The organism is Halanaerobium saccharolyticum subsp. saccharolyticum DSM 6643 (genome assembly GCF_000350165.1).
Taxonomy (GTDB): Bacteria; Bacillota; Halanaerobiia; order Halanaerobiales; family Halanaerobiaceae; genus Halanaerobium; species Halanaerobium saccharolyticum.
Genome location: NZ_CAUI01000005.1, coordinates 169,959 through 631,331 on the forward strand (window position 1 = coordinate 169,959; position 461,373 = coordinate 631,331).

The 461,373-nt window shown below is 31.9% G+C and carries 422 protein-coding genes, 3 tRNA genes, 4 pseudogenes, 1 CRISPR repeat array, 5 riboswitches and 3 other annotated features (2 of these 438 running past the window's edge); of the genes and pseudogenes, 377 read left to right on the plus strand and 52 right to left on the minus strand.

Annotation, left to right across the window (positions count from 1 at the left end):
• From HSACCH_RS01265 to cobO, 3 genes are all read left to right on the plus strand, one after another.
• Nucleotides 1–1,042, plus strand: the 3' portion of a protein-coding gene (locus tag HSACCH_RS01265) for an acetate/propionate family kinase (RefSeq protein ID WP_005487256.1). Its footprint begins 158 nt before the window's first position; the window shows 1,042 of its 1,200 coding nt (coding positions 159–1,200); its start codon lies beyond the left edge, outside the window; the stop codon is at nt 1,040–1,042.
• Nucleotides 1,043–1,155: 113 nt separating this feature from the next.
• Nucleotides 1,156–3,039, plus strand: coding sequence for a methyl-accepting chemotaxis protein (locus tag HSACCH_RS01270; RefSeq protein WP_268741832.1), 1,884 nt, complete (start codon nt 1,156–1,158; stop codon nt 3,037–3,039).
• 101 nt (nt 3,040–3,140) lie between these two features.
• On the plus strand, nt 3,141–3,644 hold the full coding sequence (cobO, locus tag HSACCH_RS01275; protein WP_005487258.1) for a cob(I)yrinic acid a,c-diamide adenosyltransferase: 504 nt from the start codon (nt 3,141–3,143) through the stop codon (nt 3,642–3,644).
• Between the two features lie 61 nt (nt 3,645–3,705).
• Here the strand turns inward: cobO and HSACCH_RS01280 are convergent, their stop codons facing one another.
• Entirely contained in the window at nt 3,706–4,548 is an 843-nt protein-coding gene (locus tag HSACCH_RS01280) for a bifunctional 5,10-methylenetetrahydrofolate dehydrogenase/5,10-methenyltetrahydrofolate cyclohydrolase (RefSeq protein ID WP_005487259.1), read from the minus strand.
• 44 nt (nt 4,549–4,592) lie between these two features.
• Nucleotides 4,593–5,183, minus strand: a complete 591-nt coding sequence (locus tag HSACCH_RS01285) for a cyclodeaminase/cyclohydrolase family protein (RefSeq protein ID WP_005487260.1) — start codon at nt 5,181–5,183, stop codon at nt 4,593–4,595.
• A 175-nt stretch (nt 5,184–5,358) separates the two neighbouring features.
• On the opposite strand from HSACCH_RS01285, the gene HSACCH_RS01290 reads away from it, so the two are divergent.
• Complete coding sequence (locus HSACCH_RS01290) at nt 5,359–5,988, plus strand: lysophospholipid acyltransferase family protein (protein ID WP_005487261.1); 630 nt, start codon at nt 5,359–5,361, stop codon at nt 5,986–5,988.
• A gap of 17 nt (nt 5,989–6,005) precedes the next feature.
• Here HSACCH_RS01290 and HSACCH_RS01295 read toward each other — a convergent pair whose 3' ends face one another.
• On the minus strand, nt 6,006–6,767 hold the full coding sequence (locus HSACCH_RS01295) for a DeoR/GlpR family DNA-binding transcription regulator (RefSeq protein ID WP_005487262.1): 762 nt from the start codon (nt 6,765–6,767) through the stop codon (nt 6,006–6,008).
• A 210-nt stretch (nt 6,768–6,977) separates the two neighbouring features.
• Between HSACCH_RS01295 and HSACCH_RS01300 the strand changes: the two genes are divergently transcribed.
• The 32 genes from HSACCH_RS01300 to HSACCH_RS13510 all read left to right on the plus strand — a co-directional run bounded on the left by HSACCH_RS01300 (nt 6,978) and on the right by HSACCH_RS13510 (nt 42,088).
• A complete protein-coding gene (locus HSACCH_RS01300; protein ID WP_005487263.1) occupies nt 6,978–8,153 on the plus strand; it encodes an iron-containing alcohol dehydrogenase in 1,176 nt (391 codons plus the stop codon).
• Between the two features lie 160 nt (nt 8,154–8,313).
• Nucleotides 8,314–9,543 carry a sensor histidine kinase gene (locus HSACCH_RS01305; protein WP_005487264.1) on the plus strand — a complete coding sequence of 410 codons (1,230 nt, stop codon included), beginning with the start codon at nt 8,314–8,316 and terminating at the stop codon, nt 9,541–9,543.
• 64 nt (nt 9,544–9,607) lie between these two features.
• The gene (locus HSACCH_RS01310; RefSeq protein WP_005487265.1) at nt 9,608–11,224 is read left to right on the plus strand and encodes a response regulator; all 1,617 of its coding nucleotides are present in this window, start codon (nt 9,608–9,610) and stop codon (nt 11,222–11,224) included.
• Between the two features lie 285 nt (nt 11,225–11,509).
• On the plus strand, nt 11,510–11,785 hold the full coding sequence (locus tag HSACCH_RS01315) for a BMC domain-containing protein (protein WP_005487267.1): 276 nt from the start codon (nt 11,510–11,512) through the stop codon (nt 11,783–11,785).
• A gap of 32 nt (nt 11,786–11,817) precedes the next feature.
• Nucleotides 11,818–12,642, plus strand: coding sequence for a propanediol utilization microcompartment protein PduB (gene pduB / locus HSACCH_RS01320; RefSeq protein WP_005487268.1), 825 nt, complete (start codon nt 11,818–11,820; stop codon nt 12,640–12,642).
• Between the two features lie 48 nt (nt 12,643–12,690).
• Nucleotides 12,691–14,361, plus strand: coding sequence for a propanediol/glycerol family dehydratase large subunit (locus tag HSACCH_RS01325; protein ID WP_005487269.1), 1,671 nt, complete (start codon nt 12,691–12,693; stop codon nt 14,359–14,361).
• A 24-nt stretch (nt 14,362–14,385) separates the two neighbouring features.
• On the plus strand, nt 14,386–15,042 hold the full coding sequence (locus tag HSACCH_RS01330; protein WP_005487270.1) for a propanediol/glycerol family dehydratase medium subunit: 657 nt from the start codon (nt 14,386–14,388) through the stop codon (nt 15,040–15,042).
• A gap of 27 nt (nt 15,043–15,069) precedes the next feature.
• Complete coding sequence (locus tag HSACCH_RS01335; RefSeq protein WP_005487271.1) at nt 15,070–15,573, plus strand: diol dehydratase small subunit; 504 nt, start codon at nt 15,070–15,072, stop codon at nt 15,571–15,573.
• A 23-nt stretch (nt 15,574–15,596) separates the two neighbouring features.
• Nucleotides 15,597–17,438, plus strand: a complete 1,842-nt coding sequence (locus HSACCH_RS01340) for a diol dehydratase reactivase subunit alpha (RefSeq protein ID WP_005487272.1) — start codon at nt 15,597–15,599, stop codon at nt 17,436–17,438.
• A complete protein-coding gene (locus tag HSACCH_RS01345; protein ID WP_005487273.1) occupies nt 17,431–18,018 on the plus strand; it encodes a glycerol dehydratase reactivase beta/small subunit family protein in 588 nt (195 codons plus the stop codon). Before HSACCH_RS01340 ends, HSACCH_RS01345 begins: the two co-directional genes overlap by 8 nt.
• A 26-nt stretch (nt 18,019–18,044) precedes the next feature.
• The gene (locus tag HSACCH_RS14215; protein WP_005487274.1) at nt 18,045–18,740 is read left to right on the plus strand and encodes a BMC domain-containing protein; all 696 of its coding nucleotides are present in this window, start codon (nt 18,045–18,047) and stop codon (nt 18,738–18,740) included.
• A gap of 20 nt (nt 18,741–18,760) precedes the next feature.
• Entirely contained in the window at nt 18,761–19,069 is a 309-nt protein-coding gene (locus HSACCH_RS01355; RefSeq protein WP_005487275.1) for a BMC domain-containing protein, read from the plus strand.
• A 93-nt stretch (nt 19,070–19,162) separates the two neighbouring features.
• Nucleotides 19,163–19,990, plus strand: a complete 828-nt coding sequence (gene eutJ, locus HSACCH_RS01360; protein WP_005487276.1) for an ethanolamine utilization protein EutJ — start codon at nt 19,163–19,165, stop codon at nt 19,988–19,990.
• A gap of 20 nt (nt 19,991–20,010) precedes the next feature.
• Entirely contained in the window at nt 20,011–20,835 is an 825-nt protein-coding gene (locus HSACCH_RS01365) for a hypothetical protein (RefSeq protein WP_005487277.1), read from the plus strand.
• On the plus strand, nt 20,826–21,101 hold the full coding sequence (locus HSACCH_RS01370; protein WP_005487278.1) for a EutN/CcmL family microcompartment protein: 276 nt from the start codon (nt 20,826–20,828) through the stop codon (nt 21,099–21,101). Before HSACCH_RS01365 ends, HSACCH_RS01370 begins: the two co-directional genes overlap by 10 nt.
• Before the next feature lie 12 nt (nt 21,102–21,113).
• On the plus strand, nt 21,114–21,680 hold the full coding sequence (locus HSACCH_RS01375; protein WP_005487279.1) for a cob(I)yrinic acid a,c-diamide adenosyltransferase: 567 nt from the start codon (nt 21,114–21,116) through the stop codon (nt 21,678–21,680).
• Nucleotide 21,681: 1 nt separating this feature from the next.
• Nucleotides 21,682–22,101, plus strand: coding sequence for a GlcG/HbpS family heme-binding protein (locus tag HSACCH_RS01380; protein WP_005487280.1), 420 nt, complete (start codon nt 21,682–21,684; stop codon nt 22,099–22,101).
• A gap of 22 nt (nt 22,102–22,123) precedes the next feature.
• On the plus strand, nt 22,124–23,515 hold the full coding sequence (locus tag HSACCH_RS01385; RefSeq protein ID WP_005487281.1) for an aldehyde dehydrogenase family protein: 1,392 nt from the start codon (nt 22,124–22,126) through the stop codon (nt 23,513–23,515).
• A gap of 48 nt (nt 23,516–23,563) precedes the next feature.
• Nucleotides 23,564–24,907 carry a 4Fe-4S dicluster domain-containing protein gene (locus HSACCH_RS01390; protein WP_005487282.1) on the plus strand — a complete coding sequence of 448 codons (1,344 nt, stop codon included), beginning with the start codon at nt 23,564–23,566 and terminating at the stop codon, nt 24,905–24,907.
• On the plus strand, nt 24,904–25,452 hold the full coding sequence (locus tag HSACCH_RS01395) for a BMC domain-containing protein (protein WP_005487284.1): 549 nt from the start codon (nt 24,904–24,906) through the stop codon (nt 25,450–25,452). Before HSACCH_RS01390 ends, HSACCH_RS01395 begins: the two co-directional genes overlap by 4 nt.
• 45 nt (nt 25,453–25,497) lie before the next feature.
• The gene (locus tag HSACCH_RS01400; protein ID WP_005487285.1) at nt 25,498–26,733 is read left to right on the plus strand and encodes an acetate/propionate family kinase; all 1,236 of its coding nucleotides are present in this window, start codon (nt 25,498–25,500) and stop codon (nt 26,731–26,733) included.
• Nucleotides 26,734–26,816: 83 nt separating this feature from the next.
• Nucleotides 26,817–28,109, plus strand: coding sequence for a phosphotransferase (locus HSACCH_RS01405; RefSeq protein ID WP_005487287.1), 1,293 nt, complete (start codon nt 26,817–26,819; stop codon nt 28,107–28,109).
• 83 nt (nt 28,110–28,192) lie between these two features.
• Complete coding sequence (locus HSACCH_RS01410; RefSeq protein ID WP_005487288.1) at nt 28,193–29,596, plus strand: aldehyde dehydrogenase family protein; 1,404 nt, start codon at nt 28,193–28,195, stop codon at nt 29,594–29,596.
• A 90-nt stretch (nt 29,597–29,686) separates the two neighbouring features.
• Nucleotides 29,687–30,823, plus strand: coding sequence for an iron-containing alcohol dehydrogenase (locus HSACCH_RS01415; protein ID WP_005487289.1), 1,137 nt, complete (start codon nt 29,687–29,689; stop codon nt 30,821–30,823).
• A gap of 53 nt (nt 30,824–30,876) precedes the next feature.
• Nucleotides 30,877–31,230, plus strand: coding sequence for an ethanolamine utilization microcompartment protein EutS (gene eutS, locus HSACCH_RS01420; protein ID WP_005487290.1), 354 nt, complete (start codon nt 30,877–30,879; stop codon nt 31,228–31,230).
• 3 nt (nt 31,231–31,233) lie between these two features.
• On the plus strand, nt 31,234–31,668 hold the full coding sequence (locus tag HSACCH_RS01425; protein ID WP_005487291.1) for a EutP/PduV family microcompartment system protein: 435 nt from the start codon (nt 31,234–31,236) through the stop codon (nt 31,666–31,668).
• A gap of 57 nt (nt 31,669–31,725) precedes the next feature.
• Nucleotides 31,726–32,379 carry a phosphate propanoyltransferase gene (pduL, locus tag HSACCH_RS01430; RefSeq protein ID WP_005487292.1) on the plus strand — a complete coding sequence of 218 codons (654 nt, stop codon included), beginning with the start codon at nt 31,726–31,728 and terminating at the stop codon, nt 32,377–32,379.
• Nucleotides 32,380–32,619: 240 nt separating this feature from the next.
• On the plus strand, nt 32,620–34,002 hold the full coding sequence (locus HSACCH_RS01435; RefSeq protein ID WP_040476912.1) for a DUF2254 domain-containing protein: 1,383 nt from the start codon (nt 32,620–32,622) through the stop codon (nt 34,000–34,002).
• 82 nt (nt 34,003–34,084) lie between these two features.
• Nucleotides 34,085–36,829, plus strand: a complete 2,745-nt coding sequence (locus tag HSACCH_RS01440; protein ID WP_005487295.1) for a cation-translocating P-type ATPase — start codon at nt 34,085–34,087, stop codon at nt 36,827–36,829.
• Between the two features lie 66 nt (nt 36,830–36,895).
• On the plus strand, nt 36,896–38,350 hold the full coding sequence (locus HSACCH_RS01445; protein ID WP_005487296.1) for a GntR family transcriptional regulator: 1,455 nt from the start codon (nt 36,896–36,898) through the stop codon (nt 38,348–38,350).
• Between the two features lie 146 nt (nt 38,351–38,496).
• Nucleotides 38,497–39,633: a baeRF7 domain-containing protein gene (locus HSACCH_RS01450; protein ID WP_005487297.1), complete on the plus strand. Its 1,137-nt coding sequence runs from the start codon at nt 38,497–38,499 to the stop codon at nt 39,631–39,633.
• 262 nt (nt 39,634–39,895) lie between these two features.
• Entirely contained in the window at nt 39,896–42,088 is a 2,193-nt protein-coding gene (locus tag HSACCH_RS13510; RefSeq protein ID WP_005487298.1) for a methyl-accepting chemotaxis protein, read from the plus strand.
• Between the two features lie 9 nt (nt 42,089–42,097).
• On the opposite strand, the gene HSACCH_RS01460 is transcribed toward HSACCH_RS13510, so the two are convergent.
• Together HSACCH_RS01460 and HSACCH_RS01465 are read right to left on the minus strand one after the other, a co-directional pair.
• On the minus strand, nt 42,098–43,318 hold the full coding sequence (locus HSACCH_RS01460; RefSeq protein WP_005487300.1) for a BaiN/RdsA family NAD(P)/FAD-dependent oxidoreductase: 1,221 nt from the start codon (nt 43,316–43,318) through the stop codon (nt 42,098–42,100).
• 143 nt (nt 43,319–43,461) lie between these two features.
• Nucleotides 43,462–43,548 (minus strand) — tRNA-Leu (locus HSACCH_RS01465).
• Nucleotides 43,549–43,713: 165 nt separating this feature from the next.
• Here HSACCH_RS01465 and HSACCH_RS01470 point away from each other — a divergent pair.
• Nucleotides 43,714–45,684: a methyl-accepting chemotaxis protein gene (locus HSACCH_RS01470; RefSeq protein WP_005487302.1), complete on the plus strand. Its 1,971-nt coding sequence runs from the start codon at nt 43,714–43,716 to the stop codon at nt 45,682–45,684.
• Nucleotides 45,685–45,737: 53 nt separating this feature from the next.
• Here the strand turns inward: HSACCH_RS01470 and HSACCH_RS14100 are convergent, their stop codons facing one another.
• Nucleotides 45,738–46,061, minus strand: coding sequence for a hypothetical protein (locus tag HSACCH_RS14100; protein WP_005487303.1), 324 nt, complete (start codon nt 46,059–46,061; stop codon nt 45,738–45,740).
• 26 nt (nt 46,062–46,087) lie between these two features.
• The gene (locus HSACCH_RS01475; protein WP_005487304.1) at nt 46,088–47,005 is read right to left on the minus strand and encodes a proton-conducting transporter transmembrane domain-containing protein; all 918 of its coding nucleotides are present in this window, start codon (nt 47,003–47,005) and stop codon (nt 46,088–46,090) included.
• A 173-nt stretch (nt 47,006–47,178) separates the two neighbouring features.
• On the opposite strand from HSACCH_RS01475, the gene HSACCH_RS01480 reads away from it, so the two are divergent.
• The 3 genes from HSACCH_RS01480 to HSACCH_RS01490 all read left to right on the plus strand — a co-directional run bounded on the left by HSACCH_RS01480 (nt 47,179) and on the right by HSACCH_RS01490 (nt 48,469).
• Nucleotides 47,179–47,382: a cold-shock protein gene (locus HSACCH_RS01480; RefSeq protein ID WP_005487305.1), complete on the plus strand. Its 204-nt coding sequence runs from the start codon at nt 47,179–47,181 to the stop codon at nt 47,380–47,382.
• Nucleotides 47,383–47,551: 169 nt separating this feature from the next.
• Nucleotides 47,552–48,388: a DegV family protein gene (locus HSACCH_RS01485; protein ID WP_005487306.1), complete on the plus strand. Its 837-nt coding sequence runs from the start codon at nt 47,552–47,554 to the stop codon at nt 48,386–48,388.
• Between the two features lie 5 nt (nt 48,389–48,393).
• A tRNA-Thr gene (locus tag HSACCH_RS01490) sits at nt 48,394–48,469 on the plus strand.
• A 142-nt stretch (nt 48,470–48,611) separates the two neighbouring features.
• Here the strand turns inward: HSACCH_RS01490 and HSACCH_RS01495 are convergent.
• On the minus strand, nt 48,612–49,334 hold the full coding sequence (locus HSACCH_RS01495) for a hypothetical protein (protein WP_005487307.1): 723 nt from the start codon (nt 49,332–49,334) through the stop codon (nt 48,612–48,614).
• 289 nt (nt 49,335–49,623) lie between these two features.
• Here HSACCH_RS01495 and HSACCH_RS01500 point away from each other — a divergent pair, with 289 nt between their 5' ends.
• The 12 genes from HSACCH_RS01500 to HSACCH_RS01555 all read left to right on the plus strand — a co-directional run bounded on the left by HSACCH_RS01500 (nt 49,624) and on the right by HSACCH_RS01555 (nt 61,676).
• Nucleotides 49,624–50,760 (plus strand): pyridoxal-phosphate-dependent aminotransferase family protein, encoded by a 1,137-nt coding sequence (locus HSACCH_RS01500; RefSeq protein WP_005487308.1) that lies wholly within the window; start codon nt 49,624–49,626, stop codon nt 50,758–50,760.
• Nucleotides 50,752–50,819: riboswitch (Fluoride riboswitch) on the plus strand. (Overlaps the previous gene by 9 nt.)
• A gap of 95 nt (nt 50,820–50,914) precedes the next feature.
• Nucleotides 50,915–52,105, plus strand: a complete 1,191-nt coding sequence (locus tag HSACCH_RS01505) for a cation:proton antiporter domain-containing protein (protein WP_005487309.1) — start codon at nt 50,915–50,917, stop codon at nt 52,103–52,105.
• A 122-nt stretch (nt 52,106–52,227) separates the two neighbouring features.
• Nucleotides 52,228–52,704, plus strand: a complete 477-nt coding sequence (locus HSACCH_RS01510) for a permease (protein ID WP_005487310.1) — start codon at nt 52,228–52,230, stop codon at nt 52,702–52,704.
• A complete protein-coding gene (locus HSACCH_RS01515) occupies nt 52,704–53,282 on the plus strand; it encodes a permease (RefSeq protein ID WP_005487311.1) in 579 nt (192 codons plus the stop codon). Before HSACCH_RS01510 ends, HSACCH_RS01515 begins: the two co-directional genes overlap by 1 nt.
• A 215-nt stretch (nt 53,283–53,497) precedes the next feature.
• Nucleotides 53,498–55,270 carry an FAD-dependent oxidoreductase gene (locus HSACCH_RS01520; protein WP_005487312.1) on the plus strand — a complete coding sequence of 591 codons (1,773 nt, stop codon included), beginning with the start codon at nt 53,498–53,500 and terminating at the stop codon, nt 55,268–55,270.
• A complete protein-coding gene (locus HSACCH_RS01525; protein ID WP_005487313.1) occupies nt 55,270–56,037 on the plus strand; it encodes a (Fe-S)-binding protein in 768 nt (255 codons plus the stop codon). Before HSACCH_RS01520 ends, HSACCH_RS01525 begins: the two co-directional genes overlap by 1 nt.
• 19 nt (nt 56,038–56,056) lie before the next feature.
• Entirely contained in the window at nt 56,057–56,755 is a 699-nt protein-coding gene (locus HSACCH_RS01530) for a TVP38/TMEM64 family protein (RefSeq protein ID WP_005487314.1), read from the plus strand.
• 203 nt (nt 56,756–56,958) lie between these two features.
• Complete coding sequence (locus HSACCH_RS01535) at nt 56,959–58,194, plus strand: ABC transporter substrate-binding protein (RefSeq protein WP_005487315.1); 1,236 nt, start codon at nt 56,959–56,961, stop codon at nt 58,192–58,194.
• Between the two features lie 32 nt (nt 58,195–58,226).
• Entirely contained in the window at nt 58,227–59,093 is an 867-nt protein-coding gene (locus HSACCH_RS01540) for an ABC transporter permease (RefSeq protein ID WP_005487316.1), read from the plus strand.
• Nucleotides 59,094–59,126: 33 nt separating this feature from the next.
• Entirely contained in the window at nt 59,127–59,711 is a 585-nt protein-coding gene (locus tag HSACCH_RS01545) for a CDP-alcohol phosphatidyltransferase family protein (protein WP_005487317.1), read from the plus strand.
• Between the two features lie 18 nt (nt 59,712–59,729).
• Nucleotides 59,730–60,569, plus strand: coding sequence for an ABC transporter permease (locus tag HSACCH_RS01550; RefSeq protein WP_005487318.1), 840 nt, complete (start codon nt 59,730–59,732; stop codon nt 60,567–60,569).
• A gap of 60 nt (nt 60,570–60,629) precedes the next feature.
• Nucleotides 60,630–61,676, plus strand: a complete 1,047-nt coding sequence (locus HSACCH_RS01555; protein WP_005487321.1) for an ABC transporter ATP-binding protein — start codon at nt 60,630–60,632, stop codon at nt 61,674–61,676.
• A 3-nt stretch (nt 61,677–61,679) separates the two neighbouring features.
• Here the strand turns inward: HSACCH_RS01555 and HSACCH_RS01560 are convergent, their stop codons facing one another.
• Complete coding sequence (locus HSACCH_RS01560; RefSeq protein WP_005487322.1) at nt 61,680–62,270, minus strand: class I SAM-dependent methyltransferase; 591 nt, start codon at nt 62,268–62,270, stop codon at nt 61,680–61,682.
• 304 nt (nt 62,271–62,574) lie between these two features.
• On the opposite strand from HSACCH_RS01560, the gene nuoE reads away from it, so the two are divergent.
• From nuoE to HSACCH_RS01765, 42 genes and pseudogenes are all read left to right on the plus strand, one after another.
• On the plus strand, nt 62,575–63,006 hold the full coding sequence (gene nuoE, locus HSACCH_RS01565; protein ID WP_005487323.1) for an NADH-quinone oxidoreductase subunit NuoE: 432 nt from the start codon (nt 62,575–62,577) through the stop codon (nt 63,004–63,006).
• Nucleotides 63,007–63,052: 46 nt separating this feature from the next.
• The gene (locus tag HSACCH_RS01570) at nt 63,053–64,285 is read left to right on the plus strand and encodes a complex I 51 kDa subunit family protein (protein WP_005487324.1); all 1,233 of its coding nucleotides are present in this window, start codon (nt 63,053–63,055) and stop codon (nt 64,283–64,285) included.
• Nucleotides 64,278–65,990, plus strand: a complete 1,713-nt coding sequence (locus HSACCH_RS01575; protein WP_005487325.1) for an NADH-dependent [FeFe] hydrogenase, group A6 — start codon at nt 64,278–64,280, stop codon at nt 65,988–65,990. Before HSACCH_RS01570 ends, HSACCH_RS01575 begins: the two co-directional genes overlap by 8 nt.
• A 335-nt stretch (nt 65,991–66,325) precedes the next feature.
• The gene (carA, locus tag HSACCH_RS01580) at nt 66,326–67,414 is read left to right on the plus strand and encodes a glutamine-hydrolyzing carbamoyl-phosphate synthase small subunit (protein WP_005487326.1); all 1,089 of its coding nucleotides are present in this window, start codon (nt 66,326–66,328) and stop codon (nt 67,412–67,414) included.
• Nucleotides 67,407–70,622: a carbamoyl-phosphate synthase large subunit gene (gene carB / locus HSACCH_RS01585; protein WP_005487327.1), complete on the plus strand. Its 3,216-nt coding sequence runs from the start codon at nt 67,407–67,409 to the stop codon at nt 70,620–70,622. The genes carA and carB overlap by 8 nt, the downstream gene beginning before the upstream one ends.
• A 199-nt stretch (nt 70,623–70,821) precedes the next feature.
• Complete coding sequence (locus HSACCH_RS01590) at nt 70,822–73,071, plus strand: cellulose biosynthesis cyclic di-GMP-binding regulatory protein BcsB (protein ID WP_005487328.1); 2,250 nt, start codon at nt 70,822–70,824, stop codon at nt 73,069–73,071.
• Nucleotides 73,071–74,939, plus strand: coding sequence for a glycosyltransferase family 2 protein (locus HSACCH_RS01595; RefSeq protein WP_005487330.1), 1,869 nt, complete (start codon nt 73,071–73,073; stop codon nt 74,937–74,939). Before HSACCH_RS01590 ends, HSACCH_RS01595 begins: the two co-directional genes overlap by 1 nt.
• The gene (locus HSACCH_RS01600) at nt 74,932–75,630 is read left to right on the plus strand and encodes a hypothetical protein (protein WP_005487332.1); all 699 of its coding nucleotides are present in this window, start codon (nt 74,932–74,934) and stop codon (nt 75,628–75,630) included. Before HSACCH_RS01595 ends, HSACCH_RS01600 begins: the two co-directional genes overlap by 8 nt.
• Nucleotides 75,631–75,696: 66 nt before the next feature.
• Nucleotides 75,697–76,785 carry a mannose-1-phosphate guanylyltransferase gene (locus tag HSACCH_RS01605; protein WP_005487333.1) on the plus strand — a complete coding sequence of 363 codons (1,089 nt, stop codon included), beginning with the start codon at nt 75,697–75,699 and terminating at the stop codon, nt 76,783–76,785.
• A gap of 194 nt (nt 76,786–76,979) precedes the next feature.
• Nucleotides 76,980–77,519 carry a bifunctional pyr operon transcriptional regulator/uracil phosphoribosyltransferase PyrR gene (pyrR, locus tag HSACCH_RS01610; RefSeq protein WP_040476980.1) on the plus strand — a complete coding sequence of 180 codons (540 nt, stop codon included), beginning with the start codon at nt 76,980–76,982 and terminating at the stop codon, nt 77,517–77,519.
• A gap of 249 nt (nt 77,520–77,768) precedes the next feature.
• Nucleotides 77,769–79,067, plus strand: a complete 1,299-nt coding sequence (locus HSACCH_RS01615; protein ID WP_005487336.1) for a uracil-xanthine permease family protein — start codon at nt 77,769–77,771, stop codon at nt 79,065–79,067.
• A gap of 23 nt (nt 79,068–79,090) precedes the next feature.
• On the plus strand, nt 79,091–80,032 hold the full coding sequence (locus HSACCH_RS01620; RefSeq protein WP_005487337.1) for an aspartate carbamoyltransferase catalytic subunit: 942 nt from the start codon (nt 79,091–79,093) through the stop codon (nt 80,030–80,032).
• Nucleotides 80,016–81,314 (plus strand): dihydroorotase, encoded by a 1,299-nt coding sequence (locus HSACCH_RS01625; protein WP_005487338.1) that lies wholly within the window; start codon nt 80,016–80,018, stop codon nt 81,312–81,314. Before HSACCH_RS01620 ends, HSACCH_RS01625 begins: the two co-directional genes overlap by 17 nt.
• Nucleotides 81,298–82,206 carry an orotidine-5'-phosphate decarboxylase gene (gene pyrF / locus HSACCH_RS01630; protein ID WP_005487339.1) on the plus strand — a complete coding sequence of 303 codons (909 nt, stop codon included), beginning with the start codon at nt 81,298–81,300 and terminating at the stop codon, nt 82,204–82,206. The genes HSACCH_RS01625 and pyrF overlap by 17 nt, the downstream gene beginning before the upstream one ends.
• An 82-nt stretch (nt 82,207–82,288) precedes the next feature.
• The gene (locus tag HSACCH_RS01635) at nt 82,289–83,068 is read left to right on the plus strand and encodes a dihydroorotate dehydrogenase electron transfer subunit (RefSeq protein WP_005487341.1); all 780 of its coding nucleotides are present in this window, start codon (nt 82,289–82,291) and stop codon (nt 83,066–83,068) included.
• Nucleotide 83,069: 1 nt separating this feature from the next.
• Nucleotides 83,070–84,041: a dihydroorotate dehydrogenase gene (locus HSACCH_RS01640; protein WP_005487343.1), complete on the plus strand. Its 972-nt coding sequence runs from the start codon at nt 83,070–83,072 to the stop codon at nt 84,039–84,041.
• Nucleotides 84,042–84,127: 86 nt separating this feature from the next.
• A complete protein-coding gene (pyrE, locus tag HSACCH_RS01645; protein ID WP_005487344.1) occupies nt 84,128–84,700 on the plus strand; it encodes an orotate phosphoribosyltransferase in 573 nt (190 codons plus the stop codon).
• A gap of 87 nt (nt 84,701–84,787) precedes the next feature.
• Nucleotides 84,788–85,171 (plus strand): lactoylglutathione lyase, encoded by a 384-nt coding sequence (gene gloA / locus HSACCH_RS01650; RefSeq protein ID WP_005487345.1) that lies wholly within the window; start codon nt 84,788–84,790, stop codon nt 85,169–85,171.
• Nucleotides 85,172–85,401: 230 nt separating this feature from the next.
• Nucleotides 85,402–86,160, plus strand: coding sequence for a PHP domain-containing protein (locus HSACCH_RS01655; protein WP_005487346.1), 759 nt, complete (start codon nt 85,402–85,404; stop codon nt 86,158–86,160).
• A 230-nt stretch (nt 86,161–86,390) separates the two neighbouring features.
• On the plus strand, nt 86,391–87,161 hold the full coding sequence (locus HSACCH_RS01660; RefSeq protein ID WP_005487347.1) for a DUF368 domain-containing protein: 771 nt from the start codon (nt 86,391–86,393) through the stop codon (nt 87,159–87,161).
• A gap of 106 nt (nt 87,162–87,267) precedes the next feature.
• Nucleotides 87,268–89,883, plus strand: a complete 2,616-nt coding sequence (locus tag HSACCH_RS01665) for a PD-(D/E)XK nuclease family protein (protein ID WP_005487348.1) — start codon at nt 87,268–87,270, stop codon at nt 89,881–89,883.
• Nucleotides 89,867–93,064: a UvrD-helicase domain-containing protein gene (locus HSACCH_RS01670; protein ID WP_005487349.1), complete on the plus strand. Its 3,198-nt coding sequence runs from the start codon at nt 89,867–89,869 to the stop codon at nt 93,062–93,064. Before HSACCH_RS01665 ends, HSACCH_RS01670 begins: the two co-directional genes overlap by 17 nt.
• A 111-nt stretch (nt 93,065–93,175) precedes the next feature.
• Nucleotides 93,176–93,916 (plus strand): 2,3-diphosphoglycerate-dependent phosphoglycerate mutase, encoded by a 741-nt coding sequence (gene gpmA, locus HSACCH_RS01675; RefSeq protein WP_005487350.1) that lies wholly within the window; start codon nt 93,176–93,178, stop codon nt 93,914–93,916.
• A 79-nt stretch (nt 93,917–93,995) separates the two neighbouring features.
• Nucleotides 93,996–95,138, plus strand: coding sequence for a S1C family serine protease (locus HSACCH_RS01680; protein ID WP_005487351.1), 1,143 nt, complete (start codon nt 93,996–93,998; stop codon nt 95,136–95,138).
• 96 nt (nt 95,139–95,234) lie between these two features.
• The gene (locus HSACCH_RS01685; RefSeq protein WP_005487353.1) at nt 95,235–95,924 is read left to right on the plus strand and encodes a response regulator transcription factor; all 690 of its coding nucleotides are present in this window, start codon (nt 95,235–95,237) and stop codon (nt 95,922–95,924) included.
• The gene (locus HSACCH_RS01690; protein WP_005487355.1) at nt 95,917–97,305 is read left to right on the plus strand and encodes a HAMP domain-containing sensor histidine kinase; all 1,389 of its coding nucleotides are present in this window, start codon (nt 95,917–95,919) and stop codon (nt 97,303–97,305) included. The genes HSACCH_RS01685 and HSACCH_RS01690 overlap by 8 nt, the downstream gene beginning before the upstream one ends.
• A 50-nt stretch (nt 97,306–97,355) precedes the next feature.
• On the plus strand, nt 97,356–99,998 hold the full coding sequence (polA, locus tag HSACCH_RS01695; protein ID WP_005487356.1) for a DNA polymerase I: 2,643 nt from the start codon (nt 97,356–97,358) through the stop codon (nt 99,996–99,998).
• Entirely contained in the window at nt 99,991–100,821 is an 831-nt protein-coding gene (gene mutM / locus HSACCH_RS01700; protein ID WP_005487358.1) for a DNA-formamidopyrimidine glycosylase, read from the plus strand. Before polA ends, mutM begins: the two co-directional genes overlap by 8 nt.
• 21 nt (nt 100,822–100,842) lie before the next feature.
• Nucleotides 100,843–101,391: pseudogene (coaE, locus tag HSACCH_RS14240) on the plus strand (dephospho-CoA kinase); the annotation flags it as partial.
• A gap of 54 nt (nt 101,392–101,445) precedes the next feature.
• On the plus strand, nt 101,446–101,823 hold the full coding sequence (gene mgsA, locus HSACCH_RS14245; RefSeq protein WP_407635723.1) for a methylglyoxal synthase: 378 nt from the start codon (nt 101,446–101,448) through the stop codon (nt 101,821–101,823).
• A 19-nt stretch (nt 101,824–101,842) separates the two neighbouring features.
• Entirely contained in the window at nt 101,843–102,451 is a 609-nt protein-coding gene (locus HSACCH_RS01710) for a lytic transglycosylase domain-containing protein (RefSeq protein ID WP_005487361.1), read from the plus strand.
• 249 nt (nt 102,452–102,700) lie between these two features.
• Nucleotides 102,701–104,512 carry an ABC transporter substrate-binding protein gene (locus HSACCH_RS01715; RefSeq protein ID WP_005487362.1) on the plus strand — a complete coding sequence of 604 codons (1,812 nt, stop codon included), beginning with the start codon at nt 102,701–102,703 and terminating at the stop codon, nt 104,510–104,512.
• Nucleotides 104,513–104,616: 104 nt separating this feature from the next.
• Nucleotides 104,617–105,651, plus strand: coding sequence for an ABC transporter permease (locus HSACCH_RS01720; protein WP_040476915.1), 1,035 nt, complete (start codon nt 104,617–104,619; stop codon nt 105,649–105,651).
• A gap of 7 nt (nt 105,652–105,658) precedes the next feature.
• Complete coding sequence (locus HSACCH_RS01725) at nt 105,659–106,534, plus strand: ABC transporter permease (protein WP_005487364.1); 876 nt, start codon at nt 105,659–105,661, stop codon at nt 106,532–106,534.
• Between the two features lie 42 nt (nt 106,535–106,576).
• Nucleotides 106,577–107,608 carry an ABC transporter ATP-binding protein gene (locus tag HSACCH_RS01730; RefSeq protein WP_005487365.1) on the plus strand — a complete coding sequence of 344 codons (1,032 nt, stop codon included), beginning with the start codon at nt 106,577–106,579 and terminating at the stop codon, nt 107,606–107,608.
• Nucleotides 107,608–108,582: an ABC transporter ATP-binding protein gene (locus HSACCH_RS01735; RefSeq protein WP_005487367.1), complete on the plus strand. Its 975-nt coding sequence runs from the start codon at nt 107,608–107,610 to the stop codon at nt 108,580–108,582. The genes HSACCH_RS01730 and HSACCH_RS01735 overlap by 1 nt, the downstream gene beginning before the upstream one ends.
• Before the next feature lie 129 nt (nt 108,583–108,711).
• Entirely contained in the window at nt 108,712–110,301 is a 1,590-nt protein-coding gene (locus tag HSACCH_RS01740) for an ABC transporter substrate-binding protein (protein WP_005487369.1), read from the plus strand.
• 285 nt (nt 110,302–110,586) lie between these two features.
• A complete protein-coding gene (locus HSACCH_RS01745; protein ID WP_005487370.1) occupies nt 110,587–111,636 on the plus strand; it encodes a LacI family DNA-binding transcriptional regulator in 1,050 nt (349 codons plus the stop codon).
• 65 nt (nt 111,637–111,701) lie between these two features.
• A complete protein-coding gene (locus HSACCH_RS01750; protein ID WP_005487372.1) occupies nt 111,702–113,009 on the plus strand; it encodes an ABC transporter substrate-binding protein in 1,308 nt (435 codons plus the stop codon).
• Between the two features lie 76 nt (nt 113,010–113,085).
• Complete coding sequence (locus HSACCH_RS01755) at nt 113,086–114,156, plus strand: carbohydrate ABC transporter permease (protein WP_005487373.1); 1,071 nt, start codon at nt 113,086–113,088, stop codon at nt 114,154–114,156.
• On the plus strand, nt 114,153–115,019 hold the full coding sequence (locus tag HSACCH_RS01760; RefSeq protein ID WP_005487374.1) for a carbohydrate ABC transporter permease: 867 nt from the start codon (nt 114,153–114,155) through the stop codon (nt 115,017–115,019). Before HSACCH_RS01755 ends, HSACCH_RS01760 begins: the two co-directional genes overlap by 4 nt.
• Before the next feature lie 215 nt (nt 115,020–115,234).
• Nucleotides 115,235–117,538, plus strand: a complete 2,304-nt coding sequence (locus tag HSACCH_RS01765) for a glycosyl hydrolase family 65 protein (RefSeq protein WP_005487376.1) — start codon at nt 115,235–115,237, stop codon at nt 117,536–117,538.
• A 97-nt stretch (nt 117,539–117,635) separates the two neighbouring features.
• Here the strand turns inward: HSACCH_RS01765 and HSACCH_RS01770 are convergent, their stop codons facing one another.
• The 4 genes from HSACCH_RS01770 to HSACCH_RS01785 all read right to left on the minus strand — a co-directional run bounded on the left by HSACCH_RS01770 (nt 117,636) and on the right by HSACCH_RS01785 (nt 121,039).
• On the minus strand, nt 117,636–118,433 hold the full coding sequence (locus tag HSACCH_RS01770) for an ABC transporter ATP-binding protein (RefSeq protein ID WP_005487378.1): 798 nt from the start codon (nt 118,431–118,433) through the stop codon (nt 117,636–117,638).
• 7 nt (nt 118,434–118,440) lie between these two features.
• Nucleotides 118,441–119,307 carry an ABC transporter permease gene (locus HSACCH_RS01775; RefSeq protein WP_005487379.1) on the minus strand — a complete coding sequence of 289 codons (867 nt, stop codon included), beginning with the start codon at nt 119,305–119,307 and terminating at the stop codon, nt 118,441–118,443.
• Between the two features lie 62 nt (nt 119,308–119,369).
• Nucleotides 119,370–120,350 (minus strand): ABC transporter substrate-binding protein, encoded by a 981-nt coding sequence (locus HSACCH_RS01780; RefSeq protein ID WP_005487380.1) that lies wholly within the window; start codon nt 120,348–120,350, stop codon nt 119,370–119,372.
• Between the two features lie 272 nt (nt 120,351–120,622).
• On the minus strand, nt 120,623–121,039 hold the full coding sequence (locus HSACCH_RS01785; RefSeq protein ID WP_005487382.1) for a HutP family protein: 417 nt from the start codon (nt 121,037–121,039) through the stop codon (nt 120,623–120,625).
• A gap of 232 nt (nt 121,040–121,271) precedes the next feature.
• On the opposite strand from HSACCH_RS01785, the gene HSACCH_RS01790 reads away from it, so the two are divergent.
• On the plus strand, nt 121,272–121,832 hold the full coding sequence (locus tag HSACCH_RS01790) for a manganese efflux pump MntP (RefSeq protein ID WP_005487383.1): 561 nt from the start codon (nt 121,272–121,274) through the stop codon (nt 121,830–121,832).
• Nucleotides 121,833–121,911: 79 nt separating this feature from the next.
• On the opposite strand, the gene rlmD is transcribed toward HSACCH_RS01790, so the two are convergent.
• Together rlmD and HSACCH_RS01800 are read right to left on the minus strand one after the other, a co-directional pair.
• Nucleotides 121,912–123,078 carry a 23S rRNA (uracil(1939)-C(5))-methyltransferase RlmD gene (rlmD, locus tag HSACCH_RS01795; protein ID WP_005487384.1) on the minus strand — a complete coding sequence of 389 codons (1,167 nt, stop codon included), beginning with the start codon at nt 123,076–123,078 and terminating at the stop codon, nt 121,912–121,914.
• 31 nt (nt 123,079–123,109) lie between these two features.
• Nucleotides 123,110–124,438, minus strand: a complete 1,329-nt coding sequence (locus tag HSACCH_RS01800) for a sodium-dependent transporter (RefSeq protein WP_005487385.1) — start codon at nt 124,436–124,438, stop codon at nt 123,110–123,112.
• A 432-nt stretch (nt 124,439–124,870) separates the two neighbouring features.
• Here HSACCH_RS01800 and HSACCH_RS01805 point away from each other — a divergent pair, with 432 nt between their 5' ends.
• From HSACCH_RS01805 to HSACCH_RS01815, 3 genes are all read left to right on the plus strand, one after another.
• Entirely contained in the window at nt 124,871–126,346 is a 1,476-nt protein-coding gene (locus HSACCH_RS01805) for a sodium-dependent transporter (RefSeq protein ID WP_005487386.1), read from the plus strand.
• A 113-nt stretch (nt 126,347–126,459) separates the two neighbouring features.
• Nucleotides 126,460–126,960, plus strand: a complete 501-nt coding sequence (locus HSACCH_RS01810) for a nitroreductase family protein (protein ID WP_005487387.1) — start codon at nt 126,460–126,462, stop codon at nt 126,958–126,960.
• 9 nt (nt 126,961–126,969) lie between these two features.
• Entirely contained in the window at nt 126,970–127,674 is a 705-nt protein-coding gene (locus HSACCH_RS01815) for a PHP domain-containing protein (RefSeq protein ID WP_152415959.1), read from the plus strand.
• Between the two features lie 84 nt (nt 127,675–127,758).
• On the opposite strand, the gene HSACCH_RS01820 is transcribed toward HSACCH_RS01815, so the two are convergent.
• The 5 genes from HSACCH_RS01820 to mnmH are packed head-to-tail and all read right to left on the minus strand — an operon-like array spanning nt 127,759 to nt 132,414.
• Nucleotides 127,759–128,310 carry a hypothetical protein gene (locus HSACCH_RS01820; protein ID WP_005487389.1) on the minus strand — a complete coding sequence of 184 codons (552 nt, stop codon included), beginning with the start codon at nt 128,308–128,310 and terminating at the stop codon, nt 127,759–127,761.
• Nucleotides 128,310–128,906: a hypothetical protein gene (locus tag HSACCH_RS01825; RefSeq protein ID WP_005487390.1), complete on the minus strand. Its 597-nt coding sequence runs from the start codon at nt 128,904–128,906 to the stop codon at nt 128,310–128,312. Before HSACCH_RS01825 ends, HSACCH_RS01820 begins: the two co-directional genes overlap by 1 nt.
• Nucleotides 128,907–128,947: 41 nt before the next feature.
• On the minus strand, nt 128,948–129,952 hold the full coding sequence (locus HSACCH_RS01830) for an RnfABCDGE type electron transport complex subunit D (protein WP_005487391.1): 1,005 nt from the start codon (nt 129,950–129,952) through the stop codon (nt 128,948–128,950).
• Between the two features lie 14 nt (nt 129,953–129,966).
• Entirely contained in the window at nt 129,967–131,292 is a 1,326-nt protein-coding gene (gene rsxC, locus HSACCH_RS01835) for an electron transport complex subunit RsxC (protein WP_005487392.1), read from the minus strand.
• Nucleotides 131,293–131,346: 54 nt separating this feature from the next.
• The gene (gene mnmH, locus HSACCH_RS01840; RefSeq protein ID WP_005487393.1) at nt 131,347–132,414 is read right to left on the minus strand and encodes a tRNA 2-selenouridine(34) synthase MnmH; all 1,068 of its coding nucleotides are present in this window, start codon (nt 132,412–132,414) and stop codon (nt 131,347–131,349) included.
• A gap of 264 nt (nt 132,415–132,678) precedes the next feature.
• Between mnmH and HSACCH_RS01845 the strand changes: the two genes are divergently transcribed.
• The 13 genes from HSACCH_RS01845 to HSACCH_RS01905 all read left to right on the plus strand — a co-directional run bounded on the left by HSACCH_RS01845 (nt 132,679) and on the right by HSACCH_RS01905 (nt 144,495).
• Complete coding sequence (locus HSACCH_RS01845; protein ID WP_005487394.1) at nt 132,679–133,521, plus strand: Mrp/NBP35 family ATP-binding protein; 843 nt, start codon at nt 132,679–132,681, stop codon at nt 133,519–133,521.
• Between the two features lie 70 nt (nt 133,522–133,591).
• Nucleotides 133,592–133,951: a NifB/NifX family molybdenum-iron cluster-binding protein gene (locus tag HSACCH_RS01850; protein WP_005487395.1), complete on the plus strand. Its 360-nt coding sequence runs from the start codon at nt 133,592–133,594 to the stop codon at nt 133,949–133,951.
• A gap of 1 nt (nt 133,952) precedes the next feature.
• Nucleotides 133,953–134,831 (plus strand): ATP-binding protein, encoded by an 879-nt coding sequence (locus HSACCH_RS01855; protein ID WP_005487396.1) that lies wholly within the window; start codon nt 133,953–133,955, stop codon nt 134,829–134,831.
• Nucleotides 134,809–135,675 carry an ATP-binding protein gene (locus HSACCH_RS01860; protein ID WP_005487397.1) on the plus strand — a complete coding sequence of 289 codons (867 nt, stop codon included), beginning with the start codon at nt 134,809–134,811 and terminating at the stop codon, nt 135,673–135,675. Before HSACCH_RS01855 ends, HSACCH_RS01860 begins: the two co-directional genes overlap by 23 nt.
• Before the next feature lies 1 nt (nt 135,676).
• Nucleotides 135,677–136,024 (plus strand): NifB/NifX family molybdenum-iron cluster-binding protein, encoded by a 348-nt coding sequence (locus tag HSACCH_RS01865; RefSeq protein ID WP_005487398.1) that lies wholly within the window; start codon nt 135,677–135,679, stop codon nt 136,022–136,024.
• A 175-nt stretch (nt 136,025–136,199) separates the two neighbouring features.
• The gene (locus HSACCH_RS13680; RefSeq protein WP_005487400.1) at nt 136,200–136,583 is read left to right on the plus strand and encodes a DUF5320 domain-containing protein; all 384 of its coding nucleotides are present in this window, start codon (nt 136,200–136,202) and stop codon (nt 136,581–136,583) included.
• A 146-nt stretch (nt 136,584–136,729) separates the two neighbouring features.
• Nucleotides 136,730–137,161 (plus strand): MarR family winged helix-turn-helix transcriptional regulator, encoded by a 432-nt coding sequence (locus tag HSACCH_RS01875; RefSeq protein ID WP_005487401.1) that lies wholly within the window; start codon nt 136,730–136,732, stop codon nt 137,159–137,161.
• A gap of 22 nt (nt 137,162–137,183) precedes the next feature.
• Complete coding sequence (locus tag HSACCH_RS01880) at nt 137,184–138,830, plus strand: L,D-transpeptidase family protein (protein ID WP_005487402.1); 1,647 nt, start codon at nt 137,184–137,186, stop codon at nt 138,828–138,830.
• A 52-nt stretch (nt 138,831–138,882) separates the two neighbouring features.
• Nucleotides 138,883–139,839 carry a peptidase M15 gene (locus tag HSACCH_RS01885; RefSeq protein ID WP_040476919.1) on the plus strand — a complete coding sequence of 319 codons (957 nt, stop codon included), beginning with the start codon at nt 138,883–138,885 and terminating at the stop codon, nt 139,837–139,839.
• Between the two features lie 67 nt (nt 139,840–139,906).
• Nucleotides 139,907–141,406 carry a long-chain-fatty-acid--CoA ligase gene (locus HSACCH_RS01890; RefSeq protein ID WP_005487405.1) on the plus strand — a complete coding sequence of 500 codons (1,500 nt, stop codon included), beginning with the start codon at nt 139,907–139,909 and terminating at the stop codon, nt 141,404–141,406.
• A 44-nt stretch (nt 141,407–141,450) separates the two neighbouring features.
• On the plus strand, nt 141,451–142,101 hold the full coding sequence (locus tag HSACCH_RS01895) for a protein-L-isoaspartate(D-aspartate) O-methyltransferase (protein WP_005487407.1): 651 nt from the start codon (nt 141,451–141,453) through the stop codon (nt 142,099–142,101).
• A gap of 66 nt (nt 142,102–142,167) precedes the next feature.
• Nucleotides 142,168–143,622: a sodium/proline symporter PutP gene (putP, locus tag HSACCH_RS01900; RefSeq protein WP_005487408.1), complete on the plus strand. Its 1,455-nt coding sequence runs from the start codon at nt 142,168–142,170 to the stop codon at nt 143,620–143,622.
• A gap of 108 nt (nt 143,623–143,730) precedes the next feature.
• Nucleotides 143,731–144,495, plus strand: coding sequence for an exodeoxyribonuclease III (locus tag HSACCH_RS01905; RefSeq protein WP_005487409.1), 765 nt, complete (start codon nt 143,731–143,733; stop codon nt 144,493–144,495).
• A gap of 99 nt (nt 144,496–144,594) precedes the next feature.
• Here the strand turns inward: HSACCH_RS01905 and HSACCH_RS01910 are convergent, their stop codons facing one another.
• The gene (locus HSACCH_RS01910) at nt 144,595–145,866 is read right to left on the minus strand and encodes an L-lactate MFS transporter (protein WP_005487410.1); all 1,272 of its coding nucleotides are present in this window, start codon (nt 145,864–145,866) and stop codon (nt 144,595–144,597) included.
• Between the two features lie 132 nt (nt 145,867–145,998).
• Between HSACCH_RS01910 and HSACCH_RS01915 the strand changes: the two genes are divergently transcribed.
• Both HSACCH_RS01915 and HSACCH_RS01920 read left to right on the plus strand, forming a co-directional pair.
• Nucleotides 145,999–146,919, plus strand: coding sequence for a diacylglycerol/lipid kinase family protein (locus HSACCH_RS01915; protein WP_005487411.1), 921 nt, complete (start codon nt 145,999–146,001; stop codon nt 146,917–146,919).
• 149 nt (nt 146,920–147,068) lie between these two features.
• A complete protein-coding gene (locus HSACCH_RS01920) occupies nt 147,069–147,470 on the plus strand; it encodes an arsenate reductase ArsC (protein WP_005487414.1) in 402 nt (133 codons plus the stop codon).
• 86 nt (nt 147,471–147,556) lie between these two features.
• On the opposite strand, the gene HSACCH_RS01925 is transcribed toward HSACCH_RS01920, so the two are convergent.
• A complete protein-coding gene (locus HSACCH_RS01925; RefSeq protein ID WP_005487415.1) occupies nt 147,557–148,054 on the minus strand; it encodes a hypothetical protein in 498 nt (165 codons plus the stop codon).
• Nucleotides 148,055–148,311: 257 nt separating this feature from the next.
• Between HSACCH_RS01925 and HSACCH_RS01930 the strand changes: the two genes are divergently transcribed.
• Both HSACCH_RS01930 and HSACCH_RS01935 read left to right on the plus strand, forming a co-directional pair.
• Nucleotides 148,312–148,773, plus strand: a complete 462-nt coding sequence (locus HSACCH_RS01930) for a S1 RNA-binding domain-containing protein (RefSeq protein WP_005487416.1) — start codon at nt 148,312–148,314, stop codon at nt 148,771–148,773.
• Between the two features lie 219 nt (nt 148,774–148,992).
• Complete coding sequence (locus tag HSACCH_RS01935) at nt 148,993–150,249, plus strand: Y-family DNA polymerase (RefSeq protein WP_040476920.1); 1,257 nt, start codon at nt 148,993–148,995, stop codon at nt 150,247–150,249.
• Here HSACCH_RS01935 and HSACCH_RS01940 read toward each other — a convergent pair whose 3' ends face one another.
• Entirely contained in the window at nt 150,250–150,579 is a 330-nt protein-coding gene (locus HSACCH_RS01940; RefSeq protein ID WP_005487419.1) for a YolD-like family protein, read from the minus strand.
• 281 nt (nt 150,580–150,860) lie between these two features.
• Here HSACCH_RS01940 and rfbB point away from each other — a divergent pair, with 281 nt between their 5' ends.
• From rfbB to HSACCH_RS01980, 8 genes are all read left to right on the plus strand, one after another.
• Nucleotides 150,861–151,832, plus strand: coding sequence for a dTDP-glucose 4,6-dehydratase (gene rfbB, locus HSACCH_RS01945; protein WP_005487420.1), 972 nt, complete (start codon nt 150,861–150,863; stop codon nt 151,830–151,832).
• A gap of 136 nt (nt 151,833–151,968) precedes the next feature.
• Nucleotides 151,969–152,859 carry a LysR family transcriptional regulator gene (locus tag HSACCH_RS01950; RefSeq protein ID WP_005487421.1) on the plus strand — a complete coding sequence of 297 codons (891 nt, stop codon included), beginning with the start codon at nt 151,969–151,971 and terminating at the stop codon, nt 152,857–152,859.
• Nucleotides 152,860–152,876: 17 nt separating this feature from the next.
• Entirely contained in the window at nt 152,877–154,040 is a 1,164-nt protein-coding gene (gene rffA / locus HSACCH_RS01955; RefSeq protein WP_005487422.1) for a dTDP-4-amino-4,6-dideoxygalactose transaminase, read from the plus strand.
• Nucleotides 154,041–154,155: 115 nt separating this feature from the next.
• Complete coding sequence (locus HSACCH_RS13525; protein WP_084815720.1) at nt 154,156–154,788, plus strand: glycosyltransferase family 2 protein; 633 nt, start codon at nt 154,156–154,158, stop codon at nt 154,786–154,788.
• A gap of 78 nt (nt 154,789–154,866) precedes the next feature.
• Nucleotides 154,867–156,135, plus strand: a complete 1,269-nt coding sequence (locus tag HSACCH_RS01965; protein WP_005487428.1) for an ATP-grasp domain-containing protein — start codon at nt 154,867–154,869, stop codon at nt 156,133–156,135.
• Nucleotides 156,136–156,137: 2 nt separating this feature from the next.
• Nucleotides 156,138–157,112, plus strand: coding sequence for an ABC transporter substrate-binding protein (locus tag HSACCH_RS01970; RefSeq protein ID WP_005487430.1), 975 nt, complete (start codon nt 156,138–156,140; stop codon nt 157,110–157,112).
• Nucleotides 157,102–157,872 carry an ABC transporter permease gene (locus HSACCH_RS01975; RefSeq protein WP_005487432.1) on the plus strand — a complete coding sequence of 257 codons (771 nt, stop codon included), beginning with the start codon at nt 157,102–157,104 and terminating at the stop codon, nt 157,870–157,872. Before HSACCH_RS01970 ends, HSACCH_RS01975 begins: the two co-directional genes overlap by 11 nt.
• Complete coding sequence (locus HSACCH_RS01980) at nt 157,869–158,636, plus strand: ABC transporter ATP-binding protein (protein WP_005487433.1); 768 nt, start codon at nt 157,869–157,871, stop codon at nt 158,634–158,636. The genes HSACCH_RS01975 and HSACCH_RS01980 overlap by 4 nt, the downstream gene beginning before the upstream one ends.
• On the opposite strand, the gene HSACCH_RS13985 is transcribed toward HSACCH_RS01980, so the two are convergent.
• Nucleotides 158,593–159,096 (minus strand): hypothetical protein, encoded by a 504-nt coding sequence (locus HSACCH_RS13985; protein ID WP_200858864.1) that lies wholly within the window; start codon nt 159,094–159,096, stop codon nt 158,593–158,595. The two genes, HSACCH_RS01980 and HSACCH_RS13985, sit on opposite strands and share 44 nt — an antisense overlap.
• Before the next feature lie 413 nt (nt 159,097–159,509).
• Nucleotides 159,510–160,217, minus strand: a complete 708-nt coding sequence (locus HSACCH_RS13990) for a phospholipid carrier-dependent glycosyltransferase (protein WP_005487436.1) — start codon at nt 160,215–160,217, stop codon at nt 159,510–159,512.
• A gap of 218 nt (nt 160,218–160,435) precedes the next feature.
• Between HSACCH_RS13990 and HSACCH_RS01990 the strand changes: the two genes are divergently transcribed.
• The 6 genes from HSACCH_RS01990 (at nt 160,436) to HSACCH_RS02015 (ending at nt 166,483) form a co-directional block, all read left to right on the plus strand.
• Nucleotides 160,436–161,356: a sulfurtransferase gene (locus HSACCH_RS01990; RefSeq protein WP_005487437.1), complete on the plus strand. Its 921-nt coding sequence runs from the start codon at nt 160,436–160,438 to the stop codon at nt 161,354–161,356.
• Nucleotides 161,357–161,510: 154 nt separating this feature from the next.
• Nucleotides 161,511–162,413 (plus strand): rhodanese-like domain-containing protein, encoded by a 903-nt coding sequence (locus HSACCH_RS01995; protein ID WP_005487438.1) that lies wholly within the window; start codon nt 161,511–161,513, stop codon nt 162,411–162,413.
• Nucleotides 162,414–162,832: 419 nt separating this feature from the next.
• Complete coding sequence (locus tag HSACCH_RS02000) at nt 162,833–164,020, plus strand: dicarboxylate/amino acid:cation symporter (protein WP_005487439.1); 1,188 nt, start codon at nt 162,833–162,835, stop codon at nt 164,018–164,020.
• Nucleotides 164,021–164,044: 24 nt separating this feature from the next.
• Nucleotides 164,045–164,725 (plus strand): helix-turn-helix transcriptional regulator, encoded by a 681-nt coding sequence (locus HSACCH_RS02005; protein WP_005487440.1) that lies wholly within the window; start codon nt 164,045–164,047, stop codon nt 164,723–164,725.
• Nucleotides 164,726–164,808: 83 nt separating this feature from the next.
• Nucleotides 164,809–166,023: a threonine ammonia-lyase gene (ilvA, locus tag HSACCH_RS02010; protein ID WP_005487442.1), complete on the plus strand. Its 1,215-nt coding sequence runs from the start codon at nt 164,809–164,811 to the stop codon at nt 166,021–166,023.
• Nucleotides 166,024–166,102: 79 nt separating this feature from the next.
• Nucleotides 166,103–166,483 (plus strand): RidA family protein, encoded by a 381-nt coding sequence (locus HSACCH_RS02015; protein WP_005487445.1) that lies wholly within the window; start codon nt 166,103–166,105, stop codon nt 166,481–166,483.
• Nucleotides 166,484–166,575: 92 nt separating this feature from the next.
• Here the strand turns inward: HSACCH_RS02015 and HSACCH_RS02020 are convergent, their stop codons facing one another.
• The 5 genes from HSACCH_RS02020 to HSACCH_RS02040 all read right to left on the minus strand — a co-directional run bounded on the left by HSACCH_RS02020 (nt 166,576) and on the right by HSACCH_RS02040 (nt 172,687).
• Nucleotides 166,576–167,370 carry an ABC transporter ATP-binding protein gene (locus HSACCH_RS02020; protein WP_005487447.1) on the minus strand — a complete coding sequence of 265 codons (795 nt, stop codon included), beginning with the start codon at nt 167,368–167,370 and terminating at the stop codon, nt 166,576–166,578.
• A 43-nt stretch (nt 167,371–167,413) separates the two neighbouring features.
• Nucleotides 167,414–168,475 (minus strand): taurine ABC transporter substrate-binding protein, encoded by a 1,062-nt coding sequence (locus HSACCH_RS02025; RefSeq protein WP_005487449.1) that lies wholly within the window; start codon nt 168,473–168,475, stop codon nt 167,414–167,416.
• A gap of 38 nt (nt 168,476–168,513) precedes the next feature.
• Nucleotides 168,514–169,377, minus strand: coding sequence for an ABC transporter permease (locus tag HSACCH_RS02030; RefSeq protein ID WP_005487451.1), 864 nt, complete (start codon nt 169,375–169,377; stop codon nt 168,514–168,516).
• Nucleotides 169,378–169,640: 263 nt separating this feature from the next.
• A complete protein-coding gene (locus HSACCH_RS02035) occupies nt 169,641–171,338 on the minus strand; it encodes an FAD-dependent oxidoreductase (protein ID WP_005487452.1) in 1,698 nt (565 codons plus the stop codon).
• Nucleotides 171,339–171,427: 89 nt separating this feature from the next.
• The gene (locus tag HSACCH_RS02040) at nt 171,428–172,687 is read right to left on the minus strand and encodes a YeeE/YedE family protein (RefSeq protein WP_005487454.1); all 1,260 of its coding nucleotides are present in this window, start codon (nt 172,685–172,687) and stop codon (nt 171,428–171,430) included.
• A gap of 472 nt (nt 172,688–173,159) precedes the next feature.
• Between HSACCH_RS02040 and HSACCH_RS02045 the strand changes: the two genes are divergently transcribed.
• From HSACCH_RS02045 to HSACCH_RS02100, 13 genes are all read left to right on the plus strand, one after another.
• Nucleotides 173,160–174,068: a DMT family transporter gene (locus HSACCH_RS02045; RefSeq protein WP_005487456.1), complete on the plus strand. Its 909-nt coding sequence runs from the start codon at nt 173,160–173,162 to the stop codon at nt 174,066–174,068.
• A gap of 60 nt (nt 174,069–174,128) precedes the next feature.
• Nucleotides 174,129–174,614 carry a flavodoxin family protein gene (locus tag HSACCH_RS02050; RefSeq protein ID WP_005487458.1) on the plus strand — a complete coding sequence of 162 codons (486 nt, stop codon included), beginning with the start codon at nt 174,129–174,131 and terminating at the stop codon, nt 174,612–174,614.
• A 128-nt stretch (nt 174,615–174,742) separates the two neighbouring features.
• A complete protein-coding gene (locus HSACCH_RS02055) occupies nt 174,743–175,189 on the plus strand; it encodes a hypothetical protein (protein ID WP_005487460.1) in 447 nt (148 codons plus the stop codon).
• Between the two features lie 31 nt (nt 175,190–175,220).
• Nucleotides 175,221–177,158: a copper-translocating P-type ATPase gene (locus HSACCH_RS02060; RefSeq protein WP_005487462.1), complete on the plus strand. Its 1,938-nt coding sequence runs from the start codon at nt 175,221–175,223 to the stop codon at nt 177,156–177,158.
• Between the two features lie 196 nt (nt 177,159–177,354).
• A complete protein-coding gene (locus HSACCH_RS02065) occupies nt 177,355–179,196 on the plus strand; it encodes a heavy metal translocating P-type ATPase (protein ID WP_005487463.1) in 1,842 nt (613 codons plus the stop codon).
• A gap of 71 nt (nt 179,197–179,267) precedes the next feature.
• Complete coding sequence (locus tag HSACCH_RS02070; protein WP_005487464.1) at nt 179,268–179,483, plus strand: cation transporter; 216 nt, start codon at nt 179,268–179,270, stop codon at nt 179,481–179,483.
• A 99-nt stretch (nt 179,484–179,582) separates the two neighbouring features.
• Nucleotides 179,583–180,251, plus strand: a complete 669-nt coding sequence (locus HSACCH_RS02075; protein WP_005487465.1) for a Crp/Fnr family transcriptional regulator — start codon at nt 179,583–179,585, stop codon at nt 180,249–180,251.
• 159 nt (nt 180,252–180,410) lie between these two features.
• The gene (locus HSACCH_RS02080; RefSeq protein WP_005487466.1) at nt 180,411–181,043 is read left to right on the plus strand and encodes a class I SAM-dependent methyltransferase; all 633 of its coding nucleotides are present in this window, start codon (nt 180,411–180,413) and stop codon (nt 181,041–181,043) included.
• A gap of 82 nt (nt 181,044–181,125) precedes the next feature.
• Entirely contained in the window at nt 181,126–181,335 is a 210-nt protein-coding gene (locus HSACCH_RS02085; RefSeq protein ID WP_005487467.1) for a heavy-metal-associated domain-containing protein, read from the plus strand.
• Nucleotides 181,336–181,404: 69 nt separating this feature from the next.
• Entirely contained in the window at nt 181,405–181,845 is a 441-nt protein-coding gene (locus HSACCH_RS02090; protein WP_005487468.1) for a SoxR reducing system RseC family protein, read from the plus strand.
• A 35-nt stretch (nt 181,846–181,880) separates the two neighbouring features.
• Nucleotides 181,881–182,018, plus strand: coding sequence for an LDCC motif putative metal-binding protein (locus HSACCH_RS13995; RefSeq protein WP_005487469.1), 138 nt, complete (start codon nt 181,881–181,883; stop codon nt 182,016–182,018).
• Between the two features lie 50 nt (nt 182,019–182,068).
• Nucleotides 182,069–184,555: a heavy metal translocating P-type ATPase gene (locus HSACCH_RS02095; RefSeq protein ID WP_005487470.1), complete on the plus strand. Its 2,487-nt coding sequence runs from the start codon at nt 182,069–182,071 to the stop codon at nt 184,553–184,555.
• A 55-nt stretch (nt 184,556–184,610) separates the two neighbouring features.
• Nucleotides 184,611–184,886 (plus strand): metal-sensitive transcriptional regulator, encoded by a 276-nt coding sequence (locus HSACCH_RS02100; protein WP_005487471.1) that lies wholly within the window; start codon nt 184,611–184,613, stop codon nt 184,884–184,886.
• A 113-nt stretch (nt 184,887–184,999) separates the two neighbouring features.
• Here HSACCH_RS02100 and HSACCH_RS02105 read toward each other — a convergent pair whose 3' ends face one another.
• The gene (locus tag HSACCH_RS02105) at nt 185,000–185,434 is read right to left on the minus strand and encodes a Dps family protein (RefSeq protein WP_005487472.1); all 435 of its coding nucleotides are present in this window, start codon (nt 185,432–185,434) and stop codon (nt 185,000–185,002) included.
• A 311-nt stretch (nt 185,435–185,745) separates the two neighbouring features.
• The gene (locus HSACCH_RS02110; RefSeq protein ID WP_005487473.1) at nt 185,746–186,582 is read right to left on the minus strand and encodes a zinc metalloprotease HtpX; all 837 of its coding nucleotides are present in this window, start codon (nt 186,580–186,582) and stop codon (nt 185,746–185,748) included.
• A gap of 210 nt (nt 186,583–186,792) precedes the next feature.
• On the opposite strand from HSACCH_RS02110, the gene HSACCH_RS02115 reads away from it, so the two are divergent.
• The 6 genes from HSACCH_RS02115 (at nt 186,793) to HSACCH_RS02140 (ending at nt 192,454) form a co-directional block, all read left to right on the plus strand.
• On the plus strand, nt 186,793–187,545 hold the full coding sequence (locus HSACCH_RS02115) for a hypothetical protein (RefSeq protein ID WP_005487475.1): 753 nt from the start codon (nt 186,793–186,795) through the stop codon (nt 187,543–187,545).
• 46 nt (nt 187,546–187,591) lie between these two features.
• Nucleotides 187,592–187,930 (plus strand): phenylpyruvate tautomerase MIF-related protein, encoded by a 339-nt coding sequence (locus HSACCH_RS02120; protein WP_005487478.1) that lies wholly within the window; start codon nt 187,592–187,594, stop codon nt 187,928–187,930.
• A gap of 35 nt (nt 187,931–187,965) precedes the next feature.
• Entirely contained in the window at nt 187,966–188,931 is a 966-nt protein-coding gene (locus HSACCH_RS02125) for a zinc transporter ZntB (protein WP_005487479.1), read from the plus strand.
• Between the two features lie 205 nt (nt 188,932–189,136).
• Entirely contained in the window at nt 189,137–189,670 is a 534-nt protein-coding gene (locus HSACCH_RS02130; protein WP_005487481.1) for a hypothetical protein, read from the plus strand.
• A gap of 225 nt (nt 189,671–189,895) precedes the next feature.
• Nucleotides 189,896–191,326, plus strand: a complete 1,431-nt coding sequence (locus tag HSACCH_RS02135) for a nicotinate phosphoribosyltransferase (RefSeq protein ID WP_005487483.1) — start codon at nt 189,896–189,898, stop codon at nt 191,324–191,326.
• 45 nt (nt 191,327–191,371) lie between these two features.
• Complete coding sequence (locus tag HSACCH_RS02140) at nt 191,372–192,454, plus strand: ADP-ribosylglycohydrolase family protein (RefSeq protein ID WP_005487484.1); 1,083 nt, start codon at nt 191,372–191,374, stop codon at nt 192,452–192,454.
• 64 nt (nt 192,455–192,518) lie between these two features.
• Here HSACCH_RS02140 and HSACCH_RS02145 read toward each other — a convergent pair whose 3' ends face one another.
• Nucleotides 192,519–193,406, minus strand: a complete 888-nt coding sequence (locus HSACCH_RS02145) for a LysR family transcriptional regulator (RefSeq protein ID WP_005487486.1) — start codon at nt 193,404–193,406, stop codon at nt 192,519–192,521.
• Nucleotides 193,407–193,511: 105 nt separating this feature from the next.
• Between HSACCH_RS02145 and HSACCH_RS02150 the strand changes: the two genes are divergently transcribed.
• From HSACCH_RS02150 to HSACCH_RS02200, 11 genes are all read left to right on the plus strand, one after another.
• Nucleotides 193,512–194,531 (plus strand): YeiH family protein, encoded by a 1,020-nt coding sequence (locus HSACCH_RS02150; RefSeq protein WP_005487487.1) that lies wholly within the window; start codon nt 193,512–193,514, stop codon nt 194,529–194,531.
• A 51-nt stretch (nt 194,532–194,582) separates the two neighbouring features.
• Nucleotides 194,583–195,569 (plus strand): YhdH/YhfP family quinone oxidoreductase, encoded by a 987-nt coding sequence (locus HSACCH_RS02155; RefSeq protein ID WP_005487489.1) that lies wholly within the window; start codon nt 194,583–194,585, stop codon nt 195,567–195,569.
• A 270-nt stretch (nt 195,570–195,839) separates the two neighbouring features.
• Nucleotides 195,840–196,403 (plus strand): DUF305 domain-containing protein, encoded by a 564-nt coding sequence (locus tag HSACCH_RS02160; RefSeq protein WP_005487490.1) that lies wholly within the window; start codon nt 195,840–195,842, stop codon nt 196,401–196,403.
• A gap of 26 nt (nt 196,404–196,429) precedes the next feature.
• A complete protein-coding gene (locus HSACCH_RS02165; protein ID WP_005487492.1) occupies nt 196,430–196,768 on the plus strand; it encodes an SHOCT domain-containing protein in 339 nt (112 codons plus the stop codon).
• A gap of 19 nt (nt 196,769–196,787) precedes the next feature.
• Nucleotides 196,788–197,177: a DUF302 domain-containing protein gene (locus HSACCH_RS02170; protein ID WP_005487493.1), complete on the plus strand. Its 390-nt coding sequence runs from the start codon at nt 196,788–196,790 to the stop codon at nt 197,175–197,177.
• Nucleotides 197,178–197,340: 163 nt separating this feature from the next.
• Nucleotides 197,341–197,709 (plus strand): methylated-DNA--[protein]-cysteine S-methyltransferase, encoded by a 369-nt coding sequence (locus HSACCH_RS02175; protein WP_005487495.1) that lies wholly within the window; start codon nt 197,341–197,343, stop codon nt 197,707–197,709.
• Nucleotides 197,710–197,841: 132 nt separating this feature from the next.
• Nucleotides 197,842–197,943: riboswitch (SAM riboswitch) on the plus strand.
• 205 nt (nt 197,944–198,148) lie between these two features.
• Nucleotides 198,149–198,964 carry a MetQ/NlpA family ABC transporter substrate-binding protein gene (locus HSACCH_RS02180; RefSeq protein WP_005487496.1) on the plus strand — a complete coding sequence of 272 codons (816 nt, stop codon included), beginning with the start codon at nt 198,149–198,151 and terminating at the stop codon, nt 198,962–198,964.
• Between the two features lie 41 nt (nt 198,965–199,005).
• Nucleotides 199,006–200,178, plus strand: a complete 1,173-nt coding sequence (locus tag HSACCH_RS02185; RefSeq protein WP_005487498.1) for a pyridoxal phosphate-dependent aminotransferase — start codon at nt 199,006–199,008, stop codon at nt 200,176–200,178.
• A gap of 33 nt (nt 200,179–200,211) precedes the next feature.
• The gene (locus HSACCH_RS02190; RefSeq protein ID WP_005487499.1) at nt 200,212–201,312 is read left to right on the plus strand and encodes an iron-containing alcohol dehydrogenase family protein; all 1,101 of its coding nucleotides are present in this window, start codon (nt 200,212–200,214) and stop codon (nt 201,310–201,312) included.
• A 179-nt stretch (nt 201,313–201,491) separates the two neighbouring features.
• Nucleotides 201,492–202,211, plus strand: coding sequence for a hypothetical protein (locus HSACCH_RS02195; protein ID WP_005487501.1), 720 nt, complete (start codon nt 201,492–201,494; stop codon nt 202,209–202,211).
• Between the two features lie 10 nt (nt 202,212–202,221).
• The gene (locus HSACCH_RS02200; RefSeq protein ID WP_005487502.1) at nt 202,222–202,863 is read left to right on the plus strand and encodes a YczE/YyaS/YitT family protein; all 642 of its coding nucleotides are present in this window, start codon (nt 202,222–202,224) and stop codon (nt 202,861–202,863) included.
• Between the two features lie 69 nt (nt 202,864–202,932).
• On the opposite strand, the gene ahpC is transcribed toward HSACCH_RS02200, so the two are convergent.
• The gene (gene ahpC / locus HSACCH_RS02205) at nt 202,933–203,496 is read right to left on the minus strand and encodes an alkyl hydroperoxide reductase subunit C (RefSeq protein ID WP_005487504.1); all 564 of its coding nucleotides are present in this window, start codon (nt 203,494–203,496) and stop codon (nt 202,933–202,935) included.
• Nucleotides 203,497–203,708: 212 nt separating this feature from the next.
• Between ahpC and hydF the strand changes: the two genes are divergently transcribed.
• From hydF to HSACCH_RS02285, 15 genes are all read left to right on the plus strand, one after another.
• Entirely contained in the window at nt 203,709–204,947 is a 1,239-nt protein-coding gene (gene hydF, locus HSACCH_RS02210; RefSeq protein ID WP_005487505.1) for a [FeFe] hydrogenase H-cluster maturation GTPase HydF, read from the plus strand.
• Nucleotides 204,948–205,006: 59 nt separating this feature from the next.
• The gene (locus HSACCH_RS02215; protein WP_005487507.1) at nt 205,007–206,437 is read left to right on the plus strand and encodes an aspartate ammonia-lyase; all 1,431 of its coding nucleotides are present in this window, start codon (nt 205,007–205,009) and stop codon (nt 206,435–206,437) included.
• 98 nt (nt 206,438–206,535) lie between these two features.
• On the plus strand, nt 206,536–206,886 hold the full coding sequence (locus HSACCH_RS02220; protein ID WP_005487509.1) for a DUF3147 family protein: 351 nt from the start codon (nt 206,536–206,538) through the stop codon (nt 206,884–206,886).
• Between the two features lie 140 nt (nt 206,887–207,026).
• The gene (locus HSACCH_RS02225) at nt 207,027–207,965 is read left to right on the plus strand and encodes an NADP-dependent oxidoreductase (RefSeq protein WP_005487510.1); all 939 of its coding nucleotides are present in this window, start codon (nt 207,027–207,029) and stop codon (nt 207,963–207,965) included.
• 115 nt (nt 207,966–208,080) lie between these two features.
• Entirely contained in the window at nt 208,081–208,857 is a 777-nt protein-coding gene (locus HSACCH_RS02230; RefSeq protein WP_005487512.1) for an enoyl-ACP reductase FabI, read from the plus strand.
• A 273-nt stretch (nt 208,858–209,130) separates the two neighbouring features.
• Nucleotides 209,131–209,877 carry a flavodoxin family protein gene (locus HSACCH_RS02235; RefSeq protein ID WP_005487514.1) on the plus strand — a complete coding sequence of 249 codons (747 nt, stop codon included), beginning with the start codon at nt 209,131–209,133 and terminating at the stop codon, nt 209,875–209,877.
• Nucleotides 209,878–209,955: 78 nt separating this feature from the next.
• Nucleotides 209,956–211,494 (plus strand): ABC transporter substrate-binding protein, encoded by a 1,539-nt coding sequence (locus tag HSACCH_RS02240; protein WP_005487516.1) that lies wholly within the window; start codon nt 209,956–209,958, stop codon nt 211,492–211,494.
• 131 nt (nt 211,495–211,625) lie between these two features.
• Entirely contained in the window at nt 211,626–212,564 is a 939-nt protein-coding gene (locus tag HSACCH_RS02245) for an ABC transporter permease (protein ID WP_005487517.1), read from the plus strand.
• A gap of 17 nt (nt 212,565–212,581) precedes the next feature.
• On the plus strand, nt 212,582–213,457 hold the full coding sequence (locus HSACCH_RS02250; protein WP_005487519.1) for an ABC transporter permease: 876 nt from the start codon (nt 212,582–212,584) through the stop codon (nt 213,455–213,457).
• Between the two features lie 6 nt (nt 213,458–213,463).
• A complete protein-coding gene (locus HSACCH_RS02255; protein WP_005487523.1) occupies nt 213,464–214,438 on the plus strand; it encodes an ABC transporter ATP-binding protein in 975 nt (324 codons plus the stop codon).
• 12 nt (nt 214,439–214,450) lie between these two features.
• Nucleotides 214,451–215,431 (plus strand): ABC transporter ATP-binding protein, encoded by a 981-nt coding sequence (locus HSACCH_RS02260; RefSeq protein WP_005487524.1) that lies wholly within the window; start codon nt 214,451–214,453, stop codon nt 215,429–215,431.
• Between the two features lie 32 nt (nt 215,432–215,463).
• Entirely contained in the window at nt 215,464–215,889 is a 426-nt protein-coding gene (locus HSACCH_RS02265) for an RrF2 family transcriptional regulator (protein ID WP_005487527.1), read from the plus strand.
• Nucleotides 215,889–217,076: a glutaredoxin 3 gene (gene grxC / locus HSACCH_RS02270; RefSeq protein ID WP_005487528.1), complete on the plus strand. Its 1,188-nt coding sequence runs from the start codon at nt 215,889–215,891 to the stop codon at nt 217,074–217,076. The genes HSACCH_RS02265 and grxC overlap by 1 nt, the downstream gene beginning before the upstream one ends.
• A 16-nt stretch (nt 217,077–217,092) precedes the next feature.
• On the plus strand, nt 217,093–217,668 hold the full coding sequence (locus HSACCH_RS14220) for a peroxidase-related enzyme (protein ID WP_327049754.1): 576 nt from the start codon (nt 217,093–217,095) through the stop codon (nt 217,666–217,668).
• Between the two features lies 1 nt (nt 217,669).
• Nucleotides 217,670–218,014, plus strand: a complete 345-nt coding sequence (locus tag HSACCH_RS02285; RefSeq protein WP_005487532.1) for a DsrE family protein — start codon at nt 217,670–217,672, stop codon at nt 218,012–218,014.
• A 172-nt stretch (nt 218,015–218,186) separates the two neighbouring features.
• Here HSACCH_RS02285 and HSACCH_RS02290 read toward each other — a convergent pair.
• Nucleotides 218,187–218,354: pseudogene (locus HSACCH_RS02290) on the minus strand (transposase); the annotation flags it as partial.
• Between the two features lie 430 nt (nt 218,355–218,784).
• Here HSACCH_RS02290 and HSACCH_RS02295 point away from each other — a divergent pair.
• The 15 genes from HSACCH_RS02295 to HSACCH_RS02365 all read left to right on the plus strand — a co-directional run bounded on the left by HSACCH_RS02295 (nt 218,785) and on the right by HSACCH_RS02365 (nt 234,052).
• Nucleotides 218,785–219,585, plus strand: coding sequence for a cation transporter (locus tag HSACCH_RS02295; RefSeq protein ID WP_005487534.1), 801 nt, complete (start codon nt 218,785–218,787; stop codon nt 219,583–219,585).
• A 42-nt stretch (nt 219,586–219,627) separates the two neighbouring features.
• Complete coding sequence (locus HSACCH_RS02300) at nt 219,628–220,773, plus strand: cysteine desulfurase family protein (protein ID WP_005487536.1); 1,146 nt, start codon at nt 219,628–219,630, stop codon at nt 220,771–220,773.
• A gap of 263 nt (nt 220,774–221,036) precedes the next feature.
• Nucleotides 221,037–221,161, plus strand: a riboswitch (cyclic di-AMP (ydaO/yuaA leader).
• 136 nt (nt 221,162–221,297) lie between these two features.
• Entirely contained in the window at nt 221,298–222,620 is a 1,323-nt protein-coding gene (locus HSACCH_RS02305; protein ID WP_005487537.1) for a TrkH family potassium uptake protein, read from the plus strand.
• A gap of 20 nt (nt 222,621–222,640) precedes the next feature.
• Entirely contained in the window at nt 222,641–223,294 is a 654-nt protein-coding gene (locus HSACCH_RS02310) for a potassium channel family protein (RefSeq protein ID WP_005487538.1), read from the plus strand.
• Between the two features lie 24 nt (nt 223,295–223,318).
• A complete protein-coding gene (locus HSACCH_RS02315; RefSeq protein WP_005487541.1) occupies nt 223,319–225,145 on the plus strand; it encodes a HAMP domain-containing sensor histidine kinase in 1,827 nt (608 codons plus the stop codon).
• Nucleotides 225,138–225,551 (plus strand): response regulator transcription factor, encoded by a 414-nt coding sequence (locus tag HSACCH_RS02320; RefSeq protein ID WP_005487542.1) that lies wholly within the window; start codon nt 225,138–225,140, stop codon nt 225,549–225,551. The genes HSACCH_RS02315 and HSACCH_RS02320 overlap by 8 nt, the downstream gene beginning before the upstream one ends.
• Entirely contained in the window at nt 225,541–226,236 is a 696-nt protein-coding gene (locus HSACCH_RS02325) for a response regulator (protein ID WP_005487544.1), read from the plus strand. Before HSACCH_RS02320 ends, HSACCH_RS02325 begins: the two co-directional genes overlap by 11 nt.
• On the plus strand, nt 226,237–226,650 hold the full coding sequence (locus tag HSACCH_RS02330) for a potassium channel family protein (protein WP_005487546.1): 414 nt from the start codon (nt 226,237–226,239) through the stop codon (nt 226,648–226,650).
• Between the two features lie 2 nt (nt 226,651–226,652).
• Nucleotides 226,653–227,315 carry a potassium channel family protein gene (locus HSACCH_RS02335; RefSeq protein ID WP_005487547.1) on the plus strand — a complete coding sequence of 221 codons (663 nt, stop codon included), beginning with the start codon at nt 226,653–226,655 and terminating at the stop codon, nt 227,313–227,315.
• 1 nt (nt 227,316) lies between these two features.
• Nucleotides 227,317–228,798, plus strand: coding sequence for a TrkH family potassium uptake protein (locus HSACCH_RS02340; protein WP_005487548.1), 1,482 nt, complete (start codon nt 227,317–227,319; stop codon nt 228,796–228,798).
• A gap of 755 nt (nt 228,799–229,553) precedes the next feature.
• A complete protein-coding gene (locus HSACCH_RS02345) occupies nt 229,554–230,942 on the plus strand; it encodes an AAA family ATPase (protein ID WP_005487550.1) in 1,389 nt (462 codons plus the stop codon).
• Nucleotides 230,935–231,612: a hypothetical protein gene (locus tag HSACCH_RS02350; protein WP_005487552.1), complete on the plus strand. Its 678-nt coding sequence runs from the start codon at nt 230,935–230,937 to the stop codon at nt 231,610–231,612. Before HSACCH_RS02345 ends, HSACCH_RS02350 begins: the two co-directional genes overlap by 8 nt.
• Nucleotides 231,613–232,075: 463 nt before the next feature.
• Nucleotides 232,076–232,684 (plus strand): type IV toxin-antitoxin system AbiEi family antitoxin domain-containing protein, encoded by a 609-nt coding sequence (locus tag HSACCH_RS02355; RefSeq protein WP_005487554.1) that lies wholly within the window; start codon nt 232,076–232,078, stop codon nt 232,682–232,684.
• Nucleotides 232,681–233,595, plus strand: coding sequence for a nucleotidyl transferase AbiEii/AbiGii toxin family protein (locus HSACCH_RS02360; RefSeq protein ID WP_005487556.1), 915 nt, complete (start codon nt 232,681–232,683; stop codon nt 233,593–233,595). The genes HSACCH_RS02355 and HSACCH_RS02360 overlap by 4 nt, the downstream gene beginning before the upstream one ends.
• A gap of 202 nt (nt 233,596–233,797) precedes the next feature.
• Complete coding sequence (locus tag HSACCH_RS02365; RefSeq protein WP_005487558.1) at nt 233,798–234,052, plus strand: UPF0175 family protein; 255 nt, start codon at nt 233,798–233,800, stop codon at nt 234,050–234,052.
• A 16-nt stretch (nt 234,053–234,068) separates the two neighbouring features.
• Here HSACCH_RS02365 and HSACCH_RS02370 read toward each other — a convergent pair.
• Nucleotides 234,069–234,143: transfer RNA gene (locus HSACCH_RS02370), tRNA-Arg, on the minus strand.
• Nucleotides 234,144–234,327: 184 nt separating this feature from the next.
• Between HSACCH_RS02370 and HSACCH_RS02375 the strand changes: the two genes are divergently transcribed.
• The 4 genes from HSACCH_RS02375 (at nt 234,328) to HSACCH_RS02390 (ending at nt 239,408) form a co-directional block, all read left to right on the plus strand.
• Entirely contained in the window at nt 234,328–235,215 is an 888-nt protein-coding gene (locus HSACCH_RS02375; RefSeq protein WP_005487560.1) for a cation diffusion facilitator family transporter, read from the plus strand.
• 60 nt (nt 235,216–235,275) lie between these two features.
• Nucleotides 235,276–235,377: riboswitch (SAM riboswitch) on the plus strand.
• 75 nt (nt 235,378–235,452) lie between these two features.
• Nucleotides 235,453–236,349 carry a methylenetetrahydrofolate reductase [NAD(P)H] gene (gene metF, locus HSACCH_RS02380; RefSeq protein WP_005487563.1) on the plus strand — a complete coding sequence of 299 codons (897 nt, stop codon included), beginning with the start codon at nt 235,453–235,455 and terminating at the stop codon, nt 236,347–236,349.
• Nucleotides 236,321–237,034: a Vitamin B12 dependent methionine synthase activation subunit gene (locus HSACCH_RS02385; RefSeq protein WP_152415962.1), complete on the plus strand. Its 714-nt coding sequence runs from the start codon at nt 236,321–236,323 to the stop codon at nt 237,032–237,034. The genes metF and HSACCH_RS02385 overlap by 29 nt, the downstream gene beginning before the upstream one ends.
• The gene (locus HSACCH_RS02390; RefSeq protein WP_005487567.1) at nt 237,018–239,408 is read left to right on the plus strand and encodes a homocysteine S-methyltransferase family protein; all 2,391 of its coding nucleotides are present in this window, start codon (nt 237,018–237,020) and stop codon (nt 239,406–239,408) included. The genes HSACCH_RS02385 and HSACCH_RS02390 overlap by 17 nt, the downstream gene beginning before the upstream one ends.
• 75 nt (nt 239,409–239,483) lie before the next feature.
• On the opposite strand, the gene HSACCH_RS02395 is transcribed toward HSACCH_RS02390, so the two are convergent.
• Complete coding sequence (locus tag HSACCH_RS02395; RefSeq protein ID WP_005487568.1) at nt 239,484–239,999, minus strand: gamma carbonic anhydrase family protein; 516 nt, start codon at nt 239,997–239,999, stop codon at nt 239,484–239,486.
• A gap of 140 nt (nt 240,000–240,139) precedes the next feature.
• Between HSACCH_RS02395 and nadD the strand changes: the two genes are divergently transcribed.
• From nadD to HSACCH_RS02450, 11 genes are all read left to right on the plus strand, one after another.
• Nucleotides 240,140–240,742, plus strand: a complete 603-nt coding sequence (gene nadD, locus HSACCH_RS02400; protein ID WP_005487569.1) for a nicotinate-nucleotide adenylyltransferase — start codon at nt 240,140–240,142, stop codon at nt 240,740–240,742.
• Nucleotides 240,743–240,746: 4 nt separating this feature from the next.
• Entirely contained in the window at nt 240,747–241,337 is a 591-nt protein-coding gene (gene yqeK / locus HSACCH_RS02405) for a bis(5'-nucleosyl)-tetraphosphatase (symmetrical) YqeK (RefSeq protein ID WP_005487570.1), read from the plus strand.
• Nucleotides 241,338–242,483 (plus strand): LCP family protein, encoded by a 1,146-nt coding sequence (locus HSACCH_RS02410; RefSeq protein WP_005487571.1) that lies wholly within the window; start codon nt 241,338–241,340, stop codon nt 242,481–242,483.
• A gap of 26 nt (nt 242,484–242,509) precedes the next feature.
• Nucleotides 242,510–242,875 carry a ribosome silencing factor gene (gene rsfS / locus HSACCH_RS02415; protein ID WP_005487572.1) on the plus strand — a complete coding sequence of 122 codons (366 nt, stop codon included), beginning with the start codon at nt 242,510–242,512 and terminating at the stop codon, nt 242,873–242,875.
• 71 nt (nt 242,876–242,946) lie between these two features.
• Nucleotides 242,947–245,442 (plus strand): leucine--tRNA ligase, encoded by a 2,496-nt coding sequence (leuS, locus tag HSACCH_RS02420; RefSeq protein ID WP_005487573.1) that lies wholly within the window; start codon nt 242,947–242,949, stop codon nt 245,440–245,442.
• 249 nt (nt 245,443–245,691) lie between these two features.
• A complete protein-coding gene (locus HSACCH_RS02425; RefSeq protein ID WP_005487574.1) occupies nt 245,692–245,919 on the plus strand; it encodes a FeoA family protein in 228 nt (75 codons plus the stop codon).
• The gene (feoB, locus tag HSACCH_RS02430; protein WP_005487575.1) at nt 245,920–247,782 is read left to right on the plus strand and encodes a ferrous iron transport protein B; all 1,863 of its coding nucleotides are present in this window, start codon (nt 245,920–245,922) and stop codon (nt 247,780–247,782) included.
• A gap of 297 nt (nt 247,783–248,079) precedes the next feature.
• The gene (locus tag HSACCH_RS02435; protein ID WP_005487577.1) at nt 248,080–248,535 is read left to right on the plus strand and encodes a SoxR reducing system RseC family protein; all 456 of its coding nucleotides are present in this window, start codon (nt 248,080–248,082) and stop codon (nt 248,533–248,535) included.
• 26 nt (nt 248,536–248,561) lie between these two features.
• Nucleotides 248,562–249,923, plus strand: coding sequence for an MATE family efflux transporter (locus HSACCH_RS02440; RefSeq protein WP_005487578.1), 1,362 nt, complete (start codon nt 248,562–248,564; stop codon nt 249,921–249,923).
• Nucleotides 249,924–250,015: 92 nt separating this feature from the next.
• Nucleotides 250,016–250,224 (plus strand) — a binding site (T-box leader).
• Between the two features lie 166 nt (nt 250,225–250,390).
• Nucleotides 250,391–251,380, plus strand: a complete 990-nt coding sequence (argF, locus tag HSACCH_RS02445) for an ornithine carbamoyltransferase (protein WP_005487579.1) — start codon at nt 250,391–250,393, stop codon at nt 251,378–251,380.
• Between the two features lie 10 nt (nt 251,381–251,390).
• Complete coding sequence (locus tag HSACCH_RS02450; protein WP_005487580.1) at nt 251,391–251,900, plus strand: GNAT family N-acetyltransferase; 510 nt, start codon at nt 251,391–251,393, stop codon at nt 251,898–251,900.
• Between the two features lie 184 nt (nt 251,901–252,084).
• Here the strand turns inward: HSACCH_RS02450 and HSACCH_RS02455 are convergent, their stop codons facing one another.
• Nucleotides 252,085–252,240 carry a XapX domain-containing protein gene (locus HSACCH_RS02455; RefSeq protein WP_005487581.1) on the minus strand — a complete coding sequence of 52 codons (156 nt, stop codon included), beginning with the start codon at nt 252,238–252,240 and terminating at the stop codon, nt 252,085–252,087.
• A gap of 263 nt (nt 252,241–252,503) precedes the next feature.
• Here HSACCH_RS02455 and HSACCH_RS02460 point away from each other — a divergent pair, with 263 nt between their 5' ends.
• The 63 genes and pseudogenes from HSACCH_RS02460 to folK all read left to right on the plus strand — a co-directional run bounded on the left by HSACCH_RS02460 (nt 252,504) and on the right by folK (nt 322,670).
• Nucleotides 252,504–253,532 carry a LacI family DNA-binding transcriptional regulator gene (locus tag HSACCH_RS02460; protein WP_005487582.1) on the plus strand — a complete coding sequence of 343 codons (1,029 nt, stop codon included), beginning with the start codon at nt 252,504–252,506 and terminating at the stop codon, nt 253,530–253,532.
• Nucleotides 253,533–253,813: 281 nt separating this feature from the next.
• Nucleotides 253,814–255,127, plus strand: a complete 1,314-nt coding sequence (locus tag HSACCH_RS02465; protein ID WP_005487583.1) for an oxidoreductase — start codon at nt 253,814–253,816, stop codon at nt 255,125–255,127.
• Between the two features lie 29 nt (nt 255,128–255,156).
• Nucleotides 255,157–255,936, plus strand: coding sequence for a 3-ketoacyl-ACP reductase (locus HSACCH_RS02470; RefSeq protein WP_005487584.1), 780 nt, complete (start codon nt 255,157–255,159; stop codon nt 255,934–255,936).
• Nucleotide 255,937: 1 nt separating this feature from the next.
• Nucleotides 255,938–257,932 carry an FAD-dependent oxidoreductase gene (locus HSACCH_RS02475; RefSeq protein WP_005487585.1) on the plus strand — a complete coding sequence of 665 codons (1,995 nt, stop codon included), beginning with the start codon at nt 255,938–255,940 and terminating at the stop codon, nt 257,930–257,932.
• A gap of 71 nt (nt 257,933–258,003) precedes the next feature.
• Nucleotides 258,004–258,981: a tripartite tricarboxylate transporter substrate binding protein gene (locus HSACCH_RS02480; RefSeq protein ID WP_005487586.1), complete on the plus strand. Its 978-nt coding sequence runs from the start codon at nt 258,004–258,006 to the stop codon at nt 258,979–258,981.
• 177 nt (nt 258,982–259,158) lie between these two features.
• Complete coding sequence (locus tag HSACCH_RS13530) at nt 259,159–259,611, plus strand: universal stress protein (RefSeq protein ID WP_005487587.1); 453 nt, start codon at nt 259,159–259,161, stop codon at nt 259,609–259,611.
• A 44-nt stretch (nt 259,612–259,655) separates the two neighbouring features.
• Nucleotides 259,656–260,132, plus strand: coding sequence for a tripartite tricarboxylate transporter TctB family protein (locus HSACCH_RS02490; protein ID WP_005487588.1), 477 nt, complete (start codon nt 259,656–259,658; stop codon nt 260,130–260,132).
• A gap of 34 nt (nt 260,133–260,166) precedes the next feature.
• Nucleotides 260,167–261,657 (plus strand): tripartite tricarboxylate transporter permease, encoded by a 1,491-nt coding sequence (locus tag HSACCH_RS02495; RefSeq protein WP_040477002.1) that lies wholly within the window; start codon nt 260,167–260,169, stop codon nt 261,655–261,657.
• Between the two features lie 306 nt (nt 261,658–261,963).
• A complete protein-coding gene (locus HSACCH_RS02500) occupies nt 261,964–263,487 on the plus strand; it encodes a tagaturonate epimerase family protein (RefSeq protein WP_005487590.1) in 1,524 nt (507 codons plus the stop codon).
• 63 nt (nt 263,488–263,550) lie between these two features.
• Entirely contained in the window at nt 263,551–264,423 is an 873-nt protein-coding gene (locus tag HSACCH_RS02505) for an aldose 1-epimerase family protein (RefSeq protein WP_005487591.1), read from the plus strand.
• A gap of 107 nt (nt 264,424–264,530) precedes the next feature.
• On the plus strand, nt 264,531–265,184 hold the full coding sequence (locus tag HSACCH_RS02510) for a hypothetical protein (protein WP_005487592.1): 654 nt from the start codon (nt 264,531–264,533) through the stop codon (nt 265,182–265,184).
• 93 nt (nt 265,185–265,277) lie between these two features.
• Nucleotides 265,278–265,565, plus strand: coding sequence for a hypothetical protein (locus HSACCH_RS02515; protein ID WP_005487594.1), 288 nt, complete (start codon nt 265,278–265,280; stop codon nt 265,563–265,565).
• A gap of 107 nt (nt 265,566–265,672) precedes the next feature.
• The gene (locus tag HSACCH_RS02520; protein ID WP_407635719.1) at nt 265,673–267,565 is read left to right on the plus strand and encodes a bifunctional 2',3'-cyclic-nucleotide 2'-phosphodiesterase/3'-nucleotidase; all 1,893 of its coding nucleotides are present in this window, start codon (nt 265,673–265,675) and stop codon (nt 267,563–267,565) included.
• Nucleotides 267,566–267,738: 173 nt separating this feature from the next.
• A complete protein-coding gene (locus HSACCH_RS02525; RefSeq protein WP_005487597.1) occupies nt 267,739–269,862 on the plus strand; it encodes an EAL domain-containing protein in 2,124 nt (707 codons plus the stop codon).
• Between the two features lie 34 nt (nt 269,863–269,896).
• A complete protein-coding gene (locus HSACCH_RS02530; protein ID WP_005487599.1) occupies nt 269,897–270,340 on the plus strand; it encodes a GNAT family N-acetyltransferase in 444 nt (147 codons plus the stop codon).
• A 63-nt stretch (nt 270,341–270,403) separates the two neighbouring features.
• Complete coding sequence (locus HSACCH_RS02535) at nt 270,404–271,186, plus strand: inositol monophosphatase family protein (protein WP_005487600.1); 783 nt, start codon at nt 270,404–270,406, stop codon at nt 271,184–271,186.
• 24 nt (nt 271,187–271,210) lie between these two features.
• Nucleotides 271,211–271,999 (plus strand): fumarylacetoacetate hydrolase family protein, encoded by a 789-nt coding sequence (locus HSACCH_RS02540; protein ID WP_005487602.1) that lies wholly within the window; start codon nt 271,211–271,213, stop codon nt 271,997–271,999.
• Between the two features lie 96 nt (nt 272,000–272,095).
• Entirely contained in the window at nt 272,096–272,560 is a 465-nt protein-coding gene (locus HSACCH_RS02545) for a hypothetical protein (protein ID WP_005487603.1), read from the plus strand.
• A gap of 218 nt (nt 272,561–272,778) precedes the next feature.
• The gene (gene phnD, locus HSACCH_RS02550) at nt 272,779–273,735 is read left to right on the plus strand and encodes a phosphate/phosphite/phosphonate ABC transporter substrate-binding protein (RefSeq protein WP_005487605.1); all 957 of its coding nucleotides are present in this window, start codon (nt 272,779–272,781) and stop codon (nt 273,733–273,735) included.
• 162 nt (nt 273,736–273,897) lie between these two features.
• Nucleotides 273,898–274,755, plus strand: a complete 858-nt coding sequence (gene phnC / locus HSACCH_RS02555; RefSeq protein ID WP_005487606.1) for a phosphonate ABC transporter ATP-binding protein — start codon at nt 273,898–273,900, stop codon at nt 274,753–274,755.
• Nucleotides 274,706–275,509 carry a phosphonate ABC transporter, permease protein PhnE gene (phnE, locus tag HSACCH_RS02560; protein ID WP_407635724.1) on the plus strand — a complete coding sequence of 268 codons (804 nt, stop codon included), beginning with the start codon at nt 274,706–274,708 and terminating at the stop codon, nt 275,507–275,509. The genes phnC and phnE (HSACCH_RS02560) overlap by 50 nt, the downstream gene beginning before the upstream one ends.
• Before the next feature lie 26 nt (nt 275,510–275,535).
• Nucleotides 275,536–276,336 carry a phosphonate ABC transporter, permease protein PhnE gene (phnE, locus tag HSACCH_RS02565; protein ID WP_005487610.1) on the plus strand — a complete coding sequence of 267 codons (801 nt, stop codon included), beginning with the start codon at nt 275,536–275,538 and terminating at the stop codon, nt 276,334–276,336.
• Between the two features lie 290 nt (nt 276,337–276,626).
• Nucleotides 276,627–277,205: a class I SAM-dependent methyltransferase gene (locus HSACCH_RS02570; protein ID WP_005487612.1), complete on the plus strand. Its 579-nt coding sequence runs from the start codon at nt 276,627–276,629 to the stop codon at nt 277,203–277,205.
• A gap of 150 nt (nt 277,206–277,355) precedes the next feature.
• A complete protein-coding gene (locus HSACCH_RS02575) occupies nt 277,356–278,516 on the plus strand; it encodes an MFS transporter (RefSeq protein ID WP_005487613.1) in 1,161 nt (386 codons plus the stop codon).
• 98 nt (nt 278,517–278,614) lie between these two features.
• Nucleotides 278,615–279,760 (plus strand): ROK family transcriptional regulator, encoded by a 1,146-nt coding sequence (locus HSACCH_RS02580; protein ID WP_005487615.1) that lies wholly within the window; start codon nt 278,615–278,617, stop codon nt 279,758–279,760.
• A 31-nt stretch (nt 279,761–279,791) separates the two neighbouring features.
• Nucleotides 279,792–280,787, plus strand: a complete 996-nt coding sequence (gene galE, locus HSACCH_RS02585; protein ID WP_005487616.1) for a UDP-glucose 4-epimerase GalE — start codon at nt 279,792–279,794, stop codon at nt 280,785–280,787.
• The gene (locus HSACCH_RS02590) at nt 280,780–281,940 is read left to right on the plus strand and encodes a galactokinase (protein ID WP_005487617.1); all 1,161 of its coding nucleotides are present in this window, start codon (nt 280,780–280,782) and stop codon (nt 281,938–281,940) included. The genes galE and HSACCH_RS02590 overlap by 8 nt, the downstream gene beginning before the upstream one ends.
• A 62-nt stretch (nt 281,941–282,002) precedes the next feature.
• Nucleotides 282,003–283,847 carry an ATP-binding cassette domain-containing protein gene (locus HSACCH_RS02595; RefSeq protein WP_005487619.1) on the plus strand — a complete coding sequence of 615 codons (1,845 nt, stop codon included), beginning with the start codon at nt 282,003–282,005 and terminating at the stop codon, nt 283,845–283,847.
• A gap of 18 nt (nt 283,848–283,865) precedes the next feature.
• On the plus strand, nt 283,866–284,450 hold the full coding sequence (locus HSACCH_RS02600; RefSeq protein WP_005487620.1) for an ANTAR domain-containing response regulator: 585 nt from the start codon (nt 283,866–283,868) through the stop codon (nt 284,448–284,450).
• 335 nt (nt 284,451–284,785) lie between these two features.
• Nucleotides 284,786–285,715: an arabinose ABC transporter substrate-binding protein gene (locus HSACCH_RS02605; RefSeq protein ID WP_051056324.1), complete on the plus strand. Its 930-nt coding sequence runs from the start codon at nt 284,786–284,788 to the stop codon at nt 285,713–285,715.
• Nucleotides 285,716–285,780: 65 nt separating this feature from the next.
• Nucleotides 285,781–287,271 carry an L-arabinose ABC transporter ATP-binding protein AraG gene (gene araG / locus HSACCH_RS02610; protein ID WP_005487622.1) on the plus strand — a complete coding sequence of 497 codons (1,491 nt, stop codon included), beginning with the start codon at nt 285,781–285,783 and terminating at the stop codon, nt 287,269–287,271.
• A 24-nt stretch (nt 287,272–287,295) separates the two neighbouring features.
• Nucleotides 287,296–288,246: an L-arabinose ABC transporter permease AraH gene (araH, locus tag HSACCH_RS02615; protein ID WP_005487623.1), complete on the plus strand. Its 951-nt coding sequence runs from the start codon at nt 287,296–287,298 to the stop codon at nt 288,244–288,246.
• Between the two features lie 30 nt (nt 288,247–288,276).
• Complete coding sequence (locus HSACCH_RS02620; RefSeq protein WP_005487624.1) at nt 288,277–289,209, plus strand: aldose epimerase family protein; 933 nt, start codon at nt 288,277–288,279, stop codon at nt 289,207–289,209.
• A gap of 33 nt (nt 289,210–289,242) precedes the next feature.
• Entirely contained in the window at nt 289,243–292,590 is a 3,348-nt protein-coding gene (locus HSACCH_RS02625; protein WP_040477008.1) for a DUF5107 domain-containing protein, read from the plus strand.
• A 272-nt stretch (nt 292,591–292,862) separates the two neighbouring features.
• Nucleotides 292,863–293,764, plus strand: a pseudogene (gene murQ, locus HSACCH_RS02630) (N-acetylmuramic acid 6-phosphate etherase).
• Nucleotides 293,765–293,788: 24 nt separating this feature from the next.
• A complete protein-coding gene (locus tag HSACCH_RS02635; RefSeq protein ID WP_005487629.1) occupies nt 293,789–295,213 on the plus strand; it encodes a PTS transporter subunit EIIC in 1,425 nt (474 codons plus the stop codon).
• Between the two features lie 77 nt (nt 295,214–295,290).
• Nucleotides 295,291–296,337 carry a MupG family TIM beta-alpha barrel fold protein gene (locus HSACCH_RS02640; RefSeq protein ID WP_005487630.1) on the plus strand — a complete coding sequence of 349 codons (1,047 nt, stop codon included), beginning with the start codon at nt 295,291–295,293 and terminating at the stop codon, nt 296,335–296,337.
• Nucleotides 296,337–297,191, plus strand: coding sequence for a MurR/RpiR family transcriptional regulator (locus HSACCH_RS02645; protein ID WP_005487631.1), 855 nt, complete (start codon nt 296,337–296,339; stop codon nt 297,189–297,191). Before HSACCH_RS02640 ends, HSACCH_RS02645 begins: the two co-directional genes overlap by 1 nt.
• 17 nt (nt 297,192–297,208) lie before the next feature.
• Nucleotides 297,209–298,372: a beta-N-acetylhexosaminidase gene (nagZ, locus tag HSACCH_RS02650; protein ID WP_005487632.1), complete on the plus strand. Its 1,164-nt coding sequence runs from the start codon at nt 297,209–297,211 to the stop codon at nt 298,370–298,372.
• 160 nt (nt 298,373–298,532) lie between these two features.
• Nucleotides 298,533–300,128: a sigma-54 interaction domain-containing protein gene (locus HSACCH_RS02655; protein ID WP_005487633.1), complete on the plus strand. Its 1,596-nt coding sequence runs from the start codon at nt 298,533–298,535 to the stop codon at nt 300,126–300,128.
• A complete protein-coding gene (locus HSACCH_RS02660) occupies nt 300,125–301,411 on the plus strand; it encodes a HisA/HisF-related TIM barrel protein (protein ID WP_235043982.1) in 1,287 nt (428 codons plus the stop codon). Before HSACCH_RS02655 ends, HSACCH_RS02660 begins: the two co-directional genes overlap by 4 nt.
• Nucleotides 301,390–302,787: a DUF6513 domain-containing protein gene (locus HSACCH_RS02665; RefSeq protein WP_005487635.1), complete on the plus strand. Its 1,398-nt coding sequence runs from the start codon at nt 301,390–301,392 to the stop codon at nt 302,785–302,787. The genes HSACCH_RS02660 and HSACCH_RS02665 overlap by 22 nt, the downstream gene beginning before the upstream one ends.
• Nucleotides 302,777–303,355 (plus strand): DUF447 domain-containing protein, encoded by a 579-nt coding sequence (locus HSACCH_RS02670; protein ID WP_005487636.1) that lies wholly within the window; start codon nt 302,777–302,779, stop codon nt 303,353–303,355. Before HSACCH_RS02665 ends, HSACCH_RS02670 begins: the two co-directional genes overlap by 11 nt.
• Complete coding sequence (locus tag HSACCH_RS02675) at nt 303,339–304,331, plus strand: beta-ribofuranosylaminobenzene 5'-phosphate synthase family protein (RefSeq protein ID WP_407635720.1); 993 nt, start codon at nt 303,339–303,341, stop codon at nt 304,329–304,331. Before HSACCH_RS02670 ends, HSACCH_RS02675 begins: the two co-directional genes overlap by 17 nt.
• 426 nt (nt 304,332–304,757) lie before the next feature.
• The gene (locus HSACCH_RS02680; protein ID WP_005487644.1) at nt 304,758–306,245 is read left to right on the plus strand and encodes a DUF2193 domain-containing protein; all 1,488 of its coding nucleotides are present in this window, start codon (nt 304,758–304,760) and stop codon (nt 306,243–306,245) included.
• A 90-nt stretch (nt 306,246–306,335) separates the two neighbouring features.
• The gene (locus HSACCH_RS02685; RefSeq protein ID WP_005487645.1) at nt 306,336–307,193 is read left to right on the plus strand and encodes an NAD(P)-dependent methylenetetrahydromethanopterin dehydrogenase; all 858 of its coding nucleotides are present in this window, start codon (nt 306,336–306,338) and stop codon (nt 307,191–307,193) included.
• Nucleotides 307,180–308,448, plus strand: coding sequence for an ATP-grasp domain-containing protein (locus tag HSACCH_RS02690; RefSeq protein WP_005487648.1), 1,269 nt, complete (start codon nt 307,180–307,182; stop codon nt 308,446–308,448). The genes HSACCH_RS02685 and HSACCH_RS02690 overlap by 14 nt, the downstream gene beginning before the upstream one ends.
• Before the next feature lie 62 nt (nt 308,449–308,510).
• Nucleotides 308,511–308,861 (plus strand): molybdopterin dinucleotide binding domain-containing protein, encoded by a 351-nt coding sequence (locus HSACCH_RS02695; RefSeq protein ID WP_005487650.1) that lies wholly within the window; start codon nt 308,511–308,513, stop codon nt 308,859–308,861.
• The gene (locus tag HSACCH_RS02700; RefSeq protein ID WP_005487652.1) at nt 308,858–310,147 is read left to right on the plus strand and encodes a formylmethanofuran dehydrogenase subunit B; all 1,290 of its coding nucleotides are present in this window, start codon (nt 308,858–308,860) and stop codon (nt 310,145–310,147) included. The genes HSACCH_RS02695 and HSACCH_RS02700 overlap by 4 nt, the downstream gene beginning before the upstream one ends.
• Nucleotides 310,140–311,816 carry a formylmethanofuran dehydrogenase subunit A gene (locus tag HSACCH_RS02705; RefSeq protein WP_005487653.1) on the plus strand — a complete coding sequence of 559 codons (1,677 nt, stop codon included), beginning with the start codon at nt 310,140–310,142 and terminating at the stop codon, nt 311,814–311,816. The genes HSACCH_RS02700 and HSACCH_RS02705 overlap by 8 nt, the downstream gene beginning before the upstream one ends.
• Nucleotides 311,798–312,697, plus strand: coding sequence for a formylmethanofuran--tetrahydromethanopterin N-formyltransferase (gene fhcD, locus HSACCH_RS02710; RefSeq protein WP_005487654.1), 900 nt, complete (start codon nt 311,798–311,800; stop codon nt 312,695–312,697). Before HSACCH_RS02705 ends, fhcD begins: the two co-directional genes overlap by 19 nt.
• Nucleotides 312,690–313,544, plus strand: a complete 855-nt coding sequence (locus HSACCH_RS02715; protein ID WP_005487655.1) for a formylmethanofuran dehydrogenase subunit C — start codon at nt 312,690–312,692, stop codon at nt 313,542–313,544. Before fhcD ends, HSACCH_RS02715 begins: the two co-directional genes overlap by 8 nt.
• Complete coding sequence (gene mch, locus HSACCH_RS02720) at nt 313,529–314,488, plus strand: methenyltetrahydromethanopterin cyclohydrolase (protein WP_005487656.1); 960 nt, start codon at nt 313,529–313,531, stop codon at nt 314,486–314,488. Before HSACCH_RS02715 ends, mch begins: the two co-directional genes overlap by 16 nt.
• Nucleotides 314,489–314,535: 47 nt before the next feature.
• On the plus strand, nt 314,536–315,399 hold the full coding sequence (locus HSACCH_RS02725; protein WP_005487657.1) for an ATP-grasp domain-containing protein: 864 nt from the start codon (nt 314,536–314,538) through the stop codon (nt 315,397–315,399).
• 22 nt (nt 315,400–315,421) lie between these two features.
• Nucleotides 315,422–316,366, plus strand: coding sequence for a triphosphoribosyl-dephospho-CoA synthase (locus tag HSACCH_RS02730; RefSeq protein WP_005487658.1), 945 nt, complete (start codon nt 315,422–315,424; stop codon nt 316,364–316,366).
• Entirely contained in the window at nt 316,353–317,354 is a 1,002-nt protein-coding gene (gene mptA / locus HSACCH_RS02735) for a GTP cyclohydrolase MptA (RefSeq protein ID WP_005487659.1), read from the plus strand. The genes HSACCH_RS02730 and mptA overlap by 14 nt, the downstream gene beginning before the upstream one ends.
• A gap of 1 nt (nt 317,355) precedes the next feature.
• The gene (locus HSACCH_RS02740) at nt 317,356–318,060 is read left to right on the plus strand and encodes a (5-formylfuran-3-yl)methyl phosphate synthase (protein WP_005487660.1); all 705 of its coding nucleotides are present in this window, start codon (nt 317,356–317,358) and stop codon (nt 318,058–318,060) included.
• A gap of 26 nt (nt 318,061–318,086) precedes the next feature.
• Complete coding sequence (locus HSACCH_RS02745) at nt 318,087–319,175, plus strand: hydantoinase/oxoprolinase family protein (RefSeq protein WP_005487663.1); 1,089 nt, start codon at nt 318,087–318,089, stop codon at nt 319,173–319,175.
• Nucleotides 319,168–319,830 carry an amino acid kinase family protein gene (locus tag HSACCH_RS02750; protein WP_005487665.1) on the plus strand — a complete coding sequence of 221 codons (663 nt, stop codon included), beginning with the start codon at nt 319,168–319,170 and terminating at the stop codon, nt 319,828–319,830. The genes HSACCH_RS02745 and HSACCH_RS02750 overlap by 8 nt, the downstream gene beginning before the upstream one ends.
• Before the next feature lie 62 nt (nt 319,831–319,892).
• Nucleotides 319,893–320,906 carry an ADP-ribosylglycohydrolase family protein gene (locus HSACCH_RS02755; RefSeq protein WP_005487666.1) on the plus strand — a complete coding sequence of 338 codons (1,014 nt, stop codon included), beginning with the start codon at nt 319,893–319,895 and terminating at the stop codon, nt 320,904–320,906.
• A 14-nt stretch (nt 320,907–320,920) separates the two neighbouring features.
• A complete protein-coding gene (folP, locus tag HSACCH_RS02760) occupies nt 320,921–321,784 on the plus strand; it encodes a dihydropteroate synthase (protein ID WP_005487667.1) in 864 nt (287 codons plus the stop codon).
• Nucleotides 321,774–322,154 carry a dihydroneopterin aldolase gene (gene folB, locus HSACCH_RS02765; RefSeq protein WP_005487668.1) on the plus strand — a complete coding sequence of 127 codons (381 nt, stop codon included), beginning with the start codon at nt 321,774–321,776 and terminating at the stop codon, nt 322,152–322,154. Before folP ends, folB begins: the two co-directional genes overlap by 11 nt.
• On the plus strand, nt 322,155–322,670 hold the full coding sequence (gene folK / locus HSACCH_RS02770) for a 2-amino-4-hydroxy-6-hydroxymethyldihydropteridine diphosphokinase (protein ID WP_005487669.1): 516 nt from the start codon (nt 322,155–322,157) through the stop codon (nt 322,668–322,670). It begins immediately after the preceding gene.
• On the opposite strand, the gene HSACCH_RS02775 is transcribed toward folK, so the two are convergent.
• Nucleotides 322,651–323,646 carry an ATP-grasp domain-containing protein gene (locus tag HSACCH_RS02775; RefSeq protein ID WP_005487670.1) on the minus strand — a complete coding sequence of 332 codons (996 nt, stop codon included), beginning with the start codon at nt 323,644–323,646 and terminating at the stop codon, nt 322,651–322,653. The genes folK and HSACCH_RS02775 overlap by 20 nt on opposite strands.
• Before the next feature lie 285 nt (nt 323,647–323,931).
• Between HSACCH_RS02775 and HSACCH_RS02780 the strand changes: the two genes are divergently transcribed.
• The 28 genes from HSACCH_RS02780 (at nt 323,932) to cas2 (ending at nt 356,026) form a co-directional block, all read left to right on the plus strand.
• Nucleotides 323,932–325,029, plus strand: coding sequence for an RNA polymerase factor sigma-54 (locus tag HSACCH_RS02780; protein WP_005487671.1), 1,098 nt, complete (start codon nt 323,932–323,934; stop codon nt 325,027–325,029).
• Nucleotides 325,030–325,104: 75 nt separating this feature from the next.
• Nucleotides 325,105–325,208, plus strand: a riboswitch (SAM riboswitch).
• Nucleotides 325,209–325,379: 171 nt separating this feature from the next.
• The gene (locus HSACCH_RS02785) at nt 325,380–326,657 is read left to right on the plus strand and encodes an O-acetylhomoserine aminocarboxypropyltransferase/cysteine synthase family protein (protein WP_005487672.1); all 1,278 of its coding nucleotides are present in this window, start codon (nt 325,380–325,382) and stop codon (nt 326,655–326,657) included.
• 97 nt (nt 326,658–326,754) lie between these two features.
• Nucleotides 326,755–327,672: a homoserine O-acetyltransferase MetA gene (gene metA, locus HSACCH_RS02790; RefSeq protein WP_005487673.1), complete on the plus strand. Its 918-nt coding sequence runs from the start codon at nt 326,755–326,757 to the stop codon at nt 327,670–327,672.
• Nucleotides 327,673–328,082: 410 nt separating this feature from the next.
• Nucleotides 328,083–329,762: an ABC transporter substrate-binding protein gene (locus HSACCH_RS02795; protein ID WP_005487674.1), complete on the plus strand. Its 1,680-nt coding sequence runs from the start codon at nt 328,083–328,085 to the stop codon at nt 329,760–329,762.
• Nucleotides 329,763–329,839: 77 nt separating this feature from the next.
• Nucleotides 329,840–330,829 carry an ABC transporter permease gene (locus HSACCH_RS02800; RefSeq protein ID WP_005487675.1) on the plus strand — a complete coding sequence of 330 codons (990 nt, stop codon included), beginning with the start codon at nt 329,840–329,842 and terminating at the stop codon, nt 330,827–330,829.
• A gap of 3 nt (nt 330,830–330,832) precedes the next feature.
• Entirely contained in the window at nt 330,833–331,696 is an 864-nt protein-coding gene (locus tag HSACCH_RS02805) for an ABC transporter permease (protein WP_005487676.1), read from the plus strand.
• 3 nt (nt 331,697–331,699) lie between these two features.
• On the plus strand, nt 331,700–332,692 hold the full coding sequence (locus tag HSACCH_RS02810; protein ID WP_005487677.1) for an ABC transporter ATP-binding protein: 993 nt from the start codon (nt 331,700–331,702) through the stop codon (nt 332,690–332,692).
• Nucleotides 332,679–333,602 (plus strand): ABC transporter ATP-binding protein, encoded by a 924-nt coding sequence (locus tag HSACCH_RS02815; RefSeq protein WP_005487678.1) that lies wholly within the window; start codon nt 332,679–332,681, stop codon nt 333,600–333,602. Before HSACCH_RS02810 ends, HSACCH_RS02815 begins: the two co-directional genes overlap by 14 nt.
• A 59-nt stretch (nt 333,603–333,661) precedes the next feature.
• Nucleotides 333,662–335,014: a GH1 family beta-glucosidase gene (locus tag HSACCH_RS02820; RefSeq protein WP_005487679.1), complete on the plus strand. Its 1,353-nt coding sequence runs from the start codon at nt 333,662–333,664 to the stop codon at nt 335,012–335,014.
• 32 nt (nt 335,015–335,046) lie between these two features.
• Nucleotides 335,047–337,770 carry a GH36-type glycosyl hydrolase domain-containing protein gene (locus HSACCH_RS02825; RefSeq protein ID WP_040477016.1) on the plus strand — a complete coding sequence of 908 codons (2,724 nt, stop codon included), beginning with the start codon at nt 335,047–335,049 and terminating at the stop codon, nt 337,768–337,770.
• Between the two features lie 115 nt (nt 337,771–337,885).
• The gene (locus tag HSACCH_RS02830; protein ID WP_005487682.1) at nt 337,886–338,296 is read left to right on the plus strand and encodes a WxcM-like domain-containing protein; all 411 of its coding nucleotides are present in this window, start codon (nt 337,886–337,888) and stop codon (nt 338,294–338,296) included.
• A gap of 251 nt (nt 338,297–338,547) precedes the next feature.
• Entirely contained in the window at nt 338,548–339,531 is a 984-nt protein-coding gene (locus HSACCH_RS02835; protein WP_005487683.1) for an aldo/keto reductase, read from the plus strand.
• A gap of 631 nt (nt 339,532–340,162) precedes the next feature.
• Nucleotides 340,163–340,864 carry a purine-nucleoside phosphorylase gene (deoD, locus tag HSACCH_RS02840; protein WP_005487685.1) on the plus strand — a complete coding sequence of 234 codons (702 nt, stop codon included), beginning with the start codon at nt 340,163–340,165 and terminating at the stop codon, nt 340,862–340,864.
• A 196-nt stretch (nt 340,865–341,060) separates the two neighbouring features.
• Nucleotides 341,061–341,690: a PAQR family membrane homeostasis protein TrhA gene (trhA, locus tag HSACCH_RS02845; RefSeq protein WP_005487686.1), complete on the plus strand. Its 630-nt coding sequence runs from the start codon at nt 341,061–341,063 to the stop codon at nt 341,688–341,690.
• 30 nt (nt 341,691–341,720) lie between these two features.
• On the plus strand, nt 341,721–342,032 hold the full coding sequence (locus HSACCH_RS02850; protein ID WP_040476931.1) for a PTS lactose/cellobiose transporter subunit IIA: 312 nt from the start codon (nt 341,721–341,723) through the stop codon (nt 342,030–342,032).
• A 63-nt stretch (nt 342,033–342,095) separates the two neighbouring features.
• Nucleotides 342,096–342,464, plus strand: a complete 369-nt coding sequence (locus HSACCH_RS02855) for a VOC family protein (RefSeq protein WP_005487688.1) — start codon at nt 342,096–342,098, stop codon at nt 342,462–342,464.
• A 126-nt stretch (nt 342,465–342,590) separates the two neighbouring features.
• The gene (locus tag HSACCH_RS02860; RefSeq protein WP_005487689.1) at nt 342,591–343,772 is read left to right on the plus strand and encodes a hypothetical protein; all 1,182 of its coding nucleotides are present in this window, start codon (nt 342,591–342,593) and stop codon (nt 343,770–343,772) included.
• Nucleotides 343,773–343,836: 64 nt separating this feature from the next.
• The gene (locus HSACCH_RS02865) at nt 343,837–345,075 is read left to right on the plus strand and encodes a M20 family metallo-hydrolase (RefSeq protein WP_005487690.1); all 1,239 of its coding nucleotides are present in this window, start codon (nt 343,837–343,839) and stop codon (nt 345,073–345,075) included.
• A complete protein-coding gene (locus HSACCH_RS02870; RefSeq protein WP_005487691.1) occupies nt 345,072–346,259 on the plus strand; it encodes a M20 family metallopeptidase in 1,188 nt (395 codons plus the stop codon). Before HSACCH_RS02865 ends, HSACCH_RS02870 begins: the two co-directional genes overlap by 4 nt.
• Nucleotides 346,260–346,261: 2 nt before the next feature.
• Nucleotides 346,262–347,428 (plus strand): M20 family metallopeptidase, encoded by a 1,167-nt coding sequence (locus HSACCH_RS02875; protein WP_005487693.1) that lies wholly within the window; start codon nt 346,262–346,264, stop codon nt 347,426–347,428.
• Between the two features lie 207 nt (nt 347,429–347,635).
• Entirely contained in the window at nt 347,636–348,601 is a 966-nt protein-coding gene (locus HSACCH_RS02880) for a helix-turn-helix transcriptional regulator (protein WP_005487695.1), read from the plus strand.
• Between the two features lie 67 nt (nt 348,602–348,668).
• Nucleotides 348,669–350,825, plus strand: a complete 2,157-nt coding sequence (locus HSACCH_RS02885) for a CRISPR-associated helicase/endonuclease Cas3 (RefSeq protein ID WP_005487696.1) — start codon at nt 348,669–348,671, stop codon at nt 350,823–350,825.
• Between the two features lie 22 nt (nt 350,826–350,847).
• Nucleotides 350,848–351,519 carry a type I-C CRISPR-associated protein Cas5c gene (gene cas5c, locus HSACCH_RS02890; RefSeq protein ID WP_005487698.1) on the plus strand — a complete coding sequence of 224 codons (672 nt, stop codon included), beginning with the start codon at nt 350,848–350,850 and terminating at the stop codon, nt 351,517–351,519.
• A 2-nt stretch (nt 351,520–351,521) separates the two neighbouring features.
• A complete protein-coding gene (gene cas8c / locus HSACCH_RS02895) occupies nt 351,522–353,177 on the plus strand; it encodes a type I-C CRISPR-associated protein Cas8c/Csd1 (RefSeq protein ID WP_005487699.1) in 1,656 nt (551 codons plus the stop codon).
• Nucleotides 353,178–354,062, plus strand: coding sequence for a type I-C CRISPR-associated protein Cas7/Csd2 (gene cas7c / locus HSACCH_RS02900; RefSeq protein WP_005487700.1), 885 nt, complete (start codon nt 353,178–353,180; stop codon nt 354,060–354,062). It abuts the gene before it with no gap.
• A 5-nt stretch (nt 354,063–354,067) separates the two neighbouring features.
• Nucleotides 354,068–354,685 (plus strand): CRISPR-associated protein Cas4, encoded by a 618-nt coding sequence (cas4, locus tag HSACCH_RS02905; RefSeq protein ID WP_051056316.1) that lies wholly within the window; start codon nt 354,068–354,070, stop codon nt 354,683–354,685.
• Nucleotides 354,685–355,719: a type I-C CRISPR-associated endonuclease Cas1c gene (cas1c, locus tag HSACCH_RS02910; RefSeq protein ID WP_005487703.1), complete on the plus strand. Its 1,035-nt coding sequence runs from the start codon at nt 354,685–354,687 to the stop codon at nt 355,717–355,719. The genes cas4 and cas1c overlap by 1 nt, the downstream gene beginning before the upstream one ends.
• Before the next feature lie 16 nt (nt 355,720–355,735).
• The gene (gene cas2 / locus HSACCH_RS02915; protein ID WP_005487710.1) at nt 355,736–356,026 is read left to right on the plus strand and encodes a CRISPR-associated endonuclease Cas2; all 291 of its coding nucleotides are present in this window, start codon (nt 355,736–355,738) and stop codon (nt 356,024–356,026) included.
• Nucleotides 356,027–356,205: 179 nt separating this feature from the next.
• Nucleotides 356,206–358,393: direct repeats of the CRISPR family, unit length 37 nt; unit sequence ATTGCAGTCCCCTTTGTTGGGGGCTGAGAATTGAAAC.
• 133 nt (nt 358,394–358,526) lie between these two features.
• Here the strand turns inward: cas2 and HSACCH_RS14250 are convergent.
• Nucleotides 358,527–358,616 (minus strand): annotated as a pseudogene (locus HSACCH_RS14250) (AAA family ATPase); the annotation flags it as partial.
• Between the two features lie 162 nt (nt 358,617–358,778).
• On the opposite strand from HSACCH_RS14250, the gene HSACCH_RS02920 reads away from it, so the two are divergent.
• Nucleotides 358,779–359,645: an ADP-ribosylglycohydrolase family protein gene (locus HSACCH_RS02920; RefSeq protein WP_005487716.1), complete on the plus strand. Its 867-nt coding sequence runs from the start codon at nt 358,779–358,781 to the stop codon at nt 359,643–359,645.
• Between the two features lie 156 nt (nt 359,646–359,801).
• On the opposite strand, the gene HSACCH_RS02925 is transcribed toward HSACCH_RS02920, so the two are convergent.
• Genes HSACCH_RS02925 through HSACCH_RS02935 form a run of 3 tightly spaced genes read right to left on the minus strand, consistent with a single transcriptional unit; the run spans nt 359,802 to nt 363,620 of the window.
• Nucleotides 359,802–360,905: an ABC transporter permease gene (locus HSACCH_RS02925; protein ID WP_005487717.1), complete on the minus strand. Its 1,104-nt coding sequence runs from the start codon at nt 360,903–360,905 to the stop codon at nt 359,802–359,804.
• A gap of 24 nt (nt 360,906–360,929) precedes the next feature.
• Nucleotides 360,930–361,898, minus strand: coding sequence for an ABC transporter permease (locus HSACCH_RS02930; RefSeq protein WP_005487718.1), 969 nt, complete (start codon nt 361,896–361,898; stop codon nt 360,930–360,932).
• A gap of 3 nt (nt 361,899–361,901) precedes the next feature.
• Nucleotides 361,902–363,620 carry an ABC transporter substrate-binding protein gene (locus HSACCH_RS02935; RefSeq protein WP_005487719.1) on the minus strand — a complete coding sequence of 573 codons (1,719 nt, stop codon included), beginning with the start codon at nt 363,618–363,620 and terminating at the stop codon, nt 361,902–361,904.
• 196 nt (nt 363,621–363,816) lie between these two features.
• Here HSACCH_RS02935 and HSACCH_RS02940 point away from each other — a divergent pair, with 196 nt between their 5' ends.
• From HSACCH_RS02940 to HSACCH_RS02985, 10 genes are all read left to right on the plus strand, one after another.
• A complete protein-coding gene (locus HSACCH_RS02940) occupies nt 363,817–364,785 on the plus strand; it encodes a bile acid:sodium symporter family protein (protein ID WP_005487720.1) in 969 nt (322 codons plus the stop codon).
• 171 nt (nt 364,786–364,956) lie between these two features.
• A complete protein-coding gene (locus tag HSACCH_RS02945; RefSeq protein WP_005487721.1) occupies nt 364,957–366,300 on the plus strand; it encodes a phosphomannomutase/phosphoglucomutase in 1,344 nt (447 codons plus the stop codon).
• Between the two features lie 53 nt (nt 366,301–366,353).
• Nucleotides 366,354–367,139: a nitroreductase family protein gene (locus HSACCH_RS02950; protein WP_005487722.1), complete on the plus strand. Its 786-nt coding sequence runs from the start codon at nt 366,354–366,356 to the stop codon at nt 367,137–367,139.
• A 103-nt stretch (nt 367,140–367,242) separates the two neighbouring features.
• Nucleotides 367,243–368,376 carry an aldo/keto reductase gene (locus tag HSACCH_RS02955; protein ID WP_005487723.1) on the plus strand — a complete coding sequence of 378 codons (1,134 nt, stop codon included), beginning with the start codon at nt 367,243–367,245 and terminating at the stop codon, nt 368,374–368,376.
• A gap of 68 nt (nt 368,377–368,444) precedes the next feature.
• On the plus strand, nt 368,445–369,338 hold the full coding sequence (locus tag HSACCH_RS02960; protein WP_005487724.1) for a diacylglycerol/lipid kinase family protein: 894 nt from the start codon (nt 368,445–368,447) through the stop codon (nt 369,336–369,338).
• 175 nt (nt 369,339–369,513) lie between these two features.
• Nucleotides 369,514–370,824 (plus strand): ABC transporter substrate-binding protein, encoded by a 1,311-nt coding sequence (locus HSACCH_RS02965; protein WP_005487726.1) that lies wholly within the window; start codon nt 369,514–369,516, stop codon nt 370,822–370,824.
• Nucleotides 370,817–372,460, plus strand: a complete 1,644-nt coding sequence (locus tag HSACCH_RS02970) for a glycoside hydrolase family 10 protein (protein ID WP_005487728.1) — start codon at nt 370,817–370,819, stop codon at nt 372,458–372,460. Before HSACCH_RS02965 ends, HSACCH_RS02970 begins: the two co-directional genes overlap by 8 nt.
• Nucleotides 372,461–372,489: 29 nt before the next feature.
• On the plus strand, nt 372,490–373,608 hold the full coding sequence (locus HSACCH_RS02975; protein WP_005487729.1) for a CBS domain-containing protein: 1,119 nt from the start codon (nt 372,490–372,492) through the stop codon (nt 373,606–373,608).
• A 4-nt stretch (nt 373,609–373,612) separates the two neighbouring features.
• Nucleotides 373,613–374,011, plus strand: coding sequence for a DUF2177 family protein (locus HSACCH_RS02980; protein WP_005487730.1), 399 nt, complete (start codon nt 373,613–373,615; stop codon nt 374,009–374,011).
• Nucleotides 374,012–374,158: 147 nt separating this feature from the next.
• A complete protein-coding gene (locus HSACCH_RS02985; protein ID WP_005487731.1) occupies nt 374,159–374,806 on the plus strand; it encodes a Spy/CpxP family protein refolding chaperone in 648 nt (215 codons plus the stop codon).
• Between the two features lie 93 nt (nt 374,807–374,899).
• Here the strand turns inward: HSACCH_RS02985 and HSACCH_RS02990 are convergent, their stop codons facing one another.
• Nucleotides 374,900–375,700, minus strand: coding sequence for a hypothetical protein (locus tag HSACCH_RS02990; protein ID WP_005487732.1), 801 nt, complete (start codon nt 375,698–375,700; stop codon nt 374,900–374,902).
• A gap of 304 nt (nt 375,701–376,004) precedes the next feature.
• Here HSACCH_RS02990 and HSACCH_RS02995 point away from each other — a divergent pair, with 304 nt between their 5' ends.
• The 7 genes from HSACCH_RS02995 (at nt 376,005) to HSACCH_RS13700 (ending at nt 387,271) form a co-directional block, all read left to right on the plus strand.
• Nucleotides 376,005–376,529, plus strand: coding sequence for a hypothetical protein (locus HSACCH_RS02995; protein ID WP_005487733.1), 525 nt, complete (start codon nt 376,005–376,007; stop codon nt 376,527–376,529).
• Between the two features lie 575 nt (nt 376,530–377,104).
• Nucleotides 377,105–378,289, plus strand: coding sequence for a methyl-accepting chemotaxis protein (locus HSACCH_RS13900; protein ID WP_005487735.1), 1,185 nt, complete (start codon nt 377,105–377,107; stop codon nt 378,287–378,289).
• Nucleotides 378,290–378,316: 27 nt separating this feature from the next.
• Complete coding sequence (locus HSACCH_RS13905) at nt 378,317–378,805, plus strand: methyl-accepting chemotaxis protein (RefSeq protein WP_084815723.1); 489 nt, start codon at nt 378,317–378,319, stop codon at nt 378,803–378,805.
• 24 nt (nt 378,806–378,829) lie between these two features.
• The gene (locus HSACCH_RS13690) at nt 378,830–381,871 is read left to right on the plus strand and encodes a PAS domain S-box protein (protein ID WP_005487738.1); all 3,042 of its coding nucleotides are present in this window, start codon (nt 378,830–378,832) and stop codon (nt 381,869–381,871) included.
• A 182-nt stretch (nt 381,872–382,053) separates the two neighbouring features.
• Nucleotides 382,054–384,465, plus strand: coding sequence for a PAS domain S-box protein (locus tag HSACCH_RS03010; protein WP_005487739.1), 2,412 nt, complete (start codon nt 382,054–382,056; stop codon nt 384,463–384,465).
• Between the two features lie 23 nt (nt 384,466–384,488).
• Entirely contained in the window at nt 384,489–385,700 is a 1,212-nt protein-coding gene (locus tag HSACCH_RS13695; protein WP_005487740.1) for a YeeE/YedE family protein, read from the plus strand.
• Between the two features lie 95 nt (nt 385,701–385,795).
• A complete protein-coding gene (locus HSACCH_RS13700) occupies nt 385,796–387,271 on the plus strand; it encodes a 4Fe-4S binding protein (protein ID WP_005487741.1) in 1,476 nt (491 codons plus the stop codon).
• A 2-nt stretch (nt 387,272–387,273) separates the two neighbouring features.
• On the opposite strand, the gene HSACCH_RS03030 is transcribed toward HSACCH_RS13700, so the two are convergent.
• Nucleotides 387,274–387,561 (minus strand): EscU/YscU/HrcU family type III secretion system export apparatus switch protein, encoded by a 288-nt coding sequence (locus HSACCH_RS03030; protein WP_005487742.1) that lies wholly within the window; start codon nt 387,559–387,561, stop codon nt 387,274–387,276.
• 47 nt (nt 387,562–387,608) lie between these two features.
• Nucleotides 387,609–389,168, minus strand: a complete 1,560-nt coding sequence (gene fliK, locus HSACCH_RS03035; protein WP_005487751.1) for a flagellar hook-length control protein FliK — start codon at nt 389,166–389,168, stop codon at nt 387,609–387,611.
• A 158-nt stretch (nt 389,169–389,326) separates the two neighbouring features.
• On the opposite strand from fliK, the gene HSACCH_RS03040 reads away from it, so the two are divergent.
• The 4 genes from HSACCH_RS03040 (at nt 389,327) to HSACCH_RS03055 (ending at nt 391,831) form a co-directional block, all read left to right on the plus strand.
• Nucleotides 389,327–389,626 carry a hypothetical protein gene (locus HSACCH_RS03040; RefSeq protein ID WP_005487752.1) on the plus strand — a complete coding sequence of 100 codons (300 nt, stop codon included), beginning with the start codon at nt 389,327–389,329 and terminating at the stop codon, nt 389,624–389,626.
• A gap of 76 nt (nt 389,627–389,702) precedes the next feature.
• The gene (locus HSACCH_RS03045; protein ID WP_005487753.1) at nt 389,703–390,500 is read left to right on the plus strand and encodes a TIGR00266 family protein; all 798 of its coding nucleotides are present in this window, start codon (nt 389,703–389,705) and stop codon (nt 390,498–390,500) included.
• 110 nt (nt 390,501–390,610) lie between these two features.
• Complete coding sequence (locus HSACCH_RS03050) at nt 390,611–391,285, plus strand: HD domain-containing protein (protein ID WP_005487754.1); 675 nt, start codon at nt 390,611–390,613, stop codon at nt 391,283–391,285.
• A gap of 45 nt (nt 391,286–391,330) precedes the next feature.
• The gene (locus HSACCH_RS03055; protein WP_005487755.1) at nt 391,331–391,831 is read left to right on the plus strand and encodes an FxsA family protein; all 501 of its coding nucleotides are present in this window, start codon (nt 391,331–391,333) and stop codon (nt 391,829–391,831) included.
• A 73-nt stretch (nt 391,832–391,904) separates the two neighbouring features.
• On the opposite strand, the gene HSACCH_RS03060 is transcribed toward HSACCH_RS03055, so the two are convergent.
• Nucleotides 391,905–392,498: a zinc dependent phospholipase C family protein gene (locus tag HSACCH_RS03060; protein ID WP_005487756.1), complete on the minus strand. Its 594-nt coding sequence runs from the start codon at nt 392,496–392,498 to the stop codon at nt 391,905–391,907.
• A 293-nt stretch (nt 392,499–392,791) separates the two neighbouring features.
• On the opposite strand from HSACCH_RS03060, the gene rpiA reads away from it, so the two are divergent.
• Entirely contained in the window at nt 392,792–393,463 is a 672-nt protein-coding gene (rpiA, locus tag HSACCH_RS03065; RefSeq protein WP_005487757.1) for a ribose-5-phosphate isomerase RpiA, read from the plus strand.
• Nucleotides 393,464–393,581: 118 nt separating this feature from the next.
• Here rpiA and HSACCH_RS03070 read toward each other — a convergent pair whose 3' ends face one another.
• The 3 genes from HSACCH_RS03070 to HSACCH_RS03080 all read right to left on the minus strand — a co-directional run bounded on the left by HSACCH_RS03070 (nt 393,582) and on the right by HSACCH_RS03080 (nt 395,024).
• On the minus strand, nt 393,582–394,106 hold the full coding sequence (locus HSACCH_RS03070) for a permease (protein WP_005487758.1): 525 nt from the start codon (nt 394,104–394,106) through the stop codon (nt 393,582–393,584).
• Nucleotides 394,106–394,585, minus strand: coding sequence for a hypothetical protein (locus HSACCH_RS03075; RefSeq protein WP_005487759.1), 480 nt, complete (start codon nt 394,583–394,585; stop codon nt 394,106–394,108). The genes HSACCH_RS03070 and HSACCH_RS03075 overlap by 1 nt, the downstream gene beginning before the upstream one ends.
• A 193-nt stretch (nt 394,586–394,778) precedes the next feature.
• Entirely contained in the window at nt 394,779–395,024 is a 246-nt protein-coding gene (locus tag HSACCH_RS03080; RefSeq protein ID WP_005487760.1) for a glutaredoxin family protein, read from the minus strand.
• A gap of 237 nt (nt 395,025–395,261) precedes the next feature.
• On the opposite strand from HSACCH_RS03080, the gene HSACCH_RS03085 reads away from it, so the two are divergent.
• From HSACCH_RS03085 to tkt, 29 genes are all read left to right on the plus strand, one after another.
• On the plus strand, nt 395,262–396,284 hold the full coding sequence (locus tag HSACCH_RS03085; RefSeq protein WP_005487762.1) for a M23 family metallopeptidase: 1,023 nt from the start codon (nt 395,262–395,264) through the stop codon (nt 396,282–396,284).
• A gap of 206 nt (nt 396,285–396,490) precedes the next feature.
• On the plus strand, nt 396,491–397,243 hold the full coding sequence (locus tag HSACCH_RS03090) for a glutamine amidotransferase (protein ID WP_005487763.1): 753 nt from the start codon (nt 396,491–396,493) through the stop codon (nt 397,241–397,243).
• A gap of 17 nt (nt 397,244–397,260) precedes the next feature.
• Nucleotides 397,261–398,538 (plus strand): ArgE/DapE family deacylase, encoded by a 1,278-nt coding sequence (locus HSACCH_RS03095; RefSeq protein ID WP_005487764.1) that lies wholly within the window; start codon nt 397,261–397,263, stop codon nt 398,536–398,538.
• Between the two features lie 113 nt (nt 398,539–398,651).
• Nucleotides 398,652–399,389 (plus strand): GntR family transcriptional regulator, encoded by a 738-nt coding sequence (locus HSACCH_RS03100; protein ID WP_005487765.1) that lies wholly within the window; start codon nt 398,652–398,654, stop codon nt 399,387–399,389.
• 173 nt (nt 399,390–399,562) lie between these two features.
• Nucleotides 399,563–400,486 (plus strand): substrate-binding domain-containing protein, encoded by a 924-nt coding sequence (locus HSACCH_RS03105; protein ID WP_005487766.1) that lies wholly within the window; start codon nt 399,563–399,565, stop codon nt 400,484–400,486.
• Between the two features lie 195 nt (nt 400,487–400,681).
• On the plus strand, nt 400,682–402,190 hold the full coding sequence (locus HSACCH_RS03110; RefSeq protein WP_005487767.1) for a sugar ABC transporter ATP-binding protein: 1,509 nt from the start codon (nt 400,682–400,684) through the stop codon (nt 402,188–402,190).
• The gene (locus HSACCH_RS03115) at nt 402,190–403,173 is read left to right on the plus strand and encodes an ABC transporter permease (protein WP_005487770.1); all 984 of its coding nucleotides are present in this window, start codon (nt 402,190–402,192) and stop codon (nt 403,171–403,173) included. Before HSACCH_RS03110 ends, HSACCH_RS03115 begins: the two co-directional genes overlap by 1 nt.
• 17 nt (nt 403,174–403,190) lie before the next feature.
• Nucleotides 403,191–404,033: a BtpA/SgcQ family protein gene (locus HSACCH_RS03120; protein ID WP_005487772.1), complete on the plus strand. Its 843-nt coding sequence runs from the start codon at nt 403,191–403,193 to the stop codon at nt 404,031–404,033.
• Nucleotides 404,034–404,060: 27 nt separating this feature from the next.
• On the plus strand, nt 404,061–404,987 hold the full coding sequence (locus HSACCH_RS03125; RefSeq protein WP_005487774.1) for a carbohydrate kinase family protein: 927 nt from the start codon (nt 404,061–404,063) through the stop codon (nt 404,985–404,987).
• A gap of 219 nt (nt 404,988–405,206) precedes the next feature.
• Entirely contained in the window at nt 405,207–407,351 is a 2,145-nt protein-coding gene (locus tag HSACCH_RS03130; RefSeq protein WP_235043983.1) for a heavy metal translocating P-type ATPase, read from the plus strand.
• A gap of 39 nt (nt 407,352–407,390) precedes the next feature.
• A complete protein-coding gene (locus HSACCH_RS03135; RefSeq protein WP_005487777.1) occupies nt 407,391–407,771 on the plus strand; it encodes an ArsR/SmtB family transcription factor in 381 nt (126 codons plus the stop codon).
• An 11-nt stretch (nt 407,772–407,782) separates the two neighbouring features.
• Nucleotides 407,783–408,139 carry a molybdenum cofactor guanylyltransferase gene (locus tag HSACCH_RS03140; RefSeq protein ID WP_005487778.1) on the plus strand — a complete coding sequence of 119 codons (357 nt, stop codon included), beginning with the start codon at nt 407,783–407,785 and terminating at the stop codon, nt 408,137–408,139.
• Nucleotides 408,140–408,388: 249 nt separating this feature from the next.
• On the plus strand, nt 408,389–409,765 hold the full coding sequence (locus HSACCH_RS03150) for a M16 family metallopeptidase (RefSeq protein ID WP_005487780.1): 1,377 nt from the start codon (nt 408,389–408,391) through the stop codon (nt 409,763–409,765).
• Nucleotides 409,762–411,222, plus strand: coding sequence for a M16 family metallopeptidase (locus tag HSACCH_RS03155; protein ID WP_005487781.1), 1,461 nt, complete (start codon nt 409,762–409,764; stop codon nt 411,220–411,222). Before HSACCH_RS03150 ends, HSACCH_RS03155 begins: the two co-directional genes overlap by 4 nt.
• 108 nt (nt 411,223–411,330) lie before the next feature.
• Nucleotides 411,331–411,585: a binding site (T-box leader), on the plus strand.
• Between the two features lie 90 nt (nt 411,586–411,675).
• Entirely contained in the window at nt 411,676–414,330 is a 2,655-nt protein-coding gene (locus HSACCH_RS03160; protein WP_005487783.1) for a valine--tRNA ligase, read from the plus strand.
• A 184-nt stretch (nt 414,331–414,514) separates the two neighbouring features.
• Nucleotides 414,515–415,894 (plus strand): SLC13 family permease, encoded by a 1,380-nt coding sequence (locus HSACCH_RS03165; protein WP_005487784.1) that lies wholly within the window; start codon nt 414,515–414,517, stop codon nt 415,892–415,894.
• A gap of 94 nt (nt 415,895–415,988) precedes the next feature.
• Nucleotides 415,989–417,242 carry a molybdopterin molybdotransferase MoeA gene (locus HSACCH_RS03170; protein WP_005487786.1) on the plus strand — a complete coding sequence of 418 codons (1,254 nt, stop codon included), beginning with the start codon at nt 415,989–415,991 and terminating at the stop codon, nt 417,240–417,242.
• A 33-nt stretch (nt 417,243–417,275) separates the two neighbouring features.
• Nucleotides 417,276–419,189, plus strand: a complete 1,914-nt coding sequence (locus HSACCH_RS03175) for a molybdopterin biosynthesis protein (RefSeq protein WP_005487787.1) — start codon at nt 417,276–417,278, stop codon at nt 419,187–419,189.
• Nucleotides 419,190–419,203: 14 nt separating this feature from the next.
• Nucleotides 419,204–420,163, plus strand: a complete 960-nt coding sequence (gene moaA, locus HSACCH_RS03180; RefSeq protein WP_005487788.1) for a GTP 3',8-cyclase MoaA — start codon at nt 419,204–419,206, stop codon at nt 420,161–420,163.
• Nucleotides 420,164–420,165: 2 nt separating this feature from the next.
• Nucleotides 420,166–420,645, plus strand: coding sequence for a cyclic pyranopterin monophosphate synthase MoaC (moaC, locus tag HSACCH_RS03185; RefSeq protein WP_005487789.1), 480 nt, complete (start codon nt 420,166–420,168; stop codon nt 420,643–420,645).
• A complete protein-coding gene (locus HSACCH_RS03190; protein ID WP_005487790.1) occupies nt 420,629–421,207 on the plus strand; it encodes a MogA/MoaB family molybdenum cofactor biosynthesis protein in 579 nt (192 codons plus the stop codon). The genes moaC and HSACCH_RS03190 overlap by 17 nt, the downstream gene beginning before the upstream one ends.
• A 143-nt stretch (nt 421,208–421,350) precedes the next feature.
• Nucleotides 421,351–421,956 (plus strand): P-loop NTPase family protein, encoded by a 606-nt coding sequence (locus HSACCH_RS03195; protein WP_005487795.1) that lies wholly within the window; start codon nt 421,351–421,353, stop codon nt 421,954–421,956.
• A 140-nt stretch (nt 421,957–422,096) separates the two neighbouring features.
• Nucleotides 422,097–423,086 (plus strand): beta-ketoacyl-ACP synthase III, encoded by a 990-nt coding sequence (locus tag HSACCH_RS03200; RefSeq protein WP_005487796.1) that lies wholly within the window; start codon nt 422,097–422,099, stop codon nt 423,084–423,086.
• Between the two features lie 21 nt (nt 423,087–423,107).
• The gene (gene fabD / locus HSACCH_RS03205) at nt 423,108–424,037 is read left to right on the plus strand and encodes an ACP S-malonyltransferase (RefSeq protein ID WP_005487797.1); all 930 of its coding nucleotides are present in this window, start codon (nt 423,108–423,110) and stop codon (nt 424,035–424,037) included.
• An 80-nt stretch (nt 424,038–424,117) separates the two neighbouring features.
• A complete protein-coding gene (fabF, locus tag HSACCH_RS03210; protein ID WP_005487798.1) occupies nt 424,118–425,359 on the plus strand; it encodes a beta-ketoacyl-ACP synthase II in 1,242 nt (413 codons plus the stop codon).
• A 235-nt stretch (nt 425,360–425,594) separates the two neighbouring features.
• Entirely contained in the window at nt 425,595–426,407 is an 813-nt protein-coding gene (locus HSACCH_RS03215; RefSeq protein ID WP_005487799.1) for an Asp23/Gls24 family envelope stress response protein, read from the plus strand.
• Nucleotides 426,408–426,426: 19 nt separating this feature from the next.
• The gene (locus HSACCH_RS03220; RefSeq protein WP_005487800.1) at nt 426,427–428,760 is read left to right on the plus strand and encodes a glycoside hydrolase family 65 protein; all 2,334 of its coding nucleotides are present in this window, start codon (nt 426,427–426,429) and stop codon (nt 428,758–428,760) included.
• Nucleotides 428,761–428,778: 18 nt separating this feature from the next.
• The gene (locus tag HSACCH_RS03225) at nt 428,779–429,678 is read left to right on the plus strand and encodes a DMT family transporter (RefSeq protein ID WP_005487801.1); all 900 of its coding nucleotides are present in this window, start codon (nt 428,779–428,781) and stop codon (nt 429,676–429,678) included.
• 87 nt (nt 429,679–429,765) lie between these two features.
• Nucleotides 429,766–431,733: a transketolase gene (gene tkt / locus HSACCH_RS03230; protein ID WP_005487802.1), complete on the plus strand. Its 1,968-nt coding sequence runs from the start codon at nt 429,766–429,768 to the stop codon at nt 431,731–431,733.
• Nucleotides 431,734–431,965: 232 nt separating this feature from the next.
• On the opposite strand, the gene HSACCH_RS03235 is transcribed toward tkt, so the two are convergent.
• Nucleotides 431,966–432,397 carry a divergent PAP2 family protein gene (locus tag HSACCH_RS03235; RefSeq protein WP_005487803.1) on the minus strand — a complete coding sequence of 144 codons (432 nt, stop codon included), beginning with the start codon at nt 432,395–432,397 and terminating at the stop codon, nt 431,966–431,968.
• A 130-nt stretch (nt 432,398–432,527) separates the two neighbouring features.
• Here HSACCH_RS03235 and HSACCH_RS03240 point away from each other — a divergent pair, with 130 nt between their 5' ends.
• The 30 genes from HSACCH_RS03240 (at nt 432,528) to HSACCH_RS03385 (ending at nt 461,144) form a co-directional block, all read left to right on the plus strand.
• Nucleotides 432,528–433,859 carry a bifunctional folylpolyglutamate synthase/dihydrofolate synthase gene (locus HSACCH_RS03240; protein ID WP_005487805.1) on the plus strand — a complete coding sequence of 444 codons (1,332 nt, stop codon included), beginning with the start codon at nt 432,528–432,530 and terminating at the stop codon, nt 433,857–433,859.
• On the plus strand, nt 433,852–434,439 hold the full coding sequence (locus HSACCH_RS03245; RefSeq protein ID WP_005487807.1) for an SPOR domain-containing protein: 588 nt from the start codon (nt 433,852–433,854) through the stop codon (nt 434,437–434,439). Before HSACCH_RS03240 ends, HSACCH_RS03245 begins: the two co-directional genes overlap by 8 nt.
• Nucleotides 434,440–434,579: 140 nt before the next feature.
• Entirely contained in the window at nt 434,580–435,905 is a 1,326-nt protein-coding gene (rsxC, locus tag HSACCH_RS03250; protein ID WP_005487809.1) for an electron transport complex subunit RsxC, read from the plus strand.
• A gap of 15 nt (nt 435,906–435,920) precedes the next feature.
• Nucleotides 435,921–436,829 carry an RnfABCDGE type electron transport complex subunit D gene (locus HSACCH_RS03255; protein ID WP_005487811.1) on the plus strand — a complete coding sequence of 303 codons (909 nt, stop codon included), beginning with the start codon at nt 435,921–435,923 and terminating at the stop codon, nt 436,827–436,829.
• Complete coding sequence (locus HSACCH_RS03260; RefSeq protein WP_005487812.1) at nt 436,830–437,390, plus strand: RnfABCDGE type electron transport complex subunit G; 561 nt, start codon at nt 436,830–436,832, stop codon at nt 437,388–437,390. It begins immediately after the preceding gene.
• The gene (gene rsxE, locus HSACCH_RS03265) at nt 437,390–437,998 is read left to right on the plus strand and encodes an electron transport complex subunit RsxE (protein ID WP_005487813.1); all 609 of its coding nucleotides are present in this window, start codon (nt 437,390–437,392) and stop codon (nt 437,996–437,998) included. Before HSACCH_RS03260 ends, rsxE begins: the two co-directional genes overlap by 1 nt.
• On the plus strand, nt 437,998–438,588 hold the full coding sequence (gene rsxA, locus HSACCH_RS03270; protein WP_005487814.1) for an electron transport complex subunit RsxA: 591 nt from the start codon (nt 437,998–438,000) through the stop codon (nt 438,586–438,588). Before rsxE ends, rsxA begins: the two co-directional genes overlap by 1 nt.
• A gap of 20 nt (nt 438,589–438,608) precedes the next feature.
• On the plus strand, nt 438,609–439,601 hold the full coding sequence (locus HSACCH_RS03275) for an RnfABCDGE type electron transport complex subunit B (RefSeq protein WP_005487816.1): 993 nt from the start codon (nt 438,609–438,611) through the stop codon (nt 439,599–439,601).
• Between the two features lie 134 nt (nt 439,602–439,735).
• Entirely contained in the window at nt 439,736–440,146 is a 411-nt protein-coding gene (locus HSACCH_RS03280; protein ID WP_005487818.1) for a NusG domain II-containing protein, read from the plus strand.
• Between the two features lies 1 nt (nt 440,147).
• Complete coding sequence (locus tag HSACCH_RS03285; protein ID WP_005487819.1) at nt 440,148–440,675, plus strand: Gx transporter family protein; 528 nt, start codon at nt 440,148–440,150, stop codon at nt 440,673–440,675.
• Nucleotides 440,668–441,273, plus strand: a complete 606-nt coding sequence (locus HSACCH_RS03290) for a Maf family protein (protein ID WP_005487821.1) — start codon at nt 440,668–440,670, stop codon at nt 441,271–441,273. The genes HSACCH_RS03285 and HSACCH_RS03290 overlap by 8 nt, the downstream gene beginning before the upstream one ends.
• Before the next feature lie 19 nt (nt 441,274–441,292).
• Nucleotides 441,293–441,988, plus strand: a complete 696-nt coding sequence (radC, locus tag HSACCH_RS03295) for a RadC family protein (RefSeq protein WP_005487823.1) — start codon at nt 441,293–441,295, stop codon at nt 441,986–441,988.
• A 62-nt stretch (nt 441,989–442,050) separates the two neighbouring features.
• Complete coding sequence (locus tag HSACCH_RS03300; RefSeq protein ID WP_005487824.1) at nt 442,051–443,091, plus strand: rod shape-determining protein; 1,041 nt, start codon at nt 442,051–442,053, stop codon at nt 443,089–443,091.
• A gap of 12 nt (nt 443,092–443,103) precedes the next feature.
• Nucleotides 443,104–444,039 (plus strand): rod shape-determining protein MreC, encoded by a 936-nt coding sequence (gene mreC / locus HSACCH_RS03305; RefSeq protein ID WP_005487826.1) that lies wholly within the window; start codon nt 443,104–443,106, stop codon nt 444,037–444,039.
• Between the two features lie 30 nt (nt 444,040–444,069).
• Nucleotides 444,070–444,567 carry a rod shape-determining protein MreD gene (mreD, locus tag HSACCH_RS03310; protein ID WP_005487828.1) on the plus strand — a complete coding sequence of 166 codons (498 nt, stop codon included), beginning with the start codon at nt 444,070–444,072 and terminating at the stop codon, nt 444,565–444,567.
• Nucleotides 444,554–446,437 (plus strand): penicillin-binding protein 2, encoded by a 1,884-nt coding sequence (gene mrdA / locus HSACCH_RS03315; RefSeq protein ID WP_005487830.1) that lies wholly within the window; start codon nt 444,554–444,556, stop codon nt 446,435–446,437. Before mreD ends, mrdA begins: the two co-directional genes overlap by 14 nt.
• 132 nt (nt 446,438–446,569) lie before the next feature.
• Nucleotides 446,570–447,175 carry a septum site-determining protein MinC gene (minC, locus tag HSACCH_RS03320; RefSeq protein WP_005487831.1) on the plus strand — a complete coding sequence of 202 codons (606 nt, stop codon included), beginning with the start codon at nt 446,570–446,572 and terminating at the stop codon, nt 447,173–447,175.
• Between the two features lie 24 nt (nt 447,176–447,199).
• Entirely contained in the window at nt 447,200–447,994 is a 795-nt protein-coding gene (gene minD / locus HSACCH_RS03325; protein ID WP_005487832.1) for a septum site-determining protein MinD, read from the plus strand.
• 24 nt (nt 447,995–448,018) lie between these two features.
• The gene (gene minE, locus HSACCH_RS03330) at nt 448,019–448,276 is read left to right on the plus strand and encodes a cell division topological specificity factor MinE (protein WP_040476938.1); all 258 of its coding nucleotides are present in this window, start codon (nt 448,019–448,021) and stop codon (nt 448,274–448,276) included.
• 15 nt (nt 448,277–448,291) lie between these two features.
• Nucleotides 448,292–449,431, plus strand: a complete 1,140-nt coding sequence (gene rodA / locus HSACCH_RS03335) for a rod shape-determining protein RodA (RefSeq protein ID WP_005487834.1) — start codon at nt 448,292–448,294, stop codon at nt 449,429–449,431.
• A gap of 14 nt (nt 449,432–449,445) precedes the next feature.
• A complete protein-coding gene (locus HSACCH_RS03340; protein WP_005487836.1) occupies nt 449,446–451,323 on the plus strand; it encodes a TIGR03960 family B12-binding radical SAM protein in 1,878 nt (625 codons plus the stop codon).
• On the plus strand, nt 451,307–452,008 hold the full coding sequence (locus HSACCH_RS03345) for a TIGR03936 family radical SAM-associated protein (RefSeq protein WP_005487837.1): 702 nt from the start codon (nt 451,307–451,309) through the stop codon (nt 452,006–452,008). The genes HSACCH_RS03340 and HSACCH_RS03345 overlap by 17 nt, the downstream gene beginning before the upstream one ends.
• 5 nt (nt 452,009–452,013) lie before the next feature.
• Complete coding sequence (locus tag HSACCH_RS03350; RefSeq protein ID WP_005487838.1) at nt 452,014–453,696, plus strand: Rne/Rng family ribonuclease; 1,683 nt, start codon at nt 452,014–452,016, stop codon at nt 453,694–453,696.
• A gap of 133 nt (nt 453,697–453,829) precedes the next feature.
• Nucleotides 453,830–453,909: a sequence feature (ribosomal protein L21 leader region), on the plus strand.
• Nucleotides 453,910–453,923: 14 nt separating this feature from the next.
• Nucleotides 453,924–454,235: a 50S ribosomal protein L21 gene (gene rplU, locus HSACCH_RS03355; protein WP_005487839.1), complete on the plus strand. Its 312-nt coding sequence runs from the start codon at nt 453,924–453,926 to the stop codon at nt 454,233–454,235.
• Between the two features lie 97 nt (nt 454,236–454,332).
• Nucleotides 454,333–454,611: a 50S ribosomal protein L27 gene (gene rpmA, locus HSACCH_RS03360; RefSeq protein WP_005487840.1), complete on the plus strand. Its 279-nt coding sequence runs from the start codon at nt 454,333–454,335 to the stop codon at nt 454,609–454,611.
• A 79-nt stretch (nt 454,612–454,690) separates the two neighbouring features.
• The gene (gene obgE / locus HSACCH_RS03365) at nt 454,691–455,962 is read left to right on the plus strand and encodes a GTPase ObgE (RefSeq protein ID WP_005487841.1); all 1,272 of its coding nucleotides are present in this window, start codon (nt 454,691–454,693) and stop codon (nt 455,960–455,962) included.
• Nucleotides 455,963–455,980: 18 nt separating this feature from the next.
• Entirely contained in the window at nt 455,981–456,268 is a 288-nt protein-coding gene (yhbY, locus tag HSACCH_RS03370) for a ribosome assembly RNA-binding protein YhbY (protein ID WP_005487842.1), read from the plus strand.
• A 44-nt stretch (nt 456,269–456,312) separates the two neighbouring features.
• On the plus strand, nt 456,313–457,185 hold the full coding sequence (locus tag HSACCH_RS03375; protein WP_005487843.1) for a DegV family protein: 873 nt from the start codon (nt 456,313–456,315) through the stop codon (nt 457,183–457,185).
• Between the two features lie 67 nt (nt 457,186–457,252).
• Nucleotides 457,253–459,190 carry a ribosomal protection-like ABC-F family protein gene (gene abc-f / locus HSACCH_RS03380; protein WP_005487844.1) on the plus strand — a complete coding sequence of 646 codons (1,938 nt, stop codon included), beginning with the start codon at nt 457,253–457,255 and terminating at the stop codon, nt 459,188–459,190.
• Between the two features lie 40 nt (nt 459,191–459,230).
• Nucleotides 459,231–461,144 (plus strand): sensor domain-containing diguanylate cyclase/phosphohydrolase, encoded by a 1,914-nt coding sequence (locus HSACCH_RS03385; protein WP_005487845.1) that lies wholly within the window; start codon nt 459,231–459,233, stop codon nt 461,142–461,144.
• A gap of 156 nt (nt 461,145–461,300) precedes the next feature.
• Here the strand turns inward: HSACCH_RS03385 and HSACCH_RS03390 are convergent, their stop codons facing one another.
• Nucleotides 461,301–461,373, minus strand: partial view of a P-II family nitrogen regulator gene (locus HSACCH_RS03390; protein ID WP_005487846.1) — the final stretch only. The gene runs 266 nt beyond the window's last position; the window shows 73 of its 339 coding nt (coding positions 267–339); its start codon lies beyond the right edge, outside the window; its stop codon occupies nt 461,301–461,303.

Below are 461,373 nucleotides of genomic sequence, written 5' to 3' on the forward strand. Positions count from 1 at the left end.
TGAGCATGAAATACCAACTCATAAAGAAGGGATAGAATTATTAATTGAGACACTTCTTTCTGATGAACACGGTGTTTTAAAAGATATGGATGAAATTAAAGCAGTTGGTCATAGAGTTGCTCATGGGGGAGAAAAATTTGCACATTCTACTTTAATTGATGATGAAGTAATGAAAAAAATCGAGGATATTTCTGATTTAGCTCCACTTCATAATCCAGCAAATTTAATGGGGATTGAAGTTTGTAAAGAATTAATGTCTGAAACATCTCAGGTTGCTGTATTTGACACAGCATTCCATCAAACTATGCCAGAAGAAGCATATACTTATGCTCTTCCTTATGAATATTATGAAAAATATGGAGTAAGAAGATACGGATTTCATGGTACATCTCATGGTTATGTAGCTAGAAGAGCTGCTGAGATGATGGACAAAGATTTTGAAGATCTTAAAATTGTTACCTGTCATTTAGGAAATGGAGCTAGTATTGCTGCTGTTAAAAATGGCCAATCAGTAGATACAAGTATGGGTTTTACTCCACTAGAAGGTTTGGTAATGGGTACACGATGTGGAGATATTGATCCAGCAATCATTCCATTTATTATGGATAAAGAAGATATGACAACTTCTGAAATTGATGGTGTTTTAAATAAAGAGAGCGGTCTTTATGGAGTATCAGGTGTTAGCAGTGATATGAGAGATATAGAAGAAGCTGCTGATAATGGTAACAATCAGGCAAGAGTTGCTCTAGACATTTTTAACTACCGGGTTAAAAAATATATCGGATCTTATTCAGCTGCTATGGGTAGAATAGACGCAGTAGTATTTACAGCAGGTATCGGTGAAAATGCAATTGAGACTAGAGAAGAAATTCTAAGCGGTTTAGAATATATGGGAATTGAACTTGATAAAGAAGCTAATGATTGTAGAGGAAAAGAACAAATAATTAGTACTTCTGATTCTAGAGTTAAAGCAATAGTTATCCCAACAAATGAAGAGTTAGTAATTGCTAAAGATACTGAAGAAATTTTAGGGAGGTATTAATTATTAAGTACTCTGAGAACTTTAAAATAAAGCTGATTAGTATATTAGTTGTTGTATCGATTTTACCGCTAATATTTGCAGGAGGATATTTTTATTATAAAGAAAAAAATACAATTACAAATAATATATATGCTAATAATCAAAATATAGCTAAAATAGTAAATGAAGAAATTAACAACTATTTGTATAATAATATTAAAGCATTAAAATATCTGGCAGATAATAATATAATGATCTCTAATAACAGTAATTTAATGAAAGATATTGTAAAAAACTTCAAAAATCATTTTCCAGTTTTTGAAATTGTCTATAGTACTGATAACAAAGGGATTTTAAACGCTAGTAGTACATCTGTTAAAGTTGAAAATTATAAAAATTATAATTATAGTGATCGAGATTGGTTTAACTATCCTCTTGAAACTGGTAAAGTTTTTTTATCATCTTCAACATATATTTCTACTCAAACAAATCAGCCAGTTATTACTATTTCTACTCCAATTGAAAAAAATGGAGAGGTTACTGGAGTTTTAGGAGGCGATATTAACTTAAATAAGTTACAGGAAATTATCATCAATACAGATGTTGATAATGATGGCATTATTTTTTTAGCAGATGGAGAAGGAAAATTAATAGCACATCCTGATTTTGATGAAAGGGTACTTAAACAAGAGTATATGAATGATAATCCTTTAGTTAAGAGCGGTTTAAATAAGAATAGTAAAACAATAGAATATTCAACTAAAGCCGGAAATAGAGTTATTGGAAGCTCTAGTAATATAGAAAAATCAAACTGGGCTTTAGTAGTTCAACAACCTGTGGAAACTGCTTTTAAACCCTTAAAAGATTATGCAAAAAGTATTATCCTATTTATTTTGATTTTTATAATACTAATTACAGTTCTTTCATATTTAATTGGTAGTAAAATTGTAAAACCAATAACTATGGCAGTCAATTTTGCTCAAAAAATAGCCAATGGTAATTTAGATATTAATCCATTAGAGGTAAATAGAAAAGACGAAATTGGCGAATTATCAAAATCATTAAATAATATGAAAAGCAGCCTTAAAAATACCATTGAACAGGTGGCTAAGACTTCGTCTCAATTAGCTGCTTCAAGTAAAGAATTATTAACTTCTGGAGAAGATGTAGAAAAGTCAGCTTACCAGGTAGGTAATTCAATTCAGCAGGTAGCATCTGGGGCAGAAGAACAGTCTGCTCAGGTGGAACATAGCAGTATTCAGATTGATAATCTTATTAAAGATATTTCTGATGTTAAAAAAATGTCAGATGAGATGAATATACAGGCAAACAATGTTATTAATGATATTGAGATAGGTAATGATTCAGTTGCAGAATCTATCTCAAGTATTAAAATAGTAAAAAATAACACTGAGGACGTTTCAACTGATATTAATAAATTAGGAAATTTATCAAGTAAAATAGGAGATATAGTTAAAATGATTAATGATATTTCTTCTCAGACTAATTTATTAGCTTTAAACGCTGCTATTGAAGCTGCTAGAGCTGGAGAAGCTGGTAGAGGGTTTTCTGTAGTTGCAGATGAAATAAGACAGTTAGCTGAAGAATCTGAAGAAGCAACCGATCAAATTAGTAAGCTTGTCAATCAAATTCAATCAGGGGTAAATAATGCACTTACTGGAATGAATGATGCAGAAAAAGTAGTTGCAAAAAGTGTTAAGTCAATTAATGTTATGGGTAGTTCATTCGAAAAAATAAATAATGTATCTAAAGAATTATCTAATTTAATAAATCTAATTGCATCTAAAGCAGAAAATATTAATCAAAATGGTAAGAATGTAAAAACATCTATTAATGAGGTGGCAGCTGTAAGTGATGAAGCTGCAAGTAATTCGGAAGAAGTAGCAGCTGCCAGTCAGGAGCAGAGTGCTGCTACAGAAGAAATAGTTAATTCAGCTGAAGAATTAGCAGTAATAGCAAATGAATTGGCTCAACAAGTAGATAAATTTAAAATTTAATTAGCTAAAGCCGTATAGTTTTTAATTTAAGAATATATAATTAGAACAATAATGATTAGTTAGAATATTATAAATGATAAGAGGTGATTAAAATAAAAGGAATGATTCAGGTTTATACTGGTAATGGAAAAGGTAAAACAACAGCTGCTTTTGGATTGGCTATTAGAGCTGTAGGAGCAGAAAAAAGTGTTTTTATAGGTCAATTTGTTAAAGGCATGAGATATAGCGAGTTGAAAAGTTTAAAAAGAATTGACAGAATCAAGATTTCACAATATGGATTAGATTATTTTATTAAGGGAAAAACAGATAAAAAGAATATTGGTGAAGCACGAAAAGGGCTGAAAGAAATTAAAGAAATATTGAAATCAGGAAAATATGATTTAGTAATATTAGATGAGGCAAATATTGCGGTTTATTATAATTTGTTTTCTGTAGAAGAGTTGATTGATGTCATAAATGCTAGAGCTCAAAATGTTGAGGTAGTGATAACAGGCCGTTATGCAGCCAAAGAAATTATAGAAAAAGCTGATTTGGTAACTGAAATGAAAGAAATAAAGCATTATTATAATCAAGGACTAGAGGCAAGAGTGGGAATAGAAAAATAAATAAATATTAAATATAAAGACCTTTAATATAATAATTAAAGGTCTTTATATTTTTATTAAATTAAATTGTTATTCCATGCAGGATTTTAAATGATTTAACTATATTGCGCATTAAAATCTGATTGGTTACTGTTCCGACACCACCTGGAACAGGAGTAATTGCTTTCACCTTTTCGGCAGCTGAATCAAAATCGACATCTCCTAGTAACTTACCATCAATAAAGTTAGTCCCTACATCAATGATTATAGAATTTTCATTTAACATTGTCCCTTTTATCATTTCTGCGCTTCCAACTGCTGCTATAACAATATCAGCTTGTTTTAATTCCCATTCTAAATCTTTAGTTCGAGAATGGCACATTGTTACAGTAGCGTGTTTTTGCTGCAGCAAAATGGAAACAGGTTTACCAACAATATTGCTTCTGCCAACAACAACTGCTCGCTGACCCTTGATTGGAATATCATAATAATCTAAGATTTCCATGCAGGCTTCAGCTGTGGCAGGATTTAATGTTTCAAGACCAACAAAAAGTTTGCCTAAAGAAGCAGAAGTAATTCCTTCAACATCTTTTTGGGGGTTAATCATCTCTAAACTGTCCTTTAAATTTTTGGGAAGTGGCTGTTGGACCATTATTGAAGTTATTTGAGGATCTTGATTTGCTTTTTTTAATATTTCTTTAAATTTACCAGGTTCTTCTATAAACTGCTGATATTCAAATTCAATTCCGATATTTTTGCAATTTTTTTCTATTCTTTGAGCATAGGCTTTGCTTGCCTCATCTTCTCCATACTGTAATACAACTAAATGAGCTGCTTTACCTGTTTTTTCTTTTAATTTTTTCACTTCTTCAATCAGATTATTTTTTATCTTTTCTGCTATTATTTTACCATTTAATTTTTTCATAAATCTACTCTCCTACTTTTAGATGTGTTATCGAAAAATTTAAATTATTTATTAGCTAGTTCAATAATTTCTTCTTTGAGGCGTGAACTTTCATTTTTTAATTTTAAATATTCACTTTTAATATTTTCCTTATATTCCTGATCATCTAAGCTTTTAAGGTTTATTTTAATATTTGCTATTGCACTACCAACTGCTGCATCACCTATATAGGCTGCTACCTCAAAATCACTTGCCAGCATTCTATTTCCAATTTCACTAATTTCTAGACTGAGGCGCATTAATCTAACTGCCTTTTTGGTCATATCCATTGAAAATTCTACAGCATCTTGACAGACTGCTTTAACTTTGTTTTTGTCTCCAGCTTTATAGCTGTCTAAGATATCTCCCAGAATTTTACTGTCTTTGTCAATCATTAAAAGCATTTCTTTTTTTAATTCTTCACTTTCAACAAGAATTTCTTGGGCTTCAGTTTCAACATTAGCATATTTTTCTTTACCTATCGTTAAATTTGCTATGAAACTTATAACTGCAGCATTTAAAGCTCCACTTAAGGCTGCTGCACTGCCGCCACCAGGAATTGAGTTGCTTGAGCTTAAATCATTCAAGAATTCTTCGATAGTCTTTTGAGCATACATAATAAAACTCCTTTCTAAAATATATTTGCATAAATTAAAATATTAAATTATCCTTATATTAGGTTAATTATATTAAAGGAAGCGTCTATAAACAAGTATTAATTTGCTTTAAGCAGTTATCTTAATTATTTTATCAAAAAATTAATTTAAATATTATGAGGGAAAAGGTGTTTATATGGAAATTTTAAGTCAGTTAAAAGAAAAAATTATAAGTGCAGTTTTATATTATTATATTGATTTTGTTTATAAAACTAGTAAAATTGAAAAAAAAGGGAACCTGAAATATCTAGAATCTGACTATCCAGACAAATTTGTTTTATTTATCTGGCATGGTGATAGCTATTGTTATTATCCGTTCTTAAAAAGAAAGAAATTAAATATTGTAACAACTCAAAATAAAAGAGGGGGAGTAATTACTCGAATCAGTAATCATTTTGGTTATGATGTTTTGAGACTGCCAGATACTGCTGCTGATGGTAACTATATGTTTCAGTTAAAAAGTCAAATTAATAAAACAAATAATGCGAATCTAGTTCTTTCAGTTGATGGTCCTGAAGGACCTGAACATCAAATAAAAGACTTTGCTATTATTATGGCTCTTTTTTCAGATAGAAAAATACTTCCTTTGACTGTTGATATAAAACACAGTGTAAGTTTGAAGAATAGATGGGATAAATTGAAAATCCCACTACCATTCAATAAAATAACTATTAATGTAAAAAAACCTTTTAAAATTGAAAGAAAAGATAGAAAAGAAAAGTTTAAATCTTTAAAAAAGGAAATTAAGAAATCAATGGAAAATTAAGAAAAAAACAATTCAATCTAAGCTCCTGCTCTAAATATTTTTGTATATTGTTGATATTTTTTGAATTTATTTTCACTTAAATTTTCATCAGTTATAACTTCGTTTATATCTTTAAAATCTGCTATTTTATAGAACGAAGCATTATCAAATTTGTTGCTTTCGCTCAAAATATAACTCTGATCACTGCATTCTATCATTGCTTTTTTGCTGCTTGCTTCAATTGGGCTGGCAGTTGATAATGCTAGATTTAAATCAATACCATTTACACCTAAAAAAGCTTTATCAAAATGCATTTCTCTAATCTGTTTTTCAGTTATTGGCCCCTCTATAGTTCGAGCTATATGAAAATAATCCCCTCCCAAAACAGAGATATCATAATCATTTTTATTGCTTAACTCCACAATTATATCAACAGAATTTGTAACAATTTTTAAATTTTTAGCTTTTATTTTTTTTGCCATTAAATAAGTTAAAGTACTGGAGTTTATTGCAATTATCTCACCGTCTTTTATCAAATTAGCGGCATATTTAGCAATTGCTGTTTTTTCTTCAATGTTTTCCTTAGTTTTTTTAAGAAAATTATATTCATTGTTAAATTTGTCAATTAAAACTGCTCCCCCATGTGTTCTTTTAACATAGCCTTTTTTTTCTAGTTCATCCAGATCGCGTCTGATAGTTGACTCTGAAACATTAAAGTTATTTGATAATTTTTTAATAGTAATAGTTTTATTTAAATTTAGTTTGTTAATTATTTTGAGTAGACGTTCTTCTTTTAGCATCTAAACCTCTCCTTTTTTATACCTAATTATAATTTTAACAATTCTTTTAAATATAATCAAGAATTATGATATTTTTTGCAATAAATAAACTTTAAAAGCTGAATAAATGCTAGTTATTGAAATATTTTGCTCAAAAACTTGCAAAAGTTGTCATAATATAGTAAACTTAATCCAAGTTAAATTATTCACAATTATAAGGAGGAAATTTTTATGTCAGATTATTACGATTATATGTTACCAACAGTTAATTTTATGGGTGCCGGTTGTGTAGAAGTAGTTGGAGAGAGATGTAAAATTTTAGGAGCTGAAAAAGTTTTATTAGTTACTGATGATTATTTAAACAGTTTAGAATCAGGACCAGTCCAGATAGTTGGAGATTATTTAAATAAATCTGGCTTAGAATATGTTATTTTTGATGGGGTAACTCCAAATCCTAAAGATAAAGATGTATATGCAGGATTAGAAATTTATGAAAAAGAAAATTGTGACATGATTGTTACAGTTGGTGGAGGAAGTCCACATGATTGTGGTAAAGCAATTGGGGTAGCAGCTACCCACGATGGTGACTTGTATCAGGATTATGCGGGGATTGAGAAACTAGAAAATGAAACACCACCGATGGTCTGTGTTAATACAACAGCGGGAACTGCTAGTGAAGTTACCAGACACGCTGTAATTACTGATACTTCTCAGACTCCAAATGTGAAATTTGTAATTGTTAGTTGGAGAAATACTCCTGATGTTTCAATAAATGATCCGGAGTTAATGGTTGATAAACCAGCTGGACTTACAGCAGCTACTGGAATGGATGCTTTAACTCATGCTTTAGAGACTTATGTTTCTACAGGTGCTAATCCTTTAACTGATGCAGCAGCCTTAGAGGCAATGAAGCTGATAGCTGAAAATCTGAGAAATGCTGTTTATAATGGTCAGGATATTGAAGCAAGAGAAAATATGGCTAATGCTTCAGTTCTTTCAGGTTTTGCTTTTAATAACGGTGGTTTAGGTTATGTTCATGCAATGGCCCATCAATTGGGTGGATTCTATGATATGCCGCATGGTATTGCAAATGCAATCTTACTTCCTTATGTAGAAAAGTTTAATTTAGGAGCTAAATTAGAACGTTTTGCAAAGATAGCAGAAATATTTGGTGTAAATACTGAGGGAATGTCTACAAGAGAAGCGGCAGAATCTTCTTTAGAGGCAATAAAACAGCTAGCTAAAGATATTGGAATTCCTACTTCTTTAAGTGAATCAAAATTTGATATTAAAAAAGAAGACTTTGAAGAAATGGCGAAATATGCATTAGAAGATGGTAATGCAGGAACTAACCCAAGAAAAGGAACTGTAGAACAGGTAAAATCTATTTTCGAAGATGCAATGTAAATGTTATATAAATATAAAGTCAATTATAATTTCATAGTATTATAATATTTGCCGGGTGAATTATTAATTTAATTTTACCCGGTATTTTTTTTGAGAAAATATAGATTATTAAATATATATTTGTGTTAGAGTATTAAAAATATTATAATAATAAGAGGAGGTGATAAATATTAATACTAATTATACTTTAAATGAATTAATTAATATTGAAATTTTACAGGGGATACAGGATAAATTTGCTGATGCAACAGGGTTAGCAGCTGTAATTGTTAATCGAGAAGGAATACCTGTCACAAGGCCCAGTAATTTTACTTCTTTTTGTAGTTCAGTTAGATCATGCAGCAAAGGATTTCAAAAATGCAAATTATCTGATTCTCAGGGAGGTATAAATGCTAAAGAACGTGGGAAACCAGCTCCTTATGTTTGTGAGCATGGTCTGATAGATGTTGCTGCGCCTATTATTTTGGAAAACAGTTTCATAGGTACTATTTTATGTGGACAGATAATTTCAGAAGAGGAAGGAAGAGAAAAAACACTAAATCGGGTTAAAGAAAGAGTTAAAGATCATGATATTGATTTTGAAATTTTAAAAGAAAAATTTAATGATCTTGAAGTTATGCCTCGTGAAAAAATAATAGCTGCAGCAGAGTTTCTTTCTTTATCAGCAAATTATATAGCTAAAATGGGATTAGTCAATATTTATCAACAAGAATTAATAGAAGAATCTAGGAATAGAAGACAATTAGAAGAGCATTTAAGGACTAAACAATTAAAAATACTACAATCACAAGTAAATCCTCATTTTTTATTTAATGTTCTTAATTCAATTGCAAGATTAGCTTTGATCGAAAATGCTCAAGAAACTGAAGATGTTACTTATGCTCTTTCTGATCTGTTAAGATATAGTTTGAGAAATATAGAAGAAATAGTCAATTTAGAGGATGAATTAAATTGTGTTAATGATTATATTGTAATTCAAAAAAAGCGTTATCGTGATCAATTTAAGTTTGAAATTGACATTGACAAAGAACTATATGATATAAATATTCCTTTATTATCTATTCAACCATTAATAGAAAATGCGATCATTCATGGGTTTAAGGAAAGAGACTCCGGGACTATTGAAATAAAAGCGAAAGTAGAGAAAGAAAAAGTTGTAATAATTGTTAAAGATGATGGCGGTGGAATAAGTAGTAATATTTTAAATAATATTTTAACTTCTGAAGATGAAAATAAAGAAAGAATAACTACTCATATTACTGGTATTGGAGTCAATAATGTGCATAAAAGATTAAATTATTATTTTGGTAATGAATATGGCCTTGAAATTAATAGTCAATTAGGTCAGGGAACAGAAGTTAAAATTAATCTACCCAAAAATAATGTTTAGTAATTATTTTTAAATTAAAATCCTTATTAAATTTATAAATTTATCCAAGCGTGGGAGGATTGTAATGTACAAAATAATGATAGTGGATGATGAGTATCTAGAAAGAAAGGCCCTTTCAATTATTTTAAAAAACAGATGCTCTGTAAAAGACATAGAAATAGTTGGAAAAGTTGCGAATGGTGAAGAAGCTATAGAAATTGCAAAAGAGAATGAAATCGACATTATATTTATTGATATTAGAATGCCCAAAAAGGATGGACTACAAGCTATAAAAGAAATAAAAAGTATTTTACCTGAGGCGAGATTTGTTATTATGACAGCTTATGATGAGTTTGAATATGTTCAAGAAGCATTAAAACTTAATATAGAAGAATATCTTTTAAAACCTGTAAAACCAGAAAAGGTAAATTCTGTAATAGAAAAAATAGTTGAAAAAATAAAAAAAAGAAGAGAAGAAGAGCAGGTAAAAGAAAAGTTGAAAGAAAAACTAGATATGGTGCTTCCCTATATTAAAATGTCTTTTGTTTTTGATCTTATTTTCTTAGATATAGATACTGTTGAAGAAATTAAAAATAGAACTAGCTTTTTTAATATAAATGATCTTCCTTCAGCTGTAATGATTGCTGATATAGATAAGTTTGCAAGAAGAACTGTTGATCAAGACGAAATAGAAAGACAGCTCTTAAAAAAGAAAGTTTTCAGTATAATAAAAGAATTTGCCGTTGATTATCCTTCTTTAATGATTGTTCCAATGTCAAGTGATAAAATTATAATATTGTATTTTGGTAATCAAATATATGATAATAAACATATAAAAAATTGGTTGAGGCAAATTGCTAATAAAATGGTAGATAATATCAAAGAAAGAACTAACTTTACAATTAAAATAGGAATAGGAAGTTATTATGATGATCCTAAAGTAGTTGGTCGATCTTATTATGAAGCTTTAGGAGCAATTAGAAATTCTTTTTTGCTGGGAGAAAGATCTGTAATTCATTGGGAAGATGTTAAAAATCAAGATTATGAAGACTTAGCTTATCCTTATGATATTGAGCGCAAATTATTAGAAAAATTAAAATCTAATAAAACAAATCAATTATTAGAGTTAATAGACACGCTTTTTGAAAATTGGCAGATAGATGATAATTTTAATTCAATGCTTGTAAAGTCCAGATTATTGGAATTATTGGGGGTTTTATCACGTTCAGCAGTAGAAGCAGGTGCAAACTATAAAGATGTTTCACCAGTAAATTATAAATATACGCAGCAGCTTTTTGATATTAATACTATAATTGATTTAAAAGAGTGGCTTTACTCATTATGTATTAAACTCTTTAAAAAAATTAATGAAGTAGATGAAAAGTTTAAAGAAAAGATAATTTATGGTGGGGTTAAATATATTAATTTGAATTATACAAATGATATTTCTTTAAGTGAAGCAGCAGAAGTATCGAATTTAAGTGTGCATTATTTTAGCCGGGTTTTTAAAAAAGAAATGGGATGTACATTTAAAGAATATATTACAACATTAAGAATAGAATCAGCGAAGAGAAAATTAAAAAATGAAGATGAAAATATTTCTAATATAGCAAAAGAGGTTGGATATAATAATTCTGGATATTTTAGTAGAGTTTTTAAAGAATACGAAGGAATCTCACCTTCCACATATAGAAATTCTTAGAAGTTAATTGATGTCAATTATTTTTAGATTATAATAATTGGCATCTTTTTTTATGGATATTTATTATAATTTTATGTCATAAATATTAAAAAATATGTTATACGATAACTGCTGCGATATATTATAATTGTCAGAAAAATTATAATATAAAAAATATAACAAAAAGTTATGATAATAGCACAATTTTCTGTAAAGGTAATCATAAAGTTTTTGTTAATTATAAGTAGTAAGAGCAAAAAAATAATTAAATATTTTACAAATTTTATCAAGGAAGGGGGAAAGACAATGGGTAGAGAAGCTTTAGGGCTTGTTGAAACTATTGGTTTTGTAGCTGCTATAAAAGCTGCTGATGCTATGGTTAAGTCAGCGAATGTTAAATTAGTTGGGTACGAGAAAATAGGTTCTGGATTAATTACCGTTATGGTAAGAGGTGATGTCGGAGCTACCAAAGCTGCTACAGATGCCGGGGCTGCTGCGGGTAGAAAGGTTGGAGAAGTTGTCTCCGTACATGTAATTCCACGCCCCCATGAAGATGTAGATTTACTTCTTCAACAAGAATAAAAGAATAAAGACGGAGAGGAGGGTTAATTGATATGGATGATAAGAAGATTAATGAACTTGTTAATGAGGTATTAAACAGGATTCAAAAATCTGAAGATGAAAAAAGTACAGAAAAAAAAGTTGAAAAGAGCGCAAATAAAAAAGGTGGTGAAGCTAAATTGAATCTGGCTAATGAAGTAACTGAATTTATAGGAACAACTATTGGAGATACAATTGGTCTTGTTATTGCAAATCTTGATCCTAAATTAAGAGAAATGATGGGTATTGATAAAAAATATCGCTCTTTAGGTATTATTGGTGCGAGAACTGGTGCAGGTCCTCAGATATATGCTGCAGATGAAGCGGTAAAAGCTTCAAATACTGAGGTAGTAAAAATAGAGCTTCCAAGAGACACTAAGGGTGGAGCAGGTCACGGTTCCTTAATTGTCTTTGGAGCTGAAGAAGTTTCTGATGCTAGAAGAGCAGTCCAGGTATGTTTAGAAGAACTTGATCGTACATTTGGTGATGTTTATGCAAATGAAGCAGGTCACTTAGAGTTTCAGTATACAGCAAGAGCAAGTAAAGCATTAAATAAAGCTTTTGGTGCTCCTGAGGGTAAGGCATTTGGTATTAGTGTTGGTGCTCCAGCTGCAGTTGGGGTTGTTATGGCAGATGTAGCTGTAAAAGCAGCAACAATAGATGTTATTGGTTTTGCTAGTCCAGCAGATGGTACCAGTCTAACTAATGAGTGCATATTATTCTTCAGTGGTGATTCCGGTGCAGTTCGTCAGGCAGTAATTGCTGCAAGAGAAGTCGGATTAAAACTCCTCGGCAGTTTAGGTGATAAACCTGAATCAGTAACTAAACCATATATTTAAAAATGACTGCAGTATACTATCTTAAAAATTGTTTAAGGAGGGAAAAAATTGAAGAGATCCAAGCGATTTGAACTATTAGATCAACGTCCAGTCCATCAAGATGGATTTATTAAAGAATGGCCAGAAGCTGGCTTAGTAGCTATGGAAGGCCCAGAAGATCCAAAACCAAGTGTAAAAATAGAAAATGGCAAAATTGTTAACCTAGATGGCAAAAAGCGTGAAGATTTTGATATGCTTGATCAGTTTATTGCCGATCATACACTTGATATAGATATTATTGAAGATGTAATGGCTCAGGATTCCCGTGAGTTGGCCCATAAAATTGTTGATGTAAATGTGAGCAGAGATAAAGTAAAGAAATTAGGACTTGGTATGACACCTGCAAAAATGGTCGAAGTTGTGGGACATATGAATGTTGTAGAAATGATGTTTGCTGTGCAAAAAATGAGGGCCAGAAAAACTCCCTCAAATCAGTGTCACGTTACTAATGTAAAAGACCATCCAGCTCTACTTGCTGCAGATGCAGCTGAAGCAGCATTGCGTGGTTTTGACGAATTAGAAACAACAGTAGGTATTGTTAGATATGCTCCTTCTAATGCTATTTCCATTATGGTTGGTGGTCAGACCGGCCGCGGTGGAGTTTTAACTCAGTGTGCTGTTGAAGAAGCAATGGAATTAGAAATGGGGATGCGTGGTTTTACAGCTTATGCTGAAACAGTTTCAGTTTATGGTACAGAACAGGTATTTGTTGATGGTGATGATACTCCATGGTCGAAGAGTTTCCTAGCATCAGCTTATGCTTCTCGAGGATTAAAAATGAGATATACATCTGGTACTGGCTCTGAAGCAGAGATGGGTTTTGCTGATGGTAAATCAATGCTTTATCTTGAAGCCCGCTGTCTCTACATGACAAAAGGTGCAGGAGTTCAGGGCATTCAAAATGGTTCAATCAGTTGTGTTGGTGTTCCTGGTGCAGTTCCTTCTGGAGTTAGAGCAATGCTTGCAGAAAATTTAATTGCAATGCTGCTTGACCTAGAATGTGCATCTGGTAATGACCAGACATTTACTCACTCTCGTACAAGAAGAACAGCAAGAATGTTAATGCAGTTTTTACCAGGGACTGATTTTATCTTCTCTGGTTACAGTGCTGTTCCAAACTATGATAATATGTTTGCGGGTTCAACACATGATGTTGATGATTATGATGACTATTTGGTCCTACAGCGTGATCTCAAGGTTAATGGTGGATTAGTACCTGTAGATGAAGAAGATGTTATCAAAATAAGAAACAAGGGAGCTAAAGCTTTACAGGCAGTATTTAAAGAATTAGGGATGCCTGATATTACAGATGAAGAAGTAGAAGCTGCCACATATGCACATGGAAGTAAAGATATGCCTGATCGTGATGTAAGAGAGGACTTTAGAGGCATTGAAGATATGTTGAAAAGAGGTACTACTGGTGTAGCTATTGTGCAGGCTCTAGAAAAGAATGGATTTGAAGATGTTGCAGAGAACTTCTTTAATCTTCTAAAACAGAGAATCGCAGGAGATTATCTTCATACAGCTGCTATCTTTGATGAAAATTTCCACTGTATCAGTGCTGTAAATGATCAAAATGATTATGCTGGACCTGGAACTGGATATAGAGTATCAGATGAACTTTGGGAAAAACTAAAAGATATCAGATTTGCCAGAGATCCAGAAGACATTGGAGAATAAATTATATTATATGGAGGTGCAAAAATGCAGTTAAATGAAGATGCTATTCGCCAGATAGTTGTTGATGTGCTGTCGGGTATGTCTGATCAGGGCGGTAACTCTGAAACAAAATCATATTCTCCTGATAGATCAGGTAATATGGTTATCAGCGAAACAGGCCAAGCAGCAGAAGGCAGAAATAATGATGAAGTTGTAATTGCAATAGGTCCTGCTTTTGGAAATAAATTGTCAAAAACTATGATAGATGTTGACCATAGTGAGATATTAAGAGAAGTTATGGCTGGTATTGAAGAAGAAGGAATTAAGGCAAGAGTTGTTAAGAACTATATCACAGCTGATGTTGGTTTTATGGGACATCAGGCTGCACAAATTAGTGGTTCAGGTATTGGTATTGGATTACAGTCTAAAGGTACAATTTTAATACACCAGAAAGATTTAAATCCACTGGCCAACTTAGAACTTTTCCCACAGGCACCACTTGTAGATTTACCAACTTATAGACGGATTGGTAAAAATGCTGCCAGATATGCTAAAGGAGAAAATCCAGAACCTGTAACAACAAAAAATGATCAGATGGCCAGGCCAAAATATCAGGCAATATCTGCTGTGTTATACAATAAAGAAGTTAAGTATCTTGACCCAACTAAAAAAGTAGTAGAAATTGAAGTATCATTTAAATAATTTTTTAAAAATCAGGAGGTGGATTTAATGGATAAAGAATTAATAGAATCTATTGTACGTGATGTTCTCGGTAATTTTGAAGAATCAGGTAATTCAGCTTCTCCGAAAAGAGGTAGTGGATTAACTGCAAGAGATTATCCGATGGGTGAAAAAAGTAAGGATAAAGTTAAAACTCCTTCAGGACAAACATTAGATGATATTGAGTTTAAAAAGATAGTTTCTGGAGAAACACCTGGTTCCGAATTAAGAATTACTGCAGAAACACTTAATCATCAGGCAGAAATCGCAAGATCAGTGGATAGAGAGCAATTTGCTAAAAACTTAGAAAGAGCTGCAGAATTGACAAAGGTCGGAGATGAAAGAATTCTTGAAATATACAATGCATTACGTCCTTATCGTTCAACAAAACAGGATATGCTTGAGATTGCAGATGAATTAGAAAATGAATATGATGCTAAAATAAATGCTGCGTTTATTAGAGAGGCTGCTCAAGTATATGAAAAACGGAAGCGTCTAAAAGGTGATAGATAAGCTAATAACAGGTAGGTGGGATCATGGAATATATTGTAGGAGTTGATATCGGTAATTCCACTACAGAAGTAGCTGTAGCCAAGATTTTGAAGGAAAAGCAGAATATTGACTTTATATCACATGGTATATATAAGACAACTGGTTTAAAGGGTACAATCGACAACATAGAAGGTATTATAAGATCTTTAAATTCTGCACTAAAAAAAGTAGATCTTAACTATGAAGATATTACTCTAATTAGATTAAACGAAGCTACTCCTGTTATTGGTGATGTAGCAATGGAAACCATAACAGAAACAGTAATAACAGAGTCCACTATGATTGGGCATGATCCCTGGACACCAGGAGGAATTGGACTGGGTGTAGGATATACAATAAAAATAAATAATATAGACAGCTGCACAGCGGGTGATGATGTAATTCTTATTATACCAGGAGATGTAGATTTTGCAGATGCTGCTGAGATTATTAATAGGTCTATTGAGCGTGGTGTTAATATTAATGGAGCAGTAGCGCAAAAAGATGATGCAGTTTTGATAGTTAATCGTCTTGATATGCAGATTCCTGTAATAGATGAAGTTAAATATATTGATAAGATTCCACTTGCTAAAAAAGCAGCTGTGGAAGTTGCCAGACCAGGAGGAACAATTGAAAAACTGTCTAATCCATATGGAATTGCTACTATATTTGAATTGGATTCTGAAGATACCAAACATATTTTCCCGGTTGCTAGATCTTTAATTGGCAATAGATCTGCTGTTGTAATAAGAACCCCAGAAGGTGATATTGAAGAACGCAAAATACCAGCTGGTAAAATTACAATACTAGGAGATCGAGGAAAATCTGAAATAGGTGTAGATACCGGTGCAGAAGATATAATGGATTCACTGGAAAAAATACAACCTATAAAAGATGTTACTGGAGAATCAGGTACAAATGTTGGCGGTATGCTTGATCGAGTTAAAAAAACTATGAGCACGGTCACGGATCAGCCACTTTCAGATATCAAGATTAAAGATATTCTTGCTGTAAATACATTTGTTCCCAAAAAAGTTACAGGTGGTCTTGCAGAAGAGCATGCAATGGAGAATGCAGTTGGTCTAGCAGCTATGGTTAAAACAAGTCAGCTGCCTATGCAAAAAATAGCTGACAGATTAGAAGAAGAAACAAATGTGGATGTTGTTATTGCAGGTGTTGAAGCAAATATGGCTATCTTAGGAGCGCTTACAACACCTGGCACAGATAAACCGCTTGTTATACTTGATATGGGTGGTGGCTCAACTGATGCAGCGATGGTTACATCCAGAGATAAAATATATACTACACATCTAGCAGGTGCCGGTGATATGGTTTCGCTTTTAATTAATATTGAATTAGGACTCAATGATCTTAAATTAGCAGAACTTATCAAAGAAAATCCTCTTGCTAAAGTAGAAAGTGTATTTCACATAAGACATGAGGATGGAACTGTTAAATTCTTTGACCAGGCCTTAGATCCAAAATTATTTGGACGAGTTATTATTCTTGCTGATGATGAGAAGATTCCAATTCATTCTGATCATTCATTAGATAAGATCAGACAGGTTAGAAGAGAAGCTAAAAATGATGTTTTTGTAAGAAATTCAATAAGAGCATTAAAAAGAATCATTCCAACCGGTAATATAAGAGATATTGATTTTGTTGTTATGGTTGGCGGCTCTGCAAAAGATTTTGAAATTCCAACCTTAATATCTAATCGACTTTCTGAGTATAGTGTAGTTGCGGGAAGTGGAAATATTAGAGGTGTAATGGGACCCCGAAATGCTGTAGCTACTGGATTAGTGCTTTCCTATCTTGAAACGGAGGGAAGTGTCATAAATGGTTGATCAATCAAATAAACCTTCTGTTTATATAGGGCTGCAGAAAAAGTATGAATCTAATCATCTTTTTTATAATGTCTGTTATGGTTTAGAAGAAGAAGGAATACCCTTTGATTCTTATTTCAGTGAAGATAAGGTTAATCAAATTGCCCATGATGCAGCCCAGAAATCTAGACTTGGTGTAGGAATTGCTGTCGGAGATGATGACCAGATAGTAATTCAGCATAAAAAAATGAATGTTGACAATCCTTTTTTCAAAAAAAAGATTGAAAAATATTTTCAGGCAAAGATTATGGGCTCAAATGCAGCAAGACTGGTAAAAGGGATTCCGATTAAAGAAATTTCTAAAGAAGATGATTATTATACTATCAGCAAAAGTGAAGATACAGAAAATAATTCAGTTACTAAAAATATAGAAAAAAATACTACAAAAAGTGCAGAAAAAAATATAGCAAACAGTAACTCTGAAAACAACGAAAAATTAGATTCTAAAAAAAATATAGATTCTAACGATGAATCAGACGCTGTAAAAGAAATAACAAAACTAGTAATGGAAACACTAAAAAATATAGAAAATAGTAATTAAATAGCTTAGCAAAGGAAGGAGGGAATATGTCCAGAACTGCAATAGGAATGGTTGAGACTGTTGGACTACTTGCTGCTTATGAAGCTGCAGATGTAGCTGTAAAATCAGCTAATGTTAAATTAATTGGTTATGAAATAAGCAGAGGTGGTATGGTAGTTATTAAGTTTTCTGGTGATATAGGTGCAGTCAAGTCTGCAGTCGATGCTGCAGCAATAGCAGCATCTAGATTGGGTAAAGTATTTTCTTCCCATGTTATCCCAAGACCTCACCAGGATATCGATAAAAAAATGATCTTTACCGATGATACGGTGGGATATAAAAAAGATAAAAATCTTGCAGAAAATGTTGAAAAAACCTCGGAAGAATCTAAAGAAATAGTAGAAACTAAGGAAAGTAAAGAGGAAACTGAGGAGGCGGATATCGAAGATCAACTAAAAGATGTTGATTTAGACGAGCAGGAAGAAGAAATAGAGGCTGACACTCAAGAATCTGATGAAGAACTAGAAACAGAAGAAACTGAAGTTCTTGAATCTGAAGAAGAACTCGATTTAGAAGAAGATGATGATGAATCAGAATACGAAGAAGATGAATCAGAAGAAGAAATAGAAAAAGATGATGGAGACATATGTAACCTCTGTGGAGATCCAGACTGTCCGCGTAGAAAAGGAGAACTAAGAACAGACTGTATTCACTATGACGAAATTATGGGTACAGATGAATAAATAGAAGGAGGAATACAAAAATGAACGGTGAAGCTTTAGGTCTTATTGAAACTAAAGGGTTTATTGGAGCAGTTGAAGCTGCTGATGCAATGGTTAAAGCAGCTAATGTTAAACTTATAGGTTATGAAAAAATAGGTTCAGGTTTAATTACTGTTATGGTTAAAGGCGATGTTGGAGCAACTAAAGCCGCTACTGATGCAGGTGCAGCAGCAGCAGGTAGAGTTGGAGAATTGATTTCAGTTCACGTAATCCCAAGACCACATCAAGATGTAGAAACACTTTTACCTAAATTATTAGCAGAAGATGAGTTAGATGAATCACAATTATAAGATCTTCTTATAAATATAATCCCCCTTCATCATAATTTTGAGGGGGGATTAATAAAAAAAGTTTTTAATTTTTGATGGAGGATTATAACTAATATGGATAAATATGTGGAAAAAGCAAATTATACTTTAGATGTATTAGCAGACTTGATAGAAAATAAACCAAAAAAATTAGAGTATGAAGGTAAAATTAAGGCTGGTGTTGATCTGGGTACAGCTAATCTTGTTTTAACTTTTCTTGATGAAGAAAACAAACCTATTTTAGCTTCCAGTACTGAAGGTACAGTTGTCAGAGATGGATTAGTTGTAGATTATATTGGTGCTATGAAAATAGTTAGAAACATGAAATTAGAATTAGAAAGTATATTAAATAGAAAAATTGAATGTGCTGCAACTGCAGTACCCCCAGGTACTGGCGATAGAGATATTGATACATTTAAAAATGTTGTTCAGGGTGCAGGTTTTCAGGTGAAAGATGTTGTTGATGAGCCAACAGCAGCAGCAGCTGTACTTGGTATTGAAAGGGGAGTGGTTGTTGATATCGGTGGTGGAACAACAGGAATATCTATTTTACAAGAAGGTGAGGTTGTTTATACTGCAGATGAAGCAACTGGAGGTACCCATTTGAATCTTGTTATAGCTGGTGGTTTGAATATAAGTGTTGAAAAAGCAGAAAAGATGAAAAGATCTCCTGAACATCAATCAGAAATTTTCCCAATGGTTATTCCAGTTATAGAAAAGATTGCATCGATTATTAATAATCATATCGGAAAATATAAGGCAGAAACTGTATATCTTGTCGGTGGGACAAGTGCTATTGATGGCATAGAAAAAATTCTTGCAGATAGAACAGGTTTAAAGATAGTTAAACCTTCTCAACCATTACTGGTAACGCCCCTCGGTATTGCTTTTTATTGCAGTTAGTTGAGGATGGAGGTAAGAATATGGCTGAAGTAAGTGTTGAATTGATAAGTAGGATTGTAAAAGAAGTTTTAAAATCTCTTAACTTAAATGCAAATTCAAATTTTAACAAAAAGAAAATAACTGCTATTTTTACAGGAGGTAAAATAGATTATCAAAAAAGTATTGATCAGTTAAAAAAACTTGATAATAAATTAAAGCCAGACTGGCAGTTGATTTTTTCAGAAAGTGCAGAAGAAATTTTAGATTGCCAAAAAATTGCTGCAGAATTAGGAGCAGAAATAGTAGATGGCAAAGCGGCCCTAGCTAATATTAAAGATAGAGATTTAGTTATTGTTCCTATATTAACAATGAATTCTGCTGCAAAATTAGCTTCTCATATTTTAGATACTGATGCTATTTATTATACATTTAAATCATTAATATTAGGTATTCCAGTTATTGCAGCTAAAAATGCAGCAGATTTAAGTGGTGAAGGCTGGCAGAAATTTGGCCTGAATAAGATTTCTGGGACTCTGTTATCAGATAATCAAAAACATCTGGCAAAATTACAGAGTTATGGGATAAAAGTAGTTGATGCTTTAGATATTATCGAAACAGCCCAAAAAATATTTGATGATGAGAGTTATTCAAATGAGACTGTTCATGAAAAATTTGAAACCGAAAATGAAAAATTAAGTCGACCAACAGCTCAAAATACAGTTTTTTTAGACAAAAAAGTGATTACTTATAGAGAAATAAATCCTCTGGCAGAAAATATCGATATCGTACAGGTAAGAGAAGATGCTGTAATTACACCATATGCTAGGGATATTGCAGAAAATAAAGGGATGATAATATGCTCATAGCAAAAGTAGTTGGGAATGTAGTAGCTACTCAAAAAGATGAGGGTTTAGTAGGTACAAAGCTGCTTATTATTTGTCCACTATACGAAGAATTTAGAAAAGAAAAATGTGTGGTTGCAGTTGATAGTGTTGGGGCGGGGATTGGTGAAACAGTGCTTGTAGTTAAAGGAAGTTCAGCACGTTTAACAGACCACCTAAAAAGCAGTCCTATAGACCATGCAATAATAGGAATTATTGATGAAATTGAACTCGATGAATCGAGTTTCTAGGAGGTGGTAACTATGTCTTCTATTGCTACCAAAAGAGGTGATAAAGGGAAGACAAGTCTATTAAGTGGAGAAAGAGTACTAAAATCTGATCCACAGGTTGAGGCTTATGGTGTTATAGATGAATTGAATTCATGGCTTGGATTAATCAGAATAAAATGTCCTTATCAAGATATTAAAGATGTTATCTGTCAGGTGCAGAAAGATTTATTCATTTTATCTGCAGAATTAGCTTCTAGGCAGAAAAAATATAAAAAGAGAATTACTCCGGAAAATTTAAAGTATATTGATAAAAAATTAGATTATTATCAATCCAATTTTGATTTTCATGGTTTTACAATACCAGGACAGAGTGAATTGGGAAGCTATCTTGATATTAGCAGAACTATCTGCAGAAGAGCTGAAAGAAGAATGGCTTCTGCAGAATTAATAGAAGCTGTAGACTTTTCTGAATTAGTTCATAGTTATGTTAATAGACTATCTGATTTAATCTATATTTTAAGCAGAACATCTGATCGAAGATATTTAATTGACTTTGTTACTGAGAGAGTTTGTAGTATCTTGGAAAGCGAGGAATATTAAAATGGAAATAAATCTTAATATTGCTGAGAAAATATCTGAAAAATGTTTAGAAAAAGCAGAAAAAATTAATGTTCCAATGATTATTTCTATTGTAGGAGATGATGGTAGATTAATTATTTTTAAAAAAATGGATGGGGCACTCCCTGTTAGTATAAAAATTTCTCAAGCTAAAGCTTATACAGCTTATGCTTTGAAAATGAGAAGTGATAAGTTGGGCGAACTTTCGCAGCCTGGTAAAATGCTATATGGAATAGATACTGTTTGTGACAATATAGTTCTTTTTGGTGGCGGATTTCCACTAAAAGTAAATGGAGAAGTTATTGGAGCATTAGGAGTAAGTGGTGGTTCGGTTGAAGAAGATATGTCTGTAGCTGAAGCAGGAGTGAAATTTTTTAATAATCGCTATACTAATAGTTTATAGATATTTTTAAGGAGGTAGGAGGATGAATTTCAATAAAGAAGAGCTTTCTCAAATAATAAATAAAGTAATAGAAGAACTAGACCAAAAATCTTCTAGTTCTGCGGGAGATTATGGTGTTTTTAACTCAATGGATGCAGCCATAATTGCAGCCAAAAAAGCTCAAAAGGAACTCCAGGCTAATTTTTCTGTTCAAGATAGAGAAAAACTAATTAGAGCAATGCGAGATGAAGCATTAAAACATGTTGAAAAAATGTCAGAAATGGCTGTAGAAGAAACTGGTATGGGACGCTGTAAAGATAAAGTTATAAAAAATAAATTAGCAATCAATAAAACTCCAGGCACAGAAAATTTGAGAACAGAAGCTTACAGTGGTAAAAATGGCTTAAGTATTTTAGAAGAAGCACCATTTGGAGTAATTTGCTCGATCACTCCCTCAACAAATCCAAGTCCAACAATAATTAATAATGCAATAAGTATGATAGCAGCCTGTAACAGTGTTGTTTTTAACCCACATCCTGGTGCTAAAAAGGTTTCTCTATATGCAATGAAAATGCTTAATAAAGCGATTATTAATGCTGGTGGACCAGCAAATTTGCTTACAGCAGTTGCTGAGCCAACTCTACAGACTGTAGAAAAATGTATGAAAGATGAACGAATTAATATGCTGGTTGTTACTGGTGGACATGGTGTGGTAAATGCCGCACTTTCATCAGGTAAAAAAGCTATTGGTGCTGGAGCTGGTAATCCTCCTGTTTTAGTTGACGATACTGCAGACATTTCCAAAGCAGCAGCAGATATTGTTAAAGGAGCAAGTATAGATAACAATGTATTATGTACTTCAGAAAAAGCAATAGTGGTCTTAGATTCAATTGCAGATGATTTAATTGCATGTATGATAGCTAATAATGCTCAATTAGTTACAGATATTAAGGCACTTGAAGATTTAGTATTAACTGAAGATGGCGGCATAAATAAAAATTATATTGGTAAAGACGCAGCCTATATTTTAGAAAAAGCAGGAATAAAACCTACAAATGAAGATCTGCGTTTAGTAATCTTTGAAACTGATATAGATCATCCTCTGGTAAGAAAAGAGCAGTTAATGCCTGTAACTCCTATTGTTCGTGCTAAAAACTTTGAAGAAGCAATGGATATGGGTGTTAAAATTGAAAATAGTAATCGACATTCTGCAATTATTCATTCCAAGAATGTTGATAACTTAACAGCATTTGCTAAAAGAATTGGCACAACTATTTATATAAAAAATGCTCCTTCTTATGCTGGGTTGGGTGCAGGTGGCGAAGGTTTTTCATCCTTTACAATTGCTGGGCCAACTGGGGAAGGAATAACTTCTGCAAGAACCTTTACTAGAAAAAGAAGATGTGTTTTAGTAGATGGATTTTCAATAATATAAAGTGTAGCTGATTTTTGATTTGATTAAGGTATTGAGAGGGGTTGTAATATGAGCCTTATTGAAAAAATAGCAAAGGCGGGGGTGGTTGGAGCTGGCGGTGCCGGTTTTCCTACTCACGTTAAATATGACACTAAAGCTGAATATTTAATAATAAATGGAGCTGAATGTGAGCCATTATTACGCTCTGATAAATTTATGATGAGTAATTTCCCTGAAGAAATAGTTGAGGGTGTAAAAATGGTTGCAGATAGTATTGGAGTCGAGCATACAGTTTTTGCAATCAAGAAAAAATATGAAAATGAATATGCATGCCTAAAAAGAGTTATCGATGATAAGGGATATGATATTGAATTTTTTTTAATGGAAAGTTTTTATCCTGCTGGTGATGAACATACTATGGTTTTAGATATTACCGGAAGGGTTGTACCTGAGATGGGCATTCCATTAGAAGTTGGATGTGTAGTTACTAATGTTGGAACTATATATAATAGTTACCTTGCAAATCAGGACAAAGCTGTCATGGATAAATATGTTTCAGTTCTGGCAGAAGTAAATGAGCCAAGAATAGTAAAAGTTCCGATTGGGACTCCCGTAGAAGAATGTATTAAAGCAGCAGGCGGAAGTACTCTGGATGAATTTGCAGTGATTATCGGTGGCCCAATGATGGGCGAGAATTTAGTTGAAAAAAATGATATTGATAATGCAGTAATCACAAAAACAGATGGTTCTGTAATTGTTCTTCCTAAGGATCAATTTGTTATAGAAAGAAATCAGCAGAGTATGGAACACATTAAAAATAAAGCAAAAGCTGCCTGTATCCAGTGTACCCTCTGTACAGAATACTGTCCGCGTTATTTAAATGGTCATGCTTTAGAACCACATAGAATAATGAGAGCCTTAGCTTATGAAGAGGTTAATTCAGCTGAAATTTTTAAATCAGCTCAGCTTTGCTGTTTATGTGGAATATGTGAACTTTATGCTTGTCCAATGGGGTTATCTCCAAGACTGGTTAATGAGTATTATATCGAAAAAGTTGATGAAAAATATGAAAGCAATAAAACTGAGTATGAACCTCATCCAATGCGTGGGTATAGAAAAATACCGACGGATAGACAGATGGCAAGATTAGATTTAACCAAATATAATCATCAGGAACTTTATGAATTATTAGAATTAGAAGTGAATGAGGTTATAATTCCTTTAAGTCAGCATATTGGTGCACCTGCAGAGTTAGCTGTAAGTGAAGGTCAAAAAGTTGAAAGAGGAGATTTGATTGGCAGAGCCAAAGAAAATGCTTTAAGTGTTAATATTCATGCAAGTATAAGTGGAACAGTAAAAAAGGCAGATTACACTAAAGTAATCATAAGTAGAAGTGCAGAGGTGGTATTATGATAAGAACAATTGGCATGCTTGAATTTAATTCCATAAGTCAGGGGATTAAAGTGGCAGATGTTATGAAAAAAGCTGCTGATGTAGATTTGATTCTGGCCCAGCCGAATTGTCCTGGTAAATATACAATTTTGATTTCGGGTGATGTGAGTGCTGTTAAAACATCAATTTCTTCAGGAAAAGAAGCTTCAGGACCATTTTTAGTTGACGATATGATAGTATCAAGAATTCATGAAGATTTGATTAGTGCTATTAATGGAACAACTGAAGTAGAAGCTGTTAATGCTGTTGGAGTACTGGAATATTTCTCTATGCCGAGTGCTATTATAGGTGCAGATGCTGCTGCAAAGGCATCTGATGTTAAGCTTATACAGGTTAGATTAGGAACAGGGCTTGGAGGTAAAGCATATGTTAGCTTTACTGGGGATGTGAGTGCTGTCCAACAGGCTTTAAATGCAGCTGAAGCAGTAACTTATGGCAATGGAATGCTTTATAATAAAGTATTTATTTCTTCACCAGATAAGGATGTATTTAAGACATTATTATAAAATGGTTTATTAAAAGTGTATTAGTCATAGAAGGGAAAGGTGTTTATGAATGTTTTCGTGCTGAATTGTGGAAGTTCTTCTTTAAAATATCAGTTAATAAATATGAAAAATGAAAAAGTTATCGCTCAAGGGTTGGTTGAAAAAATTGGCGAAGAAATTTCATTTTTAAAACATACTTCTAACTGTGACGAAATAGTTATTGAAGAAAATATTAAAGATCATAACCAGGCAATTGAGCTCGTTTTAGAAGTTCTTCAGAGCAGAGAACATGGTGTTATAGAAAATATGGATGAAATCAATGTTGTTGGCCATAGAGTTGTACATGCAGGTGAAAAATTTTCTGGTTCAGTATTAATCACTAAGGCAGTGATAGATGCACTTCGAGAAAATATTAAACTGGCTCCACTTCATAACCCTGCAAATATTATAGGTATTGAAGTTAGCAAAAAATTAATGCCTAAGACTCCTGATGTTGGAGTCTTTGATACAGCATTTCATCAATCAATGCCTGCTGAATCTTTTCTCTATGCTCTGCCTTATGAGTGGTATCAAGAAAATGGAGTCCGGAGATATGGATTTCATGGGACTTCTCATAAGTATGTTTCTGAGCGTGGTGCAGAAATTTTAAATAAAGAATATTATGACCTGAAAATAATCACCTGTCATTTGGGTAATGGTGCTAGTGTGGCAGCTATAGATCACGGTAAGGTTATTGATACAAGTATGGGTCTCACTCCCTTAGAAGGTCTTGTTATGGGGACAAGACCAGGCGATTTAGACCCGGGTATAATTCCATATATAATGAAAGAAAGAAACATGACAATTGAAGAGGTAGATCAGGCTTTTAATAAAGCAAGTGGAGTACTCGGTATCTCTGGTTTAAGTAATGATTTTAGAGAACTAACTGAAGCTGCAGAAAAGGGGAACAAACGGGCAGAGCTTGCTATTGATATTTTCTGTAGAAGGGTAAAAAAATATATTGGAGCTTATATAGCTTTAATGGATGGAGTTGATCTTTTGATTTTTACTGCAGGTATTGGAGAAAATGCAGTAGATGTTAGAGCTAAAATACTATCCAATCTTGAAAATTTGGGAATAATAATTAATCAAGATAAGAACAAAAGTAGAGGAAAAGAAATAAAAATCAGTTCAGATTCTTCAGCTGTTGATGTATATATAATTCCTACAAATGAAGAATTAGTTATAGCAAGAGAAGCTAAAAAAATTATAGAAAATAACATAAAAAATTTAATTATTGATATTCTTAATGAAAACAATTAATATCACTAAGTAAAATCAATTTAGTTTAAAGAGATACTGGAAAGGTATAGAGTTGAAAAGGACTGACTGGGGGAGGCTAAGTGATGCTGTTAAATGATCTGATTAAAAAAGAAGATGCAGCAAAATATATAAAGGAAAATACAGATTTATTTAAACCAAACAGCAGAATTACTGCCTCTAACCTGCATTCTCAAAGTTTAAGTGTAAATAGTCTTGCTAATAATTTGATTTTACTTGAAGATAAAGAGAATCATAAAAAGGTTATTTTTAAACAGGTATTACCTTTTGTTAGGCAGGCTGCAGAAGATAATGTATATATACCACTGCCTAAAGAGAGGATATATTCGGAGTATTTTTCAATAAAGTTAATGGGGTTAATTTGTCCAGGATATGTACCTAAAATATATTATTTTGATCGAGAAAAAAATATTCTTTTAATTGAATATATTTATGGGTTTGAGATTTTAAGAAGTGCATTTATCAGGGGTAAAAAATTTGATCATCTGGGAAAACAACTAGGTGAATTTTTAGCAAAAAAAGATTTTTTCACTTCAAAATTATTTTTAGAAATAGAAGATTTTAATATATTATCTGATTTTTTTAATAAATCTAAAGGTATTGAAGTATGGGATAAGCTTCTTTTTAGGGGGTCACTGCTTGAAGCTTTAAATAAGGAGATAAATCCTCTTTTAAAAGAAAAAATTGAAGTATTTAGAAATAAAGAATTTGTTATAAAAGAAGTTGAAAAAATAAGATCAATATTTAAAAGCAAAAAGCAGTGTTTAGTTCATGCAGATTTACATACCTCAAATATTTTTGTATGTAAAGATAAAATTAAAATATTTGATAGTGAATATGCAATGTATGGGCCAGCATCTTATGATATGGCAAGATTATTATCAAATATAATATTAAATTACAGCTCAATAATTGGAATGGAGTATGACCCAAAGAAAAAAGATTACCAGGATTATTTATTAAATTTACTTGAAGAGATTTATAATAAATATAAAAACAAATATTCTGATTTGGTAAAAAAACATTCTGATTGTAATGATTTGTATTTAAATAATTATTTTAAAGAATATTTATCTGAAGTTATTTCCCTAACTGCCTGTACTATTATTATGAGAATTTATGAGGCTGGTTTATGTCTTGATTTTAAACAAATATCTAATTTAAAAACAAGAGCAGTTGGTCAGGGCTTTATTATTGAACTTGCTGAAGAACTTTTTGCTAAGAATAAAGACTTAAAAACTATTAAAGAATTCAAAAATTTTATTAGTAAATTAAGTTTAGAGTATCAGGTGCGAAGTATTGTTGATTTATTAGTTGAAACAACTGATAAGTTAACTCCAAAAAAAATAATAAGCTAAAAAAATATTCAGGTGATTTTTAAAGCTGAAGTTTAAATTCTTTAAAAATAGATATACAAGTAACTAAAAAAGGAGGAAAGAAATTGAAAATTAAGGAAAATGAATTAGATAAAATTGTAAATCAAGTAATAAGTTCACTAAATAATAAACAGAACTCTAATGATTTTAATACTAAAATTAATTATGGGATTTTTTCAACAATGGATGAAGCTATAGCTGAAGCAGTAAAAGCACAAGCATGTCTTCAGTTAAATTATTCTACTGAAGCAAGGGAAAAAATTATTAAATCTATCAGAAAAAACGTTTCAAAACACGTAGAAAAAATATCTGAAATGGCTGTGGAAGAAACAGATATGGGGCGTATTGAAGATAAGATAATTAAAAACAATTTAGCAATAAATAAGACTCCTGGTACAGAAGATTTAAGAACTGAAGCTTTTAGCGGAAAAAAAGGGTTAACAATTGTAGAAGAAGCTCCCTTTGGAGTAATCTGTTCTATTGCACCTGTTACAAATCCAACAGAAACTATTATTTCTAATGCTATATCAATGATTGCATCTTGTAATGGAGTTGTTTTTAATAGTCATCCAGGAGCTAAAAAAGTTTCTAAATATATTATTGAAGTATTAAATAAGGTAATTATGGAGGCGGGGGGACCAGAAAATTTACTGACTGCTGTTAATGAGCCAACTCTTCAAACAGTAGAAAGTTGTATGAGAGATGACAGAATTGCAATGATCGTTGCAACAGGTGGCCCTGGTGTAGTTAATGCTGCTCTTTCGTCAGGAAAAAAAGCCATTGGCGCTGGAGCTGGTAATCCGCCTGTTTTAGTTGATGACACAGTTGACTTAAAAAGGGTTGCAAAAGATATTATAAATGGGGCGAGTTTTGATAATAATCTGCCCTGCACCTCAGAAAAAGCTATTGTTGCTTTAGAAAGCATTGCTGATTCTTTATTAAATGAGATGACTAATCAAAATGCGCAGCTAGTACATGATATAAAAGCTTTAGAAAGAGTAATTTTAAATGATGATGGTTCAATTAATAAAGCTTTAGTTGGAAAAGATGCAGCTTTTATTTTAAATAAAGCCGGCTTGAAAGCAAAAAGCGAAGATCTACGTTTGGTAATTGTCGATGTAGATTTAAGGCATCCATTTGTTCAAAAAGAACAATTAATGCCAGTTATTCCTCTAGTTAGAGCTAAGAATTTTAATGAAGCAATGGAGATGGGAGTTGACATTGAAGAAGGGAATCGTCATACTGCAATTATTCATTCTAAAAATGTAGATAATCTAACAAAATTTGCAAAGAAAATTGAAACAACTATCTATGTAAAAAATGCGCCTTCATATGCTGGTATTGGAGCTGGTGGAGAGGGATATGCTACCTTTACTATTGCAGGACCTACTGGAGAAGGATTAACTTCTGCTAGAAGTTTTACTAGAAAAAGAAGATGTGTATTAGTGGATGGTTTTTCCATTATATAAGTCATTAGTTTTTAATTGAGAAGGTCACTAATATAAGTCGGATTACATTTTTGTAGAGTAGTATTTTAATTTTCAGTAGGGGGTGGATTAATGAGTTTATTTAATTTTGAATTTCAAATAAAAACAAAAATAATATTTGGTGAAAATAAAATAGAAAAATTAAATGATAGCTTAGAATCTTTTGGAGTAAAAAGAATTATGCTAGTTGTCGATAAAGGAATTATAGAAGCTGGATTAATTGATAAGGTTGAAAAAATACTTAAGAAATCTGACTTTGAGTATTTTATTTTTGATCAAGTAAAACCGGACCCAACTATTGAGATAGTCAATTCTGGGATTAAATTTCTTTTAGAAAATAAGGTAGATGCTTTAGTAGCAGTTGGCGGAGGTAGCCCTATTGATACAGCTAAAGCAATTAGAGCTTCGTTTTCAAATGTGGAATTAGCCGATAAAATAAGTGTTGATAAATTACCTTTAATTACAATCCCTACTACTTCTGGTTCCGGAAGTGAAGTTACTAAAGCAGTTGTAATAAAAGATGAAAATACTAAAAAGAAATTTGCTGTAGCTGATGAAAATCTAGCGCCAGATATTAGTATTGTTGACCCTATTATGACTAAAACATTACCACCACAATTAACTGCAATTGGTGGAATGGATGCACTAAGTCATTGTATCGAATCATATGTTTCTCATGCTGCAGTTTTGCCTTTTGAAATGATTGCAACCAAAGGGATTGAGATGGTAAAAAACTATCTTAGACCTGCTGTAGGAAATGGAAATAATATGGAAGCACGAGCAGGAATGTCACTTGCCAGCTTATTCGGAGGTATTTCATTAAGTAACTGTGGATTAGGACTGGTACATGCAATTTCTCATCCTTTAGGGGGTCAATTTAATATTCCTCATGGTTTAGCAAATACAATGATTTTGCCATATGTTATGGAGTTTAATATTATTGCCAATCCAGCTAAATTTGCTAATATTGCATATTTATTTGGGGTAAATATTGAAAATATGACTGAAATGGAAGCAGCCTGTAAAGGGATAGAAGAAATAAAAAAAATCAAAAAAGATATTGGTTTAGATTATAGTTTAAATGATTTTGGAGTAGATAAATTTGAGTATATAGCAGAATTAGCTCTAAAAGAAAAATTAATGTTAAAAAGTAATCCACGCTCTATAGAAAAAAAAGATATTATAAAAATATTGAGAAGAGCTTATTGATATTTTGATAAAGGATAGATAATATGAATAACTTAATTTCTGGAGGAGATAACATGTCCGAATCAAATAATAGAAAAGACAGAGTAATACAAGAATATGTTCCAGGAAAACAGGTGACTCTGGTTCATTTAATTGCCCATCCTTCAGCTGATATTTATAAAAAAATTGGTTTAAATGAACAACACGAAGCTCTAGGAATTTTAACTATTACTCCAAGTGAAGCGGCTATAATTGCTGCAGATTCTGCAAGTAAAAATGCAGATATAAAAATTGGGTTTATTGATCGTTTTAGTGGTTCTTTAGTAATAAGTGGAAAAGTATCAAGTGTTGAATCTGCTCTTAAAAATATTTTAAATTTATTAGAAAATGTTTTAGGCTTTGACATAACAGAAATCACGAGGTCATAAGGCATGAAAGATATAATTTTGATTGGTGGCACAAAAGCCGGTAAAACTACTTTATTAAGAGTATTGAAGGGAAAAAAATATCAAGAAATTGATATTAGAACCCAAAGTTTAGAGTTTGAAGAGCAAGTTATAGATACCCCGGGAGAATATATAGAAAACAGACAGTATTACACAGCTTTAATTTCAGCTGCTCAAGAAGCTAAAATAATTGCTTTAATAGCCGATGCTACTGCAGACCAGTTTTTTTTCCCACCTACATTTGCTTCAATATTTGCTAGACCTGTAATTGGGATTGTAACTAAAACTGATGCAGAAGAGGCTGATATCGAATACGCTAAAGATATCTTGGAAATGGCAGGAGCTGAAAAAATATTTTTAACTAGTTCTTTGACTGGAAAAGGAATTGATAAATTATCAAATTACATCTCAAATCAATAATTTGAAAGTGGATTAATGGTTTAGCAGTGAAAATTTTTAATATAGAGGTGATTAATAATGTTAGAATCAGAATTGAAAGCGCAAATTAAAAAAATAATTAAAGAAACTTTAGGAGAAGATATAAAATCAAGTACTAATAATGAAAAAACTGTAACATTAGAAGCATCAGGTAGACATGTTCATTTATGTCAGGATCATGTTGATCAGCTTTTTGGTAAAGGATATAGACTAACTCCAAAAAGGGAGTTATCTCAACCAGGTCAATTTCTTGCGGAAGAAAAAGTAAAATTAATTGGGAAAAAAGGAATAATTGAAAAGGCAGCAGTTTTAGGGCCGGCAAGATCACATTCTCAGGTAGAGCTTTCTAAAACAGATTCAATTCAGTTAGGAATTGATGCCCCATTAAGATTTTCAGGGGATATTAAAGATAGTGCTTCGGTTTTTATAGCTTCTGCTGAAAATGTAATTAAATTAGAAGAAGGAGTTATTATTGCAAAAAGACATATACATATGACTCCCGAAGATGCTGAAAAACTTGAAGTTAAAGATGGAGATATTGTTTCAATTGAAGCATTAACTGAGAGGCCAGTTGTTTTTAAAGATGTTCTTATTAGAGTTAATGAAGAATACAGCTTGAATATGCATATCGATTATGATGAAGCAAATGCATGTTTATTTTCTAAAGGAGACAAAGCAAGACTAATAAAATAATAATTCAAAAACTAGTATGTTCATTATTTTGTTTCTAAATAAATATTGTTATACCCCTCCCTTTTTATTAGACAGGTTAATTTAGAATCTGTTTTTTAGAAAGGGGTTTTTTTATCTGAGTATAAGATTTATTATATTACCAATAAAAAAGGAGATTAAATAATTATGTTGAAATTAAATGATAGAGGATAAATAAAAAATAATTATTTAAGAAAATAATATATAAAGGAATGTTTTATATTGAAATTTAAATTTATTCACAACATAGAAAATAAAATATATTTTATTCCATCAATTTATGCAATATCTGCTGCTGTAGTTTCAATGATTGTAATTTTTATTGAATATCAATATACTCAAACGTTAGTAAATGTTTTACCAGCATTTTTCTTCACATCATATGATTTATCAAAAACCATTTTATCTACAATCGCTGGTTCTTTGTTTGCTATGATAACAGTTTCATTTTCTACAATCATGGTTGTGCTTACTATGTATTCATCTCAATTTTCACCACGAACAATGCAGGATTTCCTTAAAAACAAAGTGACATTAAAAGTTTTAGGAGTTTTTCTTGCTGGTTTTATTTATTCAATATTAACCTTACTTTTTATTGATGATAGCCTGCAGGGAAGTGGAGAATCTATTATATTTTCTGCAATGATCGGTGTTATTGTAGCAATTGTATGTTTAGGTTATTTTGTTTATTTTATTCATCATGCAGCTAACTCTGTCCAGGTAAATCTTTTGATTGAAAGTTTAAAAGAAGAGGTCATTGAAATAGTAGATAAAATAGAGGAAAGAAATAACAGTAATGATCAGATTCGTAATGATCCACCTGATAATTTAAAAGAAATAACTGATCGCAAATTTTGTGAGATTCATCCTCAGCAGAGTGGTTATATTCAGGTTATTTACGATATTGAATTAACTAAAATGGCAGATCAATATGATATAATTATTCGAGCTGAAAAGATGATTGGTGATTATGTAACAGAAAATACAATTGTTTTTAAAATCTGGCAGCTAAATGAGGATGCAGAGAGTTTTAGTGAAGAAGAGCTGGAAGAAATAAAAAATAAAATCAGGGAAAGGCTGGTAATCAGCAACGAGAGAAGCAAAAAAAATGATATAGAGTTTGGACTTTTAAAATTAACAGAAGTGGCTTTAAGAGCAATTTCTCCTGGAATTAATGATCCTAATACTGCAATATTTTGCATTAATCAGTTGGGATGGGTTTTATCTAGGATTGCTGTTGCTAACTTAGAAAACACTTATTATTATAATGAAAAAGATGAACTCTGCTTTATTTTAGAGGACATTTCATTTTGGGACTTGCTTTATAAAACATTTTATCAGCTCAGTCACTATGGAAGTCAGGATGTTTCAGTTGCAGGTTCGATAATTGATGCGCTTGTGATTGTTGCTGAAGGAAGTCCTAAAGATGTCAAGGAAGAGGTCTGGAAATTTAGTCATTATATTTTAGGTGGTTTTGATAAAAATGTATTAGAGCAGGAAGATAAGAAGTTTTTAAATCATAAAATTTATCGACTCGCAAAAGAAACTGGCCATAAAGAACATCGAGAAAAGTACTTTCAGGTTGAAAATTTTAAAATAAATTAGTAATTTATGAACTTTTAATTCATTAAAAAAATGTTATAATTAGTATTAAATACTAAAATAATATAATTTAGAGGTGATCTAGATGGCAGAAAAAGAGTTTTATAGAGATAAAGCCAAAGATGTTCTAGAAGATTTAGGAACTTCAAAAAAAGGCTTAAGTGCTGCTGAAGCAAAAAAGAGGTTAGAAAAAGATGGTAAGAATGTTCTGCAGGCTAAGGCAGAAAAATCTTTAGTTAGAATTTTCTTTGAGCAATTTAAAGATGTTTTAGTTATTTTGCTCTTAGTAGCAGCAGTTATGTCTTTTGCAATTGGGAGTTACCGTGATGGAACAATTATGATGATTATTGCAGTGATTAACTCTTTAATTGGTTTTAGACAGGAATATAAAGCTGAAAAAATTATGGATTCTTTAAATAAATTGGTAAACTCTCCTTCCAAAGTTATTAGAGATGATCAAATTGGAGAAATCACTCAGGAAGAATTAGTTGTAGGAGATATTGTTAGTCTTGAAGAAGGAGATAAGATTCCAGCTGATTTAAGAATAATTGAAGCATTTAATTTAAGAACAAATGATGTTTCTCTGACAGGTGAATCAATGCCTCAGGAGAAGGAATCAAATCATATCGAAGAGGAAAGACCACTTGCTGATCGAGACAATATGGCCTATTTGGGAACAACAGTTGCCTCCGGTTCAGCCAAAGGGGTAGTTGTCAGGACTGGTATGGAAACTGAAATGGGTAAGATTGCTTCTATGACTCAGGAAGAAGATAAATCTAAATCTCCTCTGCAGTCTGAACTGCAGTCAGTAGCCAATAAAATTGCTTTTTTTGCTGTAATTATTGCTTTGGCTTTATTTGGAGTCAGTATCTATCAGGGTTATGGTTTAGATTTTGCTTTGATTTATGCATTGGGGATTGCAGTTGCTGTTGTGCCTCAGGCTTTGCCAATGCAGGTGACAGTTGCTCTTTCTCAGGGTGTTGATCGTCTAGCAGGTAAAAACGCAGTTGTAAAAAAATTATCATCTGCTGAAACTTTAGGTTCAACTAATGTAATTTGTACAGATAAAACTGGTACTTTAACTAAAAATGAAATGACAGTTAAAAAGGTGTATTTTGATGGTAAAGAATATGAGGTTACTGGTCTTGGTTATGAACCTGAAGGAAAACTTTTAGGTGAAGATGGAGAACCTTTGACTGAAGCAGAAATTGCTGAAATGGAAATTATATTTGATGCTGCTACTATGGCTTCTAATGCAGAAATTCATGAGCCAGATGATGAACATCCAGGCTGGTATGCAATTGGTGATCCAACTGAGGCAGCTTTAATTACTCTTTCCACAAAGTTAGGTACCCGTTCTCCAACAGAAGATGAGGAAAATCCCGAGTTACATGAATTTAGTTTTGATTCAGACCGTAAAAGAATGAGTTCAATCAGAGAATTTGAAGATGGAAATTATCTTAAGATGAAAGGTGCATTAGGCAGTGTGCTTTCAGTCTCCAAACATATTTTTAAAGATGGGGAAGTAGTTGAGATTACAGAAGAAGACAAAGAAAGATTAAATAAGTTAAATGAAAAATATTCTAAAGATGCAATGCGTGTTCTAGCTATTGCTTACCGAAAATTAGAAGATGATGAGACAGATTATGTTTTAGAAGAAATTGAGAAGGATGTTATTTTTCTTGGTCTGGTAGCAATGATTGATCCTCCTAAAGAAGGGGTAAGAGAGGCCATACAGGAATCACACGCGGCCCATATTGATACTTATATGATGACTGGTGATCATGCAATTACAGCACAGGCTGTTGGCAAAGAAATTAGTCTTTCAATTGATGATCAGGATGTACCTGTATTTACTAGTGAGGATTTAGAAGAGATGAGTGAAAAGGAACTGCGACAGTTGATGGAAAAGAATGAGTCACTTATTTTTTCCAGGGTTTCACCGGAAAATAAACTGCGAATTGTTAAGAATTTAAAAGAACAGCAGAAAATTGTGGCAGTAACCGGTGACGGAGTTAATGATGCTCCTGCCCTTAAGAGTGCTCATATTGGAGTAGCCATGGGACAGATGGGTACAGATGTTTCTAAAGAGGCATCAGAGCTGATATTACTTGATGATAGTTTTCCAACTCTGGTTTATGCTATCAAAGAAGGAAGAAATATTTATAATAACTTAAAGAAAACTGTTATTGCGTCTCTGACAACAAACGGAGCAGAACTGACAATTGTACTTTTAGGTCTTTTAGCGGCAGCTATTTTAGGAACTCCGATTCCAATTATGGCTATTCAGATTCTTTCAATTGACCTGATAGCTGAGATTTTACCACTGACTGCACTGACCTTTGATCCGGCATCTGAGCATTTAATGAAGTCACCCCCGCGATCGCAGGATGAGCATATAGTCAATAAGCAAAGCTTTAGTGAGATAATGTTTTTGGCTCTGCTGATGGGGGGGCTGGCTTTTACAAACTTTTATTTGTTTATTAATGCTCAAAGCGAAGTAGTTCGTGAAGGTACAAAGCTTTATGCCAGAGGGACTACAATTTCATTTTTAACAATTGCTTTTTCTCAGTGGGTTAATATTATGTCCCGTCGATATGAATTTGAGAGTATTTTCAATAAGAATTTCTTTAGCAATACAAAAATGATTTATTCTATTTTGATTTCAATTGCAATGGTACTCTTAGTAATTTATTCTCCAATTAATTCATTCCTGGGTTTTGCAGGAGTAACTATAGCAGATTGGGGTAGAGTTGTTTTAGCTGGAGCTATCTTCTTATTAGGACATGAAGGAATTAAGTTCTTTAAAAGAAAAAATGAAGCTGTATAATTTGAATAATATTTTTTTAAATTGGAGAGTTAATAAAGAAAAATTAAATTAATGGAGGGAAGCAAAATGTTTGAAATCGAATTACAAAGAGATGGAGAAGAAAATTTATATACCCAAATCTATGAGGCAATTAGAGCGGAGATATTGGCAGATAAATATACACCAGATACTAAAATGCCCTCAATTAGGAATCTTGCTTCCCGTCTAAGTGTAAATGCAGAAACTGTTGTTAAAGCGTATGACTTATTAGCCGCAGAAAACTTAATTTATAAAAAAGAAGGCAGTGGGAGCTATATTGCTCCTGCTGCAGCTTTAAAGAGTAACAGTGATGATCAGCGCTTACGAATATTAACTTCTAAGACATCTTTTATCTCGAAAAATACCATTGATTTTAGTGGCCCAGAAAATGGGGCTGAATTTTTGGAAGAGTATGCTTGGGATTTAATTTTTGACCGTTTTTATTCAGATTTCCAAGGTAAAATCTTTAAAAATATTAAAGATAAAAAAATAAGTTATTTTAAGCTTTTGGATTCGAAAAATAAAAATATTGATAAAACTAAACTTTATTATAGTTCGGAAATTCAACTTCAAGAAATATTAATGTCTTTGATTGGAGAAAATAATGAATTATTATTTACAGAGGGCAATGATAATTCTCTATTTACTTCTCTTTGTTCAAATGCAAGTGATCTAGATGTTAAAAATGATGCTGACTTTGATCTATCTGGCAAAAAAGTTAAATTTAATGTTAGTTCTGCTGATTATGATAGTTTAATGGACTATTTAGAAAATAATACTATTGATTATTTAATTATAAGTGATGAATCAGTTGAAAAAAGTATTTTGAGCTGGAGTCTTTCCAAATTAAAATCATTATTAGAGCTTGCACAAATGTTAAAATTTAAAGTTATAATTGTTGAGTATTTCGCTCTTTATCAGACTAATAATAAAATCAAAGAACTTTTAGAATCCAATTATAGAGAAGAAATTATTTTAGTTCAGGCTTTAACAGAAAGAGTTTTTACAGGATTAAATTTAGGTTTAGTTTATTTAGGAAAAAAAGCAATAAGCAACTTAGATCATCAATCAGTTGTAAATAACTATTCTTTAAACAATATTATAGCTAAAGATAATTTTTCGGCTGGAGAAAATTTAATTAATAATCTTTTAAGTTATTATCTGGATAATAATTATTTGGATAAGAGAATAAAATATTTGAAACAGCGTTTAAAAAACAGGAAAGTCTTATTAGAAGAAACAATTAAAGACCATTTTAGAGGAATAGAAAGTATAGATAATTCTTCACTATTTTTTATCAAGTTAATATTAAATCAGAATATTAATCAGCACGATTTTAAAGTTTTTGCTGAAAAAAATTCTCTCTTATTGCCTAATTATAATAGTTTTTTTAGTAGAAAGATAAGTAATGAACTCATAATTTCACCAGCAGCTTTAAATCAATTTTCAATTAAACAGGGGATTATGACCTTAGCAAAAATCTATTGGCAGTTTATAAGTTAATAAATAACTTTAAATTTTCTTAATTTTTGATAAAATATAAGTAGAAGGTTAGAGAAGAAAACTTAATTTTTAAAAACTTAATTGTCTTAATGATAAATGAAAGGAAGTATTGAGTAGTATATCTAAATTAATAGGGGGTTAAAATTATGACAGAAGTTAAGCTGGAAGTTTTAAAAGATTTTATTCAATGTCAGGAGAGTCCCTGTACTTCAATTTATATGTCAACTAAGGCTGTGCATAAAGGAGAATTCAAAAAGTTAGAAATTGAATTCAAAAATCTGCTGCAGGAGGTAGAAGAAAAACTCGAAAATAGTTGGAGTTTTAAGCAGCGAGATATTGATAATTTTTTAAAAGAAGCGTATGCTTTGGCTGCTGACAGCACTTTTTGGCAGGAGCAGAAAGAGGGTTTGGCAGTATTTATTTCTGAAAACAGATTTGATTATTTCAAACTTGAAGTTGATACGTATAATAAATCATATGTAAGTTATAACTTTAATCTCAAACAATTAATTTCAGAATTCCAAAACAATCAAAAATACTATTTGTTGGCTTTAAGTCCAAATCATAATTCTCTTTATCAGGGCAGTCGCAATAATATTGAAAAAGTTGAATTAGAAGAGTTACCTCTTAATATCACAGAATTTTTAAATTTAGATGATAAAGCAGCTGAAAAACATCAATCAGTTAATACAGCTGGTGGATCAGCAGTTTTCCATGGTCAGGGAGGAGCCTCAGATGACGATAATGAGGATTTAATACACTATCTTAAAGAAATAGATAGAGTTATTAACCTGGAACTAAAAGAAGATAGGTATTTGGTTATTGCCGCTGATGATAGTGTCTTCTCTTTATATAAAAATATTAATAATTATGATATGCTTTTAGATGATAATTTAAGTGGTAATACAAAACAAATGAACAAAAAAGAACTCAGAGAAAAGAGTTGGGAGCTTGTAGAACCCCATCTTAATGATTATATAAAAAATGTTAAAGAAAAATATTTAGAGCTTAAAGCAAGTGATAAAACCTCAGATAAGCTAGAAGATATTGTTGAAGCAGCAAACTACAGTAAAATTGATACTTTATTAATTAATAAAAAGGCCGAAAAAGCTGGAGTTTTCGTTGAAGATGAAAATGAAATTAAAATCATGAAAAATAATAAAGATTATGACCTATATAATTATGCAGCAGTTGAGACTATAAAAAATGGTGGGACTGTATTTTCAATAGGGAAAGAAGAAATGCCAGGAAAATCAGATATTTCAGCGATATATAGGTATTAAGATTAATTTTAAGAGCACCGGTTGTCTGATGAAATTCAGATGACCGGTGTTTTTACTTTTAGTTATATAATTTAGAAATAAAAGCAGGATTTGAATAAATAATAAAGAACAAATTACTAATAGGTTTAAATTTGCAATAATTATTATTATTTTATATTTTTATAATATAATAAAAAAAAGTAAAAATTAAACTTTTTTAAATATATTATAATTTTTTATTAAAAATTGTATATATTATTAAAAAAATAATGGAGGAAATTAAATGAATAAAATAATGTCTAACTTATCTTTAAGAAATTTATTATTATTAAGTATTGGTATAAGTATGGTAATAATCATTATTATTTTAAGTACTTATATTTTTAATAGTATGGGTTATGAATTACGAAACCAAGAAGTCGAAAAATTGAATGCTATCTCAAAAACAGTAAATAACAAACTAGATGATTTATTAGAAGAAGGAGAAGTAGCAGTAAAACTGGTTGCAAAAAACACAGCGGTTCAGGCAGCTTTTGCTGATCGAGATCGAGAATTATTAAGGTCAATGCTGCTTGATTCCTACCAAGATATAAGTGAAGAAATGGCACAGTTTCAATTTCATCTTCCAAATTCTACTTCTTTTTTAAGGCTGCATAATCCAAGTAAATATGGCGATGATCTTTCTTCATTCCGTTTAACGGTTAATCAAGCTAATTCAGAGAAGGAACTTGTATCGGGTATTGAAGAAGGTCGTGGGGGATATGGATTACGTGTAGTTTCACCTGTGGAATATAGAGGTGATCATTTAGGAACAGTGGAATTTGGTGTTAGTTTAGGAAAGGGCTTTTTAAATGAAATAAAAAACGATTTTCCTGGTGATTATTACATATATTCGCTTGCTGATAAAGAAAATGTGGCCTGGGATCAAAGTAAGAGTGAGTGGATTGCAAGTACTTCTGATTCTGATAATTATGAGATACAAGATAAAGATATTGAAAAAATTAAATCTGGAGAAAAGGTAATTAAAAATACAGATAATACTAATTTGTTATTAATACCTTTTAGAGATTACAAAAATGAAGTTAGCGGTTTTTTTAAAATAGCATTTGATCGCCAGCAAATTTCAAATACATATAATAGATTAACAAGAAATACATTAATTATTTCATTAATTGGAATTATATTAACTTTAATTATAACATTTTTAGTAGCAAAAAGAATTTTTGATCCTTTAGAAAGATTTGAGGGGATGTTTGCTTCTTTAGCATTAGGTAATTTAAATGTTTCTTATCCTATAAAAACTGTTAATTGTTCAGAGATTATGGATTGTGCTGAGGATAGCTGTCCTGATTTTGAACGAGATGGTGTAACATGCTGGTTTGATGTAGGTTCATATGCACCTGAATTTGGCAAGGAGGTTCACTGTCCTAAAATTAAAACTGGTGAATATGAAGACTGTACTGAGTGTAAAGTATATCAAAGAGTTAATAAAAATGAAATAGAAAAACTAGGAGCTTGGTTTAACAAATTTGCAGATGTTTTAAGAAACTTGTTAAAAGATATTAGTTCAATGTCAGACAATCTCGCTGCGTCTAGTCAGGAGTTAACGGCAACAGGCGAAGAACTATCAGCTTCAGCTGAAGAAATTGGTAATTCAATGCAGACTGTAGCTTCAGGTGCAGAAGAACAATCAGCTCAAGTTGAAGAAACTTCTGCAACTATTAATGAATTAAGAGATCAAATTGACTCAGTTAATAATAGTTCAGCTAAAATGAATCAAAGAGCAGAAAACGTAATGGATAATATTGAATCAGGTAATAAGGCTTTAAAAAATACTGAAGTAAGTATTTCTAGGGTTAAAAATAATACTAAAACTACAGCAACAGCTATAAATTCATTAGGTGAATCTTCAAAAGAAATTGGAGAGATAGTTGACTTAATAAATGGAATTTCTGAACAGACGAATTTACTTGCTTTAAATGCTGCCATTGAAGCGGCTAGAGCGGGTGAGGCTGGAAGAGGTTTTTCAGTTGTAGCAGAAGAGATTAGAGGTTTAGCAGAACAATCATCTAAAGCAACTAAAGATATTGCTAAATTAATTAAATCGATTCAGAAAGATGTAGAAACAGCGGTTAAAAATATGAATGAAAATGAAGTTACAGTTGAAGAAAGTGTTGAAGCAATTAATAAGACTTCTTCATCATTTACTGCAATTACTACTCAGGCAGAAGATTTAGAGAGTTTAATAAAAAATATTAGAGATGAAGTCGAAAAAATGAATAAAAATAGTATAAACGTAAAAAAAGCAGTAGATCAAATTTCAGAAGTAAGTGAAATGGCAGCAGCAAATGCTGAAGAAGTAGCTGCTTCTAGTGAAGAACAGGAAGCTTCTACTCAAACTGTCGTTGGCGCATCAGAAGACCTTGTAAATATGGTAGAAAAATTGAATAAAATGGTTTCACAATTTACATTATAAGATTATAATTTATTCAAAAATACTATTTCCTGCTAGATAAGAGGTTGAAAAAGCAGCTTGTAAATTATAACCACCAGTATCACCATCAATATCTAGAATTTCTCCGGCAGCAAATAAATTGTTAATTATTTTGGATTCCATAGTTTGAGGGTTGATTTCATTGAGATCAATCCCCCCTTTTGTTACCATTGACTGATTAAAATCTGCTAGGCTTTTGATTTCAAATTCTAAACTTGAAAATAATTCTGTGATTTCTCTTCTTTGATCTTTTCTTAAATGAGCAGCGTTCTGGCTGCCATCAATATTTGCTATTTCAAGTATTTTTTCAATCAGTCTCTGTGCCAGCGGATATTTAATTAAAAGATTTAGCAAATTTAATCTTCCTTCTCTTTCAATTCTTTTTAAGAGGTTTTTTTCTAATTCTTCTTGGCTATATTTAAGCAGCTTGATTTTTAACAAATCACCTTTTTTCATATAACGGGAATAGTTTATTATTCCTGGTCCAGAAAGACCACGGTGAGTTAAAAGCAGGTCATCAGACCAGCTTTTAAGTAACTGACCATCTCGCCAAAGAGAAATTCTTTTATTTCTTAAAGAAATGCCGCTTAACATTTTAAATTGATAATTTTTAATAACTACTGGTGCTAGTGCAGGTCTGGGGTCAACAATTTTATGGCCTAAATTTTTAGCAATTTTAAATCCATCACCAGTTGAGCCTGTTTTAGGAAATGATTTACCTCCTGTAGCAAGTAAAAAATATTTACTTTTATAAACTTCATTTTCACTTTTGATTTCAAATAATTTATTCGTATAATTAACTTTTTTTATAGTTGTATCATATATAATTTTAATGTTTTTTGATTTAGCTTCTTTTAGTAAAACATTTAAGATATCTGAAGCTTTATTTGATTTAGGAAAAATTTTACCGCCTCTTGCTTTTCTAAATTCAATTCCTCTATTTTCAAAAAAACGCATTAGTTGTTGATTATCAAACGTATAAAGAGGACCCATTAAAAAAGTATAATTCTCTCCATAATGGTCGAAAAAAAGAGAAATATCTCCTGCATGAGTCAAATTACACTGTCCAGAGCCGCTTATTAAAAGTTTTTTTCCAGCACTAGAGTTCTTTTCTAGAATTATAATATCTTTATTTTGATGATTTTTTGCAGCTTGAATTGCAGCAAAAAGTCCTGCTGGCCCAGCACCTGCAACGATTAAATCAGCTTTCATAATATTTAATTCCTTTCGTTTTTATTGATAGTTTGTAAATTAATATTATAATAATAAATTAAATGGCATTAGTGTGTAACCATTTGGTGACAAATAGAAAAAGACCGTTCAATTAAGAACGGTCATAATCTCTAATATAAAAATGGTGCCGAAGGTGGGACTCGAACCCACACATCCGTGAGGATAACGGATTTTGAATCCGTCGCGTCTGCCAATTCCACCACTTCGGCATCAACATTATTTATTTTAACATAGAAAAATATTAAAAGCAAGAGTTGATTACTTTCTGAAAATTGCATTGTCTTAACTATATGATATAATTTAAATATAATCTAGATAATTTTGATAATATTTTTAAATTTAATTAATTAAATAAAATTAAGGTAGGGATAGAAATGTTTAACTCAATCAAAGGGAAAATTTTAATTGCTATGTCAATTTTGATTATATTTATTGTAGGTGGAACAACTTTAACTTTATATAATCAATCTGAAAATATTTTAGAACAAACAATAATGGCAAGTGCTAAAGAGAATGCCAGACAAAATTCAAATACTATTAATGAATGGTTAAATGGTATAGAAATATTTTTAAAAAATTTAGCTGATTCTAATAATGTTAAAACTATGATGTGGAGCAGTCAAGAAAGACATCTTAAAGAAGCTGATCATTCAGAATTAGAAAATATAATAGTTGCTAGGCTAGATGGGAGAGCTAATGTTGTTGGGGGAGGAAATATTAATATTTCAGATAGAGAATATTTTCAGCAGGCAGTGAAAACAGGAAATGTCAAATATTCAAATGCTCGAAAAAGTGAATTAACTGAGGATAAAGTCATTTCAATTGCTGTACCTATTTTTGATTTTGGAGAACAGGTAGGAGTTTTAATTGGAACTGTTTCTACTGAGTATTTACAGCAATTAATTTCTGAAATGAATATTAATGGCTCAGGTTATGGATGGATTATTAACCAAAATAAAAAAACTATAGCTCATCCATTAGAAAAATACATAGCAAACAGTAGCTTAGCAACCCAAAACCAGAAATTAGTTGATATTAGTAATAGTATGATAGCTAAAAAAAGTGGAGTTGTTAATTACAACATTGATGATCAAGAAAAAATAATAGCATATAATCCTGTGAAAATTAATGGCTGGTCTGTGGCGATGACAGCAGATCGATCAGAAGTAATGGGAGCAATTAATAATTTAAAAAAGAGTAGTTTGATAATTTCTGTAGTGGCTTTAGTAATTGGAATAATTGTTGCAATCATAATTGCTACATACATAGCAAATCCTCTTAATTACGTTACTGAAACAGCACAAAAAATTGCATCAGGTGATTTCACATTAAATATTGAAGATAAATATTTGAAACGCAAAGATGAAATTGGCAAACTAACGAATTCATTTTCAGAAATGATAAATAGTTTAAAATCTATGATTTTAGAGGTTAGAGATGTATCAGATCAAGTAGCAGCTTCAAGCAAGGAATTATCTGCTAGCGGTAATCAGGTTGGAGCCAGTGCAGATGAAGTTAGTAAAGCTATTCAGGAAGTAGCTTCTAATACTGAAGAGCAATCTGTTCAAGTTGAAGAAACTTCAGCTACAATGGACGAATTGATTAAACAAATCACTATGATTAATACTTCTTCGGATGCTATGGATAGACAATCAGTAAATGTAATGGAGAATATAGAAAAAGGAAATCAGGCAATTGATAAATCTGCTGCTGAAATCAATAAAGTTAAGAACAATTCAGAACAAGTGGAACAGGCTATTCATTCACTAGCTGAATCTTCAAAGAGAATTGGGGAAATTGTTAAGTTGATTAAAGATATCTCATCTCAAACTAATTTACTTGCTTTAAACGCAGCAATAGAAGCAGCAAGGGCTGGTGAAGCTGGACGTGGTTTTTCAGTTGTGGCAGATGAAATTAGAGAATTGGCAGAAGAATCAAATAAAGCTACAGATGAGATCACAGAATTAATAGAAGGTATTCAAAAAGATGTAGAGGCTTCTGTAGGAAATATGGCAGAAACAGGAAATGTAGTTGATTCCAGTGTTAATTCTATAGAAGAAAGCGGAACAGCATTTGAAGATATTGAACATACAGCTGAAGTTTTAAGCAGAATAATTAGAAATATAAACAATAAAGCTGAAGAAATGGCTGCAAACAGTGATGATGTAGATAGAGCAATTAGAGAAATTGCTTCTGCAAGTGAGACAGCAGCTGCTAATGCTGAAGAAGTTGCGGCTTCAAGTCAGAAGCAGAATGCTGCTACAGATGAAATTATAATTGCCTCCAAAGAATTGTCAGCGATGGCTGAAAAATTATCAAAGACTATTTCAAAATTTAAAATGTAATTAAAAAGTTAATTCGGTAATAATAATTTGATAATAAAAAATTAATTGAGTTTTTAATGGTTAATCCTAGACATAATTGGAAAACGAATCAAATAAGCAATAATTAGATAAATAAAAGTAGTGAAAAAACCTGATAAGTAATTGAAATTAAATTGGTGACTTAAATATATATTTGCTGTAATAGCTAAGATGATTAACGATAGAGATGGGATTAAAATTGCTAGATTTTCAATGAAAGTTGGCTGATAGTTGCTTTTGATTTTAGTTTTAAAATCAAATTCTGATTCTTTAAGATCTTTAAAAATAATAATCCATAATATTTTTAAAGCATAGGCAACTGTCAGAATGCTTCCTAAATGCAGCAAAAACTCAAACATCGGAATTGAACTTAAAGAATACTTTATTAAATATTTGCTATTATAGCGCCTATAAAAAATGGAAATGCCATTAAAGAAAAAAAAGAAAGTATAGTACTGAATGCATTTATTTTCTGCCTTACTTCACAGCGTTTAAAATTAAAAATTGATGTAGAATTGAATTCTTGAATCCAAATTCCGGCGCCATTAAATAGAGTCGATTTAGCAAAAGCATGAGCAATAATATGTAAAACAGCACCATAATATCCATAAATGTTACCACTACCTATGGCTAGTGTAATAAAACCAAATTGACTTATAGAACTATATGCTAAAATCAATTTATAATTTTTTTCTTCAAGAGCTTTAATTCCTCCATAATAGATCATAATCATACCTAAATAAAGTAAAAACCTATTACCTTCAGTTATAATTCTTAAAAGAGTGATATATCCTAGTTTTGCAACTAATCCAGAAGAAAGAGCACAAAAGCCAGCAGATGAATTTTTATAGATATATGGAAGCCAACTATGAAGTCCAATAATTGCACTTTTAACTCCTAATGCTATAATAAACATTATCTGCAGCCATAGCTCATTTATTGCTCCAATGTATGGATACCCATTTGTATAGGCAGTTAAAACTGTTAAAATCAAAAAACTACCACCTATAAATTGAATCACAAAATATTCCCAGGCTATATTCTTATCATCCCAGGCAAGCATAAGTGAAGTAGTTAATGTAGCAAGTTCCCAACCAATCATAAAAATAAACCAATTTTTTGTAGTAATAACCAGACTAAAGCTGATAAAAAATAAAAAAAACAAAGACAAAAATAATAATCTATATTGTTTGATTTTACTCCAGCTAGAAAGTAGAGTAAAAAGAGTAATTAGAAATCCTGTACTTAAAAATAAAATATTAATATTATTAAAAATGAAATTTATAGATATAAAATTTAGCATCAAATTACCTCCTTTTAAAATTATATCATAGGACATGATTTACTAAAAGTAAATTAACTTTCACATGAGTCAGAAAAATTTGACAAATTAGAACAATAATGATATATTTAAATCACTGAGTATTCTAAACTAGTTACACATACTCAGGTTAAATTTAGGAGGAAGATATTAATATGGTTTACACAGGAAAAGTAAAGTGGTTTGATGAGAAAAAGGGTTATGGATTTATTGAAAGAGAAGACGGTGACGATGTATTTGTACATTTCTCTGCTCTTCAGCAGGAAGGTTTTAAAACTTTAGAAGAAGGTCAGGAAGTTGAATTTGAAATTGTTGAAGGAGATCGTGGACCTCAAGCAGAGAATGTTGATGTTATATAATTTAATATGATAATGTAAGACTGCCCTGGCTATTAATTTAGTCGGGGCTTTTCTATGTCTTATTTGCAATGAAATTTCAATAAATGGTTGATTTTTATTATTAATAGAGATAAAATTATATACTAGAATACCACTATTAAAATACAAATATGTTGGAGGTAAATTTTTTATGGATTTTAAGATAATAGTTGATAGCTGTTGTGATCTGTCAGCAGAATTAAGAAAAAGATTTGATATTTCAACAGCACCATTGTCGATAGATATTGATGATAAACATTTTGTTGATGATGAGAATCTGGATCGAGAAAGTTTAATAGCTGCAATGCGAAATAGTAGTGAAGCCCCTAAAACTGCAAGTCCAGGGCCAGGACCTTTTTTAGATTTATATCGTAAATATCAGAATATTTTTGTAGTTACTCTTTCTAAAGAACTTAGTGCAACATATCAAAATGCTGTACTTGCAAAAAAATTATTAAAAGAAGAAGCAGGAGATAAATTTGTAAAAGTTTTCAATTCATTTAGTGCCACTGTTGGAGAAACAATGATTGCTTATAAGTTAGGTGAATTAATTGAGGCTGGTTTAAATAGAGATGAAATTGTAGAAAAAGCTGATAAATATATTGATGAAATGCAAACTCTATTTGTATTAGATTCACTTGATAATTTAATTAAAGCTGGTAGAATGGGAAAACTAAAAGGAAAGATTGCTTCATTTTTTAATATTAAGCCGGTTTTAGGAGCTACTCCTGAGGGAACTATAACTCTTCTTGATAAAGCAAGAGGAAGTAAGAGAGCAATCAGTAAGTTGATCGATAAAATTGGAGAAAAGGGAGAAAATTTAGAAGAGAAAGTGCTTGGGATTGCCCACTGTAATGCCTTGGAAAAAGCAGAATATATTAAGGATCAGGCAGCAGAGAAATATAATTTTAGAGAAATTATTATAGTAGAAACAGCAGGCATTAGTACAGTTTATGCTAATGAAGGTGGAATAGTACTAGCCTTTTGATAAATGCCGGTGTAGCTCAACTGGCAGAGCATTAGTATCGTAAACTACAGGCTGCAGGTTCAAGTCCTGTCACCGGCTCCATTGATATAACCAAAATTATGTTGATTTAATAATTAAAAAGAATTTTTTTTGTAATATTAATTAAATAAGATAGCTAAGTAGATTTATAAGCTCTATCAGAAATTAAATTCTAATAGAGCTTTATTATTTTTTAATAATCATTTTAAGCTTTCCATGCTTCAACAAATTTAGTTAATCCCTGCAGAAAAAATCCTCCTGCTACCCAGTAATAAACTAATTCAGGATTAGAAATTATTAGCATTCCAACAATAATATAAATTAAACCTGAAAATATTAAAGTTATTTTATTAGTTTTATCTACTCCTTCTGCCAATTTGTCCACCCCCGTGATTAAAACATTTGAGTCATAATGTTGTAGAATTTTATTTTTGGGATTAAAATTTTTAAGATGAGGTCTTAAATCTTTCCAAAAATCTGGAAAAAAGATTATATTCATAAAAACTCCACCTAAAAGTAAACTTAATAGATAAGTAGTGCTGTGCCAATAATCGCCCCAACTTAATAATAAACCAATTTCATCCATAAACAACCCTAAACCAATCCCATACATTAATGCATTATCTTTACGATCTGTAGATGCTGTTTGTGTTATAGAAAACCAGCCAGCTAAAGCAATTAAAACTATACCAATATATAAATGATGAATATGATATCCAAAAAGTATAATATTTGTGCCGATATAAAACTGTATATCTCCTGTCTTGGCAGCAGTTGAAGCCGCACTTCCAGCAGACCCAGCGATTATAACAGCTAGTCTAATAATTAGGAATGTTAAGAGATAAGAACTACTTATAATAAATGGAATAGCTTTATCTTTTTTATTATTTATCCCATTATTTTTTTCTTTTGTAGTAATTAAGATCACCTCCACCTATCTATTTCATTTCAAGTATAATAAACACTTTCTTTTATTGCAAACAGATCTATAAATAAAATAATCTATTATTAGATAGAGCAAAATTATTATAAGTTTTATTAGTTTCTTTTTAAAAATAATTGAATTATTGTTAATAAAAGAGGTTAGAGTGTTAAGTTAAGGATAATCGACTTAAATGGAAAATGATGCAGCAGTTTTTAGCTTTATTTAGCTTGACAATCTCCTGTAAAAAGTTATAAAATCTATATTAGACCTTAAAATTATGGGAGTGATTTTTGTGAGTGATTTATTAATTATGACACCCGGTCCAACTGAAGTCAGCGAAGAAGTTAGACGGGCAATGAGCAAAAAAATTACCAACCCAGATCTTGATCCTGAATTTTTTGATTTTTATCTTGGTGTTAGTTCAAAACTACAGCAGGTAATGAAAACCAAAAATGATGTGATTATTATGAGTGGGGAAGGGATTTTAGGATTAGAATCTGCCTGTGCTTCTTTAATTGAGCCCGGGGACAAGGTTTTAGTTTTAGATAATGGAATCTTTGGTAGAGGATTTGCAGATTTTGCTGACTTATATGGAGCAGATGTCACAAGGTGGGAATTCCCATATGATAAAGAAATTAATATAGATGAATTAGAATCAAAGTTGGCAGTAGAAAATGATTTTAAATTTGCTACTTTTGTTCACTGTGAAACTCCGACTGGGATTATAAATAATGCTGGTGGAATTACTAATTTATTAAACAAATATAATATCTTATCTGTTGTAGATTCAGTTTCTGCAATTGGAGGAGTGCCGATAGAAGTTGATAAATGGGGTATTGATATTATTTTGGGAGGTTCTCAAAAATGTCTTTCAGTTCCCCCTGGCCTTACTTTTATGAGTGTTAGTGATGCAGCCTGGGACGCAGTTAATAATAGAGAAACTGTAGTTAGAGGTTATTATACAAATTTACAGCTCTGGCAGAACTGGTATGAAGAAAAATATTTTCCTTATACTCAGGCAATTAGTGATATATATGCTTTGGATGCTGCATTAGATAAGTGGCTGGCAGATGAGGAAATTTTTGAGAGACATAATAAGATAGCCTCAGCAGTGAGAACAGCTATTAATGAATCTAACCTTAATTTATATGCTGAGAACGGATATTCTGACACAGTAACAGCAATAGAAATTCCGGAGACTATAGAATATCAGGAACTAAATCAGCTGATGACAGAAAGTTATAATGTGATGATTGCAGCTTCATTAGGTAAATTTGAAAATAAGCTGATTAGAATTGGGCATATGGGCGAAAATTGTTATGAAGAAAAATTATACAGAACTCTAAAGGCTTTTGATCATAGTTTAAGAGATTTAGGCTTTGATTTAAATGTAGAATTACATAAAATATTTATAAATGAAATGAATTAAGGGGATGGAGCTCCCCTTTGAATTCTGTTAATTTTACAGATGATGGCTCCTATCTTTTAGGGATTTCCCTATTTAGATAGGAGTTTTTTTATGTTTAAATATATTAATATCAGTTCCAAAATAATTTTATAACTCAAATAAAGGAGAGATAACTTTGGCTTTAAGTTTAGCATTAATTATTTTATTCGCATTATTATTTGGTCGGTTTTTTAATAAAATTAAGCTGCCAGCTTTATTAGGGATGCTTTTAATTGGAATTTTACTAGGTCCATACGGATTTGATTTGATTAGTAAAGATATATTAAATATTTCTTCTGATTTAAGAATGATAGCATTGATAGTAATTCTTATCAGAGCTGGTCTTGGAATAGAAAAAGAAACATTAAAAAAAGTAGGTATCCCTGCAGTTAAGTTGAGTTTCATTCCTGGTCTTATGGAAGGAACAGCTGTTATTTTAGCAGCAATATATTTATTGAAATTTCCATTTATTGAAGCAGGAATTTTAGCTTTTATTATTGCAGCAGTTTCACCAGCTGTAGTAGTTCCCCAAATGTTGGCCCTAATTGATAAGAAAAAAGGTGTCCAAAAAGGAGTGCCAACCTTAATTCTAACTGGTGCATCTGTTGATGATGTAGTAGCAATTACTATATTTTCAGCTTTTTTAAGTATTTATGGTGGAAAACAAATTAATATTATTCGACAAATATTGAATGTACCAATTGCAATTATACTAGGAATTATGCTGGGAACAGCTATTGCTCTATTTTTAATCTATATTTTTAAAAAATATCATATTCGTGATACAAAAAAAGCACTATTAATTTTAAGTTTTGGTATTTTAATGAATTCTTTTGAACATCTTTTGAACGGAATTGTCCCTGTAGCAACTTTGCTGGGGATAATGGTTATTGGATTTGTAATCCAAGAGCGTTATTCAACTTTAGGAAAGCGTCTGTCTTCAAAATTCAATAAAATCTGGATCTTTGCAGAATTAATGTTGTTTGTTTTAATTGGGGCAGAAGTAAATATCAACTTAGCTTTCGAATCAGGATTAATTGGAATAATAATTATTATAATTGGATTAAGCGCAAGATCAATTGGTGTCTTAATATCTCTAGCTGGAACCCATTTTGATTTAAAGGAAAGAGCTTTTTGTGTTTTAGCTTATACTCCTAAGGCTACAGTACAGGCAGCAATCGGAGCAATTCCTTTAGCAGCAGGTGTAGCATCGGGAGAATTAATACTTGCTTTGGCTGTTTTATCGATTATTGTTACAGCTCCATTAGGAGCAGTAGCAATTAAAACAGCTGGAAATCATTGGTTAAGTGATGATTCGTCTTTTTAAAAGTATTTAATAAAATGATAAGAGTGTGATATGACTCACTGAAAAATTATGAACATTTGATTATAATTATAATATGATATAATATAAGATATAATCAAGGAGCGAATTCAGGGGGTTAAATTATGATCGCAATAATTATCAATACATTTACTATATTTTTACTTATTTTTTCTTTTATAAAAAATAGGGAAAAATCAATAAAAGCTTTAAAAATATCTTTACTTAAAAGTCTAAAATTAGCACCACAACTTATTTCTTTAGTTGCAATTATCGGAATTGTTTTTGCTTTTTTACCTCCCGAATTAATCAAAGAGTTTTTAGGAGGCGATTTTTCTTTAATTCAAGTTGGGGCAGCAGCTTTATTTGGAGCATTAATGATGATTCCGAGCTTGATTGCACTTCCCTTAGCTGGTTCTTTAATCGATGCAGGTGCTTCTTATACACCAGTGGCTGCTTTTATTACAACTTTAACAATGGTAGGATTTGTTACAATTCCTATTGAAATAGAAGAACTTGGTAAAAAGATAACTATTTATAGAAACGGTCTTGCTTTAATTTTTGCAATAATAATTTCATTTATGATCGGGGTGTTTATGTAATGGTAGCAGCAGAAGATATAAACAATCAAAAAGAAAATAAACAGCAAATTAAGGTGCAAGAATATAAAATTAAAGTATTAGAAAATCTAAAAAAGACAATTATAACTTTAATTTTCTGGATATTTATATTGACAGTTTTTAGTTTTATTTTTCCTGATAGATTTCCAGTTGCTGTTTCTATGTCTCTAAGGTATCTAAAAGAAATGGTAATGATTTTTCCAGCAATACTTGTAATAATGGGTTTGGCTGATCGCTGGGTACCTTCAACTTTGGTTGAAAAGTATTTAGGAGAGCAATCCTCTTTTAAGGGAAAATTTTTAGCAGTTTTTTTGGGAACTTTACCAACAGGACCTATGTATATTGCTTTTCCAATTGCTGCTGAACTTTTGCGTAAAAAAGCAAGTTTATCTAATGTAATAATATTTTTAGGAGTTTGGGCCTCACTAAAAGTTCCACAGTTAGGAATAGAAATTCAATTTATTGGATTAAAGTTTTCTATTCTTAGATTTATTTTTACTTTAACATCAATTTTTATCATTGGTTTTTTGATGGAAAAAATAATTATTAATAAAGAATAGACACTAAATATATTCCAAAAATATACAAAAAATAGATATTTAAATGCTCAGAAGCTATAACTGAGCATTTTTGTGTTATTAAACAAAAAAGCTGATATAATTTATAGATGGTTAACAAAGACAAAAATATGATATCAAGTTATAATAATAATTGTAAAATATTTTTTTAGATTGTATTGTGAAAGAAATAGCATTCATTATAAGGAGGATATTAAGTGCAATTAAGCGAAAAATTGGTTAAAGAAATTAATGAGATTATTGACGACTGTTTAGCAGATGAATCACCTTACTGTCAGTCAAGATGCCCCTTAAATATAGACGTACAGGGATATGTTACTCTAATAGGGGAAGGTAAGTATCGAGAAGCTTTAGAACTTATCAGGGAAAGCACTCCTTTTCCAGGTATTTTAGGAAGAGTTTGTGCCCATCCTTGTGAAGAAGAATGCAAGCGTGGAGAAATTGAAGCAGCTCTTTCAATTAAAAATCTAAAACGTTTTGCTGCAGACATGGCAGATGATCCCAAAAAATGGGATTTATCTACAGCTCCTGCAACAGGAAAAAAAGTTGCGATAATTGGAGCCGGTCCAGCTGGTGCTACAGCTGCCTATGATTTACAGAAAAAGGGACATCAGGTGGAAATATTTGAGTCTCTGCCAGTAGTTGGTGGTATGTTGAGAGTAGGTATTCCAGCATATAGATTACCTGAAGCTGTAATAGATCAAGAATACAGCATTCTAGAGAAATTAGGTGTTAATATTCATTTAAACACTGAAGTCGGTACAGATGTCCAATTTGAGTCATTAAAAGAGGATTATGATGCAGTATTTGTAGCAGTAGGTGCTCATAATGCAGTTATGATTCCGGTTGAAGGTTCAGATCTTGAAGGAGTATTAGAAGGAGCAGAATTTTTAAGAAAAGCCGGTCTAAATGAGGAAATTGAAATTGGTAAAAAAGTTGTAGTTATTGGTGGTGGAAATGTGGCAATGGATGTTGCCAGAACCGCTTGGAGAGTAGGCGCAGAAGAAATACATGTAGCCTGTCTTGAATGTAGAACTGAAATGCCAGCTCATTCCTGGGAAATTGAAGACGCAGAAGAAGAAGGTATTATAATGCATCCAGGCTGGGGTCCTCATAAAATTGACGGAAACAAAAATGTAGAATCTATGACTTTTAAAGAGTGTTCTCAGGTATTTGATGAAGATGGTAATTTTAATCCTGAATATTGTGAAGATAATCTTAAAACTATAGAAGCAGATAATGTGATTTTTGCAATTGGGCAAAGAGCTGACACTTCTTTTGTTAATGATGATTTAAGTATTAATAAAGTTGATCAGATTACTATGCAGTCAGAAGCAGAAAATGTATTTGGTGGTGGAGATTGTATTGGTAAACCATTATTAGCAGTAGAAGCAATGTCTCATGGTAAAAAAGCAGCTAAATCTATTGATCGTTACTTAAATAATGAAGATCTTAAAAAAGATCGCGAAAGAGAAGGTGCTTATGAAAGTAAGCTTGAAAAAGAATTAACTGGAGAAGAACCAGTTCGCAAAAGAATAGATATGAGAATGCTTGACCTTGAAGAAAGAAAAAGTAATTTTAAGGAAGTAGAATTAGGATTCAATATTGCAGAAGCAAAAGGTGAAGCACTGCGCTGTCTGGAATGCGAATGTAAAGAATGTATGAAAGAGTGTATTATGTTAGATCAATATAGTGATTCTCCAAAAGAATTATTTGAAAGAGTTAAAAAGGATGAAGTAGATCCATTAGTATATTTTTCATGCAACATGTGCAGTCAGTGTACTATTGTTTGTCCAAATGAATTTGAAATAAAAGATAAATTTATGCAGTTGAGAAAAGTGCTTGTTAAAGAAAATAATGGAGAATCGCCTATCAAAGGACATAATGCAATTAAGTGGCATCAAAGATTAGGCTTTTCAAAATTATTTACAACAACCCAAGCTGCAACTGATGAGGAGGATTCTAAATAATGCCAAAAACAAAAAGAGTGTTTATTCCAGGTTGTAGTTTATCTTCATATAGACCTGAGTTAGTGGAGGAAGTTATAAAATATTTAAAAAATAAATTACCGGGTACAGGTGCAATTTTAAAATGCTGTGGTAAGCCAACAAAGGCTTTAGGTCAGTATGATAAATTCAAAGAGCGTTATTCTGGTCTGCAGGCAGAGATAGATAAGTTAGGTGCAGATGAAATAATTGTAGCCTGTCAGTCATGTTATCTAACAATGTCAGCTAATAGTCCTGAACAAAAAGTTAGATCTCTCTGGGAATTAATGCCAGAAATAGGGATGCCGGAAGGTACTGTAAATAAAGCTGAGAATAGTGATTTAACTTTAGGAGTTCATGATTCTTGTTCTACTAGAGATAGAGAGGATATTCATAGTGGGATCAGATGGATTTTAGACCAGCTTGGTTATGATACTGAAGAACCTCCTCACACTAAGGAAAATACAAGATGTTGTGGTTTTGGAGGTATGGTAGTACCTGCTAATCCAGATTTAGCTCAAAAAGTAATGGATAGAAGGACAGATGAGTTTGAATCTGAACATTTAGTAACTTATTGTGCTGCCTGTCGTGCTTCTATGACAAAAGGTGGTAAGAAAGCAGTTCACATCTTGGATTTAATATTCGGCCCTGTCTGGACATCAGATTCTGAGTTTCCTGAACTGGAAACACCAATGGAAAGCTGGGTTAATAGATATAAGACAAAGAAAAAGATGCAAAAAGTTTTATCATAAAAAAGGGAGTTGTTAGTAAATGGCTAAGAAAAAAAACAAAAAAAAATTAATTATTACTTTAATTGCTGTTGCTATAGCAGCATATGCGGTACATCATTTTGGGTTAGCAAAATATTTTAGTCGTGAGAATTTAGACATATTACAGAATTGGATTAAAGATTTTGGGATAATGGCACCCATAATTTATATTGGATTATGGATAGCAGCTTGTATATTTTTCTTACCGGGTTTACCAGTTGCAATATTAGGAGGGTTGGTATTTGACCCAATGCTTGCTATTATTTATGCTTCACTAGGTTCTACTCTTGGTGCTACAGCTGCATTTTTAATTGGGCGTTATGCTGCTCGAGATTTGGTTGAAGGCTGGAAACAAAAAAATAAACATGTTCAAAAAATTGATGATGGAGTAAAGAAAAATGGTTGGAGAATGCTTTTATTAACCAGATCTGTACCTGTTTTCCCATTTAACTTACAGAATTATGTTTATGGATTAACAGATATTAGTTTACCTATGTATTTCTTTGTTTCTTGGATTACTATGATTCCAGGTACTGTAGCTTATGTATTAATGGCTTCAGCTCTTGCAAGTGGAGAAAGTCCAATGCAGATTTTGATTTATATTGCTATTGCAGGTGTATTAATTGTACTTCTTTCATTAATACCTAAGTTCATTCAGAAATCAGATATGGTAGAAGATGTTGAGATAGAAGAGAACTAAAAACTAATATTTAAATAAAATATTAATAAAAATTGCATTTTACTAATAGGCCTATTTCACTAATAGGCCTATTAGTTATTGATTTTTTTTGAAAAAATAGTATCATATATAGTAGAATATATAAATTTTTCATATTATTTTTAAAATGATATAATAAAAAGGAGGTAAAGATTAGAATTTAAATCTAATTCTAATTTTATTTTATGAGCAGAAAAAAAATTACAATATTTTTCTTTATACTTTTAATCGGACTTGTTATACTTAGTTCCTGCAGCTCTGATCAAAACCAAGAACAGATAGACTTGCTTGAGGCAGAATGGTCTGAAATCGAGGCAGCAGCCCAGGGTAAAAAACTTAATTTATACATGTGGGGTGGAGATGAAAGAATAAATCAGTGGATTGATAATTATGCTGCTGATCGTCTTCAAGAACTATATAATATAGAATTGAATAGAGTTCCGATGGGTCCAGATGATTATTTAAATCAATTACTAGCAGAAAAACAAGCTGGTTTAGAAGATGGTAGTATCGATTTAGTCTGGATAAATGGTGAAAACTTTAAAGTGGCACTAGAAAATGATCTTTTGTATGGACCATTTGTAGAACAAATTCCAAACTATCATAAATATATGGACACTGATTCCTTAGAAATAACTACCGATTTTGGTTATCCTACAAAAGGTTATGAACTTCCCTGGGGTAAGGCTCAATTTACATTCACATATGATACAGCTAGAACCGAAGATTCACCATATACTTTTCAAGAATTTGAAAATTGGATAAAAAATAATCCCGGTAAATTTACCTATCCTGCACCACCAAACTTTACAGGAAGTGCTTTTATTAGGCATATTATTTATCAAAAAACAGGTGGTTATGAGCAGTATCATAATTTAGAAAGTGAAGCTGAATTCAGAGAAAAAATCAGACCTGCTCTTGAATATTTAAGAGATTTAAAAGAATATCTCTGGCGTGATGGAGAAACATATCCTGCTTCTACAGCGCAATTAAATAACATGTTTGCTGATGGAGAATTAATGGCTACCATGGCATATAGTTCAGTCTTAACTTCTGGCGAAATTGCATCTGGAAACTTTCCAGAAACTGCAAGAACATTCGTGCTTGAAAGTGGTACAATTTCTAATACACATTTTTTAGCAATTCCATTTAATGCATCTAATAAAGCAACAGCTATGGTTGGTGCTAACTTTTTAACTAGTTTTGAAGCTCAATTAGAAAAATTTAATCCAGATAAATGGGGTGACCTGCCAATATTTAGTTATGAAAAGCTAAGTAGTGAAGAAAAAAGACAGGTAGATAATATGGAATTAGGTGCAGCAACACTGCCACAAGAAGTTTTAGATGAGCACAGTTTACCCGAAATTCCAGCTGAATATATCCCGATTATTGAAGAAGAATGGGAGAAAATCATGAATTAGTAATAATTTAAAAAATGAAGGGAGGAAAGTTTTTGAAGTTAGATAAATATAAATTTTTAAAACCATATTTTTTGCTTCTGCCAGCTTTAATTGTTTTAATAGGACTCTTTTTGGGCGGTGTAATAAGTGCTCTTGCCCAAAGTTTCGGTTATTTTCCATTAATTGGGTTAAAAAACTTTACTTTAAGTTATTTTCATGAAGTTTGGACAGATCCCCAATTTCTTTCGGCTTTAAAATTCAGCCTTTATACTTCTCTGCTTTCCTCTCTGCTGGCAGTTATAATTGGTGTTTTTCTTGCTTATCAATTATTAAAATTAGCTAAAGATAATAGCTTTATTTCTGCAATATATAAGCTGCCAATTATAGTACCATATCTGGCAGCTATTTTATTGATTTTTTTATTGTTTACTCAAAGCGGTATTTTAGCTAGAATTCTTTATAGACTTTCTATAATTAGTGATATGACTGAATTCCCAAAACTTATTTTTGATAAGTATGGGATTGGCATAATTCTTACTTATGTCTGGAAACAGATTCCCTTTGTTACATTAGTTGTTTTAACAGTTTTAAAAAACATAAATAGTTGTTGGGAAGAAGTTGCTTCTAATTTAGGCGCTAGTGGTTGGCAAATTTTTTGGAATATATATATTCCTTTATCTATGCCCAGTATTGCATCAGCATTTATTATTATCTTTGCATTTTCATTTGGGGCATTTGAAGTTCCTTATTTATTGGGGCCGACTTTTCCCAGAACATTACCAGTTTTAGCATTTCAGCGTTATAATAGTTTGGACCTTAGTAATCGTCCTTATTCAATGGTAATAGCTGTTACACTGGCAGCGGTTTCTTTTGTTCTTATCTTGATTTATAAAAAATTAATAAAACTTTCAAATGTTTAATGAACGATAAATATATTTTTTTGAGGTGAAAAAATGATAGATTCTAAAGCAAGAAAATTTTTGGATCCCTTAATTGACAAAACGGCTGATTTTTTAATAGGGATTGGTTTAAGTGCTAATCAAACAACCTGGATTGCATTTATAATTGGAAGTTTTGCTGCATTATTAGTTTATTTAGAGCTTCCATTAATTGCTGTAACATTACTTTGGACCTCGGGTTTTTTAGATTCTGTTGATGGATCTATTGCTCGTAAAAATAATAATGCATCTAGTTGGGGAACAGTTTTGGATATTACTTTCGATCGGATAGTGGAAATATTAATGATAATTTCACTAGCTTTAATATATCCAAGCACACATTTTTTAATGATGATTCTTTTAAGCAGTATAATTATTTCTATGACTATTTTTTTAACAGTAGGAACAGTATCTAAAAATGAGGGAATAAAATCATTTTATTATCAAGCGGGTTTTGCAGAAAGAACTGAAGGTTTTATATTTTTAACCTTTATGACTCTGTTTCCAGCAAGGATAATCTTCTTTATTGGTCTTTTTGCTGCAGCTATTTTATTTACAGCAGGACAGAGAATCCTTGAAGCAAGAAAAATTTTAAATTAATTTAGGAGCGGCATATTTATGAAAGAAAAATTGAAAGAAGAATTAAATAATAAAATCAAAAATAAAAAATTAAGGATGTTTATAGCCTATCTTATAATTTTTATTTTAATTATACCGCTATTTTATTTGTTAATTTGGTCATTTACAGAAAAATGGCCCTGGCCTTTTTTGCTTCCTCAAGAATTTAGTTTAGAATCTTGGTTATATTTTTTTGACCCAAGAAGTGGAGCTATAAAAGCTTTGTTTATTAGCTTTGTAATTGCTTTAGGGGTAACAATTATAGCTCTTTTGATTAGCATTCCAGCAGGTAAAGCACTTGGCTTATATGATTTTTATGGTAAAGAATTTATAAAATTTTTGGTTTTAGCGCCAATCATTGTGCCACCACTTGCAGTAAGTATGGGAATTCATATTAATTTTATTCGTTTTGGATTAGCAGGAAGAATAACTGGAGTAATTTTAGTTCATCTAATTCCAACTATTCCCTATTCTATTAAAATTTTAACTGATGTATTTTCAGCGTTGGGAGAAAAAATTGAAGAGCAGGCTAGAGTTTTAGGTGCAAACCGGTGGAAGTGTTTTATTTATGTGACTTTGCCATTGATTAAGTCTGGAATTATATCAGCTGGAACTATGGTTTTTATAATATCTTTCAGCCAATATTTTCTAACTTTTTTGATTGGTGGAGGTCGAGTAATTACTTTTCCAATGGTCTTATTTCCCTTGATAGAAACTGGCAACAGATCATTAGCTTCAGTTTATAGTTGGGTATTTATTATTGCAGCTTTAATATTTACAATTATTATAGAAAAAGTATTTAAAAATAAGAAATTTAGAAAAGATTATTTACATTTATAATTGTTGAAAATAATTAATTTTATTTTCTTTATTTAAATTATTGTAATCAGGAGAAGATATATGCAAAAAATAACCTTAAAAAATTTAACTAAAAAGTTTGGTAACGATTTGATTCTTGATCATATAAATATGGAAATTGAATTAGGTGAGTTAGTTGCTTTACTGGGACCATCTGGTTGTGGTAAAACAACAACTTTGAAACTTATATCGGGATTAATTAGTCCCACCGATGGTGATATTTTGTTTAGTGATGAAAGTGTTTTAGATACACCAGTGGAAAAAAGATCTTCAGTTTTAGTTTTTCAAGATTACTTACTTTTTCCCCATCTAAATATTGCAGAAAATATTTCTTTTGGGTTAAAAATGAGAGGTGTTGATAAACAAACAAGGCTTAAAAAAGCTTCGGATTTGTTATCTTTAGTGGATTTGCCTGGATATGAAAATTATTATCCACATGAGGTATCTGGAGGACAAAAACAACGGGTATCTTTGGCAAGAGCTTTGGCAATTGATCCGCAGGTATTACTTTTAGATGAGCCATTATCAAATTTGGATGTTAATTTGAGAGAAGATATGCAGGAATTAATTTTAGAGCTTCATTCAGAAAATGATATGACAACAATTTTTGTTACTCATGATCATGAAGAAGCAATGATTATGTCAGATAAAATTGCAATTATGAATAACGGAATAATTGAACAGTACGGGCCTGGAGAAGAATTATATAAAAATCCTAAAAATAAATTTGTGGCTGATTTTTTTGGTAATGCTAATTACCTTTTAGGTGAAGTGAAATCAGGAAAATTTATTTATGACAGTTGGGAAATTCCTTTAAAAAATCAATTTAACATTTCAGATATTAAGCAAATAAATGCTGCAATGATTAGACCAGAAAATGTTGAGTTTAATAAGAAAATCAAAAATGGTCTTAATTTTAAAGCAAAAATAAAAGAGCGCAAATTTATTGGTGAGAGAGTACATTATAAATTATCTTTAAAAAATAATAAAGAAATTATTGTGACTGTTCTTTCGGAAAACACTCCACCTGTCAAAGATGAAATAAATATAGCTGTAGATTATAGAAATATCTGGTTTATGAAAATTTGATAATTATGTTATTTCTTTTTTGAGATAATAGGTTATTTGTTCAAAAAATATTAACACTTTATCTTTCTGTTTATTTTTAATTTTAAGGTCTAAATTATCAAATATTTTTTGCCATTCTTCTTCAGTTTTATTACTATGGGGATGGCCGATAAATTCAAAGTTAAAAAGACTGTCAGTGAAAAATGTTAAATACTTTTGCAGTGGATTTGAATAGATATCTTCAATAATAATTAATTCGTCTGCTACTCTCAAAGCTTCTTTAATAACCAGCTCAGGCTTAGGTATATGATGTAAAACTGTTAATAATAAAACTTTATCAAAACTATTGTCGGCAAAGGGTAATTTTTTACCATTATAGATAATTGGCTCAATTTCACTGCAGAAACTAAGGTCTTGTACATCCACTGGAGTTGTATTGTAACCTTCTTGCTTAAGTTTCCAACTCAAAGCACATTTGCCAGCACCTAAATCTAATAATAAATCATCTTTATTTAAAAAATTTTCAATTCTATTATACTTTTCTCGGGCCCAACTTTTACTAAAATTATTAAAAATAAAATTTCTAATTAATTTATTTTTTCTTATAAATTTCATATATTCACACCTTAATATATTATTTTAATTCTAGATAATTTTATCATAGTGAATTTTTTAAATCAAATAAAGCAGCTTATTCTGTTTGCTTTGAAAATGTGATAATAGAATCAGTAATACAAATAGAAGTTATATAATGATTAGTTAAACATTTTACAATTTATCAAATTATTAACATTTGATTATAATTATATTAATGTGATATAATTAATTTAACAAATAAATATTTATTTTAAAAAATCTGAAAATTCATAAAAATATGACTAATAAAGTTAAAAATATCACAAAAGGAGTTGTGATTTTAATGAATAAGGAAAAATCTCTATTTTATCAAGACAGTCTTTTAGAAAAGCTTCATGAAATTCAGAGTACTTATGGGTATGTTCCGGAAGCAGAAATTGAAAATTTGGCTGAAAAATATCAGCTACCTCGGGCAAATATTTATGGTGTTATTTCATTTTATTCGATGTTTTATACTGAACCGACCGGTAAATATATTATTAGAATTTGTGATAGTATTTCCTGTCATCTTAATGAGTCAGAGTCTGTTTTAAAAGCTGTAAAGTCATTTTTAGATTTAGAAAGTCATCAGACTACAGAAGATAAAAAGTTTACTCTTGAAGTAGTAGAGTGCTTGGGCCACTGTGGAGAAGGACCAGTTATGATGGTAAACAATAAAATGTATACAAAAATCAACAAAAATAAAGCACTGGAGATTTTAAACGACTGTATTTAATGTTTAATTTTAGATCTTAATGTTTAAAAATGAAAGGAGTGAAATTATGGCTCAAGAAAAATTATACCTTAAAGGTGATAAGCTGTTGGATATCTCGAGTTATAAATTTAAATCAATAAAAAAAGCACTTCAGATGGGCAGAGTAAAAACTATTCAAAAAATTAAAGATTCAGAACTCAAAGGTAGGGGAGGTGCTGCTTTTCCGACAGGCCTTAAATGGGAAATGGCGGCAGATGTTGAAGCTGAAGAAAAATTTATGGTGTGTAATGCTGATGAAGGAGAACCTGGAACATTTAAAGATAGATATTTATTAGAAGAAAGGCCACTTAAAGTTTTAGAAGGAATTATGATTGCGGCTTATGCTGTGGGCGCAGATAAAGCATATATTTATATTCGAGGTGAGTATTCAAAAGCAATAGAGGTTTTTAGTGAAATTATTAAATCGGCAAGTAAAGAAAAAATTTTAGATAATAAATTATTTGATAGTGATTTCAAATTAGAATTAAAATTGGTTAGAGGGGCGGGCGCCTATGTTTGTGGTGATGAAACTTCACTTTTAAATTCAATTGAAGGGAAAAGGGGAAGTTCTCGTATTAAACCACCGTATCCAATTGAAAAAGGCTTATTTGAGCAGCCAACAGTAGTTAATAATGTTGAGAGTTTGTGCTGTGCTGCAGAGGTTTTAAATCCAGATTCGAAAGAGTTTTCAAGTCTGGGTATTAAAGGTAGTCGTGGAACAAAGCTTTTATGTTTAAGTGGAGATTTAAATAAGCCAGGGCTTTATGAAGTCGAGTTTGCTAAAATTACTCTTGCAGAAATAATTTATGATTTAGGTGGAGGAATCAAAGGTGATGAAGCTTTAAAATTTGTTGTACCAGGGGGTATTTCAACTGCAGTAATCAAAGCAGAAAATATAGATTTCCCTTATAGCTATCAGGCTTTTGAGGAGAGAGGAAGCAGTCTGGGATCAGGAGCAGTTATTGCGGTCAGTAAAAAACATGATCTTTTGGATCTGATGTTAAATGTCTCCAGATTTTATATGGATGAAACATGTGGAACCTGTTTTCCCTGTCGGGAAGGCAATAGACAAATAAATAAGATTCTAAAGGGATTTGAAGAAAAAGATAATACAATAGATGCAGAGTTAATTTCAGATATTGGTAATACTATAAGATTGGCAGCAAGATGTGGTTTGGGCCAGTCATCACTTAATTTTATTACCTCAATCATTGAAAACTATGGAGAAGAATTAAAGATAGGAGGTAAGATATATGCTTAGAGCAGAAATTGATGGAATTAATCTAGAACTTGAAGAAAATATAAGTATTTTAGATGCTGCCAAAAAGGCTAAAATAAATATTCCAACCCTCTGTTATGAAGAAGGTCTATCAATTTATGGTGGTTGTAGACTTTGTGTTGTTGAGATTGAAGGGGAAGAATTGCTTAAGCCTGCCTGTGCTACTAACATTAAAGATGGAATGAAAATACAAACCCATTCTAAAAAAGTGAGAGAATTAAGAAAAAATTTGTTTGAATTAATAATTGCAACTCATAATATTGACTGTCAGTTAAATTGTTTAACCTGCAGCCGGGCTAATAACTGTGAATTAAAAGATATTGCTGAAGATATTGGAGTTTCCAAGATGAGATTGGATCCTATAAAACGAGGGCAAAGCATTGATAACTCAAGTTATGCAATTATTAGAGAACCAGAAAAATGTATCAGCTGTAACCGATGTATTAGAAAATGTGAAGAAGTTCAGGGTATAGGCATTTTTACTACAGCAAATAGGGGGCCTGAGACTTTAGTTACAACTTTTAAGAATAGAGGCATGGGAAATGTTGAATGTACAAACTGTGGGCAATGTATACTTTCCTGTCCGACAGGCGCCTTACATGAGCTTTATCAAAAAGATAGCGTTTTAGATATTTTAAATGATGAAAGTAAACATGTTGTTGTACAGACTGCTCCTGCAGTTAGAGTTGCAATTTCAGAACCATTTTCTAATCAGGCGGGAGATATTTCTACCGGACAGATGGTTACAGCTTTAAAAAGACTTGGTTTTGATGCAGTTTTTGATACTAATTTTGCGGCTGATTTAACTATTATGGAAGAAGGAACAGAATTAATTAATAGAATAAATAATAATGGTAGATTACCCCTATTTACTTCTTGTAGTCCGGGTTGGATAAAATTTATCGAACATTTTTATCCAGACTATTTAGAGAATCTTTCATCTGCAAAATCACCACAGCAGATGTTTGGAGCTATTGCTAAAAATTATTATGCTAGAGAAGAGGGTATTGATCCTGAAGATATTGTTGTAGTCTCAATAATGCCCTGTACAGCCAAAAAATTTGAATCTAAAAGAGAAGAAATGGCAGGAGATGTAGATTATGTTTTAACAACTAGAGAACTTGCCTCAATTATTAAGTCAGCAGGTATTGATTTTTTAAATTTGGAAGAAACTGAATATGATAAGCTATTAGGGGTTTCCTCTGGTGCTGCAGATATTTTTGGAACTACAGGTGGAGTCATGGAAGCAGCACTAAGAACAGCTTCTGAACTAATTACTGGAAAAGAACTTGAAAAAATAGATTTTGATAGTGTAAGGGGTTTAGAAGGAATTAAAAAAGCTGAAGTAGATATTGATGGTTTAAAATTAAGGGCTGCAGTGGCTCATGGACTTGGTAATGCACGCAAATTAATGGAAATGATTAAGGATGGAGAAGAATTTGATTTTGTAGAATTTATGGCCTGTCCAGGTGGATGCATGGGTGGTGGCGGCCAGCCAATTTCTTGTGATGATAATGTATTAGAAAAAAGACAAAAGGCTATTTATGAAATAGACAAAAATAAAAAATTAAGGAAATCACATGAAAATCCTTATATTAAAAAATTATATGATGAATACCTTGAAAAACCAGGCAGTGAAATTGCTCATAAATTACTGCACACAAAATATAAAGCAAGAAAAATTTAATGAATACATGGATAACTATTGACAGCTTTCAGAATTAATGTTAAACTTAATCACAATAAAATAATATATTATCCTTTTAAATCAGTCCAGAGAGGCTGGCAAAGGTATAAATTTAGTTGAGTTCTAAAGATAATATTTTTAGAATCTGAGCTAATTATGTCAACTTTAACCTTCAAACCATTCTTTCTGGTGAGAAGGTTTTATTTTTATAATAAAACTTTAGTAATTTACTTAACTAATTATTTAAAGTAAAAAATTAATTTTTTGAAATAACAATAATATTTTTTAAAAATAATCAGTTTTGATTTAATGAAAGAAAAATTGGAGGTAGTTAAATGAAAAAAGCAAAACTTGTTCTAGAAGAAGGGAGTATTTTTGAAGGAGAAATTTTCGGATCTGTAAAAGAAAGTGCTGGCGAAATTGTATTTAACACAAGTATGACAGGATATCAGGAAATTTTAACAGATCCTTCCTATAAGGGAGAAATTGTTTGCATGACTTACCCTTTAATAGGAAATTACGGGATTAATGAAGATGACTTTGAATCTATTAAACCTCATGTCAATGGCTTCATTGTCAAAGAATTTGCTGAAGAGCCAGAAAACTGGCGTCTACAAAAAAAACTTGAAAAATATTTAAAAGAAAATGGAATTACAGCAATTAGCGGCATAGATACTAGGGCTCTTACGAAAATATTGAGACGACAGGGAACAATGCGTGGAATTATAACTACTAAAAATTTATCTGAACATGATTTGATAGCAAAAGCTCAAAATGCACCTGGACTTTCAGGTAGAGATTTAGTCTCACTTGTGACTAGAAAAAATATAAAAAAATATGGAAAAGAAAAAAAATATAGAGTAGTATTAGTCGATTGTGGAGCAAAAAATAATATTAAGGATTCACTACTCGAGCGTGACTGTGAAGTAATAATGGTCCCAGCCAATACTTCGGCACAGGATATTTTAAGTTTTGAACCTGATGGAGTCATGTTTTCTAATGGGCCGGGTGATCCGGAAGCTGCAGATTATGTTGCTGATACAATCGAAAAACTTTTAGGGGAAGTTGTAATTTTTGGGATTTGTCTTGGACATCAGCTTTTGGGCCGAGCCTGTGGAGCAGAAACTTATAAACTTAAATTTGGTCATCGAGGTGCGAATCATCCTGTTAAGGACTTAAGTACAAACCGAGTTTATATTACTTCTCAGAATCATGGTTTTGCAATTAAGGAAGATTCTCTGGCTGAGCTGGATTTAGAATTAACCCACATTAATGTTAATGATAAAACAGTTGAAGGTTTTAAACATAAAAAACATTCGGCCTTTTCTGTTCAGTATCATCCAGAAGCTTCACCAGGACCTGAAGACTCACACTATTTATTTGATCAATTTATAGAGATGTTTAAAGGAGGAAAAGATGCCTAAAAGAGAAGATATCAAAAAAGTTATGGTTATTGGCTCAGGGCCAATTATTATTGGTCAGGCAGCTGAATTTGATTATTCGGGCAGCCAGGCCTGTCGGGCTCTAAAAGAAGAAGGTTTAGAAGTAGTATTAGTCAACAGTAATCCAGCTACAATAATGACAGATGAGAATATGGCTGATCGAGTGTATATTGAACCTCTAACTGTTGACAGTATAATAGAGATTTTAAAAAAGGAAAACCCAGATGGGTTAATCCCTACTTTAGGAGGGCAAATTGCTTTAAATTTGGCTATTGATTTAGCAGAAACAAATATTTTAGAAGAATTAAATGTAGAACTTTTAGGAACTCCAATTGATACAATAGAGAAAGCGGAAGATAGAAATACTTTTAAAGAGTTAATGAATGAGATTGGAGAACCAATTTTAGATAGCAAAATTGCAGAGAATATTGATGAGGCAGCAGAAATTGCAGCTGAAATTGGTTACCCGGTAATTGTTCGTCCTGCTTATACAATGGGAGGAACCGGCGGTGGTGTTGCTGATAATTTAGAAGAACTAAAAGAAATTACTGCCCGTGGTTTTAAACACAGTCTGATTGGCCAGGTTCTAATAGAAAGAAGTATTAAAGGTTGGAAAGAAATAGAGTATGAGGTAATGCGTGATGCTAATGATAATTGTATAGTCGTCTGCAACATGGAAAACTTTGATCCGGTGGGAGTCCATACTGGAGATAGTATTGTTGTAGCTCCCAGCCAGACTTTGACAGATAAAGAATACCAAATGTTTAGAAGTTCAGCCTTAAAAATAATTAGAGCTTTAGGAATAGAGGGAGGCTGCAATGTACAGTATGCTCTGGATCCTGAAAGTTTTCAGTATTACATTATAGAAGTAAATCCCCGGGTCAGCCGCTCCAGTGCTCTGGCTTCAAAGGCAACAGGGTATCCAATTGCTAAAGTTTCAGCTAGAATTGCCTTAGGTTACAGTCTGGATGAAATAGAAAATGCAATCACCGGTAAAACCACTGCCTGTTTTGAGCCAGCTTTAGATTATGTTGTTTTCAAAATTCCACGCTGGCCCTTTGACAAATTTCATTATGCTGATCGTGATCTTGGAACTCAGATGAAGGCTACCGGAGAAGTAATGGCAATCGAAAGAAATTTAGAGGCTTCAATGCTTAAAGCTGTCCGCTCGTTGGAAATCGGACGTTACGGATTTTATTTAGAGGAATTTAGAAAGCTGAATGATCAAGAAATTGAAGCTGCTTTATTTGCGGCAGATGATAATAGATTATTTGTAATCGCAGAAGCACTGCGCCGGGACTGGACAGTTGAAAAAATCCATCAGATTACTGAGATTAGCACCTTCTTTTTGTACAAAATGAAAAATATAATTGATCTGGAAAACTCTTTAGCTGCAGAAAAAGATAAAATTAATGAAAATCAGGAACTGCTGCTTAAGGCTAAAGAAAAAGGTTTTTCTGATTCGGAGATTGCTCTTTTAACTGAAAGAACTGAAGCAGAAATAAAAACTATCAGAGATCAGATGCAGTTAAAACCAGTATTTAAAATGGTTGATACCTGTGCAGCAGAATTTGAAGCAGAAACTCCATATTATTATTCTTCTTATGAGAAAGTAAATGAAGCTGAGCCAACAGCAAAAAAGAAAGTAATGGTTATTGGTTCAGGCCCAATTAGAATTGGGCAGGGGATTGAATTTGACTACTGTAGTGTCCACTCTGCCTGGACCTTAAATGAAGAAGGATATGAGTCGATTATAGTTAATAATAATCCAGAAACTGTAAGTACTGATTTTGATACATCAGATAGGTTATATTTTGAACCACTAACCAAAGAAGATATTATGCATATCATTGAAAATGAAAAACCTGAAGGTGTAATCTGCCAATTTGGAGGTCAAACAGCAGTTAATCTGGCTGAGCCGTTAGCAGAAGCAGGTGTTGAAATTCTCGGGACATCAGTTGATTCGATTGATCTAGCAGAAGATCGAGATCGATTTATAGGACTTTTAAATGAACTTGATATTCCAGTACCGGCTGGAAAAGTTGCAGCTTCCCTTAAGGAAGCAGAAAAAATTGCTGCTGAGATTGGATATCCAGTATTAGTTAGGCCATCTTATGTACTTGGAGGTCGGGCAATGGAAGTGGTATATAATGAGCAGGAATTAGAAGAGTATATGCACAATGCAGTTAAGGTTTCACCAGATAGACCGGTACTTGTTGATAAATATTTAACTGGAACTGAAATTGAAATTGATGCAATTTCTGATGGAGAAACAGTTATTGTTCCAGGAATTATGGAACATGTGGAAAGAGCGGGGGTTCATTCTGGAGACAGTATAGCAGTTTATCCTCCACATCGTCTAACAAAAAAGTTAAAAGAAAAAGCGGTTAAATATACTGAAAAAATTTCACGCGCTTTAAATATTAAAGGTGTAGTAAATATTCAATATGTAGTTAGTGAGGGTAAAATCTATGTAATTGAGGTTAATCCTCGTTCTAGTCGGACAATTCCCTACCTCAGCAAAGTAACTGGAGTACCAATGGTTGATCTGGCTACAAAGGCTTTACTGGGCCGCAAATTGAAAGATTTAGGCTGGGAAAGCGGAATGGTTCCCGAAAAAAATCATGTAGCAGTTAAGGTGCCGGTCTTTTCCTTTTCAAAATTAACTCAAGTAGATACCAATTTGGGGCCGGAGATGAAATCAACTGGTGAAGTGCTGGGGCTTGCTGAAAGCTACGAAAAAGCACTTTATAAAGGCTTAATTGGAGCTGGACTTGAAATCCCGAGAGCTGGAACAATATTGGCTACGATTGCTGATAAAGATAAAGAGGAAGCGATCGAGTATATTAAAGATTTTGCAGAACTTGGATTCAAAATTGCTGCAACTGAAGGTACAGCAGCTGCTTTAAAAAAGAAAGGTTTGGAAGTAGATATTGTCAAAAAATTAGGCGAAGGATCACCTGATTCAATAGAGATGATTTCTGATGATCAGATTGATTTAGTAATCAATACTTTAACTAGGGGAAAGGTACCTGAAAGAGATGGTTTTAGAATTCGAAGATCTGCTGTAGAGATGGGAATCCCATGTTTAACTTCACTTGATACAACTCATGCAATGCTCAAAGTTTTAGAAGAAATCGAACATGGAGAAAAAATAGAGTATAAAGCCTTACAAGATTATCAAAAATAAGAATCTTTTATGAAGACCACTGTTAATGTAACAATTAATGGTGGTCTTTTTATTTTAAATAAAATAAAGGATAAATTAATTTTTTGAAGAAATTAATAACAAATAACTATTGAATAAAGAACTAAAATTTAAAAATATTGTAAATAATAAAGAAGTTATTTTTAGCAATAAATAAATATATAAATTGGAGGGAAAACAAATGATGAAGGGAAAATTTTTTACAGTTACTTTAACTATCTTTTTGATTACTCTTGTAATTTTAGGTGGATTATATACAGAGGCCGATGCTCAAGTTTATGAAGATTATATTGATCAAAGAAATGAACTTCAAAATTACAAAGCATTAGTTTATCAAATAAATAATGCTCAAAAGAATATAGTTCTGCATTTTTTAAATGGGGAAAGATCTACATTTAATTTTAATGAAGATCTAATTATCTTTGAGGATAAAGAGGAGATTGATCTAGCTGAACTAAATGTAGGGGATGCTCTTATTGCAAGTATTGATCCTGATCAAAAAATCAAATTTTTAGAAAAAATAGATTATAGCTTAGAAAACATAAAAGATCTTTCAGATTTAGGTTATGGAAACGATATAACTATTTATGGAACAAATATTAATCAGGATATATTTTTTCCATTTAGTGAAAATATGGATAAAGAACAGATGCAATTTGATTTGAATCTTGAATATTCAAGGTTCATTGAACCTGATTCAAAAATTGTTATAAAATTGGAAGACGAAGAAATATATCTTAACACTATATCGGAGTTAAATAAAGATATGGTTTCAGAGGGGATATATAGCTCAAAAATATCACTTAATTTAAGTCGTTATATTAATAATGGTGACTTAAATGATAAGGTTATAAAGATATCTATTTTGGCAGATCTAAAGACCAGATTAAATAGATGTGAAGAAGTAAATTCTGATGTATTCTTTTTTAGAATTAAAAATAATTCTAAGCTAAGAAGTCGAAATAAAGCTTTTTTCAATTATAATATAGCTGACTTTTTAAACTATAAATTTAATAAGGTGAATATACACCTGCCGGAAGAATTAAGTTCTGAAATTGCTGAATCATATCTCAAACTAAATCTTTTTCTGGATAGAAATTTTGCAAAACTAGAGAAAAATTTATTTTTTGACAGTGATTATAAGGCTGATGAGATTATAAGCAGAGATTTTAAGACAGCAAATATATTTATTAAAGAAGGTAATCAAATAGAACTCGATAAAAATTTCAATTTAAGTTTAGGTAGTCAAGCTGCAGATAGTTTTATCAGTAGGGTGAGAACTCTATACCTAAATGACGAAATGAAAGTTATTGATTTTAATGAAGATGAAAAAAAGCTAAGGCAGCTATCTTTATCTGAATTAGGTTATAATTCTCTTGTTTTTAATGGGATTGGGGAAATTGAAAGAAATATTTCATTTAGCTCTGCAGATCTGGGATCTAATCCTGAGGAACTTGAATTCTATATAAATAGTGAATACACAGCGCCTATAAATAACCAGAGTACTGATAAAGATAACAGTTATTTAAAAATATATTTTAATGGTCAGCTGATTAGAGCACATCAACTTGATTACAGTGGTCGTATAGATAATCTTCATTTAGATTTACCACTTTATCTTTTTGAGCAGGAAAATAATCTAAAATTAGTTTATTCATATTATCCATTAGGCAGGGACTGTGCAGCTGATGGACAGGATTTTGAAGCGGTAATATCTCCAAATAGTTATTTGAATATCAAAGGAGAAAAAGTTGATGATGTAATTACCTTTAATAATCTTCTTAATAATTTTTATGGAAATGGGAGAATAATGCTCGATGTTGATAACAAAGAATTAAGTTTAAAATATGCAGCTAAAGTCATTTCCTCTTACAGGAAATTGGATTCGCGGTCTCTTAATTTAAATGTTGATTTTGTAAATAATGATTATGAATTTAAAATAGGGGATTCTTTCCGCTGGGCAATTGCTGTATTACCTGCTTATCAAGATTACAGTATCCAAAATTTAGTCAAAATCAATGAGGGAGAAGTTAATCTTCAACAGGATTCTAACGAATTTGTTTTTGAAGGAAAATCTCCAAATAAATCAGCAGCCTGGCAGCTCGATAAAATAGATGCTAAGCCATTTTCTCTGATTACTACTTCTGATCTTAGTCAAGAATCCTTAGTTGCACTTGAACTTTTGAGTGAAAAGATTAGTAATGTTGATTATTATAGAAATTTAAATGGAACATTACTCCTTTCTAGTGGAGGTCGTTTAACAGATTTTGCAGCTGATGATTATGAAACAATTAAAGCAGATCAAAGAAATTTTTTAGTTAATATTTATAAGAACTATAAAGTTCAGCTATTTATTTCATTTATCATATTAATTATCATTTTGGCTTATCTTGCCTATCTTAAGCTTGCTCAAAAACCGGAGGAAAAATAATGGAAGAAAATAAAGAAAAACGTTTGGGAGAGGTGCTCTTAGATGAAGGATTGATAACTGAGCAAGAGCTTCAAAAAGCTCTTGCTATTCAAACAGATTCCGGTGGTAAACTCGGAGAAATATTAATTTCCGAAGAATTTATAAGAGCCATAGACTTTTATAGAGTTTTATCAGAAAAACTAGAAATGGAATTTGTTTCCGATAACTTTGAATTTTATAAAGAGATGATAGATGAAAAACTTGTTCGACTTTTTGAAAAAGAGACCCTTATGCAGAACTTATTTTTTCCGCTTGCTGTTGATAATAATAACTTAATTGTAATAGTGCTAAGACAGGATGATGAGAAAGTTGATCAGTTAATTGAAGAAAAGACTGGTTTTGTTGATTTTAAAAAAATAATTGCGACTAAAAGAGATATTCAAAATTTGGTGGAAAAAACATTTAAAAAAGAGATGATTCGTGAGTCAATTTCAGAAATGTACAGCAGACATCCAGAAGAATCTGCAGCTAGAGTTTTTACCATTCCTCAAATTGTGTTTTTTGCACTGCTTTCCATTTTAAGTATTTTTGGAGCTATATATTATCCTTATCAGACAGCAGTGTCTTTTTTCTATATAATAAATTTTTTATTTCTTGCTTCAATTTTGTTTAAGTTTTTGCTAAGCATAGTTGGTTCCTACTATGAAAAACATGAGTTTATTTCTCAGGCGGAAATTTCTGATATTGATGAAAAAGACCTCCCGATTTATAGTGTGCTGGTGCCAGTTTATAAAGAACCAGAAGTTATAAAAAAACTGATTAATAACCTAAAAGATTTGGATTATCCCAAAAGCAAACTAGAAGTACTTTTTCTATTTGAAGAAAATGATCTAGAAACAATTAATAAGGCTAAAAGTGTTCAGACACCTGATAACTGGAGTTTTATATATATTCCTGATTCTCAGCCTAAAACTAAGCCAAAAGCACTTAATTACGGAGTTAAAGAAGCAAGAGGAAAATATGTTACAATTTATGATGCAGAAGATAAGCCAGAATCTGATCAGTTAAAAAAAGCTGCTGCTGCATTTAATAAGTCAGATGAAAATATTATCTGTTTTCAGTCAGCGCTTAACTATTTTAATAGAAATGAAAATTTATTGACAAAGTTATTCACTCTTGAATATTCTTATTGGTTTGATTATATGCTGCCTGGATTAAATGCTCTAAAACTGCCCATTCCGTTAGGAGGCACTTCAAACCATTTTAGGATCGATAAGCTCCGTGAGCTTGGCAATTGGGATCCTTTTAATGTAACAGAAGATGCTGATTTGGGGATTAGGGCAAATGCGAGAGGATATAGAGTCGGTATCCTGAATTCTACAACTTATGAAGAAGCAAATAAAGAATTGGGTAATTGGATTAATCAGAGATCGCGCTGGTTAAAAGGTTATCTAATGACTTTTTTGGTGCATAACAGGCATCCAATTAAATTTATAAAAAAAGTTGGTTTTAAAGGCTGGCTGACTCTGCAGTTGTTTATTGGAGGAAGTGTAATAACTCAACTTGCTGCTCCATTTTTTTGGGTTTTATTTATAGGCTGGCTTCTTGATTATTTTAGTTTTTTAACACTTTTTTATGACTCCTTTTTAATAAAAATGTCTTTAGTTAATTTGCTTTTTGGTAATTTTTTAATTATTTATCTGGCATCTATTGCAGTTTTTAAAAGAAATTATCATGAGCTTATTTTATATGTAATTTTAAATCCATTTTATTATTTTATGCAGTCTGTAGCTGCCTGGAAAGCTTTTTTTCAACTTTTTTCTAATCCGTTTTATTGGGAAAAGACTCAGCATGGATTGACTTCAAGAGAGGTGTCAGAAGATGATTAGCTTATTTTTGTTTCCACTTAGCAGCTATTATCTGGCAAAATATTTAAAAGATAGGGAAGTTAGCTATCTTTTTATTGGAAGTTTAATTACGGCCTTATTTTATATTCTTGAACCTGTAATGATTTTTTTGCTGCCTTTTTATGCTTCTGTATTCTATTTTTCTTGTAATGAATATTGTTCTAAAAAAAGATTATCACAGTTATTTGTATTTGTTTTCCCAACGGCAGCCGCCGCATTTTCTCTAAGCTATATCAGCTGGATTTACGGAAGGGGCTTTAGATTTATATATTTAAAAGATAATCTTTTTGGAACAGCAGTTGAGTACAGCGGCGTTGATCTTGTTTTTTCGTTTTTAACAGACTTCTCAGTTGATATTTTATTTTATTTGCTTATATATATATTTATGCTGGTTTGGATAATTTACAAAAAGGGGTTTTCTAAACCTTTTATTTATATTTATTTGATGCCTATCTTTTTGTATGAAGTAAAACACATGCTTGAAAATTATAATCCTGGGCCAATTTTTTTCAGCCTTTACGTATTTTTTGGTTTGTTTTATTTTTGGCTTTTCAAAACTGAAATAAATAAACTTACTAATTTTGTTTTTTATCTTCTTTTATTTTTCAATTCTTCTTATTTGATTTATAATATTTACCCATCTTTATTTTTTATAATTGAATATATCAGTTAGTTTTGTATTTAAGCACAACATAAATATTAATTCCAGGTGGTGATTTAAATTAAAATAGCACTTATAATGGCAGGTGGTAGTGGGTCCCGTTTTTGGCCTTTGAGCCGAAAAGACAAACCAAAACAATTTTTGAAAATTAATAGTGATAAAAAAACTCTTTTAGAACAAACAGTAGAACGAATTAATACTATAATACCTAAAGAACAAATATTTATTGCAACAAATAAGTCTTATGAAAAAGCAGTCAAAGAAAAGATCTGTTGTTTACCAGAGAAAAATATAATATTAGAAGAAGTTAGTAAAAATACTGCTCCTGCGATTACAATGGCATTTTTAAAGATTAAAAATATTTATCCTGACTCAACAATCTTTATTTTACCTTCAGATCATTTAATAAAAAAAGAAGATAATTTTACAAATCTTTTACTAAAAGGTGCAGAAATTGTAGAGGAAAAAAATATTATATTGACTATTGGCATTAAACCAGAACACCCAGAAACTGGCTATGGATATATCAAATCAGAAAAAAAAGGATTGTTATCTAATAATCATCAATATTATCAAGTTAAAGAATTTAAAGAAAAGCCAGATTTTAAAACTGCAGAGAAATATTTAGAAGCAGGTAATTATTACTGGAATAGTGGTATTTATATAGTTGATTCTCAAAAACTATTAAATGAAATCGAAAAAAGAGAACCTTCATTATATAATGACTGCAAAAAAATTATGGAGATAAGTGATTATAAAAATTTGTCCGAGATTAAAGATCAAAATATAAAAATGAAAATAGAAAAGATCTATAATAATTTAGAAAAAATTTCAATAGAATATTCAGTAATTGAGAAATTAAAAGAAATATATATGTTAAAAGCTGATTTTATCTGGGATGATTTAGGAAGTTGGACTTCTTTGGAAAGAGTAAAAGAAAAAAATGAAAATAATAATATTATTGTGGGTGAACATCTGGGGATAGACACGAATGATTCAATAATTTATAGCTGCAGCTGTAATAAAATTGTAACTACGGTTGGTGTTAAAAATTTGATAATCGTTAATACTGAAGATGCAGTTTTAATATGTGATAAAGAAAAGGCTCAAGATATTAAAGAACTTAGAAAATTAATAGAAAATGAAAAATTAGACAAATATCTTTAAAATAACCTTGACTTCAATTATTAGTTCTGATAAAATTTAATCAAATAAGATAATTGTTCTTTAAATTAGTCCAGAGAGGCTAGTAAGGGAAAATATAAATTTTAGCAACCTTCTTACTATGCCGTGAGAAGGTTATTTTTTTGTCAACAAAATATTCTCCCGACGAAGGAGGTAATTTTTTGGATAAATCAGAGATGAAGATCAAAAAAGAATTGATTGATTCAGCAGCAATGAGTCGAGCAATCACCAGAATTGCTCATGAAATCTTAGAAAAAAATAAAGGAACTGATGATTTAGTTTTAATTGGTATCAGAACTAGAGGCGTACCACTTGCCGAAAGATTGGCAGCTAAGATTGAAGAAATTGAGGGAATTAAACTACAAACAGGTATTTTAGATATTACACTTTATCGTGATGATCTTTCAACTGTAGCTCAACAGCCAATTGTCCATCGGACTGAAATCCCTTTTGATATTACAGGGAAGAAGGTCGTGCTGGTTGATGATGTTCTATACACTGGAAGAACTGTCAGAGCAGCACTTGATGCTTTGATAGATCTCGGACGGCCTTTACAGATTCAGCTGGCGATTATGATTGATCGAGGTCACCGTGAACTGCCGATTAGAGCTGATTTTGTTGGTAAAAACCTGCCGACTTCTAAAAAAGAAGTTGTAGATGTTAATCTAAGAGAAATTGACGAAAAAGATGCAGTTTTACTGCTGGAAAAAAGTTAAGATGAAAATAATTTAATAGTGTCTCCTTTAAATTGGTCCAGAGAGGCCGGTAAGGAATTAACTCAGCAGAATTTCATCACTTTCAAAGTGAATGGAAAATGCTTAAAGAATTTAACTCCTTATCAGTCAAGCTGGTAGGGAGTTTTTTTAATGTCTATTTTTTAATTTTTAATTTAATTTTTAATCAGTTTTTAAGAGGGAATCTGACAAAAGTTTTTCAATAACTTTATAACACCCAGGAGGTATAAAATGAAAATTTTAAATCAAAGTAAAGAAAATTTAGCTCAACTTAAAGAAGATGGAATTACAAGACACCGATTATTTATTCTAGCCCTGCAGCATATGTTTGCTATGTTTGGCTCAACAGTACTGGTACCGGCGCTGACAGGTCTAAACCCTGCGGTTGCACTTTTTACATCTGGACTTGGAACCTTGATTTTCCATTTAATTACAGGTGGTAAAGTTCCAGCATATTTAGGGTCTTCTTTTGCGTTTATTGCGCCTATTATAGCAGCACAAAATCAGTTTGGCCGAGATGGAGCCATGCTCGGGATTATAACTGTAGGTCTTGTTTATGCGCTGATGTCATTAGTGATTCGACTGCTGGGCACAGAATTCTTCAGAAAATTATTACCGCCAGTAGTAGTAGGACCAGTTATTATAACAATTGGACTTGGGCTTGCACCAACAGCTAAAGATATGGCTTCAGAACATTTATTAGTGGCATTTGTTACTCTTGCAATTGCTGTTGGAGTCAGCGTCTTTGCTAAAGGAATTATCAAAGTAATTCCAATTTTACTCGGAATTATCGGTGGCTACACTTTTGCTGCCTTTTTAGGACTTGTAGATTTCACCCCGGTGATGGAAGCCTCCTGGTTTTCTCTACCAAAATTTGCTTTACCAACAGTAAGTGGTAATTTAAGAGCGATTTCACTTGTAGCTCCAATTGCCTTAGTAACAATGGTTGAGCACTTAGGTGATGTTGTTGCAATCAGTTCAACTGTAAAAAAAGACTTTATAGAAGAGCCAGGTTTACATAGAACCCTACTTGGTGACGGAATTGCAACCTTAGTTGCTGGACTTTTCGGTGGACCTCCTAACACAACTTATGGTGAAAATGTAGGGGTTTTAGCCTTAACCAAAGTATATAACCCAATGATTATTCAGCTGACAGCAGTAATAGTAATCTTAAGTTCTTTTATTCAAAAAGTTGGAGTTTTAATTCAGACTATCCCCACTGCAGTAATGGGCGGAATTGTTTTCTTACTCTTTGGTATGATAGCTTCAATCGGACTCAGAACTTTAGTTGAAAATGAAGTAGATCTTTCTAAAAATAGAAATTTAGTCATAGTTTCAGTAACTCTGGTAGTTGGAATTTCCAATCTGACTTTAAATTTTGCTGGACTTGAATTTGGTGGCATGGGACTGGCAGCTATAGTTGGAATAATAATGAACTTAATCTTACCTGCAATGGAAAAAGAAGATAAACAAATAGAAAAAGAAGAAGAACTAAAAATAAAGTCAGAATTAAGGTATGAAGCAAACTAAAAAACCAGGTAGGAGGTCAGTAAATGAGTTTGAAAAGAAAAGATTTTTTAGGTCTTTATAATGCATCTAAAGAGGAAATTAATGAAATCCTGGATACTGCAGTAGCAATGAAGGATATTTTAACTAGAACAGTCAAAAAAGTTCCGACACTGCGTGGGAAAACAGTAATAAATTTATTTTATGAGCCTTCAACAAGAACTAAGTTTTCTTTTAATCTAGCAGCAAAAAGACTGAGTGCAGATGTAATGAGTATTTCAAAATCTTCTAGCAGCATTGCTAAGGGAGAAAGCCTGCTTGATACAGCAAAAACAATGGAAGTTATGGGAGCTGATGTAGTAGTTATTAGACACAGTGCACCTGGAGCAGCTAAATTTTTGGCAAAAAACATTTCCGCAAGTGTGCTTAACGCAGGTGATGGTGCCCATGCTCACCCAACTCAGGCTCTTTTAGATATTTACAGTATTAAAGAAAGACTTGGGGAAATTGCTGGGCTTAAAGTTTTGATTGTAGGAGATATTGCTCACAGTCGAGTGGCTCGCTCAAATATCTGGGGTTTAAATAAATTAGGAGCTGAAGTTTCAGTTGCAGGCCCCCAGACTTTAATCCCCAGGGAAATAGAAAAAATGGGAGTTAAAGTTTATTCTGATTTGGATCAGGCTTTAGAAAATGTAGATGTTGTTAATATTTTAAGAATCCAAATGGAAAGACAGGAAAGTGGACTTTTTCCTTCAATTAGAGAATACAGAGAAATTTACGGAATGAATGCAGAACGCTTACAGATGATAGGCGAAAAAGCAGTGATAATGCATCCAGGTCCAATGAACAGAGGTATAGAAATTGAAAGTTCAGTTGCAGATAGCTCACAGTCAGTAATTACAGAACAGGTTAAAAATGGAGTGGCAATTAGAATGGCACTACTATACTTACTGGCCGGGAGGGAGATAGATAATGAAAAGCTTAATTAAAAATGGTAGAGTTTATGATTCTAAAAATGGACTTGATGGAAAATATGATATTTTAATTGAAGCTGATAAAATCATTAAAATAAAAAAAGAAATTGAAAATAAAGATTATCAAGTTATAGATGCTGAAGGTGAAATTATTATTCCTGCCTTAATTGATATGCATACTCATCTTAGAGAGCCCGGCTATGAAGAAAAAGAAACTGTTAAAACAGGATCTGAAGCTGCGGCTGCTGGTGGTTTTTCTGCAGTAGCAGCAATGCCCAATACAAATCCAATTGCTGATAATCCTGCAGTAGTTGAACACTTAAAACATAAAGCTGAAAAGGCAGTTGTTCGGGTTTATCCGATTGGAAGCATTACTCAAGCAAGTAAGGGAGAAGTCTTATCAGAAATTGGGACGCTGGCTAAAAATGGAGTTAAAGCCTTATCTGATGATGGAAACCCGGTAATGAATTCTGAAATTATGAGGAGGGCAATGGAATATGCATCAGCCTTTAATTTACCGATAATCGACCACTGTGAAGATAAAAATCTTTCTCAGGATGGAGTAATGCACGAAGGATATTATTCAACAATTTTTGGGCTTAAAGGGATTCCGGCAGCGGCTGAAGAAATAATGGTAGCAAGAGATATAGTTTTAGCAGAAATGACAGGAATTCATCTCCATATTGCTCACCTTAGTACTGAAGGTAGTCTAAATCTAGTAAAAGAAGCAAAAGCTAGAGGAGTAAATATTACTTTCGAAGTAACCCCTCATCACTTATTGTTAACTGATCAAATAGTTGGAGATTATAATCCTGATACCAAAGTTCATCCTCCCCTTCGTTCCCAAAGAGATAAAGATGTTTTAGTAAAAGCACTTCAAGCCGGTGAAATAGATGTACTGGCAACAGATCATGCTCCTCATACTTTTGAAGATAAACTGGGAGAATTTGATTATGCCGCTTTTGGGATTTCTGGTTTAGAAACTGCACTTGCACTTATATATAATAATTTTATTAAAAAAGGAATAATTGATTGGAATGATTTACTTAGAATGTATTATTATAAGCCAGGAGAAATAATGGATATTGAATCAGAAGGATTAAAAGAAGGAGCAAGAGCAGATATTCTTATTTTTAATCCTGAACGGGAATGGAAGGTAGACAAAAATAAATTTAAATCAAAAGGAAAAAACACTCCTTTTAATGGAAAAGAATTATGTGGTAAAAATGAAATGACTTTTGTAGGAGCTAAATTAGTTTATGATGACCGAGGAGGCAAAAATGAAATACTTTATTGATCAGCTACAGCAGAAAATTGAGGAAAAAAATTCTAGAATCTGTGTAGGTTTAGACCCACATCTTGAGCTTTTGCCAGAAAATGTTTTGGCACCTGAGCTTTTAAATGATCTGGAATCAAACCAAAAAGAAATTGCAGCTTCAGTTTTGAAATTTAATCAGAATTTAATTGATGCAATTTCTGATATGACAGCAGTTGTAAAGCCACAGATGGCATTTTACGAAAAGCTTGGTGTTCCAGGAATGGATTGTCTCTGGCAGACAATGTCATATGCTAAAAGTAAGAAGCTGCTTATTTTATTAGATGGAAAGAGGAACGATATTGGTTCAACTGCTAAAGCATATGCTGAATCTTATTTAGAACAGAAAAATATTGCAGCAGACTCGATTACAATTAACCCTTATTTAGGAAAAGATGGTGTATTACCCTTTTTAGAAAATAAAGAGAAAGGGGCATTTGCCTTACTTAGAACCTCAAATCCATCTGCAGTTGATCTGCAGGATCTAAAATTAGATGATGGTCGGAAAGTTTATCAAGCAGTTGGAGCTTTTCTTCAGGAAGTAGGTAGTAATTACATTGGTGAATGTGGATATTCAAATTTGGCAGCGGTAGTTGGAGCAACTTATCCAAAAGAATTAAAAGAAATCAGAGCCCAGCTTAAATCAGTGTTTTTCTTGATTCCTGGTTTTGGAGCTCAGGGTGGAGGAGCAGCAGATATAAAAGCTGGTTTTGATAAGAATGGTAGAGGAGCAGTTGTTAATTCATCGCGAGGGATTAATTTCGCCTATAGAAAAGAAGAATATAATAACTTTGGGGCAGAAAACTATGCCAAAGCAGCAAGAGCTGCAGCAGAAAAAATGAAAAATGAAATCAATGATGTTTTAAATCAGTAAATAAATTGACCGGAACTCGACGCAAAATAATCTTCTTGAAGTGGTTAATAATATAATATTTAAAGATAAAAAGGAGAATTTTATGTTTAAAATAATTAAGAATAAAAAAGTGGGACCTAATATTTTTCATTTAGTTTTAAATTATGCTCAACTTCCTGAGAGTCCAGAGCCTGGACAATTTTTTAATATCAAGGTAAGTCATAGAGGTAGTGATGATCCACTTTTAAGAAGGCCATTTAGTATTTTTGATTTTAATGCTGCTGATAAAGAAATTGAATTTGTTTATAAAGTAGTTGGAAAAGGAACAAAAATACTGTCTGAATTTGAAACTGGAACAGAACTTGATATCTTAGGCCCACTTGGAAACCCATTTTCATTAAATGAAAATGGAGAAGATATCCATCTTATTGGTGGAGGAATGGGAATTGCACCACTTTTTTATCTGGCTAAAAAATTAAAAAAAAGAAATAAAAAAATAAATATATATATTGGTGCGGCTAATAAAGCAGAATTGAATTTTTTTGAAAATAAATTTAATGAATTAAAGGCAAATTTATATCTTGCTTCAATGGAAGAAAAATTAACAATAAAAGGAACTGCTCTCGATTTATGGCTGGATAAATTACAGCATAATCCTGATTTTATCTACAGCTGTGGTCCGGAAAAAATGCTGACTGCAGTTGAAAAAAAAGCGCTAAAGAAAAATATTGTGGGTGAAATTTCCATAGAAAAAAGAATGGGTTGTGGAATCGGAGTTTGTTTATCATGTAGTTGTGAAACAACTGATAAAAATCAAAAAAATAAACGGGCATGTGTAGAAGGACCAGTATTTGAAATCGGGGAGGTGGTTCTAGGTGGATAAAATGGCAAATAATAAAATAACAATAACAAAAATTAATTTAGAAAAAAAAGATTTAAACTTAAGGATGACAATGAAGTCAAAAAATAATGAAGACTTAAAACTAAAAAACCCTTTAGTGACTGCTTCCGGAACCTGTGGTAATGGTAAAGAATTGGCTAATTTTTTTGATATAAATCAACTTGGAGCATTTACCACAAAAGGAATAACAGTAAAGGCACAAAACGGTAATGAAACCCCCAGAATTGCAGAAACATCTGCTGGGATAATAAATTCGATAGGCTTAGAAAATCCAGGTGTAGATAATTTTATATCTGATATACTTCCGGAAACTAAAACTTATACACTTCCTATTTTAGCAAACATTTCTGGCTATTCTCAGCAGGACTTTATCATTTTAGCAGAAAAGCTCGAAGGCAGATCGGAACTTGCCGGAATTGAAGTCAATTTATCCTGTCCTAACATTAAAGGTGGAGGAATGATCTTTGGTACAGACCCAGAAAAAGTTTATGAAATCACAAAAAAAGTTAGAGAAATATATTCGGGCTACATAATAGTTAAATTGACTCCTAATATTACTGATATAACAGAGACTGCTCTGGCCGCGGAAGAGGCAGGCGCAGATTCAGTGGCAATGATTAACACTTTATCAGCTATGAAAATTGATATTGACCAGCAAAAGCCGATGCTTGCAAACACTTATGGAGGTTTATCAGGGCCAGCAGTGCGACCGGTAGCAGTAAAAATGGTTTATCAGTGCTATAAGAAGCTGAATATCCCAATTTTAGGTTTGGGGGGAGTCCGCAGCGGCAGTGATGTGATTGAATTTATACTTGCTGGAGCAACTGCAGTTGGGATTGGAACGATCAATATGATTGATCCTAAAGCAGGGCTAAGAATAATTGCTGAGATCAAAGAATATATGTTGAGACATCAGATTAAAGATTTAAATTCAATTATTGGAGCAGCTCATTAGCTTTTAAAAAAACTTATGTTTTAAGAAATTATATTAATCTAATAAATTTAAATTATTTTTAAAATTAAAAAACAGGAGTGAATTAAATGAATAAAAAAGAGATAAGAGAACTTTTAGTAGAAACTAATGTAATACAGGAAGGTCACTTTGTTTTAAGTTCAGGCCGCCATGCAGATATTTATATGCAGTGTGCCAAGGTTCTACAGCATCCCAAACATGCTTCAACTCTAGCAGTTGAGATTGCAAAAAAGTGGGAAGATCAGGAAATAGATGTAGTAATAGGACCAGCTCTAGGTGGAGTAGTATTATCTTATGCAGTTGCTGAAGAATTAGGTGTTCGTTCAATTTTCAGTGAACGCAAAAATGGTGAAATGAAAATCCGAAGAGGTTTTGAGTTGAAGCCGGGAGAAAAAGTATTAGTTGTTGAGGATGTTGTAACAACGGGTGGTTCTGTTAAAGAAGTACTAGCAGTTTTAGAAGAACTTGATGTAGAAATAGTAGGATTAAGTTCAATAGTTGACCGCAGTAATGGTAAAGTTGAATTCAATTATGATTTCAAAGCACTGCTGCCGGTAGATATTAAGTCTTATAAGGCAGGTAAATGTAAATTATGTAAAGAAGGAGTAGAAATTACCCGTCCCGGTAGTAAAGAAAAGTAAATTTTAATTTCATTTGCATTTTAATTCATAAATCTTTATAATTATAATCAGAATTAAAATAATAATATAAAGGAGTAGTGATTATACATGCAAAATTATGATTTTGTTCACTCTTGTATTCGAGTGATGGATTTAGAAAAATCAATCGATTTTTATCAAGATGCATTAAATTTAAAGGAAAGCAGACGTAAAGATTTTCCTGAAGCTGAATTCACTCTGGTTTATTTAACCGATCAAAATGAAGATTTTGAGTTGGAGCTAACTTATAACTATGATCGAGAGGAACCATATACAATTGGTAATGGTTACAGCCATATTGCAGTTAAAGTAGATGATTTAGAAAAATCTTATCAGCGTCACAAAGAAGCTGGTTACAAGGTCGGAGATTTAAAAAGTTTAAGTGAAAATTCTTCTGGGTATTATTTCATTACAGATCCAGACGGTTATCGAACCGAAGTTATAGCAAGATAAAAGGGTACCGGTCACTTGTAAAAAATTGGAATTATAAACCAAAATAATAATCCTCAGAAAGCTCAACTTCTGGCGCAGAGCCAATAGTTGAGCTTTTGTATTTTAAGCCAAAAATTAAAGTTTACTTCTATTTGGTCTAAAAGAAATTTTACATATATTTAATAATCTATTAATACTGTCTTGACATATACCATTTATAATAATAATTAAATAAGAAAGGGAGTGTTAAAATGGAAAAAATAGAAATAGAAACAGACTTGCACACACATACTGTTGCAAGTAGTCATGGCTATTCTACAATTGATGAAATGGCAAGAGGAGCGTTCAAAAAAGGTATAAAATTAATTGTATTGACAGATCATGGGCCCAAAATGCTTGGTGGATCAGATATTTATTATTTTAGCAATTTATCTATTGTACCTGATATGTTGCATGGTGTTAGAATTATTAAAGGTGTAGAGGCTAATATACTGGATGGTGGGAAATTAGATCTGTCAGATGAAATACTTAATTGTTTAGATTTTGTGGCAGCTGGTATTCACAGTTTGACTGGACATAATTTAAAAAATAAAGAGGATTATACAAATGCTATCATTAAAGTCATGGAAAATCCATATCTTGATATGATTACTCATCCTATACAAAAAAAATATCCAATTGATTTAGAAAAAGTTGCTAAAGCTGCAGCCGAAAATAATGTTATTTTAGAGTTGAATTCTAGTTCTTATAATCCTAAAAAAGGTTATATAAGGGGAATTAAAAAAGATTCAATAAAACTATTAGAATTATCAAATCAGTATAAATTTAAGCTTGCTATTAATAGTGATGCTCATTTTTATAGTGAAATTGGAGATTTTTCTAACTTAGATTTTATTTTTAATAATAATAATTTTAATAGAGAACTTATAGTCAATCGCAGTATAGATAGTATAACAAGCTATCTAAAAGGAAGAAATAAAGAGATTTCTAGACTGAAAAAAATTATTTAATATTTATAGTTTGTTATCTATAATCTAGATAATAATATACAGTAATTTTTAAAATATTGATTATATTGATAATTTATTAAAATATAATAATAAAATATCTTAGGACTCCCGGTACCTATTAGGTACCTTTTTTTGTTTCAAGGCAGGTAAAGGTACCAATTACCTTGAATAATATTAAATAGAGAGAGATTTTGCTTTAACTAAAAACAAAAATTGAAAGGAAGATTTATTTGTCAAAAAAGAATTCATATTTAGCCTTATTTTTTAAATCAATTCCGGTTGGACTTGCAAATACTCTGCCCGGGGTGAGCGGAGGTACACTGGCTCTGGTTTTAAATATTTATGAAACTTTAATTAATGCTATTAAGGAAATTAAAATTAAAAAGTTAACTGTAATCGGTCTGGGAGCTGTTGCTGGGGTTTTATTTGGTTCAGCGGTAATAACTGATCTTTATCAAAATCAGCCGCTGATTGTAAATTATTTTCTTTTTGGTCTGGTAATTACTTCAGCTCATTCTACATATAAAAAAATTGGTAATTTAAGTTTTTTAAAACTTCTTGTTATGTTATTAGCCTTTGCTTTCGCCCTCTTTTTTGCCAGAGAAATCCAGTTTGGATTTATGAATGCAGAAGGTTTAATGCTCTTTTTTATTGCCGGTTTTTTTGGTAGTGTGGCAATGATTTTGCCTGGAATTAGTGGAGGAACTCTTTTAATTTTAATGGGCGTTTATCATCCGGTTTTAAATGCAATCAATAATCTGGATCTTTTAATTTTAATTGTTTTTGGGGCTGGAGTAGCAGCTGGTTTATTAGTTTTTGCCTGGCTTTTTTCCTATCTGCTTCAGAAACATCAAAAAGAAATAATGGTTATTTTAACCGGTCTAATTCTCGGTTCTTCTGCAGCTGTTTTTCCAGCTCGCTTTAATATTGGAGGACTGGCAGCCTTTGCAGGTGGTGCTGTGATAATTATTATTCTAGAAATTATTGGCCAGAATACTTAAACTTTAGGGCTTGCTTTATATATATTTTTGTCATTTGGCTAAGAACTTAAATAAATATTGAAGCTAAATTAAAATCCAAATTGAAAAATAATTAAGGATGAAAACTATGGAACTAAAAAATAATTTAAACTTTAAATATTACAGTTATAATCAAAATTTATTTGAAGAGATAATTTCTAAAGAGCCAGAAGTCTATATCTTTGCTAATTATAATGATTTAAAAGAGGCTCTTAAACATTATCAACCTCAGCCTCTCAGTCAGCAGAGTCAGTTTTTTAGCTTAAAGGAATTTAAAGAGCGGCTTTTCAGCAGTGATCAGATTCTGTTGAAAGAGGAAAAACTTCCTCTGCTTTTATACTCTGTTCTAACAAAAGAGGAAAAAAGTAAGCTGCGTCTGGACAGCTATAAGGATATTTATAAATTTTCAGCGCGCTTTTTTGCTTATTTTAAACTGCTGCAGGATTACCAACTGACTCAGATTGAAGGCCTAGCAGACTGGCAGCAGGAGAGAGTAGAAAGACTGGAGACAATTAAAAAAAGGTATCAAAAGCGCTTAAAAGAGCTCGGCTTTGTCGATCAGCTTCTGCTCCAGGAAGAAAAAAAATTAAATCTGCAGTTTTTAAGTGAGTTTAAAAAGATTAATTTATTCAACATAATGGATTTTAATCCCTATTTTAAAGAACTACTGCAGAAAATAGCGCATAAATTTGAAGTTAAGCTTCATCTCCAGCTTCTGGAAGATGACTTTAATCAGGAACAACTAGAAATTGAAGAGCTGACTTTGCCAGATAAAACAAATAAGATTGAGATTAAAAAATTGAATTCTAAACTAAAAAGTCTGGCTGCTCTTTTAAACGAAAAAGAAAATTCTGCAAAAGAAGTTCAGCTCCTGGATGGTGGCAGCGATATTGATGCAGCTAATATTTTAAGTGAGCAGTTAAACCTCAATCCCTACCAGAGTTTAAGTGAAACTGATTTATATAAGCTGCTCGAATCTCTCTATCAGCTTTACCAGCAGGGAAAAGGCTCTGCTCAAATCTTAATTGAATTAAAAGAGCTTTATGATTTATCTACCCAGAGTTTATTTAAAGATTGGCTTGAACTAAAAGGGGAAGAGCTGCAGAAAATAGAAGAATTACTGCGTCAGGATTATTTTTATCTTGATTTAGAATTGATTGAGGCAGAAATTCCTGCTTTAAAACCACTTTATAATTTTCTTAAAAATTTAAGAAAAATCAAAAACATTTCAGATTTAACTAAGCTGATTACTAAAATCTCGGATTTTGCTCTGGAAAAAGAAGTTAAAGAAACAGCAGAGAAATTTAATGACAGTCTGCTTGAGCTTAAAAGCATCGAAGAGATGGGGATAGTCACAGGCTGGCAGGATTATTATTCTGATCAGGCTGCCGGTATTTTTTCACTATTTTTAAACCACTTAAGTTTTAAAACGATTTCACTCAGCCAAAATGAAGAAGCAGCTGAATTTTTAAGTCTGGAAAATGCACCTCAAACTAAGCGGGAAAAGCTTTTGATAAATAATTTAACCCAGAAAAATTTTGCACAAAAAAATGATGGACTTTATTTTTTAAGTGAAAAACAGCTTAAGAATAATGGACTGTTTTTACAGCACAAAAACCAACTTTTAAAAAAATATAAATTTCTGCGGCATATTTTAAATGCAGAACAGAGTATTATCTATACTGTAGATAATGAAGATCAAAATATTTCACCCGCAGTTATTTTAGAGGAGCTTTCCTTAGAATACGGCCTGAGCTATAGTCAAAGCAAAGTAAATCTTTTAAGTGAAAAGGAAATTTTAAATAATCTATTTGATTATCAGACTGAGCTTGATTTAAAAGTCAATAGTTCAGCCAATTTTAACCAAAATATTAAGTTAGAGAAAGATGATTTCGGCAGCAGCTTTAATTTTAGCTATTATAAATATAAATATTTAAAAGACTGCTATCACCGCTTCTATTTAGAGCAGCTGGCCCGGCTTGAGACCTCTTTAGAAATCAAACCATCACTTTCTTTAATGGCACTTGGTATTTTAACCCATGAGATATTCGGTGAACTAATAATTTATGCCAGAGAGCATAAACTTGCCCCTCTTGAGATTCCAGCAGCAAGCCGAAAAAAAAGTATTCAGAGGGCTATTGAAGACAATAAATTAAAAATTAATCGGGATTATTTAAATTATTATCAGCAGATAATTTTTAAGAGTCTGGAAAAATCTTTTATCCACTTTGCTGAACTGCTGCAGAAATATCTACCAGAGGATTATCAGGATATCCTGGTAGAATGGCCGGAATGGAATTATCAGCGGCAGAAATATTTTACAGTAAAACAGACTGATTTTTATCTTTCCGGCAGAATAGATCTGCTTTTATTAAAGCAGGCTGAATATTTTATTGTTGACTTTAAAACAGGCAGTGGAGACCGCAAACAGCTTGATTTTTATTCGCTGATGCTGCGCCAAAATTATCAGGAGCAGCTTCCGCCTGAGAGCAGAAAGGCAATCTATAATATCTTTGATCAGGCTTTTGAACATTCATATAATAAATTAGAAAAAGAAGACAGGCTGGGGGCAGAGCTGCAGGAACTGACAGAACTACTTTTTGCAGCTGGAGAATATGAGCGTATCTACAAATCACGCTGTCAGCGCTGTCCCTACAGAGATATTTGCAGAGTGGAGGTTTTAAGCAATGAAGAAGGTAATTAAAGCCAGTGCCGGGACAGGTAAAACTTACAGACTGTCCTTAGAATATTTGGCTGCACTTTTAAAAGATATAGATTTTTCGGAAATTATTGTAATGACTTTTACCAAAAAAGCAACAGCAGAAATCAAAAATAGAATATTGGAGCATCTGCGGGCAATAATTAATCAGGCCCCGGAAAAGAAAAATATCATCAGTTCACTTAAAAACATTTATCCGGAGCTTGAAGTTGAGCCGGGAAAGCTAGAAAAAATCTATCGCAAAATGATTTTAAATGATGAGGATATAAAAATATTTACAATTGATGCTTTTACAAATCAAATTTTTAGCAGAGGGATCGCCCCCTATCTTTCTCTTTATAATTATCAGATTATCGATGATAGTCAGAATCAGGAAATTATTGAAGAATTATTAAAGATAATTTTAAATAATGAGGAGTATTATGAGAAGCTGCAGAACTTTTTGGAGTCCAACAGTGCCCGGGATCTGGAGCCATATTTGAAATTCATAAAAGATATTGTGGATAATGCCTGGAAATTTATGCTTTTAGAATCATCAGAATTAGAGGAAAAGGAAAAACTGCCTCAGGCTGAGATTTGTGATTTATTTGAAGCCAGCTATCAGACTCTAAAAGAAGTGGCAGAACTTAGAGGAGAAGAATTTTCGTCATCCTATTTTGTTAAAGATGGCCGCCCCTTTTTTGAACAGTATCCTGAGCTTAATACTAATCAGCAAAAAAAAGATTTTCTCTATCAGAGGAGAAATTATTTATTAAATAACAGCTACTGGAGTGGCAATAAATTAAGAGCCAAAAAAACAGCAGATTTAAAAGAAAAATTAGAGTATGAATATCAATTATTTAGAGAAAAATTGGCTGCAGCAGTCTTCAATCAGGAGGTAATTCCGGCTGAAAAAGAAATTATCAATTTTGCCAGCCTGGTTTTAGATATATACGAGCAGCTTAAATTCAAGACCGGTAAATTTACCCATTCTGATATCAGCAATTATACTTTTAAGTATTTACAGGCTGCAGAAATTGGTTTAATCAAGGAGGGCCAGGCAAGTAGTTATCTGCTTGACCTCTTAGGAGGAGAATATCAGGCTCTTTTTATTGATGAGTTCCAGGACACCAGTATTCTGCAGTGGAAAATTTTGCGGCCGCTGATTAATAAGGCAGAGGATTTTATTGCTGTGGGAGATGAAAAACAATCTATTTACGGCTGGCGGGGTGGGGAAAAGAAACTTTTTGCCTCACTGGAAGAAATTATTGGAGCTGAAACAGAAAGACTTGAGCGCTGTTACCGCAGTGATCAGAATATAATTGAACTTTTAAATTATTTTTTTGACCAGTCAGAAGTTGACTGGGAATATCACCCGGTTAAGGCTAATTCTAAAGATTCAGGTTTAACAGAGGTGATTTATGGAGGCAGTTCGGCTTTTTATAATACAGATACCAAAACTTTTGAGAAGTTGGGAGCAGAAAAACAGCAGGAGATAGAAGAATTAAACAGCAAAATCAAAGAGGATCTACCGGCTGAGATAGCAGCTGATATTAAAGCTAACTATGCTGCTGATTACGGTCAGGTCAGTGTGCTGGCCCGGACTTCAAATGAATTAAATACTATTGCCAAAAGTTTGGAAAAAGAAAAAGTACCCTACATTTTAGAAAACAGGAATTCACTGCTGGATGCAGTTCTGCCGAAAGCAGTTTATGATTTCTTATATTTTGCAGCTTACAGAGATTTCTATTCACTGCTAAAGTTTCTGCGCAGTGATCTACTTAAAATTGATAATCAGAGTTTAAAACTGATTATCAATAAGAAAAAACTTTTAAAAAACTATTTTAGCTCAAATCGAAAAGTTGAGTCAGAATCGGAACTTAAATTGTTGGATTCAAACTCTGAGCAGCTGCCCGAAAATAAAATAAAGAATTTGAAAAAAACTTTCAAAAAAATAAAGAATTTGATTGATGGGGATTATCAAGAAATTGTAAATTATCTCTATCAGCAGACTGAGCTGCTTCGACTGGCAGCAGATAACAGCCTTAGTTTAAAAAATCTATACTCATTTTTTAAAATTATAAATTCCTTTTCTTCTTTAAAAGAACTGCTTAATTATTTAGCTGCAAATAGAGATAGTGAAGAATTAAAACAGCAGAAGGTGGAAAATAAAGATGCAGTCAGTTTAATGACAATTCATCAAGCAAAGGGGCTTTCGCTGCCGGTAGAGTATTATTACTGGAATCCCGGTCGCCGAAGTGGAACAAGTAGTGGTGGAATCAATTTTTATCTTGAATTTGATCAGAATTATGAAAAGCTGGATGATTATTTGTTTATTCAGGATCAGTATCTTTCTATTTTGGACTGGCTGGATTATGATTTCAAGGAAAAAGCCGAAACAAAAGCAGAAATGGAGGAGCTTAATAACCTTTATGTTGCCTTAAGTCGGGCAGAAAAAGATCTGCACTTATATGTAGAAGCACCTAGAAAAATAAAGCCTGATCAGGATTTAATGTGGGCCGGAAGCAGTTATGATTATTACGAAAAGATGCTTTTAAATGCAGTTGAAGGCAATAACCTAACTGATCTTTTAGAGGTAGAATCAGCTGGAATAACGCTGCAGGCTGAAGCGGATAGTCTAATTGGCAAGTCTAAATTGAGTTCGCTTAATAAATATTTAAAACAGAAAAAACGGCAGCCGAAAAGGAAAGAGAATGAAGAAAAATATGCATACTTTAAAAAGCAGAGCAGCAGTCTGGAAATCTCAGCCAAAAAACTAAGAGGACTAGCTCTCCACTATTATCTTGAAAACATTAAGTATAACAGTGAGCAGGAAAAAATTTCAGCCCGCAAACTGCTGAAAAGTAAATATGGAAATCTGCTGGGTCAGGAAAAGATTGAAACAGTGATAAAAAACGCGGAAGAATTTATTAATGCTAATCCAGAAATCTTTTCTAAAAAGTATCAGGTATTTAATGAGTATTTATTAAAAGAAAAAAATGAAGCAGGAGAAAATTATTATCGAATAGATAGGTTACTTGTTGATAGACTAGAGAAAAAAATTAAAATAATTGACTATAAGAGTGGTAGTTATCGGAACCCGGAGCAGCTTGAAAAGTATACTCAGCTGCTGACGACTCAACTTGGTACAGAATGGGAAATTAAGGCTAGCTTTGTCGATGTTTAAATTTGTAAATTAATTAATATACTTTTGCAATGAAAGTGTTATAATTAAAATGTGAAATAAGAATAATAATTAGAATTGGTATATATTAAAAAAATAAGAAAGGGTGGTTTGATGAAAATTGTACTGGTTCGTCATGGAGAAAGCAAATGGAATTTAGCTAACAAATTTACAGGCTGGACAGATGTCGATTTAAGTGAACAAGGGTATAAAGAAGCTGAAGAAGCGGGAGAGTTATTAAAAAAAGAAGACTTTAATTTTGACCTTGCCTATACTTCTTATTTAAAAAGAGCTACTAAAACTTTAAATATAATTTTAGATATTATGGACTTACATTGGATTCCAGTAATTAAGTCCTGGAAATTAAATGAAAGACATTATGGTGCTTTACAGGGTTTAAACAAAGCAGAAACTGCTGAAAAAGAAGGTGAAGAACAGGTCCATATCTGGCGAAGGAGCTTTGATACACCGCCCCCCGCTTTAGACAAAAATGATGATCGTTATCCTGGTAATGAAGAAAAATATGCAGAATTATCTGAGTCAGAACTTCCAACTTGTGAGAGTTTGAAAATGACTATCGAAAGGGTAATGCCTTACTGGGAAAATGAAATTGTTCCTCAAATGAAAAAAGGTAAAAAAATAATTGTCTCTGCACATGGAAACAGTCTCAGGGCACTGGTTAAACATCTAGACGGAATATCTGATGAAGATATTTCATCTTTAAATATTCCAACTGGAAGGCCATTAGTCTATGAGTTTGATCAAGAAATGAATGTTAAAGATAAATATTATCTTGGTGATCAAGAAGAAATAGAAAAGGAAATGAATAAAGTTAAAAATCAGGCAAAAAAATAATTTAATCTAAATTTAATTTTTGCTTAATTATTCTTTAATTTCTTTTTGGTATATTATAATTAAAAGGATGGTGTTAGTAGTGAAAAGGAAAAAATCTTTATTTCAGAAAACATTATTAGTCTTAATTGTAATTTCTTTAATGATTTCTGCAGCACCGGCAGTATTTGCTCAAGACCAGCAGTCGCAAAATATGTATCAAACAAATCATTTTGCAGACATTGCTGAAGAAGTTGATAATGGTGTTGTAAAAGTGACCACAACTGTTAAGACCTCTGGTAATCAACAGGTGCCTGAAATGTTCAATGATCCTTATTTTAGATTCTTTTTTGGTGATCGTTTTCAGATGCCGGAACAACAGCCTCGAGAAAGACAGGGTTTTGGTTCAGGTTTTATAGTTTCTGAAGATGGTTATGTAGTAACCAATCAGCACGTAATAGAAGGAGCAGACAAGATTGAAATTTCAATAAATGGTAGAGAAGATCCAGTTGAAGCTGAAGTAGCCTGGTCAGATTTCAGTTTAGATTTAGCAATATTAAATATTGATACAGAAGAATTAGATCAGGAACTTAGTCCCCTTGAAATGGGAGATTCCAGTAAAATAAGGCCTGGGGACTGGGCAATTGCTATCGGAAATCCATTAGGTTTTGAACACACTGTAACAGTAGGTGTAATTAGTGCTTTAGGACGACCAATTCAAATACCCACAGATGATCGTCAGGTTAGAACCTATCAGAATTTAATTCAGCTAGATGCAGCAATTAATCCTGGTAATAGTGGTGGACCTTTACTCAATAATCAGGGTAAGGTAATTGGTATAAACACAGCAGTTTCCAGAGTTGGTCAGGGTATTGGTTTTGCAATCCCGGTTAATGAAATTAAAAGTATTGTAAACGAATTACAAAATACAGGTGAGATAACAAGACCGTGGATTGGTATTGCTTTCAGTGAAATTACAAAAGAAGTGCAGGAATACTTTGGTTTAGAAAATCGTGAAGGTGTAGTAGTAATTGAAGTTTATCAAGATAGTCCTGCTAAAAAGGCTGGTTTAAAAGCATATGATGTAATCAAAGAAGTAGATCAGAAGAAGGTAGAAAGCACATCTGATTTAAGTGAAATAATTTCCGAAAAAGAAGTTGGAGACAAGATAATGTTTAAAGTTATTCGCAATGGCAGCTCCGAAATTTTGTTTGGTCGAATTGGTGATAAGCCAAATGATCTTTAAATTATAAAAAATAATAGTAAATTGCCGGGCTTTAAAAGCCCGGTTTTACTGTTTAATTTTAAGTAAATAATTGATATACTAAGAGGGGTGAGTAAATTGGACAAAAAAATACTATTGATAGAAGATGACTCTCAAATTGCAAGATTTGTAGAATTAGAGCTGGAACATGAAGGTTATCAGGTTAAAAAATTTGATAATGGATATGATGGGATAAATATTTTAAAAGAAAAAGAATTTGATTTATTATTATTAGATATTATGCTTCCAGGTCAAAATGGAATTGAAGTCTGCAAAAGAATAAGAGAATTTTCAGATATTCCAATTATTATGCTGACAGCGAAATCTGAATTGGAAGATAAAGTTCAGGGTTTAGATATGGGTGCTGATGATTATTTGACTAAACCTTTTGAAATAGAAGAATTATTGGCAAGGATTAGAGCGCACTTACGTAGAGACGAAGGTAATGTTGAATCAGATAATGTATTAAAAACTGCTGATGTTGAAGTTAATCTTGATGCTCATATTGTAAAACGGGCTGGAGAAGAAATTGAATTAACAAAAAAAGAATATGATCTTTTAGTGTATTTAATCAAAAATGAAGGTATAGTTGTAAGCAGGGATAAGCTTTTAAATAATGTCTGGGGCTATGATTATACTGGAGAAACCAATATTGTGGATGTGTATATACGTTATCTTCGAAGTAAAATTGATGACCCCTATGAACAAAAATTAATACATACAGTTCGGGGTGTTGGCTATGTACTGAGGTCAGATAAAAATGTTTGATTTTTTTAATAAAAAAAGTAAAATTTCTTGGAAAATAACTATACTTTATGCTTTTATGTTTATGATGCTCTTATTTTTAGTTAATTTATCCATTTATTTTTTTCTATCTAGTTTTATAGATGATAACATACAAAAAAGTATAAACAATACAACTGAGTTAGTATTATCTCAATTTTCCGGTATAGGAGATCCAGTTAATTTTTTTGAAACAGATATTTTACAGCAGATAAGTCGTAGTGAAGAAAATATCTTTTTCAGAGTTTTAGATAAAGATGGTAAGGTCAATGCTCAATCTAAATATCTTGAGGATATGAACATTCCAATTAGTGCTGAAATAGAAGAATTTAGATCTGGAAGTAAAATAATGGCTGTAAAGACAATTCCGGTTAATAAATTTGTCTTTTCTCGTGGTTATTTACAGGTGGTTAGAGATATTACCTTTGAAAAGAATTTTCTTGATTTTCTAATTATAGTTTTAACAATTGCTGCCGGGATTGGAGCTCTAATTTCAGTCTTTTTAGGTTACTTTACTACTAAAAAAATGCTTTCCCCAATTAATAAAGTTACTGAAACCGCAAGAGAAATTAGTTCTAGTGATTTAGGACGCAGATTAGAAGTAAGTGGCCCTGATGATGAGCTAAAAAAATTAGCATTAACTTTTAATTCAATGTTAGATAGATTAGAAAAATCTTTTAAAAGTCAAAAACAGTTTGTATCTGATGCTTCTCATGAGTTGAGAACTCCGATTTCTGTTATTAAAGGTTATGTTGATCTGCTTGATCGGTGGGGTAAAGAAAAAGAAGATGTGCGAGATGAAGCTATTGATGCCATTAAAAAAGAAACTGAAAACATGAAACAATTAATGGAAAATTTACTTCTTTTAGCTCGGGGTGATGACAGTGAGTTAAAAAAAGAAGAAGAATTATTTAATTTTAATAATTTAATTAAAAAAATAGTAAAAGAATTTAAATTGATGGAAGCAGACATTAATTTAAGCTTTGAAGAGAATACTAAAATTAAATTTTATGGTGATAAAAATTTATTTAGACAGCTTTTTAGAATTTTCTTAGATAATGCCGTTAAATTCACTTCACAAAAAGGCGAGATCAAGATAAAGCTGGATAAAATGAATAGCGAAAAATTTTATTTTTCTATAGAAGATGATGGTCCAGGAATTTCTAAAGAAGATCTACCCTTTATATTTGATCGTTTTTATCAAGCTGATAAATCCAGAACAAGAAAAAATAAAAAGGGATCTGGACTTGGTTTAGCTATTGCTAAACAAATTATTGAAAGTTATGATGGGAAAATTAATATAGAAAGTGAAGAAGCAGAAGGAACAAAATTCATTATCGTTTTACCAATAAAAGAAAATAAATAATTAAAAAATATATAGAAATTAGAATAGATTTAAATGGGAGATGATTTATTTTGTCAAATAAAGAAAACAAGGAGAAGAAAACACTTTTTTTACTCGATGGACACAGTTTAACTCACCGTGCATTCTATGCTTTACCATTATTAACTAATGATGATGGAGAATATACAAATGCAGTTTTTGGTTTTATACGGATGCTTTTCAGTCTTAATGATGAGTGGAATCCAGACCGAATGATTATAACTTTTGATAAAAAAGCGCCTACTTTTAGACATGAAGAGTATGAAGACTATAAAGGTAATCGAAAAAAAATGCCCGAGGAACTGGTACCACAAATACCTCTTTTGCAGCAGACAATAGAAAAACTAAAGATTCCAATGATGGCTAAAGAAGGCTATGAAGCCGATGATTTATTAGGAACTCTTTCTAAAGAAGCTGAAGAAGATGGTTATAAAGTTTATATAGTTACTGGTGATAGGGATGCACTGCAGTTAGTTTCGGAAAATGTGAATGTTTTATACACTCGGAAGGGTATATCTGATTTAGTAAAATTTGATTTAGATAAAGTGATGGAAAAATATGAGCTAACTCCAGAAAAATTAATAGACAGAAAAGGATTAATGGGAGATAGTTCTGATAATATACCAGGAGTACCAGGTATTGGTAAAAAAACAGCTTTAAAATTATTAAAAGAATTTGGAACCATGGAAGAAATTTTAGCTAATATCGATAAAGTTTCTGGCAAAAAACGCAAAGAGAATTTACACAAATATGCAGATCAGGCAAGAATGAGCTATCGGTTGGGTAAAATTAAAAGAGATGTCCCTATTGATATTAATTTTGATAAATGTCGCCTGGATCTTTATGATGATCAGGAAGCTGCAGAACAATTTGAAAAACTTGGCTTTACATCGCTTCTTGATCGTTTTGATTTTAAAGAAGAAGCTAACTTTGAAGATCTTGAAATAGAAGAATTAAAAGAAAGTGACTTAAAAGATTTTAAAGAAAAAATTATAAAAGCTGGTAAAATAGCTGTAGCCTTAAAATTAGAAAAAGGAAATAAAGCAATTTCAGGTAAAATTGAAGAATTTATATTTTCGATAGAAAATGAAGACAAAATATATTTATATTATCCAGAAGATAAGATTAATTTAGAGATTAAAGAAATTTTAGAATCAGAAAGAATAGAAAAAATAATGCTGAATGCTAAAGAAGTTTCACTTTCTTTATTGAATCATCAGATTGAAATTTTAAATATAAGTTTTGAGCCGCTGTTAGCATATTATTTGCTTCAGCCTTCATCTTCACTTCCAGAAGTAGAAGAGGTTTTTAGTCATAAGTTGACTATTTCTTTTGATCAGCTTGAGACAGAAAAGAAGGAAGCAGTAAAAATTTCTAAGCTCTTCGAATTGAAAGAAAAGCTGCTGCCTGAACTTGAAAAAAATAATTTATTAAAATTATATCAGGAAATTGAGCTGCCTTTAATTAAAGTTTTAGCCAGAATGGAATATAATGGGGTAAAAGTTGATAAAAAATGGCTTAATTCTTTGTCTGAGCGACTTGGTAAAAGATTAGATATTATAGTTGATAAAGCTCACGAACTTGCAGGAGAAGAATTCAATTTAAACTCCCCCAAGCAGCTCGGAGAGATTTTATTTGAAAAATTGGGACTGCCGGTGATTAAAAGAACTAAAACAGGTTATTCTACTAATGCCAGTGTTTTAGAAAAATTAGAAGGCAAACATGAAATTATTCCTTTAATTTCAGAATATAGAGAGCTTGCCAAGTTAAAATCAACCTATATTGACTCTTTACCACCATTAATCAATGAAGAAACTGGTAAAATTCATACTTCTTTTAACCAAATGGTAACTGCTACCGGAAGATTGAGCAGCACTGACCCTAATCTGCAGAATATACCGATTAGAACAGAAGAGGGACGTGAAATTCGTAAAGCTTTTATCCCTTCTAGGGAAGAGATGATTTTACTTGCTGTTGATTATTCCCAAATTGAGCTGAGAGTTTTTGCTCACCTTAGTGGTGATGAAAAATTAAAAGAGGCATTTAATAGTGGAGCTGATATTCACACAGAAACCGCGGCAGAGGTTTTTGAGGTTGCGCCAGAAGAAGTATCACCAAACTTGCGACGTCATGCTAAGGTGATTAATTTTGGTATTGCTTATGGGATGAGTGCTTATGGTTTGAGTCAGGATTTAGATATTCCAGTTGAAGAAGCTCAAGAATATATTGATAAATATTTTGAACGTTTCTCAGGAGTAAAAGAATATATGGACCAGACTATTACCAAAGTTAAAGAATGTGGATACGCAGAAACTATGTTTGGCCGTCGCCGTTATATACCAGAAATTAACAGCAGTAATTATCATCGTCGATCTTTTGCAGAAAGAACAGCTGTTAATACACCAATTCAGGGAACTGCTGCAGATATAATGAAAAAATCAATGCTAGATGTCTATGATGCTTTAAAAGAAGCGGATTTTGATTTGAATATTTTACTGCAGGTTCATGATGAACTAGTATTTGAAGTTAATAAAAATCAGCTGGATCAAGCAGCAAAACTAATTAAAGAAAAAATGGAAAATACTACAAAATTAGATGTACCACTCTTAGTTGACCTACAGATTGGAGAAAATTGGCGAGATAAAGAAGATTATGAGGTGAATTATAATGCCTGAGCTGCCAGAGGTGGAAACTGTAATTAAAGGTTTGCGGCCTTTAGTTACAGATAAAGTAGTTACAGGAGTTGAGATTAGAGAAAAAAATATGATTGCATATCCTAAAAATGATATTGAAACTTTTAAAAATTCTTTAATTGGCTCTAAAATAGAAGCGATTAATCGACGTGGAAAATATATAATTATTGAATTAGACACAGATAAAAATATGGTTATTCATCTTAGAATGACTGGAAAACTTTTGGTAAAAGAAGTTAAAGAATTTAGAGATAAACATACCCATGTTATTTTTAGTCTTAATGATGGGCAGGAAATAAGATTTAATAATATCCGTAAATTTGGCCGGGTTTATTTAATTGATAAAAAACATCCTGAACAAGCTGGCGGTCTTGCTGAACTAGGTCCTGAGCCATTGAGCGATAACTTAACTGTAGAAGACTTTAAAAAACTTTTTGATAATAGAAGAGCTTTAATGAAATCTTTACTGTTAAATCAACATTTTATTGCTGGTATTGGTAATATTTATGCAGACGAAATACTTTTTAGGGCCGGTGTCAAACCAGATAGGACGGCCGATACTTTAAGTGAAGCAGAAAAAGAAGAGATTTATCATCAGATGCGGGAAATTCTCAAAAAAGGAATTATTTATGGAGGCACAAGCTTTAGCGATTATGTCAATGCTTTTGGAGAAAAGGGTTCATTTCAGGAAGAACTTAGAGTTCATCAGCGTCAGGGAGAAAAATGTTACACTTGTGGAAAAGAAATTGAAAAAATAAAAGTTAGTGGTCGCTCAACTTACTTTTGTCCTCAATGCCAAAAATAAAGTAAGAAAGTGGGGGGTAATATGATCATTGGTTTGACAGGAGGAATAGCAACTGGGAAATCGACAGCTGCAGAATACTTAAAGAAAAAAGGCGCAAAAATTATTGATGCAGACCAAATTTCTCATAAAATTACTCAAAAAGGCGAAAAAGGTTGGAAACGGGTAATTGATGAATTTGGAAAAGATATTTTAAAAGAAGATGGAGAATTTGATAGAGAAAAGTTGGGAGAAATAGTTTTTTCTGATGCAGCAAAAAGAAAAAAGCTAGAAACTCTTCTTCATCCATTAATTATTTATGAAATGAAAGAGGAAGCTCATAAGTATTTAGAAAACAATCAAGTTGTAGTCTTTATGGCACCACTTTTATATGAAACTGGATTAAATCGATTTTGTGATCAGGTTTGGGTTATCTCTGCTTCTAAAAAAACCCAGATTAAAAGATTAAAGAAAAGAAATAATCTTGACCAAGAAGCTGCATTAAAAAGAATTAATTCTCAATTATCAATTGAAGAGAAAAAAAAGAAAGCAGATGTAGTAATAGAAAACAATTCCACAATAGAGGAATTAAAAGAGAAGTTAGAGATAAAATGGAATAAAGTGTTGAAAGGAGAAGATGATACATTGATTAGAATTGCTTTAATAGCTCATGATGAAAAAAAAGAAGATATGATAAACTTTGCAAAAAAGCATCGGGAAGCACTTGCAAATATGCGGTTGATAGCAACTGGTACAACAGGGCAAAGATTAATTGATGAAACCGGTCTTGATGTTGAAAGAATGGCCTCTGGACCAATTGGTGGGGATCAAATGATTGGAGCTGAAATTGCTAAAAATCGCTTAGACGGAGTCATTTTTTTAAGAGATCCTTTAACTGCTCAACCACACGAACCAGATGTAAGTGCTCTACTAAGATTATGTGATGTGCATGAGATTCCTCTAGCAACAAATTTGGCAACTGCCGAAATGATTATCCACTCCTTAGCAGCAAAAAATAGAGCTTGATTGAGGAGGATAAATAAATTTGGCTAAAGAATATCTAACTAAAATTGTTATCTTCATTATTTTATCGATTTTGCTCTTTGTTTTTATAAATAACGACTTTGATTTATGGACAATCAGAAGGAATTTTGAACAAATAAAATACCAAACTGAAATTGAGAAGTATGCTAAAGAATTTGCTATTGAAAAAGAATTATTGGCAGCCTTAATTTATGTAGAAAGTAGATTTAATAATCATTCAAAATCTTCGAAGGGCGCAGTTGGTTTAATGCAATTAATGCCCTCTACAGCAATTTGGATAGCAGAAGAACTGGGTTATAATAATTTTAAATTAGAAGATTTAAATAATCCAGAAGTGAACATTAAGTTTGGAAGTTGGTATTTTGCTTATTTATATCAAAAATTTGATAAAAATTTAATTCAAACTATTGCAGCCTATAATGCTGGAGAAAGAAATGTAAGAGTTTGGATTAATGAGGGTTGGGAAGGAAATATCAATAAAGAGTTACCATTTAAAGAGACTGATAACTTTGTTAGAAGAGTAATCTCAACTAAGAATTTTTATAAAGAGAATAACCTTGAAATTTACGGTTTATCAAATTTAAACTTGGTATTATTTAACTTATCATAATAAAATAATGATTTATAATGGTTTTATTTATCTTAAATCATAGTATATATCTCAGGCTAAACTTGATTTTTCTATTGAATAATTATATAATTTAAGTTAGTGAAAATTTAATTTTTAAAGAATCTTATCAATAAATTTGGATTCTTAATCTAAATTCATATTTTAAAGGAGGAGGGATAAAATACAAGTTGATTAGAGATTAGGGAGTAATTTTTTTATTTAAACAATTATTAGGAGGGAATTTCGAGTATGAAAAAAACATTAATAATTACCTTAACTTTATTTTTATTGATAACAATGTCCTCTATAATAGGAGCTCAGGAAGTAAAAAACCCTGATACTTTTGTAGAAGTTAATATGGGGACAATAGATAGTCTTGATCCTCATTTTCAGTATGATACAGCAAGTGCAGAGATTGTAAATAATGTATATGAAAATTTAATTAAATTTGATGAGGGTGATATTACAAAATTCATGCCACATTTGGCAACTGAAGTACCAACTGTGGAAAATGGTTTAATTAGAGATGATAATACTACTTATGAATTTCCACTTAGAGATGATGTAGTATTTCATAACGGTAATAAATTAACTCCAGAAGATGTTAAATATAGTTTCTTAAGAGCATTAATTCAAGATCGAGATGGTGGACCAGTTTGGATGATTTATGAACCACTTTTCCAAATGGGTTCTTTATCTGATGTTATTACTGAGGTTTTAGGGGAAGAAAAAGCTGCTAAGGATTTAACTGCAGAAGAATCAGCTGAAGTTTATGCATATCTGGAAAAAGCTATTGAAGTTGATGGAAACAGTGTTATTTTCCACCTTCCAAAACCTTTCCCACCATTTTTAAGTATTATTACTCAGGGTAATGGTCTTGGTGCAATTGTTGATAAAGAATGGACAATTGAGCAGGGAGACTGGGATGGTCAACCAGAAACAATTGCTGAATATACTAACCCAACTAAAGAAGAAGATCCTTTATTTGAGAAAATGAACGGAACTGGCCCTTATGAATTTGTAGAATGGGTTAATGGAGAAGAAGTAGTATTGAATAGAAATGATGATTACTGGCGTGAACCTGCAGCTGTTAAAAAAGTAATTATTAAGATGATTGATGAGTGGTCAACTCGTAAATTAATGCTTCAGCGTGGAGATGCTGATATTGTCTATGTAGATAAGCAGTATATGAGTCAGGTAGAGAATATGGATGGTGTTGAAGTAATTACAGGTTTGCCAAACATCTATATGGGTGCTGGTTTAATGAATTATAATATTGTAACTGAAGGTAACCCTGATGTTCACAGTGGTAAACTTGATGGTAATGGTGTTCCTTCTAACTTCTTTAGTGATATTGATGTTAGAAAAGGATTTCTTTACTCTATGAATTATGAAGCATTTATTAATGATGTATTAGATGGTGATGGACAGCAGGGTAGAGGCCCAATTCCAGAACCACTTTTAGGTTATGATGAAGATTCTACTACTTATGAATTGAACTTAGATAAAGCAGAAGAGCATTTCAAAAAGGCATTTGACGGAGAATTATGGGAAAAAGGTTTTGAGATAACAATTCTTTATAATTCTGGTAACGATGTTCGTAAGAGTGCTACTGATATGCTTAAATATTATGTAGAAAGAATCAATCCTAAATTTAAAATTAATGTACGTGGAATTCAGTGGGCATCATATCTGGATAAACTAATTGCCGAAAAGTTTACTTTAGGTTTCATTGCTTGGGGTGCTGATTATGCAGATCCACATAACTTTGCAGTTCCATTTGTGAGCAGCACAGGAACTTATGGTGGATTTAAAGGAGAGGATTATGCAGAATTTGCAAAAGAAAATATCGATCCTTTAATTGAAGAAGCAATTTCCTTAACAGATCCAGAAGCACGTGCAGAAATCTATCGTGAAATTCAGAGAATATCTTATGAAAATGGAACTGATTTCTATCTTTATCAGCCAACAGCTCAGGTAGTTATGAGAGATTGGGTAGAAGGTTGGTATTATGATCCAATTAGAGATCCAGGTCAATATTTCTATTCATTAGATAAGTAGAATACATTTAGTAAAAATATTTTCATTAAATATCTGGGGGGATATTTGCCCCCAGATATATTATTGTTTAGATAATTAAAAGTTGGAAAGGATGAATATAGAGGATGATATCTTACATTACAAGACGCTTACTTATTTTACCTATAATCCTCTTTGGAGTAAGTATGTTAATTTTTTCTATGATTATGATGTTAGGACCTTATCAAAGACTAAGTACCTATATTAATGATCCAGCCCAATTAAAGGGGGCTGAAGATATTGATCAACTGGTAGCTAAATATGGACTAGATGACCCCTGGTATGAACAATATGGCCGCTGGATTGGGGGAGTTTTAAAGGGTGATTTTGGTTGGTCAGAATCGGCAGGTGCACCTGTGACAAAAGCAATAGCTGATAGATTTCCTGCTACTTTAGAACTGGCATTATTATCTTTATTTCCAGTTATATTTGGTGGTATAATTCTCGGGGTGCTTTCGGCAGTTCATCATAATAAAATATTAGATCATACAATAAGAATTTTTGCAGTTATCGGATGGTCATTTCCATCTTTTGTTTTCGGTTTAGTGGTATTAATGATTTTCTATGGGGTTTTAGGTTGGCTGCCACCAGGAAGATTATCAAACTGGGCAACAGAAATAGTTAGATCTGCAGATTTTATTAGTTATACTGGTATGCATATTCTTGATGGAATTTTAAATTTAAATTTTTCTATTGTGTTAGATGCTATTAGACATTTAATAGCTCCTGTAATTACTATTTCAATTCTATGGTGGGCTTTTATATTAAGAATAACACGTTCTAATATGTTAGAAACATTAAGAAAAGATTATATTCGTACTGCTAGAGCTAAAGGACTTGCAGATAACATTGTAGTTTATAAGCATGCTGTTCGTAATGCTTTAATTCCTGTAGTTACAGTTGCAGGTCAAATGGTGCTTGGATTAGCAGGTGGACTGGTTATAGTCGAAAGTATTTTTAATATAAGAGGATTAGGACAATTTATGGCAAATGCAGCACAGCAGCTTGATTATCCAGGTGTATTAGGAGGAGCTTTATACTTTGGATTTCTTTTAATTTTAATTAATTTATTTGTGGATGTATCATATGCTGTAATTGACCCAAGAATTAGATTGGAGTGATGGTTTAGTGGAATGGCAAGAAGTTGTTAAACGTTTGTTACAGAATAAAATATCATTACTTGGTATTTTAATAATTGCATTTTTTATTATAGTTGCAGTTTTTGCACCCTGGATTGCACCACCTACAGATCCAGATGATCCTTATTTGATTCCAAGAGCTGGTTGGTCAATTGAACCTCAGCCACCAAGTGAAGAATATATATTTGGGACTACTGAGGGGCAATATGATATTTTTTATGGTATTGTTTGGGGAACAAGAACTGCTTTTACAATTGGTTTGGTAGTTGTAGGAATTAGTACATCGATTGGTATAATTTTAGGAACGCTAGCCGCTTATTATGGTGGTTGGATTGATGAAATATTAATGAGAATTACAGATGTTTTTATGTCAATCCCTTTCATAATAGCAACTATCGTTTTAGTGACAATTTTAGGTCAGGGACTTACTAATGTTATGATAGCATTAATTACTTTTAGTTGGATGAGTACAGCTAGATTAATGAGATCCCAGGTTTTATCGGTTAAAGAAGATGAATTTGTACAAGCTGCACTGGCTTTAGGTGCAAATGATTTTAGAATTATTTTCAGACATATAATTTTGAATACTATTTTCCCGGTTGTAATTCAGGCTTCTATGAGAATGGGTTCAATGGTTATAACCGCTTCTACTCTTAGTTTTCTTGGGGTAGGTACACCTGAAGGTTATGCTGATTGGGGGCAGATGATTTCCTTTGCTCGTAATTGGATTTTAGGTGTTGAGGGTAATCCTTTAAATTACTGGTATACACTTATAATTCCTGGTATTGCAATTACATTATTTTGTTTATCCTGGAATTTAATTGGTGATGCTTTCCGTGATATATTAGATCCAAAACTTAATTAGTTAATGTTAATTTTCTAGACGTTAAAAAGGTAGGTGAATTTCTTGAGTAAAGAAGCTTTAGTAGAAGTTAAAAACTTAAAAACATATTTTTATACTGAAGAAGGCGTAGTTAAAGCGGTAGATGGAGTAGATTACGAAATTTATCCTGGTGAAACTTTAGGTATTGTTGGGGAATCTGGTTGTGGTAAAAGTGTTACTTCACTTTCTATCATGAGGTTAATTGAGTCTCCTCCTGGAAAAATTGTAGCTGGAGAAATTAATTTCCAAGGTGAAGATTTAATTAAAATTCCTGAAAAAGAAATGCGCAAAATCCGTGGTAATGATATTTCCATGATATTTCAGGAGCCAATGACATCTTTAAATCCAGTTTATACTGTTGGAGATCAAATCATTGAAGCAATTATGCTGCATAAAGGTGTAGATAGAAAAGAAGCCAGAAAACAAGCTATTGATATGCTGACGAAAGTAGGTATTCCTCTTCCAGAACAGAGAGTGGACGAATATCCCCATCAATTATCTGGTGGTATGAGACAGCGTGTTATGATAGCGATGGCTTTAAGTTGTGATCCAAAATTATTAATTGCAGATGAGCCAACAACAGCTCTTGATGTGACAATCCAGGCTCAGATTTTAGAATTAATGAATTCATTAAAAGAAAGTTATGGAATGTCAATTATGATGATTACTCACGATTTAGGAGTAATTGCAGAGGTGTCTGATAGAGTAGCCGTAATGTATGCAGGTAAGGTAGTAGAATATACTGATGTTAATACATTATTTGATGATCCTAAACATCCATATACCTGGGGATTAATGAATTCAATTCCTAAATTAGATAAGGATGTAGATCGATTGGAAGCTATTCCGGGTAGTGTACCTTCTCCACTAAACTTTCCTGAAGGATGTAAATTCAACACTCGTTGTCCTTTAGCAGAAGGGAAATGTTATGATGAAGAACCTCCTTTAGAGGATGCAGCAGATGGTCATATGGTTCGCTGCTGGAGATATGAAGATTTAGAAGAGATTAAAAAGCGTGGAGAAAGAATTTATGAGGATCGAGGTGTTCAAAAATAATGGCTGAAAATTTACTAGAAGTTAAAAATCTAAAAAAATATTTCCCAGTTAAAGCTGGAATATTTAAAAAGACTGTTGCACATGTAAAAGCTGTTGATGATATTTCTTTTGCAGTAAAAGAAGGAGAAACACTCGGTCTAGTAGGAGAATCAGGTTGTGGTAAATCAACAACAGGTAGAACCATTCTACGACTTTTAGAAGCAACTGCTGGAGAAGTTATATTTGAAGGAAAAAGTGTAATGGATCTTGATAAAAAACAAATGCGTGCAATAAGACGTGATATGCAGATTATTTTTCAGGACCCATACGCATCACTTAATCCACGAATGACAGTAGCTGATATTGTTGGTGAACCACTTGATATTCATAAGTTAGCTAAAAACAAAAAAGAGCGCAATGAAAAAGTAAGAGAAATACTCGAAAATGTTGGACTTGGTGCTGAATATATGCATCGTTACCCGCATGAATTTAGTGGTGGACAGCGTCAGCGTATAGGTGTAGCTAGGGCTTTAGCAGTAGATCCTAAGTTGATTATTGCAGATGAGCCAGTTTCTGCTCTTGATGTTTCAGTTCAGGCTCAGGTTGTAAACTTACTTCAGGATTTACAGAAGGAATTTGGTTTAACCTATTTATTTATTGCACATGATTTAAGTGTAGTTAAGCATATAAGTGATCGAGTTGCAGTTATGTATTTGGGTAAAATAGTTGAATTGACAGATAAAAAGGAATTGTTTAAGAATCCTATGCATCCTTACACTCAATCATTATTATCTGCAATTCCAGAAGCAGATCCAAAGAAGAAAAAAGACAGGATTATTTTAGAAGGAGATGTTCCTTCACCGGTAGATCCACCTTCTGGCTGTAGATTCCATCCCCGTTGTCCAAAAGCCTTTGAACCCTGTTCTGTTAAAGAACCAGAGTTTAAAGAATATGGTGATGGACATTTTGCTGCCTGTCACTTGTTAGATTTATAAACAAATAGTGATATTTCATTATATCCCTGTACTGGTTTTTAAAATCCAGACAGGGATTTTCTTATTTTTAACGAATAATATTATTAAGCAGCTATTTTTTAAATAAGTTATTCAATTTGGAGGAAAAAAATGAAAAAAATAAAAATAATTATTTTAGTTTTATTAATTATAATAACTGGGGTATATACTGTAAATGCTGAAAATTATGGTGGTGATTTAAAAGTTAAAATAAATAAAAGACCTTTAAATTTAAATCCAATTTATTCATTTAACCAGACCGAAAAAATAATTAATAGCCAAATTTTTGACAAATTATTAGTTTTAAATAATAAAGGAGAAATAGTTAATAATTTAAGTAAATCATGGGAAATTAATGAAAATTCGACTGTTTTTAGCTTTATTTTAAAAAAAGATGTATATTTTCATCCATATAAAAGGGATGGAAAAGAGATACCATTAGAGCAGAGAAAAGTTACTGCTGAGGATTGGAAATGGTCTTTTGAATATTTAGCTAATCCGGAAAATAAATCACCAAATGCAGAGATTTTTAATAAAGTACTTGGATATGATGATTATCGTCAGCAAAAGGAAAAAGAAATAACTGGCATTAGAGTAATTGATGATTATCAATTAGAAATAGAATTAAAAAAGCCATATGCTCCCTTTATTTATAATTTAGTTAAGGAAGCAGCAGTAGTAATACCAAAACAAGCAGTTTTGAATACAGATCAAAACTTTGCTTTAGCACCTGTAGGAACTGGTGCATTTAAATTAAAAGAATTTTTAAATAATAAAATTGTTTTAACTGAAAATAAAAATTACTGGAAAAATAATTATCAAAAAGAAAAATTACCATATTTAAAAAAAATTGATTTTTATTTTAATGAATCAAATGATTTAAATAGTAATTATCAAGATTTTGATTTATATCAACTTGAAGAAGATCAATTTACTGATTATCAACATCAAAAAAACATAAAAAATAATTATAGTTTTAAAAAAATTGTAGATAATAATATTTATTTTGCTGCTTTTAATTATAAAAATAATTTTGACCTTAATCCAAATTTTAAAGAGAGAAATGAAAAAATTAAGTCTATTTTAAATAAAAATGAGTTTATTCAAAACTTAAATTTAAATAATTTTAGTTATTTAAAAAACGGAAGCAATGATCTTAAAATATTAAACAAAATAAATTATCAAAACCAGCAGTTATCAAAACAAGAATTAAATATTAATAAAAAATATTTACTGGAAATTGCTATTAATAATTCTAAATTAAATAATAAAATTAGCCAATTAATAAAAAAAGAATTAAAATCTAATTATATTGACTTGGATATAAATGAGTATAATTGGACTAAATATTTAAATATTTTAAAAGATGATTTAAACGGGCAACTTTTTATAATGACATATAATTATAACAATAAATTTAATTTTATTACTGACAACTTTTATTCTGAGTCTGAAAATAATTATTTTAATTATGAAAATAGAAGACTAGATAATTTAATTGATTATATCAAACTAACAAAAAATGAAAATAAACAAGATAAAGCTTATGAGATAATTGAAGAAATTTTGCTAAATGATAATCCTTTTATTTTTATATTGCAGAGTCAAGACAACTATTTAATTACTAATCAATTGTTAAATCAAGATATTTTTGAAAATATATATACTCGCAATAATTTTGAATTATTATATTTTAAATAAATATATTAATAAAAATTCAATCAAACCTTGAAAACCATTTCATTGTTTCAAGGTTTTTTCATAACTTAAATTAACAGAAAAATAACAAAATTTAAAATTTAAAGAATTTATCTTATTTTATTACATATTTTTCTTTAAAATAAATATATTTATAATAAAAAGGCTTATAATTACCTAAAAATGATAAATTATCAAAAAAATTTGATTTTTTTGCAGGAGTTATTTATTTGCTGTTGAATATATTAAATAGTGAAATGGATTTCATAAAATTTAGGAGAGAAAATTATGGATGTAACTATGAAAGATGTAGCAAAATTAGCAGGAGTTTCATTAAGCACAGTCTCACGCGTTTTAAATGATAGTTCACTAGTTAGAGAAGAAACAGCTAGAAAAGTTGAAAAGGCTGTGGAAAAGTTGGATTATCAGATTAATGATTCTGCTCGAATATTGAGAACAAATACCAGTAATTTAATTGGGGTTATTGGGGCTGGTATGGAAAGACCTTTTTTAGCCAACCTGCTTAAAGGAATTGAAGCAGAGGCTAGAGAGCGTGGTTTTGCTCTGATTTATGGTGATTCTGATGGTGAGTTTGAAAAAGAACAAAATTATTTAAATATTATGAAACAGAAAAAAATTGATGGTATTATTTTAATTACTACTAATTATTATAATGATTTACTTTCAATAGTTAAAAATTATAACATTCCAGTTGTTTTTGCTTCAGGTTATATAAGTGATCCAGAAATCAGCTGTGTTACAGTAGATAATGTTGCTGCAGCATATGACATGGTAGAATTTTTATGTCAGTCTGGGCATAAAAATATGGCTTTTATTAAAGGGCCTGATCTCGATATGCTTGCCAGTCAAGAAAGATTAAGAGGAGTTAAGCTTGCTTTAAGATTAAGTGATATAGAATATGATTCTAAGAGGTTTATTGAAGGAGATTTCACTTTTGAAAGTGGTTATTCAGCAGCAAAAAAAATTATTAATAAATTTCCGGATGTAACAGCAATTTTTGCTTTTAATGATGAAATGGCAGTGGGAACCATAAGATTTTTAAAAGAACAAGGAATTAAAGTGCCAGAGGATATTTCTGTCGTTGGTTTTGATGGTATTGATTTAGGTAATTATACCGATCCCGCTTTAACAACTATCAAACAATCTGGATATCATCTAGGTTTAAAAAGTATAGAGATGCTAAACCAAATTATAAATGAAGGAAAAATTGAAGACAATAAAGTTTTTATTCCACATAAACTTGTGGTTAGAGAAAGCACAAATAAATTAAATGAACTGACTACTAAGCAGGAGGTGATAACAAAAAATAGGGGGTAGTTAAGATATATTCTTAACACATTTATTTTAATTTAATTGACAAATTTAGAGGAGGAGAATTATTAATGAGAAAAAATTTATTTTTAGTTTTAGCTTTAGTTTTTGTTATTGCATTTAGTGGTATTGCTTTTGCTGATAGTCATGGAGAAGAAATTTCTTTAACTGTTGCTGGTGGTGCAGTTGGGCAGGAGAAAGAACTGACTATTAAAGCTGCAGAAATGTATATGGAAAGAAATCCTAATGTAACAGTTGAAGTTTTAGAAACTCCTGACTTAGCTAATGACAGATTAGGTTTATACTTACAGTTTTTAGAAGCTGAAAGTCCTGAAGTAGATGTATATCAAATTGATGTAATCTGGCCTGGTGATTTAGCAGAACACTTTGTTGATTTTTATGATTATGGTGCAGAAGAAGTTGTTGATAAGCATTTCCAGGCAATTATTGATAATAACACAACAACTGATGGTCGTTTAGTAGCGATGCCTTGGTTTACAGATGCAGGTCTTTTATATTATAGAACAGATCTTTTAGAAAAATATGACCGAGAAGTTCCAGAAACCTGGGATGAATTAGAAGAAACTGCTCAATATATTATGGAAGAAGAAAGAGCTGCAGGTAATGAAGATTTTTATGGTTATGTATGGCAGGGAGACGCTTATGAAGGTTTAACTTGTGACGCTCTAGAATGGACATATTCTAATGGCGGTGGACAGATAGTAAGTCCTGATCAGAAAATAACAATTAATAATGATAAAGCAATTGAGATTATTAATCAAGCAGCTGGTTGGGTAGGAACTATTTCTCCAACTGGTGTAACAGGTATGGGCGAAGAAGATGCTCGTTCAATGTGGGAAGCTGGTAATGCATTATTTATGCGTAATTGGCCTTATGCTTATGCTTTAGGAAATCAAGAAGGTAAGCCGACTGCTGGTAACTTTGGTGTGTCACCTTTACCTGCTGGAGATAGCGGCAAATCAGCAGCAACATTAGGAGGCTGGAACTTAGGAGTAAGTAAGTACAGTAATCACCCTGAAGAAGCAGCTAAATTAGCTATGTTCTTAGCTGGAGAAGAAGTTCAGAAGATGCGTGCTGTAGAAGGTTCTTTCAATCCTACAATTAAATCATTGTATGAAGATGAAGACGTACTAGAAGCAGTTCCTTTCTTTGGTAGTCTTTACGATGTGTTTACAAATGCTGTTGCTCGTCCTTCTACTGCAACTGCTCCACAGTATAATCAGGTATCAGAATTATTCTTCCAGGCTGTACATTCAGTATTAACTGGTGAAAGTGATGCTCAAACAGCTATTGAGTATTTAGAATTAGATTTAGAAGATACTACAGGATTTGAAACTGGTGAGCCAGTTCAACCATAAGTAAAATTATTTAAAATTGTTAATAATCTGGAGAGGTTTTAACCTCTCCAGATTTTATAAAAAAGGGGGGGACTTAATGGCAAATAGCAATTCATCAAATCTGGCAAAAGAAGAACAAAAATTAGCGCTTAAATTGTTAATACCAGCATTTTTAATTTTAATTATAATTGCTTTATATCCTCTGGGGCAGGTTTTTTATACAAGTTTTACTGATAAAGAATTTGCTTCAACTAAAGAAACTAGTTTTGTTGGTTTAGATAATTATAAAGCATTGCTATCAGTTACTGTTAAAGAATTAGAACCTATAATTGATGAAGGAACAGGTGAACAAGCAGTTGACGATGAAAGTGGAGAAAAATTATTTCAAAGACCAATAAGAGTTTTACCAAGAGATCCTTATTTATATCGACCATCATTTGAGTTTAGTGTTTTTGGAAATAAGTATGTGGTTGGTGCTCGAACTCCAGATTTTATTAGATCTGTCTGGAATACTTTAATTTTCACACTATTTTCAGTGTTTTTTGAGACATTGCTTGGCTTAATAGTTGCCTTGGTAGTTAATAGTGAATTTAAAGGTAGAGGAGCTATGAGGGCAGTAATGTTGGTTCCTTGGGCTGTAATTACAGTTGTTTCTGCAAGAATGTGGGAATGGATGTTTGAACCAACAAGGGCAGGTTTATTTAATATGTTAGGTGATAGATTTGGTTTGATTGACGGTAGTTATTCCTTTTTAAGTAATAATGCTTTACAGCTTCCAGCAATTATAGCAGTTGATGTATGGAAAACTACTCCTTTTATGGCTTTATTAATTCTTGCTGGTTTACAGCTGATTCCAAATGAATTATATGAAGCAGCAGAAATGGATGGGGCTAGTAAATTTAGACAGTTTTTTAATATTACCTTACCATTATTGAAACCATCACTAGCGGTAGCTTTAATTTTTAGAACCTTAGATGCTTTGAGAGTTTTTGATGTGTTTCAGGTAATGCTGTCACAGAAAAGATATTCAATGGCAAGTTTTAATTACTTTCAATTGATTTCAGCCAGACAAATGGGAATGGCATCAGCAATTGGAGTTATAATCTTTATCATTATCTTTGGTTTTGCTATTCTTTATATGAAATCCTTAGGAGTTGATACAGAATGACAAGAGATCAGAAAAAAACACTTAAAAAAGTCTTATTCTATCTTGTGCTGGCAGTAATTATTGTTTATTTATTATTTCCATTTTACTGGGCTATATCCTCATCTCTAAAATCAGAGGCCCAGTTAAGTATGACTCCAGCAACCTTGATTCCTAGAGACCCAGATACTGGTGAGATATCCTTTTTTACTAGAAACTATAGAGCTATATTTTCTAATGGAGGTTTTGTTAGAGGTCTAATTAACAGTACAATAGTAGCAACTTCAACTACTATCTTAGCTCTTTTAACGGGATCATTTGCAGCTTTTGCCTTAGGTAAGTTAAGATTCAAAGGTAAAGCACCAGCGCTTTATACAATTTTAGCAATGACTATGTTTCCTCAGGTTACAGTATTATCAGGGCTATATGCAGTAATAAATGCTTTAAATTTAAGTGCTAGAGTAAGTATGATATTTACATATCTATTATTTACTCTACCATTTACAACCTGGGTTTTGACTTCTTTCTTTAGAGACTTACCTGATGAAATTATGCAGTCAGCACAGGTGGATGGTGCAACACCTTTTCAGACTTTCCATATGATCTTGCTGCCGCTTACTGCACCTGCTTTGGTTACAACAGGTTTATTGTCATTTATTCAGGCCTGGAATGAGTATCTCTTTGCCTTAACATTTACATCTATTGATCCAAGTGCAAGAACTGTACCGGTAGCTATTCAATTTTTCTCGGGAGAATTTGCCCGGCAGGAACCATTTGGAGAAATTATGGCAGCAGCAGTTATGGTTACAGTTCCAATTGTAGTTTTAGTATTAATTTTCCAAAGAAGAATTGTAGCTGGCTTAACAGCTGGAGCAGTAAAAGGCTAAATACAATAAACTAAGAAGAGATAGATATTAGTCTTAGTTTGATCTAAATTGAATATTAAACTGATTAGAAATTAGATAAAATCAGGCCATCAGATTATAAGATATTATTTTTTGATGGCCTAATTTCTTTGTCTATTTAAATAACATTTTTTAAATTTATTTAAATAATGATATTTCACAATATCATTAAGTATATTATAAGAGGAGGCATAAAATTGAATCATGAGGATTTTTTTAAAATAAAAGATGATTGGAATCTTCAAATTGAAAGTTTAGATGAAGAACAGCTAGTTCATTATGGCAGCAACTTATTGTGTGGTAATGGTTATTTAGGCTACAGAGGAACTCTAGAAGAATGGGGAAAAGAACAATATCAGGCCTGTGTAATAACAGACACCTATGATATGGCAGATGGAAAATGGAGAGAGCTTTCTAATTCTCCTAACGCTTTGACTACAGAAGTAATGGTTGCTGGAGAAAATATTGGAGATTTTCCAGGACAGAACAAAATGACTACTGAATTAGATTTTAATTATAAATATGGTGTTTTTAAGAGAATATCAGAATCAAAAAATAATAATATTGAAATATTCTCAGAAAGATTTGCTTCTTATGATAATTTGCATTTGATCGCAAATAATTATCAGCTAAAAAATATTGAAAATGATGAGGTAGAATTGAAGCTTGGAATTAATGGTGACATCTGGGATTTAAATGGTACTCATCTTGAAAACTTTAGAGGAGAATATAATTCTAATAAAAATATTCTATATTTAAAAGCTGAGACTGGAGAAAGCAAGATAACTCTAGTAACTGCTTTATCATTTAGATTCAAAAAAGGGAAAATTAAAAACGTTAAGGTAGAAAATGAGAAAAAGTCTATTTATTTATTGATTAATGTTGAAGCTGAATCTGATAAGATAGATTTAGATAGAAATATGATTGTTTATTCCAGCAACGATGTAGATGCGCCATTAAAAGCTGCCTTAATTGATGCTGATGAAGCCTTGGAATTAGGTTATCAAAAATTAAAAGAAAAAAATCAGACAATTTGGGATAAAAAATGGGAACTTATGGATATTAAAATTAAAGGTAATATTTTAGATCAGCTGGCAGTAAGATTTAATCTGTATCATAATATTATTGCTGCACCTGCTCATAGTGATCGTTTACCAATTGGTGCTCGGGGGTTATCCTGCCAGGCATATCAAGGGTCAGCTTTTTGGGATCAGGAAATATTTAACTTACCTATGTTTTTATATACTGAAACTGAAACTGCAAAAAATATTTTAAAATACCGCTATCACACTTTAAATGGTGCCCGCAAAAAGGCTAAAGACTTAGGCTACGATGGCGCATTTTATGCCTGGATATCTGGTAAAAGTGGCAAAGAATTATGCCCATCATTTTTCTTTAAAGATGTAATCAGCGGTCGTAAAATTAGAAACCACTTTAATGACTGGCAGATACATGTTTCTCCTGATATTAGTTATACAATCTGGAAGTATTATCTGGCAACTAAAGATATTGATTTTGTTGTTGATTATGGTAGTGAGATATTGTTTGAAGTAGCTAGATTTTTACATTCTCGAGTTCACTATAATCAATATAAAGACAAATATGAAATCATTAGGCTTTTAGGTCCAGATGAGTATCATGAAAATGTAGATAATAATGCATTTACTAATTATCAAACACAATTTGCATTAAAAAAAGCCCTGTATTTTTATTATAAAATGGAAAATGAATATCCTGAAAAGTTGCTTGATTTAAAAAATAAAATTGATCTTACTGAATCCGAAGTTACAGCCTGGCAGCAAATTTCTGAAAAAATATATTTACCCCAGCCAGATGAGAACAGGTTAATCGAACAGTTTGATGGATATTTTGATCTAGAAGATACTAATGCTGAAGTATTAAAGGAGAGGCTAATTGATAAAGAAGAATATTGGGGTTGGCCAAATGGAGTAGCTGTTTTTACTCAAGTAATTAAACAGGCTGATGTAATCCAGTTATTTACCTTACATGACATTTTTTCTGAAGATGTATTAGCAGCAAACTATGATTATTATGAACCGAGAACTCAACATGGTTCTTCTTTGAGTCCATCTCAGTATGCAGTTATTGCTGCTAGATTAGGAAGAGCCGAAGAAGCTTATGATTATTTTAAAAAGTCAGCTTTTATTGATTTGATGAGTACAAATAAAGCGGTCAGTGGTGGCACATTTATTGGTGGAGTTCATACTGCAGCAGCTGGGGGAATCTGGCAGTTAATAATTAATGGTTTTGCCGGAATGAAAATCGATAGAAAAGGTCTTTCCTTTAAACCGGTCCTCTGCCAGGAATGGGAAGAAATTGAATTTAAGCTTAATTATCAGGCTAAAAAATTTAATGTGACATTAGATCAAAATATGTTTAAATTAAAAGCAGCAGCTGGAAATGATGAAGCACTGGAATTTAGTATTTTCGAAAAAGAATATACTGTAGATGCTGCTGAAGAAATTAAGATAGAATTGTAAATAATTAATGGTTTTATCATTCATTATTTTTAATAAAGTTTTAAGCATTAAAAAGGCTCCCTTTTAAACAGGGAGCCTTTAATATCTCATTACTATATTAAACTGATAGTAACATCCGATCATTATTGAATTTACCACCATGCTTAATTTCGAACATTTTAAGAAGTTTTTCTATAGTAAGTTCTTTCTTTTCTTCTGCTTTGATATCATAAATAATGTTACCACCATCCATCATAATTAAGCGATTACCCATTTTAATTGCATCTTCCATATTATGTGTAATCATTAAAGTGGTTATATTATTTTCATTAACTAATTCGGCAGTTAAATTCTTAATTTTAATGGCTGTAGCAGGATCTAAAGCAGCGGTGTGTTCATCTAAAAGTAATAGACGAGGATTAGCTACTGTAGCCATTAAGAGAGTTAGAGCCTGTCTCTGTCCACCAGATAAAAGTTTAACCTTAGTGGTCAAACGTTTTTCTAAACCTAAATCAATTTTTTCTAAATGTTTTCGCATAATTTCTCTTTTGTGTTTGCTTAAGCCCCATTTAAGAGAAAGATTATTAGATTTAGAAATTGCTAATGACAGGTTTTCTTCTATTGTCATTTCTGGAGAAGTCCCAGCTAACGGATTTTGAAATACTCTACCAATTTTTTGAGCACATTTATACTCGGATTTTTTTGTTATATTTTCATTATCTAAAATTATACTTCCATTTTCAACTGGAAAAACTCCAGCTATGGAATTTAAAAGAGTAGATTTACCTGCGCCATTACTACCTACTATTGTAATAAAATCTCCCTCATTAACAGTTAAATCAATTTTGTCAATTGCTACATTCTCGTTAGGAGTACCCTTGTAAAAAATTTTTTCTAAATTTTTGACTTTCAGCATTTGTTTATCACCTCAATGCTTTTTTTATTCTTGGAGTGGATAAGAAAATTATAACTAGGATAGCGGTTAGTAATTTCAAGTCAGAAGCTGCAAGACCTAAATTAAGTGCAATAGAAATACTAAAACGATAAAGAATTGAACCAACAATAACACCAATAGTTGCAATCATTATTGATCTTTCTCCTATTACAACTTCTCCAATTATTACTGAAGCCAAACCTGCTACAATAGTACCAACTCCCATGTTAACATCTGCAAATCCCTGATATTGTCCTACAAGTGCTCCTGATAAGGCTACAAGTGCATTAGAGATAATTAAACCCAACATTTTCATTGAATTAGTACTGATTCCCATACTTCTTATCATTTGAGGATTATCGCCAGTGGCTCTGAGAGCAAATCCGATTTGAGTATTCAAAAAAGCATCAAGCACTAATTTAACAGCAATAATAACTAAGATTAATAATAACAAATTATTCCAAGGATAAGGAACTCCAAGATCTCTAATAAAAGAAAAAATAGTCCCTTTACCAATTAAAGGAATATTTGGTCTTCCCATAACTCTTAAATTAATAGAATAAAGGGAAGTCATTGTTAAAATTCCTGATAAAAGTGGAGCAATTTTTAATTTAGTATTTAAAAAACCTGTAATTGCTCCTGCCATTCCACCTGCAGCTATTGCTGCAGCTAATGTTACAAAAGGGTTTACTCCAGCAACTAATAATCTTGCTGAAACCGCAGCACCTAAAGGCAAACTGCCATCTACTGTCAAATCGGCAAAATCAAGAATTCTAAAAGATATAAATACACCTAGTGCCATAATACCAAAGGCAAGGCCTTGTTCTAATGACGTAATTGCAAAACTTAGATTCATAACACACCTCACACCATTTCTAAACTAAATATTTTATTGAATTGTTAAGAGTTTAAAAAATTCTACTCTTGAGTTATTTGGTCATAAATAACATTGGCTCTCTCTGAAACAGCTGCTGGTATTTCTAGTCCTAAGGTTTCAGCCGCTTTTGTATTAAGATATAGTTTTAATTCATCTGAAGATTCAACTGGCATTTCTGCTGTAGCAGCACCATTTAAAATTTTTGCTGCCATTTTACCTGTTTGAATACCCAGCAGTTTATAATCAATTCCTAGGGTAGCGATTGCGCCCTGTCTTACCTGACCATTTTCTGAAGCGAATACAGGTATATTATTTTCATTAGTAATATTTAAGACAGATGGTAAAGCAGAGACTATTATATTATCTGTTGGTACATAAATTGCATCTACATCTCCAATTAAAGCAGAAGCTGCAAGACTTACTTCACTACTATTGCTGACTGTAGCTTCATGTAATTTTATACCCATAGCTTCTGTAGTTTCTTTTACAATGTCTACCTGAACAACGGAATTAACTTCACCTGGATTATAAAGAACACCTAAATCAGTTATTCCAGGAATAAATTCTTTAATTAATTCAATTTGCTGAGCAACAGGATTCATATCTGTAGTCCCTGTTAAATTTCCTCCTGGACTTTCCATACTGTTAACAATACCAGCTTCTACAGGATCAGTAACGGCTGTAAATAAGACCGGAGTATTTTTAATTACATTTGCAGCAGCCTGAGCATTAGGTGTTGCAATTGCCAGTATTAAATCAAGATTATTACTTTTAAACTGCTGTGCAATAGACTGAGCTGTTGCAAAATCTGCCTGTGCATTTTGCTCAATAAACTTAACATTATCTTCAGTAAATCCTTCTTCAGCTAAGCCCTGAATAAAACCTTCCCTTGCTGAGTCTAAAGCGGGATGTTCAACAAATTGGGAAATGCCAATTCTGTATTCTTGAGCACCAACTGTAAGAGTAGTAATTAAGACCAACATCAAAGTTAAAACAAATAAAATTGAAATATTATTTTTCATTTTTTTATTCCCCTTTCTAACTGGTAGTGGGGATAATAAAAAAACACTCCTGGTGGAGTGTTAAAATGCTTTTTGCTATTTTGTTTAAAATTAGGTATAAAAACCCCTTGTTTAAACAAAAGCTAAAGCTCCCTACAAATTTCTCCTACCGTATTACCGTGCTACCAGTTATTTGATTTTCTTTATTATACTATTATGCTTATACATTTGTCAACTTTATTTAGAAATGAAAAAGTAATAAAATAAAGTTTCTTTAATATTTTAAATTATCTTTATTTGTCCAGTAAAGATCTATGGCTTAAACCTACGGTTACCTCATTTAAATTAAACATGCCAACACCAAAAAAGACAGCTACAACTATATGTTCACCACTTCGAGCGACACCAATCTTCCCTCCTACATTTAAGCCCATAGTTCTGGGCATAATCTGTGCTAGAGCATCATGTGCTGCACCTGCAACTGCACCCTGGGCAACATGAGAATTATCAATAATATTTTCTCTTTTAGCAGCAATAACTGCTCTTTCGATAATTTCCGGCACTGATTTATTGAATTCGCCCCCGAAATCAACAGCAGCAGTATTTATATCATCGGCTGAAAATTCTTTTTTTAATACTTTTTCTTCACTTCTAGTAGAAATAGACATTTTTATAGCTGCTTTAGCAGTTTCAAGACTGTTATGTTCCATAATTTATCCTCCTATTGTGTTATTCTAATTTTATTATAGCAGACATTTTTATTAAAGTGAAATTTTGTATTTGAAGAATTGAAATTTTATTTGCAAAGCTTATTATACAATGACAGTTCAATTTATCATTGAAATTTAAGCATTTATTTAATTGCATAATTAAGTAATATATTTTATAATATATAGTGCCATATATCCTTTAAGTAATTTACCTTTGTAAGATAATTAAAATTTGGAGGGGTTTAAAATAAATATTTTATTAGTAGCTTTTGCTTTAGGCTTGGATGCTGCTGGAGTTACAATGGCAATTGGTTGTGGCAAACCAACAAATTTAATAGAAAAATTAAAAGTTGTTTTTTCATTTGGTTTTTTTCAATTTTTATTTGCATTAATTGGTGGTTTTAGCGGTAATTATATTGACCAATATTTCTTTACAATATCTAATTATTTTAGTGGAATAGTTATTTTCATACTCGGAATCTTTTTAATTAGAGAGGGTTATAAGAATGAAGAAGAGTGTATATATAGAAAACTAAATTTATGGACAATTGTAGTCTTAGGAATAAGTGTAAGTATTGATGCTCTTGGAGCTGGATTTTCTCTTCTTTTTAATCTTAAACATTTAATAATTTTCCAGGATTCTTTAATTATAGGTTTAGTAGCTTCCATTATGACAATTTTTTCTTTCATGATAGTTAATTATATCAAACATATTGCTTTAGTAGAAAAATATGCTGATTATATTGGAGGATTAATCTTGCTAATTATTGGCTTAAATATTTTTGTTTCTTAATTTTAATTATTATTTAAATAATTTTTTTAAAAAAGCGGTGCCTTTTTATTTTGATTAAGGCACCGCTTTTGTTTGAAAATTATTCTTTTTTTAATAAGCTAATTACTTCAAGGTGTTTTGTATGTGGAAACATATCAATTGCTTTAAATTTTTGCAGTGTATAATTGTGAAGTTCCAGTTCTTTTAAATCACGAGCTAAACTTTTTGGATTACAGGAAATATATAATATTTCTTTTGAATTTGCTGCAGCTATTTTTTCAAGAGCTTTTGGATTAATACCCGGTCGGGGTGGATCAATAATAATTAAATCAGCTTTTTGATCTATATTATCGATTTCTTTTAGCACATCACCGGCAATAAATTTAGCATTTTTAACTCCATTTAGTTTAGCATTTTCTTTTGCATGCTCAACTGCATCAGAGTCGATTTCTATTCCATAAATTTTAGCGGCATCTGCTGCAATACTCTGAGAAATTGTTCCTGCCCCACAATAAAGGTCAAATACCACTTTACCATTAGCACTCTCAATATATTTTTCAGCTTCAGAGTATAATAACTCTGCCCCTTTAGTATTAGTTTGAAAAAAGGAAAGAGAATCAATTTTAAATTGATTATTTAAGAGCTTATCATAAAAATAATTCCTGCCGTGATAAACTATCATTTCATCACAGCTTACCTGATCTGAAAAATCATCATTAATTGTTTGAATAAATCCTACCAGTTCTCCGTTTAGGTTTAAATTATTTAATTTTTTAACCAAAGGATTAAAATCGTGATCCACTTGACTTGTTGTAATTAAATTAGCAACAACTTCGCCAGTGTTTATACCTTTGCGAACAACTAAATTTCTTAAAAATCCCTCTCTTAATTTTATATGATATTTTTTGAAATTATTTTCGCGGCAGTATTCTAAAATAGTACTCAAAATATCTCTGAAATCCTGGTCTACCAGCAAACAATTGTCTACAGTAATTACATCAAATCGTCTTCCCCTAGGATGCATTCCTAATTGAAGTTCTCCACCTTTTTTTAAATCTCCAAAACTAAATTCCATATTATTTCGATATTCATATATTTCAGGGCTTGCTAAAATATTTTCGAAATTTTCAATATCAATTTCTTTTTCTTTAAAAAGATCAAGCAGCATCTTTTTTTTGTTTTCTAGTTGTTCTTCATAAGGAATATCCTGAATAGAACAGCCACCACAGCGGTCATAATGAACACAAATATCTTTCGTTTTTTGCAAATTTGAACCTCCTATAAATTATGAAAATCAATTATGAAATTGTTTGATAAATGTTAAAGAGCATAATAAATAAAACAGCTGCTGGTACTATATATTTTAAAAGTAAAGAATAAATACTACCAATGTGAAAACTACTGTTTTTATTTGCTTCTTCGATAGAGTTTTTACTACCCCAAATGTGGCCTACAAAAATTGATGTCAAAATTCCACCCGTTGGTAAGAAAATAGAGTTAGTAAACCAATCATAGGTATCAAGTACGTCCATTCCTAAAAAGTTAAAGTTAGAAAAAGAGCTGTATCCTAATAATGGTGGTATTCCAACAAAAAAGATTAGACACCCCATTAGATAGGAAGCTTTTTTTCTATTCCAATTGTATTCATCAACTAAAAATGCAACTACAACTTCTAGCATAGAAATTGAAGAAGTTAAAGCTGCTATTGTAAGTAGTAGGAAAAAGATTAGAGAAAAAAATGAGCCAAACGGCATTTGTGTAAAAACAGCTGGTAAAGTAATAAATGTTAATCCTGGTCCTGAAGCTGGATCAAGCCCAAAAGCAAAAACTGCTGGGAAAATAGCAAATCCTGCTAATAAAGCTACTAATGTGTCAAAAACCAAAACAAAGGCCGCGCTCTCGTTGATACTTTCTTTTTCACTTAGATAACTACCATAAGTAATCATTACTCCCATTCCTAAACTTAAAGTGAAAAAAGCCTGAGAAATAGCATCAGTAAATGTCTGAAAAGTAATTGCAGAAAAATCTGGTTTCAAATAAAAACTTAATCCTGCTGCAGCACCATCTAAAGTTACAGAACGAATGATAAGTAAAAATATTATTCCAAATAAAATAGGCATTAAAATCTTAACTAACTTTTGAATTCCATTAACAACTCCAGCTCCTATAACAGCAATTGTTAAAAACATAAAAATACCATGCCAGATAATTGGTTCAGTGAAACTACTGATATGAGCTGAAAAAATTTGCGGAAAATTACTTTCAGCAGTAAAGTTCAATGATTTAAAGATATAAGACATCCCCCAACCAGCAACCACAGAATAGTAACTTAAAATAACAAAACCTGATAAAACACCTAAGGCACCAACAATAGGCCAGGGAGTATTAGAAGCCATTTTTTTAAAGGCTCCGATTGGATTTTTTTCTGTTTTTCTTCCTAAAGTCATTTCAGAAACTAAAATTGGATAACCTATAAATAGTATAGCGGCTAGATAAATTAAAATAAAAATTGCGCCTCCATTTGTACCAGTAACATAAGGGAAACGCCAAATATTGCCTAAGCCAATAGCAGATCCGGCAGCGGCAAGTATAAATCCGAGTTTAGAAGTCCAATTTTCTCTTTCCATAAATAATCCTCCTCATTATTTAATTTTTTTATATTTACTTTATTTATTTTATCACATTAAACTGTTGTCATCAATCGCTATATTTTAAAAGCTTTTAAGCCCTAGATTATGAATAATAATATATTTTTAAATTTATAGTTAAAATATTTTTTAGTCAAATATACGAAGTTAAATACATTTATTTAATTTTTATCATAAAAGCTGGAAATTGTTGAATTTATTTGTTATAATACATTCAACCTGATTAGATTAGTTGAGAATAGTATATAATCCTACATTATTAGGAGTAAAAAATTATTTAGCAGTAGATTTGGGATTATAGTATTTAGCTGAGTTTTTGTGGTATTTTAAGTATTTTATTTTTAGATTAGCTGAGCCAGAAATATCAGGTAAAAATAAAATGAGTAGAAAGAAGAGAAGGAGGAAAGTGAAATGGAAGAGAATCGTGATCAATGGGGAAGTAGACTTGGATTTATTTTAGCAACAATTGGTTCAGCTGTAGGACTTGGTAATATCTGGCGTTTTTCTTATCAGGCATATGAAAATGGTGGTGGAGCATTTTTATTTCCGTACATATTTGCTCTTATAACTGCTGGTATACCTCTGTTATTGCTTGAAATGGGGTTTGGATTTTTTACCAGAAATTCTGCTCCTAGTTCTTTTAGAAAGGTAAAAGAAAAGTTTGAATGGGTTGGCTGGTGGTCAGTATTAGTTGCCTTTACAGTAACGGTCTATTATATTGTTATTATTGCCTGGAGTTTATTATTTGTTTTTGAATCATTTTCTTTAGGTTGGACTGCTGATCCTGAAGGATTTTTCTTTGGAGAATTTTTAGGATTTAGCGGCAGTGCTTTTACTCTCGGGGGAATTCAGTGGAAAATTTTCTTTGCTTTATTAGCTGTTTGGATAATTAACTATGTGATTATTGCTGGTGGAGTAGAAAAAGGAATTGAAAAGGCCAGCAAAATATTTATGCCGCTTTTAGCATTAATGGTTTTAATAATAGTTTTAAGAGGGGTAACATTACCAGGTGCAATGGAGGGTGTCAAGGCCTTTGTAACACCAGATTTTTCTAAGATATTAGATTTTAATATCTGGGTTGGAGCATATGGGCAGATATTCTTTACCTTAAGTCTTGGTTTTGGAATTATGATTGCTTATTCTAGTTATTTACCTAAAAAATCGGATGTTGTAAAGAATGGTATAATTGCCGGTTTAGCAAACAGTATATTTAGTATAGTGGTTGGTTTTGGTGTTTTTGGGGTTTTAGGATATATGGCTCAGCAGCAGGGAGTAGAAATAGCTGATGTTGCAACTTCGGGTATTGGACTTGCTTTTATTGCTTTTCCAAAGGCTATTAACTTACTACCAGGATTACCGCAATTATTTGGGTTTGCATTTTTCTTCTCCCTTACAATTGCAGGTCTGTCATCCAGTATATCACTAATTGAATCTGTTGTATCTTCTTTGATTGATAACTTTAGTTTAAGCCGCAAGAAAGCTGTTACTTTAGTGTCAATTGTAGGTTTCATACTTGGGGTACCAATGGTTACTCAAGGTGGACTTGCTATTTTAGATATTGTTGATCACTTTGTTAACATTTTTGGTTTATTACTTGTTGGTTTAATAGAAATGTTAATTTTAAGTTATGCTTTTGATTTAGATAAGATTAAAGATAATATGAATGCAAGTTCTGATCTACATGTTGGTAATGGTTGGAAAGCAATGATTAAATTCATTGCACCTGTATTTATAGGTATCGGATTTGTTCAGAGTACAATTTCTGAATTATCAACAGCTTATGGTGGATATCCTGTCAGTGAACTGATGGCTTTTGGTTGGTTTGTAGTAGCTTTATTAGTTATAGCTGCAGTTACAATTGCAAATAATAGTAAAAAAAGAATATAATTTATTTTAAAATGAATAATTATTTTAAAAAGCCTCTGGTATATATATATCAGGGGTTTTTGACATTTTCAATTAACAAATTATATAATATCAACTAAAGGAGAGGATATATTATGGACGAAATTTTTGAAAGAAGAAGTATCAGAAAATACAAAAAGAAGAAAGTTGAAGAAGAAAAAATAGAAAAATTATTAAAAGCAGCTACAGCCGCACCTTCAGCTGGTAATGAACAGCCATGGCATTTTATTGTGATCAGAGATCGAGATAAACTTAATCATTTAGCTGAAGTTCATCCTTATGCTAAAATGTTAAAAGAGGCGTCACTTGCAATAGCAGTTTGTGCAGATTTAGATAAACAGCGACATGAGGGATTTTGGGTACAGGATTGTGCAGCAGCAACCCAAAATATATTATTAGAAGCTGTTTCATTAGATCTTGGAGCAGTTTGGATTGGTGCATATCCGAATCAAGAACGAGAAAAAGTTGTAAGTGAAGCTTTAGAAGTACCTAAAAATATAAAAACTGTTTCTTTAATTTCTATTGGTTATCCTGATGAAGAAAAAGGAAAGACTGATAGATTAAGTGATGAGATAGTTCATTATGATCAATGGTAGAAATTAGAGGTGTTTTTTTTGAATAGATATAAAATTGAGCTGCATGCTCATAGTTCAGAAAGCAGCCGCTGTGGCTCTGTTGAAGCAGCTGAATTAGTTGAAAAATATATAAATGCGGGATATAGTGCTTTAGTTCTGACAGATCATTATTATGCTCGTTTTTTTGATAAATTTTCTGATTTAAGCTGGGAAAAGAAGCTTGAAAAGTATTTAGAGGGATATAAAAATGCTAAAGAAGCTGCAGGTGATTCAGAATTTAAAGTTTTTTTGGGTATTGAAATTAAATTTAGTAATGATCCAAATGAATATTTGATTTATGGTCTGAATGAAGAATTTTTATTGAAATATCCAAATTTACATCATCTTAATTTAGAAAAATTTAAAAACTTAGCTGAGACAGATGAAGCGGAGATACTAATTTTTCAAGCACATCCTTATCGTCAGGGAATGGCTCCTGCTGACATAAGATTAATTGATGGACTTGAAGTTTATAATGGAAATCCTCGGCATAATTCAAATAATGATAAAGCTTTAAATTATGCCAAAAAAAATAATTTAAAAATGATTTCTGGATCCGATTTTCATGAATATGAAGATCTTGCAAGGGGTGGAATTGTTTCTAAAGAACTACCACTTAAAATAAATGAGTTATGTAATTTATTGAAAACTGGGAATTACAATTTAATCAAAGCCGGAAAATTAAATTTAAAATAGTATATCATTTAATTTAGTTAATTTCAGTTTAATATAATTATAAAAGGGAGGCGGCTTATAAAAAGTTGTCTCCCTTTAAAATCTTTAGAGAAAGTTAAAACCAGACATTATAGCGGTTAAAAAAGCTAAAACTAGAAATAAAGTGTATTCTTTTTTAAATATTTTTTTATTTTCTTTTAAATCTAATTGTTCTTTTATAGCAGCAACAATAATGAAAATCAAATAAAAGCCTGCTAATAAGGCGGTTATAATTATTAAATCTTGATAATTATAAGATACTTTTTCTATTAAATTAAACTGAAGAGCGAGCAGTCCAGCAAGAGCAATGATTTCTCTTTTTAAACCAGAAATCCATTCTCCCTGGAGTAGACCATAACTTTTTATAATTTTTATTGCAATTAAAGAATTTAAAAAATAAACTGCTGGAAAAACATAATTAATTGAACTTAGATAATAAGAAAAAATCCAGGCAGAAATGGCAGCAAATCCCATGGCACCAGTAATAACTTTTCCATCTTTAAAAGCAGTCCTTAGTTTTGGTGTTTCTACTACTATGAGCAGAACCGCGGTAAAAGAAATTAAAACTAAATTATTTTTTAAAAGCTGATCTAAAAAAACAAATATCATTTCACTCATTATTTTGCCTCACTTTCAAGATTATCTGCTGTTTCTTTTACTAGGGTCGCTTTTAGATTTAATTTTTTAGTTAGGATTTCATAAATAAAAGCTGCTATTGCAAGGGTTAAAAAAGCACCAGCTGCATTGTTAGCTATAGAAAGTGGTGGATTATTAAAAATCTGATAGTTTAGTAAGCTTCCCTGACCTAATAACTCTCTTAAAATTGAAACTGCCAGCATTAGATCCAAAAATAAAGTATGGTTAAGTACGAATTGAGTTAGTCTTTTATTTTTTAAATCTGCATAAACTAGAGGAGTCACTCCAATGAGAATGAAATAATAATTAAAGTATTGAGATTGAGCTCCCAAAATTTGGGGCAGCAGCACAGAAAGAAAATAAGAAATTCCAAAGCCTAAACCCCACAGGATTATTTGGCCTTCTTTTTGATCAAAAAAACTTTCGTTTATTAAATAAATGAATTTAACAATTAGAGCTATAAAACTTAAAGATAGAGCAAAAATGAGGGCAAATAAAACTCCATTTGCTGTGCCAGCAAGCAGTGGTAATAAAGCTAAAAGACTTATTTTATTAACCAGTGTTAGATTATCATTCATTTATTAATTCTCCTTTCTTATTATTTGCTATTAGATCTTATTTAGCCAATTAACAAAGTGAAATAGCTAAATATAATTATTAAAAATGCTGCAGAGACTGCAGAAGCAATAATTTTATAATTTTTTTTGCGAATTTGATACTGTCCGAAGTGGAATCCTTCAAACAAATGGTCAAAAAGATAAGCAAGGCCATTCATTGTTAGAATTGCAAAGGTTACACCACCACTATAAATCGAAAAATAGCGAATTAAAACAGTTAAGACTCCACAACCTGCTCCATAAGCTAATCTAGCCTCTTTAGCACTAGGAGAACTTACCATATCGGTTGCCATGAAAAAAGCACCTAAAATAACAGCGCCTGCAAAAATACTGAGCAGCGGATTAACACCTAATAGCCAAGAAGTAATTATTACACCTATTATAAATGAACCTGGGATTCTCCAGCTAATGTAGCCTTTATAATAAAGAAAAGCTGCACCAATTAGTAATGCTAAAGCTGAAGTTTCTCCTATAGCTCCAGGTATATTCCCAACAAATAAATTCCAGAGTCCACTGATACCATTTTGACTTAAATATGTATAAGAAGAGTCTGAAGCTCTCTGAGCCAGGGGAGTTGCACCAGCAACTGCATCAAAAGGAGCAGGCCATTTTGCAAAATATTCGGCAAAAGAAAGCCTAATTATTGCTCTACCGGCCAGGGCGGGATTAAAAACGTTATTCCCCAGACCACCAAAAAGTTGTTTTGCAATTATAATTGCAAAAAATGCTCCAACTAAAGGCAGCCAGAATGGAGAATTAGCAGGAATGCTCATCCCTAACAGCATGCCGGTAACAAAGGCGCTACCATCTCCAGGAAATTTTTTAGTAAAGGGATATTCTAAAATAACTGAAAATATTGCTGTAGAAAAAATTAAATAAAGAGCATAAGTTCCAAAAAATATTGATGCAGCTGCTGCAGCCGGAATTAAAGCTAAAGCAACATTCCACATTGTCTTTTCTATTGAATCATCTGTTCCGATGTGTGGACCAGAAAGTTCTAAATTCATTTACAGCACCTCCATTAATTATTTGCCTGTCTTAAGCGGGCTTTGCCTTCTCGTAACCATCTTAAAAGCGGTCTGCTGGCTGGACAAACGTAAGCACAGCTTCCACACTCAATACAACTAGCTAAACTTAAAGCCTCGGCTTCTTCTAGATAATCATTATTTATAAAGTCTGTTATTCTATTAGGAGAAATATATACCGGACAGGCATCAACACATTTAGCACAGCGAATACAGACTCTACTTTCATACTCTTTATATTCTGCTTGAGATAAAATAATTATTCCAAAACCTGTTTTAGTGATAGGAATGTCTGTACTTTCAGCTCTAAATCCTGTCATTGTTCCTCCTATTAGTAAAACACTTTCTTGAGATACTATACCATCACAATAATCTAAAAGATTTTTGATTGGCGTTCCAAGTGGAACAATTAAATTTTTAGGATTTCTAATACCTCGTCCACTAACTGAAACAACTCTGTCCACTACTGGTTGATCTTCATCTACAGCTTCAGCTACAGCAACTGCAGTTTGAGCATTATTAACCACAACTCCAACTTCCATCGGTAATCCACCTTCGGGAATTTCACGGTTTAAACAAGCTTCAATGAGCTTTTTTTCTGCTCCATGTGGATATAAAGAATCAACTATTTCAAAATCTAGCTCAGGCCAGTTTTTAGCTTCAGCTTTTAAACTTTTGATTGCATTTTTTTTATTATCTTCACAGGCAATAAAACCATTTTCAGCTCCAACTGCTTTTTTGATTAACTCCAAACCTCTATAAACTTTAGCAGTTTTTTCCTGCAGTGTCCGATCATCAACAGCCACATATGGTTCAGATTCTGATCCATTAATAATCACTGTATCAATAGGTTTCTCTTTCGGAGGTGATAATTTAATGTGAGTTGGGAAACCGGCGCCCCCCATTCCAATAATACCTGAATTTTTTATAATTTCTTTAATTTCTTCAGCCGTTTTATTTTTTTTAGATTTCAAATTAAAACTAACTCTATTAAATGCAGCTTTTTTGTCTCTCTGGATAATAATTGCTTTAGATTTTCCTCCGCGGGAATCAGAAATATCTTTGATATCAATAATTTCGCCTGATAAACTGGCATGGAGGCTGGCAGATACTCCAGGATTTGCTTTAATTATTAGTTGTCCTCTTTTAACATAATCACCTTTTTCAACAAGGATTTCTCCTGGTTTACCAATATGTTGTTTAACTGGCAGATAAACAATATCAGGTAAAGGTAATTCTTCAATTTTTAAATTAGTATTTAGTTCTTTATTATCCGGGAGATTAATACCGCCAATAGAAAATCTTTTAATATTTTTGGACATTTAATCAGCTCCAATCTTTAAATGTTTAGCTACCTAAACAAATTCACAATTTTTTTATAAATGATAGAGATTCAAAATTTTTTTAGCAGCATTTTCAATATTGTCCGCATTGATTTCCGCTTTGTAATTATTAATTTTATTCTGTGAATGTTCATACATTGGATCATAATATTCTTCTAATAATATTCTGGTTAATTCTTTAAATTTACCTTTTTTTGCTAATTCTAAAAGCTTAAAGTAAGATTTTTTTCCTGCTTTTTTAATAATATATTTTTTTATTGCAGTTAATGACTCTAAAACTCTTTCTATAAATTTTTCCTGATCACTTTCTATATCTTTTATATATTCGAGATAAATATTGTCTACCCTTTTTTCCATTGAAGCAGTTATTAATAAGTCTCCTCCAGCTTTCATTTCTTTGTTGAAAAAATCTGGAATAACTGAATGACCAACTCTTCTACTTTCAGCTTCTACAAAAATAATTCCATTTTGCCTATCTTTTTTCTTCAATTCTTCCCAAAGAAGAGAATCAAAATATTTTTGGTTATAAGGTTGGTCAAGGCCAATACTGCCAAAAGCCGACCCCCTATGATTTGCAATTCCTTCTAAATCAATGATATTTGCTCCCATTTTTTCCATTTCTTTTAAAATGTATGTTTTTCCGACACCTGTGTTGCCGTGTAAAACTGAGATTCTACCTTTAAAATCATAATTCTCAAGTTTATCCATTACATAGTGTCGATAGCCCTTATAGCCATCTTCTAATCTATAAACTTCAATTCCAGCTAAATCTGAAAATTCGGCCAAACTTTTGCTTCTTAAACCACCTCGAGAACAAAAAATAATTAAATTATCATATTTTTTATTAAGCTGATTAATTTTTTTAATTAAATTTGGAATTTTTGGTGAAACCAACTCAACCCCTTTTAATTTTGCTTTTTTTGAGTTTTGATTTTTATAAATTGTACCAATGATTTTTCTTTCATTATGATCTAAAAGTTCTATATTAACAGCTCCGGGAATAGTTGCTTCATTATATTCTTCTTTAGTTCTTGCGTCAATATAAATACTATTTTTAATGTTTAAACTATCTTGATAAGTAATTAGTCTTTCTTTTCGCATTTATTTACACCCTTTTATAAAATATTTTCAATTAGTATATTTTAAATTATAATTATTTTCTTAGTTCAATAACTATTAGTTCAATAACTATGATATAAATTTAACTTAAATAATATTTTATCCTAAATAAGCTGAAAATGAAAATATATAGGCAAAAAAAATTTTTATTGGCGATTTGAGTACTTGAATTGAAAATAAAAAAGTGTTATAGTTAATACAGTTAAATGAACAAATGACCATAATATATAATGAGGTGATTACTTAATGTATGAAGTAAAAGATAAGAAAGTTGTCTTAGAACACGGGTCGATAAATAAAGGTATTATTGCTGTGGCTAGTGGTAAAGGTGGAGTCGGTAAATCTACAGTTACTGTCAATCTGGCAACTGCTCTCGCTGAATTAGGATATAAAGTTGGTATAATAGATGCTGATGTAAGAGGTTTTAGTGTGCCCAGAATTTTGGGAGTCAAAGATAAACCTAAGGCGGTTAGTGAAAATGAAATTATTCCTCCAGAAGTTAAAGGGATAAAGACTATTTCGATGGGTTCTTTTGTGGGAGAAAATGAACCAGTAATTTGGAGAGCCCCACTGCTTGGAGGAGCTTTAGAGCAATTTTTCAAAGATGTTCGCTGGGGAGAATTAGATTATATGCTTCTCGATTTACCGCCTGGAACAGGAGATATGCCACTAAATATAATGCAAAAAGTACCACATTCTGAAATTTTAGTTGTAACTACTCCACAAATTACGGCAACAAAAGTAGCTGGCCGGATTGGAGCCATGGCTGAAAAAATGGATCTGCAAGTTTTAGGTGTAATTGAAAACATGGCTTATTATCAGTGTACAGAATGCGGAAATAAAGATTATATTTTTGGTGAAAATGGAGGAGAAACATTAGCAGATTTTATGGGAACCGAGCTTTTAGGACAGCTGCCTTTAATTTCTGAAGTTCGCCGCCGTAGTGATACTGGTAAACCAATTGTTTTTGATGAACCTGAAGCTGAAATATCTAAGGAATTCATCAAAATTGCAAAACGTCTTGCTGAAAGAGAAGGCGGCTTTGACGAAAAAATTGAACCATTAAAATTAAATATGAATGCAAAATAGTAAAGTTGATTTATACCGGTTTTTACAAGAACCGGTATAAATAGACAATCAAAAAATGGGGGTTAAAAAAATGAAATTAATTATTCCTGCAGTTGGAGCTAGCAACTTTGAGACAGAGATTCATGAAAACTTTGGTCGAGCAAATTATTTTGCTGTAATAAATTGTGAGAACAATCAAATTAAATTTGTTAACAATACAGCAGCTAATAAAAGTAGTGGTGCTGGAGTAGGTGCTGCTCAGTTATGTGCCGATCAAAATGCAGATGCAGTTGCTGCCTATCATTTTGGTCCCAAAGCATATGAGGCATTAAAAGCAGCCGGAATTGAACTTCTAGATTTAAAAGAACAAAAATTAATTAAAGAAGCTTTTAATGATTACCAGGCAGGCAATTTAACTGAGGCTGAAGCTGGCCCTGGAGGACATTTTTAAGGTGAACCAGGAAATTTCACTTTCAATTTTAAGTGGAAAGGGTGGAACCGGGAAAACTACTTTAGCAGTTAATTTAGCACTTGCCCTGGATAATGTCCAGCTGCTTGATGCAGATGTTGAAGAACCGAATGATTATCTTTTCGTATCTCCTGAAATTGGAGAAAAAGAAAAGGAGTCTGTTATGCGGTTAATTCCAGAAGTTAATGATGAAAAATGTACAGCCTGCCGAAAATGTGTTAACTTTTGTGAATACAACGCTCTGGCCATGATGCTTGATAAAGTCTTAATCTTTGAAGAAGTGTGTCACAGCTGTGGTGGTTGTAAAATTGTCTGTCCAGAAAATGCAATTACTGAAAAAGAAAAAGAGTTAGGTAAACTATATCATGATAGTTTAGATAATCTTGATTTTTGGCAGGGAGAATTAAATCCAGGTGAAGAAAAAGCAGTACCTGTAATTGAAAAATTAAAAACAAAAATTGATCATGATAAAAAAGTAATTATTGATTCACCGCCTGGAACTACCTGCCCGACTATAGAAGCAATTATTGACACTGATTTTACAATAGTAGTGACTGAGCCTTCTACTTTTGGCCTGCATGATCTTAAAATGGTAGTTGAAATGTTAAATAATTTAAATCAAGCTTTTGCAGTTATAATTAATAGATCAGAATCAGATGCTGATTATTTAATTGAAGATTACTGTCAAGAAAATGGAATAAATATTTTATTGAAAATTCCTTTTTCCAGAAAAATTGCAGAACTTTATTCTAATGGAAAGCCCTTTGTTTATGAGCTTGAAGGATGGGAAGAAAAATTTAAAAACCTATACAGAGATATTATAGAGGAGGCCTTTAACAATGAAAGAAATAACAGTAATTAGTGGTAAAGGTGGAACCGGAAAAACAACTTTTACAGCTAACCTGGCCTCTTTATTAGATAATTTAGTATTAGGTGATTGTGATGTTGATGCACCTAATTTACATCTTTTATTAAATCCAGTTAATAAAAGTAAAGAAACATATAGGGGAGCAAAATTAGCGATCAAAAATCAAAATCGCTGTATTGACTGTGGTAAATGTTATGATTACTGCCGTTATAAAGCCATAACTGCTGATGATTTTCAGGTTAATAATTTAAAATGTGAGGGTTGTGGAGTTTGTGTAGAAGTTTGCCCAACAAAAGCCCTTAAACTAGAATCTATTGAGACAGGAAGCCTTTATCAGGCAGAAAGTAAATTTGGAGATATGATTCATGCGCGTCTGATTCCAGGTGCTGATACCTCTGGTAAATTAGTAAGTGAGGTCAAGAAAAAGGCTTCAGAAATTGCCAAAAGAAAAAATAAAGATTGGATTTTAATTGACGGATCACCAGGTATTGGTTGTCCAGTTATTGCTTCTTTAAGTGGTTCAGATATGGCAATTTTAGTTACAGAACCCACACTGTCTGGTTTTTCAGATTTAAAGCGGGTAATTGAAGTTGTAAAACATTTTAAAATTCCAGCTGGACTTGTAATTAATAAATATGATTTAAATGAAGAAATTAGCGAAAAAATAAAGTCATATTGTCAGAAAGAAGATATTGAACTTTTGACTAAGATTCCATATAGTAGAATAATTGTGGAATCATTAAAAAAAGGAGAACTCTTTGTTGATAATGATCAAGACTTAAGAAAAAGAATGCTTAAAGTAAAAGCAAATTTGACTAAGATAATGGAGGTAGAATAATATGAAAAAGATAGCTGTACCTGTTCAAGGAAACAATGTTTCTGCTCATTTTGGTCATGCACCTCATTTCAAGATTTTTAGTGTAGAAAATAATAGTATTAACAAAGAAGAAGTTTTGGAAAATCCAGGTCACCAGCCTGGTTTATTACCCAAATTATTAAATGAAGCTGGTGCTGATGTAATTATTGCTTCCGGAATGGGACAAAAAGCAATTACACTTTTTAAAAACAATGAGATTCAAGTTGTTTGTGGAGCTTCAGGAGAAGCAAAAACTGCTGTTGAAAATTATTTAAGAGATCAATTAGATACTTCTGAGAATGCCTGTTCACATGAAGATCACTCTCATTAAAAAGGATTATGTTTTAGATAAAGAAGAAATAAGTGCCAGGTGCAGATAAACTGTACCTGGAATACAATAATTTTTTTATTTAATTCTTGACATATGCTCAAAATAGAGTTATAATATAAATGGAAGATAAAGAGCATATGTTCATTAATAAAAAATTATTAAGGAGTGATTAATTATGCCTAGAGGAGATAGAAGAGGTCCAGATGGTGCAGGTCCAATGACAGGAAGAGCTTTAGGATATTGTGCTGGTAATGATCAGCCGGGATTTACTGCTAATGCTGCTCCCCAGGGAGTCGGTAGAGGTCCTAGAAATGGAACTGGTCGTGGTCCAGGCTTTGGACGTGGCTTTGGCAGAGGACGTAGAATGGGTCATGGCCGATCTTTTTTAGCAGCTCGCGGTAGAGGCGCTTATTATGCTCCCGCTGCCGCAGATGAAGAAAATTTTGATGATCAAGAAAGTAAAGAAAGAGAAGTAACAAGGCTAGAAAATTTAGCTAATACTCTTGCCAGTGAATTAGAGATTATAAAGAAACAAATCAATGAACTAAAAAATGAATAAAATTTATAATTAATATAAATCTTAGGGCTTCCTTTTGGGAGCTCTTTTTTGTTTGTGATTTTCTTGTTTTTAGAGTCGAATTATTATATAATATCAATAACTATTGGAATAATTTTTAAAACTAACTAACAGGTGAGGTTATTGAAATGGGAAATAAAATAAATAATAAAATAGAGGAAAAAATAAGAAATATATCAAAATATTTAAATGAATATACTAAAGATCATCTTAAATGTTATAATTTAACATTAGGTAGATTTCATGTTTTAAGAGTTATTTTGGAATCAGAGCCTGTAAGTATGGGCTATATACATGAAGAACTACATATGGCAAATAGTACAGTAACAGTAATTGTTGATTATCTAAATGAAGCTGGACTTGTAAAAAGAAGAAGAGATCTTGATGATAGAAGAGTTGTACTTCTAGAAATTACTGATGATGGTAATAAAATAATGAAAGATTTACTTAAACAACGACAAGATTTTATGAAAAAAGCATTAAATGATATGGAAAATTCAGCTGAAGAATTAGCTCATCTCTTAGAAAAATTATTAGATAAAATTGAAGTAATCTATTAAAACTAGGGATGATAATGGGGTGATGATTTTGAAAAGAAGACTTTTGGTTTTTTTAATACTTATATTTATAATTTTTATATTTAATATAAATGCAATTGCTCAAAATGATTTAGCAATGTCTATCAGAAATCATTTGATTGTGATAGAGGAATATGAAGGCTATTTTCCTGAAGATGAAAATGTTCGTTTTTATCAAGAATTAATTGAATTTTATGATCAGAGACATTATCGTTCGATTTGGTTTGAAGGTGAAGAATTCAAAAGAGATCCAGAACCGTTATTAAAAGAGATAAAAAATAGTTATTTTGAGGGATTAAATCCTTCAGATTATCATTTAGGTTTAATTGAGACCTGTATTGATGAAAGCACTTTGTTTTCAGCAGATTGTCTTAATAAAAGAGCAGTATTGGATATTTTATTAACTAATGCCTATTTAAGTCTTGCTTCTGATTATTTAAATGGAAAAATAGATGCTGAAATTATAATTGATGATTATAATTATGAAGCAGAAAGTTTAGGATCTCAAAAGTTATTAAGTCATTTGACTGATAAAGAAATTAATATGCGTCGGGTTATAAAGTCTCAACTACCTAAAACAGAAAACTATAAAGAATTAAAAAAACAATTAGCCTTTTATAGAGATTCAGGACAAATAGAATCCTGGCCCCAAATAGAAACAGGAGAAATTTTGGCTATTGAAGCTCGTGGAAATAGAGTTGCTCAATTAGTTGAAAATTTAAGTGCAAAAAACTATCTAAATGCAAATAATTTAGAAGCAAAAAATTATTTTAGTCAAGAAGTAAAAAGAGCGGTTAGAAGATTTCAGCTTGATCATGGACTTAAAAGTGATGGAATAGTTGGTAAAAAAACAATTAAGGCTTTAAATATTACTCTTGATCATAGAATAAAACAATTAATTATTAATATGGAAAGATGGCGTTGGCTGCCAGAAAACCTGGGAAGTCGTTTTATTTATGTTAATATTGCAGATTATAATCTTAAATTATATGAAGATGATCAAGTAATTATGGAAATGAAAACAATTGTTGGTAAGGAACAGCGAAGCACACCTGTTTTTAGTGATACTATAAAATATCTTGTAATAAATCCCTACTGGTATGTTCCTAAATCAATAGCTGTTAAAGATAAACTTCCTCTAATTAAAGAAGATTATAACTATCTTGAAGAAAATAATTACTCTTTATTTAAATATACAGGTAATAATAAATTAGAAAAAATTGATCCTGCAAAAGTTGATTGGTCAGAAATTGATAAGGATAATTTCAATTATCTTTTAAGGCAAAACCCAGGAGATCAGAATGCATTAGGTAGAGTAAAATTTATGTTCCCTAACAAATTCAGTATATATTTACATGATACACCAGGCCGTTATTTATTTTCAGAAAATGAAAGGGGTTTTAGTTCTGGTTGTATTCGAATAGAAAAGCCAATTGATCTAGCAGAGTATTTACTAGATGATCAAGAAAAATGGAATCGAGAAAAAATCAAAAAAGAAATGACAAAAGATAAGGAAAAAATAGTTTATTTAAATGATCCGATTAAAATTTATCTGCAGTATAATACTGCCTGGGTAGATTCTTTAAATAATCTAAATTTTAGAGAAGATATATATAGTCGTGACCAAAAAATAATGGAAGAATATTTTTAAAATGAATTTATGGTTTTAAAATTAATAATTTAAAGGAGTAAAAAAATAATTGATGAAAAAAATATTTGTTTTTTCAATACTTGTAGTTCTAATTTTAATAAGTAGTTTTTCACTTAATGCAGCAGCTTTTTCTGCAGAACATGCTAATTTTTCTATAGTGTATGATGATTTTAAGATTCCCTTAACGACTTTTAGTATTTTTGTTATGCCAGGGGAAGGTATAAAAATTTCTATAGCAGAAGAAGATAGAGATAAACAATATGTAATAGAATTAAATGGTAAGAGTTTTGAAAATGAAAGGTCTTTCAAATGGCAGGCACCAGCTAAAAGTGGATATTATCCAGTAAAAATAAAAGAAAAAAACAAAAATGGTTCTGGCTCAGAAATAAAATTAAATGTTTTTGTTCTTCATCCGGCTCATAAAATGAATGGTCAGTATTTGGATGGTTTTAAAATTGGATCTTATCCGAATATTCCAGCCGATAAAAAAACATATTACTCGAAGCCAACTGGATTCTTAAAAATTGAAAAGTCACTTTTGGATCTTAATTTAACTCCTCATTTCAAGATGAATCAATTTGTTACAAACCAAAGCAATAAATTTCCCCAATATATAGTGCTGCAGGAATCATTGCTTTTGAAATTAGAATATTTTTTAGAAGAAGTAAATAAGTCTGGTTATAAGGCAGATACTTTTGGCATTGTAAGTATTTATCGAAGTCCTTATTTCAATAAGAAATTAGGGAATAATACTGATTTTAGTCGTCATTTATTTGGAGATGCAGCAGATATTTACATTGATAACAGTGGGAATCAATGGATGGATGATTTAAATAGGGATGGAAAATCAACCATTAAAGACTCTAATATACTTTTTGATTTAGCAGTTAAGTTTGATCAAAAAGAAGAATTTGCTCAGCTTCAGGGTGGAGTTTGTAGTTATAAAGGAAATGGTGTTCGAGGACCTTTTTTACATATTGACAGTAGAGGTTTTCATGTTAGCTGGTAAGTATTAATGGAATAAAATTTGAGTAAATTAAGCAAAAAAGGATTGCAAATTATAGGAGGTAATTTAATTGTTATTAGGAGATATAATATCTAAAACAGCAAATGAAAAAAAAGAAAAAACAGCAGCCGTACTTAATGATAGGGAGATTACATTTAATCAATTAGAAAAAGAAAGTAATCAACTTGCACATGGATTAAAAGATTTAGGAATTAAACCTTCTGATATGGTAAGTATTATGCTTTCAAATAGCATAGAATTTTTGATTTCTTACGTAGGTGTTATTAAATCTGGAGCTACGATGGTGCCGTTAAATATAAGTTTTAAAGTTCCAGCGGTAGAATATATTTTAAATAATTCAGAAGCAAAAATAATTATAACATCTAAAAAGTTCTTACCTTTAATCCAAAAATGTGATTTAGATTATCTAGAAAATATTATTTTGGTAGATGGAGAAAAATCTGATGATTATCTACTTTTATCAGAATTCAAATCTCAAAAAACAAATTTACCTAAACTGGAAAATATAGATGAGGAGTTTACAGCAGCTTGTCTTTATACATCTGGCACTACAGGTCAGCCAAAAGGAGCAATGCTTACCCATCATAATTTGATTTTTGATACTCAAAAATCAATTGAGCATCTCAAAGTAGATGATCGTGATCGTTATATTTGTGTACTGCCAATGTTTCATGCTTTTGCAGAAACTGTCTGTATGTTGATGCCTTTATTTCTAGGGGCAGAGATTGTAATTATAGATAAATTTTTACCAGAGACAGTACTAAAAACTATCCAAGAAAAAAATATAACATTTTTTGCTGGTGTGCCAACAATGTATTCTGCTTTATTAAATGTTAAAAATAAAGATGGATATGACTTATCACATTTAAATCTTTGTATCTCTGGGGGAGCAGCCATGCCTCAGCAAACTATGGAAGATTTCGAAAAAACATTTAATGTTAAAATTTTAGAAGGAAATGGTCCTACAGAAACTTCACCGGTAGCTTATGTGAATCCTGTTGATGGGGAAAGAAAAAGTGGATCAGTTGGACTTCCAATTCCAGAAACTGAAGTTAAAATAGTAGATGAAAATGATAATGAAATGCCAATAGGAGAAATTGGTGAGATTACAGTTAAGGGAGATCATGTAATGAAAGGTTACTATAAAATGCCAGATGCTACTGAAAAAGCATTAAGAGGTGGTTGGCTGCATACTGGTGATTTAGGTAAGATGGATCAAGATGGTTATGTTTATATAGTTGATCGAAAAAAAGATATGATCAATGTAGGGGGAATGAATGTTTATCCCCGTGAAATTGAAGAACAGTTATATAAGCATCCTAAAATTAGAGAAGCGGCAGTTGTGGCAACTAAAGATGAACTGCGTGGTGAAATTCCAAAAGCAATAATTGTTTTAAAAGATGGCGAAAGTGCTTCTGAAAGAGAAATTCAAAAATACTGTATGCAGTATTTTGCTAATTATAAAGTACCAAAACTTGTAGACTTTTTAGATGAATTACCTAAAAATGCTACCGGTAAAATAGACAAAAAATCTTTAAGCGATGTATAATTAATATTAGATTTTAAAATAGCTTTAAAGCGGAGGTGGGAATTATGGAAATTAATTTTGAAGAACTTCGCGATGAAATGGTTGAAGAGCAGTTAATTAAAAGAGGTATCGATGATGATTTAGTTTTAAACGCCTTTAGAAAAGTAAAAAGAGAGAAATTTGTTCCAGACAAAAATAAAAAATATGCCTATGAAGACGGAGCACAGCTTATTTCTGCTGGGCAAACTATCAGCCAACCTTATATTGTTGCTGTAATGATTGAAGCTTTAGAGATCAAAGAATCTGATAAAGTTCTAGAAATTGGTACCGGTTCAGGTTATGCCGCAGCTTTATTAGCAGAAATAGCAGCTGAAGTATATACTATTGAGCGTATTGAAGAACTAGCTCTTAAAGCTAGAAAAGTATTAAGTGATTTAGACTATCGAAATGTCAAAGTTAAATTAGGAGACGGTAGTTTAGGCTGGGAAGAAAATGCTCCTTATGATTCGATTTTAGTTTCAGCTGCAGCGCCTTATGTTCCAGAGAAGTTAATTGAGCAGCTGTCTAAGGGTGGTAAAATTGTAATTCCTGTTGGCGAACGTAATGAAGTTCAGCAATTAAAACGACTGACTAAAAAATCCAAGGGGAAATTGAAAGAAGAAGAGCTTGAGTATGTTAGATTTGTTCCACTTATCGGTGAAGATAGCTGGAGATAAGAGTTTATTTAATCAGCCGCTATAGCGGCTGATTTTCTTTAAAAAGAAGATAGGAGTGAAGTATTAATGTCAGCAACGATAACATCTTTTTCAGTTTATTTAGTTTTTTTGATGGGGATAGGAGTTTATTTTTATAAGAAAACTGCCAGTTTAGAAGATTATTTAATTGGTGGTAGAGCAATGGGGAGTTGGGTTACAGCACTTTCAGCTCAGGCAAGTGATATGAGTGGATGGCTCTTGATGGGGCTTCCTGGAGCAGTTTATCTTGGTGGATTAAGCCAGGCCTGGATTGCGGTAGGATTATTTATTGGTACTGTTTTAAACTGGAAATATGTAGCTGCTCGTTTAAGAGTATATACAGAAAAAACCGATTCAATGACTTTACCTTCATTTTTTGAAAAGCGTTTTGGAGATCCAACTGGTTTACTGAGAATTATTTCTGCAGCAATAATTTTAATGTTTTTTACTATTTACTCTGCCTCAGGGCTGGTTGCTTCAGGGAAATTATTTGAATCATTATTTAATATTGATTATAAATTAGCAGTTATTTTTGGTGGTTTAGCTATAGTGTCATATACGTTTTTAGGTGGATTTATGGCTGTATCCTGGACTGATTTTTTTCAGGGGATATTAATGTTTTTTGCAATAACTATCGTGCCTATAATAGCCTATGGAGAAATTGGAGGCATGAGTTCTATAGTGGAAATGACAGCTGAAAATGGAGTATCACTCTCTTTAATGCCAGAAGGATTAACTTTTACCGCTATTATTTCTGCAATGGCCTGGGGACTCGGTTATTTTGGTCAGCCCCATATTTTAGCTCGTTTTATGGGGATTGATACCATTAAAAAAGTGGCATCAGCTCGTAAAATTGCAGTTATTTGGGTGGCTATTTCTTTAACTGCTGCAGTCTTTGTGGGGATTATTGCAATACCAATGTTCCCTAATATAGCAGATAGTGAAAAAGTATTTATAGAAATGATAGCAAAAATTTTTAATCCCTGGATCGGAGGAATTTTATTAGCTGCTATTTTATCTGCAATTATGTCTACCATTGATTCACAACTTTTAGTATCTTCCTCAACTTTAACTGAAGATTTTTATAATAAAATTGTGGATAGAGAAGCAAGTGAATCCGAAAAAATGTGGGCGGGTAGAGTATTTGTTATTTTAATTGCAGTTATTGCCTTTATACTTGCTTTAAACCCTAACAATACTGTTTTAGATCTTGTAGCTTATGCCTGGGCAGGATTAGGTGCAGCTTTTGGACCAGTAGTTTTATTTGCACTTTTTTCTAAAAAAACATCTTGGCGTTCAGTTTTAAATGGAATGCTTTTAGGAACTATTACTCTTGTTTTTTGGAAGGAAAGTGGTCTGGGGAATACTTTATATGAAATAGTACCTGGATTTTTAGTTAATGTAATTGTTATAATGATAGTTAATAAAGTGTATAGTCAAAAAAATAAAGAAGTACTGGCTGAATTTGAGGAAGTTCAAAAAATTTATGATAGAGATATTTAATTATTTTTTTAATTTTGGATATAGATTAATTTGAAATTGTAGTTTTAAAATTTAGTTTAAAAATAAAATAAAATGATAATTAAATAAGCAGAGAAAGGTTGGATATTGATGAGGATTTATTCCTGGAATGTTAATGGAATTAGAGCTGTCAAAAGAAAAGGTTTTTTAGATTGGATTGAAGAAGAACAGCCCGATATTTTAGGGCTGCAGGAGATTAGAATACAGGATCATCAATTAAAAGATAAACTACGTAATATTAAAGGTTATAATTCCTATTTTACTTTCGGAGAAAAGAAAGGTTATAGTGGAGTGGCCTTATATACAAAAGAAGAACCCATTGATGTTTGGCATGGTTTAGGTATTAAAAGATTTGATCGTGAAGGCAGAGTTATAGCAGCAGAATTTGATAATTTTTATTTACTTAATATATATTTTCCAAATGGTAAACGGAGTCAAGAAAGGTTAAATTATAAATTAGATTTTTATGATGCTACTTTAGACTATATTGAAGATCTAAGGAAGAATGGAAAAGAAGTAGTAGTTTGTGGAGATTATAATACTGCACATCATGCTATTGACCTTCATGATCCTGATTCCAATAAAAACACTTCTGGTTTCCTTCCAATTGAAAGAAAATGGCTTGATAAGCTGGAAGAGCATGGGTATATTGATACTTATCGCTACTTCTATCCTGAAAAAGAATGTTATTCCTGGTGGAGTTATAGGACCAGAGCGCGTGATAGAAATGCAGGCTGGAGGATAGACTATCATTTCATTTCCAGTGGTTTAGAATCTAGACTTCAGAATGCTGATATTTTGACTGATGTAATGGGATCTGACCACTGCCCAGTCACTATTAGCTTAGATATTTAATGAATATTAAAAAATCTATAGGTTAATAAAAATTAAATATAATAAATAAAGGCAGCCTTGAGAATTAAAAAATAAGGCTGCCTTCTTTAAATAAATATATTATATTTTTTCATTGGAATATTTAACTTTTTTATAATTTTTAGATTGATCACTAATCTGATCTTTTTTTAAAAATAAAAGAGCAATAATTATTCCTAATGCAGCAAGAATAATGGTCGGATAAAAAACAAAATAATAACTCCCCATGATATCTCTAATGCTGCCAGACAATAAATTACCGATCACAGCACCGACACCATATGCTGTGAATAAATAACCATAGTTTTTAATATAATTTTTTTTACCGAAAAAATAAGAAGTTGCTGCAGGTGCGATAGCAAGCCAACCCCCAAGGTTAAGCCAGAAAATTGCAAAGGCTATAAAATATAAGGCTGGATTGGCAGAATTATTAATTATCATTAATAATGAAGCTAGTATAATTAGAGAAAAAGAAATTATAGCAGTCTTTTTTGCTTTAAGTTTATCAGTTAATGCACCAAAAATCGGTCTACCTATACCATTAAAAATTGCAAAAAATGAAACATAAATTGAGGCTGTAGCTGAATCTAGATTAATTAATTCTTCTGCAACAGGGCCAGAAATTGCAATAGCCATTAAGCCAATAATAGTACCAATTACAAAAGTAGTCCAGAGTGCATAGAAACTTCTACTTTTAAACATATTTTTTGGGTCTATTTCTAAGTTTTGATTATTAGTATTCTTATTTTGAGAGATTTGATGATTTGCTTCTGGAAATTTAAGTGGTAAGGCTAATAAGGTAATGATTATTGCAAATAGCCCCCCTAAAATTTTAAATGTTGTAAAAGCACCGAAATTCGTAATTAACCAGTTTGCTGCTGGGGCTGTAATAAATGGAGATAACCCAAAACCCCCAAGCGTTAAGCCAACAGCCAGACCTTCTTTGTCTGGGAACCATTTTGCTGCAACTGCCATTGGTGCACCATATGCTATGCCAACTCCAGTTCCTCCAATAACTCCATAGCTTATTGTAAGAAAAGTAATTGAAGTTGTAAAACCAGATAAAAACCAACCGATAGAAATTAAAAGTCCACCCGTAATTGTCATTATTCTTGGACCATACTTATCCATGTAGCTGCCAGCAAAGGGCATTGCAAGAGCGTAAAAAACTAAAAAGAACATATAGGGTAATCCACTTTCGGTAGCGCCTATATTAAATGAATTTTCAATCGGAGTCCGGAAAATACTCCAGGAATAAATTGTTCCCATACACATAAATATTATTAATCCTAACGGAATATAGAGCCATCTTTTCTTATTTTCAATTATTGAACCATATTTTTCTTTTTTCATTGCGCCTCCTTTTTAGTAAAACTTGAATTCTTTGATAATAACAATTATAATTAAAATTATCATAACAAAAATACTTAACTTTATCAAGATAAATTAATAAAATTTAAATTTAAATTTTATAAGGGGAAAATTATGAATAAAAAAATAATAGCAATTATTAACCCAGTTTCAGCTGGTGGAAAAACAGCTGAAGTCTGGCCAGAAATGAGCAAACATTTCAAAAAAGAAATTAATAATTTCACTGAAAAATATACTAAAGAGCCTGGTGATGCTATTAGAATTGCCAAAGAAGCTGTAGAATTAAATTATGATTATTTACTTGCTGTTGGCGGTGATGGCACAGTGAATGAGATTATAAATGGAATGCTTCTGGTAAAAGATAAGAATGTAAATACAAAATTAGTCATTTATGCTCAAGGAACTGGTTCAGATTTAAGTAGAACTTTAAAACTGCCAAAAAGAATAGATGAATTAATAAACTTAATCAAAACTGGAAAAAGCAAAAAAATTAAAGTAGTGGAAGCCAATTTTGTAAATTCTAAACTTGAAAAAGAAAAAAGATATTTTCTTAATATTGCTGATTGTGGGATGGGAGCTGAAGTTGCAAAAAAATTAAATGAAAACAAAAAAATTACATCTGGAAGCTTAAATTATATTTTAAGAATCTTTCAGGTTTTATTTAATTATCAAAATAAAAAAGTAAAAATCGAGGCAGATAATAAATTGATTTATCAGGGTAAAATAAACACAGCAGTAATTGCTCATGGTAATTATTTTGGTGGAGGTATTAAAGTTGCTCCAGAAGCAGATTTGTTTGGAGACAAATTAAATTTGATTTTGTTAAAAGATTTTTCTAGATTAGGAATAGTTTTAAACTTAATTAAGGGCTATAAAGGTAAACATCTTTCACATCCACTAGTTGACTCATATCAAGTTGAAGAACTTAAGATAATGACTAAAGAATCAGTAGAATTAGAACTAGATGGTGAATCAGTTGGAAGATGTAATGCTAAATTTAAAATTTCAGAGAGAGAAATTGATGTTTTAATTTAATGTTAAATTAATGTTAAATTTAAGTAGAAGCTTTGACTTATAGATGTTAGTTCTATAAGATTATAGAGGAATAAAGGATTATCGATAAATAAACATATTTTAGTAGAATATAAAATAATTATTATAATGATTGAAAGGAGAAATTAATTATGAAATATAAAGTGGCTTTTGTTTGTGTAGGTAATTCCTGCCGCAGTCAGATGGCAGAAGGTTTTGCAAGAGAATATGCTGGAGAGATGCTTGAGGTTTATAGTGCTGGTACAGATCCTTCTCCTGAAGTTAAGCCTAATGCTGTTAAGGCAATGGAGGAAGTAGGAATTGATATTAGTGATCAATATCCAAAATTATTAGAGGAAATACCTTCAGAGTTAGATGTTTTAATTACTATGGGTTGTGGAGTTGAATGTCCTTATATTCCTTGTGAATTTAGAGAAGATTGGGGATTAGATGATCCTGCTGGACATCCTATGGAAGTATTCAGAGAAACAAGAGAGATTATTGATGGAAAAGTAAAAGACTTGATTAAAAAAATAAAAAATAAAGAAATTTAATTTGAATAAATAGTGTTTATAAAATCACATAGCACAATAAAAAAAGCCGGCTAGTATCAGATACTAGCCGGTTAGTTATATATTAATTAAAAATTATTTACTATGTCACCAGTGATAGTAGCGCCTTTTTCAATAGTAAATGTACTTTTAGCAGCTTCATTTTCAAAGTAAACATTACCTTCAACAGTAAAGCCAGTTGTTAGTTTGAAGTTTTCTGCAGCAACATAAACATCACCAACAAAAATTCCTGCTTTAAATCTTGTGTTAGGACTCTGAACAGTAATACTTGGAGCTTCTAAAGTGTATCTGTCAGTTACATTATAATTAGAATCTTGATCATAAAGAGCTAATTTACGGTCTAACTCTCCATCATTTTCAAACTCTCCTTCTAATACTATATCTTCATCAACACTTAAATCCTGCTGAATAATTAAAATCCAAGAACCATCTTCATTGGCAGCATTCATTAAACTATCTGCATCAACCACTCTAGAAGCAGAAGATACTGTGTCCTGAGCACTTGCTACTGGCGCAACTAATAGAGCTGCAACAGCAATCATTAAAACAATTGTTTTGATTTTCATAAATAAATCCTCCTTTGAATTATTATTAATTTACTCAACTTAATTATATTTTAACACATATGTGAAATTTGTGTCAAGTGTTTTGCAAAATTAGCAACTAATTAATGAAAATAAGACAAGCAAGATTATTAATCAGATTAGATTTCTTTAAAGGAAGAGCACTGTTTTAAAAAGTCTCAGATTATGGTACAATGAATGTAAATTATATTATTTAATTTTAATAATGATCTTAATTAAAGAAAGGTACTGGTGAAATAATGAGAAGTAGTGAAATTGATACAACAGGAATTGAAGAAGCCCCAGAAAATGTAGAGTTTAGTCAGGGTGATAAGGTAGATATTTTAGTATATAAATTTACTGACCTGGGAGCAACAGTAATTATTGATGACAAATATTTCGGTTTAGTTTATGAAAATGATATTTATAAAGAAATTACAGTTGGAGATAGAATGAAGGGTTATATTAAAAAAATAAGAGAAGATAACAAAATTGATGTCAGTCTGCGTAAGATTGGCTATGGGAGAATAGAAGATGCTAAGGAAAAGATATTGGCTCGTCTCAAGGCTAAAGGTGGCTCTTTACCGCTAAATGATGACAGTTCACCTGAAAAAATAAAAAAAGCATTACAAATCAGCAAGGGAAGCTTTAAAAAGGCAATTGGTGGTTTATATAAAGAAAAAATTATTGATATAACTTCTAAAGGTATTAAACTAAAATAGTAATTATAGAAAAGATAATTAGTATTATTTTAAAGTTCATAGTTATTTGCAGCAGCTGCTTTTGCGGCTGTTTTTTCTTTTTTGTATCAAAAAAAATCAAAAGTTATTTGGTTCAAAAAACTAACCCCATACCCAAACATTTGTTTGATAAATATAGATGGATGTGCTAAAATATAACTAAACAAAAGGTTTTATAATTTTTTAAAGGGGGAAGTTCTAATGCGACCTGATTATAGTGATGCGCCATCAGATCAAATATTGTGTGTAGATATGAAATCATTTTATGCGAGCATAGAACTAGTAAGGAGAAAAATACATCCATTGAAGGGATATTTAGCTGTAATTGGTGATAAAAATAGAAAAGGGTCAGTTGTTTTAGCAGCTTCTTCTGCTTTAAAGAAAAAATATGGAATAAAAACTGCTGATAGATTATTTCAAATTCCTGATCGAGATGAAATTATATTGGCTGAAGCTAATATGGGACTTTATCTTGATATTTCAATGAAAATCACCAAGATTTTTAATTCCTATTTACCTCTGGAAGTTATACATATTTATTCAATAGATGAAGCCTGGTTAAAACTAAATGGTAGTCAAAAAAAATATGGAGATCCATTTGAATTAGCCATAAAGATAAAAAAAGAAATATGGGAAAAATATAAAATACCATGCAGTATGGGAATTGGTCCTAATATGTTTATGGCTAAAGTAGCAATGGATAATGAAGGTAAAAAAACTGGACTTTGTCGTTGGAATTATTGTGATATTCCCGATAAATTATGGCCGCTAGAACTTTCGAATTGTTGGGGGATAGGTAGTCGAACCAAAAAAAAGCTAAATAAAATTGGTGTTTATACAGTTGGTGAATTGGCTCAACTACCTCTAAAATATTTAGAAAACAAATTTGGGATTATTGGTAATCAACTTTATTATCATGCCTGGGGCATAGATTATTCGGAAGTAGAAGGTCACTTTAATGACCTTAAAAAAGCTGTTGGACGGGGAATTACTTTATATAATGATTATAAAGAAATTGAAACTATAAAAACTGTAATATTTAATTTAGCAGAAGAGGTTGGAAAAAGAGTTAGAAAAAACAATTTAAAGGGTAGAACTGTTTCCCTTGCACTTGGCTATTCTAAACAGGAAATTAAAAATGGTTTTTCCAGACAACTTAGTCTGGAAAAAGAAACTGATATGACAAAAGATATTTTTCAAACTGCAGTAGTAATTTTAAATAAACATTATAAGGGAGAAAAAGTAAGAAAAATAAGCCTTTATCTAACCAATTTTACAGAATCTGATTATAGACAGCTTAATTTATTTAGAAATGATTTGAAGAGAGCAGAAATTGATAAAATTAGAGATCAGCTGGCCCAAAAAATGGGAAAGGATGTGCTTTACTATGCTCGTAATTTGGAAAAAGGAAATGTTAAAGAAAGAATAGAAAATACTATTGGTGGACATAAAAAATAGTCAAAGTATGATTTCTAAAATTTGACCAAAAGCTAAGTTTTTAATTTGCCCATTATTATTTTTTATTTTAATTTCCTTTTTATATTTTTCAATTTTTAATATTTTTCCTTCTATTTTATCTATTTTTTTATTTTCATAAAAAATTATCTTGAGACATAAATTTTTCTTTACTGCTCTGTTAATTTTTAGATTGAATTCTTTTAGCTGCTGTTGGTCCAGTTCTGGTTTTTCTACATTTTGTTCTTTTAATTTCAATTCTTTTAATTTTTTTTGATGTTCGACCAGCATTAAAGAATTCCATTTTTTATTACCTCTGTCTTTGAAGTTCATTTTTCTCCTCCTAATAAAAATTGACTTTTCACAATCAGCTAATTATATTTATAATTTTAACATACATATGTTCGAAAAACAATAATAAATAAGATGATATGTCAAAAATTTTGTATAAATTTAGAATTAAAATATATTATGATATAATAACCTTAACCAACATTTAATAATAGTTTTAAATTTTATTATAAAATTCTATATCTGAAATTAAATTTATCATTTCAATTTAAGTTTAAATTTATCCTGAAAATATTTTCAAAAAAATAAAGGGGAGAAATATGATGAAAATTTTAGTTACAGGTGGCGCTGGTTTTATCGGCAGTAATTTTATTCATTATCAATTGGAAAATTATGATGATCAAATTATCAATATTGATAAGCTCAGTTATGCTGGTAATCTTGACAATTTAAAAGATGTGGAGACCAATCCTAATTATGAATTTAGAGAGCTTGATATTTGTAACAGGGAAAAAATTGATCAGATTATGCATCGAGGTATAGATTATATAGTTAACTTTGCAGCTGAATCTCATGTCGATAGGAGTATAGAAGACCCTTCAGTTTTTGTCAAAACGAATATTGCTGGTACTCAGAATTTGCTTGATCTGGCTCTGAAATTTGGGGTGAAAAAATTCATACAAATTTCTACAGATGAGGTTTATGGAAGTCTGGGTAAAAATGATAAATTTAGTGAAGATAGTATTTTAAATCCCTCAAATCCATATGCAGCTTCAAAGGCATCAGCAGATTTATTGGTTAAATCTTATTTTAAAACTTATAATCTACCAATTAATATTACCCGCTGTTCAAATAATTTTGGTCCCTATCAATATCCAGAAAAATTAATACCTCTTTTTATTATAAATGCTCTGCAGGATGAAAAATTACCTCTTTACGGTGATGGCAGTAATATTAGAGACTGGATTTATGTTAAAGATCATTGTAAAGCAGTTGATTTAGTAATGCGTAAAGGTGAAAGTGGGGAGATTTATAATATTGGAGCCGATAATGAAAAAACAAATATAGAAATAACCAGACTGATTCTATCACTACTTTCTAAAACAGAATTGTTAATCAAACACGTAAAAGATCGTAAAGGACATGATTATCGTTATGCAGTTGACAGCAGTAAAATAAAAGAAAAATTAGGATGGGAAACAGAATTTGATTTTGAAAATGCGATGAGAAAAACTTTGAACTGGTATCTTGATCATAAAAAATGGTGGCAAAAAATAATTAATGAACAAAAATAAATCAATTTTTCATAACACTTATTTTTGATGATTAACTCTTGTTATTTGACCTGATTAATAATATAATTAATTAAGAACATTAGTTAAAAACAATATTTTCTAAATTTCATTTTATATATAATGAAAGGGTGTATTTATGCATATTGAAAGTTTTAAATATTTTCAACAAATAGCAAAGTTACAAAGCATATCTAAAGTAGCGAATAATTCTCATATATCTCAGCCAGCTTTAAGTCAGCAAATACAAAAACTTGAGGATTCATTGGATAAAAAATTATTCATTCGTAGTAATCGCGGAGTTGAATTAACGGAATCTGGTAAAATAGTACAAAAATATGCAGATAATATGATTAGAACTTATAATAAAATGCTTTCTGATTTAAATGATCAAGAAAGTAAAGAAATAAAAATAGAAGGTGAGCATACAATTGCAACTTACTGTCTTCCCTGTGCTATTTTGAATATGAATTTTAAGTTTCCGAATCATAAATATAATCTTGTATCTGCATCTTCAGACAAAATTGAACAGGATGTTTTAAGCGATATCTGTGAAGTTGGTTTTACAACTAAACCTTCTCAGGCAGAAAATTTGATTTCTGAAAAGGTAATTAATGAGAAAGTAGTATTAATTTCTCCACCGGCTTTTGATTTGCCTGAAAAAATAAAACTAGAGGAAGTTTTAGACCATAAATTTGTAATTTTAAAAGAGGATTGTATAATCAAGGATAATTTTAAAAATTCTATTGAAGATTTGGGGATTGATTTTTCAGAAGTAGAAGTCATATCCCGTCTGGATTCTACTGAAGCTATTAAAACTCTGGTAAGAAAAGGTTATGGGGTTGCTTTTGTTCCTTATAATGCTGTTAGAGATGAATTCAGTGCTAATGAAATTAATGTATCAAGAATTACAGATTATGATCTTGATTATGATATTTATATGATTAATAAGAAAGCAAAATTCATCTCAGATGAAGTAAAAGAGTTTATAGCTAACTTTAAAAAATTAGGGAAGCATATTTGTTATTAGGAAACGGAGTATTCTTTATGCGAAAAATAGATTTTCATAAGATTTATTTAAGTGGGAACGAAAAAAAATATATTGAAGATGCTTTAAATAAAGGAAATCTTAGCGGTGATGGTTTTTATACTAAAAAAGTGAGTGAATTTTTAGAAAATAAATTTGATTTAATTAAAGTTTTAATGACCACTTCAGCCACTCATGCTCTAGAAATGGCTGCACAATTAATTGACTTAAAAGAGGGTGATGAGGTTATTATGCCCTCTTTTAGTTTTAGTTCAACCGCAAATGCTGTTATAAAAACAGGTGCTAAACCAGTTTTTGCAGAAGTTAAACTTAATAATTTTAATTTAGATCCTGCTGATTTCGAATCTAAAATTACTGCCAGGACTAAAGCGGTTATACCAGTTCATTATGCTGGGATCAGCTGTGAGATGAAAGAAATAAAAAAAATCGCTAAAAAAAATAATATATATATAATTGAAGATGCTGCTCATGCTGTTAATAGTTTTTATCAGGGTAAGGCAGCTGGATCTATGGGTGATTTTGGATGTTATAGCTTTCATGGCAGCAAAAATTTTGTTAGTGGTGAGGGTGGAGCTATAATTATTAATTCAGACCAACATAAATTGATCGAAAAAGCAGAAATTATTAGAGAAAAAGGAACAAATCGGTCTAGCTTTTTAAGAGGGGAAATTGATAAATATAATTGGGTTGGAAAAGGATCCAGTTATCTTCCTTCTGATATTTTAATGGCTCTTTTATTAGCTCAACTGGAACAAATTGATTATATAACAAAACAGAGGCGGCAAATTTTTGAATTTTATAATCAGCATTTAGAAAAATTTTTAAATGAAGATTTTTTAGAAATAATTCCTCAAATACCAGAAGATAGACAAAGCAACTATCATTTATATTATTTGAAATTAAAAAATCAAAAAATAAGAGATTTCATTCTAAAAAAACTAAGAAAAAAAGGAATAGAAACTGCTTTTCATTTTCAACCATTACATGCTTCTCCAATGGGTAAAAAACTTGGCTATCAAAAGCGAGATCTGCAGCTTACAAACGATATAGCAGCTTCTATGTTAAGGTTACCAATTTATCCGGGCTTATCTGCAGCAGATTTAAATTATATTATTGCAGAACTAAGAAATATATTTTTAGAAATAAAACAGGCAGGTGTTTAAACATGGCTGATTTAATTTCTATAGTAGTTCCAGTTTATAATGCCGAAAATTCTTTAGAAGAACTTTATTTGGCCATAAAAAAACAGCTGCAGCTAATAATTTTAATTTTGAATGTATCTTAGTTGATGATAATAGTTCTGACCAAAGTTACAAAAAAATATTAGAACTTAATAGTTATGATAGCAGAGTTAAAGGCATTCATCTGGCAGGTAATTTTGGTCAGCAGAATGCTATTTTTTGCGGTTTTAATTATGCGGCTGGAGACTATATAATTACAATGGATGATGATTTACAGCACAGACCAGAAGATATAGCTCTTCTTTATCAAAAAATTAAAGAGGGTTATGATGTGGTTTATGCTATTCCAAAAGAAAGAAAATATAAGTTTTACAGAAGATTAGGCTCAAAATTGACCAATTTGTTATTTAATTTCATAACTCCCAAACCTGAAGCTATAAGAGTAAGTAGTTTTAGAATAATAAATAGAAAAACGCTTGCTGAAATTAAAGCTTCTGAGAAATCGTTTATTTATATTTCGGCAATAATTCTTAAACAAAGGGCTAAAATAGCAAATATTTATACAAAACAGAAGCAGAGAAAATATGGTCAGTCCAATTATAACTTTATTAAATTACTAAAATTATTTATAAATTTATTTATATATTATGGTAAATTTTCTTTTTTAAAATATTTTCGTTCTAATAAAGAACAGTACTCAATCAAAGAGAGCACATTTGATGACGCTTGAAACTTTGATTAATAAAAAGCAAATTTTAATTAAAGATAACTTTAATATAATATTATATAATAGAAAGAGGAATAAATTATGAGGCTTTTAGTTTTAGGTGGAGGCAGCGGCCAGATAAGCTTAATTAAAAAGGCAAAGGAAATGGATTATGAGGTAGTTGTTTCTGATTATTATCTGAATGCGCCTGGTAAAAAAATAGCTGATTTTTCATCAACAAGTAGTACATTTGATTTTGAGGCAAATATTGAAACTGCTAAAGAATACGATATTGACGGAGTTTTAACAGCAGGAACTGATCAGCCAGTGTATACAGCTGCTCGGGTGGCAGAAAAATTATTGCTGCCTCAGTATATTTCTGCAAAAACTGCGAAGTCTGTAACAAATAAAAAAATCATGAAAAAAACTTTTTCAAAAAATGAGATTCCTACTGTTAAATATAAAATAATAAATAATAATTTTTCGAATTCAGAACTTAAGCAACTTTCAGCCCCCTATGTTGTTAAACCACTTGATAGCCAGGGACAGCGCGGAGTCTTTAAGCTAGATTCTATTAAAGAGATAAGAGAAAAATTTAACGAAGTATTGAGTTTTTCTAGAGAAAATGAAATTTTGATAGAAGAATATTATCATTCTGCAGAAATAACAGTAAGTGGTTGGGTAGTTAATGGCAGTGCAAAATTACTTACTGTTACTGATAGATTAAGGTTTGAAGAAAATATTCATATTGGTATTTGTTCTTCTCATCTTTTTCCATCTAGATATTTAGAAAAATATAATTTTGAAATTAAAAAACTAAGCCAAAAAATTGTTAATGATTTTAAAATAAAAAATGGTCCAATTTATTTTCAATTTTTAATTGGAGATCAGGGAATTAAGGTTAATGAAATCGCCTGTAGAATAGGTGGAGCTTATGAAGGTGATTTTATGCCTATTTTGACTGGTGTCGATATTTTGAAGATGATGGTTCAACTTGCTGCGGGTAATGAAGTTAATATTGAAGCCCTTGAAAATTATGAACTTGAGAATAACAAACAACATCTTTCTTCACAACTTTTTTTTGCGCGTTCAGGTGAAATAAAGAAGATGACAGCAAGTTCCGAAATAGAAAAAATGCCAGGAGTATTAAAGGCTGGTTTTAATTATGATTTAGGAGAAATAATTCCTGATATTGAAAATGCAACTGCTAGAGCGGGTTATTTTATTGTAATTGCTGATTCTAGAAATGAGTTAAGAGAAAGAGTAAGTTATGTGTATGATAAGCTAAAGATTTTAGATGAAAGAGGAAATAATTTAGTTTTAAGAGAAATAGGAGAAAATTTCAAAAGTCTTTTCAATTCAGGAGTGTAATCATGAAAAAATATATTTCAATTTGTATAATTTTATTTTTAGTATTATTTCTTATACCTGGCTGCAGCAGTGAACAAAACTCAAAAGAGAAGACTATAGTTATTGCCGAACAATATGGACTGGCATATGCTCCTGTACAGCTTATAAAAGAACTTAAGTTTTTAGAAGAGAATTCTGAATTAAAAGTTGAATGGAAACAGCTGAGCAATACTACAGCAATTAGAGAAGCAATGCTGGCAGGAGAAGTTGATGTTGGTTTTATGGCCATCCCCCCTTTTTTAATAGCTAAAGATAAAGGGATGGATTGGAAAATCATTTCTGGTCTTTCCGAAAGTCCACTTGGTTTAATGAGCAATAAGGAGAATATAAATTCTCTTGCTGATTTTAAAGCTGAAAATCGAATTGCTTTGCCCCAACCAGGAAGTATTCAGCATATTTTATTATCCATGGCAGCTGAAAATGAACTTGGTAATGCAGAGGCATTTGATGACCAGCTTTTAACTATGAATCATCCAGATGCCATGAATTCGCTTTTAGCAGGGAAGGAGCTTAGTGCTCATTTTGCATCGCCTCCGTATCTATTTTTAGAGAGCAGAGAGTCAGGGATTAAGCAAATCTTAAGCGCCAAAGATGCTTTCGAGGGTGATTTTACTTTTATTGTTGGAGTAAGTACTATTCAATTTTATCAATCAAATTCTAAAAACTACCAACTTTTTGAAGAAGCTTTAACTAAAGCAATAAAATATATTAATGAAAAGCCAGATGAATCTGCAGAAATTCTGGCAGCTAATTATAATTTAAATAAAAAAGAATTAGCAGAATACTTAAGCTGGCCGGGAATGAGATACACGCAAGAGATTAAGGGGTTGGAAAAATTCATGAAGTTTATGGCTGCTGAAGGTTATTTAAGCCGGGGAGATTATCCAATTTCAGAACTTATTTTTGATCAGGGGACAGCTGATTCAGATGAAAAATAAATATTTGCAGAGGCTAATTTGGATTATTATTCTAGCCATTAGCTGGCAGTTAACAGCATTAAGTAATGTTTTTTCTGAAATGATATTTCCAGGACTTGATAAGATATTTTTATCTTTAATTAAGGGTTTTATAGATGGAGATTTGCTCAAACAGATTTATTTTTCACTTTCAATTATTTTTCAAGGATTATTTATTAGCACAACTACAGCCTTGCTTTTATCACTTATAGCTTATTTTTCAAAAACAGCTGCTAGTTTAATTGATACACTTACAGCACTGGCTCATCCGTTGCCAGGAATTGCTTTAATGCCTTTGATTTTAATCTGGTTTGGTTCTGGTAAAACTGCAATATTGATTGTAATTATTCATTCAGTATTATGGCCTTTAGTTTTAAATATCAGTACAGGCTTTAACTCTATTCCAGAAATTTATACCTTAATTGCTGAAAATTATCGTTTGAATAAATTTGAGTTTATGTTCAAAATTTTAATTCCAGCCTCATTTCCTTATTTTATTTCAGGCTTAAAAATAGCCTGGGCCAGATCTTGGCGAGCATTAATAAGTGCTGAAATGTTATTTGGAGCTATAAACAGCCTTGGTGGTTTGGGCTGGTATATCTTTCAAAAAAGAGTATTTTTTGATTTACCTGGTGTTTTTGCAGGGATTATTGTAATAGTTATTATTGGAGTGACAGTAGAAGATTTTATTTTTAATATACTAGAAAATAAGACAGTTAAAAAATGGGGTATGTTAAAATGACTTCATATTTAGAGCTAAAAAATATAGAAAAGAGTTATCCGGCTGAACAAGGAACAATAAAAGTATTGAAAAATATCGAGCTTCAGATTAAAAAAAATGAATTTATTACTATTCTTGGTCCGTCTGGATGTGGTAAATCGACTCTGCTTAAAATTATAGCTGGTTTTTTGAAAGCAGAAAAGGGAAAAATTTTAAAAAAAGAAAAGGAAATAAAAAAAGCTAATTTGGATAGAGTTATGCTTTTTCAGGACTTTGAACAGCTTTTTCCCTGGCAGACAGTACTCAATAATATTATTTTTGCAGTCAAAGCAGCATCTCAAAACAAAAAGGAAAAACTTAATAAAAAAGAAATAGAAAGTAGGGCATTAAACTATTTAAAAGAAGTTAAACTTGCTTCCTATCGTGATTATTATCCACATCAGCTTTCTGGAGGTATGAAACAAAGAGTTGCTCTGGCCAGGACTCTAGCATCAGAATCAGAGATAATGCTGATGGATGAGCCATTTGGTAGTGTTGATAGTCAGACCAGGAGAGAACTCCAACATTTATTAAATGAAATCTGGCAGGAAGAAGAAAAAACAGTTATTTTTGTGACTCATGATATAAGAGAGGCTGTTTTTTTGGCTGACAAGATAGTATTAATGAAAAATGAACCTGGAGAAATAATAGCTGAGGTAGAAAATAATTTAAGTCGCCCCCGCAATAGAAATAGTTTAAAATTTAATCAGCTTTTTGAGCAGCTTCAGTATAAACTTGAGAATTAACTTTATAGATTTTGACTGTCCAGTCCTTTTTATCAATTTCTCTAACTATTCGGATTGCATAAGTCGAATTATTGAATGTTTTAACCAGTCTACTTTTATTTTCTATAAATTTTTGCATCTCTGAATAATAAGGGTATAAGTTTCCATAAAGTATATTCCAGGTGGGTCTTGTTTGATAAATAAAATCCATTTCTTCTGGATAAATTATATATTCAATTTTATTTTTAACTATATAATCTGAAAAAGAAAGATTGCTTTCTTCTAGGTAAGCAAGATTTCGATAGTCAAAAAGACTACCATCTTTAAAATAATAATCAGCATTTAAATTAGCAAGAACCCTGTCATCTTTATCTACAACCTCTGCTATTTGATTTAAATAATCATCATAATTATAATGACTGTCTTCAATTAAGGTAAAAGCTGTGTTTAAGCTTAAGCTAACTGTCAAGACTATAATCAAAACTGAATAAAATTTTATGTCTAAGTCTTTAATTAAATTTAAAAATAGCAAATAAAAAATAGGGAAAATAAAAATAATTGATGTCTGATTATATCTACCAATTATAAAGTAACCGACATTTATTGCTATTAGACTTAATATTAAATATAAATTTAGTCTATCTTTTTTCAAAAATGTTTTTACTAGAGAAGCTAAAAAAGTAAAAGCAAAAAATATAAATTGTAATTTAATTGGTGGAATGTAATAAGTTCCGCTAATTCTATAAAATAATTTTTGATAGAAATACTTAAAGTTTTCTAATTTAGTTGTAAAAGAATTTAAAACACCTAATTCAGCCCCATAACTGCTGTAATTATTAATAAAGTTAGGATCAAATTTAAAGCTAAGATAAATGAATAAAAGTGCACAAACCCCTAAAGAAATCGCAAAAATGAAATAGCTTTTAAAAAAATTTTTTTATTAGAAAGTAAATAATAACTATATATAAAAATAAAGGGGAGAGCAATAATAAATGAATTAGGATGAAAACCGATTGCTGATCCCAAAATTATTCCGAGAGTAATGTTCTCTTTAATTTTTGGGCTTGATTTTAAATTATAATTATTAATATTTTTATTTTTAAGATCAATAATCTTTTTTAAAAAATAATAAAAAGCAGCTAAGAAGATAAAAACTAAAATAATTTCCTGACGTGCTAAGTGAGAGCTATAAATAAAATGAATATCAACTGCCAATATAAGTAGTGCTGACAAACTTAAAATTTTAGATTTAGTTATCAAAAATGAAATTTTATAAAAAATATAAAGAGATAAACTTCCAGTTAGTAGTGAAATTAATCTGAAAGCAAATATTTTATAGCCAAAAATTTTGATAAATATAATCTGGATTAGGTGAAAGAATATTTTTATGGCATGTGGATATCGGGGCAACAGATCAAAAAAACTTTCTGTACTTGCTAAATTACCAGTTAACATAATCTTTCTTGAAAGACCACTTAACCAGGCTTCATCTGAATGGATGAAAGGAAAAGTTGTTAGGAAAGAAATGTTTATAATAAAAAAGATTAGAATTAAATGCCAAGCATTTATTTTTTTTAGTTTTTCTTTTAATAAAGTTAACATAATAAAACTCCCTAAAAAATATTTTTAGCTTACAATGATTATATCATAGGTGTTCTTAGCTTTTAAAATAAATGCTTGAAATAAATAAGAATAATTAATTTTCATTTGATAATTGAATATACTATTAGCAAATGTTATAACTAAAAGGTCCTAATATGTTTTATAATATTAATAGAGATTGTTCCAATTTTAACAATATAAATATTGGAGGTGGAAAAATGAAAAAGACTGCAAAAATATTGTTTCTTCTATTAGTTTTTGCGATTGTTCTTACAGGCTGTGAAGCAGATATTTCTGTGCCCGGTGAAGTGGGACAGGATATAATTACAGCAGATGAAGCTTTAAAGGTAATGGAGGAAGAAGAGGTAGTTGTGGTTGATGCTCAAAAATCTGGTGATTTTGAAGATCAGCATTTAGATGGTGCAGTAAATATTGCTAGAAATGATATCACCACTTTTGGACCCTATCCTAATATGTTGGCAGATGCTTCTAAAATTGAATCTTCCTTAGGAGATAATGGTATAACTAATCAGTCAAAAGTACTAATATATGATAATAATAATAACATGGATGCAGCACGACTATGGTGGACAATGCTGGTTTATGGTCATAGTACTGATAATATGAAGGTGATAAGCGGTGGTTTAAATGCTTTAGAAGAAGCTGGTGCTACTTTTACTTCGGGTGAGTATGAAGTTGAGGCTCTAGAATATAAAGCAGACGAAAAAAATGAAGATTTAATTGCTACTAAAGATGAAATACTTGCTCAGGTTAATAATCCTAGTGATGATGTCGCAATTCTAGATGTTAGAACTGCAGACGAAGTTAGTGAAGGAATTATTCCGGGAGCTATTCATATTAATTATGTAGATAATAATAAGGATAATGGAGAATTTTATCCACCAAGTTATATTCAAAGATATTATCCTGATAATGATATTACACCAGATAAAGAGGTTATTATGTACTGTCAAACTTCAATTAGAGCTGCACAGAGTTATATAGCTTTACATAATGCTGGCTATAGAGACTTAAAGCTTTATGATGGGGCTTGGATTGAATGGTCATCAGACAGTTCTACACCAAAAGCAATGCCAACTGGTGCACCTGCAGAACCAAGTGCTCAGGATGGTTCCTAAAAAAATTTAGTATTATTAAATGTTAATAGTAAAAGTTCTTGGCCTGGAGTTGAGAGCTTTTATTTAGTCAAGTTTGTGAAATATATTTTAATAAATTTCATTTTTGCAATTTAGTTCAGATTAATTATTTATCAAAAAATTAGGAGGAATATGAATGAGAAAAAGAAGAATTTTATTATCAATGGCACTAGTGGTTATGGCACTGCTTGTAGTTTCAACATCAGCCTTTGCAGTATCCGATGCAGTAGAAGATGCAGTAAATGATTATTTTGCAAACCTTCCAGAAGATAACGCTATGATTGGGGAAGAAGCTTTTGTGGAAAAATTAAAAGCTGGAGAAGATTTATTTGTTCTCGATATCAGACAGCCTGATGTTTATAATGAAGGCCATGTTAAAGGTGCAATTAATTTACCTTGGGGCCCAGATGCAATTGCTGATAACTTAGATAAGTTACCTGCAGATAAAACTATTTATGTTTATTGTTATACAGGTCAGACAGCTAATCAGACTGTAGGTCTTTTAAACTTTGCTGGTTTCGAAACTAAATCAGTTAGATTTGGTTGGAATTTAGGAATTTCAAAGGTAGAAGGTTATGAGAATGTAGTTGAAACTTCCAGTAATCAGTTAGGTGAAGTTACAGATTATGAAATTAATCCAGAAATTAAAACTGCAGTAGTAGATTATTTTAAAGGTCTTGCAGATGTTAGTGATTCAATGTATAAAAACTATAAGATTTCTGAAGATATGCTAAAAATGGCTTTAGATTCTGATGCGGATATGATGGTTGTTTCAATTAGACAGGCAAGTGCTTATGCCGAAGGTCATATTGAAGGTGCAGTAAATATTCCTTGGGGTGCTGGAATGGAACAATATTTCGGTCAGCTTCCACAGGATAAGAAGCTAGTGATCTACTGTTATACAGGTCAAACAGCTGGTCAAACAGTAGCTGGACTAAGAATGTTAGGTTATGATGCTGTATCACTTAATGGTGGTATGGGTACTCCTATGAATGAACCTTATGGTTGGTCAAATAAAGGTTATGAAGTAGTTCAGTAAGCAGATACGCAAAAATATACCAGACATACAAAAATAGAAAGGGCCTTTTTGGGTTCTTTCTATTTTTATTTTAAGTATTTATTAAAAATTTTTAATAATAGCTTGACAAAATGTTGAAATAGTTTTAAAATATAAATGAGGATATTTTCTTAAATCTTAATATTAAAACTAATAATAAATTTTTGCGGTAATAATTATTGCAAAAATATAAGCTATATAAGGTCGGGAAAAGCTGATTTATCAAAAATTAATAAAAGGAGGTTTGGGAGTAATTATAATTACATAAGTCTATCATAAAACTAAATGATAAGAATCAGCTGATTAATGAAATGATCAAATGATTAGTGAAATTATCAAATCTATTACTTATTAAAACTTCACAAAAATTAAAAAACAAAGAATTTAGGGAGTGTTATTAAATGTTAAAAAAAATAGGATTAGTTCCAAGGCTATTATTAGGTATTATTTCTGGTATTATAATTGGAATGTTTTTTCCTGAGACAGTTTCCAGATTACTTTATACATTCACACATATTTTTGGGGAATTTTTAAATTACATAGTTCCATTTGTAATTTTAGCTTTTATTATTCCTGGAATTGCAGAACTTGGTAATAAAGCGGGTCGACTTTTAGGTTCAACTGTTTTAATAGCGTATTGTTCTACAGTTGCCGCAGGAACAGCTGCTTATTTAATCGGTAGTAGAATTGTACCTGCTATTGTAAAGAGTGCTAATGTAGCAAATCCAGAAGAAGGTGGTTTAGAACCATTTTTAACTCTTGAAATACCTGCACTGCTTGGAGTTATGACAGCTCTTGTAACTGCTTTTGTAATTGGTATGGGAATTAATCATATTAGACATAATGGAGATCATCAGAATCTGTATGGATTTATGACAGAGTTTAGAGATATTATTGTTCTTGTTATTGAAAATGTCATTATTCCATTCTTACCATTCCATATTGCTGGTGTTTTTGCTAACATGGCTTATTCTGGTACTGCATTTGAAACATTAAATGTTTTCGGAAAGGTATTTGCTTTAATCATTGCTATGCATCTTGGTTACTTAGTAATTCTTTATACTATTGCTGGTAGTGCTTCCGGTAAAAATCCATTTAAGAGTCTTAAAAACATGATTCCTGCTTATACAACTGCTATTGGTACAATGTCAAGTGCGGCAACAATTCCTGTAACACTAAAAAGTGCTAAAAAGAATAATATTACAGAAAAAATTGCTGACTTTGTAATACCTTTATGTGCGACTGTACACCTTGCTGGTAGTACAATTACCTTAACAACCTGTGCTATTGCTGTTGTTCTGATTCAGGGTGGTACACCAACCTTTGCTTCATTTTTCCACTTTATCTTAATGCTTGGTGTAACAATGGTTGCAGCGCCAGGAGTTCCAGGTGGAGCAGTTATGGCAGCTTTAGGTTTATTAACATCTATCTTAGGTTTTGGAGAAGGTGCAACAGCTTTAATGATTGGACTTTATCTTGCACAAGATAGTTTTGGTACAGCTACTAACGTAACAGGTGATGGAGCGATTGCTATTATAGTTGATGCAATTGGAAAGAAAACTGGATCTATTAAAGAAAAAGTAGCATAATAAAAAATGGGGGCCAGCCAGTTAATGAGAATTTCGGTAGATGAAAAGCGAGAAGTCCATCCTTATCTTGATAATATGAAATCAGTTGCTGAAGGTATATTTCAGTTCTTGGGCAAAGAAGCAGAAGTAGTGTTACATGATTTAAGTAAACCAGAAGAGTCCATAATCTTTATTGCAGGTGAGCTAACAGATAGAGAAATTGGTGGTCCAATTACTGATGTAGGTTTAAAAAGATTAAGAGATGAAAATGATCCTGATGATGTTTTAAATTACAAAAACGAGTTAGAAGATGGAAGAATCTTAAAATCTTCTACAATGTTTGTAACAGATGATAATGGTCAGGTATTAGGTTGTCTCTGTGTAAATTATAATATTACTGATCTTTATATGGTCGAAAATACTATTAAAAATTTCTGTGCTCTTGATAATCAAAAGAAAAAGAGTACTAACGATACAGATACTCAACATGAAATTTTTGCTGACGATATAAATGATGTAATGGAAAAAATGATTAGTAATGCTATCAAAGATGTAGAAAAACCAATTCCCTATATGGAAAAGAATGATAAAATAAAGGTTATTGAATACTTAGATAAGAAGGGAGCATTTATGATTAAAGGTGCTGTTGATCATACTGCAGAGAAGTTAAATGTTTCCCGCTATACTATTTATAATTATCTTAAAGAAGTGGATAATAATAAATAATATAAAAAATAATCTTAATTTATAGGGAAAGGCTTCAACCATAAAAAATGACAATTTCATGTTAATTATTAAGGAGGAAAAGGATGGCTGTTGTTAGTTTAGAAGATATAAAAACTGCTCGTGAAAAGTTAAAAGGTGTTGCTATAAAGACTGATTTAGATAAATCAAGAACATTCAGTAAAATGAGTGGGAATGAAGTTTATTTGAAGCTGGAAAATTTACAGAGAACAGGTTCCTTTAAAATTCGTGGTGCCTATAATAAAATAAGTAATTTAACTGAAGCTGAAAAGAAAAATGGTGTAGTTGCTGCTTCAGCAGGAAACCATGCTCAAGGGGTTGCTTTAGCAGCAACCCAGATGGGTATCAAATCTACAATAGTTATGCCAGAAGGAGCACCAATTGGTAAGATAAATGCGACTCAAGGTTATGGTGCTGATGTAATTTTAAGTGGTGAGAGCTATGATGAGGCTCATGCAGAAGAAGAAAGATTTGCTAAGGAAAATGGAGCGACAATTATTCCTGCATTTAATGATCCAGATGTAATTGCGGGTCAGGGTACTATCGGTCTTGAAATTCTAGAAGATTTACCTGATGTAGATGTGGTAATTACTCCTATTGGAGGAGGAGGACTGCTTTCTGGTGTTGCAGTTGCTCTAAAAGAATCAAATCCTGATATAGAGGTTATAGGTGTTGAAGCTGCAAATGCTGCCTGTATGTCTGAATCTATGAAGCAGGGTTGTCTTGCTAATTTAGATAAAGTTGAGACAATAGCTGATGGAATTGCAGTTAAATGTCCTGGAGATATAACATATAAAATAATCTCTGAATATGTTGATCACATAGTAACTGTTGAAGAAGAAGAAATTGCTCATGCTATATCATTACTTATGGAAAGAGCTAAACTTATTGTTGAAGGAGCTTCAGCAACAACTCTAGCAGCTGTATTAAATGATAAAATAAATATTCAAGGCAAAAAAATTGCAATTGTGTTAAGTGGAGGTAATATAGATTTAGATATGATTTCCACAATTATTGATAGAGGTATGATTAAAGCAGGAAGACGGATTAGTTTTGAAACATCTCTATTTGATAAACCAGGAGCACTAAGAGACCTGCTATCTGTTATTAGTGAAACTGGAGCAAATGTAATTTCAGTTACTCATGATAGACTTACACCAGAAATTTCTATAAAACATGCACAAGTTCAGGTAAGTTTAGAAACTAAAAATTCAGAGCATGTTAAAGAAATAATAAAAACTCTAGAAAACCATGATTATGAAATTAAAGGTTTAAAATAAATTTTAGATTTAATTTAATATAATTAATTAAATCTAATTTGCTATTTCTAAAAAATAAAAATAATAGGAGGAATATAAAATGGCAAAAGAAATTATTCATACAGATCAAGCACCAGCAGCAGTAGGTGCATATTCACAGGCGGTTAAGGCAGGTAATACAGTTTATTTATCTGGACAGATTGCTATCGATCCAGAAACTCAAGAAATTATAGATGGTGGAGTTGAGGAGCAGGCAAAGAGAGTTTTAAAAAATCTTAAAGCCGTTCTAGCAGCAGCAGATTGTACATTTAAAGATGTTGTTAAATCAGAGATTTTCCTTGATGACATCAATGATTTTTCTGCGGTAAATGATATTTATGCAGAATACTTTAAAGAAGAGCCACCAGCAAGAGCTTGTGTAGAAGTAGGCAGCTTACCAAAAGGTGTAGCAGTTGAAATTTCACTTGTTGCTGTAAAATAAAGTTTTAACTAAATAAGAACTTTAAAAACCCCCATGTCATTTTGATATGGGGGTTTTCTCTATAAATTATTAAATTATATTTTAAATATCCTTTAATCAATTTGACTGTGAATAATATCCATAATTTCGTTTTTAACTTTAAAGTAATCATCATTATAAATAACTTCTTTAGTTCCTTTTTTAAAGATTTGATCAGTAAAATCAACATTAAAAATTCTAATGATTTCTCCAGGTTGTTTAGACATTACTACAACCCTATTTGCCAGCAGCAAAGCTTCATCTACATCATGAGTAATAAAAAATATTGTAGTATTATTTTCCTCCCAGATATTTCTAATTAAATTCTGCATATTTTCTCTGGTTAAAGCATCTAGAGCACCAAAAGGTTCATCCATCAAAACAACCTGTGGATAATTGGCCAGGACTCGGGCAATAGCCACCCTCTGTTTCATTCCACCGGATAATTCGAATGTATAATTTTCACCAAAACCGCTCAAATTTACCTCTTCCAAAAAATATTCACGGATATCTTCGATTTCAGCCTTAGGTAAATCTCTCATTTTGGGACCAAATTCAACATTTTCATTGACTGTCATCCAGGGATAAAGTGTTGGAGATTGAAAGACGACTCCTCGGTGCCAGTCGGGACCATCAACTTCCTTGCCCTGCATTAAAACTTTGCCAGAAGTAGGATTTACATAACCAGCAATACATTTAAGCAGAGAACTTTTTCCACAACCAGAAGGTCCTAAAACACAGATGAATTCACCCTTATTAATTTCTAGATTAATATTTTTTAGAGCTAGAGTGGAGTTAATACTTTCTCCATATTCTAAGCTCATATTTTCAATTTTAATTAAGCTCTCTTTTTCTTTTTGAGCAGCCATAAAATATATCCTTTCTTATCTAAATTAATTTATCTAAATTATTTTAATAGTTAGTTTGGTCATTTTCTAGAGACATTTTGATATATTCTGGATTAACATATTCATTAAATGCGGCTTGAGAAGGTGATTCTTCTATAGAACCTTGAGCCTGCAGAAAATCAGAGGTATCTTTCATAATTTCAGCAAATTTTCCGGGTTCATCTACAGTACCAAAGAAATCAGAACTCAAGAGCTCTTCCCGAGTTTTCCAGGTAGTGCCCTGCATTTGATGTAAAGCAACTTCTGTTTCAAGACCTAATTTATCTCCAGCAATTTTTGCAGCTTTTTCTGGATCATTTCGATAAATATTTCCAGCTTGATTCAAAGCAGATATAAAATCAGCAACTAATTCGGGATAATTCTCTGAGAATTTTTTGCGTACAACATCTACATTGGCAGTAATGTATCCTTTATCAGCCATTTCTTTACTATCTGTTAGAGTATAACCATTTTTTAAAAGTTGAGCTAAAGTTGGCTGCCAGGTATAAGCTGCTTTAACATCTCCCCGTTCCCAGGCTGCTACAATTTCGGCAGTCTGCATATCTAATAGTTGAACATCTTCTTCAATTCCTGCTTCCTTTAAAACATTTAAAAGAATATAATGAGCTGTAGAAGCAAAAGGAACAGCAATTCTTTTTCCAACTAAATCTTCAACTTCCTCGATTCCGGAACCATTTTTTACTGCTAGAGCTTCATTTTCTCCCAGTACTTCATGAATCCAGATTAATTCTACATTTAAGTCACGAGCTAAAGCGGTTATTGCATTTGTATTACCCATTGTAGCAAAATCTATACTACCTGAAGCTAGGGCTTGATTTGCTTCAACACCTGAATCAAAAACTCTAGTATTAACTTCAATTCCACGCTCGGTAAAATAATCATCAAAAAATCCTTCAGCGATTGCTATGGTTTGATCATTTGGGACTCTCAATATTCCAAAATTAATTTCATCAGGTAAAGATTCAGCACTATCATTTTGAGTTTGATCGCCACCACAAGCTGTTAAAGTTAAAGCTAAAGCAGTAATTAACAAGAATAACAGTATTTTTTTAGATTTAATTTTCATTTTTTTACCCCCTGTTTTTATTAACTATCCATTTTTTATTATACATGACCTTTCCAGAAAATTATTTTTCGCTCTAGAAATCTTAATCCCGCATCAATAATTACTCCAGTAATTCCCATAATTATGATTCCAACAAAAATAACATCACTTTTTAAAAAGTTAGAAGCATCAAGAACCATCCAACCAATACCAGAGGTTGCTGCAACCATTTCCGAAGAAACAAGAGTTGTATAGGCAACACCAAAGGCTGTTCTAATTCCAGTAAAAATTTCCGGTAAGGAAGCAGGAAGCACAATTTTAAAGAACACATCTTTTTGGGCAGCGCCCAGTGACTTAGCACTTAAAACAAAGTCTTGATTTAGCTTCCTTACTGCTGAAACACAGGCAATATATATTGGAGCAAAAGCAGCTAAAAATAAAAGAATTTGTTTTGAAGTATCATCAATACCAAACCAAAGCACTAAAAGAGTATAATAAGCTAGTGGTGGAAGTGGGCGATAAAACTCAACCACAGAATCAATCACAGCTTCTATTTTATTAAAATAACCACTTAAAAGACCAAGTGGTACGGCAGAAAAAATTGCGAAAAAAAGAGCAACAAATAAACGTTTGAAACTTGCTCCTAAATGAACCCAGAGTGGAACCCCATTATATCCATTTTCCAATATTCTAAGAAAAGCTCGCCAAACCCTTACTGGTCCTGGCAGCAGAGTAGGGGTGAAAATTCCTAATTTTGTAATTACATACCATAAAATAAAGATAGAAGCCCAGGTTAAGAAAGTTAAGGCCCTTTCTGTTTTGCTTTTTTTATTTTTATTTGATTCTCTGCTGATAGTTTTTTCAGCATTTTGAGAAGCATTAGATTTTTCTTTTTTATTATTTTGATTATTATCTAAAGCCATTTATTTACACGTCCTTATAATTAAGACTATCTTTTTGAACATTAGTCATATACTACCATCAAAGATATCATATTTATTCCAAATTATCAATTTTAAAAGCGATAATATATGATTAAAAAGACCACCAAGTTTAAGCTTGATGGTCTGATTAATAGAGCACCTGGTATCTGAAGTGATTTTCAGATTCTGGTATCTTTTGATTTTATATTTTTTTAGTTAGTAAGAGTTAATTTAATAATTTTTTAATATTCGGTAACAAAACTTTAGTTAAAATTATATTCTGTTACAATTTTTTTACGATCAGTTGTCTGATCTAAGAAATATTCGTAGAAGCAGATACCTAAGAATGAACCAGAGACATTAATCACATTATCATAGCCTCGACCCTGCAGTGCTAAAACTGCATTGTAACTTCTCTGACCTGAACGACAGTGTAAGTATACTGGTCTATCTTTAGGTATTTCATCTGTTCTTTCTCTTAGTTCACTTAAAGGAATATTAACTGAATTAATTAAGTGTCCAGCTTGATATTCATCTTCTTCACGAACATCTACAATAAAAGCATCATTTTCAACTAATTCTCTAACCTTAGTTACTGGAACCTGATTATAGCGGTTATTAATTAAGTTTGTGGCAACTAAAGTAGATTGATTAACAGCATTTCTTGGAGTAGAAAATAGAGGAGCATAAGCAAGCTCTGATTCTGTCAATTCTTCTACTGTAGCATCCATTAAAATTGCTGTTGCCATCACATCAATTCTTTTATCTACATTACCTTTACCTACAGCCTGAGCACCTAAAATTTTACCTGTTGGTACTTCGTAAATCAATTTAAAGTGTAAAGGATTAGCATCTGGCATTAAACCAACTTTATCTGTTGGAATAATATAGACAAAGTCATAAGAAATACCAGCATCTTTTAGCTGCTTTTCATTTAAACCAGTTGCTGCTGCATTATAATCAAAAGCTCTAATTACTGAAGTACCAATTACTCCATTATTTTTTGTAGGAATATTATAGATATGGTTAGCTGCAGCTCTGGCCTGTCTTTGAGCAGGTCCAGCAAGTGGCAATCTTGTTTTGGAACGAGCAATTTTAGAATAAACTTCGATTACATCTCCTACAGCATAAATATCAGGATCACTCGTTACATAATTATGATTTACTTCAATTCCACCTGTTTCTCCGATTTTAAGTCCTGCATCTTCAGCCAGCTCTGTTTCTGGACTAACACCGATAGCTAAAACAACTGCCTCTGCATCAATCTTTTTACCAGATTTTAAAACTACGTGGTCATCATTAACCTCAGTTAATGGATCTGATACAACAACATCAACTCCATTATCATAAAGTTCTTTTTGAATAATTTGAGCCATATCAAAATCAAAAGGCTGCATTACCTGATCCATAGCTTCTACTAAAGCTACATTTTTATCAGAGTGAATAAAGTTTTCAGCAATTTCAACTCCAATATATCCAGCACCGATTACTGCTACGTTTTCTACATTGTTTTCTTTTACATACTGATTTAACTTATCAATATCAACTACATTACGGATAGTAAAGACATTATCATTGTTTACACCCTTAATACTTCCTGGTCTAATTGGATTAGCACCAGGAGAGAGTACTAATTTATCATAGTCTTCAGTATATGTTTCTCCTTTTTCTAAATTTTTAACTTCTACAGTTTTTTCTTCTCTATTGATGCTTAAAACTTCATTATTAACCCGAGCATCAATATTATACTGTTCAGCAAATTTAGAAGGGCACATTAAAACTAAATCATCACAGTCTCTAACAACCCCACTTAAATGATATGGTAAAGCACAATTTGAGAATGAAACATGTGGTCCGCGTTCAAACATTATAATTTCTGCATCTTCGTCTAATCTTCTTGCTCTAGCAGCTGTACCTGCACCACCAGCTACTCCCCCAACAACTAAGATCTTTTTACTCATATTTTATTCCTCCTGTAAATTTTGTATTATTAATCACTGACTTAGCTACTATTTACTTGTTAGCTCAGCCAGCATGTTACTTATTAATTTTAAAATACTTTTTCACTAAATTTATTACTAATAACTCCACCAATTATCATAAAGATCAAGAAAACCCAGCCTGATAAAGAAAAGTTAGAAATTGGAGTGAATAATGCACCAACATTACAACCCTGAGCTACACGAGTACCAAAGCCCATTGTTAATCCTCCAAGAGAATACATTAGCACTTGTTTTTTGTTAATATGCAGTTCACTATTAAAGAATTCCACAAATTTGCCTGCAGTTAATAGATAAATAACTGCACCAACTAAGATACCAAAGTTCTGGACAGAAGTTTGATGTTCAAAGAAAGGTGTTATAAAGTTTTGGGCTGATAATTGAGTGAATTCTGCAATAGCTTCGGCAGAAATACCAAATAACATTAATATTTTACCAAACCAGATACCGTAGGCCTGAGATACTCCCCAACCATATCCTGTTACTCCCATCATTACTGTAACAATTACCGCTAACGCAATAGCTCCCTGTTTTAAGGTCCATGGTTTTTCAACAAGGTGGTAATAAGTATCAGAACTAAACAATTTGAAATTTTTCAAATCCATAGGTTCTAAGTTTTCCTGAATTTTTTCTATTTCCAAGCCGCTGTATTCACCATTCAATTTTTTACGCTTTTCGTAATAATAGGATAAAAAGGTAAATAGTAAACAGATTGCACCAAAAACAGTTAAGGCTCCTAAATAGCCTTCAAAACCATCTCCCTGAAATAAGTCTGGCAGAAAAACACCGCCCATTGTTCTATAACCAATATAACTGCTGATCCATGATTCTTGAACCCAGCTAGCAGTATATTGAACGGGAAAACCTACAAATACTCCTATCATAAAGAAAATTAAAGTTGTAAATGCACGTGGTAGAGCCTGAGGTAAATCAGTCAAAACACCACTAGCACAACAAACTGAAATAGACATTCCAAAGCCAAATAAGAAACCTCCCAACATTAAGCCAATGTTAATTGGTTTAATCCAAAGGTTGTAGCTTGCTGGATCTTTACCAAATAAAAAAGCAGTCATTAAAACGGCTGTGATAAAGAACATAAATAGCATAGCTCTCATTAATTTAGTTGAACCAGTTCTATAAGCTCTATTGACACTACCGGCAAATCCAGTGTAAGCTCTGGCTAGAGCATAACCCAGTCCTGATCCGGCTAACAATCTAAAAAATAAAAGATCTGTTTTTAGCCAAAATTTGGCTGCTGCTAAGATTATAATAATAGCTGTGAATCCTAAAACTTTTTCAAATTTTTTCATTAAAAAGTTCCCTCCTTATATTTTTTGAATATCAAATAACTTTGTTCTAAAATTCGCAAAACTAAACAAAAAACCAAGCAAAAAACCAAAAAAAATTATACTAAATTCAAACAAAAGTTATTTATAATATTATTCACAAGTTTCTATACCAATTATATACTATTTATTAACAATACTAAAATAATAATATCTTATGTTGGATAACTTTATTTTATATTGGAAGTATATCTCCCATTACAGCATATAAACAGAGTATTTTAAACTTAGAATGAGAAGATAAGTTAAGTTTAATATTAGTCTCTAATAAAGCTTTAAAAAGGATTTATTTAAGTATTAAATTTCACTTAAAAGATTGCCAATTATTAAACTTAAAATAATCAACAAAAACCCCTTTACATAATCAATAAGTACTTGTATAATTATTGACAGTTAAATTTTTAAAGTCACAAATTAAATTAAAGAGGTGTTAAAAGTGGATGATGATGAGAAGGGTATAATGTATATGGTTCTATCTTCAGTATTTTTTGCTTTAATGGTAGGTGCAGTTAAGTTTTTAGGTGATATTCCACTGGCTGAAAAAATATTTTTCAGAAATCTTGTTGGTATATTTTTTGCTCTCTTTATGATTAACAAAAATGATAAAAATATTAGGGCGAATAACTTAAATATTGTTTTATTAAGAAGTTTTATAGGCGTTTTAGGAATTGTAAGTTATTTTTATGCGATTTCACAGATGAAAATGGCTGATGCTGTTATTTTAAATAAAACTTCTCCATTCTTTGTTATGATTTTTGCTTCAATATTTTTAAATGAGAAGATAAAAAAACCACAGATTTTTTCCCTAGGATTTGCTGTTGTAGGAGCGATTCTTGTAATCAAACCAAGTTTTAGTTCTGAAATGATTCCTGCTTTAATTGCATTAAGTGCCGGGATATTATCAGGTATATCTTATACTCTTTTAAGACATTTAAGAAAAAGTGACTCATCTGAAACTATTGTTTTGTTTTTCTGTACTTTTTCAACATTATCAACAGTACCTTTTCTTTTTTGGGGTAACTTTGTTATTCCAAATTTAAAAGAAGCAGTTGCTCTTTTTGCGCTTGGAATTTTTGCAGTTATTGCTCAACTGCTTGTTACTCAGGCCTATCGTTTTAGCGAGGCAGGAGAAGTTTCTATTTATGCTTATACAAATATAGTTTTTTCAGCTTTGATTGGTTTAATATTTTTCAATGAAATGCTTGATTCATTAAGTATCTTGGGAGGATCAGTAATAATAACAGCTGGTTTTATTAACTTTTATGCAGCTAGAATGCGTAAGTCAGAAAAAGCTGTTAAAAGTAATAATGTTGCTGCCAAAAAAGCAGCTGCAAATATTTCTTAGATTAAAATTTATAAAAATCAAAAACATAAATATTAAATTTATCAGGAGGGGATTTATTAGATGAACATATCTATATTATATCATAGTGAAAGCGGCAATACAGAAAGCGTAGCTGAAATTATTGAAAAGGGCTGTCTTAAAGTTAAAGAGGTTAAAACAAAAGTGATGTCAATTGAAGAGGTTGATATTGAATTTGTTAATTCTTCTCAGGCTATTATTTTGGGTAGCCCAACCTATACTGGAGATATCAGCTGGCAGATGAAATCATTTTTAGATAGAAACAAAAAAATTAATTATAAAGATAAGTTAGGCGCTGTATTTGCAACCGAAAATTTTATTGGCGGAGGCGCTGACTCAGCTTTACTTACCTTGATCAGTCATCTGCTTGTTAAAGGAATGATAGTTTATTCAGCTGGAGCTTCAGAAGGAAAACCGTATACTCATTTTGGAGCTGTCTGTATTCAGGCAGGTAATAAAAATCAAAAAGAAAGAGCCGAGATTTTTGGGGAAAGAATTTCAAAAAAAACAGTTGAATTATTTAGTTAGATTAAATTTAGACCCTTCCAAACTGGAGGGGTTTTTGACTATCTTAATTCAGAGTGTTATACTATATTTAAATACATCATAGGGGTATATTAAAAATAAAATTATTGTTAATTAAAAGAGGGATAATTATGAAAAAAACATTTAGACTAATTTCGATTTTTATATTGCTTGCTTTAATAATTTTTGCTGTTGGGGAATATTCAATTTGTGGAATATTTTATACTATGAGAGGAGAGGGACTTGAGCATCAGATGTTGATGTTTTCAGCTTTTACAGGTGATATGTTTATAGCGCTGGGATTATTTTTGCTGCTTGCTTTTGTAAATAAAAGAAGTGACTGGTTTTTAAATAAATGGGAACGTAAAGATATAGTGATTCATCTTCTTTATTCTACTTTAATTGCTTTTTATTTTGAAGCCCATGCCCTGCATACTGGTAGATGGGGTTATAATGAAGCAATGCCTTTAGTATATGGAACATCTATTGGTTTAGTTCCGGTTTTGTTTCTTATTATTTTAATTCCCTTAATTTTTTATCTTACTAAAAAAGTATATAAATTTAGATATAATAACTAATACTTTAAAGAATTAGACAGGAGGTATTAAAATGGACCATCAAAAAATGCTAGAAGATTTTAAAAAACGTTTTAAAATATCGTTATTAATCACAGTTCCAATTTTAGTGCTTTCTCCTATGATTCAGAGCTTTTTTGGTTACAGTTTTGAATTTGTAGGCAGTAAATATCTGTTATTTCTACTTTCTACATTAATTTTCTTTTATGGTGGCTGGCCCTTCTTATCAGGTTTAAAAGATGAATTAAGTGATAAACAGCCGGGAATGATGACTTTAATTGCCCTGGCAATTTCTGTCGCTTATTTTTACAGTTCTGCAGTTGTTTTTGGCCTGGAAGGCAGATTTTTCTTCTGGGAGCTGGCAACTTTAATTGTAATTATGCTCTTAGGCCACTGGATTGAAATGAGATCTGTGATGGGAGCTTCTCAGGCTTTAGAAGAACTGGCAAAATTAATGCCGGATGAAGCTCATAAAATAATTGATGGAGAAGTTAAAGAAATTAAAATAAAAGAGTTAAAAAAAGGAGATCAGGTTTTAGTTAAACCGGGAGAAAAAATTCCGGCTGATGGTGTAATTTATGAAGGTAGTTCCTATATAGATGAATCAATGTTAACCGGAGAATCAGAACCAGTTGAACGAGTAGAAGAAGAGGAAGTAATTGGTGGTTCAGTTAACGGAGATAGTTCAATTAAAATTAGAATAGAAAAAGCTGGAGACGAAAGCTATTTATCTCAGGTTATTGAGATGGTAAAAGAATCTCAGGCAGCAAAATCAAAAACTCAAAACTTTGCCGATCGGGCGGCCTTATGGCTGACTATTATTGCCATTACAGCCGGTACATTAACCTTTGGCAGCTGGTTCTATATCACAGGAGATATAGCATTTGCAATTGAGCGAATGGCTACAGTAATGGTTATTACCTGCCCACATGCTTTAGGTCTTGCTATTCCACTGGTTGTAGCCGTTTCTACTACGCTATCTGCTAAAAATGGTCTGCTGATCCGCAACCGGACTGCTTTTGAGAATGCCCGCAAAATAGATACAGTTTTATTTGATAAAACAGGTACTCTAACTGAAGGAGAATTTGGAGTTGAAGCTGTAGAAAGTTTTTCTGATGACTATAATGAGGAAGAGATTTTACAGAAAGCTGCTTCTTTAGAGCAGGAATCAGAACATCCAATCGCAAATGGAATAGTAAAAAAGGCTGACACTGATCAAGTTGAATTACTAAAAGTTGATGATTTCGAAATTATTAAAGGTAAAGGTGTTATTGGACAAATTGAGGGAACTGATATGAAAGCTGTTTCTCCTGGATATTTAAAGGAAAATGAGATTGAAGTGCCAGAAGAAGCCTTAAAAGAAGGACCATTTACTGAAGTATTTATTTTAGAAGCCGGTAATTTAATTGGTATGATTAGATTGGCCGACCAAATTAGAGCCAGTTCCTATGAGGTCGTGCAGAAACTTAAAGATAGAGGAATTAAAGTTAAGATGCTGACCGGAGATAATCAAAAGACTGCAGAATATGTAAGTAATGAGCTTGGTTTAACTGACTTTTTTGCCGAAGTACTGCCCGATCAGAAGCAGGAAAAGGTAGAAGAGCTTCAGGCTGAAGGTGACTTTGTAGCAATGACCGGTGATGGAGTTAATGATGCACCGGCTCTGGCAAAAGCAGATATCGGAATTGCTATCGGTTCTGGTACAGATGTAGCTGCAGAGACTGCAGATATTATTCTGGTTGAAAGTGATCCACTTGATGTCTTAAAGCTGATTGAATTTGGTAGTTTAACTTTTAAGAAGATGCTGCAGAATTTATTCTGGGCTACAGGCTATAACGCCTTTGCAATTCCACTGGCAGCAGGAGTTCTTGCTGGTTTTGGAATTATGATTTCTCCTGCAGTAGGTGCAGTTCTGATGTCAATGAGTACAGTAATTGTAGCAATTAATGCTAAGATGTTAAAGTTTAATTAAGTCTAAAGGAAAATTAATTGTCCTCAAAAAAATACTAATAATATAAAAATGAATATTAATAGATTATAACCTCAGTCACTTTGAAATTTTAAGCTGGCTGAGGTCTTTTTTTTTGCAAAAAATGATTTATATCATAGCTGCCTTCCGAAAAAATAGTTATACTGGTGGTACAAAGTAATCAGGGAGGTTGGTTGAGATGAAAAAGAAATTAAAAATAGTTATTATATCCGGAATTTTAATTGTAGTCGGCTGGTTAAGTAATTTATTAAATTTTGATCCTCTAATTTTTAATACAGCAATGGTTGCGGCGGCAGTAGTTGCTGGTTATCAGGTGGCAATTAGTGCCTATAATACTTTAAAAATGAAAGTGATAAGTATAAATTTATTGGTAACAATAGCTGCAGTAGGAGCAGTTATCATTGGAGAATACTGGGAGGCTGCAGCTGTTACTTTTCTCTTTGCTTTCGGTTCCTATTTAGAGAGTAGAACCACCGCTAAGGCTAGAGATGCGATTAGAGATTTAATGGATTTAGCTCCAAATCTGGCAACAGTGATCAGAGAGGGAGAAGAAAAAGAAATAGCTGCCGAAGAGGTAGAAATAGAAGAAAAAGTAATTGTCAGACCGGGAGAAAAAATCCCGATTGATGGTACTGTAATTAAAGGAGAAAGCGAAGTCAATCAGGCAGCTATTACCGGTGAATCAAAACCGGTCCGAAAGCAAAAAGGAGATGAAGTTTTCAGTGGAACTATAAATAAAAATGGTTATCTGGAAATTGAAACTGAAAAAGTTGGAGATGATACTACTTTTGGTAAAATAATTGAACTTGTCGAAGAAGCTCAGGAGGAGAAAGCTCCAACTCAAAAGTTGATGGAGCGCTTTTCCAAATATTATACACCAGGAATTATTTTGCTTTCAATTATTTCTTACTTTATCAGCGGAAGTGTTAAACTTTCTCTAACTCTGCTGGTTATTGGCTGTCCGGGAGCACTAGTTATTTCGACTCCGATATCTATTGTAGCAGGAATTGGTAATGGAGCCAAAAATGGAATTCTAATCAAAGGGGGTGAATACTTAGAAAAATCAGGAGAAATTGATATGCTTGCCTTTGATAAAACTGGAACCTTAAGTAAAGGAGAAGCAGAAGTTGATCAGATTTTAACTTATAATAAAAATGAAGCAGAAGTTTTAAGACTGGCCGCGATTGCTGAGTTTAATTCTGAACATCATCTGGCCCGTGCCATCAAAAAGAGAGCAGAAAAGACTCTGGAAATAGATATTAATTATCCAGTAAAATTTGAAACTCATACTGGAAAAGGAATAACTGCCCAAATTGATAGTAAAAAAATTACGATTGGAAATAGCAGATTGTTTAAAGAGCAAAATTTTGAAATTCCCAAAAATATTAAGGAAGAAAAAAACAAACTAGAAGAACAGGGTAAAACAGTTGTAGTAATGGCAGAAAATGATAAGATTATAGCTTTAGTTTCCATTGCTGATAAGCCGAGAGAAAATGCCTATAATATTGTAGAAAAATTGAAAAATGTTGGCATCAAAAAGGTAGTGATGTTAACTGGCGACAATGAGAGAATAGCAGAATCAGTTGCTGAAGAGTTAAATCTTGATGGTTACAAAGCCGAATTATTGCCAGAAGATAAAGTGAAGGCAGTAGAAGAATATCAAAAAGAAGGCTATAAAGTAGCAATGGTAGGAGATGGAATAAATGATACACCTTCTTTAGTAACAGCAGATATTGGGATTGCAATGGGAGCAGCCGGTACAGATGCTGCCATTGATACAGCTGATATAACTCTGATGGCAGATAACTTAAATAAGCTTCCCTATACAATTGGATTAAGTAAAGCTTCAAACCGAAATATCAAACAAAATGTTATCTTTGCTGTTTTGGTTGTCTTTGCTTTACTTGCTGGAGTTTTAGGACAAAAAGTATTTCTAGCTTCTGGAATGCTGGTTCACGAGTTGAGTGTATTGATCGTGATTTTTAATGCTATGCGTTTATTGAGATATGATACAGCTTAAACTTAATAATTTTTTAGGAAAAGAAAATATTTAAGAAAGAATTTTAATAATAAAATTTGGAGGTAGTAAAAATGGAAAAAATTAAACTTTATTTAGAAGAGTTGAGTTGTCCGGACTGTGCAAATAAGATAGAACAGGTTCTAAATAAAACAGAAGGAGTCAAAAAAGCTGATGTTCACTATACAACTAGTAAAGCTAATGTAGAGTATGATCCAGAAAAAATAGAAATATCAGGTTTAAAAAAAGCTGTTGCAAAAACAGGATATAAAGTAGAAAAGACTAAATAGATAATAAAGGGCATTTGTTTTCTTGTTTAAATTTAATTAGATAATAGTTATAATAAATAGAGAAAGCAAATGTCCAAATTTATAATTAAGGGTGATATTATGGATTCTTGCAATCATGAGGCATGTGTTAAAAAAGTCCCAATTTTTTCTGATCTAGATCATGAAAAAATTTCTGAATTAAATAATTTGGTCAAACAGAAAAATTTTAAAAATGGAGAATTAATCTATCTAGAAGGAGAAATAGGAAAGAATATCTATATTATTGAATCAGGTCTGGTTAAATTATATAGAAGTAATGAAGAAGGAAATCAATATATACTTAGGTTATTAAAAGAAGGAGATTTTTTTGGAGAATTAGTATTATTTAAAGACGAAGAATTGAGTAGTAGTGCAGAAGCAGTGGGAGAATGCACAATCTGTTTGCTTCCTAAAAATGAACTGGAAAAATTAATTAAATCATCACCAGAACTTTCCTATAAACTCCTATCGGCAATAACCAGCCGTTTAAATAAAACAGAAAATAAGCTGCAGTCTCTAGCCCTGGAGGATGCAAAAGAAAAAACTATGCGTTTATTGTTGGAACTGGCTAAAGAAAATGGAATAAAAAAAGATAACGGTATTTTAATTAATTTACCGCTGAGTCGGGATGGACTGGCAAATTTAATCGGAACTACCCAGGAAACATTGAGCCGCAAATTGTCAGAACTGCAGAAAGAAGAGATTATCTCGCTCCAGGGACAGAAAAAGATTTTAATAAAAAATGATTAAAATAAGAACTAAGTTGTTATTATATTAGTTAGTATTAAGGTGCTTTCTCATTAAAGAGATATGCATCTTTTTTTTCTTGACATGATTAAACTTGAGTGTTATACTATGCTTAAAGATACCTTATAGGGGTATATAGTTAAAAATTAAGGAGTTTTTGCTATGAGTAAAAATAATAAAATCAAAAAGCGTTATGATCGTATTGCTCCAGTCTATGATTCTTTAGAACTGATCATGGAAAAAGGGAAAATGGGAGACTGGCGTGAGAATCTCTGGCAGAGAGTCGAAGCTAAAATTGATAAAAGCGGAATGAGACTTCTGGAAGCTGGGGTTGGAAGCGGTAAAAATATTGAATACTACCCGGATGGCCTTGAAATTGATGCTATAGATTTCAGCCCTAAAATGCTTAAAGAGGCTGAGAAAAAGGCAAAAAAATATAATAAAGAGGTAAATTTGTTAGAAATGAATATTCAAAATCTTGATTTTGAAGATAATTATTTTGATTTGATTGTTACCAGCTGTGTATTCTGCTCAGTTCCTGATCCGGTTAAAGGTTTAAAAGAACTGAAAAGAGTGCTCAAAGAAGACGGCAGGATAATAATGTTGGAGCACATGCGCAGCCAGAATGAATTTGTTGGTAAAATGATGGACTGGTTTAACTGGGTTAGCCTCTATACCTGGGGTGCTAATATTAATCGTAAAACAATAGAAAATATAAAAAAAGCCGGGCTGGAGCTGGTTGAAGTTAATGATCTGATGTCTGATATTGTTAAAGAAATTGAGCTTAAAAAATAATCTAATCTTGACAGAAATACTAAGTAATGTTATTATAATTTATACCCCCTACATGTATAATGTATAAAGGAGATGTTGAAAAATGAAAAAAACTATTATTATAGAAGGTATGTCCTGTGAACATTGTGAAATGCACACTAAAAAAGAATTAGAAAAAATTGACGATATTATTTCTGCAGAAGCTGACGCTGATCAGGGGCAGGCTGTAGTAGAAATGGAAAAAGAGGTAGCAGATGCTAAATTAAAGGCTGCTGTTGAAGAAGCCGGCTATGAATATATTAAGACTGTATAAATTTAAAATTTTTTAATCTGAATATACATTGTAGGGGTATATTTTTTTAAAAATAGGAGGTAAACTCCAATGGAAGAATTAGCTACTGTAGTTAAAAGAAAAAAGAAGAAAGCAGAAGTGAAAATAATCAGACATTCTGCCTGCAGTAAATGTGATAAAAGCTGCAGTCTCGCCGGAGACAGCCATGATCAGGAAGAAATTGTTATGGAAGTTGAAGATGAGATTGGAGTTAAAACAGGAGATCAGGTGTTAGTAGAAATGGAAAAAGGAAATATTTTATTTGCTACTATTGTTGTTTATGTAATCCCAATTTTTTTAATGATAGGGGGATATTTTTTCGGAGTTTGGGTGGCATCTTTAGTAGGTATTGAAGCTTTAGAATTAGCTGGCATTGCAGGCTCGTTTATCTTTTTAATATTGTCCTACTGGATAAATAAGCTATTTGATTCTTATTTTAAGCAATCAGTTTCTTTTCAACCTAAAATTAAAAGAGTAATTGATAGAAATTAAATAATTAGTAGAAAATTTAATCAGGAGGCTATAAAATGACTCAAGACAATAAGAAGAAAAGCTGGTGGGATAAATTTGTTGATAAACTGGCTTCGGCCAATAAAAAACAGTATGGAGATGATGTTCCAGATTGCTGTGGAGATGGAAAAACAAAAAAAGAAAATATAAAATAAATTTTTAAGAGACTTTTTAATATATTAGATATACGGAGGTGCACAACAAAATGAATGAAAAGAAAATCACTTTAAAAATAGAGGATATGAGCTGTGCAAGCTGTTCTCAGACAGTAGAAAAATCTCTAAACAAAGCGGATGGAGTAAGTGAGGCACAGGTTAACTTTGCGGCTGAAAAAGCATATGTAACTTTTGATCCGCAGCAAAGCAGCAGAGATAAGCTGATCAAGGTTGTTGAAAATAGCGGTTATAGTGTTAAAGAAGAAAAAGAAAAGATTTCTTTTAGTATAGATGGTATGAGCTGTGCCAGTTGTTCGGCAGCAGTAGAAAAAGCTCTAAACAAAAGTGAAGGAGTTTATGAAGCCAATGTAAATATTGCTACTGAAAAAGGTAGTGTTCAATATAATCCAGAAATTCTAAGTAAAAATGATTTTCGAGAAATTGTTAAGAATTCTGGTTATGAGCTGGCCCATTTTGAAGATGAAGAAATCGAGAAAGACAGTGAGAATGCTGAGGATGAACTCAGTGATGATATGAAAAAAGTTAAGAAAGCAAAGAAGAAAATGTGGGGTACATGGGCCTTTACAATCCCTATCATGCTCTGGATGATTCCGGAGATGTTCTTTGGAGTTGCCTGGCCAAATATGCAGATTTTTAATTTAGGAATGATTATCCTGGCAATCCCACCACTTTTTGTTTTTGGACGTAAAACATTTATTACTGCTTACAGAGCAGTTAGTCATGGAAGTGCAAATATGGATGTACTGATAGCAATGGGTACTGGTGCAGCTTTTATTACTGGACCTGCAGTTTTCTTTACTCCAATTGCCAATTATGCAGGAGTTTCAGCAATGATTATGGCCTTTCATTTAACAGGACGTTATATTGAAGAAACTGCCAAAGGTAGGGCTTCTCAGGCAATTCGAAAACTATTGGAGCTGGGAGCTAAAACTGCAACAATTATTGAGAATGGAAATGAAAAAGAGGTTGCAATTGAGGATGTACAGCCTGGAGATATTATGCTGATTAAACCAGGAGAAAAAATACCTACTGATGGAGAAATTGTTGAAGGTAAGACCACAGTTGATGAGTCAATGGCAACTGGAGAATCAATGCCTGTTAAGAGAAAAGAGGGAGATGAAGTAATTGGTGCTACTGTTAATCAGAATGGATTAATTAAAGTTAAAGCCACAAAAGTTGGCAAAGATACTTTCCTGGCTCAGGTAGTAAAAATGGTAGAGGAAGCTCAGGGAACCAAAGTTCCTATTCAGGAATTTGCTGATAAGATAACAGGAATCTTTGTCCCAACAGTTTTAGTTATAGCAGCCTCAACCTTTTTATTATGGTTGATCTTTCCTGATGCTTTTAGAGAAGTTGGATTTTGGGCTCAATCTTTTCTGCCCTGGGTTAATCCGGAACTGGGAACATTTACTTTAGCAATTTTTGCAACAATTGCTGTTTTAGTAATTGCCTGTCCTTGTGCTTTAGGCCTGGCAACTCCAACTGCATTAATGGTTGGGAGTGGAATTGGAGCTGAAAATGGAGTTCTAATCCGTAAAGGTGAAGCAATCCAGACAATGAAAGATGTACACACAATTGTTTTTGACAAAACGGGAACCATTACCAAGGGTAAACCTGAGGTAACAGATATAATTGCGGCACCTGAAAGTAGTGATCAAGAATTACTTCAGTTAGCTGCAAGTGTAGAAGCAGGTTCTGAACACCCTCTAGGAGAGGCAATAGTCCGAGGCGCTAAAGATAGAGAAATTGATGTAAAAGAAATTAAAAAATTCAACTCTGTTACCGGTAAAGGAGTTAAAGCAGAAGTTGACGGTAAGGAAGTACTTGTTGGAAGTAGAAAATTAATGGAATCTAATAAGATAGCTACAGCTGATTTTGAAGATGAATTACAGCGACTGGAAAATGAAGCTAAAACGGCAATGCTGGCTGCAGCTGATGGTAAAATGCTTGGAATAGTTGCTGTAGCAGATGCCTTAAAAGAAGATTCGATACAAGCAATTGCCGAACTTAAAAAACTGGGCTTAGAAACAGCAATGATTACTGGTGATAATCAGCGAACAGCCGAGGCAATAGCTAAAGAGGTAGGAATTGATCATGTAGTTGCTGAAGTAATGCCAGATGGTAAGGTAGATAAGGTAAAAGAACTGCAATCTGAATTTGGTGTTATTGCTATGGTTGGTGATGGGATTAATGATGCACCTGCTTTAACTCAGGCAAATGTTGGAATAGCAATAGGGACTGGGACAGATATTGCAATTGAATCTTCAGATATAACACTTGTTAGAGGAGATTTATCTTCTGTAATTACAGCAGTTAAACTTTCGCGGGCTACTTTCAAAAAAATCAAACAAAATTTATTTTGGGCATTTTTCTACAACTTAATTGCTATACCTGTTGCAATTTTAGGTTTGCTGCATCCGGTAATTGCAGAGATGGCAATGGCTACAAGCTCAATTAGTGTTGTGACAAATGCTAATTTATTAAGACGCGAAAATGTTCAAGCAGATTACAAGTAAAAAAAGTTTTAATCGACAGATAAATTTAAGCTAATAATAGGAATGGAGGGGTTTGATGAATTCATTATGTGAACTGGATAAGAAGGAATTAATAAATCGGTTAAGAAGAATAGAAGGTCAGGTTCGTGGACTGCAGCGGATGGTTAATGAAGAGAAATATTGTGTTGATATTTTACATCAGATTAATGCTGTACAAGGTGGGTTAAAAAATGTTGGACTTAAAATTTTGGATAAACACGTTCATGGCTGTGTGCAGCGGGCAGTTAGAAATGAAGAAGGAGACGAAATTATAGATGAATTAATGGAGGTTCTAGCTAAGTTTACTGATTAAATTAATATTATTAATTTTAATTGATATAATTATTGATTTAAATTAAATTTTAAGAGACTAAAAAAAGCCAGAGCATTAATGCTCTGGCTTTAAATATGCATTATTTAATTTAATTAAGCTACCATAGAACGAACAAACCAGATATTTTGGCTGTAGCCAGCTACATGCTCTTCGAATTCCCCAACTACTTCGAAGTCACCAGCTTCATCAGCATCATTTCTAATTTCTTCAGCTAATTTTTTCATTTCTTTCAAATCAGCTAGTACTATATTCAATACTTCATCTACACCGAATTTTTTAGAGTCTAATTCTTCAATAGTAGAAGCTTCTTGATATTCACTAAGCTTGACTAAAGGTGATTCGCCTTTCATTTTAAGAATTTCTGCTACTGCATCATATTTTTCAAAGAAATCAGTATATAGATCTTCAGTAAAGAGATGTACCTGCATAAATTGCTTTCCTTCTACATTCCAGTGTAAGTTGTGTAATTTAGTATTTAATACCGCTAAATTTGCTAAATAAGTGTTCATTTTTTCGTAATTTTTCATTTTTGAATTCCTCCTGTTTGTTATTAATAATGATTATTGTTACTAATAATGATTATTATTATCACTTTCATTAATTAATATAATATTCTATTTTGGAAGCTTTGTCAAGGGAATATTTTGTCTAATTTTGCTTATTTTAAAATTGTAAAATATATTACAAATATTTGGGTTTAATGAACAATAGTAATTAACTTCATTTAAGAGAACATCTCCACCAAAATCAAAGGTTAAGATCGATTTTTTTGCAGATTTTTGATAAAAAAAACAGCCAGTAAATTCTGGCTGTCAATATTATAACTGATTGTGTAAATTTATCTAGTTTGTCGTAGTCGTTTTATTCTTTCTGCTGTTGGAGGATGTGAACTGAATAGTTTAGCCATTCCTTCACGAGAAAGTGGATTTAAAATAAACATGTGGGCTGCAGCTTCATTAATCTGCATCTGTTCTTTACCCTGGCTGTAGCGCTCCATTTTTTCTAAAGCACTGGCCAGACCTTCGGGATTACCAGAGATTTTGCCACCGGTTTCATCAGCTATATATTCTCGCGAGCGCGAAATTGCCATTTTGATTAAAATAGCTGCTAAAGGTGCAAAGATTATAGCAACTAACTGCAGTAGAGCACCAGCTCCATTATTGTTACGGCGGCCTCCAAAAATCATTCTAAATCTACCAATTCTAGCTAAAAAAGCTAAAGCGCCAGCCATTACTGCTGCCATAGTGCTGATTAAGGTATCCCTATTTTTAACATGAGCTAGCTCGTGGGCGATTACTCCTTCTAATTCATCTTTGTTTAATAATCTAATTAAACCCCGAGTGACTGCAATAGCAGCATGATCTGGATTTCGACCAGTTGCGAAAGCGTTGGGTTGATTTGATGGGGTCAGATAAATTTCAGGCATCGGCATTTTGTTATTTTGGGTCAGTTTTCTGACTATATTATAAATTTCTGGTGCTTCACTTTCATTTAAAGGTTTGGATTTAGTCATTTTGATGGCAATCTTATCACTGTTCCAGTAGCTGATAAAATTAATAGCTAGTGCAAAAATAAAGGCCATCACAATTCCATCTTGACCGGCAATCATTCCTCCAAAAAACATGAATACAATTATTAAACTAAACATCAATAAAAATGTTTTTGTGCGGTGCATTAGATCTCCTCCTTAAAGTAAAATGAATCTATTTCTAATCTGATTCTACAGCAATATTGTAGCTTATACAAATTAGAATTTGATGAGAAAATGAGGCTTCAAAATAGAGGAATTTCTCTGTCTTTGTTTAAATATTGATATAGACAAGAGAATAAATATTAAAGGGTTTATTATAAAAAAAGAAAAAATATTAGCAAGGGAGGTTAAACTTTGGATGCTACTACAATAACAATTATATTTATTATTCTTTCAGCACTGCTGGCAGTTGTTTTAAGAAAAATTAAGAAAGATAAATGTCTTAAAGATTTTAGAGATGATAATGTTACTTTAGAATTATTAAATGGTCAGCAGTATAAAGGTGAATTAAAAATTAAAAGTTCAGGTCTAAGATTTGATTATCCAGAATTAATTAAGGATCAACAGAATTTGGAATTATTAAGTTTCCTACTCTATAAAAATGAATATCCAGATATTCAGGCAGTTGTACGCTATCATAAAGATTTAACCGAGGAAGCAAAAAAACTGAGAGAGGAAGATTTTAGGAAAACCTTTCATCCCTCTCGCTGGAGGAAGCTCAAACGAGCTATTTTTAATTTCTTAAAAATTATCAAGGATGCTGTTATTGAAATACTTAATATGATAACCAGCCACCTATCTAAGACAACCCCGGTTGGAGCGGCTATCAGCAGTAATGACAGTCAGGTTAACAAAATGAAAAATGAAGTTTATGGGTTGGTCGAAACTTCTTACGAACCTCTGCTTGAGGATTATATTGGTGAAAGAGTAATTTTAGAGCTTAAAAGAGGAAGTGAATGGCTTAAATATAATGGAGTTTTAAAGGATTATACTGCAGAATTTATAGAGCTGATTGATGTAGATTATGCGCCTGAAACAAGTGGTAGAATCGATGCTGATTTAATTGTCTTAAGAAAATATGGAATAGTCCGCAACTTGAGTAAATAGAATTTAAATAAAATTTTTTTAATAATATGATAGAGGAGTGAGATTAATGCCTTATATTAAAGTACAGACAAATCAGGAAGTAGAAGCAGAGCAGGGATTGTTAAAAAAATTATCGGCTGAGATGGCAGAAAAGCTGGGAAAACCAGAATCATATGTTATGACAGCAATGGAAGCAGATCTTAAAATGACTTTTGGTGGCAGCACTGAAAAGACAGCTTTTGTTGAAGTAAACAGTATCGGATTAAAACAGTCAATGACCGCAGAACTTTCTAAATTTATCTGCGAATTTCTTGAAAAAGAACTGGGAATTGACAAGGATAGAATCTATATTAAATTTTCAGATGTTCCGAGGGTAATGTGGGGTTGGGATGGAAACACTTTTTAGTATTATTATCCTGAAAACTTTTGAGGAGGTATTTGATGTCAGCCTTAATTACAGGTTATTATGTAGAAAAAGAATATATTAAAAAATTAGAAAATTTAAATGAGGATATTACTAAAAAGAGTGAAGATTCCTTTAGCTGGTATCACCTCAATGTGCTGGAGGCAGAAGCTAAAGAGTGGTTAAAAGAAAAAAGTGGTTTATCTGATATTGTAATTAAAGAATTGATTTCAGAAGAAACCAGGCCCCGGGTTTTAAAAGATGAAGAGGGCATTCTTCTCAATCTGAGGGGCTTAAATTTAAATCCTAACTCAGATGAAGAAGATATGGTTTCACTGCATATGTGGATTGAACCAGATCGAATAATTACTACCCGAAGTGAGAGGGTATTTACCATTGATGATATTGATAAGAGTTATCAGCGTGGAAATGGGCCGCGAACAATTGCTGATTTTTTGATCAGGGTACTCGATGGTGTCATAGATAAAATCAGTGATTATATTTATAAAATTGAAGAAGATATTGATGAAATGGAAGAAGAAGTTTTAACAGCAGAAAGATCTAAGCTTCGCTCAATGATTTCTGAAAAAAGAAGAGAAGTAGTTATTATTCGTCGCTATATAGTTCCACAGCGGGAATTAATGGCCCGATTATATAAAGACAAGATAAGTTGGCTTGATGAGGACGATAAAGAATATATTTATGAGTTTTCTAACCGTTCAATTAGACAGATTGAAGAACTTGATACCATTCGGGATCGGGCAGCTCTGGTTCAGGAAGAATTAAATAATAAAATAAATGATCAGATGAATAGAACAATGTACATTCTGTCTATAGTAGGTAGTATCTTTTTACCATTGGGTTTTTTGACCGGTCTATTTGGCATCAATATTGGAGGAATGCCGGGAACTGAAAGTAATGCTGCCTTTGCTATTTTTTCTCTAATAATGATTGTGATAATTGGTATTGAATACTGGTTATTTAAGAAGAATGACTGGATTTAAGGTAACTAAAGCAGCTTTAAGAGCTAATGAATATTTGAGTTAAGGCTGGGAGAAAACAAGAAGTTAAGAATTGATCTCCACAGATGTATTAAATTTAACTTACGAAAACAGTTAATTTTAATATTCTTAAAATGAAAATTATCATTTTAAATTAGTACAACTTATAATTGTTTTTAGAATAACACAATAGGGAGGAGAAAGAAAAATGAAAAGAAAATTTGGTTTAGTAGCGGTTGTTATTCTGTCTCTTTTTCTACTGGCAGCATGTGGAGGTAATGGAACAGATCAGAATCAGGAGGAAGCAGCTGATACGGTTACAACTGCTTCGATAGTAAGTGAAGAGGAAGAGTTTAGACAGGCTATAAGTGAAGATGGAACCTGGATAATTGCTACCTTAAATGATTTGACTTTTGAAGAAGAACTTGTTGTTGAGGGAACTTTCTATAATCGTGGTGACTCGGAAAACGAAGTTTATCGTAAAATCGCTCCATATACTCAGGATGATGAACGTAATATAACAGAGCGATTTACAATTACAGCACCACAGATGACTATTAATAGTCCTAATACAAGATTTCAGGCTGGTATTTTTGAAGGAGATATTGTTGTAGAAGCAGATGGATTTGAACTCTATGATGCAACAGTTGAAGGAAATATCTATTTTGCCAGTGAAGAATATCAGGAATCTGCAGAGATTACTGAAGATAGTGAAGTTACCGGTGAAATAGAGTTACAATAATTGATAAAAAATTAATGGTTTTATCAGCTGTACTAAATGTGCAGCTGATAGTTTTTTTAATTAGATAAGTCTTTTATCTGCAGTAACTGGAATTAGTGAAGATAAGAAAATAATTTTCGAGGCCAGGTTATTGTCTCTGTATTTAAATTTACTTGTTTTAATTAATCTGAAATGTTAAAATTTTATAAACAGACAATAAATAAAATAAGGTTGGTGTTTATAATAATGAGAAATTTAAGTCTTTTAACTGATTTTTATCAATTGACTATGGCTCAAGGTTACTGTCAGAAAGGAAAAACTGAAACGGCAGTTTTCGATCTTTTTTATAGAGAAAATCCCAGTAATAATGGTTATGCGATTTTTGCAGGTTTAGAACAGATTATTGAATTTGTAGAAAACTTAAGGTTCAAAGAAGATGACATCTCTTACTTGAAAAATCAAGGATTTAACGATAAATTTTTAGATTATCTGAGAAATTTTAAATTTAAAGGAGATATTTATTCAGTACCAGAAGGAAGTGTTGTTTTTCCAAAAGAGCCTCTGCTTAAAGTAGAAGCACCTATTTTACAGGCTCAATTATTAGAAACTCCACTTTTAAATTTAATTAATCATCAAGCTTTAATTGCAACCAAAGCAGCTAGAATAAATGAGGCAGCAAAAGGAAAAAATGTACTTGAATTTGGTCTTCGTCGTGCCCATGGTCCAGATGCTGGAATTTATGGAGCGCGTGCTGCTGTAATTGGCGGCTGTGTTGGAACATCAAATGTTTTGACAGGTAAGAAATTTGGAGTTAAAGTAAGTGGAACTCATGCTCACAGCTGGGTAATGAGTTTTGAAAGTGAATTAGAATCGTTTCGAACTTATGCTGATAATTTTCCTAATAACTGTATACTTTTAGTTGATACATATGACACTTTAAAATCGGGGGTTCCTAATGCAATTAAAGTTTTTAAGGAAATGAAAGAAAAAGGAATTGAATCTGATCTATTTGGTATAAGACTTGATAGTGGAGATTTAGCCTATCTTTCTAAAGAAGCTAGAAAAATGCTGGATCAGGCAGGGTTTGAAGATGCTGTGATAGTGGCTTCTAATAATCTTGATGAAAATATTATTACTTCTCTGAATTTACAGGGGGCTGAGATTGATTTGTATGGAGTCGGGACTAGACTTATAACTTCCTATGATTCTCCAGCTTTTGGAGCAGTTTATAAAATGAGTGAATATAGTGATCAGCCTAAAATAAAGCTTTCTGATAATATTGAAAAAATGACTAATCCAGGTGATAAAAAATTAGTTAGAATTTATGATAAAGAATCAGGTAAGATTAGAGCAGATTTGATAGCTCTTAAAAACGAAGAAATAAGTGAAAATGAGGATTTAACTTTATTTGATGCAAGAGATACCTGGAAAACTACTACACTAAAAAAAGGTAGTTATCAGCTTAGAGACATGCTGGAACCGATTTTTAAAAATGGTCAACTTGTATATGATTCTCCCTCAGTACTGGAAATCAAAAACTATGCAGAAAAAGAAAAGGATAGTTTAGGAGAAGAATATAAAAGACTAACAAATCCTCATATTATGAAAGTTGATCTTTCAGATAAATTATTTGATTTAAAACAAAGACTAATCAAGAAAAATAAAATGAAAAAATAAAATTAAATTAGATATCAGTAATATTTTAATTTGAGGGGGTAAATCATGAAAAATAGTAAAAAAGAAAGAGCAAAAGGTGCATTGATGGGTGCTTTTATAGGTGAAGCTCTTGGAGTTGGTCCTCACTGGTATTATGATTTAGAAGAAATGCGTCAGGAATATGGTGAATGGATAGATGATTATACAGAGCCGAAATCTGATAGGTATCATGCTGGTCTTGAAGCGGGGCAAATATCTCAGGCAGGAATTTTACTAAAGATGATGGCAGAGCATTTAATTGAAAATGATGGTTATGCTCAGGATGCTTTCTGTAAAATGATGGATCAAGATTTTTTGCCTAAAATATCAGGGGAGGCAATGGCTGGTCCTGGTGGTTATACAAGTCAGTCAATGCGCCATCTCTGGCGGGCAAGAGTTGAAAAAGAATTGCCCTGGGATCAGGTTGCAGGCAATGCGGATACTACCGAGTCAATTGAAAGAAATATTGCTCAGGCTATTTTTTATGCAGATGATTTAGAATCCTTGAGTTTAAATATCACCGCTAATACAGCTTTAACTCAATCAGATAATCTAATTGCTTCATTAACGGTTGCCTACAGCTCAGTCCTGGCATTTTTAATTCAGGGAGAGAGCCTTGACTCAAAAATTTCTGCCAAATTAATGCAGGCTGTTGATCAGGGTAAATTACCCTTTCATAAAGTAACTGGCGATAATTTAACTCCACCGTCTAATAAAAATGTGGTTAAAGAATCTGATCTTTATGGAGAGGGCCTTTTTGCTTCTCCAGACGGACTGCTTTCGCCCTCTTATATGGCACAAGCAGCTCAAGATGATGATATAATAATTGAGCCAGCTTGGAAAGCTGCTATAGTTTACGGAATGCCCTGTGCAATTTACCATATGCTGCCTGCAGTCTATTATCTATCGGCAAGATTTAATGATGATTTTGAAAATGGAGTACTTCACGCTCTCAATGGGGGCGGCCAGAATCAGGTAAGGACAATGCTGACAGGTGCTTTAATTGGAGCTCAGGTTGGCTTTTCTAAAATTCCCAAAAGATTTATAGAGGGCCTGCAGCAAAAAGATGAACTACTTGCTTTAACTGATAAGTTTATAGAAAAAATATAAATTATATAAAAATTTTCAAAAAAGCTGTTCTGTCTAATTTAGCTATTATCAGGGCAGCTATATTTTATTTTTTTCTCAAATCATTAAATAACTTAAAATATCTCTGGTATTGGTCTTCAAAAACACTATTTTTTAAATAAACAAAATTAAATTCTCTTTTGATATTAAAGCCTTTAATTTTTAAAGTTGTGATGCTATTGTTTTCTAATTCTTTTTGGGCTGCTGCCTGATAAACAAATGAAACCCCTTTATTATGGCTAACAAGTTGTTTAATAGTATTTAAATTACCTATTTCTATTTTATTGTTAAAGCTTTTTTCACTTAAATTGTTTGTATAAAGGATTTGTTCTAAGACTTCACGTGTTCCTGATCCATTTTCTCTTAAAATTAATCTTGCATTTAATAAATCCTCAAGTTTAATTTTATGGTGGTTAAATCTTGAATTAGGAGAACAAATACCAATAAATTTTTCTTTACTAAAAAGTTGATAACCAAATTTCGATTTATCAAAAAAGCCTTCGAGAACTGCAAAATTGATTTCTCCTTTTTTTAGCTTATTTAGAAGATTTTCTGTATTTTCAACCAGCATATCAAAGTTAAGTTCAGGATTTTCTTCCATAAGCTTATTTAAAATATCTGGCATAACAAATTCACCAATAGAAAGAGTTGCTCCAAATTTTATTTTTTTTCTTTCAGATCTTTTTTTGATACATTTTTTTATTTGTTTACTGTCAGCAATCATTCTTTCTGTATATTTATATAGTTTTTTGCCGGCTTCAGTGATTTTTAAACTTTTACCGCTATAATTAAATAATTTAACTTGATAATAATCTTCTAAATGTTTAATGTGCTGGCTTACAGTCGGCTGGGTTATATGAAGTTTTTTTGCAGTTTTTGTATAATTTTTTATTCTGCAGAGCTGCAGAAAAGTTTGATGTCTAAAATCTATCATTTTATCACCTATAATTTAAATTTATTGATTTATAAAATATTATAATTTTATTTTATCGATAATTTATAATAAAATCAAGATTGAAATCAATAAGGAGGAGATAAAATGGAAGAGATCAAAGATTACTTAGCAGGTATCATCCTTACAATTTTATTAGCTTTAACTGCTAAGGCAGTAAGTACTTACATACCAATGCACATTATTAGTGCTAGTGTTTTTGCACTTATTTTAGGAATGTTATTGAATCCAATTATTAAAGAAATTTATATTTTTAACAAAGGTATCAAATTTGTTTCGAAAAAGATTTTAAAAACAGGAATTGTACTTATGGGACTTACTTTAAGTTTTTCCCAGGTATTATCAGTTGGGGGTTATTCTTTAATTGTTATGACCTTCACTTTAATGACTGCCTTTGGTGGCGGCTATTTAGTTGGCCGTTTATTTAATATGAACTGGAAATTATCAAGTTTAATTTCTGCAGGGACAGGCGTCTGTGGTGGTTCTGCAATAGCAGCAGTTGCCCCAACAATTGAAGCAGAAAACAGTGATATAGCTTATGCAATATCTGCAACTTTTATATTTGATATATTAATGGTTATTCTTTTTCCTATAGCAGGTAGATATTTAGGGATGAGTGATCTTGGTTTTGGACTCTGGGCTGGAACAGCGGTTAATGATACCTCATCAGTAGTTGCAGCAGGTTATGCTTTTTCTGATGCAGCAGGTTCTTTTGCGGTAATTGTAAAATTAACAAGAACTTTATCAATTGTACCAATAGTAATGATTTTTTCTATTATAAATGCTAGAGAAAATAGAAGACTGGGAATAAAAGAAAATGAGCAGCATGAAAAGGTAAGTATCAGAAATATTTTTCCATATTTTATTTTGTTATTTTTAGTTATGGTTGCAGTTAAAAGTACAGGTATTATTTCAGCTGACTTGAGCAACAATATTGCTTCAATTTCTAAATTCATGATGGTTATGGCCTTAGGTGCGATTGGATTGACCACCAATTTCAATGAAGTATCGGATTCTGGTATCAAACCATTATTTCATGGATTTATAATTTCTTCACTGGTAGTAATAGTTTCTTTTACAGTTCAAATGTTTATCGGCCAGCTTTAAAGATTTTTTATTAAATTGAATTTGTATAAAAAAGGAAGTGAATATTAAACAATGGAAAATATTAAATTTAAAGCACTAGAAGTTAATGAAATCGACGGAGAATTCAAAAGAGAAATTATAGAAAAGGAAATTAATGATCTACCTGAGGGTGATCTGATAATCAATGTTAAATATTCTTCTTTAAATTATAAAGATGCTCTTTCGGCGGCTGGAAATAAAGGAGTTACTCGAGAATACCCTCATACTCCAGGTATTGATGCGGCAGGAATAGTCGTAGAAGATAAAAGTGGTACTTATAAAAAAGGAGATAAAGTAATAGTTACAGGTTATGATTTTGGAATGAATACTGATGGTGGTTTTGAAGAATATATTCGAATCCCAGCTGGCTGGGCAGTCAAACTACCTCAAAATCTAAGTTTAAGACAGAGCATGATTTATGGTACAGCCGGATTTACTGCTGCACTTTCCGTTTATAAACTTTTAGAAGCTGATGTGGATAAAAATAATATTTTAGTTACAGGTGCTTCCGGAGGAGTCGGAAGCTTTGCTTGTGCTATTTTGGCTAAGATTGGCTATAAAGTTACTGCAGCTACCGGAAAAAGTGGGGCAAGATATTATTTTAATAACTTAGGTGTGGAAAATGTAATTGATAGAAAAGAAGTAGATGATGATTCAGGAAGAATGCTTTTAAAAGAAAAATGGGATGGAGTTATTGATACAGTTGGTGGGAACATTCTAACAACAGCCATCAAAGCAACTAAGTATGATGGTGCTGTAACCTGCTGTGGAAATGTAGCATCTGCAAAATTAGATCTTAATGTTTATCCATTTATTTTAAGAGGAATAAGTTTATTTGGTATAGACTCTGTCCAGTGCAAAAGAGAGTTAAGAGAAGAAGCCTGGAAAAAAATTGCTTCAGACTGGAAAGTTGATCAATTGGACGAGTTTTCAACAGAAGTCTTATTAGAAGATTTAAATGATCAGATTGAGAATATGTTGGCCGGAAATTCAAAAGGAAGAGTTATTGTTAAACTATAATTTTGGTTAATTAAATAAACTTTTTAAAAGAGTGGCTGTTTATATGCAGCTGCTTTTTTTGTTAATAATATCTTTTAAAATAATTCATATTTTCTTCACATTTATATTTTATAATTGTTTTAGAATAAAATTGATGAAAAGAGTATAGATTAATATTTAATTATTGTGATATTGATGTTGACAGAATTAATCTTGAGTGTTATACTATGGTTAAGATACCTAGTAGGGGTATGCGAAAGAAACAAATTGGTTTCAAAGGAGGTCAATTAAATGACAAGAAATTTAATAATTACTCTAATTATATTAGCGATTATTGGAATAGGATTTAATTTTGCTTTTGCCCAGCCTGGACCAGGTTTTGGTCCTGGAATGATGGGAATGGGTCCTGGAATGATGGAATCTGTGGACAGTGAATATGAATTTTTAATTAAAATGATACCTCACCATGAGGAAGCAGTCGCTAAAGCAAAAATATTAAGAGATAATACTAATCGTGAACAGATGAGAGAATTTGCTAAAGATATTATAGAAGTTCAAACTCAGGAAATTGAAGAAATGGAAAAATATCTGTCTGAGTGGTATCCAGATAGAACAAATAATTATCAGTACCAGCCAATGATGGGAAATTATAAAGGTCTATCCGGGGAAGAATTAGATTATGAATTTTTACAGGATATGATATTTCATCACATGGGAGCAGTTATGATGTCACAGCAGTTAATTATGCAAAATCTGGATGAACATCAGTCTGTTTATTTACTAGCTAGAAGTATTAGAGATAGTCAGCGTCAGGAAATATTTATGATGCGTGACTGGCTTGATAACTGGTATTAATTATTAAAAAATAGGGAGGTATTACTATGATGGGATTTGGCCCTGGAATGATGGGTGGAGGATTTTCGATAATTTTATGGATAATAATTATTGGTGTGGTTTATTATTTCTTTAAAGAATATAATAGGCATAATCATCAAAACCATAATGACCGCAGAAATGGTGGTTCTAGCTATAAGGGGCAAAGCAATTTTGAGAAACATCGAGAAAAATTTGATCATAAAAGAGAATTGGAATCTAGTAAAAATGGGGATAGTGCAGAACAGATTGCTAGAGAGCGTTATGCAAATGGTGAAATAACTAAAGAAGAGTTAAATGAGATAATGGAGAATTTGAATAATCATAATAAAAATATTAATCCTTAAAATATGGGGAGGAGTAATAATGAGTAAATATGGTATTCAAAAAAGTGTTGAACTTTCTTATCAGGATGCAGTCAGTAAAGTAAAAAGTGAATTAAAAGAAGAAGGTTTTGGGGTACTTGCAGAAATTGATATGAAAAAGACCTTTAAAGAAAAGCTAGATAAAGATATGAATAACTATCTAATACTTGAAGCTTGTAATCCTGCCTTTGCTTTTGAAGGAATAGGAGAAGAATCAGAACTGGGACTCCTGCTTCCCTGTAATGTTATTATTTTTGAAAATGATAAACAAGAAATAAAAGTTGCAGCAATTGATCCAGAAAAGGCACTGGGGATGTCTGAGAACAAAAAAGTCAATGAAATCGCTCAAGAAATAAAGTCAAGACTTGAAAGAGTAATAGAAAGCATTTAATTTAAGAAATAGTTTATATTTACCTGTTTTACTGCAGTTTTAATTTCAGCTGTGGTTAAACAGGTTTTTTGTGTTAAATATAGTTGTTTAAAAACAGTGTAAATGTTAAAATTTAATAAATAGGTATTAAAAATTATATTTTTTAATTGAGAGATTTATAATTATGGAAAAAACATTAAATATTAAAAACAAAGAAGTGAATTATTTAAAAGCAAAAGATAAGCTGGATGAATACTTTATGGGAGAGAGAAAAGAATTCAAACTACCTCTTAAGTTAGAAGGTACAGATTTTCAAAAAAGTGTCTGGGAACAGCTTTTAGAAATACCCTATGGGAATACTTTTTCGTATAAAGAGGTTGCAGAAGCAATAGATAATAATAAAGCAGCAGTGGGTAATGCAAATAATAAAAACAGTATTCCAGTTATTGTCCCCTGTCACCGAGTAACTGCAAGCAGTGGTGAGGTAGGCGGTTATGGGGCAGGAATCTGGCGGAAAATGTGGCTGCTTGAGCATAAAAAAAATAATAGCTGAAGGCTGTAAATTGAATGAGTGCCTGTATGATTCGGATTAAAATATAAAGAATTAATGGGCTTATAAATTTGACAAAATAAAAATAAGATGATATTCTCTATAATCAAATACTAGTAAAAAATAAAATTTAATAATTCATCAAGAGTGGTGGAGGGACTGGCCCTTTGAAACCCGGCAACCTACCAATAAGGTAAGGTGCTAAATCCTGCATTTCAAAGAAATGACAGATGAGAGGAATATAGAAACCCTCTCAGGAGGGTTTATTTTTTACCACTTTTGCTGTTATATAGTAAGAGTGGTTTTATTTTTATATATTGATATTTTTTTAAAATAATGATTTATCAGTAGGAGGTGAAAAGCAAAAAGTTAAAGAAAATTTTATTCAAATTGTGAAACAAAAAAATTATTAATATTAAAAAAGTAGAGGAGAATTTAAATTATGAAAAAAACAATAAAATCAATTTTAATTAGTAGTGGAGTAGTTTTAGCAGTGGCTTTATATTTATTTTTAGCAGCGAATACAGTAATGGCGTCAGCTTCAGTGTTGAAAGTTGGAGCAACTGCAGGTCCTTTTGCTCAAATATTAGAGGCTGTAAAGCCTGTCCTTGCAGAAGAAAATATAGAACTTGAAATTGTGGAATTTACTGATTATGTAACTCCCAATTTAGCACTTGCAGATGGCAGTTTGGACGCAAATACTTTTCAGCATTTACCATATTTTCAACGATTTAAATCTGATCGAAATCTAGACTTAGTTTCAGCAGCAAAAACTATTGTAATTCCGATTGCTATTTATTCTGATAAATATGAATCATTAAGTGAAATTCCACAAAATTCTACTATAGCAATCCCAAATGATCCAACAAATGGTGGTAGAGCCTTACTTTTGTTTGAAAAAGCTGGCTTAATAAAAATAAATGATTCAGTCGGAATTAATGCGACTATTTTGGATATTGAAGCTAATCCCCGTAATTTGAAATTTCATGAAGTTGAAGCTGCTCAAACCGCTAGAGTTATACCTGATGTAGCAGCAGCTGCTGTTAATTCAAATTATGCCCTCGATCTTGGAATGAATCCTAAAGAAGATTCTATATATATTGAAGATGCTGACTCACCTTATGTTTGTATAGTGGCAGTAAGGCCTGAAGATGAAAATAATGTTTTAATTAATAAATTTGTGGAAGCTTATCAATCTGAAGAAGTTCGTACTTTTATAAATCAAGAATTTGATGGTGCAGTTATACCAGCATTTTAATAATTACAAATACCAGTGAAATATAAAAAAGGAGTTTTGATATGCCAGAACTAAACAAAAAAATAGATCAATTTAGTGATTCAGTTATCAGGAGGATGACCCGGATAGCTAATAAATATGAGGCAATAAATCTGTCTCAGGGATTTCCAGACTTTGATCCACCAGAGGAATTGAAAGAATCATTAAAAGAGGTAGCTGAAGGCAGTATTCACCAGTATTCGGTTACCTGGGGAGCACAAAACTTTAGAGAAGCTTTAGCCAGTAAACAGTCTAAATTCATGGGCTTAGATATTGATCCAGAAAAAGAAATAGTTGTAACCTGTGGTAGTACAGAAGCAATGATGGCAGCTATGATGACAGTCTGCAGCCCGGGCGATAAAGTAGTTGTCTTTTCTCCTTTTTATGAAAATTATGCTGCTGATGCTATTCTCTCAGGTGCAGAACCGATTTATGTAAATTTAAAACCACCTGAGTTTAATTTTGATCCAAAAGAACTAGAAGCAGCTTTAAAACAGGGAGTAAAAGCTTTAATTCTCTGTAATCCTTCAAATCCAAGTGGTAAAGTATTTAGCCGTTCTGAACTAGAAATCATTGCTGAACTTGTAGAAAAATATGATGCTTTTGTAATCACTGATGAGGTATATGAACATATTGTTTATCCTCCATATCAGCACACATATTTTGCTTCACTGCCAGGGATGTTTAAAAGAACTATTTCTTGTAGTTCACTTTCTAAAACATATTCAATAACCGGCTGGAGGCTCGGCTATTTAATAGCACCAGCAGAGATAATTAATGGTGCCAAACAAATACATGATTTTTTAACTGTTGGCGCAGCCTCACCACTTCAAGAAGCAGCTGTCACAGCCCTAAAATTTGATGAACAATATTATCAAGAATTAGAGAAAAAATATGAAAAGAAAAGAGATTTTTTTCTAAAAGGTTTAGACGAAATTGGACTTAAATATACTAAACCTCAAGGCGCCTATTATATAATGGTTGATATAAGTGAATTTAATTTTGAAGATGACCTAGAATTTTGCGAGTGGATGATCAAAGAAGTCGGAGTTGCAGCAGTTCCAGGCTCTAGTTTTTTCAAAGACGATATTAATCATCTGATAAGGTTTCACTATGCCAAAAAGAAAGAGACTTTAAAAAAGGCTCTTGCCAGATTAGAAAAGTTACCGGAAAAAGCAAGGCAGAGAAATACTTAAAATAATTTAAAAAGCAAAGGAAGTGTTTTAGATATGCATTTAGTAATGGGATCTCCCAATAGATACATGCAGGAAAAAAATATTTTAGCAGAAGCCGGTCAGCATATTGCTCCCCTGGGTAACAAGGCTTTACTAGTAGGTGATGATACTACATTAGAAGTAGTAAGAGAAAAACTTCATAATAGCTTAAAAGAAAATGGAATCACATTTAAAGAAGAGGTTTTTGGGGGAGAGGTAACAAAAAAGGAGTCGCATAGAATAGCTGATTTACTTGAAAATGATAAATTTGATTTAATTATCGGTATAGGTGGGGGTAAGGCGATTGATACAGCTAAAGCTGCAGCAGCTTTTTCAGATCGAAAACTAATCACAATTCCTACAATTGCTTCAAACTGTGCTGCCTGGACTCCTTTATCCGTTTTTTACGATGAAAATGGTACTTTTGAAGAATATATTATTTTTCAATATAGCCCGACTTTAGTTTTAGTAGATACTGAAATTATAGCTGATTCTCCTTTGAATTATTTTAAAGCTGGAATTGCAGATACAGTGGTTAAATTTTATGAAGCTCGCGCTTCTGCTGCAGATAAAGAAAAAAATGTTCCAACAAGAGCAGCTTTAAAGATTGCGGAAGAATGTAAAGATGTTCTTTTTGAATATGGAGTTAAAGCTGCAGTTGATCTAGAAGCAAAAAAAGCAACTAAAGAATTAGAAAAAACTATTGATAGTATCATTGCACTGGGAGGAATGGTTGGTGGTATTGGTGATAATAACTGTCGTATTGCGGCAGCCCATGCTGTTCATAATGGTTTAACAGTTCTTCCTGAAACACATGATTTTTTACATGGAGAAAAAGTAGCTTTTGGCAATTTAGTTCAGCTGCAGCTGGAAAATTATGAAGCTGAATTTTATGAATTATTATCTCTGCTCAATAAATTAGATCAACCAGTTTCGCTGAAACAATTAGGTTTGGAAAATGTGACTGAAAAAGATTTGGCTAAAGTTGCTGCTAAAAGCTGTATTCCAGAAGAATCTATCCACAATTTACCTTTTGCAGTAACTGAGAAAGCTGTTCTAGAAGCTATTATAAATGCTGATTATAAGGCTGAAAAATTTCTTGCAGAATTGAAATAGAACTTTATAGAAAAAATAATGATCAAATTTTTGGTTTTCAGGCTGCTGTTAAGCAATAATTCAGCAATATTCTTTGCCCTAAAGACTTGTTTTATTGAATATTAAATGTTAAAATTTGATAGATGAAATGTTAATTTAATTATAAATAAGTAAATGTTAGGATATAGGAAGGTGCAAAAATGAAGGAAAAGTTTATTGCTGATTTAAAAAAGACAGGAAAAAATGGAGTAGAAGATTTATTATCTTATTTAGAAGAAATTGATTTTTATGAGAAACCTGCAAGTATCAGACACCATTTAAATGTAACTGGTGGTTTATTGGAACATACTGAAAATGTTAAAAAAGAATATTTAAAGCTTAATCAAGAAACAAATGCAGGTATTCCCTGGGAAAATATTATAATTCAAGCATCGATGCATGATCTTGAAAAATGCTTTGCTTACACCTCGGAGATGCAGCACACTATTACTGATGGTCAAAATAATTTTTTAAGAAGTTTAGTTAGAGATAATATGGATTTATATAATACTTATGGACTTGATAAATATGTTGAGAATAAGGAATTTATTATTTCTAAAGAGTATGCCAGTGATTTAATAAAATGGTTTAAAGATGGAAGAAATATCGCTCCACCTGATGTGAAAAGTGATTGGAATTATAATGAAGAGAACTTACCATTAAACCATTCTATGAGGGCAATACTGGAGGCTTCAAAATTTATTGAGCTGGAGCAGCGAGATGTGCTTGCTATTACTTATCATATGGGACCTTATGGCCCTTTTGATGAGCGGAAAAGATCTAAGGCTGAAGAACTTTATCCTGATGTAAGGCTTCTCCATTTAGCTGATTCTATAGCTACTAAGAAAGAAGATATCGAAGAAGCACTAAAAAATGACTAGGAGACTGGATATGTATAATTTTTCTATGAGAATGTTGAGATTGTTTTTTGGTTTATTTCTTTATGCTCTTGGAATAGTTGTTACCATGAATGCAAATATAGGTTTTGCGCCCTGGGAAGTTTTTCATAAAGGAATAGCAAATATTTCTGGATTTACAATTGGACAAATTTCTATAATGGTCGGTTTTTTGATCTGTATTTTAGTTTTATTAATGGGGGAAAAATTAGGTTTGGGAACACTTTTTAACATGCTGATGATTGGTATTTTTATAGATGTAATTATGTTTCTTGATTTTATACCTCATATAAAATCTTTTTACTATGGTGTCCCAATGCTATTTTTGGGATTACTAATTATTGCTACTGCTTCTTTTTTCTATATATCTTCAGCTTTTGGTGCTGGTCCAAGAGACAGTTTGATGGTTGCTATAGAAAAAAAGACTGGTTTCAGTTCAGGTCTATCAAAAGGAATAATTGAAGCTGCAGTAGTATTAGCAGGCTGGTTTTTGGGTGGCCCGGTAGGTTTAGGAACGGTAATTGCAGCTTTTGGAATTGGAGTTTGTATTGATCTTGTTTTTAAATTGTTTGATTTTAGACCCTCAGAAATAGAACATGAAACTTTTGCTAAAACATACTCTAGAATTTTCGAATAAAATAATTGATAGACTAAAAAAGCCACCTCTCATTTTATAATGATTGGTGGCTTTAATAATTTTCTTATTTTATATTTTTCCTACCAGATCAACTCCTGGCTTAAGAGTTTTGTTTCCTTCCTGCCATTTAGCTGGACAAGCTTCATTCGGATTTTCTCTTACATATTGAGCAGCTTTTATTTTACTGACAATAGCACTGGCATCTCTTCCTAGATTTCCAGCATTGATTTCTACTCCTTGTACAATTCCATCTGGATCAATAATAAAAGTTGCACGATCAGCTAAGCCTTCTTCTTCAATTAAAACGTTAAAGTTTTTGCTAAGCTCATGCGAAGGATCTCCTACCATTACAAATTCAATTTCATTGATCGTTTGTGAATTGTCATGCCAGGCTTTGTGGGTATAATGAGTGTCAGTGGAAACAGAATAGACTTCAACTCCAAGTTCTTTTAGATTATCATATTGACTTTGTAAATCCTTGAGCTCAGTTGGGCAAACAAAGGTAAAATCAGCTGGATAAAAAACTACTACACTCCACTGATCTTTTAAATCTTCCTCAGTAACCTCTAAAAATCGATTATTTTGAAATGCTTGAGCTTTAAATGGTAATACTTCTTTTCCTACTAATGACATAATATGTACCTCCTATAGTTTTATTATAATTTATTTATCAGTATTGATAACTGTTATCAAATAATATTATTACACATTATAATTTGTCTGTCAAGTCGATTTATAAAATAAGTAATAATTTTAATTTAGATAAATTAATTTCTATGATACAATAAACTAAATTAATAATTAATAAAATGATAATTTATTTAATATAATATGAGGTGAGCTAAATGCAGGAAACACCAAAGGGTAATCGTCCTCACATTGGCGTATTTGGAAGAAGAAATGCTGGTAAATCAAGTTTGATTAATAGTTTAACAAACCAAGAACTGGCACTTGTTTCTGATGTTCCTGGTACGACTACTGATCCAGTTTATAAAGCAATGGAATTACAGCCTTTAGGACCAGTGATTATGATTGATACAGCAGGAATTGATGATAGTGGTCAGTTGGGAGAATTAAGAGTTAAAAAGACACTGGAGATTATTAGAAAAATTGATTTAGCAGTTTTAGTTATTGATCCAGAACATGGAATAGAGAATTATGAGAAAGATTTACTAAACAGATTTTTTGATGCTAGCACTCCTATTGTACCTGTAATTAATAAAGTTGATCTTAACTTTGATCAGGATAATATTCTTAGCAAAATAAAGACTGAATTTAAGCTGAATCCAGTAATGGTTAGTACAATTGCTGATTCAGGAATAGAAGAATTAAGGGAAGAAATAGTAACTAGAATGCCTGCAGATACAGAAGAATCATTTATTGTCGGAGATTTAGTTAATCCAGGTGATACTATTGTTTTAGTAACTCCAATTGATCTTGCTGCTCCAAAGGGGAGACTAATCTTACCCCAGGTTCAAACTATTCGCGATATTCTTGATCATGACGGTATAACAATGATCTGTAAAGAAAGAGAATTAAAACTTACTTTAGATAAATTAAAAGAAGATCCTAAACTGGTAATTACTGATTCACAGGCATTTATGAAGGTTGATGCGGATGTCCCAGAAGATGTACTTTTGACTGGATTTTCTATTTTATTTGCTCGTTACAAAGGTGATTTAGAAATTTTTTTAAGAGGGGCGAAAAAATTAGAAAATTTAAATGCAGGAGATAAAATTTTGATTGCAGAAGCCTGTACTCATCGTCGACAGGCGGATGATATTGGAACAGTTAAACTACCAAGGTGGATGCGTTCAAAAGTTGGGGGTGATTTAGAATTTGATCATGTTTCTGGCAGGGAATATCCAGAAAATTTAACTGACTATGATCTTATCTTGCACTGTGGAGCTTGTATGTTGAATAAAAAAGAAGTGATTTCACGACTCAAAGAGGCTGATAGTTTGGGAGTACCAGTGATTAATTATGGAATGGCTATTGCTCAGCTTCATGGTATTCTAGACAGGGCTTTAAAACCATTTGCTTCTGCTTATAGAATGTGGATGGCAGAAAAGAAGAAAAATTAGCAAGAAACAATAAATAAGGTTTTAGGCTAATTATGTAAATTGTTATTTGGGAGGAACCCATGTTTAAAAATCTAAATCAAAAAAATAATGATTCAATTCGAGTTGAAAAAGACAGTATTGGTAAAAAAGAGATAGCAGCTGATTCTTACTATGGGATTAATACTATCAGGGCACAAGAAAATTTTAATATAAGTCGTCAAAATATTCACCCTGAGTTAGTTAAAGCAATTTCAATGATTAAAAAAGCAGCAGCGCTAAGCAACTTTGAACTGGGATTATTAGATGAAATCAAAAAGAATGCTATTTTAGAGGCCTGTGATGAGATGATTGATTCTAATTTAGCCGAAAAATTAGAGTTAGATGCTTTTCAAGGTGGTGCAGGTACTTCAACAAATATGATGGTAAATGAAGTTATTGCTAACCGAGCTTTAGAAATAATGGGAATGCAAAAAGGGGATTACGATATTATTCATCCGAACGATGATGTTAATAAAGGACAATCTACTAATGATGTATATCCAACTGCCTTAAGAATTGCTGTCTTAAAATTGCTTGGACCTCTTACTAAATCAATTGCTAAATTACAGGAAGTTTTACAAGTTAAAGAAGAAGAATTTTCTTCGATAATTAAATTAGGTAGAACACAGCTGCAGGATGCAGTGCCGATTACTTTAGGACAGGAGTTTTCCGCTTATGCTGAGGCGGTTAATAGAGACCGCTGGCGTTTATATAAGATAACTGATCGTTTAAAAAAGATAAATCTTGGTGGTACAGCAATTGGAACGGGCTTAAATACCTCTCATTCATATATTTTTAAGATTGCCAAACATTTAAGAAATTTTACTAGTTTAAGTCTTTCTCATTCAGAAAATATGATTGATATTACTCAAAATATGGATATATTTGTTGAAGTATCTGGCTTATTAAAAGCAGCTTCAGTAAATTTAAATAAAATAGCCAGTGATTTAAGACTTTTAGCCTCTGGACCTACTGGGGGAATAGGGGAAATAAAACTTCCAGCTGTTCAAGCTGGATCATCTATTATGCCAGGCAAAGTAAATCCTGTAATTTGTGAGATGATAAATCAGCTATCAATTGAGATTATTTGTAGTGATCAGGCTATTACTATGGCAGCAAGAGATGGTCAATTAGAATTAAATGCATTTTCTCCAATAATTGCTCAAAAACTATTAAATATGCTGGAAATGATGAAAAAGGCAATTGATAAATTTAATAATAAATGTGTTAAAGATATTGAAGTGAATTCAGATAAATGTAAGCAGATATTAGATAATAGTCTGGCTATTATCACCAGTCTTGTTCCCTATATTGGCTATGAGCAGGCCAGTGATTTAGCTAAAGAAGCGGTAAATCAAGATAAAAAGCTTATTGATTTTATCAAAGAAAAAGATATAATCAGCAACTCAAAATTAGATAAAATACTAAAGTTAGAAAACATGACATCTCCAGGTAATAATCTGTCAGAGTAAAAATCTCTGTTCTGAATTAATTGAGACAGTTTTGTTAGTTTGAAATAGATTTTTTTTATTTTTTAATTCACATCATTAATAAGAGGAGATGTATTTCTATGCTTTACTTGACAATTAAAACAATAATTTCTGCAGTTATTATTGTAGCTGTATCAGAAATTGCTAAAAGGAGTTCTTTATTTGGAGCTATTTTAGCTTCTTTACCGCTTGTTTCATATTTAGGTATTATTTGGCTTTATATTGACACTGGTAGTAAAAATCAGGTGGCTCAATTATCAAAAAGTGTTTTCTGGATGGTAATTCCTTCTCTTTCATTTTTTATAATTTTACCAGTATTATTGAAAACTGAAATAAATTTTTATCTGTCATTATTAATTGCAACAGCAATAATGGTTGCTGTATATTTTGCAATGATATTTATACTGCAGAGAGTGGGAATTAATATCTAATGTTTGTCCATATCCTTAACCCTAAAATATTTGATATTAAAAATTTGCTATGATATAATTAATGATAATGATAATCGTTATTATTCCGAGAATTATTTTAAATAATGTGAGATCAAAAATAATTAAAAGAGGTGTTAATAATGAAAGCAATTGTTATTAATCAATATGGAGACAAAAATGAATTAAAAGAAGAAGAATTAGAGAGACCAGAACCGGAAGCTGATGAAGTGTTAATTGAAATACATGCAGCAGCTGTTAATCCTATAGACTGGAAGTTAAGATATGGATATTTAGAAGATAAATTTGCATTTGATTTTCCTATTGTTTTAGGCTGGGATGCAGCTGGAATAGTAACAGAAGTTGGGAAAGATGTAAGTTCCTTTAAGGAAGGGGAGCGTGTTTTTGTTCGCCCTGAACTCACCAATCGAGGTACTTATGCTGAGTATACTACAGCAAAATCGGATTTAGTAGCCAAAATTCCAGAAAACATTAGTTTCGAAGAAGCGGCAGCTGTACCACTTGCTGGACTAACTGCTTATCAGTGTCTTGTAGATGTTGGCAAATTGGAGTCAGGCAATAAAGTCCTGATTCACGCTGGTGCTGGTGGTGTCGGTAGTTTTGGAATTCAAATAGCCAAAAATATGGGGGCTTATGTGGCGACTACAGGCAGTACTAAGAACGTTGAATTTTTAGAATCCTTAGGCGCTGATGAGGTCATTGATTATACAAAAGATGACTTCTCACAGATATTAGAGGATTATGATCTGGTTATTGACACCCTTGGTGGAGAAATACAAGATAAAAGTTTAAATATATTGAAAAAAGGTGGAAAATTGGTCTCAATTGTTGGAGAACCTGATCAAGAAAAAGCAGATGAACTTGAGATTAATGCTCAATCACATTGGTTAATTCCTGATGGTGAAGAACTTGCAAATCTAGCTGAAATGATGAAAAATCAAAATTTAAAGCCTGTTGTAGGAACAGTCTTTCCTTTTTCAGAACAGGGTTTAAAAGATGCGCATGAGTTGAGTGAAACCCATCATGCAAGAGGAAAAATCGTCATTAAAGTACGTTCCTAAAGGGCTTATACCGGATATTGCAATTTATTGTTAGCTTCTGGACAGTCTATTAATAGACTGTCTGGAGGTGTTTTTTATTTGAAAATAAATAGAAATATTATGGGAGGTAATTACTATGGCTGAATTAATGTCAGGAAAAAAAGGAATAATTATGGGGGTAGCAAATAAAAAATCAATTGCCTGGGAGACAGCAGAGAGATTAAAAGCAGAGGGAGCAGAACTTACTTTTACCTATCAAAATGAAAAAATTGGAGAAAAGGTTATCCCTTTATTTAAAGAAATTGGAGCTAAAAGCTATCATAAATTAGATATCACAGATGATCAGGAATTCGAAGAAGTCTTTGAAAAAATTGGCGAAGAATTTGGAGGTCAATTTGATTTTATTGTCCACGCAATTGCAGGTGGCCCCAGTAAAGAAGATCTAAAAGGGAAATATATGGATACTAATCGCAGTAGTTTTCTGCGCAGTATGGAAATAAGTGTTTACTCCTATGTTAAAGCCCTCCAGCTGGCTTATCCGTTTATGAAAGAAAAGGGAGGAGCAGCAGTTACTCTGACATACTACGGTGGAGAAAAAGTGATTCCTAATTATAATGTTATGGGAGTTGCCAAAGCCGCCCTGGAATCTTCAGTTCAATATCTGGCTGCAGATCTTGGTCAGGATAACATTAGAGTTAATGCCCTGTCACCGGGTCCGATTTTAACCAGAGCTGCCAGTGGTATTTCTGATTTTAGAGGCTTAATGAAAAATTTCAAAGAGAAATCTCCCATGAGAAGATTGGTTGAACAGGAAGAAGTTGCTGCAAGTGCTCTTTATCTACTTAGTGGTTTATCAAGCATGGTAACAGGAGAGGTTCTTCATGTAGACGGCGGTTATCACATTCAGGGTTAGTCATTTTAAAATTATTAGTTTGTGAAAATTATATAAAATTAGCATCTCAATTGGAGATGATTTACCCTCAGATAAACTTCATTTTATCATTTGATAATGAATTTTTTTTGAGGGTTTTTGATTGAATTATCAATAGTTATATATGTAATGTTGAAAAGATTTCTTAGTATTGAGTTTAAATATGTTATGCTTGTAAAATACTTATCAATATATTATAATTAGTTTAACATAAACGTGGATAATGAATATCTAAGTTAATGAGGAGGCTGAAAAATGGAGTTGAATGAAAAACAAATTAGGTTATGTGAAGAAAACAACGAAGATTTTTCTGATTTAAAGGCTTTATTTATTAACTGTACTTTAAAAAAATCACCTCAGACCTCAAATACAAGGGGCTTAATGGATGTAGCAAAGGCAATTATGGAAAAGAATGAGCTTGAGGTCGAAGTGGTGAGAGCAGTTGATTATGAAATTGCTCCTGGAGTCTGGCCTGATATGACAAAACAGGGTCTGGAAAAGGATGACTGGCCTCAGATATTTGAAAAAGTTATGGCAGCGGATATTTTGATTTTAGGAACTCCAATCTGGCTGGGGGAAAAATCTTCAGTCTGTCAGCGGGTGATTGAGAGATTATATGGTCAATCAGGAGAACTTAATGAGAAAGGACAGTATGCATATTATGGTCGAGCGGGTGGTTGTATTGTAACCGGAAATGAAGATGGAATTAAACACTGCGGGATGGGTATTCTCTATTCTCTACAGCATCTTGGCTTTACTATTCCGCCTCAGGCAGATGCAGGCTGGATTGGTGAAGCTGGACCGGGCCCTTCTTATTTAGATGAGAATTCAGGTGGACCGGAAAATGATTTTACCCAAAGAAATACAACCTTTATGACCTGGAATTTAATGCATCTGGCTAAGATGCTTAAAGAAAATGATGGAATTACTGCCCATGGCAATCAGCGCAGTGCCTGGGATGCTGGCTGCAGTTTTGATCATCCAAATCCAGAATATAGATAGGAAATGAAATAAGAAAATATTTAAACTTTAAAGTTAATTTCTGTTAATAGGAAGAAGAGAGAATAGAAGGAGGCCAAAATGTTAAAAAATAAATATATATTTATTTTTATAACTATTGCTTTGTTATTGAGTCTTTTAACTGCTCCGACAGCTGCCCAGAATGACAGTTTAAATATCGCTATTCCCGGTAGGGCTCAGACACTTGATCCAGCCTACCTGCAGCGGGTTTTATCTGACTGGCCAGTTATGAATTCAATTTTTAATGGACTGGTTAAATATAAGCCGGGGACATTTGAGGTAGTACCTGATCTGGCCAAAGAATGGGAGATTTCGGAGGATAACACAGAAATTATTTTTCAGCTAAAAGAGGGAATAGAGTTTCATAAAGGTTATGGAGAATTTACTGCTCAGGATGTTAAGTTTTCTTTTGAAAGAATAATCGCAGAAGATGCAAATTCACCAGAAGCACAGTCATTTATTAATCTGGAAAGAGTCGAAGTTGTCGATCAGTATACAGCGAAATTGATTCTTAGTCAGCCAATGGGAAGACTTTTTACTTCTACTCTGCCCTTTAATGCAGGTCTAATTGTCAGCAAAAAGGCAGTTGAAGAGATGGGAAGAGATGAATTTGCCAGTAATCCGATTGGTACTGGCCCCTATGTATTTGAAGAATGGGATGTCAATAATAATATAACCCTTCAGAGAAATGATAGTTACTTTGAAGCAGGGGCTGAATATGGCGAAATAGTATTTATGCCGATGTCTGACCCTACATCTCAGGAATTGGCTTTACAGTCAGGAGAGATCGATATTGGACAGCTTACTCTTGATAATTTTGATCAGATAAGTCAGATGGAAGAGTTTGAGGCTGAAATTTATCCAGATCTTGCAATTCAGTATGTGGCTTTTAATACTAGTCAGGAGCCATTAAATAATAAAAAATTAAGAGAAGCCTTAAGATATATAATTAATCCAGAAGAGATTTTAATTGGTGCCTTTGCTGGCAAAGCAGAAAGAGCTTACTCTATTTTACTTGAAGATATGACTGGCTATTGGCAGGCGCCAGCTTTTAAATTGGAAGAAGTTGGAGAAGATTATGTTTGGAATCTGCTGGCAGAAGCTGGTTATCCAAAAGGAGAGGGACTTGAATTAGAATATGTAACTGATGCTAATGAAGAAAGAAGATTAATAGGAGCTCTAATCCAGGATCAGTTATCACGTTTTAATATTGATTTAAATGTAGAAGCCCTGGAGGTTGGACCAAAAATTGATCGTTGGCAGGAAGGCAGTTATGATATTACCTATGCCAGATTTACCAATACTGTTGACCCAGGATACAATTTCCAGTGGAATTTAACTGAACAGATTGGAAAATGGAACCTGTTTCACTGGTCAAATGAAGAATATGATAAGCTCTGGCAGGAAGCTGAAACTACCCTGGACAGCAATCTGCGGGCTGAGAATTATAAAAAAATGCAGCAGCTGATGAATGATGACTCGATTGGGATCTGGGTTACTCATGGAGTTAAAACTCCTGCCTGGACTACCGAAGTTGACCCGGTATTTTCTCCTGATGGAGTAATTTTACCCTGGTTAATAACCAGTAGTGAAAAATAGAAACAACAAAACCTGAATCTGAATTAAAACATTCGGGTTCAGGTTTTATTCAAATGTCTATTTTGAACCCAAAAAATTTAAAAAGCCAAAAAAGCTTTATTTTTCAAATTTGAAAGCTGGAGGATTAGCATATGTTTATTTATATCACAAAACGCCTCTTATGGGTGATTCCTACTATTCTTACAGTCTTATTACTGTTATTCAGCCTCAGTTATTTACTACCGGGAGATCCCGCTGATATTATACTTGGTCCAAGAGCTACTCCAGAAATGGCTGCAGAACTTGAGAGTCGACTTGGGCTTGATAAACCCTGGTATCAGAGTTATCTAATCTACTTACAGAATATTATTAAAGGTGATCTCGGGACTTCAATTTTTAGAGATCGCTCTGTTTTAACAGTTATCTTAGATGTTCTGCCCTATACAGTTATTTTAACCCTGTCCGGGATGGGACTAGCTGTTTTTAACGGGATTTCTATCGGCCTGCTGGCAGCAAATTATAATAACAGTTATTTTGAAAAGTTTTTAACTATACTTTCATTTATCACAGCTTCAACGCCAACCTATATTGCAGGAGTCTTATTGATTGTTATTTTTTCTGTTAATTTTAATTTAATACCTTCAATTGGGATTGGTGATGGTGGAATTTTAAGCAGCCTGCGCCACTTAATTGGACCGGCTTTGGCACTATCTGTTGGCTGGACCGGTTATATTGCTCGTTTAACCAGAAGTTCAATGCTCGAAACTCTTGATCAGGAGTTTATCCAGACCGAAAAATCATTTGGTATTCCCCGTTATTATATTCTTTATAAATATGCTTTAAAAAAAGCAATAAAACCAATCATTGCAGTTATTGGACTTGGTATCGGCAGATTGCTCGGGGGAGCGGTCTTTGTGGAAGTGATCTTTAATCGTCCAGGTCTGGGCAGATTAATTGTGGATTCGGTTAATGAGCGTGACCTTCCTTTAGTTAGAGGAGGAGTTTTAGTTGCTGCCCTTTTATTTGTAATTGCAAATTTAATTGCAGATATTTCATATGCCTTTTTTGATCCCAGAATCAAACAAAAATAAGCAGCTGGAGGTTTAAGATGTTTAAAAGCCAGAAATTTTTTCGCTTCAAAAAAAAGAGTATCAGAGTAATTAAAATAATGAAAAAAGATTATAAGGCCTATCTCGGCGGCTCAATAATCCTGCTGATTTTAATTTCAGCTATTTTTGCACCTTTAATTGCTCCTGCTGATCCTTATAAAACCAAAGTGACTAAACGGTTGGAAGGTCCCAGTCTGCAGAATTTATTGGGGACGGACAGCCTGGGCAGAGATATTTTAAGCCGCCTAATTTATGCGGCTCGACCTGCAGTTTTAGTATCTTTTGGGGGCATAATCATTTCAGTTATCATCGGAATAATTCTGGGGCTACTAGCAGCCTATGTTGGAGGAATTATAGAGAGTATAATTTTATTTATCTTTGATGTGATCAGGGCTTTTCCGCCTATTATTCTAATTTTAGTTCTGCTTTCTATAATTGGTCCTTCATTATTAAGTGTAATAGTTATTCTGGGAGTGACCATTATGCCCCGCTATGGGAGAGTGGTTAGAGCAGAAACTCTTTCTGAAAAGGAAGAGGATTTTGTTGAAGCAGCCAGATCACTGGGAGCAGATAACTCCCGCATAATTTTCAAACATATTTTGCCCAATATATTTGCTTCCGTCCTTGTTTTAAGTGGAATGGATATGGCCTCAATGATTATGTGGGAGGCGGGACTTTCCTTTTTGGGGCTGGGTTTACAGCCTCCTTTGAGTAGCTGGGGAGTAATGCTGCAGGAGTCATATCAGTATATTCAGACTGCCCCCTTAATGATTCTCTGGCCGGCTTTGGCAATAATGATGACCATGCTCGGCTTCTCGACTTTTGCTGAGAGCCTGCGGGTGGCTTTAAATCCAAAATTAAACCAGGAGGTATAAGTTCTTATGCCTGATAAAATCTTAAAGATAAATGATTTAGCAGTTGAATATAAAAATAAGGGGAAATATTTAAGAGTACTGGAGGATATAAATCTGGAACTGGAAAACGGAGAGATTCTGGCTCTGGTTGGGGAGAGTGGTTCCGGAAAATCTACTCTTGGCAAAACAATTTTAAGATTACTGCCGGATTCAGCCAGGATAGCAGAGGGAAGTATATTTTTTAAAGGTGAAGATATCTGCAATTTTTCTGAAAAAAAGTTTAATGATCAGATTCGAGGCCAGGAAATGGCAATGGTTATTCAGAATCCACAGAATGCTTTAAATCCAGTCTTTAAAGTGGGGACTCAAATTCTTGATGTGCTGTATTTTAAATCAAAAAAACAAAAAAGCAGAAAAGAGTTAAAAAAGGAAGCGGTTAAAATTTTAAAGAAAGTTGGTATCTCAGATCCAGAATACAGATTTGACGAATATCCACATCAGTTTAGTGGTGGGATGAAACAGCGGGTAATGCTGGCCATGGCCTTTATTTCCAATCCCTCACTTTTGATTGCAGATGAGCCGACAACAGCCCTTGATCTGACAGTGGAGGCTCAAATTTTAAATCTTTTATCAAATCTAGTTGATGAATACAAAATATCTATATTATATATCAGCCATGACCTGGGGGTTGTAGCTGGTTTAAGTGACAGAATTGCCGTGATGTATGCGGGGAAAATTGTTGAGGTTGCTCAGACTAGAGAGTTATTTGATCACACTAATCATCCTTACACAGAGGCACTTTTAAATTGTCTGCCTGATTATCAAAAAACGAAAAAACTGCAGACAATTCCCGGACAGGTTCCTGATCCCGGTAATTATCCTGCAGGATGTAATTTTCATCCCCGCTGCAGTCACAGTTTTGATCGTTGTCGGCAGGAGGAACCCCGGCTTGAAGAAATAGCTTCAAATCACTATTCAGCCTGTTTTTTAAATGGCCTTTAAGGAGATATAAAAATGGCTTTAGTTGAGGTTAAAAATTTAAAAAAACATTTTATAAATAATGACGGCCTGCTTTATAAACTGGCCCAAAAAGGTCCGATTAAGGTTAAAGCAGTTGATGATGTTAGTTTCAAGATAGAAAAAGAGGATACACTGGCTGTAGTTGGAGAAAGCGGTTGTGGTAAAACAACTGTGGCTCGATCTGTTTTAAGATTAATCGAACCAACTGCAGGAGAGATCCTGTATAAGGGAAAATCAATCAATGATTTTAATAAAGAAGAGTTAAAAGCCTTTAGAAAAGATGCCCAGATGATTCTGCAGGATCCCCGATCTTCTTTAAATCCTCGTTTTATTGTAGAAGAAATTGTTTCCGAACCATTATATATCCATGATCAGATTGAGGATGATTTTAATCTGCTGGATCGAGTCTGGGAACTGCTGGATATGGTAGGTCTTTCTAAAAGATATTCTGAGCTTTTTCCGCATGAGTTAAGTGGAGGCCAGGCCCGAAGAGTTGGCATTGCCAGGGCTCTTGCCCTGCAGCCTGAATTTATAGTTTGTGATGAGCCAACTTCCGGCCTTGATATTTCGATAATGTCGGCAGTTTTGAACTTAATGAAAAAACTACAGCAGGAATATCAGCTGACCTACCTCTGGATTTCTCATAATTTACATGAGGTAAGATATATCAGTAATAAGGTGGCGGTAATGTATCTGGGAAAAATAGTTGAAATCACAGATACTACTACAATTTTCAATAATTCGGTTCATCCCTACACAGAAGCTCTATTTTCTTCTTTAAGAGGAGTTAATGATGATTGGAATTATAAAGAGCGGGAAATAATAAAAGGAGAAGTACCGAGTCCAATTAATCCACCATCAGGCTGCAGTTTCCATCCTCGCTGTAAATATAGTTTTGATAAATGCAAAAAAATTGAACCAGAACTCGAAGCAGTAGAGGCAGGTCATTTAGCTGCCTGTCATTTATATAATTAGAATTTAAGTTAAAAAGGAGATATTTTAAGTAGATGAAAACTTCAAGAAAAACAGATTACGCAGTTCATGCTCTAATGATCTTAGCAAGAAATAAAAAGCAGGAACTTTCAGTAAAAGAGTTAGCAGAGATAGAAAATGTATCTTCATCTTATTTGGCAAAGGTGATGCAGAAATTATCAGCAGCTGAAATTGTCAGTTCTGCTGAGGGGAAAAAGGGTGGATATACTTTAGCTAGAGCTGCAGCAGAGATTAACCTGGCTCAGATAATGAAACTTTTTGAAGCTAAAGATAACGTATTTGAATGTGTTGATGATATTCATGGCTGTTCAATTAGAGATAGGTGTAAAATTCATAATGTATTTGGCAAGGCCTACCAGAAAATGCTGGCTGAACTTGAGCAGACAACTATTAAAGATATTACTGATCCTGAAATCAAAAAAGGAAAGGATTTGATCTGATGAATAAGCCGAAGATTGAAATCTATACTAAAGTCTGGTGTCCTTATTGTAGAAGAGCAAAGGCAATGCTGAAGAGTCTCGGGCTTGATTATACTGATTATGATATTACAGATAATGAAGAATTGCAGCAGGAGATGGTCGATCGGAGCGGTAAAAAAACCATACCGCAGATATTTATTAATGATGAAAAAATTGGCGGTTATGATAATTTAATTGAACTTGTCAGCTCTGGTGGTCTTGATGATCTGATAGAATTTGAAAGACCAAACTGCAGTGAAAAAGACTGGGATCTGGCTGTGATTGGAGCCGGACCGGCAGGAATGACTGCAGCAGTTTATGCAGCCAGAAAAGGCTTAAAGGTTCTGATGGTAGCCCGAGATATTGGTGGTCAGGTGCTGGAAACTGATACTATCGATAATTATCTACCGGAATATGGAACTTCTGGCCCGGATCTGATGCAGGATTTTTTAAGACATCTTCGAAATTACAAAATTGACACACTATTTGGAGAAGAGATTACAGACATTGAGCACCAGGAAGAGGGACACATTCTGCTTACAAAAAGTGGTAAAGAAATTAAGACCAGAGCAGTTTTAATAGCTGCTGGAACTAAAAAGAGACAGCTTGGAATTCCAGGAGAACATCAGCTCAAAGATAAGGGTGTAAGTTACTGTGCTACCTGTGATGGCTATATCTATGAAAATCAGCCTGTTGCTGTAGTTGGCGGAGGTAATTCTGGCCTGGAAGCAGCCCTGGATATGTCTAAGATTGCGACTGAAGTATATTTGATTATTAGAGGAGAACAGCTCTCAGGTGATAAAAGTCTGCAGGATAAGGTAAATAATTCAGATAAAATAGAAGTCTGTAAATCATACCAGACAACTGAGATAAAGGGTGAGCAGAAAGTTGAATCTATAAGAATTAAAAATCTAAATACAGGTAAAGAGCGAGAACTTAATGTAAAGGCAATATTTATTGAAATTGGTTTAATTCCAAATACAGGTTTTATCTGTGAGCATCTGGATATTAATCAGGGCAATGAAATTATTATTGATGAAAATAATCAGACAAGCATTGAAGGTATTTTTGCAGCCGGAGATGTAACAGATATTAAAGATAAACAGATTATTGTTTCTGCAGCAGAAGGTGCTAAGGCTGCCCTAAGAGCCAATGAATATTTGAGTTAAAATGGAGGAGATCAAAATGGCATGGATAGATATGGTAGATGAAGATAAGGCAGAAGTTAAATTAGCTAAACTTTATGATAAATTAACTCGATCAGGTGAAAATGAGGTGGCACATGTTTTAAAAGTTCAATCTTTAAATCCTGACCTTTTAGAGGACCATCTTAAGATCTATAAGACTATTATGTTTGGCAGATCAAATATTTCCCGCAGGCAGCGAGAAATGATAGCAACAGTTGTATCTGATGTCAACGAATGTCATTACTGAATAACACATCATGGAGCGGCGCTCCAAAAGTTGATCAGGGATGATGAGCAGGCAGATAAAATATTAAGTGGTATTTTAGATGATTATAAGTCAGCACCAATTAGTGAAAAAGAAAAGGAAATGCTTGATTATGCTGTTAAATTAACTAAAAAGCCTGCCTCAGTGAAAAAGGAGGATCTTGATAGATTAAGAGAATTTGATCTGAGTGACAGAGATATTCTTGATTTAAATCAGGTAGTTGCTTATTTTAATTATGTTAATAGAACAGCTGATGGCCTGGGAATAGAACTGGAAGCTGAACATAAAAAAATAAGAGGAGTTGAATAAAATGGCAGCTGAAGATAGTTTAGTTATTTTATGGACAAGTGGAGATAAGGAAGTAGCAAAAAAAATGGTGTTCATGTACACTATAAACGCTAAGAAAAGAGGATGGTGGCAGGATATTAAATTTATTGTCTGGGGACCATCTTCAAAATTATTAAGTGAGGATCAGGAATTACAGGAACAGATTAAAGAATTTATCGAAGCAGATATTAAAGTAGAAGCCTGTCAGGCCTGTGCTGATCAGTATGGTGTAGCAGATGATTTAGCAGAGCTTGGAATTGAAGTTAAATATATGGGAGAACCTTTAACTGATTATTTAAAAAGTGAAAGTAAAGTAATGACATTTTAGGTACAAATAAGTCCCGGTTAAATAGCCGGGACTATAAAATCTAGGCTAAGTTAATTATAATGACTTGTAGATAATTCTGCCTTTAGCAGATAAATTTATTTCCAAACAATTATTTTCCTGATCTCCTTTGATTACTTCAATTTCTTTTCCTAATCTAACTCACATTACCTGCAGTAGCTAACACTTCAAATTTATGTGTATCAGCTAATTCATTGATAGTATTTAAGGTTAATTGTTTAATTTTAGGATTATCTAAAATATGTTTTCTATATTTATGAATCCATATAAAATGATAATTTAAAAGGAACTTTGCATGTCTTGTGCTTTTATAGTTATTCATTATTAAAATCTTCTAAATGTTAGATATTAAATACATTATATTATAAACATATGTTCATTTAATTTATTTAAATTGAGCGCCTTAGTACTTTTCATAACTTTGCTCACCGCCCTTTATCTATCATTATTTTCCTTAATTATATCAAAATTTTGAATATTAATAAAGAAATGAGCCTGTTTGGTCAGCTGAATTTAAAAGCAGTACTGGACCGTTTTCAGGTTTTCATTAAAGTACAGTATATTGATCGGGGATGAAATTTAGATATATTTTAGATAGAATTGATGAGAATAATCCTGAAGAATTAGCAGGAAACAGTTGACAGGCTAAATGTGGTTTTTATTTTACAGAATTAATAGAAAATTTTTGATATTCTTCTATCTGATATTATATTATTTTTCAGCGGAGTTTTACTATAGATAAGGAGGATAATATGTATAAAAGTATTTTTACAGTGAAAAAGATGGATTGCCCATCGGAAAAAAATCTAATTGAAACAAAACTTGGTTCAATTAAATTAATCCAAAAACTTGATTTTGATCTTGAAAAAAGAAAACTTATTGTTTTTCATTCACAAAAAGATGAAAGAATAAAGAATTATTTAAATGAGCTAAAGTTAGATTCTAAATTAGAAAAAGTTGTTGAAATCCAGGATGAAAATAATGAGATTACAAATGACTCTCAGAGTCAGAAAAAACTTCTTAAAACTGTTCTTTTAGTTAATTTCGGTTTTTTCCTCTTTGAAATGACTGCAGGGCTAATTGCAAATTCAATGGGGCTTGTTGCTGATAGTTTAGATATGTTTTCAGATTCAATAGTTTATTTAGTTAGCCTTTTTGCAGTAGGTGGGAGCATTCTTCTTAAGAAGAAAGTTGCAAAACTCGCCGGATATTTTCAAATTTTTATTGCATCCTTTGGATTTATTGAAGTATTAAGAAGATTTTTTGGTTTTGGAGAAATGCCTGATTTTAGTACAATGATAATTGTATCTATTTTGGCTTTTATTGCTAATTTGTATTGTCTTTATTTATTCCAAAAATCCGATAGTAAAGAAGCACATATGAAAGCAAGCTGGATTTTCACTTCAAATGATTTAATTGTAAATTCGGGAGTAATTATTTCAGGAGTTTTAGTCTATTTTTTTGACTCAAATAAGCCTGATTTAATAATTGGAGGTATTGTATTTCTAGTAGTAATCAATGGCGCTAGAAAGATTTTGAATTTAGCTAAATAATAATGTTTTTATATTTAAGTTCAGAAAGGAAAGTGTTAATCTATGATCTATCTTGATTATAATGCTACAACACCAATTGATAAGAAAGTAGCTGAAGCAATGGAAGAATATATTTATGGGAATTTTGGTAACCCCTCAAGCAGCCATGAACTGGGTTCAAAAACAAAACGGGCTGTAGAAGAAGCTCGAAAAAAAGTTGCCAGTTTATTAAATGCTTCACCAGAGGAGATTATTTTTACTTCTGGAGGAAGTGAATCAAATAATATGGTGCTCAAGGGTGTGGCCTACACTTACCAGGAAAAGGGAAAGCATATTATTACCTCTGAAATAGAACATCCTGCCGTGATCTCTCCCTGTAAGTTTCTTGAGGAAAACGGTTATGAAGTTACTTATTTACCTGTAGATCAGGATGGAGTAGTAGATATTGAACAATTAAAAGCTGCTCTAACTGACGAAACAATTTTAATTAGCATCATGCATGCAAATAATGAGACAGGAACGATTCAGCCACTGGCAGAAATAGCTGAAATAGCCTCAGAAAACAACATTTTATTGCATACCGATGCTGCTCAGTCTGTGGGTAAAATTGAAACAGACGTTAAAAAGCTGGGAGTAGATTTTCTATCAGTAGCCGGTCATAAAGTTTATGCCCCAAAGGGGATCGGTGCACTTTATATAAGAGATGGAATTGAGATAGAACCTTTAATTCATGGAGCCGGACATGAGATGGGAAAAAGAGCTGGCACAGAAAATGTAATTTTTGATGTTGCTCTTGGTAAAGCCTGTGAACTTGCGGAAGATCTGCTTCAGGGAAAAAAAGTTGACTTTGAGCATAATGCTCCCGGGAAAATTAAAGAATTGAGAGATTATTTTCAGAAACAGCTGCAGAACAACTTTAAAGATCGAGTTATTCTAAATGGACATCCGACTAAACGCTTACCAAACACTTTAAATATTAGTTTTTTAGATTACAGTGGTCAGGAAATTCTGGATCATTTAGATAATGTTGCTTTATCTACAGGCTCAGCCTGTCATTCTGATTCAGTAGAAATTTCTTCGGTCTTAAAAGCTATGTCTGTAACTATGGAAACTGGAAGGGGTGCTGTGAGATTTAGTCTTGGTAAATATACAACCAGGGATGAAATTGAACATGTTTTAGATAAGTTAGAAACTTTAAGTGAATTATAATATTTAGAGGAGGAGATAATTGATAGTGTGGAGTTAAGTAATATGACAGAATTTACTCAGTGGATTGTTGAAGCTGATAAGGTAATTAATTTTTAGTGAATTTATAATTGTAAACTGAACTTAGAGATAATATCCTCTCAGAGAAGCTTCATTTTTTCGATTAATTAGGAGCTTTTGCTGGGGTTTTTGTTACTTCGGAAGAAATTATTTTTATCACTTATTTGACAAAATATTTATAATGTGTTTTAATATAGGAAAAGAAAATATTTCTGTTGTCTAATCTCATCTGAGAGCGGGGGACCCACTTTTTTGGGGCGAATCTATTTTTAGAAGAAGACCTTTACTTCTAGCCCGACAGCTAACTCCGTAGACTTTAAATAAGGGACAGACTTGATGCCACCATTATATAATATTTTGGTGAAATTTATCTATGGCACTACAGTCTATCTGTAGTGTTTTTTTGATTTTATAAAGCTTTTTTTAACATATAACTTATTTTACTTGTCTGGAAAGGAGTAGAGAGAATGAAGATCAGCAAGAAAAATTTAACCCCGGCACAGTACTTAGTTTTTGGTTATTTTATTATTATCATGCTGGGTTCAATACTTTTAATGCTGCCAGTTGCAACAACTGATGGTCAGGGGCTGGGAGCTATAGATGCAGTGTTTACCGCTACATCTGCCACCTGTGTGACAGGTTTAATTGTTGTCAATACTAAAGAAGCCTTTACTCATTTTGGTTCAACAGTTATTATGCTTTTAATCCAAATTGGTGGACTTGGTATCATGTCGATGTCTACCTTATTTGCCTTTATTATTGGAAAGAAGATTAGTTTAAAAGAAAGATTAATTATTCAGGAAGATTTAAATCAGTATCAGATATCGGGAATGGTGAGATTGGTCCAGTACTTGCTTGGCTTTACCTTTGCAATTGAGGGAACTGCTGCAGTTATCTTATTTTTCCGTCTAGTTGAGGATTATCCTGCAGGGAGGGCAATTTATCTGGCTATTTTCCATGCAGTATCTGCTTTTAATAATGCTGGTTTTGATCTTTTTGGAAACAGCCTGGAGAACTTTACCGGTGATATAACAATTAACTTTGTTATTATGGCCTTAATTATCTTAGGTGGTATAGGTTTTGGGGTAATGGTAGAAGCTTATAACAGAGTCAGGTTTAAAAAATCAACTCTGCAGACTAAAATAGTTCTCGTCATAACATTAGCTCTTTTAATCTTTGGTTTTATAGTGTTTTTTGTTTTAGAGTATGATAATACCCTTGCTGGTTTACCACTTCTTGATAAAATACTGGGAGCAATGTTTTTATCTGTAACACCAAGAACAGCAGGTTTTAATACAGTTGCAACCGGAGCTCTAAAACAGTCGTCACTCTTTATTATCATTATCTTAATGTTTATTGGTGCATCACCCGGCTCGACCGGTGGAGGTATCAAAACAACTACTTTTGGAGTGATGCTTGTTACTTTAAAAAACATGATTACAGGTAAAGAAGATATGGAAGTATATAACCGCCGCTTTGAAAAAAAGATCGTCTATGAGGCTTTTACTATTACAATGCTGGCTGCCGGACTGGTTGTACTGGTAACTACGCTTTTATTAGTGATCGAAGACTTTCAATTTATTGATGTTTTATTTGAGACAGTTTCTGCCTTTGGTACAGTGGGACTTTCAACAGGAATTACCGGAGAGCTATCTGATATCAGCAGAGTTTTAATTACTATCACGATGTTTGCTGGCAGAGTTGGTCCACTTACCCTGGCACTTGCTTTTGGAGAAAGGGTAAGAAAAGGAAAATATCATTACCCAACTGAAAAAGTAATGGTTGGTTAATTTAGATAGGAGGAAAATAAATGAAGCAGTTTGTTGTTGTAGGATTAGGAAGATTTGGAGCCAGTGTTGCTACTACTCTGGCTGAAAATGGACATGATGTATTAGCGATTGACCGTGATCCAGAAAAGGTGCAGGCAATTAGTGGAGATGTAACTCATGCTGTAGAGGCTGATGCTACTGATGAAGAAGCCTTAAAAACTCTGGGTGTCAGAAACTTTGATGTAGCTGTTGTAAGTATTGGAGATAATGTTTCGGCAAATATATTGTGTACTTTAATTTTAAAAGAATTAAGTTTACCGTATGTAATTGTGAAGGCACCAGATAAATTACATGGAAAAGTTTTAAGCAAGGTTGGTGCAGATAGAATAGTTTATCCTGAGCGTGATATGGGAGCAAGAATTGCTCAGAATCTTATCTCTTCCAATGTTTTAGATTATATAGAGTTTGCTCCAGAATATGGAGTAATAGAGCTGCTGGCAACTGACAAAATGACAGGAAAGTCTTTAAAAGAACTTGAATTAAGAGCCAGTTTTGATGTTAATGTTATGGCAATCAAGCGCGGAGAAAATATTCATATTTCTCCTGGTGCTGAGGACAAGATTGAAAGTGGAGATAAGCTGGTTTTAATGGGCAAAAATGAGAATCTGGATAAAATGCATGATTTTGGAAATTAATTTTTTTTTGAAGGAGTGTAAATTATGAATATAAAAACATTAAAAGGCAAAATGCTCCTCGGTTTTGCAGTAATGATCTTAATTTTAGCTGGTGTTGTTGGCTGGAGTATTTATAACTTTGAATCTCTATCAAATGCGATCAATGATATCTTAGTAGAAAACTACCGCAGCATTAAAGCCAGTGACAGTATGGTTGAATCAATAGAGCGTCAGGATAGTGCTCTGCTGCTGCTTTTGAGAACATCTGAAGAACAGGGACAGGAAATATTTAGACGCAACGAAAAAGAATTTTATACCTGGCTGGCCAGAGCAGAAGATAATATTACAATAGATGGTGAAGGCACAATTCTTGAGAAGATAAATGAAAAGTATTTTAGTTTTGTATCTAAATTTGATCAATTCTATAATGCAGACGAAAATCAGCGCTGGGAGATTTATAACCAGGAGTTACTGCCTTTATTTAATGAAATCAAAACTGATATTCGGGAGTTAAGAGAACTAAACAGACAGGCAATGGTGGATGCCCAGGGTGATGCAAACAGCAGAGCCAATCAGGCAATCATCTATACAATCGGACTGGCTTTACTAGTTACTGCATTTTCATTAATTTTTGCCTTTTATCTCACCAAACAGATATTGAGGCCAATTAAAGAATTAGAAAAAGGGATTAAAGAAGTGGCTGCCAGAAATTTTCAGCGTAAAGTTGAAGTGGCCTCTGAGGATGAAATCGGTGTGCTGGCAGATGAATTTAATGAGATGATTTCCAAACTAAAAGAATATGAAAAATTAAATGTTAAAAAGCTGCTGATGGAGAAAGAAAAGTCAGAAGCTGTAGTAAATAATTTGAGCAGTCCCTTAATAGTGACAGATAAGGATCATAAGATTGTTTTAATAAACGAAACAGCTAAAGAACTATTTTCACTGAGGGAGGATGTACTTGGCACGCACTTTTTAGAGGTTATTAAGGCAGAAGAGATTTTTGAATACATTAAAAATCCTGAAGCTAAAGAAGAGAAAACCTTTCTGCTAAAAAAGAACGATAAAAAAAGACATTACAGGATTTCAACCAAACAGGTAATTGATGAAGATGAAGAATATCAATTTACAGTTACTCTATTAGAGGATATTACCCGCTTAAAAGAAATTGACAATATGAAATCTGAATTTGTTTCAACTGTATCACATGAGTTTAGGACCCCGCTGACTTCAATGAATATGGGGCTTAGCATGGTAATTAACGAGGATACAGGAGAATTAAATGAGGAACAGAAGGAACTGCTGGAAGCAGCCTATGAGGATGTTGAACGATTAACTGAGTTAGTAAATGATCTGCTTGATCTCTCTAAGATTGAATCAGGTAAAATTGAAATGGAATTTGATAAGGTAGATGTCAATGATATTATTGAAAAAACTCTTAACCCGTTCCATAAACAGGTGGAGGAAAAAGAAATTGAGCTCAAATTTAAACAGTCAGAAGATAATGTTTTTGCTTATGCCGATCCTTCAAAAATAAGCTGGGTGATTTCTAACCTGGTTGGAAATGCACTTCGCTATGCTGATGAAGGAAAAATAGAAGTAGATGCAGAAATAAAGGGTAGAAGGGTTCTAGTATCAGTCGCAGATAATGGACCAGGTATTCCAAAAGAATATCAGTCTAAAATATTCGAGAAATTTGTCAGAGCCGGCAGTGATAAAGAGGAAAAGAGTGGAACCGGTCTCGGCCTTGCTATTGCAAAAGAAATTATTACAGCCCATAATGGTCGGATCTGGGTTGACAGTAAAGAAGGAGAGGGCTCTACTTTTTCATTCTACATCCCAAGATATGGCTATCAGGAGGAAAATAATGAGTAAAATTTTAGTAGTAGATGATGAAAAAAACATTAGATTAGTTGTTGGTAAAAGTCTGGAAAAGGCAGGTTATGCTGTGGATTATGCTGTAGATGGAGTTGAAGCAGTTGATAAGGCTAATAATATTAGTCCAGATCTTATTTTACTTGATTTAAGGCTGCCGAAGATGAATGGTTTTTTAGTACTTGAAGCTTTAAAAAGTGATGCAGCAACCGAGGAAATACCGGTTATTATATTGTCTGCTTTATCTGAAGAAGATGACGTGCAAAAGGCAATTTCTTCAGGTGCTGAAGACTTTTTAGTCAAACCAATCAGCCAGAGTGATTTACTGGCTGCTGTAGAAGAAAGTATTATGGAAGAAGGAACAGGACAGGAAGAAATAGAGGAGGAAGATAATAATGAAAAATAAAGTACTGGTTGTTGATGATGAAAAGAATATTCGTTTGACTTTAAAGAAAGCTCTTTCGAATGCAGACTACGAAGTTGAAACAGCTGTTAATGGAGAAGATGGACTGGCAAAATTAAAAGAAGAAGAAATCCCGGTTGTACTGCTTGATATGAAAATGCCGGGAATGGATGGCATCCAATTTTTAAAAGAAGTAACAAATAAAGAAATTGATACAAAAGTAATTATGATTACTGGATACGGCAGTGTAGAGACAGCAGTAGAAACTTTAAAGTTAGGTGCTGTTGATTATCTGCGTAAACCATTTAAACCAGAAGAAATTATTAATATTGTTCAGGATGTTTTTGAACGTTACAAAGTTGAAAATAGTGAAAAAGAAGTAGAAAGTTTTGAAGAATATATTATGCTTGCTAAAAACGCAATTAATAAACGAGATTTCTCAAAGGCAAAAGAAATGCTGCAGCAGGCCACTTCTCTTGACTCTGAAAAGCCTGAACCATTTAATCTACTCGGTATTATTTATGAGATGCAGCATAAGCAGGGAGAAGCGATGAAGATGTATAGAGCTGCTTTGGCACTTGAACCTGGCTATAAACCGGCAAATGAAAACATTGAAAGGGCAGGAGAAAGTATGGGCTCCATTGACTTAGATGATGTTAACTTTGGAGATGACGAGGAGGAAGAATAGATGTTTATTGTTATTGTAGGCTGCGGCCGCACTGGTTCTCTGCTTGCTGGAAAACTTTCTCGTTCTGGTAACGAGGTTGTTGTTATAGAACAGAATCCAGATTCATTTGCTCTGCTGCCGGTTGACTTTTCAGGTTTTGAGATAGAGGGGGATGCAGCTGAAAGTGATGTTTTGATTGAAGGTAAAATAGAATCTGCTGACCTTTTAATTGTTAGTACTGGCAATGATCAGATTAACTATCTTGTATCACAGATGGCCAGGGTTAATTTTGATGTACCCAGAATTATGGTCAGGACTATAGACCCAGCAGTGGAGAAGATGTATGAAAAAGAAGAACGTTTTGAGATATTTTCTCAGATATCTCTTTTGGCTGAAAACATGATAAATAAAATTGAGCGAGAAGGGATGAGGTAATTATGGAGATTATACTGGTTGGAGGAGGTAAGCTAATTTACCATCTTGCCAAAAAGCTAATTTCTAAAGGACATTTTATAACAATTATCAATAAAGATCGTAAACTTGCTGATGATCTGGCAAGAGAAATAAAGGCTACAGTTGTCTTTGGTGATGCAGCAAATAAAAAAGTTCTGGAAGATGCTGGCGCCTATAAGGCTGATAACCTGGTATCTTTGACGCAAAAGGACCACAGTAATCTCTTTATCTGCAAGATGGCAATGGATTATTTTGGAGTTGAGAGAACTACTGCTCTCGTAAATAATCCTGAAAATGAAGACCTGTTCAATATTTTGGGGATTACGGGGATCTTTAATGTTACTGATTTGATCAGTTCAATTATTGAGCAGAGTGTGATTTCAGAAGATGTAAGTAATTTAACCATGATTGAAGAGGGAAAACTAAGTATCTTCCAGGTTGAGGTAGCACCTGACTCTGCAGCTGCTGGCAAGGAAATTAAAGAAATTGACCTCCCTCTCTCAATTGTTTTAGGTGGTATAGTTAGAAATGGAGATATTTCAATTCCTAGAGGTGGGTCTAAGATTCAGGCGGGAGATAAAATTGTCATAATTTCACTGCCGGAAGAACAGGCAGAAGCAATTAAAGTCTTTGGTGGTGAAGAATAAGATGAAATATAAAAACCTGCTTATTTCTCGTTACTTTCTGATTTCAAAATATACCGGGATTATTATTATCTTTGCCGGAACTGCTATTCTATCACCGCTTTTATTTTTACTAGCTTTTCCTGAAGAAAGCAGCCTGGCACCTCATTTTCTGCTGGCAGGAGGACTTTCTATTCTGGCAGGATTAGTATTATTTATTTATGGGAGCAGACATCAGGAAGAAGATGTAGAATTATCCTTAAATGAAGGGAGTATAATTGTTATCTTCTCCTGGATCGGAGCAATTATATTTTCGGCAATACCTTTTATAACTATTTTAGATATGAACTGGAGCCATTCTATTTTTGAAGTCGTAAGTGGTTGGACCACAACTGGTTTATCGCTTGTGGATGTTACCACTGCTCCTAAATTAATTCTGATCTGGCGCTCGATTATGCAGTTTTTCGGTGGAGCTGGCCTGGCAGTTATTGCTTTATCTTCACTGCTGCCAGTTCATGGAATGGGCTTATATATGGCTGAAGCAAGAAGTGATAAATTATTACCTCATGTAAAACGCTCTACCATGTTAATTATGAAAATCTATACTTTCTATACTGCAGCAGGGATTATTCTCTATTATTTTGCAGGGATGCCTCTCTTTGATTCTATTAATCACTCGATGGCTGCAATTTCTACTGGAGGTTTTTCTACTCAGCCTGACAGCATAGGCCATTACAACAGTTTATCTATTGAAGTGGTGACAATTGTTCTGATGCTGCTTGGTACAATAAACTTTGCAACTCATTACACACTACTTAAAGGTAAGGTTAAAAGATTCTTTAAAAATGCTGAGATACGTTTAATGATAACTCTATTTATATTTTTAACTCCTATATTAATGTTTTTTTCATTAAACTCTTTATACCCTATGCTGAGCGAGAATTTTAGAATTACCTTTTTCCAGATCATTACAGCTTTATCAACAACCGGTTTTTCGACTATTTCTTTTGTCGGCTGGCCGATATTTGCTAACTTTATAATTATTTTAATTATGCTTGTTGGTGGTGGAACTGGTTCAACTGCTGGTGGTATTAAGCAGTATAGAATCTATTTGATTTTTAAATCAATCTACTGGGAAATAAAAGAGCAATTCTTACCTAGAAGAAGTGTTAGTAGTAACTACCTCTGGCGGGGAGAAAATAAATTCTATGTTAAAGATCGGCATGTAAAAGATGTAGCAAATTATATAATGCTTTATTTATTTACTTTTTTTGTTGGAGTAGCAATTCATACTGCTTATGGATATTCTCTTTTAGATAGTATGTTTGAGTTTGGTTCTGCTCTTGGTACAGTTGGAATTTCAATTGGCTTACTTTCATCCGAAGCTCCTCTGGGTATAATCTGGACCCAGACGATCGGAATGTTTTTAGGTAGGCTGGAATTCTTTATAATTCTTTATGCCGGGATAAAACTATTTAAAGATGGAGTTTATATTTCTAAGCATTAATGTAGTCTTATATAGGAATTTAGGGATTACAATATTTAGATTAAGTACGATTAAACGTAAGCAGTTGATAATAGAAAATCAAATAAAATTAGCATCTTAATTACCCCAGAGAGACTTCATTTATTCCGTGAACAATGGAGCTTTTCTGGGGGTTTATATTTTGTACAATATTTTTTTAGAATATCTAATAATTAGATATTATTTCGAGTTTTATGTAATATAATAAATTTAGGCTCAAGTAGTAAGTTGAAATATCAGAGAGGTGCTGAAAAATGAAAGACAAGAAAAAAGTAGCTAAGAAAAAACCTGTGAAGAAAGAAATTGAAAAGAAAGAAGAAAAGAAATAATTTCTTTAATCAGTAACAGCTAAACTATGTATATTTTTCCCTGTAGACTTAATGCTAACAGGGGATTTTTTTGTTAAGCTATCTGATTGTTGTAGTTGATAAGTGTTAAAAACCTCCGCACATATTTATAAGTGCGGATAACTCTAACGGAGTGAACAGTTTACATGTTTAGTTAAACTATAAATTATTATAATGTGAGGTGTAATCTAAATGAGTACACCTTGTTTAACATCGTAAAATTTAATATAGGTTTAGTCTGAACAACTATGAAGAGAATCACCTTATAGACTATTTTTTTGCTTATAATTTAAAATTTTTAACTAATATGATATATTTTATACCGATTTTACTGAAAAAGTTGCTTTTTATCACTAATAGTTGTATAATTTAATCAGTGGAGGTGATCAAATGAAGGAGAGAATGCTGCGTTTGCAGCAGGTACAACTGAATAATTTCAAGAATGTTAGGCAGGGTCAGATTGATTTCAACAGTTATAAAAGCGAAGACTTTTTTTCTGAAGCATCAGATGTGCTGGGAATATACGGTCAGAACGGTTCTGGTAAAACTGCTTTTATTGAAGCTCTGTGGATACTGAAAATAGTTCTGCTTGGAGAATCTCTGCCTGGAGATATTAAAGATTATATATACCAGGGTGAGAAAGAAGCTGCTATTAATGCTGTTTTTTCTATGTCTTTGGGGGAAAACAAATATCAACTCTTTTATGAAATGGTAATTGAAAGAAGAGAAAATGCTGTTCCAGTAATTATCAAAGAGGATCTATCATATAAAAAGCTTGAAGAAGATGGCTGGACATATAAGAGGGGGATAATAACTCACAAACTTGATGAGAAGGAGCAGTTGTTAAGTCCCCAGAAGAATTACAATTTACTCACTAAGAACAATAAAGATGCTAAAGTGGATCTTAAAGTGGCCAAGGAGCTTGCGAAGAAGGAACAAACATCTTTTATTTTTTCTAGTGAGATGGATCATATTTATAAGGGTAATAAAGCCTTTAACGAATTTGCTGATATTATAATGGAGATTAAACAGTATGCTAGAATGAACCTGTTTGTGATCAGAAATTCTCGTTCAGGTATGATCAATGCCAATCTAATTATACCGTTCTGTTTTCAACTTAGTGATTCAGAGAGAATAGAAGGTGGAGATCTTGCAATAGCTCTGTCTGAGCCGACAACAGTTCCTGAGCGGGTCCTCTCTACTGTCAAAAATGTTATCGAGAACTTAAATATCGTCTTAAAAGAGATAATTCCAGATCTGACAATTAAAATTAAAGAGTATGGAGAAGAATTGGATGAGAACGGTGATCCAGTAATAAAAATAGAGATGCTGGCAGAAAGAGGAGAGATTAAGATTCCTCTTAGATATGAATCAGATGGTATTAAAAAGATCATATCTATCTTGAGTGCAATGATTGCGATATATAATAAGCCAGGTATTTGTCTGGCAGTGGATGAGCTTGATGCTGGTATATTTGAATATCTTTTAGGTGAAATTCTGGAGATCATTCAGGATAGAGCCAAGGGACAGCTGGTCTTTACTTCTCATAATCTAAGACCGCTGGAGAAACTTAATAAAGAGTCACTGATTTTTACAACTACTAATCCCCAGAATCGATATATTAGATTCACCAATGTTAAGGAAACCAATAATCTAAGAAGTTTCTATTATCGTGGAATTAAGTTAGGTGGACAGGACGAGGAAGTTTATGAGAGAACAAATGAATACAAAATAGCCAGAGCTTTTAGGGCTGCTGGTAGAGTTGATGCTGATGACTAGAAAATTAATTCTATTCTTAGTAGAAGGTATAACGGAGGAAATATCTTTTGGTCTTATTTTTTCTGAGATATTTGAGGATAAAGAGATTGAATTTCAAATTGCTCGTGGAGATATAACTACCAGGAATGGAGTTAATTCTCGTAATGTGATAGAAGTAATCAATGAAGAAGTATTATCTTTTTTGGACAAAGAACATTATAATAAAGGGGATATTTTAGAAATTATTCATTTATTGGATACTGACGGAGCATATATCAGTGAAGATTTGATCGAAAAACATGATAAGGGTAAGAATTACTATTATATTGATAAGTTATGTACCAGACATCCTGAAAACACAAAGAAAAGAAATGATAAAAAAAGTGGCATCATGGATAGACTAAGTAGTCATTCAAAAATTAATGGAATTCCATATAACGCTTACTACTTATCCTGTAATTTAGAACATGTGCTTCACAATGATGCAAATATTGATGATAATCTAAAAGTAGAAAAAGCTGAAGAATTTAGTGATAGCTATTTTGAAAGGGAATTAGAGTTTTTAGATTTCATTAGAACGGATAGTTTTGCTGTCGAAGGTGAATATGAAGAAACTTGGGAGTTTATTAAGCAGGGAAATAACTCCTTAAATAGATATAGTAATTTACACCTTGTTTTTGAAGATCTTTAGCATTTTGAAAAGATTATTTTCCCTTTAGTAATCTCAAATTAAATAAATGGTGCCCCCGGTAGGAGTCGAACCTACGCTCAAGGCTTCGGAGAGTTTTGCCGAAGTTCTTTATATTAGCATCTTTTCTTATAATCCCTGTCATAACAGCAATCTAGTGTTGGGAATATCCCATATAGTTGTAAAATACTGTATATTTTACTGCGGTAGTTAACGGTGGCTGAGGTTCACTGCGGTGAAATCACGGTGGAAAATTGAATAAAATTAGCATCTCAATTGGAGATAATTTACCCTCATAAAAACTTCATTTTGTTCAGTTAATGATGGAGCTTTTCTGGGGGTTTTTTGTATAAGCAATAAGAAAGGTTGTGTAAACTTAGTTTTAATGATAAACTTAAAACAGAGAAAGTGTTAAAAACCTCCGCACATATCTATAAGTGCGGATAATTATAACGGAGGTGTCATTATGGATCCTAATATTTACAATAAGATAAAGAATATATTTGAAAGTAACAATGGATATGCTCGAACTAAAGATATACTTGAGGCAGATATTCATTCATCACATCTATATAAACTTCAGGAAGAGGGGGAGATCAGCAGGATCAAAAGAGGGCTGTACCGCTGGAATGGGGATGAGTTTAATAGCAATACAGAACTAATCGAAGTAAGTAATATAGTTCCTAACGGTGTAATTTGTCTGCTTTCAGCTCTTTCATATTATGATCTCACCACAACCAACCCCTGGGAGTATTATATTGCCATTCACCGAGATGAACACAGGCCTAAACTGCCTGATTATCCGCCGATCTCTGTTTTTTATTTTGCTGATAAACAGTTCAATACAGGAATTGAAGAGATAAATATTGGGGGTAGTAAGGTTAAAATATATGATAAGGAGAAAACAATCTGTGACTGTATTAGACTGAGAAACAAAGTGGGTACTGATGTTGTAAAAGAGGCTATGCAGAACTATCTTAAGAGGAAGGATCAGAACATCTCCAAACTGCTTGATTATGCAGAGGTTACAGGGGTTAAGAATATCGTAAAAAGATACCTGGAGGTACTTGTATGAGTGATAATATTAAAAATATGGAAGCGTCTGTTAGAGCTAGACTTTTAAACATAGCAAAAGAAGAAAAGCTTAACTTTGATTTCATTTTATTGTTGTTTATGCAGGAAAGATTATTATACAGGTTATCTATTTCTGAATATAGGGATCAGTTTGTATTAAAGGGTGGACTTTTAATCTTAAGCACTTTAAATATAAAAACAAGACCAACAAGAGATATTGACTTTCTAGCTCAGAATGTTTCAAATGATCTGGAGAAGATCCAACAGATATTTAGTCAAATAAGTCAGATTCAAATTAATGATGGTGTTAGTTATGATAAAGATTCCATAGAAGTAGAGAAGATAACTGAAGGAGCAGATTATGATGGAGTGAGGATAAAGATAACAGGGTTTATTGGTAATGCGCGCAAGAATCTTCAGCTGGATCTAGGCTTTGGAGATGTTATTGTACCTGGTGAAGTTAATATGGAGTATCCCGGGCTGCTTGATTTTGAAATTCCTAGCGTTAAAGCTTATTCAATAGAATCAGTAATTGCAGAAAAATTTGAAGCCATGCTCAGCCTATCAGTGATTAATAGTAGGATGAAAGATTTTTATGATATTTTCACCTTATCAAAATTACAGTCTTTTCAGGGTGAAACATTGTTACAAGCTATTGCAGCTACTTTAAAAAATAGAGGAACTGTTATTGAGGAAGACCACGTAATCTTTGATGAAGATTTTGCTCAGGATGAGAGTAGAAATCGATTGTGGCAGGGTTATCTAAATAAAATAGGTAAGGAAAGCATTGATTTTAACTTAGTAATGGAACAGATTAGGTCTTTTTTAAAGCCAGTTTATCAAAGTATATTAAATGATGAAGTTTTCACAGGTTACTGGAATAATGATAAAAGCATGTGGATTTCAAAATAGTTACGATGTTGAATTACCAAATTTGTGTCAAAAATTATTACAGGAAGTTTTCATAAATGAAACAATTGCTAGATAGTAACTTATATGTGGGTGCAATTGATGATCTCTCCCAAATAAATAAAAATAATTGGATGTAACCCAGACTGTGTATTAAAAAATTTTTGGTTGGAATAGTATATATTAAATGAGGGAGATAACTGACATGTTTAATAAAATAATAATTGAATATCCCGATACTCTACCTGATTTACTTCAAGAAAGTCCTGAAGAATTTGAAAGAGAAGCTAAAATGGCAATGGCGGTCAAACTATTTGAATTAAAAAGGATATCTTCTGGAATAGCTGCAGAAATGGTAGGTATGGATCGAGTTTCATTTCTTTTCGAATTACACCGGTATGGTGTAGAGATGATAAATATGGAGTCAGAAGAATTAGCTTCTAATCTTGAAAATGCTTAAACCTTATATAAATAAATGGTGCCCCCGGTAGGAGTCGAACCTACGCTCAAGGCTTCGGAGGCCTTTGCTCTATCCACTGAGCTACGGGGGCATTACCTAAACAATTTTAACAGAAGCCGACTTTAATGTCAATAATCTCTGGCAATTTTAAAATTATAAATTTGCATTATTTATATAAATAAAATATTTAACAGTAATTAATTGTTTTTAATGATATAATTATCTCCAAATAAATTATAAAGGAGAATAAATTATGATAATAATTGTGAAAAATAATGGCTGAGCATCATGATCATCATTCTAATGTTTCTAATATAAAATTAGCTTTTTTCCTAAATTTATCATTTACTATTATTGAAATTATTGGTGGTTTTTTAACTAACAGTATGGCTATTTTATCTGATGCTCTACATGATTTAGGAGATTCACTTTCTCTAGCCATGTCCTGGTATTTAGAAAATTATTCAAAAAAGGGAGCAGATAAAGATTTTAGTTATGGCTATGCGAGATTTTCACTTTTAGGCGCTTTAATTAATAGTATAGTTTTAATTTTAGGATCTGTATTTATTTTAACAAAAGTTATCCCCAGAATTTTTGCTCCTGAGTCAGTTCACCCTGAAGGAATGCTTTACCTTGCTATTTTAGGAATAATAGTTAATGGAATAGCTGTTTTTAAACTAAGAGGAGGCAGTTCTTTAAATAAAGATGTTGTCAGCTGGCATCTTTTAGAAGATGTTCTAGGCTGGATTGCGGTATTAATAGTAAGTATTATTTTGATTTATAAAGACCTGCCAATTTTAGATCCGCTACTTTCATTAGCAATTAACATCTATATTTTATATAATGTAATTTCTAAGTTGAAAAAAGTATTAAATGTTTTTTTGCAGAGAGTACCAGCTGGAATTGAGATTGAAGAACTGCAGCAAAAAATTGTTGCAGAAACTCAAGCTTTAGCAGCACACCATACTCATATCTGGACCTTAGATGGAGAAAGAAATTTTCTCAGCACTCATGTAATTATTCCAGATCAAATTTCAAAGTCTAAAATAATAGAATTAAAAGCTCAAATTAAAAATTTATTAGCCGTAGAAAAAATTGATCATGTAACTATAGAGATTGAATACGAAAACGAGGAATGTGAGAACAAAAACTGTGATGCTTAAGCAGTTAAAATTCTTGACACAAATCTTTTAATATGGTAAAGTAATTAAAAATAGAATAATAGCTTATCAAGAGAGGTGGAGGGACTGGCCCTGAGAAACCCAGCAACCAGCAGTTATACTGCCCGGTGCTAACTCCAGCAGGTTTAACCTGAAAGATAAGCAGTTGTGAATCCCACTTCTGCTTAGAAGTGGATTTTTGTTTTTATAAAGTAGCTAGTAGTTTTGAGGAGGATAAAGATGAAAATTAAAAATATTTTCGAAAAAAAGGAAGTTGTTTTTTCACTGGAGGTTTTTCCTCCAAGGTCTGATGTTCCTATAGAAAATATTTATCAGACTTTGGAAGAATTAAAAGATATTAATCCAGATTATATTAGTATAACTTATGGAGCTGGTGGAGGAGTTAGAAAAAATAGAACCTGTAAACTTTCTTCAATTATTAAAGAAAAATATGATGTAGAAGCACTGGCTCATTTAACATGTATTAATTCAAATCAAAAAAGCATTAATAAAATATTGACTCGCTTAGAAGAAAAAAATATAAAAAACATATTGGCCTTAAGAGGTGATAAACCAGTTGCTGGGGAAGTAATTGGAGAATACAATTATGCCTATGAGCTTGTTGATCATATCAAAAAAAATAATGATTTTGGAGTAGCAGCAGCCTGTTATCCAGAAGGTCATCTAGAAACAGAAAGTATTGATCAGGATTTAGAATATTTAAAACAGAAGGTTGATAGTGGAGTTGACTACTTGATATCACAGATGTTTTTTGATAACTCACTTTTTTATAAATTTCGCAGGAAAGCGCAAAAAAAGGGGATAGATGTACCGATAGAAGCAGGAATTATGCCTGTAATTAACAAAAAACAGGTTGCCAGAATTATAGAATTATCTGATGCTTATTTTCCAGCAAAATTCAAAAAAATATTGAATAAATATGAGGATAATCCAGAAGCTTTAAGAGATGCTGGAATAGCCTATGCAGTTGAGCAGATAGTTGATTTGATTTCTAGTGACGTTGATGGAATACATCTTTATACAATGAACAATCCCTATGTAGCTCGCAGAATTAAAGAGGCAGTAGGTTCTTTAATTAATCATATTAATGGTCAAGAAATTCAGAAAGTTGTATAATATGAAATTCAAAATTGATAAAAAAGAAGTTTTGAGGTACCTGCAGGTTTCAAAAAAAATAAATGATGAAAAGATTAATGTTTTAATTGATAAAACAATAACTGAAGTTAAAGATTTAATTAATCTTCGTTATTTATATCAAAAATTTCCAATTGAATTTACGGATCAAGGTGTTAAAGTAGAAGGAACAACTCTTATTTTAAAAGGTAAAAGTATCAGAAAGCACTTAAAAGATTCAGAGAAAATCTATATAATGGCAGCTACATTAGGAGCTCAAGTTGATAGGAAGATATCATATTATGAAAAAATATCAGTGACTAAATCGATGATCCTTGATGCCTGTGCAACAGCAGCTATCGAGGGAGCTTGTGATTATATAGAAGCTCAAATAAAAAAAGAAGTTCTGAAAGCAGGAAATGAAGATATAAGTTTTCGCTATAGCCCAGGTTATGGGGATTTAGGAATTGATATTCAAAAAGAGATCTTAAGAATTTTGAATGCACCAAGAAAAATAGGTTTAACAGCTTCCAAATATAATATATTATTACCAACTAAATCAGTAACAGCAATTATTGGGGTTATTGCTAAAACAATAGAAGTTGAACAAAGACACTGCAAAAACTGTCTTTTAGATCAAGAATGCGAACTGAGAAGAAAGGGGATTTATTGTGGAGCTAAAAACTAAATTAGGAAAAAAAATGATAATTTTTGATGGAGCCATGGGAACAGTTTTGCAGCAGCGTGGTTTAAAGGCAGGGGATATTCCGGAAAGATTAAATATCGAAAATAGTGAGGATATTATAGATATACATAAAAGTTATTTAAAGGCAGGAGCTGAGATTTTGACTACCAATACTTTTGGTGCTAATGCCCTAAAAATGAATGAACTAGAATATTCTGTAGAAGAAGTTATTTCTGCAGCAGTTCAAAATGCACGCCAGGCAATAATCGAATCAGGAATTGATGCCTCAGTAGCTCTGGATATGGGTCCAATTGGTGAGCTTTTAGAACCAATGGGCAGTCTAGAATTTGACGAAGCCTATAATCTTTATCAACAGCAGGTACTGATTGGAGTTGAGTCTGGAGCTGACCTAATCCACATTGAGACAATAGCAGATCTATATGAGGCAAGGGCTGCAGTATTGGCGGCTAAGGAAAATTCTAATTTACCAATTTTTTGTACTTTAACTTTTGAAGAAAATGGTAGAACATTTACTGGGACCAGTATTCGTTCCATGATTTCTGTGTTGGAGGGTCTTGGAGTAGATGGGATTGGTCTTAACTGTTCTCTTGGGCCTGAAAAGCTGGAGCCTCTGGTTGAAGAAGTGCTCAAATATTCAGAAACTCCAGTTATTCTGCAGGCAAATGCAGGGCTGCCGGTAGTTAAAGATGGAGGAACAGTATTTAAAATATCTCCTGAAGAATATTTTAAACCTTTAAACAGACTTTATCAGAAAGGACTAGCAGTTGTCGGTGGCTGTTGTGGTACTAACGAAGAATTTATTTCTTTAATTGCTGAGAAGTTAAAAAATAAAAAAGTAAAAGAGCGAGAAATTATAAAAGAAAGTCTTGTCTGTTCGCCTTCTCAGACTGTTAATTTAGAAGGGGTCAATGTAGTTGGAGAAAGAATTAATCCAACGGGCAAAGCGGTTTTTAAAGAAGCTTTGAGAAATGGTGATTTAGATTATATTCTTAAAGTTGCAGTAGAAGAGATAGATGCAGGAGCAGATGTTTTAGATGTTAATCTTGGTCTGCCGGAGATAGACGAAAAAAAATTGATGGTTAAGGTAATCAAGGAACTGCAGGGGATTTTGGATACTCCATTACAGATTGATTCTAGTAATCCGGAGGTTATAGAAGAAGCTTTAAGATATTATAATGGTACAGCAATTGTTAACTCAGTAAATGGAGAAGCTGAAGTGTTGGAAAAAACTCTGCCTGCTGTTAAAAAATATGGAGCAGCAGTTATCGGCCTGACAATGGACGATGATGGCATACCTGCTGCTGCAGAAGAACGTTTTAAAGTTGCAGAAAAAATTGTTAATAAAGCAGCTGAATATGGAATTAGCAGAGATAAGATTATAATTGACTGTCTAACTCTGACTGCTTCTACCCAGCAGGCGGGGGTTAAGGAAACTTTAAAAGCTTTAAAAATGGTTAAAGAGAAATTGGGAGTTAAAACTACACTTGGAATTTCTAATGTTTCTTTTGGTTTACCGGAACGTCCTATTTTAAACAGGACATTTTTAAGCATGGCTCTCTATCAGGGTTTAAATCTGCCAATTATTGATCCCAATGACGAAGAAATGATGTTTGCAGTTAAAGCAGCTGCAGTTTTAAATAATATTGATCAGGGCGCTGCTCAATATATAGAATATATGGCTGAGGTAGAAGATAAATCAGATTTAGCAGAAATTAAAGAAAATCAGAATAAGGAAGATGATTTACAGACAGTAATAATTAAGGGTTTAAAAAATGAAGCAACTCGTTTAACAAAAGCTGCCTTAAAAGAAAATGAAGCTATAGAAGTAGTGAACAAATATTTAATTCCTGCTCTTGATATTGTGGGTGAGAGTTATGAAAAAGGGGAAATATTTTTACCACAGCTTGTCCAGTCAGCTGAAACAGTAAAAGAAGCCTTTTTAGTTTTAAAAGAAGAAATGAATCGTACAGGAGGCAGAGATATTTTTAAGGGGAAAATTGTGATGGCTACGGTTAAAGGTGATGTTCATGATATTGGCAAGAATATAGTAAAAACTGTTTTAGAAAACTATGGTTATCAAATAATTGATCTGGGCAGAAATGTAAATATTAAAGATATAGTGAAAGCGGTTAAAGAAAATAATATTAAACTATTAGGTTTAAGTGCTTTAATGACAACTACAGTTAAAAATATGGAAAAAACGATTAAGGCAGTCCGAGAAGAAGTACCAGAGGTAAAAATTATGGTTGGTGGTGCTGTGTTAACAACAGATTATGCAGATATGATAGATGCTGACTATTACGCCAGGGATGCAAAAATAGCAGTTGAAATTGCAAAAGAAATTTTTAGTGCTTAAATTTAGTATTATTGTCTAAGGCTAATAAAAAAAACAGGCTGTAGAATTAGATATTTCTCAGCCTGTTTATACTTATTATATTTCTTCAATATTATTATGTTCAGCAGCAAGATCAGCATAATGCAAGGCATGTTGTTTTAACTCAATTATTTTCTCCTTAGTGATAGTTCGAATTACTTTTGCAGGTACCCCTACAGCCAGGCTTCCAGGTGGAATTTCTGCATTTTCTGGAACAACCGCTCCAGCACCAACGATTGAGCCTTCACCAATCTTAGCACCACTTAAAACAGTAGCATTCATCCCGATTAAAGATTTATTACCAATTTTACAAGCATGGATCACGGTATTATGGCCAATTGTTACATAATCTCCAATCTCAACCCCCAAATTTTGTTCAACATGGACAGTGGAATTTTCCTGGATGTTTGAGTATTTACCCACTTTAATTTTTTTGATATCACCTCTAAGTACGGTATTATACCAAATGCTGCTATTTTCAGCTATTTCTACATCTCCAATTATTTTGCTTCCAGGGGCAATAAAAGCATTTTCTGAAATTTTAGGACTTTTCTTTTTAAATTTATATAACATTTTAAAACCTCCATAATTTTTGTGATTATTAAATGATTTCTATTTAAAGCTTAAAACTCCTCTTTTTATATTTCATTTAACTTGCAAGCACTGATAAAATAATTTATAATTAAAGGTGTATGAAATAAGAGGTGAAAAATATGTCAAAAAAAAGTGTGGCAATATTTGGGGGAACATTTGACCCTCCGCATCAGGGACATTTTATTTTAGCTGAGCAGCTTAAAAATAATTTTGGACTGACTGAAATTATGTTTATGCCGACCGGCAAACCACCACATAAAAAAGATAAAGTTATTTCACCCAATGAAGATAGATTAAATATGCTGAAATTAGCTGTAGAAGAAAACGATTTTTTTTCTCTATCAGATTGGGAGCTTCAAAATGAAGGATATTCTTATACAGCAAAAACTTTAGCACATTTTGTACCTCAAATTGATGCTGAAGAGGTTTTTTTTATAATAGGTGCAGATTCTTTAGCTGAGATTTTCAAATGGAAAAATCCGGAATATTTATTATCTGAAGCAAATTTTATAGTTTTTAATCGGCCGGGGTATGATTTAAAAGAAATTACAAGCCAAAAAAAATATGAAACTTATTTAGATAATATTTTTACATATCAAGGTTTAAACATCGAGATTTCCTCTTCCTTTATTAGGGATGAGATTGAAAAGGGGAATTCTATTCGGTATTTAACTTTAGATAAGATTGAAAAATATATAGAAGAAAATAATCTTTACAGGTGATTAAATGTTAGTAGCTAAGGAAGATTTTTTAGTAGAAGTTGATTTAGAGAAAATAAAAAAAAGATTAGGTAAAAAGAGATATAAACACACCCTATATGTGCTTGAGGCAGCTTCGAAATTAGCAAAAAATTTAAATCTTAATCAAAAGAAAGTTAAAACAGCTGCTTTATTACATGATATTGCTAAGTCTAAAAGCGCAGAAGAACTTAAGTCGCTTCTAAAAAATTCTCAGTGGACTGTTGATGAGATGGAAGCTGCAATTGTTCCTATACTTCATGCTCCAGCAGGAGCTGTAATTGCAGAAAAAGAATTTGGGGTAGAAGATCCGGAAGTTTTAGAAGCAATACGTTACCACACCCTGGGCCACCCTGAAATGGGGAAGATAGCTCAGGTTATTTATGCTGCTGACTTCATTTCAGAAGATAGACAATTTTCAACTTTAAATAAAATCAGAAAAAAAATAGAAAGAGATTTTGAATTAGGATTATATTTAATTACAACAAATATAATTAAATATCAGCTTGAACAGGATAATTTTATCCATCCTTATTCAAATGATTTACGAAATAAACTATTAAAGAGAAGTGATCAATAAATGTTAGAAAAATTAACTGACTGGAAATATATATCCTTAATTATATTTTTAGTCATTATCGGTGTCACTATGGCATTTTTGTGGAATGATGAGCTAAGCCAAATTTCATCAGAAGGGCCTTTTGAAGATAATAAAGTCAATATTCTTGCTGTCGGTTATGACGCAGATGTAAATGGACCGTCCAGAGCTGATACAATTATTCTAATAAGTATCAATGTAGATACGAATGAAGCTGGCTTGATTTTTTTACCAAGAGATACTTATATCAACTCTCAAAAAAGAAAATTTACTAAACTAAATTCTTCTCATGTTTATGGTGGAATTGAATTAACACAGGAAACTATAGAAGATATGCTTGAGGTTGATATCGACTACTATTTAGAAACCGATTTTAAAGGTTTTGAGAGAATTATTGATCGTCTAGGTGGAGTAAATGTAAATGTCAATGAGCATTTGAATTATGTTGATAAAGCTGGTGGTTTGTATATAAATATTCCAGCTGGTCAGCAAAATTTAAATGGAAAAGAAGCGCTGCAATATGTCCGTTATCGTGATGAAAGAGGCGATATTGGAAGAATAGAAAGGCAGCAGAAATTTGTAGATGCGGTTTTTGCTAAAGTGTTATCGCCTACTATTATTACTAAAATTCCAGGTATTATTAAAGAAGTTAATGATGCGATTAATACTAATATTCCAGTTAAGGATATTACGCCGTTTTTAAATACAGCAAAAGAAATTAATTTAAATCAAATTGAGACTAAAATGCTGCCTGGTGAGCCTAAATATATAAATGGTATTAGTTACTGGGTTCCAGATTTAAAAGAAGCTGATATAATGGTGGATAATCTGGTAAGGAATAAATCATATATCCAAAACAAAAATTATCAGCTAACTGTATTAAATGGTGTAGGAGAGTCTGGTGCTGCTTCAAATACAGCCGAACTGCTTAAAAAATATGGCTTTCAAATTGATGATATAGGTAATGCAGCTAATTATGAGTATGAACAATCTATTATTGAATATCATAATAAAGATGATAAAAAAACAGCTGCCCAAATTGCTGAATTATTGGCTGGAAAAATTAAATATGTTGAGAACAATGAAGAAAATAAAAATATTAAAGTTATAGTTGGAGCAGGCTATTAAAAGTCTGTATAAGGAGGAATTTATTAATGTCAGATTTAAGTATTAAAGATATTGCTTTACTTGCTGCTGATGCAGCTGATGATAAAAAAGCAGAAGAGATAGAAATTTTAAATGTCCAGGGTTTAACTGTCATAGCAGATTATTTTGTGATCTGTAGTGCTAACTCTGATCAGCAGGTAAGAGCTATTGCCAGAGCAATCGATGAGAAATTGTCTGAAAAAGGAATTGAGCCCAAAAAAATGGCTGGAATGAATGATGCGAAATGGGTTTTAATTGACTATGCTGATATAATTGTTCATGTTTTTCATAAAAGAGAAAGAGAGTATTATGATCTCGAAAGGTTATGGTCAGATGCTGAAAAAATTCTGCGAACAGATGAAAACAACGAGTAGTAAAAGTATTAGAGTATAATTTAGAAATAAATAATATATAAATTTTAATTAAATGAGGAGAGTGAAGATCTTTGCAGGACTATTATCCGTTTCAAGAAGTAGAGGAAAAATGGCTTAAAAATTGGGAAGACTCAAATTTACATAAAACAGGTGATGATCCCGAAAAAGAAAATTATTATGTTTTAGAAATGTTCCCTTATCCATCAGGAAATTTACATATGGGGCATGTAAGAGTTTATTCTATTGGTGATGTTATTGCTCGTTATAAAAGAATGAAGGGTTATAATGTTTTACACCCAATGGGCTGGGACGCCTTTGGACTGCCTGCAGAAAATGCGGCAATTAAACATGGCAATATTCATCCTAAAGAGTGGACCTGGGAAAACATTGCTCATATGAAAGAACAGATGAAAGCAATGGGCTTAAGCTATGATTGGGATCGAGAAGTAACTACAGCAGCAAAGGATTATTATAAGTGGACTCAGTGGTTTTTTACTCAAATGTTTAATGATGATTTAGCTTATAGAAAAGAATCAACTGTTAACTGGTGTCCAAGCTGTGAGACAGTCCTGGCAAATGAGCAGGTAGTTAATGATGCTTGTGAGCGCTGTGGGACTGAAGTTGATCACCGAGACTTAGAACAGTGGTTTTTAAAGATAACTGATTATGCTGAAAGGCTTTTAGATGATCATGAGCTTTTAGAAGGTTGGCCCGAAAAAGTTAAGACTATGCAGAAAAACTGGATTGGCCGCAGTGAAGGTTGTAGAGTTAATTTTGAACTACCCAAACTGGATAAAGAATTAGAAGTTTTTACAACAAGACCCGATACACTTTTTGGCGCCACTTACATGGTTTTAGCTCCGGAGCATCCATATGTGTCTGAGTTAACAGCTGGAACTGAAAAAGAAGAGGAAGTAGAAGCATTTATTAAAAAGGTAAAAAAACAGAAAGAGCAGGAAAGAACTTCAGCAGAAACAGAAAAGCTTGGTATTTTTACAGGCGCTTATGCTGAAAACCCTGTTAATGGAGAAAAAATTCCTGTTTATATAGCAAATTACGTGTTAATGGGTTATGGTACTGGAGCAATTATGGCTGTACCTGCTCATGATCAACGTGACTTTGATTTTGCCAGAAAATATGATATTGAAATTACAGCTGTAATTCAGCCAGAGGATCAAGAAGAAGAACTGGTTGGTTCAGAAATGGAAGCAGCTTATGCCGGAGAAGGATATTTAATTAACTCTGGTAAATATAATGGTTTAAATGTAGAAGAAGCCTTTGATAAAATGGCAGAAGATTTTTCTGAAGCAGGTTTTGTTAAAGTAGAAACTAATTATCGTCTGCGCGATTGGTTGATTTCTCGTCAGCGTTACTGGGGAGCTCCAATACCAATTGTTTATTGTGATGACTGCGGAGCTGTAGCAGTACCTGAAAAAGATTTACCTGTTGAACTTCCACATGATGTAGAATTTTCTCCAACTGGCGAATCCCCACTTAAAAAAGTGGACAGCTTTGTTAATACGACCTGTCCCGAGTGTGGAGGACCGGCCAAAAGAGAAACTGACACCATGGATACTTTTGTAGATTCTTCCTGGTATTTTATGCGTTATGCAGATTCTAAAAATGAGGAAACACCATTTACTAAAGATAGTTTAGATCAGTGGTTCCCTGTTGACCAGTATATAGGTGGAATTGAGCATGCTATACTGCATTTGTTATATGCTCGTTTCTTTACCAAAGTGGTTCACGATATGGATATGACAGATTATGTTGAACCCTTTACTAACTGGTTAGCCCAGGGAATGGTACTTAAAGATGGTGCCAAGATGTCAAAATCTAAGGGCAATGTAGTTGACCCTAAAGATATTTTAGATGAGTATGGTGCAGATACAGCACGTTTATTTATTCTTTTTGCTTCACCTCCAGAAAAAGATTTAGAGTGGAGTGACAAAGGTGTAGAAGGTGCAGATCGTTTCTTAAACCGAGTCTGGCGTTTTGTGACTGAAAACCTTGAACTGATTAATAATGCTGAAACTGAGCTTAAAGCAGATACTCTGGATAAAGATGGGAAAACACTTTATCGGACAATGCATGCCAGCATTAAAAAAGTGAGTGAGGATGTTGGAAAAAGATTAAATTTCAATACTGCAATTAGTGCAATTATGGAATTAACAAATGAGGTTTATTCATACTTAAATGATCGCAGTGTTGAAGATACCAATACTGCTTTAATTAAAGAAGTAGCTGAAAAGATTATCTTATTATTAGCTCCATTCGCTCCTTTTATCACTGAAGAACTCTGGGATTATTTAGGACATGCTGAAAATGTTCATTCAGCTCAGTGGCCTGAATATAAGGAAGAAGCACTAAAAAAAGATGAAATTACTATTGTAATTCAGGTTAACGGTAAGGTAAGAGATAAAATTAACATTGCTGCAGATGCTTCAGAAGCAGAAGTGAAAGAGCAGGTTATGGAAGAAGAAAAAATTCAATCTTATCTTGAAGATGGAAACTTAATTAAAACAATCTATATTCCCAAAAAATTAGTTAATCTAGTTATACAGTAATAATAATTAGATATTTAAAATAAAACTTATTGGGTTTCAATAGTAAAGAATAAGTTAATAATATACAACTCCTGGCATTTTATATAAAATTTGTCAGGAGTTTTTTATTTATCAAGAATGATTACTTATTAACTTGATTAATTTACTAATATTTAATAAAAGCTGTTGACTTTGAAAATCGTTTTCAGTATAATGATTATATAAGATAATTAATTAAAAATTTATTAATACAGCAGGAGGTAAAATATAGTGACTCTAGTTGATATGAAGCATGGAAATAAATTTATTATAGATAAAATTGAGGATAAAAATACTCGCTTGCAGGCCTTGCGTTTTGGAATCAGTGAAGGATCAGAAATAGAATGTGCAGGATCAATGCCTGGTGGTCCGGTAATATTAAAGAAAAACTTACAGGAAATAGCCATTGGCCGTAGGACTGCTGAAAAAATAAGTGTTAAGAAAAAAGGAATGATATAATTGACCGACTGCAGTCGAATTGATTTAGATAAAGAACTGCAGGCTGATAAAAAAATTGTACTGGCAGGGAATCCTAATGTAGGAAAATCAATATTTTTTAATTATCTTACTGGAATTTATGTCAGTGTTTCCAATTATCCCGGGACTACCCTTGATATTAGCAGCGGCACCATGGGTGATGCAGCTGTTTTTGATACCCCAGGTGTTTATGGAGTCGGATCCATAAATGATGAGGAAAGAGTAGCCAGGGATTTTATTATGTCTGCAGATATTATAATTAATGTTGTCGATGCAAGTCATTTAGAACGCGACTTGTTTTTAACACAACAGTTGATAGATTTGGATAAGAAAATAATAGTTGCCTTAAATATGATGGATGAAGTAGAAAAAAATAATATTTCTATTGATTTAATTGCTCTAGAAAAAGAACTTGGAGTTCCAGTTATTCCTACAACAGCTGCAAAAAATAGAGGCCTTGATCATCTCAAAAATTCTATAGAAAAAGCAGTTACCGGAAATGATATTTTTACTTTTAATTCTGAATTAGAAAAGGAATTTGAAAAAATTAAATCTGAAAGCAAAAATGCTGCTGATGCTCTGATGCTTTTAGAAGAAGATGAAAATATTCGCTGTAAATATAAAGATCTTAATGAGATTCCTGATTTAAGAGAGGAAATTTATACAGCACGTCGTCAAAGAGTTGATCAAATAACTGATAATGTATTAAGTTATGATGAAAATTCAAGTCAGTTTGCTAGAAAAATAGGTTCGTATATGTTAAAACCAGTAACCGCGATTCCAATGCTGTTGGTACTTTTATATATAATTTATCAATTTATTGGAGTATTTGTTGCTCAGACAGTTGTAGAATTTACAGAAGGTTATTTATTTGCAGGTCTTTATGAGCCAATGATACGAGAGATAATTGCTAATTCTATTGGTTTAGAAAATTTCTTTGGAGAAATATTAGCAGGTGAATATGGAATCTTAACAATGGCAGTAACTTATATTTTTGGTTTACTGTTACCGTTAGTAGCTGGTTTTTACTTTTTGCTATCTATTTTAGAGGATTCGGGCTATTTACCCAGGATTGCTGTATTGATGGATCGTTTACTCCAGAAAATTGGTCTTAATGGGCGGGCAATTATACCAATGTTATTGGGTTTTGGCTGTGTAACTATGGCTACAATTACAACAAGGTTGTTGGGAACAAAAAGAGAAAGAATTATCGCTATTTTTCTTTTAGGCCTTGCAATACCCTGTTCAGCTCAATTAGGAGTTATTGCCGGTTTAATTTCACAACTTGAAGTCTTTTATATATTAGTATATGTTTTTACTATTTTTGCTGTTTATGTACTTGCCGGTACTTTTTTAAATAAAGTTTTGCCAGGTGAGTCCAGTGACTTATTAATTGATTTACCGCCAATCAGATTACCTGATATTAAAAATGTTTTTAATAAGACTTATCAGCAAACAGTAGCTTTTGTTAAAGAAGCAGGACCTATTTTTGTGATAGGTGCAGCTTTAATTACTGTGATGCAAAAAACAGGTTTACTTGCTTTAATTACAAAAGCTGCAGAACCAGTGACTGTAAATTGGCTTGGTCTTCCAGCAGAAACAGCAACTGCTTTTGTAATGGGAATTATCAGACGCGATTTTGGAGCAGCAGGACTTACTGCTATCTCATTAACATCTGCAGAAGTAACAATTTCTTTAATTACCTTAACATTATTTGTTCCCTGTATTGCAGCAATGATGATTATGGTTAAAGAAAGAAACTTCAAAGAAGCTGTTTATATTTGGTTTGGAAGTTGGATTACGGCATTTATTACTGGTGGAATTGTAAACTTACTAATTTTTTAAATTTCCATTTAGCGACTGAGTTTTAATCAAATTTATTAACTCAAGAAAGAAGGTGCTGAGGATGGATAATTGTGAAATCAAGATTGAGGACAAGAAAGAGAAGGAAATTGTCTGTCCTACTTGTGGTTATACTATGAAAGAATTTAAGTCAATTAAATGTCCTCGCTGTAACAGTTATTTATTTAAAAAGTGTTCTGAATGTAATAAGTGCTCTTTATTTTAGCTTGAGTATTTGTTAAAATTAACTAAGAATAATTTTAAGTTATTAATTTTTATATAAGGAAAGAGTGATTAAAAATGAAAGAAAAGGCCAGAGTAATAAAAAAAGAAGATGGTCAAAGTCTGGTACAAATTATTAGGGTTTCTGCCTGCAGTCACTGTGATGAAAAATGTATGCTTGCAGAAGATTCACATGAGATGGAGGAAATGGAAGTTTTAGTTAATGATCCAATTGGAGCTGAGGTTGGTAGTATGGTTGAATTAGAAATGGGAACCAGGCCAGTTCTTTTTTCAGCTTTTGTAGTATATCTCTTACCTTTAATTGCAATTATTGCTGGTTATTTTGTGGGCAGCAGTTGGTTGTCACCATTTATTAACAACGGCGAAATAGCTGGTATTATTGGTTCAATTATTTCATTCTTTTTATCATTTTTATTTTTAAGATTTTTTGATAAAAAAGCTGGTGCAAGAAGTAGTTTTCATCCAGAAATAACAAGAGTAGTAACTCATAATGGAATTTATTATGATAATTAATTTTAATAGATAATGAAGGTGATCAGGTGGCAGCAGATAATAAATCAATTATAAATGAAGATAGCTCTACTAAAAAAGTAATATTTAAACTTGCCTGGCCGGTAATTGCTGAACAATCACTGGCAACGATTACTCATATTGTCGATATGATGATGGTCGGTAGGTTGGGTGCTTCTGCTGTGGCTGCAATTGGTTTAACAATGCAGCCAGTATTTTTTTCTACTGCCTTAGCGTCAGCTCTTGGAGTAGGTACTACTGCCTTAGTTTCAAGATTTATCGGTTCAGATCAAAATAAAAAAGCTGCTTCTGTTTTGCAGCAGTCTGTGCTAATGTCAATAATATTCTCAGTGATTTTTGGCGCCATTTTTTATCTTTTTGCCCCAAACTTATTAGCTTTTATGGGGGGAGAGGCTGAAGTAATTAAATTAGGAACAGGATATTTAAGAGTTATGACACCTGGCTTTATTTTTATGGTTTTAGCTTTTATTGTCACCTCGGCTTTAAGAGGGGCTGGAGAAACTAAAACCCCACTGAAGGTTAATATTTTAGTCAATATCTTAAATGTTTTGGGAAATTATCTTCTTATATTTGGTAATTTTGGTTTTCCTCGTCTAGGTGTTAATGGAGCAGCTTTAGCCACTACTTTATCAAGATCTATTGGTGGTATCATCTTATTAACTCTTACTTTTACAGACTATAGTGTTTTGAAGATGAAGCTGAAAGGGTTTTTTAAATTTGATATTGATTTGACTAAAAGAGTTTTAAAAGTAGGGATTCCAACTGCAATGGAAGAATCAGTAAGACGCTTGGCCCAACTTTTATTTGTCAGAGTTATCGCTTCACTGGGAACTACATCTTTTGCTGCTCATCAAATTTCTTTGAATGCAGAATCAATTTCATATATGCCTGGTTTTGGAATAGCTGTTGCTGCTACAACAATTGTTGGTCAAAATTTGGGAGCAAAAAACCCCAGGGGAGCAGAAAAAGGAACTTTTGAAGCCTGGAAAATTGGATCCTTAATTATGGGATTTATGGCTTTAATATTTTTAATTTTTCCGGAACAGTTAATTGGATTATATACCACTGACCAAGAAATTATTTCTAAAGCTGCCTTGAATTTGCGGATAATTGCCTTAGCTCAAATTCCAATGGGAACTCAATTCATTTTTGCCGGTGCTTTGCGTGGTGCTGGTGACACTAAGGCTGTCTTTTATTCTACTGCACTTTCAACCTGGATCTTTAGATTGTTTTTGGGATATATTTTAGTTCATCCATTAGGCTTAGGCTTGGTTGGAGCTTGGAGTGCAATGGTGGTTGATTGGTTAGTGAGAGGTGGTTATGTAATTTATAGGTTTAAAAAGGGAAATTGGAAGTTAATAGATGTTTAGATGTTGTCAGAATATTTTTACTTTTAAATAAAACTTGCAATTTTATAACAACAGCTATATAATAATAAAAAATAAGATTTATAATTATATAATTAAATTCATTGAATGAGAGAGTAAAAATAATATTATATTAAAGCAAGTCGGAACAGCTGAAAGTCCGATATGTAAATTATTTTGAAACGCACTCAGGAGAATCTCTATTGAAAAAAAGTAGATAGAGACGTTAGACGCGTTAAGTTATAGAGTGGTCAGTATTAACTGGCAACTAGAGTGGTAACACGGGTAGTTCCTCGTCTCTTATACGATAAGAGTGCGGGGATTTTTTAGTTTCAGATAGATTTTAATAACTAATAGTTTTTTTAACCATTGATTTTAGTGTTTTAAATTATTAAAGTAATTTTACTAATTAGAATTAAAATTTGAAAAAAATTTTAAAAAGCCGTTGAGTATTCAAGGAGGAGATAATTATGGCTTATAATTTAAAGGGGAGAAACTTTTTAACATTAAAAGATTTCTCAAAAGTAGAAATTGATTATTTATTAACTTTAGCAGAAGATTTAAAAGCAAAAAAAAGAGCTGGAATTAAAGGGGACTGTCTAGCAGGGAAAAATATTGCTCTGATTTTTGAAAAACCATCTACCAGAACCAGATGTGCTTTTGCGGTTGCAGCAAAAGATGAAGGGGGAATGCCTGAATATCTTGGCAAAAATGATATTCAATTAGGAAAAAAAGAGACTGTTGCAGATACTGCAAGAGTTTTAGGCAGAATGTTTGATGGGATAGAATTTAGAGGTTATGCACATAAAACAGTTGAGATTTTGGGAGAATATGCCGGGGTACCTGTTTGGAATGGTTTGACTGATCTTTACCACCCAACTCAAATCCTGGCTGATTTTTTAATTTTAAAAGAGAACTTTGGCCAATTAGAGGGATTAAATCTGGTTTATGCAGGTGATGGGCGCAACAATATGGCGAATTCTCTGATGATAGGTTCAGCAATTATAGGAGTAAATTATACTATTGTTGCACCAGAAGAACTCTGGCCTGAGGAATCCCTATTTAAAGAGTGCAGGGAACTTGGTCAAGAATCTGGGAGTGAAATTAATTTAACTTCTGAGATTAATAAAGGAGTTAAAGCAGCAGATGCAATTTATACAGATGTTTGGGTTTCAATGGGAGAAGAGTCTCAATTTGAAAAAAGAATAAAATTATTAACGCCCTATCAGGTTAATATGGAGATGCTAAAAATGACAGAAAATCCTGATGTGATATTTTTACACTGTTTACCAGCATATCACAATATTGAAACTGAAAACGCTAAAAAAATATACGAAAAATTTGGTTTAGAAGAAATGGAAGTTACAGAAGAAGTGTTTGAAAGTAATTATTCTAAGGTTTTTGATCAAGCTGAAAATAGAATGCACACAATTAAAGCTGTTATGACAGCTACATTATAGGGGTGGTTAAATGATTGCAGCAGTGAATGAAAACATTAAATATGATTGTAGGCAGGCTACTTTCTCAGATGCAGAAGCAATACAAAATTTAATGCAGCAGGCTTTTGCAGATTATGCGGTTAAAAATAAAGATAAGAAAAATAAAAAGAAAGTTATTAACTCTGCTCTTAGAGAGCATTTAGAAGATATTAAAGCAGATTTAGAAAATAACATAGTAATGGTCTTAAATGATGGGGATAAAATTATTGCTTCTTTAAGATTAGAAGAAATCAGAGATAAAAGGTATTTATTGAAAAGATTTGCAGTTGCTCCTTCTTATCAAAATCAGGGTCTAGGGACTATGATTTTTCAAGAAGCAGTAGAAAAATTAAAAGAAGAAAATGCTCATTATCTCCAGCTTTATTCTTCCTTAGAAAATAAAAAATTAGTTTGTTTTTATCAGGGACTGGGATTTAATTGTTTAGAAACAGATAACAAAAAAGGTTATGAAAGAGGTCTTTGGATAAAAACAATTATATAAATTTGTCGAAATTCCCTCGACAATCTTCATTTTTAATAAAAGCCAATTATTTAAGAATGGAGAACTAAAAACCCCACTCTAAATTGAGTGGGGTTTAAAAAATTAGTATACAAAATTTATTATATAAATTATAATATTTTGATAAAAAGTCTTCTAGCTGATAATTCAACTGAAGACCTATTACTTAAAAAATTGAGTTAGTTATTACAAAGCCTAAATAAATTCCTACAATTCCCATAACACCAGACAGTGTAGGAGGAGCAGGTATCGGCAAATTTAGAAATGAAAACAGACCTCCAACAATTAAACCAGAAATTGATGCTAAAATAGCTTGATTCATAATTGATTCTCCTTTAATTTTATAAATAATATTTTGGTTAGACGTCAGACAACCAACAGTATTATTTTATTATAATTTAATTGTTTTGTCAAAAAAATTATACAATTTATTAATTTTTAAGATATAATTTACTTCACAAAAGTAATTAGATATTAACTAATAAAATCAATTGCTTAAAAAAACGTTTTCCTTATTTATTGAAAGCCCTGTAATTTTATGTTAGAATTATTTTAATATTGATAATAAGTTGGAAGGGGATTATCATGTCAAATAAAGAAATTACTATCAAAGATGTAGCTAAACTAGCAGAGTGCTCTCCGACAACAGTCTCTAGAGTGATAAATAACAGTGACCACCCTGTAAGTAAAGATACTGCAGAGAAAGTTGAAGCTGCAATTGAAAAATTAAATTTTTCTCCGAATAGAATTGCACAGGGACTTAAAAGTGACAGATCTAATATCATTGGAGTTATAGTCCATGATATTTGTGATTCATATTTTGCTCAAATGGTAAAAGGAATTGAAGAATTTATTTCTGGTCATGAATATATAGTAAATATCTATAATACAAGCCGCAGTGTTGAAAAAGAACTGCACGCGTTTAATTTATTGAAAGCAAATAGAGCTGATGCAATTGTTTTAGCAGGTGGAGCTTTAATGAATAAAGAATATGAACAAAAAATGCGTTCAATGATTGATCAGCTGAAAAATCAGAATACATTAGTATTGGGGATTACACCACACCCTTTTGATGTAAAGAATATTATTTTAGGAAATGATAAGGCAATTGAAGTAATAACAGATAAGGTTATTGAATATGGTCATCATAAAATTGCATACATCGATGGTCCTAAAAAACTTTATACAAGTTATTTAAGAAAAAAAGGATTTAAAAGATCTTTAGAAAAAAATGGGATTGCGTTAGATGAAAACTTAATATTTGAAGGAGATTTTAGTTTTGATGGTGGAAGAAAAGCAGCATTAAAAATCTCAAAAAAAATGGATTTAGTAACTGCAATTGTTGCTGCTAATGATTCAACTGCTCTAGGAGCAATGTGGGAATTAAATAATCAAAATATAAAAGTTCCTGAACAAATTTCTGTTGTAGGAATTGATAATTTACCTGAAGCAAAATACTCTTATCCATCATTAACCACTATAGAAATTCCCATTTATCAACTGGGAACAAATATTGGAGAATATTTATTAAATCGATTAAATAATGAATGTGATTATCAATTTAAAGATATAAAAACCAAGTTAATTATGAGAGATTCTTTAAAAAAAATTTAAATCAATATTTTTAGAAAACTTAAGTTGTTGAAATGACAAGCTTTTTAACAGAAGTCAAGCAAGATTTAAAATTAGAAATAAAATTTTAATTTAAAAAATTGGGCAAATTGTTTGACAAATCACAAGATATTGTTTATAATAAAAATAACATAATTTTTTTGAGAATACGGAAATTGTTTTCCTAATGTATAAAAACTAATGAAAAAAGATTTTTTTATATCTATGGAAATTGTTTTCTGTAAATTGAAGGTGCTAAATTTTATGGAGCGGAGGTATAATTTATGAAAGAAAAGAATAAATTTAAATTTAAATCATTAAAAGAATTAGAAAAGAAGATAGAAGAATTGGACTTAGATATTCCAATTATTCAAAATCTAGATTTTTTAAAAGAGGAAATTAAGCTTGGAAGTCGAATAATTCCTAACAGGTTAGCTGTTCATCCGATGGAAGGAACAGATGCTAATATGGATGGAAGCCCTGGAGAGTTAACTTTAAGAAGATATAGAAGATTTGCTGCTGGTGGAGCTGGTTTAATTTGGCTTGAAGCTGTAGCTGCAAGTGAAGATGGAAGAGCAAATGAAAAACAGCTGTTAATTACTGAAAGCAATCTGGACTCTTTTAGAAAACTAGCGGTGATGATGAGAGAAGAAGCCAAAAATAAATTTGGAGCTGAACACAATCCATATTTGGCAGTCCAGCTAAATCATTCGGGAAGATATGGAGTCAATAATCATATTTTATTTCACCACGAATTAAGTGATAAATCGGCAGGTGTTTCTCCTGATCAAGAAGTAATGACCGATGCAGAATTAGAGCAGGTAGAAGATAATTTTTTAAGAGCTTCCAAATTGGTAAAAGAAGCTGGTTTTGATGCAGTAGATATTAAAGCCTGTCACAGATATCTATTTTCAGAAGCTTTAGCAGCTCATAAAAGAAAAGGAATTTATGGAGGAAGCTATGAAAACAGAACAAGACTTTTGAAAAATACTATTAAAAAAGTTAAAGCAAATGTTGAGATAGATATAGTTGTCAGGTTAAATGTCTATGATGATATTGCTTATCCATATGGCTGGGGAACTGATGAATCAGGAAATATGGATTTAAGTGAACCAAAAAGATTAATAAGAGAACTCGAAGATTTGGGCGTTAAAATTATTAATATAACTGCAAGCACCCCATATTTAAAGCCATACATAAATAGACCATATGATAATTCAAGTGGACTGGGAATGGAAACTGATGAACCACCAATTGTTGGAGTAGAGAGATTAATCAAATTAACAAAGTTTGTATCAGAAACAGTTGATAAATGCCTGGTGATCGGTACTGGTTTCAGTTGGCTAAGAAAATATGCTGCTTATGCTGCAGCTGGAGTTGTCGAAAAATCCTGGGCTGATATGATCGGTTTTGGAAGATTGGCCTTAGCTTATCCTGATTTTGCTCAAGCAATTATTGAAAATAACTGCTTGGACAAGAAAAAAGTTTGCGTAAGCTGCAGTAAATGTGCTTATTTAAAAGCCTATAATAAAGCAAGTGGCTGTGTTGTTAGAGATTCTAAAATATATGTACCTTTTTTAAAAGAAATAAATAATTAACAATTATTTTTAAAGGGGGAGTTTTTAAAATGATTAAAGAAAAAGTTGCAGTGGTAACAGGAGCTGCTAGAGGAATTGGACATGGGATTGCCAAAAAATTAGCCGATGATGGTTGTGCAATAGCAATTTTTGATATTTTAAATTTTGATGATGTTAAAGATAACATAGATGCGATAAAAGAAAAAAACATACCTGTATTATATTTTCAGGGTGATCTAACAAATAATCAAGATAGAAATCAATTTGTCACTAAAATCATGGAAGAATATGGGCGTATTGATTTTTTGATTAACAATGCAGGAGTAGCTCCAAAATCTAGAAAAGATATATTAGAAACAACTGAAGAAAGTTATGATTTTGTTATGGACATTAATTTGAAAGGAACTTTTTTCTTTACTCAAAAAATTGCAAATATAATGATAGAAGAAAAAGAAAATAGTGATTTAAATATTGAAGCTAAAATTGTAAACATTGCTTCAACATCTTCTTATACTTCATCTCCAAATAGAGGGGAATACTGTATATCAAAAGCAGGAATAAGCATGATCACAAAATTATACGCTGACAGACTGGCGGAATATGGAATTAATGTTTATGAAGTTAGACCTGGTATTATTTATACAGATATGACAAGTGTAGTTAAAGATAAATATGATAAATTAATTGAGGAAGGAATAACACCTATTAAGCGCTGGGGTCATCCAGAAGATATTGCAAAAGCAGTATCTGTCTTCTGTTCAGGTATGTTAGATTTTTCAACAGCAGAAGTTATTAATGTTGATGGTGGCTTCCATTTGAGGAGGTTATAAATTGCAATCTTTACAGACAAAAATAAAAGATTTAGATCTAGAAGTATATAATCTTAATACAGTAGTAGTAGGTTCTGGAGCTGCAGGTTTTAATGCAGCTGATAGGTTACATAATTATGGTCAAAAAGATATTGCCTTAGTTACTGAAGGTATAAATCAAGGGACTTCCAGGAACACTGGTTCTGATAAGCAGACATATTATAAATTAACTCTTGCAGGCAAAGAAGATGATTCGGTCTTAGAAATGGCAAAAACCTTTTATGCAGGAGGAAGTATGGATGGAGATATTGCTTTGATTGAAGCAGCTCTTTCCGCCCAAAGCTTTTATCATTTAGTAGATATTGGAGTTCCCTTTCCTCATAATAGATATGGTGAATATGTGGGTTATAAAACTGATCATGATCCTAGACAACGAGCAACTTCTGCCGGACCATTAACTTCAAAATTGATGACAGAAAATCTCGAAAAAGAAGTTAAAAATAAGAATATAAAAATATTTGATGGTTATCAGGTTATCTCAGTTTTGACTGATGAAAATAATGAAAAAGCAATTGGGCTTTTAGCTTTAAATTTAAATAATTTAGAAGATAAAAATAAAAGATATACTCTATTTAATTGTAAAAATATAGTTTATGCCACCGGTGGTCCAGCTGGTATGTATGCAACTTCTGTTTATCCGGGTAGTCAAACCGGGGCAACAGGTATAGCGCTGGAAGCAGGAGCAATGGGTAAAAATCTAACTGAATCACAGTATGGTATTGCTTCGATTAAGTTCAGGTGGAATTTATCTGGAACATATCAACAGGTACTGCCGAGATATGTTTCTACAGATCAATATGGAAATGATGAAAGAGAATTTTTAGAAGAATATTTTGAAGATCCAGGAAAAATGCTGGATGCTATTTTTCTAAAAGGTTATCAGTGGCCTTTTGATCCCAAAAAAGTTGATGATTATGCCTCTTCAATTATCGATATTTTAGTATATAACGAAACTGTTATTAAAGGAAGAAGAGTCTGGTTAGATTTTATGGAGAATCCAAGCTGGGGTTCAATGCAGGATGGAGAATTAGACTTTTCTATTTTAGGAGAAGAAAGCTATCAATATCTTGAGAATTCAAATTCCCTTTTTGGAAATCCTATTCAAAGACTTGCAAAAATGAATCAGCCTGCAATAGACTTATACAAAGATAATGGGATAGATATTACTAAAGAGTATTTGGAAATTGCGGTTTGTGCTCAGCATAATAATGGTGGTTTAGATGGAGATCTCTGGTGGGAAAGTAATCTTAAAAACTTTTTCCCGGTTGGCGAAGTTAATGGCAGCCATGGTGTGTATAGGCCTGGAGGTAGTGCTTTAAATTCTGGTCAGGTAGGAAGCACCAGGGCCGCACAGTATATTGCTGCAAATTATCAAGATGGACCATTAAAATTAGATAAATTTTTAGAGTTAGCTAAAGCTGAAATAGAAAAGAAAATAGCTATGGGAGAAAAATTTATTAATAACATAAATGAAAGTTCAACTATTATAGATATTAGAACTCAAATTGGTGAACGAATGACTAAAAATGGGGCTCACATTCGCTCTATAGAAGCTGCTGAAAAAGGAATTAAAGAAAGCAAAAAAGATTTAGATAATTTGTTAGAAGAAAGCAAATTAAAATCAATTAAAGAGCTTCCTTTAGCCTTTCAAAATTACGATATGTTAATAACTCAATATGTTTATCTTTCGGCAATAAATGATTATATAAAAAAAGGTGGAATAAGTAGAGGATCATATCTAATTTATGATAGTGATGGAGAACTACCAATTGAGGCTTTACCTGAAAAGTTTAGATTTAAGGCAGAAAATGATCAACTGCGTGATAAAATACAGAGAACTTTTTACAATGGAAATAGTTGTGAATTCAGCTGGAAAGAGGTAAAAGAAATTCCTGAAGATGATAACTGGTTTGAAAATGTTTGGAACAAATATATGAAGCATGAAATTGTAAAATAAAGGAGGTGATATTAAAGAGAGGGTTCGTTAATCGTTTCATAATTTTTAAAACAAAAAATGGAGGAGATCAAATGAGAAAAAATTTAAGCAAATCACTTTTAGTAGCAGCGCTTATGTTAGTTTTAGTACTTAGTGTTTCTGGAGTTTCATTTGCCGAATATCCTGAAAGAGACGTAAGAGTTATTATTCCCTGGTCCGTTGGTGGTATGACAGATGTTTTAACAAGACCAATTACTAACTGGCTAGAAGATTATTATGGTGAATCTTTTGTTGTGGAAAATAAGCCAGGTGGTGGTGGAGTAGTAGGTTCAATGTTAATTGAAAATGCCAAAAATGACGGTTATACAATAGGAACTACTTCTATGTCCACTGTTTCTGCTAAATATGTTTCACCTATGTATCCAGAAATGGAAAATGTAGAATTGGTAGCTCAGGTTATTACTATTCCTGCAACTGTTACAGTTAATGCTGATAGCCCATGGCAAACAATTGAAGAATATATAGAATATGCTAAAAACAATCCTAAAGAAATTAAAAACTCTAACTCAGGAACAGGAGCTAGTGCACATATTTATGCAGCAGTATTTGAGCAAGAAGCTGGTATTGAATTAAATCATATTCCTTATCCTGGTTATGCTGAAGCTATTACAGCATTAGTTGGTGGCCATGTTGACTCAACAAATATACCTTTACCAGATGTTGCACCCCAGGTTGAAGCTGGCAATTTAAGAATGCTTGCTATTGCAGCTGACCAGAGACACCCTGATTTTCCGGATGTACCTACTTTAAAAGAAAAAGGAATCGATCTTTCAATTGGTAACTACAGTGGTTTTGTAGCACCAAAAGGAACACCAAAAGAAAGAATTGCTGTTCTAGAAGATGGGATTAAAAAGGCAATGGAAGATCCAGAAATTGAAAACTTTTTAATTGAAGCTGGATTCCAGCCTATTTATAAAAACGCTGAAGAATTTCAAGAAACAGTTGACGCAGCTGAAGCACGTTTAGATTATTTAGTAAATGATCTTGGTGTAGAATTTATTGATGATTAAAAAATGATGCTTAGTTATTAAAATAATCAATAAAAACAAATAAGGGTTTTCCTATTAATAAATTATTGAATATCAAATAAGTGGAATAAGATAATAGGAAAACTCTTTTTTAAAAGTTTCTTTAAAGTATTTTAAAATATATTTATTTTGTTTAGAAAGAGAGAGGTGCTGTATAAGATGCTTAAAATATTAGTTGCAATTGAAGGATCGGAAAGTTGTTCGAAAGTTGCTCAAAAAGCTCAGGAACTGGCTCTTCTTTGTAAAGGGGATGTTACTTTTTTAACAATAGTTAGTCCTGATTTTAAGTTAGTAACATCAAAAGAGAAATTAGAAAAAGAAAATAAAAAATTAGAAATGAAAAAAGCTGAGACTGAAGAAGCTTTAAAAACCTGCAGTATGGTTTATGGGCAGTGTGAATTGGTTTTAGGTGAAAAAGGATTAAAGACTAAAAGAGTTGTTAAAGAAGGTAATTATCCAGCTGAAAACATTGTTGAATATGCTGATGAAAATGACTTTGATTTATTAGTTATAGCTGATAAGGGAAGTAAAAAATTAAAAGATAAATTATTGGGTAGTACAACAGAAAAAATTGTTCGTCATGCTAAAACTTCAGTCCTGGTTGTAAAATAAATTTTATGTTATAATTTTTAAATATTAGACGGGGTGGGAAAATAATGAAGAAATACGATAAAATACTTGGCACTCTACTTATTATTTTTGCGGGAGCATTATATTTTTATTCTGGAACTTTTCCGGTTAGAGAAGGAAGACCACGGGTTTTAAATGCAGGTTTTTATCCTCAACTTTTAGCAATAATATTAGCTGTACTTGCATTAGCTTTGATAATTGCTGCTTTTATTAAAGATTATAAGGGTAAAGATGATGTAGAAATTTGGAAAAATACTTCATCACTAAAGTTGTTTTTAAAAACATTAGCAATGCTAATCATTTATCCATATCTACTAACTTATTTAGGCTTTGCAACAGCTACATTAATTTTTATATTTATTATGATTTATAACCTTTTTTCAAAGGAAGAAAGAAATATTAAGAAACTAGGATTTATTTCTTTAATTATTACAATTGTGATTTATTTAGTTTTTAATGAATTTATAAACATACCATTTCCAACAGGTGGACTACTAATTTAAATATGCGAGGTGAAGTTAAGTGGAATTATTTTCGATGGATATATATTTAGAGGGACTTAAATTCTTTACAAATCCAATGATGTTTATGTTTTCCGGATTTGGAGTTTTGATAGGAATAATCTTTGGCTCCTTACCTGGTTTAACTGCAACAATGACTATAGCTGTTTTTATTTCTTTTACTTTTGGTATTGATGCTACTTTATCATTTGCTTTTTTATTAGGTTTATATACAGGAGCGGTTTATGGAGGTTCGGTAGCTGCTATCTTGATTAATATACCAGGAACTCCAAATGCTATAGCAACTGGTTTAGATGGTTATCCTCTCTGTCAAAAAGGTAGAGCAGGTGAAGCCATAGGTATTGCTACAGTTTCTTCTGCAATTGGTGGTATTTTAAGTGTTTTTGTCTTAGCAATTGCAGCCCCGATGGTAGCAAGTGTGGCACTGAAATTTAGTGCTCAAGAGTATGTAGGGATTACTCTGATTGGTTTGAGTATCATTGCAATTATTTCAACTGGATCAATGTTAAAAGGATTGATTGGGGGGTTACTTGGGTTAGTTATTGGTGTTATAGGTATGGATCCGATTACTAATTTTCCGAGATTTTTATTTGGGCAAGCAGAATTAATCGAAGGAGTTAGCTCGATACCTGTGATGATTGGTCTTTATGGAATTTCTGAAATGTTAATGCAGATTTCTGAAGAAGAACATGGAATAGTAATTGATCAGGCTGTAAAAGATATTATTCCTTCATTTTCTGATATTAAAAGATTACTGCCTACCATAACTAGATCTTCAATTATCGGAGTTATTATTGGTGCAGTTCCAGCAGCTGGTGGTTCGATTGCAGCTTTAGTAGCCTATGGACAGGAAAAAAGATTTTCCAAAAATCCGGAGTTATTAGGCACAGGTGTCATTGACGGTATTGCAGCACCGGAAGCTGCTAATAATGCTAGTACTGGTGGAGCTTTAATGCCGATGTTGACACTTGGTATACCAGGAGATCCGATGACTGCAGTCTTAATGGGTGGCTTAATTATGCAGGGTCTAAGGCCCGGACCACTTCTTTTTAAGCAGCAGATGCCTTTTGTTTCGTCAATATTTTTAAGTTTATTACTTTCAGTAATTTTTATGCTTGTATTTGGATTATTCGGTGCTAAATATTTTGCTAGATTAATTACTGTAAAAAAACAATATTTAATACCTTCAATCATGGTTTTTTGTCTTGTTGGTTCTTATGCAATTAATAATTCAACATTTGATATCTGGATCTTATTAATTAGTGGTTTAATTGGTTTTTTCCTAAGAAAAGTTGGCTTTTCTCCAGCACCTATAGTTTTAGGTTTGATTTTAGGTCCTATTTTTGAAGATAACTTAAGAAGGTCATTAATTTTAGCTGATGGACAGTGGTCAACATTTTTAACTCGTCCAATTAGTTTATTCTTTCTTATTTTGACTCTGATTTTATTATTCGGACCATTTATCTGGAATTTAATTAAAGGAGATAAATCAACAGATATTATTTAATTGCGGAAAGTAAATATTTTATAAATATCTAAAACAAGTAAAAAATTAAATTTAAAATTTATGATACATAAAAAGATTATTAACCTATATAACAGCACATTTATTATTTCAATTAATAAATTGTGCTGTTTTTATTATCTAATTTTTTAATAATTAATTTTTTGTAAAATGAATGAAAAGAAGGAATGAAGAAAAGTTTAGAGAAATTATTAATTAGAGAATTGTTTTAAATTATAAATAAAATTTTAATTTAGAGTAAAGTCATTTTAGCTGAATATTGTTTCTCAATCTTAAGGAGGTAATATTATGTCCTGGAAAGATTTTGCCGAAGAATTAGTTGGAACTTCTAAAGATGCCGTTAAAAAAGTGGCTGAATATGCAGAAGATTATAGAATTTATCCTCGTTCAATTATTAAAAAAGAAAAATCATTTTACTTTTTAGCAAAAATTGATCAGAAAAAGAAACTGGTGATTTTAAATAAGAGTAAAAACTTTGATATTTTTCAAGGGAAAACGGAAAAACTTGCAGGATTTAAGGCTAAAATTGCTCCTTTAAGCCACTATAATGCAGAAATAATAAGAGAGGTTTTCCCTTTTACTGCACCATCAAAAATTGGAAACCAGACAGCAAGTATTGGTTTGGGAGATAGATTGGGGATTGCAACTCCAGGCCATATTGAAGCTGTCAAAAAAAGTAATGCTATGCCTGTATTTGCTCAACAGTCAGTTAAAGAACTTAAGTTAACTGGTAGAAGTTTTAAATCAGTCTTAGATGATGTTAGTTGGGCTGTTTTTCAGGAAGGTTATCAAAATGGCTTTGGTGCAGATGCTGACCGTTTAAAAGAAAAACCAGAGATTAAAGAAGCCTTAGATCTAGGTTATACTATGCTTACTTTAGATTGTACAGATTATATAAATGATAATTTTGATCAGACAGCTGAATCAGACATTGAAAGTGCTTATGCAGAAGTACCAGATTATTTGAGAGATGGTTTAGAAAGTAAATATTTAAATAAAACATTTGTCCTTAATTCTGGCTATCAGCTCGAATATAATAAGGTTAATTTCAAAAAAATAGTTTTAAGTTATTATCAAATCTTAGATTTTGTAAAAGAGATACAGCATCTTATTAAAAGATCGGCTCGTGATGTAGATTTGGAAATCTCAATTGCTGATAGCTTAAATTCTACTTCACCTGAAGCTCACTTCTTTGTAGCCAATGAATTTAAAAGAAATAATATTGAAGTTAATTCGCTGGCCTTAAATTTTGTAGGTGAATTTCAAAAAGGTATAGATTATATTGGTGATTTAGAGAAATTTGAAAAAGATTTTGAGATTCATGCTGATATAGCAGATCGCTTTGGTTATAAATTAAGTATTCATTCTGGCAGTGATAAATTTAGTATTTTCCCAATTATTGGCCGTCAGACTGAGGGTAGAGCTCATATTAAAACAGCTGGCACTAATTGGCTGGAAGCGATAAGAGTAGTGGCTGAAAATGACCCATCTTTATACAGAGAGATCCATTCTTATGCGTTGAAAAAATTTGAAGAAGCTAAAGAGTTTTACCAAGTAAATACTGACCTGTCTAAAGTTCCAGAGCTAGCTGTGATGAGTGATCAGGAGCTGGGAGAATTATTAGAGATTGATGCAGTTAGACAGCTGCTGCATATAACTTATGGTTTTATACTTCAGGACAAAAAAGATGGAAGATATATTTTTAGAGATAGATTATATAAATTGCTGGATGAATATGATAAAGATTATCGCAGTGGTCTGGAAAGACATATAGGCAGACATTTAAATAAACTAGGATTTTATAAAAATTAATGGGGTATCATTTTAATTGTTTATTTTTAGCCAGAAATTGATTTAAGTTTGGAGGAATTAAATATGATTTCTAAACTAGAAAATGAAGAAATTATGCTTAAAGTTGATAGTCTGGGAGCAGAGATGAAAAAATTAATTTTAAAAAAAGATAATAAAAATTATTTATGGCATGGAGATTCAAAATATTGGGGAAGAACTGCGCCAGTTTTATTTCCGATTGTTGGTCGTCTCAAAGATGACAGCTATATTTATAATAATCAGGAATATAAAATGACACAACATGGTTTTGCCAGAGATAATGAGTTTAAACTGGTAGAAAAGACCGATAATTCTATAACCTATGCTTTAGAAGCAAATTCAGAGACATTAAACAAATATCCTTTTGAATTTCGGCTAGAAATCAAATATACCTTGAATGAAAATTTAATTAGAGTTGGGTATAAGATTTTTAATCAAGATCAAAAGAAGATGTATTTTTCTATAGGAGCCCATCCAGCTTTTTATTGGCCGCTTAATGAAGATGAGAAAAAAGAGGATTATTATTTGGAATTCGAAAAAAAAGAAAAGATTGCAAAATATCTGCTGGAAGCGGGTCTCTTAAATAATCAAACAGAGCCAATTTTAGACAACCAAAAAATACTGGAATTAACACCAGATATTTTCAAGAATGATGCTTTAGTCTTTAAAAATTTAAAATCCGAACAAATCACTTTAAAAAGCAGTAAATCCGAAAGAAAAATTAGAATTAAATTTAAAAAATTTCCTTATTTAGGAATCTGGTCACAATCAGCTGAGGCACCTTTTATTTGTATTGAACCTTGGCATGGAATTGCAGATTCAGTTGACAGCAGTGGTAAAATAATAGAAAAAGAAGGCATTAAAGATTTAAAAGCTGGAGATCATTTTGACTCAAGTTATACTATTATAATAGATTAGAGTTGGGTTTGTTTTTTGTGATGCATATCATATAAACTTTTTTTTAAAGATGCTATAATTACTTGAGAAGAATAATCAAGTATATTTATAAAAAAGGAGATATGATAATGAGTGCATTTTTAGGTCCAATTCATATGTGGTTATATAATCAAATTCAGATAGTTGAAAAAAGAGAAGAAGAAATTATTGAAAGATTTAGCGATGAATATTCAGCCTCGGAGGTTGATGCTCTAATTTCTCCTTATCGTAAGCAGTATGGAGAATTAAAAGAGGATAAAGCTCTGGCTGAATTAATTGCCGGCAGTGATATTCACCCCTGGCTGGAAGCAGCTGTAGCGGATGCCCAGAGTAGAGAGGCAGCTGTTGTAGCTGCGTTAATGAAGAAATATGAAGACAGGGAATTACTTTTTGATATTTATTCTGCTCAGGCAGAAGAACTTGCAGATAAAGCTAAAAAAAGAGATAGTGTAGAAGAATTTAATTTAGAAGATGCTTTTGAAATTATTAATGAGCATTTTGTAGAAAGAATGCCTTGTGATCGCTTATCAGGAGTAGTTAAAGAAAAAAATAGAATAATTTGGAAACATAAAGGGCAGCTGCATCAGGAGTTTTGGCAGCAGACAGATGTTGACTTAGATTTAATGCATAATCTATATGCAAAATGGCTTTCAGTTTTTATAAAAAATTTAAATAATTCTATTTCACATAAAAGAGAGATAAAAACCGATAATTATAATGATATCTTCGTTTTTGACATTTAAAATAAACACTGATATTATTTACTTAGTCAGAAAAGAAAAAGGAGAAGTGATATTATCAGTAAGAAATTAGAAGTTTTAAAGGATCTTCTCTCAATGTTTATTACCCAGCATCGGAATCAATTATCATATATAATTGGTTTCATTTCTGCTTTAAGTTTTGCCTTGGTTTATAGTAGATTTGGACTTGAGTTAGCATTAGCTGCTCTCTTAGCTGGTATTTTACTATTTGAGATCTTTAATCATTTCTTTGGAGGTAGTCCAGATATAATTGTGATGGGCGTTGATAGTGAAGAAGATATTATGAAAACTTTAAAGAAAACAATGTCTAAAGCTATAAAAGAAAAAAATAAGCAAAATTCAAACAATAAAAAGAATGATTAATTTAAATTTAATTCAAAGCCCTTTCTTGTAAAATGGAAAGGGGTTTTTTTACAAACATTTGACATAATATTTTGAATTTAATAAAATTAACTTAGAATTTAAAAGGGGTGGTTAAATTGTTAACTAGAAAAAATTTATATTTAACATTATTTTTAGCTTTAATCTTAATCTTTAGTTTTTCATTTTCGATGATGGCAGCCGAAACTCTAAGTATAATGGCGACTTCGGATGTTCATCAATATCTAATGCCATATGATTATATGGAAGACAATGTTGATGAAACTATTGGTTTCTCTAAAATTTATTCTTTAATCGAAGATGAGAGAGCTAAAAATGAAAATACTCTTCTGCTTGATAATGGTGATTTAATTCAGGGAAGTTTAATTGGGCTTTATGAATATCAAATTGAGCCTATTACTGAAGATGAAACTCAGACCATAATTAAAGCTTATAATCATGCAGGCTATGAGGCAGCAACAATCGGAAATCACGAGCTGCAGGATTATAGTATGGACTATTTGGAAAAGGCAATTGCTGGAGCAGATTTTCCTTTTGTATCTGCTAATATAAAGCTTGCAAATAATGAAGATGAGTATTACACTAATCCTTATACAATTATAACTAAGAACATAAATGGTAAGGATCTAAGAATTGGTGTTGTTGGTTTTGTACCACCACAATCAATGTTATGGGGTAAAGATCATCTTGAAGGCAATATAATAATTGAAGATATTTTAGAATCCGCTAAAAAAGTAATTCCAGAATTGGCTCAAAAGACTGACTTGGTTGTAGTTTTATCTCATTCTGGAATCAGTGATTCACCGGTAGATTCTTATGATGCCCGTGAAAATGCTTCTTACTATATAGCACAAATGGATGAAGTGGATGCTTTAATTACAGGACATCATCATGGGGTCTTTCCTGATGATTATGCTGATTTAGAGGGGGTTGATGCAGAAGCAGGAACAATATTTGGTGTACCAACAGTTATGCCAGGCTCTTGGGGATCTGCTCTAGGCATTATTGATTTAGAAGTTGAAGAAAATAAAGGTAGTTGGGAAGTTTTAGATCATCAGGTTCGTCATAGAGTAGTTGATGAAAATGTAAAATCTCATCCTGAAATTGAAGAAATTGCAAATGATGTTCACGAAAAGGTAATTGAGTATGTGAGGACACCAATTGGAGATACAGAAAGAGACATCACTTCTTATCTATCTAGAGTAATGGATTCTCCTGTAACTCAAGTAATTAATGATGCTCAGCTTTGGTGGGCAGAGCAAGAATTTGCAGAAGGCGAATATTCTGATTTACCAATACTTTCTGCAGCTGCACCATTTAGAGCTGGCAGAGAAGATGCTGATTACTTCACTGAAGTTATGGAAGGTGGAGTAACAATTGGAGATGTAACTGACATTTATATTTATGATAATCAGATCAGGGTAATGCAGATGAATGGAGAGCAAATAATTGAATGGTTAGAAAGAAGTGCTGAGAACTTTAATAGAATAGATCCTAATCTAGAATCAACACAGGAATTACTTAATCCTGAATTTTCAGCTTATAACTTTGATGTGATTGATGGAATTGAATATGAGTTAGATGTAACCAAGGAAATAGGAGATAGAGTTGTTAATGCAAGCTACCAGGGAGAGCCCTTAACTGAAGATATGGAATTCCTGATTGTGACCAATGACTATCGTGCCGGTGGAGGTGGAGATTTTCCACCAGCTGTAGAAGAAGATCCAGTTTATGCTCCTAGTGGTGTGGTTAACAGAGAGATTATAATGAATTATATTGAAGAAAATGGCACAATTAACCCAGAACCAGATTATAACTGGAGTATTAGTTCATTTGATACTGCTGGTGATGTAACTTTCCGTTCTCATCCTGAAGCAATGGATTATATTGAAAAATATGAGATTCCTAATATATCCTTTGTTGAGACTGATGAAAATGGTATGGGAGTGTATAAACTTGATGTTTCAAATTTAAATAACTAAGTATTGACAAAAGATAAATAATAATTTATTCAAGCCCCTTTCTGATAATAATTGGAGAGGGGTTTTTTTAGTTTTATATTTTATAAAATTATTCTTTTCTGATATAATCATTTTATATAAAATCATTTCTAATATAATAAATAATTTAAATTTGAAACTTATAGGAGATAAATATGAATTTAATCAAAAATCTTTCAATAAAAAATAAAATTTTGCTCGGAATTGGGGTCAGTTTTATAATAGCTATGATTTTTCTGTTGGCAATAGTTATTTATCAATTCAATTATCTGTCTGCAGAAAACCAATCTCTAGTTGAAAAAGAATTATTAGAAAGAGAATATGATAAATATGAGACTCTTGTCAAATCAAGAGCTGAAATTTTATCTGAAATTTATAATTTTTATTCAACCGGAAAAAACATAATTGGGAGAAATGTTACAGAATCAGAGCTTAGAAATTTAATAGCTGACTTTAATAAAAATTCTGATTTAGTTAATAATTATTATTATATATATGATTTAGAGGGAACTACAATTTCTCTGCCACCTAATCCCGGTTTAGAAGGCCATAATAGAATGGATTTAGAAATTCAGGATAGAAAATTAATGGTTGAAATAATAAATATCGTAAAAAATAATGATGGAGGTAGGATTAGTTATCCCTATATTAATCCGAACACTGATGAAATAGAAACTAAATATGGGTATATTCAAAGAATAGAAGGTACTGATATGTTTATTGGAGCTGGTGGTTATCAAAGTAGTTATTATAGTATTGTGGATCAGTTAATAAATAAAATTTTTAATATAAGAAATAAAACTATTTACCTTCTTTTAATAACATTTTTGATCATTATTTCAATTATATTTTTGATAATATTTGATATTTCAAAATATATAAATTCAAATTTCAAAAAAATACTGGCTGCTTTTAAAAGAGTAGAAAAAGGACAGCTTCAATTTAAATTAGATACCAGCAGTAAAGATGAATTTGGGAGTTTAGCTTCAGGTTTTAATAAAATGATTAGCAGAATAGAAAAATTAACCTATAATGATCCACTTACTGGCCTCCCCAATTTGTGTTTTTTAGAAAATCATCTGTCCGAAAGTTTAAATAAAATCCGAAATAAATCAGAAAATATTTATCTTTTTACTTTAATCACAGACAATTTAAACTTAATAAATAGCAACTATGGCTATCAAAAAGGAAATGAAATATTAGAGGAACTTTTTCAACGTTTAAATAAAAATTTATTTAAAAAAACTACTATAGCACGTAAAAATGATGAATTTATATTCTATTTTAAATCAAATAAAACACAGGCAGAAATCAAAGAATATGCCAGAAAAATTTTGAATAGTCTTTCAAAACCATATGAAATTCAGGGTAATTTAATATATTTAAATTTCGAATTGGGTATTGCTGTCAATAAAGAACAGGAAAGCTGTTCTGAATTAATCAGGAAATCAAGATTAGCCCTTCATTTTGTGGATACCAAAAACAAGATAAAGTTTTTTAATAATTCAATGTTAGGACAGTTATCTGGCAAACTAAATTTAGAAAGCAAATTGAGAAAAGCAATTTCAAACAAAGAATTCAAACTCCATTATCAACCACAATTAGAATGTAAAACAAATAAAGTGGTGGGAGTTGAAGCCTTAATAAGATGTCAAAAATTTAGAGAATGTGGAATTTCACCTGAGGAATTTATTTCATTAGCAGAAGAAACTGGTATGATCTTAGAACTCGGGGAATGGATCATAGATGCGGCTTTAAAACAGCTTAAAATTTGGCATAATAAAGGCTATAACAATTTATTGATATCTATTAATATAGCGCCACAGCAATTTCAACAAGATGATTTTGCTTTAAAAATAGAACAACTTTTGCAGAAACATCAAATTGAAGCGAAATATTTGGAGCTTGAGATAACTGAAAGAACTGTAATTAAAGATGTCAACTATACAGTAGAGGTTTTAAATGAATTAAAAAAATTAGGCGTTTTAGTTTCAATAGATGATTTTGGGACAGGTTATTCGTCTTTAGAGTATTTAAATCGTTTTGCACTTGATAAATTAAAAATTGATAAATCTTTTGTACATAATAATAATAATTTAAAAATTGTCAAAACTATTATTGTAATGGGTAAAAATTTGGGCTTGGAAGTAGTAGCTGAAGGAGTAGAAACACAGCAAGAACTTGAGTTTCTTATTAATAATAACTGTAATTATTATCAGGGATATTATTTTTCCAAACCCAAAAAAGCAGTTGAAGTAGAAAAATATTTTGAGAAATGAAAAGTTAATTAATAAGTTTAAGAAGGAGTTAATTATGAAACTAAAGATTAAGAAATTTTTTGAGCTAAGCAATTTAGAACTATATAAAATAATTGAAGCTAGAGTTGATGTTTTTGTTGTTGAACAAAAATGTCCATATAAAGAGTGTGACAATAAAGATCAAGATTCTTATCATTTATTTTACCAGGATCAGGATGAAATTGCTGCTTATTTAAGAATAATCCCTGCAGGAATAGCGCATCCAGAAATTTCTATTGGCAGAGTACTGGTAAATTATAAATATCGGAGAAATGGTCTAGCTAAAAAAATAATGAAAAAAGCTATATCTTTTATTAAAGAAAATTTTGATTCACAAAATATTAAATTATCTGCCCAAGAATATATACTCGCAATGTATCAGGATCTTGGTTTTGAAATTGTTTCAGATAGATATTTAGAAGATGGTATCCCTCATTATGAGATGATTTATAAATTGTAATTAAAGAGAGTTTTTGATAGAATTAAGTTGAGTTTAAATTATAGTTGGGGGTGTAATATTAATATGATAAATTTAGCAGATACAGTGGTTCTTGCAAAAAAAATGGCTATCAACGTCGGTAAAATGCAAAAACAGAAATTAAGAAAAAATAATTTTAAAATTAATACTAAAAGTACAATGAGTGATTTAGTTACAGAAATTGATTTATTAAGTGAAGATATGATAAGAGCCAAAATAAGAAATAATTATCCTGAACATAATATTATGGGCGAAGAAAATAAGTTCGAAGATAAAAAAAGTGACTATACCTGGGTTATTGATCCTTTAGATGGAAGTAATAATTATGCGAGTTCTTATCCGATTTATTGTATTTCTATTGCTTTAAAATATAAGAATGAAGTTGTAATGGGAGTTATTTATATACCCGAATTTGATGAAATATATTCAGCAATTAAAGGTAAAGGAGCTTATAAATCTGGGAAAGCAATTAACATTTCTCATAAAACTGCATTAAGACATTCATTAATTGCAACTGGGTTTCCTTATGATAAAAATAAATCAAAAATTGATAATTTGGCTCCTTTTAATAAAATATTAAAAGAAATTAGAGGACTTAGACGTTCAGGGAGTGCAGCTTTTGATCTTGTTTCTGTAGCTAGTGGTCGGATAGATGCTTTCTGGGAGTTTAAGTTAAAAGAATGGGATTATGCCGCAGGTGAATTATTAGTGAGAGAAGCAGGAGGTAAAGTTTATCAATCCGAGATAGAAGGAGCGCCACTTTTAATAGCTGGCAGTAAAGAATTAGTTTCTGAGCTCAGAAAAATTATAGAAGATATATATTTATAAAAATTATAAGTAGGTGAGCAGTAGATGAGAATTATTAAATATCAGAAAGATAATGAGGTTAAAAGAGGAATCTTAAAAGGGAATAAAATATTTAAGCTGCAGGGAGATCTTTTCTCGGATTTTTCTGTTGGGAAAGAAACAGCAAAATTGGAAGAAGTTCAACTTTTAGCCCCAATTAAAGCTCCAAATATTATTGCAATAGGTTTAAATTACAGACAGCATGCATTAGAAACTGGGGCTGAAATACCTGAGAGACCTCTTGTTTTTTTAAAAGCAACAAGTAGTTTAACTGGCCCAGATTCGGAGATAATTTTACCTAAATTAGCTCCAAATGAGGTCGATTACGAAGCAGAGCTTGCAGTTATTATTTCTAAAAAAGCTAAAAATATTGAAACTGTGGAAGTTGATGATTATATTTTGGGATATAGTTGTGCTAATGATATTAGTGCTCGTGATTGTCAGAAAAAATTAGATAAACAGTGGGCTAGAGCAAAATCATTTGATACATTCTGTCCGCTGGGCCCCTGGATTGAAACTGATTTAAATCCTGATAATTTAAACATCAAATCAATTTTAAATGGTAAAGAAATGCAGCAGTCAAATACAGCAGATATGATATTTAATGTCGCTCAGATTGTAAGCTATTTGTCACATAATATGACTCTCTTACCAGGCACAGTAATTTTAACTGGGACTCCAGAAGGAGTTGGCTTTGCCAGAGAAGAAAAAATATTTTTAAGAGAAGGAGATCAAATAAATATAGAAATTGAAGGTATAGGAAGCTTAAAAAATATAGTTAAAAAAGAAATTTAATAATGTCTAAAATAGTAAAAAAACTCCATTCAAGCTACTTTATTGACGAGAGAGGTTAACTTATAGATTTTAAAAAGCTCTTTAGGGAGGTAATTTATGCAGTTTTTCAATCAGAAAACATTTATTTTGTTAATCCCTATTCTCTTAGCAGTCCTTTTTTATACTATTCATAAGCTTATTGCTTATGTTAAAAGAAAAAGGGCAGAAGAACTATTTGCAAATTATCATAAGGATAGAATTATATATTTTAGTAAAAAAGTTAATTTTTTTGGGCAAAAATCTGCAGGTAGATCTCAGATTAGAGGTAATGGTTCTTTGCTTTTGACAGCAGACGAGTTACATTTTTCTAGATGGATACCTAAAAAGAGTCTAGTTATTTCTTTAGATGATATTGAAAATATTGAAAGAGTAGATTCATTTTTAGGAAAAAGAAAAAAAAGAAAATTATTAAAAGTTGATTTTAATAATAATCAAGGACAAAAAGATTCTGCTGCTTGGTATTTAGATAATATGCAGGTTTGGGAAAAAGTAATTAAAGATAATTTAGATTCACAAGAATAAAACAATTAAATATGAAATTAAACCGTTTTTGCTAATTCTTTTGTAAATTTTTTTTTGCATAGAGAATACAAGAACGGTTTTTTTATTTTTAAAATAATTTACCTTTTATTAACAGTTAGTTACAATTATTTAACATCTTAGAAATACTCCTGTAACTTTGATATGTCATTATAGTATTTGCAAGCGGAAAACAAAAAAATATTTGGAGGTAATAATTTATGAGTAAATATGGAGCGATTTTTGCTATTTTAATTCTTTCAGTCTTATTATTGAGTGGATTTGTAATGGCATCGGACTTAAACCATGGTGATTTAGCGGCAGAATTTGTTGACTATGATGGTGACTTAGTTGCTGACTTACCTGCGGATGAATCTGAATGGATTAATCCTGATACAATTATTTTTTCTTATACACCTGTAGAAGAGCCCTCAGTCTATAAGACTGCTTGGTCAGACTTTTTAGATCATTTAGCTGAAGTAACAGGAAAAAAAGTTATGTTTTACGCAGTAGAAAATTATGCGTCTCAGTTAGAAGCTTTAAGAGCAGGTAGAATTCATATTGCAGGTATCAATACGGGGAGTGTTCCTTTTGCTGTAAATACTGCAGGAGTTGTCCCATTTGCAATGATGGCAGCGGAAGATGGTAGCTTTGGTTATGAGATGGAAATTATTACTCAAAAAGATAGTGAACTTAGTGGATTGGAAGATTTAGAAGGAGAAACAGTTGCTTTCGTATCTCAAACATCTAATTCTGGTTTTAAAGCACCATCTGCAATTTTAAAATCTGAGATGGGATATGTAGCTGGTGAAGATTATGAAACTACATTTAGTGGGCGTCATGATAACTCAATTATGGGTGTCTATAATGGAGATTACGAAGTTGCTGCAATTGCAAATTCTGTAATGAAAAGAATGGATGCCAGTGGAGCAATTGATATGTCAGAGATTAAGACAATTTATAAGTCTCAAACTTTTCCTACAACTGCATACTCTTATGTGAATAATTTACATCCTGGTCTTGCTCAAAAGATTAAAAAAGCATTTTTTACTTTTGATTGGGCTGGAACAAGCTTAGAGGAAGAGTTTGAAGACGATAAGTTTATTCCAATTGACTATAAAACATATTGGGAAGTTATTAGAACTATTGATAAAGCAAACGGAGTAGAATACAAGTAATAAATGATAAATTAATATAGATAATTATTGATAAAATTGTTTTAAAGTTGGGGTGGCAGAGGCAGCTATCACTTAGCTGTTTTTGCTTTTTAATAGTACCGGGTATCTGAATATTTTCAGGTACCCGGTATTTATATAAATATAAATAGAGAGGTGAAAAATTTGCTTAAAATAAGTAATTTGCATAAAGAATATCCCGGAGGAGATCTGGCACTTCGAGGTGTTAATTTAGAGTTAAAAAAAGGTGAGATTACAGCTGTAATTGGTCCCTCTGGTGCTGGCAAATCGACTTTAATTCGCTGTGTTAACCGTCTTGTTGAAGCGACAGAAGGAGAAATAATTTTACAAGATCAAGATATTAATAAATTGAATAAAAAAGAATTAAAAAATAAAAGAAGAAAAATGGGTATGATATTTCAGGAATATGCCTTAGTTGAAAGATTAACAGTTATGGAAAATGTTTTATCAGGAAGATTAGGTTATGTATCTTTTTGGAGAGCCTGGCTGCGCAAATTTCCACAAAAAGATATTAATCAGGCTTATCAGCTTTTAGAAAGGCTGGGGCTTCAAGAACATATTAATAAAAGATCTGATCATTTATCTGGTGGGCAGCGGCAGCGGGTGGGAATCGCTCGAGCACTAATTCAGGATCCTGATTTACTTTTAGTTGATGAACCAACAGCGAGTCTTGATCCTAAAACAGCAAGACAGATAATGAGACTAATAACAGAGATGGCGAAAGAAAGAAATCTGGCCGCTTTAATTAATATTCACGATGTATTGCTTGCAAGAGAATATGTCAGTAGAATTATTGGAATGAGAAATGGTGAGATAGTTTTTGACGGCAGTCCTTTAGAGTTAAATAAAGACACTTTAACTACAATTTATGGAGAAGAAGATTGGGACAATTTAAATAAAGAAAATAATATAAAAGAGAATAATACTTCTCTTAAAGGGGGTAATGATTTTGCTGACAGAGAACAAAGTGAAATACAGCTGGCAGCGTCCGCATCTAATTAAAAGTAAAAACAAAAGAATTATAATTTTTTTATTAATTGCTGCCTATTTAATTTTTACTTTTATTTCTCTTAGAATAGATCCCCAGAGAATTTTACTCGGTTTAAGCAGAAGTCAGAAATATTTTGGAGATTTTTTAAAACCAGATTTTATTTCTCGGTGGGATTCAATTGTTGATGGGATTGTCGAGAGTTTGACAATGACTTATATAGCAACTGTATTTGGAATTATAATTTCGCTTCCTTTTGCTTTTGGAGCAGCAGAAAATATATCTCCTAAGCCTGTTTATTATTTATCTCGGGCGGTGATAGTTATTTCCAGAAGTTTTCAAGAAGTAGTTATTGCAATTTTTTTCGTGGTTATTATTGGTTTTGGACCAATGGCAGGGGTTTTAACATTAACCTTCAGCAGCATTGGATTTTTAGCAAAATTACTGGCAGAAGAAATTGAAGATATAGACTGGAGCCAGGTGGAAGCGGTTAAAGCTACAGGAGCTTCCTGGCCTCAATTAATGACTTATGCTATATTTCCACAAATTTTACCCCGTTTTATTGGTTTAGCAGTTTATAGACTTGATATTAATTTTAGAGCTTCAGCAGTAATTGGAGTTGTTGGAGCTGGAGGGATAGGTACAACTTTAAATGCAGCTTTTGACCGTTATGAGTTTGATTCAGCTTCTGCTATTTTAATTGTAATGATCGGGATAGTACTTTTGGGAGAAATATTTTCCTCTTTTATTAGAAAAAAAATGAAATAAAATTAAATATAGAAAGGAGTTTTGCAATGAAAACAAATAATTATAACTGGCAGTTAAAAGGTATTCTTAGAATTATTAAAGAGATGATCTTTTGGGCAGCTGGTATCTGGCTTTTTATTTACTGTTGGAATATTATTTCAGCTCGTACAATGTGGCCCTTTGTTTATGATGGAGCCGAACAGGCTATAAAGTTATTAGCTAGAATGTTCCCACCAAATTGGCCTTATTTTATAGATCTTTTACGACCTATCTGGGATACAATTACAATTGCTACTTTAGGAACAATTGCAGCTATAATCTTTTCTTTATTTGTAGCTTTTCTAGCTGCAGAAAACACGAGTCCTCATCCGCTTTTGAGGCAGTTAGCTCTATTGATAATTGTAACATCTCGTTCAGTTAGTTCTCTAATCTGGGCAATAATTTTAGTAATTATATTGGGGCCAGGTGTACTGGCTGGTATCATAGCAATTTCTTTAAGATCAATTGGTTTTGTCTCAAAATTACTTTATGAAAGTATAGAAGAAATAGATAAAGACCAGGTAGAGGCAGTTAAAGCTACTGGTGCTTCGAAATTTTCTACTTTAATTTATTCAGTAGTGCCCCAGGTTTTTCCTTCTTTTGTTGGTACAGCAGTTTATCGTTGGGATATTAATATTCGAGAATCTACAGTTGTGGGGCTTGTAGGAGCTGGTGGAATCGGCTTACAGTTAAATGAAGCAATTTTAGGGCTTAAGTGGCCTGATGCAGTAATAATTTTTATGATGATTTTATCACTGGTACTTGTTTCTGAATTATTTTCAGCTAAAATCAGAAAAAATATTATTTAAATAAGTTGTTTTTAAATATAATACTGAAGTTAATTGCAAATAAAAAGTAACTTACTGGGATTTTTAAATTATATATTTTTAATTAGCAGTGAAAATAGATTTTATTAATTTAATATAAATTCGTAAAAGACCTTACAATATTTATAGTTGTAGGGTCTTTAACTTTTTAATTTTTAAAATTCAGATATAATTAATAATAGAAATTAAAACAATTTTTTCGATAAATAGAATATTATTAGTTTTTATAAATATTATATTTTGTTTGGATTAAATAAGATAGGAGTGATTATATGACAGGTAAAAGATTTCATTCATCAAAAAAGAAAAAACTATTTACAGAAAAAAGGCTTAAAAGTTTAAAACCTGCTGAACTTTTATCAGAATTAGATTTAAAAGAAGGAAATATTTTTATAGATGTTGGAGCCGGCAATGGTTTTTTTTCTCTACCCGGAGCTGAAATTGTTGGTGATTCAGGTAAAGTATATTCTGTAGATGTTCAAATTGATATGCTTTTAGATCTGAAATATCGGGCCCAACAGGTTGGTTTAACTGACAGAATAGAGATTGTAAAAAGTGAGGATAATGATGCAAACTTAAATCAAAAAGCTGATTTTATGCTTTTTGCTTATTTGTTCCATGAAGTAGAAGAAAAAGAAAAGTTTTTAAATAATTATTTTAGTTTTTTAAAGAAAGGCTCCAAAGTAGTATTTATAGAATGGGATCCAGCTAAGAGAGAAGAAGGTCCTCCACTTCATCATCGTGTAAAAAGTGAGCATCTAAAATCAATGTTAGAGCAGAGAAATATAAAAAACATTGAAATCGAAAATATAGATTATAACTCATATTTAATTAGTGGTCGAAAAATATAATAAGTATAGAAAAAATTTAATATATATTTATTTAAAAGACCTTTCTTTTGATTAAGAGAGGTTTTTTTGTTGACCTTCTAATTATTTTGTGGGATGATTTAATATAAGAAAAACAAAACATCCTAAATATATAAACTAAGGTGGATAAAGATGATAAAAAACAAACAACGTTTAATGATATTAGCTTTTACAATAATGATGATGAACGGAATAGTTAATAATTTAAGAGCTCAGGTTGGGCCCTATATAATAGAAGATTATGGTCTTAATTACAGTCGACTTGGTATCTTATTATCATTTATTTCTATGGGAGCAATGTTTCTTTATTTTATAAGTGGGAAATTAATAGAAAAATTTGGATTAATAAAATTGCTTTTTTACGGTATGATTTATAATAGCTTAGCACTGCTTGCTATTTATTTTTCAATAAATTACTATACATTGACAGCGGCCTTTTTTATACTTGGATCAGGTTTAACTCTTTTAAATATTGTTTCAGTAAATCTTATTTCAATATCTTATAGTAAAAATAGGGGTAAGATGATTAATCTGCTGCATTTATTTTATGGTCTTGGCGGTATTGTGGCTCCTTACTTTGTAACTTTAGTTATAAAAATTGGTTTTAGCTGGGCTCATTCTTTTTTATTTTCTATTATTTTATTAGTTATTATTTTTATTGAATTTAAAACTGCAGTTATCCCTGAAATTGAAGCCAGTAAAAATAAAACAATGAAAAGCACCAAAGAACTTCTTAAAGATATAAGGGTTATTTTATTTTCTTTAATAGTATTTTTACAAATAGGTGTTGAATTTTCTATAGTCACCTGGTTAGCACCTTTTTTAAAAGATGTAGAAGGCAGAACAGATTTAGAAATTAGTTTTTACATAGCATTATTTTTTATTACATTTACTATCGGCAGGCTTTTAGCAAGTTTTATGGTAGAAAAAGTAGGCTATTTTAATTTTATTATATATACAGCTGGAGCTGCAGCACTGCTAATCACCCTTGCTTTAATAGGAGGAAGAAGTTTTACTATTTTAATTTCTATTTCAGGTATTTTCCTTGCAGCACAAGTTCCTACTGCTCAGGCAGCAATTTTAGATAGCTTTGGTAGTAGTGGAATTAAAGTAGTTGGCTTTGCTCAAACTGCTGGGATGATTGGTTCTACAGTTCTTGCTAGCTGGGTCATAGGGTTCATTAATGATTTTATTGGTCTTAAAGCTGGATTTTTCATTTTAATAATTTCACTCATAGCAGATTTGGTTATTACATTTTATTTAAAGCAGATAACTAATAAAACAGTTAATTAATATTATATTTCAAAAATTCTTTCTTTACTAGATAAATAAATAATGTTATAATAAACTTAGTTAATTTAATTAATTAACAAAGAAATGGGTGACTGATGATGGAAAAAGGTAGTTTTAAAAATATGAAAAAACAAAATCAGAAAAATATACTTTCATTGATTAAAAATGAAGATGGTATTTCACGATCCCAAATCGCGGATAAGTTAAAAATTTCTAGGGCTACAGTAACTAACATAGTCCGGGAATTAATTAGTTATGAACTAGTTCAAGAAGCAGCTGTTGGAAAATCCAGAGGTGGCCGCAGACCAATGCTTTTAAATTTAAAGTCTAAGGGTGCCTTTGTAATTGGAATTGAATGGGGAATTGATTCCGTTAAAGCAGTTTTGTTAAATTTAAAAGCAAAAATTATAGCAGATGATCAGATCGAAGTTCAAAGTCATGATTTTGAAGAATATAAAAAAATTAGTTTTAATTTAATAGAAAAATATCAAAATCAGCTTGAAGACTCAACTAAAATTATTGGTATAGGTCTTGGTATACATGGTTTAGTAGATCCGGAAAAAGGACTTTCTATTTTTACTCCTCATTTTAATTGGGATAAGATAAATATAAAAAAAGTTATAGCAAAAAAATTTAATTATCCAATTTTTATAGATAATGATGTTAGAATGATGGCTGCCGGAGAAATTTGGCAGGGGAGAGATGATTTTGTTTTTATTAATACTGGCTCAGGAATCGGATCTGCTCTAGTTTTCAAATCTAAACTTCATTATGGTAATAATTATGCAGCTGGAGAATTAGGTCACATGAAAGTAAAAGATGGGGGACCTAAATGTCATTGTGGCAAAAATGGTTGTTTAGAATCATTGGCATCTAAAGAAAGTATAATTTTGAGATATAAAAAGCTAAACAATATTAAAGATATTACTTTTAAAGAAATAATTAATCGTTATCAAGCTGGGGAAAAAGAAGCATTATTAGTTGTTAATGATGCTCTAAAATATTTTTCAAGGGCTATTTCAAATATTTTGAATATTTTAAATCCGGAAGCTGTTATAATAGGAGGCTTATTTGCTGAATATGATCAGCTGTTATTAAAAAAACTACATAAAATAATCACAGAAGATACATTAAATCAGATAGCAGATGATTTAAAAATAACAACAGCTTTTTATAAAGATTTTGCTGGTGCTGTAGGTGCAGCTGAAAAAGTATTAAATAATTTTTTTGAAATGATAAATTAAATATTTTTATTAAATTTAAAGGAGGCAAAGCATGAATATTTTAGTCACAGGTGGAGCGGGTTATATTGGAAGTCATGTTTTAAAAGCCCTGCTTAAAGAAGGGCATCAAGTTATTACTCTGGATAATCTGCAAAAAGGTTACAAAGAAGCTGTTACTGGAGGAAAGTTTATAGAAGGTGATTTAGCAGATAAAAAATTATTAAATAAAATAATGAAGGAAGATGAAATAGAAGGAGTAATTCATCTGGCAGCTGACAGCTTAGTTGGGGAGTCTATGGAAAAACCGGGTAAATATTATATGAATAACTTTGCAAATGGTATTAATCTTTTGGAAGCAATGATTAATAATGATGTAAAAAACATTGTTTTTTCTTCTACAGCAGCTGTTTACGGTGAACCAGATGAAATTCCAATTAAGGAAAATAATAAAACTGAACCCACAAGCACTTATGGAGAAAGTAAATTATTTTTTGAGAAGGCTTTAAAAAGATATGATGATACTTATGGTCTTAAATATGCTTCACTTCGTTATTTTAATGCAGCAGGAGCCGATCCAGAAGGTGAAATTGGAGAAGCACATGATCCTGAAACCCATTTGATTCCAATTGTACTGCAGACAGCTTTAGGAATTAGAGATAAAATCTATATCTTTGGTGATGATTATCCAACTAATGATGGCAGCTGTATTAGAGATTATATTCATGTCAATGATTTAGCAGCAGCCCACCTGCTGGCATTAGAAGCTCTGGCTGAAGGAAAAGAAAGTTCAATTTATAATCTTGGGAGTGGAGAAGGATATTCTGTTAAAGAAGTTATTGATACAGTAAAAGAAGTTACTGGTCGTGATTTTGAGGTTGAAATATCTGAGAGAAGAGCTGGAGATCCAGCAGTATTAATTGCAAGTTCTGATAAAATTCAAAAAGAATTAGACTGGCAGCCTAAGTATACTGAATTAGAAAAAATAATTTCTACAGCCTGGCAGTGGCATAAATCAGGCGGATTTGAAAGGAGAACTAATGATGAATAAGCAAGAATTATGGGATAAGTTTGGAATAACTTTTAAAGATATTGATTTAGAAAGTGGAGCTTATGCTGCTCCAGGAAGAGTAAATTTAATAGGTGAACATACAGACTACAATGATGGTTTTGTGATGCCAATGGCGATAGAAAAAGAAATTACTATGCTGATTCAGTTAAGACCTGATAGAAAAGTTAAATTCTATTCTTTAGATTATGATCAAATGGTAGAATATAGTTTAGATGACTTAAAATATGATGAAGAAAATGTCTGGGCCAATTATTTGCTGGGTGTTATTGATGAGATTCAGAAATCAGGAGAAAAGCTGCAGGGCTTTAATCTGATGTTTACTGGTAATATTCCACAGGGATCGGGCTTAAGTTCTTCTGCAGCTTTAGAAGTAGTGACTGCCTTAGCAATTACTGATCTTCATAAAATTAAAATGGATGGAGTGGAGATGGCCCTGCTGGCTCAACGAGCTGAAAATAATTTTGTTGGAGTTCAGTGTGGAATCATGGATCAGTATATTTCTCGTCTCGGTCAAAAAGATCATGCCCTTCTAATTGATTGTCGTACAAATGATTATCAGCTGGTACCATTTAAAAATGATAATTATCAAATAGTTATTTGTAATTCTAAAGTGGAAAGAGGTTTAGTAGATTCTGAGTATAATCAACGCCGTAATGAGTGTAATCAGGCAGTAGATTATTTTGCTAAAAAAGAAAATTCTGAGATTACCGCTTTAAGAGATCTTGATTTAGAAACTGTTGAAAAACATAAGGATCAGCTTGCAGTAAATGTTTATAAAAGAGCACATCATGTTGTCAGTGAAAATGAAAGAGTATTAGAGAGCCAAAAAGCATTGCAAGCTGATGATATGTCTAAATTTGGTAAGCTAATGTATGCTTCTCATCGAAGTTTAAGTGAAGACTATGAAGTTAGCTGTAAGGAATTAGATATTTTAGTTGATCTAGCAGCTGCTGAAAATATAACAGGAGCCAGAATGACAGGAGCTGGTTTTGGTGGTTGTACTGTTAATTTAGTCAAAAAAGATAAGCTTGAAGACTTTGTAAATACTATTAAAGTGAAATATAAAGAAAAAACAGGTATTGAACCTGAAGTTTATGTTAGTAACCCTGGAAATGGAGCCAGAAAACTATAAATATATTATTATTTTTCCTAAGCAAACAATATAGTATAATTAAATTTTAGTGAGGTGAAATTATGTCAGAACCATTTTTTGAAATTATCAATCTTAATACTCCAAAAGAAAAAAACTCTAAACTAAATAATTTTAATTTTAAATTAAAAAAAGGAGAAGTTCATGCGGTTATTGGTCTTGAAGGTTCTGGCAAAAAGAATTTAACAAAAGCTTTAGCAGGGTTAATCAACGTCAAGGGAAGTTTTTATTTAGAGAACAAATTACTTGAGAATAAAATAGCTGTTTTAAGAGAAAATGGAATAGATTTTCTCTTTAATAGTTCTTCATTAGTAGAACAATTATCTATAGAAGAGAATATTTGTTTAAATAACTATCCTAAATTTAGATTTCTGCCATTTATTAATAAAATTAAATCTAAAAATAGAGCGGAAAAAATATTGGGATTTATGGATTTAGATTTAAAACTTAAAAAAAATGTTTCAAATCTTTCTAAAGATGAAAAAAAGCAGCTTTCCATAGCTAAAATTCTTTATAACAAACCTAAAATCGTTATAATGCATGAACCAACTGATGGTTTAAGTGTTGACTCTATTAAAAAATTCTATAATAAAATTTATGAATATAAATCTGAAGGTGGCTCAATTATATATATCACTAAGCAGTGGAAAGATGCTTTAAAGATTGCAGATAGGATATCAGTAATTTATATGGGCTCAATTATTGGAACTATCTCTAAATCAGAAGCAAATTTAAATCAAAATAAAATTTTGAATTTAATGCTTGGAAATTATGATAACCAAAAAACTAATTCATTTTTAGAAAATGAAACCCAAAAAATATTAAATACTGTTTTTAAAGCAACAGAATTTCTAACCTCAAATTATGAGCTTAAAGATGTTTTAAAGCTTCTTGCTGAATACAGCAGTGATTTTACAAAAGCAGATAACTGTGTAATAAAGTTAATTGATGAAAATACAAAATCTTTTATAGATACATTTAACTATGAGTCAAATATAAAAATTATTAGTGAAATTAAAAAGGAAAAATTATTTGAAATTACTAAAAACGAAAAAATATTCTTTATGACAGAAGCTGATAGAGGTTTTGATGATATATTTTTAAATAAAAGCAGCAATGTAAAATCAGTAATTGTAATCCCTGTTTTAATAAGATCACATGTTAGTGGGATTATTCAATTATCTTTTAGCTATAGAAAGTCCTATAGTTATTCTCAAGAGGAAAATATATATTTAACAACTCTTGCTAAACAAGCTGCTATTGCAATTGAAGATACAAGGTTGATGGGGAGATCTACTCTTTTACAAGAAAGTCATCATAGAATAAAAAATAATCTGCAGTATATAATTAGCTTGATAACTTTACAAAAAGATTTTATTAATAAGAACCCTAAAAACACTGATGAAATTTTAACTAATATTATCTGTAGAATAAAAAGTATTGCAGCTGTACATGATCTTTTGTCTAAAGATAGTTTAGGCAGAAGTATAATTAATTTACATGATATTTTTGAGGTCATTATTGAATTTTTAAATAATAATAAAATAGAATTTAAAGTTGAGATTGATGATATATTTATTTCTTATGCCAAAGCATCGGCTACTGCTTTAGTCTTTAATGAGATTTTGAGTAATTGTATTGAACATGCCTTTAAAGATCAGGAAGCAGGAATGATTGAGATTTCATCATTTAAATATAATAATCAAATAAAGCTTATTGTTAAAGATAATGGAAAAGGCATAACTGATGATTTTAAAATTGAAGAGCAGGAAAGTCTTGGCTTATCAATTGTATATTCAATTATTAAACAGCAGTTTAAAGGTGATATAACACTTAAACCAAATCAGGATGGTCCAGGTACTAAAGTAGAAATAACAATACCTGAATAAAGGAGCTGATTGATCTAAATGCAGAAATCATTAAAAATACTTTTAGCTGAAGATGAGTCAATTATTTTAATGGGTTTAAAATCAAATATTGAGAAACTTGGACATCAAGTTATTGGACAAGCATTCGATGGTGTTGAGGCAGTTAAATTAGCCTTAGAAAAAGAACCTGATTTAATAATAATAGATATTAATATGCCCAAGATGGATGGAATAGAAGCCATTAAAAGAATTAATAATGAAAAATTTATACCTGCAATAATTGTAACAGGTTATAATGATGAGAAACTAATTAATAGGGCTTCTAAAGCCGGAGCATTTGCATATTTAATTAAACCAGTTGACAGAAATGACATTAAACCTGCAATAAATATTGCAAGCGCTCGATTTGAAGAGTTCAAAAAACTTTTATCAGAATTAGACGACAGCAAAAAAGCTTTAGAAGCACGAAAAATAATTGAGAGAGCCAAAGGTATTGTTATGGATAGAAAGGATATTAAAGAGAAAGAAGCAATGAAATTTTTGCAAAAAAAGAGTAATGATCAAAACAAAAAAATGATAATAGTTGCTAAAGAGATAATTGAAGCTGACCAGAAATTTAAATAATTAAAGTATTGATGCGTTAAATTTCTGAGATTGATTTTAGCTTTAAATTTAAAAATATTAAAAATATTGTTAAAAAATTTGATTTTTCAAAATATTAATGTTATACTATAAAAAAATATACAATATTCTGTTAATGATTGGCAGAATAGTATGAGGTCATGAAGGCCCCCTAAAACAGCTGTTTGTACTGTTTGAGGGGGTTTTATGTCGTTTTTTAAGAAAATAATTTTTAAGGGAGGTGAATTTTAAACTTTTAGTTTTAAATTTTAATTAAAATAAAACAATAGGAGGAGAATATTTTGCAGAAAAAACTTATTTTATTATTAACTTTAATTATGGTGTTGGGTGCAATTTCAGTAACGGCCGCTCAGGATGTAAAGATTGGATTTTTAGTAAAGCAGCCTGAAGAAGCATGGTTTCAAGATGAGTGGAGATTTGCAGAAGAAGCAGCAGATGATTATGGTTTTGAATTAGTTAAAATTGGTGGAACAGATGGAGAAAAAGTACTTTCTGCTATTGATAATTTAGCATCACAGGGAGCACAAGGTTTTATTATTTGTACACCTGATGTTAAATTAGGACCAGCTATTAAAGCTAAAGCTGATATGAATGGCCTAAAAGTAATGTCTGTTGATGACAGATTTGTAGGTTCTGATGGTGAACCAATGGAAGAAGTTCCACATATGGGAATCTCAGCTTATGATATTGGTCAGTTAGTTGGAGAAACTTTAGTAGAGCAGATGAATAAAAGAGATTGGGACTATGAAGAAGTAGGTTATTTAGTAATGACTTTTGATCAACTTCCAACTATTACTGAAAGAACTCAAGGTGCAACTGATGTTTTAATGGAAAATGGCTTCCCTGAGGATCAAGTATTTGAAAGTCCAATGCAAACACTTGACACTGAAGGTTCATTTAATGCTGCTAACTTTGCTTTAACCAAGCATGCAGATTTCGATAAATGGATAGTTGCTGGTGGAAATGATTCTTCAGTAATTGGAGCAATTAGAGCTCTTGAAGGTCAGGGTTTTGGAGCTGAAAATGTAATAGGTATTGGAATTAATGGTTCTAACTTTGTTGTTAATGAATTTGAAAAAGAAGAAGAAACAGGATTTTATGCTTCTGTGAAATTAAGTGCTCGCAGACATGGATATGAAACTGCTGAATTAATGTATAAATGGATTAAAAATGGCGAAGAGCCTCCAAAAGTTACCTGGACTACAGGTCAAATAATGACAAGAGATAATTACAAAGAATTAGAATAATATAATTATAAATAGAGGGGTTTAACCCCCTCTATTACTCTTGACTATTAGAGAGGAGTAAATTTATGGCTTATCATTTAGAATTTAAAAATATAACAAAAACCTTTCCAGGAGTAAAAGCACTTGATAAAATTTCGTTTGGGGTTAATACTGGAAGTATTCATGGACTTGTAGGCGAGAATGGAGCAGGTAAATCTACACTTTTGCATACATTGAGTGGTGCTTTAACTCCTAATCAAGGAGAAATATTAATTGAAAATAAAACTATGAAATTTTCTAATACTAAAGATGCTTTAAATGCTGGAATAGCTGTAATATATCAAGAATTAAATTTAGTTCCAGAAATGACAGTTGCCGAAAATTTAATGATTGGCAATTATCCTAACAAAAATGGCTTTGTAGACAAAAAGAAGTTAAAAGAAAAAGCTCTTAAACAAATCAAGATGTTAATGGAGAACTTTAATCCTAAAACTAAAGTTAAAGATCTATCAATTGCTCAAAAGCAAATGATAGAAATCGGAAAAGCTTTAATGCAGGATGCTAAAATTATTGCTTTTGATGAACCAACAAGTTCACTTTCGGATAGAGAAATAAAACATTTATTTGAAATTATCGAAAAGTTGAAAGAAGATGGAAAAGCTATAATTTATGTTTCACATAGGATGGAAGAAATATTTCAAATTTGTGATAGCTGTACAGTTTTTAGAGATGGTAAACATATCGAAACATTTAGAGATATGGAGAAAGTTACTCATGATTTAATTGTTAAAAAAATGGTTGGTAGAGAACTTAATGATATCTATGGCTATGAAGAAAGAGATAAAGGGGAAGAAATATTTCATATTGAAAACATAAGAGGCAAAGGCGTTAAAAGAAATATTGATTTAACAGTACACGAAGGAGAAGTTGTAGGGATTTTTGGTCTTGTTGGAGCAGGCCGTACAGAATTATTTAAATTAATCTATGGTCTAGAAAAAATTGAGGCAGGTCGAGTTGAAGTTAGAGGAGAAGAAGTTTCGCTTGAAAACCCAAAGGAATCTATTAGAAATAAAGTTTGTTTGCTGCCTGAAGATAGAAAAGATGAAGGCATTATTGGGATTCGCTCGGTAAGTGAAAATATTAATATCAGCAGTAGAAGACATCATTTGAGATATAATTTTTTCTTAAATAAACAGGCGGAAAAAGAAACTACAGATGAATTCATTGAGAATTTAGATATTAAAACTCCTTCTCGTGACCAATTAGCTGTCAATCTGTCAGGTGGAAATCAGCAAAAAGTGATTTTGTCTAGGTGGTTAAGTGAAGACATTGATGTATTTTTAATGGATGAGCCGACTAGAGGTATTGATGTTGGCGCAAAATATGAAATTTATAAAATAATGTATAATTTAGCTGCAGACGGTAAGGGTATACTTTTTGTTTCCAGTGATTTACCAGAAGTAATGGGAGTATCAGATAGAGTAGTTGTAATGAGATCTGGAGAAATTATAGGATCTTTAAATCGAGAAGAATTTACAGAAGAAAAAATATTATCTATGGCACTGCCAGTTTCTTAATTATGAATAGGAGGATCTAATATTATGACAGAAACTACTAAAAGTAGAATTAAAAACTTATATAACAATTATACGATAATTTTAATATTTATAACAATGTTTGTCTTGCTTTCGATTTTTGTTCCTTATTTTTTCACATGGCGCAATATGGTTGGGCTTGCACTCTCGGTAGTTACTATTGGTTTAATTGCTAATACAATGATGTTTGCTTTAGCAAGTGGTGATTTTGACCTTTCTGTTAGTTCAACAGTAGCTTTTTCTGGAATTACTACAGCTGTTGTTATTAATAGTACTGGGAGCGTATGGATCGGTATTATAACAGGGCTTCTTGCCGGAGTTTTAGTTGGAGTGATAAATGGCTTTTCTATTGCTAAATTGGGATTAAATGCATTAATTACAACCCTGGCTACTCAAATGATTTTTAGAGGTATGGCCTTTATTTTATCAAATGGACGTGCAGTTGGTATTTCTACAGCCGGGTTTTTTAAATTAGGCAACAGTATGATTTTAGGAATTCCCACACCAATAATTATTATGGTTATTTCATTTATTATCTTTGGTATTTTATTAAATAATACAGTTTTTGGTAAAAACACACTTGCAATTGGTGGAAATACAAAAGCAGCTGAACTGGCAGGTATTAATGTTGATTTAACTAAAATAATAATATTTTCTGCTCAGGGATTTATGGCAGGTTTTGCCGGTGTAATCTTAGCTTCAAGAATGACAAGTGGTCAACCAAATGCTGCTCAGGGTCTGGAACTTGATGTAATTTCGGCCTGTGTTTTGGGTGGAGTATCTTTAAATGGTGGTATAGCAACAATAAGTGGAGTAGTTGTTGGTGTTTTAATCATGGGAATGATTTCTAATGCACTGAATTTACTTAATGTAGCAACTTTTTATCAATATGTTGTTAGAGGGTCAGTTTTATTAATCGCAATCTATTTAGATATTCTAAAACAGCGCAGTAAATAATTTTCTGAATGAGTTTAAGGAGCTTATATAATGAGAATTAAGGAGATTAAATTTAAGCAATCAAAAGCTATTAAAATGGAAAATGAGTGCATTTCAATTTTAATATTACCAGAAATTGGTTCTAAAATAGCTTCAATCTATAGCAAAGAAAAAGATTTTGAATTTTTATTTCAAAATAAAGATAATAGTTATAAAAAAGCAGAATTTGATAGTAATTTTGAGGACTATGATTGTTCGGGTTTTGATGACTGTTTTCCTAATATTGATAGATCAAAATTATTTATTAATAATCAGCTTTATACTTATCCAGATCATGGGGAAATATGGTCAGCAAATTTTGATTATAAACTAAAGAGTGACAGCTTAGTCTTAGATTACAAAAGTAAATATTTTAAATATCATTACAGAAAGATTATTACAATAACTGAAAATAAAATTATCATTGATTATAAAATAAAAAATAATTTAAAAACTGCTTTTCCAGCTATCTGGACAATGCACTGTTTATTAAAATATTCGAAAGAAATTGAGCTTAATTTTCCGAAAGAAATGACCAAAATAGTTAATGTACAGCAGAGTAAATACCTGGGGGAAAAAAATAAAGAACATAGTTTTCCCATTACAGCTGATATGTTTGGTCAGCAATATAGGCTTGATAAAGTAAATAATCGAAAAGAGATTCTAAGTGAAAAGTATTATAATTATGATAAATTAAACTATGGAAAGGTATCAGCTTTTTATCCTGAACAAAAATCCGAGTTTATAATTAAATTTGATTCAGAAAAATTTCCTTATCTTGGATTTTGGTTAACGGAAGGTTCATTTAAAGGAGATTATAATTTTGCTTTTGAGCCAACTGATGGTTATTATGATTCGATTAACCTTGCTCTAAAAAACAAAAAAGTGAATATTATTGATCCTCAGCAGGAATATTCTTTTACCATAGAAATATCTATAAAATAATACTCAGTAGATGCTATTTAAATGTTAGAAAGGATGATAAAATTGTCTCAAAAAGATAAAGTTAAAGTTTGGGAGGATACTGTTAAAATTGAAAGTTATCCTGTCGGTGAGGCTGATAAAAACCCGATGTTTCTGGATAAAAGAGTTTATCAGGGCAGTTCAGGTAAAGTATATCCTCTACCAGTTGTAGAAAAAATCTATAATAAAAAAATTAATAAAGAATATAAAATGATATATTTAGAAAATGAATACCTTAGAATAGAAATAATGCCTGAATTAGGGGGGCGGATTCAAAGGGCTTATGATAAAACAAATAATTATGATTTTGTATATTATAATCCTGTAATAAAACCAGCCTTAGTTGGTTTGGCTGGCCCCTGGATAGCTGGAGGCATAGAATTTAATTGGCCTCAGCATCATAGGCCATCAACCTTTAGTCCAGTTGAATATAGTTTTGAAGAAAACGAGGATGGAAGTGCTGTAGTTTGGGTCAGTGAAATTGATAGGATGTACGGTACAAAAGGAATGGCTGGCTTTAAAATTTATCCAGATAAAGCATATTTAGAAATAATTGGACAGCTTTATAATAGAACTGAACTTCCTCAAACATTTTTGTGGTGGGCCAATCCTGCAGTAGCTGTCAATGAATCTTATAAATCAATTTTTCCACCAGATGTAAATGCTGTATTTGATCATGGAAAACGAGATGTTTCAAAATTTCCCATTGCAACTGGAGAATATTATAAAGTTGATTATTCAGCTGGGGTAGATATATCTAAATATAAAAACATACCCGTACCAACTTCATATATGGCATATCATTCTGATTATAATTTTGTTGGCGGTTATGATTATTCAAAAGAAGCTGGCATACTGCATGTTGCAAATCATCATATCTCACCTGGTAAAAAACAGTGGACCTGGGGAACAGGTGATTTTGGACAAAGATGGTATCAAAACTTAACAGATTATGGCAGCGGAGAATATATAGAATTAATGACAGGAGTTTATACAGATAACCAACCAGATTTTACCTGGATGCAGCCACATGAAGAAAAAACTTTTAAACAGTATTTTATGCCATATAAGGGCTTAGGTGAAGTGAAAAATGCCTCAAAAGATTTTTTGTTAAATTTAGAAATTGATAAAAAAGAGGCAGAGATATCAATTTATTCAACTTCTAAAAAAAATAATTTAAAAATAATTTTATCTGAAAACAAAAATATTTTATTCAGTGAAAAAATAAATTTAGATCCTAAATTTTCGTATAATAAAAAAGTAGAAATAAATAAATTAGCCAAAAAATCAGATTATATTTTGGAATTATTAGATAGCGATCATAATATTTTAATATCTTATTCACCGGCAGAAAAAAAATTATTAAAAACACCTGATCCTGCAGAAGCTGCAAAAAAGCCAGCTGAAATTCAAACAAATGAAGAGTTATATTTAACTGCTGTTCATTTAGAACAATATAGACATGCAACTTATGAGCCAGACCCTTATTATCTGGAAGGATTAAAAAGAGATCCTAATGATATTCGAATCAATAATGCTTATGGAAGATTATTATTGAGAAGAGGTTTATTTAGTGAAAGCGAAAAATATTTTAGGAGTGCCATTGAAAGATTAACTGAAAAAAACCCTAATCCATATGATAGTGAAGCCTATTATAATTTAGGCTTGTCTTTAAAGTATCAGCAAAAATATCAACTTTCTTTTGAAGCTTTTCATAAAGCTATTTGGTCTGGGGACTGGCATGACAGTGGTTATTATGAGTTAGCAGCTTTATCGTATAAAAATAAAGAAATTTTAAATGCGCTCGAATATATTGAGAAATCAATAATCAAAAACTATCATAATCCCAAATCTAGAAATCTTAAAACTTCATTACTTAGAAAATTGAACAGGTTTAATGAAGCGGAATCTTTCTTAAAAGAAACTATAGAAATTGACAAATTAGACTTTGCTGCTAGAAGTGAATTATACTTTATTAATAAAAGAAAAGGTGAAATTGAAGCAGCAGAAAAGAGCAGAGATGATATTATAGATATCTTGAGGAATGATCCTCATAATTTCTTAGAACTTGCAATTGACTATGGAAATACATTTTTTTATCAAGAAGCAATCGATATTTTAGAAATTTATTTATCTAATAATATAAAAGAAGAATTAAGTATATATCCAATGATATATTATTATTTAGCTTATTATAATTTAGAATTGGCTAATCAAAATGAAGCTAAAAAATATTATGAAAAAGCTGCAGCTGCAAACTCTGATTATTGTTTTCCAAATAAGCTGACTTCTATTAATGTTTTAAAATCAGCTATTAAAAATAATTTTCAAGATGAAAAAGCACCTTATTATCTTGGTAATTTATATTATGATAAAAAACAATATAAAAAAGCTATTAAATTATGGGAAAAATCTAGAGAAATAGATAATAATAATGCAGTGGTTCATAGAAATTTAGCTTTAGCTTATTATAATAAAATGTCTGAAAAAGAGAAAAGCAAAAAATCATTAGAGAAAGCATTTGCAATAAATAATAATGACAGCAGAATATTATATGAATTAGACCAGTTATATAAAAAGTTAGGATATTCAAATCAAAAAAGAAAAGACTTTTTAGATAAATATATTAAGCTGGTTAAAGAAAGAGATGATTTATATACAGAATATATTACCTTAGAAAATAATCTTGCTCATTATAAAAGAGCTTTAGAATTGTTATTAGAGAGACATTTTCATCCCTGGGAGGGGGGAGAAGGCAAAGTTACTTCTCAGTATAAATTTGCAAATATAGAACTTGCTAAAGAAAATATAGAGAAGGGAAATTTAAGCAAAGCAAAACAGTTTTTAAAGGCAGCAAGAAGCTATCCTGAAAATTTAGGGGAAGGAAAATTACCTATAGCAAAAGATAATGACATTGATTATTATACAGCTTTAATTTATAAAAAAAATAATGAGATTGAAAAAGCAAAAATCTATTTTGAAAAAGCTGCAGTAGGATCAGATGATTTATCAGATATGCTTTATTATAATGATCAACCAGCACATATGATTTTTTATCAGGGGCTGGCATTAGAAAAATTGGGAAGAAAAGAAGAAGCGCTTTCTAAGTTTAATAGTCTTTATGATTATGGAGAAAAACATTTTTTTGATGAGGTAGAGATTGATTATTTTGCAGTTTCCTTACCTGACTTTTTAGTATTTGATGCAGATTTGGACGAAAAAAATAAAATTCACTGCAAATATCTAATGGGATTATCATTAATTGCTAAAAATAAAATTGAAGAAGCAAAACAATTATTTAGCTATATTAAAAAGCGAGCTCCCTATCATCAAGGTATAAAAAGGAATTACTTAATAGATTGAAATATTTAAGCTCCACAGAAAAAATAAAATACCCTCCTCAAATATAAATTAAAAATGATATAAAATAATGTAAGCGGCTAAGGTGCTGGATTTTAAAGTGCCTCAGCCGTTTATTTTTTAGGCCTTCTTTTTATTATAAATTTAAAAAGAGGGCCTTTTTTATATTTTATTGAAAAATATTTTCATAAAAATAAATAATACTTGAAATAATATTTCATTAATGTTAAGATATTATTAAGAAATTAAATAATATTTCGAATGGAGGCTAAAATATGAATAGTAAGTTAAAAAATTTAATTACAGAATCAGTCAATGAGAATTCAAAAAATATTGATCGAGTCAGTACTAAAAAAATGATAGAAATAATTAACAGTGAAGATAAAAAAGTAGCTTTTGCAGTAGAAAAAGAAAAGGAAAATATTGCTAAAGCTGTTGATTTGATTACAAAATCTTTAAAAAATGGTGGAAGATTGATTTATATGGGAGCGGGAACAAGTGGTCGTTTGGGGATTTTAGATGCTTCAGAATGTCCACCAACTTATGGTGTTAGTAGTGAATTGGTGCAGGGTTTAATAGCAGGTGGAGAGGAAGCAATTAGAAACTCAATAGAAAATGCAGAAGATAGTAAGGAAGAAGCAGTAAATCACCTTAGTGATATTAATTTCAATAAAAAAGATTTTTTAGTTGGTATTGCAGCCAGTGGAAGTACACCATATGTAATAGGTGGTTTAGAATATGCAAAATCTTTAGGCGCTAAAACAGCGGCATTAAGCTGTAATCCTGATTCTAAAATTGCTGATATAGCAGAGGTTTCAATAGCTCCAGTTGTAGGACCAGAAGTTGTAACAGGATCTACCCGGATGAAAGCAGGAACTGCTCAAAAAATGGTCTTAAATATGTTAAGTACAGCAGTAATGATCAAATTAGGCAAAGTTTATAAAAATTATATGGTTGATTTGCAGGTTAAAAATAATAAATTAGCTGAACGAGCTAAAAATATGATTATGGAAGTAAGTGAGGTGAGTTATAAAAAAGCGGAAAAATATTTAGAAAAACAGATTATAATGTTAAACTTGCAATTATGATGCTTAATACTGGATTAGATAAAATAAAAGCAAGTAAAGAATTAGAAAAACATGAAGGTCGATTAGCTGATGCTATAAAAAATAACTAATTATATTATATAAGGAGGAGTAGAATGAATAATCAAGATCTGGTTAAGCAAATTGTAAAAAATTTAGGTGGAGAAGATAACATACATGCAGCTTCAAACTGTATGACTAGACTAAGAATTGATTTAAAAGATGATTCTAAAGTTGAGATCAAAGCACTAAAAGCTGTTGAAGGAGTTATGGGAGTAGTAGAAGATGAAACATTACAGATTGTTGTTGGACCAGGTAAAGCTAAAAAATGTTTGGATATACTAAAAAGTGATTATAATATTTCATCGGATTTAGAAGTTGGAGGAGACTGGAAGAAAAATAAAGAAACTGTTAAAGGAGGACAAAATAGAAGCAGTTTCAAAAAAGCTTTAAAAACTATAGGAAAAATATTTATTCCTTTAATACCTGCTATTATTGCAGCTGGTATATTTAATGGATTTGCTGGATTAATAACTAATCTTCAGAACACTGGAAGTTTAGCAACCAGTGATTTTTGGAATAGTGCTCAACTAATATTATCACTGCTTGGAGGGTCATTTCTTGGTTATTTAGCAATTTTTACAGGTATTAATGCTGCTAAACAATTTGGAGCTACAGAAGGTCTAGGTGGGATGTTAGGAGCCCTAACAATTATGGGACAGATTACTGAAATTTCTCAAATATTTGGAATGTATGATGCCGAAGTACCTCTAAATTCAATTTTAACTACTGGAAAAGGTGGAATTATTGGAGTGATTATCGGGGTTTATTTATTATCACTGATTGAAAAAAGAGTGAGAAAAACAGTTCCAGATGTTTTAGATTTAATTGTCACACCAGTGGTTACAATGTTAATTATGGCTATGGCTATGATTTTTGTTATAATGCCTTTATCGGGTGTTATTTCTGATTGGTTAGTTGGAGCTTTAACTTTACTAGTAGCTTCAGAAAATCCACTTGTTAGTGTTCTTTCAGGCTATGTACTTGCAGCTGTATTTTTACCAATGGTATTGTTAGGATTACATCATGGTTTAATACCATTATATGCTATTCAATTAGAAAATATGGGTGGAGTTTCTTTGTTTCCAGTTTTAGCTATGGCAGGAGCTGGTCAGGTTGGGGCAGCGATTGCGATTTATCTCAAAGCTAAAAAGACAAATAATAAGAAGTTGAAACAAATAATTTCTGGTGCCTTACCTGCAGGTGTTTTAGGAATCGGGGAGCCCTTGATATATGGAGTTACTTTACCTTTGGGTAAACCATTTATAACTGCTGGTTTAGGTGCAGGATTTGGCGGTGCTTTTGTTATGCTGCAAAATGTTATGGCTGGTGCCTGGGGACCTTCCGGTATTACAGCTATCCCATTAATGAAGCCAGGGTCAATGCTAAGCTATTTTATAGGGCTTGTTATTGCTTATATAGGTGGATTTGTTGTTACACATTTTTTCATAAAAGATGAAGAAGTTGCCCAATTAGAATAAATAGTTTAAGTATGGCTCCTCTGTATAAAAAGAGGAGCCATTAAAATTTAATTATAACTTAAAAAGGAGTATATAAAATGTTAGGTATTTCAGTTTATGCAGGTTTAGGGATAAGTTTAGAAGAAAATATTAAATATCTAGAAGAAGCAAAAAAGTTAGGAATTGAAAATGTTTTTCTATCTCTTCACATTCCAGAGGTAAATAATAATTTTTTAGATGAAATAAGAGAATTGCTTTTAGCAATTAAACGGCTTAATTTAAACTTGACAGCAGATATTTCTAAAAAATATTTTGAAAAAATAGAGTTAAATAAATTTAATTTTGATGCACTTCGTTTGGACTTTGGATTTACTAATCAGGAAATTGCTGAATTAAGTCAAAATATCGATTATAAGATTAATCTTAATGCAAGCACCCTAAAAGAATCAGATCTAAAATCAATAATTGCTGCCGCTGGCAATTTAGAAAATATTGAAGCATCTCATAATTATTATCCTAGAGAGGAAACTGGTTTATCTGAAAAATTATTGGTTAAAAAAAATAATATTTTTAAAAAATATGGTTTGGATATTGCTGCTTTTGTTCCAGCAAAATATAAAAAAAGGCCTCCAATAAAAGCAGGACTTCCAACAATAGAAAAACATAGATTTTTAACTCCTTTAGTAGCAGCCCAAGATTTATTAAAACTAGGGATTGATAAAGTTTATATAGGTGATAGCAGAGCTTCCAAAGAAGAATTAATAGATTTTTCAGCAGTAACTAGAGATATATTTATAATCCCAATTAAAATCAATGAAGAAATTAGTCAAGAGGAAAAAAGATTATTAAGGTTAACTCACAAGAATCGACAGGATCCTGGAGAATATCTTATTCGTTCTGAAACTGCTAGAAAAAATATAAAAAAGCGAATAAAACCAGTTAATAACAACAAAAGATTTAAATATTCTGTTACAATAGATAATCATAAATATCAAAGATATGAAGGTGACTTAAATATTTTAAAAAAAGAATATCCAGCTGATAAGAAAATAAATATTGTAGCTGATGCAGGAAAAGCAGCAGTGATTATTGAAAAAATAAAAGAAGGAGATAAATTTAAATTTAAAATTAAAGGTGATGACTAATGAAAGTTATATTAAAAATTAAAGAAATGTTCAATGATTTCACCAACACTGAAGAGAAAATAGCAAATTATATCCTGCAAAATAAAGAAGATGTTACTAAATTATCAGTTAAAGAATTAGCTCAAGGTGCTGATAGCAGTCCTGCTTCAGTAGTTAGATTTTGTAAAAAATTAAATTATAAGGGCTATCATGATTTTAAAATATCTTTAATTAAAGATATACAGGATTTTGAAAATCAAAATAAAACTAAAATTTATGATGATATATCTGTTGATGATGAGATTGAGGAAATAATGGATAAATTAGCTCATGATAATATTAATGTAATAGAAAATACTATAAATCTATTATCGGTTGATCAATTAAAAAAAGCAGTGGCTGCTATTGAAAACGCCGATAATATTTATATTTTTGGTATAGGTGCTTCAGGGCTGGTGGCAAAAGATTTAGAATATAAATTAATGCGGATAAAGAAGACGGTTATCTATTATTCAGATACCCATGCTCAATTATCTTCAGCTGCTAATATGGAAAGTACTGATTTAGCAATAGCAATTTCCTATAGTGGTCAGAGTTTGGAAGTTTATGAAGCTTTAAAAACTGCTAAAAAAAGAGGCGCCGAGACTATTTCTATTAGTAAGTATGGTAAAAATCCTCTAAATGAGATTGCTAATATTAAATTACAGGTTGCTGGAAGCGAAAAAAATCTTAGACTTGGAGCCATTACTTCTAGAATAGCTCAGCTGACTGCAGTAGATATTTTATTTGTGGCTTTTGCTAAAAAAGATTTCAGTAAAATAAGTGATTATTTAAAAAACACTAGAGAAAGTGTAGAAAACTTTAAAATTAATTAGCAGAGGAAAGGGAACAGATGAAAAAACAAATCTTTATAGTTTTAATATCTTTATTATTAGTGATTTCATATCCAATTACTACTACTGCAGCCAATAATCATCAATCAAATTTCAATCTTTATAAACTTTTAGAATCTGGAGGGGATTATTTAATAGATTATAAACTAAAAAATATGTCTCTTGCAGAAAAAGTAGGTCAATTATTTCAAGTAGGATTTCATTCAAAAACGATCGACAAAGAAATTGAAGATCTTATAAAAAATTATCACATAGGTGGGGTAATATATTTCAGCAGAAACATCGAAAATTTAGAGCAGACATCAATTTTATCTAAAAATTTACAGGAATTAGCTTTAAATAATGGTGCTGGTATCCCACTTTTTATATCAGTTGATCAAGAAGGCGGAAAAGTTAGAAGGATTAAAGATTTAACATATTTTCCTGCAAATATAGAAATTGGAGCCACGGGAGATAAAGAACTAAGCAGAAAAGCAGCTGCAGTTACAGCCAAAGAGTTAAAAGAGCTTGGAATTAATGTTAATTTAGCACCTGTACTGGATGTAAATAATAATCCATCTAATCCTGTTATCGGCAGTAGATCCTTTGGAGCTGACCCCGAATTAGTTGCAGAAATGGGAGTTGCATATATAGAAGGCTTACAAGAACAGGGTGTTGTTGCAACTGCCAAACATTTTCCAGGTCATGGAGATACAGCAGTAGATTCTCATTTTGAGCTTCCAGTTATTAATCATGACAAGGAAAGACTTGATCAAATTGAATTATATCCTTTTAAAAAAGCCATAGAAGCTGGTGTTGATAGTATTATGGTTGCCCATATTTATTTTTCGGATATTGAACCGGAAGCAGGGATGCCCGCGACTTTATCAAAAGCAGTTTTAAATAATTTACTGCGAGAAGAGCTAAATTTTGAGGGCGTAATTATTACTGACGATCTGGAAATGGGAGCAATTACAAATTTTTTTGGTACAGCTGCAGCAGCAGTTAAGACCATTGAAGCTGGAAGTGATATAGTTTTAATTTCGCACAGTTATGATAAACAGAAAAAAGCAATAAAAGCAGTGATAGCAGCTGTAAAAAATGGAATAATCAGTGAAAAAAGGATTGAAGAATCTCTTAAAAGGATTATTAAACTTAAAGGAAAAAGAATTAATATATTTTAATCAACATTATATAATGCCAGGACATCTGTCCGGTCATCATATATATTAGATTTAAACTCCACTTATTTGTGGAGTTTTTTCTTTTTAAGAAGGACAAAATTTATATTTAGAGAATTATATATATAGCATAATATAAATATAGTTAGGGAAGGAGTATTCGATGCCAGTAGATAATTCTGATTTTAAAAGTCTTTTGACAAATATTGATCGAAAATATACTCCTCTGAGAGAAGTGATCAAAGAATCATGGAATAGAAGCAGCAACTATGGTTTGATAACTGATAATTTTGTAAATAAAGTATTGTTAAATAGAAAAGAACTTGAAAAAAGGATAAATAAAAACCGAGATATAAAAGATAAGTTTGACTTGGTTTTTTCCGAATTTAGAAAAAATTTAATTGGAGTTTCTTCAGTATTTTTTATTACTGATAAAGAAGGTTATGTTCTTTCTGCAAAAAACCATTTAAATGATTTTATTAATTTAAAAAAAGGCCAAAACTTTAGTGAATTTTATTTAGGAACCAACGCAGCAGGCTTAACGCTTTATTCTAAACAGCCAGCTACAGTCAAAACAAAAGAACATTATTTTAAATATCTAACAGCATATAATTCTACAGCCTATCCTATTTTAGACGAATATGATAATTTGAAGGGTTGTATTGCTGCCTTTTATACAGATCAATTTGATAATAATTTATTGGAAATGATAGTTAAGCTATTTGCTTTTGCTTTAACAGATAAAATACCGGCAGAAAAAATACTTAAAAATAAAAATGATAAAGCTGCTCCTAATACAGGTTCAAAAGCACGGTATTCTTTTGCTGATATTATAACTAATTCTGAAAATATGAAGAAAGCAATAGAAGTTTCACAAATTGCTGCCAGAAATGATTCAACTGTAATGCTGGTTGGAGAAAGTGGTACTGGTAAAGAAATGTTTGCTCAGGCAATTCATAATTATAATCATCGCCAAAACAGTCCTTTTGTAGCAGTAAATGTTGGAGCAGTTCCAAAAGATCTGGTTGAAAGTGAATTTTTTGGTTATGAAGAAGGTGCATTTACTGGAGCTAGAAGAGGAGGGCGGCCAGGTAAATTTGAGTTGGCAAATGGAGGTACAATTTTTTTAGATGAAATAGAAGAAATGACACTTTCAGCTCAGCAAAATTTATTAAGAGTTATTCAGGAAAGAGAAGTTACAAGAATTGGTGGTACACATGCCCTGCCGATAGATGTCAGAATAATTACTGCATCAAAATCAAGATTAATTGATAAAGTTAAAAAAGGAGAATTTAGAGAAGATTTATATTATCGGCTTAATGTTATTAGGATTCCAATTCCTAACTTAAAGGATAGACAGGATGACATTATGCTTTTGGTAAATAATTTTATAAAAATCCACTGTCAAAAATTTGGAATTCCTGTTAAAAAGGTTGCAGCAGAAAGTAAAAAATATTTTTTAGAATATGATTGGCCTGGTAATGTAAGAGAAATAGAAAATATGATCGAAGGAATTATTACGTTTGCTTTAGATGATGAAGTAATAAAACCTGAACACCTTCCTAAAGAATTAAAAAAATATCAAAATCCTGAGCAAGAAAAAGTAAAAATTATGAGTCTTGAAGCTGCAGAAAGAGCTGCTGTGTTAAATGCTTTAAAGAAAAGTAATAATAATATTTCAAAAGCAGCAGAAATCTTAAATATCAGTCGTGCGACTTTATATAATAAACTTAATAAATATAATATAGAAAGGGAGTGAAAAATTTGGATGCAATTGCAGTAATCGATATTAAAAATTCAATTGTGGTAAGGGCAGTGGCTGGCAAAAGAAATAAATATAAAGAGGTTGAAAGTAGAATTTTGGCTAAAGATGAGAAGAGCCCACTCGAAGTTGCTGCTGTTTTTTATAAGAAGTTGGGAATTAGAAAAATCTATATAGCTGATTTAGATGCAATTTTAGGTAATGGAAGTAATTTAGAAGATGTCAAAGAAATTAAAGAGCAATATCCTGACTTAGAAATAATTCTGGATGCTGCTTTTGCTGAAAATAACTCTCCAATACCTTATTTAAAAGATTTTTTAGACTATGCAGTTATAGCTACGGAAACAGCTGCCAGTTTTTCTTTTTTAAAAGAGCTAGAAGAATTTAATTCTAGAATTATAATTAGTATAGATTTAAAAGCAGGAAATTTAATTCATAATATTAAACAGTGGCAGGATAAAAATTTAGAAGATATTATAAGTGAGTTAACTAACTTTGGTATAGAAAACTTTATTATACTCGATTTAGCCACTGTTGGGACTGCTGCTGGCATTTCAAAATATATAAAAGAACTTAAATTAAATTTTCCTAAGCTGAATTTTATTACAGGTGGAGGAGTTAAAGATTATAGAGATATTAAAGAATTAAAAAGAATGAAATTTTCCGGAGTGTTAATTGCTTCAGCTTTTCATAATGGCTCAATTGGGAAAAGAGAAGTTGCTTTAATTGAAAATGATGATGTATTATATCAAGCTGCTTGGTGTATTACTGGGGCTGGTCATTTGCTTGAGGAAAGTATCAGCGAGATAGAAAAAATTTTGGCAGAACATAAAAAATTGAAAATTGATATCTACTTAAGTAAAGCCGCTTTTGAGGTTTTAAAAATCTATAAATATTACCATCGTTTAGAGAGTTTAAACTGTGAAATTCATAGAGATAACTCTGCAAGTTCTCCCGTTATTGGGAGAATTTATAAGGGATATTATGATTTATTAATATCTGCACCAACAACTTCAAACACAGCTGCTAAATTTGTATTGGGAATTTCTGATACTTTGGTTAGCAACTTATTTGCTCATGCTGGTAAATCAAAGCTGCCAGTGGTAATTTTACCAACTGACATAGACGAGAATCTTGTCTCAGCTGCTCCTGATAAAGAAGTTGATGTTTTTCCAAGAGAAATTGATTTAAAAAACACAGAAAAATTATCACAAATGGCTGATACAATTGTAATTTCGAAGCCAGAAGAGGTGGAATCATGCTTAAAAGAATATTTATAACAGGCAAGCTTGCTTATCCATCTTTAAAAAAAACATTATCCAGATTAAATTTAAATTTTGACTATCAAATTTTAAAAATGCCAATCACAGTGGCTGCGTTAATGGATAGTGAATTTATTATTAGAAATTTAAAAAAATCTGAAATCATTAATTTAGATAATAATTCTGAATTAGAAATAATTTTACCTGGTCGTTCTCAGGCTGAAATAGAAAAAGTAAAGACAGCAATTAAGAATAATAAACTAAAATTTACTAAAGGTCCGGAAGAAATTATTGATCTACCAGAGTTTTTTGGCAAAAAAGAGGCTAAAATAGATTTTAGTCAAGAAAAAAGAGGCCATAAAATTATTGCTGAAATTAATGAAGCCGCTTTATTGGATTTAAATGAAATAATAAAAATTGCCGACTATTATCATCAGAGTGGAGCGGATATAATTGATCTTGGATGTGTAAATGGGCGGGAGTTTCCTCATCTAGAAGAAGTAATTTATTCTCTAAAAACAAGAGATTATAAGCTTAGTATAGATACTTTTAATCAGGATGAAATAATTAGAGCTTCTAAAATGGGTATTGATTATTTATTAAGTATAAATAGTCATAATATTGAAGCTTTAGATTACGAAGTTAGTTACTTACCGGTAATTATTCCAGATCCTGAGCAGGGAAATTTAAATTCTTTATTTAAAAATATTAAAGAAGTAGAAAAAAGGGGATTAAATAATTATATAGTAGATCCGATACTTGACCCGGTAAATTTCGGCTTCAGTCAATCTCTTTTTAGATATTTAAAATTAGCTGAAGATAAAAATAATAAGCAAGATATGATGATGGGGGTTGGTAACTTAATTGAGTTAAGTGATTGTGATAGCACTGGCTTAAATTTTTTAGCTGCAGCTTTGGCAGTAGAGTTAGATATTAAATATCTTTTAACAACTGAAGCCTCTTTTAAAACTCGAGGTGCAGTTAAAGAATTAGATCTGGCCCTTAAGATTATTTCTTATGCTGATCAGGAAAATAGTCTTCCTAATAATTTATCTAATCTACTGCTTAGTCTCAAAGATAGAAAAGATAGAAATTACAGTAGAGAAGAGGTTAAAGAAATTAAAGAATCAATTACAGACAGCAATTATAGAATTTTAAATGATGGAGAAGCAATTAATATTTTTAATGCTCATGAAAATTATAGAGGTAAAAATATTGGAGAACTATTTTCTAAGCTAAAAAATGCTGAAGATGCATCTCATGCTTTTTATCTTGGTAAAGAACTTCAGAAAGCATACACTGCTTTAAATTTATCTAAAAATTACCGACAGGAAGATGAACTTAACTGGGGTTATTTAAATTCTAATTTTAAGGAGCAAAATAATGATAATTGAAACAGTAATAACAACAGTTAACTCAAATGGTAAGATTAATTTTTCAGCAGTTGGAGTTGAATTTTCTAAAAGCAGAGCGATATTTAATCTTTATAAAAAAAGCAATACTGTTTTAAACTTAGAAATAAAAGATTATGGAATAATCAATATAGTTGATAAAGCCGAATATTTGATCAAAGCTGCTTTAAGTTCAGAAAAAATGGATATTTCTAAACTTAAAGAAAATGACTTATATTATTTAAGTGACTGCTGCAGCTATTATCAGTTTAAAGTATTAGAAATTAAAGATTGTGGAGAAAAATATCAAGTTGAAGTAAAAATATTAACAAAAAAAGAAAATAGAAAATATATAGGATTTAATCGAGCTAACAATTTGCTGCTGGAAGCCGCAGTTATTGGATCTAGAATAGGGATCACAAAAGATAAAAGTGATTTAATTAATTTTTTAAATGATAATAAAAGAGTAATTATTAAAACAGGAAACACAAACACAGAAAAAACATTAGCTTTTCTAGAAAAGCAATTAGAAAATAATAATTTCAATAATAGGAGTGATAATCTTGATTGAAGTTAAAACTCCAGCTAGAATACATTTTGGACAGTTAGATCTTAATGGAGCTTTGGGAAGAGTGTATGGAGGTACAGGAGCAGCAATTAAAAAACCATATACATTAATTAAACTGGAAAAAAGCGATGAAATTAAAGTTGAAGGTTTTAAAAGTGAGAAAAATAAAATTATAATAGTAAAATTTTTAAATAAGCTGAAGCAGAGAAAATTAATAGCTAAAGATTATGGAGTTAAGATAAAAATCGAAAAACTTCTTCCTGCACATAATGGACTTGGTTCAGGAACTCAATTTGGCTTGGCAGTAGCTGAAGGAATAAATAGGCTCTATAATTTAAATATGGAGCCAAAAGAACTTGCTGAGATAGTAGATCGCAAACACAGCCGTTCAGCAATTGGCTTTGGTGCTTTTTATCAAGGTGGATTTATAGTTGATGCAGGTAGACCAATTTCAGAAAAAAATAATGATGATTATTTACCTCCTATAGTTTATCGTAAAACTATACCTTCTGATTGGACATTTTTAATAGTGATTCCAGTTACTCAAAAAGATAAAATGGCCGGTAAAAAGGAAATAAAGACTTTTAATAAAATTGAGCGAATGTCAGTAGAAAAATGTGCTGAAAATTCTCATCATTTAATTATGGGGATGCTGCCTGCTATAGAAGAAAAGAATATAAATGAGTTTAGCAGTCATTTAAATATAATTGAAGATAATGCTGCAGATTATTTTTCTAAAAGTCAAGGAGGGAAATATAGCTCAATCTATGCTCAAGAAATTATAGATTTCATGGTTGAGAATGGGGTATTAGCTAGAGGTCAGAGTTCCTGGGGACCTGCATTATATGGATTGGTAAAAAATGATTATAAAGCGCTTCAAATAAAAGAAAAATTAGTGGATGAATTTTCAAATAAAATTGAAAAAATATATTTAACTAAAGCTGCAAACAAAGGTGCTGAAATAAATAATATTGTATAAAATCTAAACACTGTATTAAAATTAAACATAATTTTTAAAAGTTATTTTAATAATAAAAATATTCACAATATATAACGCTAAATATCATTGTTATAACAGGCTTGAATAAATTTTAAGCATAAGTTGTTTTTGGTATGGTTTATGCATTCTATATAGATGGAGATAAAGCATATCTTAATTTTTGCAGTAAAAATATACAGCTTTATTAATTAAGGCTGTTTTTAAAATGTTTATTTAATAAAATTTTTAAAAATTTATGGATTAGAATTATGTTTATGTCTCCATTTTTTCTTGTTTTCTTATTTAATAATATTCAAAGAAAGGGGGAGTGGTTTCTTAGAGTATTAAATTTTGGGCTTTGTAAAATCAGAATTAAGAGAAAATTTAAACAATTAATTATTTTATAATCTAAAAGGAGGATGTTTTATGGCAGCTAATAAAAAAATTGCTAAGAAAATGATTGATGAGGCAGTAGCGGCTCAAATGGCTGATGTTGGTGTATTTAAAGAAAAAAGAGGTAAAAAGTTTAAGATTAGTGATGCTAAGCCTTATGTAGATGCAGTTAAAAACATGAAAGCTATTGAAGGCCAGTCAAAAGAAGTTATAGACCTCCATGTTGAGTCTGTGAAAGCTCATTATGAAATACTTAAAGACCTGACAGATACAATTGCTCCTAAAGATGATCCTTTTGTAGAGCATTATCAAACACCTCCAATTCTAGAAATTTTATATGAAGAAGATCCAGAATTCCGCAAAGCAGCAGAAAAGTTCATGGAGCAGTTAAAGAATGATGAAGCATTAATTGCTAGAGAATCAATGCGCAGATATGGCGGAATGTATGGACCAACTTGTGTAGTAGACTTTGCTTTCAGTCCTGGCTCAGTTAGTAATGTTGTTAATGAAGTACTTAAAAATACTGATATTGATGGCGACTATAAGAAGACTTTACTTGCAGCTAAATCCTGGGGAATGAATACCTCTTATGGTATTGGTGGAGCCTTTACCGAAGCTGTTGAAGCAGGTAAAACTGCAGCAGAAGCAGCAGAAGCAGAAGTAAAAACTATGCAGATGCTTTATGATACTCCTGTAGATGCACAGGTTAAATTAATGGAAGATGCTGGTATGGACTCATTTGATTGTAGAGAGTACATGAAGCGTTATAAAGAATGGATGAAACCATTTGTTCTGGCTGCAAAAGAAGCTGGAGTTCATCCTGGAAATATAGTTGTAGTTCCTGCTTACTGTGTTGGTGATGTTGGACACCACATCGCTCAGTCAACATTTAACATGCTTAAAGATGATGTTAACATGGAAATTGTAGAAGTTGTTTCTCATGTTATGAAAAACACATTAGAAAGAGGACTAGATAAAGGTTATGACAGTCTCTATGATATTTTAAGTGTTGCAACAGGCTCTACTGCAGCAGCAGTTAGTTCAATGTTGTGGGACGAAGGATTTACAGCGCCAATGATTATAGATCTTCTAACTAAGAGATTCCATAACTATGTTAACTTAAATCCTGCTAGAGGCCAGGCAGCAGAACTGCATAACGTTGATTTTATGGATATGATACACCGTGGTGATAAGATAATTGATGATGAGCCAATAGGTGCTGGCTGTAAAGTTAAGGGTATAGATGTTGATTTTGGTCCTATCAAAAATAGTTATGTACTGCAGAATACACAGGATTATGCTTATCCTGCTTGTTCAATTTCTGTTAAGTTCTCATCCTTAATGCGTCTTGCTGACTTCCCATGTCTATTGACAAGTGAACCAGTTACTGCTACTTTAATGACTAACATTATTGCTCTAGACCCTGGTTCAGTAGTGGCACCAGCACGTTACTGTAAAGACTGTGCAGTATGTATGTATGTTAAAAAGCATAAGCACTGTAACTGGAAAGACACTGTTTAGTTAAACAGAAATAAGGATCTAATTAAATAAATGTTTGTTGAAGACAGTGGTTTTTTCCACTGTCTTCACAAATTATATAGGGGTGTAAAAATGAAAAAATTATTAATTCAGTTAGATACTGATAAAAGAGCCAGCACCTTTGATCAGGTAGTTGCTTATGATGCTGGAGCAGATAAATTAATAATTCATTCGGGAATTACAAAAGAAGAAGTAGAAGATATAATTTATGGAGCTATTTTTACCCGCTCACCTAAGAAAATGAAAAACACAGCAGTTTTCGTTGGGGGGTCTGATGTTGAAAAAGGTGAAGAAATTTTGAAAGCAGTAGAAGATGTTTTTTTCGCTAATTTTAGAGTTTCTGTACTTTTAGATTCTAACGGCTCAAATACTACTGCTGCAGCTTCAGTTCTAAAAGTGAAAAGAGAAATTAGTTTAGAAGGGACTGAGGTTTTAATTTTAGCAGGTACTGGTCCGGTTGGTGTTAGAGCAGCAGCACTTTTTGCAATGGAAGGAGCTTCAGTAACTATCACTTCCCGCAGCCAGGAAAAAGCTGATAGAAAAGCTGAAATGATTATGGAAGAATATGCTCTTGAAAATATTAAAGGAGTGGAAGCAAACACTGATCAAGATTTTATAAAAGCTATGAAAAATAAAGAAGTTATTTTATCTGCAGGACCTCCAGGGATTAATTTTATCAGTAAAGATATGTGGGAAAATGAAGAAAACATAAAAGTTATGGCTGATATCAATGCAGTTAGCCCTGCTGGAATAGAAGGAATAGAGCCTAATGCTGATGGCGAAACACTAGATGGAGTAAAGATTTTTGGTGCCTTAGGTATTGGGGGCTTAAAAATGAAACTGCATAAAAAAGCTGTTGCTGAATTATTTAAGAGTAATGATAAAATTTTAAATGCTGTGGAAGTCTATAAATTAAATGAAAAACTGTAAAAACACAAATTTAATTATAACATCTTTTTCCAGCAGAGCAGCAGCAGAATGTTTTTCAACTTTTAAAAATCTAAATATATATTGCTTTGATTTTTTTGGAGACCTTGATTTAAAAGAAATTGTTGACTATTCATTTTCTTTAAAAGAAAAAAAGCTGGTTTTTAAAACAGAAGAATTATATAAAGCAATAAAAAAATTTTTGGTTCAAAATAAAAATCAAAATTATTATTTGATTTATGGTTCTGACTGGGATAATCATCCAGAACTGCTTTATAAATTAGAACAATTTGAAAATCTAAAACTCAGGGGTAATTCAGCAGCAGTTATTTCTAAATTAAATAAAAAAGAAAGTCTGAAAAATTTATTTCAAATAGCTGAAAATTTTGGCTTTAAGACCCCTGAGTTGTTTTTAAGTCACAAAAAAATAATTAATTTTCAGAGGCAAGCAAAAAATGATTTTTTGATCAAGCCTTATCATAGTGGTGGCGGCTTAGAGATAAAAACAATTAAAGAACTGAAAAATAAAGAAAAAAAATTTAAAGATATTTTCACTAAGAAAAAAGATGATTTTTATCTGGAAGAATTTATTGAAGGAGAAAATAGGTCCTGTCAATTTGCAGCTGATGGCGAAAATGCTGAAATAATGGCTTTTACAAGAGAACTAAAAGCAGCTGAAGTTAATCCATATTTGAAAAAAAGTTTTAAATATGCAGGTAATATTTTAATAAAAGAAGAAAAAAAAGAAATAGAAATTATAGAAAAATTTATTAAAAATATCACCAGCAGATATTCACTGCAGGGGATTAATGGAATTGATTATATAAAAAATAATCAGGGAATATTTTTTATAGAGTTAAACCCTCGGTTTACAGCAGCAGTAGAACTTTTAATTCCATTTTTTCAAGAAGATTTTCTTAAAATATATTTAAAAAATGAAGTAGCCAATGATTATTTGATAAAATATTTACAAAAAGATTTTGCTTTTTCTACAAAATTAATTTATTATGCTGAGCAAAATTTTAAACTAAAGCATGATCTTAGAAAAATATTTCAAAGAATTAAAAATAACAAAATAGCTAATAATTTTATTGATTCTAAGATTGAAATTAAGGATTTACCGATAAAAGGAGAAAAATTTGATAAAGGCGATCCTGTTTTTACTCTAATTATTAAAACTAAAAATAAAAATTGCTATCTGGAAATAAAGAATTTGCTTTTTTCTGAGTTTGGAAAATATTTTAAAGAACAAAGTTAAATAATAGTTATAGCACATATCAGCAGTTATAGGCGATTAAAATGAGAGGGGGAGGGTTGAATTTGTCTGATAATACTTTTATTTTAATAACAGGTAGAACAATAAAACAGGGAATGGCTTCAGTCTCTGGTAAAAAAAGTGATAATTATAAAAAAGAAACTTCTTATGTAGAAGTCAGTCAAAACGTACTTGATAGATTGAATATTGAAGAAGGAGAAGCTGTTATTTTAAAAAGTGAGGCTGGCAGTATCGAAGTAAAATGTAAAGCAGCTGATTTAGAAGAAGACATTGTTTTTATGCCATATGGTCCCACTGCTAATACTTTGATTGGAACTGATACAGGTGGTACCGGAATGCCTAACTCTAAAAGTAATGTGGTTAGATTAATTAGAAAGGAGGCGCAGACTAATTGACAGAATTAAAAACTTTTAAGAATATAACATGTACTTTTTGTGGCGCACTCTGTGATAATATTGAGGTCAAAGTAAAAGATAATAAAATTGAAGAATTAAAAAATGCCTGTGCCATTTCCAGGAAAAAATATGAGCATGCTTTAAAAGATAGAACAGTACCAATGATTAATGGACAAGAAAGTACTTATCAAAAAGTAATAGAAAAAGCAGCTGAGATTTTAAAAAACAGTAAAAACCCATTAATTTATGGTTTAAGCAGTACTACAGCTGAGGCTCAAAAAAATGCAGTTAAGTTGGCCGAATTAACAGGGGCAAATATTGACAGCACTTCTTCAGTTTGTCATGGGCCGGGAACAATGGCCAAACAGCTTGTAGGTATGGTAACAGCAACTTTAGGTGAAATAAAAAATAGATCAGATTTAATGGTTTTCTGGGGAGCAAATCCTGTCGAAGCACACCCGAATCATTCTAAAAGATATACGATGCTTGCTGAAGGTCTCTTTAAAAAATCTCGTTCTGATCGAGAGGTAATTGTTTTTGATGTTCGTAAAACTCCAACTGCCAAAATGGCTGATCAATTTATTAGAGTTGAACCCGGTAAAGATTTCGAATTATTAATGGCTTTAAGACTGATTATCAATGGGAAAGAACCAGAAAGCAAAAATGGTAAAATAGCTGGTTTGGATCTAGCAGAAATAGAAGCAGCTGCCGAAAAATTAAAAAGTGCAAATTATGGGAGTATATTTTATGGTATGGGTTTAACAATGACAGGCGCTAAATATATGAACACCTGGGCAGCAATGAGCTTGATTAGAGACTTAAACAATGATCAGCAGAGAAGATTTGTCATGATGCCGATGCGTGGTCACGGTAATGTAGCTGGTAGTGAAATAACTATGGCCTGGCAGACCGGATATCCTTTTGCAGTTAATTTCAGTAAAGCTTATCCTCGTTATAATCCTGGAGAATATACAGCAGTAGACTTATTAGCAAATAAAGAAGTAGATGCTGCCTTTATTATTGCCTCAGATCCTGTGGGGAATTTACCCAAAAAAGCAGCTGCGCATTTAAAGGACATACCAACTATTATCCTTGATCCGCACTGGAATTTTACAAGTGATTTTGCAGATGTAGTTATACCCTCTGCTTTAAAAGGAATTACTGCTTCTGGAACAGTTTATAGAATGGATCATGTTCCACTTCATTTAAGAGCATTTCTTGAAGATGAATGGCCTAATGATCAAGAAGCAGTGGCTGAAATAGGGGAGCTGATTGAAAATGCTTAGACTTAAAAATGCTTTAATTTATGATCCAACTAATAATAAAGATGGGGTTAAAGAAGATATCTGGATTCAAGATGAGAAAATAGTTGCTGAACCTAAGAAATCAGTTTTAAAAGAATTAAAGGAAAATAATGACTTAGAAGAGATAGATTTAGACGGGAAAATTGTAATGGCTGGTGGAGTCGATATTCATTCTCATATAGCAGGACCAAAAGTGAACTCCGGCCGTGTTTTAAGACCTGAAGACCACAGACGCGATAATGTTGCCCGCAAAGGCAAACTGCGTTCTGGAGTTGGTTCAACTGTTCCTTCTAGTTATGTAACTGGTTATCGCTACAGTCTAATGGGTTATACAACTGTAATGGAGGCTGCAGGACCGCCAATGAAAGCCAAACATATCCATGAAGAATTTAATGATCTTCCCTATATTGATAAAGGGTTTTTAGTTCTAAGCGGCAATAACTATTTTGTTTTAAAATTTATCAGTGAAAATAATCAGCAGGCTTTAAAAGATTATCTTGGCTGGCTGATAAATGCTACAGGCGCTTTTGGATTAAAAGTTGTAAATCCGGGTGGAGTTGAAGCCTGGAAAGAAGGTAAGAGGATGAGAGGTATTGAAGAAAAAGGGACATATTTTGATTTAAGCCCTAAAGAAATATTGCTGGGTTTGGCCCAAGCAGCGGCAGATCTTAAATTACCACATCCAATCCATCTTCATACAAATGATCTTGGCTCAGCTGGAAATTATCAAACGACAATAAACACTATGAGATTATTAGAAGACTATAGACTGCATATAACCCATATTCAATTTAGCAGTTATGGAAAAAATGAAGAATCAAAAATAAAATTTGCAACTGCTACCGATGAAATCGCAGCAGAAATAAATAAACAATCAAAACTAACAGTTGATATTGGACAGCTGGTGTTTGGAGAAGCTACAACCATGACTGCAGATGGAATCTTGGAATATAATCTGCATAAATTATCCGGGAATAAATGGGTTAATACAGATGTTGAAATGGAAACTGGATCAGGTATTGTGCCGATGAATTATAAGAAGAAAAATTTAGTCAATGATATTCAATGGGCAACTGGAATGGAACTTTTCTTAAAAATTGATGATCCCTGGAAGGTGTTTTTAACAACAGACCATCCCAATGCTGGTCCATTTACTGCCTACCCCTGGATTATTAAGTTATTGATGAATAAAAGTTATAGAGCAGATTATATATCAGATTTACATGCTAAATTTGATGAATATACCGACCTATCTTCACTGGATAGAGAATATAGTTTGAGTGATATTGCAGTTATCAGTCGTTCTGGCCCTGCTAAAGCTTTGGGATTGAAAAACAAAGGTCATCTGGGGGTTGGGGCTGATGCCGATATAGCAGTATATAATAATATTTCTGACAATGATATTGCCGAAGTTTTTGCTCATCCTGTTTATGTATTTAAGTCTGGAAGAATGATTGTTAAAGATGGAGAACTACTAAATAATCTCGAAATTGGAAGGACTTTAGTCACTAAACCAGATTATGATGAAAATATTATAGAATTAATTCGAGAAGATTTTCAGAAATATTATAGTATTTCAATAGATAATTATTCAGTAACAGATAATTATTATGATAAAGTTGAGGTGATTCCATGCACTACCAGGGAATAGAAATCGAAGATACCTTTGCTGAAGCATTTACCATGTATGGAACAAGGGTTATTGTGACAGCAGCAACCGAAAAATGGGCTGAAATTGCTGCTAGAGAAGCAGTAGGATTTGCAACTTCAATTATTGAATGTGGTATTGAAGCTGGAATTGAAAAAAAATTAAGTTCTGATCAAACATTAGATGGAAGACCTGGAGTTAGTTTGCTCTTTTTTACTATGAAAGAAAAATCTTTGTTAAAAGAAATGCGCAAAAGAATAGGTCAGACAATAATGACTGCAGCGACTACAGCCTGTTTTAATGGTCTTGACTCAGATAAAAAGATTAAAGTTGGCGGAAACATACGTTATTTTGGGGATGGATTTCAGATTTCAAAATTATATGATGACCGCAGATTCTGGAGAATTCCAATAATGGGGGGAGAATTTTTAATAGAAGAAAGTTTTGGGATTCAAAAGGGTATTGGCGGAGGTAATATAATTATTGCTGGATCTAATTCAGAAACTGCTTTAAATGCTGCAGAAAAAGCCGTGGCAGCAATGCGAAAAATTGAAGGGGTTGTAATGCCTTTCCCAGGGGGAATTGTTAGTAGTGGTAGTAAGGTGACGTCCAAATATTCATTTTTAAATGCTGCTACAAATACTAAATATTGTCCAACTATTAAAGCTCAGACAGAAACAAATTTAGCAGAAGAAGTCGGATCTGTCTTAGAAATCGTAATCGATGGTTTAAGTGTAGAAGCGACTGCAGAAGCAATGAAAGTGGGAATTAAAGCTGCTGCTGTTGATGGAGTTATTAAGATTACAGCAGGTAATTATGGTGGAGATCTTGGATCAGAAAACTTTTATCTCAAGGAAATTTTACGAGGTGATCTGGATGACTAAATTAAAGCTTAAATTAAAAAAAGAAAATCCAGCTTTAATAAAAAAAGGAAATGAAGTAATAGGAAAAATTCCAGTTGAAGTAGAAAATATAAGGCCAGACCTGATAAAAAATATGAGTTTTTCTGAATTAAAACAGCTTGAAATTAGAGCAGGAAAAGTAATTTATCAACTGCAGGACTTTTTTGAAATCAAAGGAGAACCAGCAGAAGAGATTAAAATTGCTGGTAACTTATCTAATTTTAAATATTTAGGTGCCGGAATGAATTCTGGTACTATTAGAGTTAAAGGTGATGTTGGCATGCATCTTGGTTCTGAAATGAGTGGTGGTCAAATAGAAGTTGAAGGTAATGCTGGTGACTGGCTGGGAGCAGAAATGACAGGTGGTATAATAACTGTATCTGGTGATGCTGGCAATTATATAGGAGCTGCTTTTAGAGGTGATAAATTAGGAATGAATCGAGGTTTTATCCACATTGGAGGTAATGCAGGTAACTTTGTAGCTAATAAAATGCGTCGAGGTGAAATAGTAATCAATGGTAACTGTGGAGATTTACTTGGAGCCCAGATGATAGCGGGTTCTGTTTATGTTTTTGGTAAATGTGGAAAAAGGGTAGGGGCTGGTATGAAAAGAGGAACTATTGTATTATTTAATGAATTAGAACTACTGCCTACCTTTAGTTATAATATAAGTTATTTCCCCAATTTTTTGAATATTGCTTTCAGGCATCTTAAAAATGATTATGGAATTAAAATTCCTGATCAAGCTTTAAATTCAGAATACAAAAGATATACAGGTGATAATACTGAATTAGGGAAAGGGGAAATTTTAATATGGAAAAAAGACTAAATCTTAATAAAAATGCAGTTATGTTGGTTAAAGAAATGATCAATGAAAAGGAGTTCTTAAATATAGATGCTGTTCATTACAATGATGGGATAACTGTCATTGATGGAGGAGTTGAATTTAAAGGGGGGTATAGAGCCGGGATTTTTTTCTCAGAGATATGTCTAGGTGGATTAGGAGAAGTTGATTTTATCGACTATGAAATCGGAGATTATATGATTCCAGCTGTAAAAGTAGAAATTGATCATCCTTTAGAAGCCTGTATGTTGTCCCAATATGCCGGTTGGAAAATTGAAAAAGATGATTTTTTTGCTATGGCTTCTGGTCCGGGAAGAATCCTGGCTGCTAAAGAAAAATTATATAAAGAATATAGTGATTATCACGAAAGTAGAAATTCTCCAGCAGTAATTGTTTTAGAAAGTTCACAGCTTCCAGATGAAAAAACTGCAAAATACATTGCAGATGAAATGTGTACACCCTGCAGCAATAGTTATATTTTAACAGCACCTACCGAATCACTTGTGGGATCGATCCAAATCAGCGCCAGAATTATAGAGACAGGAATGCATAAAATGCATGAATTAGATTTTGATTTAGAAAAAATAGAGTCTGCCTGGGGGATATGTCCGGTGTCACCAACTGCTGATGAGACTTTAAAAGCTATTGGAAGAACTAACGATGCAGTCTTATATGGTGGTACAGCATATTATCAGTTTTACTGCGAAGACAGTGAAATAGAAAAAATAATAGATGATATTCCAGCCTCAGCTTCGAAAGATTATGGAGAAAGTTTTTTAAAGCTTTATCAAAGGTATAACAATTTCTATGATATTGATCCAATGCTTTTTAGTCCTGCTCGTGTTATAATTAATAATAGAAAAAGCGGAAAAACTTTTAAAGCAGGTAAAATAAATTATGAAATACTAAAAAAATCTTTTTTTGAATAATTTTTTAAGTAAAAAATAATAACTTGAAAAGCATAGGGGGTAATTTATTGCAGGCAGTAATCCTTGCTTCAGATAATGGTTGGCATATTGAAGAATTAAAAAGAGCACTAAAAAGAAAAGATATTAAAGCAGAAAGAGTTCCAATAACAGAACTTGGAGCAGCAGTTTCATCTAATTTCCAGCTTAAAACAAGGGAGAAAATATTAGATGATTATGATTATATTTTTGTTAGAGTTATTCCAGGCGGTAGTCTTGAACAAATAATTTTAAGGATGGATATTTTAAATAGAATGGCTGCTCTGGGTAAGAAAATAATTAATAAACCTTCGGTCATCGAAAAAACAGTTGATAAATATTACACCCAATTTATTCTGGCTGATCATGGTCTCCCGACTCCGGAAACATTTGTCACTGAGGATTTTAGCCAGGCATTAGAATACTGCGAAAAATGGGAAGATGTGATATTAAAACCTATATTTGGTTCTTTAGGTAAAGGAATTGTCCGCTTGCAAGATGAAGATACAGCTTATAGAGTTTTAAGAGCCTGGGATGAAAATAATTTTGTTTTTTATCTCCAAAAATATATTGAGCACGGTCAAAGTGATATCAGAGTTTTTGTTTGTAAAGGAGAAATGATTGCTGCATCTCAAAGATGTGGTTCCAACTGGAAAACTAATGTTGCCAGAGGTGCTGTTAGTAAAAAAATTGATATTCCTCAGCATATTAAAGATATGGCTTTAAAAACTGCAGAAATCCTTGATTTAGATTATACAGGAATTGATATAGTTTTGGAGAATGGTAGTTATAAGAATGCTTATATAATTGAGGTAAATAGTATTCCAGGTTGGTACGGTTTGCAGCAGGTTACAGACTTTAATATAGCAGATAAAATTATTGAGTTAATGATCTAGATATAATTGTGGAGGGAAGAATATGCCTTTAAGCGATATAGAAATAGCACAGGCTGTTCAAATTGCATCTTTATTGGAAGCTAGTGCAGCAAAACCTGGTAATGTTTATCCAACTAAAAATTTTAAAGATTTAAATTATCATCATTTTTTATACAGCTCAGCTGCTGTGTTTCCAGCATTTTTAAATCTGGAAAATAAATCAGTTGGAAAAATAATATTAGAGGGAGTTAAGCAAACCCATTCTTTTATCAAAACAAATACCAATTTAGGTATTCTACTTTTAATAGCTCCCTTGGCAGCAGCTTATGCTGGCCTACGAAAGAAAAATTTAGTAAAGACTGATAATAAAGAGGAATTAAAACAGCTTCTGCAGCAGGAAATAAGTCTTATTTTAAATAACTTAACCAGAAAAGATGCAGAACTAGCCTATGAGGCAATTAATTATTCTAAAGCAGGGAATCTGGCTGAAGTTGAAGATGGAGATATTAAGGATAGAGTTGAATTGACTCTCTATCAAGCAATGAAACTTGCTCAAAATCGAGATCAGATTGCAGCAGAATATGTCAATGATTTTAGTTTTACTTTTAATTTTGCCTATCCAGTTTTCAAAAAAAATCAAAAAAAATTTTCTAAGCTTAATGATGTAATAATCCAAAGTTATTTAGAAATTTTAGCTGAGCAGCCCGACACTTTAATAGCTAGGAAATGGGGTAATGATTTTGCTGTTGAAATTTCTGAGAAGACAAAAAAACTTTTAAATAAATTAAAAAATATTACAGATTATAAAATTAGAAAACAAGAAATCCAAAAATTTGATAAATATTTAAGGTCAAAAGAAGAAAAAATTAATCCAGGAACTACAGCAGATTTTACAGCAGCAGTTATATTTTTAGAAATTTTAATTTCAGGCAAGGAAATTATAGCTAACTGGGCAAACTGGGGGGATGTTAATAATGGATCAATTTAAAAGAGATGTTCAAAAAGAGGAACCTCGACTTGTGGTAGGCTTAAATAGAGTTGGTGTAAAAAATATACAAAAAATAATCAGAATAAAAAATAATAATAAAGAAAATTTATTTTATTCAACAATTGACATATTTGTAGATTTACTTCCCCAACAAAAAGGGGCGCATATGTCAAGATTTGATGAGACTATTACTCAAATAATTGATGAAACAATTCAGAAGAAAGTAATGGTTATAGAAGATTTCGCAACTTATATGGCAGAAATGGCTAGAAAAAGACAGAATGCTCATCGAGCAGAGGTCAGGATCAAAGCAAAATATCCTGTAGAAGAAATTGCACCAGCATCTGAGAAAAAAACCCAAAAAATAAATACAATAATGGGGAGAGCAGTCAGTACTGAAAATGGCAGCCGACATCTAATTGGAGTAGAAACTAATGGAATGACAGTTTGTCCCTGTGCTCAACAGATGATTAAGGAATATGCAGAAGATAAATTGGAAAAAGAAGGTTTTACTAAAGAACAGTTGGAAAAAGTTTTTAAACATATTCCTATGCCGTCCCATAATCAGCGTGGAACCGGTATTTTAATGATTGGCAGTGAGAAAAAAATTAAGGCTGAAAAATTAGTAAGAATAGTTGAAAATTCAATGAGTAGTAAAGTTTTAGATCTTTTAAAAAGGGTTGATGAGTTAGAAATTGTAAGAAATGCTCATTTGAATCCTCGATTTGTAGAAGATGTTGTTAGAGAAATGGTAGCACTGACACTTAAAGAATTTGATTTTTTAAGTGATGATGACTATTTCTTAGCTAAACAAACAAATTACGAAGGGATTCATAGTTATGAAGTCTATGCGGAAAGAAGTGGAACAATTGGCGAAATAAAAGAAGAAATAAAAAAAGCTGAAAATGATTATCTAGATGAAGATTATATTATAAATTGTAATAATACCAGTTCAGATGAATGGTTGGAATCAAATGGAGGCTGTTAATTTGAAATTATTAATTAGTATCAAAAATACAGAAGAAGCTTCAATAGTAAAAGATAGCAAATTTGATATTTTAGACATCAAAAATCCTGCTGAGGGTTCACTTGGAGTTAACTTTCCCAGTGTGATTAAAGAAATTAAGGAAAAATCGCCAAATAGAATTATTAGTGCGGCTGGAGGTGATCTGCCAGGACTTCCAGGTTTAACTTCGCAGATTACCTTTGGGCTGGCCCATTTAAAGCCTGATTATATAAAATTAGGCTTTTATAATTTTAATGAACTTAAAACAGCTGTAAAAATTATTAATGAGGCAAAAAAGGCCATTAAATTAAGTGCTGCGCCAGTCAAGTTAATAGCAGCAGCTTATGGAGATTATAAAAAAACCGGCAGTTTTAATCCTTTTTTATTAAATGACTTGGCCTTTAATACTGAATTAGATGGCATAATGATCGATACAATTGATAAAAGCGGCAAAAACTTATTTGATTTTCTTAATCCAGGCGAGCTTAAAGATTTTTGTCTGCAGGCAAAAAAAGCGGAGGTTTTTAGCGCCCTGGCTGGTTCTTTAAAATTTGATCACATTGATCTTTTAAAAGAAATTAAGCCTGATATTATTGGGTTTAGAGGTGCAGTCTGTAAAAATAATGATAGAAGTTCTAAAATTAATGCAGATTTAATCAATAAGCTTTATCAAAAAATCCAGTCTTAAATAACTTAAATATGAGGTTGTTAGAAATGGGAAAATATAAAATTATTGGTTGGGATATTGGTGGAGCCAATATCAAAGCTACAAAAATAGTTTATAGTAAAAGACAAAATAAAATAGAATCAGTTTTATCAACCAGCAAATATTTTGCTATGTGGGATAAAAATCAAAATCCGTTAGAAGTTGTAGCAGAAATTTATCAAAATTTTAAGGAAGCAGATTATTTTGCTATTACAATGACTGCAGAATTAGCTGATAGATTTTCTACAAAAATTGAAGGAATCAACTTTATAATTGATCTATTCAAAGATAATTTTGAGGATAAAAAAATTTATTTTTATAACAATCAAGCCGAATTTTTAAAAGCTGAAAAATTGAAAGATAATATAGAAAAAAGTTTGAGTCTGGCTGCAGCAAATTGGACTGCCTCTGCGTCTTTTTTAGCAGAATTTAAAAAAGATTTTATTTTATTTGATATGGGCAGCAGTACTATTGACTTAATTCCAGTTATAAATAATAAAATTGCAGCTCTAGGTACAACTGATGTAGAAAGATTAAAACAGGGAGAGCTGATATACCATGGTTTTTTAAGAAGTAATTTAAGCAATTTAAGCAGCAAGCTACCGTATCAAGGTCAGATGATAGATGTTATTAATGAGTATTTTGCAGCTACTGCTGATCTACATTTGCTTAAAGATATTATAACTTCAGCAGAATATACTATTAGACCAGCAGATGGTGGTCTAAAAAGTAAAATGGCAGCTGCTTCTAGGATTGCAAGAATGATCAGTCTTGATCTTAACTCAATTACCGACAGTCAGCTTAATTTAATTATTGACTACATTTATAATCAAGAAATTTCATTAATCTATAATAAATTACTGCAGCTCTATTCAAGAGCATCTCTTAATTTGCAAATCCCCTTATTAATTAATAGTGAAGCTGCTCATTTTAAAAATGATTTAAAGATGAGAAGCAATTTTAAATTTTTAGAACTGGCAAAGCTGATTCCAGTTCTTGATAATAATATTTTAACTACTACCTCAATCGCATCTTTATTATTAAAAAAGATTATTGGAAAAGATTTAGTGAAGGTAGTGAGGTTAAATGATGAGTAATTTAACAGTATTAAAAATTGGGGGTAGTTTTATTAATCAGCAAAATTTAAAGGAATTAAAAATAATTATAAAGGCTATAAAAACCACTAACAAGCATAAATTAATAATTGTAACTGGTGGAGGTCAAGCTGCAGACTTTGTTCGAGGCTATGATAAAAAAGTACAATTAAAGGCCAGCAGTTCACATTTTGCAGCAGTTGCAGCTATGGAATTAAATGCCTATATGATTTCAGATTTTTTTGATGATTTTTCTTTTTTTTCAACAGAATTTGTTTTTAGCAAAAAAATAAATGTTTTTTTAGGTTTGGATTATTACAGAGAAATTGACCCACTTCCACATTCCTGGAATGTTAGCTCTGATAGTATTGCTTTAGAGCTAAGTCAGAGATTAAAAGCAGATAACTTATTTTTAATTAAACAGAGAACAATGAAAAATAATTTGGAAATAAAAAGTCAATCTGCAGCCGATAATAAACTTATAGATAGCTATTTCCCAAAACTTTATCAAGAGTTAGATGGTAAACTAAAAACTCTTATTATCAATACTAAATCAATAAAAAATCTAAAGATATTAATCGAAAACACTGAAGCTGAAATCTTAAATAAAGCTTTAAATTTAAAAAGAGAAAATTTTGATTTAAATATCTTAGAATAAAAGCTAAAGCATTTTTAAATAACTTAAATTTTAGTAAAAAAATTAATTACTGAGGTGTAAATATGGCGAACTATGATAAAATTGATGCCTTATTAATTGGTCTTGCTCTCGGGGATGCTCATGGAATGCCTTTTGAAATGTTAAACAGAGAAGATGTAAAAAAACATAAAGAAAACACTAATTTTAATTTGACTGAAAACTTTTTTGTGGATATTCCAGATTTTCATTTTTTAAAACGTGATTTAAAAAAAGCTGAAGTAACAGATGATACAATACTGGCTGTTCATTTGGGTGAATATTTGTTAGAAAACAAGGGTGAAATTAATAAAGAAGATTATTTCAGCCATTTAGCAGAATTTATTAATGATCAGAAATTAATTACAAAAGGAGTAATCGGGCCCAGTACTGGTAGAGCTGCTAGCAAAATCAGGCGTAATGAGAAATTTACAGTTTCAGAAAGAGCAGGCTTTTCAAATGGGTTGGCTGTTAAATCAGCAGTTTTAGCATATATTTTATCTTTAAAAGATAAAAAGTCAAATTTAGAAAAAATTAAAGAATTAGCTTATTATTCTCACTTTACAGATACAGCTATTGCAGCTGCAGCTGGTATTTATGCTGCTCTTGCTGAAGCACTTGCAGGTAGTAATCTTGATCAAATATTTGCTTCAGTATTTAGCTATATGGAAGCTGGAGAAAAATATGGACTCCAGACATTTCAACCTTCGAGTTATAAAAGAACAAAATTTTTACTTGAATATATAGATACTTTAACTAAAAATGAATGTTTAGATTTTATTGCCGATGTGATGGGAACTGGTATTAATAGTTACGAATCAGTACCAGCTGCATTTGCTATTTTCAAACTTTATCCAGAAGATGCTGCTAAAGCTTTTGCAGCAGCAGTTGATATTGGAGGAGATACAGATTCTACAGCAGCACTTGTTGGTGCTTTAGTTGGAGCTCATAATGGTCTAGCAATCTTTGAAGATAAATGGATTGAAGAACTTGAGCAAGTTAATTCAATGTCTTTAAAAGAATTAGGAAGATCTCTTGTTGCTTTAAGAGAAAATAAATAGGTGAGGTGCTCAAGATGACAGAAAATAATAAAATAATTAAAACAAATCGTGGTAATTTAGATTACAGCAGTAAAACATTAATTATGGGGATTTTAAACATAACCCCGGACTCTTTTTCAGATGGTGGTAAATATAATGATTTAGAATCGGCGCTTATCAGAGCAAAAAAAATGGAGAATGCTGGTGCTGACATTATAGATATTGGAGCAGAATCTAGCAGACCATATTCTGACAGAATATCTGCTGAAGAAGAGAAAATGAGGCTGCTTCCGGTTTTAAAAGAAGTCTTAAAGGTGACAACTGTACCCATTTCTATTGATAGCTATAAAAGTTCAGTAGTTAGAGCAGCTCTTAAAGAAGGAGCATCTATAGTTAATGATATAAGTGGTCTTCGTTTTGATGCGAAAATGGCTGAAACAGCAGCTGAATTCTCGGCACCAGTAATTATTATGCATATTCAGGGAAGACCAGAAACCATGCAGGATAATCCAAGTTATCAAAATTTAATTTTTGAAATTAAAGAATATCTTTGGGATGGTATAAAAATAGCTAAGGAAGCGGGAATAGCAGATGATTCAATAATTATTGATCCAGGAATTGGATTTGGCAAAGAACAGCTCCATAATCTTCAAATTTTAAATAGACTTGAGAGCTTTAAAGAATTAAATTATCCAATTTTAATTGGAACTTCCCGTAAATCTTTAATTAACTATGTAAATAAGAATGAAGTTAATGAAAGATTGTTTGGTACTGCTGCAACTGTTTCTACTTCTATAATAAAGGGAGCAAATATTGTTCGTATTCACGATGTTGCTGAAATTAAAAAAGTGGCTGTTATGACAGATGCCGTTAAGTGGGAGGGTAAACATGGAAAGTAGAGATCTTATTGCCTTAAATCAAATGGTTTTTTATGCCTATCACGGGGTATATGATTCCGAAAAAGAGTTGGGACAAAGATTCATTATAAATTTTAAGGCAGAACTTGATTATGAGCAAGCTGCAGTAAATGATGATCTAGAGCAGACTGTTAATTATGGTGAAGTATATATAAAAATTGAAGAGATTTTTAAAGCTAAAAAATATAATCTTTTAGAAAGCGCTGCTTATAATATTATAAAAGGATTATTTATTAATTTCCCCAGCTTAGAATTTATAGAAATAGAGATAAAAAAACCAGCGGTGCCAATTGAAGGAGTTTTAGCTGATGCAGCTATCAAAATGAGCAGAAAAAGAACTGAGGTAATATAAATGAAATCTGTATACTTAGGTCTTGGTTCAAATATAGAGCCTAAAGTAGAATATTTAAAAAAAGCAGTTGAAAAGTTAGCTGCAGAGCCTGAAATAATTCTCGAAAAAACTTCATCTTTATATTTAACAAAGGCTTATGGTTATCAAGATCAGGCTGATTTCATTAATGCTGTAGTTTATCTTAAAACCTCATTAACTCCAGAAAAACTTTTAAAAACTGTGTTAAAAATTGAAAGTGATTTAGGGCGGGTTAGAAACCAAAAATGGGGGCCAAGAACTATTGATATAGATATTTTATTTTACAATAAATTAGAATATCAGAGTCAAGATTTAATAATCCCTCATCCGGAAATAAAGAAAAGAGCTTTTGTTCTGATACCGTTAATAGAAGTAGCAGCAGACAAACTTTTTATTGAAGATGTTAGTATTAAAAAATGGCTGCAGAAATTAGATTACGATCAAGATGAAATTAAATTTTACGATGAATTTCCAAATATTAATTCAAATAAAAAGTAAATTTCATTTTAGAGAGAGCCTCAGGATCTAGCTGCTTTTTATTTTTGGCTAAATCTAGAATTATTTTTGCAGGATTAGATATTTTTGCTAGTCCAATATAAGAAGAGGTTATCCTGGGGTTAATTTCAAGCAGATAAACTCCTTTTTCATTATATATAAAGTCTATTCCAAAATAGCCAGTTAAATTGGGATATTTTTGTTTTATTAATTTTGCAAGCTGATTTAATTTATTTTTCTCTGAAAATTTATAATTTATAGTAGAGCCTAAATAAGAAAAATTATCTGGATTTATTAGTTGTTTATTAAAACTTAGAATCTGTAATTTTTTTGAATTAGCTGCAATCGATAAACTCCCAGAAACTCCATTTATTATTTTCTGGATGATCTGACCTTTATAATCTTCAATACTTAAATTTTTAAATTCTTTTTTTGACTTAATAATTTCAAGTTCAGAGCCGGCACTATATTTGGCTTTAATAACTGCTGGAAAAAAGTCTCTATCTAAATTAAGATCATTTCTCCCAATTAAATAGCTTTCAGCTAACTTGATAGAAGTGTTTTTGAAATTATTATAAAGCAGCCATTTGTCGGCTGCTTTTTTTATGCATTCTGAACTACAGCCTAAATTATTAAGATTTTTAGTTTCCATAATTTTAGTTATTTGATAGAGAAGATTATTTGTTTCTGGGGCAATGATTAAAAAATAATCACAATTATTTAGATCTAGATTTATAAGTTTTTCAAAGTATGAACTCTGACTCTTGTTACTTGAAACAATAAAATCAACATTCTTAAAATTATTATCAACTAAACTTATATTATTCTGGTTAACATAAATAGACAGCTTAAGATTTTCAATTTTGGCAAAGGATTTAATTAGAGAAGTAAGTATTTGCTTTCCTTCTTTATAAAAAGATTCCTTAAAATTCCTATCTTTTTTTTGACTTAAAAAATATTCTAAAATAAAAATACGCATTATTTTAATTCACCACTTTTTAATTGTTGAAAAAAATATTATAATAATAGTAGGCTCTAATAATAGAGGATTCTAAAAGTTAATTGTTTAATAATCCTAAATTAATTTTATCATAGTTCTTTATTACAAAAAACCAAAAATCACAATAATTCAAAAAAATATTTTTTTAGTATTTTTCAAAATAATTTTACTATTAATTTTATTATAAAAAAAGGTTTTAGCCAATAATTATTTAATATATAATATATAAAGCCTTTTATCTAGGCGATTAAAGGAGAGTATTTTATGAAGTTAGATCTTAATTTAAATATCGAGCAAAAGCAAGAGTTGGTAATGACTACTCAACTGCAGATGTCTATAGAAATTCTTCAATATAGCAGTCTGGAATTAAAAGATTATATAGAAGAAGAAATGAAAGAAAATCCTTTACTCGACATGCTGGAGTCACAAAGGGATATGAATTATAGAGAATCAACTTTTAATTCTGTTAGAAAAAACGATATAGAATATGAGAACTTTGTTGCTTATCAGCCTGACTTTTGTGAACACTTAGAAAATCAACTTTTTGAAGTGTTGAGCAATGAAGAAATTGAACTAGGAAAATTTATTGTAGGTAGTTTAAATGAAAGTGGAGAATTAACTACAGATATAGAAACAATTACTGATATTTTTAGTCAACAGGGTTTTAATCAATCCGAAATAGAAGCTGTATATCAAAAAATAAAAAAATTAGATATTAATTATGATAGTAGTTTTGCATCCTGTAAAGCAGAATATATTGATCCTGATTTAATAGTTAAAAAAGAAGATGGAGAATTTTATATAGAAGAAAAAAATACTGCTTATCCTACTGTTACTATAAGTTCATATTATTATAATTTACTCAAAAACCAGGATGACGATAAAATTAGTGATTATTTAAAAGAAAAATATCAATCTGCTATCTGGCTAATTAAAAGCATTGAACAGCGAAAGAATACTATCAGAAAAATTGCTAAAGCTATTTTAAAAAAACAAATTGATTTTTTTGAAAATGGTTTAAAAGATTTAAAAATATTAACAATGGAAGAAGTTGCTGAGGAAATTGAAATGCATGAATCAACAGTTAGTCGGGCAACAACTGCTAAATATATACAGACTCCTCATGGAGTTTTTAGTTTGAAATTCTTCTTTAATAGTGGAATTGATGGAGTTTCTTCTGTAAGTATTAAAGCAATGTTGAGTGAAGAAATTGAAGCTGAAGACAAATCTCATCCGCTTAGCGATAGTAAACTTGCACAATTATTTGTTGACAAATATGGCTTAGATATTTCGCGAAGAACAGTTGCTAAATACAGAAAATCTTTAGGTATTAAAAGTTCACGGCAGCGAAAAAAGAAATAAAAACGGGAAGATTTAATTTATATTTCTTTCTTGACAAGATTATAAATTTATGTTAGAGTTATAAAAAAATAATAAAACTTATCCAGAGCGGTGGAGGGACTGGCCCTTTGAAGCCCAGCAACCAGCAGTTAAATCTGTCCGGTGCTAATTCCAGCAGGAAGATTCCTGATAGATAAGGAGCAAATATATTACCCACTCCTATATTTACTTAGGAAGTGGGATTTTTTTATTTGTTATTAATTTTTATTTTATATTTAAAAGATTTTTTGACAATACGAAGAAGAGAAGCAGAGCAGAAATATTATTTTAAAATTTAAATTTGAGTAGCGAAAATTTGAGGAGGAAATTTAATGACATTAAAATTTGAGAGTTTAGCATTACATGCAGGTTATGATGCGAATAAAAACAGAAAAGCGGCAGCAGTTCCTATTTACCAAACAACATCTTATTTATTTGAGAGCACTAAACATGCAGCAGATTTATTTGCTTTAAAAGAAGAAGGCGATATCTATAGTAGAATTCAAAACCCAAGCAATACTGTTTTAGAAAAAAGGATTTCAGCCTTAGAAGGAGGAGTAGGAGCACTGGCAGTTTCTTCAGGTCAGGCTGCAGAAGTTATAGCACTTTTAACAATTTGTAAAAATGGAGACCACATTGTAAGCGGTAGTTCTATTTATGGGGGAACCCATAATCTATTTAAACATAGATTTAAAAATATGGGTATCGACGTAAGTTTTGTAGATTCTGAGGATCCAGACAGTTTTAAAAATGCAATTAATGAAAAAACAAAAGCATTGTATATTGAAACAATTGGTAACCCATCTTTAGTTGTACCTGATTTTGAGAAATTGGCTAAAATTGCTCATCAAGCAGGAATACCATTAATAGTTGATAATACATTTGCTTCTCCATATCTTTGTAAACCTTTTGAATATGGTGCGGATATAGTAGTTCATTCAACGACGAAGTATATATCTGGACATGGCAATTCTATTGGAGGGATAATAGTAGATAGTGGTAATTTTGATTGGGCTACAGGTAGATTTCCCGAACTTATAGAGCCAGATCCAAGTTATCATGGAGTTAAATTTAAAGAAGAATTTGGAAAAGCAGCCTTTATAACTAAGGCCAGAGTTCAGCTTTTAAGAGATTTAGGCAGCTCTCCTAGTCCTTTTAATTCATTTTTAACTATTAATGGTTTAGAAACCCTAGCTTTAAGAATGAAACAGCATTCGCAAAATGCACAGGCTGCAGCAGAATTTTTAGAAGCCGATGATCGAGTAGAATGGGTTAGTTATCCAGGTTTATCAAATCATAAATCAGCTCAAAATGCTAAAAAGTACCTTAATAATGGCAGTGGGGGAATGATAGCTTTTGGGATCAAGGGAGGGAAAGCTGCAGCTGAGAAGTTTATTAATCAGTTAGAATTATTCCTGCATCTTGCTAATGTTGGGGATACTAAATCTTTAGCTATTCATCCAGCAAGTACTACTCATCAGCAGTTAAATGAAGAAGATTTAAAGAAAACTGGAATTTCACCTGAATTAATAAGGCTCTCAATTGGAATAGAAGCCTTTGAAGATATTAAAAATGACTTAGATCAAGCATTAACAGCGGCTAATAAATAATGAATATAACTAATAATGATATTTAGAAGGGAAAGCCTCATAGTTTTAGGGGTTTTCTCTTAAAAAATATTTAAAGTAATATTAGGAGTGGTAGAAAATGCCTATTAAAATACAAAATGATTTACCAGCAGTCGAAACATTGGAAAATGAAAATATATTTGTCATGAAAGAATCTAGAGCGACTCATCAAGATATAAGATCTTTAAAAATATTAATTTTAAATTTAATGCCTACCAAAATTCAAACAGAAACACAAATTTTACGCTTAATTTCTAATACCCCACTGCAGGTAGATGTTGATTTGATTCATCCTGCTAGCCATAAGTCAAAAAATACGTCTGCAGAACATTTGATTAAATTTTATAATACATTCGAAGATATTAAAGACAACAAATATGATGGGATGATAATTACAGGTGCTCCAATTGAAACTTTAGAATTCGAAGAAGTTGATTATTGGGAAGAACTCAAACAGGTGATGGATTGGAGCCTGCATCATGTTTTTTCAACTTTTCATATTTGTTGGGGTAGTCAGGCAGCATTATACCATCATTATGGTATTGAAAAGTATCCTTTAAATAATAAAATGTTTGGAGTTTTTAAACATTATAAAAAAGAAAAACATATTAAATTAATGAGAGGATTTGATGATATATTTTATGTTCCTCATTCTCGTCATACTGAAATAAGAAAAGAAGATGTAGAAAAAGTTGATGAAATTAATATTTTATCAGAATCTGAAGAAGCAGGAATATATTTGCTAGAGAGCAGAAATGGCAGACAGATATTTGCAACAGGTCACTCAGAATATGATCGAGAAAGTTTGAGAAATGAGTATTTAAGAGATAAAGAAAAAGGTTTGAATATTAAAGTACCTAAAAATTATTTTAGAAATGATAATCCGAATAATGAGATATTAATGCGCTGGCATAGTCATGCCAATCTTTTATTTTTTAACTGGTTAAATTATTATGTTTATCAAGAAACTCCTTTTGATTTAAATAAACTGAAGTAAAAATTAAAAATTAAAAAGATAACTTATTTACCCCTCAAAATTTTGTTTTGAGGGGTTTTATAAGTTAAAATGATCAATTTATAAATTCCTATTAAGAATAAAAAAGATTTTTAAGAAAAATGCCACAATTATTTAACAGAAAAAATTAAATATTTTACAAATTTAATCAAAAAACATAAAAAACAGCTTGAATTGTCTGTAAATTTGCGCTATAATTAATTTAAGAAATCGTTTTAGTAAACTTTAGTATTGATTTTTTGAGTCTTTAATTATTAATTATTAACTTTAATTTAATTAAGATTTATTCAATACTAATGTTTTTCACTTTTACTTTTTATAAATTTATAAACCCTTAAGAAAAAAGAAGAGTGAAAATTTTAAGACAAAATAATTTAAAGGGGTGTTTATTAATGATTAATGTTGGTAAAAAAGTTTTAGTTTTGACTTTAGCGTTTTTATTTTTAATGGGAGGGATGTCTTTAGCTCAGGATATTCCCAGAGAAGAGACATTAGTAGTTTCTGGGGCAATGTGGGGACCTCCATCAACCTGGAACGTTTTAATTCCTAATCCTACTCCGGGTACTGGTGGTTTAGTTTATGAGACAATGTTTTCTTATAATCCGATAAAAGATGAATATCAGCCCTGGCTTGCAGAAAGTGGTGAATGGGTAAGTGACAACGAATACGTTCTTAATTTAAGAGAGGGTATTAACTGGCATGACGGTGAAGAATTTAATGCTGAAGATGTTGTATTTACTTATGAAATAGCGAAAGAGGGTAATGTTTTTTATTCTCCAATTTGGGACTGGTTGGAATCTGTTAAAGCAGAAGATAATTACACAGTAAGATTCACCTTCAGCGAACCTCATTATGCAGAATGGGATGCCGAACTTTATGAACGTTATATTATCCCAGAGCATATTTGGAGTGAGATTCCTAGTGATGAATTAATTACTAAGACTATGAAAAACCCAGTTGGTACAGGTTCTTATATGGCTAAAGAAGCCGGACAGGATAGAATGGTTTGGGAAAGAAATGATGACTGGTGGGGCAATGAAGTATTTGGCCAGCCTAAACCCAGATACATTGTAGACCTTGTAAACCAGAGTAACAACATTATTATGGGTATGTTAATGAAAGGTGAACTTGATTTAAGTAATAACTTTATTCCTGGAATTCAAAGAATAAAAGATCAATTTGGTTTAAAAACTTGGTATAACGAAGAACCCTATATGCTTTCCTTTAATACTGCTCTGATGTATATGAACACTTTAAAAGAGCCAATGGATGACAAGCAATTTAGAAGAGCGATGGCTTTTATGGTTAATCAGCAGAATATTGTAGATCGTGTTTATGGTGGTTTAGTAGAAGCAGCAAATCCTACCGGTTTATTCGGAGAAGGTTGGGAAGCTTATTTAGACGAAGAAGTAGTAGAAAATTATGGTTTTGAATATAATCCAACAAAAGCCAAAGCATTATTAGACGATGCTGGATATGTCGATGCTGATGGTGATGGCTGGAGAGATATGCCTAATGGTGATCCACTTGAATTGAAACTTATGGTTCCAAGTGGTTGGACTGACTGGATGGAAGCAATTCGATCTATTGCATCTGATGCAGAAGAGATTGGTTTAAACATTAGTCCTGATTTCCCAGATGTTTCTTTATTTGATAACAGACGTTTTACTAGTGATTTCGATATGATGATTGGTGTTTTCCAAACAACTTTATCTTCTACACCATTTGATTACTGGAATGGAGTAGCAAACAGTAATATTGATGGAGAACAAATTAATAGCGGTAACTGGGGAGCTTATGATAATCCTGAGTTATTCGAAAAAATTGACGAGTTTAATATGACACGTGATGAATCAGTTAAACAGGAATTAGCTTCTGAGATACAAGAAACTTTATTAAAAGATATGCCAAGTGTACCTCTCTGGCATAATGGTCTCTGGGCTCAACAAACAACTCAATACTGGACAAATTGGCCTAATGAAGATAACCCATATGGTATTCCAGTTAGCTGGGGTAATTTTTATCAATTAGGTATGATCGACACTTTAATTGGGATTGAGCCAGCTAAGTAAAAGGAAATAGATAATTAATTAAATATACAGGCTTGATATTTTTATCGAGCCTGTTATTTAGAAAGGAGCAGTAAAAGATGGGTAAATATTTAAGAAAAAAAATAGTGATTTATCTAATTACCTTTATTCTGGCGGTAACAATTAACTTTTTTATCCCCAGAATGATGCCTGGTGATCCAATCCAATCACTTTTATCACGTTTTTCAGGTATGGAGGGCGGACGTGAAATTTTAGAAGAACAATTAACTCTACTTTTTAATCTTGATCAACCCCTATGGCAGCAGTATGCAAATTTTTGGAAATCAGTTTTCACGCTTGACTTTGGTATTTCAATTATTCAGTTCCCAACCCCAGTTTTAGAAATTATTAAACGTGCAATAGTCTATGATATTTCTGTTTTATTACCCGCAATTATATTAAGCTGGATAGTTGGTAATAAATTAGGTGCATTTTCTGGCACAGATAAAACAGTAGATAATTATTCAATGCCTTTTTTCTATTTTTTAGCTTCCTCACCTTATTTTTGGATGGCGGGAATAGTCGCCTTTTTCTTTGGAGTTCAAATTGGATGGTTTCCAATCAGTGGAGCCTATGGTTCAACAGCCTCGCCTGGCTTTAACTTGAGTTTTATCATGGATTTTTTGCATCACTGGTTCCTGCCTTTCTTTACTATGTTTTTAGTTCAGCTTGGTGGCTGGGCAATCGGGATGCGGAATATGATTATGTATGAACAAAGTTCTAATTATTCTAAATATATGGAGACACTTGGTTCTTCAAATAAGTTAATTCGTAAATATGGATTTAGAAATGGAGTTTTACCTCAAGTAACAGGTCTTGCTCTTAGATTAGGTCGAATTGTAGGTGGAGCAATTACAGTTCAGGTAGTGTTTAACTATCCTGGTCTGGGAAGAATGCTGCTTGATGCAGTGCAAAATCAGGATTATTTTTTGATGCAGGGAATTTTCTTAACAATTGTAACAATGGTTTTAGTCGCAAACTTTATTGTAGATATAGTCTATATGTTCATAGATCCAAGAGTAAGATTGTCATTTACCGAGGAGGTGTAAGCTGTGTTTAAAGATTTTTGGGCAAAACATGAAAATTTATATTATGCTTTATCAAATAAAAAGGTTATTTTTGGCCTAACCATAGTAGTTTTAGTATTTATGCTGGCAGCTTTTGGACCGATGCTGACACCATATGAGTACGGAGAATATGCTGGAGCAGGATATTTGCCTCCATCTAGCGATCATTTTTTTGGAACAACAATTGATGGGCGAGATGTATTTACCAGAACTGTTTATGGTCTTCGTTCTACCCTTTTAGTAGGTGCAATAGCTGGAACTATAGCCACATTAGTGGGCTGTATAATTGGTTTTGTAGCCGGTTATTATGGGGGAACAATTTTTGACGAACTTTTAATGATGTTAACCAATATTTTTGTTGTTATTCCTCAGCTGGCTTTATTGATTGTAATCGCAGCTTTTCTGGAAGTGCGAGGGGTAGTAATTATGGCAGTAATTGTATCTTTAACCGCCTGGCCCTGGACAGCAAGAGCCGTTAGATCACAAACACTTTCTTTAAAAAATCAGGAATACGTATCTTTATCTAAAATTTCTGCTCTTAATGTTGGTAGAATTTTAAGAGAAGATATTGCGTCCAATATGTTTTCTTATGTGTTTATGGTTTTTATTCAGCAATTTAACTCTACCATGTTAGCAACAGTTCAGCTGGAATTCTTAGGGCTCGGTCCTACAAAAGGTATTTCTTTGGGACTTGTAATGCAAAATGCTGTAAATTGGAATGGAATTCAGCTTGGTATGTGGTGGTGGGCTATAATTCCTGGTTTGATTTTAGCAATTTTAATTACTGCACTTTACTTTGTTAATACAGGACTAGATGCAGCCTTTAACCCACGTTTGAGGGAGATGTAAGCAATGCGCGAAAATATATTAGAAGTTAAAAACTTAAAAGCATATTATGATATTTTAAAAGGACAGGTTAAAGCAGTAGACAATGTAACATTTAATTTAAAAAACGGTGAGATTCTTGGCTTAGCAGGTGAATCTGGTTGTGGTAAAAGTACCCTGGCCAGCAGTTTTATTTCCCGCAAAAAGCCACTGAAATATATTTCAGGTGATGTTGATCTAGTTGGCCATAAAATTATGGAAATGGATGAAAGTGAATTTAAAAAACTGCGTTTAAGAACTATTTCTTTAATTCCACAGTATGCACTTGATGCATTTTCTCCAACCAAAAAAATTAAAACATATATTGCAGATTTGGCCAGAGAGCAGGGAGTAAAGACTGACAAGGCATTTTTTGACAAAGTAAAAGAGCGTCTGGATCTAGTAAATTTAGATGAATCAGTTTTAAATAGATATTCAATTGAGCTTTCAGGTGGAATGAAGCAGAGAGTTATTATGGTTATTTCCACAATTTTAGACCCCGAATTTTTAATTGCAGATGAAATCACTTCTGCTTTAGATGTTAGTTCACAGCGTTTTGTGGCAACAATGCTTGCCAATTTAAGAGATTTAGAGATTATAAAATCAGCTATTTTTATAACTCATGATCTGTCTATTCTTTATCAGATAGCAGATCGAATTATGATTATGTATGCTGGTAACTTTGCTGAAATTGGTCCAACAGATGAAATTGTAGATAATCCACGGCATCCGTATACTAGATCGCTTATTGATTCTTTACCAAAAGTAGGTATTCAGTATAAAGATAAGAAGCTTGCTGGAATCGATGGAACACCACCTCATTTATTAAATATTGGTGAAGGTTGTCGTTTTAGAGAGCGCTGTCCTTATGCTATTGATAAATGCGAAGAAACTCCACCAAGAGAGCAGGTAGCAGAAGATCATTATGTCTCCTGCTGGAGATGGAAAGAGTTAGGAAGTGATTTAAGTGGCAAAAAATAATGATGTTGTAATGTCAGTAAGAAATTTATCCAAAATATTTAAAAGTGGTATTTTAAATCCGGAATATACAGTAGCTGCTAAGGATGTATCTTTTGATATAGAAAAAGGGAAGATAATTTCTCTGATAGGTGAAAGTGGGAGTGGAAAAACAACAGTTGGTAAATTGATTTTAAAATTGATCAACGTTTCTGAAGGTGAAATTATATATAAAGGAAAAAACATTTCGGAAATTACAGATAAAGCAGAAACCAAAAAATATTATAGAAGAGTTCAGGGTATTTTTCAGGATCCATTTGCAACTTTTAATCCTTTATATCGAGTAGACAGAGTTTTTGATATGATCTTTGATTCCTTTGATTTAGGTTTTAAAGATAAAGATAAGGCAATTAGGGATGCTCTTTATGATGTGAATTTAAATCCAGACCGGACCTTAGGTAAATTCCCACATCAATTGAGTGGTGGTCAGCTGCAGAGATTGTTAATTGCGCGTGCATTATTAATGGATGTAGATGTTTTAATTGCTGATGAGTTAATTAGTATGTTAGATGCTTCAACCAGAATCGGAGTTTTAAACTTACTGGTAGAATCCTGTAAAAAACACGGAATGGCTGTTATTTTTATAACCCATGATCTTAACTTAGGTTATTATATCAGTGATAAATCGCTAATTATGTATAAAGGCCGTTTGGTTGAAAGAGGAGATACTAAAAAGATTTATGAAAATGCAACTCACCCCTATACTCAAATGTTATTTGAAGCTGTACCTGAAATTGGGGATCGCTGGGATCCAGAGGAAGAATTTTTACCAGAACAGGTAGTAAATGATGTTCAAAAGTTCTACAAAGAAAATGAAGGTAAAGGTTTTGTAGAAATTGAAGAGGACCACGGTGTGTTATTTAGTGATAAATAATAATTGACAGTCTGTAAATTATTATAAATAGATTTGTATAAGATAGAGGAGGCATTTGGATGGCAAAATTAACATTTCCTGAAGATTTCGAATGGGGAGCTGCAACAGCATCCTATCAAATTGAGGGAGCAGCTAATGAAGATGGTAAAGGAGAATCTATCTGGGATAGGTTTAGCCATCAAAAAGGGAATATAACAAATAATGATACAGGCGATGTAGCCTGCGATCACTATCATCGCTATCAAGAAGATATAGAATTAATGAGAAAAATTGGCTTAGATAGTTATCGTTTTTCTATATCCTGGCCAAGAATTATACCGGCTGGCAGTGGTAAAATTAATCAAAAAGGAATTGATTTTTATAAAAGGCTGGTAAATGAACTTTTAAAAACAGGAATTAAACCAGCTGCAACCCTATATCACTGGGATCTACCGCAAAAGCTGCAGGATAAGGGTGGCTGGGAAAATAGAGATACAGCTAAATATTTTAACGAATACGCTCAACTAATGTATAAAGAACTTGGAGATTTAGTTCCACGCTGGATAACTCATAATGAGCCCTTTGTTGTTTCAATGGTGGGTAATTTATTTGGCGAACATGCTCCAGGTAATCAGGACCATCAAAAAGCACTTCAGGTTGCTCACAATTTATTACTTTCTCACGGAATGGCAGTTGAAAGTTTTAGAGAAAGCGGAATTGAGGGAGAAATAGGTATTACTTTAAATCTAGCGCCTGTTTATGCTAATAGTGAAAATAAAAAAGATCAAATTGCAAAGGATTATAGTGATGCTTTTAATAACCGCTGGTTTTTGGATCCTGTATTTAAAGGGGAATATCCAGAAAAATTAATGGCTCTTTATCAAAAAGAATTTAATCAGCCTTTTGAGCTGGAAACTGGAGATTTGGAAATAATCAGCAGAGATATCGATTTTTTAGGTATTAACTATTATTCCAGAGCTCTTGTAGAATATGATGAAAGCAAACTGTTAAATTTTAAAACAGTAAAACCAGAGGCTTCTAATTATACAGCAATGGACTGGGAAGTTTATCCGCAGGGCTTGACCGACTTACTTTTAAGCTTGGATGATCAATATACTAAAAAACCAATCTTTATAACTGAAAATGGAGCCGCCTACGATGATCAAATAGCAGAAGATGGCAATGTTCACGATGACAAAAGAGTGGATTATTTAGAAAAACATTTCAGAGCTGCCCAGCAGGCAGTTGAAAAAGGAGTAAATTTAAAAGGATATTATCTTTGGTCTTTAATGGATAATTTTGAATGGGCCTATGGATATAATAAACGTTTCGGAATTATTTATATTGATTATGATAATGGCCAGAATAGGATTTTAAAAGACAGTGCAAAAATGTACAGTAAAGTTATAGAAAATAATTATATTAAAGCATAGATTGGATGGTGAAAGTTTTGGCTGAAGAAGAAATGAACTGGAAATTTACTGGTAAAAACGGAGAATTTAGACTTGAAAATGCAGATAACAATAACCGTTTATATTTTCCTCTGACAAATGAAGCAGGAATGATGTCTGCTATTAGCCCACTTTTAAATGGGGATATTAAAACCGGGCAGAATACTTTTGCAATGGAACCTGTTTCTATAGACAATCTTCATAATAATCGTTCAGCAAGAAATTTCTGGCTTTTAATTGATGATCAAACTCTCTGGTCAGCTGCAGGTAATTCTGCTAAACAAATTTCTCAAAAATATAGTGAGGCTGAGGCTGAGAGTACAAAAGTAGAAGCCGGATTTTTATGGCATAAAATTATTAGAATCAATCAAGAATATAATCTTAAATCAGAAATAACTAATTTTGTACCGGCAAATAATGATAAAGTAGAATTGATGCAGGTTAAAATTACTAACAAGGGAGAGCAGGCAAGAAAAATAACTCCAACTGCAGCAATTCCAATTTATGGGCGCTCTGCAGATAATTTAAGGGATCATCGTCATGTTACTTCTTTACTTCATAGAACTAAAACTATTGAAAATGGAGTAACGGTGTCTCCAACTCTTTCTTTTGATGAGAGAGGACATAAAAAAAACAAAGCTGCTTATGCAGTAGTTGGTGCTGATCAGTCTGGCAAAAAACCAATTGGTTTTTATCCTGTATTAGAGGATTTTATCGGTCGGGGAGGATTTTTAGATTGGCCGGAAGCAGCAGCAAAAAAAATGGATAATTATCTTGAAGCTGGAGCAGAAATTGATGGCTATGAGTCAATAGGAGCACTTCGTTTTGAAGATATTAATTTAGAGCCAGGAGAAGAAAAGACATATGTTCTGGCAGTTGTAATTGAGGAAGAAAATGATGATTTAATCGCTGATGCAGCTAAAAAATACTGCAGCAGAGAAAAATTCGAAAACTATCTTCAGGAAAATAAAGATTTTTGGAAAAAGAAACTGGATAAACTGCAGTTTGATTCTGCAGACAATAAATTTGATCAGTGGATGCGCTGGGTCAATCTGCAGCCAATTTTAAGAAGGATTTACGGTTGTTCTTTTCTTCCTCACCATGATTATGGGCGTGGAGGCAGAGGCTGGCGTGATTTATGGCAGGATTGTCTAGCTTTATTAATAATGGAACCAGAGGGTGTTAGAGAAACTCTGTTGAATAATTTTGCAGGAGTCAGAATTGATGGTACTAATGCAACAATTATTGGTTCCAAGCCAGGAGAATTTATAGCTGATCGTAATAATATTAGTCGAGTCTGGATGGATCATGGAGCCTGGCCATTTTTAACAACTAAACTTTATCTTGACCAAAGTGGAGACCTTGATTTTCTACTTGAAAAGCAGAGTTATTTTAAAGATTCACATACTGCTTTTGGTAATCAAATTGATGATAATTGGAATCGTGAAGATGGTAATAAGTTGTTGGATCAAGAAAATAATATCTATCAGGGCAGTATTTTAGAACATCTGCTTGTACAGCATCTGACTCTATTTTTTAATGTTGGAGATAATAATAATTTTCGCTTAGAAGGTGCTGACTGGAATGATGGTCTTGATATGGCAGAAGAAAATGGAGAAAGTGTAACTTTCACTGCTCTTTATGCCAGTAATCTATTAGAAATGGCAGAAATTTTAGAAGGGCTTAAGTCTAAAAATAAAGTTGAAACGATTGAAATTGCTCAGGAACTAAAAATACTCTTAGATTCTTTAACAGAGTCAGTAAATTATGATTCAGTTGCAGCAAAACATGAGCTTTTAAATAAGTATTTCGACTCTTATCAGACTAAAGTCTCAGGTACTAAAATTAAAGTTGAGGCTGATTCTTTAATTAAAGATTTAAAAAGAAAAGCAGACTGGATTATTAAACATTTAAGAAAAAATGAGTGGCTTGAAAACGAAGAAGGATACAAGTGGTTTAACGGTTATTATGATAATGATGGTCAAAAACTGGAAGGAGATCATCCTTTAGGAGTCAGAATGACTCTAACCGGTCAGGTCTTTCCGATAATGGGAAATGTGGCTTCTGACAGCCAGGTTGAAGAAATAATAAAAACAGCTGACAACTATTTAAAAGATGATCAGGTTGGAGGTTATCGCTTAAATACAAACTTTAATGAAGTACTGATGAATATGGGTAGAGCCTATGGTTTTGCTTATGGTCATAAAGAAAATGGTGCTATGTTTAGCCATATGGCTGTAATGTACAGTAATGCTCTTTATAAAAGAGGTTATGCCGAAGCTGGGAATGAAGTAATTTCTTCAATCTATAAGCAGTCTATCAATTATCAGGAAAGCAAAATTTATCCTGGAATTCCTGAGTATATAAACAATCGGGGAGAAGGTTTATATCATTATTTAACCGGCTCAGCTAGCTGGCTTTTATTGACCATGGTAACTCAGGTTTATGGTGTTAGAGGTGATTTAGGTGATCTTGTTTTAGATCCTAAATTAATGGCAGAAGACTTTGATCAAAATTCTGAAGCTAAAATCACTACTGTCTTTGCTGATCGGGATCTAGAAATTAGTTATCATAATCCTGAAGCTTTAAATTATAAAGATTATGAGATTAAAGAGATATTACTAGATGATCAAGAAATTGATTTTGTAAAAAAAGATAATTCAGTGATGATCAAAAGAAATATTTTAACAGATAAAACTGACGTTGAAAAAATAAAATTAGATATTAAACTAAAATAAATTAATTTTCCAGCTGATTATAGTAATATTAATCAAAAGCTATTAATAGTGATGATTATTATAGTCTGTTAAGATGATTAATTATAGTCTGCTAAAAGGATGGGATTAGATTACAATGAAATCTAATTTAATAGAAATTAAAGAATATAAAGAAGCTGGTTATAAACCGGTTATTGATTACGGAGATTGGCGGGTTGCAGTTTTAAATTACTGTGATGAGTTACTGCCTGAAAATATTGATAAAATGCAAAAACACAATAAAACAGATGAAGTCTTTGTCTTATTAAGCGGTAACTGCCAGTTGTTTTTAGCTGAGGGTGAAGAAAAAATTGAAGATATTTATGTTCAAGATATGGAACCATTTAAAATGTATAACGTTAAGCGCTCTGTTTGGCATACTCATACTCTAAGTGAGGATGCAATGGTCTTAATTATTGAAAATAAAGATACTTCTTTAGAAAATTCTCCAGAAAAAGAATTAAGTGAGAAACAGCAGCAAAAAATAGTAGAATTAACTAAAAAATAATATTAGTTAAAACAAATATATTCTTGTTTCACTTATTTCAATTGAAGCTTAAAGTTGCTTAAGTCAAAATTAGCTGGTTCCCCTATACCAGTTCTATAAAACACTTTAACCTCTTTAAGCTTTATTGATTATATATATATCATAATCTTTAAATATAAGGCCAAAAATGTTATAATTTAATTGGTTATTGAATTTATCTAAAACTGGATTTTTATTTGACGTAACGAATAAATTTCAGGGAGGTATTATTAATGAATTACAGAAAATTAGGTAAAACAGGTTTTGAAGTTTCAGAAGTATCATTTGGTGGCTGGGCAATTGGCGGAACCTGGGGAGATGTAGAAGATGAGCAGTCAATGGCAGCTTTAGAAGAGGCAGTAGATCAGGGGATCAACTTTTTTGATACTGCTGATGTTTATGGAGACGGCCGCAGTGAGCGCCTGATGGCTAAACTGAGACATAAAACTGATAAGAAGATATATATCGCAACCAAAGCAGGCAGAAGACTTGATCCACATACTGCAGCAGGCTATAATAAGGAGAACTTAAATGAATTTGTGGATCGCAGTCTTAAAAACCTGGATGTAGATCAAATTGATTTACTGCAGCTGCACTGTCCTCCAACTGAAGTTTATGATCAGGAAGAAGTTTTTGAAGCTCTAGAAGAAATGGTTGAAGCTGGTAAAATTAAAAACTATGGTGTCAGTGTTGAAAAAGTAGAAGAAGCGATGAAGGCCTTAGAATATGAAAATGTAGCTACGGTGCAGATTATTTTCAATATGTTTAGACACAAGCCAGCTGATGAATTTTTTGCAAAAGCCAAAGAAAAAGGAGTAGGAATTATTTGTAGAGTACCTCTAGCAAGTGGACTCTTAACAGGTAAATTTTCTAAAGACTCTACTTTTGCCGAAAATGATCACCGAAACTTTAATCGTAATGGTGAAGCTTTTGATAAAGGAGAAACTTTTTCCGGTGTAGATTTTGAACTGGGCTTAAAAGCTGTTGAAGAATTAGAAGAAATTAAACCAGAAGGTTTAACAATGGCCCAATTTGCACTTAAGTGGATTTTAATGCATGATGCAGTTAGCTGTGTAATTCCTGGTGGTAAAAAACCATGGCAGGTAAAAGACAATGCAGCTGCTTCTGAAGCGGATGATCTCTCAGCTGAAGTAATGGAGAGAGTAGATGAAATCTATGATGAATATATAAGAGATAGTGTGCATCACCTCTGGTAAAATATATACTTAATATAAATAACTTAATATAAATAATGAGTTTAAAAAGTCTGCAAATTGAAACATTGCGAAATAGCTTGACAAGAGATTTAAAAGATGTATAATGTAATTAGTATAAATAATATATAAGTAAATCACTTATAATTAATTTAACAACAATAAGTTTATAAGAAAGGGTGATTTAATAATGTTTAATTCTTTATTAACATTCATTAAAACAGCTAATACTGAAGGGAAAAGAATCGAAAGTAATCTTCAAGCTGTTAAAGAAAAGCAGATTAAACACGATTCTTTTGCACACTTGAATCATTACTAAAAATGTTTCATTTAAAAGTCAATAACTGATTTATAAAAATAAGTCAATCATAATTATAATTAAAATAACTTTATAAGAGAGGATGATTGTAGATGTTTAACAACATGTTCAAATTCATGCAGGAGGCTAGACTTGAATCTTCAGATAATCAAGAAAAGCTTGATGCGTTTAAAAACTTAGGTAACTACTAATATGATGATAATATAACCACCCTTCCCGGGTGGTTTTTCGTTTTTTAAGGGTTATTTTTTTGTTATTTTCGATTTAATATATTATAATATAATAAAGAACTGAAAATAAATAGGAGGTATATTTATGAGTGTACACATTGGAGCCAAAAAAGGAGATATTGCAGAAACAATTCTGCTGCCAGGTGATCCATTAAGAGCTAAATTTATTGCAGAAAATTATTTAGAAGATGTAAGCCAGTATAATGATGTTAGAGGAATGTACGGATATACTGGAACTTATAAAGGAAAAAGAATTTCAACTCAGGGTACAGGTATGGGAATGCCCTCTCTTTCAATTTATGTTAACGAGCTAATTAGAGATTATGGTGTCAAAAATTTGATTAGAGTGGGTTCGTGTGGTTCTTTTAATGAAGAAGCTAAAGTTAGAGATGTAATTTTAGTAAAAGCAGCCTGCAGCAATTCTAATTTAAATAAAATGCGTTTTGATGGCAAAGATTTTGCGCCTGCTTCCAGCTTCAAGCTTCTCTCAAAGGCTTATCAGGTGGCCCAGGAACAGGGAACTGAGGTTAAGGTTGGTACCATTTTAAGCTCAGATGCATTCTATAATGATAATCGTGAAGCCTGGAAAAAATGGCGAGAATATGGTGTTTTAGCAGTAGAAATGGAATCTGCAGAATTATTAACATTAGCAGCCAAATATGGTGTGGATGCTTTAAGTATTTTAACAGTTAGTGATTCTTTAGTAACCGGAAAAGAAACAACATCTGATGAAAGAGAAAAAACTTTCACCGATATGATGGAGATTGCTTTAGAACTAGCAGAATAATCATTAATTATAAATTTATTACCAAGCAGCTGTCAGTTCTTTAATTGGGGCTGACAGTTTTTGTGATTATTTAAAGTACTTTAAAGAACTTAATTTTTTTAAAAAATGTAATAAGCTTAGCTGAATACTAAAGTTTTTAATGTAATAATCATAAAAATTCGGAAGACAGTAAAAGTAGAGAGAATGGAGGTTTATAATGAGAAAGGAAGAAAAGGTTTCATTTTATTCTCATTTTGTTGGTTTCATACTGGCCTTAATCGGCTTAGTTTTATTAATATTCCGTGCCTTAGAGAGTCCAGACAAAATAATAGTAGCTTCAGTTTACGGTGTTTCAGTAGCCTTTCTATTTTTGGCTAGTTCTTTATACCATGCTTTTAAAAAAGAAGATGATGAAAGTTCTATCTGGCGTAAACTAGATCATTTTGCAATCTTTGTAATGATTGCGGGTTCATATACACCAGTAGCATATCTTTATTTGGAAGGTTGGCTCAAGTGGACAATTATTTCAGTCCAGTGGGGACTTGTTTTAGGGGGCTTTTTTCTGAAATTTATGTATTTTAAAACCCCCAGAATTTTATACACCTTAATTTATCTTTTAATGGGATGGGTAGGTATCTTTGCTTTTCATCAATTATTTATGTCAATGCCAACTTCTAATTTAATATTAATGTTTGCAGGAGGCCTATCTTTTACTGCTGGAGCAGTATTTTATATAATTAAAAAACCAAGGATTACGCCTAATTTTGGTTTTCATGAGATTTTTCATTTCTTTATTCTTGCCGGAGGAATATTACATTATATAATGGTATTTATAGCGTTGGGCTAATAATTTATTAGGGAGGATATTAGGATATTGATGGAATTACAAAATGCTTTGATTGAAATTATTTCCATAAGTGGCGAAGTAAAAAAGAAATTTTTAAAAGCTGTTAAATATGCTAAAAATAATGAATTTGAGCAAGCAGAAGAAATATTTAATGAAGCAGAGGATCAATTAATAAAGGCTCATCTTAAGCAGACAGAATTAATTAAGCAAGAAGCTAATGGTGATAAGATTGAAGGAAGTTTAATGCTTACTCATGCTCAAGATCATTTGATGACGGCTATTTTACTTAAGGATATGGCACAAGAATTTATTGATTTATATGATAGGTTTGAATCTGAATAATTTTTTAAGACAGTTCCTAGGAGCTGTCTTTTTAATTATATATTAATAAAAGGAGTTGGTAATTTGAGTTTTTTATGGACTACAATTAAAGTTAAAGATTTAAAAGAATCAGTTGAATTTTATCAGGATATTGTTGGTTTAGAAGTTCAGAGGCAGTTTGAGGCTGGTCCGGAGACTGAAATAACTTTTTTAGCAGCTGCTGATGGTCAAACAGCTGTTGAATTAATTGATAATCAAAACCAGGATGAAGTAGAGCTTGGATCAGATATTTCCTTAGGCTTTGAAGTGGATTCTCTTGCAGAAAAAATGAAATTAATTCAAGAAAACAACTTAAAGATTCACAGTGGACCAATTTCTCCCAATCCAAATATTGAGTTTTTCTTTGTTTTAGATCCAAACGGTCTGAGGATTCAATTTGTAGAAAATAAATAATTTATCTAAAGCTGCTGACTTAATTGTCAGCAGTTTTGATGTATTTTTTTAAAATTATTGCTAGTATTGAAAAATTTTGTTATAATCGTAAGCAAATTAGAATTTAGTAGTCTAGGAGGAGTAAAAATGGATTTAAACGTAACGCAAGCTTTTAGTATTGTTTTGTTAATTTTGGCAGTTGGTGAGTTGGTGTCGATGAAAACGAAGGCTATGATACCCTCGGTCTTTGTTTCAGCAGTATTATTTATAATTGGTTTTTGGACTATTCTACCTGGTGATGTTGTAACCCAGAGCTCATTTGCTACACCAATAGTTTATTTATCAATGTATTTACTTTTAACTCATATGGGAACTTTAATGAGTTTAAAAGAACTTTTATCACAATGGAAAACAGTAGTTATTGCACTTGGGGGTATAGTTGGTATAATTGCTCTTACTTTAAGTTTAGGTAATTTACTTTTTGGTTGGGAAAATGTAGTTGCAGCAACCCCGCCTTTGACTGGAGGAGTAGTAGCCTCAATTTTGATGTCAACAGCTGCAGCAGAAAAAGGTTTAACTTCAATTGCTGTTCTGGCAACAGCAATGTATGTAATTCAAGGATTTTTTGGTTATCCAATAACATCTTATTTACTTAAAAAAGAGGCTAACCGTCTTGCTGATAAAGTGAGAAGTGGTGAAGTTAAAATGGAAGATAATAATCAGGAAAAAGCAGAAGAAAATGAAAGTAGATTTAGAATAATTCCACCTCTTCCTGAAGAATACCAAACTACATATGTTATTTTATTTAAACTTGGAATAGTGGCAGCTTTAGCAGTAGCAGCAGCACCTATTTTACATCTTAATCAATTTGTAGTCTGTATGTTATTTGGAGTTATTGGTAGAGAGACTGGTTTTTTAGAAGAAAAGGCACTAGTTAAATCCGGTTCTTTTGGCTTTTTAATTACGATTTTAATGGCCTTTATTTTTGCAGGCCTCTCTGATGCAACACCTTCAATGTTAACAGAGATAGCAGTTCCTCTATTTGGTATTATAGTACTTGGTCTTACAGGTATGGCTTTAATCTCAATGTTTATTGGTAAAATGTTTGGCTACACCAAGGAAATGTCTATATCTATAGCTATGACAGCTCTTTATGGTTTTCCACCAAATTATATTCTAACTGTGGAATCAGCTAGAGCGAGTACTAAAAATGATGATGAATATCAATATGCTGTAGATGAAATGCTGCCCAAAATGTTGGTAGGTGGCTTTACAACAGTAACTATTGCCTCAGTTATTATTGCTGGTTTCTTTGTTAAATTACTATAAATTAAACATAGTTTTAAAATATAATTAAGCTAGTTTAAAAGCAAGAGAGGAGATAGTAGATAAAATGTTGACACAAGTAGAGAGAATTAAAAATGATATTGAAAACTTAAAAGAGTTTAATGCAACTCCTGGTAAAGGATTAACTCGCTTTTCTTTAACTGAAGAAGATCGTGGAGCCAGAAATTATTTAAAAGGTGAACTCCAGAAATTAGATGTTGAAATTTATGAAGATGCAGCTGGTAGTTTAGTTGCTAGAAGAGAAGGTACAGACAAAGATGCACCGGTAGTTATGATCGGTTCTCATTTTGACTCTGTTAAAAATGGAGGGCATTTTGATGGTCCTGCAGGAGTGATAATGGCTCTCGAAATTTTAAGAGTCATGGAAGAAAACAATGTAAAAACAAAATATCCAATAGAATTTGTAGCAATGATTGAAGAAGAAGGTGGTCGCTTTGGTGGTGGAGTCTTTGGTAGTCGAGCGATGACTGGCCAAGTCGATTATCAGGAGCTTCTAGATTTTAAAGATGCTGATGGTATTTCTATGGCTCAGGCTTTCGAAGATTTTGGTTTTGATCCAACAAAAATTGAAGAAGCAAAAAGAGATCCAGAAGAGCTTAAAGCTTTTATAGAGCTGCATATAGAACAAGGTCCAGTTTTAGAAAATGAAGCAAAAGATGTAGGAATAGTTGATTTTATAGTTGGAATTAATCAAATTAGAGTTAAGATTGAAGGTAGAGCTGATCATGCAGGAACAACTCCAATGGAGATGCGTAAAGATGCTCTTTCTTCAGCAGCTGAAGTTATTTCGGAAATTAAAAACTTTGCCTTAAAAGCTGGAAATGGAACCGTTGCTACCGTAGGAACTCTTGCTGTAAAGCCAGGAGCTGCTAATATTGTACCGGCAGAAGTAGAATTTTCTGTTGATATCAGATCTAAAAAATTAAACTGTATTGAAGAAGTAAGAGATCAGATTGATCAGGCTCTGGCTGCTATAAAGGCAGAACATGCTGTTGATTATTCTGTGCAAAATATGTTAATGGTTGAACCGGTTGAATTATCACAGGAAATCTTTAATACTTTTAAAGATGAATCTAAAAAACTGGGTTTAAACTCTAAAGAAATGATTAGTGGTGCTGGTCATGATGCGATGATTATGGCAGCTATTACAGATGTGGGTCTAATATTTGTGCCCAGTAAAGATGGAAGAAGTCACACGCCAGAAGAATGGACAGATTACGAAGATTTACAAAAAGGAATAGAACTTATTTATCATACTGTTTTAAAGGTTGGTGAAGCGGAATGAATAGTGTCAAAGAATTAGCAGAAGAATATTTTGATTATGCTGTTTCTATGCGAAGAGAGTTTCATATGCATCCTGAACCAAGTATGAAAGAGGAAAGAACATCCCGCAGAATTATAGAAGAATTAGAAAAGCTTGGTTTGGAAGCAAAAAATGCTGCAGGTACCGGGGTTGTCTGTGAAATAAAAGGCGGCAAAAAATCAGCCAGTAATAAAACTGTAGCTTTAAGAGCTGATATGGATGCTTTAGAGCTGGAAGAAAAAAATGAAGTAGAATATAAATCTAAAAACGAGGGTTTAATGCATGGTTGTGGTCATGACGGACATTCAGCCAGTCTGCTGACAGCTGCCAAAATATTGAACGATTTAAAAGAAGAATTTGCAGGAACTGTTAAATTGATTTTTCAACCCGGAGAAGAAATAGCTGTAGGAGCAAAAACTATGGTTGAAGAAGGTGTAGTAGAAGATGTTGATGCTATCTTTGGTATACATATCTGGAATGATTTAGAAAGCGGCAAGATATCTGTAGAAGCTGGCCCCCGGATGGCTGCAGTTAATCAGTTCATTATCAAAGTTAAGGGAGAAGGAGGACATGGTTCTATGCCTCACCAGGGAGTAGATCCAATAATGGCTGGTGCTGCAATTGTAATGAATCTCCAGACCATTGTCAGTAGAGAATTTAATCCAATGGAACCCTCTGTCTTAAGTGTAGATATTTTCAATTCGGGTTCAAAAGGAAATGTACTACCTGATTCAGCCCATATAGAAGGTACAACTAGATGTTTTAGCAGAGAAATTAATCATAAGTTTGAAGGAATTATTAGAAGAATTGCTCAGGAGACAGCTGAAAGTTATAGAGCTGAAGCTGAGTTAGAATATATTAAAATGACCCTACCCTGTATTAATGATCAAGATATTTCAGAAATTGCTCAAGAAGCAGCAGCTGAATTTGCTGGTAAGGATTCTTTAATAAAGCTCGATAAAACAACAGGTGGAGAAGATTTTTCATTTTTTGCAGCAGAAGTTCCAGCAACTTTTGTCTTTGTTGGTTCCCGGAACGAAGATAAAGGTGCTGATGCTCCCCATCACCATCCAGAATTTAATATAGATGAAGATTCATTAAAAACTGCTTCTGGATTATATGCCCAGTTTGCTCTGGACTTTTTAACTGAAGGGGAGGTAGAATAAGCATGGATTTTAAAGATATATTGTCAAAACAAGAAGCTTATGTTCTTAAACTGAGAAGAGAGTTTCATATGTATCCTGAGACAAGCTGGAATGAAACAAGAACATCAAAAAGAGTTAAAGAAGAACTAGATAAAATGGGAATTAACTACCAAGAATATGCAGATACAGGGTTGGCTGCAGTTATTGAAGGTAGAGAAAAAGGAAAAACTGTAGCTTTAAGAGCTGATATGGATGCTCTTGAAGTTGAAGAGAAAACTGATTTAGAATTTAAGTCAAAAAATGAAGGAATAATGCATGCCTGTGGTCATGACGGACATACAGCTATGTTGTTGGGTGCAGCTCGAGCTCTTTTGGAAGTTAAAGACCAAATAAAAGGAAGAGTTAAACTTATCTTTCAGCCAGCAGAAGAAATGGTTCAAGGAGCTGCTAAAATGGTTGAAGAAGGAGTTTTAGCAGATGTAGATGGAATTATGGGTATTCATCTCTGGGCGAATTTACCAACTGGCAAAATTAATGTACAGGAAGGCCCCAGAATGGCCTCTGGAGATTATGTTATTGTTGATTTTAAAGGTAAGGGTGGCCATGGTTCAATGCCTCATCAGGCTGTAGATCCAATAGTTATGGCATCTTCATTTATCTTAGAATCTCAGGCTATTTTAAGTCGAGAGACTGACTCTTTAGATCCTGTAGTATTTACATTGGGTAAGATGAAATCTGGAAGTAGATTTAATGTAATACCAGATAAATCAGAAATCGTAGGCACTTTAAGATGTTTTAACGAAAAGACAAGAAATGAGGCCAGTGAAGCTATTAAGCGTTATGCTGATAAAATAGCTAAATCCTACAGAGGAGAAGCTGAAGTTGAGATCAGAAAAGGAACTCCTCCTACTATTAATGATCAAAGATGTACTGAAATAGCTCAGGCTGCTGCCCAAAAAATAGCAGCTGAAGATAATTTAATTGAAATGGAAAAAACACCAGGTAGTGAAGATATGGCCTATTATTTAAGAGAAGTACCAGGGGTAATAGCATTTGTCGGAGCAGCTTTTGCAGATGAATCTAAAAATTATCCTCATCATAACTCAAGATTTAATATTAATGAAGAAAGTTTAAAACAAGGTACAGAACTATACTTTAATTTTGCGCTGGAGTTTTTAGAGCAGTATTAATAGTATTAACTATATATTTATAATAAATCTCTACTTATTGTGATGCTGATTAGTTCAGTATTAAACAAGAAGTAGGGATTTTTTTATATTTTTAAATTAAAGGATTGTTCTATCTTTTCAAGAACTTTATATATAAAGGAAAAATTAGTAATCAATGCTAATATTTACGACATAATTTGACAAAATATTTTGAAAAGAGGGGTTAAAATGGCTGAAAATAATCGAATTTTTCGGATCATAAAAACTATTATGCTTTTAAATGAGCCTTATAAACATTGGGAAGCAAAAGATTTTGCTAATTATTTTGGTATTTCAGAAAGAACCTTTCATCGTGATAAAAAAATCATGGAAGAACTTGGGGTGCCGATATATTATGATAATCACTTAAAAGAATACAAGATTTTGGACAATTTTAGATTCAAAGCACCAAATTTAGATCAAAAAGAAACAGAAGCTGTTTTGCTGGCAGCTAAAGAATATCAAAATCGCAGTTTCCCAATGAAAAAAGAATTAGAATCAGGTCTTGCTAAAGTGTATAACTCTCTACCAGAGTTTTTAAAAAATAGTATGGGCAGCTACATCAAAAATTATGAAATAATATCTGAACCTTTTGTTGATTTAGAAGAACATCAGCAGAAATTTAATCTGCTTAAAGAAGCAATTAATAATGAAAACAAAATTTTAATTAGCTATTATTCAATGAGCAGTGACCAAACTACTGAGAGAAAATTAGATCCCTATAATCTTTTTTTTAATAATGGAGCGCCTTATCTATATGCATTTTGCCATTTAAGAGAAGAAAAAAGAATTTTTCGTATTGATCGAATTAAGGATATAAAAATAACCGAAGAAGATTTTTTGCTGCCTGATGATTTTTCTTTGGCTGATGAGCTGGATAATGCCTGGGGAGTTGAACAGGGAAAAAACGAAATGGAGGTAGAAGTTAGATTCAGCGGCAGAGCAGCACGTTTTGTTCCTGAGTATCACTGGAGTGATCAGCAGGAAATTGAAGAGATAGCTGAAAATCAAATTATTTTTAAAGTAAAAACTGGAAGCCGGGAAGAGATCAAAAAATGGGTTTTAGGTTATGGATCTGAGGCGGAGGTTCTCAAACCAGCTGAATTAAGAAAAGAAATGCAGCAAGAAATAGAAAAAATGCTGGAAAATTATTAAAAAAACTAATGTTTGCGACATAGGGGTGTCGGTAGGGGATGGTAAGATGGAATGGGAGGTGAGATAGTTGGAAAAATTTATTGCTCATACGGAAAATGATAAAGGAGAAACTCATGAATTAAAAGATCATATTTATAGTACTGCAAATAAAGCTAAGAAATTTGCTGATAAATGGTCAATGGGTGATTTAGCATATACAAGTGGTTTGTTACATGATTTAGGAAAATATAGTGATCAGTTTCAGAACTATTTAAAAAACAATTCTTCAGGAGTAGAACATGCTATTGCAGGAGCAATATTTGCAAAAAAAGATAAGTCAATAAAATTTTCTAATATATTGCCCTTTTTTATTGCTGGACATCATGCAGGGTTACATAATCTTACAGATTTAAAAAACAGTTTAAAAGAAAAAGCAAATAAAGATTTTGTGAAAAGTAGTATAAATAATTTTGGTAATAATATTAAATTAGAATATAAAGATAATGAAAATATAAATTTTGATATAAAAAATGATCGGTTAGAATTAGAATTTTTAATGAGAATGATGTTTTCTTCATTAGTAGATGCGGATTACTTAGATACAGAAAAACATTTTGACTTAAATAAATATTCATTAAGAAATTTAAATAATTATGATATTGAAGGCTTATGGAATAAATTCAGTGAAAATCAGAATAAATTAATGGAAGAGGCAGAAAAAAGTAAATTAAATGACATAAGAAATAATATATATGACTCTGTATTAAATAAAGCAGAACAAAAAAATAAATTTTTCAGTTTAACAGTTCCTACTGGTGGGGGAAAGACTAGAACAGGTTTAGGATTTGCATTAAAACATGCAAAATTTAATAATATGGATAGAGTTATAGTTGTCATCCCATATACCAATATTATTGAACAAACTGCCAAAACTTATAAAGAAATTTTAGGAGAAGAAAATATTTTAGAACATCACTCTAATTTTGATTTTAGTGAAGATGAAGCAGAATATAATAAAGAGAAAATTAAACTGGCAACTGAAAATTGGGATATGCCAGTAGTTGTAACAACTTCTGTTCAATTTTTTGAAAGTTTATTTTCACATAAAACAAGTAAATTAAGAAAACTGCATAATCTGGCAAATTCGACTATAATTTTTGATGAAGTCCAGACATTACCACCTGAGTATTTAAATTCAATCCTTCAGGTTTTAAAACAATTAGTCAAAAATTATAATTCTGCAATTGTATTTTCAACAGCTACTCAACCAGCTTTTGGAGATAGAGATAAATTTAATGGTATAAAAAACATAGAAGAACTTGTTCCAGACACTGATAATTTATTTCGAAATTTAGCACGAGTTGAATATGATCTAAGCTATATTGAAAAGAAATTAAGCTGGAATCAGGTAGCTGAACTAATGTTAGAAGAAAAACAAGCATTAGCTGTTTTAAATACAAAAGATGATGCCAAAAAACTTTATTCTATTTTAAGTGATAATTCAAAAAATGTTTATCATTTATCAACTTATATGTGTTCAGCACATCGAAAAATTATTTTAAATGAAGTGAAAGAAAAATTAAATAATAATGAAAGTTGTTACTTGATTTCAACTCAATTAATAGAAGCAGGGGTCGATATAGATTTTCCAATGGTTTTAAGGGCAATGGCTCCACTTGACAGTATTGTGCAGGCTGCAGGAAGATGCAATAGAGAAAATAAGCTAGATAAGGGAAAAGTAATTGTCTTTACTCCTAAGGAAAACAAATTACCTAAAGGTATTTATAAAACGGCTACTGATAAAAGCAAACTCTTTTTAAATGATCCTGAGCAATTACTGACAGCAGAAATTTTTCTAGGTTATTTTGATACATTATACAAAGATGTAAATTTAGACAAAAAGAAAATTAATGAATCAAGAAAAAGTTTTAAATTTCGAGAAGTAAGTAGACAATTTAAAATTATACCTGATGATACAGTAAATGTGATAATTGAAAATAATGATATAATTGATCAATTGCCGGTTAATTTAAATGTCATTAAAAATAAAGAATTTATCAGTAGGGAGGAATGGCGTAAATTACAACCATATCTTATTTCAATTAGAAAATATAAAGTAAATGATTTATTAAAAGATGGTATACTTTACGAATTATTGGAAGATGTTTATGTCTGGACTGGAAAGTATGATGAAAAAGAAGGAATAATGTTAGATGGATATAATACAAGTGACTTTTTACCATAATGCTAAAAGGAGGTGAAAAAGTTTGGAAGATTTTAAATTTGATCCTGTTAAAGTAAAAGTCTGGGGAGAATTTGCCTGTTTTACCAGACCAGATATGAAAGTTGAAAGAGTCAGTTATCAAGTAATGACTCCATCTGCTGCTCGAGGAATATTATCTTCAATTTTTTGGAAACCTGAATTTGATTGGGTTATTCAAAAAATACATGTTTTAAACCCAATCAGGCATATTTCTATAAGAAGAAATGAGGTGAAAAGCAAAATATCACCGGGAAGTGTAAAGCATTGGATGAAAAATGATGGTCATGACCGTTATTATGCGGATAAAGATAGAACCCAGAGGAATACGCTAGCTTTAAGGGATGTAAGTTATATAATTGAGGCAAATGTCAGTTTAAAAGAACATGCTAAAAATGAACATCCTGCCAAATATCGAGATCAGTTTAGAAGGCGAGTAAATAATGGAAGCTGTTATAAAAGACCTTTTTTAGGCAATAGAGAATTTGCAGCGTTCTTTGCTCCAGTAGATGGTTCTGAAACAGCTATTGATTATACTGACCAATTAGGAAGAATGCTATTTGATTTAAATTATAATATTGATGAAGAGAGAGCAAAACCTGTCTTTTTCAATGCAGAAATTAATAATGGTGTGCTGAATGTTCCTGTAGAAAAGTATAAAGAAGTCTGGAGGAATTAATAATGATATTAGAAAAATTGTGTGAATTTGCAGAAACAGTTGAAGATTTTCCTCCTCCTCATTTCAAGAAAAGATCTATTGATTATTTAATTGAAATTAATGAAGAAGGAGAATTGTTAGGATTTACTGATGTTAGTGATGAAGGAAAAATATTTATTTATGCTGATCATTTAATTGGACGAACAAGTCAAGTGAAGCCACATTTATTAGTAGATAAAGCCTCATATGTCTTCGGTAATATTGAAGAAGAAAGTTTAAGTTCGAGACAAAAAAAGACAAAGAATGAATTTTATAAACTTATTTTAGAAAGTTATCAAGCTACTAGTGAACAAACAATTTATTCAATACTTAAATTTCTAGAAAATAACCAAGTTGAAGATCATATAGAAAATGATTTAAAAAATAATAACTGGTTAGCTTTTAGAGTCAATGGAAAAGACCCTTTGAAAATTGATTCAATTCAAGAATTTTGGCAGAAAAGACAAAATAAAGTAGCAAATGAAAAAAGATCTGATTTTATTTCTGAATGTTTGATTTGTGGCCAAGAAAAAGTAATAGCAGATCGTGATCCTGAACAATTCAAATTACTTAGAGTTGGAGGTCAAAGTGGTGGAAGTTCTTTGATTTCAGCTAATCACAAGTCTTTTGAGTCATATGGCTTATCAGGTTCTTATATTGCTTCGATTTGTTTCGACTGTGCTACTCAATATGGCAGAGCAGCAAATTATTTAATAGCAAAAAAAGAGCATCGATTAAAAATAGGAGATATATTATACATTTTTTGGACCAAAAATAATTTAGAGTTTAACGGATTTGAACTCTTAGAAAATCCAGAAGAGAATGAACTTAGAGATTTTTTGAAATCATTTAAAAGTGGAAAAAAATCTTATATTGATGATGAGAAATTTTATTGTCTGGCTTTAAGTGCAAATAACAGTCGGACTGTAGTAAGAGATTGGATAAGTACAACTATTGAAAATGTTGAAGAGAATATTAATAATTATTTTAGAGAAATGCAGTTGGATGATAATAAATCTGAAAGATATTATGGAATAAACAGTTTAGTTAGTCAGACAGCTTTTAAATTTGATGATATTAAACCAATAGTGGCAGAATCCATAGCTGCATATGCAATTAAAGGAAGTCCATTGGCAGAGGCAGTTCTTTTTAATACAGTTAAACGAATAAAAGCAGATGTTGAGTTTCGCGTAACTAGACCAAGAGCTTCTTTGCTAAAAATGTATTTTAATTCTCATCCTGAAGGGGGAATAAAGGTGAAAAATAAATTAAATAAAAAAGAAAATAGTCCCGCTTATTTATGTGGCCGTTTATTTAGTGTTATAGAAATCATTCAGAAAAAAGCATTACCTGGAATTAAATCCACAATTGTTGATCGTTATTATGGAACGGCTTCTTCAGCTCCGGCCTCGGTTTTTGGTAATCTGATTAGAAAAGCCCAGCACCATTTAGCAAAATTAAGAAAAGAAGAAAGTACTACTGGGCTTTATTACTGGCTGCAGTCTGAATTGGAAGATATTATGGTAGAACTTAATGATTTTCCGGCAACATTGTCACTTAAAGAACAGGGCTTATTCGCACTTGGATATTATCAGCAGAAAGCCTATCGTCCAGAAAAAGATAAAAAGGAGGAAAATTAAATGATTTATAATAATCCAGAAAAAAGACATGATTTTATTCTTATATTTGATGTAAAAGATGGAAATCCAAATGGTGATCCTGATGCAGGCAATCTACCTCGAGTGGATCCCGAAACAATGCATGGTTTAGTTTCAGATGTAAGTTTAAAAAGAAAAGTGAGAAACTGGGTTGCTTTAACTCAAGATGAGAATATTTATGTTGAAAATGAAGGTGTTTTATATAATCAACAGGAAATGGCATATCAGGATTTAGAATTAGATGAAAAGGCGAATGATCGTGATTCAATTGATGATGCTAGAGATTGGATGTGTAAGAACTTTTATGATGTGAGGACATTTGGTGCAGTAATGAGTACCAGTAAATTTAATTGTGGTCAGGTTCAGGGACCTTTTCAATTAACTTTTGCAAGATCTGTAGATCCAATTGTTCCGATGGATCTATCAATTACAAGAGTAGCGGTAACTAAACCTGAAGATGCTCGTAAACAGAGTTCTGATGATGAAGGGGCAAGTTCTAATAAAATAACTGAAATGGGAAGAAAAACTATGATTCCTTATGGCTTATATGTTGCCCATGGCTTTTATAACCCATATTTTGCTGATAATACTGGTGTAAAAGAATCGGATTTAGAAATATTCTGGGAATCATTAGTTAAAATGTGGGATTTAGATCGTTCTGCAAGCAGAGGAATGATGGCCTGTCGAGGTTTATATGTCTTTACACATGAAGATAAAACTGGAAATGCTCCAGCAAATAAATTATTTGATTTAATAGATGTTTCTAAAAAAGATAATGTTGAAACTCCAAGAAAATTTAGTGATTATCAAGTATTTATAGAAAATGATCTACCTGATAAAATTACACTTTCTAAAATATTGGATTAGTAAAAATGGATAATCAATATTTTGAATGGCAAAAAATATCTTCAATCCCCATATCAGCTTTACAGCATTATATATATTGCCCTAGGCAGTTCGCATTGATTCATATTGAAGAAATTTATGAGGAAAATGTATTTACAATTCAGGGCAATATAGTTCATAAAAGAATTGATAATGAAAAAAATTATTATAATAAAGACAAAAAGGTGGAAAACAGCTTACCACTTTGGTCAGAAAAATATGGCTTATATGGAGTTGCAGATACTGTTGAATTTGAGGGAGATAAAATAATTCCTGTTGAATTTAAAAGCGGTAAAAAAAAGAATAAATTAGCTGACGATATTCAGTTAGCTGCACAGGCTATCTGTCTTGAAGAAATGTTATTTACAGAAATAACTTTTGGATATATTTATTATGATAAATCGAGAAAAAGAAGAGAAGTTATTTTAGATGAAAAGTTAAGAAAGAAATTAAAAGATACTATATCGTCTGTTAGAGAATTATTAATCAGAAAAAACACACCACAACCAGTAAATGATCAAAGATGTAATAATTGTTCGCTAAAAAATTACTGTTTACCCGATTTAACAAGAAGAATAGAAAATTATCTTAAGGAGTTAAAATAATGGCTCATCATATTAAAAATACATTATATATTACTAATCCTGAATCTTATTTAAGAAAAAAACATGATGTAATAATAGTTGAAATTGAGAAAAAAGAAAAAATAAGAATACCAGGACATCATTTAGGAAGTATTATTTTGTTTGGAAGGTCTAAAATAAGTCATTATGCTCTTGATTGGTGTATAAAAAATGGTGTTACAGTAACTAGAGTTACTAGATCAGGACGTTATATTGGTAATTGGGCTGGGCCTGTAAAAGGTAATGTTTTGTTGAGAGTAGAACAATTTGATAAATATAAAGATGAAAATGAAAAATGCAAACTAAGCCAGAGCTTCATTAAAGGTAAGATTTATAATCAGCGCGCTATGCTCTTAAGAAGTGCTAGAGATATTAATGATGAAAAAATAGAAAAATCACTTCGTAAAAATAGTAAAAAATTAGATAGAATACTAAACATAATTGATGACAGCGATAGTGTTGATCAGGTTAGAGGATTTGAAGGTATTGCAGCAAAAAATTATTTTTCTGTATTTGATGAAATGATTGTAAATGAAGATGATATATTTAAATTTAAAAAAAGAACTAAAAGACCTCCAAAAGATGCTATCAATGCAATGCTTTCTTATCTTTATGTTATTTTGAATCACGATTGTCGAACTGCTTTAGAAGCAGTTGGTTTAGACCCTCAAATTGGTTTTTTACATGAAATAAGACCCGGCAAGCCAGCTTTAGCTTTAGATCTAATGGAAGAATTAAGACCAATAATGGTAGAAAGATTAGTATTAACTATGATTAATAGAAAACAAGTTATTAAAGATGATTTTGATTTTAAAGTTGGTGGAGCAGTAGAAATGAGAGAAGATTTTAGAAAAAAATTGATACAACAATATCAGGAAAAGAAGCAGAATGAAATTAAACATCCACTTTTGGATAGAGTAATTCCTTATGGTTTAATTCCTTTTATCCAGGCAAGGTTATTGGCAAGAAGATTAAGAGGAGATGTTGAGAAATACCCACCATTTATTTATCAGTAAAGGTGTGATAAAATTGATGTATGTTCTAGCATACGATATTTCAACTGAAAATGCTAAAGGTAGAAAAAGATTGAGAAAAGTTGCTGAAACCTGTGAAAATTATGGGCAAAGAGTTCAGAAATCAGTTTTTGAATTCCAATTAGATGATAAAAAATTTTTAATGATGAGAAATGAAGTATTGGAGTTAATGAACAAGAAAAAAGATAATATTAGGATCTATAAAATAATTGCTCCAAAAGATAATTATGTGGAAGAACATGGGAACTTTAAGTCTGTAGATTATGATAATGATACACTGTTAATTTAATTTGCGAAGGGGGAGTGTTTGTTAAATTACTGCTTCTTTCGCAAATGCTCATAAATACTAATCTAAAAGGCATTTGAAGGAGATGAAGTAAAATGATTTTATTTTTTGTGGAGGTGATAATAGATATTCGCAAAATAACCTTTATGAATCTTGATTTAACAGGGCTAATTTAGCCTGCTATTGCAGTCCCCTTTGTTGGGGGCTGAGAATTGAAACTTCTGCTTTATATCCGTAAGCAGTCGGGGTGTCAGATTGCAGTCCCCTTTGTTGGGGGCTGAGAATTGAAACTACTGATTATTATTTAATAAAAGCACAAATTAATATTGCAGTCCCCTTTGTTGGGGGCTGAGAATTGAAACTTCAATAAAGCTAAAGCAAGAGCAGAGTTATCGTTATTGCAGTCCCCTTTGTTGGGGGCTGAGAATTGAAACAAGCCGAGAATGGAAGTCACAGTTATTTGCCCGAGATTGCAGTCCCCTTTGTTGGGGGCTGAGAATTGAAACAATGAATTATGTTGGCTTGTTTCGAATAATCAGAGATTGCAGTCCCCTTTGTTGGGGGCTGAGAATTGAAACTGCTTATCAACAACAGAAAATGAGCAGGTGGCTCATTGCAGTCCCCTTTGTTGGGGGCTGAGAATTGAAACTTTTTCGTATTGGGATGCAGCAAGTTGGGAGTCAAATTGCAGTCCCCTTTGTTGGGGGCTGAGAATTGAAACTGGTTATGAGGTTATTACCGATAATGATATAGTAATTGCAGTCCCCTTTGTTGGGGGCTGAGAATTGAAACATTGATAACTAGTTGATGATATGCAACTAGATGCTATTGCAGTCCCCTTTGTTGGGGGCTGAGAATTGAAACAACCAAGTGCTGAAACTATTGCGAGAATAAGGAAATTGCAGTCCCCTTTGTTGGGGGCTGAGAATTGAAACACGAAAGTGGTCAATGGTTATCATTTGGCCCAGTATTGCAGTCCCCTTTGTTGGGGGCTGAGAATTGAAACTCGCCGCATACTCGGCAAATTAGAATTTTGTAATATTGCAGTCCCCTTTGTTGGGGGCTGAGAATTGAAACTGCATTGGATCAGTCTGCACGCTATCTTTAATATATTGCAGTCCCCTTTGTTGGGGGCTGAGAATTGAAACAATAATAATCTGATCACCTTTATTAAAGTAGTTTCCAATTGCAGTCCCCTTTGTTGGGGGCTGAGAATTGAAACTGCTTTCTAACCTCAAAACCTTCATCGTCTGTTCTGATTGCAGTCCCCTTTGTTGGGGGCTGAGAATTGAAACCAAATATCATTGTCAGCTTTATTTAAGCAATAAACATTGCAGTCCCCTTTGTTGGGGGCTGAGAATTGAAACCTGTTTTTCTTTCTCGTTTTCTAAAGCCATATAAATTATTGCAGTCCCCTTTGTTGGGGGCTGAGAATTGAAACCTTAGCCAAATCCCTGACGAGATTAAAAAGTTAGAATTGCAGTCCCCTTTGTTGGGGGCTGAGAATTGAAACGGCTCTGATTATTATGCAGCTAAACAGTTTGGAATTGCAGTCCCCTTTGTTGGGGGCTGAGAATTGAAACCTTTACAGTTAAATCGTGCTGACGTAAAATTTTTTATTGCAGTCCCCTTTGTTGGGGGCTGAGAATTGAAACTATCAGAAAGAGAAAAAGAAATTGAAGATTATTTATTGCAGTCCCCTTTGTTGGGGGCTGAGAATTGAAACATATTTTCTATATCTGTATTTTCCAGTAATATTGCAGTCCCCTTTGTTGGGGGCTGAGAATTGAAACAACTAGTGTTGAAAAAACAAATGGCAAGTTAAAAGTATTGCAGTCCCCTTTGTTGGGGGCTGAGAATTGAAACAAAATGGCTTTGACTGATGCAATAAGCATAGCTTGATTGCAGTCCCCTTTGTTGGGGGCTGAGAATTGAAACAGGCCACTTGATTTCATTGATTTGTCAATTGATGAATTGCAGTCCCCTTTGTTGGGGGCTGAGAATTGAAACTTCAAATGCGAGGACCAAAGATGGAAAGAGATCAGATTGCAGTCCCCTTTGTTGGGGGCTGAGAATTGAAACAGGTAATGGAGTTGTTATTAGGAGTCTGTGATGGAATTGCAGTCCCCTTTGTTGGGGGCTGAGAATTGAAACTGCTGTATCGTGATTAACAGTAACCTGATTGTTAAATTGCAGTCCCCTTTGTTGGGGGCTGAGAATTGAAACATTGAAAGCGTCAGCTGTAGCGCGTATCCTCCCATATTGCAGTCCCCTTTGTTGAGGGCTGAGAATTGAAACATTTCATCAGCATAAGTCAAAGCAGAAGAGATGATATTGCAGTCCCCTTTGTTGGGGGCTGAGAATTGAAACCGACATTGACATACACCCCCTTGATTTTATCCTTATTGCAGTCCCCTTTGTTGGGGGCTTGTTTTTGTCAAGTAAAATTTGAACCTTTTATTAATTGAAAATTGACCCGAGTAAGCAAAAAATAATATTAATTTTATTGATCCAGCCATTCTTTAGTTTCTTTCATTCGGTAAGAGTTACCATTCATATTTATTACATATGATTTGTGAATCAATCTATCTACATAGCTACAATTTTTGCTTCGCTTTTAAGTGTCCTTACTGCTAATCTATGAAAACAAGGATTGGAAACAAATATGTAAGCAATTTAATTTCATCTTCAAGCTTAAAGGACTATAATAATATTAGATTTGAGAGAACAAATATAAATTCTGGAGGTTTTAATTATGCAATCTAAAAGAAAAGACTTAGTAAAGTCAGTTATGATAGCAGATGCACTTTCATTCGGATCTCACTGGGTATATGATACAGAAAAGCTTGCAGATAACTATTCAGGAATTATTAAGAAATACACTACTCCGATGTCTAAGTTCCACGAGAGTAAAAAAGCAGGAGATTTATCTCACTATGGAGAGCAGGCCTTTGCTCTGCTGCAGTCCATTTCTGATCATCAGGGCTTTGACCTAAAAGAGTTTAGAGATGACTGGGTTGAGTATCTGGAAAACAATGAAATGTATATGGATCATGCAATGAAAGATTCATTGGAGAAGTTTAAGGGTTCAGACACTCTGATAGGAGCTGAAAATGTTGAATTGGGAGGGATTTCTCGCAGCTTATCTGTATTTATAGAAGAAGAAATTTCAAAAAAGGAATTTTTAGATTTGATTCATTTAACTCATAATGGAGAAGTTGTTGATCAAACAGCAGAATTTGTCTTTAATGTTATTCAGGAAGTGCTGGCAGGTAAAGATTATAAAAAAGCGATTGAAGATAATAAAGGAATTAATCAATTTGTTGAAGAAAGTTTTAAAAAGATAGGTTCTAAAGGTAAAATTGTGGCTAACGCAGATGATCGAGGTCAGGGCTGCTCAATTAAACAGGGCTTTCCAATTGTTTTAGATGTCTTGTGGAATGCTGATAATATCCTGGAAGCTCTTACACTTAATATTATGGCAGGTGGAGATACTTCAGCCAGAGCTATGGTAATTGCTGCAGTAATATCAGCAGCTGAGGGATTGAATTCTATACCAGAAAAATTGACTACTGGTTTTAATAAATCAGCAGCAGTTAATGAATTGCTGGCACAAAATTAAGAATAAAGGGACTTAGTTATAATTTTTTGTTAATCCATTGTTGAGATATCTAGTGAACTTTGAAAAAATAGATTTAATATACAAAAACCCTTCTGAAAACAGATTGCTAAAAAAGTCTGTTGAATCAGAAAGGGTTTTTTGTTTGAATATAATATTTTAATATTTAGGATCTAGTGCTTCCCTTAAACCATCACCTAAAATATTGTAACTTAAAACAGTAATAAAAATAAATAAACCAGGTAATAATAACCAGGGGAAATCAGAAATTTTTGTTATGTTTTGGGCGGCACTCAACATATTTCCCCAGCTTGCTGATGGTTCTTGAATTCCTAGTCCAATAAAACTTAAGCCGCTTTCCATAATTATATAGCCTGGTATAGCAACAGTAGCTCTGATAATAACATAAGTGGCTGTTGAGGGAAGAATATGCTTTAAAATAATTCTTTTATCATCGGCTCCAATAGCCTCAGCAGCTTTTACATAGTCTTCACTTTTGGTAGATAAAACCATACCTCTGATTACTCTGGCCATTCCAGCCCAACCCTGAAATGCTAAAATTGATACTATTAGAAAAAAACGAAAAGAAGAAGAGACATCAAGTGGTAATACCGCAGCTAATGCCAGCAGCAAATAAAAACTTGGAATAGACATGATAACTTCCACAGCTCTCATAATAATTGAATCTACAAAACCACCGTAATAACCAGAAATCCCTCCCATAATTAGGCCAATAAAAGTAGTAATAAAAATAGCAACAAAGCCTATAAATAAAGACACTCTGCCCCCATACAAGATTCTGCTAAATAAATCTCTACCATAATTATCACTACCTAAAATAAATAAAGGTAGATCACCTTCGACTCCTAAAAGATGAATATCGCTTTCAAAAAGACCTAAAAATTGATAGCTATCGCCCTTATCAAAAAACTTAAGTGAATATTTTTTATCTTTATTAATTTCATATTCTGCCCAACCTGCTTTAACTTCTGTTTTATAAATATAGGGAGTCCTCAAACCATTTTGATCACTAAAATGTATTTTTGTTGGTGGATGAAAAAATTTATCTTTAAAATTTGTAGTTGGATTATAAGGAGCAAAAAATGGAGCAAAGATAGCCAGGAGATAAAGTATAATAATTATAATTCCTGCAGTTAGAGCAAGTTTATTCTGATATAAATTTGATAATTTATTTTTCCACAGTGTGTTTTTTTTATGATCAATTTTAGTTTTGTTTTGGTTATTATTTAAAATTTTATTCATATTAACACTCCATATTTTATCAAATTAATTATATTTTATTCGGGGATCATTTAAGGCAAGTAGAATATCTGCAGCTAAATTACCAATAATCAGCATTAAACTTCCCATCATCATCCCTGCCATTGCAAGATATAAATCTTTAGACCTAACTGCAGTCAGCATCATTTTTCCAAGCCCGGGCCAGCCTGTTACAATTTCAGTTAAAGCAGCACCACTGAATAAAGAACTGAGCTGAAAGCCAAAAATTGTGATCATTGGATTAATAGCATTACGAAAAGCATGCTTATTAATTACTACTCTTTCTTTAAGGCCCTTAGCTCTTGCTGTTCTAATATAGTCCTTATTGATCACATCAAGCATTTGCCCACGCATCTGCCGCATTAGGGAAGCTGTTCCTGCAGTTCCTAGGACTACAGCCGGTACTAAAAGATGTTTTAAGATATCAATAACTTTTTCAATAGGTGTTAAATAATCATACATAATACTTGTCATACCATTAATTGGCAAGGGTAGATTAAATTTGACTATAGAAAAAAGAAGCAGTAGAGCAAAGAAAAAATTTGGTATAGATAATCCAATAAAAGCAAATATACTAAATATATTATCTAATAAGCTGTAGCGGTGGGTAGCAGAATAAATACCAACAGGTATAGAAATACCCCAACTGATTAACATGGCAGCAACTGATAAAAGTAATGTATTTAATAAACGGCTGCCAATTATCTGGCTGACTGGGACTCTATAGGTAAAAGATTCGCCAAGATTCCCCTGCATTATCTGCCCTAACCAGGAAAAATACTGCATAAATATATTTTTGTTTAAACCAAAATCAGCTTCCATTTCATTAATTAAGTCTTCTGAAATAGCAGGATTTAACCTCATTTCATCCAGATAACTGCCAGGAGAGAGCTGCATAATAAAAAATGATAAAATAGAGATTGCCAAAAGTAAAGGAATTACAATCAAAATCCGTCTAATTATATAATCTTTCATAGTCTAATTCTCCAAATATAATTCATGAATATTCCAGAGAACGCCACCATAAGCTGTAACTTCTGTGTTTTTTAAACTATTTCTAACAGCATAAATTGAATTTGGAGTTACAGTATAGATTACTGGCAGTTTTTCAGTTATAATTTCTTGAAATTCATCATAATATTCTTTTCTCTCATCAACATCTATTGCGGAAGCGCCTTTAGTAAATAACTGATCAAGCCTTGCTTCCCATTCTGTAGCAGGTTCTTCCTGGACCGGATTCCACATATGAAGGTGGCCATTAGACATCCAGACATTTGTTCCTTTATGTGGTTCAACACCACCAGTTAAACCAATTAAAATAGTGTCAAAATTCCATTCATTGCTGAGTTGATTAACCATTTTATTAAATTCAACTGGAGTAGAATTAATCTTCATTCCCAATTCCCTTAACTCAGATGCAATAATATTTAATAAAGACTCACGTACATTATTACCTGCATTAGTTACCATACTAAATTCAACTATATTTCCCTTTGAATCTATTAACTGATCATTTTGATTCCACTCAAAGCCACCTTTTTTTAATTCTTCTTTTGCCTTGGCAAGACTGTAAGGATATTTAGTCACATTTTCATTTAAATAGACCTTATTTGGCAAACTAATAGGACTCCACTGTTTACTTCCCTGACCGGCAAGTGCCTGGTTAATCATCGTATTTTTATCAAAAGCATAGGCTACTGCCCTTCTAAAATTTAGATTTGTAAACCATTCATATTTATATGGCTCATCCTCTAAATTAGGATTACGGGGGTTCAGATTAAAAACTAAAAAGTTGGTGCTGAAAGTTGGGCCAGCATCGATCAATGTAAAATTACTTCTTTCCTCCTGCTGTTTTAATCTTTTGTAGTCAATTCCTCTGACAGCTAAAAAATGACTTTGGCCATTTTCAAAGAGCAGTGATTCTGTTTCTTGGCTGTCTGCAATAACTCTAATCCATCTTTCTATATAGGGCAGAGGCTTGCCAGTCGGATCTTGACGCCAGTAATAATCATTTTTTTCCATCACAATTCTTTCGCTATTTCTGTAATCTACCAATTTATATGGCCCAGTACCAACGATTTCTTTAGGATCAGTGTTAATTCCCCAACTGTTATTAAAATTTCCATTCTGCCAGATAGTGTAAAGTTTATGGCGTGGAATAATTGGAGCCAGCATATTATTTAAAAATGGAGCAAATTTGCTCGGCAAAACAAATTCTACTGTATATTTATCAATTTTTCTATATTCAGGAAACTCCCCGTCAACCTTTAGCACATCACGACTGCTGGTTGGGATATTTTCATCTTTAATTACATCAAAAGTAAAGATAACATCATCAGCTGTAAATTCCTGGCCATCACTCCACTGCACACCTTCTCGAAGATGGAAAGTATAAGTTTTTCCATCTTCAGATATTGTCCAATCTTTAGCTAATTCAGGTTCGTATTCAGTTGTAATTCCATTTCTAGTAACTAAACCTTCAAAAATATAGCCATCGATTATAGCTGAAGAAGATGTTTCTGTAGCAATAATAGTATTGAAAGTTTTTGGATCTCCAAGTAGTGTAGAAATTAAGGTTCCTCCATGTATCCCCTGTTCTTTTTCTGAGGTCCAGGGATCTTTTAATTCTGCTGCAGCTGTACTTAGATTAAAAACAAAAAGAGCTAATAATAATATAGTAACGATTTTTTTAATCATCTTAATCTACTCCCTTCTCTTTAAAGTGCTTATTTTGATTATATTCTTGTTAAAAGAGTCAAATCCTGCAAAATATTTGAGCTATTTGTGTTTTGAATTCGAGAAAAAAATATTAAGTTGAAACAATTTTGAATTTAGATTGTTAATATGTTAAAGTAGTATCTAAATAATTTAGTAGAGAGAAGGGAGTTTTACGATGAAAACATTAGAAAAATCAGTTAAGTTTATTGGAGATTATTTTATTGTCTGGACAATTGTAGCAGCGGTTATAGGCTTTTTTCAACCTGCAGCCTTTGCCTGGGTGCTGCCGCAGGTTACTATTTTACTTGGGATTATAATGTTTGGGATGGGCATGACATTAGAAGTTGACGATTTTAAAAATATTTTAAAACATCCTAAGTATATTCTATTGGGGTCTTTTGCACAATTTACATTAATGCCCTTAATTGCTTTTGGATTGGCAGTTGTTTTTCAATTACCACCAGAATTAGCAGTAGGAGTAATTTTAGTAGGTACTTGTCCTGGTGGAACAGCATCTAATGTAATGACCTATTTAGCAAAAGGAGATGTTGCACTTTCAGTTTCAATCACAACATTATCTACCTTTTTAGCACCAATATTGACTCCATTGTTAACCGCCTGGCTTGCAGGTAAATGGATTCCAGTTTCAGCAGGTGCTATGTTTATTTCAATAGTAAAGATAGTTTTAATTCCAATAATTTTAGGTCTTATTATTAATAGTCTTTTTGGTTCTAAATTAAAAGCAGTAACTAAATCACTTCCGGCAGTTTCTGTTATAGCCATAGTTTTAATTGTTGGTGGAGTAGTGGGAGCTAACTCAGGGAAAATAGCTACTACAGGTGCAGCTATATTTTTAATTGTTATTTTACATAATGTACTAGGGCTTTTAAGTGGTTACTTTTTAGGTGATAAACTGAGTCTGGAAGAAGCAAAAAAACGTGCTTTAAGTATTGAAATTGGAATGCAGAATTCAGGTTTAGCAGTTTCACTGGCTGTTGCTCATTTTAGTCCAGCAGCAGCAATACCAGCAGCTATTTTTAGTGTCTGGCATAATATTTCAGGTCCATTAGTTGCAACTTATTGGTCCCGGAAAACAGATAGTTTAAAAGAGTTTGATTCAATTAATCAAGAAAAAGCCTCATAATTTGACTAAGAGTCTAGAGATTTAAATTGCTCTAGACTCTTTTTTTTAAAAAAACAAGGAAAAAATTAATAAACATAGAATATGTATAATAGAAAGAATTATTGAAAAACTATAGATACATTGCAAAAATATGTTATAATTAAAATATATATAAACTTAAGGAGGGATATTTTGAAAGCGTTTAAAGCATATGATATTCGAGGCGTTTATAACAAAGATTTCAATAAAGAAGATGTTTATAAAATAGGATATTTTTTACCAGAGCTTCTGGCTGCAGATGAGGTTTTAGTTGGTTTCGATGATCGTGAATCAACACCAGAAGTTTTTGAAGCTTTAGCAGCTGGAATTACAGATCAGGGAGCAGATGTCTATAAAATTGGTTATGCAACAACTCCAATGGTTTATTATGGCACAGCCAAGCATGACTATAAAGCATCGGTAATGATTACAGCTTCTCATAATCCACCTGAGTATAATGGATTAAAAATTTCTCGTGAAAATGCTCTGCCGGTAGGTTACGATTCTGGTTTAAAAGAGTTAGAAGAAATGATTGAAACTAAAGAGGTTAAGCCTGTTGGTAAAAATAAAAAAGGTAATATTTTAAAACATGATTTAAAAGAAGAATATATAAATTTCCAAAAATCATATTTACCAGATTTATCAAATTTAGATCTTTCAATTGATGTTTCAAACGGGATGGTAGCAATTTTAACAGATGCTATTTTCGGTGATCAGCCTCATTATTTATATAATGAACTTGATGGTACTTTTCCAAATCATGAAGCAAATCCCTTAGAAGCTGAAAATAGAGAAGATTTAAAAAAGTTATTATTAGAAAAAGAATCAGATCTGGGTTTAATTTTTGATGGTGATGGCGATCGAGTTATGTTCTTAGATGAAAAGGGAAATTTTATTTCTCCTGATTTAATAATTGCTTTACTTGCAGAATATTATATAAAACAGAATAAAGGAAAAAATGTTCTTTATGATATTCGCACATCTTGGTCTGTTAAAGAGCATATAGAAAAACTGGGTGGTAAATCTCATATGTGGAAGGTAGGTCATGCCTATGCAAAGCTAAAACTTAGAGAAATAGATGGTATTTGTGGAGGAGAACTTGCTGGACACTATTATTATAAAGATTTTTTCTACTGTGATTCTGGAATGTTGACTGCTCTTGTTGTATTAAATGTTGCAGCAAGGTTGAAGGAAGAAGGAAAAACTATTTCTGAATATATTGCTGAACTTGATAAATATGCAACTTCTGGAGAAGTCAACTTTAAAATAGAAAATAAAAAGGAAGTTATGGAAAATTTAAAAGAATATTTCTTTGATCAAAAAGAACCGCTTAATTTTTATGATTTTGATGGTTATCGCTTAGAATATAATGATTGGTGGTTTAATGTGAGGCCTTCTAATACAGAACCTTATTTGAGATTAGTTGTCGAAGCAAAAAATCAAACTATTTTAGATGAAAAACTAGCTGAAATAAAAGAAGTTATGGCTGTTGAATAAATAGACTTTTAAATAAAAAAATAAGATATTTAATTAGGAAAGGAGCGGGTCCTATGAATATTCCTGTTAAAAAATGGTATGAGGCTGTGCAGACTCGTTATTCTCAGCAGAAGTATATGACGAAGGAAATTAAGCCCTTTACTTTAAAATCTCTTGAGAAAAAATTTGAAGAATTAAATGAAACTTATCCTGAGGCAAGGGTGGAAATTATTGAAGAATCTGTTAAAGATATTTTACCTGCTTTAAAAGGGAAGTATGGTAATTTTACTGACTCTCCAGCTTTTATTGCTTTTATTATTAATGAGAATGGAAAACACCGCTGGAGCAAAATGGGTTATATTGGTGAGGCAGCTATTTTAGAAGCAACCTCTCACGGTCTTGGAAGCTGCTGGATTGGTGGTAGATATATACCTGAGAGATCAAAAATTAATATTGATCTAAAAAGAGGAGAACGCTTAGTTGCTGTTAGTCCAATAGGTTATTCATCAGAAAATTATAATTTAACAAGACACTTTATTTCAAAACTTTTTCCTCATCGAGATCGTTTAGATGTTAAAGAATTATGTCCTGACGGTTATGATCCAGATTGGCCGGGTTGGGTTAAAAATGCTATAAAAATAGGTAGTTATGCGCCTTCGAGATTAAATAGACAACCCTGGCGTTTCTATTATGGAGATGGCAAATTAGTTGTTGATTGCAAAAGTGAGCCATCAGCCTATAAGAGACTTGAATGCGGAATTGCATTACTTCATGCAGAAATTGGTGCCTTAGATGGTGGCGTTAATGGTCGGATTGAATTTGGTGGTCTGGGACTTGCTTCATTTATTAAAGAAATTTAAGAAAAAATAATTATTTAAAATATGAGAGTTATTAATTACCGTAGATATTTTAATCTGCGGTAATTTTATTTACATCCTAGTTTAAGAAAATTGGAGGTAAAAAATGAATTATAGAAAAATGGAAAAGCTTGATTTAGAAGTTTCAGCCCTTGGATTTGGAGCAATGCGTTTGCCAATAATTGATGATGATTCTGCTAATATTGATGAGGCGGAAGCGATTGAAATGATTCGTTATGGAATTGATAATGGAATAAATTATGTTGACACAGCCTGGCCCTATCACCAGGGGGAAAGCGAAAAAGTTGTGGGAAAAGCTTTAAAAGATGGCTACAGAGAAAAAGTATATCTAGCAACTAAACTGCCAATCTGGGAATGTGAGACAGAAAAAGATTTAGATAAAATATTTAATAAGCAGCTGGAAAAAATGGAAGTTGAATCAATTGACTTTTATCTGCTGCATGCTTTAGATGAGGGACACTGGCAGACTGTTAAAGATCTGGATATTATTGAATGGGCAGAAAAGAAAAAAGAAGAAGGTAAAATTAAATATCTTGGTTTTTCTTTTCACGATAGCTATTCTCTATTTGAAGAAATATTAGAAGCCCATGACTGGGACTTTTGTCAAATTCAATATAATTATTTAGATGTAGAATACCAGGCTGGCAAAAAAGGTCTGCAGAAAGCTTATTCTAAAGGAATTGAAGTAGTTATTATGGAACCGATTCGTGGAGGCTGGCTGGCCCAGGAACCACCACCAGCAGCCAAAAAGTTATTTGAATCTGAAAATGAAAATAGGACTCCAGTAGAATGGGCCCTGCACTGGATCTGGAGTCAAAAAGAACCTGGTGTAGTTTTAAGTGGTATGAGTAATATGCAGCAGCTTAAAGAAAATCTTGAGACAGCTTCTGAATCAGAAGTTGGACTTTTAAGTGATTCAGAATTTAAGATGATGGAAAAAGTAGCAGAAGAAATGAGAGGTCCAATAACCTGTACTCGCTGTGAATATTGTCTTCCCTGTCCGGAAGCTATTAATATACCTGAGAATTTTCATTTATATAATCAGGCAAAACTACTTAATAAGGGTCAAGAAATGGCCGAAAAATATTTTAAACTGGATGAAACAGCAAGAGCCAGTAATTGTATAGAGTGTGGACAGTGTGAGCCTCAGTGTCCTCAGAACTTAGATATAATTGATCTTTTAAAAGAAGTTGATCAGTATTTTAATGAAAGAGTTTAAATTAAATAGTTTTTGTTCTTATTAAGTAATTTATGGTATAATTAAAATGCTTAATAGGAGTTGATTAGATGCTTAACAAAAAAATCAAATTAATATACAATCCAGCAGCTGGTGATAAATCTTTTAATTCTTATTTAGACTTATTTTTAAAACATTTTCAGGCTGCTGGATATAAAGTAGATATCTTTAGAAGTATGGAGCCAGGTGATTTTGGAGAGGCTTTAAAAGATATTGATAATAATTTTGAAGCTGTTATTGTTGCTGGTGGTGATGGTTCAGCTAGCGAGATGCTAGATTTACTGCAGAAAAAGGGAATTGATCTACCACTTGGAATCATTCCAGCTGGAACTGCCAATGACTTTGCTTCCTTTTTAGGTATGACTCAAAATATAGAAAAAAGTATTAAAAGAATTCTGGACTGGAATATTAGAGAAATCGATGTGGGCAAAGTAAATGATAGGTATTTTTTAAATGTATGCGTAGGCGGCATTATTTCTCAAATAGCTCATGGAACAGAAACTGACATGAAAAACAGACTCGGGAAAGCAGCCTATTACCTGCAGGGACTAAAAGAACTTCCAAATATTAAACCAATGAATTTAAAGATAGAATGCTCAGAAAAAGTAATTGAAGGTGATTTTTTAGGTTTTTTTGTTTTTAATAGTAAAGATGCTGGAGGCTTTAAAAACATAGCTAAACTAGCTTCAATTGATGATGGATTATTTGATTTACTGGCTGTTAAAACAGGCAACATTTTAAAACTGAGTTCTGCAGCAGCAGATCTTTTTAATGGCAAAGATATTAAAAATGATAATTTAATCTATCTGCAGGATAATTACCTAAAAATAACTATGTTAAATAAAACAAAGGAAGAGCACTGTGATATTGATGGAGAAAAAGGGCCTGCTTTTCCTTTAGAAATCAAATTAATACCTTCAGCTCAAAAAGTCTTTACAGCTTAATTATTTATCAAAGCAGGAAAAAAGTAAATTATCTCTAATTATGTTATATACTTAGTAATTAAATTTACCCTGCTGCCAGGTAAGAGCCTCTCTCATCGACAGGAGAGGTTTTTGCCATTTGATTGATTTATTATTTTTATTAAAGTTAATATAGCAATTTATAAAGGAGAACAATATGTCAAAATTTAAAAAAATATTTTTTGTTTTTATATTAATGATCTTGGTATTTCCTGCAGCAGCCCAAGCAGAAAAAGAAATAGAATTCTGGACTATAAGTTTAAGTCCTCAATATGATGATTATTTTTTGGGTAAGATAGAAGAATTTGAAAGTAAAAACCCTGATTTTAAGATCATCTGGGAAGATACTAATTTTTCTTCAATTAATCAGAAGCTTCGTTATCGTATTGCAGCGGGCGATGTGCCAGAAGTAGTTAATCTCTCACCCCAATTAATGTCTTCACTATTAAAAGAAGATCTATTGTATTCAATTTCAGATTTGAAACAGGATTATAGTCAATATTATTATCCCTTACTCTGGGATAACGGTTTTTATAAGGGTAAGTATTATGCTTTTCCCTGGTATGTTAGTTCTAAATTAATGGCCTATAATCAGGAAATATTTAAAATTGCTGAACTAGATCCAGAAACTGTAATTAATGATCGCAAACAATTATTTGAAATTGCTGAAGAAATAACTAAAAAAACAGGGGTTTATGCTTTAATGCCTCAGATAAAAATTCACCATGAATTTATTGAAGCAGGTATAGACTTATTTGAAGATCAAAATAAAAGGAGAAAAGCAGCTTTTAATACAGAAGCTGCTGAAAAAATAATAACTAAATATCAAGAACTTGTAGGAAAAGGAGTAATTCCTAAAGATACTCTAAATTCAGGTTTTAATATTGCTTTAGAGCGCTATAAAAAAAATGATTTAGCTATTTTATTTACTGCACCTCAATTTTTAGATTCAATTGAAAATGAATCAAAATATTTAAAAGAACAAACTGCTTTAGCAGCTATTCCTACAGCGAAAGATGGTGTAATCAACTCCCCTTTAATGAATTTGGTGATTCCTAAAGGAGCTGATTACAAAAAAGAAGCTGCAGAGTTTGCTTATCTTATAACCTCCGCCGAATCACAACATGAATTCAGCCAACGTAGCTCTATTTTATCTTCAGCTCTTAACTTAGAAGAAAATTTAGCATTAGAAAAAGAAGAAATTATAACTGAAACTACTGCTGGAAAATCTCTTGAGAATGAAGCTCAAAAGATTTTAAGAAAACAATTATTTAAAAATAAAGATTTAACTTTAATACACCCTCAGGCAGATAAACTATTAAAAGTAATGGATGAACAGTTTGCCAGAGCTTTTGCAAATAAAATTACTGCTAAAGAAGCATTAGATAATATGGAGAAAGAATGGAATCAAATTTTAAACAAGGATAATAATGAGGCGGCTAATAATGAGGAGAATAATAATGAATAAAAAACTCAATATAATAACTTTAGTACTTATTATAATAATGTTTCTCTATTCTCTTAGTTCAGCTGCCTATTATGAACCACAAGAATACCGCAGGTCATTATTAGAAATTAGAGATGCGGAACGCGCTTTAAATAATTTAAATAAAAAAGTAAAAGAAGCCGAATCTGATTTTAAAATTATTGATAGCAAAGAAGTAGAGTCTAATTTAGAAGAATTAGAAAGATTATATCAAGAACAAATTCAGGCTTATCAGCAAAAAAAAGATCGTAGGGTTAGAGAATTAGAATTAGCAATAACCAATAGAGCAGACCAAATCAGAATGAAAATTATTGAATCAAAACCTGTACAGCTCAGAGCTTTTTGGCTTGATAATGGGACTTTTGCTAATTTAAATGGTAGGTCTGGAGTGCAGAAACTGTTGGATACTGTTCAAAAAGCTAATTTTAATCTTATATTCCCTGAAACATTTTATAAGGGAAAAACAGTTATTCCTGATAATGAATTATTTATTCAAGATTCTCAGTTTGAAAACTGGGAAGGCGATCCCTTAAAAATATTAATTGAAGAAGCTAAAAAGAGAAAAATAGAAATACATCCCTGGGTCTGGGTTTTTAATGAAAATACAAGTGGCAGTCCCGGTCTAATTTTAAGTGAAAATCCAGAATGGGCTAATAAGGATAGAGAAGGGAATATTGTGAGTTATCATGATTCAACCTGGCTTTCACCTGCTAGAGAAGATGTAAAAAAATTTCTGCAGCAGAGATATCTATATTTGGTAGAAAACTATGATATTCAAGGAATTAATTTAGATTATATTCGCTTCCCGGAGGAATATCGAGGTAGTTTTGGCTATGATAAACGGACTGTTGAAAGATTTAAAGAAAAATATGGAATTGATCCTTTTGAACTTAAAAGTTCTAGCTCTAATTTTTCTCTTTGGAATAAATATCGAGAAAATTTGATCACAGAAATGGTAAAAGAAACATCTGAAATGCTTAAAGATGCTGATCCAGAACTGTTAATATCAGCTGATGTTATTCCAGGTAAGGATGAGGCGCGTTATAGAGCTCTGCAAAATTGGTCTTTTTGGCTAAAAGAAGATTATCTTGATTTTGTGATTCCAATGACTTATACAGAAAACTTATTTTCTGAATTGAGCCGCTGGATTAAAGAAGATAGAAAAGTGATTGATAAAGCAATTTATCCCGGAATATCAGTTTTTAAATTAACTCCTGATCAAATGCTGGAACAATTAGAAGAAGTTAATAAAATTAATCCTAATGGAGTATCTTTATTTGCAGCTGCTCATTTAAAAGCAAATGATTTTCAAAGTTTATCAGAGGGAATTTATGCTCATCAAGCAGTTTTGCCTTATAAAAACAAAGCAGTATCTTTAAAAATTATCCAGAATTTTATTTTGAAAAGATTAAATCTAATCAAAGAAAAAGGTGGCATAAGTAATTCTGCCTTAATACAAATTAGATTCTATTTAAACCAGCTTGCTCAAGTTGACTCTGAAAACATCTTAGATTTTGATCAGTATATTTCAGATAACAATATAGAGCTTTCTAAAAACATTAAAAAAGTACTGCAGAATGATTTTGATTATTTAAATGATATAAAAAGACTTTATTAATATTTAAATTTTGAATTGGGGGGATAGCTATGAAGAGTTCTTTTACAGTTGGGCATTTATTTGGGATACCTGTAAAAATTCATGTTAGTTTATTGATAATTTTACCTTTTTTTGCCTGGGCATTTGGCAGTAATATTATTTATCTAACTGAAAATACTGATATTATTAGGCGAGAATTAATTTTAAATCCATATCTATTAGGATTTATTATGGCAGTTATGCTTTTTATCAGTATTTTAATTCATGAGCTGGCTCATTCACTTGTAGCAAGAACAAAAGATGTTAAGACGACAGACATTACTCTGATGTTATTCGGAGGTTTGGCTAATATTGAAGAAATATCTAAAGACCCAAAGAATGAAGTTAAAATTGCTGCTAGTGGACCTTTAACAAGTCTTTTTATTGGTTTGATTTTTGTTTTCATTGGTCGTTTTGCACCCGAATTTATGTTTGAAGATCTACGTTTGGTAATTTTATATACAGGTCAATTAAATATATTTTTAGCTATTTTTAACCTTTTACCAGCTTTTCCATCTGATGGTGGGCGGATATTGAGAGCAGTAATTGCTCAAAAAACATCTTTTAGAAGGGCAACAGAAATTGCTTCTAGAGTTGGGAAAGTATTTGCCTGGATTTTTGGTATATTTGGTTTTATCAGCGGTAATTTCCTTTTAGTCTTTATTGCTTTTTTCATTTATGTTGGTGCCTCTCAAGAACATCAATTTAGTAATATTAAATTAGCTTTATCAAATTTAAAAGTTAAAGATCTGATGACAAGAGATGTTAAAACAGTACCAGCAAATATGAGTATTCATCGTTTAATACAAAAAATGTTGGAAGATAAACATTCTGGATTTCCTGTGTTAAGAAATGAAGAGCTTGTTGGAATAGTTACAATGGAAGATGCAAGAAAAGTATCGCAAGATGATTATCGTAATACTCCTGTCCAAAGTATTATGAATAAAGATTTGCATTGTGTTAAAGAGGATGATGAATTATTTGAAGCGTTTAAATTGCTTTTTCAAAAAGATATAGGTCGATTACTTGTTATGGAAAATGATGAAATCAAAGGGATAATAACTCGTTCAGACGTAATGACGGGAATAAGAGTCAGAGAGTTAGAAAATATAAAAGGAGAGGAAGATTAGAATTATGACTTTTTTAAAAAATTATCTAATTACATTTATTATTTTTTTAGTAATTGATTTTATCTGGTTGGGAGCAGTAGCCAAAAATTTGTATAGAGATCAGTTAGGTTTTTTGATGAAAGAAAACTTTAATATGACAGCCGCTTTTACATTCTATATACTTTTTACTGCAGGATTAGTGTTTTTTGTTTTAAATAGAGCCCTGGCAATATCCAGCTGGCAGTATGCATTATTTGCAGGTATGTTTTTTGGTTTAATTACTTATTCCACTTATGATTTAACCAATCTTGCAACAATCAAAGATTGGCCTTTAACAATTACTATAATTGATCTTATCTGGGGGACTTTTTTAGGTGGACTTACTTCCTTTTTAAGTTATGTTGTAGTTAATCATTTTAAATAGCAACAAAATATTAAGCTGTTTTAGTAATTTAATTTAAGTATTTATAGTTTTATTTTTTGAAATTCATATTTCCTTCATAATTTACTCCTATAATGAAGTCAGAAGTTAAGAAAAGCATAACAAAAAAATTAAAGGAGTGAATTAGATATGAAAAAATTATTAACAGCTTTACTAGTAATGGTGGTTTTAGGAGCAGTATTTACAGGTGCAGTTTTTGCTCATGGTTCTCAGTCAAATATGGGTGCAGCAAATAATCAGCCTAGATATAATGCAGGAGAAAAAAATTATGGTGATGGAGTAGGATATAATAGAATTGAACTTAGTCAGGAACAGATTAATGAAATTGCTGATTTAAGAGAAGAATTTTATAATGAAACTGAAGAATTAAGAGATCAAATGAGAAATTTAAACCGTGAACTTAGAGATTTAGAATTTAGAAATGCAAGTAATGCTGAGATCGGAGAAGTTGAAGATAAATTAGAAGATATTTTTATGCAGATGGACGAGAAAAGAATGGCTAATCAAGAAAATATAGCAGAAGTTTTAACTGAAGAACAGCTAAATTTAATTGAAGAAAATAGATTGGGTAATGAAGATCGCTTCCAGGGACGTTTCAATAATGATTTTGGACATCACTCTAATAGAAGTTATGGTAGAAATGGACATTCAAGATTTAATGATGGATTTGGCCATGGAATGATGGGAAGAGGTTTCTCTGGAAATAGAAATGATGGCTTTAACAGCAGAAATTATAATGATAGAGAATTTGGTTATGGAGCAGGATGGTGCCACTAAATTTAATAAAATTTGAATAAATTTTAGATAAAAATAAAGGCCGGAGAAATCCGGCCTTTTTAAATAGCAATACAAATTTAATTAATTAATTTTTTAATTAAAGAGATCACTTAAATCAATTTTAATATCAAATTTAACATCTATTCCATTATCATCATCCTCATCATTATCATCATCCTCGTATTCATCTTCATAATAGTCATCATCTTCCAGATCACGATACTTTTCTTTTAGCTCTTCATAAACACTATATTTATTTGCTTTCCTTCCTCTTCCTTCTTTTTTTATTGTTCTACCATTATTAAAATTCTTATAATAATAACTATACTTATTATTAGCATGATGCACTTCAAGTTTTTCCATCATATTCCGATCACGATAATAATATTCATATTTTTTATTTTTTATTTCTATTTTTTCTTCAACACCTGTTCTTTTATTATTGTAACGGTAATCATAATTATTACCTCTAACTTTGATTATTTCTGTACCACCATTAATTTTATATTTTTTATCATATTTTTTGGTGTTAAAGGGTGGAAAATGTCTTTCACGATAGGGATGTCGAAAACGGACAAGTTCATCATCAAAAATTATTGACGGCATTCCAAAATAGCGGTGGAACTCATTAATTCTTTCTCTATTTTTAACCAGTCTATCAAGCTCATCTTTATCTAATCTTTTATCAGAATTGCTGTAATAATACAAAATTAAACTTATATCTTTACTGTCAAGACCTAGTCTTGCCATATATTCAACATCTTCACTATTAACATCTTTAAAAACTCTGATCAATAAATTTTTATCAAAATCATCAATTTCTACAGCAGCTGCAGAAATAGAGCTGAGAACAAATAATATAACTAGACTTAAAATAGTAAGTTTTTTGATCATTTTTTAAGACCTCCTATGATTTTTAATTTAATACTCTCTATATTAATTATACTGTTAATTAATCGAAATTACAATTTTTAGGTTTTTTTGATGTCGGAAAATCAACTATTATCAATTATCTTCGATTTGAAATAACAATCAGTTTATATTAAAATATAGACAGGATGTAAATTAGGCCGGATAATTCCGGTCTTTTCTATTTTTATGATAATAATTTAAGCAGGATAATTTATATATATACAGAAATAATAAAATAATAACAATGATATTATAAATTTAAAATATATAGATGGAGGTTTTAATTATGGAAGAAATTTATCAATACAATAAATACAAATTTTTAGAAAAAATATATACACCAATCGGAATATTTCTAGCCGGAATTTTACTTCAGTTTTTTTATCCAGGTATAGGTTTTTATCAAAAAATATTAATTTATTTGATTTATCTTTCAGGAGTACTTTTATTTGTTTTTGATGCACTACCAATTATTATAAACACCTATAAAGTCTGGAATAAAGAAATTATACTTACCAATAGGACTATTGTGGTTAAAGGAGATGACCATCTAAAAACTATTGTAGTTAATAGAAAAGATATTGAACAGATAATTTTTAGATCTTTAAGAGGAGAAGATGTAGAAGTGCCTCATTTTCGCAAGCTTGAAGACATAGATGAAAAATTACATGAGTTAGCTGGAAGAAAATTTATTATAGAATATGAAGCAGAAACTGCTGAAGATGAACTAGAAATTTATTTAGAACTATTACCTGAAGAATTTATTGAAGATTTTATTAAGTGGTACCAGGCCGATATCGCTTTGAAATAGTAAAATATAAATTTACATTATGATATGAGTTTTGAGTTAGTCTTGTATTTAATATTTTTAGCTTTTGCTATGTTTTTAGTCGGCAATTATATATATAAGTAGTCCGCGCGGGATTCCCCATTGGAGTCTCAAATTGTTTCTTAGAGACTTTTAATATAACTAATATAAAAGTTTGTGATTATCTTTACTTAATTTTTAAGCTGTGTTAAAATAAATTTTATAAATAATTTTTCGAAAAATTAATTTACTTGTACTTGCTATTAAAACAATTTAATATTTTAGTTATCATTATAAGACAGTAAGTCTGGATTGGCTTACTGATTTTTTATATATAAATATAAATTATATTTTTTAAATCATCCTATAAGGCCAATCAAATAGAAAACTTTTTTGCAGAAAGAAAGGGAGATGTTAGTGTTTTAAGCGGCACACCTATTGTAAAAGAATCGTTTAAAAACTTTGATCGGGTCTATCAAAATCAAGGAATAGAAAATTCAATATACAATGTTTTTCTTAATCGGTTTAATTCATATTTTAGTACATATGCCGAAGAATATGGATATTATGATGTTTTTTTGATTAACACTGAAGGAGACATAGTATACACTGAAGCAAAGGAAAATGATTTAGGACAGAGTTTAAGCAGTGGACAGCTAAGTAATAGCAATTTAGCCGAGGCATATAATAAAGGGTTAGATGATGTTACACTAGTTGACTATAAATATTATACTCCATCTGGAGAACCTGCAATTTTTGTATCTGCTCCAATAATGGATAACGAAGAAGTGATTGGTGTAGTTGCCTTACAGATTTCAGATGAGGCAATCAATGATATTATGGGCGAAACTACTGGCATGGGAGAAAGTGGTGAAACATATTTAGTTGGTCCTGATATGTTAATGCGTTCTGATTCGAGATTTTCTAATGAAAACGATATTTTAAATAGAGAGGTTAATACAGCTGCAGTCAACAGTGCTTTAGCTGGACAGGAAGGAACTGAGATAGTTAAAGATTATCGAGGTATTAATGTCTTAAGCTCTTATGATAAATTAGATATTGAAGGACTGAATTGGGCAATTCTTGCAGAAATTGACGAGGATGAGGCATTTGCTGAAGTAGCTGCTATGACTCGAAATACTTATATTCAGATAGCTATTATAGCATTACTTGTGATTATTATAGCATATTTCTTCTCTAAAAAAATAACAAATCCTATACTAAAAGCAGTAGCAATGGCTAAAGAAATAGCAAATGGAAATTTATCAGTTGAGAAAATAAAAATTAAATCTAAAGATGAAATTGGTGATTTAGCTGATGCTTTAAATGATATGTTGGATAGTCTTAAAAACATAATTCAAAAAGTTATGAATATAGCTGAAAATCTTTCAGCATCAAGTGAAGAACTATCTGCTTCAGGAGAAGAAGTAGCTACAGCAGCTCAGCAGGTAGGAGAATCTATCCAGCAGGTAGCATCAGGAGCAGAGGAACAGTCAGCTCAAGTTGAAGAAACAACCAGCAAAATCAATGAACTTATAGATCAAATTAATGATGTAGAAAAAATGTCAACAGAAATGGATGAGCAGGCAGATAATGTAATGGACAATATCAATGATGGTAATCAATCACTAAATAATTCAATAGAACAAATAGAAAATGTAAAAGGAAATGCAAACGATGTAGCAGCTACTATTAATAATTTAGGAGATTTATCAAATGAGATTGGAGAGATTGTAGAATTAATTAATGACATTGCAGCCTAGACTAATTTATTAGCCTTAAATGCAGCTATAGAAGCAGCTAGAGCGGGTGAGGCTGGCAGAGGGTTCTCTGTGGTAGCAGACGAAATAAGACAGTTAGCAGAAGAATCAGAAGGTGCTACTAATAAGATAGGTGGTCTGGTAAAAGAAATTCAAAATGGAGTTGGAAATGCAGTTAGTAAAATGGACGAATCAGGAACAGTAGTAAATAATAGTGTATCTGCGATTGAAACTACAGGGAATGCTTTTGAAAAGATTAATGGTGCTGCCTTAAGACTAAGAGAGTTAATTGAAAAGATTAACGAACAAGCTGAAAAAGTAAATATTAATAGTAAAGATGTAGAGGCAACTGTTAATGAAATAGCTTCAGTTAGTCAAGAAGCAGCCAGCAACTCTCAGGAAGTAGCTGCAGCCAGTGAAGAACAGAGTGCATCAACTGAAGAAATAGTTAGTGCAGCAGAAAGTCTAGCAGCTATGGCAAATGATTTAACAGAATCAGTAAATAAATTTAATTTATAATAATCATAAAAAGGGGCTGAAAATATGTTTAATTATAAAAAAATTATTAATCTCGACAAATTAAAAAGTGGAGATCATATCGTACTGCTTTATAAAAATGAAAAAGAAATTATTTCTGCCTCAATATCTTTTATTAAAACAAGTTTGGCCAGAAATGAAAAATGTCTTTATATAAAAGGTGATTTAAATGAAGAAATTCTTATAAATGAGTTAAGAAAACAGCTTTCTGATTTTGATTCATATATAGAAAATGGTCAGCTGCAGTTTTTAGATAAAGAAGAAACTTATGCTTTAAGTGATAATTTCAAAGCAAAAGAAATGATTGAAACTCTAAAAAAAGAGTCGATGAATGCATTAGCAGAAGGTTACAAAGGTTTAGCTATAACTGGTGAACTGAGCTGGGTTTTAAATTTTGAAAATGGTAAAAAAGAAATAATAGACTATGAATGGATGCTCAATGAATATATTTTTGATGATTATCCCGTAGTGGCAATGTGCCGCTATAATCTTAATAAATTTGATAACAGTATTATAAAAGCAATAATTGAGCTTCACCATTATATAATCTGGCAGGGTAAAATTCATGAAAACCCTTATTATATAGAGCCTGAAGGTTATAGAGATAATCAGATTGTAGAATATGAGATAGAAAGCTGGTTAAAAAATATTCAAAAATATAAAAAAAGAGAAAGTATTTTTAAAGAAAAATTAAAAAAGAGTGAATATAAATATCAAAATTTATTTAATTCAGCTCCTGTGGGTATTGTTACAACTACTTCAAATGGAAGAGTTGTAAAGATAAATAAGACTATGGCAGAGATTTTAGGTTTTGATAGTGTTGAAGAAGTATTAAATTATTATCCTGACTTATCTAGAAAATTATATGTCAATCCTGAGAGAAGAAAAGAACTTGTAAAAAGCTTAAAAGAAAATGGAGAAGTGAAAGATTTTGATTTTAAAGCAATAAAAAGAAATGGCAGCCATATATGGTTGAACATGAGTGCAAAAATCAGTAAGGAATCTGATGATTTTTTTGTAATTGAAGCTTTTGTATTTGATATTACAGCCAGAAAGATTAGAGAAGAAAAAATTGGTAAACAAAAAGAAGAACTTTCTGATTCTTTTGAGCAAATAACAGCCTATAACGAAGAAATTATGGCTATGAATGAGGAATTAGAGCAGTCCTTTGAAGAAGTGAATTTACTTAATCAAAGATTTGTTAATATGATTGAGCTTGTATCTAATATGGGAGATAAAACATTACTTAGTGAAAAAGAATTTTTTTCTGATTTATTAAATAAAGCTATAGAGATAATTCCAGAAGCTGATTATGGTAAAATATGTATCATAAATGAGCAGGAACAATGTGAATTTATAGATGCTGTTGGTCATGATCTTAATATTTTAGAAAAAATAAGATTTGATAAGAAATTCCTTTTTCATAAAGATAGTAAAACCATAAATAGTACCAATGATTATTTTTTTGAAATTAATAAACTAAAATCAGAAACAAAAGAAGATTTTATAAAGGGATTTAAACCCATTAAAAATTCGCTATATATAAATATTGTAATAGACGGACAGACAGTCGGTCGAATGGCTCTTGATATTAAAAAGAACAGCAGTAAAGAATTTACTGATACAACTAAAAAAGTCTTAAAATCTTTTTCAACTTTAGCTTCGTCATTTTTTGCTTTTAAAAGATTTGATGATCTGCAGACCAATTTCACTAAAGAATTATTAACCTCCATTATTAAAATTATGGAAATGTATGATCTTTATACAAAAGGTCATTCAGAAAATGTTGCTAAATTAGCTTCTGCAATAGCAAAAGAGATGAATCTTTCGAAAAAAACAATAAAAAACACCTATTGGGCAGGGCTTGTTCATGATATAGGTAAATTACTTATTCCTCTTAATATAATAAATAAAAAAGGAAAACTAACAGAGCAAGAGTTTGAGTTAATTAAAAAGCATCCAGCCTGGGGAAGTAAAGCTTTGAGCAGTTCTAAAATATTAAAACCAATAGCTAAATATATGCTGCATCATCACGAAAGATGGGATGGTAGAGGTTATCCTGAGGGATTAAAAGAGAATGAAATACCAGTGATTTCTCAAATTTTAGCAGTAGCAGATGCCTGGGATGCTATGTTATCTCGAAGATCTTATAGAAAGTCATTAACTACAGAAGAGGCTCTAATGGAGGTTAAAGAAAATAAAGGAAGCCAATTTTCTCCACGGGTAGTAGATTCTTTTATAAAAATTATTGAGAATAATAAAATTGAAAAGCTTAAAGTAGATGTATTAAAAAAAGAAATAAATAATTCTAAAAAAGAAAAACATTTATTAAAAAGAAAAGAAGATTATGAAGAATTATTTAAAAAAGCCGAAGATGGTATAGTAATTTTAGATGAGGATTTTAATATCATTCGAGCAAATAATTATTTTATAAATATGTTTGAATATCAAAAACAGCAAATTATTGGTGCAAACATTAAAAAAATTGTACCAAAAGCTCGAATCGAAGAAACTAAAAATTATATTCAAAAACTAGTTCAGGGAGAAAGTATAAATTCAAAAACAGTCAGAAAAAAAGAAAATGGTAAAATGATTAGAGTTTCAATTCAGGCTTTCTCTGTTTCTTTAAATGGAGGCAATATGGGATATTATGTTATTTATAGAGATATTACTGAACTAGAAGAAACTAGAATTAAATATGAAAACATTAAAGAAAGATATAAGGCTCTTTTTGAGAATGATAACACGATTATGTTAATTATTGACCCTGATAGTGAAAATATAGTTGATTCAAACCCTGCTGCAATAAGTTTTTATGGCTGGAGTAAAAAAGAACTAACTTCAATGAAAATAACAGATATAAATATTTTAGAAAAAAAAGAAGTCAAAAAAGAAATTTTAAATGCTAAAGCAAAAAATAGAAATTATTTTAATTTTAAACATCGGACAGCTAATGGTAAAATAAAAAATGTCGAGGTTTACAGCCAGCCAATACCTTTTGCAGAAAAGGAATACCTATATTCGATTATTCATGAAAAAAATAAATAAAACCCTATATAAAAAAAGCTTGCGGGTTAAATAAAGAATTAATTTTAAACAACAAAAAAAGAAGAGTGTAATTTTTTTTATAAACAAACTAATCTTTTCTTTTTTTAATAATATAAGTTATAATAAATATATATTGGTATAGTTGATATTTTAGGACTTATATTTATCGGAGATGATTAAACATGAAAAAAATAATGATAATTGAAGATTTAAAGCTGCATCAGAGAAAAATTAAAGATATAATTTTAGAGCTTGGTCATCAAGTTTCAGCTGTTTTTGCTTATGGCGAAAAAGCAGTAGATTATATCTTGAAAGAAAATAATTCGCCAGATCTTATAATTATAGATATTATTTTAAAAGGTGAAATAAATGGTTATCAAGTAGCTAAAAAAATTAGTTCAGAAACTAATATTCCTTTCATAATTCTTTCTTCATGTAAAGATGAGATTGAGGATTTTGAAGCTTCAGTATATTTAAATAAGCCATTTAGCAGTCAGGAACTTAAAAATAATATTGAACTTGCATTATATAAATATGATATCTACAAAAAAATGCTTAAAAATAACGAAGAGAAAAAAATGATATTGGATACAATTGATACTCAAATCTGGTATTTAAAAGATCCAGAAACTTATGGAAAAGTAAATCAGGCACATGCTGATTTTATAGGGTTTGATAAATCAGATATAGAAAACAAGAAATTAACTAAATTTTTGACAAAAGACGAAGTTGAGGTTTGCAATACTGGCAATCAAAAAGTATTTAGGGAAAAGAAAAAAATTAGAACTGAAGAATGGTTAGAAAATTATGAAGGAAAAAAGAGGTTATTAGCAATAACTAAAAACCCGAAGTTAAATAAAAAAGGAGAAGTGGAGTATGTAGTTTGTTCAGCTGAGGATATTACTGCTCGAAAAGAAAAAGAAAAGATAATTACAGATTTACATAAAATAGCTATAGATTTCAAAAAATTAAAGAATGAAAAAGAAGTATGTGAAATGGCTATAAAAGCAGCTGAAAATATTTTAGATTTTAATCTTTGTAATATTGTTTTGCTCAAAGGTAAAGAACTTATACCATTTGCTTCATCAAGTAATTTCGAACAGGAAAAAATTCCTCTATCCAAAAAAAGTATAGCAGCTAAAACTTATCTTGAAAGTAAAAGCTTTATTATTGATGACCTTCAGAATAATTTAGAAGCTGCTGCAGTAAAAAAGATTTATAAATCAGCCATCAGTATTCCTATCGGCAGTTTCGGGGTTTTTCAGGCAACCGCAGCTGAAAAAAATTCATTTTCTAAAAATGATTTAGAACTAGCTGAAATTTTGATTTCACATGTTATTGCGGCATTAGACAGAATAGATGCTCAGCAGGAAATTCAGGATCACAAGAACTTTTTATCAAATATTTTAGAGGTTCAGAGTGGATTAGTTTTATTGTTGGATTCTGAAGGTGGAATTGTTTACTTTAATAAAGCCTGTGAAACACTTTCAGGATATACAGAAGCTGAAGTAAAAGGAAGAACTGTCTGGGATTTATTTATTGGAAAAAATGCAAAAGAAAAAGTTGAAAATGTTTTTAATCAGTTGAAAAACAAAGATTATCCTACTAGATATGAAAATTATTGGTTGACTAAAAACGGTGAAAAAAAAGAAATTTCTTGGTCTAATAATGTTATTTTAGATAATGAAGAGCAAATAAAATACATTGTTGCTACAGGTATTGACATTACTCAAAGAAAAAAACAGGAAGAAAAAATAAAAGAACAAAAAGCATATTTTGAACAACTTTTTAATAATTCGCCAGAAGCAATAGCTCTTTTAGATAATAAAAATCAGGTAATGAAAGTGAATGGTAAATTTGAATCATTATTTGGATTTAAACAGCCAGAAATGTTGAATCAAAATATTGATAATTTTATTTTACCAAAACAATGTTTGGAAACTGGAAAAGAATATACTAAAAAAGTTATAAATGGTGAAGAAATTAAGGTAGAAGCAATAAGAAAAAATAAAGATGGAAAAAGAATGGATGTATTTGTTCAAGCTTTTCCAATAAAATTAGCAGATGGGCAGATAGGTATTTATGCTTTATACAATGATATAACAGAAAGAAAAAAGAAAGAAAAGAAAATAGAATATCTTTCTTTTCATGATGAGATGACGGGTTTATATAATCGAAGATATTTCGAAAATGAACTAAGTAGATTAGAATCTTCACGTAAATATCCAATAACAATTGTGATTGGTGATTTAGATGGTCTTAAACATATAAATGATAATTATGGCCATAAAAAAGGTGATGAGTATATAATTAATACAGCAAATATATTAAAAAGGGCCGCTAGAACAGAAGATGTGATTGCTCGCATAGGTGGCGATGAGTTTGCTATAATTTTGCCGTGTACTAATCGTAGAGAGGCTCATATTTTTTGTCAAAGAATAAAAGAAAATGTAGAAGAATTTAATTGTGTCCTAACTCAGGGAAAATCTTTATCAATTTCTATTGGATTTGAAGTGATGGAAAACAATAGTCAAAGCGTAGATGAAGTATTTAAAAAAGCAGATCAAAAAATGTATATAAATAAAAGAAACTAAAAAATTGGGAGAGGCGATTATCTTTGAGAAGTGAATTATACCAGCAGCGAAAAAATAGACAACAAAAATTAGCAATGATAATTTCTGCTTTAGTATTTGTTTTATTTATTTTTCTATTTAAAGTTGAAAATGTATTAGCCTATAGTCTTGCTTTTGGTTTAATTATTGGCTTTGCTATGCAAAAATCAAAAATATGCTTTACAGCAGCATTTAGAGATCCATTTCTTTTTGGAATGACTAAACTAAGCAGAGCTTTAGTCTTATCATTAATGATTACAACTATAGGTTTCGGAATAATACAATTTTTTAGATTTGAATCTGGTCTTCCAATAGGTGGGAAACTTTTAATTCCTGGTATTTATATTCCAATTGGAGCCTTTATTTTTGGACTTGGAGCTTCAGTTAGCGGTGGCTGTGCTTCTGGAACCCTCTTTCGTCTGGGAGAAGGTTATCAAATGCAGCATCTTGTTATAATCGGATTTCTTCTTGGATCTCTTAGAGGGGGACTTGATCAAGGGTTTTGGAATAATTTAACTTTTGCTAAAAAAGCATACCATTTACCAGAAATGTTTTCAAATTGGATTTTTGGAATCTCATTTCAGCTTGTTATTTTAGCTATTATCTATTTTTTACTAATTATCAAAGAAGATAAATCATTATCTTCCTTTTTTAATGGTTTTAATGATTTTTTTAGGAAAGATAATTTTGAGAATTTATTTTTAAAGATCAAAAATATCTTTTTCCATCCATTAAAATATTTAAGTTATAATATCTGGCCTTATTGGATTGGCGCCTTAATTATTGCAGCAGCCAATATTATTTATTTTCAGATGACAGGAAATTACTGGAGAATAAGCACTGGATTTATGAATCTTATTTTTTGGTTTTTATCAATTTTAGGAATTACTTTTGAGAATATAGATTTTGAGATAATATCTCCTTTTTTTGATTTTATTTTTTGGTCTAATCTTGGTATTATCCTGGGAGCTTTAATTAGTATTTTACTAACAGGTCGTTTTAAATTTAAAAAAATTAAAAACAAAAAACAATATTTAATAGCACTTACAGGTGGTTTCTTAATGGGTTATGGTTCACGAGTAGCTTCAGGCTGTAATATTGGTGGTTTTTATAGTGCCGTGTCATCTTTAGCCTTAAATGGGTGGTTATATTTACCTTTTGTTATAATTGGTATTTATTTAGGTAGTAAGTTTTTAAGTAAATTTATAGTTAGGTGATTTCAAATATATTTGAGATTAGTTATTGACATTTGTTTATAATTATTATATCGTAATATTTAGATATTATAATATTAAAATCAGGAGGAATATAAATGGAAAATATTGAATCTTTGTATCATATTGAAACAAATCGAACGTTTACTTTATTAAGAAAATATGCTTGGATTTTTACTTTAACTGTTGCTGTTGGTGGCTTGTGGATTCCCAAATTGGGTCTATTAGTATTACCTGTAATTGCAGGTCTTTCTCTAACTTCATTTTTAAAAGGGAGGTATTGGTGTGGAAATATCTGCCCACATGGAAGTTTATTTGATTCAATCCTACTTAAATTTAGTAAAAACAGAGCCATTCCTCAATTTTTTAAATCTAATTTTTTAAGAATTTCTTTTTTGCTTTTCTTTTCTTTCCAAATTGGAAGAAAAATGATTAATGTAATTAATATTTATGGTCAGGCCCCATTTTTAGATAAATTGGGTTTTATTTTTGTAGCAAGTTATTTAATGGTAACAATATTAGGTGGGATCACATCTATTTTTTATTCTCCCCGAACCTGGTGTCAATTTTGTCCAATGGGAACTATTCAACATCTGAGTTATAAAGCGGGAAAAGCTCTTGGAGTTAATGAAAAAACGGATAAAAAGGTAACAATTGAATCAACAGAAATTTGTCATGAATGTGGAATGTGTGCCCGGGTCTGTCCGATGCAGCTTGAGCCATATTTAGAGTGGAGTGAAAATGGACAACTGGACAACGAGAAATGTATTCGTTGTAACACCTGTGTAGAAAATTGTCCAGCAGGTATATTAGACATAAAATCAGATTCTGCTGATAATTTTAATGTTTGGGAAGAAGTTGATTTAGATTATTATAAAAAAGATAAAATAAAAGCTGAAATTGAAAACATAGAAAAATTTTCAGAAAACATTAAAGAATTTTCATTTAGATTGGAAGAACCTACAAAAATTGATGTTGAAGCTGGTCAATTTATATTAGTTAAGGTCTCTGAAAAACATCAAATGTACAGAGCTTATTCGATTGCTGGTATAGAAGATGAAGGTAGTTTAATTAAAGTAACTGTAATGAAAATGACAGATGGTTATGGGACCAGCATAATTTTCTCTGATTTTGAAAAAGGACAGGAAATTGAACTTAAAGGACCGATGGGTCACGAACTGGTTGTAGATAAAGAGGCAGAGAATGTAATGCTGGTTGGTGGCGGGATTGGAATTACTCCCTTTATTCCAATTGTTGAGGCTATAGTTAATAATGATAACCAAATTAATAGGGCAAAGCTAATTTATGGAGTTAACAAAAAAGATCAATTTCTCTACAGAGAATTCTTCGAGGAAATGGATGCTCAATCTGACAAATTTGAATTTATACCGGTTGTTGCCTTTGATGATAACTGGGATGGTCAAAAAGGATTTGTAACTGATGTTATGGATAACTATGAGCTTGATGATTATAAAATATATATGTGTGGACCTGGACCAATGGAAGCTGCAGCCCGACAATTATTGGAAGATAAAGATTTTGACCAGAGTCAGCTTTATGCAGAATCAACTTAAAATTAAGACTGCAGTTCTTCTAATTCATAAAAAAACGAAAGTATTTCTGCAATAACAGTATATAATTCTTCTGGAATTTCATCACCGATATTGAGTTCAGCCAGGACTTGAACAACATCCTTATCTTCTTTGATAGGGATGTTTTCTTCTCTGGCTTTTTTTATTATTTGTTCTGCAATACTTCCTTCACCGCTTGCAATGATTTTTGGAGCTTGATCCGTGTTTTGATTATATTTTAAAGCAACTGTTTTTTTAGTTTTAAGATTTTCTTTATTCATGTCTGCTGTCACTTTTATTACCTCATTTCTTGGTAAATATAATTATTTTAATAGACTTACTATATTTTAATATCAATATGTTGATATTTCCCCTCGCTGTCTTGATTATTTAACTCACTTAAAATTAATTCATTAAAAAATTGACTTTTTATATCTATTAGATTATCAAAACTTTTAATACTAAAATCTTTAACAGTAAATCCTTTAGCATCTAAAGCTGAATTAAGCTGGCCTAAATTTTTTTCTATTAAGCTTGCAGTTTTAGAGCTTTCTGTAAAAAAGGTAGTATTTATATTATTTTGCTTAATATTAACATTAGTTTGTATGGGTCCAATACCTTCAAATTCCAAGATAAAAGAAATGTTATATCCCGTTTTATTTTTAATGCTTTCCGCCCCTTCTTCTTCCTTTTCTATTTTTAAGAGAAGAGAAGCAAGTTTATTGTCATTTATTTGTAAAGGTATTTCTAAAGCAAGCATTAAAGGCGTATTTTGATTCTGCTGTTGAAGATTGATCAACTTTTGCCCTAAAAGATTATCTGCTATTTCTTCTTCGGCTTTACCGCCAATTTTGTTAAAAAGCTCAAGTATTTGATCTGAAATTTTGCTTTGTGCAGCAAGAGACTCAGTTATTTGAGCGGTAGAATCATTTAAATTAACAGCAGCTTCATTTTTGTTAATAAGGGGCTGTTTGGTATTATTTAAATTAGCAAAAAGTTGATTTTTATTATTTAAATTATCGTTATATTGAATTATATTCTTGTTAAAATGAATTGATATTTCTTTGATTAAACTTTCAGTCAAGGGTAGGTTATTATTTTCTAGAAAAGATAAAGCTTTTAACAGGGATATTTTTTCAGCAGTTCCATCAATATTATTATTAGCTAAAAAATTATTTAAAATCTTAACAGTGTTTTGGTCAAAATTTTCTCTAAAACTATTTGAATCATTTAAAATAATATCCTTTAATTCTTGATCTAGATGCATAAAATTATTTAAAATTTGAGAATCAATATTCTTATTTTGAATTGTACCCGGCTGAGAAGTCTGTTCGGGTTCAACAGAATTAGTTTGCTGAGATGCAGAAGCAGTAGTTTCTTGATTTTGAGCACTAAAATCATCAATGTTTAATAGAGATTTTTTAAGATCTTCAAGACCAAGCTGTTCAAGTAAATTATTTAGTTGATTGTGATTTAAAAAATTTTCTGAAGCTAAAAATTGTTCAAAAGTAGAACTTAAATTACCATTGTTATTGAAAATAGAACGCAGTGCATTTATTAATTTTTCAGAAAAAGGAAGGTTATTACTTTCTAAAAAAGCGAATGCTTTAATTACTGCCATTTTATCTTCAGTAGTTAAAGCAGGATTATTATCTAAATATTGCAGCAGATTTTCCACAGTTTTTTCAGTTAAAGACATTCCCATTTTAGCCCAACTGTCTAAAAGCATTTTTTGAGTATCATCTTCTAAAGATGCTATTAAACGAAAAATTTCTGGCAAAAGCTCTATACCTTTATTTTCAATCTGACTGTCATCAGTATTAATGTTATCTGTGTTTAAAGTTTGTCTTAAAATACCTATATCTAATTTTCTGATTGGTGCTAAGCCATTCATATTCATAATGTGCACTCCTCGAATATTAAAAAATTGTTATATTAGTACATATTTCTATAAATTCGATTGAAATCCTTTAAAAACTAATATATTATTATATTAGATAGTAAAGTTTTATAAAATTAATTGTACAAATATAGAAATTAAAATAAGGAGGTTCATTTATGTCAGAAAATTGTGGAAGTTGCGGTTGTGGTTCTCATAATAATAACTGTGGCAGTCATCAATTAAATGAAGAAGAAATAGAAGCAAGATTAAGAGAAAAAGAAAATCACAGCAGAAAATATACTGTTGAATATAGAATTAGTTTAGACGAAATGGAGTGTCAGTCAGAAGAATTAATTGAGAGGGTTAAAGCTTATTATGGTATTGTTGATGAGCTTGAATTTACAGAAAACGAATTAATAATATCTTATGATGACCGTTTAATTACTCCTGCTGAAATTTCAGATTTAGTTCAATAATTTTTTCGCCTAATGTATAGCTTGAATGGAAGTTTCTTGGCTGTTTTAGATAAAAAAAGAAAAGAGGGAGATTAAAATGCTAAGTCACGAGATAGATTACGAAATAATTGGTGATGACATGCAGGTAGTAGAGGTAGAATTGGATCCCGAGGAAACAGTTGTTGCAGAAGCTGGGGCGATGAACTGGATGGATAATGGAATATCTTTTGAAACCAAAATGGGTGATGGCAGTGAGGTGAATGAATCATTATTAGGAAAGGTTTTTGGAGCTGGTAAAAGAGCAATTACTGGTGAATCAATTTTTATGACTCATTTTACTAATAAGGATTATTCAAAAAAGAAAATTGCATTTGCTGCGCCGTATCCAGGTAAAATAATTGCTTTAGAACTTTCCGAACTACCACAAAACCAATTTACCTGTCAAAAAGATGCTTTTTTATGTGCTGCTTTAGGAACAAAATTGAATATCACTTTTAATAAAAGATTTGGTAGTGGTTTATTTGGTGGTGAAGGATTTATACTTCAAAAATTGAGTGGAGATGGAAGAGCTTTTGTTCATGCAGGTGGAACTGTAGTTAAAAAGGAATTGAAAAATGAAAAATTAAAAGTTGATACTGGTTGTTTGGTTGGATTTACAGCAGGTATTGATTATAATATTGAAAGAGCAGGAGAGTTAAAGTCAATGCTTTTTGGTGGGGAAGGCTTATTTTTAGCAACGCTACAGGGGACAGGTACAGTTTATTTACAAAGTTTACCCTTTTCTAGGCTTGCTGATAGAATTATTAAAAATGCACCCCGTGTTTCCGGCAAACAAAAAGGTGAAGGCTCAATTTTAGGTCAGATTGGAAATATGCTTGATGGTGATAATTTCTAATTAAATTGTAATCTTCTTTACTTGCATTACCTTCCTAAGTATTAGATAATATATATTAATACCCATAAAAATTAGAAATTTGTTTAATAATAGATAAGGGAGGTAATACTATGTTGACTTTAAAAGAAATAAAATCTAATCCAGATTTTCAGCATATGATCAAAGAAGCTAATCATTATCTTTCAGAAAAAGGATATACAGAACATGGATTCAGACATGTTAATTTTGTTTCGGAAACAACTGAAAGAATTTTGAAAGATTTGGGTTTTGATAAAAAAACTGTTGAACTTGGTGCTATTACAGGATATTTACATGATGTTGGTAATATGTTTAATCGCAAACATCACGGTATTTCTGGTGCCAATATAGTCTATACAGAACTCAGACGGATGGAAGTGCCTCTGGAGGATATAACAAAAATTACAACAGCAATTGCAAACCATGATGTAGAAATTGGACAACCAATAAGTCCAATTACAGCTGCTTTAATTCTGGCTGATAAAAGTGATGCTCATAGAACTAGGGTTAACAAGAAAGACTCCACTTTTATTCACGATCGAGTTAATCTTGCAATCAGAGATTCCAAAATTTCTGTAGATTCAGAAGAAGATACTATTACTTTAAGCATAGACTATGATTCTTCTATCAGTCAGGTAATGGATTATTTTGAAATATATTTATACAGAATGGAGTTATGTAAAGAGGCAGCTAAATATTTAGGCTGCAGATTTAGACTTTTAATCAATGAGCTGGAACTTTTAGGTCATGTTAACTTTAAGGAGTAAGGAAGCAAAAACAAATAAAATTAATCTTAATTGAGGAAGGTAATTATGTTTTTTAAATTCTTATTGATATTTATTTTGGTACCACTGATTGAATTATATTTTCTATTAGAAATTAGTCAATTTATTGGTGTTTTTACAACTGTAATGGTAATTGTTTTTACTGGTGCTGCTGGAGTTAGTATTGCTAAAAGGCAGGGCTATCAGGTTGTCAATAATATTCGTTCAACTTTAAATTCTGGTAAAATGCCAACAGATGATTTAATAAGTGCTCTACTAATTTTAATTGGTGGTGTGACTTTATTAACACCTGGATTTTTAACAGATATAACAGGATTTTTATTAATTTTACCAGGTTCAAGAGATCTAATTGGATCAGTTGTAAAAAAATACTTCCTCAAGTATGTTAAAGAAAACAAAGTGGAAGTGCATTATGGAAATCAATTCAATCAGAGAAGAGATAACAGTCAATATAAAAATAATAATAGTGATCAAAGCTATAAAGATGATTTTATTGACGTAGAAGCTGAAAAAGTAGAAGAAGATTAATTAAAATAAATATCTGCATAAAAAAAGAGGAGCCAGTTTAGACTGAGCTCCTCTTTTAATTATTTTATTTAATTTATGCATTTTGATAGAGTAGTCGATGTCTTAAATTAAATACATGAGCAAAGGAATAATTTTTTTCCAACTGCATTTCATATACTAATTTATTAGTCATTAAAACACAAATTCTAAAAGCTGATTCAATATCATTTTTAAAACTGTATTCTCTATTTATAAATTCAACATGTTCTTTTTCAATAAATGTTTCTAAATCATTTCTATAAACAAATTTTTCTTCTAATTCTTTTTTGAAAAAATCTGGATGTAGATTTTGAGCAACTTGATTTAACTGCCATTCATGAAAAATATGAACTGTCTTTTCCCATATTGTACCTGGATTAAGTTCCGGATCATTATGAGCTCTACAAAAATAGTCTGCAATATAATGAAATAATTCTCCAAGTTTAACTGCAAATTTATATGGTCTTTTATCTGGATTCATTTTCTTTAATTCATCAAATTGTCTATAAAAATTTTCCATTGTTTCATCTTTAAAGTGACTTATATTTCCCTCAATAAAATCGGGTTTCATACTTCCCCAGGCCAGTGCCATTTTTGAAAGCCAAATATCATTTTTAGCAAAATGATCATGGATTTTATAAGCCAGCATCTTGTGTGTTCTAGTGTCCAGTTTAAATACCTCCCGGTAAATTGACATAATTTCAAAAAGCTACGATATTTTAATACTATCACAAAGCAATTAACATATCAAGTTGAATATAGATAAGACTTTTGATAAGATTTTACTTGAAAGTAATTTTTAAAACTTACATTGAAGACATATTTTTATAGTACTCTTTTTAGTTTTTTTAAATAAATTCACTATTTATTTAAAATTGTCAAATGAAATCTAAAAATTTTAGAAAAATAAAGCAAATAAAAATTAAATGAGGAGAGATTTTGATGAAAGCAAAAAAATTAACAGGAGAAAAGGCAGCAGAATATATCGAAGATGGAATGATAATCGGTTTAGGAACAGGTTCAACCGCTTATTATGCTATTAAAAAAGTAGGAGAAATGGTTCGAAATGGTCTTAAAATAAAAGCTGTACCTACTTCTAAAGAAACAGCTGAACTAGCTGCAGCCGAAGGAATAGAGCTTGTGGAATTAGCTGATGTAGAGGCTCTTGATTTAACTATTGATGGAGCAGATGAGGTTGATCCAGATTTTAATTTAATTAAGGGTGGTGGTGGAGCATTACTTAGAGAAAAAATAGTTGCCTCTGCTACTGAAAAATTAATTATTGTTATTGATGAATCAAAGCTTGTTGAGCATTTAGGCTCATTTCATTTACCCATAGAAATTACTCCTTTTAGCTGGCAGTATACCCAGCGGATGGTTGAAAAATTTAGCTGCAGCAGTAAAATCAGAAAAAAAGATGGAGAAATATTTGTAACTGATAATGGAAATTATATTTTAGATTGTGATTTTGGAAAAATTGAAGATCCATTAAAAATAAGTGTAGAATTAAATAAGCTGCCTGGAGTAGTAGAAAATGGAATTTTTGCAGAAATGGCTGAGATAGTTGTTGTTGGCTATAATGATGGTCATATTGATGTTTTAGCTAAAGAATAATATTTTGAAATTTTAGTTTAATAATTTTAATTAGATTAATATACTGAAGGGAGCCTGGCATAAAAGCTGAGGCTCCTTTTCAAAATTTAATTTTAATATAAGAATAATTATATCTTAATTAGGCAGCATCGGAAATGTTAGCCAAGTCTTTTTCTGAAATGAATTTCTCCATTAAAATACTGCTGATGACAACCAAAGGTATCGAAACTAACCACCGAATCGCAGTAAAAGAAACACCAACATAACTAGCTTCAAAAAGAGTCATTGGAATTCTACAGATGGCTGCAGTTCCAATATAGCTAAATATTATTCGAGGACTGGCCCCTTTTTTATATAAAGCAGAAGCGACTGGAAAAGCTACATATAAGCCACCGACTGTTGTGCTGGCTAAAATAAGAACCCAAAAATAAGCTAGGAAACCGGAATCTTTTCCTAAGTGTTTTTCTATCAGATCTTTATCAATCCATACTTCAAAGAGACCAATTAAAAGAAAAACAGCTGGTACAAACTTAAGCATTGTTAGAAAAAAAGAATAAAAATTAGCAAAAACTCCTCGAGCAATATTTAAATCTAAAATAAAGCCGACTCCTATCAAAATACTAAAAATAATAAATAACCAGTATTTTTTTAAGTTTATTTTCATTAAATAAACAGCTCCCCATAGAAAAGGCCAATTATTATAGATACTATAATTGCCATTATTAAAGAAATAATATTTCTGATAACTGTAATTTTAATTCCAAAAAAATCTTTTTCGACTGGATAGGTTACTATACCGACCATCATTAAAGTTGTAGTAAAAGCTGCTATTACTGTGTAACTTACACCCTTTTCTAATAAAATACCTGCCAGGGGGAATGCTACAAATCCGGGAATAAAAGCAATTGAACCTAAAGTTCCAGCAAGTGCTACTCCTATTGCTCCACTACCATCACCTAAAAATCTTAAAATCAGTTCATCAGAAACAAAATATAGTGATAAAGCAATTAATATAATCATATTTAAAAACACAGGAGAGTTTTTTCTTATTTTTTTAAAACCAATTTTCAAGCCCTTAATCGTTTTTTCGCTGTCAATCATAAATAATACTGCAGTTAAGGCAGCAGTAAAATAATAAATCATATATTTTTGTTTTTAATTTTAAAATTAAAAACAATCCTCCCTTCTAAAATTTGATTCCGAATCATTATAAATTTAATAAAAATAATTATAACTTTAATAAAATTGTTTTTCTATGTTCTAGCTCACATAATATTTAAAAACATCAGCCTCCCTATTTTGAGCGACTGATGTTAAGTATATAAATTAAAATTAATTAACTATCTATAACATGGGTTTTAAGCCAGTTTATGATATCATCAGACTCATATAAAGGATCACCATCAATGAATAAACAGGGAACCTGCCTTTTGCCACCAATTTCAATGAGCTCAGACTCAGCCTGTTCATCTTGATTAATGTTTTTCAATTCAATTTCTTCTAAGTTATGTTTATCAATTAATCTTGTAACTTTTCGACAATAAGGGCAGGTTGGATAGTAATATAAGACAAGATTAAACATTTTATCATCCTTTCTATATTTAATATTGTTCCTTAAGCTATTATTTCTCTTTAAATGTTCTGATTCCTTTATAAAATCTAAAAAAATAAGATGAATATTGTTTTATATTAGTTATTTTAAATATTCTTTTTAATTTTGTTAGAATAATCTTTAAATAGAAGCAAATTTCTGTTATAATGTTAAATAGGTAACAAGTTTAATTAATTTTTATAACTGATCAAAAAGGTGGAGGAGAAATTGAGAAGACGAGAACGTTTAACTGGGTTTTTAATCATATTTATTTTACTTACTTTTTCGGCCTACAGTAATTCAATGAATGTAGGTGGAAGAATGTCACAGACTAATATTCAGCCTAAAGTTATCAATCAAAATAACACAAAAAATGTTAATTCTAATTTAACAAATAATTCGAATATCAATAGAAAAAATGAGAATGAAAAAAATTTAGATAGAAGTATTAATCTAGATAATTCTAGAGATAAAAATAATGATCAGGGTAAGAAAAAAGAGAATTTGGATAGAACTTTCGAGAAAATTCAGAAAAAACCATTGATTGAGAGAGTCAAGGTACATACTGTTGAAAGTGGAGAAACCTTATGGGATATAGCTCATAAGCATAATTTAAATATTGATTCACTGATTGGTGCTAATAATATTAGTAATATGAACAGCATCAAACCTGGGCAGGAGTTTAAAGTTTTACCTATTAAAGGAATTCTATATCGAGTTTCACCTGGAGAAAGTCTAGGTAGTATAGCCAGTAAATTTAAACTTAAAAAAGAAACTATTATGAAAGATAACAATTTAGATAATCCTTCAAATTTAAAAATAGATCAGGAATTAATTTTAAGGGGCGCTAAACCAGAATTCAGCTATCGAGATCGTCTGGATCAGAAATTCATGTATCCTATAAATACACGTATAACTTCATATTATGGACCTCGCTGGGGTAGAATACATGAAGGGATTGATTTTGCAGCTCCAATGGGTAGTCCAATTAGAGCCGTTAGTTCTGGTAGAGTTGTCTACAGTGGTTGGGCTAATGGATATGGTTATGTTGTAATTGTTGAACACCAAAAAGGATTAAGAACACTTTATGCCCATAACTCTAAATTATTAGTTAGAGTTGGCGAATCAGTTGGCAGAGGTGAGGTTATATCTCGTTCCGGTAACACTGGGAATTCTACAGGGCCACACTTGCATTTTGAAGTGCAGGTTAATGGACGTCCGGAAAATCCACTAGATTATATTCATCGTTAAAATTTAATATAAATACTACTCCTCATTATTAATTTAGTGGGGAGTTTTTTTATGTAAAATAATAAGCCAGGACAGAAATTTTAAAATGCGTTATAAATTAAAGAGTATGAAAATTCTTGACATTAATAAATATAAGTTATATAGTATTGTTATAAGGTTATAACGTTATTTTGTCATAACTTTAAATTTCAATTAGAGGTGAAATTATGAAAAAAACAAAAATATTATTTGCGGGAGAGTCCTGGCATTCGAATATTACTGAAGGTAAAGGGTTCAATTTTTTTTCAATAGGAATATATGAGGAAGCTGTAAAGTGGATTAAACAAGCATTAAATACATCAGAATTTGATTTTGTTTATCTGCCATCTCACAAAGTTCCAGCTGAATTCCCAAAATCTAAAGAAGCATTGAATGAATTTGATGTTATAATACTGAGTGATGTAGGAGCAGATTCTTTACTTTTGTCACCCGAAACTTTTCAACAATCAATTAGAATGCCTAATAGAATAAAGTTAATTAAAGATTTTGTTTATAATGGTGGTTCTTTATGTATGATTGGAGGCTATCTGACTTTCCAAGGAATAGATGCTAAAGGTCGGTATCATAATACAGAGATTGAAGAAATACTACCAATTAAAATGTCAGCATATGATGATCGTAAAGAAGTTCCAGAAGGCTTCAATTTAGAGTTATCAGATATTAATCATCCAATAACAAAAAATATACCTAAAAAATGGCCTTATTTTTTGGGTTATAATAAATTAGAATTAAAAGAAGATGCAAAACTGCTGGCGGAATATGATGGTGATCCAATTATATCAGTAGCAGAATTTGGTGAAGGTAGAACTATGGCCTTTGCATCTGATTGTGCTCCACATTGGGGTTCTCCAGAATTCTGTGAATGGGAATATTATTCTGTTTTTTGGCAGCAGGCAGTTAGATGGTTAGCTAATAATTAAGAAAAGAGGACTAGATTATGAAATCTAAAAAAATAATAAATTATATAGAGGAAAATAAAGATGTTTTTATAGATTTTTTAAAAACCTTAATTTCTAAAGATACAACAAATATCAATCATGGTCTTGATGGAGGAAATGAAAAGAATGGTCAAGAAATAATAATTTCTAAATTTAAAGAATTGGGATTAGATATAGAGGTTTTTGAACCAGATAATAATAAACTCAAAAAATATAAAGAGTCTTCTTTGGGTCATAATTATAAAAATAGGCCAAATGTTGTAGGGATTTTAAAAGGGGAAGATAAAGAGAATTATAAATCTGTTATTTTAAATGGACATATTGATACAATGCCCTTTGCTAGCATAGATAAGTGGTTTTCACACCCTTTAGATCCAATAATCATTGATAATAAAATATATGGACGAGGCTCCTGTGATATGAAAGGTGGGCTAGCAGCCCTGATTTTGGCTGTTGAAGTATTAATTAAATTAAATTGTGACATTAAAGGCGATATAATTATAGAAAGTGTTGTTGATGAAGAAGGGGGAGGCAATGGAACTCTTGCTTGTGTTGATAAAGGATACAAAGCTGATTTAGCAATTGTAGCTGAGCCAACTGAACTGAAACTGATGAAAGCTCATATGGGATGGGTATTTTTTAAAATGGATATAGAAGGAAAATCTTTACATTCAGGCTTGAAATGGCTTGGTGTTAATGCTATAGAGAAAACTATTAAAGTTATGGATGGATTAAAAGAACTTGAAAAAGAGTGGCTTCTTGAAAAAAGAGATTCAATTCTGCCACCTCCAACTATAAATTTTGGTACAATTAATGGCGGAACTGCAGGTTCAGTAGTTCCTGATAATTGCAGACTGGATTTTGGTATTCATTTTTTACCAACTGATGCGGATGAAAATGGTCTGGGTTCAAAAGTTGAAAAAGAAATAATTGATAGAATCAATTTAATATCCAATGGTGATGCATGGCTAAAAGATCACAAGCCTAAGTTAACAAAATATCAGGAAGGCAGTCCTTTTGAAATGAAAAGCAAAAAAGGTTTTTTGCAAATATTTAGTGATAATTTCAAGAAAATCAGGAAAGAGGAGTCTTTAATTAGTGGTTCTGAATATGGTTGTGATGCTCGCTTACTTCAAAATTATTCTAAGGTGCCGACATTAATGTTTGGACCAGGGAGTATAAAACAAGCACATGGAATCAATGAATATCTAGATCTTGATCAATATATTGATTATATAAAAATAATTGCCCTCAGTCTTAATGATTTAAATAAATAGTTTAATTATAAAAATATTGAAAATATATTGACTTTAATAGAAAAATGAAGTATTATATAAACATAGAGACGTTATAATGACATAATAATTAAATACAAGGAGGGCGTTTATTTATGAAAGTCGATAGAAATGATCATTTACCACTGTATATTCAATTAAAAAATATTATAGAAAATAAGATAAAAGAAAAAGATTGGAAACCAGGAGATATTATACCTTCAGAAAAAGAACTTCAAAAACAGTTTGAAGTTAGTAGAATTACAGTGAGACAGGCTGTTAAAGAATTAGAAAATGAGGGACTTGTTAAGAAAAAACAAGGGAAAGGAACTTATGTTTCGTTTCCTAAATTATCACATGAGTTGCCAAATTTAACAAGTTTTACAGAAGATATAGAGTCTAAAGGCTTAAATCCTGAATCAAAAATAATTAGTATTGAGAAATTAATTGATTCAGAAATAGCAGAAAAATTAGGTGCAAATTCCAAAACTGTTTTTTTAAATGTCAAAAGATTAAGATTAATAAATGGAGAAGCAGTTGGAATTCATGATTGTTATTTAGATACTAATATCTTAGATCAAAAAGCAGTACATGAAATTAAAAATATGGATAATGAGACGTCACTTTATGATATTATAGAAAAATATAACATAACTATAAGCCATGCCGATGAAACTTTAGAAGGTGGTATATCTGATCCTTATGTAAGCAAATTACTAGGGATAAAAAAAGATTTCCCACTACTTATTTTAGAAAGAATCACTTTTACAGATAACAATGAAGCATTCGAGTTTGTTAAAATGCATTATAGAGCTGATAAATATAAATACTCAATTAGATTAAATCGTAATTAAAAAGATTTTATAAAAAAGTTAATTTATATGCAGATTAATTAAATTTTAGTCTGGATATTTATTATAGAACCAAAAATTGTTGTTTAGTCAAATGAATTAGTAAGATGCAGGGAGGGGATAAACTTATAATCTTCAGTAAATTTTTGAATAATAAAACTAAAAGGAGAGATAATATGAAAAAGAAAATGTTAATTTTATTGTTAGTTAGTTTTATGATTTTAGGAATGAATGTATCGATAGCTGCTCAAGATGACCAGTTAACTGTTGGAGTTACAACTGTTACTTTAAGACACCAGTTTTTTATTGATATTGATGAAGGAATAAAAGAAGCGGCTGCAGAACATGGAGTAGAACTTTTTACAAACGATCCCAATGTTAATGCACAGGAACAGGTTTCTGCAATTGAAGATTATATGGTAATGGGTGTAGATGGTCTTATTGTTATCGGTACAGACCCTGCGGCTATTGTTCCAGCTGTTAATGAGGCGGCTGAACAGATGCCTATAGTGACAATTGATATGAAATTAGAAACAGATAAAGTTGATTCATTTGTTGGTACTTTAAATGAAGATGCTGGTGAGCAATTAGGTCAGTATACTAGAAAATATATAGAAAATGAATTAGATGGAAATGCTAAAGTTGCTATTGTAAGTTGGTTAGAATCAAATATTCAGCAGCAGCGAGTGGCAGGTTTTGAAAAGGCTCTAGAAGGTATGGGGAATGTTGAAATTTTACAACCACAACCAGGTTATGATAGAGAAGAATCTATGAACACTGTAGAAAATATTTTGCAGTCAAACCCTGATGTTGATATTATTTATTCTACTGCAGAAAATAGTGTTCTTGGTGCAAAATCTGCACTTGAATCAGCTAGAGCAGAAGGTGTTAAAATTGTAGGTTTTGATTTAACTCCTGAAGCAGCGGATGGAATTAAAGATGGTAGAATTTTGGCTATGATTCAGCAGCAGCCAAAAGAAATGGGTAGAAGAGCATTAAATGCACTTGTTGAAAAAATTAATGGAAATGAAATAGAGCCATTAATTCCTGTTCCAGTATTATTATATGATGAAGAAAATGTTGATGAGTTTTTAAACTAAAATAAAATTTAAATCCTTACTTAGTGGCAAATTGTTTGGCGACGATTAAATGCCACTAAGAAGGATTTATTAAATCACTTAATATATAATTTCTATACAGTATTACAAAATCCTTCAATAAATTATAAATTAGAGAAAAATATTAAAGTTATAATTATTAAGGAATGTAATTATAAAAAAAGATAGGGTGAAATTATGGATAACGAAATATTAAGATTAGAAGGACTTTCTAAATATTTTCCAGGTGTAAAAGCTTTAGATGATATCAGTTTTGATTTGATAGAAGGAGAAATTCATGCTTTGATTGGAGAAAATGGTGCTGGAAAATCAACATTAATCAAAGTTCTTACCGGTGCATATCAAAAAACACACGGTAAAGTTTTTTATAGAGGCAATGAAGTAAAAAAACTTAATCCTACAAAGGCAAAAAGTTTAGGTATTAGCGCTATTTATCAGGAACTTACTTTATTTCCAGATTTAACTGTTGCTCAAAATATATTTATGGGTAATGAAAAAGTCTATAATAAAAGTAATATTGTCAAAGATAAAGAGATGATGAATGAAGTCAGAAAAATATTTGAAAAAATTAAGTTAGATATTTCGCCTGAAATACTTGTTAAAAATCTTAGTATTGCCCAACAACAGATGATTGAAATTGCAAGAGCCATTTCTTTAGATGCTGATATATTAATAATGGATGAGCCTACTTCTTCAATTAGTAATAAAGAAACTGAAATTTTATTTGAAATAATAGAAGATCTAAAAAAACAGGGAGTTACAATTATTTATATATCACATAGATTAGAAGAGATTTTTGAAATTGCTAATCGAGTTACTGTCTTAAGAAACGGTAAAAAGATAAAAACTCTTAAAATTGATGAGATAAAAAATAAAGATCAACTTGTAAATTTAATGGTAGGAAAAGAAGTTACTGATCTTTTTCCAAAAAAAGAAGTTAAAATAGGTGATACTATATTAAAAGTTCAAAATCTATCAGCTCAAAATAAATTTGAAGATATTAATTTTGAATTAAAAAAAGGTGAGATTTTAGGTGTAGGTGGACTTGTAGGAAGCCAAAGAACTGAAGTGATGGAAACTATATTTGGTTTAAGAAATTTTGATAATGGAGAAATAATTTTGAATGGACATAAAGTTAAAATTTCTAATCCTCAAAATGCTATTGACCTTGGTTTGGGATTGATTTCTGAAGATAGAAAAGGTACTGGAATTATAAAAACTATGAGTGTAAAAGAAAACATTACCTTGCCAGGTTTAGATTTAATAGATAGAAAATACAGTGTTCTAATAGATAATAAATCTGAAGAAATTGCTGCCGATGCTTTGGTAGATCGCTTGAATGTTAAAACACCTTCCTTACGCCAAAAAATTGATAAGTTGAGTGGAGGAAATCAGCAAAAAGCAATTATTGCAAGATGGATATTGCTGGCACCAGAGATTTTGATTATGGATGAGCCAACACGAGGAATTGATGTGGGTGCTAAATCCGAAATTTACGAATTAATGGGTGAATTAGTAGCTAAGGGTATTAGCATAATAATGATTTCATCTGAAAACCCTGAGTTATTAGCAATGAGTGATCGAATTATGGTCATGCGAGAAGGAAAAATCTCTGGATTTTTAGAAGGAAAAAAACAAACAGAAGAAAATATTCTTAAGCTTGCCTTTGGAGGTGTAGTTAATTAATGAATCAGTTAGAAAATAAAATATCATTTAAAGATAGAATAAAAAACTTTTTTGGTGAAAAAGGTAGTGCAGCTTTAGGATTAATAATATTATTTGTATTTATGACATTTATGTCAGATAGATTTTTGACATTTTCTAATTTATTAAATGTAGCAAGACAAGCTTCGATAAATGGAATAATAGCTGTTGGAATGACCTATATCATCATTACAAAAGGAATTGATTTGAGTGCTGGTGCTTTAGTTGCTTTAACTGGTACTGTAGCAGCCGGTTTAATAATGAACATGGGTTTACCAATAATGATAGCAATAATTTTAACACTAATAGTAGGTGCTTTAGTAGGTTCTTTTACAGGTTTGATGGTTTCAAAACAAAATATTCCTCCTTTTATTGTAACTTTAGCTTTAATGACTATTTTAAGAGGTTTAAGTTTTGTTTATACATCTGGAAGACCAATTTATGTCTCAAATGAACTTTTTAGAGTTATAGGTAGAGGTTATTTAGGACCTATTCCGATTCCTGTAATTATTGCAATTTTTATTGGGATAATTGGACATATTGTGCTAAAGAAAACTAAATTTGGTAGACATATTTATTCAGTTGGTGGAAATGAAGAAGCTGCTCGACTTTGTGGTGTAAATATTGATAGAACTATAATTTATGTATATACTTCTGCAGGTTTTTTAACAGCAATTAGTGGTATTATTTTAGCTTCAAGACTCTCAACCGGTTCTCCTAATGCAGGTGATGGTGCAGAATTAGATGCTATTGCTGCTGTTATATTAGGTGGTACAAGCTTTGCAGGTGGAATTGGTAGTGTGTCTGGAACATTTATCGGTGTTGCAATTATAGGTATTTTAGGAAATGGTTTAAATTTATTGAATGTTTCTTCATATAATCAGATGATGGTTAAAGGTTTAGTAATTTTATTAGCAGTTCTTGTTAATAATATTAAATTAAAAAAGCAAAATATTAGTAGATAATAAAAGGGGAGAACAAAATGGCTGATATAGGAATTTTACCACAAAAAAAGAATCCAGTTAAAAATATTTTTGGAAAAGAAAAAGCAATTATTGGTATGATACACACTAAAGCATTACCAGGAGCTCCAAGATATAATGGTGAAAGCATGGAAGAAATTATAGAGTTTTCAATTAATGATGCTAAAGCTTTAAAAGCAGGTGGGGTTGATGGCTTAATGTTTGAAAACGCCTGGGATGTTCCTTTTTCTAAACCAGAAGATATTGGTTATGAAACTGTTGCAGCATTAACTGTTTTGGCAAATGAAGTAACAAAAGAAGTTGATTTACCATTTGGATTCAATTTTTTAGCAAATGGAGTTATTCAGTCTTTAGCAGCAGCAAAAGCAACAAATGCAGATTGGGTTAGATGTAATCAATGGGTTAATGCTTATGTTGCTAATGAAGGAATTTTAGAAGGTGCTTCTGCTGAAGCTATGCGTTATAAAAAAATGTTACACGGTGAAGACATTAGAGTTTTAGCTGATGTTCATGTTAAACATGGAAGCCATTCTATAGTAGCAGACAGATCTTTAGCAGAGCAAACAAGAGATAATATATTTTTTGATGCAGATATATTAATTGCAACTGGAAGTAGAACAGGAGATGAAACTTCTTTAGATGAATTGATAGGGATTAGTAATAACACACAACTTCCAGTTATTGTTGGAAGCGGTCTTAATGATAATAATGCCAAGAAAATATTAGAAATTGCCAGTGGTGCAGTTGTAGGTTCGTATTTAAAAGAAGATGGTGTTTGGTGGAATCCTGTTGATGTAGAAAGAGTAAAAAGATTAATGGAAATAGTAAATAAACTAAGATAAAGATTTTATGGAAGAAGGTTAGATTAAATGGATTCTAAATTTGATGTAATTTGTTTTGGAGATATCAATGTAGATTATATAGGAAGAATGGATAGACTTCCTGATATTGATGAAGAATTACCAATATATAATTTAGAAAAATTTTGTGGAGGTGCAGCTACTAATGTAGCTGTAACTCTAGCCCGTTTAGGGAAAAATACAGCTTATATTGGAAGTATAGGTGATGATTATAACGGTAAAGAATTAATTGATCGTCTTCAAAATGAAGGTGTAGATGTATCCAAAGTTAATAAAAAAGAGGGCTATTTATCAGGCACAGTATTTGCTATTATAGATAATGATGGAGAAAGAAGACTCTTAAGTTATTTAGGAGCAAATCTTCAAACAAAAAAGGAAGACTTTGATCAGGATTATCTAAGTAAAACAAAAGTTTTACATATGAGTAATCCTTTATTATCTATTGTTCCGACACTGCTTTCATATGCCAGAGAAAATAATTTAATAGTTTCATTTGATCCTGGAACTTTAATATCTTCTAAAGGTTTAGAAGAAATTGAATATATTTTAAGAGAAACTGATATATTATTTTTAAATAGAGTAGAGTATAATGATTTAGTTAATAATAGTGAAAAAGGTTTAGATATATTTTTGGAATTAGGATGTGAAATGGTTGTTTATAAAAAAGGTAAAGAGGGTAGTCTTTTAAAAACAGCTAAAGGAGAAGAAATAATTAGTCCTGGCTTTAAGGTTGAAGTTGTCGATACAACAGGTGCTGGAGATGCATTTGCCGGCGGATTTTTAACAGCTTATCTAAATGATTTAAATTTGAAAGATTTAATGAGATTTGCTAATGCTGTTGCTGCAATTTCTGTAACCAGCAAAGGAGCTAAAGAGGCACTTCCAAATTTAGATGAAGTATTAGATTTTATCTCAAAAAATAGTCCAAATAATTAAAGAAATTTCAAACATAAAAATGAATATATAAATTTACTAACCTGTGGATAATAGATCTACAGGTTTTGTTTATTTAAAGTCAGATTAATTTTTAACTGATAAATTCTATTTTCATCTTGACAGTACTCAGTAAATATTCTATAATTAATCCAACAAACATTTGAATAATTGTTCATATATAATAAATATAAAACTGAGGTGTAAAAAATGCAAAATACGATGAAAAAGAAGACAAAAAAAAATGAAAAAGAATTTGAACTTGAAGGTTTAAATTGTTCTAATTGTGCCTTGAAAATAGAAGATCAGGTTAAAAAGCTTGATGGAATGGAAAAGGTAGAACTAAATTTTGCAACATCTACTTTGAAAGTGGCAGCTGAAGATGCAAAATTAGAAAAAATAAAGGAAGAATTACAAAAAATTTCAGATAGAATAGAACCAGGAGTTAAGGTTAGAGATAAATCTGAGCCTAAAGCTGATAATCAGGCAGAAAAATCATCACTCAAATCTTATCTCTGGCAAAAGAAAAATATTTTTATAGGGGCTTTATTTTTTGCTTTTGCCCTTAGTTTTTCCCATCTTAATGTTTTTAACAATACAATTTTTAGTAGTTTAGCTCTCCCTGCTTACATAACAGCATATTTTTTGATAGGTTATCCGGTCCTTAAAGCAGCTTTTTTTAATATTGGTCAGGGTCAAATTTTTGATGAAAATTTTTTAATGGTTATTGCAACCTTAGGTGCCTTTGGGATTAGAGAATATCCAGAAGCAGTAGCTGTAATGCTCTTTTACATGGTTGGTGAATTGTTTCAGGAAAGAGCAGTTAATAATTCTCGGCGCTCAATTAAAGATTTAATGGATATTAAAGCTGAGTCTGCAAATTTGATTAAAGATGAGAAAATTATAGAAATAAAACCTGAAAAATTAAAAATTGGAGATTTAATTGCAGTTAAAGCCGGTGAAAAAATTCCTGTTGATGGTGAAATAGTAAGTGGAGAAACAGCACTGGAAACATCAGCTCTGACAGGAGAAGCACTGCCTAAAGATGTGGCAGAAGGGGATCAAGTTTTAAGTGGAATGATTAATTTAAATAAATTAATAACAGTTAGAGTGACCAAAGAGTATAAAGATTCTACTGTAAAAAAAATATTAGAACTTGTAGAAAATGCCAGCTCCAAAAAAGCTCCAACAGAGCAGTTTATCAGTAAATTTGCTCGTTATTATACTCCTTTTGTAGTTTTAACAGCAGCTTTAGTTGCCCTGTTGCCACCACTATTTACCGGGGCAGCTTTTAGTCAGTGGTTTTATAGAGCTTTAATCTTTTTAGTTGTTTCCTGCCCCTGTGCGCTTGTGGTTTCAATTCCACTTGGTTTCTTTGGTGGAATTGGACTTGCTTCAAAAAATGGAATTCTAGTTAAAGGTGGAAACTACCTTGAAGCCTTAAACGAGCTTGATACAATAGTATTTGATAAGACAGGAACAATAACAGAAGGTAACTTCAAAGTAACAGAAGTTAATATTCACAGCAATTACAGTCGTCAGCAAATACTTAAAATAGCTGCAGAGGTTGAGCAGTTTTCAAATCATCCAATAGCTCAATCGATTGTAGCGGCTGCAGATGATTATACAAAACATTCTGCTGAAAGTGATTATCAAGAAATTTCAGGAGCAGGTATTAAGGCTGTTTTAGATAATAATCATATTTTAGCAGGAAATGAGAGACTTATGCAGAAAAATAATATTGACTTCAAAAAAGTTAAAAGTACAGGTACTGCGATCTATTTAGCAAAAAATGGAGAGTTTTTAGCTTCTATTGTAATTTCTGATCAATTAAAAGCAGATGCAGAATCTACAGTTTCTGCACTTAAAGCTTTTGGTATTGATAATTTATCGATTCTGACTGGTGATAATAATTCAACTGCGGCGGAAGTTGCTTCCCAACTTGGTTTAGATAATTTCTATGCAGAATTATTACCTGATCAAAAAGTTGAAAAAGTAGAAGAGCTTTTAAGTAAATCAAAAAAATTAGCATTTGTTGGTGATGGTATTAATGATGCACCTGTGCTGGCTCGCTCTGATCTGGGAATAGCTATGGGCGGACTTGGATCAGATGCAGCAATTGAAGCAGCTGATGTTGTTTTAATGACAGATGAACCTTCAAAAATTGTTACTGCCTTAAAAATTGCCGCCAAGACAAAAAAGCTTGTTTGGCAGAATATTATTATGGCTCTTTCTATCAAAGCTGTAGTTATGATTTTAAGTATTTTTGGAATGGCTTCAATGTGGGCAGCAGTGTTTGCGGATGTTGGAGTTGCTTTAATGGCTGTATTTAATGTAATGAGAATTTTAAAAACAGAGGATATTTAGAAATTATTTAATAGAAGATACTTAACTGGAGTGGATAATATGAAAGCAGAACTTAAAGATAAGAAAATATGTGATATATGCGAGGTTTTTGACCCAAATAATCAGGTAGTTCAGTTGATGAAGGAAAAGACTCTTAAAGATGATGTTGTCTATGATCTGGCAGAATTATTTAAAACCATGGGAGATCCAACTCGAATCAAGATTCTTTATGCATTAAAAGAGCGAGAATTATGTGTTTGTGATCTTTCGGAATTGCTTGATATGAGTGCCTCGGCTATATCTCACCAGCTGCGGGTATTAAGAAATAATAAACTGGTTAAGTATCGTAAAGAAGGACGCTCAGTCTATTATTCACTTGACGATGACCATGTTATGTGTCTTTTTGGTCAGGGTCTTGAGCATGTACTTGAAGATAGATAAAGGAAGGTTATATGCCTAATATAAATGCAATACTTTTAGCAGGAGGTCAGAGCAGACGTTTTGGTAGTGATAAGGCTTTGATTTCTTTTGCTGGAATGAAATTAATTGAATACATTTATAGGAATTTAGATCAGAATTTCAAGAAGGTTATAGTTGTGGGCTCAAAAACTGAATATTCTTTTCTTAAAGACGCAGAAATAAGAGAAGACATTTTTCAGAATAAGGGGCCTCTGGCTGGAATTTATACCGGTCTTTATTTTTCTAAGAGCAGATATAATTTTATCTGTGGTTGTGATATGCCTTTTTTAAATAATCAATATTTTAGTTTTTTAAAGGAAGAAATAAGAATACACCCAAAAAAGAAATAATTGTTCCCCGATATAATAATTACTTGGAACCTTTAGCTGCTATTTATCAGCAGTCATTACTTACAAAAATTAAAGCTGAAATTCTGAATGATAATTTAAAAATTAAATCTTTCTATAATAATAGCAGTAAAAAGGTGATCAGTGAGGAATTACTAAAAAGAAATTTTGATTTAGAAAAATTATTTTTTAACCTAAATTACCCAAAAGACCTAGCTAAGGCTTTAACATATTTAAAGGAGGTAGATAAAATTGAATAAAAATCTAAATAAATTAATGCCAATAAATAAAAAACTATTAATTTTAATCCCCATTATAGTAATAACTTTAATTTTTTCAGTATCAACTTCAGCAGAAATACAATTAGAACAGCCAGAATATCAGAGTTTTAAACTGGATAATGGTTTAGAGTTTATGGTTTTTCCTGATCATTCAATTCCTCTAATCAAGTATTCAATTTATTATAATGTAGGTTCCATAGACGAAAAGGATGGCCAAACTGGGATTTCTCATTTTTTAGAGCACCTGATGTTTTTAGGAACAAAAAATGTTCCTGATGGTGAAATTGATGATTTGATTTCATCGGTTGGTGGTCAGCTCAATGCTGCTACAAGTTTTGATTATACTTATTACTATCATGAAGTGCCATCTTCTACCTTGGAGCTGGTAATGGCTTTAGAATCAGATAGAATGCATAATTTAAGATTCAATGATCAGGAAATTAACAGAGAACGTGAAGTTATTAAACAAGAAAGAAGAATGAGAACAGAAAATAATATATTTGCTCGCGGTTTTGAAGAAATTAAAGCACATGCTTTTCAAGATAGTTATTTAGAGCATAACGTTATAGGTTGGATGGATGATATTAATAGTATTTCCACATCAGAATTAAAAAGTTACTATCAGCGTTATTATTCTCCTAATAATGCATTAGTTGTTGTCAGTGGTGATGCGGAAGTAAAACAGGTAAAAAAATTTGCTGAAAAATATTATGCTGATTATCAGCCACAGAAGTTAAAGCGTAGAGAATTTGAGCTGCCAGAGCAGCTGGCTGAGAAAACCCATACAGTTCATTTAAACACAAATATTCCTTATGCTCTTCAGCTTTACAAAATACCAGCAGCTGATAATTTAGACCTCACTGCCTTAGAAATTTTTCTTGATATACTGGCAAATAATCAGAGTTCACGTCTAAAAGAAAAATTGCAAAAAGAAGCTGGGATTATTTTAAATAGTGGTGCTTTTATGTATCCACTGCGCACAGAATCTTTTGCCTTAATTTATTTTATTCCTTCAAACCAGAATCTGGTAGAAAAGGCTCAGCAGGCTTTTGATAAAGAGCTGCAGAAAATTTTTGAAGAAGGAATAACTGCTCAAGAATTTGAAATAGTAAAAAAACATTATCAAAAATCATTAATATTCTCTCAAAAAAACATTAATTCAGCCGCTTCTAATTATGCCCTAAACGAACTGCGTTTTAATAGACCGGATCTAATTGAAGCTAAAATTGAGTATCTTAATAATTTAAATAAAGAAGATGTTGTTCAAGTTGCTCAAAAATATTTTAATAATAGTCAGCGGACAAAAGGCTATATTTTACCTGAAAATAAAGGCGGTGCTCAACAGTGAAAAAAGTAAATAAAATTATCTTTTACACATTAATTATCTTATTTTTATTAACTTTAAGTACGGCTGCTCAAAATCAAAATTTTAGTCCAGAATTTTTTAGAGAGCTGGCAGATGTAGTCAACAAAAAACCTGAGATTGAAGTGCCCGACTATCAGCTTTTTAAATTAGATAATGGAATGAAATTTTATTTAGCTCAGGACAAAAGCCTGCCAATTTTTGAAGTACAGGGATACATTGAAGGTGGTAAAATTAACGAAAATAAAAATAATGCAGGCATAACATCTTTAATGACAGAGACTATGCTTTTAGCAACAGAAAACTATACTGAAAGAGAACTTTCACTTTTTAAGGAACTCAATGCTTTATCCTTAAATTTAAGTGTCGGCTCTGATCGGATCTCTATTCGGGGTAACTCTCTTAAAACTGAAAGCACTAAACTTATCTCACTCTTAAATGAAGTGTTGAGAAGACCTAAATTTGAAGGAAAGCATTTTGAGAGAACTGTTAATGAATCAAAGCAGTTTTATAAACAGCAGTTTTATAATGATTCTTCGCTTTTAAATATGTATTTTTTCAAAAATTTATATGGAGAACACCCTTATGGTTATAATTATAATTACAATTTAATTCTTGATTTTTTGGACCAAGTTAATTCAAAAGAAGTAAATAATTATTATCAACAGCTTGTTAATCCAGAAGACATTGTCATTGCTATCAGTGGAGATTTCAAATTAGAAGAAATAAAAAAAGAACTACAAAATAATTTTTCTGATTGGAGAAATAGTAAAAAAGAATTTAGTGAAAAATACGTAAATGTTCAGCCGAAATTGCATCAAAAAATTATAGTTGTCAATAAAACTGATGCAACCCAGGCCAATATGAGAATGGGATATAATTTCTACAGCAGTAAATTTCCTAAAAGAATTCCTTTTATGATGGGGAATAGAATTTTTGGTGGTGGTTCATTTAACAGCCGCCTGATGGAAAATTTGCGCAGTGACAAAGGTTATGTCTATGGAATTAACGCTCAGACTCAATATCATGATTTTGGGGGCGCTTATTATATTAATTTAAGCCTGGAGCCCCAAAAAGCTCTGCTGGGAATGAAAGCGGTTAAAGAAGAAGTGAAAAAAATAAAAACAGGGGATCAACCTTTTAAAGAGCAGGAACTATTTGAAAATATCAATTTATATAATGCAATTTTTCCCAAGGCATATCAGCATCAGATCGATGTCTTAAATGAAATAGTTTATCAAAAAGAATATAATAATAACTCAGAGAACTATCTAAATGATTTTATCAAACAGTATAATGGGCTTGAAGCTTCTGAAGTACAGAAGATTTTTGCAGAAGAACTGTATCCAGAGATTATATTCACTGTTATAGTTGGGCCAGCAGAAAAAATAACCCCTCAGTTTAAAGAGGCTGGGATAGAGTTTGAATTAATTAATAATTAATTAATATATTTTTGATTGCTGGATTCATAGTGTAAAATAAGTTTTGGAGATTTTAATTCTTGACAGAAGACCGCTTAATAAGATATTATAATAACGATAGCTGAATAATTAAAAACTAAGATGAGAAGTAGTAATTTTCCTGCAGCTGAAAGAGAACGGAGTCCAGCGGCTGAAAGATTCCGGCAGTTAAAGAAAATGAAGTCGTCTCTGAGTTTTACTGGTGAACTAAAATATTGAATTTCTTAATTTTATTTTGTTTAAGTAATCAGTAACGGCAAAGCAGTCGTTAAAAAATGAGAGCTTCTTGGATTAACAAGGAGAACTAAGGTGGTACCGCGAATTTAATGCTCTTTCGTCCTTAACTGGATGGAGGAGCTTTTTTATTTTTAAAAAATAATACTAACTCAAAATCTGTTATAAAATGAAGAGTTGGTGACAACGGAGGGAATTAATGTGGAAAATTTAGAAAAAACTTATGATCCAGCTAAAAGTGAAGATAAATGGTATGATTACTGGCTGGAAAACAATTATTTTGCACCAAGAGAAGAAATAGAAGATGAGAAGGGGACTTTTAGTATTGTAATGCCGCCCCCAAATATTACAGGCCAATTACATATGGGACATGCTTTAGATAACACCTTACAGGATATTTTAACCCGCTGGAAGAGAATGCAGGGTTATCGTTCTTTATGGCTGCCTGGTACTGATCACGCAAGTATTGCAACTGAGGTTAAGGTTGTAGATAAACTACGGGATGAAGGAATTGAAAAAGAAGATATTACAAGAAATGAATTCTTAGAAAAAGCCTGGGAATGGAAAGAAGAATATGGAACTAGAATTACAAATCAACTTAAAAAAATGGGTTCTTCCTGTGACTGGTCACGTGAAAGATTTACCCTTGATGAGGGCTGCTCAGATGCTGTAGAAGAAGTTTTTATCAAATTATATGAGGAAGGATTAATTTATCAGGGAGACTATATTGTTAACTGGTGTCCAAGCTGCCACACAACTCTAAGTGATATTGAGGTTGAGCATCAGGAAACAGAAGGTAAGTTTTATCATTACAAATATCCATATAAAGATCGAGAAGGATATATTACTATCGCTACCACCAGACCGGAAACAATGCTTGGAGATACTGCAATTGCAGTTCATCCATCTGATGAGCGCTACAAAGATCTGGTTGGCGAAAAGGTGATTGTACCACTAGTTAATAGAGAAATTGAAATTATAGCTGATGAATATGTAGATAGTGAATTTGGAACAGGAATGGTTAAAGTTACTCCGGCTCATGACCCGAATGACTTTGAAATCGGACGCCGTAATGATTTAGAGATTGTAGAAGTTATTGATGAAGACGCTCAGATGACAGAAGCAGCTGGAGAAGCTTATGCCGGTCTCGACCGCTATCAAGCCCGAAAAAAGGTAATTGAAGATCTTGAAAAAGAAGGTCTCTTGGTAAAAATTGAAGACCACATGCATAATGTTGGAGAATGCTACCGCTGTGATACAGTAATTGAACCCTTAATTTCAAAACAGTGGTTTGTTAAGATGCAGCCGCTGGCAGAACCAGCGATTGAGGCAGTAGAAGAGAGTGACATTAACTTTGTGCCTGACCGCTTCTCTAAAGTCTATATGAACTGGATGAACAACATCCGCGACTGGTGTATTTCCCGTCAGCTCTGGTGGGGCCACCGGATTCCAGTTTATTACTGTAATGACTGTGATGAGGTAATAGTTAGCAAGGAAGAACCTGAAAGCTGTCCTAACTGCGGCAGCAGCAACCTGCGTCAGGATGAAGACGTATTAGATACCTGGTTTTCATCTGCACTCTGGCCATTTTCAACTTTAGGCTGGCCGGAAGACACAGATGATCTGGAAAGTTTTTATCCGACTGATGTTTTAGTAACAGGTAGAGATATTATTTTCTTCTGGGTGGCCCGGATGATCTTTATGGGACTTAAATTCCAGGATGAAAAACCTTTTTCAGATATCTACATCCACGGTTTGATTCGTGATGCTCAGGGAAGAAAGATGAGTAAATCCTTGGGTAATGGAATTGATCCTCTAGATATTATAGATCAATTTGGAGCCGATGCACTGCGCTTTACCTTAATTACAGGTAATACACCTGGTAATGATATGCGTTTTAGAGAAGAAAGACTTGAGGCCAGCCGCAATTTCGCCAACAAGATCTGGAATGCCTCCCGTTTTGTGCTGATGAATTTAGAGGACTTCGATCTAGCTGATGTTGAGGAGCAGGATCTTAAACCAACACTTGCTGACAACTGGATGCAGAGCCGTCTAAATACAGTAGCAGGAGAAATTGATGAAGCATTAGAAAAGTATAATTTTGGTGAAATGTCAAACTCCCTCTATGATTTCATTTGGAATGAATTTTGTGACTGGTATATTGAACTTCTAAAAGCAAGATTATATCAGGATCAAGACCCTCAGGCAAAATTAACTGCTCAGTACTATGCACTTAATACTTTAGAGAGTCTGCTTAGATTATTACACCCTGTAATGCCTTTTATCACAGAAGAGATCTGGCAGAAACTGCCTGGAACAGAAGGAACCATTATGAGGGCTCAGTATCCAGCCAAAGAAGAAAGTAGTTTAGACGCTGAGGCTGAAGAAAAAATGGAGCTGGTAATGAGTGTTATTAAATCAGTAAGAAATATCAGAAATGAAATGAAGGTTAATCCAGGCCGGCGAATAAAAGCAATTTTTGCTGCACCAGATGCTAAAATTGATATTTTGAAAGAGGGTAGAGAATATATAGAGAACCTAGCCAGGATCAAAGAATTAACAATCGGAAGTGATGATCTGGATCGTCCAGATAAAGTTTCAACTTCAATTGTTAAAGAGGTTGAGGTTATACTGCCGCTTGAGGGAATGATTGATCTGGATAAAGAGATAGAAAGAATGGAAAAAGAAATAGAAGAAATGGAATTTGAGATTAAAAGAGCCGAAGGTAAACTAAATAATGAAGGCTTTGTTAATAATGCTCCAGCAGATTTAGTTGAAGGTGAAAAAGAAAAACTTAAAGAATATAAAGAAAAGAAAGAAAAGTTGATTGAACGAAAAAAAGAATTAGCTAAATAAATTTAGAAGTCAAAAGGCCGGCATTTGTCGGTCTTTTTTCTATCTATAGATGTGGTGAACAATAATATCGCTTTTCTTCAATATTAAAAGAGGATTTAAAGTTGATATCTAGAATATATTTTATAAAGGTAAAATACTTAATTTTCTAACAAATCTAACTTTGATTTTACTAGGAGTGGAGTAGTTGAAAAAATATAAAAATGAAATACTTTTTGTCCTGGGCATATTATTAGCAGCAGTTATTTGGAATTTGGAACTGCCTTCTTTACCTGAAGCAGGTCAGCGAACTTTAGCTTTAAGTCTAATGACCGTTCTTTTTTGGGCTTCTAAAGTGGCACACCCAGGTTATATCTCTGCTTTGTTTTTATCATCACTGCTGGTTTTTGATATTGCTGATCCAGAAGCAGTGTTTTCGCTCTGGTCATCTTCTTTAATCTATATTATTATCGGCGCCTATTTAATTGCTTCTGCTGTTAAATCCTCTGGTTTAGGGGAAAGAATTGCTTATAATTTTATTTTAAAATTTGTTAATTCCTATAAAAGCATAATTTTTTCAATTTTCTTTTTAACATTAATTTTAAGTTTAATTATTCCTCATCCCTGGCCGAGATCTTTTTTGATAATGTCAGTAATGGCTGTAGTAATAGATAGTGCATCACTTTCAAAAAATGATGGAGCCAAAATTGGCTTTGCAGTTTTTGCTTTTTCAGTACCTGTGTCAATGATTTTTATGACAGGAGATAGCACAATAAATATTTTAGCTGTAGAAATGTCTGGGGAGAGTTTAAGCTGGTTGGGCTGGCTTTATCAGATGGGAGTTCCAGCTTTACTGGCATCTATTTTGACTCTGCTCCTATTTTTAAAAATATTTAAACCAGAAAAGGAAGTTAATATTAATAAAGAAGAAATATCAAAAAAACTAAAAGAATTAGGCAGCTTTTCCAGTAAGGAAATAAGGATGATATTTTGGATAACCACTGCAATAATTTTTTGGACAACGGATTCATTCCATGGTATTGACTTGGGCTGGATAACACTTATAATTGCTGCTTTAATGGGAATGCCTTTGGTGGGAGATGTATTAGAAGCTAAAGACTGGGCAAATGTTCCCATTGGTATCTTATTTTTTCTGACAGCTGCAGTTGCCATTGGAAGAATTGGTAGTAGTACAGGTATGAATTCCTGGATTGCTTCTGTAATTTTACCGGCTGAACTTCCAGCAAATATTTTTATTTTTGCTTTAATGATAGTTTTAATATCAATAACTATGCATATGTTTTTGGGAAGTGTTATAGCTGTTATGGGAATTGCAATTCCTGCATTTATTATTTTTGCTGAAGGTTATGGAATTAATCCTTTAGTACCTGCTCTAATGGCTTATTCATCAATAGCACTTCATTATGTTTTTCCTTTTCACCACTTAAATATTTTAGTTGGAATTGGAGAAAATAATGGAATGTATGATAATAAAACTGTGATTAAATTTGGTTTGCCGCTAACAGCTGTAATAATAATCGTAGTTTTATTTCAGGCATTGTGGTGGCAGGTTACTTCACTAATTTAAGAATAGTTTAAGGAATTTATAAATTGCTATTTAAAATATGATTTTTAAACTTTTAAGATATTATTGAATAATTGGAAGGAATGAAAATTTAAATATGAGAGAGTTCTTAGAATTAAATCCACCCGAAAAATTCTGGCAGCAGCTAAAACATTTTTTAAAAAACAAAAATTTAAGAACCGAAAATATAAAGCTGGATAATGCTTTAGATAGAATTCTAGCAGAAGATATTTTTTCTCCGGTTAATCTACCGCCATTTAGCCGTTCAACTGTCGATGGCTATGCAGTTAGAGCTGCTGATACGGCTGGTGCATCAGCTTCTATGCCCACTTATTTAGATCTAATTGGAAGCGTAGAGATAGGTAAAAATACTGAACTTAAATTAAAAGCTGGTCAGGCAGCAGCTATTCCGACTGGAGGAATGATTCCAAAAGAGGCAGATGCTGTGTTAATGATTGAGGATACAGAAAAGATTGAAGAAAATATTATTGAAAGTTTTAAATCACTGGCTGCTGGAGAAAACATTGTTAAAAAAGCAGAAGATATTGCTCAAGGAGAATTACTTTTTAAAAAGGGCCATAAAATAATGGCCAGAGATATCGGTGCCTTAGCTGGTTTAGGGATTACAGAATTTAAAGTATTTAACAAAGCAAAAATTTCAGTTATTTCAACCGGTGATGAACTAATTTCAGCAGAAGCAGAAGCAAAAGCTGGTCAGATTAGAGATATTAATAGTTATTCTATAACTTCCTATTTAAATAAAATCGGAGGAGATGCAAAAAAAGTAGGGATAATTAAAGATGAATTTAATAGTTTAAAAGAGGCTTTACAAAAGGAGCTTGATCAAGATTTAGTTTTAATTTCAGGTGGAAGCTCAGTTGGAATTAAAGATATGACAATTGAGCTGCTTAATTCTTTGGGAGAACCTGGAGTATTATTACATGGGCTGACAATCAAACCAGGCAAACCAACAATTTTAGCAGTAATCGAAAGAACAATAGTTCTTGGTTTACCGGGCCATCCAGCCTCAGCCTGGACTGTAAATAATATTTTAGCTGCAGAAATAGTAAGAGTTTTAAATGGAGCAAAAGAAGCAGCTGAAATTGGCAGTGAAAATCAAAAATATTTAATTAAAGCAAAATTAACCAGAAATTTAGTTTCAGATAAGGGAAGAGAAGAATATATACCTGTTAAAATAGTCAAAAAAAATGACAAACTATTTGCAGAACCATTACTTGCTAAATCAAGTTTAATTACCAATTTGGCTTATGGTGATGCAATGCTTAAAATACCCAGAAATCAAGAGGGTAAAGACAAAGGAGAAATTGTAGAATTAACTTTAATCGAGTGAATTTAAATATATATAACAGAAAGGAAATAGACTATGGTCAAAAAATATTTAAATAAGATTTCACTAACTGATGCACTTAAAAAATTAAAAGATCGTTTCAAAGATTTTAGAACTGAAAGTGAAAAAATAAAAACTGTAGATGCCGAGGGTAGAGTTACAGTTAATGCTGTAATGGCCAAACGCTCAGCTCCAGACTTTTATGCAGCAGCTATGGATGGAATTGCAGTAGAAGCTCAAAAAACTGCAGGCGCCAGTGAGAGGGCACCAATTCAGCTTGAAATTGGTAGTGAAGCACAAGCTGTTGATACAGGTGATCCAATCCCTGAGCAGTTTAATGCAGTTATAAAGATTGAAGAGGTAAATCAGACTGATGAAAATCATTATACTATAGAAAAAGCTGTACCTCCCTGGAATCATATTCGTTCGATTGGTGAAAGTACAGTTAAAGGTAATCTGTTAGTTACAGCCTCCCATAAGCTCAGTGATTATGATCTGGCAGCTCTTTTAGAGGCAGGAGTAACAGAAATAGAAGTTTATCAAAAACCATTAATAACAATAATTCCAACTGGGGATGAGCTAGTTAATGCATCAGAAAACCCTAAAATAGGAGAATTGGTAGAATTTAATTCACAGATGGTAAAAGCGGCTTTAAAAAAATGGGGAGCAGAAATTAGGGTAACAGAGATTATAGCAGATCAAAAAGAATTAATTGAAAAAGCTGTTGTTGAATCAGTTAAAGCAAGTGATATGGTAATTGTTTTATCTGGATCTTCAGCTGGCAGGGGCGATTATACAATTGATATTTTGAAAAAACAGGGTAAAATATTATTTCATGGTGTAAATATCATGCCCGGGAAACCATTAATAGCAGCTGAAGTAAAGGGGATTCCGGTTTTTGGTTTACCTGGTTATCCATTATCAGCCTGGCTTGATAACCATTTATTTATTAGAGAATTAGTTTATTTAATGCAGGCTGAATCAGCACCTAATTTTAAGCAAATTGAAGCTGAAGTCAAAAGAAAAGTTTCTTCAGAGATTGGTTTAGAAGAATTTTTAAGAGTTAATTTGATTAATCAGGCTGAAAATAAATTTACGGCAGTACCTTTAAAAAGAGGTTCTTCAGCAATGGAGTCAATACTAAAAGCGGATGGAATAATGAGAATATCAGAAAACAAAGAGGGACTTCACCCTGGAGATAGGGCACCTGTTATTCTTTTGAAGGAAAAAAATAGAATTAAAAATGATCTGCTTTTAATTGGCAGTCATGATTTAAGTTTAGATTTAATTAGAAATGAAATTCGTAAAAGAAATTATAATTTTGATTTAAAATTGCAGACAGTTGGATCAATGGCAGGGCTTACAGCTTTAAGGCGAGGGGAATCTCATTTAGCAGGAGCACATCTGCTAGATCCAGAAAATGGCGAATATAATGTTTCCTATTTGAGAAAATTTTTTAAAGGCCAGAAATTACTAGTAGTTAATTTAGTTTATAGAGAACAGGGTCTATATCTTAAAAAAGGTAATCCAAAAAATATAGCAAATATTGATGATCTAACTCAAAATAATATCAATTATATCAACAGACAGCGGGGAGCAGGTACTAGAGTTCTATTTGATTTTTTACTTAGTCAAAATGAGATTGAAACTAATCAAATTTCAGGTTATGAAAAAGAAGAATACACTCATATTGCGGCAGCAGCAGCTGTTGGTAGAGGCTCTGCAGATGCAGCTTTAGGTATCAGAGCAGCAGCTGAAGTAATGGATGTTGATTTTCTGCCGCTAGCAGAAGAAAAATATGATTTAATAATTAAAGCAGAAAATATAGATGATCCAAGAATAAATAAATTAATTAAACTGATCAGTGAAAATAAAATTAAATCTAAAATAGAAAATTTAGGCGGCTATAATTGTCAAGAAACAGGAAATATTAAAAAACTGCAATTATAATTGGAGGCAATAAAATGCAGAAATTAATTGATCAATTTGGAAGAAAAATAGATTATTTAAGAATTTCAATAACTGATCGCTGTAACCTTCGCTGCCGCTACTGTATGCCTGCAGAAGGAGTAAAAAACAAAAAACATTCCGAAATCTTAACTTATGAAGAAATAATCAAAATTGTAAAAACAGGGATTAAAATGGGTATCAAAAAAGTTAGACTGACAGGTGGTGAACCTTTAGTCAGGGAAAATGTCGAATTTCTTGTTTCAAAACTCAGCAGTTTGGGCTTAGAAGATCTTTCAATGACCTCTAATGCAGTATTGCTTAGTTCAAAAGCAGAGTCCTTAAAAAAGGCAGGCCTGGATCGTATAAATATCAGTCTTGATACTCTAGATAGGGAAAAATTCAAAAAAATAACAAGGCGCGATTTTCTGCCAAAAGTTTTAGCAGGTATAGAAGCTGCAGCAGCAGCTGAACTAAAACCTGTTAAAATAAATATGGTCGTTATGAAGGGAATTAATGATGATGAGTTATTAGATTTTGTAGACTTAAGTATAAAAAAAGAACTTCAACTTAGATTTATCGAATATATGCCGCTTGGAGGAGAGGCAGAAGCTGCAAAATTTATCAGCAGCAGAGAGATTAAAGCCTTAATAGCAGAAAAATATAAACTTTATCCAGCCTTTACTAAAGGAAATGGTCCTGCTGAATACTTTAAAATTAAAGGAGCAGCTGGTACTATTGGTTTTATTTCAGCTTTAAGTGAACATTTTTGCAGCAGCTGTAACCGACTGCGTTTAACTGCCGATGCTAAATTTAAACCCTGTCTGGCGGGGGAACAGGAAATAAAAATTAAGGGGATGAGCAGCAGTAAAATAGAATCAGCATATTTAAAAGCAATTGAGCTAAAACCTGCCTGTCATCAGCTTGATTTTAAAAAACAAAATTATCTGAGAAACATGTCGCAGATTGGAGGCTAAAAATGGGAAAAGAATTTTCTCATGTAGATCAAAATGGTAAAGTACAGATGGTAGATGTTTCAAAAAAAGAAATAACTAAGCGGACTGCAAGAGCTGTGGGAGAAATAAAAATGCAGCCTGAAACTTTAAAATTAATAAAAGCAGGAAATATAAAAAAAGGGGCTGTGATTGAAACTGCAAGAATTGCAGGGATAACTGGTGCCAAAAAAACTTCGAATTTAATTCCAATGTGTCATCCGCTGCTTCTAAGCAGCATAAAAGTTGAATTTGACCTTGAATATCAAGATAAAATTAAAATAAAATCGGAAGTAAAAAATAGTGGTCAGACTGGTGTTGAAATGGAAGCATTGACAGCTGTGAATTTAGCTGCTCTCACAATTTATGATATGGTCAAAGCAGTTGATAAATCAATGGAGATTGGCAGTATTAAATTAATCTATAAAGCCGGTGGAAAGAGTGGGATTTATGAACGAAAAGAATAATAATTTTAAAATAAGGACAGCTGTTTTAACTATTAGTGATAAGGGAGCTCGAGGAGCAAGAAAAGATTTAAGTGGTCCTCTAATTAAAGAAATGATAGAAAATATAGGTTCTAGTGTTGTTTATGAGGATATTATTGCTGATGAAAAGTCAGAAATAAAAAAAGCTTTAATTAAAATCTCTGATCAAAATATTGCAGATTTAATTTTAACAACTGGTGGCACTGGCTTTGCAGCACGCGATATTACACCTGAGGCTACCTTAGAAATTATAGAGAAAGAGGTGCCTGGAATTCCAGAAAAAATCAGAGCTGAAACAATGGCTATTACCCCAAAAGCTGCTTTATCAAGAGCTAGGGCTGGGATTAGAAAAAAAACTCTAATCATCAACTTTCCCGGCAGCCCAAAAGCTGTTGGTGAATGTCTGGAGTCAGTAATTGATATTATTCCCCATGGAGTAAAAATTCTAAAAGGGGAAATTACTGAACATCAGCCTAATCATAATCATAGTCACAATCACAATCATAATCATAATCATAATCATAGTCACAATCATAATCATTAATAAAAAACTAATTTTCACTAAAATTAGTTCTTTATAATTTGATTTTTATCAACAGATGACTTAATATTTAATTGTAAATGATTTAAATTTTAATAGCTTACATAAAATTATGTAACGAATTTTTGTTATAAGGAGGAATAATAATGGAAATGATAGGAGTCAGTGCGTCTTCGGGCAAGGCTGGCAAGACAACTTTAATTTCCTTAATGTTAAAAGACAGCTGTTCTAAAACTGCGGTGATTAAAACATCAGTTAACAATGATCTTGATCAATATAAGGTGATTAATGATCCTAGAATTATAAATAAAGCAGGAACTGACACAGCAAGAGTGGTAGATCATGGTGCAGATAAAGTAATGCTTTTAGAAAGCCCGGCAGCCGAACTACCAACTGCTTATCAGTTAGCCCGAAATCTTTTAGATGATGACATAGAAAGATTATTTATAGAAGGTAATACAATAATAAACTTTTTAAATCCTGACCTTATTTTCTATTTAAACAATAAAGATGAAGCCGAAAAAGATTCAGCTAAGATGGTTAAAAACAGAGCTAATATCAAAATAAATACCAACACTTTACTTTCAGCTGGTAAACTTGGTGACATACCATTTACTATTCAATCAGATAAGCTGACCTGTTATCAGGCACATTTAATAGCAGAACTGCTCAAAATATCAGTTCCTCAATTTGGCAAAGTTGTAAAAGAACAAGATGTAAAGATCACAAAATGTCAGTTGGGACTATTTTAGTCGATTATATATTTAATTAAAAAAATAGAAGAAGGGAGATATTTTCAAAAATAATCTCTTTTCTTTTTTTTTGAAAAACTTGACTAAGAGTCGAAAAAGTGATATAAATTTATATAGACCAACTAAGGAAGGTGAAAATTTTGCGAAGAGCAACTATAACAGGTCTGGGAAAATATCTTCCAGACAAAGTAATGACAAATCATGATTTAGAAAAAATAGTAGATACAAGTGATGAGTGGATAAAAACGAGAACAGGAATAGAAAAGAGAAGAATTGCTTCTGAAGATCAGGCAACATCCGATTTAGCTTATGAAGCTGCAAAAGATGCTTTAGAGGATGCAGGGCTTGAGGCTGAAGATTTAGATTTAATTATTGTAGCAACAATTACACCAGATATGATGTTTCCAGCAACATCCTGTATTGTTCAGGAAAAACTGGGAGCTAAAAATGCAGCAGCATTTGATTTAGGAGCGGGCTGTTCAGGTTTTGTTTATGGTTTAAGCACCGCTGTTAACTTTATTGAATCAGGTATGTATGACAATGTACTTGTAATCGGTGCAGAAGTTTTATCTAAAATTTTAGATTGGGAAGACAGAGGTACCTGTGTCTTATTTGGAGATGGTGCAGGCGCAGCTGTGATTTCTGCTGCTGATAAAGGAGGATTTCTGGCTACTGATTTAGGAGCAGATGGTTCAGGTGCTGATACTTTATATCAACCTGCTGGTGGATCAAGAACTCCCGCTTCACATGAGAGTATTGATAATAAGGGTCATTTTCTGAAAATGGAAGGTACCCCTGTGTTTAAATTTGCAGTTAAAACAATGGGTAAAGCTTCACTAAAGGTTCTAAAAAAGGCTGGGGTTAAAAAAGAAGATGTAAATTTATTAGTACCTCACCAAGCAAATACTAGAATCATTGGAGCGGCAGCTAAAAGATTAAAATTAGATGATGACCAGGTATATGTTAACTTACCTGAATATGGTAATACATCAGCGGCTTCAGTTCCAATTGCTTTAGCTGAAGCTAAAGAAAAAGGATTAGTTAATAATGGAGATAAGATTGTTTTAGTAGCTTTTGGTGCAGGGTTAACCTGGGCTTCAGCTGTTATAGAATGGAATGACTTAAAATAATATTTAACTGGAGGCTTTCAAATGAGTGATAACTTAGTTTTTATGTTTTCAGGACAGGGTTCACAGTATGTTGGAATGGGAAAAGAATTATATGAAAATTATGAGGCAGCAAAAGAAGTTTTAGATAAAGCAGATCAAATAATGGATTTTGATTTAAAAGATATGATTTTCAATGGTCCAGAAGAAGATTTGAATAATACTAAAAATACTCAACCTGCTATTTATACAGTAAGTGCAATGGTTAAAGCAGTACTGGCGGAAAATGGGATTACACCTGCAGCAGCAGCCGGTCATAGTTTAGGCGAATATTCTGCTCTTTATGCGGCAGGAGTTCTTTCTTTTGCAGATGGTTTAAAATTAGTTCGTCGTAGAGGTGAGCTAATGGATCAGGCTGATCCAGAAGGAAAAGGAACTATGGCAGCTGTTATAGGTATGGCTGATCAAGATGTTGAAGCTGTTTTAGAAAAAATTGACGGTATTGTCACAGTTGCAAACTACAACTCTCCCGGTCAGGTAGTTATTTCTGGAGAAGTTGAAGCAGTGAGTGCAGCTGAGGAACTGCTGGCAGAAGCTGGTGCCAAAAAAGTAATATCTCTTTCTGTAAGTGGAGCTTTTCATTCACCACTAATGGAGCCAGCAAAAGAAGATCTTAAAAATACTATTGAAGCAATCGATTTTAAAGATGCTCAAATTCCTTTAATTGCTAATGTTACAGCAGATTATGTAAAGGAAAGTAGTGAAATCAAATCTGCTTTAATCAAACAGCTGAACAATAGTGTCCGCTGGGCAGAAAGTATTGAGCGTTTTAAAGAAGATGGTTACGAAGATTATGTTGAAGTTGGCCCGGGACGTGTTCTTAAAGGGTTAATGCGAAGAATTGACCGTTCACTTAATGCTTATAATGTTGAAGACGAAAAAAGTTTAAACAAAACATTGAAAAAATTGAAATAGACCGCAATAGCTTTGAAATTTAAAAAACAAAAGATAGATTTAAATGTATGATTATTTCGATTTAGGAGGAGATTAATTTAATGAATAAAAGAGTTGTAATTACAGGTGCAGGTGTTGTACATTCATTAGGATTAGAATTAGATGAATTCTGGGAAAATATCAAGGCGGGTAAATCAGGAATTTCTAAAATTGAAAATTTTGATGCTTCAGATTATCCAAGTCAAATTGGAGCAGAATTAAAAGATTTTGATCCTGGAGAATACATAGACCGCAAGGAGGCAAAACGTTTAGCTAATTACAGTAAGTATGCTATAGTATCAGCTATGAAAGCTCTGGAAAATGCAGAGCTAGAAATCACTGATGATATTGCTGAAAGAGCTGGGGTTATGGTTGGATCAGGTATTGGTGGCATAGAAGTTTTTGAAGAGCAGGTGACAAAACTTAACAAAAGAGGACCTAGAAGAGTAAGTCCTTTCTTTATTCCAATGATGATTTCAAACATGGCAGCAGGTAATGTAGCAATCTACAGTGGAGCCAAGGGTCCAAATCTAAACCCAGTTACAGCCTGTGCTTCTGCTACAACAGCAATTGGTGAGGCATTTGAAACTATTAAAAGAGGTGCTGCAGATATTATGATTGCCGGTGGTACAGAAGCTTCAATCACACCATCAGCTGTAGCAGGATTTGGTAATATGAAAGCTTTATCAGGGCGAAATGATGATCCTGAAAAAGCAAGCCGTCCTTTTGATAAAGATAGAGATGGATTTGTAATTGGAGAAGGTGCTGGAATAGTAATTTTAGAAACATTAGAAAGTGCCAAAAAAAGAGGTGCTAATATTATAGCCGAGCTTGTTGGTTATGGTGCATCAGGTGATGCTTACCATATTACTTCTCCTGCTCCAGAAGGCGAAGGAGCAGTTAGAGCAATGAAAGCTGCTGTAGAAAGAGCCGGAATGAAACCAGAAGATATTAACTATATTAATGCACATGGTACATCTACACCTTTAAATGACCAGTACGAATCAACAGCAATAAAAAAATTATTTGGAGATCATGCCTATAACTTAAAGGTCTCATCTTCAAAATCAATGACAGGACATTTATTAGGAGCTGCTGGTGGAGTTGAAGCAATTATCACTGCAATGGCAGTTAAAGAAGATGTTGTACCACCTACAATGAATTTCGAAGAGGGTGGAGAAGGCTGCGACTTAGATTATCAGCCAAATAAAGCAGGAGAAGCAAAGTTAAATGCTGCTTTAAGTAACTCTTTTGGTTTTGGTGGTCAGAACGCGTGTATTATAATAAAAAAATATCAAGACTAAATAATCAATAACTAATAACTAAAATTAAATAAAATAACAGTTGATTTAAAATTATTAAATCTGCTGTTATAAACTTATCTAAAGATCTGCTCAAGCAAAATTGGGCAGGTCTTTTTATTTGATTCCATTTTTAAACCCTTTACAAAACAAAAACATATTGAAATTATCACTAAAAGAATATATAATCAACCTTAGGTCAGCAATTTATTTTGAGGAAAGAAGGTAATTTTAAATTATGAAAGTATATTCTCTTGTTGGACCCAGTGGAACCGGAAAAAGTCACCGCGCAGTTTTGCTGGCAAATGAACATCAGATCCCATTAATTGTTGATGATGGTCTTTTGATTTATGCAGGTAAAATTATGGCAGGGAGTTCTGCTAAAAGAGAAGAAAGCAAAATGGGAGCAATTAGAAGAGCCCTCTTTTATGATGAAAAACAAACAGAAGAGGTAAAAAATTGCATTAAAAAAATTGATGAAGATAAAATATTAATTTTAGGAACTTCACTTGGAATGGTAGAAAGAATAAATGATAGATTAGAATTGGGAGGAATTGATCAATACATAGATATTGAAGATATTTCCTCAGAAGAAGAAATAGAAAAGGCACTTTCAGTCAGGAATAATGAAGGAAAACATGTAATTCCAGTTCCGACTATTGAAGTTGAGCAGGATTTTTCCGGTTATTTACTTCATTCTTTAGAATTGTTTTTTAAAAAAGATAATAAAACAGTAAGACATGAAAAAAGTATTGTCAGACCTAGATTTAGTTTTTATGGGAATTTAAGTATCAGCAACAGAGTACTGGTAAGTTTAATTGAGTATTTAATAAAAGATTTTAAAGATATAAGCTCTTTTAAAAAAATAAAAGTAGATGAAATAAATAATCAATTAAATGTTGAGTTATCATTAGAAATTACTTATGGTTTAGTTATTAAAGATTTTATCAATAAATTTAGAGCTGCTTTAAAAGAGCATTTAGAAAATAATACAGGAATAAATGTCAAAGAAATTAATGTTGAAGTTTATTCTTTAAAAGTTGAAAAATAAAAATTTAGGAGGTAAAACATTGCGAAATTATCATGCTCGAAAAATGGATAAGGAAGCTATTTATCCCTATCAAGCCTGGAAAATAACTGAAGAAGAATTTTTATTAGAAAATAACCATCACAATGAAGCTATATTTGCTCTTGGTAATGGTTACATGGGTCTGAGGGGAACTTTAGAAGAAGATTATCCAGGAAGTGAAGAAAGTACTACTCCAGGTTTTTATATCAATGGAGTTTATGCCTCTGAAAAAATTATTTATGGAGAGGAAGCACCTAACTTACCTAAAAAAGGGCAAACAATGATCAATTTAGCTGATTGGAGTGAAATAAACTTATATATAAATGAAGAAAAGTTAAATTTACTCAAAGGTAAGATTTTAGATTACAAAAGAGAACTTGATCTAAAACAGGGGCTTTTAAGCCGCAGAATACGTTGGGAAGATCGGCAGGGAAGAAAAATTGAAATTAAAATAACCCGTTTAATTTCCTTGAGCAGGGAGCATATAGGAGCAATTAGATATCAGTTTAAGCCAATTAATTTCTCAGGTAAAATCAGCCTTAATTCTGCAATTAATGGAGATGTCAGCAACCATCATCATTTAAGAGATAAAAAGGCATTAGAAGTTATAGAAAGTGAAGTTGATACAAATACCGGTCATCTTTTACATAAAGTAAAGAGCACAAAATTTAAAGTGGCCTATGTAGCAGAGCATTTAATGGATGAACATTCTAAAGAAAACTTCGAAGTAAAAAAAAGATCTTCAGATAATAGAGTGGATTGGGTTTTTGAAATTAGTGCTAATCAGGGTGAAGAATATACAATTGATAAAATTGTAGGGATTAATCACAGTCAGGAAGAAGGAGAAAATCCACTTAGTGATGCCAGAGCTTCAGCGGCTAGAGCATCTATTACTGGTTTCGAAAACCTAGTTGAGGAACAGACAGAGTTTATGTCGGGTTACTGGCAGGATGTAGATGTGAAAATTGATGGTGATGATGCTTTACAGCAGGCTTTTAGATTTAATGCTTTTCATATTTTACAGGCAGCTGGCAAAGATGGTCAGACAAGTGTTGCTGCAAAAGGAATTAGTGGAGAATATTATGAGGGTCATTATTTCTGGGATACAGAAAGTTATGTACTTCCTTTTTATGCGTTTCAGCGTCCAGAAGTAGCAAGAAATTTACTCTTGTTTAGATATAATACTCTTGCTAAAGCGCGGAAAAATGCTGAAAGGATGAAACTTGATGGTGCATTGTTTCCCTGGAGAACAATTAATGGAGAAGAAGCATCTGGGTTTTTTATGGGTTCAACAGTTCAGTACCATATTAATGCTGATATTGCCTATGCCCTCAATCTATATTATCAGGTAAGTCGTGACCAAGAATTTATGGAAAATTACGGGCTTGAAATTTTAATTGAAACAGCAAGAATGTGGATCAGTCTCGGCAGCTATATTCCAATGAAAAATAATAAATTCTGCTTCAATGTTGTTTGTGGGCCAGATGAATATAAGCCCGGGGTTAATAACAATGCCTATACAAATTATATGGCTAAGTTTAACCTTGATACTGCTGTGAAAATGGCAGAAATAATTAAAAATAAATCTCCAGAAAAATATAAAAGATTGGCAGAAAGAATAGATCTTAATCAAAAAGAAATTGAAAATATGAAGGAAGTAAAAGAAGATATTTATCTTCCCTACAATGAAGAATTGGAAATTACTCCTCAAGATGATTCATTTCTTTATAAAAATCCAATAGAAGTTGATAATATTCCAGAAGAAGAATTACCACTAGTTAAGAACTGGCATCCACTTATAGTTTGGCGCTATCAGGTTATTAAACAGGCCGATGTTATTCTTTTGATGCTGCAGCTGGGAAATAAATTTAGTAATGAGCTAAAGATCAGAAATTATGATTATTATGAACCAAAGACTACTCATGATTCTTCTTTATCACCAGCAATTTATAGCATCATTGCCTCAGAAATAGGCTATAAAAACCAGGCATATAATTATTTTATGCAGACTGCCCGTCTTGATCTAGATGATTATAACGAAAATGCATATCAGGGAGTACACACTGCCTGTATGGGCGGAACCTGGCTTTCACTTGTTCAAGGTTTTGCTGGCATGAGAATGTTTAATGGTAAATTATATTTTCATCCACATCTACCTGATGGCTGGAACAATTATCAATTCAGACTCCGATTTAAAGGTAGTCAGATAGAAATAACTGTTAAAGAAAACACGGTTAAGTATATGTTACTCTCAGGCGATAAAGTAGAATTTAAACATTATGATCAGGTAGTTGTTTTAAAAGAAAGTAATTTAAGTCAGGAATTAGAAATATAAAAAAAGCAGGTGTAAAAAATGGATTATAAGAAAAAAATATATATATTGCTTGCTGTGGGCATTTTCTTTTTATCCACCTCAGGTATTTTAATCAAAGTAGCTTCTGCTCCACCGTTGATAACTGCTTTTTATAGGATGTTTTTAACTGTTTTAATTTTAACACCATACTTTGTTATTAAACACAGAAGTGATGCTCGTTATTTTTTAGATTACCGACCAATGTTGGTCGGTTTTCTCTTGGCAGTACATTTTATTTTGTGGATTAGTTCAATTCAATATACAGATATATCTAACTCTGTTATTTTTGTGGCACTGCAGCCCTTATTCACAATAATTTTAGAATACTTTTTTGCCAGAGAAGATTTAAAAGAAGGAGCAATTATTGGTATTGTTATGGCAGTTATTGGGAGTTCTATTATCAGCATTGGCGATTTTTATCAGCTGGGGGATAAATTATTTGGTAATTTCCTAGCTCTTTCAGCAGCTTTATTTGCTTCATCATATCTTTTTATAGGTAGGGGGGTTCGAAAAAAACTCAATTATTTTCCTTATCTATATATTTTATACAGTTATGCTGCCTTATTTTTAGGGGTTGGGGTTTATCTTTTTGATATACCATTTACCGGTTATGGAACAAATAACTATTTAATATTTTTAGCTCTAGCTTTAGGCCCAACTTTAGTTGGCCACTCGATACTTAATCTGGCAGTTCGTTATCTTCCAACCTCAATTGTTTCATTATCTATACTTGGAGAGCCAATCTTAACAACCTTTCTGGCCTGGCTTTTATTGAATGAGCAGGTCCGAATCACAACAATGTTTGGTGGTGGTTTTATTTTGGGAGGAATTTATTTAGCATCCGTTTATAATAATCATCAAAATAAAAAAAAGAATAAATTAAAGCAGGCTCAAAGCTAATTTATTTATCATAGGTCTGGACATTTGCAGCCATAAAGTATAAAATATTAATTGAAAGCTTTTATTTTATTTTAGGAGGGGTAAGTTTTGTTAAAAGAAGTTGCTAAGATAGTAAGAGGTTTATCTGCAGATATTGTAGAAAAGGCAAATTCAGGACATCCAGGGATGCCGATTGGCTGTGCTGATATTGGTGCATTATTATTTGGAGAGGTAATGAATATTGATGCTTCAAAATCAGACTGGCCTGATAGAGATCGTTTTGTACTCTCAGCCGGACATGGTTCAGCATTTTTATATTCATTTTTGCACCTTAACGGTTATGATATTTCAATGGATGATTTAAAAGAATTTAGACAGCTTCATTCTAAGACACCAGGCCATCCAGAGTACGCAGAAACTGATGGAGTAGAAACTACAACTGGACCATTAGGTCAGGGTTTTGCAAATGCAGTTGGTATGTCCTTAGCAGAAAAAATGTTAGCTGCTAAATATAATACTGAAAAGCATAATATTGTTGATCATTATACCTATACAATTATGGGTGATGGCTGTATGATGGAGGGTATTACTTCTGAGGCCGCATCACTTGCAGGACATTTAGGACTAGATAAGTTAATTGCTATTTATGATGATAATGATATTTCAATTGCTGGAAACACAACCTTAGCTTTTACAGAATCTGTAGCTGATCGTTTTAAAGCTTTTGGCTGGCAGGTAATAGAAAATATTGATGGTCATGATATTGAGCAGCTAAGAGATGCAATTAATCAGGCCAAATCAGATAAAGATAGACCGACAGTAATTATGGCTAAAACCCATATTGCTTTAGGAGCACCTACAAAGCAGGATACAAGCGATGCTCATGGGGCACCATTAGGCGAAGAAGAAATTAAAGGTTTAAAAGAAAAATTTGATTTACCGGTAGATAAGAAATTTTATATTTCAGATGAAGTAAAGGAATTTTTCCGTGCTCATGCTGCAAAGATGCAGGATCAAAGATTGGCCTGGGAAAAAGAATTTGCTGAGTGGGCTAAAGAAAATCCTAAGCTCAAAAAAGAATGGGATCAGGCAATGGAACTTAAACTGCCTGTAGATTTAAAAGAAGAAATAATGGATTTAGAAATAGAGGCTCCAATAGCAACTAGAAAATCAGCAGGAGCAGCTTTATCTAAAGCATTTGAAATTATTCCTTATTTAGTAGGTGGCTCAGCTGACCTGGCACCTTCTACTAAAACTTATAATGCTGAATATGGAGAAGTGCAAAAAGGTAGCTACAGCGGCAGAAACTTCCGTTTTGGAGTTAGAGAACATGCAATGGGAGCGATTACCAATGGTTTAGCCTTACATGCTGGTTTGCGCCCGTTTGCAGCGACTTTCCTTGTTTTCTCTGATTATATGCGACCTTCAATTAGACTGGCTGCTTTAATGAAACAGCCTGTGATTTATGTCTTTACCCATGATTCTGTTTTTGTTGGAGAAGATGGACCTACTCATCAGCCAATAGAACATGTGGAAGCATTAAGAATTATTCCAGGACTTAAAGTTTTAAGACCAGGAGATGAAGAAGAAGCAAAAGCTGCCTGGGTTGAAGCATTAGAAACAAAAGATCAGCCAACAGCTTTAATTTTAACCAGACAGAATCTAAATCATATTGAAAAATATCAGGGTCTTGATAACTATAATAATGGTGGCTATTTTGTTAGTGACCCTCAAGATGCAGATACAATTATCTTTGCCAGCGGTAGTGAGGTTAACTTAGCTGAAGCAAGTGCTAAACTTTTAGCAGATAAGGGGATCAAAGCAGCTGTTATGTCAGTACCAGAGAGACAGAAGTTAGAAAAATATGCTGCCGAACATCCATTACCTGAAGCAAAATTAAAAGTAGCTATCGAAGCCGGAGTAACAGGTGGCTGGTATAAGTTAGTCGGTAGTGATGGTTTAGTAATTGGTCTGGACCGCTTTGGTTTAAGTGGAAAAGGTCAGGAAGTTGGAGAAGAACTAGGCTTTAAAGCTGAAAAAGTAACTGCAGAGATTGAAAAAGCTTTAAATAACTAAAAAAGTTATAGGTTTAAAAAATTATAACTACTAATAGAATAAATATAAGGATATTGAGAAATGCTAAAATCCGTCCACTTAAAATCACTATAGGTGATTAAGGGACGGATTTTTATGTGAATCTTTATCTGTTTTCATGATTTTTTAAAAGCCAGCTATTTATTTTAATGATAGAAGTTTTAGTCTGCTAGCAAACCTCATGGGCTTGCCTCGAGGAGAGCAATAGCTTCTATTATAAAATGAAATACCAGTTTATCAGTGCAATCAATGCTCCCAGTAAAACACCGGCAAAGACTTCGAAAGGAGTATGACCGATTAATTCCTTTAAATCTTCTTTGATTAACTGTTTATCATTAGCAAAACTTTTATCTTCAAGATGTTTAATTATATTATTTAAAACATTTGCCTGTAGTCCAACAGCTCTTCTTACACCACTAGCATCATAAGTAACAATTAGAGCAAATACGGTGACAATAGCAAAGAGGTCAGAGCCAAATCCATATTTTAAACCAACTGTAATTGCTAGAGATGAAACAAATGAAGAATGAGAACTAGGCATTCCACCTGAGGTAAAAAAAGTATAGAAATTAATTGGACTAATAAAAAATATTTTTAAAAACTGGGCAGTAAAGAGTGAAAACAGTGATATCTGCAGTAACGACATATAATCTCCCCCAAAATAATCAGTATATTAATTTTGTTCTTTTCTTTTATTTTGTGTATAATAATAATAGTGCTATATTACATTTTAACTTATTTATACTCTAGATTGCAAATAAGAATTGGAGGAGAAAATGGATCTTTTTGAATATATAAATTCTTTATCACTTTTTGGAAGCAAATCCGGCTACAACCCGGGTTTAGATCGAATAAAAAGATTACTTCATTATTTAGGTAATCCACACCAGGATTTAAATGTGATTCACCTTGCGGGTACTAACGGAAAAGGATCAACTGCTGCAATTTTAGAGAGAATTTATAGAGAGGCTGGATTTAAAACAGCACTTTACAGTTCACCTCATTACTTTCATTTTAATGAGAGAATAAAAATTAATGGTAGAGCCTGCTCAACCTATGAATTAACTGAAATTATGGATGAAGTGAGAAATGCTGCAGCTAAATTAAAATCTGAAAATAATTTAGAGCCGAGTTTTTTTGAAATTGTAACAGCAGCAGCCTTTAAATATTTTAAACAGCATGAGCCCGAAATAGTTATTTTAGAAACCGGGCTTGGTGGTAGGCTTGATGCTACCAATGTCATTAAAAAGCCGCTTCTTTCGATTATTACTAATATAAGTTTAGAACACCGAAAAATTTTAGGTGATAATGCTGCTCAAATTGCTGCAGAAAAAGCTGGAATAATTAAAGAAAATTCTAAAGTGATTACTGCAGTAAAACAAGCTGAAGCTTTGAAAGTAATTAAAAATAAGACTTTAGAAAAGAACTCTAAATTCATTGATTTAAAAAACGAATATGAGTTTATAAAAAGCTGTGGTACTTTAAAAGAAAATATTATTAGTTTAAAACGGAGTGGAGAAGAAGTCGAAAATTATAGGCTTTCACTTTTAGGAGAACATCAAGCTGAAAATACAGCTTTAGCTTTAAGAGCGATAGAAGAATTAAATCAAGATTTTTCTGTTAATAACAAGGATATAAAAACTGCTCTAAAAAATATTTATTGGCCTGGAAGAATGGAAAAAATATCTGAAAAACCACTTGTTATTTTAGATGCTGCTCATAACCAGGCAGCTTTTAAGGAACTAGCTAAAAATATTACTAACTCCAGTTCTGAATTCAAAAACTTACATTTAATTTTTTCCATTTTAAGGGATAAAGATTTAGAATCTATTTTAGGAGAAATTTTAAAATTAAAGCAGCAGCCAAAATTCTATTTGGCAGAAAATACTTCATTTCGGTCAATCAAAATCAAAGACTTAGAAAGAAAAATTAAATCTAGAAATTTTCAATATGAAGTTTTTAATAATTTAGCCGCAGCCAGCAGCAGGGCACTAAAAAATGCTGATAAAGATGATTTAATAGTTGCAGCTGGCTCTTTTAATACAACTTTTGAAGCTGGAATTGAAATAATGACAAAAAAATTAGAGGTGGAAAATAATTATGAATAAAAATGAAAATGGATTTTCTTTAATTATAGTTGTTATTTTTATGTCAATAGCAGCTTTATTTGTGGGCTATTTAATGGGTAGTTGGTTGATTTCTTTCTTAGTTGAAGATGATACAGAAATTGCCGAAGAACAGATGAATACATCTAATGTGAATCAGCAGTTGGCTTCCGAAAACAAAAGTCAGCCGGAAGAAGTAAATAATCAAAAAAATAACTTAACTGCTCCTAGCAGTGGTCAAGAAAATAATGTTTCATCAACTGAAAATACCGATGATTCAAGAATAAATGGTGATCAAAATAATCAAGTTCAAAATGACCAGGTAGAAACAGAAACTAATAATTCTTCAGAAAGGGGTGAATCTCAAGCTGGATTTGCTGTTCAAATAGGTGCTTTTTCAAATTATAATAATGCCTTAACAGTAAAAAATGAAGTAGAAACATTAGGCTATGATCTTTTTATTACTGATACAACGCCTCATCAAGTTCAGGTTGTTGGATATTCGACTAGGAATCAGGCAGAAGCAGTACTTGAAGAATTGAAATCTAAAGGATATAATGGATTCATAGTAGTTCGTGAATAAAATCTTTTTCTATTTTACTGTTGTTCTTATTTAACAATTAGTATATAATAATTATGGTTTGCATTCTAAAATGAAAATTTATAACAAAATTTTATTTTAAATTTTTCTTAGAAATAACATATAAGGGGTGAAATTTTATAGTGAAAGCTTTGACTTTTAAACAGGGTATACATCCTGCGTATAATAAAGACTTAACAAAGGATAAACCCTTAAAAAATGCTAAAAGACCTGAAGAAGTTATAATACCAATAAAACAACATATTGGTGCACCTTTAAAGGCGCTTGTTAAAAAAGGTGATCAGGTTGATCTTGGACAAAAAATTGCTGATGGTGATAGTTTTGTTTGTGCTCCAATTCATGCTTCAGTTTCTGGAACTGTAAAGGAAATCAAAAAAGTAACTGATCCAGGTGGAAATATTGTTGATGCTGTAGTAATTGAATCCGCAGCAGAAGATACTCTTAATTCTGGTTTAGAAAGACATGATAATTTAGATAATCTTAATGCGGATGATATCAGAAATATTATTAGAGAAGCAGGTATTGTTGGGATGGGTGGAGCTATGTTTCCAACTCATGTTAAGGTATCTACTCCAGATGATAAAAATGTAGATTATGTAATTTTAAATGGTGCAGAATGTGAACCATATTTAACTGTTGATCATCGGGTAATGGTTGAAAGACCCGAAAGTATTATTTTTGGTTTAAAAGCCTTAATGAAAGCATCGGGTGCTCCAAAAGGTATCATTGGTATTGAAGAAAATAAGCCTGAGGCTATAGAAAGTATGAAAGATGCTTCAAAAAATGATACTAATATTGAAGTTCAGGCTTTAGAAACTAAGTACCCACAGGGTGGAGAAAAAATGCTGATTGATGCTCTAATTAGTAGAGAAGTTCCTGCTGGAGGTTTACCACTGGATGTAGGAGTTGTTGTTAACAATACTTCTACAGCAGCAGCAGTTGCAGATGCAATTAGAGATGGAAAACCCTTTTATGAAAGGTCGATTACAATTACAGGTAGAGGAATTAATTCTCCTCAGAATTTGATTTACCGGATTGGTACTACTATTGGTGATCTGATTGAAGAAGCTGGTGGGCTTAAGGAAAATGCAGCTAAAGTTATTACAGGTGGACCAATGATGGGAGCTGCTCAAAAACAGCTCAATATTCCAGCAGTTAAAGGTACTTCCGGAATTTTAGTTTTAGTTGAAGACGAGGTCGAAGAGTTTGAACCGTCTCCCTGTATTAATTGTGCAAAATGTGTTGATGCATGTCCAATGTTTTTAATGCCTACACAGTTAGTTGATTATGCAAAAAATGAAATGGTAGAAAAATTAGAAGAATGGCAGGTATTAAGCTGCATTGAATGTGGTTCATGTTCTTATGTTTGTCCGGCTAAAATACCTCTGGTACATCATCTGCGTCTTGGTAAGGCACAGGTAATGGCGAAAAAAAGAGAAGAGAATTAAGGAGGATAATCAATAATGAATAACGAATTAATTGTAACATCCTCACCACACGTCAGAGCCCAGGATTCTGTAAAAAAAATAATGTGGTCAGTTGTTCTTGCCCTGCTGCCAGCAGTATTTGCTGCAGTATATTTCTTTAAAGCAAGAGCAATATCTGTAGTTCTGACAGCTGTAGTTGGTGCGGTTTTAACAGAATATATATTTCAAAAAATTAGAAACAAGAAAATTACGATTGAAGACGGAAGTGCTGTTGTAACAGGTTTGCTTTTAGCACTTACACTTCCACCATCTATTCCGCTCTGGACAGCATTTTTTGGTTCAGTAGTAGCGATTGGACTTGGTAAACAGGTATTTGGAGGTATTGGTCAAAATCCATTTAATCCAGCTCTGGTTGGTAGAGCTTTTTTAACAGCTGCTTATCCTGTTTTAATGACTACCTGGACTGTAGATGGAGTTTCTACTGCTACCCCATTAAGTAAGATGAAAATGGATGGTGTTGCAACTGATACCTGGAATCTTTTCGTAGGTCAAATTGGTGGTTCACTGGGAGAGACTTCAGCTTTAGCACTTTTATTAGGTTTTGCTTATCTATTATATAAAGGTTATGTTAACTGGAGAATCCCAATGGCTATGCTTGGCTCAGTATTTATTGGGACTTTTGTCTTTGGTGCAGATCCAATTTTCCATCTTTTTGGTGGTGGACTTATGATCGGTGCACTATATATGGCTACTGACATGGTTTCTAGTCCTACCACAAAATTAGGACGCTGGATTTTTGGAATTGGGGCTGGACTGCTTGTAGTTGTAATCAGACTCTGGGGTGGATATCCAGAAGGTGTAATGTACAGTATTTTATTAATGAACACTGCTGTGCCACTAATCGATCGTTACACAAGACCTCGCAGTTTGGGAGAGGTGAAATAAATGGAAAAGAACAGCAAAAGAAATTTAATTATTACTCTAGCTACAATTGGAATAATTTCTGCTTTAGTTTTAACCTTTGTTTATGAGTGGACAACACCATATATTGAGGCTAATCAGGCTAAGGCACAAAAACAGGCAATTAACGAAGTTTTACCAAATGTAGAAGAAGTAGAGGAAGTAGAAAAAAATGGCAATATTTTCTATGAGGGATATGACGCAAATGGAAACCAAATCGGTGTAGCTTTTCAAAACAGTGGTGGAGGCTATAATGGAATGATTGAGGTTATGATTGGTGTTGATCTTAAAGATAATAAAATATATAAAATTAGCGTTTTAAACCATCAAGAAACTCCTGGTTTAGGTGCTCGGATTACCGAGCCAGAATTCAAATCTAATTTTGAAAACAAAAATTTTGGAGATTATCAAGTTGTAAAAACTCCTCCTAAAAAAGAAACAGAAGTTCAGGCTATTGCAGGAGCAACGATTTCTTCAGATAGTATGACTGAAATAATTGAAGAAGGATTAGATATAGTGACTTCAGCTTATGGAGGTGGAAATTAATGTCTATAGATTTCAAAGAATTAATTAAAGATTTTACAAATGGACTCTGGGCAGAAAACCCAATTATACGTTTGGTAATTGGTATGTGTCCAACTCTTGCGGTAACAAACACAGCTTCAAATGGTTTGGCAATGGGTTTAGCAACATCATTTGTTTTAATTATGTCCGAAATAGTAATTTCAATTATTAAAAAGCTAATTCCAGCAAATGTAAGGATTCCAAGTTACATATTAATTATTGCAACTTTCGTTACTTTTACAGATTATTTTTTAAAGGCATTTTTCCCTGGTATTGCAGCTTCATTGAGTATTTTTATTCCATTGATTGTAGTAAACTGTTTAATACTAGGACGTCAAGAAGCATTTGCCTCTAAAAATCCTACTCACAGAGCAATTGCCGATGGTCTTGGCATGGGTATCGGATTTACCTGGGTTTTAACTTTACTCGGTATGATTAGAGAATTATTTGGTATGGGTTCAATGTTCGGATTTCAATTATTAGGCGAATGGTATCGTCCAATGGTTATTATGGTACTGCCTGCTGGAGCTTTTATTACTTTAGGTATTCTGGTTGGTATCATGAATCAAATCAGCAGGGAGGGTAAATAATGGAAGAATTCAATCAGATATTATTATTATTTATTAGTACTGTTTTAATAAATAACTTTGTATTAATTAGATTTTTAGGTATTTGTCCTTTTTTAGGAGTTTCTAAACAAGTTGAAACAGCTTTCAGTATGGGGCTTGCTACGACCTTTGTTATGACTCTTACTGCAGCAGCAACCTGGCTGATTAACACCTTTATTTTAGAGGCTCTAAACTTACCATTTTTGCAGTATGTATCTTTTATTATTGTAATTGCATCTCTGGTACAGTTTGTAGAAATGTTTATTAAAAAAACAAGTCCGGTTTTATATAAAGCATTAGGTATCTTCCTCCCCTTAATTACAACAAACTGTGCTATTATGGGTTTAGCTTTATTAATTCCCCTTAATGGATACAGTTTTATTGCCAGTGTAGTTTTTGGTTTTGGTGCGGGAGTTGGTTTTACTTTAGCAATTGTTTTAATAGCAGGTCTGAGAGAAAAATTAGAATTTGGCGATGTGCCGGAAGTACTAAAAGGTGTGCCAGTTACCCTGATTGTTGCAGGTATCATGGCAATGGCTTTTATGGGCTTTTCCGGTCTCATCTCAATGTAGTGGAGGTGGCAGTAAATTAAATGAATCCAACATATTTATATTCTTTGATTAGTATGGGGGGGATTGCGGCATTATTAGCTGCAATTTTAGGTTTTGCCTCAGAACACTTTAAAGTAGAACAGGATCCAAGAGTTGGTAAGGTGGATGATGCTCTACCAGGAGCCAATTGTGGTGCCTGTGGTTATGCAGGTTGTAGTGCTTTTGCAGAAGCAGTTGTTAGAGGAGAAGCACCTGTTGGTGGTTGTCCTGTAGGTGGAGACAAAGTAGCATCTGATATTGCTGATATTATGGGTGCTGATTCAGATAGTGCAGATAAAGTTGTTGCCGAGTTATTATGTGGTGGTGGAATTAAAGAAACTACTAAATCCGGTAAATACAAGGGTATTCAAACTTGTAAAGCAGCACATTCTGTTAATGGTGGAGAAAAGGAGTGTCAGTACAGCTGTCTTGGTTTTGGTGATTGTGAGGCAATTTGTCCTTTTGATGCTATAGAAATGAGTGAAAATGGATTACCTCAAATTAATCCCGAAAAATGTACAGGCTGTGGTAAATGTATAGAAGAATGTCCACGAAATATTCTTTTACTGGCACCTTTGTCAGCAGAGACACATATTAGATGTTCATCTCACAATACTGGTAAAATTGTTCGAAAATCGTGTGAGGTTGGCTGTATAGCTTGTGGTCTTTGTGCAAAAACCTGTCCAGTAGATGCGATCGAAATCAAAGATAATTTAGCTATTATTGATTATGAAAAATGTGTTAATTGTGGTAAATGTGCAGAAGTATGTCCGACTGGAACAATAGAATTTGAAGCAAAAGTTATTGAAAAAGTAGAAATCAATGATAATTGTGTGGGCTGTACTCTTTGTGCAAAAGCTTGTCCGGTTGATGCAATAGAAGGAGAAGTTAAAAAACTGCATGAAATTGATCAGGAAAAATGTATACAGTGCGGTCTCTGTTTTGAAGCGTGTAATGTAAATGCAGTTGACATTTTCTATAAAGATGAAGACTAAAATCAAAAGTTTTTTCAAACCCGTTCTTTTATAAGGACGGGTTTTTTCTTAAGCTTTAAATTGTGGACATCAGCAGCTAAAGATGTTAAAATATATAGTAATGGTAGTAAAAAAGAAAAATGTGGTGAATTTAATTGAAAATAACAGATATTTTAACATTTTATGATAAAATTTTAATTATATTTGTAATTGTTCTAGCTTTGGTACTGCTGGTAATTCCTTTTTATTATTTTGGCTCACCTTCAGAATCAGGAGAATTAATATTAAAAGTTCAGCAGGGTGATGAATTAATTAAAACAGTTGCTGTAGCTGATAGTTATCAAGAAGCAATTATTTTTGAAGTAGAAGGGCCAATTGGAACCCATATTATTGAAGTTAATCAGGGAAGAGTAAGGGTAATGGAAGCACCTGCAGCTGATCCACTTAAAATTTGCGAAAAAACGGGTTGGATTGATCGAGAAGGGCCAATTATTGTCTGTGTGCCCAATTCTTTAAGTCTCTGGCTGGAAAGCACAAATTCAGACATAGATGGGATGAGCTGGTAAAATGAAAAAGACTCGGAAAATTGTAGTAATTTCATTATTGATATCCTTAGGACTTGTCCTACATTTAGTAGAAAGTTTTTTTCCTTTATCTGCTGTTGTACCTGGGGCTAAATTAGGCCTGGCAAACATTGTATCTTTGATTGCAATTTCTTTATTTGCTTTCCCTGCAGCTTTTCAAATAGTGATTTTTAGGGTAGTACTTGGCTCACTTTTAGCAGGAACTTTTATGACAATCAATTTTTATTTAAGTTTTAGTGGTGGAATTTTAAGTTTTATCTTAATGTATCTTGCTTATTATTATTTTAAAGATTATTTATCACTAATCGGAATTAGTATAATCGGAGCTGTGGTTCATAATACAGCTCAAATAACAGCAGCTTATTTTATTATAGCTAATCCAGGTATATTTTATTATCTACCATTTTTAATTTTACTGGCGATTCCAACTGGATTTGGCGTTGGTTTGGTTAGCTATTTTACTCTTATGCATTTACCATTTTCAATTACTGGAGGTAATTTTAATGATTAAAAAAGCAAATAATGTTACAAGTAATTTAAAATTGGTTTTAGCTTCTGCTTCTCCTCGTAGAGAAGAAATTTTAAAGAAATTAAATTTAAAATTCACAATAGTACCAGCCAAAATTAATGAAGAAAATTTTTCTAATAGTGATCCAATTGAACTTGTAAAAACACTTGCCTTAGAGAAAGCTAAATCAGTTTCTGAGCTGGTAGAAGAGGCAATTGTCATTGCTGCGGATACAGTAGTAGTTTTTAAGGGCCAAATTCTTGGTAAGCCAGCAGATGAAGCTGATGCTAAGAATATGTTAAAATCTTTAAATTCTAATCAGCATCAGGTAATCACTGGTTTAGCAGTTTTGAATTCTAGCAAAGAAAAGATTTTTGTTGAACATAATATAACTGATGTTAAAATGACAAATATGACTGAAAAAGAAATTGATAATTATATTGAGACTGGAGAGCCGATGGGTAAAGCTGGTTCTTATGCTATTCAGGGTTATGGAGGTCTTTTTGTAGAAGAGATTAAAGGCTCATATCATTCAGTTATGGGTTTACCGATTCATCAACTTGCTAAGTTATTAGACAAATTTAATTATGGAATCCTATAAGAGAAAGGAGCTAATTTTGATGGATGGTCTACAGACCAATTTTACCATCAAAGAATTACCAGCTGAGGAGAGGCCAAGAGAAAAGCTTTTAAAAAAAGGCAGTGCATTTTTATCAACAGCAGAACTTTTGGCTCTAGTAATTAGAACTGGAAACAGAGAGAGAACTGCCGTTGAGCTGGCACAGGATTTGCTTAATTTTTATGGAGGACTAGAAGGGCTTCAGGATTTAAGTTGTGAAGAACTGCAGGTAATTAACGGAATTGGAACTGCCAAAGCTGCTCAAATTAATGCTGTTATAGAATTGAGTCGTCGAATTGCTGCTTTAAAAAATCAAAAAAAAGATCTGGTAAGCAATCCAATTCAGGCAGCAGAATTACTGGCAGGTGAGATGCGGTTTTTAAAGCAGGAAGTTTTGCGGGTAATACTTCTAGATGTAAAAAATAAGGTGATTGCTGTTCCGGAGATTTCTCGAGGAGGACTTTCAAGTTCAATTGTTCATCCAAGAGAAGTCTTTAAAGAAGCAATCAGACGCAGCAGTGCAGCTCTGATTTTAGTTCATAATCATCCAAGTGGTGATCCTACTCCCAGTGCTGATGATATCAGTATAACTAAAAAACTTGTTAAAACAGGAAAAATAATTGGGATAGAAGTAATGGACCATATTATAATTGCTGGTGATAAGTATTTAAGCTTTAAAGAAAAGGGTTTATTTTAAATTTGCTATAATTTTTTAGATTTTAATTTAATTTTTATATAATTTGAAAGGGGTTTAAGTAAATGGTTTTTAAATTTTTAAGTGCACCATTCTCAAGGGACATGGGTGTTGATCTTGGGACGGCAAATACATTAGTTTATATCAAAGGTAAGGGGATCTTAATTAGAGAACCCTCAGTTGTTGCTTTGAAAAAAGATAAACAGGAAGTACTTGCTGTTGGTGATGAAGCAAAAAGAATGATTGGTAGAACACCTGGAAATATTGTTGCTGTAAGACCAATGAAGGATGGAGTTATTGCTGACTTTGATGTTACAGAATCAATGCTCCGTTATTTTATAACAAAGGCCCATAAAAGAAGCAGGATGGTTAGACCACGAATAATAATTTGCGTACCTTCTGGGGTAACAGAAGTTGAAAAAAGAGCTGTTATCGATGCAGCTGTTCACGCGGGAGCCAGGGAGGCATATCTGATAGAAGAGCCCATGGCCGCGGCCATTGGTGCTGGTTTACCTGTCCATGAGCCAACTGGTAATATGATTGTGGATATCGGTGGTGGTACTACAGAAGTTGCAGTTATCTCTTTAGGGGGAATTGTAACCAGCCGCTCAATTAGAATTGGTGGTGATGACATGGATGTTGCTATTGTGCAGTATGTAAAAAGAAAATATAATTTAATGATTGGTGAAAGAACAGCTGAAGAAATTAAAATAGATATTGGTGCTGCCTATACTGATAATCCTGAAGGCGTAAAAGAAATTAGAGGTCGTGATCTTGTGAGTGGCCTTCCAAAAACTATAGAAATTAATGGAGCAGAAATCCAAAAAGCTCTAGAAGAACCGGTTGTTAATATTATTGATGCCGTTAAAATGACTCTAGAAAAAACACCGCCTGAATTAGCATCTGATGTTATGGATAGAGGAATTATTTTAACCGGTGGTGGAGCATTACTGCAGGGCTTAGATAAATTATTAATAGACCAAACTCAAATGCCGGTGCATATTGCTGACGAACCTTTAGACTGTGTAGCTAAAGGAACTGGAATGGCTTTAGAAGAAATTGATTCTTTAAAAAAGATATTAATCACTCCTAAGAAACTTTCATAGGGGGGATAACTGTTGTTTAATATTAACAGTGATACATTAATTGCAGCAGCCTTAATAGTTTTAATTATTTTATTTTTTGCTTTTCTCTATTTCACCGGAGTAGATCTACCGGTTTTTAATTGGTTGAGTGATCTTATTTATAATATTATTACTCCTGTTTTAAATTTAGTTCATCAATTTGTTGAGAGTATACAGAATTTCTTTAACACCTTATTTTCTATTGATGAAGTTAACCAAGAAATTAAAGATTTAAGACAGAAAAATAGTATCTTAGAAAGGCAAATACTATTTTTAGAAAATATTAATAGAGAAAATGAAAGACTTAGAAAACTGCTTGATTTTAAAGAAAAAGTTGATTATCAAATGATTGGAGCTGAAGTAATAGCAAATTCTCCCTCTATCTGGGAAAAAACAATTACAATTAATCGAGGTAGTAAAGATGGTTTAGAAAAAAGGATGCCTGTTATTAGTTATCAGGGATATTTAGTTGGAAGAATAGAAAATACAGGTGTCAGCTCAGCTCAGGTCAGATTAATTACTGATCACGATTTTGTTGTGGGCGGGATTATTGCCAGAACTGATTCTAGAGAAATTGGATTAGTTAAAGGAAGTGGTAGAGCAGATCAGCCCAATATAATGGATAGTATAGCCTGGGATGCTGATATCGAATCAGGTGATATAATACTAACATCTGGTTTATCCAATAACTTCCCAGCAGGATTGAAAATTGGAGAGGTTGCAAAAGTTGAAACAGATAATTATGGTCTTTCACAAAAAGCAGATATAAATCTATTGATACACCAGATAACTTTAGAAGAAGTAATGGTTATTAAAAACTTTAATCATAAAAATAATATTAAAAATACTGAAGTAGAAAATGAAGCTGAAATTAATGATAATGAGGAAAGTGAAAATAATGATGGAAACGCAGAGAGTGAAAATATTTAGAGAAAAAATATTTATGATGGAGAGTTTAAATTGAAAAAATATCTACTCAATATTTCAGTTTTAATTTTTCTGTTAATTTTTCAGCTGACAATAGCTATGTTTTTTCCAGCTTTAAATTTAATACCGGATTTTATATTAATTTATGTAGTTATTAGGGCAGTCATTTATGGAGCTAAAGATGCAATGATTTATGGAGCAGTCGGTGGTCTGCTTCAGGATGTTTTTATAACATCTTTTATAGGACTTTTTACTCCTGTAAAAACAGCTGTCGCCTTTTTAGCAGCTTTATTATCAGGGCGATTTTTTCCAGAAAACCTATTAATTCCGCCTCTTGCTGTATTTTTAGCAACAATAGTTCACGAACTTGTATATTTAATGCTCAAAGAAAATTATCTATTTGCAGCAAATTATTTAACTTTAATCAAAGAAATAATTTTGCCTATGGCAGCACTTAATGCCCTGATCACCTTCTTTGTTTATTTAATTTATTTTTTCTGGGGAAGGCGTGATCTAAGTGGACAGACATAAAATTATAAAATTAGTGATAATTCTGATTTTTGTTATTTTACTTTCGAGAGCCGCTTATCTGCAGCTGGTACGTGGAGATTATTATTATGAATTATCAGAGGGTAATAGAATTTCAGTCAGGCCAATTAATGCACCTAGAGGCAGAATTTATGATCAACGTGGAGAAATTATTGTTTCAAATAGATTAAGCTATAATTTATATTTGATGCAAAATGAGATACCACCGGCTAGCTCTGTTAAAGAAATTTTAAATGAGCTTTCGAATATCAGCAGCTTAGCTGAATCACGTTTATTACTTAATTATAATAATTCAGAAGTTGATACAGCTGTTGAGCCTATTCTTTTAGCTCGACATTTAAATAAAGAAGATATGGTTATTATAGCAGAAAACAAAGATATTTTACCGGGCTTATTAGTTAAAGAATCTTCTATGAGAGATTATATTTATCCTAAAAAATTAGTTCACACTACCGGATATATTGGTGAAATTAACAAAAAAGAATTAATTTCATTTAATGATAAAGGCTATAATTACCGTGGGGGCGATTTTGTTGGTAAGGGTGGACTTGAAAAACAGTATGAATTTTATTTAAATGGAAAACGTGGGGCTGAGCAGATTGAGGTTAACAGCCGCGGTGAAAAAATTAAAACTATCGGAGTTAAAAATCCGGAACCTGGGAATGACTTAGTTTTAAATATTAATTTCACACTGCAGTCAGCTGTAGAAAAATTAGTTGAAGAAAACTATAATGAATTAAGAACATTATCATTAGATGATGAAGATAGACCAACCCCCACAGGAATTTCTGCTGTGGTTATGGATATAGATACAGGTGGAATAATTTCCGCGATTAGTCTTCCAGATTACAATTTGAATTTGTTTGCCAAAGGGATTAGTAATAGTGACTATCAAGAACTAATCAATGATCCCCTAAGACCAATGATTAACCGATATACAATGACAGCAGTTCCTCCCGGTTCTATTTTTAAATTAGTTACAGGTACTGCAGCTATGAAGGAATTAGGGGTTAGAGCAAATACAAGTTTTTATGATTCTGATGGTACCTTTTATATTCCTAACTGGTCTCGACCTTTTAGAAACTGGAATCCGGTTGGTGAGGGTAAATTAGATTTTGTTAAAGCTATAGCGCGTTCCAATAATGTTGTTTTTTACGAACTAGGTTATGAATTATATAAGGATTATAAAGGCGAAAAGCTGGCAGAATATGCCCATAAATATGGCTTAGGCAGCAAAACAAATATTGATTTACCATCAGAAAAAAGTGGTTTAGTACCTGATGATAGTTGGAAAAGAAGTGTTTTAAATCAAGGCTGGTATCCAGGTGATTCAGTAAATTTATCAATCGGTCAGGGAAGTCTTTTGACAACACCTGTTCAAATTGCATCTTTAATCTCTACAGTAGCTGCGGATGGAGTTTCTTATAAACCACAGCTTGTAAAAACGATTAGAGGAACAGATGGAGAAATTATTAAAAAATTTGAGCCAGAGATTCGTATTGACCTCAGAGATGAAATTGATAACAGAGTTTTTTCAGCTTTAAAACAGGGGATGCACGATGTTACAAATAAAAGTTATGGTACTGCATCCAGACATTTTAAAGGTTTTCCAATTACAACAGCTGGTAAAACAGGAACTGCCCAGACTGGAGGCGCCAATCACGGCTGGTTTGGAGGCTTTGCACCTTATGAAGACCCACAAATTGCTGTTGTTGTTTTTATAGAAAATGGAGGATCAAGTGCTTATTCAGTTCCTATAGCTAGAGAAATAATGGAATATTATTTTGGATTTAAAAATTATCATAATAATAGAGATAAAATATATTATTACAGCAGCGAAAATTCGGAATAATACGATAATCTACTTAAATTAATAATTTAAAATAATCTTAAGTAAATTAATAAAGTATTTTGATCACTAAAGGCAGGAATTTTAAATTTATTAAAGAATATATTAAAAAGTGTTTAAATGAGGAGAGATTTTATGGCTTCTGTGTTTTCTTTTCAGGCAGTTTCAGATGGTATAGTTATGAATTTTCGTGATGGCAGTACTTTTGGGAGCATAAAAAAAGCTGTCAACCTTCATGCTGCTGAAGCTTCTGATTTTTTTACAGGTGTTAATTTATATTTAAATTTAAGCGGACTTGAATTGACGTATGAACAGCTAGAAGAACTGATGCAAATAGTAAAAAAATATAATAGAGTCAACAAGATCTATTTTACAGCCAGAAAAATCGAAAAAGAAGAAAAAAGTTCTGAAAATAGTTCGGAAGCAGTAATCATTAATCGGACTTTAAGATCTGGTCAAAGAGTAAAGCATCAGGCAAATGTTGTAATAGTTGGTGATGTAAATCCAGGTGCAGAAGTAATTGCTGGAGGAGATATAATAGTTTTTGGAAGGCTGAGAGGTGTTGTTCATGCAGGTGCCGGTGGTAGTAAAGAGGCTCAGGTTGCTGCTTTAAAGCTTAATCCAACTCAATTAAGGATTGCATCCTTAATTGCCAGATCACCTGATGATAGTGATAGTTCAAAGCTGCAGGCTGAAAGAGCATTTATCGAGAATGATCAAATTATTGTAGAGAAAATTTAGTTATAAATTCAGGGGGGATGAAATTTGGCAGGCAAGACAATTGTTATTACTTCAGGTAAAGGTGGCGTAGGTAAAACTACTTCCTCAGCTAATATTGGAACTGCCCTGGCAATGCAGGGTAATAAAGTGTGCTTAATTGATGCTGATATTGGGCTCAGAAATTTGGATGTAGTGATGGGTTTAGAAAATAGAATAGTTTATGACATAGTTGATGTAGTTGAAAATAACTGCAGACTTGAGCAGGCGATGATTAGAGATAAGCGTTATGATGGCTTATATCTTTTGCCAGCAGCTCAAACAAGGGACAAAACTTCTGTAACACCTTTTCAGATGAAAGAACTAATTGATCAACTAAAAGAAGATATGGATTTTGTGGTTGTTGATTCACCAGCTGGAATTGAGCAGGGATTTAAAAATGCAATTGCCGGAGCTGATCAGGCAATTATTGTTACTACACCAGAAATTTCTGCTGTTCGTGATGCTGACAGAATCATTGGTTTATTAGAAGCTGAAGGTTTAAGAGATCCAGAAGTTATTATCAATAGAATAAGAGCAGATATGGTTGACCGTGGAGATATGATGGGTATTGATGATATGATAGAAATACTTGCTATTGATCTAATAGGTATAGTACCTGAAGATGAGGGTATTGTAGTTTCTACAAATAAAGGTGAACCTATTGCTTTAAACGATAAGGCTAAAGCAGGTCAGGCATATAGAAATATCGCTCGTAGAATTATGGGTGAAGATCTGCCGATGATGAAATTAGAAAAAGATGGTTTTATAACTAGATTTAAAAAATTAGTTGGTTTATCTTAATACAAGGGGGGGAGTAAAATCGATATATTAAAGTGGCTCGGTTTAAAAAGTGATGATAAAGATAAGAAGAGTAAAAGTGTTGCAAAAGAAAGATTACAATTTGTACTTGTTCAGGACAGAGTAAAATTAACTCCAGATGAAATGGATGCAATGCGTGACGAATTAATAGGTGTTTTAAGTAAATATATAGATGTAGATTCTCAGAATATTGAAATGGATGTTAAACGTGAAGATGATATGACAGCCTTAGTTGCGAATTTCCCCCTTAAAGGTTCAAAATAGAGGGGTTGCGCCATTATGAACTGGAATAAGAAATTCCTGCATTATTTAAATTTTAATGTGCCCTTTGCTGTAATACTATTAATTATTATTGGTTTTATTAGTATTAGTTCTGCTGTAGAAATTAATCAGGTAGATAGCGGCGCATTAAGATTTTTACAAAAACAGGCAGTCTCAGTTGGGCTGGGGCTGCTAATAATATTTATTTTGCAGGCCTTTGATTATAAAATTTTTAAAGAATATGCGGTCTTGATTTATATCACAATGTTGTTGATTTTAACTGCTACCCTATTTTTAGGTAGCGGCGTTTCTGGGGGAGCACACTGGATTAGTATCGGGCGATTTAATCTGCAGACTTCAGAATTATCAAAAATAATGCTGATTTTAGTTTTAGCGGCAGTGATTGATAATAATTCTGATGATATGGGCTATTTAAAAGGGATGTTTTTACCTTCTCTGGTAGCTTTTATACCATTTACTCTAGTAATACTGCAAAATGACTTAGGTACAGCCTTAGTCCTGTTTTTTATATATTTAATGATGCTTTTTGCAGGCGGAGGTAATTTCAAATATATGGCTTCAGTCTTTGGAGGTGGGTTTTTATTTGTTGTGTCATTAATTACAGCCCATGTATTTTTTAATACACCACTTCCTTTTTTAAAAGAATATCAGCTTAATCGATTAATAGTTTTTATTAATCCTAATATTGATCCCCACGGCAGCGGCTACAATATTATCCAATCTATTATTGCCCTTGGTTCGGGTAAAACCTTTGGGAAGGGCCTTTTTGCTGGGACACAAAATCAGCTTAATTTTTTACCTGAAAAACATACAGATTTTATTTTTTCAGTAATTGGCGAAGAATTTGGATTTATTGGAGCAGCAGTTGTAATTTTATTATTTTTATTTTTACTCTGGCAGTTTTTAAGCATTGCCGAAAATGCAAGGGATAGATATGGTTATTTAGTTATGATAGGAATCATAGCAATGTTTCTATTTCATGTGCTGGAGAATATCGGAATGACAATGGGAATTATGCCAATAACAGGTATTCCACTTCCCTTTATTAGTTATGGAGGAACTTTTATGTTAACCTCTTTAACTGCAGTGGCAATAGCAATTAATATAAATTTAAGGAAAAACAAATTGATGTTTTAACATGAGGTGATTTTTTGCAATTTAAGAATAAAATTATAGAAAATTTATATAAAATATCCAGTCCGGAAAGATATACTGGTAATGAATGGAATACAATAAATAAGGACTGGAATCAGGATAGATTAAAAGTGGCCCTGGCCTTTCCTGATGTTTATGAGATTGGGATGTCTCATTTAGGGCTTAAAATTTTATATCATTTAATTAACCGAGAAGATAATATGCTGGCAGAAAGAGTTTATGCTCCCTGGCAGGATATGGAAAATTTAATGAAAGAGGAGCAGATACCGCTTTATACTTTAGAATCTTACCATGAAATTAAAGATTTTGATATCTTAGGTTTTACTCTGCAATATGAGATGAGTTACACTAATATTTTAAATATGCTTGATTTGAGTGGGCTTTCTATTTATGCTTCTGAAAGAGAAGAGGATGATCCGCTAATTATTGCTGGGGGTTCAACAGTTTTTAATTCTGAACCAATAGCAGACTTTATAGATTTATTTTTTATTGGGGAAGCAGAATCTTTTATTATTGAACTTTTGAATGAATATAAGAGCTTGAAGGCTGAAGGTTTAGCTAAGACTGAAATTTTAAGTAAGTTAAACAAAATGGATGGTGTTTATGTTCCTTCTTTATTTAGTGAAGAATATGGAGACAGTGGAGAAATTTTAGCCTTAAATTCTGCTGAAGGCGAAAAAGAAAGAGTGAAAAAGCAGGTGGTTCAAAATTTAGATCAGGCTTTTTATCCAACTGATTTTATTGTTCCTTATCGAGATACAGTTCATGAGCGAGTAGTATTAGAGATTTCTCGAGGTTGTACCAGAAGCTGTAGATTTTGTGCAGCTGGAATGGCCTACAGACCGGTTAGAGAACGCAGTGTTGAGCGTTTGATGGATCTGGCTGAAAAAGCTTTAAAATCAACTGGCTATGATGAAATTTCTTTAACTTCTTTAAGTACAGTAGATTATACCGAGGCCAAAAAATTGGTACAGGCAATGACTGAGAGATTTAGCGATCAGATGATAAGTGTATCTTTATCTTCACTTCGAGTCGATAAGTTTTCTGTGGAGCTGGCAGAAGAAGTTAATAAAGTTAGAAAAACTGGATTGACTTTTGCTCCAGAAGCAGGAACTCAGCGCTTAAGAGATGTGATCAATAAAAACATTAGTGAAGATGATATTTACAGTGCAGCACGCTCCGCTTTTGAAAATGGTTGGTCCAAGATAAAACTATATTTCATGATTGGTCTACCAACTGAAACTATGGAGGATGTAAAGGGAATTGCAGAAATGGCTCAAAAGATAAAAGACATTGGTCAGGAAGTTCGCCGTAACACAAAGGAAAGAATGCGTAGGATTGAAGTTTCAGTCAGCGCCTCCACCTTTGTTCCCAAAGTTTTTACACCTTTTCAGTGGCATAAAATGGATGATATTGAAACAATCATCAAAAAACATGACTATTTAAGAGCTAACATTAAGGGCCGCAGTTTTTCTTTTAGCTGGAATGATCCAGAACTTTCGCGTTTGGAAGGGGTACTTGCCAGAGGCGATAGAAGATTATCAAAGGTTATTGCTTCAGCTTGGGAAAAGGGAAGTCGTTTTGAAGGCTGGCATGAGTGTTTTGAACCAAGAATTTGGGGAGAGGCTTTTAGAGAAAATAATATTCAACCTGAAGATTATTTAAGAGAAAGAGGAGAAGCAGAAATTTTCTCCTGGGAAAAATTAGATATTGGTATTTCTAAATCTTTTTTAATCAATGAATATAAAAATGCACATAATGAAGTATTGATTGATGACTGCAGATTTGCTGACTGTCATGGTTGCGGAGTTTGTGGAAATTTTGAAGTTGATTTAGAGTTAGTAGGTGGTAGAAGCAATGAATTACAGAATTAAATTTGCTAAATTAGAAGATTTAATGTATATTTCTCATTTAGAGGTCATTAAAACACTGAGGAGGATAATTAGAAGGGCAGAACTGCCCGCAGCTTTTTCTCAGGGATATAATCCAAGGATAAATCTTGCAATTGGTCCTCCGCTTGCTGTTGGTCTAATTAGTAAGGGAGAATATTTTGATCTAGAATTAGAGGAAGAAATGGAGCCCGAAAAATTAATTGAGGCTTTAAATACTGCCTCACCTAAAGATTTAAGATTTTTAAAAGCAGCTGCAGTACCAGATGATATAAGATCACTGTCATCACTTTTAGATACAGCAATTTATACAATTAATTTTGATTACGCTGCCGAAAAAAGTTTAGAAGAAGCAGAGGCAATGTTAAAAGAATTTATGGGACAGGAAGAAATTATGATAATAAGACATAGACGAAAGAAATCGGACAGAAAAATAGATTTAAAGAAAAGAATATTTTCTGCAGAAATAGTAGATAAAAACAATTGGAAATTTGCAGTTGTAACAGGGAGTAGAGGTAATGTGAGACCTGAGGAACTTAACAGGGCTTTAAGAGAAAAGTATCCAGAAATTAAGGACTTTTCACCGCTACAAGTTATTAGAGAGGGAGTTTTTGTTAGAGATGGAGAAGAATTCAAGCCTCCCTATGCAGAAAAATTCATCGGGAGTTGAAATAGATGAGCAGACAAATAATTATTAATTCGGAATACAGAGAAAGAAGAGCGGCTTTATTAAATAATAATTCTTTAGAAGATCTCTTTTTTGAAAGAGATACCTATCAAAAAATAGCTGGGAATGTTTATCGAGGGAGAGTACAGGATGTGCTGCCAGGTATGCAGGCAGCTTTTGTTGATATTGGAATCTCACGCAATGCTTTTATTCACTTAAATGATTTATATCCAATTTTAAATAATGAGCAGAAAAAGAAGTTGAGCAAAAAAGAATTAAATGTTAAGCATGTATTACAGCCTGGACAATGGTTGATGGTTCAGGTAGTTAAAGAACCAATGGGGTCTAAAGGGGCAAAAGTTACCTGTAAGATTTCTATTCCAGGAAGATTCTTTGTTTATATACCATCTGATAATAAAATTGGTATTTCTCGCAGAATCAATGATGATGGTGAGCGTGGACGCTTAAAATCTATTGGTCAGGATTTAAAAAGTGGTAGTGAAGGGCTGATTATTAGAACTAACGCTCGTGATGAAAGTTATACAAAATTACAGAATGATTATAACTTTTTATCAGGAACCTGGAAAAGAATTCGTAATGACTTTTTCAAAAAAAATGATATAGATATTTTATATCAAGAAGAAGATTTACTCAAAAATTTAATTAGAGATTATTTAGATGAAAATATTGATCGAGTAGTAGTAGATGATCAAAAAGACTATCAGCGTTTAATAGACTTAACTTCAGTTTTTGCACCAGATTTAAAAAATAGAATTGCGCTTTATCAGCGTAATGTACCTATTTTAGCAGCATATAATATTGAAAAAGAAATAGAAAGTTTGCTGCAGCGTAAGGTATGGCTGAAATCAGGTGGCTATCTGGTTATTGATCAGACTGAAGCATTAGTCTCAATTGATATTAATACAGGTAAATTTACCGGTAAAAAGAACCTACAGGATACCATAGTTAAAACAAATAAAGAAGCTGTTGCCGAAATAGCCCGTCAGATAAAATTAAGAGATATCGGTGGAATCATTATTATTGATTTTATAGATATGAACAATCAATCTGATCAGCAGTCAGTAACTGATCTTTTAGCAAATGAGCTGGCAAAAGATAGAACAAAAACCTCTATTTTAGGTTTTACTCAGCTTGGCCTGCTGGAGATGACTCGTAAAAAGGTTAGAGAAGGTTTTGGTTCACTAATGCAGAAGGATTGTCCTGTTTGTGGAGGAACTGGTAAAGTTTTATCAGAATCGACAGTAGCGATGAAGGTAATTCGTAAAATTGATGAGATTACCAGCAGAAAAAAATATCCAGCCGTATCTTTAGAACTGCATCCAGAAGTAGCAGCAGTTTTAATTGGTGCTGGAGGGGAAAAACTGCAGGAGCTTGAAGATAAGTTTGGCATTGATATTTTTATCAGTGGAAATGCTGAATTAAAATATGAAGACATGATAATTGAAAAAGGAACTAAAGAAGATTTACAACCTGAGATTTTAGAATTAGATGCAGGTGATAGAATTAAAGTTAAAATTGAAGATCAGCATGCCAGTAACGAAGAAGCGGGTATAGCACGAATTGATGGTTATATTATCATTGTTAACGGTGCCGGGAATATGGTTGATAATGAAGTTGAGATTATAATTGATGATATGCATCGAACTTACGCTAGAGCTCACCTAGCATAATGACTATAAAAATTTGAAATCTTTTTAAATACCGCAGATAATAAAAGCTAACTCATTTCAGCCATTCCCTTGACTATGGAGCTGATTTATGCTAGAATTTATATCTGGAGTTATTTATCCAGCCTTCATTTTGAAGGTGCCAAAACCGCACGGTATAGGCTGACAAATCTCTTGTAATAAAGAGTGCCTCATCCGGCGAGTCTGAGGTAAGGGAGGTGTAACATATAATGTACGCTATTATTAAAACTGGCGGTAAACAGTACCGCGTTGAAGAAGGTCAAATAATTAAAATTGAAAAGCTTTCTGCTGAGGAAGGCGAAAATGTAGAATTTGATCAGATTTTAGCTGTATCTGATGATGATGGTTTAAAAGCAGGTTCTCCAATGATTGAAGGAGCTTCTGTAAAGGGAAAGGTAATCGATCAAGGTAAAAATAAAAAGATTGTCGTTTTTAAGTATAAACCAAAGATTAGATATCGCAAGAAAACTGGTCATAGACAGCCTTACACTAGAGTTTTAATCGAAGACATTAATGCTTAATTTTATATATTATGTAAATAAGCAGTAATATTGGCTTTAAAGCTAATATTAACTTTTAAATATTTTAAAAATTTATTTTCTAAGGGGGTGGAGTTAAATGTCCCAGAAGAAGGGTGTTGGTAGTTCCCGGAATGGTCGTGATAGTGAATCGAATCGGCTAGGTGTTAAGGAATTCGACGGTGAATTTGTATCAGCTGGTAGTATTTTAGTACGTCAGAGAGGTACTAAGTTTAAGCCAGGTTTAAATGTTGGCCGTGGAAATGATGATACTTTATTCTCCAAGGTTGACGGTTATGTTAAATTTGAAAGAAAAGGTAGAAAGAATCGTCAAATCAGTGTGTATACAGAAGATCAGGTAGCAGCTATTGCTAACTAATATTATTGTATAATATCCCTCAGTGCTTTAGGTGCTGAGGGTTTTTTAATTATTTTTTAGCAAACTGGAGGTGAAAAATATGTTTATAGATGAAGTGGAATTTAAAGTTAAAGCTGGTGATGGTGGTAATGGAATTGTCAGTTTTCGCCGTGAAAAATTTATTGATCAGGGTGGTCCTGATGGAGGAGATGGCGGTGATGGAGGCAGTATTATTCTAAAAGTAGATGAAGGAATGAATACTTTAGCTGATTATCGCTATAATAATATCTATAAAGCTGATCGCGGCCAAAATGGTCAGGGTAAAAAAATGCACGGGAAAAATGGTGAAGATCTTTATTTAGATGTACCACCAGGAACAATGGTTTATGATGCAGACACTGATCAGTTTTTAGCAGATTTAAAAGAAGCTGGAGACCAGTATGTTATTGCCGAAGGTGGTAAAGGGGGTAGAGGTAACGCTAGATTTAAAAAATCTACTCGTAAAGCACCTCGTTTTTCTGAAAATGGAGCCAAAGGTAAATTGAGAAAAGTTAGACTTGAATTAAAAGTTCTAGCGGATGTGGGTCTAGTTGGTTATCCGAATGTTGGTAAATCAACTTTAATCTCTCAGGTTTCACATGCCAAACCAAAAATTGATTCTTATCATTTCACAACTTTACATCCTAATTTAGGTGTAGTTAAATATGGAGAATATCAATCTTTTGTAATGGCAGATATTCCTGGTATAATAGAAGGAGCTCACCAGGGAACAGGTTTAGGTGACGAATTTTTAAAGCATCTGGAAAGAACCAGACTCCTAGTACATGTTATTGATGTTTCGGGTATTGAAGGTAGAGACCCTTTAGCAGATTTTGAAACTATTAATAATGAACTAAATAAATATAATGACTATCTTGCTTCTTTAGAGCAGGTTGTTGCTTTAAATAAAATTGACTTAGAAGAAGGTAGACAGAATATAGAAACAGTTAAATCAGAATTGAATGATCGCGGATATAGTGTTTTTCCTATTTCTGCAGTGACTGGTGAAGGTTGTAAACCTTTAATTTATCATTTAGGTCAGCGGCTGCAGGAACTGCCGGAAAGAGAAATAGAAAAAGAAGAAGAGGTAGTAATTAAGCCAGATTTTGTGGATGAACTCTATATTAAAAAGCTAAACAAAGATAAGTTCGAGATTAGAGGAACTTTATTAGATTCTTATTTAGAAAAAACTGATTTTAATAATGATGCGGCTGTACAGAGATTAATGAGAGTTTTAAAACATCATGGTCTAAATGAAATGATGAATTCAGAGGGAGTTAAAGAAGGGGACACAGTTGTAATTGGTCCTTTAGAGTTTGATTATGTAGAATAAAAAAAGAAGGTGTTATTAATGTTAACAGGTAAAAATAGAAGTTATCTTAGAGGAGAAGCTAATTCTTTAGATCCAATAGTTCATGTTGGTAAAGAAGGAATTAACGAATCTGTAATTGAGCAGCTAGATAAAGCTTTAGAAGATCATGAGCTTTTAAAAGTAAGAATTTTAGAGAGCACAGGTAGAACAACTCGTTCTGCTGCGGAAGAACTAGCTACAGCAACTGGAGCCAATGTTGTCCAAGTAATTGGTGGTATTGCTGTCTTGTTCCGTCAGCGTGACGAGGATTCAAATTTTAAACTTTAAGTAAATATTAAACCCGGGGGAGAGTTTCACAGGGAGGATTTATTATGTCAAAAGTTAAAATAATAACAGATAGTTGTTCTGATTTACCAAAAGAGATTGTGGACAGCTATGATATAGAATTTTTAAATATAAAAGTAAATATTAATAATCAAGTCTATTATGATCGTCATGATTTACAGCCTAAAGATTTTTATCGCTTAATTAATCAGGGAGATGAAGTTCCAAAAACTTCAAGAATAACTCCTGAAAAATTTAAAGACACTTACAAAAAAGCTTTAGCAGAACATGACCATGTTTTAGTAATTGCTTTCTCTTCAAAATTGAGCGGTATTTTAGAATCAGCAGTTATGGCAAAAAGAGAAATGGATAGCGATAAAATTACTATAATTGATACTAAAGCTGCTTCAGTTGGTCAGGGGCTTTTAGTATATCAAGCAGCAAAGTGGCTGCAGGCTGGAAAGTCAGTCGAAGCTGTTGTGCAGGATTTATTGGCAGCTGCATCTAAATTAGAACACATCTTTGCGGTTGGTGATATTGAAATGCTTAAGCGTGGAGGTCGGATTTCTAAAACCAAAGCTGTGATGGCTAATGTTTTAAATATTAAACCCATTCTTCATATTCAAGATGGTGAGATTTTACCATATGATAAAATAAGAGGTAAAAAAAGAATGATCTCTTATTTATTAGAAGAATTAGAAAAAAAAGCAGATAAACCGGAATCGCAAATTATAGCTATAACTTATTCAGAAAATGAAGAATACGCCTTGAAGTTAAGTAAAGAAATTGAAGCTAGATTTAAGCCCCAAGAAATTTTTATCAGTGAAATTGGAGCAGCAGTTGGTTCTCATGCCGGACCTGGGACGCTGGCTTTGGTTTTTCAAAATAGTGAAAAAACTGCCAAGCCAGAAGTATATTAGTTATTATTTTTAATTAGACTAATTTATATTATTAAATTATAAAGATAAAAGAAATGTGTGATTTTATATGGCTATTTTAAATATTAATAATCTAAAAAAAGAATATGGAATTGAGACTGTACTTAAGGATTTTTCTTTAAATGTAAATCAGGGAGAGTCAGTGGCTTTAATTGGGCCGAATGGTTCGGGCAAAACCACGATTTTTAGAATTATCACTGACCAGGAACATTTTTCTGAAGGTACAGTTTCAATTAGAAATGATATTGAAGTAGGATATTTAGATCAGTTACCTGACTTTAAAGCCAAATTAACAATTTATCAGGAATTAGAAAAAGTTTTTGCAGATGTAAAAAAACAAATTAAAGAAATGCAGAGGCTTGAAGAAAAAATAGCTCACCATGGAGAAAGAGTAGATGAATCTGAAATTCATTCTGATAATTTAGAAGCAACTATGCGGGAATATAGTCTGCTGCAGAGGCAATTCGAAAAAGGAGTAGGCTATGAGTACCAAAGTAAAATTCGTCAGGTTGCTGCTGGTATGGGCTTTGACGAAGAGGAAATACACGAAAAAACTTTAGACCAGCTAAGTGGTGGGGAAAAAACAAGAGTTGGACTTGCTAAATTGCTATTAATTGAGCCGGATTTACTTCTTTTAGATGAGCCTACAAACCATCTTGATTTGAAATCAGTAGAGTGGCTTGAAAATTATCTTAATTCTTATCAGGGTAGTCTCTTAATTATTTCTCATGATAGATATTTCTTAGATAACACGATTGAAAGAATAGTAGAAATAAAAAATGGAAAAAATGAGGATTATAGCGGTAATTACAGCTACTATCAAAAAGAGAGAAAAAGAAGATATGAACAGAGGCTGAGGGAATATAAAAATCAGCAGAAAAAAATTAAAGAACTTGAAGATGCAATAGAACAGCTTTATATCTGGGGTCGTTCCCGGGATAGTGAAAAAATGTTTAAAAGGGCCAAGGCAATGGAGAAAAGGCTGGAAAGAATTGATCGGCTTGAAAAGCCACGCCTTAAAGGTAAAAAGATGAAATTAGATCTTGATGCTGATATTAGAGGTGGCGATGATGTTTTATTTGTAGAAAATTTAAGCAAGAGTTTTGAAGATTTAACTCTTTTTGCAGAAATAAATTTTGAACTCCATCGAAGAGATAAAGCGGCAATTATAGGTGATAATGGTACAGGAAAATCAACCATTTTAAGAATTATCATGGGAGAAATAACTGCTGATCAGGGAAAAGTTAAGATTGGTACAAATATTTACCCTGCCTATTATCGTCAAGAATTTGAGGGTTTTAAACCTGAAGATGATTTAATTACTGCTCTGCAGAGGGAAACCGCTGTAACTAACTCTAAAGCGAGAGATATGTTGGCTTCATTTTTATTTACTGGGGAAGATGTTTTTAAAAAAGTTCATCAATTAAGTGGTGGAGAAAAAAGTAGATTAAGACTGCTGCAGTTGATGAGTGGAAATTACAATTTTTTAATTCTTGATGAGCCAACAAACCATCTTGATCTAGCTTCGCGTGAGGTACTCGAAGATGCTCTAAAAGATTATCCAGGCACTGTTTTAATTGTATCTCATGATCGTTATTTTTTAGATAAGGTAATTGATTATATTTACGAATTAGACAATCAGGAACTAAATAAATACTTTGGAGATTATAGTTATTATAAAGAAAAAAAGAAAAATGAAATTTCTAAGCAGCTGGATAAAGAAAAAAAAGAAGAAAAAAACGAAGGCAAGTTGGATTATGAGGCTCAAAAAGAAGCCCGTAGTCGTGAAATGAAACGACAAAAAAGATTAGAAGAAATTGAATCTGATATAGAAAAATTAGAAAAAAAATTAAATTATTTAGAAAATGAGATGACAGCTGAAAAAAATATTGATAACTTTGAAGTACTGCAGCAATTAAAAGAGGAATACGAATCGAAAAATAATAAGTTAGAAAAATTATATCAGGAATGGGAAACTTTAATTTAATCTAATTGAGCAGTCTGTTGTAATAGTAACGGTCTAAAAAATGAAAGGTAATGAAATGAATGATATTTTAGATCAAATAGAAATTGATGTTAATAATATAAAAATAACTGATGCTACTTTAAATCAATGGCAGCATATATTAGATATGTTTGTTGAATTTTCTGAGGTTCAAGATGCCCTAATTAACAATTATCAAGCACCTTATTTAAAAGTAACTAAGGGTAGTTCTAATTCGGAAAATTTATTTTCTGAAGGAGATCAATTTAAAGTTGAAGGGCTTTATTGTGAAGACGTTATTAAGGACAAAAAGAAATTAGAAGTTAATAATGCAGCTTCAATAAAAAAATGGGAAAATTCTATTTATATGGATAATGGATTAATTTCTTATTTAGGTTATCCAATTTTATGGCCTAATGGTAAAATTTATGGTACAATTTGTATTCATGACAATCAAGAAAGATATTTTAGTGATTCATTAAAAAAACAGATTGAATTTATAAGAGATTTAATAGAAAATAATTTGGAAACAATGTATCAGAATCATTTAAATAATAACCTGCGTCAATATTATTTAGAATTAATTGATATTTTACCGGTTGGGGTAATGATTGAAAATAAAGAGGGTAAGATTTTAAAAGTTAATAAAGAAATGGTTAATATAACGGGCTATTCTAGAAAACAGCTTTTAGATTCTTCAGTTTTTGAGATATTAGTACCAGCAGAACAAAATGAAATTGCAAGAGAAAATATAGATAAAATTTTAGCTGGAGAAGTTTTAATACATGAGCTGCCATACAATAACAGCAGCGGTGAAAGAAGATATATTCGCTTACAGGAAAGAAAAATAAACCTGCCTAATAATGAGGCTGGTATTATCTCTATTCAGACAGATGTTACTGATAAAATAAAAAGTGAAGAAAAAATTAAATATGCGAGTTATCATGATAGTTTAACTGATTTATATAATCGTTCTTATCTGGAAAAGAAAATTCAAAAACTAAATAGATCTGCTAAGTTACCAGTTGCAATAATTATGGCTGATTTGAATGGTCTAAAATTAGTTAATGATACATATGGTCATGCTGAAGGTGATAAACTTTTAAAGAAAATGGCAGATATATTAAGTTCCAGCTGCAGGGATGATGATTTAATTGCGCGCTGGGGTGGTGACGAATTTGTTATAATATTACCTGGTTCAGATTGTAAAACAGTAAAAAAAATTGTTAAAAGAATTAACAAAAAAATTGCTAATCAATATTTAGAATTTGAAGATGGAAGCAAATTACCTTTATCAGCTGCTTTAGGCTATGAAGTTAAAGAAAATAAATTTGAAGATATTTTAGAAATTTTAGATGAAGCTGAATCTAGAATGTACAAAAACAAGCTAACTGAAAGTAGAAGTATTAAAAGTAACATTTTAAATACACTTTTAAAAACTTTAAGTGAAAAAAGTCAAGAAACCTCAAGCCATTCAAATCGGATGGCAGATTTAGCTAAAAAATTAGCTAAAAAACTTAAATTAAGCCAGAATGAAATTAATAAGTTGACTTTGGTTGCTAAGCTGCATGATATAGGCAAAACTGTAGTTTCGGAAAATATTTTAAATAAAAAAGAAAAGTTAACCGAAACTGAATGGAAAGAAATTAAAACTCATCCTGCTGTTGGCCATCGTATTTTAAATGCAACAGAGGAGTTTTCTCATATTTCAGAAGAAGTTTTATCACATCATGAAAAATGGGATGGCAGTGGTTATCCCAGGGGCTTAAAAGAAGAAGAAATACCACTGTTAGCCAGAATAATTGCAATTGTAGATGCTTATGATGTAATGACAACTAAACAGGTTTATAAAAAAGCGGTTTCTAAAGCAGAAGCCTTAAAAGAAATTAAAAAACATGCTGGAACTCAATTTGATCCTGAGTTAGTTGAGCTATTTGTTGATTTAATGTCTGCTTAGTTTTATTAGAATGTTATACTTAAAAATATTATACTTAAATTTTTAATAATTTTAAAAAGAAAAATCCCTGCCGAGAGAAGGATGTAACTTGGCAGGGATTTCTTATATTATAATATTATTATTTATATGATAGTTTAATAATATTATTAAATTTGATTAAAGAGCAACAGTTCCTTCTTCACCGGTTCTAATTCTAATTACATTTTCAATATCAGAGACAAATATTTTT

What these genes read in the sequence shown, in the direction of transcription:
- HSACCH_RS02250 (WP_005487519.1), top strand. Translation starts at nt 212,582, where the DNA reads ATGTTTAAAAGCCAGAAATTTTTTCGCTTCAAAAAAAAGAGTATCAGA.
- HSACCH_RS01615 (WP_005487336.1), top strand. Translation starts at nt 77,769, where the DNA reads ATGAAAATTTTAAATCAAAGTAAAGAAAATTTAGCTCAACTTAAAGAA.
- fhcD (WP_005487654.1), top strand. Translation starts at nt 311,798, where the DNA reads ATGCACTACCAGGGAATAGAAATCGAAGATACCTTTGCTGAAGCATTT.
- HSACCH_RS13700 (WP_005487741.1), top strand. Translation starts at nt 385,796, where the DNA reads ATGGAAAATATTGAATCTTTGTATCATATTGAAACAAATCGAACGTTT.
- HSACCH_RS01875 (WP_005487401.1), top strand. Translation starts at nt 136,730, where the DNA reads ATGGGAAATAAAATAAATAATAAAATAGAGGAAAAAATAAGAAATATA.
- HSACCH_RS02535 (WP_005487600.1), top strand. Translation starts at nt 270,404, where the DNA reads ATGATAAATTTAGCAGATACAGTGGTTCTTGCAAAAAAAATGGCTATC.
- HSACCH_RS03225 (WP_005487801.1), top strand. Translation starts at nt 428,779, where the DNA reads ATGGATTATAAGAAAAAAATATATATATTGCTTGCTGTGGGCATTTTC.
- HSACCH_RS01910 (WP_005487410.1), bottom strand. Translation starts at nt 145,866, where the DNA reads ATGAAAAAAGAAAAATATGGTTCAATAATTGAAAATAAGAAAAGATGG.
- HSACCH_RS02050 (WP_005487458.1), top strand. Translation starts at nt 174,129, where the DNA reads ATGAACATATCTATATTATATCATAGTGAAAGCGGCAATACAGAAAGC.
- HSACCH_RS01485 (WP_005487306.1), top strand. Translation starts at nt 47,552, where the DNA reads ATGGATTTTAAGATAATAGTTGATAGCTGTTGTGATCTGTCAGCAGAA.
- HSACCH_RS02245 (WP_005487517.1), top strand. Translation starts at nt 211,626, where the DNA reads ATGTTTATTTATATCACAAAACGCCTCTTATGGGTGATTCCTACTATT.
- rffA (WP_005487422.1), top strand. Translation starts at nt 152,877, where the DNA reads ATGCGAAAAATAGATTTTCATAAGATTTATTTAAGTGGGAACGAAAAA.
- HSACCH_RS02645 (WP_005487631.1), top strand. Translation starts at nt 296,337, where the DNA reads ATGAAAGTTATATTAAAAATTAAAGAAATGTTCAATGATTTCACCAAC.
- HSACCH_RS02120 (WP_005487478.1), top strand. Translation starts at nt 187,592, where the DNA reads ATGCCTTATATTAAAGTACAGACAAATCAGGAAGTAGAAGCAGAGCAG.
- HSACCH_RS01555 (WP_005487321.1), top strand. Translation starts at nt 60,630, where the DNA reads ATGCAAAAAATAACCTTAAAAAATTTAACTAAAAAGTTTGGTAACGAT.
- HSACCH_RS01380 (WP_005487280.1), top strand. Translation starts at nt 21,682, where the DNA reads ATGGAAATAAATCTTAATATTGCTGAGAAAATATCTGAAAAATGTTTA.
- HSACCH_RS02690 (WP_005487648.1), top strand. Translation starts at nt 307,180, where the DNA reads ATGAAAAACTGTAAAAACACAAATTTAATTATAACATCTTTTTCCAGC.
- HSACCH_RS01595 (WP_005487330.1), top strand. Translation starts at nt 73,071, where the DNA reads ATGGAAGAAAATAAAGAAAAACGTTTGGGAGAGGTGCTCTTAGATGAA.
- HSACCH_RS01475 (WP_005487304.1), bottom strand. Translation starts at nt 47,005, where the DNA reads ATGCTAAATTTTATATCTATAAATTTCATTTTTAATAATATTAATATT.
- HSACCH_RS02240 (WP_005487516.1), top strand. Translation starts at nt 209,956, where the DNA reads ATGTTAAAAAATAAATATATATTTATTTTTATAACTATTGCTTTGTTA.
- HSACCH_RS02100 (WP_005487471.1), top strand. Translation starts at nt 184,611, where the DNA reads ATGAATTCATTATGTGAACTGGATAAGAAGGAATTAATAAATCGGTTA.
- HSACCH_RS03045 (WP_005487753.1), top strand. Translation starts at nt 389,703, where the DNA reads ATGCTAAGTCACGAGATAGATTACGAAATAATTGGTGATGACATGCAG.
- cas4 (WP_051056316.1), top strand. Translation starts at nt 354,068, where the DNA reads ATGGATAATCAATATTTTGAATGGCAAAAAATATCTTCAATCCCCATA.
- HSACCH_RS03255 (WP_005487811.1), top strand. Translation starts at nt 435,921, where the DNA reads ATGAATAACGAATTAATTGTAACATCCTCACCACACGTCAGAGCCCAG.
- HSACCH_RS01800 (WP_005487385.1), bottom strand. Translation starts at nt 124,438, where the DNA reads ATGGAAAGAGAAAATTGGACTTCTAAACTCGGATTTATACTTGCCGCT.
- HSACCH_RS03345 (WP_005487837.1), top strand. Translation starts at nt 451,307, where the DNA reads ATGAATTACAGAATTAAATTTGCTAAATTAGAAGATTTAATGTATATT.
- HSACCH_RS03040 (WP_005487752.1), top strand. Translation starts at nt 389,327, where the DNA reads ATGTCAGAAAATTGTGGAAGTTGCGGTTGTGGTTCTCATAATAATAAC.
- HSACCH_RS02340 (WP_005487548.1), top strand. Translation starts at nt 227,317, where the DNA reads ATGAAATATAAAAACCTGCTTATTTCTCGTTACTTTCTGATTTCAAAA.
- HSACCH_RS03240 (WP_005487805.1), top strand. Translation starts at nt 432,528, where the DNA reads ATGGATCTTTTTGAATATATAAATTCTTTATCACTTTTTGGAAGCAAA.
- HSACCH_RS03120 (WP_005487772.1), top strand. Translation starts at nt 403,191, where the DNA reads ATGGCTGATATAGGAATTTTACCACAAAAAAAGAATCCAGTTAAAAAT.
- ilvA (WP_005487442.1), top strand. Translation starts at nt 164,809, where the DNA reads ATGGCTGTTGTTAGTTTAGAAGATATAAAAACTGCTCGTGAAAAGTTA.
- rsxA (WP_005487814.1), top strand. Translation starts at nt 437,998, where the DNA reads ATGGAAGAATTCAATCAGATATTATTATTATTTATTAGTACTGTTTTA.
- HSACCH_RS02155 (WP_005487489.1), top strand. Translation starts at nt 194,583, where the DNA reads ATGGAAAATATTAAATTTAAAGCACTAGAAGTTAATGAAATCGACGGA.
- HSACCH_RS13510 (WP_005487298.1), top strand. Translation starts at nt 39,896, where the DNA reads ATGAATAAAATAATGTCTAACTTATCTTTAAGAAATTTATTATTATTA.
- HSACCH_RS01405 (WP_005487287.1), top strand. Translation starts at nt 26,817, where the DNA reads ATGCTGTTAAATGATCTGATTAAAAAAGAAGATGCAGCAAAATATATA.
- HSACCH_RS01625 (WP_005487338.1), top strand. Translation starts at nt 80,016, where the DNA reads ATGAAAAGCTTAATTAAAAATGGTAGAGTTTATGATTCTAAAAATGGA.
- HSACCH_RS01895 (WP_005487407.1), top strand. Translation starts at nt 141,451, where the DNA reads ATGGAAATTAATTTTGAAGAACTTCGCGATGAAATGGTTGAAGAGCAG.
- abc-f (WP_005487844.1), top strand. Translation starts at nt 457,253, where the DNA reads ATGGCTATTTTAAATATTAATAATCTAAAAAAAGAATATGGAATTGAG.
- HSACCH_RS01860 (WP_005487397.1), top strand. Translation starts at nt 134,809, where the DNA reads ATGAAAGAAATAACAGTAATTAGTGGTAAAGGTGGAACCGGAAAAACA.
- HSACCH_RS02685 (WP_005487645.1), top strand. Translation starts at nt 306,336, where the DNA reads ATGAAAAAATTATTAATTCAGTTAGATACTGATAAAAGAGCCAGCACC.
- HSACCH_RS03375 (WP_005487843.1), top strand. Translation starts at nt 456,313, where the DNA reads ATGTCAAAAGTTAAAATAATAACAGATAGTTGTTCTGATTTACCAAAA.
- HSACCH_RS02075 (WP_005487465.1), top strand. Translation starts at nt 179,583, where the DNA reads ATGGATTCTTGCAATCATGAGGCATGTGTTAAAAAAGTCCCAATTTTT.
- HSACCH_RS01285 (WP_005487260.1), bottom strand. Translation starts at nt 5,183, where the DNA reads ATGTATGCTCAAAAGACTATCGAAGAATTCTTGAATGATTTAAGCTCA.
- HSACCH_RS03115 (WP_005487770.1), top strand. Translation starts at nt 402,190, where the DNA reads ATGAATCAGTTAGAAAATAAAATATCATTTAAAGATAGAATAAAAAAC.
- HSACCH_RS02705 (WP_005487653.1), top strand. Translation starts at nt 310,140, where the DNA reads ATGCTTAGACTTAAAAATGCTTTAATTTATGATCCAACTAATAATAAA.
- HSACCH_RS02315 (WP_005487541.1), top strand. Translation starts at nt 223,319, where the DNA reads ATGAATATAAAAACATTAAAAGGCAAAATGCTCCTCGGTTTTGCAGTA.
- HSACCH_RS02930 (WP_005487718.1), bottom strand. Translation starts at nt 361,898, where the DNA reads ATGAAAGATTATATAATTAGACGGATTTTGATTGTAATTCCTTTACTT.
- HSACCH_RS03285 (WP_005487819.1), top strand. Translation starts at nt 440,148, where the DNA reads ATGAAAAAGACTCGGAAAATTGTAGTAATTTCATTATTGATATCCTTA.
- HSACCH_RS01335 (WP_005487271.1), top strand. Translation starts at nt 15,070, where the DNA reads ATGGATAAAGAATTAATAGAATCTATTGTACGTGATGTTCTCGGTAAT.
- HSACCH_RS01395 (WP_005487284.1), top strand. Translation starts at nt 24,904, where the DNA reads ATGATAAGAACAATTGGCATGCTTGAATTTAATTCCATAAGTCAGGGG.
- HSACCH_RS02730 (WP_005487658.1), top strand. Translation starts at nt 315,422, where the DNA reads ATGCCTTTAAGCGATATAGAAATAGCACAGGCTGTTCAAATTGCATCT.
- HSACCH_RS02590 (WP_005487617.1), top strand. Translation starts at nt 280,780, where the DNA reads ATGAATAAGCAAGAATTATGGGATAAGTTTGGAATAACTTTTAAAGAT.
- HSACCH_RS02495 (WP_040477002.1), top strand. Translation starts at nt 260,167, where the DNA reads ATGGATATATATTTAGAGGGACTTAAATTCTTTACAAATCCAATGATG.
- HSACCH_RS03110 (WP_005487767.1), top strand. Translation starts at nt 400,682, where the DNA reads ATGGATAACGAAATATTAAGATTAGAAGGACTTTCTAAATATTTTCCA.
- HSACCH_RS02460 (WP_005487582.1), top strand. Translation starts at nt 252,504, where the DNA reads ATGTCAAATAAAGAAATTACTATCAAAGATGTAGCTAAACTAGCAGAG.
- HSACCH_RS02715 (WP_005487655.1), top strand. Translation starts at nt 312,690, where the DNA reads ATGACTAAATTAAAGCTTAAATTAAAAAAAGAAAATCCAGCTTTAATA.
- HSACCH_RS02640 (WP_005487630.1), top strand. Translation starts at nt 295,291, where the DNA reads ATGTTAGGTATTTCAGTTTATGCAGGTTTAGGGATAAGTTTAGAAGAA.
- carB (WP_005487327.1), top strand. Translation starts at nt 67,407, where the DNA reads ATGCCTAAAAGAGAAGATATCAAAAAAGTTATGGTTATTGGCTCAGGG.
- gpmA (WP_005487350.1), top strand. Translation starts at nt 93,176, where the DNA reads ATGAAAATTGTACTGGTTCGTCATGGAGAAAGCAAATGGAATTTAGCT.
- HSACCH_RS03090 (WP_005487763.1), top strand. Translation starts at nt 396,491, where the DNA reads ATGAAAAAAACAAAAATATTATTTGCGGGAGAGTCCTGGCATTCGAAT.
- minC (WP_005487831.1), top strand. Translation starts at nt 446,570, where the DNA reads ATGGCTTCTGTGTTTTCTTTTCAGGCAGTTTCAGATGGTATAGTTATG.
- obgE (WP_005487841.1), top strand. Translation starts at nt 454,691, where the DNA reads ATGTTTATAGATGAAGTGGAATTTAAAGTTAAAGCTGGTGATGGTGGT.
- HSACCH_RS02500 (WP_005487590.1), top strand. Translation starts at nt 261,964, where the DNA reads ATGTCCTGGAAAGATTTTGCCGAAGAATTAGTTGGAACTTCTAAAGAT.
- HSACCH_RS01715 (WP_005487362.1), top strand. Translation starts at nt 102,701, where the DNA reads ATGAAAAAAACATTAATAATTACCTTAACTTTATTTTTATTGATAACA.
- HSACCH_RS01810 (WP_005487387.1), top strand. Translation starts at nt 126,460, where the DNA reads ATGGACGAAATTTTTGAAAGAAGAAGTATCAGAAAATACAAAAAGAAG.
- HSACCH_RS02490 (WP_005487588.1), top strand. Translation starts at nt 259,656, where the DNA reads ATGAAGAAATACGATAAAATACTTGGCACTCTACTTATTATTTTTGCG.
- rfbB (WP_005487420.1), top strand. Translation starts at nt 150,861, where the DNA reads ATGAAAATTTTAGTTACAGGTGGCGCTGGTTTTATCGGCAGTAATTTT.
- HSACCH_RS13995 (WP_005487469.1), top strand. Translation starts at nt 181,881, where the DNA reads ATGACTCAAGACAATAAGAAGAAAAGCTGGTGGGATAAATTTGTTGAT.
- nuoE (WP_005487323.1), top strand. Translation starts at nt 62,575, where the DNA reads ATGAATAAGGAAAAATCTCTATTTTATCAAGACAGTCTTTTAGAAAAG.
- HSACCH_RS03300 (WP_005487824.1), top strand. Translation starts at nt 442,051, where the DNA reads ATGGTTTTTAAATTTTTAAGTGCACCATTCTCAAGGGACATGGGTGTT.
- HSACCH_RS02265 (WP_005487527.1), top strand. Translation starts at nt 215,464, where the DNA reads ATGAAAACTTCAAGAAAAACAGATTACGCAGTTCATGCTCTAATGATC.
- folB (WP_005487668.1), top strand. Translation starts at nt 321,774, where the DNA reads ATGGAAAGTAGAGATCTTATTGCCTTAAATCAAATGGTTTTTTATGCC.
- HSACCH_RS03130 (WP_235043983.1), top strand. Translation starts at nt 405,207, where the DNA reads ATGAAAAAGAAGACAAAAAAAAATGAAAAAGAATTTGAACTTGAAGGT.
- phnD (WP_005487605.1), top strand. Translation starts at nt 272,779, where the DNA reads ATGAGTAAATATGGAGCGATTTTTGCTATTTTAATTCTTTCAGTCTTA.
- HSACCH_RS02190 (WP_005487499.1), top strand. Translation starts at nt 200,212, where the DNA reads ATGCATTTAGTAATGGGATCTCCCAATAGATACATGCAGGAAAAAAAT.
- HSACCH_RS01340 (WP_005487272.1), top strand. Translation starts at nt 15,597, where the DNA reads ATGGAATATATTGTAGGAGTTGATATCGGTAATTCCACTACAGAAGTA.
- HSACCH_RS02435 (WP_005487577.1), top strand. Translation starts at nt 248,080, where the DNA reads ATGAAAGAAAAGGCCAGAGTAATAAAAAAAGAAGATGGTCAAAGTCTG.
- HSACCH_RS02940 (WP_005487720.1), top strand. Translation starts at nt 363,817, where the DNA reads ATGAAAACATTAGAAAAATCAGTTAAGTTTATTGGAGATTATTTTATT.
- HSACCH_RS14215 (WP_005487274.1), top strand. Translation starts at nt 18,045, where the DNA reads ATGTCCAGAACTGCAATAGGAATGGTTGAGACTGTTGGACTACTTGCT.
- HSACCH_RS01905 (WP_005487409.1), top strand. Translation starts at nt 143,731, where the DNA reads ATGAGGATTTATTCCTGGAATGTTAATGGAATTAGAGCTGTCAAAAGA.
- HSACCH_RS01570 (WP_005487324.1), top strand. Translation starts at nt 63,053, where the DNA reads ATGGCTCAAGAAAAATTATACCTTAAAGGTGATAAGCTGTTGGATATC.
- radC (WP_005487823.1), top strand. Translation starts at nt 441,293, where the DNA reads ATGGATGGTCTACAGACCAATTTTACCATCAAAGAATTACCAGCTGAG.
- HSACCH_RS01385 (WP_005487281.1), top strand. Translation starts at nt 22,124, where the DNA reads ATGAATTTCAATAAAGAAGAGCTTTCTCAAATAATAAATAAAGTAATA.
- HSACCH_RS01355 (WP_005487275.1), top strand. Translation starts at nt 18,761, where the DNA reads ATGAACGGTGAAGCTTTAGGTCTTATTGAAACTAAAGGGTTTATTGGA.
- HSACCH_RS01415 (WP_005487289.1), top strand. Translation starts at nt 29,687, where the DNA reads ATGAGTTTATTTAATTTTGAATTTCAAATAAAAACAAAAATAATATTT.
- HSACCH_RS02025 (WP_005487449.1), bottom strand. Translation starts at nt 168,475, where the DNA reads ATGAAAATTAAATCTAAAAAAATACTGTTATTCTTGTTAATTACTGCT.
- HSACCH_RS02330 (WP_005487546.1), top strand. Translation starts at nt 226,237, where the DNA reads ATGTTTATTGTTATTGTAGGCTGCGGCCGCACTGGTTCTCTGCTTGCT.
- HSACCH_RS01990 (WP_005487437.1), top strand. Translation starts at nt 160,436, where the DNA reads ATGAAAAAGACTGCAAAAATATTGTTTCTTCTATTAGTTTTTGCGATT.
- eutJ (WP_005487276.1), top strand. Translation starts at nt 19,163, where the DNA reads ATGGATAAATATGTGGAAAAAGCAAATTATACTTTAGATGTATTAGCA.
- HSACCH_RS02850 (WP_040476931.1), top strand. Translation starts at nt 341,721, where the DNA reads ATGGAATTACAAAATGCTTTGATTGAAATTATTTCCATAAGTGGCGAA.
- HSACCH_RS02955 (WP_005487723.1), top strand. Translation starts at nt 367,243, where the DNA reads ATGAATTATAGAAAAATGGAAAAGCTTGATTTAGAAGTTTCAGCCCTT.
- HSACCH_RS03385 (WP_005487845.1), top strand. Translation starts at nt 459,231, where the DNA reads ATGAAAGGTAATGAAATGAATGATATTTTAGATCAAATAGAAATTGAT.
- deoD (WP_005487685.1), top strand. Translation starts at nt 340,163, where the DNA reads ATGAGTGTACACATTGGAGCCAAAAAAGGAGATATTGCAGAAACAATT.
- HSACCH_RS01390 (WP_005487282.1), top strand. Translation starts at nt 23,564, where the DNA reads ATGAGCCTTATTGAAAAAATAGCAAAGGCGGGGGTGGTTGGAGCTGGC.
- HSACCH_RS03275 (WP_005487816.1), top strand. Translation starts at nt 438,609, where the DNA reads ATGAATCCAACATATTTATATTCTTTGATTAGTATGGGGGGGATTGCG.
- HSACCH_RS13530 (WP_005487587.1), top strand. Translation starts at nt 259,159, where the DNA reads ATGCTTAAAATATTAGTTGCAATTGAAGGATCGGAAAGTTGTTCGAAA.
- HSACCH_RS01760 (WP_005487374.1), top strand. Translation starts at nt 114,153, where the DNA reads ATGACAAGAGATCAGAAAAAAACACTTAAAAAAGTCTTATTCTATCTT.
- HSACCH_RS01935 (WP_040476920.1), top strand. Translation starts at nt 148,993, where the DNA reads ATGCGACCTGATTATAGTGATGCGCCATCAGATCAAATATTGTGTGTA.
- HSACCH_RS02220 (WP_005487509.1), top strand. Translation starts at nt 206,536, where the DNA reads ATGCTTTACTTGACAATTAAAACAATAATTTCTGCAGTTATTATTGTA.
- HSACCH_RS01690 (WP_005487355.1), top strand. Translation starts at nt 95,917, where the DNA reads ATGTTTGATTTTTTTAATAAAAAAAGTAAAATTTCTTGGAAAATAACT.
- HSACCH_RS01550 (WP_005487318.1), top strand. Translation starts at nt 59,730, where the DNA reads ATGAAAGAAAAATTGAAAGAAGAATTAAATAATAAAATCAAAAATAAA.
- HSACCH_RS02085 (WP_005487467.1), top strand. Translation starts at nt 181,126, where the DNA reads ATGAAAAAAACTATTATTATAGAAGGTATGTCCTGTGAACATTGTGAA.
- HSACCH_RS03170 (WP_005487786.1), top strand. Translation starts at nt 415,989, where the DNA reads ATGAGAGAGTTCTTAGAATTAAATCCACCCGAAAAATTCTGGCAGCAG.
- HSACCH_RS01300 (WP_005487263.1), top strand. Translation starts at nt 6,978, where the DNA reads ATGTCAGATTATTACGATTATATGTTACCAACAGTTAATTTTATGGGT.
- araG (WP_005487622.1), top strand. Translation starts at nt 285,781, where the DNA reads ATGGCTTATCATTTAGAATTTAAAAATATAACAAAAACCTTTCCAGGA.
- rsxE (WP_005487813.1), top strand. Translation starts at nt 437,390, where the DNA reads ATGTCTATAGATTTCAAAGAATTAATTAAAGATTTTACAAATGGACTC.
- HSACCH_RS01785 (WP_005487382.1), bottom strand. Translation starts at nt 121,039, where the DNA reads ATGGAACATAACAGTCTTGAAACTGCTAAAGCAGCTATAAAAATGTCT.
- HSACCH_RS01635 (WP_005487341.1), top strand. Translation starts at nt 82,289, where the DNA reads ATGTTTAAAATAATTAAGAATAAAAAAGTGGGACCTAATATTTTTCAT.
- HSACCH_RS02545 (WP_005487603.1), top strand. Translation starts at nt 272,096, where the DNA reads ATGCAGTTTTTCAATCAGAAAACATTTATTTTGTTAATCCCTATTCTC.
- HSACCH_RS03135 (WP_005487777.1), top strand. Translation starts at nt 407,391, where the DNA reads ATGAAAGCAGAACTTAAAGATAAGAAAATATGTGATATATGCGAGGTT.
- HSACCH_RS02060 (WP_005487462.1), top strand. Translation starts at nt 175,221, where the DNA reads ATGGACCATCAAAAAATGCTAGAAGATTTTAAAAAACGTTTTAAAATA.
- HSACCH_RS13680 (WP_005487400.1), top strand. Translation starts at nt 136,200, where the DNA reads ATGCCTAGAGGAGATAGAAGAGGTCCAGATGGTGCAGGTCCAATGACA.
- HSACCH_RS02020 (WP_005487447.1), bottom strand. Translation starts at nt 167,370, where the DNA reads ATGGCTGCTCAAAAAGAAAAAGAGAGCTTAATTAAAATTGAAAATATG.
- HSACCH_RS02055 (WP_005487460.1), top strand. Translation starts at nt 174,743, where the DNA reads ATGAAAAAAACATTTAGACTAATTTCGATTTTTATATTGCTTGCTTTA.
- HSACCH_RS02350 (WP_005487552.1), top strand. Translation starts at nt 230,935, where the DNA reads ATGACTAGAAAATTAATTCTATTCTTAGTAGAAGGTATAACGGAGGAA.
- HSACCH_RS01280 (WP_005487259.1), bottom strand. Translation starts at nt 4,548, where the DNA reads ATGAAAAAATTAAATGGTAAAATAATAGCAGAAAAGATAAAAAATAAT.
- HSACCH_RS01330 (WP_005487270.1), top strand. Translation starts at nt 14,386, where the DNA reads ATGCAGTTAAATGAAGATGCTATTCGCCAGATAGTTGTTGATGTGCTG.
- HSACCH_RS02195 (WP_005487501.1), top strand. Translation starts at nt 201,492, where the DNA reads ATGAAGGAAAAGTTTATTGCTGATTTAAAAAAGACAGGAAAAAATGGA.
- HSACCH_RS02515 (WP_005487594.1), top strand. Translation starts at nt 265,278, where the DNA reads ATGTTTATTACCCAGCATCGGAATCAATTATCATATATAATTGGTTTC.
- HSACCH_RS02000 (WP_005487439.1), top strand. Translation starts at nt 162,833, where the DNA reads ATGTTAAAAAAAATAGGATTAGTTCCAAGGCTATTATTAGGTATTATT.
- HSACCH_RS02325 (WP_005487544.1), top strand. Translation starts at nt 225,541, where the DNA reads ATGAAAAATAAAGTACTGGTTGTTGATGATGAAAAGAATATTCGTTTG.
- HSACCH_RS01450 (WP_005487297.1), top strand. Translation starts at nt 38,497, where the DNA reads ATGACAGAAGTTAAGCTGGAAGTTTTAAAAGATTTTATTCAATGTCAG.
- HSACCH_RS02125 (WP_005487479.1), top strand. Translation starts at nt 187,966, where the DNA reads ATGTCAGCCTTAATTACAGGTTATTATGTAGAAAAAGAATATATTAAA.
- HSACCH_RS01370 (WP_005487278.1), top strand. Translation starts at nt 20,826, where the DNA reads ATGCTCATAGCAAAAGTAGTTGGGAATGTAGTAGCTACTCAAAAAGAT.
- HSACCH_RS01445 (WP_005487296.1), top strand. Translation starts at nt 36,896, where the DNA reads ATGTTTGAAATCGAATTACAAAGAGATGGAGAAGAAAATTTATATACC.
- HSACCH_RS02005 (WP_005487440.1), top strand. Translation starts at nt 164,045, where the DNA reads ATGAGAATTTCGGTAGATGAAAAGCGAGAAGTCCATCCTTATCTTGAT.
- HSACCH_RS02865 (WP_005487690.1), top strand. Translation starts at nt 343,837, where the DNA reads ATGTTGACACAAGTAGAGAGAATTAAAAATGATATTGAAAACTTAAAA.
- rpiA (WP_005487757.1), top strand. Translation starts at nt 392,792, where the DNA reads ATGAAAGCAAAAAAATTAACAGGAGAAAAGGCAGCAGAATATATCGAA.
- yhbY (WP_005487842.1), top strand. Translation starts at nt 455,981, where the DNA reads ATGTTAACAGGTAAAAATAGAAGTTATCTTAGAGGAGAAGCTAATTCT.
- cas2 (WP_005487710.1), top strand. Translation starts at nt 355,736, where the DNA reads ATGTATGTTCTAGCATACGATATTTCAACTGAAAATGCTAAAGGTAGA.
- HSACCH_RS01375 (WP_005487279.1), top strand. Translation starts at nt 21,114, where the DNA reads ATGTCTTCTATTGCTACCAAAAGAGGTGATAAAGGGAAGACAAGTCTA.
- cas8c (WP_005487699.1), top strand. Translation starts at nt 351,522, where the DNA reads ATGATATTAGAAAAATTGTGTGAATTTGCAGAAACAGTTGAAGATTTT.
- HSACCH_RS02980 (WP_005487730.1), top strand. Translation starts at nt 373,613, where the DNA reads ATGACTTTTTTAAAAAATTATCTAATTACATTTATTATTTTTTTAGTA.
- HSACCH_RS02595 (WP_005487619.1), top strand. Translation starts at nt 282,003, where the DNA reads ATGTCAGAACCATTTTTTGAAATTATCAATCTTAATACTCCAAAAGAA.
- HSACCH_RS02030 (WP_005487451.1), bottom strand. Translation starts at nt 169,377, where the DNA reads ATGGCTTTAGATAATAATCAAAATAATAAAAAAGAAAAATCTAATGCT.
- hydF (WP_005487505.1), top strand. Translation starts at nt 203,709, where the DNA reads ATGCAGGAAACACCAAAGGGTAATCGTCCTCACATTGGCGTATTTGGA.
- phnE (WP_005487610.1), top strand. Translation starts at nt 275,536, where the DNA reads ATGAAAACAAATAATTATAACTGGCAGTTAAAAGGTATTCTTAGAATT.
- HSACCH_RS02105 (WP_005487472.1), bottom strand. Translation starts at nt 185,434, where the DNA reads ATGAAAAATTACGAAAAAATGAACACTTATTTAGCAAATTTAGCGGTA.
- mch (WP_005487656.1), top strand. Translation starts at nt 313,529, where the DNA reads ATGGAAAAAAGACTAAATCTTAATAAAAATGCAGTTATGTTGGTTAAA.
- HSACCH_RS02600 (WP_005487620.1), top strand. Translation starts at nt 283,866, where the DNA reads ATGCAGAAATCATTAAAAATACTTTTAGCTGAAGATGAGTCAATTATT.
- HSACCH_RS03060 (WP_005487756.1), bottom strand. Translation starts at nt 392,498, where the DNA reads ATGCTGGCTTATAAAATCCATGATCATTTTGCTAAAAATGATATTTGG.
- HSACCH_RS01345 (WP_005487273.1), top strand. Translation starts at nt 17,431, where the DNA reads ATGGTTGATCAATCAAATAAACCTTCTGTTTATATAGGGCTGCAGAAA.
- HSACCH_RS02395 (WP_005487568.1), bottom strand. Translation starts at nt 239,999, where the DNA reads ATGTTATATAAATTTAAAAAGAAAAGTCCTAAAATTTCAGAAAATGCT.
- HSACCH_RS02880 (WP_005487695.1), top strand. Translation starts at nt 347,636, where the DNA reads ATGGCTGAAAATAATCGAATTTTTCGGATCATAAAAACTATTATGCTT.
- HSACCH_RS01845 (WP_005487394.1), top strand. Translation starts at nt 132,679, where the DNA reads ATGTATGAAGTAAAAGATAAGAAAGTTGTCTTAGAACACGGGTCGATA.
- HSACCH_RS02835 (WP_005487683.1), top strand. Translation starts at nt 338,548, where the DNA reads ATGAATTACAGAAAATTAGGTAAAACAGGTTTTGAAGTTTCAGAAGTA.
- HSACCH_RS01620 (WP_005487337.1), top strand. Translation starts at nt 79,091, where the DNA reads ATGAGTTTGAAAAGAAAAGATTTTTTAGGTCTTTATAATGCATCTAAA.
- HSACCH_RS01925 (WP_005487415.1), bottom strand. Translation starts at nt 148,054, where the DNA reads ATGAAAATCAAAACAATTGTTTTAATGATTGCTGTTGCAGCTCTATTA.
- HSACCH_RS02875 (WP_005487693.1), top strand. Translation starts at nt 346,262, where the DNA reads ATGGATTTTAAAGATATATTGTCAAAACAAGAAGCTTATGTTCTTAAA.
- HSACCH_RS02525 (WP_005487597.1), top strand. Translation starts at nt 267,739, where the DNA reads ATGAATTTAATCAAAAATCTTTCAATAAAAAATAAAATTTTGCTCGGA.
- HSACCH_RS01825 (WP_005487390.1), bottom strand. Translation starts at nt 128,906, where the DNA reads ATGAATGATAATCTAACACTGGTTAATAAAATAAGTCTTTTAGCTTTA.
- HSACCH_RS02920 (WP_005487716.1), top strand. Translation starts at nt 358,779, where the DNA reads ATGCAATCTAAAAGAAAAGACTTAGTAAAGTCAGTTATGATAGCAGAT.
- HSACCH_RS03350 (WP_005487838.1), top strand. Translation starts at nt 452,014, where the DNA reads ATGAGCAGACAAATAATTATTAATTCGGAATACAGAGAAAGAAGAGCG.
- HSACCH_RS01720 (WP_040476915.1), top strand. Translation starts at nt 104,617, where the DNA reads ATGATATCTTACATTACAAGACGCTTACTTATTTTACCTATAATCCTC.
- pduL (WP_005487292.1), top strand. Translation starts at nt 31,726, where the DNA reads ATGTTAGAATCAGAATTGAAAGCGCAAATTAAAAAAATAATTAAAGAA.
- HSACCH_RS02480 (WP_005487586.1), top strand. Translation starts at nt 258,004, where the DNA reads ATGAGAAAAAATTTAAGCAAATCACTTTTAGTAGCAGCGCTTATGTTA.
- rpmA (WP_005487840.1), top strand. Translation starts at nt 454,333, where the DNA reads ATGTCCCAGAAGAAGGGTGTTGGTAGTTCCCGGAATGGTCGTGATAGT.
- HSACCH_RS03215 (WP_005487799.1), top strand. Translation starts at nt 425,595, where the DNA reads ATGAAAGTATATTCTCTTGTTGGACCCAGTGGAACCGGAAAAAGTCAC.
- HSACCH_RS02620 (WP_005487624.1), top strand. Translation starts at nt 288,277, where the DNA reads ATGAGAATTAAGGAGATTAAATTTAAGCAATCAAAAGCTATTAAAATG.
- HSACCH_RS01535 (WP_005487315.1), top strand. Translation starts at nt 56,959, where the DNA reads ATGAGCAGAAAAAAAATTACAATATTTTTCTTTATACTTTTAATCGGA.
- HSACCH_RS01750 (WP_005487372.1), top strand. Translation starts at nt 111,702, where the DNA reads ATGAGAAAAAATTTATTTTTAGTTTTAGCTTTAGTTTTTGTTATTGCA.
- carA (WP_005487326.1), top strand. Translation starts at nt 66,326, where the DNA reads ATGAAAAAAGCAAAACTTGTTCTAGAAGAAGGGAGTATTTTTGAAGGA.
- HSACCH_RS02065 (WP_005487463.1), top strand. Translation starts at nt 177,355, where the DNA reads ATGAAAAAGAAATTAAAAATAGTTATTATATCCGGAATTTTAATTGTA.
- HSACCH_RS02830 (WP_005487682.1), top strand. Translation starts at nt 337,886, where the DNA reads ATGAAATCTAATTTAATAGAAATTAAAGAATATAAAGAAGCTGGTTAT.
- HSACCH_RS01965 (WP_005487428.1), top strand. Translation starts at nt 154,867, where the DNA reads ATGAGGCTTTTAGTTTTAGGTGGAGGCAGCGGCCAGATAAGCTTAATT.
- HSACCH_RS01665 (WP_005487348.1), top strand. Translation starts at nt 87,268, where the DNA reads ATGGAACTAAAAAATAATTTAAACTTTAAATATTACAGTTATAATCAA.
- HSACCH_RS02680 (WP_005487644.1), top strand. Translation starts at nt 304,758, where the DNA reads ATGGCAGCTAATAAAAAAATTGCTAAGAAAATGATTGATGAGGCAGTA.
- HSACCH_RS01295 (WP_005487262.1), bottom strand. Translation starts at nt 6,767, where the DNA reads ATGCTAAAAGAAGAACGTCTACTCAAAATAATTAACAAACTAAATTTA.
- HSACCH_RS03245 (WP_005487807.1), top strand. Translation starts at nt 433,852, where the DNA reads ATGAATAAAAATGAAAATGGATTTTCTTTAATTATAGTTGTTATTTTT.
- rsfS (WP_005487572.1), top strand. Translation starts at nt 242,510, where the DNA reads ATGTCAGATTTAAGTATTAAAGATATTGCTTTACTTGCTGCTGATGCA.
- HSACCH_RS03125 (WP_005487774.1), top strand. Translation starts at nt 404,061, where the DNA reads ATGGATTCTAAATTTGATGTAATTTGTTTTGGAGATATCAATGTAGAT.
- HSACCH_RS01575 (WP_005487325.1), top strand. Translation starts at nt 64,278, where the DNA reads ATGCTTAGAGCAGAAATTGATGGAATTAATCTAGAACTTGAAGAAAAT.
- araH (WP_005487623.1), top strand. Translation starts at nt 287,296, where the DNA reads ATGACAGAAACTACTAAAAGTAGAATTAAAAACTTATATAACAATTAT.
- HSACCH_RS02215 (WP_005487507.1), top strand. Translation starts at nt 205,007, where the DNA reads ATGTTTAAAAATCTAAATCAAAAAAATAATGATTCAATTCGAGTTGAA.
- HSACCH_RS02750 (WP_005487665.1), top strand. Translation starts at nt 319,168, where the DNA reads ATGAGTAATTTAACAGTATTAAAAATTGGGGGTAGTTTTATTAATCAG.
- HSACCH_RS02140 (WP_005487484.1), top strand. Translation starts at nt 191,372, where the DNA reads ATGAAAAATAGTAAAAAAGAAAGAGCAAAAGGTGCATTGATGGGTGCT.
- HSACCH_RS02635 (WP_005487629.1), top strand. Translation starts at nt 293,789, where the DNA reads ATGAATAATCAAGATCTGGTTAAGCAAATTGTAAAAAATTTAGGTGGA.
- HSACCH_RS01590 (WP_005487328.1), top strand. Translation starts at nt 70,822, where the DNA reads ATGATGAAGGGAAAATTTTTTACAGTTACTTTAACTATCTTTTTGATT.
- HSACCH_RS02570 (WP_005487612.1), top strand. Translation starts at nt 276,627, where the DNA reads ATGACAGGTAAAAGATTTCATTCATCAAAAAAGAAAAAACTATTTACA.
- HSACCH_RS01640 (WP_005487343.1), top strand. Translation starts at nt 83,070, where the DNA reads ATGGCAAATAATAAAATAACAATAACAAAAATTAATTTAGAAAAAAAA.
- HSACCH_RS01805 (WP_005487386.1), top strand. Translation starts at nt 124,871, where the DNA reads ATGGAAGAGAATCGTGATCAATGGGGAAGTAGACTTGGATTTATTTTA.
- HSACCH_RS01440 (WP_005487295.1), top strand. Translation starts at nt 34,085, where the DNA reads ATGGCAGAAAAAGAGTTTTATAGAGATAAAGCCAAAGATGTTCTAGAA.
- HSACCH_RS01770 (WP_005487378.1), bottom strand. Translation starts at nt 118,433, where the DNA reads ATGCTGAAAGTCAAAAATTTAGAAAAAATTTTTTACAAGGGTACTCCT.
- HSACCH_RS02160 (WP_005487490.1), top strand. Translation starts at nt 195,840, where the DNA reads ATGACAAGAAATTTAATAATTACTCTAATTATATTAGCGATTATTGGA.
- cas1c (WP_005487703.1), top strand. Translation starts at nt 354,685, where the DNA reads ATGGCTCATCATATTAAAAATACATTATATATTACTAATCCTGAATCT.
- metF (WP_005487563.1), top strand. Translation starts at nt 235,453, where the DNA reads ATGAAAATTAAAAATATTTTCGAAAAAAAGGAAGTTGTTTTTTCACTG.
- mptA (WP_005487659.1), top strand. Translation starts at nt 316,353, where the DNA reads ATGGATCAATTTAAAAGAGATGTTCAAAAAGAGGAACCTCGACTTGTG.
- HSACCH_RS02355 (WP_005487554.1), top strand. Translation starts at nt 232,076, where the DNA reads ATGGATCCTAATATTTACAATAAGATAAAGAATATATTTGAAAGTAAC.
- HSACCH_RS02255 (WP_005487523.1), top strand. Translation starts at nt 213,464, where the DNA reads ATGCCTGATAAAATCTTAAAGATAAATGATTTAGCAGTTGAATATAAA.
- HSACCH_RS02150 (WP_005487487.1), top strand. Translation starts at nt 193,512, where the DNA reads ATGGAAGAGATCAAAGATTACTTAGCAGGTATCATCCTTACAATTTTA.
- HSACCH_RS01865 (WP_005487398.1), top strand. Translation starts at nt 135,677, where the DNA reads ATGAAAAAGATAGCTGTACCTGTTCAAGGAAACAATGTTTCTGCTCAT.
- rodA (WP_005487834.1), top strand. Translation starts at nt 448,292, where the DNA reads ATGAACTGGAATAAGAAATTCCTGCATTATTTAAATTTTAATGTGCCC.
- HSACCH_RS02365 (WP_005487558.1), top strand. Translation starts at nt 233,798, where the DNA reads ATGTTTAATAAAATAATAATTGAATATCCCGATACTCTACCTGATTTA.
- HSACCH_RS13990 (WP_005487436.1), bottom strand. Translation starts at nt 160,217, where the DNA reads ATGTTAACTTTATTAAAAGAAAAACTAAAAAAAATAAATGCTTGGCAT.
- HSACCH_RS01530 (WP_005487314.1), top strand. Translation starts at nt 56,057, where the DNA reads ATGGCTAAGAAAAAAAACAAAAAAAAATTAATTATTACTTTAATTGCT.
- pduB (WP_005487268.1), top strand. Translation starts at nt 11,818, where the DNA reads ATGGATGATAAGAAGATTAATGAACTTGTTAATGAGGTATTAAACAGG.
- HSACCH_RS03235 (WP_005487803.1), bottom strand. Translation starts at nt 432,397, where the DNA reads ATGTCGTTACTGCAGATATCACTGTTTTCACTCTTTACTGCCCAGTTT.
- rplU (WP_005487839.1), top strand. Translation starts at nt 453,924, where the DNA reads ATGTACGCTATTATTAAAACTGGCGGTAAACAGTACCGCGTTGAAGAA.
- mnmH (WP_005487393.1), bottom strand. Translation starts at nt 132,414, where the DNA reads ATGCGAAAAGAAAGACTAATTACTTATCAAGATAGTTTAAACATTAAA.
- HSACCH_RS01975 (WP_005487432.1), top strand. Translation starts at nt 157,102, where the DNA reads ATGAAAAATAAATATTTGCAGAGGCTAATTTGGATTATTATTCTAGCC.
- HSACCH_RS03075 (WP_005487759.1), bottom strand. Translation starts at nt 394,585, where the DNA reads ATGATTTATTATTTTACTGCTGCCTTAACTGCAGTATTATTTATGATT.
- HSACCH_RS01915 (WP_005487411.1), top strand. Translation starts at nt 145,999, where the DNA reads ATGAATAAAAAAATAATAGCAATTATTAACCCAGTTTCAGCTGGTGGA.
- HSACCH_RS02450 (WP_005487580.1), top strand. Translation starts at nt 251,391, where the DNA reads ATGATTGCAGCAGTGAATGAAAACATTAAATATGATTGTAGGCAGGCT.
- HSACCH_RS03070 (WP_005487758.1), bottom strand. Translation starts at nt 394,106, where the DNA reads ATGAAAATAAACTTAAAAAAATACTGGTTATTTATTATTTTTAGTATT.
- HSACCH_RS03195 (WP_005487795.1), top strand. Translation starts at nt 421,351, where the DNA reads ATGGAAATGATAGGAGTCAGTGCGTCTTCGGGCAAGGCTGGCAAGACA.
- HSACCH_RS02385 (WP_152415962.1), top strand. Translation starts at nt 236,321, where the DNA reads ATGGTCAAGAAATTCAGAAAGTTGTATAATATGAAATTCAAAATTGAT.
- HSACCH_RS01775 (WP_005487379.1), bottom strand. Translation starts at nt 119,307, where the DNA reads ATGAATCTAAGTTTTGCAATTACGTCATTAGAACAAGGCCTTGCCTTT.
- HSACCH_RS01740 (WP_005487369.1), top strand. Translation starts at nt 108,712, where the DNA reads ATGAAAAAAATAAAAATAATTATTTTAGTTTTATTAATTATAATAACT.
- HSACCH_RS01560 (WP_005487322.1), bottom strand. Translation starts at nt 62,270, where the DNA reads ATGAAATTTATAAGAAAAAATAAATTAATTAGAAATTTTATTTTTAAT.
- HSACCH_RS01980 (WP_005487433.1), top strand. Translation starts at nt 157,869, where the DNA reads ATGACTTCATATTTAGAGCTAAAAAATATAGAAAAGAGTTATCCGGCT.
- HSACCH_RS03140 (WP_005487778.1), top strand. Translation starts at nt 407,783, where the DNA reads ATGCCTAATATAAATGCAATACTTTTAGCAGGAGGTCAGAGCAGACGT.
- ahpC (WP_005487504.1), bottom strand. Translation starts at nt 203,496, where the DNA reads ATGTCATTAGTAGGAAAAGAAGTATTACCATTTAAAGCTCAAGCATTT.
- HSACCH_RS02230 (WP_005487512.1), top strand. Translation starts at nt 208,081, where the DNA reads ATGGCTGAATTAATGTCAGGAAAAAAAGGAATAATTATGGGGGTAGCA.
- HSACCH_RS02335 (WP_005487547.1), top strand. Translation starts at nt 226,653, where the DNA reads ATGGAGATTATACTGGTTGGAGGAGGTAAGCTAATTTACCATCTTGCC.
- HSACCH_RS02320 (WP_005487542.1), top strand. Translation starts at nt 225,138, where the DNA reads ATGAGTAAAATTTTAGTAGTAGATGATGAAAAAAACATTAGATTAGTT.
- HSACCH_RS01930 (WP_005487416.1), top strand. Translation starts at nt 148,312, where the DNA reads ATGAGAAGTAGTGAAATTGATACAACAGGAATTGAAGAAGCCCCAGAA.
- fabF (WP_005487798.1), top strand. Translation starts at nt 424,118, where the DNA reads ATGAATAAAAGAGTTGTAATTACAGGTGCAGGTGTTGTACATTCATTA.
- HSACCH_RS02670 (WP_005487636.1), top strand. Translation starts at nt 302,777, where the DNA reads ATGATAATTGAAACAGTAATAACAACAGTTAACTCAAATGGTAAGATT.
- HSACCH_RS02170 (WP_005487493.1), top strand. Translation starts at nt 196,788, where the DNA reads ATGAGTAAATATGGTATTCAAAAAAGTGTTGAACTTTCTTATCAGGAT.
- HSACCH_RS02310 (WP_005487538.1), top strand. Translation starts at nt 222,641, where the DNA reads ATGAAGCAGTTTGTTGTTGTAGGATTAGGAAGATTTGGAGCCAGTGTT.
- HSACCH_RS01310 (WP_005487265.1), top strand. Translation starts at nt 9,608, where the DNA reads ATGTACAAAATAATGATAGTGGATGATGAGTATCTAGAAAGAAAGGCC.
- HSACCH_RS01545 (WP_005487317.1), top strand. Translation starts at nt 59,127, where the DNA reads ATGATAGATTCTAAAGCAAGAAAATTTTTGGATCCCTTAATTGACAAA.
- fliK (WP_005487751.1), bottom strand. Translation starts at nt 389,168, where the DNA reads ATGAATATGAATGGCTTAGCACCAATCAGAAAATTAGATATAGGTATT.
- HSACCH_RS02925 (WP_005487717.1), bottom strand. Translation starts at nt 360,905, where the DNA reads ATGAATAAAATTTTAAATAATAACCAAAACAAAACTAAAATTGATCAT.
- HSACCH_RS02605 (WP_051056324.1), top strand. Translation starts at nt 284,786, where the DNA reads ATGGTGTTGGGTGCAATTTCAGTAACGGCCGCTCAGGATGTAAAGATT.
- HSACCH_RS02465 (WP_005487583.1), top strand. Translation starts at nt 253,814, where the DNA reads ATGAAAGAAAAGAATAAATTTAAATTTAAATCATTAAAAGAATTAGAA.
- pyrF (WP_005487339.1), top strand. Translation starts at nt 81,298, where the DNA reads ATGAAATACTTTATTGATCAGCTACAGCAGAAAATTGAGGAAAAAAAT.
- HSACCH_RS02800 (WP_005487675.1), top strand. Translation starts at nt 329,840, where the DNA reads ATGGGTAAATATTTAAGAAAAAAAATAGTGATTTATCTAATTACCTTT.
- HSACCH_RS02295 (WP_005487534.1), top strand. Translation starts at nt 218,785, where the DNA reads ATGTATAAAAGTATTTTTACAGTGAAAAAGATGGATTGCCCATCGGAA.
- gloA (WP_005487345.1), top strand. Translation starts at nt 84,788, where the DNA reads ATGCAAAATTATGATTTTGTTCACTCTTGTATTCGAGTGATGGATTTA.
- HSACCH_RS02575 (WP_005487613.1), top strand. Translation starts at nt 277,356, where the DNA reads ATGATAAAAAACAAACAACGTTTAATGATATTAGCTTTTACAATAATG.
- HSACCH_RS02090 (WP_005487468.1), top strand. Translation starts at nt 181,405, where the DNA reads ATGGAAGAATTAGCTACTGTAGTTAAAAGAAAAAAGAAGAAAGCAGAA.
- eutS (WP_005487290.1), top strand. Translation starts at nt 30,877, where the DNA reads ATGTCCGAATCAAATAATAGAAAAGACAGAGTAATACAAGAATATGTT.
- HSACCH_RS02070 (WP_005487464.1), top strand. Translation starts at nt 179,268, where the DNA reads ATGGAAAAAATTAAACTTTATTTAGAAGAGTTGAGTTGTCCGGACTGT.
- HSACCH_RS02530 (WP_005487599.1), top strand. Translation starts at nt 269,897, where the DNA reads ATGAAACTAAAGATTAAGAAATTTTTTGAGCTAAGCAATTTAGAACTA.
- putP (WP_005487408.1), top strand. Translation starts at nt 142,168, where the DNA reads ATGTCAGCAACGATAACATCTTTTTCAGTTTATTTAGTTTTTTTGATG.
- HSACCH_RS01655 (WP_005487346.1), top strand. Translation starts at nt 85,402, where the DNA reads ATGGAAAAAATAGAAATAGAAACAGACTTGCACACACATACTGTTGCA.
- HSACCH_RS01400 (WP_005487285.1), top strand. Translation starts at nt 25,498, where the DNA reads ATGAATGTTTTCGTGCTGAATTGTGGAAGTTCTTCTTTAAAATATCAG.
- HSACCH_RS02040 (WP_005487454.1), bottom strand. Translation starts at nt 172,687, where the DNA reads ATGAAAAAATTTGAAAAAGTTTTAGGATTCACAGCTATTATTATAATC.
- HSACCH_RS02455 (WP_005487581.1), bottom strand. Translation starts at nt 252,240, where the DNA reads ATGAATCAAGCTATTTTAGCATCAATTTCTGGTTTAATTGTTGGAGGT.
- HSACCH_RS01880 (WP_005487402.1), top strand. Translation starts at nt 137,184, where the DNA reads ATGATTTTGAAAAGAAGACTTTTGGTTTTTTTAATACTTATATTTATA.
- metA (WP_005487673.1), top strand. Translation starts at nt 326,755, where the DNA reads ATGCCTATTAAAATACAAAATGATTTACCAGCAGTCGAAACATTGGAA.
- HSACCH_RS01970 (WP_005487430.1), top strand. Translation starts at nt 156,138, where the DNA reads ATGAAAAAATATATTTCAATTTGTATAATTTTATTTTTAGTATTATTT.
- HSACCH_RS01460 (WP_005487300.1), bottom strand. Translation starts at nt 43,318, where the DNA reads ATGAAAGCTGATTTAATCGTTGCAGGTGCTGGGCCAGCAGGACTTTTT.
- moaC (WP_005487789.1), top strand. Translation starts at nt 420,166, where the DNA reads ATGGGAAAAGAATTTTCTCATGTAGATCAAAATGGTAAAGTACAGATG.
- HSACCH_RS02185 (WP_005487498.1), top strand. Translation starts at nt 199,006, where the DNA reads ATGCCAGAACTAAACAAAAAAATAGATCAATTTAGTGATTCAGTTATC.
- rsxC (WP_005487392.1), bottom strand. Translation starts at nt 131,292, where the DNA reads ATGTCCAAAAATATTAAAAGATTTTCTATTGGCGGTATTAATCTCCCG.
- HSACCH_RS03080 (WP_005487760.1), bottom strand. Translation starts at nt 395,024, where the DNA reads ATGTTTAATCTTGTCTTATATTACTATCCAACCTGCCCTTATTGTCGA.
- HSACCH_RS02960 (WP_005487724.1), top strand. Translation starts at nt 368,445, where the DNA reads ATGCTTAACAAAAAAATCAAATTAATATACAATCCAGCAGCTGGTGAT.
- HSACCH_RS02755 (WP_005487666.1), top strand. Translation starts at nt 319,893, where the DNA reads ATGGCGAACTATGATAAAATTGATGCCTTATTAATTGGTCTTGCTCTC.
- HSACCH_RS02965 (WP_005487726.1), top strand. Translation starts at nt 369,514, where the DNA reads ATGTCAAAATTTAAAAAAATATTTTTTGTTTTTATATTAATGATCTTG.
- HSACCH_RS01315 (WP_005487267.1), top strand. Translation starts at nt 11,510, where the DNA reads ATGGGTAGAGAAGCTTTAGGGCTTGTTGAAACTATTGGTTTTGTAGCT.
- HSACCH_RS03010 (WP_005487739.1), top strand. Translation starts at nt 382,054, where the DNA reads ATGAAAAAAATAATGATAATTGAAGATTTAAAGCTGCATCAGAGAAAA.
- HSACCH_RS02775 (WP_005487670.1), bottom strand. Translation starts at nt 323,646, where the DNA reads ATGCGTATTTTTATTTTAGAATATTTTTTAAGTCAAAAAAAAGATAGG.
- HSACCH_RS03105 (WP_005487766.1), top strand. Translation starts at nt 399,563, where the DNA reads ATGAAAAAGAAAATGTTAATTTTATTGTTAGTTAGTTTTATGATTTTA.
- HSACCH_RS03100 (WP_005487765.1), top strand. Translation starts at nt 398,652, where the DNA reads ATGAAAGTCGATAGAAATGATCATTTACCACTGTATATTCAATTAAAA.
- cobO (WP_005487258.1), top strand. Translation starts at nt 3,141, where the DNA reads ATGATTCAGGTTTATACTGGTAATGGAAAAGGTAAAACAACAGCTGCT.
- HSACCH_RS02130 (WP_005487481.1), top strand. Translation starts at nt 189,137, where the DNA reads ATGAAAAGAAAATTTGGTTTAGTAGCGGTTGTTATTCTGTCTCTTTTT.
- HSACCH_RS13690 (WP_005487738.1), top strand. Translation starts at nt 378,830, where the DNA reads ATGTTTAATTATAAAAAAATTATTAATCTCGACAAATTAAAAAGTGGA.
- HSACCH_RS02225 (WP_005487510.1), top strand. Translation starts at nt 207,027, where the DNA reads ATGAAAGCAATTGTTATTAATCAATATGGAGACAAAAATGAATTAAAA.
- HSACCH_RS01850 (WP_005487395.1), top strand. Translation starts at nt 133,592, where the DNA reads ATGAAATTAATTATTCCTGCAGTTGGAGCTAGCAACTTTGAGACAGAG.
- HSACCH_RS02165 (WP_005487492.1), top strand. Translation starts at nt 196,430, where the DNA reads ATGATGGGATTTGGCCCTGGAATGATGGGTGGAGGATTTTCGATAATT.
- HSACCH_RS03260 (WP_005487812.1), top strand. Translation starts at nt 436,830, where the DNA reads ATGGAAAAGAACAGCAAAAGAAATTTAATTATTACTCTAGCTACAATT.
- mutM (WP_005487358.1), top strand. Translation starts at nt 99,991, where the DNA reads ATGCCTGAGCTGCCAGAGGTGGAAACTGTAATTAAAGGTTTGCGGCCT.
- HSACCH_RS02825 (WP_040477016.1), top strand. Translation starts at nt 335,047, where the DNA reads ATGAACTGGAAATTTACTGGTAAAAACGGAGAATTTAGACTTGAAAAT.
- HSACCH_RS03190 (WP_005487790.1), top strand. Translation starts at nt 420,629, where the DNA reads ATGAACGAAAAGAATAATAATTTTAAAATAAGGACAGCTGTTTTAACT.
- HSACCH_RS01470 (WP_005487302.1), top strand. Translation starts at nt 43,714, where the DNA reads ATGTTTAACTCAATCAAAGGGAAAATTTTAATTGCTATGTCAATTTTG.
- HSACCH_RS01605 (WP_005487333.1), top strand. Translation starts at nt 75,697, where the DNA reads ATGGCAGGTGGTAGTGGGTCCCGTTTTTGGCCTTTGAGCCGAAAAGAC.
- HSACCH_RS03095 (WP_005487764.1), top strand. Translation starts at nt 397,261, where the DNA reads ATGAAATCTAAAAAAATAATAAATTATATAGAGGAAAATAAAGATGTT.
- grxC (WP_005487528.1), top strand. Translation starts at nt 215,889, where the DNA reads ATGAATAAGCCGAAGATTGAAATCTATACTAAAGTCTGGTGTCCTTAT.
- HSACCH_RS02540 (WP_005487602.1), top strand. Translation starts at nt 271,211, where the DNA reads ATGAGAATTATTAAATATCAGAAAGATAATGAGGTTAAAAGAGGAATC.
- HSACCH_RS01830 (WP_005487391.1), bottom strand. Translation starts at nt 129,952, where the DNA reads ATGAATTTAGAACTTTCTGGTCCACACATCGGAACAGATGATTCAATA.
- nadD (WP_005487569.1), top strand. Translation starts at nt 240,140, where the DNA reads ATGTCAAAAAAAAGTGTGGCAATATTTGGGGGAACATTTGACCCTCCG.
- HSACCH_RS02410 (WP_005487571.1), top strand. Translation starts at nt 241,338, where the DNA reads ATGTTAGAAAAATTAACTGACTGGAAATATATATCCTTAATTATATTT.
- HSACCH_RS01290 (WP_005487261.1), top strand. Translation starts at nt 5,359, where the DNA reads ATGGAAATTTTAAGTCAGTTAAAAGAAAAAATTATAAGTGCAGTTTTA.
- HSACCH_RS02510 (WP_005487592.1), top strand. Translation starts at nt 264,531, where the DNA reads ATGAGTGCATTTTTAGGTCCAATTCATATGTGGTTATATAATCAAATT.
- folK (WP_005487669.1), top strand. Translation starts at nt 322,155, where the DNA reads ATGAAATCTGTATACTTAGGTCTTGGTTCAAATATAGAGCCTAAAGTA.
- HSACCH_RS02745 (WP_005487663.1), top strand. Translation starts at nt 318,087, where the DNA reads ATGGGAAAATATAAAATTATTGGTTGGGATATTGGTGGAGCCAATATC.
- HSACCH_RS01745 (WP_005487370.1), top strand. Translation starts at nt 110,587, where the DNA reads ATGGATGTAACTATGAAAGATGTAGCAAAATTAGCAGGAGTTTCATTA.
- HSACCH_RS02095 (WP_005487470.1), top strand. Translation starts at nt 182,069, where the DNA reads ATGAATGAAAAGAAAATCACTTTAAAAATAGAGGATATGAGCTGTGCA.
- HSACCH_RS01670 (WP_005487349.1), top strand. Translation starts at nt 89,867, where the DNA reads ATGAAGAAGGTAATTAAAGCCAGTGCCGGGACAGGTAAAACTTACAGA.
- HSACCH_RS02985 (WP_005487731.1), top strand. Translation starts at nt 374,159, where the DNA reads ATGAAAAAATTATTAACAGCTTTACTAGTAATGGTGGTTTTAGGAGCA.
- HSACCH_RS02820 (WP_005487679.1), top strand. Translation starts at nt 333,662, where the DNA reads ATGGCAAAATTAACATTTCCTGAAGATTTCGAATGGGGAGCTGCAACA.
- HSACCH_RS02795 (WP_005487674.1), top strand. Translation starts at nt 328,083, where the DNA reads ATGATTAATGTTGGTAAAAAAGTTTTAGTTTTGACTTTAGCGTTTTTA.
- HSACCH_RS01365 (WP_005487277.1), top strand. Translation starts at nt 20,011, where the DNA reads ATGGCTGAAGTAAGTGTTGAATTGATAAGTAGGATTGTAAAAGAAGTT.
- HSACCH_RS02580 (WP_005487615.1), top strand. Translation starts at nt 278,615, where the DNA reads ATGGAAAAAGGTAGTTTTAAAAATATGAAAAAACAAAATCAGAAAAAT.
- HSACCH_RS02235 (WP_005487514.1), top strand. Translation starts at nt 209,131, where the DNA reads ATGGAGTTGAATGAAAAACAAATTAGGTTATGTGAAGAAAACAACGAA.
- HSACCH_RS02145 (WP_005487486.1), bottom strand. Translation starts at nt 193,406, where the DNA reads ATGATAGATTTTAGACATCAAACTTTTCTGCAGCTCTGCAGAATAAAA.
- HSACCH_RS01600 (WP_005487332.1), top strand. Translation starts at nt 74,932, where the DNA reads ATGATTAGCTTATTTTTGTTTCCACTTAGCAGCTATTATCTGGCAAAA.
- HSACCH_RS02470 (WP_005487584.1), top strand. Translation starts at nt 255,157, where the DNA reads ATGATTAAAGAAAAAGTTGCAGTGGTAACAGGAGCTGCTAGAGGAATT.
- HSACCH_RS01920 (WP_005487414.1), top strand. Translation starts at nt 147,069, where the DNA reads ATGAAATATAAAGTGGCTTTTGTTTGTGTAGGTAATTCCTGCCGCAGT.
- HSACCH_RS01950 (WP_005487421.1), top strand. Translation starts at nt 151,969, where the DNA reads ATGCATATTGAAAGTTTTAAATATTTTCAACAAATAGCAAAGTTACAA.
- HSACCH_RS01885 (WP_040476919.1), top strand. Translation starts at nt 138,883, where the DNA reads ATGAAAAAAATATTTGTTTTTTCAATACTTGTAGTTCTAATTTTAATA.
- HSACCH_RS03290 (WP_005487821.1), top strand. Translation starts at nt 440,668, where the DNA reads ATGATTAAAAAAGCAAATAATGTTACAAGTAATTTAAAATTGGTTTTA.
- HSACCH_RS02305 (WP_005487537.1), top strand. Translation starts at nt 221,298, where the DNA reads ATGAAGATCAGCAAGAAAAATTTAACCCCGGCACAGTACTTAGTTTTT.
- HSACCH_RS02990 (WP_005487732.1), bottom strand. Translation starts at nt 375,700, where the DNA reads ATGATCAAAAAACTTACTATTTTAAGTCTAGTTATATTATTTGTTCTC.
- HSACCH_RS01735 (WP_005487367.1), top strand. Translation starts at nt 107,608, where the DNA reads ATGGCTGAAAATTTACTAGAAGTTAAAAATCTAAAAAAATATTTCCCA.
- pyrR (WP_040476980.1), top strand. Translation starts at nt 76,980, where the DNA reads ATGAAGATCAAAAAAGAATTGATTGATTCAGCAGCAATGAGTCGAGCA.
- HSACCH_RS02625 (WP_040477008.1), top strand. Translation starts at nt 289,243, where the DNA reads ATGATAAAATTGTCTCAAAAAGATAAAGTTAAAGTTTGGGAGGATACT.
- HSACCH_RS01425 (WP_005487291.1), top strand. Translation starts at nt 31,234, where the DNA reads ATGAAAGATATAATTTTGATTGGTGGCACAAAAGCCGGTAAAACTACT.
- HSACCH_RS14100 (WP_005487303.1), bottom strand. Translation starts at nt 46,061, where the DNA reads ATGTTTGAGTTTTTGCTGCATTTAGGAAGCATTCTGACAGTTGCCTAT.
- yqeK (WP_005487570.1), top strand. Translation starts at nt 240,747, where the DNA reads ATGTTAGTAGCTAAGGAAGATTTTTTAGTAGAAGTTGATTTAGAGAAA.
- HSACCH_RS02975 (WP_005487729.1), top strand. Translation starts at nt 372,490, where the DNA reads ATGAAGAGTTCTTTTACAGTTGGGCATTTATTTGGGATACCTGTAAAA.
- folP (WP_005487667.1), top strand. Translation starts at nt 320,921, where the DNA reads ATGACAGAAAATAATAAAATAATTAAAACAAATCGTGGTAATTTAGAT.
- HSACCH_RS02995 (WP_005487733.1), top strand. Translation starts at nt 376,005, where the DNA reads ATGGAAGAAATTTATCAATACAATAAATACAAATTTTTAGAAAAAATA.
- HSACCH_RS02260 (WP_005487524.1), top strand. Translation starts at nt 214,451, where the DNA reads ATGGCTTTAGTTGAGGTTAAAAATTTAAAAAAACATTTTATAAATAAT.
- HSACCH_RS02780 (WP_005487671.1), top strand. Translation starts at nt 323,932, where the DNA reads ATGAAGTTAGATCTTAATTTAAATATCGAGCAAAAGCAAGAGTTGGTA.
- HSACCH_RS01510 (WP_005487310.1), top strand. Translation starts at nt 52,228, where the DNA reads ATGATCGCAATAATTATCAATACATTTACTATATTTTTACTTATTTTT.
- HSACCH_RS02015 (WP_005487445.1), top strand. Translation starts at nt 166,103, where the DNA reads ATGGCAAAAGAAATTATTCATACAGATCAAGCACCAGCAGCAGTAGGT.
- HSACCH_RS01780 (WP_005487380.1), bottom strand. Translation starts at nt 120,350, where the DNA reads ATGAAAAATAATATTTCAATTTTATTTGTTTTAACTTTGATGTTGGTC.
- HSACCH_RS02870 (WP_005487691.1), top strand. Translation starts at nt 345,072, where the DNA reads ATGAATAGTGTCAAAGAATTAGCAGAAGAATATTTTGATTATGCTGTT.
- pyrE (WP_005487344.1), top strand. Translation starts at nt 84,128, where the DNA reads ATGAATAAAAAAGAGATAAGAGAACTTTTAGTAGAAACTAATGTAATA.
- HSACCH_RS02080 (WP_005487466.1), top strand. Translation starts at nt 180,411, where the DNA reads ATGAGTAAAAATAATAAAATCAAAAAGCGTTATGATCGTATTGCTCCA.
- HSACCH_RS02300 (WP_005487536.1), top strand. Translation starts at nt 219,628, where the DNA reads ATGATCTATCTTGATTATAATGCTACAACACCAATTGATAAGAAAGTA.
- HSACCH_RS02285 (WP_005487532.1), top strand. Translation starts at nt 217,670, where the DNA reads ATGGCAGCTGAAGATAGTTTAGTTATTTTATGGACAAGTGGAGATAAG.
- HSACCH_RS02970 (WP_005487728.1), top strand. Translation starts at nt 370,817, where the DNA reads ATGAATAAAAAACTCAATATAATAACTTTAGTACTTATTATAATAATG.
- HSACCH_RS02200 (WP_005487502.1), top strand. Translation starts at nt 202,222, where the DNA reads ATGTATAATTTTTCTATGAGAATGTTGAGATTGTTTTTTGGTTTATTT.
- HSACCH_RS02360 (WP_005487556.1), top strand. Translation starts at nt 232,681, where the DNA reads ATGAGTGATAATATTAAAAATATGGAAGCGTCTGTTAGAGCTAGACTT.
- HSACCH_RS02655 (WP_005487633.1), top strand. Translation starts at nt 298,533, where the DNA reads ATGCCAGTAGATAATTCTGATTTTAAAAGTCTTTTGACAAATATTGAT.
- HSACCH_RS02135 (WP_005487483.1), top strand. Translation starts at nt 189,896, where the DNA reads ATGAGAAATTTAAGTCTTTTAACTGATTTTTATCAATTGACTATGGCT.
- HSACCH_RS03055 (WP_005487755.1), top strand. Translation starts at nt 391,331, where the DNA reads ATGTTTTTTAAATTCTTATTGATATTTATTTTGGTACCACTGATTGAA.
- nagZ (WP_005487632.1), top strand. Translation starts at nt 297,209, where the DNA reads ATGAAAAAACAAATCTTTATAGTTTTAATATCTTTATTATTAGTGATT.
- HSACCH_RS02175 (WP_005487495.1), top strand. Translation starts at nt 197,341, where the DNA reads ATGGAAAAAACATTAAATATTAAAAACAAAGAAGTGAATTATTTAAAA.
- HSACCH_RS02665 (WP_005487635.1), top strand. Translation starts at nt 301,390, where the DNA reads ATGCTTAAAAGAATATTTATAACAGGCAAGCTTGCTTATCCATCTTTA.
- HSACCH_RS01480 (WP_005487305.1), top strand. Translation starts at nt 47,179, where the DNA reads ATGGTTTACACAGGAAAAGTAAAGTGGTTTGATGAGAAAAAGGGTTAT.
- HSACCH_RS02785 (WP_005487672.1), top strand. Translation starts at nt 325,380, where the DNA reads ATGACATTAAAATTTGAGAGTTTAGCATTACATGCAGGTTATGATGCG.
- cas7c (WP_005487700.1), top strand. Translation starts at nt 353,178, where the DNA reads ATGATTTATAATAATCCAGAAAAAAGACATGATTTTATTCTTATATTT.
- moaA (WP_005487788.1), top strand. Translation starts at nt 419,204, where the DNA reads ATGCAGAAATTAATTGATCAATTTGGAAGAAAAATAGATTATTTAAGA.
- HSACCH_RS02110 (WP_005487473.1), bottom strand. Translation starts at nt 186,582, where the DNA reads ATGCACCGCACAAAAACATTTTTATTGATGTTTAGTTTAATAATTGTA.
- HSACCH_RS03175 (WP_005487787.1), top strand. Translation starts at nt 417,276, where the DNA reads ATGGTCAAAAAATATTTAAATAAGATTTCACTAACTGATGCACTTAAA.
- argF (WP_005487579.1), top strand. Translation starts at nt 250,391, where the DNA reads ATGGCTTATAATTTAAAGGGGAGAAACTTTTTAACATTAAAAGATTTC.
- HSACCH_RS02505 (WP_005487591.1), top strand. Translation starts at nt 263,551, where the DNA reads ATGATTTCTAAACTAGAAAATGAAGAAATTATGCTTAAAGTTGATAGT.
- HSACCH_RS01820 (WP_005487389.1), bottom strand. Translation starts at nt 128,310, where the DNA reads ATGAGTGAAATGATATTTGTTTTTTTAGATCAGCTTTTAAAAAATAAT.
- HSACCH_RS02345 (WP_005487550.1), top strand. Translation starts at nt 229,554, where the DNA reads ATGAAGGAGAGAATGCTGCGTTTGCAGCAGGTACAACTGAATAATTTC.
- HSACCH_RS01940 (WP_005487419.1), bottom strand. Translation starts at nt 150,579, where the DNA reads ATGAACTTCAAAGACAGAGGTAATAAAAAATGGAATTCTTTAATGCTG.
- HSACCH_RS02375 (WP_005487560.1), top strand. Translation starts at nt 234,328, where the DNA reads ATGGCTGAGCATCATGATCATCATTCTAATGTTTCTAATATAAAATTA.
- HSACCH_RS02810 (WP_005487677.1), top strand. Translation starts at nt 331,700, where the DNA reads ATGCGCGAAAATATATTAGAAGTTAAAAACTTAAAAGCATATTATGAT.
- HSACCH_RS02950 (WP_005487722.1), top strand. Translation starts at nt 366,354, where the DNA reads ATGAATATTCCTGTTAAAAAATGGTATGAGGCTGTGCAGACTCGTTAT.
- HSACCH_RS02935 (WP_005487719.1), bottom strand. Translation starts at nt 363,620, where the DNA reads ATGATTAAAAAAATCGTTACTATATTATTATTAGCTCTTTTTGTTTTT.
- HSACCH_RS01515 (WP_005487311.1), top strand. Translation starts at nt 52,704, where the DNA reads ATGGTAGCAGCAGAAGATATAAACAATCAAAAAGAAAATAAACAGCAA.
- fabD (WP_005487797.1), top strand. Translation starts at nt 423,108, where the DNA reads ATGAGTGATAACTTAGTTTTTATGTTTTCAGGACAGGGTTCACAGTAT.
- HSACCH_RS02860 (WP_005487689.1), top strand. Translation starts at nt 342,591, where the DNA reads ATGGATTTAAACGTAACGCAAGCTTTTAGTATTGTTTTGTTAATTTTG.
- HSACCH_RS02180 (WP_005487496.1), top strand. Translation starts at nt 198,149, where the DNA reads ATGAAAAAAACAATAAAATCAATTTTAATTAGTAGTGGAGTAGTTTTA.
- HSACCH_RS01525 (WP_005487313.1), top strand. Translation starts at nt 55,270, where the DNA reads ATGCCAAAAACAAAAAGAGTGTTTATTCCAGGTTGTAGTTTATCTTCA.
- HSACCH_RS02035 (WP_005487452.1), bottom strand. Translation starts at nt 171,338, where the DNA reads ATGAGTAAAAAGATCTTAGTTGTTGGGGGAGTAGCTGGTGGTGCAGGT.
- HSACCH_RS01995 (WP_005487438.1), top strand. Translation starts at nt 161,511, where the DNA reads ATGAGAAAAAGAAGAATTTTATTATCAATGGCACTAGTGGTTATGGCA.
- trhA (WP_005487686.1), top strand. Translation starts at nt 341,061, where the DNA reads ATGAGAAAGGAAGAAAAGGTTTCATTTTATTCTCATTTTGTTGGTTTC.
- galE (WP_005487616.1), top strand. Translation starts at nt 279,792, where the DNA reads ATGAATATTTTAGTCACAGGTGGAGCGGGTTATATTGGAAGTCATGTT.
- HSACCH_RS01755 (WP_005487373.1), top strand. Translation starts at nt 113,086, where the DNA reads ATGGCAAATAGCAATTCATCAAATCTGGCAAAAGAAGAACAAAAATTA.
- HSACCH_RS03050 (WP_005487754.1), top strand. Translation starts at nt 390,611, where the DNA reads ATGTTGACTTTAAAAGAAATAAAATCTAATCCAGATTTTCAGCATATG.